Here is a 452280-nt window from a genome sequence, read left to right on the forward strand (position 1 = left end):
GTCGATGTGACCGCGCTGGTGGCCAGGACGGCGGGCGGGGCGCGGATCGTGATGCCCATGCCGCTGACCGCGGGCGAACATGAGTTGAGGGTGGTCTACGCTGCGCCCGATGGCAGCCTGGAGGAATGGGGGCGATGGCCATTGCGCATCGCGGGCGAGCCGGTCTGGCGCGCCCAGGCCAATTCGGTGCTGAGTCTGAGCAGTCTGGCGCTCAACAGCGGTGCTTTGGTGAGTCAGGCGCCGCGCGGCACCCAAAGCGAGGGCGCCGCGCAGGTGCGCGTGCAGCGGGAGGCCGAGGGTTTCGATTTGCGGGCAAACGCCGACTTGTGGGTCAACACGCGCGGTGATGCCAATCCCTCAGGCAATACCGCCGATCTGGGTGAATACCTGGTGCACGCCGATGCGGGGCGTGCCCAGGTGCGGCTGGGTCACCACCGCCTGGACTACCGAAGCCTGATTTACACCGATGTGATGCGGCGGGGCTTGTCGGGCCGCATGGCGTTTGGCGAAGGCTCGGTGCTCAGCGGTTTTGCCATGCGCAGCGAGCCCCAGGTGGGTGCCAGCGACATCACCGGTCTGTCCCAGACCGACCACCGGGTGACTGGGGTGGTGCTGGAACATGACTGGGCGTTGGGTGGCGGGCGCGGCTTTTCCATGACGGCTGCCATGGTGAATGGCGAGGGCAACGATGTGGAGCAGCCCTTGTCACTTGACGCCCAATCGTTGCACCGCGGGCAAACCTGGTCGGTGGCGGGGCAGGCGTCGTGGAACCATGATCGCGTGCGCGCCCATGCCGAGCTGGCCGGTTCGACCTATAACTGGGACAACCAGGCCCCCAAGGGATCGGACAAGGGGCGCGAAAACGACAGGGCACACACGATCTCACTCGACTGGATGCCGGAGCCCGTGGGCGATGGCAGTGCCTGGGCGCTGGGGTTTGATCACCGTGTGGTGGGCAGCTTCTTTCGCAGCGTGGCTTACCTCGGTTTGCCCACCGATCAGGTGATGAACCGCCTGCGCGCCAACTGGCGGTCAGGCCCCTGGTTGGCTTCGGGCAGTTACCTGTACCAGTTCACCAATGCCAACCACTTGCCCGATCTGCCCAGCGTGGGCTCCAGGCAGGCCGAAACGTCCTTTGCGTGGGCACCCGTGCCCGAGGGTGAGGCGCCTTGGTATGGGCATCCGTCGTTGTCGCTCAGCCTGTCGCAGGTGCGCCAGCGCCAGCGCAGCACACCGGCCAACTTCGTCGGCACCGAGGTCGACAACCGGCAGTGGCAGAGCGTGCTCAGTGCCGTGTTGGATCATGGCGCCTGGAGCACCAGTGTAGGTGTGGGTCGCGGCGGCTACACCGATGTGTCCGTGCCCAGTTTGTCAACGTCCTCGCACACTTTGAGCTGGGGCGCCCAGGGCGTCCTGGCCGAGCATTGGACGGTGGGGCCGCAAGTGGAGTGGTCCCGGTCGATGAGCCTGGTCGGGCAGGAGCGCCAGACCGAGCGCACGGCCAGCCTGTTCACGGATTTCGCGTTCATACCCGATCGATTCCTGGGCAATCTGAACATCGGGGTGAACCTTGCGCGGCGTACGGCCGACTCACACCGCGAAACCAACCGATTCGCCGTCGGCGAGTTGATCTGGCGCTTGCGCAAGGCCAGTCTCAACAGCGCTGGCTGGGATCTTCGGTTGTCGTATTCGCTGCAGGACTTCGAGGATGCACTCGACCTCTCCCGTTCCGGGCGAGGCAATCAGGTCTTCCTCGGGTTAACGATGACATTGCCCGCCGCGACGCGGGACTAAGGCTGAACATGAAACGCTGGATTCTGATGGTTTGTGCTACCGCTGCGCTGCACGTGTCGGGCTGGGCGCAAACGGCTCCCCCGCCGGGAACCCCACCTTCGCCAGGGACACCGCCGGTGGCGATGCCCCCGGTCACGACCCCGCCCGTGCGTGTGGTCAATCCGCCCGTCGTGCGGCGGGTTCCGCTGGTGGTTCAGGTCAGCAGCAGCTCCCAGGCGCTGTTGATGGGGCAAGGCGCCCGTGGCTCGCTGACCTGGCGCGTTGACTACACGCCCGCGTCTGTCCCTGCCAAGCCGGTGACCGTCTCTTCCTCCCAGCTGCTGGTGAAGACCCTTTCGGGCACGGTCATCGACACCCAGAGCAGCCGCCTTGCTCGTTCGGTGGTGGCGGGCGGAACGTTGGTCTTCTCGGAGCCGCTCAGGCTGCCGGCGTCCGTGGCCTACCGGGCCTACCGGTTGGGCAGCGCTGGCGTGATTGTCGAGCGCTCTTTCACCGACAGCTCCAACCCCGGGGTTGCGGTGGCTGCATCGACGCGGCTCTCGTTGAGCACCTCGCCCGGCAGTGGCCTGCTGGTCGCGCACATCGACATGCACTTCGACAATGCCAGCCGCGTCACCCAGGTGCCTCAGGGTGAACCCTTGCGGGCGGTGGCGACAGTTCGGCTCGATGGGGCTGGCTGGCTGGACGCCCGATGGGAGATTGCCGACGGCTCGGGACGGCAGGGCGAGCCGCTCTACCGCCCACTCAAATCGTTCCGGCAATACGTGAGCGGGGGCATGCCGATGACGCTGGAGAGCCCACCGCTGCCCACACAGAGCACCGGGCGCACGCTGGTTCGCCTGGCGATACGTGAGCCCGCGTTCACCACGCAACCGGAACCCTTGCTGTACCAGGTGCTCGGTCCGCTCGTGCGACAACAACTGGCGTTGCTGCAGCCTGCCGAAGGCGCCACGCTGACGCCCACCACCCGATTTGAATGGGTGGACATGCCTGGCGCGAGCGCCTACCTCATTGAATTGCTGCAATACCCGCCAGAGGGCGGAGCCCCGGTGCCGCCCGAGCGGGAGGCTGCCGCCTTGGTGCCGGTCAGCGAGGCGGGGTGGACCTTGTCGACGCTCATCCGCAGCCGCTTGCAACCGGCCAGCCGCTACCGTTGGCGCGTGGTGGCCATTGACGGGCAAGGGCAGGTGATCGGTCAGAGTCTGTTGCGCCAGGTGTGGATGCCATGAGTGCGGCTGTCTATGACCCCTTGCTGGGCGACATTGCAAAAGGAAGCATGGCCGCCATGGAGCGCTTCTACCGCCAGCATGAACGCAGCGTGTTCCGCTTTGCGCTGGCCCAAACCGGCGACCGCTTCGACGCAGCGGAAGTGCTCAATGACGTGATGCTTGAGGTGTGGCGCCAGGCCGGTCGCTTCGAAGGGCGCTCGACGGTCACCACCTGGTTGCTGGGGATCGCGCGCTTCAAGTCGCTGGACCGCCTGCGCGCGCGCCAGCGCCATGGCAGCGAGCCGCTTGACGAGGAAGCCGAAGACGAAACCCCGCGTGCCGAGCAGACAATGGCTGACGCACAGGAGGCGCACCGTTTGCGCGAATGCATGGGCAAGTTGCCCTCTGGCCAGCGCGAGATCATGCACCTCGCTTTCTTTGAAGACATGGGTTACGAAGCGATTGCTGCGCTGGTCCAGCGCCCCATAGGGACGGTGAAGTCCCGCGTTTACCACGCCAAGGAGGCGATCAAGAAATGCCTGAGCCGATGAACGACCGCAAACGCCTCGAAGAGGATCTGCCCTGGCTGGTCAATGGCACGATGCCCTTGGCCGACCGGAAACCGCTGACCGAAGCACTGGAATCCCACGCCGGGTTGCGCGCCGAGCGCGAGTTCCTCGAGCGGTTGCGGGTTGCCGTGCGTGACGACCCGGTTTCCAGCCCAGGCGAGATGGGCTGGCGCCGGTTGCGTGACCAGATCGAGGCCGAACCCGTGACGAGCCGGCCGGCGGCCAACCAGGCCTGGTGGCGCCCGGTGGCCATCGCCGCTTCGTTGCTGTTTGCTGTGCAGACGGTGTGGATGTGGGCCCCATGGCAAACCGAGGGCGGCTACGCGCCTTTGGGTCGAACAACGCAAGAGGCGGCGGTGGACGGGGTGCTGCTGCAGGTTCGCCCGCATGCGCAAGCCAGCCTGGGCGAGTGGCAGGCACTGCTCATGCGCATCAATGCCGAGGTGGTCAGCGGCCCAGGCGCTGCCGGCATCTACCGCGTGGTGGTGCCGCGGGCCCAGGCCGAAGCCGCCCTGGCGGCGCTGAAGCAGGCGCCCGGGCTGGTCGACAGTGCGGCGCTGGAGTGATGACCCCATGAGGTGTTTGCTGCCGTGGCTGTTGCTGGCATGCCTGTGTGGCTCAGGGGCGCATGCGCAGTCGGAGCGCCAACCCCTGAGGGAGGCGGGTCCGCAACCCGAACCGCCGCCCAGGTCAGAAACCATCCCGCGCGACCCCACAGGCGCGCCCACCCAGACGCTGCCCGACCCCACGGGCGCGCCTGGCGGCCCACCTGCCGCTGTGCCCAATGTGGTGCGCCATCCGTCGGCCCCCACCCCCGCCAACGAAGTCAACAACCCGGCCCCCGCAGGCACGCGCCGCCCGCCCGGCCCTTCGCACCGCGACGCCGAGCCCGCTCGGTCACCACCTCCGGCACAGGCCGATGACGCCCGCCGCCCCCCGTCCGTCTCGCCACCTCCGCGGCCTGCTTTGCCCGCCCCGGCTTTGCCCGTGGTCACGGCCTCGGCAGCGGAGGACATCGAACCGGGCGAGCTGCTCTTCTTCCACGAGACCTTGGCGCTGGCCCAGCAACAGCAGGCGCTGCTGCAGGCCGATGGATTGCGGCTGCTGCGGCGGCGGGTGCTGGGTGCGGTCGGGGGGGTGCTCTCGACATACCGGGCGCCCGACGATGAGCGTTTTCAGCGCTGGCGCACGCTGGCCGCAGGCGGCGAGGCCAACCACCGCTACCAGCCGCTGGACGACCAGGACAGCCCCGCCAGGCGCAGCCGCGACATGGTGGGGTGGCCACCGGCGCCCGCCGCCAGCGGTTGTGGACAAGGATTGCGCATCGGCCTCATCGATGGCCCCATCTTCTTGCAACACCCGCTGCTGCTGGGCTCGCGCATCGAAGCGGCGAGCCTTTTGCCACAGGGCGTGCCGCCGGCGTCGATGCGGCACGGCACGGGGGTGGCCTCGGTACTGGTGGGGCAGCGGGACACCCCGGGGCTCCTGCCCGGCGCGCAGCTCATCGCCCTGGTGGTGATGCGAGCCCGGGGGGACCTGGTGGACACCACCGCCGAGTGGCTGATCCAGGCGGTGGACCGGCTGGTGGGTGCGCGGGTGGGGGTGATCAACCTGAGCCTCGGAGGCCCGGCCAATCGATGGTTGGGGGAGGTTCTTGAACGGGCCCGTGCCAGGGGCGTTGTCCTGGTGGCGGCCGCCGGCAATGGCGGGCCCGACAGCGCCGTGGTGTTCCCCGCCTCTCATCCGGCGGTTCTGGCGGTCACCTCGGTTGACCTGGCCAGCCGCATCGATCCGCACGCCCCCCGCGGTGACGCGATTGCGCTGGCGGCGCCCGGTGTGGATGTGCCGGTGGCGGCCGACGATGGCGGCGTCGTCTACCGCAGCGGCAGCTCCTATGCGGCCCCATTCGTCAGTGCGGCGCTGGCCGCTGGCGCCGATCCGCGGGCGCTGCAGCGCGGGGCCCGCGATCTGGGCATTCCAGGCCGCGACCCGGTCTATGGCTGGGGGTTGTTGCAGGCCGAGCACCCTTGCCACACCCATCGGTAAAAAAAGTTTGAACCGAAATCGCTGACGCATCGACTCACCAGGCATCAACCCACAGAACCTGGAGAGAGAAACCCATGAACCGATGCCTTACCCCCCTTGCCCTCGGGCTGACCCTGATCGGTGCGAGCAGCACCGCATTGGCCGAGGTGAAATACCTCGATGTGCGCAATGCCGATGGCATTCATGTGAACGATGGCCGGGTGATCGTGCGGCCTGTCAATGGCAAGCACACCGAGATCGTCACGCCCGAACTCGTCTACCACCTGGAAATGAAGGCCGGCTGCAGCAAGGACTTTGCCAAAGCGCATTCTCTTATGGACACCCGCGTCACCTTCGGGAATGCCTATGCCAACGGTCTGTCACGTACCCCCAATGCGCCCTATACCGCGGTGCCCAATGGCGACAACAAGGAGATTGATTGGACAGAAACCGTGCTCAAGGTGCCCGTGGCCAGCGCGAAAGGCGATCTGGACCCTGCTGCCATCTGCCAGGCTTGGGTGAACCAGCGCCTCGGCCAAGGCGCCACGCTGCAGCAGGTGCTTGCGCAGGACAAGACCATCTCAAAAGCGGTGACGCTGTCGGGCGTTGCGCAGTGTGGACGGTGGACGAATCCTGAGAAAGCCGAATGGAAAACCAAGACCATGGCGCACCAGTTGACGGTGGTGTGCAAGGCCGGTTCGGTGGGCGACGTCGATGACGTGAAACTCAAGGAGCCGCCGCCACTGTCGCCGGCCAACAGCTTCAACAAGCACCTCGAAGTGGTGGCCTCCCGACTGAAGGCACTGTCGCCCAACATGGTCGGTCAATGCCCGGCTTCGATGCCGTTTCAAGCCGAAATCCAGGCTGATGCCGCCGGTGAGGTGGATTACGAGATCAACTTCCCGTCCAACGCGGGCACGCCCGCTCAAAAGCGCACGGGCAAGCTGGTGTTCGAGGGCCCAGGCACGAAGAAGACGCCGATTGTGGAGTTCACCGCTGTCTCCGGGTACCCCGTCGGCGTTGCCTCATTGGTGATCGAGCAACCCGGTCAAAACAAGGCGTATGACCACTTCAAGGTGCAGTGCGTCCAGGCCCCGGTGGCCGGGGGGTCGGTGTTTGGCCAACCTCAGGGCTCCCCGCCACCCATGACACGGCCGGTGAAGACCATGGTTCCGCCGCCGCCCCCCCCACGCGCCATCCAGGCACCTCCCGTGCAGCCGCCCAAGCCACCCCGGGCACGGCAGGCCGCGCCGGTGACCCCGCTCCCACCACCGCCCCGCGCTGTGCAGGCCCAGCCACCGCAGCCACGACCCCTTGATCCGTCGTTGCCGTTGGCGGCCGCGCCCGTGGCGCCAACGCCTCCAGCCCGTTCAACCCCGTCCCGCTAGGAGTCTGCGCGGCAGAAGGCATCGAAGCGAAACGCGCGAAAACCGAGGATCGTGTGGTGCTACCGACAAGCCCAGGGTGGCCCCCTGGGCGCAGGAGGTAGTACCGCAGGAGACCGGTTTGTCGCGCGTTGCAGCCGATGCTCCTTCTGCCGCGCAGACTCCTAGGTCAGTCTGAAGCGCCCCATGTGACGGGCCAGCTCGACCGCCGAGGCCACGCCCATCTTCTCGAAAATGTTGGCACGGTGGAATTCCACGGTGCGCTGGGTGATGCCGAGGTGGTCAGCGATGTTTTTGTTGTAGTGGCCCTGCAGCAGTTCGTCGAGCACCTCGCGCTCGCGCTGGCTCAGGCTGGCCACGGCCTGGCGCAGGCGCTGCTCCAGGCGCGAATCGTCGCTCTGCACCTTGGCCAGCGCGGCCTCGACCTTGTCCACCAGTTCGTTGTCCTGGAACGGTTTTTCCAGAAAATCCCAGGCACCCTTCTTGACCGCCTGCACCGCCATGCTCACGTCGCCGTGCCCGGTGAGGAACAGCACCGGCCACGGACACGCCATCTGCACCAGCATTTCGAACGTGGCCAGGCCCGACAGCGGCTCCATGCGGATGTCGAGCAACACCACGGCGGGCGTCCAGTGGGGTTGCATGCCGCGCGCCATGTCCACGAACGCCTGACCCGACGCCCAGGTGCGCACCGCGTGCCCGCGCGAATCAAACAGCCAGGCCAGTGCATCCCGAAAGTCCGGTTCGTCGTCAACAACGTGGATGGCAGGTTCGGCGGTGTTCATGAAAGCTCGGTGGCAGACAACGGGATTTTCAATGAGAAGCAGGCGCCTCCGCCATCCGGTGCAGCCCCAAGCTCGATCTGTCCATGGTGGGCTTCGACCACCGAGCGGCAAATCGCCAGCCCCATGCCCATGCCGTCGTCCTTGGCGGTGTAGAAGGCGCTGAAGACGTGGTCGCGCTGTTCGGCCGGGACGCCCGGGCCGCTGTCGCTGACCGTGAGTTCGGCGGCGCCGTCGCGCCGCTGGAGCGCCACCGCCACCCAGGGGTGCCGTTCGCGCTGTTCGCGCGCCCAGTGCTCGGCGTTGCTCAGCAGGTTCAGCAAGGCGTGCTCCAGCAGCAGGGCGTCGCCGTCGATCCAGACCGGCGCGTCAGGCAAGTTCAAACGCAGCGTCAGTTCGCGCTGGCGTTGCAAGGGCTCCACCAGCCGGCGCACCAGCGGCACGAGGTCCATGCGCTGGCGCGTCATTTCGCGTCGACGTGCAAAAGCGTTGACACGCTGGATGATGCGGCCCGCCTTGGCCGCCAACTGCTCCATGCGCTCGGCCACGCCCAGGGTTTCTTCGGGCGTGATGCGTCCGGCCTTCAACCGGTTGACCAGCCCCGAGGCAAAGCCGCTGAGAGCGCCCAGCGGCTGGTTGAGTTCGTGCGCCAGTGTCGAGGCGACTTCGCCCATGGCCACCAGCCGCCCGGAGGCTTCCAGCCGCTCCTGCTGTCGCGCCGCCACCCGTTCAGCGCGCTTGCGCTCGCTGATGTCCAGCACCGAGCTCATCCAGCCGATGGGCGTGCCGTCGGCGGTCTTGAGGGGTGCCTCGTGGATCAGCACGTCCACCAGGTGCCCCTGGCGGTGCTGGAACTGCACCTCCACACCCTGTCGCTCGGTGCCCTGCGCGATGATGCTGCGGTGGATGATCTCCAGTTCGTCCATTTGCGACTGCGGCCAATAGGGCAGCGGCGCCTTGCGCCCGGTCAGTTCATGGGCCTCGAAACCCACCATTTCGCAGAACGAGCGGTTGACGTACAGGATGCGGCCCTCGGTGTCCCAGGCCCGCAACCCGATCGTGACCGCGTTCTCCATCGCCGAGCGCAGCACCACCTGGGCTTGCAGCGCCTGCTCGACACGCAAGCGCTTGGCAAAGTCGCGCCGCAGCGCGTAGAGGCTGGCGAGCATGCCCAGCAGGCAGACCATGGCGACCACAAAGAAGGTGCGGGGCACCGTGGGCGATTGCGACACCGTGCTGCGCACCAGCAGCGCGATATCGGTGCCCGGCAGCTCCAGGAAAGCGGGATCACCCTGTTCGGCGTCACCGGGTCGGTTCTGGTCCACCAGGGTCACCGTGTGGTCGGCCAGGAACCAGTCGGGCACCAGGGCCTCCAGCGCCCGCTCCAGCGACAGACGCGCCAGGTAACTGCCTGCGTAACGCCCCTGATCGAACTGGGGCACCGCCAGCCAGACCTGGTGTGCCACCCCCGAGGCATCCGCCAGCGGACCCGCATACGCCGGCCGCCGCAATCCGCGCGCCACATCCAGCATCACGGCCAGCGCGTCGGCAGCCTCCGCCGACGTGGCAGCGTCGGCGCCCAGGCGTTGGACGATCGCCGATCCGGTCGCAGGTGCCGCCTGCGGCAACCAGCCATGGTCGAGCACCACGCCCTCTCCGCGCATCAGCTGGCCCAGGGTCGCCGCATCGCCCGAGGTCACGACCGCGGAGCCGCCCGCAGCGCGTGCACGCTGGGCCAGGCCCTGCAGGTCTTCCTCCAGACGCCGGAACTGGAAACGCGCGCCCTGTTCGACCCATTGCGCGTCGGCGGCCTGGCGGCGCTGGTCTTCTTCCAGCTCGAAACGCTGCAGATAGATCACCAGGCTGACCACCGCCGTCAGCAACAGCACCAGCAGGCCCATGAGCCACAGGGAGGCTCGGCGCACACGACTCGGCCCATCGACGGCCTGACGGTACAGGAGATCGAAGTCGAAAGGGCGCTGTGGCGTCGAGGTCGGCATGGCGAAGCGGTCGGGCAGCCGCTAGCATAGCGGCGTCATGACCCACCCGGCTCCCCCCGCGAACCCTGAACGCCGTCGCTTGCTGCGCCTGGGCGCAAGCGTTGCGGCGGCGGCTCTGCACGCCCCGGGCCTCACCGGCCAGCGTCCGCTGCGCGTGCGCTTCTCGCACGTGGTCTCGGAGGACACGCCCAAGGGCCTGGTCGCGCAGCGCCTGCAGGCGCTGGTGCTCCAGCGGACCGAAGGCCGCATCGATGTCGAGGTGTACCCCGACGCCCGGCTCTATGGGGACCGCGACGAGATGGAGGCCCTGCACACCGGCGCCATCGACATGCTGGCCCCGTCGCTGTCCAAGTTCGGTCGTGTGGGTTTTCCAGAATTCGAGGTGTTCGACCTGCCCTTCCTGTTCGACCACCTGGACGCGGTCCACCGGGTGACCCAGGGCGCGTATGGCCATCGGCTGCTGGCCGGTCTGCATCGCCTGGGCCTGGTGGGTCTGGGCTATTTTGACAACGGCTTCAAGCACATGAGCGCCGACCGGCCTCTGCACGAAGTGGCGGATTTCCGGGGTCTGCGGGTGCGGGTCCAGGGCTCGCGCGTGATCGCGGCGCAGATGCGCGCGCTGGGCGCCCGACCGGTGCCCCTGCCCTTCAGCGCCACGCGCGAAGCGCTGGCCAAAGGCATTGTCCAGGGCACCGAAAACCCGCTGTCCAACTTCTGGACGCAGGGCATGCACGAGGTGCAACCCCACCTGTCGCTGACCCGCCACGGCTACCTCGGCTACGCGGTGATCACCAGCGAGCGCTTCTGGTCGCGGCTGCGCCCAGCCGATCGGGCGCTGCTGCAGACCGCATTGAGTGAAGCCATTGCCTACGGCAACCGGATCGCCGGTGCACAGCAGGAAAAGGCCCTGACCGCACTCAGGGCCTGGGGCGGCACCACCATCCACGAACCCACCGCGCGCCAGCGCGCCGAGCTCGCCCGGGTGGTGGAGCCGGTGCACGCCGAACTCGGTCAGCGCATCGGCCCGGACCGGATCCGGGAGCTGCACCGGGCCATCGGGGCCTGAGTGCGCCGGGGCCGGCGCCGGGCCGGATAAGGGTAAACCCGGCTGTTGAACGCCACAGTTGGCGAGCCGTGTCGGCTTGCGTAACCTTGACTTGTTCGCTCCGGCCTTGCCGACTTTTTAATCCCTCAGGAGACATTCCGCATGAAACTGAAGTTCGCCGTCGCATCCGCCTTGTTCGCCCTGGGCCTGACCGCCCAGGCTGCGCCCATCGTCATCAAGTACAGCCACGTGGTGGCCGACGTCACGCCCAAGGGCCAGGCCGCCCTGAAGTTCAAGGAACTGGCCGAGAAGAAGCTGCCTGGCAAGGTCGAAGTCCAGGTCTTCCCGAACAGCCAGCTGTTCGGCGACGGCAAGGAAATGGAAGCCCTGCTGCTGGGCGACGTGCAGATCATTGCGCCTTCGCTCGCCAAGTTCGGCAAGTACACCAAGCAACTGCAGATCTTTGACCTGCCGTTCCTGTTCACCGACCTCGACGCGGTGAACCGCTTCCAGGCCAGCGCCGATGGCCAGGCCCTGCTGAATTCCATGACCAAGAAAGGCATCACCGGCCTGGGCTACCTGCACAACGGCATGAAGCAGCTCTCGGCCAGCAAGCCGCTGGGCATGCCCGCCGACGCCAAGGGCCTGAAGTTCCGCATCCAGGCGTCTGACGTGCTGGAGTCGCAGTTCAAGGCTGTGGGTGGCAACCCGCAGAAACTGGCCTTCGCCGAGGTGTACCAGGCGCTGCAGACCGGCGTGGTCGACGGCACCGAGAACCCCTGGTCGAACATCTACAGCAAAAAGTTCCATGAAGTGCAGGGCTACATCATGGAGAGCAACCACGGCGTGCTCGACTACATGGTCATCACCAACACCAAGTGGTGGGATGGCCTGCCGGCCGACGTGCGCAAAGGCCTGAACGAAGCCATGAAAGAGTCGATCGCCTACGGCAACAAAGTGGCCGACGAGGAAGACGCCAACTTCCGCAAGAAGGTCATCGCCGACAACAAGGCCAAAGTGCTGCCCATGAGCGCTGAACACCTCAAGGCCTGGCGCACCGCCATGCAGCCGGTGTGGAAGCAGTTCGAAGGCGACATCGGCGCCAACCTGATCCAGGCCGCGCAAAAAGCCAACAAGTGATCTGACGCCCCCGGCATCCTTCCCCGAAACCCCGGCTGAGTCCGGGGTTTTTTAAGGACCCCACATGTCAAAAATTATCGACCACCTCGAAGAGTGGATCATGTCCCTCATGCTGCTGGCCATGACCTCGCTGGCGTTCATGCAGGTCGTGCGCCGCTACGTCTTCAACACCAACTTTTCATGGAACCTGGAGCTCACCACGGTGTGCTTCGCGATCATGATCTTCATCGGCATCTCGTACGGCGTGCGGGTCGGCTCGCACATCGGCGTCGACGCCCTCGTCAAGCTGCTGCCCGATGGGCCGCGCCGTGCCGCCTCCATCCTCGTGGTTCTGCTGTGCCTGGTCTACGTCGGCTTCGTGCTCGCCGGCGCGACCGAGTACGTGGGCAAGATGAAGGACGTGGGCATCGAATTCGAAGACATGCCGATCGAGCGCTGGCAGGTGCTGATCGTGATGCCGATCGGCTATGCGCTGGTGGCGTTCCGCTTCCTGCAGATCCTGTGGAACCTGATCACCGGCAAGACCACCAGCCTGCACCTGGCTGACGAGGCCGCCGACGCCATGAAACTCAAAGCCGAAGAGGAAAACGCATGACCACCCTCGTCCTGTTCGCCTGCCTGTTCGTCTTCATGGCCCTGGGCATGCCGGTGGCCATCAGTCTGGGCCTGTCCAGCCTGCTGACCATCTTCTTCTTCTCGCAGGATTCGCTGGCGTCGATGTCGATCAAGCTGTTCGAAACCAGCGAGCACTACACCCTGCTGGCGATCCCGTTCTTCGTGCTGGCCGGCAACCTGATGTCCACCGGCGGCGTGGCACGGCGCATGGTGAAGTTCGCCATTGCCGCCGTCGGCCACTTGCGTGGCGGTCTGGCCATCGCTTCCATCCTGGCCTGCATGCTGTTCGCCGCCGTGTCGGGCTCCAGCCCGGCCACGGTGGTGGCGATCGGCTCGATCGTGATCGCGGGCATGGTCAAGAACGGCTACACGAAGGAGTTCGCCGCCGGTGTGATCTGCAACGCGGGCACGCTGGGCATCCTGATCCCGCCGTCGATCGTGATGGTTGTCTACGCCGCGGTCACCGAGGTCTCGGTCGGCCGGCTGTTCATGGCCGGCGTGATCCCGGGCATCGTGCTGGGCCTGATGCTGATGATCGCCGTCTGGTGGCGCGCCGGCAAGCTGCAGCTCACGCCACCGCCCAAGGCCTCATTCGGCGAGGTGTTCAAGGCCTTGCGCGAATCCCTGTGGGGTCTGGCCTTGCTGGCGATCATCATGGGCGGCATCTACGGCGGCGTGTTCACCCCGACCGAAGCCGCGGCGGTGTCGGCCGTCTACGCGCTGTTCGTCGCGGTGTTCATCTACCGCGACCTGGGTTTCAAGGACCTGCCCGAGGTGTTCCTCGAATCGTCCAAGACGACCGTGATGCTGATGTTCATCGTGGCCAACGCGCTGCTGTTTGCCCACGTGCTCACCACCGAGCGCATTCCGCAGACCATCGCCGAGCACATCCTGGCGGTGGGCATGACACCCTGGATGTTCCTGCTGGTGGTCAACATCATCCTGCTCATCGCGGGCAACTTCATGGAGCCCACCGGCATCATCCTGATCCTGGCGCCCATCCTGTTCCCGATCGCGACCCAGCTCGGCATCGACCCGATCCACCTGGGCGTGATCATGGTGGTGAACATGGAGATCGGCATGGTGACACCGCCGGTGGGCCTGAACCTGTTCGTGACCAGCGGGGTCACCGGCATGAACCTGGTTCAGGTGACGCGCGCGGCGCTGCCGTGGCTGGCCGTGCTGCTGGTGTTCCTGGTGATGGTGACCTACATCCCCGCGATCAGCCTGGCCCTGCCCAACGCCATCTTTGGCCCTTGAGTTCCTGAGGCCACCGGCCTCAGGTCAGCCCGGTACCGGCCCCGCCGTACCGGGCTTTTTCATGGCCGTTGCGCGGACTGCCCGGCATAAGGGTTTGTCCCATGGGCCGACTACGTACTTCCCGCGATCTTTGCGCCTGACCGGCGGGCTACCATCCTGCTTCACCACCCAACCCCAAGGAGCATTTGCATGAACAAGATCCTGGCCTTTGCCTTGACCGCTGCCGTCGCCAGCGGTGCATTTGCCCAATCCTTTCCGAGCAAACCCATCACCCTGGTGGTGCCTTTTGCCGCCGGTGGTCCGACCGATCTGGTCGCCCGCCAACTCGCCGAAGCCCTGCGCAAGCCCCTGGGCGGCGCCACGGTGGTGGTTGAAAACGCGGCCGGCGCCGGCGGCACCATCGGTGCGGCCAAGGTGGCACGTGCCGCACCCGATGGCCACACCCTGCTGGTCTGGCACATCGGCATGGCCGCCACCGCCGGCCTGTACCGCAAGTTACCCTACAAGCCGCTGGAAGACTTCGAGTACCTCGGCATGATCAACGACGTGCCCATGACCCTGCTGGGCGCGCCCAAGCTGCCGGCCGCCACCTACCGCGATTTCGAGAACTACATCAAGGCCAACGGCGGCAAGCTCAACCTGGCCCACGCGGGTCTGGGATCTGCCTCGCACCTGTGCGGCCTGATGTGGCAGTCGGCGATGAAACTGGACAAGTCCATGACCACCATTGCCTACCGGGGCACGGGTCCCGCCATGAACGATCTGATCGGTGGTCAGGTCGACGTGATGTGCGACCAGACCACCAACACCACGAGCCAGATCGAAGCCGGTCGCGTCAAGGCCTTCGCCGTCACCACGGCCAAGCCACTGTCGGGTCACAAGCTGCTCAAGGACTACCCGTCGCTGCAGGACATGGGCCTCAAAGGCTTCAACCTGACCATCTGGCACGCCATGTACGCCCCGAAGGGTACGCCGCCCGATGTGACCAAAAAGCTCAACGACGCGCTGCAGGCCGCCCTGAAAGATCCCGAGTTCATCAAGCGGCAACAGGACCTGGGTGCCATGGTCGTGAGTGACGCCCGCGTGACCCCGGCGGGTCACAAGGCCTTTGTGGCCGGCGAGATCACCAAGCTCAAGACCGCCATCGAGGCCGCCGGCCAGTTCGCCGACTGACCGTTGATCACCCCTGCGGCGCTCTGCGCCGTCCCCTCGAGGGGACGATGCCTGTGGCCCGGCAGAGCCGGTTCCACGGCATCCACTGGGTCAGGGCACGCGCACCGGAGAGACGAGGTGGCGGCATGATCCCGATGAGGGTGGTGGACTCCATCACCGAACTGCAGCCCGCCGACGCGGGCTGCATTGCTTTGAGCGGTTCGCACGGGGGGCTGAGTTCGGCCCGCTATGCGCTGGCCGTGCGGCCGCTGCTGTCGGTGTTCAACGACGCGGGTGTGGGCAAAGACGCGGCGGGCGTCGCCGGTCTGGCGCTCTTGCAGGCCCAGGGGCTGGCCGCCTGCACGGTGTCGCATACGAGCGCCTGCATCGGACAGGCCGCTTCTACACTGGCCTGCGGCGTGGTCAGCCACGCCAACGAAGCGGCACGCGCGCTGGGCATCGTGACGGGTCAGCCCCTGCGGCCGCAATTGCAGACCACAACCAGGAGACACCCATGCGCGCCAACCCCCGACAACCCACCCACCATGCCCGACGCCGACTGCTGATAGCCCTGGGCGCCACCGCGCTGATGCTGCCGGGCCTGACCACCGCGCAGGGCGCGTGGCCGTCCAAGCCGGTGCGCATCGTGGTGCCCTTTGCCCCGGGCGGGACCACCGACATCCTCGCACGCGTGCTGGCACCCGAACTGACCAAAGCCCTGGGGCAGCCCTTCGTGGTGGACAACCGGGGTGGCGCGGGTGGCAACATCGGCGCGGACATGGTGGCCAAGTCGGCCAATGACGGATACACCTTGCTCATGGGCACCGTCGGCACGCACGGCATCAACAAGTCGCTCTACACCAGCCTGCCCTACGATCCGCAAAAAGACTTTGCCCCCATCACCCTGGTGGCCGGCGTGCCCAACGTGATGGTCATGAACGCCAAACGGGCGCAGGAACTGGGCATCCAGTCGGTGCCGGATTTCGTGCGCTACGCCAAAGCCCACCCGGGCCGGCTCAACATGGCGTCCAGCGGCAACGGCACCTCCATCCACCTCGCTGGCGAACTGTTCAAGGCGCGCACGGGGATCTTCATGACCCACATCCCCTACCGGGGATCCGGCCCGGCCATGAAGGACATGCTCGGAGGACAGATGGACGTGATGTTCGACAACCTGCCCTCGGCCATGCCCCACATCAAGTCGGGCAACCTCAAGGCTTTCGCCGTGACCAGCGCGGTGCGCTCGGACAGCATGCCCGAGCTGCCCACGGTGGCCGAAGCCAGCACCCTCCCGGGTTTCGAAGCCAGTTCCTGGTTCGGCCTGCTCGCGCCCGCGGGCACACCCCCCGAGGTCGTCAACCGCCTGCAGCATGAGACGGCAAAGGCGCTCAGCCTACCGGCCGTGAAAGAACGCCTGCTGTCGCTCGGCGCCATCCCGGGCGGCGACACGCCTGAAGCGTTTGCCCGCCAGATCGATGCCGAGATCGGCAAATGGGCCGCGGTGGTGAAAACATCGGGCGCGAAGGTGGACTGACCCGCCCCCTTTGGGGAGCAGCGACCCGCGCAGCGGCGGAGCCCCGGTCCACGCTGCCCAGCGCGGGACGCAAGGGGGCTCCAGCCTCACACGCCCCAGACGATGTCCACCTTGGCCTGCTCGCAGCGCTTGAGCATCTCGATGAACGGCGCGCTGCGCATGCGCAGGCTCACCGTCTCGAATTCCGGTGGTACCTCACCCTGCGCAGCGGCTTCTTCCTTCAACCGCTTGTGCTCGGCCTCTTCGGCCACGATCGCGTCCTGCAGCGCCCGGACCGCCGCGGCCATCTGATCGGGCTGCACGATGCCGGGGCCCGAGGGGTCTTTGCCCAGAATTTCCAGGATGCGTTTGCCATGCGGTTGCAGCATGACGAGATCGCCGGTTTCACGTGATTTAAAGCGGTACAGGGACATGGTCGCCTCCTTGGGTTGATGGTTCATTCTTGCACCAACCGCCCAGCCGGGCCACCGGTTGGGTCAACAGCATGCGGGTTTTCCCGATTGGATGAATTTAATTCAAGCCTAAACTAATTAGGTATGAACACCCCACTTCCTGCGCTGCGGCGCATCCTGTGCATCGGCGGCGGCCCGGCGGGCCTCTATTTCGGCCTGCTCATGAAACGCCGCTACCCGGACCTGCAGGTCACCGTGGTCGAGCGCAACCGGCCGTTCGACACCTTCGGCTGGGGCGTGGTGTTTTCCGACCAGACGCTGCAGAACCTGAAGCGCGCCGACCCGGAGTCGGCACAGCAGATGGCCGACGCCTTCAACCACTGGGACGACATCGAAGTCTTCTACAAGGACCGCAGCGTGCGCTCCACAGGCCACGGCTTCATCGGCATCGGCCGCAAGCGCCTGCTCAACATCCTGCAGGAACGTTGCCTGGCGCTGGGTGTGGATCTGGTGTTCGAAACCGACGTGACCGACGACCAGGCGCTCGCGCAGCAGTACAACGCCGACCTCGTGATCGCCAGCGACGGCCTCAACAGCCGCATCCGCACACGCTACGAAGCCACTTACCGGCCCGACATCGACACGCGCAAATGCCGCTTCGTCTGGCTCGGCACCCAGAAGACGTTTGACGCCTTCACGTTTGCATTCGAACAGACCGAACACGGCTGGTTCCAGGCGCATGCCTACAAGTTTGATGATCAAACTTCGACCTTCATCGTCGAGACGCCCGAAGACGTGTGGCAGGCCCACGGCATCGAAGCCATGAGCCAGGAAGACGGTGTGGCCTTCTGCGAAAAGCTGTTCGCGAAATACCTCGATGGCAACCCCCTCATCAGCAACGCCAAACACCTGCGCGGCTCCGCCAACTGGATCCGCTTTCCCCGCGTGATCTGCCAGACCTGGGTGCACTGGCAGGACGTGGCGGGGAAACAGACGCCCATCGTGCTCATGGGCGACGCGGCCCACACGGCCCACTTCTCCATCGGCAGCGGCACCAAGCTCGCGCTGGAAGACGCCATCGACCTGGCCGACGAATTCCGCGATGCGGCTGGGCGCAGCGAATCGATGGAGGAAGTGCTGAAAGGCTACGAGGCACGCCGCAGCGTGGAGGTGCTGAAGATCCAGAACGCGGCGCGCAACTCCACCGAGTGGTTTGAGAACGTGGACCGTTACACCGGCATGGACATCCAGCAGTTCGCCTACTCGCTGCTCACACGCAGCCAGCGCATCAGCCACGAAAACCTTCGCCTGCGCGATCCGCAGTGGCTGGAAGGTTACGAGGCCTGGCTGGAGGCTCGCTACCCCCATGCTCCGCCGCTGCGCGGGTCGCTGCCCCCCGAGGGGGCTGATCCGGCTAGGGGCGGCCCGGCGCCGGATCGTGTGGCACGACACCCCACCCCTCCCATGCTGCTGCCGTTGACCGTGCGCGGCCTCACGCTGAAGAACCGCATCGTCGTCTCGCCCATGGCCCAGTACAGCGCCACCGACGGCGTGGCGGGCGACTACCACCTGGTGCACCTGGGCGCGCGCGCCATGGGCGGCGCGGGACTGGTGATGGTGGAGATGACCAGCCCCACGCCCGAAGGCCGCATCACCCCGGGTTGCCCCGGCCTGTGGAACGACGAACAACAGGCGGCCTTCGCACGCATCGTTGATTTCGTGCACACCCGCAGCAGCGCCAAGATCGGTCTCCAGCTCGGTCACAGCGGTGCCAAGGGTTCGACCCAGCTCGGCTGGGAACAGATCGACGAACCGCTGAGCAGCGGCAACTGGCCGCTGCTCTCGGCCAGCGCCGTGCCCTATGGCGAGCAGAACCAGGTGCCGCGCGCCATGACCCGCGCCGACATGGACGCCATGACGGCGGCCTTTGTCGAGTCCACCCGGTACGCCGCCGCCGCGGGTTTCGACTGGCTCGAACTGCACTGCGCGCACGGCTACCTGCTCTCGGCCTTCATCTGCCCGCTCACCAACCAGCGCACAGACGAGTACGGTGGCTCGCTGGCCAACCGCTGCCGCTACCCGCTGGAGGTGTTTGCCGCCGTGCGCGCGGTGTGGCCGGCCGACAAACCCATGAGCGTGCGCATCTCGGCGCACGACTGGGCGCCTGGTGGCAACACGCCCGATGACGCGGTCGAAATGGCCCGCCTGTTCAAGGCCGCCGGCTGCGACGTGATCGACGTGTCCTCGGGCCAGACCACGCGCGCGGCCAAGCCGGTCTATGGCCGCATGTACCAGACACCGTTCGCCGACCGCGTGCGCAACGAAGCCGGCATCCTGACCATGGCCGTGGGCGCCATCACCGAGGCCGACCACGCCAACAGCATCATCGGCGCCGGCCGCGCCGACCTCTGCGCGGTGGCCCGGGCCCACCTGGCCGACCCGGCCTGGACGCTGCACGAAGCGGCCAAACTGCAGACCCGCGCCATTGAATGGCCGCGTCCCTACGAAAGCGGGCGCGACCAGCTCTACCGCGAGGTCGCGCGCCAGCAGGCCCTGCAAGGCAGCGTCGCCACACCGGACCCCGCCGAGGCCCCATGACCATGAGCACAGCGCAGGGCCGCCCCAAGCAAGCTCGCACCGCAGCCCGTTAGGGCGGAGGAATTTCAATGCTCACCGACACCCTTGATCTCGAAGCCCGCGCCCACAGCGAACACGCGCACGAACTGCGTCTGTGGCTGCGGCTGCTGACCTGCTCGCAGCTGATCGAAAAACGCGTGCGCACGGGTCTGCGAGAAAACTTCGACACCACCCTGCCGCGCTTCGACCTCATGGCCCAACTGGAACGCCACCCCGAGGGCCTGAAGATGAAGGAGCTCTCGCACCGGCTCATGGTCACGGGGGGCAACGTCACCGGCATCACCGACCAGCTGGTGGCCGAAGGTCTGGTGGAGCGCGTGGGCGTCGATGGCGACCGGCGCGCCTTTCGCGTTCGACTGACCGACCACGGCCGCGAGCAGTTTGTCGACATGGCCCGGCAACACGAACAGTGGATCGTGGCGGCCTTTGAAGGCCTGAGCGCCCGCGATCTCGACAGCCTGCACAAGCTGCTGGGCAAGGTCAAACAGCACCAGCTCGACATCAACCAAGGATTCGAATGACCCCCCTGCGCCGCTTCGCGTCTTCCCCCCAAGGGGGGACCACACCCACGGCCTGGCCGAGCCAGTTCCGTGGTGTGTCTCGTGCAGACACCCACGCCGGAAAGGCATTTGCAGAATGAAACACCCCATTCCAGACCACAACCCCATGCGTGGCCAATACGGCGCGATGGCCGACACCACGCCTCAGCACTTTGCCCTCAGCGTCAGCGAGGGCGTGGCCACCGTCACGCTCAACCGCCCCGAGCGCAAGAACCCGCTGACGTTTGACTCCTACGCCGAGCTGCGCGACTGGTTCCTGGCCCTGCAACGCGCTACCGACATCAAGGCCGTGGTGCTCACCGGTGCGGGCGACAACTTCTGCTCGGGCGGCGACGTGCACGAGATCATCGGTCCGCTCACCAAGATGAGCATGCCCGAGCTGCTGGCCTTCACCCGCATGACGGGCGCGCTGGTGAGCGCCATGCGCGCCTGCCCGCAGCCCATCGTGGCCGCGCTGGACGGCGTGTGCGCGGGGGCCGGCGCCATGATGGCCCTGGCCTCGGACCTGCGCCTGGGCACGCCCTCCGCCACCGTGGCCTTCCTGTTCACCCGCGTCGGTCTGGCCGGTGCCGACATGGGCGCCTGCGCCCTGCTGCCGCGCATGATCGGCCAGGGTCGCGCGAGCGAACTGCTGTTCACCGGTCGCGCCATGACCGCGGACGAGGGCCACGCCTGGGGCTTCTTCAACGCGCTGCACGACAGCGCGGCGCTGTTGCCCGCCGCCCACAAGCTCGCGGCCCAGCTCGCCCAGGGCCCCACCTTCGCCCACGGCATGACCAAGACCATGCTGCACCAGGAGTGGGCCATGACGCTGGACCAGGCCATCGAAGCCGAAGCCCAGGCCCAGGCCATCTGCATGCAGACACAGGACTTCCGGCGCGCGTACGAGGCGTTTGCAGCCAAGCAGCGCCCCGTTTTTGAGGGCGACTGAGATGGTCGCCTTCGAACACCCCCACCCGCACGGCGCGCTGGCGCCGACCGCGCACCTCGAACTGCCTTTCTTCGACGACGCGCACCGCGCACTGGCCAACGGCCTCGTGGCCTGGACGCGTGAACAGAAGGTGGACGAGTCCGACGACCGCGCCGCCTGCAAAGAGTGGGTGCAGCGCCTGGGCGCGGCCGGCTGGCTGCGCTACTGCGTGCCCGAGGCCCACGGCGGCGCGCTGCCCACGCTGGATTCGCGCGCGCTGGTGATCCTGCGCGAGACCCTGGCCTACCACTCCCCCCTGGCCGACTTCGCCTTCGCCATGCAGGGACTGGGCAGCGGCGCCATCACGCTCGCCGGCACGCCAGCGCAGCAGGCCCGTTACCTGAGCGCGGTGGCCACGGGCGAGAAGATCGCTGCGTTCGCGCTCAGCGAGCCGGAAGCCGGCTCCGATGTGGCTGCCATGGCCACGCAGGCGGTGCAGACCGACAGCGGCTGGACACTCAACGGCAGCAAAACCTGGATCAGCAACGGCGATCTGGCCGACTTCTATGTGGTGTTTGCCAAGACCGACCCCGGCGCAGGTGCGCGCGGCATCAGCGCCTTCATCGTGGACGCCGGCACACCGGGCCTGGACAGCAGCGCGCACATCCAGGTGATGGCACCGCACCCGCTGGCCACACTCACTTTCACAGACTGCCAAATCGGTGCAGATGCATTGGTGGGCCCCGTCAACGGCGGCTTCAAGCTCGCCATGCGGACGCTCGACATCTTCCGCGCCTCGGTGGCAGCGGCCGCACTGGGCATGGCGCGTCGCGCGTTTGCCGAAGCCGTGACCCACGCCAAGACGCGCAAGATGTTCGGCCAGACCCTGGGGGACTTCCAGCTCACGCAGGCGAAGCTCGGCGAGATGAGCGCGCTCATCGACGCCGCCGCCCTGTTGACCTACCGGGCGGCCTGGCAACGCGACTGCAGCGCCACACAGGGTGCTGGAACCCCGGCCTACACCGCGGCAGCGGCTAGCGCCAAGCTCACCGCCACCGAGAACGCCCAGCGCGTCATCGACATGGCTTTGCAGATGTTTGGCGGGCGCGGCGTACAGGTGGGTCAGACCATCGAGCACCTCTACCGCGACATCCGTTCGCTGCGCATTTACGAAGGTGCGAGCGAGGTGCAGTTGCTCATCCTTGGCAAGAACGCATTGAAATGAAACACCCCCGCCGCGCGTCTCGCACCCCCTTCAAGGGGGCAATGCCAGCGGCCCGGCCAAGCCGGTTCCGCGGCATTCCCGGGTTTGGGCATGTCGCGCCGGTCGCGCATGCAGACTGAGTACAGGAGACCCACATGCCATCTGCACAAACTGATCGATTCGTTCACGACCGACTGCCGCCACCCGAACAGTGGCCGGAGCTGCGCTACGACCTGCCCGAGTTGCAGCTGCCCGCGCAACTCAACGCGGTACAGACCCTGTTTGACCGAGCCTTCGCCCAGGGGCATGCCCATCGACCGCTGTTTCGCAGCGACGAACGCACGCTCACCTACGCCGAGGCCCGCGCCGAAGTGAACCGGATGGCCCTTGTGCTGACGCACGATCTGGGGCTGATCCCCGGCAACCGCGTGCTGCTGCGCGGTGGCAATTCCATCGCCATGGCGCTGGCCTGGCTCGCCGTCGTGCAGTCCGGCCTCATCGCGGTGGCCACGATGCCCCTGTTGCGCGCGGTGGAACTGCAGGCCGTCATCGCCAAGGCGCGTCCCAGTGCCGCACTGTGCGATGTGAAGCTGCAGGACGAACTCAAAGCCGCGCTCGCTGCCGACCCCGACACCGCGGGCATGCCCCTGCGCGTGTTCAACACCGGCGACGCGGCGGTGGTACTGCCCGATTCACTGGAAGCCCTGGCGCGCCACCAGCCCGCCGACGCCGCACCGCCCTGTCCAACGAGCGGCGATGACATCGCCCTGCTGGCCTTCACCTCGGGCACCACCGGCAAGCCAAAGGCCGCCGTGCACACCCACCGCGACCTGATCGCCGCCTGCGAAACCTGGCCACGCCACGTTTTGCGAGCCACTCCCGACGACATCGTCATGGGATCGCCCCCGCTGGCCTTCACCTTTGGACTGGGTGGCCTGCTGGTGTTCCCCATGTACGCGGGCGCGTCGGTCTATTTCCCCAGCATCCCCTACACGCCCGAGGCGATGGTGGTGCTGATGAACCGGGTCGGTGCCACCATCTGCTACACCGCGCCCACCTTCTACCGCCAGATGGCAGCGTTCGCCCGCCAGCATGGCGTGGGGCGGTTGCGCCTCAGCGTGAGCGCCGGCGAGGGCCTGCCCGACGCCACACGGCAGCTGTGGAAAGAGGCCAGTGGTCTGGAGATGCTGGACGGCATCGGTGCCACCGAGATGTTCCACATCTTCATTTCCTCTGCGCCGGAAGCCGTCAGGCGGGGCGCCATTGGGCAGGTCGTGCCTGGCTACGAAGCCCGGATCGTGGACGAGACGGGTCAGGAAGTCCCCCGCGGCCAGGTGGGTCGGCTGTCGGTCAAAGGACCGACCGGTTGCCGCTACCTCGACGATGTGCGGCAGACGCAATACGTGCAGGACGGCTGGAACTTCCCCGGCGACGCCTTCAGCCAGGACGCCGACGGTTATTTCACCTACCAGGCGCGCACCGACGACATGATCATCACCGCCGGCTACAACGTGGCTGGCCCCGAGGTTGAAGCCGCCTTGCTGCAACACCCCGCGGTCGCCGAATGTGGCGTGGTCGGGCGCCCCGATGACGAACGCGGCATGGTGATCGTGGCCTACGTGGTGCTCAAGCCCGGCGAGACCGGCGACGCCGCGCAGACCAAGGCACTGCAGGACCATGTGAAGCACACACTCGCACCCTACAAATACCCCCGCGACGTGCTCTATGTGTCGCAGCTCCCGCGCACCGAAACGGGCAAGTTGCAGCGGTTCGCGCTGCGCAAGCTTGCCGCTGAAGCCCGTGCCTGAACAAGGCGACGGCCAGATCCCATCAACCCAACGACTTCAACCACCATCCATGAAACGACTTCAACCGCCCGGCTGGGCCACCCCCAAGGGATACGCGAACGGCGTGGCGGCTCGCGGCACGCTGGTGTTTGTCGGCGGGCAAATCGGCTGGAATGCCGAACAGGTGTTCGAGTCCGACGACTTCATCGCCCAGACCCGCCAGGCGCTGATGAACATTCACGCCGTGCTTGCCTGCGCGGACGCTGGCCCCGAACACATGGTGCGCATGACCTGGTACATCGTCGACCGGGAGGAGTACAACACCCGGCTGCGTGAACTGGGCACCGTGTACCGCGAAGTGATGGGCAAAAATTTCCCGGCCATGACCTGCGTGGAAGTGAAGGCTCTGGTGGAAGAGCGGGCCAAGATCGAGATCGAAGTGACCGCGGTGCTGCCGGACTGATCCCTTTTGAGTACCGCCCGCAGAGCCCGTGCCTGCGCGGCTTCCGATGATCTTTCCCCCGTATTCCCGGACCCGTCCTATTCGCAGCGCAACGCCGTGCCCCTGATGGGTGATTGGCGCGCCGGGGCGGTTTGATGCCGCCTGAACTCGCTGGGTGATCGCTTTTTCCACGACGAGTGCGGATGCACCTCGTTGAAGTGCTCGAAGGCCGCAGGCAACTGCGCCAACACGGTGGCCGCGTCGCTGCGGTCCATCTGGGCCACGCAGTCGCGCTTGAAGGTGTTGACGAAGCGCTCGGCCATGCCCTTGCCCTCCCAGGCACGCCAGGCGATACCTACACGGTCACCGCCATCCTTGGCGAACGTGGTCGCCACCGTCTCACCCGAGTCGCACTTGATCTCCAGCCCATCGGAGCACCAGCGCAAATCATTGCACGGCTTTGGCCTGCTGCACGACAGTGCCCGTCATCAAGGCAAGCCATGGGCCGAAGACGGTGCTCTGGCGCCTCTACTGCTAACTGAGGCTGAACCTGCCATGGCGGGAGGTGCGAAACATGACCGCCGACTGGCTGCACCGCTACAACCACCATCGTCCCCATGAAGCACTCGGCCGATCCCCCCCGGTCGGGTACCGTGTCAAACAGTTCCCCGACCTCAACTTCTGACTGGCTCAGGTTTTCAAGGGGACTTCACTTGCGGGCCATTCCCCCAGCATGAACCGACGAGGCTCAGTCAAAGCTCAAATCGAGTCGCAGACCCGCCTGGCGCACCACGCCCTGCCAGCGCTCACCCTCTGCCATCAGCAGGTCGTGCAGCTGGCCCGGTGTGGAGGTTTGCACCCGGGCGCCATCGGCCTCCATGCGCGCCACGATCTCGGGGTCCTTCAACACGCCATTGAGCGCGGTGTTCAGCTGCCGCACCACCGCAGGCGGTGTCTTGGCCGGCGCGAACAAGGCGTACCACTGTGTCATCTCGACACCCGACACGCCCGCTTCCAGCAGCGTGGGCACATCGGGCAGCGCGGGCAGGCGTGTCGGGCCGGCTACCGCCAGCGCTTTCAGACGCCCGCTGCGCAGATAGGGCTGGGCCGTGAACAGGCTGGGGAACATCACCTGCACCAGGCCATTGGCCACATCGGCGATGGCTGGAGCGGCGCCCGAAAAATCCACCCGCTGCAACTGGGAACCGGTCTGCAGGCGGAACAGTTCGGCGGCGAAATGCGGCACCGTGCCCTCACCGGCCGAGGCATAGCTCATACGACCGGGTGACTCGCGCAGCAGACGCACCAGATCCTCAACGCTGTCCACTCCCAGCGTGGCCGGCACCACCAGCAGCGTGGGTGAATAACCGATCAGGCCGATGGGCGCGAAGTCGGCCACCGGGTCGTAGCGCAACTTTTGCAACGCCGGGTTGATGCCATGGGTGGCGATATAGCCAAACATCAGCGTGTGGCCGTCGGGTTGGGCCGCGGCCACGTACTCGCAAGCGATGCTGCCATTGGCGCCGGCGCGGTTGTCCACCACCACCGACTGCCCGAGCACCGGGCCGAGCTTGCGCATGAGGGTTCGAGCCATGGTGTCGTTGCCACCGCCCGCACTGGTGGGCACGATCACGTGCACCTCGCGTTGCGGGAACTGGCGCTGGGCCACCACGCCGGGCACGGCGTCGTTCGTGGCGGGCGCGGGCGGAAACACATAGCCCGGCAGATGCAACATGCCTTGCATGATCTTGCGCGCCGTGCGCACCAAGGCTGCACTCTGCACGGTGGCGGCATCGCCCACACCGTCCAGCTCCACCTCCACATCGATCTGTCCGGCCGGATGCAGCACCACCAGCGGATGGCGCCCGGGCGAACGCGCCACGCCACTGGCCACGGTACCGGGCAAGGCAAAGGCCGTCGCCACGCCGATGGCGCCGGTGACGGCGTGTGAAGCGTGGCATTTGTGGGGCGTGAAATAGCGCGAGGTGATGCTGTTGGGCGCGTCGCCGGCACTGACCAGCACCGGTTTGGGAACCACGCTGCCCGACACATCGCCCAGCCCCATGCGCAGCCCGGCTTGCAGGCGCAGCGCTTCGATGCGCGCCAGCAGCGCCGCGTTGGCGTCCAGCTCGGCCGGACGCTCGCGGCCGGTGAGCCCCAGGTCGGTGGCGCGCAACATCATCAGGGGCATGGCCGCGTCGATGCAGGTCACGTCGAGGCCGTCGATGGTGTCGATGCGCTGTCCCGTGGGAAAGAGTTGCCCGGTCACCGCGCCCCAGGCATCCAGAAAATTCAGCAGCACGGGCGCAGCGGTGCCCGCCACACCGTCGATGCGTGCATCGCCTTCGTACGTCACCTTGCCGCCGGGCGTGCACACGGTCACCTCGATCTGCGAGCCGGTGTTGACGTTGTGGATGCGCACGGTGGTGGTGCCATCCTGCGCCGGGATCAGCCCTTGCTCGATCGCAAACGGGGCCACGCCCGAGAGCATGTTGCCGCAGTTGGGCCGGGTGTCCACCGACTGGTGCCCCACACCCACCTGGGCGAACAGGTAGTCGAGATCGCAATCGGGTCGGGTGGAGCGCGAAACGATGGCCACCTTGCTGTTGAGCGTGCTGCCACCACCCAGGCCGTCGAGCTGCAGCGGGTCCGACGCACCAATGGCGCCGATCAGCGCCTGGTCGCGCGCCTCGTCACCTTCAGGCAGCCAGTCGCGCAGGAAGAAAGGGCCGCGTGAAGTGCCTGCACGCATGAGAACACAGGGAATGGACAGCTTCATGGCTCACTCTACTTTTGGAACGACGTCAGCGCAACGTGGTCAACCGAAAAAGGCCGCCCGAAGGCGGCCCAAAAACCTTGGAACAACGGATGGATCAGAAGTTGTGGCGCATGCCGATCAGTGTCGAGTTGACATCGGTCTCGGCTTTGCCCTTGCCGTTGCGTGCATGTGCGGCGTACAGGAAGGTGCGCTTGGAGAGCGGGTAGCGTGCCTCCAGCAACAGATCGGTGTCCTTGTTCTCCGTGTCCCGCGCCACATCCACAATGAAGTTGACCGGGCCGGCCGGGATGGAAGTACCCAGAGTGAAACCTTTGCCACGCCCGGCACCCGTCGCGTCCTGGTAGCTCGCCGCGACACGGGCCGCTCCAAAGTTGTAGGCGGCGCCCACCATGTGGTTGGCGTCCTTGTCGCTCAGCTTGTTGTACGCCAGGCTGGCCGACAGCGGACCGCCACGGTAGATGACGTTGAACTCGGTCTTGGAAACATCGTCAGCGTTGTTGCCCTTGAGCACGTGCGCGACGGTCGCGGTCACGCCGCCGAAGCTGGGCGTGGTGTAGGTGATCTGGCTGTTGTTGCGGGAGTTGACACCCACATAAGAGAACTGGCTGCTCACGGGGTTGTAGTTGGCGGCACCGGTCAACTCCCATGCGGTGACGGCCCGAAAGCTCGGACTCAGGGTTCGCCCCAACAACACCGATCCAAAACCACCGCTGAGCGTCAGGTTGGCCGCACGACCGAAGAAGGGATCTGAGGCCGCGCCGGTTTCGGGATTGACCTGAGCTTCGAAATTGAACGAGGCATTCAGACCGCCGCCCAGATCTTCGGTTCCGCGAAAGCCGATGCGCGAGCTGCCGTTGGTCAGCGGTGACGCACCTGCCAGTCGCAAAGACTGACCTGTGACCTTCGCCAGCGCCATGTCCGCAACGCCGTAGAGCGTCACGGAGGATTGGGCACTGGCTGCGCCCGCAAAGGCCAGCGCGGTGATGGCGATGAGGGAGTGGGAGGTTGTTTTCATGGTGTCGATGTCTCCGGAACAAAAGGGATGAAAGTCAAAAGCTGGCGCAGCAGGCACCGAGATGAGGCCGCTGCCCGGCTGGATTCTGGGCATGGGTGACGGAGCTGAAAAGCAATCATTCGGCACGGAGTCCATCACTTTTCAAGAAGGCAACTCACTTGCCGCTCGGCGGGACTGTTTGATGTGCGCTCCAGCAGATGGGCCAGCAACTTGCGCGCTGGAAGTGACAAGGTTTCAGCGGATCGAACGCAGATCACGAACTGCTGCTGTGCCCAGGCATCGCTCAAGGGAACCAGATGCACCCCCAACTCGCGCGCATGGTTACGCGCCGCCTCGATGGGCAGTATCGACACCGCGTGAGACCCTCTCAACAACCGCAGGGCCGCGTAATAGCTCGCGACCTGGATGCGGCAGCTCGGATCGCAACCCTGCGCAGCCGCCTTCTTCTGCATCAGGACCTGCATGGAGTCGCCCTGTTGTGGATCGCTGGTGAGGCCGATGCGGTCGTACTGCAGGGTCTGCTCGAACCACAGCTCCGGAAACTGAGCCAGAGGATGCCCAGGGTCCATGGCGACCGCGAAGTGGTCGTAGCGGTAGGGGAAGGTCTCCAGGCCCTGCGTGTCCATGAAGGCTCGGCTGATACCGATGTCTGCGGCACCGTCTTCGATGCCACGCACCACGTCCGCGCTGCGCCGCTCTTCCAGGCTGATCGCGATGTCGGGATTCGCCTTCGCAAACGCCTGGATTTCTTCGGGCACGAATTCGGCCATGGACGACATGTTGACCAGCAGGCGCACATGACCACGCAGACCATCGCTGTAGTCGGAGAGCTCCGCCTGCAGTTCGCGCATGCTGCGCAGAATCTGTCGCGCATGGCGCAGCAGCGCGATACCGGCGGCGGTGGGCTGCACGCCGCGCTGCCCCCGATGCAGCAGCGGAGTGCCGACCCAATACTCCATCTCGGCCACGCGTTTGCTGATGGCCGAAGCCGTGATGCACTCCCGTTCGGCCGCCGCCGCGATGGTCCCCTGATCACACACGGTCACGAACAGGCGCAAGCTGACCGGGTCAACGCGTCCGTTCAGGCCAGTGGTCACTCGATCACCTCATTCGTCACCAAGCGCCAGGGAACTGGGCTGGCGTTTTTCCACGGCGTAGCGCAGCAACGCGGCGCTGCGGAAGATGCCGTGCGCGAACTTGCCGTAGGGCAAGGTCGCAAACAGCGCCATCACGACGCCCAGGTGCAAGGCGAGCAGCAGGGCCAACGCTTCGGTTCCACGCGCGAGCCACAGCAGCAGGCCCGTCGCACTGGTCAGGAACAGCAAGGCGATGAAGCCATAGTCCATGGGCTTCTGCGCCACATCGCCGTGCTGCGGGTGGCGTGTCCACTTCAGACGAAACAGCCCCGCCGAGCCCAACAGCAGACTCAACCCGCCCAGCACGCCCAGGAGCTTGGGCAGACTGGGCAGGTCGTAAGGTGCTTCCCAGCCAAAGACGTAGTGGTACACCGTGGCCAGGCTGGTGGCGGCAAAACACAGCATGAAACCGTAGAAGGTGAGGTGGTGGGCACGCCGACGCGACAGCGAGTAGGCGTCGTCCTCGTTGTGGCACCCCTCTCCGTGGCCGCCATCCAGGTACTTGAGCCTCAGCACATCGTGCGCGGCCTGTGCCGCGTCACCACCGGTCACAGGCAGACCCGTTGTCGCGGGTGACACATCGCGCAGGAAGCGCATGACGCCAACGCCCAGAGCCAGTACCGCCCAGAGAAACACGGGCGCGAACATCAGCACCAGCAGGTTGTGCGGAAACAGGTGGTAGAAATTTCCACTCAGGCCCCCCCACAAGGTGCCGTTCTGTGCCAGGGCCAGCACCAGGAACAGCGCCAGTCCGCCGGCCAGCGCGATCGAGACGGTCAGACCATTGCGTTCATAGAGTGCACCCATCGACCGTGGCCAGGCGTAGGTCACATAGGTTTCGCCACGCACCTGCGCCATGGCCTGCGGCACATTGACCACGAACTCGTGTGGCGGGGCGTACTGGCAGGCATGCAGACAAGCGCCGCAGTTGTGGCACAGATTGGCCAGGTAGTGGATATCGGCCGCGCCGAATTCGAGGCGGCGCGTCATGGCCGGGAACACCGCGCAAAAGCCTTCGCAGTAGCGGCAGGCGTTGCAGATGGCCATCTGCCGCTTCGCCTCATCCACCGCGGTGGACGAACCGTCCGCGCCGCCAGCGAGCGCCCGCGCGTCTTGCACCAGCGAATCAAGCGACGACATGACCGCCCTCCTCCTGACCCAGCGCCGCGCGGGCGGCCCCAGCGCCGGCAATGCGGCCGAAGGCGGTGCCAATGGACATGCCAACCCCGGCGGTGTAGCCCTTGCCCAGCACGTTGCCGGCCATCATCTCGCCTGCCACGAACAGATTGGGACTGGGCACGCCACCGAACCGCACGGCGGCAGACTCATCGGTCTTCAGACCCAGGTAGGTGAAGGTCACCCCCGGCTTGAGCGCGTAGGCGTAGAACGGAGCGGTGTCGATGGGGCGGGCCCAGTGGGTTTTCGCGGGTATGAGGTCTTCGGTGTGGCAATCGTCCAGCGCGGTATGGTTGAAGTTCCCGGGACGGCAGGCGTTGTTGTAGTCGTTCAATGTCTGCATGAAAGTGTCGCGGTCCAACCCCAACTGGTCGGCCAGATCGGGCAGGGTGTTGGCCTTCACACCGGGAAACACCGGTGGCATGAAGCGGCCCACGGCCTTGGCGTCGATGATGGAATAGCCGACTTGGCCCGGCTGCTGCGCCACCAGGCGGCCCCAGATCGCATAGCGCTTGGGCCAGAAGTCTTCGCCCTCGTCGTAAAAGCGAAGCGCATCGCGGTTGAGCACCACGCCCAGCGAGACGCAGTCGATGCGGGTGCAGATGCCACCGTCGTAGAGTGGCGCGCGCGCGTCGATGGCGACCATGTGCGCCTGGGTCGGGTCTCCGATCGCATCGGCTCCGTGGTGGTCAAGCAAATGGCGCAGCAGCACGCCCTGGTTGAAGCGGGTGCCACGGATCAGGAAATTGTCGGACGGGGTTTCGCCACGCTCGTTGGTGCCCCAGGCTTCACGCAACCAGTCGCGGTTGGACTCGAAGCCCCCGGCGGCCAGCACGCAACTGCGTGCGGTGATGCGCTCAGCGCCGACGTACGCGGCGACAAAATGCCCGTCGCGCAACTCCAGCCGGTCCACCGGTGCCTCATAACGTATCCGCACCCCCAGGCGCTCGGCACTGCGGAAATAGGCGTTCATCAGCGCTTTGCCACCGCCCATGAAAAAGGCGTTGGTGCGTGCAGTGTGCAGCGCACCCGACAACGAGGGCTGGAAGTGCACACCGTGGCTGCGCATCCAGGGCCTGCAGGTGCTGGATGCGCGGATCACGCGGCGCGCCAGCGCTTCATTGGTCAGGCCGCCGGTGACCTTGAGCAGGTCTTGCCAGAACTCTTCTTCGGGGTAAGCGTCCACGAGCACGTCCTGGGGCGCGTCGTGCATGCAGCGCAGGTTGCGGGTGTGGGCCGAGTTGCCACCGCGCCACTCGCGTGGAGCGGCTTCGAGCAGCAGCACGCTGGCCCCGGCCTCACGCGCCATCAGGGCCGCGCACAGGGCCGCATTGCCGCCGCCGATCACCAGCACGTCCACGTTGGGGTTCGCATGCAGTGACGGCATCGCGTTTCAGCTCACCAGGCGTGCCGCCAGGACACGGTCCACCATCACGCCCGCCTGCCCGACATGCTTCTCCGGGTTGCACATGGCTTCCAGTTCGGCACGGCCCACATGCTTGTTGATCTCGGGGTGGGCTTCCAGGATGTCGATCAGCGGACGGTTTTCGCTCAGCGCCTGACGGCACAGGTCGTACACCAGATCGTGCGCATATTCGCGCCCGAGGTAAGGGCCCAGGCCCATCATCACGGCTTCTGACATCACCAGGCCATTGGTGATGTCCATGTTGGCGCGCATGCGGACCGCATCCACTTCAAGGCCTTCCAGCACAAAGCGGCTCTGCTTGAGCGCCCCCGACATGTGGCAGAAGATTTCCGGCAAGGCAATCCATTCGATTTCCCACGGGCCGGTGGAGCGCTCGTGGTCGGCCACCATCGCGTCCATCAGGGCGGCGGCGTGCTGCCTGGCGACCGAGATGTTGGCGTGGATGTAGAGGCAGGAAATCGGGTTGCGCTTTTGCGGCATGGTGCTGGACGAACCGCGACCGGGCGCGTAGGGCTCGAACACCTCGCCCACTTCGGTCTGCATCATGAGCTTCACGTCCATCGCGATCTTGCCCAGCGATCCACCCACCAGCCCCAGGAAGGCGCCCACTTCGGCGATGGTGTCGCGCACGGTGTGCCAGGAGATGAGGGGCTGTGCCAGCCCCAGCTCCTTCATCAGGGCCGCCTGGGTTTCCATGGCGCCTTTCTCCAAGGAAGACAAGGTGCCCGAGGCGCCACCGAACTCCCCCATCAGCACACGGGCCTTCAGTTGCTGCAGGCGCTCGCGGTGGCGGTCGATGCCAGCCAGGATGCTGGCCATCTTGTAGCCAAAGGTGATGGGCGTGGCCTGCTGCAGGTTGGAGCGGCCGATGACAGGTGTATCGCGGTACTTCCGGGCCAGAGATGCGAGCGCGTTACCAATCGCGTCGAGATCTTCCTCCACCAACGCCAGGCCTTCGCGCATCTGCAGCACGGCGGCGGTGTCGGTGATGTCCTGCGTGGTGGCGCCCCAATGGCAGTACTCACCGAGCCGGTCGCGGCAGTTGGCATTGATCTGGTTGACCACCGCGATGATGGGGTAGCCGATCTGCTCGGTCTTGGCCTTGAGCTTGTCCCAGTCGATCATGGACAGCTCGCAGTGCTTCACGATCTCGTCCGCCGCTTCCTGCGGAATGATGCCGAGCTCGCCCTGGACCTTGGCCAGGGCGCGCTCGATGTCGAGGTACTTGGCGGTGCGGTTTTCGTCGGACCACACGTGGCGCATGCGCGCATCGCTGAAGATGTCGCCGAAGATGCGGGAATCAATGATCGTGGCTGCCATGGGAACTCCTCAGAGGAAAGGCAATGGGGGGAAGATTCAGGGCTGCAAGCCGGCCGAAGTCAGGATGCGCTGGGCCCGCAGGACAACGGGTTTGTCCACCATCTTTCCGTCGACCTGCACGGCACCGGAGCCGTTGGATGCCCGCCATGCCGCGAGCACCCGGGAGGCCCAGGCGATGGCGCTGGCTTCGGGCATCAGAGCCTCGCGCACCGCGCTCAGCTGATTGGGATGGATGCACAGCTTGGCGCCGAAGCCCAGGGCGCGCGCCTGTGCGGTGTCCGCTTTCACGCGTTCGGCGTCGAGTTCTGCGGTGACTCCGGCGACCGGCAGCGGCAGTTCGGCCGCGCGCGATGCCATGGCAATGGCGGTGGCTGCGGCATCGAGCGCAAAACCCGGGCCCGGCACATCCAGATCGAGCATGTAGTCGATGGCGCCAAAAGCCAGGCGCGACACCTGCGCCGCTGTCGCAATCTCGTGCAAGGCCAATACCCCGCGAACGGTCTCGATCAGAGGCAATACCTGAGCGCCAGCATCGAGGTGCCAAAGAACCGCAGCGACCTGCTCAGCCGACTCGCATTTGGACAGCATCACCTCGCCCACCGCGATGGCGCGCAGCCATTGCAGGTCTTCGGCGTGCCAGGGGCTCAAGGCATCGTTGATGCGCACCACCACCTTGGCGCGCGCGCTGTCGTCCAGGGCGGCCAACCAATGGGCCACGGCCTCTCGGGCCATGGCTTTGTCGGCCGGGGCCACAGCATCTTCCAGGTCGAGGATGACCCGGTCGGCACCGCTGGCGGCGGCTTTGCCGAACCGCTCAGGCCGGTTGCCTGGCACAAAGAGGTAGGTGGTCAGGGTCGTCACACCGCGCCCTCGGCCCGCAGGCCCTGAATCTGTTCGACGCTGTAGCCCAGGCCCGCCAGGATGGCATCGGTGTGCTGCCCGAGTGCAGGCACGGCATCCATGCGCGGCGCGCCCTTGCTCCAGGACCCGGGCGGCAACAGCGCGGGCACGGTACCGACGGATGTGGCCACCTCGGTCCAGCGCTCGCGCGCCTTCAACTGCGGGTGCGCCCAGACTTCGGCCATGGTGTTGACCTGGGCATTGGCAATCTGGGCGGCCTCCAGGCGTTGCACCACCTCGTCAGCGGTCAGCGTGGCAAAAGCCTGAACAATGGTTTCGTACAGATCGGCGCGGTTCGCCACCCGCTTGGGGTTGCTGGCATAGCGCTCTTCGCTGGCCAAAGCCGGTTGCTGCAAGACCTGCCCGCAGAAGGCCTTCCATTCCCGCTCGTTTTGCAGACCGAGCATCACCGTCTTGCCGTCGCCCGCCGGGAAGGGACCATAGGGATAGATCGTGGCGTGGCTCGCGCCGGTGCGTTTGGGCGGCGCGGCACCTTCGAAGCTGTAGTACAGCGGGTAGCCCATCCACTCGGTCAGCGACTCCAGCATGGACACGTCGATGCGCTGGCCTTCGCCGGTTTTCTGGCGGTGCATCAGCGCGGCCAGGATGTTGGTGTAGGCGTACATGCCGGCGGCGATGTCGGCGATCGACGGACCGGCCTTGGACGGCGTGTCCTCGGTACCGGTGACCGACACGAACCCGGCTTCGCTCTGGATCAACAGGTCGTAGGCCTTCTTGTCGCGGTAAGGCCCGCTGTCGCCGTAGCCCGAGATGTCGCAAACGATGATGCCCGGCTTGACCTGACTCAAGGCCTCGTAGGACAGACCCAGCCGCGCGGCTGCGCCGGGTGCCAGGTTCTGCACCACCACATCGGCATCCTCTTCGATGATGCGCTTGAGGATGGCCTGTGCCTCGGGGTGTTTGACGTCCAGCGTCAGGCTTTCCTTGCTGCGGTTGGTCCAGACGAAGTGCGAGGCGATACCGCGCACGCGGGTGTCGTAACCGCGCGCAAAATCGCCCACGCCCGGCCGCTCGATCTTGATCACGCGCGCGCCCAGATCGGCCAGTTGACGGGTGGCGAACGGCGCGGCGATGGCGTGTTCGAGGGTGACGACGGTGATGCCTTCAAGCGGTCTCATAAGTGCCTGTCCGGGTCGGAGGGTAAAAATTCAATCAGCGAATGGGTGTCTCAGGGTTTCACATGGTTGCGAACCCAGTCGTGCAGAAACTCGGCCACCTGAAGGTTGTTTTTTTCCAGCATGGACATGTGGCCGTTGCCACGAAGACCACGTTCCTGCATCCGGATGAAGTCCACAGACACCCCCGCTTGACGCAGATAGCTCGCCGTACAGTGGTCGTAGGGCGCGTGGTAGGAGCTCTCCGAGACGGTCACCAGCACCGGAATGTTCTGAAAGTTGACCAGTTTTCTTGCGGGCTCCGCCTGCAAGGTGCAGGCAATCAATCCCTCACCATCGGGTGCGGCCTGAACGGCTGTCTGGATCTGGTCTGGATCGGTGACGGGAGGCGCATACGTCACCGGTATGTCCGTCACACCCCAGGCCCTGGCCTTGGGATTGGTCGCGGAACTGTTGTGAAACGGAGGGCCGGATGGCTCGACGGCGACAATGCCTTTCACCAGCTTCGGACGGCTCTCGGCAATCACCCAGCCCAAGAGCCCCGATTGCGAGTGGGTCAGCAGCACGGCCGGGCCGATCTTGTCCAGGAGCGCCGCGCCAGCCTTCTGGGTCAGCTCCTGTGTCTCGACATCGCTGGCCAGGGACTCCACTTGCGTGGCGTAAAACGCGTCAAAAACAGGGTCGCCACGACGGCCTGTGCCTGGCCATTGCGTGTGCAACTTGGCCTGCGGCCATTTGCCGAGTTGGGCCGAGGCGGTGAACAGTGTCTCAAGTTGTGGTGCCGTGTACATCCGCAACTTGCCGTTCACATCCGGATGCCACGCCGACCTTCCCCGCGCTGGCTGATCGACCATGTAGACGACATAGCCTTGGTTCAGAAAGTAGTCGGCCCACCCCATGCGCCCGTCGGGCGTCATCATCCAACCGGTTGCCGTTTGCGCCGCGCCATGAATCAACACCAGAGGGAACGGCTGTTTGACCTTTTCTGGCACCAGCTTTTCCACATACATCTGGCCCTGCATGATTTCCTTGCCTGGCGTCCCGGCGTACGTGCCTCCGACATAGAAAAATGATCTTTTGGACGGACTCGTCTGGAGGTCCTTGGGCGCCGTCGCCGCACAGCCAGCCAACAGCGCCATGGCGGACAAGGCAAGGACGGAGGAGGTTTGCGGGATGGTTTTCATGAATGGCTCCTCAAGTGGTTACCGCAAGGTGGCCGTGGCTTCCATCGTCAGCCAGCCTTCGTGGTCCTTGGCCCAGAGGCGCACGGTTTTGCCATCGGGCTGCGGCTCACCGCAGACGGAAAAGTGGTTGATGTCGAACACGGGGCGCACGGCGCGGAACTCGTAGCTCGCCAGTTCGGCATCGGGCATCTGGTGGCGCAACAGATCCAGCAACAGGGTGGCCACCATCGGTCCGTGCACGATCAGGCCGGGATAGCCTTCGACCTCGGTGACGTATTTGCGGTCGTAGTGGATGCGGTGGCCGTTGAAGGTGAGCGCCGAATAGCGGAACAGCAGCACGTCGTCGGGCACCCATTTCTTTTCCCATGCCGAACTGGCCGGAGCAGCCTTGGGTGGCGGCGCCACGTCGTCAGGACGCGCGGCTTCGCGGTACACGATGTCGTGAAACTCGGTGAGCGCCACATCCTTCTGATCGTCGACGCGTACCTCGTGCCGCACCTTCACGAACACCAGCGGGCCGGTGCGGCCGGATTTCTCCGACACACTCTCGATGGTCGAGGTGCGCGTCATGGCGTCGCCGATGCGCAAAGGCTGGTGAAACTGGAACTGGCTGCCAGCCCACATGCGGCGCGGCAGCGGCACCGGGGGCAGGAAGCCACCGCGCTTGGCATGGCCATCCGGACCGATTTCCGACTGGCGGTGCAAGGGCAGGAAATACAGCCAATGCCACAGCGCAGGCAGCGGTGTGCCCGGTGCCGGGCGCTCGGAAGGCCGGTCAAACGTGGCCGACAAGGCGGCATAGGGCGTGGCGGTGGCGATGTCGGACACGGTTTCCGTGCGACCCACCCATTCCTGGAGGTTCATGCAAGTTCCTTTTGGAAAAGACTGGCATCGAACCTGGCCGCTGGCGCAGCCAGGCGCGCGCGCGGATTTACATCATGCCCAGCGCCTTGGGCAACCAAAGCGACAAGGAAGGCCAGAAGGTGATGATCATCAGGAACACCAGCATGGTCAGCAGCCAGGGACCCACAGCCTTGCTCATGTCGGTCAGGCCCAGCTTGCTGATGCCGCTGGCAACGTAAAGGTTCAGACCCACGGGCGGCGTGATCATGCCGATCTCCATGTTCACCGTGATGATGATGCCGAAGTGCACCGGGTCGATGCCCAGGCTGGTGGCGATGGGGAACAGGATGGGCGCGAAGATCAGGATGATCGAAGCGGGCTCCATGAAGTTGCCGGCAATCAGCAAGATCACGTTGGCCAGCAACAGGAAGCCGATCTGGCCCAGGCCGGTTTCAATCATCCATTGCGACATCGATTGCGGCACCTGCTCGCTGGTGAGCAGGAAGGAGAACAACACCGCGTTGGTGATGATGTAGAGCAGCATCGCGCTCAGGTTCGCGGAAGACAGCAGCACCCGCTTGAGATCCGACAGGCGCAGGTCCTTGTAGACGAAGTTGGCGATGACGAAGGCGTACACGGCACTCATGGCGGCCGCTTCGGTGGCGGTGAAGATACCGGAGTAGATGCCGCCCATCACGATGACGATGAGCATCAGGCCCCAGACCGATTCGCGGAACGCGGTCCAGCGCTCACCCCAGCTCGCCCGTCTCGCACGGGGGTAGTTGTTGCGTCTGGCGATCCACCAGGTGGTCCCCAGCAGCATGCCGGCCAACACCAGGCCAGGAACCACACCGGCCATGAACAGGGCGCCAATGGAGCTGTTGGTGGACACCGCGTACATCACCATCGCGATCGACGGCGGAATCAGGATGCCCAGGCCCCCGGCCGACGCCACGATGCCCGCGCCGTATTTGACGGGGTAGCCCGCCTTGACCATGGCCGGCATCAGAATGGAGCCGATGGCCACCACCGTGGCCGGGCTGGAGCCTGACACGGCGGCAAACAGGGAGCACGCCACCACGGCACTCAAACCCAGCCCGCCGGGGAAATGGCCCACCATCGACGTGGCGAACTTGATCATGCGTTTGGCCACGCCGCCATGGGTCAGGAAGTTGCCCGCCAGGATGAAGAACGGGATCGCCATGATCTCGAACTTCTCGATGCCGGTGAACAGCTTCAGCGCCACGCTTTCAATCGGAACCGTGGTGAACGCGAAGAGGAACGTCAGTACGGTCAGGCCGAGCGAGATGGAGATCGGCATGCCGGTGATCATCAAGACCGCCAGCAAGACAAAGATGATGGCGGGATTCATGAGCGGTCTCCTTGGCCTTTGTTCGCGTCACGCATGTCCAGCGGATGCACGGGGCTCGGGTCGGGGGAAACGCCCCAATCACCGCTTTCGGCATCCATGCCGTCCACATGGCCCTCGTCGTGATGAGGCAACTCACCGGTTTTGATGAAGCTCCAGCAGACCTGCAGGAAGCGGAAGCACATCAGGCTGCTGCCCAGCGGGATGGCGGCGTACACCGTCCAGGTGGGCCATTCCAGGTCGACGGTGGTGGGGCCTTCCAGAATCCCGTCCGTGTTCATGCCGAGGAAATTGAAGACGCCGTAGTGCGCGCCGTTTTCCCACACGAAGCGTCCGCCCAGCGTCGCGATGATGCCGGTGAACAGAGCCCCTGCCAGAAGCCCGAAGATGATGAACTTGAAGCGGTTCTTCGGTGACAGCTTGTTGATCAGCACGTCGACGCCCACATGGATGCCGGTGCGCACGCCGTAGGCCGCGCCGAACTTGGCCATCCAGACGAACATGATGATGGTCAGCTCCTGAGCCCATGCCATGTTGATGGAAATCAGCCAGTCCTGCAGGAGCGGGATCGGGACGCCAGAGCCGTAACGGTGAATCACTGCCAGAAAGGTGATCACAGTGGCGGCGCCTATCAGGAGCGTGATGATCCACTCCTCGAGCGCATCGAGATACTTCATGGTGCTGCCTCAGTTGCGGGAATCGGGGTCCGAGCGCACGGAGCGGTGTCGAGCACCACTCCGGGCTCAGACCACGTGGGTTACTTCGTGCCGGCTTCCTTGCGGATGGCGTCCACCAGTTCCTTGCCGACACGCGGCGCCATTTCGTCTTGCACCACGCTCATGGCCTTGATCCACATGGCCTTCTCGGCAGGGGTCGGCGTGTAGATCTCGGTTTTGCCGGAGGCCTTGATGGCCGCAATGGCTTTCTGGTTGTCTTCTTCGGCCACCTTGTCGTTGAAGGCCGTGGCTTCCTTCACGGCCGTTTCCAGCGAGGCGCGGATGTCGGCCGGCAAACCGTCCCAGAAGGGCTTGTTGACGATCACGACGTAGCCACTGTAGGTGTGGTTGGTCATGGTCACGTGCTTCTGCACCTCGTACTGCTTCTGCGTGTACAGGTTGGGCATGTTGCCATCCGCACCATCGACCACACCCGTTTGCAGCGCCGTGTACACCTCGGAGAAAGCCATGGACTGTGGCAAGGCGCCGACCGAACGCATGATGGCCTGATTGACCTTGGACGAGTTGATGCGGATCTTCTGGCCCTTGGCTTCATCGGGCGTGCGAATCGGCTTGTTGGAGCTCAATACCCGGAAGCCTGCATCCCAGTAGCTCAGACCCACGATGTTGCGTGGCTCCAGTTTTTTCAGCAACGCCGCGCCGATGGGACCACGGGTCACGCGGTGCAGACCGGCTTCGTCGGGGAACATGTACGGCAGGTCGAAGACCTCGAACTCTTTGACTCCGGCGGGACCAAACTTGCCCGCGACAGGCGCCAGCATCTGGACCGAGCCGAGCTGCAGCGCTTCGAGCTCTTCCTTGTCCTTGTACAGGGTGCTGTTGGTATAGACCTCGACCTTGACGCGGCCCTTGGTCAATTCTTCTGTGCGTTTCTTGAAGAACTCAGCTGCCTGGCCCTTGGGTGTGTCGGCTGCGGCAACGTGTGAAAACTTGATCACGATCGGTGCTTGGGCGAAAGCCCCTATCGAAAAAGCCAGGCCCATGCTGGCAACGAGTGCGCGGAATGTGTTCATGTCATGTCTCCATTCGTTGGTGAAATCTGATCGGTCCCAGTTTTCCCTGGGGTCCCGTCCACGGCGTCGTTCACGGCACCGACCTGCTCGGTTGGCCAAACGATGAGCGAATGTTCGCAGACCGTTTCAATGCTGTAAATTGCTTGTTTACTAGTGATTGATCCACAATACGCATCAATTCATCGGGAAATTACCTATGGCAATCAACTTCGAACTCAGCGATTTGCTGGCCTTCCGAGCCGTGGCCGAGCTTGGAAACTTTCGCAAAGCTGCCGAATCGGTCCACATCTCGCAGCCCGCCTTCAGCCGCAGGATAGAAAAGCTGGAGCAGGCGCTTGGCGTTCGCCTCCTGGAGCGCACAACCCGACGCGTGAACCTCACGACGGTGGGCCGGGACTTCGATCGCCAGCTGCACCACATACTGGACGCGCTGGACACCACCCTGCTGGGCATTCGCGGAGTTGCCGCCACCCGCATGGGCGAAGTCACGATCGCCTGCGTACCGTCAGCGGTGAACTACTTTCTGAGCGGCGTGGTCACTCAGTACCACAAGCGCTACCCGAAGATCCGCGTGAAGATCATCGACGACAGCGCCAACGAGGTGCTGCTCGCCGTGGCGCGCGGCGAAGCCGACTTCGGCCTGAACTTCATCGGCTCGCAGGAGGCCGATGTGGAGTTCGAGCCTTTGCTGGAGGAGCAGTTCGTCGCAGCCTGCCGGCGCGATCATCCCCTGGCGAAAAAGAAGCAGGTGCGCTGGACCGAACTGGCGCAATACGACTACATCTCGGCCGGCAAGACTTCTGGTAACCGGCTGCTGATCGACCAGGCTCTGGCCGGCCTGCCGGGTCAACCCCAGAGCATGTACGAAACCCAGCATGGCACGACCATGATCGGACTGGTCGAAGCGGGCCTGGGCGTGGCGGTGGTGCCCTCCATGGCGATGCCCGGATCCGACCACCCGTTGCTGATGAGCGTTCCGTTGATCGAACCGGTGATCAAACGCAAGATGGGTCTGATCAGGCGCCGATCGACGGTGCTGTCCCCCGCCGCTCAGCAGCTGTATGACTTGTGCTCAGAACTGCAGGTGGAAGCCAAAAATAGAAGAGGTCGGTGACGGGCTCAAGACCATCGATGGCATCCCTGTACAGCAGCCCCCGCAGGTGGTCGGTCCTGGACTCGTCGACGATGACCTCGACGAAGCGGCAGACTTGTGGGGCTATGCAGCAACGCCCCCGGCAAGGCGCCGTGGCGCAGGCGGTTGCGCCGCCCCTCGCCCATCATCAGCGCCCTGAAGTCGGCTGCACGCTGACCTTCGGAAACAGGTCCTTCAGGCAACCCGCCTGTTCGGCAAGGCGCTCGCCGTTCACGTCGGCCACCACCAGCCCCGCGCCGGCTATCTGCAATGCCACGGTGATGGGCCGGCCGATGCCGCTGGTCGCTCCGGTCACAAACATGGTCTGACCGGTCAGGTCGAACATGGAAGACCGTTTCATTGAAACTCCGGCGAAGGTTTTTTCAATGGAATGAGGTGGTCCCACCGATCGCTCGCTTCAACCATGTAGTGCACGGTGAGCACCACCCGCTGGAACGCCCATCGCCCATCGATGCGGATGTATTCGTCGTCAAATCGACCAACCACGTAGTAACTTTTTCCGTCGCGTACCGGGCGGCCATCCAGGTAGCTGGTCCCCGTGCCGCGGTCGCCATCGACCTGGATTGCGTGGCTGTGCACAAACTGCCTTGCGGCCTGGACGGGGAACGACACGAAGAACTCGCGGATGTTTTCCTGCCCGCGCACCTCGGGGCGGCCGCTGTAGACCACGCTGGCTTCTGGTGCAAAGAGCTCCCACAGTCGGTCACCAGCGTCTTCATTGACGCGCTCGTGGTACTGGTCGCGCAGCCTGCGGATCGCCTCAATGTCTTCGAGGTGCTGGATTCGGGTCAGGAGCTTTTCACATTGCTGTTGAAGCGAAGCGAGCGTGGAGACGTCTGGATCGGTCATGGCGGAGAACAGGCTATACGGTGGTCAGACGTTGAGGTGGGGCATCGGTGGCTGTGTGAGGCAGGAATGGGATGCCCTGAGCCCAATCCCAAGCGTGTGGCGGAAGGCTCATGGCACTTGATTCCACGCTGCGTCAGTTCATCACGAAGCCGCCCGATGCGCCCAGGGTTTGGCCCGTGACGAACAGCGCCTGCTCGGAAGCGAGAAAGGCGACGACCCCAGAGATGTCGCCGGGACGCGCAAGGCGGCCGACCCCTTTCGAGATCGGGTAAACGTTGAGCATCTTCTTCAGCAGCTCGTTGTTCTCAACGGTTGCGTTGATGTTCAGCGGGCCATCCTTGATGCCCTCGTGCGACACCGCGCCCAGAGCGACCGAGTTGACGGTGATGGCATGGCGGCCGTGCTCGCGTGCGAGCGCTTTGGCGAAACCGCCGATGGCGGCCTTGGCGCCCGAGTACACGGCCATGTTGGCCTCACCGATGCGCCCGGCCTCGGAAATGATGTTGATGATGCGGCCGGTCTTCTTCTCGACCATGCCCGGCAACACCGCGCGGCAGCAGTACATGGTGCCGTAGACGTTGAGGTCGACGATCTTGGACCAGTCGGCGACCGGCGTTTCCAGGAAGGGCGGCGTGCGGCCGCCCTTTTCGCGGCGCTCGGGAATGATGCCGGCGTTGTTCACCAGGATGGTGACCGGGGCCGAGAAGTGCGCGCTGGCCCGGGCGACCATGGCCTCGACTTCGTCGAGCCGGGTGATGTTGGCCGGTGCGGCCAGTGCCTGGCCGCCCGCGGCGGTGATCTCGTCGGCGACCGCGTTGGCGCGCTCTTCAAACAGGTCGTTGACCACGACCTTGGCGCCTTCAGCGGCCAGTTCCAGGCAGATCTGGCGTCCGACGCCTTGACCGCCACCCGTGACGAGTGCGACCTGTCCATTCAATCCCAGTTGCATACGATTCCTTTGATGATGTTGAAAGTTGGTTTTTGATTCAGCGACCGACAAATCGCGGCGCGCGCTTTTCGACAAAAGCGCGCATGCCCTCAACCCGGTCCTCGCTGTCGACGAGCATGGATGCCGCGTAGCGTTCGTATTCGAGCCCGGAGTCCAGGTCGGTCTGCATGCCGCGGTTGATGGCGCGCTTGGCAAAGCGCACCGCCAGGGGCGGGTGCTGGGCGAGGCGCCTCGCCCAATCCATCGCGGTGGAGAAGAGTTCTTCGGCGGGCATGACGCGGCTGACCAGGCTCATGCCCAGCGCGGTGTTGGCGTCGATGAGGTCGGCCATGAGGATCAGTTCCTTGGCCCGGGCTTCGCCGATCACGCGCGGCAAGCGCTGTGTGCCGCCCGCAGCCGGGATCACACCCAGCTTGATTTCGGGCAGGCCAAAGCGCGCAGTGGACGCGGCCAGCCGGATGTCGCAACACAGCGCGATCTCCAGGCCGCCGCCCAGGGCCACGCCGTTGATGGCGGCGATGACGGGCTTCTCGAACTCTTCGATGTTGCGAAACAGGTCGTGGGTGGCTTTCTGGCGAACGAAGTACTCGCTGCCGCACACCACTTCACCCGCGCGTTCCTTGATGTCGGCACCGGCGCAGAACGCCCGGTCGCCACTGCCTGTGATGAGCACCGCGCGCACCTGATCGTCGTTGCGGGCGAGTTCGAAAAAGGCGCGGGCGAGGTCGGCCTTCATCGTGCCACCCAAGGTGTTCATCCGTTCGGGGCGGTTCAGCGTGATCACGGCGACCTGGTCACGCACTTCGTACAGCAGGGTGCCCAGGTCCTGGGGTTGGTTGTCAGAGCTTGTCATGTTTGTCTTTCCAGGTAGGCGCGGGTTGGTCAGTTCGCGGTCGAGAGCACATGGGCGATCGAGACCGATCCCAGACCGATCATGTGGGCCATGGCCCAGCGGGCATTGGGGTGTTGGCGACCGGTCGCTTCGCCGCGCAACTGGCGCGTGATCTCGGCGATCTGGCCGATGCCGGTCGGCCCGAGCGGGTGTCCCATGCCGATCAGGCCTCCCGAGGCGTTCACGGCGCAGCGGCCGCCGATCCGGGAGTCGCCGCGGGCCAGGTAGCGCGCGCCTTCGCCGGGTTCACAGATGCCGATGGCCTCGGTGTAGAGCAGTTCTTCGATGGAGAAGGCGTCGTGCAGTTCGAGCAGGTTGAGCTCCGTCGGGGCAATGCCGGCTTGTTCACAGGCGGCATGGGCGCTGGAGCGCACCAGTTCCGTGGCCGCGTCGCCGTAGGCGGTTTCTTCGCGGTCGCTGCCGGCCACCGAGGCGTGCACACGGACGCAGCGCTTGACGTCCAGTCCCAGGCGTTTGAGCGCGTGGCCGGAGACCAGCAGCACGGCGGCTGCGCCTTCACCGCGCGGGGTGCACTGCTGCACGGTGAGGTCCCCGACGACGCGGGGCGAGGCCAGCACCTGCTCCAGCGTGCGGGGCTTGCGAAACTGGGCGAACGGGTTGAGCGCGGCGTTGCCGTGGTTCTTGACCGCCACACCGGCCATCTCGGCCACGCTGGCACCCCGCTCGCGCAGGTAGGTGCGCGCCATCATGGCGAACTTGACCGGGGGCAGGTTGGCGGTGTCGCTCAGGCTTTCGAGACCATTCTTGTTGGCCGCGCGGCGCCCGTCGCCGTGTTTGTCCACGCCCACGGCCAGCACCACGTCGCTCATGCCGGTGGCGATTTCCATGCAGGCCTGGCGGAACGCGAACGAGCCCGACGCCGAGGCGTTCTCGACCTGCGTCACCGCCAGGCCGGTGGACCCCAGGTGGCGGAACATCACGCGCCCGGTGGCCATGCCGATGGCGGCGGTGCCCACATAGGCGCTTTGAACCTGGTCCCAGCGCAGACCGGCGTCGGCCAGCGCGGAGCGAACGGCGGTCAGGCCCAGGTGGGTGTAGGGCGTTTCGGTGGGGAACTGGTAGGCGTGCATGCCGATGCCCACCACGTAGATGCCCCCGTTCTGATCGATCCAGTTCGCGGAGGTGGCGGCTTTTTGTCGGGTATCGGAGCTCATGCGGCAGCCCCCTCTTCCATCGGGACAAAGACACAGGCGTAGACCCCAAGCGCTTCGCGCACATCGGCGACGGCCTTGAGGGTCATGCCCGTGCGCAACCCGGACTCATCCGGGACCGCGATCACGCCTTCCTCAACGATGCCTTCTGCGATACGGATATCACCCGCGATCGCGGGCGCATTCATGCCCGGCATCAGGGGCACATGGATGGTCACGAACTCCAGCAGCTCCCCTTGGCCGGGGCGGGTCAGCCGGGTGGCCTCGGTGAGTGGGTCGCCGCAGTGCGAGCAACCCGGGGCGTTGGCGGGGAAGTTGACTGCGCCGCACGCAGGGCACTGCGCAAAGAAGAAGTCGAGGGAGGTGCCGTTTTGCGCCAGCTGATAGAGCGTGGGGTGCAGGGGTTTCAGTGAAGTCTGTTGGTCGGTCATGAGGGGGGGTGCTTGTCAGAAGAGGTGAGAAAGGGCCACGCGGGCGTGGCCCTGATGTCATTCGAGCGATGCGCCGGATGTCTTGACCAGCTCGCGCCAGCGCACCATTTCCGTCTTGACGAAATCGCCCAACTTTTCGTCGCGCATGTCGGTCATCGGGATGCTTCCGTACTTCTGGTTGTTCTTCACCATCTCGGGCTCCACCATGGCCTTCTCGATGGCATCCGCCATCTTCTTGACGATCGCTGGTGGTGTTTTGGCGGGCATGAAGACGGCACCCCAGGAGCTGGACTCGGCGCCGGCCAGGCCGAACTCGCTGATCACGGGCACATCGGGTGCGGAGGTCAGTCGCTTCTTGGCCGTCACAGCCAGTGCCGTGAGCTTTTTGCCGTTCACCAACGGCAGCACGATGGCCGGGTAGTCAAACATCACATCGATGCTTCCAGCCATGAGGTCGGTCAGCGCAGGGCTGCTGCCTTTGTAGGCGACGTGGGTCATCTTGGTGCCGCTCACCACCTGGAACATCTCGGCGGTGAGGTGGGTGCCCGTGCCGGCGCCGGCCGAGCCGTAGTTGAGCTTGCCCGGGTTGGCTTTGGCGTAGGCGATCAGTTCGGGAACCGTTTTGAATGGCCGGTTGGGATTGATCACCAGCACCAGAGGGGACTCCGAAATGCCGTGCACAGGCACGAAGTCGGCGACAGGGTCGTAACCCACTTTTTTGTAGAGCGCGAGGTTGGCGCCCTGGGTGCCCTGGGTGCCGTAGACCATGGTGTAGCCATCGGGCGCCTGGCGGGCCGCGGCCTCCACGCCAATCGAGCCACCAGCGCCGGGGCGGTTTTCCACGATTACGGGCTGCCCCACGTGGGGTTCGAGCAACTTCGCCAGCAGGCGGGAGGTGTTGTCGGTGACGCCGCCCGCGGTGAAGGGGACGATGAGCTTGATGGGGTGGTCAGGCCATGGTGCGTCCGCCGCCAGCACGGCGCCGAAAGCGAGTGACCCAAGGGTCAGAGCGGACAGATTCTTCAGAATATTTCGCATGGTTGTCTCCATTTCCGTTGCCACAACATCGTGACTGGTCGTAGAATACTTCAAAATCTCGTAGACATGAACAATCAAAACGTTCGGGTAATCCCTCGGTTCATGGCAAAAATTGACTCGAATAGCCGCCGACCGCCGAGGAATCTCATTCGTTAATATTCGTACTTCCCTACGAAATATCGGAGTTCTCATGCCCACCATCGTTCCCGCCGCCACCCGCACCATGCTGTTGCTGGAAGTGTTTGCCCGCGAACGCCGCGAGTTGTCCAACTCGGATCTGGCGCGCCTCATGGATTTGCCAGAAAGCAGTTGTTCCGACCTGCTCTACACCCTGCACGACATGGGCTATCTGCTGCGCACGGCCCGCAGCAAGCGCTTCTACCCAACGGCGCGGCTGCTGGACATCGCGCAGGCGATCTCGGCCAGTGATCCCCTGTTTGCCGTGGCCACTGAGGCCTGTGAGTTGTTGCGCGACAAGACCGGTGAGACCGGCTTGTGTGGGCATGTGGTGTCCGGGGTGGTGCATGTCCTGGCTTTTGCCGAAGGCACGCATCCGTTGCGCTACGTTTCCAACGTGGGCAACAAGATCGCGCTGCACGTGTCCGCGCTCGGCAAGGCCGAACTGGCCCTGGGCACGCCCGAAGAAGCGGCGCGTCAGTTGCGTCTGAAAACGCTCAAGCAGGTCGCCCCGGGCTCCATCACCGACCTGGCCGTGCTCGAAAGACAGGTCGCCGAGGCCCGCGAACAGGGCTGGAGCTGGGTCGAGAACGAAGGTTTTGACGGCCTGGCCGCCATGGCGGTGGCGGGCTATGTGGGCGACCAGCCGCTGGCCATTTCCGTGGCCGGCCCCACGCAGCGCCTGCAGGCGAACAAGGACGCCTGTCTGCAGGCCCTCAAGGAAGTCCAGGCGCTCGTGTTCCATCCGCGCGAGGCATCCACCCCACCGCGCGCCGCCGGGGCTCGCCGGTCAACCCCATCCAAAGTGACAGGGCCGGCGTAGACCACGCCCGGGTCCGATCCCGTTTCAACCACCAGGAGACCAACCCATGTATTTCGTTGCCGATGCAGACCAGGAGATGTTGCGCGACAGTGTTCGCCGCTTCATGAAGAGCGAGGTCGCGCCCATCGTGTCCGAACACGACAAGGCCAAGACCTTTCCTTTTGAGCTGCTGAAGGCCTTGACGCCGTTTGGCTACATCGGCGGGCGCTTGCCCGAGTCCCTGGGCGGGATGGAGCTGGACGCGATGAGCTGGGCCATGCTGATGGAAGAGGCGGGCTACACCTGGCTCTCGCTCAGAACCATGTTCAACATCACCAACGCCGCCATCAACAAGCTGGCGGCCGAGGCCAACGAAGAGCAGAAGGAGCGCTTCCTCAAGCCCCTGATGGCGTCCGAGCGCCGCGTGTTCAACGCCATCAGCGAACCGGGCACCGGCTCCAACATCGCCCAGGTGCAAACGCGGGCGGATCTGCAGGGCGACCACTATGTGCTCAACGGTCGCAAGCTCTGGATCACCAACGGCGTGTTTGGCGATTTCGGCATCGTGGTGGCCCGCACCTTCAGCCCCGACTGCGACGGCCAGCTCTCCACCTTCCTGGTCGAGCGCGATGTGTCGCCGTATGAAGTGCGGCCGGTCGACACCATGGTGCTGCGCAGCACCGGCACGGCCGAACTCAATTTCGACAACGTCAAGGTGCCACGCGAGAACCTGCTGGGCGAAGAAGGCACGGCGCTGAAGAAGATGCTGAAGGGTCTGGACGGTGCCCGGGTCAACATCGCGATGGGCGCGGTGGGTGCGGCGCAGGCGGCGCTGGACCTGTCCATCGACCACGCCCGCACGCGCACGCAATTCGGCCGACCCATCGGCAGCTTCCAGCTGGTGCAGAAGCTCATCGTCGACATGACGGTCCGCGTGGAAGCCGCCCGCGCGCTGGGCCTGCGCGCAGCCGCTGCACTGGACTCCGGACGGGACGCCCGCACAGCCGCCTCCATCGCCAAGCTGTACGCCACCGAGGCCGCCCACGAGGTGGCCAGCATGGCGCTGCAGGTGCATGGAGGCCTGGGTTACGCGACGGACTACCCCATCGAACGCATCTTCCGGGACACGCGCGGCGGCACCATCCCCGAAGGCACGACCGAGGTGCAGACCCTGATCGTCGGGCGCGAAATTCTGGGCATGTCGGCCATCGTCTGATCACGTGCGCCCCTGACCCATCCAAAAACAAGACCTCTGGAGACAACGTTGACCGATTTAACGCGGCTGATTCACCCCCGCTCGATTGCCCTGGTGGGCGCCTCTGATCGCCCTCACAGCATCGGCGAGCGCACGCTGACCAACCTGCTGGACTACTCCGAATTCGATGGCGAGATCTTCCTCGTCAACCCGACCAAGACCGAGATACGCGGCCGCAAGTGCTGGCCCAGCGTGGCCGCCTTGCCCTCCACGCCCGACATCGCGGTGATCGTGGTGCCGGTGGCGGGCGTGCTGGCCGTGGCCGAGGAATGCGCCAGCCGTGGCGTGCCCTTCGCCGTGGTGCTGACCTCGGGCTTTGGCGAGGCCGGAGAAGAAGGCGAGCAGGCGCAGGTTCGCCTCAAGGCCATCGCCGACGCGGGTGGCATGCGGATCTACGGCCCGAACTGCCCGGGCCTGACCAACGTCAACCACCGCCTGGGCCTGACCTTCTCGCCCTCGTTCCCGCACGACCTGGTCAAAGGACCGATTGGCCTGGCGACGCAGGGCGGCGGCCTGGGCCGCAACGTGATGCAGGCCATGGACCGCGGCATCGGCATCGGGCTCTGGGCGTCCACCGGCAACGAGGTGGACCTGCAGGTGGCCGATTTCATCCACTACATGGCCGACGCGCCCGACATCAAGGTCATCGTCACCTTGCTCGAAGGCATCAAGGACGGCGCCAAGTTTCTTGCCGCCATCCAGCGGGCGGCGGCCAACGGCAAGCCCGTGATCGCGTTCAAGGTGGGCAAGTCCGAATACGGTCAGCGCGCGGCCCAGTCGCACACCGCCTCGCTGACCGGTTCGGCCGAAGTGAACAGCGCGGTGTTCCGCCAGTTCGGCGTGATCGAGGTGGACGACATCGACGAACTGGTCGACACCGCCTGGATGTTCGCGCGCGCCATGCCAGGGCCCGAGGATGGCATCGGCATCTACACCTCGTCGGGCGGCACCGCCGCACTCGCGGCCGACGCGGTGGGCACGCGGGGCCTGCGGCTGGCCACGTTTGCGCCCGAAACCCGGACGCTCCTGAAAGAGCTGTTGCCCGACTACGCGGCCATCGACAACCCGGTGGACACCACGGCGGCGGTGCTGAGCGATGCGCAGCTGATCGAGAAGACGCTGGGCGCGGTGGCCAGCGACCCCCACCTCGGCTGCGTGATCGTGCCCATCACCCTGGACTACGGCGAGACCACCATCCAGATGGCACGCACCATCATCGCCGCGCAGAAGAACTGCGCCACACCGATTGTTCCGATCTGGATGAGCGACCGCATGGGCGAGGGCTACCGCATGCTGGTGGAACATGGTTTTGCGCCGCCTCGCTCGGTGGGCAAAGGCCTGAGTGCGGTGCGGCGCTGGGTGGAATATGGCCGCTGGAAACGCGCCCAGTCCGGCATGACCGCCGTCTCGCTCACCTCGGTGTTGCCGCCCGCGTCGGACACCCGCTCGGTGTCGGAACTCGAAGGCAAGCGGCAGTTGCGCGAGGCAGGCATCGCCGTGTTGTCCAACGCGCTGGCCCGCACACCGGAAGAGGCTGTGGCACAAGCGACGGCCATGGGCTTCCCGGTCGTGGCCAAGATCGCCAGCGAACAGATCGTGCACAAGTCGGACATCGGCGGCGTGCAGATCGGGCTGAAGAACGCCGAGCAGGTGGCAGCCGCCTGGGTCGACATCATGGCCTCTGCCGCGCACCACCGCCCCGATGCCACCATCGACGGCCTGCTCATCGAGAAGATGGCGCCCCAGGGCGGCGTCGAGCTGATGATCGGCGTGACCCGGGACCCGGTGTTCGGTCACGTGATGACCTTTGGCATGGGTGGCATTTTTGTGGAGATCCTGCGCGATGTGACGCGGCGCATGCTGCCCATCGGTGCGGAAGATGCCGCGGCCATGGTTCGGGAGATGCGTTGCTTCCCCTTGCTCGACGGCGCGCGCGGGCGGCCACGGGCAGACCTCAAGGCGCTGGAAACGCTGCTGCTGCAGGTCTCGGCGTTTGTGGTGGCGAATGCCGACCGGATCGAGGAGATGGATCTCAACCCCGTGTGGCTGGGTGCCGAGGGTGAAGGCGCCTTGCCGCTCGACGCCGTCATCATCGAGCGCGCTGAACCGAAGGACTCGGCATGACGAGCCCCTCCACGCGCCCGCCGCTGGCGGGGGTCACCGTGGTCGATTTCAGCGAACTGCTGCCCGGCCCCTTCTTCACGCAGGCCTTGGCCGAGATGGGCGCGCGCGTCATCAAGATCGAACGCCCGCCGCATGGCGACAACGCGCGCCGGCTGGGCGCGGGGGGATTTGCGGCGGTCAACCGGGGCAAGGAAAGCCTGCTGGTCGACATGAAGGACGAAGCCCAGCGTGCCCAGGTGCGCCAGCTGGTGGCGTCCGCCGACATCGTGATCGAGTCCTACCGGCCGGGCGTGATGGCACGCCTGGGGATGGACTTCGCGTCGCTGCAGACCGACTGTCCGCGCCTGATCTATGTGTCGCTGAGCGGCTATGGGCAGGCGGGTCCGTGGGCCCACCTGCCCGGTCACGACATCAACTACCTGGCGGCCGCCGGCGTGCTGGCGGTGTCGGGGGAAGCGGGTGGCCCACCCGCGCTGGGGGCGGGCCTGCCGGTGGCGGACCTGTGTGGTGCCATGTATGCGCTGTCGTCCACGCTGGCCGCTTTGTTCCAGCGGGAAAGCACCGGGCAAGGTCAGCACCTCGACGTGGCCCTGGCCGACTGCGCCCTGCACTGGATGAACCCGCGCCTGGGCACCTACCGCGAAAGTGGCGCGGCCACGCTGGAGGCCCAGCGCGAGGTGACGCTGGTCAAGCCCGCCTATGGCGCATTCGCCTGCCTCGACGGCCGCCACCTCTCGATCGCGGCCCTGGAAGACCACTTCTGGCAGCGCCTTTGCACAGCCATCGATCTGGCACCGTTCGATGGCGAGGCCTACCAGTCCTTCAAGCAACGCAAGCCCCACGCGCAGGCCATCAACCAGCGCATCGCCGACGCCGTGCAAGACCAGGACGCCGATGCGCTGTTCGAGCTGCTGAGCCGGCACGACGTGCCGGTGGCCCCGGTGGTCGAGCCTGCCCGCTTGGCCGCGTTGCCGCAGTTCGCCTCGCGCGACAAGTTCGACGCCGGCGACAACCTGCCCCTGGTGCGCTTTCCCGTGCCCCTGGCCGGCATGAGCGAGGGGGTGCTGGGACCGGTGCCTGCGCTCGGCAGTGCCCGCATCTGAACCGATGGCGGCGCCGTTTCGCACCCGGCTGACCGAGCTCCTGGGCATCGAACACCCGATCCTGGGTGGCGGGCTCATGTGGTTGTCGGACGCCCGCTACGTGGCCGCGCTGGCCCGCGCCGGTGGCATGGGCTTCATCACGCCACGCTCCTTTGCCAGCGACGAGGCTTTTGCCGAGGCGATCGAGGTGTGCACGGACCTGAGCGCGGGCCGGCCCTTCGGGGTCAACCTGACGCTCTCCAGCCGCCCCGAAGCCAACCAATCGGTCCAGCGCTGGACCGAGATCGCGCTGGCCCATGGCGTGCGCCATTTCGAGACGGCGGGCTACCGGCCGGACGGCCTCATCGGCACGCTGCACGCGGCGGGCGCCATCGTGATCCACAAAGCCTCCAGCATCCGCCACGGCCTCGCCGCCGAGCGCGCGGGTGCCGACGCGGTCGCCTTGATCGGCATGGAGGAAGGCGGCCATCCCGGCGTCAACGAACTGCCCACCATGTTGATGGGGGCGCTGGCCGTGGACCAGTTCCGTGTGCCGCTGGTGCTCGGTGGCGGCATCGGCCACGGCCGGCAGATCGCCGCTGCGCTGGTGCAGGGGCTCGACGGCGTGTTGATGGGCTCGCGCTTTCTGGTCTGCGAAGAGATCAGCGCCCACCACGACTACAAGGCGCACCTGCTGACCTGCGATGAACACGCCACGGTGCGGGTGCTGCAGTCGCTGGGCAACACCTGGCGGGTGCTGCGCAACGACACCGCGCAGCAGATCGAAGCGCTCGAACGCTCGGGCGCCATGGACCACGCCGCCTTCGGCGACCTCATCAAGGGCACCGCCGCACGCGATGGCTGCTATGCCACCGGCGACTGGAACCGGGGCATGTTGTCGCTCGGTCCCGCCATCGCGTTCGCCCAACGCATCGAGCCGCTGTCGGCCATCGTGTCGGACTTGATCGACGAGGCCCGACACGCTTTTCAAGCACACGCTCAACGGAGATAAAAGATGAAGCAACTGCCTTTTCTGGACCGCCTGACCATCCCCGCGATCGCCGCACCCATGCTGCGCGTGTCGGGGTATGAACTGGTGTCCGCCGCCTGCGAAGCCGGTGTGGTGGGCGCCTTCCCGACCGCCAACTGCGCGTCGCTGGACGAGTTCGGCGACTGGCTCGGGCGCCTGAGCCGGGCCGCTTCCGACAACCCCCGGCGCGCGCCCTTTTGTCCCAACCTCATCATGCGCCGCGATCCGGCGCGCGTGATGGCGGAGGCCAAGCTGATCGTTCAACACCGCACCGAAGTGGTCATCACCAGCGTGGGCTCACCCGCCGCCGTGATCCCGGCCCTGCACGATGGAGGCTGCATGGTGTTGGCCGACGTGGCCTCGGTGCACCACGCCGAGCGCGCCATCGAAGCGGGCGCCGATGGCCTGGTCCTGCTGACAGCCGGCGCGGGAGGGCACACCGGATGGGCCAATCCGTTCTCCTTCGTCCGCGCGGTGCGGGCGATCTTCGACGGCCCCATCGTTCTGGCCGGAGGCATGTCGGATGGCGTGGCGTTGAAGGCCGCCACGGTGCTGGGCTGCGACCTGGGCTCTTTCGGCACGCGCTTCGTGGCCACACGCGAAAGCCTGGGCGCTCAGGCCTACAAACAGATGCTCACGGAAACCTCGCTCGACGACATCCTGGTGACCCGGGCCTTCACCGGCTTGCCGGCCAACTTCCTGAAACCCTCGATCGAGCGCGTAGGTCTGAATCCGGACGAGCTGGACGAGACCGTGACGGTGGCCGAGGCGAGGACCAAGTTCGGCGGCGGTGCCGACACCGCGGTCATCCAGCGCTGGCAAGACCTGTGGAGCGCGGGTCACGCGGTGTCGGGCGTGACGTCGATTCCTTCGGTGGCAGAGTTGGTCGAGACCTTGCGGGCGGAGTTTGTGACTGCAGGTTGATGTGCGGTTGGCCAGGAAGCTCTTGAAGGGTGATGGATTGCTCGCACGACATCGGTGGCACCGGGGTTTGGGCTGCTGCTGGTTTCACAGACACCTTGTCAAGGCGGAAGATGAAACCGGAGGTGGTTCATGGAGAGAAGAGGGACATTCAGTCGCGAGTTCAAGCTCGAGGCGGTCGAGCTGGTCACCGCGCGTGGCGTGACTGTGGCCCAATGTGAAGTTCGGCCTTGTGGCGAAGCCCCGAGGGGTCTGCCCGGTCAATCTGATGTGTGATGCGCTCGGTGTCTCGCGAGGTGGCTTCTGCGCGTGGCTCACACGGCCCAGGAGCCGGCGCGGCCTCAGCAATGTGCTGAGCGCGCAAGTGCGCCAGAGCTTCGTACGCAGCGACCGCACCTACGGCGCACGCCGTGTGTGGCACGACGTGCTGGCGTAAGGCCAGGCTTGTGGTCTGCACCGCTTCGAGCGGCTCATGCGCGAGCAGGCTCTGCGTGCCCGGCCCCGACGACGTGGACTGCCCAAAGACCGTGGCGCGCGCAGCGCGCTGGCCGACAAAGTGCTGGACCGCCAGTTCCAGGCCGACGACCCAAACCAGAAGTGGGTGGCCGACTTCACCTGCATCTGGACGGCCGAGAGCTGGTTGTACGTGGCGGCGGTGCTGGACTTGTACTCGCCGGTGCATCGTGGGCTGGCCGATGCAGGAGAGCATGACGTCGCAACTCGTGGTGGATGCGCTGATGATGGCCGTGTGGCGCCGGGGCGAACCTGTGGCCCTGCTGCACCACTCGGACCAGGATAGCCAGTAGGGCTAAAAATGGGCTACGGATGGGCCAAAACAAAAAAGCCCACGTTACCGTGGGCTTTTTGACAAGCTAAGTGCTTGATTTTATTGGTTGCGGAGGCAAGATTTGAACTTGCGACCTTTGGGTTATGAGCCCAACGAGCTACCAGGCTGCTCCACTCCGCGTCAAGCCTTGTATTCTATCACGCTTTGGCGTCATCTGCCGCTGGAGCGGCATCTTCTGCGCGGTCCACCAGTTCGACCAGCGCCATGGGTGCATTGTCACCCACGCGGTACCCCATCTTGAGGATGCGGGTATAGCCACCGGGACGTGCAGCAAAGCGCGGGCCCAGCTCGTTGAACAGCTTGACGACCACATCGCGGTCGCGCAGACGGTCAAACGCCAGGCGGCGGTTGGCCACAGTGGCCACTTTGGCCAGGGTGATCATGGGTTCAACCACGCGGCGCAGCTCTTTGGCCTTGGGCACCGTGGTCTTGATGACTTCGTGCGTGAGCAGCGAGTTCATCATGTTGCGCAGCATGGCGAGGCGGTGCTCGCTGGTGCGGTTGAGTTTGCGAAGTCCGTGTCCGTGACGCATGGTGAATTCCTTTCAGTGTTTTGCCCCCAGCCGTGTCAGGTACTGGGAGTTCGTCAGACTTTGATCGACGAGTTCAGTGCTTGTCGAGACCAGCCGGTGGCCAGTTTTCGAGCTTCATACCCAAGGTCAGGCCGCGCGAAGCGAGCACTTCCTTGATTTCGTTGAGCGACTTGCGACCCAGGTTGGGGGTCTTGAGCAGCTCGTTCTCGGTGCGCTGGATCAGGTCACCGATGTAATAGATGTTTTCCGCCTTGAGGCAGTTGGCCGAACGCACCGTGAGTTCGAGCTCGTCCACCGGACGCAGCAGGATCGGATCAAACTGCTGCGAGCTGCGCTGGGCAGGGGCGTCGAATGCCGACAGTTCCACGCCTTCAAGCTGAGCGAACACCGCCAGTTGTTCCACCAGGATCTTGGCCGAAGCACGAACGGCTTCTTCCGGACCGATGGAACCGTTGGTTTCGATTTCCAGAACCAGCTTGTCGAGGTCGGTACGCTGCTCAACGCGGGCGCTTTCAACGGTGTAGCTCACGCGCCTCACGGGCGAGAACGAAGCGTCGAGCACGATGCGGCCCAGTGAACGTGACTGGTCGTCGTTGCGACGCAGGCTGCCCGGCACATAGCCACGGCCTTTTTCGACCTTGATCTGCATGTCCAGCTTGGCGCCGGCCGACAGGGTGGCAATGACGTGTCCGGGGTTGACGATCTCGACGTCGTGCGGCGTCTGGATGTCAGCCGCCGTCACCAAGCCTTCGCCGTCCTTGCGCAGGCTCAGGGTCACTTCGTCGCGGTTGTGCAACTTGAAGACCACGCCCTTGAGGTTCAGCAGCATGTTGACAACGTCTTCCTGCACGCCGTCAATGGAAGAGTACTCGTGCACCACCCCCGCGATGGTGACTTCGGTGGGCGCGTGGCCCGTCATGGAGGACAACAGCACGCGACGCAGCGCGTTGCCCAGCGTGTGCCCATAGCCACGCTCGAAGGGCTCCAGAGTCACTTTGGCGCGATTGGTCGAAATTTGCTCGACGTTGATTGTTTTGGGCTTGAGCAGATTGTTCAGCATTCAGACTTCCTTCAGTACCCTCGGCTCGTTACACCGATAAGGCAGACGGAGCATGGCCCGGCCGCTGCGATGAAGCAGTGACCGGGAACGAAATTAACGGGAATACAGTTCGACGATCAGCGATTCGTTGACGTCGGAGGCAAATTCGTCGCGATCAGGCGACTTCTTGAAAACGCCTTCAGCCTTGTCGACGGACACGTCGACCCAGGCAGGGAAACCGATCTGCTTGGCCAGTTCCAGCGCTTCGATCACGCGGGCTTGCTTCTTCGACTTCTCGCGCACGGCGATGACATCACCGGCCTTCACCGAGTAAGAAGGGATGTTGACCGACTGGCCGTTGACGGTGATCGCCTTGTGCGACACGATCTGGCGCGCTTCGGCGCGGGTCGAGGCAAAGCCCATGCGGAAGACCACGTTGTCAAGACGTGCTTCGAGCAGGAACAACAAGTTGGCGCCGGTGTTGCCACGGCGGCGATCGGCTTCCGCGAAGTAACGACGGAACTGGCGCTCGAGCACGCCATAGGTGCGCTTGACCTTTTGCTTCTCGCGCAGCTGCAGGCCGAAATCGGAGGTGCGCTGACCCGAGGTGCGGCCGTGCTGGCCGGGCTTGGAGTCGAACTTGGCCTTGTCGCTGATGGAACGGCGGGCGCTCTTGAGCAACAGGTCTGAGCCTTCACGGCGGGAAAGTTTGGCCTTGGGGCCGAGGTAACGTGCCACGTTGGGTTCCTTGAGTTATCTGCCACAACCGGCATCGCGGAGATGCCATTGCGGGAGCCATACCCTGAATGGGATGGCGGTGGGCTTAGCAAAAAATGCCACCGCAGAGACTGCGGTGGCGCTGAGAAAAGCTTTTGAGTATACCGCGCTAGGCGGTACGGCGTCAGATGCGACGGCGTTTCTGCGGGCGGCAGCCGTTGTGAGGCACAGGCGTCACATCGGCGATCGAGTTGATGCGGATGCCGAGGGCACCCAGAGCACGCACCGAAGACTCGCGACCTGGGCCAGGGCCCTTGATCTCGACGTCCAGGTTCTTGATGCCCTGCTCGATGGCAGCACGACCAGCCACCTCGGAAGCCACCTGGGCGGCAAAAGGCGTCGACTTGCGCGAGCCTTTGAAACCCTGACCACCCGACGAAGCCCAGGACAATGCGTTGCCTTGGCGGTCGGTGATGGTGATGATGGTGTTGTTGAACGAAGCGTGCACGTGGGCAATGCCGTCGGCAATGTTCTTGCGGACTTTCTTGCGAACGCGTGCGGATGCGGCGCTGTTGGGTGACTTAGCCATGAGGGTCCTTCAAACCGTTTATTTCTTCAGCGACTGGGCTGCCTTGCGCGGTCCCTTGCGGGTGCGGGCATTGGTCTTGGTGCGCTGACCACGCACTGGCAGGCCACGGCGATGGCGGAAACCACGGTAGCAACCAATGTCCATCAAACGCTTGATGTTCATGGTCGTTTCGCGGCGCAGATCGCCTTCGATCGTGAAAACGCCAACCTGGTCGCGAACTTTTTCGAGTTCTGCGTCGGTCAGGTCCTTGATTTTCTTGGTGTAGTCGATGCCGCAAGCTTCGCAAATTTTGCGAGCGCGGGTACGGCCAATGCCAAAAATTGCCGTCAAGCCGATTTCGGCGTGCTTGTGCGGCGGAATGTTAATGCCTGCAATACGAGCCATGATGTTCCTCTAAACGAACCGATCAGCCTTGACGCTGCTTGTGACGGGGATCGGTGCAGATGACCCGCACAATCCCGTGACGCTTGATGATCTTACAGTTGCGGCACATTTTCTTGACCGAAGCTGAAACTCTCATAGTTTTCTCCTAGATATTCCAAAAATTCTCAAAACAACCGCTCGTTACTTCGATCGAAAAACAATCCGCGCCCGGGTCAGGTCATAGGGCGTGAGCTCCACTTTGACCTTGTCCCCTGGCAGGATGCGGATGTAATGCATCCGCATCTTCCCTGAGATATGCCCCAAGACCACATGGCCGTTTTCCAGCTTGACCCTGAAAGTTGCGTTGGGCAGGTTTTCAATCACCTCGCCCTGCATCTCGATCACATCGTCCTTGGACATACGACTGAATCAGTTGCCGACGGAGGTCTTGAAGTTGGCCTTTTTCAGCAGCGATTCATATTGCTGCGACATCATGTAGTTTTGCACCTGGGCCATGAAATCCATGGTGACCACCACGATGATCAGTAGAGAGGTGCCGCCAAAATAGAACGGCACGTTGTATTTCAAAATCAGGAACTCCGGCAACAGACACACCGCAGTGATGTAGATCGCACCGACAAAAGTCAGTCGCAACAGAATCTTGTCGATATAGCGCGCGGTCTGGTCACCCGGACGAATGCCCGGAATGAATGCGCCGCTCTTCTTCAGGTTGTCAGCCGTTTCGCGGCTGTTGAACACCAGAGCGGTGTAGAAAAAGCAGAAAAAGATGATCGCAGCAGCGTACAGGCCCACATAGATCGGCTGCCCGGGAGACAAAGCCGCAGCAATGTCGCGCAGCCAACGGGTCGAGTCACCCGTGCTCACCCAGCTCACGACGGTCGTGGGCAACAGGATGATGCTCGATGCGAAGATCGGTGGAATCACACCAGCCATGTTGAGCTTGAGCGGCAGGTGGGACGACTGGCCGCCGTACACCTTGTTGCCAACCTGGCGGCGAGCGTAGTTCACAAGAATCTTGCGCTGACCACGCTCAACAAACACCACGAAGTAGGTCACCAGAACCACCAAGGCGATGATGAGAAGAGACACCAGGATGTTCATCGCACCCGTGCGCACCAGCTCCAGCAACCCACCAATAGCGCTCGGCAGACCTGCGGCAATGCCGGCGAAGATCAGGATCGAGATGCCATTGCCCAGACCGCGCTCGGTGATCTGCTCACCCAGCCACATCAGGAACATCGTCCCCGCGACCAGACTGACCACTGCCGTCAGGCGAAACGCCATGCCGGGGTCGATCACGAGTCCCTGCTGACCTTCCAACGCCAAGGCAATGCCCATGGCCTGGAAGATGGCCAGCCCGAGCGTGCCATAACGGGTGTAGGAGGTGATCTTGCGACGACCGGCTTCGCCTTCCTTCTTCAGCTGCTCAAACGTGGGAACCACGTAGGTCATGAGCTGCATGATGATGGAAGCGGAGATGTACGGCATGATCCCCAGCGCGAACACGGTGAACCGTGACAAGGCGCCGCCAGAGAACATGTTGAACAGACTCAGAATGCCGCCCGCCTGGCCTTTGAACAACTGTTCCAGTTGCGCAGGGTCGATCCCGGGCACGGGAATGTGCGCCCCGATACGGTAAACCACCAAGGCCAGCAACAGGAACACCAATCGGCGACGCAGGTCGCCGAACTTGCCTGTTTTGGCCAGAGTTGCGGATCCAGTTGCCACAGCTTGCCTTCGCTTGTGTCCGGTCAGACCAGCGAGCCGCCAGCGGCTTCGATCGCCTGCTTCGCACCGGCGGTTGCGCCGATGTTCTTCAGGGTCACGGCACGGGTGATTTCACCGGTCTTGATGACCTTGACGCGTTTGGCCAGGTTGGCCACCAGGCCCGCCTGCTTCAAAACCAGGATGTCGACTTCAGCCACGTCGAGCGCACTGATGTCCGTCAGGGTCACTTCAGCGTTGAACTGAAGCAGGGCTGACTTGAAGCCACGCTTGGGCAGACGGCGTTGCATAGGCATCTGACCGCCTTCAAAGCCCACCTTGTGGTAGCCACCCGAACGCGATTTCTGGCCCTTGTGACCACGACCAGCGGTTTTACCCAGGCCGGAGCCGATGCCACGGCCAACACGACGCTTGGCGTGCTTGGCGCCTTCTTGGGGCTTGATGCTATTGAGTTCCATGTCTTGCGACTCCGGTTCAGAGTACCTTGACCAGGTAGCTGATCTTGTTGATCATGCCTCGCACGGCAGGCGTATCCTGCAGTTCGCTGGTGCTGTTGAGCTTGCGCAGGCCCAGGCCGCGCACGGTGTCGCGGTGGGATTGCTTGGTACCAATGGGGCTGCGCACCAGTTGGACCTTGACGGTGTTTTGTGTGGTCATGATCGCTCCAATCAGCCCAGGATGTCTTCGACCGACTTGCCGCGCTTGGCAGCCACGTCGGCGGGCGTGGTCGAGTTCTTCAGTGCGTCCAGCGTGGCGCGCACCAGGTTGTAGGGGTTGCTCGAGCCATGGCTTTTGGCCACGACGTCGGTGATGCCCAGCACTTCGAAGACAGCGCGCATCGGGCCGCCAGCGATGATACCGGTACCCTTGGAAGCTGGCAGCATCATGACGTTGGAAGCGCCGTGTTCGCCGTGCACGCTGTGGTGCAGGGAACCGTTCTTCAACGACACCTTGATCATGTTGCGGCGGGCCTTTTCCATGGCCTTTTGCACAGCCACCGGAACTTCTTTGGCCTTGCCTTTGCCCATGCCGACGCGACCATCGCCATCGCCAACCACGGTGAGCGCTGCGAAGCCGAGGATGCGACCGCCCTTGACCACTTTGGTCACGCGGTTGATCGCGATCATCTTCTCGCGCAGACCGTCGTCACTCGCTTCGTTTTTTACATTAGCCGTAAATTTAGCCATTTTGTGTATTCCGTTTGATCAGAACTGCAGGCCGGCTTCGCGGGCCGCGTCTGCCAGGGCTTTCACCCGGCCGTGGTAGGCAAAACCGGAACGGTCAAACGCCACCTTCTCGATGCCAGCGGCCTTGGCCTTTTCAGCGATGCGCTTGCCGACCAGTTGCGCTGCAGCGGTGTTGCCACCCTTGCCAGCACCACCGATCTGCGCCCGCACTTCGGCTTCGGCCGTGGAGGCAGAGGCCAGCACCTTGGCGCCGTCGTCGGAGATGACGTTGGCGTAGATGTGCAGGTTGGTGCGGTTCACAGTCAGGCGGACGGCGCCTTGCTGCGCAATGCGGATGCGCGTCTGGCGTGCCCGGCGGAGACGTTGCTCTTTTTTCGTCAACATGATCCTGATCCTTATTTCTTCTTGGTTTCCTTGATCACGACCTTCTCATCCGCATAACGGATGCCCTTGCCCTTGTAGGGCTCGGGAGGGCGCACAGCGCGCACTTCGGAAGCGATCTGACCCACGCGTTGACGATCAGAACCCTTGATCAGGATTTCGGTCGGCGTCGGGGTTTCCACCTTGATACCAGCAGGCATGTCCATCACCACAGGGTGGGAGTAGCCGACGGTGAGGTTGAGCTTGGTCCCCTGAGCCTGGGCCTTGTAGCCCACGCCGAGCAGGGTGAGCTTCTTCTCGAAGCCCTTGCTCACACCATTGACCATGTTGTTCACCAGCTGACGCATGGTGCCGGACATGGCATTGGCTTCGCGGGACTCGTTCACCGGGGTGAACGACAGCGAGCCAGCGTTGTTTTCAACTTTCACCAGCGCGTTTTGCGCCAGCGCCAGGGCACCCAGTGCACCCTTGACGTTGATCAGGTCGTCTTTGACGGCCACTTCCACCCCAGCTGGGACGGCGACCGGCAGTTTACCAATACGTGACATTCAGTTGCTCCTCAATGCCCGCATCAGGCGACGTAACACAGGACTTCACCACCGACACCGGTAGCGCGCGCCTTGCGGTCGGTCATCACACCCTGCGGTGTGGTGACGATGGCCACACCCAGACCGTTCTGGACCTGGGGGATGGCGTTTCGGCCGCGGTAAACACGCAGGCCAGGACGGCTGACGCGCTCGATACGCTCGATCACCGGACGGCCAGCGTAGTACTTGAGAGCGATTTCGAGTTCGCTCTTGCCGTCATTGCTCTTGACCTGGAATCCGTCGATGTAACCTTCGTCCTTCAGGACTTGGGCAATCGCGGCTTTGACCTTGGAGGCCGGCATCGTTACGCTGGCCTTTTCGACCATCTGCGCGTTGCGGATGCGGGTCAACATGTCAGCGATAGGATCACTCATGCTCATTTGTGGTTCTCCTAGGGCTTACCAGCTGGCTTTGGTGATGCCGGGGATTTCACCGGCAAACGCCATTTCACGGACCTTGGCGCGAGCCAGGCCGAAGTGGGCGAAGGTGCCACGCGGGCGACCGGTGATCTCGCAGCGGTTGCGCTGACGGGTCGGGTTCGCGTTGCGGGGCATTTTTTGCAGCGCCAGACGGGCTGCATCACGCTCTTCGTCAGAGTGCTTTGCGCTGGTCGACACCGACTTCAGCTCAGCGTATTTTTTGGCGAACTTGGCCGCGAGTTTTTCGCGCTTGAGTTCACGTTGCAGTAGTGCTTGTTTAGCCACGCGCCACCTCAGTTCTTGAACGGGAAACGGAAACCAACCAGCAGAGCCTTGCACTCTTCGTCGTTCTTGGCGGTTGTCGTGATGCTGATGTTGAGGCCGCGCAAGGCATCAACCTTGTCGTACTCGATCTCAGGGAAGATGATCTGCTCTTTGACGCCGATGTTGTAGTTGCCACGGCCGTCGAACGCCTTGCCGGAAATACCACGGAAGTCACGCACCCGGGGCAGGGCCACGGTGACGAAACGGTCGAGGAATTCGTACATGCGGGCACCGCGCAGGGTCACCATGCAGCCGATGGGCTGCTGCTCGCGGATCTTGAAACCCGCGATGGCCTTGCGGGCCTTGGTCACCACCGGCTTCTGGCCAGCGATCTTGGTCAGGTCGCCCACGGCGTTGTCCATGACCTTCTTGTCGGCAACCGCCTCGCTCACACCCATGTTGAGCGTGATCTTGGTGATGCGGGGCACTTCCATGACCGACTTGTAGCCGAATTTTTCGACCAAAGAGGGCGCGATCTTGTCGCGGTAGATTTCTTGCAAGCGTGTCATGTTCAGGCCGCCTTGATTTCTTCGCCGCTGGACTTGAAGACGCGCGTCTTCTTGCCGTCAGCCAGGAGCTTGATACCCACACGATCCGCCTTGCCCGTGGCGCCATTGAAAATGGCCACGTTGGACTGGTGGATCGGCATGGTCTTCTCGATGATGCCGCCGGTGATGCCCTTCATGGGGTTCGGCTTGGCATGCTTCTTCACGATGTTGACACCCTCGACCACCAGCTTGCTGTCGTCGGCGCGCAGCACAACCTTGCCGCGCTTGCCCTTGTCGCGACCGGCAATCACGATGACTTCATCGCCACTACGAATCTTGTTCATGATGATTCCTCAGAGAACCTCGGGTGCCAGCGACACGATCTTCATGAACTTCTCGGTGCGCAGCTCGCGCGTCACCGGTCCGAAGATGCGGGTGCCGATAGGCTCCAGCTTGGCGTTAAGCAACACTGCAGCGTTGCCGTCGAATTTGATCAGGGCGCCGTCCTGACGACGGATGCCCTTGGCGGTGCGAACCACCACAGCGTTGTACACCTCGCCTTTTTTGACGCGGCCACGCGGCGCTGCTTCCTTGATGCTGACCTTGATGACATCACCCACGCTGGCGTAACGGCGCTTGGAGCCGCCCAGCACTTTGATGCACATCACGGACTTGGCGCCCGTGTTGTCAGCAACATCGAGTCGAGATTGCGTTTGAATCATTTGATTTAAGTCCCAACTTGAATCCCCCCAGCCACCACGGCCGGGAGTGATCAGTCTTGGGCCCGTCGTTGCCAGCCGCATCAACCCTGCAGACCTGCTGCAGACTGGACACAACCCGCGTCGGTGGGCGGATAACTTCGCTTTTTTACAGCGAAGCCGCAAATTATTGCACTACATCTTTGGCTTGTCAACCGGCTTTTGCGCGAAAACGGCGGTGCGACTCGGCAAATAGTGGTCGCACAGCGACAGAAAGCGGTCGAGCGCCGGGTCCGCGGCCTGCTCCTGGAGCAGGATCGTGGCGACATCCGGCGCCATGCCCGCCGCGGCCCGGGCGTCCAGGAACAGGGCCCGCCAGCGTCGGGCCAGCACATCTTCCACCGTGTGGGCATGCTCATGGCGTACGGCGTAGCGCACCATGGCCTCGGTCAGTCCCATGCCCAGGGATCGGTCGTGTCCCGGGCAGTCCAGCACCCGCTTTTTCTCCGTTCCATACAGATGCAGACCTGGCGGGGCATAGATCGGCGTGGCTGGCGCTTGGGGCCCGGGGGCACCCAGCAGCGTGTGGCGTTCGCTCAAGCCGCCAGGGCGCCGGGGCAGCAGTGCGCTCGCGAAGCAGCGGTCCAGCACATCTTCGGCCATGGCCCGGTAGGTGGTCCATTTGCCGCCCGTGACAGTGACGAGGCCATTGGCATCCACCGCGATGGTGTGCTCGCGCGACAGGACCTTGGTGCCTCCCTCGGTGGTTTCCGGGGGCGCCACCAGCGGGCGCAAGCCCACCCAGATGCTGCGGATGTCCGCCCGCGTGACCGGGCGGCTCAGCACGTGACCAGCCTCGCTCAGGATGAAATCCAGCTCCTCGGCAAAGGCATCGGGTTCGCGGGGCAGGTCCTGGCGCGGCGTGTCGGTGGTGCCGAGCACCAGCTTGCCCAACCAGGGCACGGCAAACAGCACCCGGCCATCACGCGTCTTGGGCACCAGCAGCGCGTGGTCGCCCGGCAGGAACTCGCGGTCCACCACCACGTGCACGCCCTGGCTAGGGCTGACCATGCGCTGGGGCGCATTTTGGGCGCTTGCGCCGCTGGAATGGGCCCGCAGCTCGTCGACCCAGACGCCGGTGGCGTTGACCACGCATCTGGCCCGCACTTTGTAGCGTTCTTCAGAAAAGCGATCGCTCACATCGAGCTCGGAGACCGGGTGGCCAGCGTCGTCCAGACGACGCACCGCCGTGACCCGGGCGTAGTTCAACACCAGCGCGCCCGCGGCTTCGGCGGTGCGCGCCAGGGCCAGGGCCAGCCGGGCGTCGTCGAACTGACCGTCCCAGTACTGCACGCCGCCATGCAGCCCCTGGGGATTCACCCCCGGCAAGGCCTCCAGGGTCTGCCGACGGCTCAGGAACGCGGTGCGGCCCAGCCCGGCGCGCCCGGCCATCAGGTCGTACAGCTTGAGCCCCGCGCCGTAGAACGGGGTCTGCCACCAGCCATAGGACGGCATGACAAAAGGCAGCGGCTGCGCCAGGTGGGGCGCGATGCGCAGCACCGTGGCGCGCTCGGCCAGCGCCTCGCGCACCAGGGCCACATTGCCCTGCGCCAGGTAACGCACCCCGCCGTGCAGCAGCTTGGTGGAACGTGAAGAAGTGCCGCCGGCGAAGTCGTGCGACTCCAGCAGCACCACGGAGAAACCGCGCAGCGCGGCATCCAGCGCCACCCCGAGGCCGGTGGCGCCGCCGCCCACCACCGCCAGATCAAACAGGGGGTTTCGGGACAGCGATTGGAGCAGTTCTGCGCGTTTCATGGTGTTGGGGCTGGCCCCTTGCGCCGGTTGGCGCAAGGGGCGGTTGCGACTCGATCGTTCAGGCGTCCTCAGCGGACCTTGCCGTTCTTCCAGGCGTTGAGCAACTGGTCGTAGGCAATGGTCTCACCCTTGGGCTTCTCGTTGGCCAGCTTCGCCCACGGCGCACCCTTGTCGCTCAACCATTTCTTCGGGTCTTCCTTCTTGTTGAGCTTGGGCGCGCAGCGGTCCATGCCGGCGCGTTCCAGACGGGCCATCACCTGGTCCATCTGTTCGGCCAGGTTGTCCATGGCCTGCTGGGGCGTTTTCTCGGCGGTCACGGCCTGGGCCACGTTCTGCCACCAGAGCTGGGCCAGCTTGGGGTAGTCGGGCACGTTGGTGCCGGTGGGGGTCCAGGCCACACGCGCCGGGCTGCGGTAGAACTCGACCAGGCCACCGAGCTTGGGCGCCATGTCGGTCATGGCCTTGCTCTGGATGTCGCTCTCGCGGATCGGGGTCAGGCCGACGATGGTCTTCTTGAGCGAGGTGGTCTTGGCGGTCACGAACTGCGCGTAGAGCCAGGCGGCCGCGGTCCTGTTCTCGTCGTGCTTCTCGAAGAAGGTCCACGAGCCCACGTCCTGGTAGCCGTTCTGCATGCCCTGCTTCCAGTACGGGCCGTTCGGGCCGGGGGCCATGCGCCACTTCGGCGTGCCGTCGGCGTTCACGACCGGCAGGCCCTTCTTGGTCATGTCGGCGGTGAAGGCGGTGTACCAGAAGATCTGCTGGGCGATCTGGCCCTGGGCCGGCACGGGGCCGGCTTCACCGAAGGTCATGCCGCTGGCTTCTTTCGGCGCGTACTTCTTCATCCAGTCGACGTACTTGGTGAGCGCATAGACGGCGGCCGGCGAGTTGGTGGCGCCGCCGCGCGAGACGCTCGCACCCAGCGGCGTGCAGCCGTCGGCGGAGGCGCGGATGCCCCACTCGTCGACCGGCTTGCCGTTGGGGATGCCGATGTCGGCGGTGCCGGCCATCGAGAGCCACGCGTCGGTGAAACGCCAGCCCAGCGACGGGTCTTTCTTGCCGTAGTCCATGTGGCCATAGATGGGCTTGCCGTCGATGGTCTTCACGTCTTCGCTGAAGAAGGCGGCGATGTCTTCGTAGGCGCTCCAGTTGAGCGGCACACCCAGGTCGTAGCCGTATTTGGCCTTGAACTTGTCTTTCAGGTCCTGGCGCGCAAACAGGTCAGCGCGGAACCAGTACAGGTTGGCGAACTGCTGGTCGGGCAGCTGGTAGAGCTTCTTGTCGGGGCCGGTGGTGAAGCTGGTGCCGATGAAGTCCTTGAGGTCCAGACCGGGGTTGGTGTATTCCTTGCCCTTGCCCGACATGTAGTCGGTCAGGTTCATGATCTTGCCGTAGCGGTAGTGGGTGCCGATCAGGTCGGAGTCGCTGATCCAGCCGTCGTAGATCGATTTGCCCGACTGCATGGAGGTCTGCAGTTTTTCAACCACGTCGCCTTCCTGGATCAGGTCGTGCTTGACGGTGATGCCGGTGATCTCGGTGAAGGCCTTGGCCAGTGTTTTCGACTCGTACTCGTGCGTGGTGATGGTTTCGGATACCACCGAGATTTCGTTCACGCCCTTGGCCTTGAGCTTGGCGGCGGCGTCGATGAACCACTTCATCTCGGCGGCCTGCTGGTCCTTGCTCAGGGTGGAGGGCTGGAACTCGCTGTCGATCCATTTTTTGGCCGCGGCGGCATCGGCCCAGGCCAGATTGCATCCCAGGGCCGCGATGGCCGCGACGGCCAGTGCGGTATGACGAAATTTCATGTTGTCTCCTCTAGCAATGTGCTTCCCCGGTGTTGACGCTGAAGGCTCGGCCCCGGGGAAGCAATGGGCCGAATTCAACGGAAAGAGAAAACGGTCCCGACTGCGGCTCAACCCTTGCGCAAGGTCCAGACCAGCCAGACCATGGACACCACGAACGAGATCCAGATGCTGGGCTCCTGCTCCAGCGACATCCACTCGGTGATCCACCCGGCCATGCCGACAAAGGCGAGGTTGATGTAGGCCGCCCCGAGCAAGCCGATGAACAGGCGGTCGCCCCGCGTGGTGGCCATGGGCAAGAAGCCCTTGCGCATCGTCGTGGGCGACTTGAGTTCCCACACCGTCATGCCCGCGAGCATCAAAACAATGCAGGTGAAAAATATGGCCACGGGCGTGGTCCACGCCATCCACTCAAACATGCGATATCTCCCATTTATTGCGAGCGAAGTGCCGCCCATCCCAGGCCGCCGCGGAACCGGCTTTGCAGGGCCGCCAGCGGCGCCCACCGGGGGGTAGCGCCGAAGGCGCGCGGGGGGTACCCATCCTCACACTCTCCCCATGGCGAAGCCTTTGGCTATGTAGTGGCGCACGAACCAGATCACGATCGCGCCGGGCACGATGGTCAGCACCCCTGCGGCGGCCAGCGTGGCCCAGTCCATGCCGCTGGCGCTCACGGTCCGGGTCATGGTCGCCACGATGGGTTTGGCGTTGACGCTGGTGAGCGTACGGGCGAGCAGCAGCTCGACCCAGCTGAACATGAAACAGAAGAAGGCCGCCACGCCCACACCGGCCTTGATCAGCGGCAGGAAGATGGTGAGGAAGAAGCGCGGGAAGCTGTAGCCGTCGATGTAGGCGGTCTCGTCGATCTCGCGCGGGATGCCACTCATGAAGCCTTCGAGAATCCACACCGCCAGCGGCACGTTGAACAGCAGGTGGGCCAGCGCCACCGCCAGGTGGGTGTCCATCAGGCCGACCGTGGTGTAGAGTTGGAAGAACGGCAGCAGGAACACGGCGGGCGGCGTCATGCGGTTGGTCAGCAGCCAGAAGAACACGTGCTTGTCGCCCAGGAAGCTGTAGCGGCTGAAGGCGTAGGCCGCGGGCAGCGCCACCGTGAGGGAGATCGTGGTGTTGATCGCCACGTAGATCAAGCTGTTGATGTAGCCCGAGTACCAGGACTCGTCGGTGAAGATGGTCTTGTAGTTGTCCCAGGTGAAGGCCTGCGGCAGCAGGCTGAAGCTGGAGAGGATTTCCTGGTTGGTCTTGAAGCTCATGTTGACCATCCAGTAGATGGGCAACAGGGCGAAGACCAGGTAAGCGATCAGGAAGATCGTGCGTTTCTTGAACCGGCGATCATTCATGGCCGCCCTCCTTCTCGGTTTGTCCCAGGCGTTGCATCCAGTTGTAGAGCACGAAGCAGAACAGCAGGATGATGAGGAAATAGATCAGCGAGAACGCCGCCGCCGGGCCGAGGTCGAACTGGCCCACGGCCTTCTGCGTCAGGTACTGGCTGAGGAAGGTGGTGGCGTTGCCGGGGCCGCCGCCGGTGAGCACGAAGGGCTCGGTGTAGATCATGAAAGAGTCCATGAAGCGCAGCAGCACGGCGATCATCAGCACGCCGCGCATCTTGGGCAGCTGGATGTAGCGGAACACCGCGAACTTGCTGGCGCCGTCGATGCGCGCGGCCTGGTAGTACGCGTCGGGGATGCTGCGCAGGCCGGCGTAGGCCAGCAGCGCCACCAGCGGCGTCCAGTGCCAGATGTCCATCAGCAGCACGGTGAGCCAGGCGTGCAAGGCGTCGCCGGTGTAGCTGTACTCGATGCCCAGGCGCTGCAGGGTGGCGCCCATCAGGCCGATGTCGGCGCGGCCGAAAATCTGCCAGATGGTGCCGACCACGTTCCAGGGGATCAGCAGCGACAGCGCCACGATCACCAGCGTGGCCGAGGCCTTCCAGCCCGCGGCCGGCATGGACAGCGCCAGCGCGATGCCCAGCGGGATCTCCACCAGCAGCACGGCGCCCGAGAACTTCAGCTGGTTCCACAGCGCGGCGTGCAGGTCTTCGTCGCGCATCACGGCGGCGAACCATTCGGTGCCGACGAAGACGCGCCGCTCGGGCGAGATGATGTCCTGCACCGAGTAGTTCACCACCGTCATCAGCGGCAGGATGGCCGAGAAGGCCACGCAGATGAAGACCGGCAGGATCAGGAACCAGGCTTTCTGGTTCACGGGTTTGGTGGTCACGCTCATGCCATGAGCTCCTCGTTCTTGTAATAGCAGGTGTGTTCGCCCAGCACCTGCAGCCCCACGCGGTCGCCCACCGCGGGCGGCGTGGTGTCGGGTGCCAGGCGCGCCTTGAGGGTCTGGCCGGCCACGTCGCAGGTCACCAGCAGGTAGGTGCCGATGTCCTGCACCTGGCGCACGGTGGCGGGCAAGGCACCGATCGCGCCGACCGGCACCAGCCGCAGGTATTCGGGCCGGATGCCCAGCTTGAGGTCGCCCGCGGGCAGTTCGCGGTCCGCGCTCAGGCTGAGGCCACCCACGCTGAGGGCGCCGTCGGTCACGTTCGCGGGCAGGAAGTTCATGCCCGGCGAGCCGATGAAGTGGCCCACGAAGGTGTGGGCCGGCTGCTCGAACAAGGCCTCGGGCGTGCCCATCTGCACCACCTTGCCACGCGTCATCACCACCACCTGGTCGGCAAAGGTCAGCGCCTCCACCTGGTCGTGCGTCACGTAGATCAGGGTCAGCTTGAGCTCGTGGTGGATCTGCTTGAGCTTGCGGCGCAGTTGCCACTTCAGGTGCGGGTCGATCACGGTCAGCGGCTCGTCGAACAGCACGGCCGACACGTCGGGCCGCACCAGACCACGGCCCAGCGAAATCTTCTGTTTCTGATCGGCGCTCAGGCCGGCGGCGCGCATGTCGAGCTGGTGGCTCATCTCCAGCATCTCGGCGATCTGACCCACGCGGGCCTGGATCTGGTGCGCCGGCACCTTGCGGTTCTTCAGCGGAAAGGCCAGGTTCTCAGCCACGGTCATGGTGTCGTAGATGACCGGGAACTGGAACACCTGGGCGATGTTGCGCTGCTGCGGCGTGGCGCGGGTCATGTCCTGGCCGTCGAACTTGACGCTGCCATGCGACGGCACGAGCAGGCCGGACATGATGTTGAGCATGGTCGTCTTGCCGCAGCCCGAAGGGCCGAGCAAGGCGTAGGCGCCACCGTCTTCGAAGCTCATCTTCAGCGGCAGCAGCGCGTAGTCGGCATCCTCTTTCGGGTTCGGCTTGTACGAGTGCGCGAGGTCCAGATCGATACGGCTCATTGAGACGCTCCCTTGCGCTCGGGCGCCACCAGCAGGTCGCCCGCCTGGTCGAACACATAGGCCTGCGCCGGGTTCAGGTGCAGGGTGATGGGGCTGCCGAGCTCAAAGTCGTGCACACCGGTGAGCTGGGCCACCACCTCGCCCACGCCGGTGTGCACGTGCACAAAGGTGTCGGAGCCCGAGATTTCGGCCAGTTCCACGGTGCCGGGCAGGGTCACATCGCCCTCGCGCCGGTGCACCCGCATCGCGCTGGCGCGCACGCCCACCGTCAGCGCGCGGGCGGCGCGTTCGGGCAGGTTCACGGTCAGGCGCGGCCCGCCACCCAGCTGCACGCCACCGTCGACCACCTCGGCCGCCAGCAGGTTCATCGGCGGGTCGCTGAAGGCACGCGCCACGCGGATCGATTTGGGCACGTGAAAGACCTCGGCGGTCGGCCCGTATTGCAGCAGCTCGCCCGCGTCCATCACCGCCGTGTAGCCGCCCAGCAGCAGCGCCTCGCCAGGCTCGGTGGTGGCGTAGACCACGGTGGAGTCGCCCGCCGCGAACAGCTGGGTCAGTTCCTCGCGCAGCTCTTCGCGCAGCTTGTAGTCCAGGTTCACCAGCGGCTCGTCCAGCAGCATCAGGGGCGCGTTTTTGGCCAGGGCGCGGGCCAGCGCCACGCGCTGCTGCTGGCCACCGGAGAGCTCGGCCGGCAGGCGGTCCAGAAAGATGTCGATGTGCAGGCGCTCGGCGAGCTGCCGCACCTGGGTGTCGATCGCGGCGCGCGGCAGGCCACGCAGTTTCAGCGGCGAGGCGATGTTGTCGGCCACCGTCATCGAGGGGTAGTTGATGAACTGCTGGTAGACCATGGCCACGTTGCGTTCGCGCACCGGCACCCCGGTGACGTCGATGCCGTCCACCAGCACCCGGCCGGTGCTGGGCACGTCCAGCCCGGCCATGAGGCGCATCAGGCTGGTCTTGCCGGCCTGGGTCGCGCCCAGCAAGACCGTGACCGCGCCGGGCACCGGGGTCAGGCTCTGGGGATAGAGGTGGACAGATGGTCCGACCGTTTTCCCCACGTATTCCAGAGAGAGCTGCATTTCAGGTCCAGAAGAAGGCCGCCACCCGGATCGGGTGTTTTCGTTTTGGCGATTCTATTGTTCGTTTATGTTCTTTTTTATTCGGTATTTACCCTTAAGGGCAAAAATTTGATTTCCGTTATGTTCGGGTTGTCCTGTTTCAGAATCCCCCGTATGAACCTCGCACCCCGACACACCCAGCTGCTCGATGACGTGCGCGCCCGCGGCCCGCAGACCATCGAAGCCCTGGCCGAACGTTTTGGCGTGACCCTGCAGACCGTGCGCCGCGACGTGCAGCGCCTGGCCGAGGCCGGCCTGCTCTCGCGCTTTCACGGCGGCGTGCGCCTGCCGGGATCGACCACCGAAAACATCGCCTACCGGCAGCGCCAGGCCATGCAGTCCGAGGCCAAACGCGCCATCGCGCGCGCCATCGCGCAGCGGGTGCCCAACGGCTGTTCGCTGATCCTCAACATCGGCACCACGATCGAGGCGGTGGGCCACGAACTGCTGCGCCACCGCGGCCTGCGGGTGATCACCAACAACCTGCACATCGCCGCGCTGCTGAGCACCAACCCCGACTGCGAGGTGATCGTGGCCGGTGGCCTGGTGCGCGGCGCCGACCAGGGCATCGTGGGCGAGGCCACGGTGGACTTCATGCGCCAGTTCAAGGTGGACATCGGCCTGATCGGCATCAGCGGCATCGAGTCCGACGGCACACTGCGCGACTTCGACTACCGCGAGGTGAAGGTGGCGCGCACCATCGTCGAGCAGTCGCGCGAGGTCTGGCTCGCCGCCGACCACAGCAAGTTCAACCGGCCCGCCATGGTGGAACTGGCCCGGCTCGACGAGATCGACGTGGTGTTCACCGACGCGCCGCCGCCCCCGCCTTTTGGCGAGCTGATGGCGCAGGGCCACGTCGAATGCGTGGTGGCCGACCGCACGGACGACCCCGCCTGACGCCACAACCCCAGCGAGACAAACCATGACCTACCTGCTCGCCCTGGACCAGGGCACTTCCAGTTCGCGCAGCATCGTGTTCGACCGCGACGGCCACGTGGTGGCCATGGCGCAGCGCGAGTTCCGCCAGATCTACCCGCAGCCGGGCTGGGTGGAACACGACCCGCGCGACCTCTGGACCACGCAGCTGGAAACCGCCCGCGAGGCCCTGGCCAAGGCCGGTCTGAAAGCGAGCGACATCCGCGCCGTGGGCATCACCAACCAGCGCGAGACCACCCTGCTGTGGAACCGGCGCACCGGCGCGCCGGTGTACAACGCCATCGTCTGGCAGGACCGGCGTGCCGAAGCCGCCTGCGCCGAACTGCGCGAGCGCGGCCTGAGCGACACCGTGCAGCAGAAGACCGGCCTGCGCATCGACGCCTATTTCTCCGGCACCAAACTCCAGTGGATGCTGGACCACGTGCCCGGCGCACGCGAACAGGCCGAACGCGGCGAACTCGCCTTCGGCACGGTCGACAGCTGGCTGATCTGGCAGCTCACGGGCGGCGCACGCCACGTCACCGACATCAGCAACGCCTCGCGCACCATGCTGTTCAACGTGCACAGCCAGCGCTGGGACGACGAGCTGCTGGCCCTGCTCGACATCCCGCCCAGCCTGATGCCCGAGGCCCTGCCGTCGAGCGCGCACTTCGGCGACATCCAGGCCGAATGGCTGGGCGCGCCGCTGGCGATCGGCGGCGTGGCCGGCGACCAGCAAAGCGCCCTGTTCGGCCAGGCCTGCTTCTCGGCCGGCATGGCCAAGAACACCTACGGCACCGGCTGCTTCATGCTCATGCACACCGGCGAGCGGTTCCAGACCAGCCAGAACGGCCTGATCACCACCGCCACGGCCCAGCCCCCCGGCGCACCACAGTACGCGCTGGAAGGCAGCGTGTTCATCGGCGGCGCCGTGGTGCAATGGCTGCGCGACGGGCTGCGCGCCATCGAGTCCAGCAGCGAGGTGCAGGCCCTGGCCGAGAGCGTTCCCGACGCGGGTGGGGTGGTGCTGGTGCCCGCCTTCACCGGCCTGGGCGCGCCCTACTGGCAGGCCGACGCGCGCGGCAGCATCACGGGCCTGACGCGCGGCACCACCATGGCCCACATCGCGCGCGCGGCGCTGGAGAGCATCGCGTTCCAGAGCGCGGCCCTGCTCGACGCCATGAGCCGCGACGCGATCGCGGCCGGCGGCGTGCCCGTGAGCGAGCTGCGGGTGGACGGCGGCGCCTGCGTCAACGACCTGCTGATGCAGTTCCAGGCCGACCTGCTGGGCATCCCGGTGGTGCGCCCGGCGGTGATCGAAACCACCGCGCTGGGCGCGGCCTACCTGGCCGGCCTGCACAGCGGGGTGTACGCCGGGCTGGACGAACTGTCCAAACAGTGGCGCGCCGAGCGCACCTTCCACCCCACGCTGTCGCGCGAACGGGCGGCGGAAAAAATGGCGCGGTGGGAACACGCCGTTAGACAGACGACGGCGGCGTAGCCGCCTCCCCCCGCGCCGCTTCGCGTCACCCCCCAGAGGGGGGCGATGCCTGCGGCCCGGCAAAGCCGGTTCCGCGGCATCCTCGGAGGGAGAGACATCGCTCCGGATGCGCTACACGGGGTACACAGGGCCGCTGCGCCTCGGGCGACAATCGTGGCATGAACGCACCCACCCACCCCATCATCACCTTCATCGGCGGCGGCAACATGGCCAGCGCCATCATCGGCGGCCTGGTCCGCCAGGGCCACCCCAGCGCCGCCCTGCAGGTGGTCGAACCCTGGGACGAGCAGCGCGCGAAGCTGGCGCAGCAGTTCCCGGGCATGTCCATCCTGCCTGCCGCCAGCGCTGACCTGAAACCCTCGAATCTCGTGGTCTGGGCGGTGAAGCCGCAGACTTTCAAGGACGCCGCGCTGGCCGCAGGACCCTTCCTCGGCAACGCCCTGCACCTGAGCGTGGCCGCCGGCATCACCAGCGAGAGCATGGCCGGCTGGCTGCAGACGCAGCGCATCGTGCGCGCCATGCCCAACACCCCCGCCCTGGTCGGCCTGGGCATGACCGGGCTGATGGCCCGCGCCGCCGTCTCGGACGCCGACCGGGCCCTGGTCGAACGCGTGGTGCGCACCACCGGCGAGCTGGTCTGGGTGAACGTGGAGTCGGACCTGGACGCCGTGACCGCCCTCTCGGGCTCCGGCCCGGCCTACGTGTTCTATTTCCTCGAAGCCATGCGCGACGCTGGCACCCGCATGGGCCTCGCGCCCGAGGTGGCGCAACAGCTCGCCATCGGCACCTTCATCGGCGCGGCCACCCTGGCCCAGCGTTCCAGCGAGCCGCTGCAAACGCTGCGCGAACGGGTCACGTCCAAGGGCGGAACCACCTACGCGGCGATCACGTCGATGGACGCCAGCGACGTGAAGATCAAGTTTGAAGAGGCGCTGTTTGCAGCGCAACGACGCGCCGCTGAATTGGGTAAAGAATTCGGCGCCTGATCAGACCCCGAGCACCACACCGACGAACACCGTGAACCCCAGCCAGTGGTTGAGGCGGAAGGCCTTGAAGCAGCCGTCCCGGGTGCGGTCCTTGATCAGCTGGAAATGCCAGGCCACCTGGGCCACCGCCACCACCAGCATGGCGCCCCAGACCCAGGGGGTCACCAGGGACCACAGCGCGGCGGTCCAGATGCCCAGGAAAACCAGGTAAAACGCCGTGACGGCGGGCACGTCGGCGTCGCCCAGCGTGATGGCCGAGGTCTTCATGCCGATGCGCAGGTCATCGTCGCGGTCCACCATGGCGTATTCCGTGTCGTAGGCCAGCACCCAGAACAGGTTGCCCGCCATCAGCACCCAGGCCACGGGCGGCACGCTGTGCCAGACGCCCGACCAGAAACCCAGCGCGTTCCAGGGCGCAGTGCCGCTGAACAGCTCCAGCGCTGGCCCACCATTCACGGCCGAGAACGCCATCGGGATGCCGAAACTGAAGGCCACGCCCAGCACCGCCTGCGGCATGGACACATACCGTTTGGCGTAGGGATAGACCAGCGACAGCGCCAGGCCCAGCACCGACCAGGCGATGGTGGCGACGTTGGTGGTGAGCACCAGCAGGAAGGCCACGAAAGCGAGCGCGGCGCCCACACCCAGTGCTTCTTTCACGCCCACACGCCCACTGGTCACCGGGCGCTGCGCGGTCCGCTTGACGTGTCTGTCGAACTCGCGGTCGGCCACGTCGTTGACGCAGCAACCGGCGCTGCGCATGAGGATGGTGCCGAGTACAAAGACCAGCAGCAGGTGCAGGCCGGGAAAGCCACCCGCCGCCACCCAGAGAGCCCCCAGCGAAGGCCACAACAGCAACAGCCAGCCCGCCGGGCGGTTCCAGCGGATCAGATCAAGATAGAGATTCAGTCGGGACATCAAGATAAAACACAGCAAGTGCGTGGGCGCGCCGGGTCATCCAGCACACCGCAGAACCGGCTCGCCGGGCTGCTGGTGTGGTCCCCCTGGGGGGGAAAGATCCGAAGCGGCGCAGGGGGAATTCAACTCAAGACAGCCTTTTGACGCCTGGCAACTCGCAGGCGTACACCGCATTGCGCAACTCGGCAATCGCCTCGTAACGCGTGAAACTGCGCCGCCAGGCGAGCACCACCCGCCGGGTCGGGGCCTCGCCCTCAAACGGCAGGTAACGCACGAACGACGAATCGCCGAAGTCCTGGCCCGCGTTGGGTGCCCCATCCAGCGCCGAGCTCGGCACCGACAGGCGCGGCACCAGGGTCACGCCCATGCCCGCGGCCACCATGTGCTTGATGGTTTCCAGCGACGAGCCTTCGAAGCTCTTGCGGATGCCCTCGGTGTCACTCGAAAACCGGGCAAATTCGGGACAGACCTCCAGCACATGGTCGCGGAAACAATGGCCCGTTCCCAGCAGCAGCATGGTCTCGCGCTTGAGTTCTTCGGTGGTGACACATTTCTGCTGCGCCAGCGGGTGCCCGACCGGCACCGCCGCCAGGAACGGCTCGTCGTACAGCGGCGCGATGGCCAGGTTGGTGTCCGGGAACGGCTCGGCCAGGATGGCGCAATCGATCTCGCCCAGGCGCAGCTGCTCCAGCAGTTTGGTGGTGAAGTTCTCCAGCAGCATCAGGGGCATCTGCGGCGTGCGTTCGATCACCTGACGCACCAGATTGGGCAACAGATACGGCCCGATGGTGTAGATCACCCCCAGCCGCAGCGGGCCGGCCAGCGGGTCCTTGCCACGCTTGGCGATCTCCTTGATCCCGGCGGCCTGTTCGAGCACGGTCTGCGCCTGGCGCACGATCTCTTCGCCCAGTGGCGTGACCGCGATTTCGCTCGCATTGCGTTCGAAAATCTTGAGCTCCAGCTCTTCTTCGAGCTTCTTGATCGCCACGGAGAGCGTCGGTTGCGAGACAAAACAGGCCTCGGCCGCCTTGCCGAAGTGCTTCTCGCGCGCCACGGCCACGATGTATTTGAGTTCGGTGAGCGTCATGGGGGTATTTTGCTCCCCCCGCGCCACGGGGAGGGGATCCCCCCGCGCCGCCTTCGGCGTCACCCCCCGAGGGGCGATGCGAGTGGCCCGGCAAAGCCGGTTCCCAGGCATCCTGGGTTGGGTCATGCGCGCCGGTCGCGGCTGAGGTCCTCGTCAGGCTTTCAGGTATTCGGCTTTGCTGCCGAGCCAGCGGGCGATGTGCTTTTCGGCGGCGCCGGGATGCTGTTGCAGCATCTGTGCCGCCGCCGTTCTCGCCCAGTCCAGCAGGTGGCCATCGGTGGCGAGATCGGCAAACCGCAGCATCGCGGCCCCCGACTGGCGCGCGCCGAGAAATTCGCCCGGGCCGCGGATTTCCAGGTCCCGGCGCGCGATCTCGAAGCCGTCGTTGGTCTCGGCCATGGCCTTCAGGCGCTCGCGCGCGGTTTCGCCGAGGCGCCCGCCGTCGGGTGGCGTGTAGAGCAGCACGCAGGCCGACGCCGCCGCGCCGCGCCCCACACGGCCGCGCAGCTGGTGCAGCTGGCTCAGGCCGAAACGTTCGGCGTGTTCGATCACCATCAGCGAGGCGTTCGGCACGTCGACGCCCACCTCGATCACGGTGGTGGACACCAGCACACCCATGTGGCCGCTGGTGAAGAGCGACATCACCGCCTTCTTCTCGGCCACCGGCATGCGCGAGTGCAGCAAGCCGACCAGGACGCCCGGGAGGGACTGACTCAACTCCGCGTGGGTCTCCGTGGCGTTGGACAGGTCCAGCGCCTCACTCTCTTCGATCAACGGGCAGACCCAGTACACCTGCCGCCCCTGCGCCACCTGCGCCCGGATGCGTTCGATCACCTCGTGCCGGCGCTGGTCCGACACCACCTTGGTGACGATGGGCGTGCGGCCGGGTGGCAGCTCGTCGATGGTGGAGACGTCGAGGTCGGCGTAGTAGCTCATGGCCAAGGTCCGGGGGATCGGCGTCGCCGTCATCATCAGAAGGTGCGGCTCGCGCGACTGTCCATCATCGCCCTCGGTCATCTTGGAGCGAAGCGCCAGCCGCTGCGCCACGCCAAACCGGTGCTGCTCGTCAATGATGGCCAGCGCCAGGTTCTGGAACACCACCTGGTCCTGGATCACCGCGTGCGTACCGACCACCAGCGCGGCCTCGCCGCTGGCGATCAGGGCCAGCATCTCGGTGCGCTGCTTCTTTTTCTGGCTGCCGGTGAGCCAGGCGACACGTTTGCCCAGCGGCGCGAGCAGCGGCTCCAGCCAGCCGATGAGCTTGGCGAAATGCTGCTCGGCCAGGATTTCGGTGGGCGCCATCAGCGCGCACTGCCAGCCCGAGTCGATGGCGATCGCCGAGGCCAGCGCGGCCACCACCGTCTTGCCCGAACCCACGTCGCCCTGCAGCAGGCGGTGCATGGGCACGTGGCGGGCCAGATCGCGAGCGATTTCTTCACCCACGCGACGCTGTGCGCCGGTCAGTGCGAAGGGCAACACAGCCAGCAGCTGCTCGTGCAGGCCGCCTGCCGCGGTACGCAGCACCGGCGCACGCAAGGCATCGCGTTCGCGCTTCGCCGTCAGCTGTGAGAGCTGCTGCGCCAGCAGCTCCTCGGCCTTCAGCCGCTGCCAGGCCGGGTGGCTGCGGTCTTCGAGCGCGTCGAGCGACACGTCCGGCCCCGGGTGGTGCAGGTAGCGCAGCGCGTCGCGCAGGGTCCAGGTGCCGTGCACCACGCGCTGCAGGCTGCCCAGCAGTTCCGGCGGAATGGTTTCAGACAAGTCAGCGCGAGCCAGCCCACTGGCCACCACCTTGCGCAGGTAGGCCTGGGGCAGCTGGGCGCTGGTGGGGTAGACCGGTGTCAGCGCGTCGGGCAGTTCACCCCCGGCGGCGTGAAAAGCCGGGTGCACCATGGTGCGTCCCATGAAACCGCCACGGACCTCGCCGCGCACCCGCACGCGAGCGCCCACGGCCAGCGCCTTCTGGTGCGAGGGGTAGAAGCTGAAGAAACGCAGGGTGCAGGTGTCCGAGCCGTCGTCCAGCGTCACCAGCAGCTGGCGGCGCGGGCGCATGGTGATCTCCTGGTGTGTCACCGTGCCTTCGACCTGCACGGTCTGGCCGTCGCGTGCATCGGTCAGACGCACCACGCGGGTTTCGTCTTCGTAGCGCAGCGGCAGGTGCAGCGCCAGATCGATGTCGCGCGTGAGCCCCAGTTTGTGCAGGGCCTTCTGCGGGGCAGAGAGTTCCTTGCGAGGGGCGGGCTTGGCGTCGGGCATGGGACAATTCTGCCTGTCTTTTTATCCACCCTTTTGGCCACTTCCCGGCCACATCCACTTGGAACGGGCCTTGTCCGGCCCTCAAGCAGCATGACCGCTTCCCCATCTCCATCGGCCCACGGCTTCACCGTCGCCGACTTCGATTTCCAGCTTCCCGACGAACTGATCGCCCAGCACCCCGCCACCGAGCGCAGCGCCTCGCGCCTGCTCGATGGCACGGGCGCCCAGCCGGTGGACCGCATCTTCCGCGAGCTGCCCAGTCTGCTGCGCTGCGGCGACCTGCTGGTGTTCAACGACACGCAGGTGGTCAAGGCCCGGTTGTTCGGCGAGAAGGCCAGCGGCGGCAAGTTCGAGATCCTGATCGAGCGCGTGCTGCTGCCGCACGAGGCACAGGACGGCTCGGGGCAGGAGGTCGTGGCGCACATCCGCGTGAGCAAGAAGCCTCTGCCGGGGGGTCTGCTTCACCTGTCGGGCGGGCTGAAAAACGGTGGCTTCGACGCGGTGTTCCTCGGCCGCTGGCCCGATGAGCAGGGCCAGCTGTTCCGCCTGCGGCTGCAAGGCCCGGCGGGCGAAACGCCCTACGAACTGATGGCGCGCCACGGTCATGTGCCGCTGCCGCCCTACATCACGCACACGGACGACGCCGACGACGAGCGCCGCTACCAGACCGTGTTCGCACGCGTGCCCGGCGCCGTCGCCGCGCCCACCGCCGCGCTGCATTTCGACGAGAGCGTGCTGTCTGCGCTGGAAGCACGCGGCGTTCAGCGCGCGAACGTGACGCTGCACGTGGGCGCGGGCACCTTCGCGCCGATGAAGACCGAGCGCATCGAAGACCACGTGATGCACCACGAGCGCTATGCGATCCCGCCCGAAACCGTCCAGGCCATCGCCGACTGCCGCGCGCGCGGCGGCCGCGTGGTGGCCGTGGGCACGACCAGCGTGCGCACGCTGGAGAGCTGGGCGCGCAGCGGCGAGACCGCGGGCGACACCAACATCTTCATCACGCCGGGCTTCCAGTTCCAGGTGGTCGACGTGCTGGTCACCAACTTCCACCTGCCCAAGAGCACGCTGATGATGCTGGTCAGCGCCTTCGCCGGCCACGACCACGTGATGGCGCTTTACCGCCACGCGGTGGCGCAGGGTTACCGCTTCTTCAGCTACGGCGATGCGATGCTGCTGGCGCGATGCCGGGCCTGACGTTGGACATCGGACGATCCAGTTTCAAAGCTGCGCAGAAATAGAGGCAAACTGAGCGCCCGCACTCCGCCAACGAACAGCCCCTGCCATCGGAGCATTTCTTCCGAAACTTGGCCCTCCATGCTCAGCGCCGAAACACCGTCAAGGATCGTGCTTTGCCTGGCCTCAGGCGTGCGCAGGGTTGCGTGCTGCTCGGCGATGCTCGTTGTGTTGTTGTGGCCCATGGTCTCGCGGGCCGACCTTGCGCAGTGGGCGTACCAGCCGTTCCCGTTTGCCCAGACGCTGAACATGAACGCGGTGTATGAAGTGACTCACAGCACACCGGAGCGCCTGCTCGAGACGATCCACCGCTGGGGGGGCGATGTCAGGCTGGTGCGCAGTGAGGCACCCGTCCTGCCCTTGAACCCGCTGCTGGCGGGGCTGCCGCTGGCAGCACCGGAACTGCTCCGGCAGGCGGGTTTTCTCGAATCCTACGAAGGCCAGATACTTCACGGAAGCTCAGATTTTTGTGCGGCGGGTCACAGCCTGATCCTCATCCGGGACACCGCGCAGAGCTACACGCTGATTCACGAGTTCGTGCAGTCACTGCTGCGCCCAGTGTGTGCCACCGAACCAGCCGACCTGCTGGAGACCCGCTTTGGAGCCGCCTTCAGGCGGCTCGTGATCTACCAGCGCCGCCTCTATGACGACCCATCCCGGCTGCTGAATCCCCTGTGGCGCCGGGACATCCTGGCGGCCCAGGCCGACGTGGCCAAGGACCTCTTCGATCGGATCCGGATCGGTCAAAGCCAGGAGGCCATTGTCGAGAAGGTGCTCAGTCTCTATATCGACGGGCATAGCCCGTTTTTCGATGCGGCCCGCCAGGCGCAAGGGCTTCAATATGGAGAGTTCATGATCAAAAACGCCACGGACATCTGCGACGCGCTGAACGGGTCGGTGGTCTTCGTCGAGGAATCTGTTCGCAACCTGCGCCAGTCGATGCGCGATGGTCATGTCCTTCCGGGCCATGGCGTGGCATTGACGGACGAGGACGAGGCCACCGTTGTCGGCTCTGTCCGGGAAGTCCAGACCCGTCTGGCGGTCGTGCGAGCCGAACTGCAGGTGCTCAGGCGGTTCTACAGCCGGTGACGGCGAAGACCACTGCTGCTGGCCGGCGCCCTTCCCGGGTGAACGCATCACAGCGCAACCCCACGCGTTGCCAGGGGCGCGAAGTGCGTCAGATCGCCGTCATCCCAGATCCAGCCAGACTCGTCCACCCTCGACCTTCACCGGCCAGACCTTGATGGCCTCGGTGCAGGGCGCCAAGGTGGCATCGCCGGTGCGCAGATCGAAGCGGCCCTGATGATGGGGGCACTCGATCTCGTGCCCCTCCACGAAGCCGTCGCACAGCCTGGCATGGCCGTGGGTGCAGAGGTTGTCGGTCGCGAAGACCTCGCCATCCACCGCGAACAACGCGATGTCGCGCCCGCCCGGCGCCACCGGGATGCCCGCGCCTTCGAACAGATCGGCCTCGGCGGCCACGTCGGTCCAGTTGCTCATGAAGATCGTCCTGTTCAGATGGGGTAGATGATGGAGTTGGGGATCATTTCGCTGTCATAGATGCACAGGCGCTGGGCGAACTTGAACCCTTGCGGTGTGTTCACCACGATGTCCAAGTAGCGACCGACGTTGAACACGCTGCTCGCACCGTCGAGCTTGGTGCGGAACACCGCGTAGTTGGCCTCGCAATGCCAGCGCCCCTGCACATCCACCTCGCGCACCACCGGCGCACCGACCACGTGGCGCTGGTAATACGGGTCGTGGAACAGCGTCTCCTGGATGCCGTACACCCGGTCGCGCAGCATGGCCTGGCTGTCGAAGGCGAGCGTTGAGAGCGGGAAGCCGCGCTCGTGGTTCTCACGCGGCTGCAGCTTGTAGACGCCGTCGGCGGTGAAGAACTCGGGCCACAGCTCCCACTGCCCGCTGTCCACGGCGGCCGCGTAGTCGCTGTAAAGCTGCTGCAGCGCCTGCCAGGTGTCGAAGTCGACCTTGACCAGCGCGCTCATGGCTTGAACTCCGGGGCTTCCATGACTTTCCGCCAGTACTCATACATGCCGCGGATCAGCGTCTCGGTGACCATGTGATCGGTCTCGTCCACCTCGCGCCCGCCCAGCTCGGCCAGCGCGCGGTGCTGCGGCTTGCTCTCGAAGGCCTGCTGCGAGAACTCGATGACTTCGCCGTCGTCGGCGCTCACAAAGCCGGCCGGACCGAACAGGTTGGCCTGGCGCAGGCGGCGCTCGGTCATCTCGGCCGTGTCGTCCTCAAACCCGAAATGTGTCCACACGAAGTCGAAGGCGCCGTGGCCGTCGGGCTGGATGTGGCGCGTGCTCACGCTGTTAACCTGCTGCTGGAAGATCACGCTGGGGAACAGCGTGGTCATGACCGCCGTGGGAACTTGAACCCCCACGCTCGGCACTTCGTGTCCTTCGCTGCCCCCCGAGGGGGCGTCCGGCGCCTTGGGGCGGCCCGGCGGCGCCGGCTCTTGCTCACCCAGCTGCCACCAGGGCTCGGGCACGATGTCCAGGAAGCGCTTGTCCTCCAGCTCCATCGTTGCCTTGAAGCTCGACACCTGGGTCACCTGCGCCGCCTGGCCGCTGGCCTGGCCCATGCTGCCGCGCGTGGAGACCATGGCCGCGTGGCGGTGGTGCGCGTCCATGCGCAGTTCGCTCTTGTTGTCGGCGCGCCAGAGACCGAAGGTGACGAACCAGGTGTGCAGCAGGCCGGGGTGGTAGGGGTCCTTGATGTTCTCCTGCATCAGCTTCCAGTTGCCCGGGATGCGCTGGCGGTTGTAGCCCAGGATGGTGAGCTTGCGGCCGTTGAACAGGCGGTCGAAGTAGCGCAGGATGGTCGGCCCCATGTAGTCTTCGAGCGACTCCACGTCGTGGTCGAAGCTGGCGAACACCACACCGCCGCGCACCGCCACCTTGAGCTTGGTGAGCGCGTGGTCCTTGGGGTTGAAGTCGGCCGGCATGCCGCCATTGACCTTGCCGTCCTGCCGCACGCCGCGCCGGAACGGCACACCCTGCAGGTCACCGTTGGAGGCGTAGCTCCACTGGTGGTAGGGGCAGACGAACTCGGTCTGGTTGCCATGCCGCTTGCGGCAGAAACGCATGCCACGGTGCGCACAGACGTTCTCCACCACATGGATCGCGCCGTCGGCGGCGCGGGTCATGATGACCGAGCGCTCGCCGACCACGGTGCGCTTGAAGTCGCCTGCGTTGGGGATTTCCGCTTCCAGGCCGACGTAACACCAGTGGCCCTTGTAGAAGAAGCGCTCCAGTTCGCGCTGGTGGCGTTGTTGATCGGTGTAGACGGCGAAGGGGATGCGGCTGGTGCCGCCCAGCTCCCAGTGCAGGGCATCCGGGCTGGCGATGGGGGCCTCGGTGGTCATGGCGTGTCTCCGGTTTTCTGTCGAATTCACCCGCATGATCGCCAATCGTTCCCTATCCAGCAATCGAAACGGCGTGATAGCCTGTATTCACCATCGAAATAATGAACGCCAATGAACCTGCACGAGATCGACCTCAACCTGCTGGTGGTGTTTCACCGGCTGCTGCGCGAGCGCCGCGTCTCGCGCGTGGCCGAAGCGCTGGGCCTGAGCCAGCCGGCGGTGAGCAACGCCTTGCGCCGCCTGCGTGGCCTGCTGGGCGACGAGCTGTTCCTGCGCACGCCGGGCGGCATGGAACCCACGCCCTACGCCCTGCAGCTCGCTGGCCCGGTGGCGCAGGCGCTGGACACGCTGCGCGAAGCCCTGAACGTGCGCGCCTCGTTCGAAGCCGCCACCAGCGAGCGCTGCTTCACGCTGGCCATGTCCGACGTCGGTGAAACCTATTTCCTGCCCGTGCTGGTGGACGCGCTGGCGCAAGCGGCGCCGCGCGTCACGCTGCAGTGCGTGCCCGTGGCCGACGCCTCGCTGCGCGACGACATGGCCAGTGGGCGGGTCGATCTGGCGCTGGGCCTGCTGCCGCAACTGCAGGCCGGCTTTTTCCAGCAGACGCTGTTTCGCCAGCACTACGTGGCCCTCATGCGCGCCGGCCATCCGCTGGCCATGCGGACGCAGATCACCGCCGCGCAGTACCGCCAGGCCAGCCACGTGCGCGTGGTCTCGACCGGCACCGGCCACGGCCTGGTGGACGCGACCCTGGAGCGGCTGGGCGTGGTGCGCAGGGTGCGGTTGACGGTGCCGCACTACGTGGCGCTGGGCCATGTGCTGGGCGGCAGCGATCTGATCGCGACCGTGCCCGAGCGCTTTGCCGATCGCGTGACCGCGCCCTTCGGCCTCGTTGCCCGCCCGCTCACCCTCAAGCTGCCCGCCAGCCACATCGCCCAGCTCTGGCACGCCCAGCTGCACCGCGACCCCGGCCACCAGTGGCTGCGCGCGCTGGTCGCGACGCACTTTGGCGCACCGGAAACCGCATGATGCTGGCGGCCGCACTGAACCACCCCCAGACTGCCGTCACAATCACGGGCATCGCAAATTCTTGCTGCAGGTGATCCCGTGATTGAAATGTTGGTGCGTCTGGGCCTGGCCCTTGTCCTGTCGCTTGGTCTGGCGGTGCTGCTGGCCTGGGGCTGGGACAGCTCCGACGACCGCCCCACCCCGGCTCACACGCCGCTCATCAGCAGCGACAGCGTGGCACTCCTGCGCTGACCACCCGTTCGTCGCCGGGATCGGCCCCCGTGTCTCGATTTGAGACGCATCCCGGACGTATTGACAAAGATCAAGTTTGTGGCATTTCGGCCTGCTAGCCTGCGTGCATTCCCTTCACGCACCCGGAGAAATGGCCCATGAATCGCCTTCTGCTCACCCTCACCGCCACCCTGCTCGCCACCCCCGTCTGGGCCGACGCAGGCGATGACGCCGCCGCCCTGAAACTCGCCACCAACAGCGGCTGCATGACCTGCCACCACATCGAGCCGGGCGCCAAAGGCCCGGGTGGCCTCGCCCCCATCGGACCGGCCTGGCGCGACGTGGCCGCCAAATACAAGGGGCAAAAAGGTGCCCAGCAGCAACTGACCACCACCGTGCTCGCCGGCTCCAGCCCTTACGAAAGCCACTGGAAAGACAAGGTCAGCGGTCTGGCCATGCCGCCCAACAAGGTCGCCATCTCTGAAGCCGACGCCGGCAAACTCGTCGCCTGGATCCTGGGGTTGAAGTAATCCCCTGCGCCGCCGCGCGGCTTCCCCCTGACAGGGGGGCCACGCTGGTGGCCCGGCAAAGCCGGTTCCACGGCATGCGCAGGGAAAGACACTTGCTCCGCTGAAGTGGTCTGATCCCCGCTGAAGCACTCGGCGACAATTCGCCCCATGCTCCAGTTCGAACTGCTCAAGACCGAAGGCCACGCGCGCCGTGGCCGCCTCACCCTCAACCACGGCGTGGTCGAGACCCCCATCTTCATGCCCGTGGGCACCTACGGCACGGTCAAGGGCGTCATGCCCTCCAGCCTGTACGACATGGGCGCCCAGATCATCCTGGGCAACACCTTCCACCTCTGGATGCGGCCCGGCCGCGAGGTCATGGCCAGCTTCGGCGGCCTGCACGGCTTCGAGAAATGGAACAAACCCATCCTCACCGACTCGGGCGGGTTCCAGGTCTGGTCGCTCGGCGCCATGCGCAAGATCACCGAAGAAGGCGTGCACTTCGCCTCCCCGGTCAACGGCGACAAGCTCTTCATGTCACCCGAGGTCAGCATGCAGATCCAGACCGGGCTGAACAGCGACATCGTCATGCAGCTCGACGAGTGCACACCTTACGAGACCAACGGCCACCTCACCACCGAGGCCGAAGCGCGCAAGAGCATGGAGATGAGCCGGCGCTGGGCCGTGCGCTCCAAGGACGAGTTCGCGCGGCTCGAAAACCCCAACGCGCTGTTCGGCATCGTGCAGGGCGGCATGTTCGAGCACCTGCGCCAGGAATCGCTGGAGGCGCTGGTCGAGATGGACTTCCCCGGCTACGCCATCGGCGGCGTGAGCGTGGGCGAGCCCAAGGAACAGATGCTGCAGATCATGGCGCACACGCCGCACCGCCTGCCGGCGCACAAGCCGCGTTACCTCATGGGCGTGGGCACGCCGGAGGACCTGGTGCAGGGCGTGGCCGACGGTGTGGACATGTTCGACTGCGTCATGCCCACGCGCAACGCGCGCAACGGCACGCTGTTCACCCGCTTCGGCGACCTGAAGATCCGCAACGCGCGCCACAAGACCGACCACCAGCCGCTGGACAGCACCTGCACCTGCTACGCCTGCGCGGGCAAAAGCGGCGTGAACTGGGACGCGGGCGGGCGCGACGGTTTCAGCCGCGCCTACCTGCACCACCTGGACCGCTGCGGCGAAATGCTCAGCCCCATGCTGGCCACCATCCACAACCTGCACTACTACCTGAACCTCATGCGCGAGGTGCGCGAGGCACTGGACGCCGGTCGCTTCGAAGCCTTCCGCGCGCAGTTCAAGGCCGACCGGGCGCGCGGCGTCTGAGGGGCACTTCGCGACAAGGGTGCTTGCTGTCGATCAGCGGACCTGGATGCGGCTGATGTATTCCAGCAAGGTGAGAATGCGCGCGCGCACCACCGCCGGAGCATCGAAAGAGCCTCTGGCTTCGCGTAGCTTCTGCGACTCTTCAATGAGGTATTCCTTCCCCCAGATCGGCATGTCGCGGGCACCATGGCTGGGCACTCCCACACCATCCATCACCTGATACAGCCGGTTCATCGGCAACACACCGTTGTTGTTCTTGGCCAGCATTGTGAGGTCGGGTGGGCTGCGCTGAAGCAGGTTGCCCAGTGGGCCGTTGCCCTTGCCATCCACGCCATGACAAGCCGCGCAGTTGTTCACAAATTCGATCTTGCCCAAGTCATTGCTGGGCTGCGCCAAGGCCAGGCCGCTGCACAGCGAAAGCCCGACCGCAACGACTCCTGCTTTGTTCAATGCGTTCTTCACGATGGTTCTCCTTGTAGATGAATGACTGGTTGGATGCCTTCAGGCTCTCGGTCACGGGACCAAGACCATCATGAACTCCCTCCGCCTGTGCCTGATTGAGCGCACTCAACGCAGAACCGACCATTGGCCCAGCACATGGCATGGCACCAGCCGACGTACCCGGCTCCCTCAGGCGCGGACAGCCTGGCTCCAGGCCCACGAGTCACTCGGCAGGTAAGCTACGCGCCATGACGCCGCAGCCAACCCGAGTACCCCGCCACATCCTGCCGGTGCTCGTGCTGGCGCAATTTGCGGGCACTTCTCTGTGGTTCGCGGTGAATGCCGTGATGCCCGACCTGCAGCGCGAACTGGGCTGGCCGGCCAGCGCCGTGGGGCCGCTGACCTCGGCGCTGCAGTTCGGCTTCATCGTCGGCACCCTGGTCTTTGCCCTGCTCGCGATTGCGGACCGATTTGCACCGCGCCGGGTATTCCTGTTCTGCGCGCTCGCGGGTGCCGCCTGCACCGTGGGCGCGTGGGCCATGGTGACGCAGTACGAAGCCCTGCTGGTCTGGCGCTTTCTCACCGGTGTGTTCCTCGCCGGCATCTACCCCGTGGGCATGAAGATCGCGGCGCAGTGGTACACCAAGGGTCTCGGTGCCGCGCTCGGCCTGCTGATCGGCGCGCTGGTGCTCGGCTCGGCCAGCGCCCACGCGTTGCGGGCGCTCAGCGGCAGCCTGCCCTGGCCCACGCTCATGCTCGGCGTGGCCGCGCTCGCGGCGGCGGGTGGGCTGCTGCTGTTCTTCGGCACCGATGACCCACCGCACGCCCATGCCCGCGTGACCACGCTGCAGTGGCGCGCGCTCGGTGCACTCTGGACGGACGGCCGCGTGCGCGCCTCAGTGCTCGGCTACTTCGGCCACATGTGGGAGCTCTACACCGTGTGGGTGATGGTGCCACTGGTGCTGGCCACCCGTCTGCAAGGTGCCGAGCTGTCGTGGGCCGCGTTCTGGGTGCTGGGAGCAGGCGCCATCGGCTGCGCTGGCGGCGGCTGGGTGGCGCAGCGCTGGGGCAGCGCGCGCGTGGCTTCGGCGCAGCTCGCCACCAGCGGGCTCTGCTGCCTGGCCACGCCCGTCGTCATCGACGCCCCCGCGCTGCTGTTCTACGGCTGGCTCGTGCTCTGGGGCATCACGGTCTCCGGCGACTCGCCGCAGTTCTCCACGCTCACCGCGCGCAACGCGCCGCCGCAGGCCGTGGGCAGCGTACTCACGCTCACCAACAGCATCGGGTTCGGCATCTCCATCGTGAGCATCCTGCTGTTCGTCTCGCTGTCTCAGGCCGTCAGCCTGGGTGCGCTGCTGCCCTGGCTGGCCGTGGGCCCGGCGCTGGGCTTGTGGGCGATGGCGCGGCTGGTGCGCGAGGAAAAAAACGCCCCGCGCTGAACGTCAGGCCGCGCCGGCGTCGGGACGCGCCGGTTCTGTCATCGGCTCCTCGGCCGGCGCACCGCATGAGAAGCAGTACCTCGCAAACGCGTTCTTGCGTGTGCTGCAGTGCCCGCAGTGGTCGAACAGGCACAGGCCACAGTGCGGGCAGAAGTCGGTCTTGCCGTCTTTCATGTCCACCGTGCGCTCGCAGCCCGGGCAGATGTTCTTCGTCATGCGCGCCTGCGCCTGGTCGTAGTCCATCTCGCGCTGGCGCGTCTGGGCCGGCTGCGCCTCGGCGAGCTTCTGCCGCTCCAGGTAACGCTGCAGCGCCTGGATCGCGTAGCGCCCGCCGATCACCGTGAGCACGATGCCCACGATGTAGCGCACATAGCCGCCGTAGCTCGGCAGGTAGGGCACCAGCTCCACGAAGAAGGCGAACAGCGCGAAGAAGATGAAACCCCACACGAACGGCCACGACGAGCCCTTGCGGTGTTTCTTGAACAGGTAACCCGCCAGCACCAGCAGCGGCAGCGTGAGCGCCAGGCGGTAGCCGAACACGCGCAGCTCCTGCGCGCGCTGCGCCTCCACAAAGGCGCCACGCGCACCGTTCTGCAGGGTGCGCAACTCGGACTGCGCGCGTTCCTGCGCCTGGCGCGCGTCCAGCGCCGCCTGCTGCTGCCGCTCGACCGCCGAGAACGCCGCGCGTTCGGCCTGCCGCAGGCCGTCCAGCTCGCGCGTGCGCACCAGCACCTCGTCGTCCTGCTCCGAACGCTGCGTCACGCTGCGCGTGGCCAGCCAGTTGTCGAAAGTCTCTCGCGCGGCGCGGTTGTCGGCGCGCGCCGTCTGCAGCCTGAGCTGTGCCTGCTCCAGCTCGGCCTGCGCTGCTTCGGCCGCACGCTCTGCCGTTTTGATGGCGTCCTTGAGCACGGGCGTGCGCTGCGGGTCCATGTAGTCTTCCAGCGAGCGGGTCTGCTCCACCTGCGGCAGATCCCCCACGATGGTGCTGCCCAGGCCGGTCAGGAACCAGGCAAACAGGAAGGCCACCAGCCAGAGGCCGCGGTGGAACCACTTTTCGGACAGGCGCAGGGTCTTGCTCATGTTCTTTCCCTCGGAAACAGGTTGTTGGACGGCATTGTGAACCCGCTCACAGCGCGATCCGCTGCGGTACCGAGCCCAGGCCGGTGCGCGCCAGCCAGTCGAGCACCGAATCCACCGTCACGGTTTCGATGCGGTCGGAGAAGCGCTTCGCGTTCGGGTGGTCGTCGAAGCGGATGTGCGCGGAACTGGCGCTCGCGCCCAGCCGGGTCAGCGCGCCCAGGCGCAGCGTGCTCGGCTGGTAACCCTTGAAGCCCAGCCAGGCCTGCGCCTGCGCACGGCTCGTGACGCCCGGCTCGGCCGCCATGGCCATTGTCTCCAGCGCCCACTGGTTGGACTGCTGGTAACGCGTGCCCCAGGCGTAGGCCACCATGTTGTAGTCGCGCTGGTGCAGGCGCAGGCTGCGTGCCGGGTCGGTCAACAGCGCGAGCAGCGGCGCCTGCAGCGCGGGCGCGGGCACCGACCACACCGCCTCGTGGCGCCACAGGTCGTCCAGAAAGAACTCGCCCAGCCCCTGGCGGTAGATCGAGCCGGTACCGGTGCCGCACTGGTTGAGCTTGTGCAACACGCGCCACGGCCCTTCGGTCGTCTTGTAGGCCCAGCCCAGGTGCGAGTAGCGCAGCTGGTACTTGCCAAGGTCTTGCCCGGCACGGCCCAGCACCACCACACGCGCGCCGCTGCGGGCGAACTCCGCATCCAGCGCCAGCGCCGTCTGCTGCGCCAGCGCCAGGCCCTGCGTCAGCGTCTGCGGCGTCATCGGGCGCTGTTCGCAGGAACGGCCGGCGTGTACGTTGGGCGCCGTCAAAAAAAGAGCCGCCGCACAGGACACGACCCACAGTTTCAGAAAGGTTTTCATGAGATATCTCGCAAACAGTGATACGCCTCGCATGAGGAAGCTCCAACCGGGAAACACCGCGGAACCGGCTTTGCTGGGCCGCTGGTGTTGCCCCCTGAAGGGGGGAAGCGCCGCAGGCGCGGCGGGGGTCAGTACGTGATTCTTTCGTTGTGGAGAAGAGCGCGCCCCAACTCGTTGGGGATGAAGCACAGCACCTCGCCCGCCGCCGAGAGCAGCACGCCGGTGCCGATCACGCTCACCGCCACCGCCGTGCCCACGCTGGCCGCCACGCCCGAGGCGGCGCGCCCCGTCAGCTCCACACTGGCCCGCGCGCCGTCGGACACCCGCTCCAGAACGAACACCGTGCCGCGCGCCGACACCTCCACCGTCTTCACCACCAGCACCGCGCCACTCACCGTGAGCGCCACCGGCAGCGCGCTGACCGCCACCGCGCCGGCGGCAGCACTGCCCGCCACCCCCACCACCGAAGCCACGGGCAACGCCGACAGCACCAGCGAAGCCTCGCTCTGCGCACGGGCCGGGCCGGCGGCCAGGGCCAGCGCCAGGCCGGCGGCGAGAAAAGTCTGGGTCAGAAAAGAACGTGTCATGTCAATGCTCCTGAAAAGGAAACTGGGTCAATAGAAAGAGGGGGCAGAGACGCCGCTTCAGGCCACCACCTGCGTCGTGGCGGCCGCGCGTTCGGCCAGCGCCTGCTGGCGGCCCGCCACATGGGCCTCGGCCAAGTCCGCCTCGTGGCGGTCGCGCAGCGTCTTGGCCAGGGTGAACGCCGAGGTCACCAGGTACAGCCAGCTCACGCCCAGGTAGGCCTTGTAGGTTTCGTCGATCTGCATGCGCAGCAGGCCCCAGAGCGTGAGCCCCATCGCCACACCGAAACCACCCCAGACCACCAGGCGCCACATCGGCGTCTCGGCCTCACCCGTGAGGCTGGCCTTCTGCGTGTCGCGCACCGCCTTGGACAACACGAACACCGTGGACAGACAGAACACATAGCCCATCACCATGAACGCCCGGTCCAGCGCCTGACCCGGCAGGTACGCCAGCCCGGTGGCGCAGAGAAAGACCGCGAGGCCGAACGACACCCACACCTGGAGCTGCCAGGCGCGGGTGTCGCGCATCACGATGAGGGGGGAACGGGTGCTGCTGGCCATGTGAAACCTCGGTGGGTTGTTGAACATGGCGTGATGGTGGGATGGTGGCGGGTATTCGAGGTCATATTTGACTACTGGAATCGAAAAATCGACCTTTCAGGATCGATATCCAATACTTTGTGACCCACAGCGGCTGAAGCGCACGTCAAAGGCCTCGTTCGCCCTCGACCTGGAGCGGGCGCCCGTTGGCAGACGGGCGCCCGCCCAGTCCACGGTTCAAGCCTGGGCCTCTGCACGCGGTGTGATGCGACGGGAAGCGGTCGCGCCCAGCCACGTGAGCGCACCGCCCAATGCCACCAATGCCGCCGCCACGAGAAACGTGAGGCGCAGGCCCGCCGTCAGCTGTTGCGCGCCCGCCGTGGCCACCAGGCTTGTCGACGCGCCAAAGCCGAACACCGTCCCCATGGCCGATGCCCCTGTGATCAGGCCCAGGTTGCGCGACAGGTTGAGCAGGCCCGACACCACACCGCGTTGGTCCGCTGTGGCGCTGGCCATCACAGCCGTGTTGTTCGCCGACTGGAAGGTGGCGTAGCCCGCCGTGATGAGGCCGAGCGCGCCCGCGTAGCCGGCTGAGCCCCAGGTGGTGGCCGCGATCGGCAGCGTGGCGGCGCCCAGGAACATGGTGACCAGCCCCGCCGCGCCCACCGGCTGCGAGCCCACCCGGTCCACCAGGCGGCCGGCCGGCGCGCCGAACACGGCGGCCACGGCCGGGCCAACCGACATCACCAGCCCCATGTGCGCTGCATCCAGCTGGAGCGCGCCCACCAGGTAAAACGGTCCCACCACCAGGGTGGCCATCACCACAGTGGTGACCAGCGCGCTCGCGGCAAAACCGGTGGCCATTACCGGGTGGCGGAACGTCGCCAGCCGCACCAAAGGCGCTGCCACCTTGGTTTCGGCGAAGACAAAGGCGCCCAGACCGAGCAAGGCCAGGAGCAACAGGCCCGCGTTGAGGGGGCCGAACGCACCGCGCCCGAGCGTCATGGCCAGCGAGTAGGCCGCCAGGCAGAGGGCCAGCAGCACCGTGCCGACGGGGTCGAAACGAATGGGCTTCACTGCGGTAGAAACTTGATCGGGTGGGAGGTGGCGGCAGGCCATCACCAGCGCCAGGAGACCCAGCGGCACCTGGACCCAGAACACCGCGTTCCAGCCACAGACACCGATCAACAGGCCGCCCAGCGTGGGGCCCAGCGCGGTTCCGACCGCCGACACGGTCCCCAGCAGGCCCATGGCGCTGCCCGCCTGGTGCTTGGGCACCCGTTCGCTGACCAGGGCCATGGTCAGCGCCATCATGGTGGCGGCACCCAGGCCCTGAACGACCCGAGCGGCGATCAACTGCCACAGGGTGGTTGACGCACCGCAAGCAACCGACGCCAGGGTGAACACCACCAGACCCCACAGCATGAGCCGGCGACGGCCCACGAGGTCGCCCAGGCGGCCCACCGTCACGATGACCACCGTGATGGTCAGCAGATAGGCCAGCACCACCCATTGCACCGCCTGAAACGACGCGGAAAACGCCTGCGTCAGGGTGGGCAGGGCCACGTTGGCAATGCTGGTGCCCAAAGAAGACAGCAGCATCGCCAAAGACAGACTGAACAGCACGCGTTTCAGGGCCGGTGCAGGGGGTTTGGCCGCTGTGGCAGGGGCCGCATCAAAAGGGGTGGGAAGAGACATGGGGGGCTCCGAAAACTGGATCAGCCGATGCTAGGGAGCGGGCCGTGCTGGCGGAAGGCGCACGCCACGCAATCAACAAGTGCACCCGACGCCGTGTGTGGGGTCTGCGTGCTATGTTTCCGGCATGACCCCGCCCGACTTCAACCTGCTGTTGACCCTGGACGTGCTGCTGGCCGAACAGAACGTCGCCCGAGCCGCTCAACGGCTGAAGCTGAGCCCCTCGGCGATGAGCCGCGCGTTGGCCCGCCTGCGCGAAACCACAGGGGACCCGCTGCTGGTCCGGGCCGGGCGCGGCCTGGTGCCCACGCCGCGGGCGCTTGAACTGCGCGAGCGCATCGGCCCCCTGGTGCAGGAGATCGAGGCGGTGTTGCGCCCGCTGAACGCCCTCAAGCTGAGCGAACTGGCCAGGACGTTCACGCTGCGCAGCAGCGAGGGGTTTGTCGAAAACTTTGGCGCAGCGCTGATCCAGCGTGTCGCCGAAGAGGCGCCGAATGTGCGCCTGTGTTTTGTGCGGAAACCCGACAAGAGCAGCACGGCGCTGCGGGATGGAGCGGTCGATCTGGAAACCGGGGTGGTGGGCGCCACGATGGGGCCGGAAATCCGCGCGCAGGCGCTGTTCCGCGACCGCTGGATCGGCGTGGTGCGCCACGGGCATCCGCTGCTACAGGAAGAGCCCATCACGACGGAACGATTCGCACAAGGTCGCCACATCGCCATCTCCCGCCGCGGGGTGGTCGGTGGCCCGGTCGACGAAGCGCTGGCACCCCTCGGGCGGCAGCGCAACGTGGTGACCATCACCAGCGGCTTCGTGGCGGCTTTGGCACTCGCACGCGGCACCGACCTGATCGCCTGCGTGCCCGAGCGCCACACCGAGAACCTGCGCGGCGATCTGCACAGCTTCGCGCTGCCATTTCCCGTGCCGGCGTTCTCCATCTCCCTGTTCTGGCACCCGCGGCAACAGGCGGACCCGGCACACATGTGGTTGCGCCGGGTGGTTCTGGAGACCTGTGGCGCCGATCACCCGACGCCCGGTTGAATCGGGCGCCCGCTGAGCAGGCCGCCGGGTTACCCACCCGCCGACCGTGGCTCAGTTGCCGAGAAGGCCCGCCACGCGTTCACGCAGGCTCTCCGGCGTCACAGCCTCGGCACGCACCGCCTCCCCCACGTTCAGCCCCACGCGGCTGAACACGCCGCGCCGGAACGGCTTGACCATGGCGGTGGGCTCACCGCTGGCCAATTCGATGCGGCTGAAGTACGAGCCCCAGAGGTTGGTGAGCGCCATGGGGATGACGCTGACCGACACGCCGTCGGCCTGGGCCTGCGCGAGGATCTTGGCGATGCCGCCCTTGAAGGGTTGCAGCGTGCCGTCGCGGGTGATGCCGCCTTCGGGGAAGATGCCGAGCAGGTCGCCTTCGCGCAGCACCTGGGCGGCGGCAGCGAACGCGGCTTCGTAGGCGGCGGGGTCTTCTTTCTGCGGTGCCACGGGGATGGCCTTGGCCAGCCTGAACAGCCAGCCGAGCACGGGCACCTTGAAGATGCGGTGGTCCATGAGGAAGCGGATGGGCCGGGGGCTGGCGGCCATGAGCAGCACGGCGTCGACAAAGCTCACATGGTTGCAGACCAGCACGGCCGCACCCTGGGTGGGAATGTGGGTGTCGCCAGCCACCTTGAATCGGTAAACGAAGCGAGAAGCGATCCAGGCCACAAAACGCAGCAGATACTCGGGCACCAGCAGGAAGATGTAGAACGCCACCACGGCGTTGGCCAGGCCGACGAAGAGGAACATCTGCGGGATGGTGAAACCGGCCTGGAGCAAGACCCCGGCGATCACCGCGCTGGCGATCATGAACAGCGCGTTGAGGATGTTGTTGGCGGCGATGATGCGCGCGCGGTGCGTGGGCTGGCTGCGCATCTGGATCAGCGCATACATCGGCACGCTGTAGAGCCCGGCGAACAGGCTGAGCAGGGCCAGATCGGCAAGCACGCGCCAGTGCGCCGCGTCGGCCATGAAGGCGCCCAGACCCAGGCCGCTGGCGGGCGGCAGACCGCGGGTGGCGAAATACAGGTCGACCGAGAACACGGTCATGCCGATGGCGCCGAGCGGCACGAGGCCGATCTCCACATGGCGGCGGCTGAGCACTTCGCACAGCAGCGAGCCGGTGCCGATACCGATGGAAAACACCACCAGCAGCAGCGACGCCACCTGTTCGTCACCGTGCAGCACGTCCTTGGCGAAGGCGGGGAAGAGGCTGAGGAACACGGCGCCGAAGAACCACATCCAGCTGATGCCGAGCACCGAGCGGAACACCACCGTGGTCTGGCGGGCCAGCTGCAGGTTGCGCCAGGTTTCGGTGAGCGGGTTCCAGTTGAGGGTGAGGTCCGGGTCCATGGCCGGCGAGGCCGGTATGTGGTGCGCCGCCACGCGGCCGAGGATGGCCAGCGCCACGCAGCTGAAGCCGACGTGGTGCGCGCCGATCTCGGGCACGGCGATGATCAGGCCACCGGCCACGTTGCCGAGCAGGATGGCGACGAAGGTGCCCATCTCGACCATGCCGTTGCCACCGGTGAGCTCGCGTTCGCTCAGGTGCTGCGGCAGGTAGGCGAACTTGACCGGGCCAAACACGGCGGACTGCAGGCCCATGAGGAAGATGCAGGCCAGCAGCACCGGAATGTGCTGCACGAAGAAGGCCCACGCGGCGAGCGCCATGATGCCGACCTCGGCGCGCTTGAGCCAGACGATCATGGCGCGACGGTCGAGCTTGTCGGCCAGCTGGCCACTGGTGGCCGAGAAAAGCAGAAAGGGCAGGATGAACAGCGCTCCGATCACCAGACCAGCCAGATCGGCCGGCAGCCACTGCACCCGCAGCTGGTAGGTCACCAGCACGGTGAAGGCGAACTTGAACAGGTTGTCGTTGGCCGCACCGAGGAACTGCGTCCAGAAGAAGGGGGCAAAGCGGCGCTGGCCCAGCAGCGAAAACTGGCCGCCCTCGTGGGCGCCGTGGCTGGCGTGGCCGGTGGGCACCGTGGAGACCCCGGCGGACGTGGTGGCTGGGCTGCTCATGCGAATCTCCTCCAGAAGTCTTGTGATCATTGTTCCGAGGGCGCCGCGCCGCGGCCCATGGCCAGCGCATTCTGCCGCATGGCCCGCAGCACCGGCCAGGCGGCCAGTCCGGCCACCAGGTGCTTGAGGCTGTGGCCCGACACCAGCTCGCCCGTGGCTTGGAAAACCGCTTCGTCACCCAGCTCCAGCAGCTTGGCCAGCGCATACAGGCCGATCAGCACGCCGAGGCGCACCCCCAAGGCGCCGGCCCGGGGCGGGTACAGCGCGAGCCAGACCATGAGCGCCATGCCGCCGAACTGCACCACGGCCCAGGGCAGCACATTGCCTTGAGAGAACGGCATCGCCGCCGAGAGCAACGCCACCACCAGCGTCAGGCGCATCACACACGCCGCAGGTTTCTGCCCCACGCGCTCGGCCACCGCCAGCGCCAGCGCGCCGGCAAAGGTGACCGCCATGCCCATGCGGTCGAGCACCAGGCCCTGGGCATCGGGCTCCCAGTGGTACCAGGCGGAGCCGAAACCCGTGACCAACAGGCCACCGAAGAACACGGCCAGCGCCAGCCGGGTGCCCGGCGCCCAGGGGCCACCGCGCAGCAGCACCCAACCGCCGAGCAGACCCGCGACCCCCATCGCCCCGTTGGTCCAGACGTCCATGAAGTTGGGCATGCCCCAGAGGCTTCTGGCGTCCACGAAAGGATGGCCGTGGGCATGCAGCGCGGCGTGGCCGTGGGCGTTGAGCGCCAGGCCACTGTGGGCCAGCCAGGCCGGCCCGGCGATCACGGCCAACAGCCAGAGCACCAGCAGCGTGGTGCCCAGGTTCACCAGCCGCTGCCCGATCGGTGACAGGGGCATGGATCGCAGCACACACGGGCTGGTGGGTCGGTGGGTGACAGATCGGGTGGACAGGGACATATCGGCACTCCGGTGGCGCATGGGCCGGTGAAACAAAAGGGACAAAGGGCGGGACCGGGGCGCAGTGTCTGAGCGGCCAGCGTCCAAACGGGTCAACTTCCGATACAGTGCTCCAACTTCCAACCCAAGGTATCGATATCCGATACCCATGAGCGCCGCGCCGCACCAAACCAGCCCGCGCCGCAATGCACAGCACGAAGGCATTTCCCATGAGCACCACCCAGGACCTGGTCACCGCCCTGAAGAAGGAACTCAAGACCGCGCAGATGACCTACGCCGACCTGGCGCGGGCCATGGGCATGGCGGAATCGAGCGTGAAGCGCATGCTGGCCAAGGGCGACATGTCGCTCTCGCGGGTGGACGAGATCTGCCGCGCGCTGCGGCTGGACTTTGCCGATCTCGCCCGCCGCGTGGCCGACGCCCAGCCGCTGCTGCGCGAGATGACGGCCGAACAGGAGCGCGCCGTGGTGGCCGACAAGAAGCTGCTGCTGGTCGCGATCTGTGTGCTCAGCCAGTGGACGCTGGAGCAGATCACCGCGGCCTACCGGCTCAGCGAGGCCGAGTGCGTGACCTGCCTGGCGCAGCTCGACCGCATCGGCATCATCGAGCTGCGCCCGCTCAACCGCTACCGCCTCAAGCTCGCCAAGACCTTTCGCTGGCGGCCGCACGGCCCGGTGATGAACTACTTCCGCGACCACGCCCTGCTCGACTATTTCGCCGGCGGCTTCGACGGCTCGGGCGAGGGCCTGCTGCTGGTGCACGGCTCGATCAGCCGCGCACTCGCACCCATCTTCGTGGAGCGGCTGCAGCGCGTGGCACAGGACTTTGCCCAGCAGCACCAGACCGACCAGAAGCTGGCCGAGAAAGACCGGGAAGGCTACACGCTGGTGCTGGCGATGCGCGAATGGGAGTTCGAGGCTTTCGGCAAGTTGAGGCGGTGATGGTTTCCCCACAAACGCGCTGCCGCCAGCGCTGGCATGATGTCGGGCCTTGCCCAGACGTGGGCCCACTTCTTTTCCTGCTCCGCACGCCTCCATGAACGCACCCGTCAACGACACGCCCGACCACACCGCTGCGGCACCCACTGAAGCCAGCGCCTCCGAGCCCACCGGCGCCGCACCGCGCGGCCAGCGTCCGAACCGCGGTCGCCGCCCGCAACGCCCGGCCACCGAGCGCCCCGCGGGCCAGGCGCCCGCGCGCCAGCACCCGGTGCTGGACCAGTTGGCCACGCTCTACCCCGCGCTGTTTGGCGAGACGCTGCTGCCGCTCAAGCGCGGCATCTTCGAAGACCTGCTGGCGGCCCACCCGGAGGCGCTGGACAAAGACAGCCTCAAGGCCGCGCTGGCGCTGCACGCGCGCTCGACCCGCTACCTGACGGTGGTGGCCTCGGGCCTGCGGCGCCACAACCTGGCCGGTGAGCCGGTGGAAGACCTCACGCCCGAACAGGTGCACCACGCGCTGATCGAGGTCTTCCGCCGCCGCGGCGCGCGCAGCCGCGAAGACCTGCGCCCCAAGCTGCGCCAGCGCATCCTGCAGGCCTATGAAGCCTCGGGCCTGCCGCGCGACGCCTACGCCGAGCGCGTGCGCGGGCGCGACGAGGAAGTGAACCAGCTCACCCACGACGCGCTGACCGTTGCCGCAACGCGCGAAGCGCGCGAAGAAGCCCTGCTGCGCGCCTTCGATGCCAGCGGAAAAACGCTCAACGAGTTCGCCGACATGTACGGCCTGCACGTGCTCGACGCCAACCGCACGCTGGAGCGCGCACGAGCCCGGCTGAGCCGCCCGGCCACCCCGACGGCCCCGACAAGCCCCGAGACCACGGTCGACGCGCCCGCCACCGAACCCGCAGCCGAACCCGGCGCCCCCTCCCCCGCCCCATGAACCCGGCCCCGCCCGCCGCCGCCACCGAATCGCCTTACGCGTGGTTCCGGCTCGTGGTGTCGCTGGCGCTGATGACGCTGGGGGGCGCGGGCATGTATTCGGTCACGGTGGTGCTGCCACGCATCCAGGCCGACTTTGACGTCGCGCGCGGCGACGCCTCGCTGCCCTACACGCTGACCATGGTGGGCTTTGGTCTGGGCGGCATCCTCATGGGCCGCCTGTCCGACCGCTTCGGCGTGATGGTGCCGGTGCTGGGCGGCGCGGTGGGGCTGGGCCTGGGTTTCATCGCCGCGGGCGCGGCCCAGAGCCTGTGGCAGTTCAGCCTGGCGCAGGGCATCCTGATCGGGCTGCTGGGCACCTCGGCCACGTTTGCGCCGCTGGTGGCCGACACCTCGCGCTGGTTCACCCGCCGCCGCGGCATCGCGCTGGCGATCTGCATGAGCGGCAACTACCTGGCCGGCGCCGTCTGGCCGCCGGTGATCCAGCATTTCATCGACAACGGCGGCTGGCGCCAGGCCTACACCGGCATCGGCGTGTTCTGCCTGCTGGTGATGCTGCCGCTGGCGCTGGTGCTGCGGCGCCGCCCGCCGGACATGCCCGCACCGCAGCCGGTCACCGCCACGCAACCCGGCGCACCCCAGCACGGTGAACGCCCGCTCGGGCTCTCGCCCGGCACGCTGCAGGCCCTGCTGTGCGTGGCCGGGGTCTCGTGCTGCGTGGCGATGTCGATGCCGCAGGTGCACATCGTGGCCTATTGCACCGACCTGGGTTTTGGCGCTGCGCGGGGCGCGGAGATGCTCTCGGTCATGCTGGGCATGGGCATCGCCAGCCGGCTGATCTCGGGCTGGATCTCCGACCGCATCGGCGGCCTGCGCACCCTGCTGCTGGGCTCGGTGCTGCAGGGCGTGGCGCTGCTGATGTTCCTGCCCTTCGACGGCCTGGTGCCGCTGTACCTGATCTCGGGCCTGTTCGGCCTGTTCCAGGGCGGCATCGTGCCAAGCTACGCGCTGATCGTGCGCGAACACTTCTCGCCCGCCCAGGCCGGCGCGCGCGTGGGCACGGTGCTGATGGCCACGCTGTTCGGCATGGCGCTGGGCGGCTGGATGTCGGGCGCGATCTTCGACCTGACCGGCTCCTACCAGGCCGCCTTCCTCAACGGCATCGGCTTCAACCTGCTCAACATCGGCATCGTGCTGTTCCTGCTCAAGCGGGCGCGCGGCCCCGGTGCAGGACACGCCCGGGCCGTGCCCGCCTGAAGCGTTTGCTTCAGGTCGGCATGGTGAACACGGTCAGCACGCCGGTGTAGCCGTAGAGCCGGTGGTGCGCGATCTCGCCGCCGGCAAAAAATCCGACCAGGGGCACATCGCCCAGCGCGCGCCGCACGATCTGCAGTTCGGCGCTCGGGCTGCCAAAGTGTGGTCCGCCGCGGCCGGCGCAGCTCACGTACACCGCGCCCGCGATGCGGCGCGCGGGTTGTGGCGCGGCATCGGCCTCCGGCGATTCCAGCGCCGTGGCCAGGGGCAGGCTGAGCTCCTCGGGCTCCAGCTCCTCGCGCACCTCGGCACACACCCGGATCAGGTCGGCGCGCGCCGCCTGCACGTTGCGCTCGCAAAACGCCAGCCGGCTGCCCACCGGCGCCACGTCGGCAATCGCCACGCCGCGCCGCCCCGGGTCCAGGCCGATGATGTGGCGCACCGTGACTTCGGGGCCGAACTGACCGCGCCGCTGCGGTGATCGCACCCCCTCCCCGGCGATCGGCGCCGTGAGGCCCACGAGCGTGGCGCGCAGGCGCGGCATGGCCGCTTCAGGCTGTTCGAGCGAAATGCCGAGTTCGCGCAGCAGCACGTCCAGCGCGGGCTCGTGGTCCAGCGAGAGCACCAGGTTGCCGTCGGCGGCCGTCACCGTGCGTTCGCGGTCCACCGGCTGGGCCCCCTGCGTGACGCGCGAGATCAGGTCCACGCCCGGGCCGAAGGCCACGCCGCTCAAGCCCCCGTGAAACACGCCGCTGGAAGCGCCATGCCCTTGCAGGTTGCCCGCACTGCTGAACGCGAACTGCACGCTTTCGCTGCGGCTGCCCACCAGACCACCAAACAGGTAGCCGCTGGTGGTGCGGTCGGCCATCTCGGTGATCAGTTCGGCCAGATCGGGGGTGTGGCCGTCGGCGTGCACCAGCGCGGTGTGGGCCTCGAAACCATCCACCCCGGCCGCGCGCCCGCTGGCCGCCAACGGCGCCACGCCGCTGAACACGCGGTACTGATCGGGACTGAGGTCGCACAACATGACGGCCAGCGCCGGCTCGTCAAAGTACTCGACGTTGTTGGCCGCGATGCCCACCCCCACCGTGCCGGCCCAGTCGGTCACCTCGTGCAGTTCGGCACTGAGGTGTTCGAGGATGGCTTCGGCCTCGCTGGCGTAGTGGTCGGTGATGTAGAGCAGTGCGAGCGAAGGCGCCCGCGCGGCGCCTGGCAAGGCGAGCTGCGCACGCAACTGGGCGAGCACCAGCGCAGCCGCCATGCGCCACTGGGGATGGGTGGCGTGGGCGTAGGGAAAGGGTTTCATGGTCATACGACCTCGGCACGGCCCGAGGGTTCAGTGCGCGGTCAGCGCCGGCCGGTGCTGCGCGCCGACTTCCCGGCAGCAGGCTTGCGCGTGCTGGTCTTGCGGGCCGACGCCTTGGGCGCGGCAGCGGCTTTGGACGCGGCGACGGGTTTGGCGGTGGGCTGCTGGAGCCCGGTCAAGGGGAAAAAAGCGGTCGGCATGGGCCAGTTGCCGGTCGACAGCGGCTGGGCCGGGTTGGCGCGGGGCGCTGCGGCGGGCGCCGGGCGGGCGGCGCGCGCTGGTGCTTTTTTGGCGACCGCTTTGGTTGCGGTTTTTTTCGCGGCGGGTCGAGCGGGCGCCTTGCGGCCGGAAACGGCGCGCGCAGCGGCCTTGCCCATGCCGGCCGCGGTGCCCACATTGCGAGCCACGGTTTCGGTCAGGCCGCGCGTGACCTTGCCGGCCACGCCGGTGGCGGTTTTCACGGCCTGCTCGGTCAGACCGCTGGCCACCTGGCGGGTGGTGTCGAGCGCGGTCTGCTTGGCCACGTCCTTCATGGCGTTGGTGGCGATGTGCTGGAACTGCTGCGAGAGCGCACCCCACCATTGCATCGGGTCGACCACGCCGCCGGCGGGCGTGGCGGGTTGAGCGGCGGCGGGCTGCGTTCGGGTCTTGCGCGACCGGGACACCGGCGGCGGCGCGGGTTCTTCGTCGTCCTCGTCTTCGATGTCCTCGTCGATCTCTTCTTCGTCCTCTTCCGCCTCGGCGTCATCGTCAGAAGCCCCTGGCGGCGTCGGTGTGCCGTAGGTGCGGGGCGGGATTTCCAGACCGGCGAACTGGGTGTGCGCAGGCACTGCCGCGGGGGCGCCCCCGGTGAAGCTGGCCATGGTGTCGGCCGCCTTGATCTTGAGCGCGTTGGCCACGTCACCCAGGCTGAAGTTCATGTTCTTCAGCGTCGCCAGGGTCATCTTCTGCACCTCCAGCGCCTGGATGGTGGCGGCGAGCGCCTTGCTGTTCTGGTCGAGCCAGAAGTGCACCGCCTTGAGCTCCTCGATGCGTTTTTCGAGGTCTTCCACGTTGAAGGTGGGCGCCACCCAGTTACCCAGGTTGGGCATCTGCGGGATGCTGTTGCCAAGGCCCTGCGCCACACCACCGGCGGCCTGCCCAGCGAGGTTTTGCAGGAACTCGAAACCCGGAACGAATTTACCAAAACCGCTGCCCGATGTGTCGCTCATGGGAGTCTCCTGGTGGGTGTCTGGGTGGCGTGCACGCCGGTTCAGCTGTCCACGCCGTAGCGTGGGGCGCGGCGCTCCCGCAAGGATGCCACACCTTCGCGCACATCGGGTCCGGCAAAACCCATGAATTCAAGGGCCAGCGAGGTGTCGAACGCCGGGCCGGCCTGGCGCAACCAGTTGTTGAGCGAGTACTTGGTCCAGCGGATCGCGGTCTGGCTGCCCGAGGCCAGGCGATCGGCCACTTCATAGGCCTTGTCGAGCAAGGCGTCGTCGTCCACCGCGAGCGAGACCAGGCCGATGCGCTCGGCCTCTTCGCCACTGATGGGGTCGCACAGCATCAGGTAGTACTTGGCCTTGGCCAGACCGCACAGCAACGGCCAGACGATGGCCGCGTGGTCGCCGGCGGCCACCCCCAGGCGGGTGTGGCCGTCGACGATCTTCGCGGACTTCGCGGCGATGGAGATGTCGGCCAGCAGGCCGGCGACCAGACCCGCGCCCACGGCCGGGCCGTGCATGGCGGAGACGATGGGCTTGTCGCAGTTGATGACGTTGTAGACCAGGTCGCGGGCCTCTTTCCAGACGCGCGTGCGCACCTCGAAGTCGGTCGCCATGTCCTGCACCAGCGCCAGATCACCGCCACCCGAAAAACCCAGGCCGCTGCCGCGCAGCACGGCGCAGCGCACGCTGTCGTCGCGCCCCACGTCGCGCCAGATCTCACTCAGCTCCCAATGGCCCTCGTGGCCCGCGGTGGGCAGTTTGCCGTTGCCACCGGGTCCGTCGGCGCGCATCTGGATGTCGAGCACCGAGGGCACACCGTCCACGGGTGGACCGCGGCGGGTGATGGCCAGGGTCTGGTAGCGGCTGTAGTCCACAGGGGTCATGGAAGTCTCCTTGAATGGGGGTTGTGCCCGCCGAAAACCGGGCTTGTGTCCGGTCGATTCTGCCCCGTTTGCCCCACCAAACCGCCATCGATTGCGCCGTGTTTACCCGGGGGATTGCCCGGTTCGCCCTCTTGCGGCCACGGTCGCTTGACGTGTGTCAACACCCGTCCCGGCGAGCAGGCGCAAGATAATCCTGTGGGGTTGGGAGATTCTTCCGGAAACCCCCTCTCAAAAATCCAGAGGAGTCAGCATGAGTCAGAACATTTCCGACACCTATGCCAGCCAGCTGCAGCAGATGCGCACCGAGGTGCTGGCCCAGTTGCGCGCCCAGCGGGGCGGCAAGGTCGGCCGCGCCGAATCGGCCGCCGAAGCGCGCGAGACCGCGAGCGATGACTGGGCCCAGGCCGACGCCGAGCGCGATCTGGCTTTTGCCCTGGAGGAGCGCGAGTCGGCCGAGCTGGTTGCGATCGACGAGGCGCTCAAGCGCATCGCCGACGGCAGCTACGGCCTGTGCATCGATTGCGGCGTCGGCATCGCCACGCCGCGGCTGCACGCCAACCCGACCGCACTGCGCTGTGTCGCGTGCCAGGAAAAGATCGAACACGCCCAAGGCACCGCGCCCCCGGCGGGCTATTGAATTTTTTATCGTTCCCTTTTTTCAGGAGTTGACCTTATGACCACTTTCCATGCCGTTGTCTGGATGGACCACAGCGAAGCCCACGTCTTGATGTTTGACCGCGAGCATGTGGAGGCCCAGCGCGTCAAGGCGCGCAGCCACCACACGCCCAAACACGGACATGTGGGCGCTGACAAGGAATTTTTCAACCAGGTTGCCCAGGCGCTGGAAGGCGTGAATGAAGTGCTGTTGACCGGTCCGGCCAACGCCAAGATCGAGTTCCGGGACTTCTGCAAGCACAACGTGCACGCGGTGGACAAGGCCGTCGTCGACGTGGTCACCACCGACCACCCGAGCGATGCGCAGGTGGTGGCGATGGCCCGCCAGTACTTCCTGAAGTTCGACCAGCAGGCTGTTGATCCAGCGCAGAGGTAAGCAGCCGGGCCCCGGCCCGATGCACCCGACAACGCCCGCGCAATGCGGGCGTTGTGCCTTGTGACAACAGGAAGGAACCGCGTTTGTTATGCTGAAACCATGAGCACCGACACGCCTTCTACCCTGCCCGCGCGCAGCCTGTTCCACCTCGCGTTCCACGTCACCGACCTGGACGAAGCCCGCCGCTTCTATGGCGGTGTGCTCGGCTGCTCCGAAGGGCGCAGCACCGACACCTGGGTGGATTTTGATTTTTTCAGCCACCAGATTTCGCTGCACCTGGGCGAACCCTTCAAGACCACGTGCACCGGCCGCGTCGGCGACCACTGGGTGCCCATGCCGCACTTCGGTCTGGTGTTGCTGCTGCCCGAGTGGCAGGCGCTGGCACACCGGCTGGAAGCCACCGGCATGGACTTCGTGCTCAAGCCCCAGCGGCGCTTCGAAGGCCAGCCGGGCGAGCAATGGACGATGTTCTTCTGCGACCCGTTTGGCAACCCCATCGAGGTCAAGGGCTTTGCTTCCCTGGACCAGCTGTACGCAAGCTGAGCGGGTGCGCCGACCAGGCGTCGGACCGACCAACGGTGCGTTTGGCCGTCCAGGCGATGCCTCCGTGCCTTCCCCAGCCGGCTAGCATCAGAAACCCTCTCGCACCACGACTGCCCCGCCCATCCCGGCCCTCCACTTCCAGGCAAACAGCGACGACATGACGACCACCGCAACCACACCCCCCGGTCTCTCACGACGCGCCTTCAGCGGTCTCATCGCTGGCGCCGCCGTGCTGGGCGCACCCACCCTGCGAGCCCAGTCGGGCAACCGCGTGGTGCTGGGCCAGTCGGCCGCCTTCACCGGGGCCGCCGCCCAGCTGGGCATCCAGTTCCATGCCGGCGCCAAGCTGTTTTTTGACCAGCTCAACGCGAAGGGCGGCGTGAACCAGACGCAGATCGAGCTGCGCCAGCTCGACGACGGCTACGAACCCACTCGATGCGTGGAGAACACCCGCAAGCTGCTCGACGATGATGTGTTTGCCCTCTTCGGCTACATCGGCACACCCACCAGCCTGGCAGCGCTGCCCCTGGCCACACAGGCGCAGACACCGTTCTTTGCCCCTTTCACCGGCGCCATGGGACTGCGCCAGCCGTTCAACCGCATGGCCTTTCACATGCGCGCCTCGTACAACGACGAGACGGCACTGATCGTGCGCCAGCTCACCAATCTGGGCCTGAAGAAGATCGCCGTGTTCCACCAGAACGATGCCTACGGCAAGGCCGGTCTGGACGGCGTGACGCTGGCCCTGGGTGCACTGGGTCTCAAGCCGGTGGCCACGGCCACGGTGGAGCGCAACACGGTTAACGTGGCCGAAGCGGTGAAGACCATCAACGCGGCCCAGCCCGATGCGGTGGTGCAGATCAGCGCTTACGCATCGTGTGCCGCCTACATCCGGGCCGCGCGCAAGGCAGGCTACGGCGGCACCTTCTTCAACGTGTCGTTCGTGGGCACGCAGGCGCTGGCCGACGAGTTGGGCAAAGAAGGCGCCGGCGTGGTGGTTTCGCAGGTGGTGCCGTCGCCCTACAAGTCTTCGAGCGCCGTGACGCGCGAGTTCCTGGCGCTGATCGCGCAGGGTGGCAACAAGGTGCAACCCAACTTCTCCAGCATGGAAGGGTTCATGGCCGCCAAGCTGTTTGCCGAAGGCATGCGCCGCGCGAGCGGTGGCCGCCCCACCCGCGACGATCTGATCAGCGGGCTGGAGAGCATCCGCAACTACGCCATGGGCGGCTTCGACGTGTCCTTCAGCGGCAGCAACCACGTGGCCTCGAAGTTCGTCGAGCTGTCCATGCTCACCGGCGACGGGCGCGTGCGGACCTGACCGCTTCATCCCGTTTTGCCTTCACCGCGTGAACAAGGTGCGAGGCCGCAGACAGTGCTGAAGCACAGCAAGGCTTCAGCAACGCAGCCACCGCTTTGAAGGCAAATCGTTATCAGGCTTCCAGCGGCGCGATCCTCTGGTCGATGGCGCCAAAAATGCTCTGGCCGTCCTTGCCCTTCATCTCGATGCGGATCGTGTCGCCGAACTTCATGAATTCGGTGCTCGGCTTGCCGTCCAGGATGGTCTCGATGCAGCGTTTTTCGGCGATGCAGCTGTAGCCCTTGGGCCAGTCCTTCTTGCCGTCGACTTCGATGCCCTTGTTGCTGACGGTGCCGCTGCCCACGATGGAGCCGGCGCGCACGTTGCGGGTTTTGCCGATGTGGGCGATGAGCTGGCCGAAGTGGAAGGTCATTTCCGGGCCGGCGTCGCACATGCCGACCTTGCGGCCGTTCCAGGTGGACTGCAGCGTCAGGTTGACACGGCCGCCCTGCCAGGCGTCGCCCAGCTCATCGGGCGTCACGGCCACCGGACTGAAGGCGCTGGCGGGCTTGCTCTGGAAGAAGCCGAAGCCCTTGGCGAGTTCGTTCGGAATCAGGTTGCGCAGCGACACATCGTTCACCAGCATCAGCAGGCGCACGCCGTCCAGCGCCTGTTCGGGCGTGCAGCCCATGGGCACGTCGCCGGTGACCACGGCGATCTCGGCCTCGAAGTCGATGCCGAAGTCTTCGCTCGGCACGATCACGTCATCGCAGGGGCCAATGAAATCATCACTGCCGCCCTGGTACATCAGCGGGTCGCTGTAAAAAGTGGACGGCACTTCGCTGTTGCGCGCGGCGCGCACCAGCTCCACATGGTTCAGGTAAGCCGAGCCATCGGCCCACTGGTAGGCGCGCGGCAACGGCGCCATGCACAGGGCCGGATCAAAGGGAAAAGCGTGGCGTGCCTTGCCCTGGTTGAGGGTGACATACAGGTCGTGCAGCTGGGGTGCGTGGAAGTTCCAATCGTCCAGTGCCTGCTGCAGCTTGTGGGCGATGCCCGTCGCATAATGGGCGGTCGAGAGGTCGCGCGAGACCACCACCAGTTGTCCGTCGCGCGAGCCGTCTTTGTAAGTGGCGAGTTTCATGCAAGTCTCCTGCTGTCGCTGGGCGTTGAAGGGTTCGGTTTTGCCCGGTTCTGCGCCTGAGGCGCTCCCGGTTGAAGCATCTAAAATTACGAATAGTGAAATCAGTTAACCTATCCGTAAAAATCGGATTCTAGACCAAAGCCCCGCTCCAGGTGCTGGCCCGCCTCAAAAAGACCCTCAGGCCGCCGGCTGACTGCCACCCGATCCCGCCGCCCACACACCATGCCCGCCGCGAAAACCCCGATCAAGCAAACCAGCCCCGCCAGCCCGTCGACCGCACCCGATGCCGACCACGCTGAAAACGGCGATCCCCGGGCGGGTATCCAGTCGGTGGAAGTGGGTTTCGAGTTGCTCAGCGCCCTGTCCGACGCGCCCGGCGCGCTGATGTTGCGCGACCTGGCCGCAGCCGCCGGCATGAGCGCCGCCAAGGCGCACCGCTACCTCGTGAGCTTTCAGCGCATGGGCTTGGTGATGCAGGACCCGGTGAGCACGCGTTACGACCTCGGCCCCGCCGCGCTGCGGCTGGGTCTGGCCAGCCTCTCGCGCATCGATGCCGTGAAGCTGGCGCGCGAACGCCTGCCCCAGCTGCTGGCCGAAACCGGTCACACGTTGGCGATCGCCGTGTGGGGCAACCAGGGGCCGACCATGGTGCACTGGCTGGAAGCACCGCAGACCGTGCCGGTGACGCTGCGCCTGGGCGACGTGATGCCGCTGCTGACGTCCGCCACCGGCCGTTGCTTCGCGGCCTTCACCGGTCCGGAAGGGCGCGATGGCCAGCGCATCGCGCCCATGATCCGCGACGAACTCGCGCGCATGAAAAAACTGCCGCCCACCGGCCTGCCGCTGGTGGACGTGCCGCAGAACCAGCACGACGTGCAGGCCGTGCTGGCCGAAACCCGCCAGCACGGCCTGGGACGCGTGGTCCACAGCCTGCTGCCCGGTGTGGGCGGCTTCTGCGCCCCGGTGTTCGACGCCCAGGGACGCCTGGCCATGGGTCTCGTGGTGCTGGGCTCGGTGGCCACGCTGGACACCCGCTGGGACAGCGCACCAGCCGGTGCGCTGCTGCGGTGCGCGCGCCAGCTCAGCGCCGACCTCGGCCACCGCCTGGCCGCCTGAACCCCGATGGCCCGACCCGCCATGCATCCCGCAGAAGCCGCCCCACGCTGGTCCGTTCTGCTGGCCCTGACCGGTCTGGTGCTGGCCCTGCACCTGCTGCTGCTCACCGACGGCTTGCCGATCTGGTGGAACAACAAGGCAGCCCCAGTGTCCACCACATCGGACTTGTCCGCCCCGCCCGAAGCTTCGACCGAAGTGGCCGCAGCAACACCAGACCCTGACGCGGTGTTGCCGGTGACCAGCAGCACGGTGCGCTGGATCGTGCCCAAGCCGGCCGCGCCGGAACCGCCGCCTCCGCCGGTCAAGAAGAAGAAAAAAGCGCCACCGGCCCCACCGCCCGAGACCGTGGTTGAGCCGGAGCCGGAGCCCGCGCCCGAACCACCCGAGAAACCGGCCGTGGCCGAGGCTCTGCCCGAAGACAGCCCCGTGGTCAGCGAAACGCCCGAGGTGGTGGCCTCCGAGGAGGCACCGCCTCCGCCCGTCGAAGTGCCACCCGCCCCGGACGTCATCCCGCAGGCGCCTTCCACGCCATCCGCGCCCGCCCTGCCACCGCCCACGGCGCCTGGCCCCCGGGTTTCGACCGCTCACCTGCCCGCCGACGGCCAGCTGGACTACCAGGTGAAGGGGCTGTACAAGGGCCTGAACTACAACGCGTCGGGGGAGCTGACCTGGCATTTCGAGGCAGAGCGCTACGAGGCGCAATCGACCGTGAAGGCCTTTCTGCTCGGCAGCCGGGTCCACACCAGCGTCGGCCGCGTCACGCCGCAAGGGCTCGCCCCCGAGCGCTTTGGCGACCGCAGCCGTACGGAAAAGGCGGCCCATTTCGACTATGCGACCCAGCGCATCCGGTACAGCCGGAATTCGGCAGACGCCGCCCTGCTGCCCGGCACCCAGGACCAGCTTTCGGTCAGCCTGCAGCTGGCGCTGATGCTTCAGGCCCAGCCTTCGGCCTATGTCGAAGGCCTGGCGTTGAGCTTGCCCGTGAGCAACGCCAGCTACACCGAAGAATGGAAATTCCAGATCGGTCCGCTGACCGAACTGGAGTTGCCCGCCGGCACCGTGACGGCCCGCCTGCTCACCCGCTCACCCCGGCGCGAGTTCGACAAGACGCTGCAGGTGTGGCTCGCGCCAGCTTTGGGCTACCTGCCGGTGCGCCTGCGCATCACGGAACACAACGGCGATTTCGTGGACCAGCTGCTGGATACGCTGCCAGCGATGGTGCAACCCAACGTTCAGGTCCAGTGATTCCGCCCGGCTGGCCGGGTCCTGCCCGGCTTAAAGGTCGAACTGTGCCGAAAAACACACGCATATTGAATCTTCGCGATCCGTGCCCATCTAATTCTGTAACCAGCCTGCAGTTGGTTCGCCAATTGCCGATATAAGGTTCATAGGAACACCAGTTTCACTTTTAGAAGGACTTTTCAGTCATGCACATGCTCTACGACTCGGATGCCTTTGCCGTGGTTCACATCCTGGCCAACGCCACGGAAGAAGGTGAAGCACCGTCACTGGATGGTCCACAGATCCCGCGCCATGGTTTTGAAATCGTGGACAAACGCTCGGGCAAAGAGGTTTACCTCGACGGCTCCTGGGCAGAAATGTTCCAGATCCAGATCACCGCCTGGCAGCAGAACACCCCCTCGCAAGAAGAGGTGGAAGACACGCTGGAAGGTTACGCCGAACTGGCCCAGATGCCGGTGGTCATGCACTGAACAGGCCCGACCTGCCTCCCCGTGAAAGCCGGCACTTGTGTCGGCTTTTTCACGACCGGGCCCGATTCCTGGGAGCGTGCGCCCGGCAACACCCTCCATCGGCACGACCACCCGCGTAAACTGAAACGCAGGAGGCATCCCTCATGAAGAAGCAAGCTGGCGCCCGCTGGATCCCCGCCTTCGGTCTGATGGCCCTGATGGCCTGGCCGGGTGCCCATGCGGAAGATGGCGTGGGTCCGCAGCAACTGCTGATCGGCCAGAGCATCACCCTGCAGGGCGGCAAGAACGACTACGGCACCGCGGTGCTGGACGGTGTCGAAACCTACCTCTCGCTGGTCAACAAGCGGGGGGGTGTGGCGGGCCGCAAAGTGGTGGTGAAGGTGCTGGACGACGACAACAAATCGGCCCAGGCCGAAGCCAATGCGCGTCAGCTGATCACCCAGGACAAGGTCTTCCTCGTGTTCGGCTCCATCGAGGGCGGCCCGTCCACCGCGGTGATGAAAGCCACCACCGAACTCAAGGTGCCGTTTTTCGGCCCCATGGCGGGTTCGCCCACCCTGCGCACGCCACACCAGCCGCTGGTCTTTCCCGTACGCGCTGAACACAAGGAAGAATTCCGCGCCTTGCTGCAGCACGCCAAGAGCCTGGGCATGCAGCGCGTGGCCTTCCTGCGTTCGGACTCGGAAACCGGCCAGCAACACCTGGACAACGTGCGCCTGCTCAGCCAGCCTCTGGGGCTGGAGGTGGTGGCCGACCTGGCCTTCAAGTCGGACATCGACGACGCCGGCATCGACGCGCTGGTGAAACAGCTCGGCAACAGCAAAGCGCAGGTGGTGTTCAACCACGGCGGCATTGGCGTCTATGAAAAACTCATCCGCAAAGCGGAGTCCCGGAACCTGAGCCTGCAGTTCTACGGTGTCAACTCCGGCTCAACCCAGCTGGCCGGGCACCTGGGTGAGCTGGGGCACGGCATGATCTTCGCGCAGGTGATGCCCAGCCCCTGGGAACGCAAATCCGCGCTCACCCGGGCTTACCAGGACGCCTTCAAGGCCCACAAACCGGGCAAGGCTTTCTCTTACGGCAGCCTGGAGGGCTACATGACGGCCCGGGCCCTGGTCGAAGCGCTGCAGCGGGCCGGCTCCAGCCCCACCCGTGCCAGCTTCGTGGCCGGCCTGAAGAACACCGACCTGCAGATCGAGGGCCTGAAGGTGAGCTACCGCGATGGCGCCCACACCGGCCTGTCGCTGGTGGACCTGGCCATCGTCACGCGCCAGGGCCAGTTCCGCCACTGAGAAGAAACACCCCCCGCGCCGCTTCGCGTCACCCCCTCCAGGGGGCGGCACGGGCCGTCTGGCAAAGCCAGCCCGGCGGTGCCTCAGGGAGGCGCAGTTTCATGCGTTGCGGATGGCGCTCCGGTGCCCTGGGTTGAACCGCTTCATGCGTCGGTGTGTCGCTCCGGCACCCTGAAAAAACCAACACCCTTCAGCGCACGCCCCTCTGGGCAGACCACCAGCGGAACACCGGCTCGGCCAGCACCAGCACCGCCACCAGGCGGCAGACCTGAAACGCTGTCACTACCGGCACCCCGAGCTGCAGCACCTTGGCCGTGATGGCCATCTCGGCGATGCCGCCGGGCGAGGTGCCGAGCACCAGGGTGGCCGGGTGCAGCCCGGTGAACCGGGCCAGCAGCCAGGCGAATGCCGCGCACAGCACCATCATGACCCCACTGGCCAGCGCCACCGAGGCCAGCCAGCGCGGCGCGGTGTGCACAAAGGCCGGTGTGAAGCGCACGCCCAGACTGACCCCGATCACGAGCTGGGCCGCGGCCGTGAGCCAGCCCGGCAGCGCCGACAGCACCACCCCCGACAGCGTCAGCGCCATGGTCACCAGCAACGCGCCCATGAACCACGGGTTGGCGCGCCCGAACTTCCGCATGCCCAGGGCCCCCGCCAGGCTGAGCAGTGCGAGCCAGCCCAGCCCCGGCACCTGCACCTCGCGAGCGCCGGGCGTGGCCAGATCCAGCCCGCTGACGCCCCAGGCCTGCATGGCAAACGGGATGCTCAGCGTCACCAGCAGCACGCGCAGGCTGTGCGCAGCGGCCACGAGGTCGGTGCGCGCGCCGTGCCGTTCGGCGATCAGGGTCATTTCCGATGCGCCGCCAATGGCACCCGCGAAGTAGGTGGTGCCAAACAGCTGCGCAGCGCTCAAGCCCGGCAGGTGCTGCGCATGCACGCGCCGCAGCCAGACACCAAAACCCAGACCCAGCGCCAGGGCCCAGACGATGCCGAGCGCGATCGCCCACCACAGCCCGGCCACCAGCGCCCCGACTTCCGGCGTGAAATACAGCCCCAGCGCCGCGCCGATCACCCACTGCCCGGCGTTGCGTAAGGGCGTCCAGCTCGCGGTGGGGGCGCCCAGCACCGAGACCAGGGACGTCACCACCAGGGGCCCGATCATCCAGGGAATGGGGGTTTGCCACCACACGCACAGACGCGCTGCGCCGTAGGCCAGCAGCAGGGTCAGGATCGGGCGCAGCCAGGCGGACGCCAGGCGGGAACGGGAAGGGGAAATCACTCGGGTATCCAGAATTGACGCGGACCCTGGCGGGCCGGGGCCGTAGTATCCACGCATGAACTGTCGAAGTGCTGTCATGTTCGGGGCCGGTCTGGGCCTGTGGAGCGCCCTGCTGGCGGGCGCGGCTGACGCCCCGCCGCAGCCACCCACGCCGACCGTGGCGTCCGAGACGGGGGACCCCGGCCAGCAGGCCAGCGCCTTGTTGACCCGCCTGCTGCCCACACCGCTGCTGCTGGTGGGCGAACAGCACGACGCCCCGGAACACCAGGCCCTGCAACGCGAGCTGGTGCAGCAGCTGGCCGCGCGCCGGCAGCTCAGTGCGCTGGTGCTGGAAATGTCGGAAGCGGGCACACACACCACCGGGTTGCCCAGCCAGGCCAGCGAAGCCCAGGTGCGCGAAGCCCTGCGCTGGAGCGGCGATCAGGCGGGCTGGCCCTGGTCCACCTACGCGCCGGTGGTGATGGCGGCGGTGCGCGCCGGGGTTCCTGTGCTGGGTGGCAACCTGCCCCGCGCCGACATGCGCGCGGCCATGGGCAACGAGGCGCTGGACCGGCTGCTGCCCACCGAGGCGCTGGAGCGCCAGCGCGTGGCGATCCGCGAGGGCCACTGCGATCTGTTGCCCGCACCGCAGATCGCACCCATGACACGCATCCAGATCGCCCGAGACCAGGCCATGGCCGGCACCGCGGCGGCGGCCATCCGGTCCGGGCAGACCGTGCTGCTGGTGGCGGGCAACGGCCATGTGCAGCGCGATCTGGGGGTTCCCTTGCACCTGCCGCCGGACCTGGCGCACCGGGTCGTGGTGGCGCTGGCCCGGCCTGCGGTCGATGCCCAGGAAGCGGCGGGTCAGACACTGCCCACCGCCGACGTGGTCTGGCGCAGCCCGCCGCGCGCGCCGCGGGACTACTGTGCCGAGATGAAGCGCAGCATGGGCCGCTGATGCCCCGGCTACTGCTCCAGCGAAGCGAACACCGCCAGCAGCACCAGCCCCAGCAGCACCGCCAGCGCGATCTTGACCCAGCTCTTGGGGTACTCGCCGGCGACCTGGCCCGAGTAACCGTTGACCACCGCCTGGAAGGTCTTCGCGCCGTACTGGTAACTCACCAGCCAGACCGGCAGCAGCACGTGCTTGAAGGTCTGCTCGTCAAAGCGGGCGTCCAGTTGCAGGTTGCGGTGGGTGTCGGCGGCGATGTCCTGCGCGCAGAGCTGGCGCAGGCCCTGCAGCATGCGCTCCCGCCCCTGCTGCGCGGCGCCCGCAAGGTCAAGGGCGTAGCGCTCGACGGTCCAGCCGCTGAGGTAACTGGCGTCGTAGGCCTGCAGCTCGCTGGTGGTGGGAAAGGGTTCGATGGCGCGCATCAGCGCCGGATGCACGCCGCGCGAACCGCAGACCAGGGTGTCGTCGAAACGGTGGGCCACCTGGCCGCTGACCGGGCGCCAGCGCACCTGCTGCTTGTTCTGGCTGTCGCGGTAGAAGGTGCCAGCCTCGGCGGTGTAGTGCGCCGCGCCATGCGCGTCGAAGGTCCAGTAAGGCAGGTAGACGCCTTGCAGGGTGTCGGTCAGCGCGCGGTGCTTCAGCGCGTTCGGCGCCCAGAAGCGGCTGCCGTACCACTGGCGCAGCCGGTTGCGCGCGTCGGGTTCGGCCACCTTGAAGGGCAGCAAGCTCTGCGGGCGGATCACGTCCAGCCCCTCGTCGAACGGCAGCAGGGCGGTGGAGCCGCAGAAGTCGCAGCGCCGCCCCTGCTGCTCGGCGCTGAAGAAGCTGATGGCCTGGCAGTGCTGGCAACGCACCTGGCGACGCGCCTGCTGCAGGCCGCGAGCGCTCTGCGGAACGGCCTTGAGGGCGGCCACGAGGTCGTGTTCCAGTATCTCGCCGCCGGCGTCTTCAATCTGGTAGGGCGACTCGGTGCCGCAATAGGCGCAGAGCAGCGCCTGCTTGCCCGGGTGCCACTGGGCCTCGCCGCCACAGGCCGGGCAGACGAATTTCTGTTGCGCGCTGCGCTCGCTCTCGGGCGCTGCTGCGAGGGTATCGGGAAGACCGGTCACAGGCGGGGTCGTGCGGCGTCGGCGCGGCGGGCCAGACTGTTCAACCTTGCATGAACGTGTCCAGCGCCGGGCGGCCGATGCGCCACTGGCTGCCGATCTTGCGGCCTTTGAGGTTACCGGCTTCAAGCTCCTGCAACACGTCGGCCACCGACACCGACAGCGCCTGCGCCACCTGCTCGGGCGTGAGCAACTCGGGCACAGGGGCGGCCGTGGCGGCTGGCGCAGCCCCCGGCACGAAGCCCGGCATCGACGGCGCGGCTGCCGCGCCCATACCGCCGCCCTGCATCATCGACTGCCCCATGGCCAGGCCGGCCGCCAGTTCGGCGCCGATGCCGGCCGTGCCGGCCTTGCCCTCGGCCAGCGCGTTGCCCATGTTGTATTTGACGTAGTCGTTGAGATTGCCGATCGCGGTCATGGCGCCGCGCTTGTCGATGGCCTGCTCCAGCTCGGGCGGCACCGACACGTTCTCGACCACGAACGAGGTCATTTCCAGACCGTACTTGCTGCGCATCGCAGCATTCAGCGGCTCCAGCAGGGCCGCACCGAGCTCACCGTAACGCGTGGCCACGTCCAGCGCCGGCACCTTGGCCGCGGCCAGGGTTTCGCTGAACACGCTGACGATGCGCGAGCGCATCACGTCGGTGAACTCGTCGAGCCGGAACTGGTGGTCGGTGCCGGCGACTTCCTTGAGGAACAGCACCGGGTCCACGATCTTGAAGTCGTAGGTGCCGAAGGCGCGCATGCGCACCACGCCGAAGTCGGCGTCGCGCATCATCACCGGGTTGGCCGTGCCCCATTTGTTGCCGGCGAAGACGCGCGTGGTGACGTAATAGACGTCGGCCTTGAAAGGCGTCTGGAACTTGTATTTCCAGCCCAGCAGGTCACCCAGGATGGGGATGTTTTCGGTCTTGAGAGTGTGCTTGCCCGGGCCCAGCGTGTCGGCGAACTGGCCCACGTAGACGAACTGGGCCACCTGGCTCTCGCGCACGATGAGCTGGGCCTCGTTCTTGATCTGCTTGTCGTCATCCGGAAAGCGGAACGACAGCGTGTCGCGCGAGTCGTCCACCCACTCGATGACGTCGATGAACTGGCGGTTCAGGAAATCCATGATGGCCATGCGGGGCTCCTGTGGGTGGTGAAGAAACGGCTTCAGGCGTGGCGCTTGATCGCGTCGGCCAGCACGTTGACCATGGTATCGATGTGCGACTTTTCCACAATATACGGCGGCGCGAACACCAGGTTTTCGCCCGCGTTGCGCACCAGCACACCGTGTTTGTAGCAATCCATGAAGATGTCGAAGGCGCGCTTGCCCGGCAGGCCGGGGATGGACGACAGTTCCACCGCCGCCGCCAGCCCCAGGCTGCGGATGCTGATCACGTTGGGCAGGCCCTTGAGCGCGCTGTGCATCGCGTCGCCCAGCACCGGCGCCATCTCGCCCGCGCGCTCGAACAGCTGCTCCTCGCGGAACAGGTCCAGCGTGGCGATGGCCGCGGCGCAGGCCACCGGGTGGCCGGAGTAGGTGTAGCCGTGGAAGAACTCGATGGCGTGGTCCGGCGCGCTGCCGTGCGCGCCCATCATGGCGTCGTAAATGCGGTCGGTGCAGACCACGCCGCCCATCGGGATCACGCCGTTGGTGACGGCCTTGGCGAAGTTCAGCATGTCGGGCTGCACGCCGTAGTAGTCGGACGCGAAGGCGGTGCCCAGGCGGCCGAAGCCGGTGATGACCTCGTCAAAGATCAGCAGGATGCCGTGCTTGTCGCAGATCTCGCGCAGCCGCTTGAGGTAGCCCTGCGGCGGGATGTACCAGCCCGCGCTGCCGGCGATGGGTTCAACGATCACGGCCGCCACATTGCTGGCGTCGTGCAGCGGCAGAAGGCGGTTTTCCAGTTCCAGCAGGATGTCTTCGTTCCAGACCGGTTCCTGGTTGTGGATGTAGGCGTGGTTCACCGGGTCGTGGATGAAGCGCAGGTGGTCCACGCGCGGCAGCAGGGCCGATCCGTACATCTTTCGGTTGGCCGGGATACCGCCCACGCTCATGCCGCCGAAGTTGACGCCGTGGTAGCCGCGCTCGCGACCGATGAAGATGTTGCGATGGCCTTCGCCGCGCGCGCGGTGGTAGGCCAGCGCCACCTTCAGCGAGGTGTCTGCCGCCTCGGAACCCGAGTTGCAGAACAGCACCTTGTTCAGGTCGCCGGGGGCCATGGCCGCGATCATCTCGGCGGCGCGGAAGGCCTTGTCGTTGCTCACGCTGAACGCGGTGGCGTAGTCCAGCGTGTCGAGCTGCTGCTTGATGGCTTCGTTGATCGGCTTGCGGTTGTGGCCCGCGCCCACGCACCACAGGCTGGAAATGCCGTCGATGACCTGTTTGCCATCGTGCGTGGTGAAGTGCATGCCATCCGCAGCGACGAAAATGCGCGGGTCTTTCTGGAAGCTGCGGTTGGGCGTGAAGGGCAACCACTGGTTGTCCATGCGGAACTCGTTGTAGGCCATGTTGAGAATCTCCTGGGTCGCGCTGGAAGGGCGCGGTCGGTGGTCAAGTGGCTGGATTCTGGCACCGGAATGCCCAGCCCGGGGGCTCCACTGCCGTGACCCTGGTCGGGCCCACCCCGGGCGGCCTGCGACAATGCGTTCGCCATGAACCACACCTACGTCCTCACCCTGTCCTGCCAGGACCGCACCGGCATCGTGCACGCCGTCTCGGGTTTTCTGCTGGAGCGCGGCGGCAACATCGAAGAAGCCGCCCAGTACAACGACCACGGCACCGGCCTGTTTTTCATGCGGGTGCAGTTCACCTGCAGCCAGCTCACGCAGGACGACCTGCGTTTGCACCTGAAGCTGTTCGCCGAGCCCTTTGGCATGCAGTGCCAGTTGCACCCGCTGGCCGAACCTATGCGCACGGTGATCTTCGTCAGCAAGGAAGGCCACTGCCTGAACGACCTGATGTTCCGCTGGAAGAGCGGCCTGCTGCGGCTGGACATCCGAGCCATCGTGAGCAACCACCGCGATTTCTACCAGCTCGCCGCCGGCTACAACGTGCCCTTCCACCACATCCCGGTGACCGCCGCGACCAAGGCGCAGGCCGAGGCGAAGCAGCTGGACATCGTGCGCAGCGAAGGCGCGGAACTGGTGGTGCTGGCGCGCTACATGCAGATCCTGAGCAACGACCTGTGCCGCGAACTCTCGGGCAAGGCGATCAACATCCACCACAGCTTCCTGCCCAGCTTCAAGGGCGCCAAGCCTTATTACCAGGCGCACGACCGCGGTGTGAAGCTGATCGGTGCCACGGCGCACTACGTGACCGCCGATCTGGACGAAGGTCCGATCATCGAACAGGACGTGGCCCGCGTGGACCACACCGACACCGTGGAAGACCTGACCGCGCAGGGTCGTGACACCGAGAGCCAGGTGCTGGCGCGCGCGGTGAAGTGGCACAGCGAACACCGCGTGCTGCTGAACGGGCACAAAACAGTGGTCTTCAAGTGACGATCCGTATTCCGCCGATCCAGTGCCTGCTGACCTTCGAGGCGCTCGCCCGCCTGCGCAGCGTGACGCAGACCAGCGAGGAGCTGTGCGTCACGCCCAGCGCGGTGAGCCACCGCATCAAGCAGCTGGAGCAGATCCTCGGCACCAAACTGTTCGGCCGGGCCGATTTTTCACTGACGACCGAGGGCAGTGAATACCTGGCGCATGTGCGCGAGGGTCTGGCGATCCTGCAAAAATTTCCCAGCAACACCGTCACGCCCGGGCGGCGCAAGCTGCGGCTGGCGGTCACGCCCACGTTCGCGCGCTCCATCCTGCTGCCGCGCCTGAAGCAGTTCAGCGAGGCCTACCCGGAGATCGACCTCACGCTGCAGGTCAGCATCCCGCTGCTGGACGTCGTGGCCGAAGACGCCGACCTCATGATCCGCTTCGGCACCGGGCGCTACGCCGATGTGGAACACGTCTGCCTGATGAAGGACGACATCACACCGCTGGCCTCACCGGCGTTTGCGCGCGAGCACGGCCCGTTCGATGCACCGGAAGACCTGGAAGGCGTGCCCCTGCTGCGCAGCCCGCTGGAGCCCTGGCGCACCTGGTTCGCCGCGCACGATCTGGACTGGCCCGAACCGGTGGACGGCTCCCAGTTCAACGACATCGGCCTCATGTGCGACGGCGCCGCCGCCGGCATGGGCGTGGCGCTCGTGCGCATCAAGCTGGCCGCGCCCTGGCTGGAGCACGGCACGCTGGTGCCGCTGTACGAACGCCACGTGCCCAGCCCGCACGCGCACTACCTGTGCTGGCGCACCGGCACGATGGACCGCTGGGAGTGCGTGGCGTTTTCCGAGTGGCTCAAAAAGTCGTTGAGCTGAAGACGGCTCCTTGAGCCAGAGACACCCAACCCTTCCGCCGGAGCGCATGACCACCCACCCAGGCTCCCGTGGAACCGGCTCCGCCGGGCCACAGGGAGCGTCCCCGCTCCCGCTGCAGGCGAGAGCGGGGGCTGAGGACCGCGGCTCCTAAGCCTGCCTGCGCAGGCTTGGACGGGACGACGTGGCATCGCCTCTGGCGATGTCGCGGCCCGCCAGGCGCGCGTCAGCGGCGCAGGGGGTGATTCCAATCACTCGATGTTCAGGCGTTGGCCCGCCAAGGCCACCTTCTTGGGCAGGGTCAGCGTCAGCACCCCGTTTTCGTACTTCGCCTTGGCGCGCTCGTTGTCGATGTCGGCCGCCAGCTGGAAGCTGCGGGCCACCGCGCCGTAGTAGCGCTCGGTGCGCAGTACCTTCTCGTCCTGGCTCTGGCTGTCTTCCTGCTTGATCTCGGCGCGCAGGGTCACCACGCTGCCTTCCACGGTGACGTGAATGTCTTCTTTGGCCACGCCCGGCACCTCGGCCACCACGGTGTAGACCGACGGCGTTTCCTTCACGTCGATCTTGATCTGCGAGGGTGACGGCAAGGAATCGCCGTGCAGGGGACGGACGTAAAAACCCGGTGCGACGTCCTTGAAGAAATCGTCAAACAGTCCGGAACGGGCGATCAGATGGTTCATGGCATGTGCTCCTTTGACAATGGACTGGGTCGATGGACCCGGACTGGACGGTCACTGTGCCGTCCATGGCCGGAACATAGCGGCGCACCCCGGGGGTTTCAAGACCCCGGCGTTTGAGTTGCGTCAAACCGCCGGCTCACAGGTTCTTGCAAGTTTCTTCAACCCACGGTGAGGCACGCTGTCCTAAACTGGCGCGCATGAACGCACCCACCGCCCCCGCCGAAGTCACCCGCGCCGAGCGCGCCGCCCGCCAGGCCGAGGTGGTGCGCGCCCTGCAGGCGCTACTGCCGGCGCACGCCCTGCTCTGGCAGGCCGAAGACACCGTGCCCTACGAATGCGACGGCCTGACCGCCTACCGGGAACGCCCGCTGGTGGTGGCCTTGCCCGAAACCGAAGCCCAGGTGGCGGCTGTGCTCAAGGCCTGCCACGCGCTGGAAGTGCCCGTGGTGGCGCGCGGCGCCGGCACCGGGCTCTCGGGCGGCGCCATGCCCCACGCGCTGGGCGTCACGCTGTCGCTGGCCAAGTTCAACCGCATCCTGTCCATCGATCCGCGCTCGCGCACCGCGGTGGTCCAGGGCGGTGTGCGCAACCTGGCCATTTCAGACGCCGCCGCGCCCCACGGTCTGTACTACGCACCCGACCCGAGCAGCCAGATCGCCTGCACCATCGGCGGCAACGTGGCCGAAAACTCGGGTGGCGTGCACTGTCTGAAATACGGCCTGACGGTGCACAACGTGCTGCAGGTGCGCGGCTTCACGATCGATGGCGAGCCCGTCAGCTTTGGCGGCGAGGCGCTCGACACCCCGGGTCTGGACCTGCTCTCGCTGGTGATCGGCAGCGAAGGCATGCTGGCCGTCACCACCGAAGTCACCGTCAAACTGGTGCCCAAGCCCCTGCTGGCGCGCTGCATCATGGCCAGCTTCGACGATATCCAGAAAGCCGGCGACGCCGTGGCCGCGGTGATCGCAGCCGGCATCATCCCGGCCGGGCTGGAGATGATGGACAAGCCCATGACCGCTGCGGTGGAAGACTTCGTGCACGCCGGCTACGACCTCAACGCCGCCGCCATCCTGCTGTGCGAAAGCGACGGCACGCCCGAAGAGGTGGAGGAAGAAATCGGCCGCATGAGCGCCGTGCTGCGCGATCACGGCGCCACCGCCATCGCGGTCAGTCGCGACGAAGCCGAGCGCCTGCGTTTCTGGAGCGGGCGCAAGAACGCGTTCCCGGCCAGCGGCCGCATCAGCCCCGACTACATGTGCATGGACTCGACCATCCCGCGCAAACGCCTGGCCGACATCCTGATCGCCATCGGCGAGATGGAACAGAAGTACGGCCTGCGCTGCGCCAACGTGTTCCACGCCGGCGACGGCAACCTGCACCCGCTGATCCTGTTCGACGCCAACGACCCCGACCAGCTGCACCGCTGCGAGCTGTTTGGCGCCGACATTCTGGAGACCAGCGTCGCCATGGGTGGCACGGTGACTGGAGAACACGGCGTCGGCGTGGAAAAGCTCAACAGCATGTGTGTGCAGTTTTCGCCAGAGGAGAACGCGCTCATGTTCGGCGTGAAGCGTGCCTTTGATACCAAAGAATTACTGAACCCCGGCAAGGTCATTCCCACGCTGCAACGGTGTGCCGAAAACGGCAAGATGCTGGTGCGTGGCGGCCGGCTTTCATTCCCGGAACTGCCGCGCTTCTGACCGGCAAATCTCACAGCGCGCGCAGCAGTGCCTCGGGTACAGTAGTGCGCGATGAGTGCACACCCCCCTGAAACCGGCCACAACGCCGTTGCCGCGACATGCCACGAGGCTCGGTCGGAGCGCGAGCTGGAACTGCTCCGGGAGATCGAGGCGCTGCGCCAGGAGAACCAGCACCTGCGCCAGTCGTATGCACAACACCTGGGTGACCACAGGAACGGGCGGGCGAGTCTGCCGCTGCCGCTGAACCTCACGGCGCGCACGCTGAACGGGCCCGACAACCCCCTGGAGGCACAGCTGGAATACGAGGCGCTTTTTGCGGCACTGGCCGGCGCCTTCCCGATCGGCATCTTCCGGATCGACGCTGGCGGCGTGCTCACCCATGTGGACGAGTCCCTGCAACGCATCTTCGGTTTGCAGGCCGAGGCCTTCCCGGATTTCGGCTGGCTCAAGCAGGTGCATCCGGACGACATTGATCGGGTCCGGCACGAATGGACCGCGGGTACCCAGAACCGGAAACCCGTCAGTGTCGAGTTGCGCCTGCTGCGTCCTGGTCAGGACTTCGCGCACGTGCTGGTGCGCAACGCACCCCTGCAAGACGCGAACGGTCAACCCATCGGGCAACTGGGTTTCGTGCAGGACATCACCTCGCTGCGCGCCCTGCAGGCCGATGCCCGGATCAAGGATGAGCTCAACCGGCAGATCATCGCCAGCAGCCCCGATTGCACCAAAGTGCTGGACCTCGGGGGTCGGGTGGTGCAGATAACCGCCCAGGGGTGTCGCCTGATCGAGGTGGACGATTTCGAACAGGTGCGCGGCAGCGACTGGACCCAATGGTGGGGCGAAGAGAGTGCCGTGCTCGCACGCGCGGCTGTCGAGAGCGCGGGTCGGGGCACAAGCTCCCGGTTCGTGGCCTTTGGCATGACCTTCAAGCAAACCCCCAAGTGGTGGGACACCACGGTCTCGCCCATCAACGACGAGAAGGGCCAACCCGCCATGCTGCTGGTGGTCTCGCGCGACATCACCGAGCAACACCTGCAGCAGGAAGAAATCCGCCAGCTCAACACGCAGCTGGAAACCCGCGTGCGCGAACGCACCGACGAACTGGCCCAGGCCAACGCGCGGCTGCGTCAGACGCTGCAGGAAGCCCAGGCCCTGTACAACCAGGCGCCCTGTGGCTACTACTCGCTGGACCGCAATGGCACCGTCCAGATGATCAACCAGACCGCGTTGAACTGGCTGGGCCGCGAACGCGAGGACGTGGTCGGCCGCCTGAGCTTCCGCGACCTGGTCGATCCCTCGCAACTGGTCAAGCAGAACGAGCGCCGGCAACAGCTGGAAAGCACCGGTCACCTCGAACCCGAAGAAGTGGCCTTGCGACTGCCCGATGGCCGCGCCTTCGTCGGCCTGGCCTCCAGCACCGTGGTGAGGGACGAACAAGGCCAGTTTGTGCGCACCAACAGCACCCTGATCGACATCACCGAGCGCAAGCGTGCGGATGCCGCCCTGCAGGCGCAGCGCGACTTCCTGCAGAACATCACCAACAGCATCCCGGTCCAGCTGGCGTTTTTCGACCGGAACCTGATCTGCCGCTTCGCCAACGCCAGCTACGCGCGCTGGCGGACCGACCTGCCCGAGCGGTTGCTGGGCCTGCACCTGAGCCAGATCGCGCGACCGCAGGACTACGAATCGGCCAAGCCGCAGCTGGCAATGGCCTTGCGGGGCGAGACCCAGCAGTTTGAAGGCGAGCGGACTTTTCCCGACGGGCACCGTTTCTACGCCAGCATCGAATACACGCCGTACTGGCAACAGGGTGAGGTGCAAGGCCTGTTTATCCAGATGCACGACATCACCGAGCGCAAGGCCAGTGAAGACCAGGTGAAGCGGACCAACCAGCAGCTCCAGGAGGCCCTGGAACTGGCGCAAGGCCTGTACGACCATGCGCCCTGCGGTTACCACTCGCTGGACATCAACGGCACCTATGTCTCGATCAACGACACGGAGCTACAGTGGCTGGGTTACGAGCGCGAAGAGGTCGTCGGCATCAAGACCTTCCGCGACTTCATCCTGCCCAGCCGGACGCCGCTGCTGGAAGACCGCCTGCAACGCCTGATCCAGGACGGCAAGCTGGAAGGGGCCGAATACGAAATGCTGCGCCGCGATGGCACGCACTTTCACGCGCTGCTGTCGTCCTCCGCGGTGCGTGACGCCAGCGGCCGGTTCTTGCGCAGCAACACCACGGTGGTGGACATCACCCCCCGCAAGACAGCCGAGATCGCCCTGCGCGAAAACCAGCGTTTCCTGCAGACCATCACCGACCACGTGCCGGGCCTGATCGCCTACCTGGACTCGATGCTTCGTTTTCGCTTCGCGAACGTCGAACACCTGCGCATCTACGGCATGGATCCGGAAAAAATCCTGGGCCTGCACGTCAGCGAATGTGTGCCCCCCGAGGTCTGGGCAGAGATCGGCCCGCGCATGGATGCCGCGCTGGGCGGTCAGACACAGCACTTCGAAACCTGGCGCAAGACCGCCAGCGGCGAGCCGATCTTCGTCCGCGCGACCTACCTGCCAGACGTCCACGAAGGCCTGGTGCAGGGCGTGTTTGTGCAGATCATCGACATCACCGATCGCAAGCGGGTCGAGGAACGTGTCAGCCAGCTCAACGACGAACTGGAACTGCGCATCCGCGAGCGCTCCATGGAGCTGCTGGAGAGTGAACAGCGCTTCCGCCTGATGGTGGACAACCTGCGCGAGTACTGCATCTTTTTCCTGGATGCCGATGGTTGCATCACCGACTGGACCGACAGCGCCCAGCGCATGGAAGGCTACTCACCGTCCGAAATGCTCGGGCGGCACTATGCCCTGCTGTTCCGGAATGGCGGACCCGACAAAGCATTGGCGAGCGCCAACCAGATGCTGCGCATGGCGGCCTCCCGCGGCCAGCACGAACTGCACAGCTGGCATGAACGCAAGGACGGTTCGCGGTATTTTTCGCATTCGCTCCTGATCGCCCTGCGCGACGACAGTGGTGAACTGCGTGGTTTCGCCAAGATCAACCGCGACATGACCGATGCCAAGCGGCTCGACGACCTGATGCGCAACATCAACGATGAGCTGGAGAACCGGGTGACCGAACGCACCGAGCAGCTGCTCGCCGCCAACAAGGATCTGGAGGCGTTCTCCTATTCGGTGTCGCACGACCTGCGTTCGCCACTGCGCCACATCTCCAGTTTTGTGAGCCTGCTGGACGAGCATCTGGGCGAACGCGGCGATGAGACCACGCAGCGCTACCTGAACACGATCGGCAACTCGGCGCGCCACATGAGCCAGCTCATCGACGGTCTGCTGGCCTTTTCCCGTCTCGGGCGCTCGGCGGTCAACCTCACCGCGGTGGACTTCGCCATGCTGGTGGACGCCGTGGTCAACCAGCTTGCGCACGACACCGGTGGGCGCGTGGTCGACTGGGTGGTTGCACCCGATCTGCCGGTGGTCCAGGGCGACGCCCTGCTGCTGCGGGAGGTCTGGGCCAACCTGCTGGGCAACGCCTTCAAATACACCCGCCCGCGCGAACGGGCCCGCATCGAGATCAGCTGGAGCGTGGATCCCGCCGTGGGCTACACCTTTGACGTGCGTGACAACGGCGTGGGTTTCGATACACAATATGCGCAGAAGCTGTTTGGCGTTTTCCAGCGCCTGCACCGCGCGTCCGAGTTCGAGGGCACGGGCATTGGTCTGGCGCTCACGCGGCGCATTCTGGAGCGCCACGGTGGTAGCATCTGGGCAGAAAGCCAAGTGGGCGAAGGCAGCGTGTTTCATTTTTCGCTCCCGTTTGAAGGTGTCAGCCCGACAGACTTCGGGCGCGACTCCATCCCTTCCGTCCTGGAACCATGAACAAGAACGCCGAAGCCATTCTTCTCGTCGAAGACAACCCGGACGATGCCGAGCTGACCAAGCTGGCTTTGGCGCGACACGGGCTGGACGGACGTGTCACCCATGTTTCCGACGGCATGCAGGCGCTGGACTACCTCTACCGCCGCGACGGCTTCACCGATCGCTCGGGCGGCAACCCGATCCTGGTCCTGCTGGACCTGAAGATGCCCTTGCTGGACGGCATCGGCGTGCTGAAGGAAATCAAGAGTTCCGAGCACCTGCGCAACATTCCCGTGGTGGTGCTCACCTCGTCAACCGAACCCAGTGACCTGCAACGGGCCTACGACGCCGGCACCAACGCCTACATCGCCAAGCCTACCGAATTTGCGCAGTTCCTCAGCGCCATGAAGCACGTCTGCGAGTTCTGGGTCAACATCAACCAGCCCGCGCCCCAGAGCGCCAGCGCTGGCGTGCGGACCACCAGCAGTTTCGGCGAACTCGCCTGAACGGCGCGTCTGCCCGTTCTGCGGCGGACGGCTCCCTGCTCACCAGGTATCGATAAAACGCGAGAGCGCGGAGGTGTCCGTGCGCGCGCTGGCCAACCCCTGCGCCAGCCAGTGGCGGGTGTCTGCGGGGTCAATCACGGCATCGACCTCCAGGGTGGTCGCCATCTGGATGGCCGAACCGTTGGCCACCTGGCGCGCCAGCAATTCCTCGAACAGCGCCTGCCGCTGCGGTCCGTCCGGCAAGGCCTCCAGCTCCTTGCGGTAACCCAGCCGCACCGCACCCTCCAGCCCCATGGCCCCGAATTCACCGGTGGGCCAGGCCACCGTGAACACCGGCGCGTGAAAGCCCCCGGCGGTCATGCCCATGGCGCCCAGGCCGTAGCCTTTGCGCAGCACCACACTGAAAAACGGCACCTGCAGATTGCTCGCGGTCACGAAAAGCCGGCTCACGTGCCGCACCTGGGCCCGCGCTTCCATGGCCGGCCCGACCATGAAACCCGGCGTGTCGACAAGGCTGACGATGGGCAGGCCGTGCGCGTTGCACAGCTGCATGAAGCGCGCCGCCTTGTCGGCCGCATCGGCGTCGATGGCGCCGCCCAGGTGCAACGGGTTGTTGGCCATCAGTCCCACGGGCCGGCCTTCGATGCGCGCCAGCGCCGTGTGGATGCCCAGGCCGAAACCCGCGCGCAGCACCAGCAGGCTGCCCTGATCCACCAGCCCGGCCATCACCGCGCGGGTGTCGTAGACGCGCAACCGGTTCTCCGGCACGAGGTCGCGCAAGGCGTGGGCGTCGGGTGCGATCCAGTCCTTCACCCGGCCCTGAAAGAACGACAGGTAGTGGCGCGCCGCGGCCACCGCCTGCGCCTCGTCGTCCACCAGCAGGTCGATCACGCCGTTGGCGTGTTGCACGTCCGAGGGACCGATGTCCTCCGGCCGGAACACGCCGAGGCCGCCGCCTTCGACCATGGCCGGACCACCCATGCCGATGTTGCTCTGGCGGGTGGCGATGATGACGTCGCTGCACCCGAGCAGGGCCGCGTTGCCCGCGAAACAGCGCCCCGCCGCGATGCCCAGCACCGGCACCCGACCCGACAGGCGCGCAAAGGCCGCGAAGCTGCCGACGTGAAGACCGGCCACGATGGGCATGTCGGTGTCGCCCGGCCGCCCACCGCCGCCCTCGGCGAACAGCACCACCGGCAGCTTCTGGGCCAGCGCGATGCCCAGCAGGCGGTCGGTCTTGGCGTGGTTGCGCATGCCTTGCGTGCCCGCCAGCACGGTGGCGTCGTAGGCCATCACCACGGTGCGCGACGGTTCGGCGCCGAAGATCAGGCCGTTGACCGAACCGATGCCGGCCACCATGCCGTCGGCCGGCGTGTTCGCGATCAGGTCTTCTTCCGAACGGCGGCTGCGCTGCGCGGCCACCGCGAGCGCACCGTATTCGATGAAACTGCCGTCGTCGCACAGGTCGGCGATGTTCTCGCGCGCCGTGCGCAAGCCCAGCGCGTGGCGTCTGGCCACGGCCTCGGGGCGGGCCGCATCAAGGGTCTGCGCCGTGCGTTGGGCGAGCCGCTGCAGATCGGCCCGCCGGAAGGCGGCTGGCTGCGCCCCCTCCGGTTCGGGTGCGATCGCATCAGCAGCCGGTTGCCCCTGCACCATGGGCTCCAGGCGCAGCAGACCGGCGCCCTCGTCCACCGTTTCGCCTTCGCTGAAGAAACGTTCGACCACCCGCCCGACCGCTTCGGCGCGCAGCTCGTGCTCCATCTTCATGGCTTCCAGGATCACCAGCGGATCCCCGGCACGCACCGTGTCGCCGGGTTCGACGAGCCATTGCACGAGCTGGGCTTGCAGGGGAGAGCGCACGGTGGTCATGCGCGCATTGTGGCTATCGAGAGGTCGCCAGCGGTCATGCGGGCGACACCCGGTCGGCTCAGGGTCAGTGGGGAGCCGGTCCCGCAAACAACGCCACGTTGCCGCCAGCCGCCGTGGTGTTGATGGTCAGCGTCTGCTCGGCGCAGAAACGTTGCAGGTAGTTGGGGCCGCCGGCCTTGGGGCCGGTGCCGCTCAGGCCCTCGCCACCGAAGGGCTGCACACCCACCACGGCGCCGATCATGTTGCGGTTCACGTAGACGTTGCCCACGCGCGCCGCCGTGGCCAACGCCTGGGCGCGGCTGTCGATGCGCGTCTGGATGCCCAGCGTGAGGCCGTAGCCCAGCGCGTTGATCTGGCGGATCACGTCCATCGGATCGCCACCCCAGCGCACCACCTGCAGCACCGGGCCGAAGATCTCGGCTTTCACGTCGGCGATGCTTTTCACCTCGAACATCTGGGGCGGGATCAGGTTGGGCAGTGTGGTTTCCGACGCGGCTGTGGGCAACAGCGGCCGGGCTTCGGCGTGCAGGCGCTTCAGGTGGCGGCCGATGCCGTCGAACGCCTCGGCGTCGATCACCGGACCGAGGTCGGTCGCCAGTGCGGCCGTGCTGCCGACCACCAGTTCTTTCGCCGCGCCCTGGATCATCTCGATCACGTGGTCGGCAATGCCTTCGTGCAGGCACAGCAAGCGCAGCGCCGAGCAACGCTGGCCCGCGCTGCGGAAGGCGCTCTGCACCACCGCGTCGGCCACCTGCTCGGGCAAGGCCGTGCTGTCCACCAGCATGGCGTTGATGCCGCCGGTCTCGGCGATCAGCGGCACGATGGCGCCGTCCTTGGCGGCCAGCGCGCGCTGGATGATCTTGGCCACCTGCGTGGAGCCGGTGAACACCACGCCAGCGATGCCGGCTTGCGCCACCAGCGACCCGCCCACGGTCTCGCCCGGGCCGTGCAGCAACTGCAGCGCATTGGCCGGCACACCGGCGGCGTGCAGCAGCTTCACCGCTTCGTGCGCCACCGCCGGGGTCTGCTCGGCCGGTTTGGCCAGCACCGTGTTGCCGGTGGCGAGCGCCGCAGCGACCTGGCCCATGAAGATGGCGAGCGGGAAATTCCAGGGGCTGATGCAGACCCAGGCGCCGCGCCCTTCCAACCGCAGCACGTTGCTCTCGCCTGTGGGGCCGGGCAAGGTTTGCGGGGCCATCACACGTTCGGCGTCGTTGGCGTAGAAGCGCAGGAAGTCCACCGCCTCGCGCACCTCGGACAACGCGTCGCCCCAGGTCTTGTGCGCTTCTTTCACCAGCAGGGCGCAGAAGCGCGGCAGCTGCTGTTGCAGCGCATTGGCCGCGCGGCGCAAGGTGGCTGCGCGCTCGGCCACCGGGGTGTGGTTCCAGCCGGCGAAGGCGGCCACGGCTTGGGCAGACGCTGCGTCCACCTCGGCGGTGCTCGCCTCGGCCACGACGGGCACCGGCGTGCTGGCCAGTGCGGCGAGCAGCGGCTCTCGCATCGAGGCCACCGCGAGGTCCAGGCCCTGGCTGTTGGCGCGCTTCGCGCCGTACAGGTCGGCCGGCAGCGGCAGCGAGGGCTGAGGTTCGAGGCGCAGCGGGGAGATCAGCAGTTCGTCCATGCCCACCGACTCGTCGGCCAGTTGGTGCACGAAAGACGAGTTGGCGCCGTTCTCCAGCAGGCGGCGCACCAGGTAGGCGAGCAGGTCGCGGTGCGCGCCCACCGGGGCGTAGACGCGGCAGGCCACGAGCGGGTTCTTCAGCACCTCGCGGTAGATGCCTTCGCCCATGCCGTGCAGGCGCTGCAGTTCAAACGGCACGCCATGGCGCGAGGCCATCTGCAGGATGGCCGCGATGGTGCCCGCGTTGTGCGTGGCGAACTGCGGATAGATCGCGTCGGGCGCGTCCAGCAGCGCGCGTGCGCAGGCCAGGTAGCTCACGTCGGTGTGGTGCTTGTGGGTGAATACCGGGTAGGTTGGCAGGCCCAGCTCCTGCGCGCGCTTGATCTCGGCGTCCCAGTAGGCGCCCTTGACGAGGCGGCACATGAATTTGAGCTTGTACTGGCGCGCCAGCGCGGCCACGTGTTCGATCAGTTCCACCGCGCGGCTTTGGTAGGCCTGCATCGCCAGGCCCAGGCCGGCCCACTGCGGGCAGTGCTCGGCCACCAGCTGCGCCAGCGCCTCGAACACGTCAAGCGAGAGTTCGAGCCGGTCCACCTCTTCGGCGTCGATGGTGAGGTTGAGGTTGGCCGCCGCTGCCGCACGACAGAGCATCCACACGCGCGGCACCAGTTCTTCCATCACACGCTCGTGCTGCACGTCTTCGTAGCGCGGGTGCAGGGCGCTGAGCTTGATGGAGATGCCGTCGTTGTGCGCGGGTGCACGCGCCGGGTCGGCGGTGCGCGCGATCGCGGCGATGGCGTTTTCATAACTCGCCAGGTAACGCAGCGCATCGGCATCGGTGCGCGCACCCTCGCCCAGCATGTCGAAGCTGAAGCGCAGCTGGTCCAGCTTCTTGCGCGCCGACGCGGCTTCTTTCATGCCCTCTTCAATGGTCTGCCCCAGCACGAACTGGCGGCCCAGCAGCTGCACTGCGCGCAGCGTGGCGGCCACCACGGTCTTGGCGCCGAGCTTGGCCATCAGGCCGGGCTCCTGGCCAGCGCCGGGAAGGAAGTGTTTGGACATCGCAATCGCCGTGGACGACAGGCGCGCCAGCGTCGAGTCGGCGGCGCCGTCAAAGTCCGCCCGGCCCAGCTGGTCCGCAGTGAGCGCGATCGCGGTCTCGGCATCGGGCACGCGCAGCAGCGCCTCGGCCAGGCGCATCAGGGCCAGGCCCTCGGCGCTGGAGATCGGGTATTCCTTGAGCAGGCTTTCCATCGCCCAGAACGGCGGCGGGTTCTCGCGCACGGCACGCACCCAGGGCGCGGCCACGGTGGCGGCGGCGGCCCAGTCGAGCGCGCCCTGGAGCGCGGCCAGGCGCTGGGCGACGATGGCGGTCTCGGGCCGGTAGGGGGAAGGCAGGCGGTCGGTGGTGCGGGGCATGGAAGTCTCCGGGAAACGGCTCGGTGGGTGAATCCCGTGATGTTGCCGATTCGTTTGATGAATTTCTGGCTGTTTTTTTGCTGTTGACCGGATAATTCACTACCCATGACTGAAACCACCTACGGCATCGACCGCATCGACCTGCGCATCCTGAATGTCCTGCAGGCCGACGGCCGCATCGCCAACCTGAAGCTGGCCGAGGCCGTGGCGCTCTCGCCCACGGCCGTGCTCGCGCGCACCCAGCGTCTGCAGCGCGACGGCTACATCCTGGGCTACGAGGCGCGGCTGAACCCGCTCAAGCTCGGTCGCGGGATGATGGTGTTCGTGGAGGTGTTGCTGGACCGCACCACGCCCAACGTGTTCAACGAATTCAAGGCCGCGGTGCAGGTGCGCGACGAGATCATGGAATGCCATATGGTGGCGGGCGGATTCGACTACCTTCTCAAGACCCGCATGGCCGACATGGCCGCCTACCGCGACTTCGCCGGCAGCGTGCTGTGGCAACTGCCCGGTGTGCGCGAGACGCGCACCTACGCGGTGATGGAAGAGGTCAAGAACAGCAGCCGCCTGCCCCTTTGACAAGCGCCAACGGCCGGCGACAATGCCCAGCACCCTTTTTTCTGGAGCCCTCCATGCCCAAAACCTCCCGTCTGCTGTCCTGCCTGCTGCTGTGTTCCGCGAGCGCCTTCGCGCAAACCCAGGCGCCCGGCCTGTGGGCCGTCCAGAGCAAGATGGGCGGCAATCCCGAGATGGACAAGGCCATGGCCGAGATGCAGAAGCAGCTGGCCAGCATGCCGCCGGCCCAGCGCAAACAGATGGAAGCGATGATGGGGAAAAACGGCATCGGCGCGGCCCCGGGTGGCGGCTTCTCCCTCAAGGTCTGCATCACGCCCGAGATGGCGGCCCGCGCCGAGATGCCCTCCCAGACCGAGGGCCACTGCACCAACACCATCACCTCCCGCAGCGCCAGCGCGCTCAAGATGAAGTTCGTCTGCACCAACCCGCCGTCGTCGGGCGAGGGCACCTACGTCTTCAACGGCGACAAGGCCTACACGATGAAAATGGTGATGCAGTCGGCCCGCAACGGCAAGCCGGAAACCATGACCATCGAAGGCCAGGGCAAATGGCTGGCTGCCGACTGCGGCGCGGTCAAACCGCCCAAGGTGCCCGCAGCGCCTGCCAAGTAGATCTCAAGCCTTGGGCCGGCTGCCGAACACGGCCCGGCCCACCCGGACCATGCTGGAGCCCGCCGCCACGGCGGCTTCCAGATCGTCGCTCATGCCCATCGACAGGGTGTCGAGCCCGAAGCCCCGGGCATTGAGCGCATCGAACAGCGCGCGGGCCTGCAGGAACACCGCCCGCTGGGCTTCAAAGCCGGCCGCGGGCTCGGGAATGCACATCAGCCCGCGCAAGCGCAGCTGGGGCAAGGACGCCACCGCTTCGGCCAGCGCTGGCAGTTCGGCGGGCGCCACGCCCGACTTGGTCGGCCCGCCGTCCACATTCACCTGCAGACACACCTGCAGCGGTGCCATCCCGGCGGGGCGCTGCTCGCTCAGGCGCTGGGCAATCTTGAGCCGGTCCACCGACTGCACCCAGTCAAAATGCGCCGCCACCAGGCGTGTCTTGTTGCTCTGGATGGGGCCGATGCAGTGCCACTCGATCGCGGCGTCCGGTCGGGTTTCGCGCAGAGCCAGGATCTTCTCCACCCCTTCCTGGATGTAGTTTTCGCCAAAGGCCCGCTGCCCCGCCGCCAGCGCCTGGGCCACCGCATCCGGACCAAAGGTCTTGGACACCGCCAGCAGCGTGACGGCGGTCACATCCCGGTCGGCCCGGGCACACGCTGTGGCGATGCGGCCTCGTACCTGTTGGAGATTGTCTTCAATCGTCGTCATAATCAGTCTGTAACACCAACACTGCACGGGACCCGGGATGGACATCACCCAACTGCTCGCTTTCAGCGTCAAGAACAAGGCATCCGATCTTCACCTCTCAGCTGGTCTCCCACCCATGATACGGGTGCACGGTGACGTGCGACGCATCAACGTCGAGCCGCTGGATCACAAGATGGTCCACAGCATGGTGTACGACATCATGAACGACAGCCAGCGCAAGCAGTACGAGGAGTTCCTGGAGTGCGACTTCTCGTTCGAGATCGAAGGCCTGTCGCGTTTTCGCGTCAACGCTTTCAACCACAACCGCGGTGCGGGGGCCGTGTTCCGGACCATTCCGAGCAAGATCCTGACGCTGGAACAGCTCAACGCGCCCAAGATCTTCGGTGATCTTGCACTGCGTCCGCGTGGCCTGGTGCTGGTGACCGGCCCGACCGGCTCCGGCAAGTCGACCACGCTGGCCGGTATGGTCAACCACCTGAACGAAACCGAGTACGGCCACATCCTGACCGTGGAAGACCCGGTCGAATTCGTGCACGAGTCCAAGAAATGCCTGATCAACCAGCGTGAGGTGGGGCCGCACACCCTGAGCTTTGCCAACGCCCTGCGCTCGGCCCTGCGTGAAGACCCGGACGCCATCCTCGTGGGCGAAATGCGCGACCTGGAAACCATCCGCCTGGCCATGACCGCGGCGGAAACCGGCCACCTGGTGTTCGGCACGCTGCACACCTCCAGCGCGGCCAAGACCATCGACCGCATCATTGACGTGTTCCCGGCGGAAGAAAAAGACATGGTGCGCGCCATGCTGTCCGAATCGCTGGTGGCGGTGATTTCGCAGACGCTGTGCAAGCTCAAGGACGGCAGCGGTCGCGTGGCGGCCCACGAAATCATGATCGGCACCAGCGCCATCCGCAACCTGATCCGCGAAGCCAAGGTGGCCCAGATGTACTCGGCCATCCAGACCGGCAGCGGCGTGGGCATGCAGACGCTGGACCAGAACCTGTCCGAGCTGGTCAAGCGCAACGTCATCAGCGCAGCCGAAGCACGGAGCAAGGCGAAAATCCCGGAAAATTTCCCAGGGTAGACATGCTCTCCCCCGTTGCTTGCCCACTGCGTGTGGCCGCATCCCCCCCAGGGGGCAACGCGAGCGGCCTGGCAAAGCCGGTTCCGCCGCGTTCTGAGCTGGCGTTCCAGCTTCCAACATTCCCCGCTCTCCGGAGCGTAGACCAAGTTTTTGAAACAAGGTAGTCCCTCATGGAACGCGACCAGGCATCCAAGTTCATCAACGACCTGCTCAAGCTCATGCTGAGCCGGGCGGGCAGCGACCTGTTCATCACGGCCGACTTTCCGCCGGCGATCAAGGTGGACGGCAAGGTGGTGAAGGTGTCGCCGCAGCCGCTCAACGCGGTACACACGCTGTCGCTGGCTCGCGCCATCATGAACGACAAGCAGGCGGCCGAGTTCGAGCGCTCCAAGGAATGCAACTTCGCCATCTCGCCACCCTCCATCGGTCGCTTCCGGGTCAGCGCCTTCATCCAGCAGGGCAAGGTGGGCATGGTGTTGCGGACCATCCCGGCGATCCTTCCCACCATCGACAAGCTCGGCTTGCCCCAGGTGATGAAAGATGTCAGCCTGTCCAAACGCGGTCTGTGCATCCTCGTCGGCGCCACGGGTTCGGGCAAGTCCACCTCGCTGGCGGCCATGGTGGACTGGCGCAACGAGAACACCTTTGGCCACATCATCACGATCGAAGACCCGATCGAGTTCGTGCACCCGCACAAGAACTGCGTGGTCACGCAGCGCGAAGTGGGGCTGGACACCGACAGTTGGGACGCCGCCCTCAAGAACACCCTGCGCCAGGCGCCCGACGTCATTCTCATGGGTGAGATCCGCACCCGCGAAACCATGGAACACGCGATCCAGTTTTCGGAAACCGGCCACCTGTGCATGGCCACCCTGCACGCCAACAGCGCCAACCAGGCACTGGACCGGATCATCAACTTCTTCCCCGAAGAGCGCCGTCCGCAACTGCTGATGGACCTGTCACTCAACCTGCGCGCCATGATCTCGCAACGCCTGGTGCCGCGCCAGGACAACAAGGGCCGTTTTGCCGCGGTGGAGGTGCTGCTCAACTCACCGCTGATATCCGATCTGATCTTCAAGGGCGAGGTCGCCGAGATCAAGGAGATCATGAAGAAAAGCAACCAGATGGGCATGCAGACCTTTGACCAGGCCCTGTTCAACGCCTTCGAGGCCAACCTCATCACGCTCGAAGACGCCCTGCGCAACGCCGACTCGCTCAACGACCTGCGGTTGCAGATCAAGCTCAACAGCCATCGCGCCAAGACGGTGGACCTGGCTGCGGGCACGGAGCACATGACGATTGTTTGACCCACCCCCGCGCCGCGCCCAAGGGCGCGTCACCCCCTCAAGGGGGCAACGCGAGTGGCCCGGCAAAGCCGGTTCCACCGCGTTCTGGGTCAGGCATTTCGCTCCGGTCTGCACATGTTTTTCGGCATTTCTTGATTCGCTCCTCCCTCTTGCAGGACTCCTCTCATGAGCAGCATCGCCTCTAAAACCTACGAATCCGTTGCACCCCGAAAGGTTGCGTTTCTCGGCCTTGGCGTCATGGGTTTCCCCATGGCCGGGCATCTGGCCCGCGCCGGGCACTCGGTGACGGTCTACAACCGCTCGCCGGCCAAGGCGCAAGCCTGGGTGGCCGAGTTCGGTGGTGCCGCCAAAGCCACGCCGCGTGAGGCGGCCATGGGTGCTGACATCGTGTTTTCCTGCGTGGGCAACGACGATGATCTGCGCGCGGTGACGCTGGGGGCCGATGGTGCTTTGGCTGGCATGGCACCGGGTACTGTGTTTGTGGACCACACGACCGCCTCAGCCGATGTGGCGCGTGAACTGTATGGCGCCGCGAAAAACCTGGGGCTCGCGTTTGTGGATGCGCCCGTTTCGGGTGGTCAGGCAGGTGCGCAGAACGGCCTGCTGACGGTGATGTGCGGCGGTGATGCCGCCGCGTTCGACAAGGTCCAGCCGGTGGCCATGGCCTTCTCGCGCGCCTTCACGCTGCTGGGCACCAGCGGCGCCGGCCAGCTCGCCAAGATGGTCAACCAGATCTGCATCGCGGGCCTGGTGCAAGGCCTGGCCGAAGCCATCGCGTTTGGACAGAAGGCCGGGCTGGACATGAAGCAGGTGCTCGACGTGATCGGCAAGGGTGCCGCGCAAAGCTGGCAGCTCGACAACCGCGGCAAGACCATGGTGGCCGATCAGTTCGACTTCGGCTTCGCCGTGGACTGGATGCGCAAGGATCTGGGGCTGGTGCTGGACGAGGCCAAGCGCAACGGCGCGCGCCTGCCGGTCACCGCCCTGGTGGACCAGTTCTACGCCGACGTGCAGGCCATGGGCGGGAACCGGCTGGACACGTCCAGCCTGATCAAACGCTTGAGGTAGAACCACTCCCCCCGCGCCGCCTCGCGTCACCCCCAAGGGGCGATGCGAGTGGCCCGGCAAGGCCCCTTGGGGAGTGACGCCGCAGGCGGCGCGGGGGATCAGTGCCCCGCGTGCAGCTTCTCGTGGATGCGCTTGGTGGTGCGCCAAACCGCCCACAACACCAGAGGAATCAAGGCCCCGGCGGCCATCTCGGGGTTGATCGGCAGGCCCGCGGCCTTGCCGGCCTTGCCCAGGTAGAGCAGGAGGCTGATCACGTAGTACGAGATCGCCGCGATGGACAGGCCTTCCACCGTGCTCTGCAGCCTGAGCTGCATTTCCTGCCCTTTGGTGAGCTTGGCCAGCAGTTGCTGGTTCTGCTCTTCGGTGGCGATGTCCACGCGGGTGCGCAGCAGCGCGCTGGTGCGCGTGATGCGCTCGGACAAGGACGCCAGGCGCTGCGCCGTGGCGGCCACCGTGGCCATGGCCGGCGAGAGCCGGCGCTGCATGAATTCGCCCAGCGTCTGCGTGCCCGGGATGGGCTGCTCGCGCAGTTCGGCCGTGCGCTGACTCACCAGCATGTCGTAGGCGCGCGTGGCCGCGAAACGGTAGACGTTTTCGGCCGTCGCACGCTCCACACCACCGGCCAGCGAGACCAGGGTGTCGAGCAGCGCCTGGTCCGAGGCGCCCTTGTTCTCCAGCTGCGCGGTGATGTCGGCCAGCTGGCGTTCGGAACGGGCCAGCAGGGGCGCCAGTTCTTTGACCACGGGCAGCGCCCGCAGCGCCATCAGGCGGTAGGTCTCCAGCTCGAACAGGCGCGCGGCGATGCGGCCGGCGCGGGTCTCCGAGGTGCCGGCCGGGCCGATCACCAGCATGCGCTCGAAGCCACAGGGACGCAGCCAGAAGTCGGTCACGGCCAGCGAATGCGCGTTGTTGCCCATGAGCGAAGCCACCACGGCGTGCTCGCCCAGCCAGGTGCGCGCCTGGGCCAGCGCCGGCGCGGGCGGGCTGATCGTGTCCTCCAGCATGACCAGCTGGATGGCCGCGAAGGTGCGCCCGGGAATGGCCGCCAGCCAGCCCGGCGGCGTGGCAATGTGCGTCGGCAGATCGGGTTCGCGGGTGCCCAGTCCGCAACCTTCGGGCAATGGCTGCACGATGGAATAGCGGGTGAACTCGGTGTGGCGTTCCCACTTGAGCGTGTAGCCGGGCAGGCGCAGGCGCAGGAAGTTGCCATGCAGATCGTCCACCGTCAGCGCGGCTTGCCCGGGCAGCCGGCGCAGCAGCGCGCATTCCTGCTCGCGGTCCACGCCCTCGTTGAACACCGCCACATAGGTCAGCAGCGCGGGCAAGTGGATGCGGGCCGGCGGGCGGGCGTGCACCTCGTTGTGCAGCAGCTCGCGCTGCGGGTCGCTGGCGGGCAAAAGGGAAGGCATGGGTTCCATGGCGTGATTGTGCCGTCCCGGCGTGACGGTCAGGAACTCGCCTGGCCGATCCAGCGCGTCACATGCGCCAGGCCCTGGTGGCCCGGGCCCTCGTCCAGCATGGTTTCGCCGTGCCACGACAGCACCTCGTCGAGCCCGGCAAAGTCATCGCGCAGCGACGCCGGGGTGTAGAGCATGGACACGTCTTTCGGACCACCGCTGCGGTGCTGCAGCTGCTGCGGGTGAAAGCTCTCCAGAATGAGCAGGCCACCGGGCCGCAGGCCCGCGGCCAGGCGCCGGTGCGCGCCCGCACGGATGGCGGGCGGCAGGTGCACGAAGGTCAGCACCACGGCATCGAACGACGCGGGTGCCGGCGCCCAGTCGGCCAGATCGCCGAGCACGGTCTGAAGGGCCACGCCGCGTTCCATCGCCAAGGTCTGCGCTTTCTGCAGACCCACGGCGGAGCCGTCCATGGAGGTCACACGGTGGCCCTGCTGCGCCAGCCAGACGCCGTTGCGGCCTTCACCGTCACCGGGCACCAGCACCTCGCTGCCCCGCTTCAGGCGATGGGCCTGCCCCACGAGGAACGCATTGGGGGCGGTGCCGTACTTGAAGCCGGCGACAGAAAAGTTTTGGTCCCAGAAGTTCATCGGGCAAAGATACCGCACGCGCACAAGAAAAACCCGCCGGGCTTGCGCCGGGCGGGTTGAGAAGGCCACGCCCGGGGGACGGGCGTGGCATCAGGGATCGTGGCTCTCAGAACGGAATGTCGTCGTCCATGTCGTCGAAACCGCTGGCCGGACGGGCGGCGGCGGGCGCCGGTGCCGGACGGGCCGCGGGCGGAGCCTGGCGCGGAGCTGGTGCCGGGCGCGAATAGCCGCCACCGCCGCCACCCTCGTCACCTCCACCCATGCCTTCGCGGCCGCCGAGCAGCTGCAGCTCGGTGGCGATGATGTCCACAGTGTTCTTTTCCACGCCGGTGGTCTTGTCCACATAGGTGCCGTATTTCAGGCGGCCTTCGACGTAGATCGGGCGGCCCTTCTTCACGTACTCGCCGGCGATTTCGGCTAGGCGGTCGTAGAAGGTGACGCGGTGCCACTGGGTGTCTTCGATGGTTTCGCCGCTGTTTTTGTCCTTGCGGCGGCTGGAAGTGGCCACGCTCACGTTGGCCACGGCCTGCCCCGAGGGCAGGTAACGGATTTCGGGGTCGCGGCCACAGTTGCCGACGAGGATGACTTTGTTGACGGATGCCATGAGTGGTGTGCCCTGAGGGGATTAGCGGGCGGCGCCGGGAACCCGGGCCGCAAAACGGTCAACCATTGTGCCGCAATTGCCCTGATGAACCCAATCGGGTTTTCCGACGGCCTACACTGTGGGCACATGAGGGGTGAACCAGACTTTTTCCAGAACCTGCAGGACGAACTGTCCGATGGGCGCGCGTGGCTGGACCGCACCGTGGTTCTGGGCTACGCCATCCTGGCCGGCCTGTGCGTGGTCCTGTTCACGCTGATGAGCGAGACCGCGTTCGAGTGGTTCATGCACCTGTACGCCGCGGCACCCTGGGTGGTGCTGATCTGGACACCGGCCTTGACGGCGTTCATCGTGTGGTGCACACGCAGCTATTTCCCGGGCGCTGCGGGCTCGGGCATTCCCCAGGTCATGACGGCGCTGGATCCCCTGCTGCCGAGGGATTCGCGACACCGCTTCGTGTCGTTGCGGCTCACGTTCGCCAAGATTGTTCTGGGCTCGCTGAGCCTGCTGGGTGGCCTGTCGGCCGGGCGCGAAGGCCCCTCGGTGCAGGTGGCCGCAGGCGTCATGCACGACGCGCGCCGCTGGCTGCGCCCGGGCTCGGTCATGAGCGAACGGGCGCTGCTGGTGGCGGGTGGCGCGGCCGGCATCGCGGCGGCGTTCAATGCCCCGCTGGCGGGCGTGGTGTTTGCCATCGAGGAACTGTCCAAAAAACTCGAAGCGCGCAACAACGGCCTCATCATCGCCGCCATCGTGCTGGCCGGTCTGGTCAGTATCTCGGCCTTCGGCAACCTGACCTACTTCGGTTCGATCGAAGTGCCCCGGCTGGGCTGGGGCGCGATCCTGCCCGGCGTGCTGGTGACGGTGATCTGCGGCGTGCTGGGCGGGCTCTTCTCGCGGCTGCTGGCCGCGTCACTGGCCGGCATGCCCGACCGTTTCAGCGCTTTTCGCAAGCGTTTCCCGGTGCGTTTTGCCGCCGCCTGCGGCCTGGTGGTGTCGATCATCGGCCTGGCGTCGGGTGGCGCGACCTTCGGCGCCGGCGCGGAAGAAGTGCGCAACATGCTCGCGGGCGAGAGCGACATCTCGCGCATGTACGTGCTGCTGAAGTTCATGGCCACCTGGATCACGAGCTGGAGCGGCGTGCCGGGCGGCATCTTTGCGCCCTCCTTGTCCATTGGGGCGGGTGTCGGACACGACGTGGCCCAGATCGTCGCGGGCAGCAACGCCAGCGCGCTGGCGCCCGCCCTGATCGCGATGGGCATGGCCGCCTTCCTCGCCGCGACCACGCAGGCCCCGCTGACCTCGTTCATCATCGTCATGGAGATGATCGACGGCCGGCCGATGGTGCTGAGCCTCATGGCCGCGGCCATGCTGGCCAGCCTGATCTCGCGTCTGATCAGCCGGCCGCTGTACGGCACGCTGTCCACCCTGATGCTGCGCCCGACCCGCGAACACCAGGCCCGCGAGGCTGCGGCCGAGACCGATGCGCCCGCCCCGGCGCCCTCAGTGCACGATGCAACGGCGCCCGCTGATCCGCCTGCCGGGGGACCGGTGCAGCGCTCCCTGCTGGACGACGCGGGCAAGGACGATCTGCCGCCGGCCGGCGGCTCGCCACCCCGGAAGGACTGACCAGCCCTTCTGCACAAAGGTCAAATGGGCGCGTCGAACGTCAGCGTTTGGCCGCTGGCGCCTGCATCGGCCAGGCCGCCACCAGCCACACCAGGGTGCCCAGCGCGCAGACGGCAAACAGGCCGCTGGCGCCGTGCGCGCGCACCAGCCAGCCGCCGACTGCGCCCCCCACGAAGAAACCCACCGACTGCAGTGTGTTGTACACACCGAGCGCAGCGCCGCGCGCGTGGGCCGGCGCCAGCCGGGACGCCAGGCTGGGCTGGCTGGCTTCCAGCGTGTTGAAGCCGATGAAGAAGACGAACATCAGGCCCCCCAGCGCCCACAGGCCCGGCGCCGCGCCGCTGCGCGCCAGCCACCACAGGCCGATCTGCACCACGCCGATGAGCGCGATGGCGATCAGGAACGCGGCACGCAGCCGGCCCTTGCGCTCCATCGGAAACAGCACGCCACCCATGACCAGCAGCGAAGCCACCACCGCCGGCAGGTAGACCTGCCAGTGGTCCGGCTTGGCCAGCCCGGCCTGCACCAGCATGGCGGGCACGGCCATCCACATGGCGAGCTGCACCGCGTGCAGCATGAACACACCCAGGTTCAGGCGCAGCAAGCCGGCGTGACGCAGCACCTCGCCCAGCCCGCCACGCACCTGCTGCATGTCGGACGGCCGGTGCACGCGCGGTTCCGGCGGCGCCACCCACAGCACCACGGCGATGCCCAGCAAGGCCAGCGTGCAGGTCATGCCGAAGATGCCTGGCAGGCCGACCCAGCCCGCCAGCAGCGGCGCAATCACCAGCGAGAGCGCGAACATCAACGCGATGCTCGCACCCACCATGGCCATGGCCTTGGTGCGCACGCTGTCGCGCGTCACGTCGGCGAGGAAGGCGGTGACCGCGGCCGAAATGGCGCCCGCGCCCTGCACCGCGCGGCCGATGGAGAGCCAGGTGAGATCGGGCGCCCAGGCCGCGATGGCACTGCCCGCCGCAAACACCAGCAGGCCGGCCACGATGGTGGGCTTGCGGCCAAAACGATCGGAGGCGATACCGAAAGGAATCTGCAGGAACGCCTGCGTCAGGCCGTACAGGCCCATGGCGAAACCCACCCGCGCCGGGTCGTCGCCGCCGGGCAGGCGCGCGGCTTCGAGCGCGAACACCGGCAACACGATGAACAGGCCCAGCATGCGCAGCGCGAACACCAGCGCCAGCGCGCCGCTGGCGCGGCGTTCCTCACCCGTCATGCGGTGGGCATCGGGGGCTGGAACATCGCTGGAAACGGGGGGAGCGGAGGTTGAAGACACGATCAAGAAGCACACGGCAGGCAGGATCGCCTGCCTCATACCGGGGGGTGTTGGGGCCAGCCGGTATTGTGCGTCAAAGGCCTCACCCCACGCTGGGGGTCGGTCGGCCCCGACATGGACCGGCGGTCACGGAACAAGGCGCGGGAAATATCATTCCGGCAACTGCCGGGCCACCATTTCGACCACACTTTCGATGGTGGTGGGCCAGGCATCGGCTTCGGCGCCCGCCATCACGTTCAGGCGGCAACTGCCGCAGGACACCACCACCGTGTCGGCCCCCGTGGCGTCGATCTGCTCGCGCTTGATGCCCCAGGCCTGGTGCCGCAGGCCCTCGGCGCGGTTGATCAGGAACACGCCCGCGCCACCGCCGCAACACCAGTTCTGCTCTGCGGTGGGCGTGGTCTCCCGCAGGTCCATGCCCAGGGCTTTCAGCGCCGCGCGCGGCTCGTCCACCACGCCTCCGTGCCGGGCCAGCTTGCAGGCGTCGTGGTAGGTGATCTTGCGGCTGGGGTCCTGTGGCGGCTGCAGCTGCAGACGCCCGGCGGTGATTTCCCGCCCCACGAATTCGGACGCCGCCAGCACCTCGAAGGGCAGCGGCTGGCCGTTGGCGAGCCGCGCTTCCCAGCGCAGCGCCGGGTAGGCGTGCCCGCACTCCGGCAGGATGACGGTTTTGGCCCCGATGGCCAGGGCCTCGTCGATCAGGCGCTGGCTGGCGGCCTTCTGCAGCGATTCGCTGCCAGACAGCAGGCCGAAGTTCGCTGCCTCAAAACCCGCGCTGCGCAAGGTCCAGCGCACGCCCAGGTGGTTGAGGATGCGCGCCGTGGCGGCCAGTGCGTCCTGAAACAGCAGCACGTCGATCACCGTGCTCACGAGCATCAGGTCGGCCTGCGGTTCGTCCAGCGGAATCGTGATGCCCTGGGCACGCAGCAGGTCCACCGTCTGCCGGAGTTCGTCGGGGCCGACGCCGAACACCGTGCCCCGGCCGGCCTGCTCCTGCGCGACCGCCGTCAGCTCCAAGGGGGCCAGTCCGGCCTCGAACAGCGCTTCGCGCATCACGTTCACGCCACGCGCGGTGTTGACGCCCATGGGGCAGATCATGCTGCAGCGCCCACATTCGGTGCACGCGTCGTAGACCAGCTCCTGCCATTCCTTGAGCTGTTCGAGGGTGATGTCGGGCAGGAACAGCCGCTTGAGCGGCGCAAAAGCCGAACTTTCGCGCGCGTGCACCCGGCGCAGCAGGTCCAGCTTGCGGCTGGGGCTGTATTTCGGGTCCTGGGTGCTCTGGTAGAAGTGGCAGGCTTCCGAGCAGTAGCCACAGTTCACGCAGGCTTCCAGGTCCAGCGCCAGGCCACGGTCGGTCTTGGCCAGCATGACCGCCTTGGCGCGGCCCAGGCGTTCGGCGTCGGTCAGCGCATCGGGCTGAGCCATCTCCGGCAGGTGGTGGATGGCTTGCAGAAAGCCATGGAACACGTCTTTGTTGATCATGAGCGCACCCCGCGACGGCCAAAAAACGTGGCCAGCTGCATGCGCGCCGGCAGGAACAGGAACGCATGCATCAGCTTGCCGAACGGAAACCAGATCAGCAACAGCTCCAGCGTCAGCAGGTGCACCGCCAGCGGGTCCCGGTAGACCACATGGTCACGCGCCAGGATGGTCGACGACGGATCGCCGATCACCGCCATGCCGGTGACGAAAGGCAGGAACGTGACCAGCCAGGTGATCCAGTCGTTGGCGGTCGAGATCCGTTTCAGCACCGGGTCGCTCAGGCGGAACATCAAGGCCATCAGCAGCGACACGATGGTGGCCGCCGCCGCGGCGTACATCACGGCATCGGGAAAGGCCGGCCATGACAGGCCGGTCAGGCGGTGGATGAAGGCGATGTGAGGTGCATAGCCAAAAACCACCACCGCGAGCCCGATGTGAAACACATAAGGGTTCACGGTGACGAGCGTGGCGCTGGGGTGGAAGCCGCCACGCGGCAGCATGCGGGTGAACGCAGCGCGCGTCGCCGCACCGGTGCCGAAATGCTGGCGTTCGGGGGCGCCGGGCGCGACCAAGTGGGGCAGGCGCCACAGCGCGAACAACCGCCACGCGACGCCGGCGACAAAGATGAAAAGCGACAGCGTCAGCAACGGGCCGCGCACCCAGTCCAGAAAATCCATGGAAACCCTCCCTGTTGTTGTCACCAAGGTTTGCACAGTACGCCAAATCCACCCGAAAAGCCAAGTGCCTTCACGCGCCGCTGCGCGGTGTGTAAGCCCCGTCATGCTTTGAACACCACCCGCGTGCGGCAGATGTACCCCGGAAGCGGTCCCGCCGTATCATGTCGGGTTGCCTTTTTGACGCCAGAAACCCGCCCTGGTGACCCCGCCTTGAACCAGAACCCGACCTCGCTGACCCGTCCCGCGCCGGACACGCCACCCGCTCCGCTCAGCCCCGCCCAGGCCGCTGCCCTGCGCACCGCGGCCGTGCTGTCGGTGCGCGGCGCGCGCACGCACAACCTGAAGAACATCGACCTCGACATCCCCAAGCACGCGCTGGTGGTGATCACCGGGCTCTCGGGTTCGGGCAAATCGAGCCTGGCCTTCGACACGCTGTACGCCGAAGGCCAGCGCCGCTACGTGGAAAGCCTCTCGGCCTACGCGCGGCAGTTCCTGCAGCTGATGGACAAGCCCGATGTGGACCTGATCGAAGGCCTGTCGCCCGCGATCGCCATCGAGCAGAAGGCCACCAGCCACAACCCGCGCTCCACCGTGGGCACGGTGACCGAGATCCACGACTACCTGCGCCTGCTCTACGCGCGCGCCGGCACGCCGCACTGCCCCGAGCACGACCTGCCGCTGGCCTCGCAGAGCGTGGCGCAGATGGTGGACTCCGTGCTGGCGCTGCCGCAGGACACGCGGCTCATGATCCTGGCGCCGGTGGCGCGCGAGAAAAAGGGCGAGTTCCTGGAGCTGTTCGCCGACATGCAGGCCCAGGGCTATGTGCGCTTCCGGATCAACGGCGAGGTGCTGGACTACGACGCCCTGCCGGCACTGAAAAAGACCGAGAAACACAACATCGACGTCGTGGTCGACCGCATCAAGGTGCGCTCGACCGAGGAAGAGGGAGCCAATCCACAAAGGCAGCGCCTGGCCGAGAGCTTCGAGGCCGCACTCAGGTTGGCCGAGGGTCGCGCCATCGCGGTCGAAATGGACGGCGGCGCCGAACACGGTTTCTCCGCCAAGTTCGCCTGCCCGGTCTGCAGCTACACCGTGGGCGAGCTGGAGCCGCGCCTGTTTTCGTTCAACTCGCCCATGGGCGCCTGCCCCAGCTGCGACGGCCTGGGCCACACGGAGGTGTTCGACCCTGAGCGCGTGGTCGCCTTCCCCACGCTGAGCCTGGCCAGCGGCGCCATCAAGGGCTGGGACCGGCGCAACGGCTACTACTTCGCCATGATCGAAAGCCTGGCGGCGCACTACAAATTCAGCGCCGATGCGGCCTGGGAATCGCTGCCCGAAGCGGTGCAACAGGTGCTGCTCTACGGCTCGGGCGAACAAGAGATCAAGTTCAGCTACGCGCTCGAATCGGGCGAACGCGCGGGCAAGAAGATCACCAAAAAGCACCCCTTCGAAGGCATCATCCGCAACTTCGAACGCCGCTACCGCGAGACCGACAGCGCCAACGTGCGCGAGGAGCTGGCCCGCTACCGCGCCACCCAGCCCTGCCCCGAGTGCGGCGGCTCGCGCCTGCGCAAAGAGGCGCGCCATGTGTTCGTCGGCGAAGGCGCGCAGAAGCAACCGATCTACAAGATCAGCCACATCACCCTCGGCGAATCGCTGGCCTACTTCAGTGCGCTGCACCTGCCCGGCGCCAAGGGCGACATCGCCGCGCGCGTGATCAACGAGATCCGCCAGCGCCTGAAGTTCCTGAACGACGTCGGCCTGAACTACCTGAGCCTGGACCGCAGCGCCGAGACACTGAGTGGCGGCGAAGCGCAGCGCATCCGCCTGGCCAGCCAGATCGGCAGCGGCCTGACCGGCGTGATGTACGTGCTCGACGAGCCCAGCATCGGCCTGCACCAGCGCGACAACGACCGCCTCATCACCACGCTGCAGCACCTGCGCGACCTCGGCAACACGGTGCTGGTGGTGGAGCACGACGAGGACATGATCCGCAGCGCCGACCATGTGATCGACATGGGCCCGGGCGCGGGCGTGCACGGCGGCCATGTGATGGCACAGGGCACCTGCGCCGAAGTGATGGCCACGCCCGGATCATTGACCGGCCAGTACCTGAGCGGTGCGCGCGCGATCGCTGTGCCCATGCGGCGCACGCCCTGGCTGCCGGTGAACAAGGCCGCCGCCGCGGCCAAGGCCGCGCCCATCAAATCGCGCTTTCCGCTCAGCCCGGCGGCCGAACGCCGCAGCGCGCGCGAAGCGGCGCACATCGCCACGCTGGGCGATCTGCAGGAAATCCGCGTGGTCAACGCCACCGGCCACAACCTGCAGGGCGTGAGCGTCGCCTTCCCCGTGGGCCTGCTCACCTGCGTGACCGGCGTCTCGGGCTCGGGCAAATCGACCCTGGTGAACGACACGCTCTACGCCGCCGTCTCGCGCACGCTCTACCGCTCGCACGAAGAGCCCGCCGAGCACGAGGCCATCGAAGGCATCGAACATTTCGACAAGGTCATCAACGTCGATCAAAGCCCGATCGGCCGCACGCCGCGCAGCAACCCGGCCACCTACACCGGCCTCTTCACCGGCATCCGCGAGCTGATGGCCGAAATGCCCACCGCGAAAGAGCGTGGCTACGGCCCGGGCCGCTTCAGCTTCAACGTGGCCGGTGGCCGCTGCGAGGCCTGCCAGGGCGACGGCGTGGTCAAGGTGGAGATGCACTTCCTGCCCGACGTCTACGTGCCCTGCGAGGTCTGCCACGGCCAGCGCTACAACCGCGAAACGCTGGACGTGCAGTACAAAGGCAAGAACATCGCGCAGATCCTGGACATGACGGTCGAGAAAGCGCACGCCTTCTTCACCGCCGTGCCCACGCTGCACCGCAAGTTGCAGACGCTGATGGACGTGGGCCTGACCTACATCCAGCTCGGCCAGAGCGCGACCACGCTTTCGGGCGGCGAGGCGCAGCGCGTGAAGCTCGCGCTGGAGCTGAGCAAGCGCGACACCGGCCGAACGCTCTACATCCTGGACGAACCCACCACCGGCCTGCACTTTGCCGACATCGAGCTGCTGCTCAAGGTGCTGCACCAGCTGCGCGACGCGGGCAACACCATCGTCGTGATCGAGCACAACCTCGACGTCATCAAGACCGCCGACTGGCTGATCGACATGGGCCCCGAAGGGGGCTCGGGCGGCGGCACCGTGGTGGGCGTGGGCACACCCGAAGACCTGGCCGCCAACGGCGAAAGCCACACCGGGCGGTATCTGGCGCGGTTGCTGCAGCGCTGAAAGCAAGGCGATAGACGCGCAAGCCGCCCGCGCGAAGTGCCCTCACGACAGACACAGGAAACAGGGCAACCGGAGCGGGGCCCGCTCTGCGCGAGGAAACGCCAACCCAGAGACACCGCGGAACCGGCTTCGCCGGGCCGCCAGTGTCGCCCCCCCTTCAGGGGGGTGGCGCCGAAGGCGACGCGGGGGGTGCTTCGATCACTTGCTGCGGTAAGCCACACCCAGGCCCAGGCCATGGGTGACGAGGCGTCCCACCAGCGGGCTGCGTGCGGTCGATCCGAGCACGCGCGACACATCCAGCCCGCCAAACACCACCCAGTGGGTGCTCAGCGCGGTTTCAAAGTGGGCGCCCAGGCGCAGGTTTTCCCAGCCACTGCCCAGCCGGTACGGCTCGCGACCCGTCGCCTGGGCGGCCTCGGGCGTAATGCCGTAGAGCGTGCGCAGGTAGCGCGCGTCACCCCAGCCCCCGCCCACCGAAAAGTCCAGGTTGGTCCGCCGTGAAACCGGGTAACGGTAGTTCACCCCGGTGTTCAGCCGGGCGCCGCCTCCGCGGTCCAGCAGGTCGTGATCCAGGCTCACACTCCAGTTCCAGCGTTCACCGAAGGAACGCCCAGTGGACACACGACCGCGCAAGGTGGTCCGCACATCGGGCAGGCCCTGAAATTCGGGGTCACCGTCGAACGAGCGGCCATTGTCCAGGCGCAGCGACGCACCCAGCCGCCAGTTGCTGAACAGATCGAACTCCGTGCTCACGCCGGTTTCCAGCTGCTCCCGCCCGGCGCGCAAGAGCGAGTTGGCCCGCGATCGCGACACACGGAACGGCCCCAGCTGGAATGCCCACAGGGGCTTGATGTCGTAACGGGTCACGCCACTGCCAATGTGCCCGTTGGCCGACACGACCGAAGCGCCCACCAGATACCCGGCATCGCCCGCCGCTCCCCCGATCGCAAGCTGTCCCTCGGCGTGCGCCTGCAGCCCCAGACAGGCTGCCACCATCCCCAGACCTTGGCGCCAAAATATGGTTGTCATCCGGGCATCATAGCCAGCCTGAATGTCACAAAAATGCCGTCCCATGTAACTGGGTCACGGATTTCCCCCATTGCGGCAAACTGGCGGACATGGCACAGGAAACCGAACTCAAACTCGCGCTGTTCTCCCGCGACCTGCCGCGGCTGCTGGCGCATCCGCTGCTTGCGGCGCAGGAGCCGCAGCGGCAGCGCCTGCTCAACACCTATTTCGACACCCCCGATCTGGCGCTGATGCAGCAGCGCATCGCGGTGCGCGAGCGGCAGGTGGGACGCCGCACGCTGCTCACGGTCAAGACCGCGGGCGCGTCGGCGGGTGGTCTGTCGCGGCGCGGCGAATGGGAGGGTCCGACACAACCCGGCGAACTGGACTTTGCCTCCCTGGTGGACGATGCCGCACTGGCCACCGCGCTGACCGGGCTCAGACCCCGGCTGGTGCCCCTTTTCCGCACCGACTTCACGCGCCGCAGCTGGCAGCTCCACCAGGGCGGCGCGCACATCGAAGTGGCGCTGGACGAGGGCCGCATCACCACCCGGCCGGCCGGCGCCCGCCCCGGCAGCACCCGCCGGGAACCGATCCTGGAACTGGAGCTGGAACTCAAGAGCGGCCCGGTGGATGCCCTGCTCGAACTGGCCCACACGCTGGCCCTCGGGCCCCAGGGCTGGAGCGCGCAGGGCATCTGGCTCTATCCCTCGGACCGCAGCAAGGCCGAACGCGGTCTGGCCCTGTTTCTGGGCCAACCGCCCGGGCCCTTGCGCGAAGCACCGCTGCAACTGCCCGCCGACGGCGACCCGGTTCAGGCCTTCTGCGCCACGGCGCTGGCCTGTCTGGCCCAGCTGCAAGGCAACGTGCTGGCCCTGCTGCAGACGCCCGAGGCGGACCCCCTGCCCGACCCGGAATACATCCACCAGGCGCGGGTGGCGCTGCGCCGCCTGCGCACCGGGCTGCGCCTGTTTCGCCCCTTCCTGCCGCGCCGCTTCTCGGCGCACTGGAGCGCCCATTGGCAGGCTGCGGCCGGGCAACTTGGCGACGCGCGCAACTGGGACGTGCTGGCCACGACCTGGCTGCCCCAGTTGCTGGGCGACGGACCGCGCACGGAAACCCTGACGCGCTGGGTCATGCAGAGGCGGCGCGAAGCCAACCAGCACGCCCGCCAAGCGCTAGGCGAGCCCGCCTTTGCACTCGGCCAACTGGCCTTCGTGCGCGCGCTGCTGGCGCTGCAGGGCCAGGCGCCCCGAGCCGGCCAGCCCGCGCTGACCGATTGGGCACACGCCACCCTGCAGCAGCGGCACCGCCGCCTGCAGCGCGCGGTGCGCCTGGCGGCGTGTCAAGCGGCCAGCGAGCGGCACGCGCTGCGCATCGAACTCAAGAAACTGCGCTACGCCCAGTCCTTCCTGTCCAGCCTGTTGCCGCGTCAGCGGCGGGGGGGCTCATCGCTCAAACGCGCTCAGGAACTGCTCGGCACCCTGAACGATCTCCACACCGCGCAAGTCCTGCTCGCCGACGCGCCACCCCCGGCGGGGCAGAAGGTGATCGGTCGCCTGCAGGAACTGACGGCGGTGCACCTGGCCGATCTGCCCGGCGTGCAACGGCAACTGCTGCGGTCCATCGCCGCCTGGGACCGGATATGAAACACCCCCGCCACGCTGCGCACGACCCCTCAAGGGGGCGGCACTGGCCGCCCGGCAAAGCCGGCCCGACGGTGCCCTGGGATCACCCGGCGGTAGAGAGTTCCCCCAGACTGACGTGACGTTCCCCAACCTCTACTTCTGACTGGCTCAGGAATTCGAGGGGACTTCAGGCTTGAAGATGACAGCGATTCCGTACCAGGGGAGCGCGGACGCGGTGGTCGGGCTGGTGCGTGGGGACGTTGCCTTTGGTGCCGACACCCTGGCGGCGACGCAGTCGCTGATCAGCGGCGGCAAGCAGCATGCACTGGCGGTCGTGCAGGCCAAGCGCGCGCCGCTGCTGCCCGAGGTGCCGTCGTATCACGACCTGAAGCTGGACAAAGCCACGCTCGAAGGGTGGTATGCGCTGGCTGGCCCGAGTGGCCTGCCCGACGCGGTGTCCCAGGCCCTGCAGAAGACGCTCAGGCAGGTGGTGTCCGAGCCGGCCATCCAGCAGCGACTGGGTCAGCTGGCGCTGGAGGCGACCTGGTTGCCCGCCACGCGCCTGGGCGAACAGATGGACCACGAAGTGGCCCGCTACCGCGCGATCGTGGCACGCACGAAGATGGTGCTGGAGTGAGTCGGTCCGGCGCTCTGGGGACAGCTCGCCAGGGCCGGTGCTACACCATCAGAAAGGCCTCGAGCGCCTCACGGGAAACCTCACTGATCGGTTTGTCGAGCTGGACTTGTCCATGGTCCATGACCAGGACCGAGGTTGCCACCGACAGCAGGAAGGCCAGGTTCTGCTCCACGATGACGAAAGCGGCGCCCGACGAGCACTGCGTGCGCACCACGCCGGCCATGCGCTCGATGTTCTCCGGCTGCACGCCCTCCGTGGGCTCGTCCAGCAGCGTCAGCGGTGCGCGCAGGCCGATCGAACGGGTGAACGACAGCAGCTTTCGCTCCCCGCCGCTCAGCAAGCCGGAGCGCTGAGCCATGCGTTCGCTCAGGCGTGGGAAGTGACTCAGGCAGCTCGCATAGCGGCTTTCGTCGTGGTCGTCGAGATGCAGCCAGAGGTTTTCGTGCACCGACAGATCACCAAAAACAACGTTCTCCTGTGGGGCATACGCCATGCCGGCACGCAGGCGGTTCTGGGGTGGGAGGGGCAGCACGCTGCGGCCGTTCAGCGTGATGGCACCCTGCTGGGGCCGGATGAAGCCGGCCAGGGTCTTCATCAGCGTGGTCTTGCCCACACCGTTGCGCCCCAGTATGCCCAGCACCTCGCCTGGCCCCACGGCACCGCCGACGTCGCGCAGCACCATGGTGTCGCCATAGCCGCTGACCAGACCGTTGAATTCGAGCATGGGCTGACTCACTTGCGGGCTCCTGCGTACACGCGCTTGACCCGAGGGTCGTTCTGGATCTGTTCGAGGGTGCCTTCGGACAACAGCGCGCCCTGGTCGAACACAAAGACCTGACCGCCGATGGCTTCCACGGCGCTGATGTCGTGTTCGATGACCAGTGCACCCACACCCAGCTGATCAATGACCTGGCGGATGGCGTCGATCATCTGATGGGTCTCCTTCGGGGAGAGCCCCGCACAGGGTTCGTCGAGCAGCACCAGCTGCGGTTCGGGCAGCATCGTCATCGCGAATTCCAGAGCCTGCCGATGCCCCTGCGAAAGGCTTCCCGCCGGTTCATGAAGCTGTTGCCGCAGCACCGGGAAGAGCGTCAACAGCTCGTCGAGCAAGGGGGTGTGCCACGACAACGCCTGGCGGCCCAATGCATCCCGGCCCGAGAGCCGGCCGGCCCACAGCGCGATGTCGAGGTTCTGCGCCACGCTCAGCGCGGGGAACACCGATGGCACCTGCATCTTGCGGCCGACACCGCTGCGGGCGACCTTCCAGGCCGGCAACCGGGACACGTCCTTGCCGTTCAGGACAATGCTGCCCGCACGCAGCGGAAGCCGGCCCGTCAGCACGTTGAAGCACGAGGTCTTGCCCGCCCCGTTGGGGCCGATGATGCAGCGCACGCCAGGCCCCTGCAGCCCGAAGGAGAGGTCGTTGAGGATCCGAACGCCTCCCTGCGACGAGCTGACGTTGCGAAACGACAGCGCGAGCTCACAGGCAACGGGCGCCCGGGGCGCGAGCATCTTGCCGGAGGGCTCCTCGCCGGCATCGGTGGGCGTCGGCCGTCCGCCGACCAGGCCGTACAGACCTTCGGGCAGGAAACGGACCACCACCAGGAACAGCAGGGCGACCAGGACCTCCCAGTAGGAGAAGGTGTCCCGGAGTTCGGACGAGGCATAGCCCACCAGCACCGCGCCCAGCAGGGCGCCAACCGGGCTGGCCTTGCCGCCGACGGCGGCCCAGATGACAAATTCCGTGGCCAGCACGACGCCCATGGACAGCGGCGTGACGATGCCTTGGTGCATGGCGAACAGCGCCCCCGCCGTGGCGGCCAGGAAGGCCGACAAGGCATAGGCGTTCGCCTTGATCCGGTCGGTGGCGTAGCCGAAGAGCTGCAGCCTGTCTTCGTTCTGGGCGATGGCCGACCACAAGGTGCCCAGGGGGCGGCGGACCAGCACACTCAGCAGCACGGTGGTGCACACGGCACAGAACGCGATGACGCCGTAAAGGTCGGTGTAACGGTCCAACCCGAAGGGCTCCGGGATGTCAGACAGGCCATTGAAGCCGCCTGTGACCGAGCTCCATTGCTGCACCACCAGGAAGCCCAGCATCGTCATAGCCAGTGTGATCAGCGAAAAGAACGGGCCGCTGCGGGTGCTGCGCGCAAACACCAGACGCGCGCTCAGGTACGCCAGCGCCGACGGCAGCACCCATGCCAGGGGCAGCGTCCAGTACCAGAGGGCATCGGTGGATGCGGCCTTGAGGCTGCCACCTGCCAGGTAGGCGCCCATGCCGAAGAACAGCGCGTTGCCCAGCGGCAGAAAACCCAGACGGCCCCAGCACAGGGCAACGCCTTGCGTCGCCACGCCGTAGATGAGGAACAAACCGATCTGGTAGCGGGTGAAGTCGTCGGTCAGGAACGGCAGCGCGCACAAGCCGAGGCCCAGCAGCACGGGGCCGGAGACCTTCAGGCGCGGTCGCCGCTTCGGGCTGGCGGATTCCGCCGCCGCCAGGCCGGGATCAATGTCTTCCGAATAGTCCATGGGGTTTCAGCCAGAGAAAGAGAATGGACAGGATGAGCACCACGGCGTAACCGCTGGTCTGGTCGATGAGGGCGCTGAGCACCGACTGCGTGCCGCCAATGATGGAAACCCCGCCGCCGAAGCCGCCGAGCGTGCCCAGACCGCCGACCACCAGTACAAAGAACGAATCAAGGAGGTAGTCGACGCCAATGCCGGGCTCGATGCGGACCAGCGGTGCCAGCAGCACGCCCGAGGCGCCGGCCAGCATGACCCCGACGACAAAGGTCTGGGACGCCAGCCGGGTGGTGTCGATCCCCAGGGCCTGGGCCAGTGCCGGGTTCCCGGTCATGGCGCGAACGCGCAGCCCCATCGAGCTGCGCTGGTACCAGAGCGCCAGCGCCAGCATGAGAGCCGCCGTCAGCGCGAGCAGGAAAAGGCGGTACACCGGATACTGGAGGCCGAGCAAATCGACGGGCATGGTCAGCGTGCTCTCGATGTTCCGATAGTCGCGGCCGTAGACCGCTTCCACGAGCTTGCGCATGAGAATGGCCAAGGCCCAGGTGGCCAGCAGGGTGTCGAACGGTCGCGCATACAGGGGGCGGATCAGCCAGCGCTCCACCACCCAGCCCACGCCACCGCAAACCAGCAGCGCCAGGGGCATGGCGGTGATCAGTGGCCAGCCCCAGGACTGCACCGTGACCACCGCGTACGCTCCCAGCATGACGAACTCCCCATGGGCCATGTTCATGACCCCGAGCAATCCGAACACCACCGCCAGGCCCAGCGTCGTCAGGCCCAGGGTTGCCAGTTCGTACAACAGGTTGAGGAGATGGAGCAGCCAGCTTGAATCCATGGCGCCGCTCACACCTTGCAGGTTTGGCCCGAGCCCACGCCCGAGAAGGTCTTGACCACACGGAACCCCTTGTCGTCTACCGTCGCGACATAGATGTTCTGCGTCACGTGGCGCGCACCCATGACCACGTCGCCGCGTGGACCGCTGTAGCTGGCGCCATTGCTGGCCTTGTCCATCTTCTCGAGGTCCAGAGATTTCGCCCGGTTGGCGATGGTCTCGAGCATCATGGCGCCCTCATAGACCGACTCGCCCAAGGTGCTCAGTGTGGGAGCCTGGGGGCCGAACTTCTTGAAGTACGCATCGGAGAATGCCTTGGCGGCAGGCGTCTGGATGTTCGCAAAATAACCCGCGCTGGAGTACAGATTCCTGGCGTTGGCGATGCCGATGCCGGCCAGGGTGTTTTCTTCCAGCAAGGAGCCGAGCCGGATTACCTTGTCCGACAGGCCCATGCTCGCGAAAGCCTTGTTGAAGGTGACCGAAGCACCACCGACCAGAGACACCAGAACGGCATCCGCACCACTGTCGCGGATGCGTGCCAGGCTGGCATCGAAGTTGTCGACGGTGAAAGGGAGGTACTCGTCGCCAACGACCTTTGCACCGGTCTTGGTGATGTACTCGCGTGCTGCTGCGTTGGTGTTGCGACCCCAGACGTAGTCGTTGCCGATCATGTACCACTTGGTCGGCTTGCGCTCCGAGGCAATCCATGGGATGACGGGTTCGAGCTGCTGCTGAGGGGTTTCCCCGCTGAGGTAGGTTCCTTTGGCACATTCGCCACCTTCATACACCGGTGTGTAGAAGTACGGCACCTGCCCCTTGAAGAGCCCCACCAGCGCACCACGGACTGCGCTGTCGTGCATGCCGATGACCGCCTGGGCTTTCTGTCCCTTCCAGAGCTTCAGCGCCGCTTGGGTGACCTCGGCAGGAGGAAGGCCTGCGTCACCGAACAGGGGGTTGATCTTCTTGCCCAGGATGCCGCCTCGGGCGTTGATGATCTCGAACGCGAGTTCGGCGCAAGCCTTTGAGGACGGACCGAACAGTCCCCCAGGCCCGCTCATGGGAATCATGACGGCCACGTTCAACGCGGACTGGGCCCGGACCAGAGCGGGGCTGGCTAGCGCTGCGAGGGTTGCGCTGGTGATGAAGGTACGACGCTGCATGGTGAAGCTCCTGTGGAAAAAAGAGGTGTCGGAACGCTGAAAGCTCAGCGCATCCAGGGGGCGGTTTCCGTGGGGAACAGTGGTTCGATCGCGCTGCCCAAGGACAGAAGCAACCTGTCGCTGCCGGGCATGCCATCCAGGGCCAGGCCGACGGGCAGCCCGTCGCTCAACCCGATGGGCAAAGTCAGACCGGGCAGCCCTGCGTTGCTGCCCGGGTCGGTGTTGCGGATGAAGGTGGGGAACACGGGCTGAGCTTGGCCGTTCAGGACGACGTCCGTGTTTTCGCCGGCTGGGGCGGCCAGGGCGGGCGTCGTGGGAAAGACCAGGGCATGAACGCCCGCGCTCAGGAAGGCCTGCGCATACAGGTTCTGCAGTTGCTGTCGGCACGCCATGGCCTGGCCGTACGCCGCCTCGGAAATGGCACCTTCGCCCAGCAAGGGGGTCACGATGGCCCGCACGTCGGGACTCTTGACGCCCACCACCAGCGCATCGAAACCGATGCCGCGCCCGGCGTACGCGAGGTAGTCCCGCATGTCGCGAACGAACTCGTGCAGGGCGATGGGGAATCCGGTGGACGCATTCAGGGCGGCCACGCCGGGCAGGTCCACCGGCACCAGTTCGACGCCGGCGGCACGGAGCCTGTCGAGGGCGGCTTCGCTCACCGCCCGGACGCCGGGGTCCAGGTCTTCCCAGAAATGCTGGGCGGGCACGCCCAGCCGAACGCCTGCGAGCGACACCGTGAACAGCGGGGACGGGCCCTGGGTCAGGACCGCGTCCAGCAGCGCGCAGTCCTGCACACTGCGGGCCATGGGTCCGGGGGTGTCCCGGGTGGTCGATATCGGCGCAATACCCCGGCCTGGGACGCGACCGGCCGTGGGCCTGAGACCGACCAGGCCACACAGGGCGGAGGGGACCCGAACCGATCCCCCGGTGTCGGTGCCGATCGCCGCCGGCACCAGACCCGCGGCGACGACGACGCCACAACCGCCGCTGCTGCCGCCCGGCATGCGGTCGGTGTTCCAGGGGTTGCGCGCCGTTCCGGTGGTGGCGTTGTCCGTCGTGACGCCGAATGCCAGCTCGTGCATGCTGGCTTTGCCGGCCACCAGCGCGCCCGCCGCCCGCAGGCGCCGGACCACTTCGGCGTCTGCCACCGGCACCGAGCCCTGCAGGCTGCTGGTGCCGGCGGCGCAGGGATGGTCGGTCGAGTCGATGTTGTCCTTCAGTGCAATGGGCACGCCCAGCAAGGGCAGGTCTTCGCCGGCCGCCATCCGGGCATCGGCCGCCGCAGCCTGCTTCAGCAGGGTGTCCGCGTCGAAAGTGGCATAGCCCTTGAGGGCCTGTTGGGCGTTCGTCCGCTCGATCAGCGCCTGTGCCAGCGCCAGGCTGGTCAGCGTGCCCGCGCGAAAGCGGGCGCGGATTTCGTGGATGCCGAGTTGGGTGGGGTTCATGGACTCTCCGATTGCGATTGATGCGCATCGTAGGTAGCCCCTGTGCGAGCGTCACCCCACAGGATTGATAGGGTCACCCTGTTCCATGGCGCTAGGGAAGTCACCAATGCGGGTCCAGAGATGCAGCCCTAGGATGGTGCGCGCCATGCCCTGCATGGTTTTTGCTAATCGAAGCCCATGTACCTCTCCACATCCCAAACACGTGCCCTTGGTGAGGTGATGCGCCTGCTCGCGCAGACCCAGGATGCCGATGTGCTTCGCGCGGAGTTGGCGCTGCCGATGCTGGATCTGCTCAACGCCGACACCTATGTGTCGTTCACCTGGAACGATGAGTGCCGGCGCTTTGAGCGGGTGAAGTCCCTGAACCACTCCATCGAGAACCTCCGTGCCTGGGACGAGTACTACCGGTTCATTGACCCGCTGACCTTTCCGATGATGGAGCGGCGCCACCCCACCTTGGCCACCCAGATTCTGGGCCAGGCGGATCTGGTGCGTACCGAGTTTTTCAACGATTTCCTGGCCAAGGACCGCATGCACTGGGGCGTGAACCTGTACGTGTTTGCCGACGGCGTGTGCACCGGGGACATGCGCATCTGGCGCCAACGCAGCAGGGGCAATTTCGACGCCAGTGAACTGGAGGCACTGCGGTTGGTGGAGCCCGCTTTCGCCTGTGCGATGGCACGGCTGAGCGAGGCCCGCAAACCTGCGCTCGCACCGGCCCCGCCTGAGCAGCTCGTGGACCTGCTGCGGCGCAAGACGTCGCTGAGCGCACGCGAGGCCGAAGTCGCGTCCTTGGTCCTGGTGGGGTGCCCGGACAAGCAGATTGCCAGGGAGATGAGCGTCGGTTTTCCCACCGTCCGGTTTCACTTGTCCAACGCGTTCAAGAAGCTGCACGTCGAGAACCGCACACAGCTGGCCGCCCGCATCCAGGAGCTCAGCGTCGACAACATCCCGGCGGTGCACTGAACCAGCGCAGAGGCTTGCTGAGCGACCGCCCCCAGCGTTCGGGTGCCCCGTAGCGGTGCCGAACCCCTTTGGGGTGGTTCCCTTCAGCAGGACCCCGTCGGCATCGTGGATACGGGTCGAGGTCGGGCCGAGTGAAGGCGAGCTTGCTCGCCAATGGGGGCGAGGAGGAGGATGTCTAGGCCTTGGCGCTGGGCCGCTCGGCCACTTTGTCGCGCCAGGCCTGCAGCGCGGCAAAGCCCTGTTGACCCGCGTTGAAACGCATCAGCTTCGCGAACTCCAGCGCGCAGAAGGCCGTGATGTCCGCGATGGTGAAACGCTCGCCGGCCACCCAGGGCTGGCGCTGCAGTTCGCCGTCCAGCCAGGCCGCGGTCTCGCGCAGTTTCTCGCCCTGCGAGCGGCCGAACTCGGGAAACTGCGGCTGCTCCAGCGGCGCCAGCCCCGGGTGGGTGTGGCGCACGCAGTTGGCGATGGGCAGCAACAAATACCACTCCACGCGGCGGTCGGCCATTTCGATGAAGGCGCGCTCGGTGGCGTCCACGCCCATCAGGTTGGGCTCTGGGTGGCGGCCCTCCAGGTAGGTGCAGATGGCGCGTGTTTCGGTGAGCACGCGGCCGTCGTCGAGCTCCAGCGCGGGCACGCGGGCCAGCGGGCTTTTGGCGCGGTAGGCATCGCCTTTGTGCTCGAGCGCGTTCAGGTCCACGTCGACGAGGTCCAGGCCGTTGATGCCTTTCTCCACCAGGAACATGAGCACGCGCCGCGGGCTGGGCGCGCGGGATGCGACGTAGAGCTTCATGCGGCGCCTCCACCCGGCTTCAGGCTCTGGCCGGTCTCGACCATGCTGCGTGCCTCTTCGGCGAACTTTTGCGCACCCGCGTCGCCGTCGCGCGTGAGGTCCACCTTCGATGGTGGCATTTCGATGCCGCGCGCCACCGCGGGGCGCGCCCGGATCGCATCGCGCCAGCGTTTGAGGTGCGGCAGGTCGTCCATCTCCACACCCGACCAGCGGTGCGTGCGCACCCAGGCCCAGTTGGCGATGTCGGCGATGGAGTAGTCGCCGGCCAGGTATTCGTGGTCTTTCAGCTGGCCGTCGAGCACGCGGAACAGGCGTTTGCTCTCGCCCTGATAACGGTCGATCACGGCCGGGATCTTCTCGGGAAAGTAGCGGAAGAACACATTGGCCTGGCCCATCATGGGCCCGATGCCGCCCATCTGGAACATCAGCCACTGGATCACGCGCGAGCGGCCCCTGGCGTCCGTGGGCATGAGGCGGCCGGTCTTTTCGGCCAGGTAGATCAGGCAGGCGCCCGACTCGAACACCGCAAAATCGTCGGCTTCGTGGTCGACGATGGCCGGGATGCGGCCGTTGGGGTTGATGGCCAGAAAGTCGGGCGTCTTCTGCTCCCCGGCCGTGAGGTCCAGCACCTTCAGCGTGTAGGGCAGGCCCAGCTCTTCGAGCGCGATGGACACTTTGTGCCCATTGGGCGTGGCGGCTGTATAGAGGTCGATCATGCGGCAGCGTCCCGTTGCAATGAAAGCCGCATGGTAGACAGGCGGGCACCCGCCAGCTGTCGCCTGCGGGCAGGTGCGCCGGAGACGCTCAGCCCCGGGCGGCTTCCAGCACGTTGCGCGTGCGCAGGGCCTCGCTGCGCGCGGCGGCGGCAAAATCTTCACCGCTGGACGCGTAGAGGATGGCGCGTGAACTGTTGACGATGACCGGTCCGGTGGTCGCGTCACCCTGCCGGCGGTAACCGGCGCGAACGGTGGCCACAGCGTCACCGCCCTGCGCGCCCACACCGGGAATCAGCAGCGGCAGCGTGGGAGCCAGTTCACGCACGCGCTCGATTTCTGCGGGGTAGGTGGCGCCCACGACCAGGCCGAGCTGGCCGTTCAGGTTCCACGGCCCTTGCGCGAGCCGGGCCACGTGTTCGTACAGCAAGGGCTGGCCGTCCACCGAGGCCAGGCGCTGGTTCTGCAGATCGTCGCCGCCGGGGTTGGAGGTGCGGCAGAGCAGGAACGCGCCCTTGCCGTGGTACTTCAGGTAGGGCTGCACCGAGTCAAAGCCCATGAAGGGCGAGAGCGTTACGGCGTCGGCGCCGTAGCGCTCGAAGGCCTCGATGGCGTATTGCTCGGCGGTGCTGCCGATGTCGCCGCGCTTGGCGTCCAGGATCACCGGCACCTGCGGCGCCACCGCGCGCATGTGGGCCATCAAGCGTTCGAGCTGGTCTTCGGCACGGTGGGCGGCGAAATAGGCGATCTGCGGCTTGAAGGCGATCACGGTGTCGGCCGTGGCCTCGACGATCGCGGCGCAGAAATCGTAGATGCGCGAGGCATCGCCCCTGAGGTGGGCAGGAAACTTCGCCGGGTCCGGGTCCAGGCCGACGCAGAGCAGGGACTGGTTCTGGCGCTCTGCCGCGCCGAGCATGTCGAGAAAGGTCATGGCCCAATTTTAAGGTGGCACCCGGCGACAGGCGGCCATTGGAAAGCCCCCTAAGATCGGACCGATGCACGCCCTGTCCCGCCAGCAACTCGCCCTGCTCGTCCTGCTCACCCTGGTCTGGGGCCTCAACTGGCCGATCATGAAGATCGGTGTGACCGGCTTTCCGCCGCTCAGCTTCCGCAGCCTCTGCATGTGGCTGGGCCTGCCGGTGCTGGGCTTGTTTCTGGTGTGGCGCAAGGTGCCGTTCCGCATTCACCGAGAACACTGGCGCGAGCTGGCCGTGCTCGCGGTCACCAACATGTTCTTCTGGCACACGCTGGCGATCCTGGCGATCCAGTCGCTCTCCAGCGGCCGGGCGGCGATCCTCGGCTACACGATGCCGGTGTTTTCCGCACTGCTCGGTGCGGCCTGGTTCGGCCAGCGGCTGGCGGGCCGTGCCTGGTTTGGCGTGGCCGCTGCGGCGCTGGGCGTGGTGTTGCTGCTCTGGCACGAAGTCAGCACCCTGTCGGGCCGGCCGCTGGGGGTGTTCATGATGCTGGTGGCGGCGGCCACCTGGGCGCTGGGCACGCAGCTGATGCGCCGCACCCGTATCGCACACCCGACACTGGCGATCTCGTTCTGGATGACCGTCGCCACCGCGCTGTGGATGACGCTGCTGGCCGTGGTCTTCGAGCGCGACGCATGGACCCTGCCCTCGGCACCCATCTGGGCCACCATCGTCTACAACGCCATCGGCGTGTTTGCGTTTGCCCAGGTGGTCTGGCTGATGCTGGCGCGCGACCTGCCACCCATCGCCTCCACGCTTTCGGTGATGTTCATTCCGGTGCTGGGCGTGTTCAGCGGCGCCTGGTGGCTGGGCGAGGTGCTGCACTGGCAGGACTGGGCCGCGGTGGTGCTGGTGATGCTGGCGATTGCGACGGTGTTGTGGCCGGCCCGACCAGCGAGCCCGGCCCTCGGCTGAGATCGGCAGTTACACCGGTCAGGGCCACGCCGCCGCGGGATGCGTGGCCGTCAGCGGCCGGGGGAAAAGCTCGCCAGCGATGACCTGCAGCAGATCCAGGTAGGCGGGCGCCAGCTGCGACGGCAGCTGCCGGGTGTCGATGTAGTAGGCACCGCGCTTGCCGTGGTATTCGATGGCCTCGCCCAGGGCCCGGAATCGGATCCCCACAAAAGCCAGCCCGCGCGCCAGCCGGGGCTCCATCATCACGAACACGTGGTGGCGCTGCGTCTCGTGCGACAGGGCGATCGCCGCCATGTACAGGCCGACGGCAATGGCTGGAAAGCTGCGCAGTTCCTGTTCTGAGAACCCACCGGCCACGATGGCGCCTTCGGCGGCGTCAGCGGACTGTTTGCGGAACACCGCGGGCACCGCCAGGCGCGAGATCTCGCAGACTTCGTGCGGAGCAAAGTGGTGTGGCTGCAGGCTGGGGTGGCTCAGTGCCTGGGCACAGTGGGTCTCCAGTGGCAGGCGGTCGTGGGCTCCGCGTTTGCCCACCAGCCGCACCGTGCCGGCCAGCACGCCCGAGCGGCGGTGGCGCACCGCGCAGTGAATGGCCTGGGCATCAAACGGATCGCGCTCTTCGCGCAGGGGATGCAGAGCCTCGTAGCGCAGCTCTTCGCAATACACCCGGTGCCGCAGACGGTAAATCTCCCGGCGCTGGAGTTCGCTGCGGGCGATCTGCGGTTGCAGGTGCTGCATGAAGGCCTCGGCGATGCCGAAAGTGGCTGGGGCCGCCGCTGGCAGGACCGGGTTCGACGGTTCAGCCTCAGCGGGCGGGCGTTGCAGCGCAGGGTCCGACGGGGCCGTTACGGACAGGGATGGGGTTTTCATGGTGGCAACACGGAATGACACCCTCAAGCGGGCGGGTCAGTGTTGCCTCGGGCGCCGGGCGAACGGCGCCAAACGGCGTCAGATTTGACAGGGACCGGTCATGGGCTCCAAGCGCCCCCATACCCGTCCTTGGCGCGTCAGTTAGCCGCGGAGCGATCGGGTGATGCGGCGGCGGCCGTCTCCAGCGCCAAGCACAGGTCGGCCCAGGCCTTGGCCTTGTCGCCGGGTGTGCGCAGCAGGTAGGCCGGGTGGTAGGTCACGATGACCGGCACACCCTGGTAGCGGTGCACCTGCCCGCGCAGCTTGCCGATGGGTTCGCTGGTCTGCAACAGCGACTGCACAGCGAAGCGCCCCATGGCGAGGATGATCTTCGGCTGGACCAGCGCCACCTGGCGCGCCAGGTAGGGCTCGCATTGCGCCACTTCTTCGGGCAGCGGGTTGCGGTTGGCGGGCGGGCGGCACTTGAGCACGTTGGCGATGTAGGCGGCCTGCGCGCCACTGCCGGTGCGGCTGCGGCCGATGGCGCGCAGCATGTTGTCGAGCAACTGACCAGCCACGCCCACGAAGGGTTCGCCCTGAAGGTCTTCGTTTTCGCCCGGCGCCTCACCGATCACCATCCAGTCGGCCTGGCGATCACCCACGCCAAACACGGTGTTCTGGCGGCTGCGGCACAGGCCACAGGCTTCGCAGCCCGCGACGGCGGCTTGCAGCGCCGGCCAGTCCATGGTGTCCACACCCGCCGGGCGAAGTCGGACCGGTGCGGCAACCGGCTGGGGTGCGGCCACCACCGCTTCGTTCATCGGCGCCCGCACCGGTGCGGGCCGCGTGGCGGGTGCGGCGGGTGCTGGCACTGACGAAGGTGCGGGAGTGCGCGCCACCGCAGCGGGTGGCACTTCGGCCGCCACGGGCGCTGTGACCTGCGCGGCCACGGGCGGCCGGGGTGCCCAGACGCGCACCCCCATCTCGGCCAGCATGGCGCGCTGGCGCGCGTCGAGCTGCGGCACGAACGAGGTGTCGGGCTGGTCGGCGGTGTCGTGGGTCGTGGCGTCGTTCACTGGGGTACCTTCGCCCTGCGGGCTGCGTTGCGAGCTTGCTTGGCAGCGCCCGGCGCTGCGCTCATTGGACCACCCTCCGCACTGCGCACTGCGGGGCTGAGCGCCTTCGGAACGGCCGGGCGGCGCTCATGCCGCTCTCCCGCCACTCGCCAGCGCCACCAGGTTCAGGCTCATGACCACCGCGTCTTCGCGCTGGAAATGGCTGGCCGGGTAATAGCCGCGGCGCACGCCCACCTGCTGGAAGCCATAGCCTTCGTACAGGGCGCGTGCCGGTGCGTTGCTGGCGCGCACCTCCAGCCACAGCCACTGCGCCCCCTGGCTGCGCGACCACAGCACCAGCGCGTCGAGCATGAAACGCGCCCAGCCCTGGCGCTGGTGCGCCGGGGCCACGGTGATGTTGAGCAGGTGCACCTCGTCCACGCCGGGCATCGCCACCAGGTAGCCGAGCAGTGCGCGGCCATCGGCCCGCCGGGGATGCACCGCCTCGCCCGGCAGGGCCTCGCCCAGCAGCATCACCGCCGGATAACCCGAGGCCAGCGAATCGGCAAAGTGTTTGTGTGTCCAGGGGTGGGTGTAGGCGGATTTTTCCACCTCACACACTGCGTCCAGGTCGGCAGCGGTCACCGGCTCGAAGGCGATGCGCCGCTCCGCGGCCGGTGCGGGGCGCGCGCTGGCGCCGGTCTGCGGCCAGTCGCCCGCAGACCACACCGGCACCTTCGGCGCGCTGGCGGAAGAAGCCTCGACAGACCGGTTCGTGTTCGCCATCGGTCGGCCTCTCAGGCGTCCAGCGGCGTCACCGCCGACACGGGCGCGGACAGGCGCACCAGCTGCTCCAGCCGCAGGCGTTCGCGCTCGGCCGTGGTCTGCGCCACCTTGTCGCGCACGTAGAGCGGCAGCGCCTCGTGCGCCGCCACCGCACACCCGGCAGCGAGCAGCGCTGGCGCCAGCCGCAGCAGGGCTGCGGCCGTGGGCAGGGCGGTCTGGCGCTCGCCGGCCAGGTCGCTGAACTGCACGCCGTAGCTGGGAAACACATTGCCGGCCAGCAGGCAGTCGTCGGGCGTCAACGCCTGCGGCAAGCCTTGCTGCAGCCACTCCCCCAGATCGGCCGGCGCGCACAGGCGCGGCGGCTGCAGGGGCACCGGATCCAGCCCCAGCGGGCCGCAGGCGTAGAGCGCCACATACATCTCGTCCATGCGGGCATCGAGCAGGGCCGCGATCACGCGGGAAGGCGCCTGCCCGGCCAGCGCCCGCTGGTGGCGGGCTTCTTCGGCCAGCGCCAGCAAGGTATCGACCGGCAGGACCGGCACACCGCCTTCGCGCCCCGCACCCTGGGCGCCGTAGGCCAGCCCCTGGGCGACGGCACACGCGGTGCGCAAGCCGGTGAACGACCCGGGACCGCGCGCAAACACCAGCGCGTCCAGTTCCGGCAGCGTCCACCCGGCCTGCGCCAGCAGCGACTGCACCACCGGCAACAACGTCGCCGAGGCTTGCGCAGCACCCGGTCCGGTGTGCTGCCACGGCGCCTCACCCGGCGCGCCACCACCCACCGCCACCGAGAGGGTGTCGGTGCTGGTTTCGATGGCCAGCAGGCGCAGCGGGGGAGAGGCAGGGGAAGCGGCAGAAGGCATCCGGCCATTATCGGCGAGCCACATCCGGGGCCGCGTTCGTCGGGACATCCACCAAGTCGTGAGCAATGGCGCTGTTGCGCGATGCGGCCGCCGGGCGGGGCCGTTGAAGCGCCCCTCCGGTTCCATAATCCCTGCCATGTCGACCACCCCGCCTACCGAACGCCCCCGGCGCCCGCGCCCCACCCCCGGGGGCGCCTGGTGGCGCGCGCTCGGCGCCGGCCTGCTCGGCGCCCTGGCGCTCCCGGTCGCGGCGCTGGCCGATGACGCCCTGCCCCCCACGGTGCAGGCCGCGCTGCGGCGTGCCGCGGTGCCCGCCAGCGCCGTGTCGGCCCTGGTCGTGCCGGTGTCCGGCAACAGCGGCGAGCGCCTGCGCCACCGCGCCGGGCAGCCCATCAACCCGGCCTCGGTCATGAAGCTGGTGACCACCTACGCCGCCATCGACCTGCTGGGCCCCGACTTCACCTGGCGCACGCGCTTCTACACCGACGGTGTGGTGGACAACGGCGCCCTGCGCGGCAACCTCTACATCCAGGGCGGTGGCGACCCCAAACTGGTGCTGGAGCGCATCCAGACGGCTTTTTTCGCCCTGCAGGACCGGGGGGTGCAGGTGGTGCTGGGCGATGTGGTGCTCGACCACAGCGCCTTCGAGCTGGCCGCGAGCGATCCCGGCGCCTTCGACGGCGAGGCCCTGCGGCCTTACAACGCCAGCCCCGACGCGTTGCTGGTGAACTTCAAGTCGGTGGTCCTGAAATTCCAGCCCGACAGCGCCCTCGGTGTCGCCCATGTGCTGAGCGAGCCGCCCATGGCGGGGCTGATCATCGACCCCACCGTGCCGCTCTCGCGCAAAGGCTGCGGCGACTGGCGCGGCGCCTTGCAGGCGCGGTTTGACGACGCCAATGCCATCCGTTTCGAGGGCCAGTACCCGCTGGCTTGCGGCGAACGCGTCTGGCCCGTGGCCTACCAGGACCCGGCCAGCTATGCGGCGCGCGCCCTCGAAGGCCTGTGGCGCGCCAGCGGCGGCGCCCTCACCGGTCAGGTGCGCAACGGGCTCACCCCGCCCGGCGCCACCCTGTTGCACGAAGCCCATTCGCTGCCGCTCTCGGACATCATCACCGACGTCAACCAGTGGAGCAACAACGTGATGGCGCAGCAGGTGTTCCTCACGCTGGGCCGGCTCAACCCGGTGCGGCAGGAGGCGCGCACCGTGCCGCGTGAACACTTCACGCCGCTGCGCGCGGGGCGGTTCGAGCGCTCACGCGACGTGGTGGCCCGTTGGTGGACAACCACCTTCGGCATCCGCCATGCGCCCCCGGTCATGGACAACGGCTCGGGGCTCTCGCGCGACGAACGCATCACCGCCGACGCGCTGGCCGGCCTGCTGCGCCACGCCGCGGCCCATCCCAAGGGCGCGCAGTTCGTGCAGTCGCTGTCGGTGGCGGGCGTCAGCGGCACGGCCGCGCGCATGGCGCGCTCGCCGCGCAGCGCCGCACGGGGCAACGCCTGGCTCAAGACCGGCACGCTGCGCGACGTGACCGGCGTGGCCGGTTATGTGAATGCGTTGAACGGCACGCGCTACGCGGTCGTGGGGTTCATCAACCACCCGAACGCCAGCGCCGCGCGGCCGGCGCTGGAAGCGCTGGTGGAATGGACCGCTGCGCAGCCGGACTGAGCGCCCGGGATGCGCTGGCTGTATTTCTTGTGCCAGCAGCCAGACCAAGCCGCCCATCGCCTGGGGCAGCGCAGCGACAACGGCCCAGCCCGACAGGCGGCGGTGTTTCACCTCACGCCGATGCGCGTTGCAGGCGGTCGCGCACGCCGTCCCAGTCGGCGCCTTCGGGCGGCGTTTCCACCCAGATGAGCTTGACGCCCGTGGCATCGAGCTCGCGCAACACCGCAAACAGCGCCTGCGCGGCCTGGGCGGCGTCGTCGGGCATGCGGCGCAGGGCCACGCCACGCGCCGTTTTCAGGGGCGCGCGGGCATAGACCGCGATGTGTTTCGCGTCCGGGCCCAGCACGTCGAGTGCCGCCTTCAGCTGCGGTGCCGCCATCAACCGAACCTTGGCGCGCGGCGCGTAGTGCGATTCGAGCGTGCCGGAGGCGCGCGGCGCGGCCTCGTCGCGCGCGCGCAGCGGCTGTCCGCAAGCGGCTTCGATCTGCGCTGGCGTGATCAGGCCGGGGCGCAGCAACACCGGGGCGCCGCGCGAACAGTCCACGATGGTGGACTCGATGCCCACCGGGCAGGCGCCACCGTCCAGGATGAGCAGCGCGTCGTCCGGCAGTTCAGCGAACTCTTCGGCCACGTGCGCGGCGGTGGTGGGGCTGACGCGGCCGAAACGGTTGGCACTGGGCGCGGCCACGCCGTGCACACCGTGCGCGCGCGCCGCGCGCAGCAGCGCCTGCGCCACCGGGTGCGAGGGGCAGCGCAGGCCCACCGAATCCTGCCCGCCCGCGGCCACCGCCGCCACCTCGGGCCGGCGCGGCAGGATCAGCGTCAGCGGACCGGGCCAGAAAGCCTGCATCAGCGCGGCGGCAAACGCCGGCACCTCGCGCGCGAACGGCGCCACTGCGGCGCGCCAGCCGCCCGCCTCGGCAGGCGGAATGTGCACGATCAGCGGGTGGTCGCTCGGCCGGCCCTTGGCCTCGAAGATGCGCTGCACCGCGCTGGCGTTGCCGGCATCGGCCGCCAGGCCATAGACGGTTTCGGTCGGCATGCCGACCAGCGAACCCGCGGCGAGGCGCTGGGCGGCGGATTCGACAGCCGCCGGGTCGCTGGCATGCAGACAGAGCGACATAGAGTCAGGGAAGCGCGGGGAGGCCCAGCAGTGCCAGCACCCGGGCGGTGGTCTCGCGCACCTGCGCCACCGAGCTGCCGGTGATGTTCAGGTGGCCCATCTTGCGGCCCGGGCGCGCACTGAGCTTGCCGTACAGGTGCAGGTGGGTACCGGGCAGCGCCAGCACCTGCGCCCAGGGCGGCGACACCGGCCGCTCGCTGGCCTGAGGGCGCACACCATTGGCGTTGAACCAGAGGTCGCCCAGCAGGTTGACCATGATGGCCGGGCTGTGCTGGCGCGGCACGGGCAGCGGCAGGCCGGCCAGTGCGCGCACCTGCGCCTCGAACTGCGAGATGTCGCAGGCGTTCTGCGTGTAGTGGCCGCTGTTGTGCGGGCGCGGCGCCATTTCGTTCACGATCAGGTCCGCGCCACCCTGACCGTTGTCCACCACGAAGTACTCGACGCACAACACGCCCACGTAGTTCAGGTGGTTCGCGATCGCCACCGTGCTGGCCTGCGCGCGTGCGGCCAGGTCGGCCGGCACGGCACCCTCAAACACCTCGGTGATCGCGAGGATGCCATCGTGGTGCGTGTTCGCCTGCACCGGGAAACTCACCACCTGGCCGCCGGCACCGCGCGCCACCAGCACCGAGCACTCGCTCTGCAGCGGCATCAGCTTTTCCAGCACGCAGGGCACGCGGCCCAGCTGGTCCCAGGCGGCGGCGAGTTCTTCGCGGGTCTTGACACGGATCTGGCCCTTGCCGTCGTACCCCAGCCGCGCGGTTTTCACGATGCCGGGCAGCAGATCGGCCGGCACCGCGGCCAGCAACTCGCTCGACTCGATGGCCGCGTAGGGCGCGGGGAAGACGCCGCTGATCGGGCCACAAGCGACGAAGTGCGCCTTCTCCTGGATGCGGTCCTGCGCCACGGCCACGCAGGCCGAAGACGGCGCAACCGGCCGGTGTGCGCCCAGCGTGAGCAGCGCGGGGGCGGGCACATTCTCGAACTCGGTCGTGATGGCATCGCAGCGCTGCATCAGCTGCGCCAGGCCCTGCTCGTCGTCGTACGGCGTTTCGATGTGGTAGTGGCTGATCTGCCCGGCCGGGCTGGCCGGGTCCGGATCCAGCACCGCCGTGAAATAGCCCATGGCTTGCGCGGCCTGCACGAACATGCGGCCGAGCTGGCCGCCGCCCATGACACCCAGGGTCATCTGCTGGCCACGGTCGGACAGGGCGCCGGGCAAAAGGGGTTTGAGGCTCATGGGATCAAGAAGGCAATGTCATCTGGCGGGCCGCATCTGTCTGAGCAGCGCGGAAGGCTTCGAGCTTTGCGCGCAGGGCCGGGTCTTCGTTGGCCAGCAGGGCCACGGCAAACAGTGCCGCGTTGGCCGCACCGGCAGCACCGATGGCGAACGTAGCCACCGGCACGCCCTTGGGCATCTGAACGATGGAGTGCAGCGAATCGACACCCGACAGCGCTTTCGACATCACCGGCACACCCAGCACCGGCACCACGGTCTTGGCCGCGATCATGCCAGGCAGGTGCGCCGCGCCACCGGCGCCGGCGATGATGGCCTTGAGGCCGCGGCCGACGGCGGCCTCGGCGTAGGCAAACATGTCGTCGGGCATGCGGTGCGCCGAGACCACGCGCGCCTCGTGCGCAATGCCGAAGTCTTTGAGGATCTGCACGGCGTGCTGCATGGTGTCCCAGTCGCTGCTGGAACCCATGACCACGCCCACCTGGATGGAACTCATGGAGGGGCTTTCTGCCGGGCGCCCGAAGGGCCGGCGTGGGGGACCGGTTCGGGAAATCGGCCCCGCTCCGGTAAAGTGTCGATTTTACGTTTCGCGCCCCGCCGTCGGCGATGTGCGCCCATTTCCAGAGCCTTTCCCATGATCAACGTCACCGTCGCCAACTTTGAAACCGAAGTCATCGAAGCTTCGATGCAAACGCCCGTGCTGGTCGATTTCTGGGCCCCCTGGTGCGGCCCCTGCAAGGTCATCGGCCCGTTGCTGGAAAAAATCGAGACCGACTACGCCGGGCGCTTCAAGCTGGTGAAGATCGATTCCGACGAGGAACAGCAGCTCGCCCAGGCCTTCGGCATCCGCAGCATCCCCACCTGCGTGCTGCTCATGAACGGCCAGCCGGTCGACGGTTTCATGGGCGCCTTGCCCGAAGGCCAGATCAAGGAATTCCTCGACAAACACCTGCCCGCGGCCGAAGAAGTGGAAGCTGCCGTCGAAGAAGCCGCGGCGCTGGACGCCCTGGCCGACGGCGACGTGGAAGGCGCTCTGGCCAAGCTGCAGCAGGCGGTGCAGACCGACCCCAACAACGACGACGCGCGTTTCGACCTCGTGAAGCTGCTGCTGGAGCTGGAACGCGACGACGAAGCCAAGGTGGCCTTCGCCCCGGTGATCGCCAAGTCCTTGGCCGTGCGCCGGCTCGACTCGCTCAACCGCTGGATGAAGGCGCGCGATGCGCAGGACGGTGTGGCCGACCCCGAAGCGCGCGCCGCCGAGCTGCAGGCCAAGATCGCCACCAACAAGCGCGACTTCGACAGCCGCTTCGCCCTCGCCCAGCTGCTGATGGCGCACAACCAGTTCGTCCCGGCCATGGACGAGCTGCTGGAGATCCTGATGCGCGACAAGGCCTGGAGCGAAGAGCTGGCGCGCAAGACCTTCATCGCCATCCTCGACATCATCGAACCGCCCAAGCCCAAGGTGGCCGAAGGCCAGGTGCCACCGGAAGACCCGACCGTGGCCACCTACCGCCGGCGGCTCTCCAGCGTGGTGCTGAGCTGACGCGCGCCGGTCGCGCACCAGCCAAAGCACGACCACCCGGCGGGCGCCCACCACCCCCCCCACAGATGGGAGCCCCGCATGTCTCGACCCGACCCCTTCTTCCGCGAAGCCGGCGCCGGCCCGGGCGTGGTGTGCCTGCACTCGAACGCCAGCCATTCAGGCCAGTGGCGCGAGCTCATGGAGCTGCTGTCGCCGACCTGCCATGTGCTGGCACCCGATGGTTACGACGCCGGCAAAAGCCCGGCCTGGCCGGCCGACCAGCCCCTGCGACTGGACGATGAGGTCGCGCTGCTGGCGCCGGTGCTCGCACGCGCCGGTTCGCCGCTGGTGCTGGTGGGCCACTCCTACGGCGCGGCGGTTGCACTGATCGCAGCGCTGCGCCACCCCGGCCGGGTGCGCGCCCTGGCGCTGTACGAGCCCACGCTGTTTTCGCTGCTGGAACAGGAAGCCCCCGCGCCGAACGAGGCCGACGGCATCCGCCACGCCGTCGCGGCCGCGGGCGAGGCGCTGGACCGCTGCGACACCGACAGCGCCGCCGGGCATTTCATCGACCACTGGATGGGCCCGGGCAGCTGGGCGGCCACGCCCGCCCCACGCAAGCCCGCCATGGCCGAATCGGTCCGGCAGGTGCGGCGCTGGGGCCATACGCTGTTCAACGAAGCCACAACGCTGGCGGACTTTTCTGCGCTCGATGTGCCGGTGCTCTACATGGTGGGCGGGCGCTCGCCCGCGTCGGCGGGCGGCGTGGCCCGCCTGCTGTGCGCCACCCTGCCACAGGTGGAACGGCTGACGTTCGACGATCTGGGCCACATGGGGCCCATCACCCACGCCCCGGTGGTGAACGCGGCAATTGCCCGCTTTCTGACCGGGCTCTGAACGACCGTCAGGGCCGCTGATCGGTGGACGGCTTCTTCCAGAGGTTGATGCCGCCTTCCACCGCGTGCTGGTCGATCGCTGCCAGCTCTTCGGCGCTGAAGGCGAGGTTGTTCAGCGCGCCCGCCAGATCCACGATCTGCTCCAGGCGGCTGGCGCCGATCAGGGCCGAGGTCATGCCGGGCTGGCGCAGCACCCAGGCCACCGCCATCTGCGCCAGGCTCTGACCGCGGTTGAAGGCGATCTCGTTGAGCGCCCGCACATGGGTCAGGTTCTGCTCGCTGAGGTGTTCCAGCTTGAAGGAGCCGCCGCCCGGCTGGTTGATGCGCGAATCTTCAGGGATGCCGCCCAGGTATTTGTTGGTCAGCAGGCCCTGGGCCAGCGGGCTGAAGGCGATGCAGCCGATGCCCTCGTCCTGCAGGGTGTCGAGCAGTTCGCCCTCGATCCAGCGGTTGAGCAGGCTGTAGGACGGCTGGTGGATCAACAGCGGCACGCCCATCTGCCGCAGGATGGCCGCGGCCTCGCGGGTCTTGCCGGCCGAGTAGCTGGAGATACCGACGTAGAGCGCCTTGCCCTGTTGCACGGCGGTGGCCAGCGCGCCCATGGTTTCTTCGAGCGGCGTGTCCGGGTCGTAGCGGTGCGAATAGAAGATGTCGACATAGTCCAGGCCCATGCGCTTCAGGCTCTGGTCGAGGCTGGCGAGCAGGTACTTGCGCGAACCGCCGCCCTGACCATAGGGCCCGCGCCACATGTCCCAGCCGGCCTTGGTGGAGATCAGCAGTTCGTCGCGGTAGGGCCGGAAGTCGCGCCGCAGGTGTTCACCAAAATTGGTCTCGGCGCTGCCGGCGGGCGGGCCGTAGTTGTTGGCGAGGTCGAAGTGGGTGATGCCCAGATCAAACGCGGTGCGCAGCATGGCGCGCTGGGTTTCCAGGTGCGAGCTGTCACCGAAGTTGTGCCACAGACCGAGCGAAATGGCGGGCAGGCGCAGACCGCTGCGACCGCACAGGCGGTAGGGCATGCTGTCGTAGCGCGTGGGAGCGGCGGTGTACATGGTGGGTCTCCTGCGTTCATGGGGGATGAACCCACCACTCTACCCATTCGCTTCGCCGCATGCACCGCCTCTTGAGCAGCCCTGAGAGGATCTTGGCTTCAAGGGAGGTGCCCATCGACGTGCCCCCGTCTTCAGGCGGGAGAGCGCTCCAGCCTGAAACGTTCGACCAGGGTCTTCAGGCGCTCAGCCTGGTCCTGCAACGACGAGGCCGCAGCGGCCGACTGCTCGGCCAGTGCGGCGTTTTGCTGCGCGCCCTGGTCCAGCTCGCTGACCGACGCGTTGGCCTGACCAATGCCTTGGCGCTGTTGCGCCGTTTCTCCGGTGATCGAGGCTATCGTGGCGGAGACCCGTTGCACCGAGGTCATGATTTCATGGGTGGCGCCACCGGCCCGTTTGACGTGTTCGCTGCCCGAGGCCACCTTTTCCAGCGTCGCCTCGATCAGGCTTTTGATCTCGCGCGCGGCCGTTGCGCTGCGCTGCGCCAGGCTGCGCACTTCCGCCGCCACCACGGCAAACCCCCGGCCCTGCTCGCCGGCGCGGGCGGCCTCCACAGCGGCGTTGAGCGCCAGGATGTTGGTCTGGAACGCGATGCCATCGATGATGGCGGTGATGTCGGCGATCTGGCGCGAGGCCGCGTCGATCTCGTTCATGGTCGCCACGGCCTGCCCCACCACATGGTCGCCACGCGTGGCAGCCGTTTGCGCCTCCGAGGCGAGCGCGTTGGCCGACTGCGCCGACTGCGCCGACTGATCGACCGACGCGTTGAGCTGGGTCAGGGCTCCGATGGCCCCTTGCATGTTCGTGGCAGCCATCTCGGCACGCCCGCTCAGGTCCAGGCTGCCCTGGGCGATCTCGGCGCTGGCCGTGGCAATGCCTCCGCAAGCCTGGCGCACGCCCAGCGCCAGTTCGTGCTGTGCCACGCGCATCAGTTCGAGCGAACGCGCCAGGACGCCCAACTCTCCATTGAAGCCCGTCTCGACCGGTACCGAGAGATCGTGCCGGGCCAGGCGCTCGGTGGCCTCCACCGTCGCGGAAAAGCCCCGCGTCACATCGCGCGTGATGCGCCATCCGGTCAGGGCACCGAACAGCAGGGCGATGAAGCTGCCGGCGACCACCACCTTTTGCGCCCCGTCAGCCGTGGCTGAGGCTTCTGCCACCGAAGCTTCCTTGGCGCGATCATCCCAGGCGGACAGCGCCACCAGCCCCTCTGACCACTGGTGGTACTTGGTGTTCCATGCCGCCGCATCCTGCCCCAGGGCGAGGGAGATGGCAAAGAAGATGGCAGGCTCCCCACGCCCGCCACTCTCCTTCTCGCCCAAAGGGATCACCTCATGAACCGCCCGGGCCCGCTGACCCACCTGGTCAAACAGGGCTGCCACGCTCGCATCGTTCGCAGGGAGGCTCTCTTTGGCGGCTTTCTCCTTGTTCAGATAGGTGTCCCAGTCCTGTCTGAGGCGCTTCATCATCGCCTCGCTGTCGGACAGTTCGGAGCCACGAATGTCGCGCAACGAGGACATGAATCGATAGGCGCTTCGCTCCATGCCAACGACTGCCGCCGTGCGATGTCCCCCCTGGATCACGACCTCCTGCAACGTGCGGTTCAGGTTCTGCATTCCGATCAGGGACAAGGCGGCAATACCCAGCAGCAGTGCCAGGACGGTCCCGAAGCCCCAGGCCAACCTTTGCCCAAGACGGCGTTGAGAAAAGAAGTTCATTGTTGAAAGGCTCCCCAGAATTGAGTGGTTTTCACAGATGGGTGGCTGGTGCACACAGGGTGGCGTGACCCAGCCGCTTTGCACACGCACAGGCCCGTATCGGCAGTTTGTCGACCCAACTGAAACAGGAAACCGCAGCATGGCGACGGTGATACTGGTTTTCACCTAGAAAACCCTGCTGGGGTCGCAGACATCAGCCACAGCGCGCCGCACGGGTCTAGCATTGCCTGTGCATGTCGACCCGTGGCGTGGTCGGCACCCTGCGCCGCCGACGAGGGGCGGGTGGCTGGCTGGCCGCACCACCGATGACCGCAGCCTGCGGGCGGGCCGATCTGCGTTGGCCCCTTCAAGCAGGAGACCGTCATGGACCATGCCCTTGAAAGACACGCGGCCGTGGACACCCCCCATGTGCGCCGAGTCGAAACCATGCAGCCGCTCGTGTGGCTGCGCCACGGCTACGCGGACCTCGCCCAATCGGGCCGATCCAGCCTGGCCTACGGCCTGTACATCACCGCCTTCGGCGTGATGCTGTTGGCCCTCAGCTGGGGCGCCACCTACCTGGTGCCGGCTTTTATCGGTGGCTTCTTGCTGGTGGCGCCGTTCGTGGCCATCGGGCTGTACGCCATGTCGGCGCAAATCGAGCGCCACGAACGCATCGATATGGCGCGGGCCATGTTCGCGTGGCGGTCCAACACCGGTTCGATCGCCTTGTTCGGCCTCCTGCTGACGCTGTCGCTGATCTTGTGGGAGCGGGTCGCTGCGATCATCTTCGCGCTCTCCTACGGTGGTACCGTGCCCGACCTGTCGGCGGTGGTCCAGAACGTGCTGTTTTCGGGTGAGTACTGGCCACTGTTGCTGGCATTCTTTGGTGTTGGCGCCGCGTTCGCGGTCATGGTGTTCACGCTGTCGGTGGTGAGTGCGCCGCTGCTGCTCGACCGGCCGGTTGACGCGGTGACAGCCACCATCACGAGCATGCGCTGCTGCCTGGCGAACCCGGGTGCCATGGCGGTGTGGGCCGCGCTGATCGCGGGTCTGGTGCTGATCGGCTTCGCCACCCTCATGCTGGGCATGATCGTCATATTCCCCTGGTTGGCACATGCCAGCTGGCACGCCTACCGCGACCTCGTGGAATGAGGGCCGGCGACTTCGCCGCGGTTTGGCTGCGGTGGTTCAGGTTCAGTGGATGCGCAATCCGCTGAACTGCCCATGCCGTGCCTAGCGCATCAGCGCATGGAATTGCCTGTGCTCCAGCCTGAGCAGCCGCTCGTGATCGCCGCACTCGATGTAGACCACGCTCAGGTTCTCGAGTTCGTCATCGACCACCGTCTCCAGGCCCCAGGCCATGCCCAGCGCGGGTACGGCACCGCGTTCGCAATCCGGGAACAGCGCGGCAATGCGATTCTCGTCGGCCAGGCGCAGGTGCTGGCGCGCCAACAGCTGCGAAACCCGGCCCAGCCGCACGTAGCGATCGGCCGGCACCACGGCCATCACGCAGCCGGCGTCATCTTCCAGCACCACCGCCTTGGCCAGCTGGTGCGGTGGCACATGGGCGGCATGGGCGCTGTCCGAGCTGCCGCGGGAGTGCCGATGGGGCTGCAGGTCGTAGTCGGCGTCGTGCACCAGCAGGAAAGATGACAAGCGGTCAGGAACGGACATGGCGACCTCCGATTCAATGCGCTGCCTCATGGCTGCCGCCGTGCCGTCCTTGGGTGGTGCGCTCGGTTGGACCCATCAGCTGGACCAGCCTGAGGCCGCCAGCCAGTGGTCGGCCAGCAGCAGCGCAAACAGCGCGAACAGGTAGACGATGGAATAGCGGAAGGTGGGCATCGCCAGCGCGCTGTCCCGGCGCAGGCGCCAGGCGAAGGCGATGAAGCGCGCGCCGAGCACGAGTGCACCGACCAGATAGACCGGGCCGCTCAAGCCGATTGCCACCGGCAGCAGCGACACCCCACCCAGGGCGATGCTGTAGTACAGGATGTGCGCGGTGGTGTACGGCACGCCACGCACCACCGGCAGCATCGGGATGCCGGCGCGGGCGTAGTCCTCGCGGCGGTGGATCGCCAGGGTCCAGAAATGCGGCGGCGTCCAGATCAGGATGATGAGGAACAGCGCCAGTGCGCCCGCGTCCACCTGCCCCGTCACCGCCACCCACCCCAGCAGCGGAGGCGCTGCACCGGCGGCGCCTCCGATGACGATGTTCTGTGGCGTGCGCTTCTTGAGCACCAGGCTGTAGACCACGGCATAACCCAGCAGCGATGCCAGCGTGAGCGCGGTGCACAGCAGGTTGCTCACCCACAGCAGCAACGCCAGACCGGACGTCACCAGGGTGGCGGCAAAGACGACGGCCTGCGCCGTGCCCAGCACACCGCGCGGCAGCGGCCGGCCGCGCGTGCGCGCCATCAGCGCGTCGATGCGCTGGTCGATCACGTGGTTGGCGGCGGCCGCGCCAGCGGCCACGAGGCCGATGCCCAGCGTGCCGAAGGCCAGCACCGTCCAGTGGGGCCACCCCGCTTGTGACAGCAGCATGCCGACGACCACCGTGAACATCATCAGCGCGATGACACGTGGCTTCACCAGTTCGGCATAACTGCGCCAGGACGTCACCCCGCCACGCGGCGGTGACGCGACCAGTGCGGTGGGAGGCTCAGGCATGGCACAGGCCCTAGCGGAAGAAGAGCAGCCGCGTCAGGTTCACGTAGCCGGCCTCCGAAGCCATCAGCCCCACCAACGCCACCAAGGCGAGCGGTGGCAGCAAGATGGCGCAGATCAACGCCAGCCGCTCCCAGGCCAGGTGCATGAACACGGCCACGATCAGGCCTGCCTTCAGCAGCATGAAGAGCAGGATCAGGCTCCAGCGCCACAGACCCTGCAGGTGGTAATAGTCCACGGCGTAAGACATCATGCTCAGCACAAAGAGCAGCGCCCAGACCTTCAGGTACAGGCCGATCGGGTGCTGTTGCTGCCCGGCGAGGGTGTCGTGCGTCGTCTGCATGGCGTTCACCACAGGTAGAACAAGGCAAAGATGAAGACCCACACCAGATCGACGAAATGCCAGTAGAGGCCGGTGATCTCGACGATCTGGTAGTGCCCGCGGCTCTCGTAGCGTCCGCGCAGCAGGCGCACCGCAACCACCAGCAGGTAGATCACCCCGGCCGAGACGTGCAGGCCGTGAAAGCCGGTGATCATGAAGAAGCTGGAGCCGAACTGCGCCGCGCCCATCGGGTTGCCCCAGGGGCGAACGCCCTCGTCCACGATCAGCTTGGTCCACTCGAAGGCCTGCATGCCCACGAACAGGGCGCCGAAGGCCGCGGTCACGAACATCAGCCGCGCCGCGTTGACACGGTCACGGCGGTAGGCGCAGTTGACGGCCATCGCCATGGTGCCGCTGCTGGTGATGAGCACGAAGGTCATCACCGCGATCAGCAGCAGCGGCACGTCGGCGCCGCCGACGTGCAGCGCGAAGACCTCGCTCGGGTTCGGCCACGGCACGGTGGTGGACATGCGCACCGCCATGTAGCCGGTGAGGAAGCTGCCGAACACGAAGGTGTCGCTGAGCAGGAAGAACCACATCATCGCCTTGCCCCAGGCGACGTGGAAGGCCTGGCGGTCGGACGACCAGTCGGCCACCAGCCCGCGCAGCCCCGTCGCCGAGTCGGGTGTCCCGGTGCTCGGTGGGGCGGCTCGGACAGTGACGCTGCTCATGGTGGTCTTTCAGGCGCGGCCGCAAATGAAGCGCACCACTTCCGGCGTCAGCCAGCCGAGCGCGGCGAACAGCACGACCCACACGGCGAACAGGAAGTGCCAGTAGCGTGCGCACAACGTGATGTGCAGCGCCAGGCGCCGCGGCTCGACCGGTGGCGGCCCGGCCGCCTGCACGGTGGCGCTCCAGGCCACGAGGCCACCGATCACATGCAGCCCGTGCAGCACGGTGAGCACATAGAAGAAGCTGGCCGCCGGGTTGCCCGCGAGCACCACGCGGGCGTCCAGCAGGCTTTGCCAGGCCCACAGCTGCGAGCCCAGAAAGGCCATCGCAGCCACGCCGCCGGCCAGCAGCAGACGCCGCGCCTGGGCGTGGCGCAGCGCATGCGCCGCCGTGGCCGCGCGCTGCAGCAGCAGACCACCGGCCAGCAGCAACCCGCTGCTCAGCCACAGCTGGGACGGCATCGCGATCGGCGACCAGTCGACCGCCTCCATGCGCATCGCGTAGGCGACGATGAACAGACCGAACAGCGTGCTGACCACGCCCATGAACAGCCACAGGCCGGTCGCTGCGGCACGCGCCCGGGTGGCGGCCGGGTCTCCGACATGCAATGTGGTGATGTTCATGATCGGGCTCCGTCACGAGGCGTGGTCGGCAACGCAGACGCCTCGGGCTCCTGGCCACCGGCCTGCGCCGGCGCGTTTTGGGCAATGAAATCCTGTGCCACACCCGGCACGCTGTAGGCATAGGCCCAGCGGTGCACCACCGGCAGCTGCGGGCCCCAGTTGCCATGGCGCGGTGGCGTGTGCGGCGTGGCCCATTCCAGCGAGGCCGCGCGCCAGGGGTTGGGCTCGGCACGGCGCCCGCGCCAGGCGCTCCACAGCAGGTTGTAGACGAACAGCAGTTGCGCCGCGCCCACGATCAAGGCCACCACGGTGATGAAGGCGTTGAGCGTGTGGGCCGAGGCGGGAATGAACGCGTAGTCCGCATACTCGTAGTAGCGCCGCGGCATGCCCATCACACCCAGGTAGTGCATCGGGAAGTAGATCGCGTAGGTGCCGAGGAAGGTGACCCAGAAGTGGACGCGCCCCAGGCCTTCGTCGAGCATGCGGCCGGTGACCAGGGGGTACCAGTGCACGATGGCGCCGAACACCACCAGCAGCGGCGCCACGCCCATCACCATGTGGAAGTGGGCGACCACGAAATAGGTGCCCGAGAGCGGGATGTCCACGCTGACGTTGCCCAGGAACAGCCCCGTCAGCCCGCCGGCCAGGAAGGTGAGCATGAAGGCCAGCGTGAACAGCATCGGCAGCGTGAGGTGTATGTCGCCGCGCCACAGCGTGAGCACCCAGTTGTAGACCTTGATCGCCGTGGGCACCGCGATGATCAGCGTGCTGGTGGCGAAGAAGAAGCCGAACCAGGGGTTCATGCCGCTCACGAACATGTGGTGCGCCCAGACCACGAAGCTCAGCCCCCCGATGACCACGATGGCCCAGACCATGGTGCGGTAGCCGAAGATCGCCTTGCGCGCATGCACGCTGATGAGGTCGGAGACGATGCCGAAGGCCGGCAGCGCGACGATGTAGACCTCGGGGTGGCCGAAGAACCAGAACAGGTGCTGGAACAGCAGCGGGCTGCCGCCCTTGGTGCCGGTGGCCTGCCCCATCGAGATGAGTGCGGGCATGAAGAAGCTGGTGCCCAGGGTCTTGTCCAGCAGCATCATCACGCCGCTCACGAAGAGCGCCGGAAACGCCAGCAGCGCCAGGATGGTGGCCACGAAGATGCCCCACACCGACAGCGGCATGCGCAGCAGCGTCATGCCTTCGCAGCGCGCCTGCAGCACCGTGGTGACGTAGTTCAGGCCGCCCATCGTGGTGGCCACGATGAAGATCAGCAGCGAGACCAGCATGAGGATGATGCCCCAGTCGTACCCTGGCGTGCCGGGCAGGATGGCCGCCGGCGGGTACAGCGTCCAGCCTGCGCCGGTGGGGCCTCCCGGCACGAAGAAGCTGGCCATCAGCACGATCACGCTGAGCAGGTAGGTCCAGAAGCTCAGCATGTTCATGTACGGGAACACCATGTCGCGCGCGCCCACCATCAACGGGATCAGGTAGTTGCCGAAGCCGCCGAGGAACAGCGCCGTGAGCAGGTAGATCACCATGATCATCCCGTGCATGGTCACGTACTGGTAGTAGCGTTCGGCGTTGATGAACTCGAACACGCCAGGGAAACCGATCTGCAGCCGCATCAGGTTGGACAACAGCAGGCCGACCAGCCCGACCGCGATGGCTGTGCAGGCGTACTGCACCGCGATCACCTTGTGGTCCTGGCTCCAGACGTAGCGCGTGATGAAGCTGCGCGGAGCGTCATCGTGGTGGCTGGTGTCGATGAGGGCCATGGCGGACTCCCTGTGGAGGTCAGGGTCGGGCGGGCTCGGCGCCCTGCGTCCTGATATAGGCCACCAGCGCGTCGAGCTCGCTGGCAGTCAGTTCGATCTGCGGCATCACCGGCGCAAAGCCTTTCACGTTGCGCGCCTTCGGGTTGCGGATGAAGGCTCGCAGGTAGTCCTCGTCGACGCGCGCGGTGGAGCCGTCGGTGAAGGTCTCGGTCTTGCCGAACAGGCCCTTCCAGGTCGGTCCCACGCCGGGTTGGCCATCCACCGTGTGGCAGGCCACGCAGCCCTTGGCCTGCGCGAGGGCGCGGCCCTGCGCCGCCATGTCGGGCAGACCGGGGCCGCTGTCGGCTCTGGCCCGCATCGCCGCGAAAGTGGGTTGCTGTTGCAGCCAGGCCGACCAGGCTGTCGCATCCTCCACCACGACCACGCCGCGCATGGCCGGGTGTCCGACACCGCACAGCTGCGCACACAGGGACTCGAAACGTCCCGCCCGGGTGGGGGTGAACCAGAACCAGCTCACCTGGCCCGGCACGATGTTCATGCGTGCGCGGAACTGCGGCACGAAGAAGTCGTGCAGCACATCGTGCGAGCGCGTCAGCACTTTCACCGACCGGTCCGTCGGCAGGTGAACCTCGTTGGCATCGATCAGCACGTCGTCCTGCGCATCGGGGTCGGCGGGGTCCAGCCCGAAGGGGTTTTCGGGCGACACGAAACGCAGGTCGGTGACGCCCAGCTGGCCGTCCGTACCCGGCATGCGAAAACGCCATTGCCATTGCTGGCCGAGAATTTCGAGCTGCATCGCGTCCATCGGCGGGTCGACGTAGCGTGCGTACACCCACAGCCCCGGGGCCAGCAGTGCCACGATGCCAATGGTGGTGATGCCGCCCAGCCAGCGCTCCAGGCGGTGGTTGTTCGGCTCGTAGGCCGCGCGCGCGCCCGCACGGTGATGGAAGCGCCACAGGGTGTAGATGACGAACAGGTTGATGACAACAAAGAACAGCCCGGTGACGACGACGGTGATCGTCAGCGTGTCGTCCATCGATTGCCAGTTCGAGGCCAGCGGTGTGAGCCACCAGGGCGTCACCAAATGGAAGATCACCGTGCCGGTGACGATCAGCAGCAGTGCGACGGCGATGGCCATGGTGTCCAGGGCGCGCCAGCGCAAGCGAATGGCTCGCGCCGCAACACCCCCCGTGATCGATGAGACCCGACGTCCATGGTTCCCTCCGGTGGTAGCGCCCCTGCGACTTGTTGCCGCGACCGGGGATCTCAGGGGAAGGCCGGAATGTTGGGTTCGACGCCTTCCAGATGGGCCTCGGGATGCAAGGTCTGCAACCGCGACTCGATCTCCTCAACGCGCCCTTGCGGCACGTCCACCATCAGCAGGATCTGTCCTTGCTGGATCGCCCGCTCGAAACGCCGGAGCCGCTGGCTGGGTGTGGACACACCGATCATGCTGGAGACCCAGGTTCCGAAGGCCAGGCCCACCATCGCGAGCACGACGACCCAGACCCCTTGCGGTGGCTCGCCAGCGACCGGCAGATACCACGACACCACGATGCCCGCCGCGGAACCCAGGACCGCCCCGATGAGCGCCCCCATCTGGGCGGCTCGCACCACATCGGATGTCTGGAGGATGCTGGCCGCGTGCAGGCCGGAAAGCTTGATGTCTGCGCGGCCGACAAAATGCATGTCCCGCTCGTCGATGCGAGCCAGCAGCATGTCGTCCATCGTCCTGCGTGCGCTGGCCACATCGGGCAGCAGCCAATAAATACGCTTGCGCATGGTGGCCTCCTTCCGCTCAGCGGTGTGGCATTCAATGCAAGCTCTCAAACCTGATCGGCGGCAGGCTTCAGTGACACGCCCGAACGGCGTTCGGGCGGTTCCCGTCACCAATCAAGCAGCCTGTGGCGAGAGTTGTACACCCCAATCGCAGCGCCGTCCAAACAAACAAAAAACCCACGAAACCGTATCAAGAATCGTGGGTGTTGCCGAGGCCAGCGCCGAAGGCGCGCAGGGGGATTTATTTGGCCGTGGGCATCACAAATTCGGCGCCTTTGCCAATGCTCTCCGGCCAGCGCTGCATGATCGATTTCTGCTTGGTGTAGAAGCGCACGCCCTCTTCGCCATAGGCGTGCATGTCACCGAACAGGCTCTTCTTCCAGCCGCCAAAACCCTGCCAGGCCATCGGCACGGGGATCGGCACGTTGATGCCGACCATGCCCACCTGGATGCGACGGGCGAACTCTCGCGCCACGTTGCCGTCGCGCGTGAAGCAGCTCGTGCCGTTGCCGAACTCGTGGTCGTTGATGATCTGCACCGCTTCGGCGAAGTCGTGCACGCGCACGCAGCTCAGCACCGGGCCGAAAATCTCTTCCTTGTAAATTTTCATGTCGGTGGTCACGTGGTCGAACAGCGTGCCGCCCATCCAGAAACCGCCCTCGCAACCTTCACCGGTCTGCTTCGCATCGAAGCGGCGGCCATCCACCAGCAGCTTGGCGCCTTCGGCCGCACCCACCTCGATGTACCCCGTGATGCGCTGGTGCGCGGCGGCGGTCACGATCGGACCCATCTCGGCCGCCAGGTTGGTGCCGTTGAGCACCTTCAGCGCCTTGGTGCGCTCGATCAGCTTGGGCATGATCTTCTCGGCCACGTCGCCCACCAGCACCGCCACGCTGATGGCCATGCAGCGCTCGCCGGCCGAGCCATAGGCCGCACCGATCAGCGCGTCCACCGCCTGGTCCAGGTCGGCGTCGGGCATCACCACCATGTGGTTCTTCGCGCCGCCCAGGGCCTGCACGCGTTTGCCGTGGTGGGCGCCGGTCTCGTAGATGTAGTTCGCAATGGGCGTGGAACCGACGAAGCTGATCGCCTTCACGTCCGGGTGCACCAGCAGCGCGTCCACGGCTTCCTTGTCGCCCTGCACCACGTTGAAAACACCATCGGGCAACCCGGCCTGTTTCAGCAGGTCGGCCATGAACAGGCTGGCGCTCGGGTCGATCGGGCTGGGTTTCAGCACGAAGGTGTTGCCCGCGGCGATCGCCACCGGGAACATCCACATGGGCACCATCACCGGGAAGTTGAACGGCGTGATGCCGGCCACCACGCCCAGCGCCTGGCGGATGGTCCAGTTGTCCATGCCGGTGGAGACCTGGTCGGTGAAGTCGCCCTTGAGCAGTTGCGGGATGCCACAGGCAAATTCGATGATGTCGATGCCGCGCGCCACCTCACCCTGCGCGTCGGTGAACACCTTGCCGTGTTCGGCGGTGATCAGCTGCGCCAGTTCGTCCTTGTGCAGGTTCACCAGCTCCAGGAACTTGAACATCACACGGGCGCGGCGGATCGGCGGCGTGTCGGACCAGGCCGGGAAGGCGGCCTGCGCGGCCGCCACGGCCGTGTCCACGTCGGCCGCACTCGCCAGCGCCACGCGGCCGGTGACGGCTCCGGTGGCGGGGTTGAACACGTCCTGCGCGCGGGTGGAGGTGCCTGCTGCGCGGGCGCCAGCGATGAAGTGGGTGATGGCGGTGGTCATGGTGTGTCTCTTGGGATCAATGGTGGGTGCAGTGTAGGAAGCACGGCTGCGCTATACAAGGCCAAAAGCCTGAAATGATTGTTCAAAATGGTGAACAATAGGCTCCATGAACGAGCAGAAAGTCCACGAACTCTGGGGCCACTTCCACTGGCTCAACGTGCTCGCCCAGCAGGGCAGCTACACGGCTGCCGCCGCGCGCCTGGGCGTGAGCAAGGCCGCGGTGAGCCAGCGCATGGCCGAACTGGAGCGTGTGGCCGGCGTGGCGCTGGTGCAGCGCACCACACGCAGCGTGCGCCTGACCGAAGCCGGCCAGCGCCTGGTGGACGACACCCGCGCCTCTTTCGAACACATCGCCCAGTGTTTTGCGCAGGTGCGCGACGCCGCCGGCTCGCCGCGCGGCCTGCTGCGCGTGACGGCGCCGGTGGCGTTTGCGCGCCAGCAACTGGTGCCACGCCTGCCGGAGTTCCTGCGCCAGTACCCCGAAGTGCGACTGGAACTGGACATGGCAGACCGCCTGCGTTCGCTCGCCACCGAAGGCTTCGACCTTGCCATCCGGCACACCGCCACGCCGCCCGACACCCACGTGGCCTGGACACTGTGCGCCACTCGCTCGGTGCTGGTGGCCAGCCGCGCCTACCTGCGCCGCCAGGGCGTGCCCGCTGCGCCGGGCGATCTCGCGCAGCACAACTGCCTGCACTACCCGCGCTCGCAGGACACGCCAGCCTGGACACTGGAGCCGCTGGCGCCTGGTTCAGTGGCGCAACGGGTGACGGTGCAGGTGTCCGGTTCGCTGGCCGCCAACAACAGCGAGGCCCTGCGCGACGCCGCGCTCGGCGGGCTCGGCATCGCCTTGCTGCCCGACTTCAGCGCTCAGGCCAGCCTGCTCGCGGGCAAACTGGTGCAGGTGTTGCCGCAGTGGCAGCCGGTGGGCGCGTTCGCCGAACAGCTCTACGCAATCCGCCCGTATTCGGCCCACGTGCCGCGCGCGGTGACGGCGTTTGTGGATTTCCTGCGTCAGACCCTGGCACCCGGGTTTGCCGAAGGCCTGGCGACCTGACGCGAGGGCCTCAGCCCATCAGCCGCGTCAGCGCTTCCTGGTACTTGGCCGCCGTTTTTTCGATCACTTCCTTGGGCAGGCGCGGCGCCGGCGCCGTCTTGTCCCAGGCCTTGCCGCTCACCTGCGCGGTCTCCAGCCAGTCGCGCAGGAACTGCTTGTCGTAGCTCGGCGGGTTCTGTCCCACCACGTAGCTCTCCAGCGGCCAGTAGCGCGAAGAGTCGGGTGTCAGCACCTCGTCCATCAGCACCAGCGTGCCGGCCTTGTCGAGGCCGAACTCGAACTTGGTGTCCGCGATGATGATGCCCTTCTTCAGCGCGATCTCGGCCGCAGCCTTGTAGAGCGCGATGGAAATGTCGCGGATCTGCGCGGCCAGCTCGGGACCGATCATGGCCACGGTCTGCTCGAAGGTGATGTTCTCGTCGTGCTCGCCCATCTCGGCCTTGGCAGCGGGCGTGTAGATGGGCTCGGGCAGCTTGCTGGCGTTCATCAGCCCCTCGGGCAGCGGCACGCCGCAGACCGAACGGCTCTCCAGGTATTCCTTCCAGCCGCTGCCGGCCAGGTAGCCGCGCACCACCGCCTCAACCGGAATCGGCTTCAGGCGCTGGACCAGCATGGAGCGGCCCGTGACCTGGGCGCGTTCAGCCTCGCTCACCACGCTCTCGGGCGCTTCGCCGGTCAGGTGGATCGGGCAGATGTTCAGGCCCTTTGGGCCGAGCTGGTCAAACCAGAACAGCGAAAGCTGGGTCAGCAGCGCGCCTTTGCCGGGAATCGGCTCGCCCATGATCACGTCGAAAGCGCTGATGCGGTCCGACGCCACCATCAGGATGCGGTCGTCACCCACGGCGTAGTTGTCACGCACCTTGCCGCGCGCGAGCAGGGGCAGGGAAGTCAGGGCGGAGGTGTGGAGGGCGGAAGTCATGATCGGGCGCGAGGAAAGTGACAGCCAAGAAAAAAGCCCGGTGACCGAACAGTCAGCGGGCTCCGAACCATTCCGGGGAATTATCGCAGGTCGGGTGACCGGCGCGGCGTGGGTTCCTCCTCAGGTGCCATGGGCTGGTCGGTCCTCGCGCCGGGCGCGTCTGAACGTTCCAGCGCCGGACATTCGACGCGCCTGCAGGGACGCCTGGCCAGCGTCCCGGGGACCGGCTTCAGTACTTCGCGCTCGACGCCACCGTCAGGCCGGCGTGGTCGCAGGAGAACATTTCCAGACTGTTGCCACGTGTCTGGTGACCGTTGGACAGCTGCTGGTAGGCCTGCATCTGCTCCCGGGAGACCACGGACAACAGCAGGCCGCCCTTGTCCTCTGGCGTGAGCTCCTTGCCCAGCAAGCGGCTGGCGCGGCTGCTCAGGCAGGATTCGGCGTTCAGGTGGCGAAACGCCAGCGATTCGATGTACTTGCCCGCTTGCAGGCTGCTGGTCACGGTCCTGGCGTACGCGCCCACATAGGCGCTCGCGGCCTCATCCACTTCGGGCTGGTTGAACGGCTTGATCTGCACCGCCTGCGGGGCATTGAGCACCTGCTGGGACAGCTGGGGCGCCGTTGTCGAACAAGCCGCAAGACCCGTCAAGGCCAGTGCGATCAGAACCGATTTGGAATGCTGGAGGTGTTTCATGGAATTTCCCTGGTTGATTGACCTTCCCTGCGACCACAGGCAGCAGGAACTCCTTGTCACAGCTTGTTCATCGGCAGGCCCGGCGGTTTCTTGAAAGCTCGCTCAGGGGCAATGGTTTCAAGTCGTAACCGTCCGACAGGACAGGCACAAATCGACGGCTCAGTCACTGGGGAGACGCTGTCGTTTTCCACAAAACGTCATTCCGCAATAAGCAAAAAGGCCACCGCAAGGGTGGCCTTTCAGGGAAGCGGAGACGGCCTGGCGTCAGACCACCTTTTGCGCCAGTTCGCCCTGGGCGTACTTCGCGGCCATCACGCTGAGCGTGTCGCCCTTGATCTTGGCGCCCTGGCCTTCGCAGCCGAACTCGATGTAGCGCTGCTTGCAGATCGCCTTGGCGGCTTCGCGGGCGGGCTTGAGCCACTCGCGGGCGTCGAACTTCTCGGGGTTCTCGGCCAGGAACTTGCGCACCGCGCCGGTCATGGCCATGCGGATGTCGGTGTCGATGTTGATCTTGCGCACCCCGTGTTTGATGGCTTCCTGGATCTCTTTCACCGGCACGCCGTAGGTCTGCTTCATCTGGCCACCGTACTGGTTGATGATCGCCAGCAGGTCCTGCGGCACGCTGGACGAGCCGTGCATCACGAGGTGGGTGTTGGGGATGCGGGCGTGGATTTCCTTCACGCGGCTGATCGCCAGGATGTCACCGGTGGGGGGGCGGCTGAACTTGTAGGCGCCGTGGCTGGTGCCGATGGCGATGGCCAGGGCATCAAGCTGGGTCGCCTTGACAAAGGTGGCGGCTTCTTCGGGGTCGGTCAGCATCTGGGAATGGTCCAGCTTGCCTTCGGCGCCGATGCCGTCTTCTTCGCCCGCGTCACCGGTTTCCAGGTTGCCCAGGCAGCCGAGTTCACCTTCCACCGTGACGCCGCTCTTGTGCGCCATCTCGACGACCTTGCGGGTCACTTCCACGTTGTAGTCGAAGCTCGACGGCGTCTTGCCGTCTTCGTTGAGCGAGCCGTCCATCATGACCGAGCCGAAGCCCAGGGCGATGGCGCCTTCGCAGACCTTGACGCTGGTGCCGTGGTCCTGGTGCATGACCAGCGGGATGTGCGGGTACATCTCGGCAGCGGCCTGGATCAGGTGCTTGATGAAGGCTTCACCCGCGTACTTGCGGGCACCGGCCGAAGCCTGCAGGATGACCGGAGCGCCGACCTCGTCGGCCGCGGCCATGACGGCCTGCACCTGTTCGAGGTTGTTGACGTTGAAAGCCGGAATGCCGTAACCGTTCGCCGCAGCGTGGTCGAGCAGTTCGCGCATGGAAACGAGAGCCATGAAAATCCCCTAAATCAAATTGGTAACCGGTTGGTAACTCGGGGAATTTTAGCGCCGCGGGCCCGGCTCACCGTTGACAAACCCGCGCAGGGCAGAGGGAACAAGTCAAACCACGCTCCGCAGACCGTGCCCCAGCCAAGGCCGCCGCGGAACTGGCTTTGCCAGGCCGCCAGCGGCGCAGGGGGGATCAACTTGCTCTGCAGATCTTCAGCGTGTTGGTGCCGCCGGGCTGCCCCATGGGCTCGCCCACGGTGATGGCGTAGACGTCGCCGCTCTGCACGATGCCGCGCCCCTTCAGGTGCGCCTCGGCGTCGGCCAGTGCCGTGTCGCGGTCGGCGCTGGTGTCCATCAGCAGCGGGCGCACGTTGCGGTAGAGCGTCATCTTTCGCTGCGAGGTCAGGTTGGACGTCACGGCGTAGATCGGCATGCGCACGTTGTGCCGGCTCATCCACAACGCGGTGGAGCCCGAGTCGGTCAGCGCGACGATGGCCTTGGCCCCGAGGTGGTGGGCCGTGAACAGCGCGCCCATGGCGATGGACTGGTCGATGCGCGTGAATTTCTTGCCCTGGAAGTCGTTGCCCAGTTCGCTGTACTCGGCCTTTTCGGCTTCCTGGCAGATGTTGGCCATCTCCTTGACCGTCTCCAGCGGGTACTTGCCGGCGGCGGTTTCGGCGCTGAGCATCACGGCGTCGGTGCCGTCTAGCACGGCATTGGCCACGTCGCTCACCTCGGCGCGCGTGGGCACCGGGTTGACGATCATCGACTCCATCATCTGCGTCGCGGTGATCACCACCTTGTCCATCTCGCGCGCGAGCCGGATCATGTGTTTCTGCAGACCGGGCACCGCCGCGTTGCCCACCTCCACCGCCAGGTCGCCGCGCGCCACCATGATGCCGTCGGACACCTTGAGGATGTTGGCCAGCTCGGGGATGGCTTCGGCGCGTTCGATCTTGGCGATCAGCGCCGGCTTGTGTCCGATGGACGCACCGGCCACGTTGCAGAGCTGGCGCGCCAGCTCCATGTCGGTGGCGTTCTTGGGGAAACTCACCGCCACGTAGTCGGCCTTGAGGCCCATGGCGGTCTTGATGTCGTCCATGTCCTTGGCGGTCAGCGCGGGCGCGGTCAGGCCGCCGCCCTGCTTGTTGATGCCCTTGTTGTTGGACAGCTCGCCGCCGAGCTTCACGGTGGTGTGCACCGCCGGGCCGACCACCTTGTCAATCGTCAGCACGATCAGGCCGTCGTTGAGCAGCAGCGTGTCGCCGGCCTTGACGTCGCGCGGCAGTTCCTTGTAATCCAGGCCCACGCCGCCGAGGTCTCCCGGTTCGGTGCGTGAGGCATCGAGCACGAAAGGCTGGCCCGGTTCCAGCATGACCTTGCCTTCGGCGAACTTGCCGACGCGGATCTTGGGGCCCTGCAGGTCGGCCATGATGCCGACCTCGCGGCCCGCGCGCTGCGCCGCCTCGCGCACCAGGGTGGCGCGGTCGATGTGGTCCTGCGCGGTGCCGTGCGAAAAGTTCAGTCGCACCACGTTGACGCCGGCGCGGATCATCGCCTCCAGCAGGGCGGGATCGCTGGAAGCGGGCCCGAGGGTGGCGACGATCTTGGTGGCGCGTTGCGGCATGAAAGGAGTCTCCTGATGGGTGGCTGAAACGGTTGGCTCTGTAATTTGGTTTCAATTATCCGTGAAACCCGTTACGTTGCGGTTACAGCTTGCCCGCGCGCACCGCAAGCGTGTGTACAGACAATAAGGTCAGCCGCGGAAATCTCACACTGTGAAAAATGGATGGCCCTGTCCCAGAATTTCGAACCGTTCGGTTGCAGAGAGGCCTCGCTTGATGAACGCCCTGAATGGGCTTGGTCACGCCTCCCTGCCGGCTCTTGTCTCCACCGCGGCTTGCAAAAGCGGCCGAAATACCCGGGATAGCTTCTGATCAGGCGACCTGTGCATATAAATGGCCTGGCGAGGACCTCACAGCACCGTGTCAAGCAGCGCGACAAATGAGCGTTTGGTCACAAAGCCTGCGTTTGGCACGAAAGACCCCCCATTTCCGCGCTTTAGAGCGGCTTCCTTTCGCCGATGCTGAGAGTTCAACCAGTCCCCATATTTGCGAGCCTTGTTGATGAGGCCCTCAGACCCAACCGGCATTGGGATGGGCCCTGTTCGGACCGACATTCACTTCAAGTGCCACGCACCGGCTGTGTCGAATGGCCGCTGAACGGACTGGCATTGCGGTGAGGCCGGAGCCTGCTTCGGCACCTTGTGTACCCTGGACTCCGGCGACGATGGCCTGAGCTTCTGACCGATTCAATCAAGAGGGAACCTAGTCATGAAACTGCGCACTCAAATTCTCGCCTTCGGTCTGGCCGGAGCTGCCTTGGCGGCTGTGGTCGGTGGCATCGGGCTTGTCGCCTCAAGCCAGCTCGGCGGATCGATCGACGACGCGGTGCTTGCCGGCGCCGCGCTGCAGTCCAGCCAGGAAGCCGACATGATGCACGACGCGATCCGGGGCGACGCGCAACTCGCGTACATCGGGGCCCTGGAAAACGACACGGCGCGGGTTGCCGAGGCGGAAAAAGGTCTGAAGGACCATGCTGAAACCTACCTCGCCGCGCTGGACAAGCTGCGTAACCTGCCACTGAACGCCGAGTCTCGCGACGCAGAAGCCGCAGCGCGACCGCTGGTTGCGAAGTACATCGAGGCTGCTGGGAAAGTCGTCAAGGCAGCGGGCAGCGATGTCGGCGCCGCTCGCGACGCGATGCCGGCGCTGCAGACCGCGTTCGCCGAACTTGAAGACAAGATGGCGGCGATGTCCGATGCCATCGGGAAGACGGGCGAGCTGCTGACGACGCAGGCCAAGGCCAGCGTCAAGCAGGTACAGCTGGCGATTGCCGCGGCCCTGCTGCTGGCGACCGCCGCGATGGTGGTCGCCGCACTCTGGATGGCGCGCCGGATGGCACGGCCGATGGCGCACGCGGTGGGCGTGGCCGACCGTCTGGCGCAAAGCGATCTCACAGCCGAGATTCATGCGGCCGGCAACGACGAAACCGTGCGCCTGCTCGAAGCCATGGCGCGCATGCAGGCCAACTTCTCTGGCATCGTGCGCGGCGTGCAGGCCAATGCCGACAGCGTGGCCACGGCCAGCGCGCAGATCTCCCAGGGCAACAACGACCTGAACCAGCGCACCGAACAACAGGCCAGCGCCCTGGAAGAAACCGCCGCGTCGATGGAAGAACTCGGGTCCACCGTCAAACAAAACGCCGACAACGCCAGTCAGGCGAACCAGCTCGCGCAGAGCGCGTCGAGCGTGGCCATCCAGGGCGGTCACGTCGTCACCCAGGTGGTAGACACCATGAAGGGCATCAACGATTCGAGCAAGAAAATCGCCGACATCATCAGCGTGATTGACGGCATCGCGTTCCAGACCAACATCCTGGCGCTGAACGCGGCGGTGGAGGCGGCACGGGCCGGCGAGCAGGGCCGCGGCTTCGCTGTCGTGGCTGGCGAGGTGCGCAACCTGGCGCAGCGCAGCGCCGAGGCGGCCAAGGAGATCAAAAGCCTGATCACCGCCAGCGTCGAACGTGTGGAGCAAGGCACCACGCTGGTGGACAAGGCGGGCGCGACGATGACCGAAGTCGTCAGCAGCATCCGCCGGGTGACCGACATCATGGGCGAGATCACCGCAGCCAGCCTGGAACAAAGCGCTGGCGTTTCGCAAGTGGGTGAAGCGGTGACGCAAATGGACCAGGCGACGCAGCAAAACGCGGCGCTGGTCGAAGAAAGCGCCGCTGCGGCTGAGAGTCTGAAGGTGCAGGCGCAGCAACTGGTGGCCGCGGTGGCCGTGTTCAAGATCGCGCACGGTTGATGGTGCATCGCGCTACCGCAGCGCCCGAGCCAAGCTCGCTGTTGAGTCTCTGGAGGTTGTTCATGGCCAGGTGCACGGCGTCCCAGCCTATGCCCTTGTTCCGGTTGAGCCTGCGGTCACCGGTGATGCCGTGGCCTATGCCCTGGATACGACCAAGCCGCTGAAGCCGGTGCGGCAGCTCACACCCATGGCCTGGGTTGCCGCTGCCATGTTCCACCCTTCATTGAGAACCCTCTGGACCAGCAGGGCTCGACCTGCGGGCGTCAATCACGCATGCCTATGGCTGTTCATCCGTCCTCGTGTCTTGAGTTGCTGGGGCCTGGTAACCACAGCTTCCCAGTTCCGGGACGGATGAACAACCTGTTGAGACATCACAACCAGATCGCGGGCTTCGGCATGACCACCGCATGATCCAGATCGGGCCGTCGCCAGGGATCGACATGGGTCATGAGGTTGAGGACGCGATGTCGTTGCATGACACGACGGCGTGCATCCACAGCGATATCGTGTCCGGCTTCGACGCTCAGACAGGCATCGACCTCGATGTGTGCGTCAGCCACGATCATGTCGCCCATCTTGCGCGTGCGGATGTCGTGCACGCCCAGGATGCCGGGAGTTCCTTCCAGCGTGTCGCGGATGGCCGCTATCTCGGTGTCGTCGATGGACCGATCCATCAAGTCGTGCAGCGCGTCCCAGCCGAACTCCCAACCCATCTTGGCCACCATGAAGCCGACGATGGCGGCGGCGATCGGATCCAGGATTGGGAAGCCGGCGAGGTTGCCCGCGATGCCAATGCCGACCACGAGCGACGACGCAGCATCGGATCGCGCATGCCAGGCGTTGGCCACCAGCATGCTCGACTTGACCCGCTTGGCCACGGTGAGCATGTACCTGAACAGCAGTTCCTTGGCGATCAGAGCGCCACCGGCGACCCAGAGGGCCGCCACGTGAACCTTCTGGACTGTCTCGGGTTGCTCCAGTTTGAGGACTGCGGACCACAGCATGCCCAACCCGACGGCCAGCAGGAGTGCCCCCAGGACTAGACTGGCGGCGGTCTCGAACCGATGGTGACCATAAGGGTGATCTGCGTCTGCATCCTTCTGGCTGTGGTGGTTCGCAAACAAAACGACAAAGTCGGCAACCAGATCCGACAGCGAATGGATGCCGTCAGCGATCAACCCCTGGGATTTCGTCAGGATGCCGGCTGCGATCTGGCTGGTGGTCAGGACCAGATTCACCGCAACGCTGACCCACGTGCTGCGCGACGCAGCGGCTGCCCGCTCGGCGGGGCTGTGAACGGGGTCTTCGTTGTCGTCGGGGAGCGTTGGAATGAGCATCGCAGGATCAGGGTGTTGGAAGGCGGCGGAGACAGCCGCGCCCGGTGGAGGTCAGTGGGATTGTGGTTGCTCAGGACCGAGGCTGGGCAGTTGCGACCAGCCTGAGTCCCTCGCCTTGACTGAAGTAGTACTCACCTTGCGGACTGATGACGACGGCGCGATCTGCCGCAGGGTGCGAGAAAAATGACCACCCGTGACCAGGTTGACCAGGTCCGGCCGTGGTGGGAACGGCCTGCATCCCGTGGTCAACCCCTGTACCCAGACGGGTGCCCTTGTTCGGATCACGGTTGCCGCTTGCTTCATCGCCGTCCGCATGTTCGTCATGTTTGCGTGAGTCCCATGCCAGCTGCATGTGGACCTTGTCATAACCAGACAGACCTCCCACCCCTGGGTCTGTACGGTATTCGCGGGCATTGGCCATCGACAAGGTGCTGGTCGCTGCTGCCAGCATTCCCATCAACGCAAAAAGCAAAGTCTTGTTCATGATGAAGTCCTCTGTGTGAATTCCCAGTCGAATCTGACTGCGATTTCAGTCTGCGCCTGCCGCGATGTACAGACACTGAAGAACTCGTTCACCAGACATTCAGCTGGCGTTCACCGCCTCCCTGCGCGCAGGGTGCACGGAAACAGGACTTGCTCCACCAGGCCCAAGGGGCTGTTGGTCCATAGACGGGCCATCCTGAAGCTCTCGAACCACCGCTCGACTGCCCGTCGTGGTAGCGGCCATGAGCAGCGGATCACAGGGGTGCTTTACTGCTGGACCGTCAACTTGTTGTGGATGGTATGCGCGCCCTCGGCGGCACGTGCAGCACTGATGGCGGAGGCGACCTGCGTCTGGCTCGTCACCACACCCGTCAGCCGAACGTCGCCCTTGGTGGTGACGACTTTGATGTCCATCCCATCCAAATCAGGTTCGTTGTTCAGTGCGATCTGGACGTGGGCCGTGACGTCGGCGTCTGAAACGTTGGTGGCCATCCCGACAGCCTGAGCCTGTGTCGGACTCGGGATATCGCCCTTGGTGCATGCGGTAAGCAGCACTGTGCAGCAGACGGGCAACAGGAAGACTTGATGGATGACTTTCATGGAATTCTCTTGTGAAGTGTGGGGTAGAAAAGCGCTTTGCTCTTCTGCTTTGAACGGTGTCGGGGCGGCCAACTGATCCCGAAGGGATACGGAGGGTTCAGGTCATGTGGCGCAAGTCGGCATGTTGCGACGGCAACTGAGGATCACCCGGATGCTGCTGAAGCACGTAGGGCACTGAAAAGAAGGCCAAGGTAAACACCACAAACAGCGTGACGGCGATAGCCTGTGCGATGGGTTGGACAAAATTCTTGAGGTCGGCATTCATGATGGATCCTGTGACGGCTGGAGGTTTAAGCGGTTGCGGGCCAGATGTCGGCTCTGGTCTCAGGGTCATCTTGCAGGCGCGAGGCTGAACACATGCTGAACGACCCTTGTTGAGTACGTTTACGTTCCTCGATCCATCCCAGGCGGCGGCCCGTGGCCAGACGGGCCAACAACTGTCCTCTCGCGAACCCCCGTCGCGGGTTGAAGAACGGATGTGCTGAGTGAGAGGCAGGTGACGGAGTGGCAGCAGTCGTGCATCCCTTCCATCCTTGAATGACAGCGGACCTCGGCTACCGACATTCAGGCATTTTTTGGTCACCGGCAGCACCCAGCCTCGAAGAAACCTTCGAATTTCCATGCATGGCCTGGCAACGACAGTCGCCATCCTTGATCGTCAACAGACCCAGGGCCTTTGCCACCGTGCAGCCGCTTAGCAGCAGACCTTCTCATGTTGTAAGGGCAGGTTTTGGAGGCCTTACCGACACTGACGTGTCAACAGAGGCGGCCGCAGTATCACGCGGTCGTGGACCGGCATCCACCGCTTGTTCATCCGACCCGAGTTGACCTTGCTTGGATCGGGGCGCAACGAGTGGCCCGCCAGCCGTGAGCCCGTCAACGCGACATCTCGGGATGTTGCGAGAACAACTCGGCGACCCACTCCACAAAGGCCCGTACCTTTGCGCTCAGGTGCCGGTTGGGCGGGTACACCACGTAGAGCGGAATGACGGGACCGGTCCAGTCGCTCAACACCTGCACCAGCTCGCCGCGCTCGATCAAGGGCAGGGCCGTCAGGGTGGCGATCTGTGCGACGCCCAAACCCGCCAGCACCGCCGCCGTGAGCGCGTTGCTCTCGTTCACCGACAGCTTGTAGCGGCCCGAGATCTCCAGCAGCTGGCCGTCCTTCTCGAATTCGTTCGTGAAAGGTTGTCCGTTGCGGGTGGAGAAGTGATTCACCATGTGGTGCTCGTTTTCCAGTTGCTCAGGGTGCGTGGGTGTGCCATGGGCTTTCAGATAGGCCGGTGATGCCACGGTCATCAGCGGCACATTGGCCACGCGCCGTGCCACCAGCGACTGGTCCACCAGTTCACCGCCCCGGATCACGCAGTCCACGTTGTCGACCAGCAGGTCCACAGACCGGTCGGTCACGCCCAGGTCGAGCTGGATGTCGGGGAAGCGCCGGAAGAAGCCGGCCAGCGCGGGAATGATGATCTCGCGCGCCACGGAAGTGCCAACGTCCACACGCAGTCGCCCGCTGGGATTGGCCTGCGCGTTGGTCATGCTGGCCTCGATGTCGTCGAGGTCGTTGAGCACACGCACCGTGCGCTCGTAATACGCCGCGCCATCGGGCGTGACGGTCACGCGCCGTGTGGTGCGGTTGAGCAGCTTGACCTTCAGGCGTGCCTCCAGGTGCTGCACAAGCTTGGTGACCGTGCCCTTGGGCAGGTTCAACGATTCCGCTGCTTTCGTAAAGGTGCCGGCCTCCACCACCCGCGCAAACACGCGTATCGATTGGATCTGATCCATGCCCTCTGTCCTTGATGTGCTGTTTTATGGGCGGATTGTTCATGCAATGGAAACAGACAACTGGTTGAAGCTGGCTTTATCCGCAGAATGGGTGTGTCTATAGTCCAGCCCATGGTCTCAACATCCTCGCCCTACGCCCCGCCGGCCCCGGCACAGACCCTGTCGGTGCCGGGCACGTCGCCGCTGGAGCTGCGCGTCTGGGGCAAGAAGCCGCGCGGCGGCGCTTTGCCGCTGGTGCTGCACTTCCACGGCGGCGCCTTCGTCTCGGGCGACCTGGACAGCGGCGCCTGCCTGGCCGGGCTGCTGGCCAGTTCGGGCGCGGTGGTGGCCTCGCTGGCCTACCCGCTGGCGCCCGCACACCGTTTTCCCGAGGCCGTGGAAGCCGGCTACGCGGCGCTGGAGTGGCTGTACAAGCAGCGCACTCGCCTGGCCGGCAAAGACGCACCGCTGTTCGTCGCCGGTGAAGAAGCTGGCGGCAACATCGCCGCCGCGGTGGCGCTGATGGTGCGCGACCGCGGCCACCCGCCGCTGGCCGGGCAGATGCTGGTCGCCCCCATGCTGGACCCGTGCAACGCCACCGCCTCGCTGCGCCAGACCATGGGCGAAGCCACCGGCTGCAAATGGATCGATGGCTGGCAGCAGTATTTGCGCGGCCCGATGGACGCCGAGCACCCCTACGCCGTGCCCAGCCGCGCGCAGCGCCTGGCCGGCCTGCCGCCCACGCTGATCCTGACCGGCGGCGACGACCCGATGCGCGACGAGGCCCTGGCCTACGCCGAGCGCCTGCGCGAGGCCGGCATTGCCGTGCACAGCGGCATGCTGCCCCCCACCACCGGCTGGCCCGACTCGCTGAGCGAGCAGCCCGCAGAAGAATGTCCGTGCGCCATCGAAGTGCGCGAACACGTCCGCGCCTTCTTCCAGGCCGCGACGCCGCCGCCGTCCTGACGGACCCGCCCCCGTTCCCATTCACCTGAAACGCCAGCCCCGGTTACCCACCGGGGACGGTTCCGCTCGCCCTCAAAAAGGAAAAACCATGTCCAAGCTGCCCACTTTCAAGCGCCGCATCTGGTGGTCGACCGCCGTCGCCCTGGCCGCCGTCACCCTCGCCGTGCTCGTGCTCGCACAGAAGTCCAACCCCGCGCAAGCCAGTGCAGCGCCGAGTGCACCGCCGCCCATGCCGGTGTCCGTGGCCACCGTGACCGAGAGCGACATCGCCGCCTGGGACGAGTTCTCGGGCCGCCTGGAAGCGGTGGAGCGCGTGGACATCCGCTCGCGCGTCGCGGGTGTGGTGCAGGCCACGCATTTCCGCGAAGGCGCGCTGGTGGCCAAGGGCGACCTGCTGATTTCGATCGACCCCGCGCCATATGAAGCCGAGGTGGCACGGGCCGCCGCGCAGGCGGGCGCGGCCCAGGCGCGTGTGACCTACGCGACCAGCGAATACGCCCGCGCCCGCCGCCTGTGGGACGACAAGGCGATCGCCCAGCGCGAGCTGGACGACCGCGAGAACGGGCTGCGCGAGGCCGAGGCCAACCTCAAGGCCGCGCAGGCGCAGCTGCAGACCATGCGCCTGAGCCTGGGCTACACGCAGGTGCGGGCGCCGGTGGCCGGGCGCATCGGCCGGCTGGAAGTGACGGTGGGCAACCTGGTCGCCGCCGGCCCGGGCGCGCCCGTGCTGACCACCCTGGTCTCTGTCAGCCCGATCTACGCCAGCTTCGACGCCGACGAAAAAACCGTGGCCCGCGCGCTCAAAGGCCTGGCCGGCGCCGGCAGCAGCGCACGCCAGCTGCTCGCACGCATTCCCGTGCAGATGGGTACGTCGGACAGCGCCGACACGCCCTACACCGGCCAGTTGCAGCTGATCGACAACCAGGTGGACCCACGCAGCGGCACGGTGCGCGTGCGCGCCGTGTTCGACAACCAGGACGGCCTCCTGATGCCCGGGCAGTTCGCCCGCATCCGCATGGGCCAGGCGCAAAGCGCGCGCACCCTGCTGGTGAGCGAACGCGCCGTCGGCACCGACCAGGACAAGAAGTATGTGCTGGTGGTGGGCGAGGGCGACAAGACCGAGTACCGCGCCGTCACGCTGGGCGCGTCCGTCGACGGCCTGCGCACCGTGCTCAGCGGCCTGAAGCCCGGCGAACGCATCGTCGTCAACGGCCTGCAGCGCGTGCGCCCCGGTGACGTGGTGCAACCGGAAATCGTCCCCATGAACGCGCGTGCCGAGACACCGGCACCCGCAGTGGCGAAGTCCTGAATTCCGCGATCGAAAAGACCACCATGAATCTCTCGAAATTCTTCATCGATCGGCCAATCTTCGCGGGCGTGCTCTCGTTGCTGATCCTGATCGCCGGCCTGGTCGCGTTGCGCGGCCTGCCGATCTCCGAGTACCCCGAGGTCGCCCCGCCCTCGGTGGTGGTGCGCGCCCAGTACCCGGGTGCCAACCCGAAAGTGATCGCCGAAACCGTGGCCACGCCGCTGGAGGAAGCCATCAACGGCGTCGAGGGCATGCTCTACATGGGCAGCCAGGCCACGACCGACGGCGTGATGACGCTGACGGTCACCTTCAAGCTCGGCACCGACCCCGACAAGGCCCAGCAACTGGTGCAGAACCGCGTCTCGCAGGCCGAGCCGCGCCTGCCCGAGGAAGTGCGCCGCCTGGGCGTGACCACGGTCAAGAGCTCGCCCGACATCACGATGGTGGTGCACCTGGTGTCGCCCAACGACCGCTACGACATCGACTACCTGCGCAACTACGCGGTGCTCAACGTGAAGGACCGGCTGGCGCGCATCGAGGGCGTGGGCCAGGTGCAGGTCTTCGGCGGTGGCGACTACTCCATGCGCGTCTGGCTCGACCCGCAGAAGGTGGCGCAGCGCGGCCTCTCGGCCAGCGATGTGGTGGCCGCGATCCGGGGCCAGAACGTGCAGGCCGCGGCCGGTGTGGTCGGCGCTTCGCCAGGCCTGCCGGGCGTGGACCTGCAGCTGTCCATCAACGCCCAGGGCCGCCTGCAGACCGAAGAAGAGTTCGGCGACATCATCGTCAAGACCGGTGCCGATGGCGCCGTGACCCGGCTGCGCGACATCGCGCGGCTGGAGATGGGCGCGGCCGACTACTCGCTGCGCTCGCTGCTGAACAACAAGCCCGCCGTCGGCATGGGCGTGTTCCAGGCACCGGGCTCCAACGCGCTCGACATCTCGGCCAACGTGCGCGCCACCATGGCCGAGCTGCAGAAGGCCATGCCCGACGGCGTGGAGTTCCGCATCGCCTACGACCCCACGCAGTTCGTGCGTGCCTCCATCCAGTCGGTGATCACCACCCTGCTTGAAGCCATCGCGCTGGTGGTGCTGGTGGTGATCCTGTTCCTGCAGACCTGGCGCGCCTCCATCATTCCGCTGCTGGCGGTGCCGGTGTCGGTGGTGGGCACCTTCGCGGTGCTGCACCTGCTGGGTTTCTCGATCAACGCGCTCTCGCTGTTCGGCCTGGTGCTGGCGATCGGCATCGTGGTGGACGACGCCATCGTGGTGGTGGAGAACGTGGAACGCAACATCGAGGCGGGGCTCTCACCGCGCGATGCGACCTACCGCGCGATGAAGGAAGTGTCGGGGCCGATCATCGCGATCGCGCTGGTGCTGGTCGCGGTGTTCGTGCCGCTGGCCTTCATCAGCGGCCTCACGGGCCAGTTCTACAAGCAGTTCGCGGTGACCATCGCGATCTCGACCGTGATCTCGGCCATCAACTCGCTCACACTCTCGCCCGCGCTCGCCGCGCTGCTGCTGCGCGGCCACGACGCACCGAAGGACACCATCACGCGCGGCATGGACCGCGTCTTCGGCCCGCTGTTCCGCGGCTTCAACCGTTTCTTCCACCGCGGCGCCGAGTCTTACAGCGGCGGCGTGCGGCGCGTCATCTCGCGCAAGGCGCTGATGATGGTGGTCTACCTCGCGCTGGTGGGCGTGACCTTCGGCCTGTTCAAGGCGGTGCCCAGCGGCTTCGTGCCCGCGCAGGACAAGCAGTACCTGATCGGCTTCGCGCAACTGCCCGACGGCGCCACGCTGGACCGCACGGAAGAAGTGATCCAGCGCATGGGCGAGATCACCAAGCAGAACCCGAACGTGGAAGACGCGATCGCCTTCCCCGGCCTGTCCATCAACGGCTTCACCAACAGCTCGAACTCCGGCATCGTGTTCGCCACGCTCAAGCCCTTTGCCGAGCGCCAGCGCGCCGACCAGAGCGGTGGCGCCGTGGCGGGCCAGCTCAACCAGGCCTACGGCAGCATCCAGGACGCCTTCATCGTGATGTTCCCGCCGCCGCCGGTGGCGGGCCTGGGCACCACGGGTGGCTTCAAGCTGCAGCTGGAAGACAAGGGCTCTCTGGGCTATGAAGCCATGGACGCTGCGGTGAAAGCCTTCATGGCCAAGGCCTGGCAGACGCCCGAACTCGCCGGCATGTTCACGAGCTGGCAGGTCAACGTGCCGCAGCTCTACGCCGACATCGACCGCACCAAGGCACGCCAGCTCGGCGTGCCCGTGACGGACATCTTCGACACCATGCAGATCTACCTCGGCAGCCTGTACGTGAACGATTTCAACCAGTTCGGCCGCACCTACAGCGTGCGCGCCCAGGCCGATGCGCCCTACCGCGCGCGCGCCGAAGACATCGGCCTGCTCAAGGTGCGTTCAACCACCGGCGAGATGGTGCCGCTGTCGGCGCTGATGAAGGTGGAGTCCAGCTTCGGCCCGGAGCGCGCCATGCGCTACAACGGCTACCTCTCGGCCGACATCAACGGCGGCCCCGCGCCGGGCTTCTCGTCGGGCCAGGCGCAGGACGCGATCGAGCGCATCGCCGCCGAGACGCTGCCGCAGGGCATTGGCTACGAATGGACCGAGCTCACCTACCAGGAGATCCTGGCCGGCAACTCGGCGGTCTGGGTGTTCCCGCTCGCCATCCTGCTGGTGTTCCTCGTGCTCGCCGCGCAGTACGAAAGCCTCACGCTGCCGCTGTCCATCATCCTGATCGTGCCCATGGGCCTGCTCGCCGCCATGACCGGGGTGTGGCTGGACGGGGGTGACAACAACGTGTTCACGCAGATCGGGCTGATCGTGCTGGTCGGGCTCTCGGCGAAGAACGCGATCCTGATCGTGGAGTTCGCGCGCGAGCTGGAGTTTGCCGGGCGCACGCCGGTGCAGGCCGCCATCGAGGCCAGCCGCCTGCGCCTGCGCCCCATCCTCATGACCTCGCTGGCCTTCGTGATGGGCGTGCTGCCGCTGGTGCTGGCCACCGGCGCGGGCGCCGAGATGCGCTCGGCCATGGGCGTGGCCGTGTTCGCCGGAATGATCGGCGTCACCGCCTTCGGCCTGTTCCTCACGCCCGTGTTCTACGTGCTGCTGCGCCGCCTGGCGGGCAACCGCGCGTTGCGCCAGCACGGCGAGATCCCCCACTTCGAGGGCTTTGCCTCCGGCGGTGGCGGCAGCGCGCGCGCCGTGCCTGCCGCCCCCTTGACCCATTGATGAAGACACAGAAGGTGCACACCATGAAGAAGCTCCATCACCTGTTGCCGTTGGCCGCCGCCCTCTTCCTGGCCGGCTGCGCCACCGCGCTGCCGCCGCTGCCGTCGTCGATTCCGACGCCACCGCAGTTCAAGGAGCAGCAGCGCCAGAACGAGCACTGGACCATCGCCCAGCCCGCCGAGGCGCAGAGCCGCGGCACCTGGTGGAAGGCGTTCAACGACCCAGTGCTCGACGAGCTGGTCGAGCGCGCCGGCGCGAACAACACCGGCATCCAGGAAGCCGCGGCCCGCCTGGCCCAGGCCCGCGCGTTGGTGCGCGGTGCGCAAGCCGACCGCGCGCCGAAGATCGGTGTGGGCGCCACCGCCAACCGCGGAGCCGGTGCCAACACCGCGAGCGGATCGACTCCAGCCACGCTGTTGCAGACCGGCTTAAACCTCTCGTACGAGCCTGACCTGTTCGGGCGCTTGTCGCGCGCCCAGGACGCCGCTTCGCTCGACGCGCAATCGCGCGAGGCGTTGCTGCAAAGCACGCGCCTGCTGGTGCAGGCCGAGGTGACACAGACCTACCTGGCCCTGCGCGCCACCGACGCCGAACGTGCACTGATCCGGGACACCGCCACGGCCTACGCCGACACCCTGCGCCTCACGCAACGCCGCTTTGAGGCGGGCGATGTGGCCGAACTGGACGTGATCCGCATCGAGACCGAACTCGCTGCCACCGAGGCCGAGGTGATTGCGCTGGACCGCGCGCGCGCGGAGCTTGAACACGCGCTGGCGGTGCTGCTGGGTGAACCGGCGTCCGGCTTCGCGCTCACGCCCGACATGACGGTGCGCACACTGCCCGTGATTCCGGCCGGCGTGCCCGCCACCGTGCTGGCGCGCCGGCCCGACGTGGCCGCCGCGCAGGCTTCGCTGCTGGCCGCGCAGGCCCGCGTGGGCGTTGCACAGGCCGCGTGGTTTCCCAGTGTTTCACTCACCGGTACGGCGGGCTTCGCGTCGCCCGAGCTGGGCGATCTCTTCAAGTGGTCCGTGCGCGCCTGGGGGGTGGGCGCGCTGCTGTCCATGCCGTTGTTCGACGGCGGGCGGCGCGAGGTCGGTGTTCTGGATTCGCAGGCGCAGTTCGATGCGGCGGCTGCGAACTACCGCGGCCAGGTGCTCAACGCGCTGCGCGAAGTGGAAGACCAGCTCTCGGCCCTGCGATTGCTGCAGCTGCAGTCGCAGGCCCAAGACCGCGCCGTGGGTGCCGCGCAGCGCGCCAGCACGATTTCGGAGAGGCGCTACCGCAACGGTCTGGTAAGCCAGCTGGAGCTACTGGACGCGCGCCGCAACGAACTGTTCAACCGCCGCCAGGCGCAACGCGTGGAAGCGGCGCAGCAGCAAGCCACGGTGCGGCTGGTTCGCGCCATCGGCGGCGGGTGGGGAACCGCCGGTGGGTCAGCGGCGCCCGGGTGAGCATGGTGCGCATCGACGACAGGCGCTAGCCAGGTCATCGGCAGCACACCGCCTGAAGCGACCTTCGAATTTCCATGTACGGCTTTGCAGCGACTGGAGCCGGTGGGTGCTGCTAGGTGTGCTCACGCTGACTGTCACGAAGCGGCTGTTGGGTACAGCAACCGGCGATCGCCTGAAAGGCGGCTGTCCGAGGTACTGCGGTCATAGGACTTCCGCCATCCGGCTGGTGCCGCGCCAGCGACCGCTTCACCGTCACCTGGATTGGTGTTGCCGACCCTGAGCGGGCATCTGGCTCCGAATCCAGAACCGGCTATTGCAAACGTGGCGGAACGGATTGAAGGCGCTCTAGGAACACCGCTTTGCGCGTGCGCTTCGCGCTCAGGTTCAACCTATTTCGGCTACTTTCATCATGGTGTGATTGTTGACCCACTCAGTCCTTCAAACCATCGATGACTCAACGGGTATTAAACATCTTTCCTAAATGGCGCCCGAGTAGATTGGCGCTCCGCGACTACGGAGCGTCTTTAATATCGCTTCTGCCGGCTTGCCTAAAAAAACGATTCGATACTTATTATCCATTACATGAAGGATGACTCTCGGCTTTCGATCGGAAATATGTGTATAAGAACTTACACTATCCCATGGTAGTGAAACATTGTGAAATCCAATCAAAGCCGGGAAATGTGGATGAAGCGATATTCCCGCCTTGCCAACAACCACACTACATGCACTCCGAAGACTAATATAGATGCCTTTGTTTAGGGAGATTGCAATAGATGAAAATCGCCATCTCTCGCTCTCAATTTCTGCTATTTTCCGACTTTCATTCGGCAAGTTATTCCATCCACATAATCGAGCCTGAGCAAATATGATTGCACACAATAATCCAAAAAAAGCGACGATTACGAGGGCAATATACATAGGTATTACCGATTAATTTAGTATCACAAAAGATTTTATGAAGGAGTAAAGCTGCAAAGATTATGATGCAGTCATTAAAGGCAAGAAGCCAATAAAACCCATCAATATCCCGGACTTCCAAAACTGCCTGAGTTTGCCGGATTGTTGCTGCTACTCGGACTTCCAGAGCTGTAGCCGGAGTTGCGCCCCGAATCTGCGCCTGAACCATTTGCGCCAACATTTGCACTTGAATTCTGGCTGGAGCCACTATTATTTGTGTTGCCGTAGGTTGCACCAAGGGTGCTTCCATACGCTCCCCAGGCGGAAGAAATGCTATTGGTTATGGAGTCCATGGTCTGCCCACTGATAGCAGTTGTTGCCGCGGTGCCTTCAACTCCAACGCCAATGCTTGCTCCAACCATTACAGCTGGACCACCTCGTACTCCAGAGACATTGCCAGGGTTACTAAGATCAATAGAAAGCGATCCAGAAGCTCCAACAATCCCAACGTTTGTCGTTGCCACTGGGTTTTTGTTCGTCCCTGTATTCAACGCTGTACTTGAAGCTCCAACGACAGGTCCACTACCGCCAAGATAGCCTCCAGTAACCTGCCCACTCCCATATACACCAACATTCAAATTCCCACGATCATCAAATCCAGCCACCACTGCGCCAGTGCCTTGCAGGCCTTGCCCCAAAGTGACTTCGCCAGTCCAACCCAGCATAACCGAACCACGTGTTGGCCCACTTGGTACGCGAGTAGATTCTATTCCCGGATACCCATTCGTACCCCACCTGTCATTAAATATTAATACACCATCCGTCGTGGGTAGAATACCCCCCTCCAATTGAAACCCGTAGGCGTAGCTGCCATTGTCACTGTAGACTGCGCCTGGCAATCCATATTGGGCTGATGTCAACATGTCCTGCAATGAGGGACCAGTGTTACCAAGATGCGTGTGTACATGGAATTGGGCGTTGGGATCATAGGTCGTTCGAATCGAGTTGGGTGAACCATCCTCCCAAAAAGAAATTCCCGTGGTGCCGCCCGAGCCTGTCAGCCAGAACCCCGCCTCGTTGCCACTGTTCAGCGTCTGGTCTTGAATCTGACCGACCCCCGCTACAAACGCCGGACCGTACTGGTTCGTGTCCAAGGCTGCGTTGGTGTTGTGCTGCTGATTGAGCACCACCTGCCCGCCCAGAGCAATGGCTGCACCGGCGTAGGGCCGCACATAGGCGGTCATGAACATGTTGCTGCCAGAGAGCACCCTCAGGTGCGCAAACGATTCGGCGCTCTGGTTGACGAAGAACACGATGCCCCCGCCCAGGCCACCGGCGGCCTCTTTGGCCGCCAGGAACTTGGGACTGGCTTCGTAGGAGTGGAACCCCCGGTTGAAGATTTTGCTGGATGAACTCGGGGACGTCTTGGCGATGTAGGCACCGCTGAGCGTGGATTGGTACCCCCCGGTACTGGCGTCCAGCAGAATCTGTTCATAGTGCGTGTGGTTGTCCGCTGGTGGGGCACCCGATATCAACCCTGTACCAGCGGTGTACGGGTTCGTCGGCGTGAGGTAGAGACGGCTCATGGCCAGCTCGCCCGGATCAGGTGTCACCACCATGGCGGCCTCGATGTTGGTGAGTGTGGCCTGCGTGAAGTTCGGGTCCACGGTGTTGGACACCGCCACCGCGCCCGTCGTCCACAACTTTGGGTTGAGCAGGTCGTGCAGCTCCTGATGCTGGTTGACATTGGTTCCACGCTGGTCCACCAGTTGTCCAAGGTGGTTGTAGTGATACCCACCGTACTGGGCCAGCGCCGTGGTGCTTGTTGCCAGCAGCGCCGCGGTCAACAACCACCGGCGTGGTGTTCGTTGCCTTGACCCCGCCTTTGCGTGCGTCTGGTCTTTCATGCTTTCCCCCTTCTTGTCGATGTGTCAGTTCTTGCCCAGCAAATGGCTGCGCTCAACGGGCGCGGCAGCGTTGTAGCTGGTCTTGCTGCCGTCCACGTCGGTGAAATCGACCAGCAGTCCCTGGCCCTGGCTGACGCGCTCGTTTGTGGTGATAGGGCCGGCCCACATGAGGTAGTGCTCGCGGTACCGCGACTACCGATTGGCCACCTGGGGGCGCATGATGAGGTTGCCCGCACGGTCGAAGGCGCTGATCTCGAAGCTGGTTTCTGCCTTGACGGTTTCGTTGTTGTAGACCAGCGCATCGAAGCGGCTGCGCACGGTGCCAAAGATGTCCACCGTGATGTAGACCAGCACCTCGGCGTTGGGGTCGGTCGGGGTGGTGGGAATGACGCCGCTGAACAGCAGGTAGTTGCGCACCAGCCCCATCAGCAGGCTGGCATCGCTCTTGGGCACGTTGAAGTTCTGGTAGTCGCCCAAGCCTTTGTATTGCAGTGTGGCAATGTGTTCGCGCCGGATGCCTTCGGTCACGCTGGTGGTTTCGCTGGGAGTCTGGCTGACCGTTTGGCGCTGGCTGTTGAAACCGCCCCGGGCGGTGCTGCCCCCGTTGTTGCTGCTGGTCGAGGTGGTGCTGCTGGAGCCGCTGTTGCTGCCGGTGCTGTTGTTGGTGCCGCTGCCGGTGGTGCTGGTGTCCTGGGTGTTGGTGCCGCTGCCGGTGGTGGCGTTGGTGCTGTTGTCGGTCTGGTTGAAGTTGCTGTTGGTGGCGGTGCCTCCGGTGGTGCTGGTGCTGGTGCCCGAGCTGGTGCCGGCGTTGGTGGTGTTGCTGGTATTGGTGGTGGTGCCGCTGCTGCTGGAGTCGCTCTGCTGGGTGCTGCTGCCGCTGTTGGTGTTGCTGCCGTTTTGCAGTGTAGTGCTGGCGGTGGTGGTGCCACCGCTGGAGCCGCTGTTGCTGTAGTTGCCACCCGATTCGGCCAGGTTGAACACTTGGAAGGCGCTGTTGGTGGTGGTCACTGGGCTGAGCACACTGCCCGCGCTGAACAAGAGGCCCGGGGTCCAGCGGCCACCCGACAGGCTGCCGCCGCCTTCGTCGGCCACCAGGTCGAACACCAGGGCTGCACGCTTACCCCTGAGCGCGGTGACGTCGATATCTTTGAGCGCGGCCCGGATGCTGGCCGACACCAGGCGTTGTTCGGTGGCAAAGCGTTTGCCGCCACCGTGGGCGGGGATGCCAGTCAAGGTGCCACAAGAGGCCAGCGCGAGGAGCGCAACCAGACCGAGAAAAACAATGGGCGCACGTTGCCCCACGCGAGAAGCGGATTCCATGAAACTCCCTGAAAACGAAAGACTTTTGGCCACCGAATGTGAACAAATTCGAGGCGATTGTTACAGTCGAAAACATTGGTCACGCATTCGATTGCGCTGGCGCGCAAATGGAGGGGAAATTTGTGCGGGAAGAACTACACGTCGAGCCTTAGTGACCGAATCGCTGGACGGGCCACGAAAAGACGGGTTCGAAAATCTCAGAGCGTCACCATGTCGACGCCGACCGCCATGGCGGTGCAGTGAGCTTTAGCTTCTGCAGCTGCGCTGGACCTGGCACGCAAGAACGAGTTCATGCCCTACCTGGAGCGCCTGCACCGCGAACTCGATATCACCTTGGTCTACGTGAGCCACGCGCTCGACTAGGTGGCGCGGCTAGGTAGCTGTGCGATAGAGCTGCGCAGCTCCGGTAACCTCGACGTTGAACGATTACTTCACCGGCAGAGTGACGGCCACTGTTGGCCGAAAGCACTGGCCCTGACAGACTCCACATAGCGGCCCTTGAAGGCGGCCGCCCCGGTGCCGGAGCAAAGGCCGCCTCCGATGACCACCTCAGATCTCCGTCAGTTCGGAGATTTCAAGAGCGTCGTCGACCTCGATACCCAGATACCTCACGGTAGATTCCAGTTTGGAGTGCCCGAGCAGCAACTGCACAGCTCGGAGGTTCTTGGTGCGTCGATAGATCAACGTCGCCTTGGTCCTTCGCATCGAATGGGTCCCGTATTCGGAACGATCCAGACCAAGTTCATCCACCCAGTGCCCAAGTATCCGAGCGTACTGCCGGGTCCCCAAATGAGGTGACTCGTGGAGCCGGCTGGGGAAGAGGAAGTCATCTGATTTCAGTGCAGCCTGCTTGATCCATGCCTGCAGGGCTTCTCTGGTAACCCCCGTGATCTCGAACTGGACTGGGCGCTTGATCTTGTGCTGCATGACGATGGCGCGCGTGGCCACTTGGTCTCCATGAGAAACGTCACGGACCTTAAGCGCGACGAGGTCGCATCCGCGCAGCTTGCTGTCAATGCCGAGGTTGCAGAGCGCGAGCTCGCGGATCCGCCCTTCCATCTGAAGTCGTACGCGTAGAGCCCAGATGTCTTTGACCTTGAAGGGCGCCTTTTGTCCAACGATCTTGCCCTTGTTCCACGGCTCGTGATGAACAGTATTTCCTGAGGTTTCCATGATGGTCTCCCATCGAGTTGAGGGTCCCAAAGCATGCGCTTGTGAGGTACCGACACACTGCGCTGCGTCAAGGCCGAAAAGCGCAGTCCACCGGCACAGGTAACTACGATTGAGCGCGGCGGCGAACCTGCGCTTTCGGAGGTGCAGCGGTCGCTCGACCCGTTCATCCTTGGAATGACTGATGGTCTCGGCTGCCGACATTCAGACGTGCTAGATCACCGACAGCAACCAGCCTGAAACTGGCATTGAGGACGAGAGAGCAGCGATGCAGCGATTGGAGTTGGCGGGTGCTGCAAGGCAGTGTCACGCGGATGGCCACGAAGCTGCTGTTGCTCCCGGTGGCCAGGGCTGGCCCGAATGGCGGTGGCATGAGGCACGGCGGTCACAGGGATCCGCGGCCCGGCTGGTGGGGGACAGGTCAAACACCCCCAATCAACCACGGGCGAGGGACGTGCGTCGTGCTTGCGAACATGGGTTGCCGTCCAAGCCAAATTATCGAGACTGGCTTTCGCTCGGTGGGCCGCCCCATACAGGTCAAGGACCTGGCGACGAGAGCAGCGACTGACCTTATTGTTTTTACGCACAGTGCTGGCGACCCTGCGCGGAACCCGACCCTGACGGAGACGATGGTCCCCGTCGGGATCATCTCGCGAGCGCAGGCAGGAACAACACCAGATCGGGGAAACACATCATGAGCGCCAGCACCACGAAGTCGGCGAACAGGAACCACATGATGCCCTTGAAGATGCCGGTGGTGGATATGAGGTTGCCCACCACGCCCTTGATCACGAACACGTTCATGCCCACCGGCGGGGTGATCATGCCGATCTCCAGCAGCTTGGTCAGGACCACGCCGAACCACACCAGGCTCAGTCCGGCCGAGTTGATGATGGGCAGCACGATGGGCAGGGTCAGCAGCATGGCGCCGATGGGTTCGAGGAACATGCCCAGCAACAGGTAGATGAGCACGATGCCCGCCAGCACCCAGACGATGTCGGCGTTCTGGCCGATGATCAGCTCCGAGATGTAGGTGCCCGCGCCGGACAGCGCCAGGAAGCGCTGCAGCAGGCTCGCACCGATGCCGATGATGAGCAGGCTGGTGGTGGTCAGCAGGGTCTCGAGGATGGCGTTCTTGAAGCGCTCCCAGGTCATCGACCGCGCGATCAGGGCCACGACGCACGAGAGCAAGGCGCCGATCGCGCCGGCCTCGGTGGGTGTGAACATGCCGCTGAACAGCCCGCCGAAGATGCCGATCATGACCAGCACGATGGGCCAGACGTCCTTGAGCGCCGCGATCTTCTGCGACAACGGGATGGCCTCGTTGACCGAGGGCGCCAGATCCGGGTTGAGCTTGACGCGCAGGATGATCACCAGGATGTAGCTCACCATGGTGACCAGCCCGATGGTCACGCCGCCCAGGAACAGGTCGGTGATGGAGGTCTGGGCGATGATCCCGTAGAGGATCATGATGATCGAGGGCGGGATCAGCGCGCCGATGGTGCCCCCCGCTGCCACGGTGCCCGTGGCCAGCTCGGCGCTGTAGCGCTGGTTCATCATTTCCGGCACGGCGATGCGCCCCATGGCCGCCGAGCACGCCACCGACGAACCGCAGACGGAAGCAAAGCCGGCGCAGCCCAGGATGCCGGAAATGGCCAGGCCGCCGGGTACGCCGGACAGCCACATGCGCGCCGCCCGGAACAGGCCCTCGGTGAGGCGGGTGTGGTAGCAGACAAAGCCCAGCAGCAGGAACATGGGCACCGAGCTGAGCACCCAGTTGGTCGAGAACTGGTAGGGGATCACCCCGAGGGCACCCCAGGCCACGTTCCAGCCCATCAGGTACCAGATGCCGGCGAAGGACACGGTGATCATGGAGACCCCGATCGGCACCCGCAGGGTGATGAGGGAAAGCAGCAGGCCGATGCCGATGAGGCCGACTTGTACGTCTGACATAGTGGGTTTTCCGTATCGTTCAGTCGGCGTCGGAGGTGGGTGCGGCGCGCTCGGTGTCCAGTCCGGACGCCTGCCCGGTCAGGTACACGATGAACTTGTAGGCCACGACCAGGAACATGAGCAGGCAGCCCAGAGGCAGCAGGAAGTAGGTCGGCCAGACCGGCAGGCTGTCCTCGCCCTGGACGATGGACGCCTTGATGCCGTACTTGCTGACGGCCTCTTCCCAGGAACGCAGGGTCATGAGTGCAAACACGGCCGCGGAGAACAGCAGCATCCAGCCGGCCAGGTGCCGCTGGACACCCTTGGGCATCTGCTCCGTGATCACCTCCACCGAGATGTGGGCCGACTTCTGCTCGGCGAACGCCAGCGGCATGAAGGCCGTGATCGCCATGTAGTAGTAGGAGACGATGGTGATGGTGCCCGGCAAGGGGTAGTTGAAGAAATTGCGCATCACCACGTCGAGCGTGATGTGGATCATCATGAGCGCAATGGCCAGGCCCGAGATCACGGTCATCGAGTCGATGACCCGGGAGAGCAGTCTGCCGAGTGTTTTCATAGCGGATGGGGTTGGACGGCCATTGCACCGGCGACCTGCGGCCTGCTGCACGCAGGCCGCACGTCCACCGTCACATGCCGTAGGTGTTCACGTCGACCTTGGAGAAGATTTCGTTCCAGTAGATGTCGGCGAGCTTCTCGCGGCTGTCCACTTTCTGGACCAGACCGACCCATTTCTCGAGCACCGGCCGGAACTGGGCCAGCATCTCCTCGCCACGCTTGACGCCGTGCGTCTTGGCGAAGAAATCGACGATGGTCTTCATGTCCTGGGTGGCGAATTCACGGGTCTTCTGCAGCAGCGCGGGATCGGCCTGGTGCACCTTGCCGCCCTTCTTGGTCACCATGGCCAGGACTTCCTTCTCGCGCTGGTGGTAGACGTAAGGGATGTAGGCGGGCATGACCGTGCCGGCGCGCAGCATGGCCTGGCGCTGCTCCTTGCTCAGGCTGCGCCAGACCTTGGTGTTGACCTGCGAGATGCCGGTGCCCGCAAAAATGCCGCCGGGCACGCCCACGGTCACGTCGCTGACGGCTTCCATCAGGCCGAGGTTGGTCAGCTCGGGGATCGACACGACCACGCAGTCCACGACGCCCTGCTTGAGCGCCTCCAGGGCTTCATTGGACGACATCGTCACCGGCTGCGCACCCATGGCACGGGCCCAGCGCGACCAGTGCGAACCGGCCACGCGCAGGCGCTTGCCCTTGAGCTCGGCTTCGTTGCGCACCGGCTTGCTGCAGTTGAGGTAGTAGGGTGAACTGCCGGCCGCGCCGGTGAACACCTGGTTCTGCTTGCCGAACTCGTTCATGCACTCGGGGCACTTGGTGAAGACGAACTCGGTCAGCGCGCCCACGTAGGCCATGCCTTCCTTGCCGCGCACGCGCTCGTCCATGGTGAGCAGCTGCATGGACGACTCGGCCAGCAGGTTGAAGTGCGGATACTCGGACGGGAAATAGGGGGCCAGCAGGTAACCGATGTCGGTGATGCCGTCGCGCAGGCCGGCGGAGGTCTCCGCGAAGTTCAGCAGGGACAGCGGATAGATCTTGACGTTGAGATCGCCACCGCTGAGCTTCTTGAGCGTGGCCGCGTATTCCTGACCCGCCTTGTCCGAATCGGAGCCGGGCGGGAAGCCCATCGCATAACGCAGATCGCGCGCCTGGGCACTCATCGAGCCCACCGCCAGCGAGGCGACTACAGCCCCGGTCACCAGGAGTTTTTTCATCAGTTGCATGGGAGATTCCTACATGGACGCCGGCACCAGACACCGGCAGAGAACGATCACGAACATGACAGCATGTCCAACACCAGACACACCGCAATGGTCCTTGACGCACCCCCCGTCCGTCTTGCGTCTATTGGCTGGAGGAGGGTCGGGTTTTACCGGGGTGTGCGCGCAAGGCGACCGACCACTGGGCGCAAGACATGCGCAGCCCCGCCCTCTAAGCTCATCGATCAACCTTGACCGGAACCACCATGTCCTCATCACCCGTCACCCTGAAATCCGAAGGCGCCATCGGCGTCCTGGTCATCGACAACCCACCTGTCAACGCGCTCTCGCCCGCCACCGTGCAAGGCCTGATCGACGGCCTGGCCGCGTTCGAGGCGCGGGCCGATCTCAAGGCCCTGGTGGTGCATTGCGAGGGCCGCACCTTTGTCGCCGGCGGTGACATTGCCGCATTCGAAGACCCGGCATTCAGCGCCGCGCCCTACAACGCCTTCCTGGCCAGGCTCGAGGCCTGTTCGCGCCCGGTGGTGGCGGCCCTGCACGGCACCGCGCTCGGCGGCGGCCTGGAGCTGGCGCTGGCCTGCCACTGGCGCGTGGCCAGCCCGGGCACGCGCGTGGGCCTGCCCGAGGTGAAGCTGGGGCTGATCCCGGGGTCCCTGGGCACGCAGCGGCTGCCCCGCGTGGCCGGTGCCGAGCGTGCGCTGGACATGATGCTCAGCGGCCGCATGGTCGGCGCACAGGACGCGCTGGCGGCCGGCATCGTCGACGAGATCAGCGAACGGGCGCCGCTGCAGGCCGCCCTGGCGCGGGCACAGGCGCTCGCGGAAGCCGGCGCCACACCGCGGCGCACCAGCGCCCTGACGGTCGACCCGTCATCCCTGCCCGGGGGTCTCCTCGACAAGGCGATGGCAGCCGCCAGGTCCAAGCCGCAGTACCCGGTGCACGAAGCCATCGTGTCCTGCGTGCAGGCCGCGGCCACCCTGCCCTTCGAACAGGGCGAGCGGATCGAGGCCGACTGGTTCGGCCGCGTGCTGCGCTCCGGCACCTCCAAAGCCATGCGCCACCTGTTCTTTGCCGAACGCGCCGCCGACAAGATCCCCGGCCTGCCGCGCGACCTGGCGCTGCGCCCGGTTCAGAAGGTGGGCGTGCTGGGCGCCGGCACCATGGGCGGCGGCATCGCGATGTGCTTCGTCAATGCGGGCTACGACACCGTGCTGGTGGAGGCCTCGGCCGAAGCCCTGGAGCGTGGCATGGGGATCATCCGCAAGAACTACGACGCCACCGTCAGCAAGGGACGCCTGAGCGCCGAGGAGCGCGACCGCCGCCTGGCCCGCCTGACGCCCTCGCTCAGGGACACCGACCTGGGCAGCTGCGACATCGTCATCGAGGCCGTGTTCGAGAACATGGCCCTGAAGCAGCAGATCGCGAAACGGCTGGGCGAGGTCTGCCGTCCGGGCGCCATCATCGCCACCAACACCTCGACCCTGGACGTGGACGCGATCGCGCAGGCCTCGGGTCGCCCCGCCGACGTGCTGGGCACCCACTTCTTCAGCCCGGCCAACGTGATGCGCCTGCTGGAGGTGGTGCGCGGCGCCCAGACCGCACCCGACGTGCTGGCCACGGTGATGCAGCTGGCCAGGCGCATCGGCAAGGTGGCCGCGGTCTCGGGCGTCTGCTATGGCTTCATCGGCAACCGCATGGCCGAGGTCTACATGCGCGAGGCCGAGTTCCTGCTGCTCGAAGGCGCCACGCCAGCGAAAGTCGACCAGGCGATCGAGAGCCTCGGCCTGGCCATGGGCCCCTGCCGCATGCTCGACATGGCCGGCATCGACGTCGGCGCCAAGACCGTGATCGAGTACGGGAAGGCCGGCGGCCTGCCGCCCGACCCGACCTACCGCGTGGTGGTCCGCAAGCTGTTCGAGCAGGGCCAGTTCGGCCAGAAGACCGGTGCCGGCTATTACCGCTACGAAGGCCGCACGCCGCTGGCCAACCCCGACACGCAGGCCACCTGCGATGCGCTGGCGGCGCAGCACGGCATCGCCCGGCGCGACGACATCAGCGACAGCGAGATCATCGAACGCCTGATCTACAGCATGGTCAACGAGGGCGCCCGCATCCTGGAGGAAGGCATCGCCTACCGCGCCAGCGACATCGACGTGGTCTGGACCGCCGGCTACGGCTTTCCCGACCACCAGGGCGGCCCGATGTTCCTGGCCGACGAACGCGGGCTGAAGCATGTGGTGGAACGCCTGGACCACTACGCCGCCACCCGCGGCAACCCTTTCGGCTACTGGACCGTGAGCCCGCTGCTGCGCCGCCTGGCCAGCGAAGGCGGTCGCCTTTCGCGGTCCTGACCTCCCGCGCCGTTCCTGATTCACAACCCCTATATGGAGCCATCATGAGAGAAGCCGTCATCGTGTCCACCGCCCGCACCCCCATCGGTCGGGCATACAAGGGCGCGTTCAACCACACCAAGTCACCGACCCTGATGGCGCATGCCCTGCGCCATGCCGTCGACCGCGCCGGCATCGATGCCGCCGAGATCGAGGACGTCGTCATCGGCTCGGTGCTGACCGCGGGCACCGCCGGCATGAACATCGCGCGCAACGCGCTGATCGCCGCCGGCCTGCCGCTGACGGTGGCTGGCCAGACCATGGACCGCCAGTGCGCCTCCGGCCTGATGGCCATCGCCACCGCGGCCAAGCAGGTGATGGTCGATGGCATGGACGTGGTCGCCGCCGGTGGCCAGGACAACATTTCCGCCGTGCAGAACGCCTACATGAAATGGGTCGCGACCGAGGCCGATCCGGCCGTGATCGCCAAGGCCGAACACGCCTACATGCCCATGCTGCAGACGGCCGAGTTCGTGGCCCGCAAGTACGGCATCAGCCGCGAAGCGCAGGACGCCTATTCGCTGCAGTCCCAACAGCGCACCGCCGCTGCCCAGCAGGCCGGCCGGCTCGATGCCGAGGTCGTCCCGATCACGACGCAGATGGCGGTCATGGACAAGGCCACCGAGCAGGTCAGCTACCGCGAGATCACGATCGCGCGCGATGAAGGCAACCGCCCCGAGACCACGCTGGAAGGCCTGCAAAGCCTCAAGCCGGTGCTCGACGGCGGCGTGGTGACCGCGGGCAACGCCAGCCAGCTGTCCGACGGCGCTTCGGCCTGCGTGGTGATGGACCGTGCCCTGGCGGAAAAGCGCGGGCTCTCGCCGCTGGGCATCTACCGCGGCATGGCCGTGGCCGGCTGCGCACCCGAGGAAATGGGCATCGGCCCGGTCTACGCCATTCCCAAGCTGCTGCAGCGGCATGGCCTGAAGGTCGGCGACATCGGCCTGTGGGAACTCAACGAGGCCTTTGCCTGCCAGGCCATCTACTGCCGCGACCACCTGGGCATCGATCCCAAGCTGTACAACGTCAACGGCGGCGGCATCTCGATCGGTCACCCCTACGGCATGACCGGCGCCCGCCTGGTCGGCCACGCCCTGATCGAAGGCAAGCGCCGGGGTGCACAGTACGTGGTCGTGACCATGTGCGTCGGTGGCGGCATGGGGGCGGCCGGCCTGTTCGAAGTCGCCTGATGGCGGCGAGCATGAGCGACGAACTCCGGCTCGAAACGCGCGGGCACGTGCGCATCTTCCACCTGTACCGGCCACAGGCCCGCAATGCCATGACGGGCTCGCTGGCGCAGGCCATCGCCGCCGCCATGGACGAGTTCGAGCACACGGACGGATGGCGCGTCGCCATCCTCACCGGTGACGGTGGCCATTTCTGTGCCGGCATGGACCTCAAGGCCTTCACCCGGGGCGAGCGGCCCTGGGACCCGGTGCGCGGGTTTGGCGGCCTCACCGAGCGCCCGCCGGCCAAGCCGGTCATTGCCGCGGTCGAGGGCTATGCGGTGGCCGGCGGTTTTGAACTGGCGCTGGCCTGCGACCTGATCGTCGCGGCCGAGAACGCCCAGTTCGGGCTGCCCGAGGTCCGGCGCGGCCTGGTGGCATCGGCCGGCGGCCTGATGCGCCTGCCCCGCCGCCTGCCCTACTTCCTGGCCATGGAGATGGCGCTGACCGGCGACCTGCTGCCGGCCCAGCGCGCCTGGGCCCAGGGCCTGGTCAACCGCCTCGCGCCACCGGGCCAGGCACTGGAGCAGGCGCTGGAGCTGGCCGGGCGGATTGCCGCCCAGGCACCGATGGCGGTGCGCACCAGCAAGCAGATCGTGGTGCGGTCGGCCACCTGGGCGGAAGATGACATGTTCGCCCGCCAGGCGCCGCTGGCCGATCCCATCGGCCAATCGGAAGATGCCCTGGAAGGCGCGCGCGCCTTTGCGGAGAAGCGCGCACCGGTCTGGCGCGGTTGCTGACCGGAGGAGGCCCGTCCGGATGCCCGGACGGGCAACCCGCTCAGGCGGCGGCCGGCTCGCGCAGCTTGTACTTGAGGATCTTGCCGGTCGGGTTGCGCGGCAGGGCTTCGACGATGCGCAGCTGCCTGGGCACCTTGTAGCGGGCCAGCCGTTCGCTGGTGAAATCGCGCATTTCATCCAGGCTCAGGCTGCAGCCCGGCTTGAGCGCCACCACCGCCACCACGGTCTCGCCCCATTGCGGATCGGGCGCGCCGATCACGGCCACCTCGGCCACGGACGGATGGGCATACAGGACGCTCTCGATCTCGGCCGGGTAGACGTTCTCGCCGCCACTGATGATCATGTCCTTGACGCGGTCGCAGATGTAAAAGAAGCCCTGTTCGTCGAAGTAGCCCACATCGCCGGTGCGGAACCAGTGGTCGTCGGCGATGGCCTGGCGGGTGGCCTGCGGCTGGTTCCAGTAGCCACGGGTGACGTTCATGCCGCGCACGCAGACTTCGCCGCGCTCCTGCGGCGTGTCGACCACCCGGCCGTCCGCGGCCACGATGCGCACGTCGGTCAGCAGCGGCGAGAAGCCGACGGAGCCGATCTTCCGGGCACCCCATTCGGAGGACAGGGCCGTGGCCATGGCGGCGGTCTCGGTCAGGCCATAGCCCTGCTGCACCAGGATGCCGCGCTGGTCCATGAGGAGCAGCAAGGGCTCGGGACAGGGCGCCCCTCCGCACATGATGAACCGCACCGAGCCGGTGTCGGCGCTGGCGAAGTCCGGGTGCTGGCTGATGAACAGCAGCATCGCCGGCACCACGAACATCGTGCTCACCCGGTACCGGGCGATGTCGCGCAGCGCCAGCGCCGGATCGAAGCTGCGGTGCAGGACGATGTGCGCGCCCTTGAGGAAGGTGGTGAGCGTGAGCACGTTGAGCGCGCCGATGTGGAAGATCGGCGCAAAGGTGAGCAGCACATCGTCGGGCCGCATGTCGAGCATCACCAGCTCGCTCACATGGTTCCACCAGAAGTTGCCGGCCGTGAGCATGGCCCCCTTGGGGCGGCCGGTGGTGCCCGAGGTGTACATGATGACCGCCACGTCGTCCTGGTGCGGCTGGTGCGCCTGGCGCACCGGTGTCGCGGCGGCCATGGCCGCTTCGGCCGATGGCCAGCGGGCGGCATCGTCGGCGTCGCCGAAGGCGCAGAGGTAGCGCGAGCAGCTGAGCCGGTCGCGCACCGCCCCGATCACGGCCATGTGGTCCTGGTCGACGATGAGGGTGTGGACGCCGGCATCGTTGATGATGTACTCGAACTCGGGTCCCGCCAGGCGGAAGTTCAGGGGCACATAGATGGCGCCGATCTTCGAGCACGCGAACAGCGCCACGAAGAACATCGGGTGGTTGAAGCCCAGGTAGCCCACGCGCGTGCCCGTCTGCACGCCACCGGCCTGCAGGGCGCCGGCCATGCGGTCGATGCGCTCGAGCATGTCGGCGTAGGTCCAGGTCTCGCCCTCGAAGGTCAGGGCCTTGCGCTGGCCGTCGCGCAGCGCCCGTTCCGTGAACCATTGGCCCATGCCGATCTTGGGCAGGGGTGCGGGCACGCCGCCGAATCCGTCGGTCAGCGCGTGTGGCGCGGTGGTGTTCATGCTGTCTCCTGGGTTTCTGTATTGGTTTCTGTTCTGGTTTCTGTTTCCGGGGGCGATCAGGACGGTGCGGGCATCTGGCGCAGGCGCGCCTTGAGCACCTTGCCGGTCGGGTTGCGCGGCAAGGCATCGACCAGGCGCAGTTCGCGCGGCAGCTTGTAGCCGGCCAGGCCGTCGCGGGCAAAGCCCTGCAGTTCTTCCAGTGTCAGGCTGGCACCGGACCTGAGCGCCACCACCGCCACCACACGCTCGCCCCAGCGCTCGTCCGCCGCGCCGATGACGGCCACCTCGGCAATGGCGGGGTGGCGGTACAGCACGCTCTCGACTTCGGCCGGATAGACGTTCTCGCCACCGCTGATGACCATGTCCTTGAGGCGGTCGCAGATGAAGTAGAAACCGTCCTCGTCGACGTAAGCGACGTCGCCGCTGTGGAACCAGCCCTCGTCATCGAAGCCGGCCGCCGTGGCGTCGGGCCGGTTCCAGTAGCCCTTCATCACATTGCCGCCACGGACGCACAGCTCGCCCTTCACATGCGGTTCGGCGATGGCCCGGCCGTCGAAGTCCTTCAGACACACCTCGGTCAGCAGAGCCGGCGTGCCGCACGAGCCCTGCTTGTCGATGCCACGTTCGGGCACCAGCAGGCTGACCGTCGCCGTGGTCTCGGTCATGCCGAAACCCTGGTTCACCGGGATATGGCGCTCGGCATAGCGCTGCAGCAGCGGCACGGGCATGGGGGCACCGCCCACGGCGATGGTGCGCAGGCTGGACAGGTCCGCGTCCGCGAAACCGGGATGCTGGCTCATGAACAGCAGCATCGACGGCACGGCGAAAGTCACGCTGACGCGGTAGCGTCCGATGTCGCGCATGACGGCTTCGGCATCCCAGGCACGGTGCAGCACCAGATGCCCCCCGGCCTGCATGGCCGGCAACGACACCGAGCACAGGCCGCCCACGTGGAACAGCGGCGCGAAGTTGAGCACCACGTCCTCGCAGCGCAGGCCGTTGCTCAGGATGCCGTTGAGGTTGTTGGTCCAGAAGTTGCCGTGCGTGAGCATGGCCCCCTTGGGGTGGCCGGTGGTGCCCGAGGTGTACATGATCAGCGCGACCTCGTCGGGCTGCACCGGCACCTCGGGCGGCACGCCGGCCGGCACCCGGTCCAGCGCCGGCAGGGCGTCCCAGCCCGGCGCGGCACCGTCGACCGACAGGTAGTGCCGGCAATCCAGGCCATCGCGGATGCTGTCGACCACCGGCCGGTGGTGCGCGTCCGCGAGCAGGATGCCCACACCGGCATCACCGGCGATGAATGCGATTTCCGGTCCGGCGAGGCGGAAGTTCAGCGGCACGAAGATGGCGTTCAGGCGGGCACATGCGAACAGGGACACCAGGAACAGCGGGTCGTTGAAACCCAGGTAGCCCACGCGGTCTCCCGGCCGCACGCCGTGGCCGGCGAGCACGGCCGCCATGGCCTCGACGCGCCCCTGCAGCTCGGCGTAGTTCCAGGTGATGTCGTCACAGCTGAGGGCGGCACGGGCCGGATAGCGCTCGGCCACGCGACGCAGCCAGACGGCCAGACCCAGCACCGGACTGGGCACGCCGGCCCGCGACCCGGGCCACTGGGGTTGGATGCTCATGGGCAGTCTCCGGTCGACAGGTGGGTCAGCGGCCGGTCCATACCGGCTTGCGACGCTCGTTGAAGGCGGCCAGTCCTTCCTTGGCGTCCTCGGTCATGGCCAGCAGGGCGATCTGGCTCTCGGTGTAGGCGATGGCCTCGTCGAAAGACATGGCGTCGATGGCGCGCATGGCGTACTTGCCCCGGCGGATCGCGGTGGGCGACTTGTCCACCAGGCGCGCGATCAGCCCGTCGGTCTTCGCGTCGAGCTCGGCCGCCGGCACCACGCTGTTCAGCAGTCCGGCGTCCAGCGCCGCCTGCGCGCTGACCGGCTCGCCGGTCAGTGCCCACTCGCGCACCAGGCGGCGCGGCACCAGGTCCTTGAGCAGGCTGAGCACCTGCATCGGGAACACGCCCACCTTGACCTCGGGCAGACCGAACAGCGCATGGTCGGCGGCGATCGCCATGTCGACCATGCACAGCAGGCCCATGCCGCCGGCCATGCAGGTGCCGTTGACGCGGGCGATGAGGGGCAGCGTGGCGTTCTGCGCGTCCCGCAACAGGTCGGCGTAGTCGATGCTGGGCTTGGAGAAATCGAAGGCAAAGCCCTTGCCCGGCTGCAGATCGCCACCGGCGCAGAAGGCCTTGTCGCCCACGGCGGTGAGCACGATGGCACGCACCTCGGGATCGGCATGGGCGCGGCGGATGCCCTCGCGCATGGCCTCGATCACGCCAGCGTGCAGGGCGTTGCGCTTTTCCGGGCGGTTGATGGTGATCCAGAACGCCTGTCCGCGGCGTTCGAGCAGCACTTCGGGGGTATCGCTCATGGTGTCCTCCTTGTCGCGCTCAGGCCGCGGCGGGCACGTCGATCTCGGCCAGCACGCGGCGCAGCGTGACCTGTTCGCCCACGCCCACGCTGACCGCGCTGACGCGTCCGCTGACCGGTGCCAGGTGCACGTGCTCCATCTTCATGGCCTCCAGCGTCACCAAGGGCTGGCCGGCCTCGACCTGGTCGCCCTCGGCCACCAGCACGGCCACCACGCGGCCGTTCATCGAAGCGCGCACCTTGCCGTCGCCGCCGCCCTCGCTGGCGCGCTCGCTGGCGCTGCGGGTGTGGTCGTGCACGGACACCGGCTGGCCGCGGTAGTGCATCAGGAGCTGCGGCCCGTCGCGCAGGAACATGGCGCTTTCCATCACGCCGTCGAACACCACCCGGATCTGGTGCGGCGTGATCTCGACCAGGTCGATGGCGTGCTGGCGGCCGTCGACCTGGATGTCGAAACGGTGCGCGCCGCTCTGCGTGAACTGGACGTTGTGCTTGGCGCCATCGATCTCCAGCCGCATGCCCACCGGCAGCGAGTGCGCCAGCCGGCGCAGGCCGGCGCGTGTCGGGTGCTGGTTGGCGGTCTCGAACAGCAGCAGGGAAGCCAGGGCCACGGCACGCTCGCTGGTCACCGTGTCCACCTGCAGCAACGCGTCCTGGTGGCTGGCGATGAAGGCGGTGGTGGCCTCGCCGGCGGCAAACACCGGGTGGCGCAGGCAGCTGCCCAGGAAGACCTGGTTGGTCGTCACGCCCAGTGCCACCGTCTGGTGCAGGCCCAGCAGCAGGCGCCGGCGCGCCTCGTCGCGGGTCGCACCGTGGGCTATGACCTTGGCGATCATCGAGTCGTAGTACGGCGGGATCTCGGCCCCGGTGCGCAAGGCCTGTTCCACGCGCAGCTGTTCGGCCGCGTGCCACAGCAGCATGGTGCCGCTCTGGGGCATGAACCCCTTGCCCACGTCTTCGGCGCACAGGCGCACCTCGATGGCATGTCCCTGGAAGCGGACGTCCTCCTGCCGCAGGGGCAGCGCCTCGCCGGCCGCCACGCGCAACTGCAGCTCCACCAGGTCCAGGCCGGTGATGGCCTCGGTCACCGGATGCTCGACCTGCAGCCGGGTGTTCATCTCCATGAAGTAGAAGTTGCCCTGCTGGTCGAGCAGGAACTCCAGCGTGCCGGCGCCTTCGTAGCGGATGGCCTTGACGGCGGCCACGGCGGTGGCGCCCATGCGCTCGCGCAGGGCCGCGTCGACGGCGGGCGACGGCGCCTCCTCGATCACCTTCTGGTGGCGCCGCTGCACCGAGCAGTCGCGCTCGCCCAGGTGGATGGCGTTGCCATGCCGGTCGGCAAAGATCTGGATCTCGATGTGGCGCGGCTCCATGATGGCCCGCTCCAGGATGACCTCGGGATCACCGAACGCGTTCTGCGCTTCGGACTGCGCGCTGCGCAGCAGGTCCGGGAACTCCCTGGCCGTGTGCACCAGGCGCATGCCGCGGCCGCCGCCACCGGCGGTGGCCTTGATCATCACCGGGAAGCCGATGCGCTCGGCTTCGGCCAGCAGGCGGCCTTCGCTCTGGTCCTCGCCCTGGTAGCCGGGGATGCAGGGCACTCCGGCATCCATCATGATCGTCTTGGCACCGGCCTTGTGGCCCATGGCGATGATGGCCTCGGGCGAAGGGCCGATGAAGACCAGGCCGGCCTCCCGGCAGGCCCGGGCGAAGTTCTCGTTCTCGGCCAGGAAGCCGTAGCCCGGGTGCACCGCGTCGGCACCGGTCAGGCGCGCGGCCTCGATGATGGCGTCGATGCGCAGGTAGGACTGCGCCGGCAGCGGCTCGCCGATGCAGACGGCCTGGTCGGCCTCGTGCACATGGCGTGCGCCGGCATCGGCGGTGGAGTAGACCGCCACCGTCTGGTAGCCCATGGACCGCGCGCTGCGCAGGACGCGCAGGGCGATCTCGCCACGGTTGGCGACAAGAATCTTGTGGAATGGAGTGGGTGCGCTCATTTCGGGAATCGTGTTCAGGAGGCCTTGGGGAAGATGCCCATGTTCTTGCACAGGATCTGGAGCATGACTTCATCGGCACCGCCGCCGATGGAGGGCAGTCGCATGTCGCGGTAGAGGCGGGAGATCAGGCTCTCCCTGACAAAACCCATGCCGCCCCAGTACTGCAGACAGCCGTCGGTCACCTGGCGCACCAGGCGGCCGGCCTTGAGCTTGGCCATGGTCGCCACATACGTGGCGTCCTGCCGGTTGACGACCATGTCCACACCGCGCCAGCACAGCGTGCGCACGGCCTCCACGTCGGCCTGGAACTCGGCCAGCTTGAAGTGCACCAGCTGGTTGTCGAGCAGCGGCTTGCCGAACACCTTGCGTTCGCGCGTGTATTCGATGGTGATGTCGATGGCGCGCTGGGCGAAGGCGGTGGTGTTGAGCGCGCCCCAGAGGCGTTCGATCTGGAACTGCTCCATCTGGTAGATGAAGCCCATGCCCTCCTCGCCGATGCGGTAGCGTTGCGGCACCCGCACCTCGTCGAAGAACAGCTGCGCGGTGTCGGACGAGTCCATGCCGATCTTGCGGATCTTCTTGGCCACCTCGACGCCCTGGGTCTTCATCGGCACCACGATCAGCGACTTGTTCTTGTGCACCGGGCCGTCGGAGGTGTTGGCCAGCACGCAGCAGAAGTCGGCCTGCGTGCCGTTGGTGGTCCACATCTTGCCGCCGTTGATGACGTAGTCGCCACCGTCCTTGCGCGCGGTGGTCTTGATGGAAGCCACATCGGAGCCGCTGCCGACTTCGGAGACCCCCAGGCAGCCGACGTACTCGCCCGCAATGGCCGGCGCCAGGAACTCGGCCCGCAGCTCGTCGCTGCCGCGCTCGGCCAGGGCCGGGGTGCACATGTCCGTCTGCACACCGATGGCCATGGGGATGCCGCCGCAGTTGATCTGCGCCAGCTCCTCGGCCAGCAGGGCGCCATAGGCATAGTCCAGGCCCATGCCGCCGTATTCGACCGGCTTGTTCAGGCCCAGCAGGCCCAGTTCACCCATCTGGCGGAACAGCTCGTGGGCCGGAAAGATCTCCGCCTCTTCCCATTCATCCACATGGGGATTGACCTTCTCGTCGATCCAGCGCCGGATCGTGGCGCGGATCTGTTCGTGTTCGTGCGTGAAATGCATGTCGGGATTCCTCTGTCCTCAGGGACGGGCAACGGAGAACTGCATGGCTTGGGGCCGCCGGGCCGCGGCCTCACGGCAGACGGCCAGCACGTTGGCCAGCACGGCGCGGGTGTCGCGCGGGTCGATCACGCCGTCGTCCAGCAGCTGGGCGCTGGTGGTGAAGACACTCATCTGGCGGTCGAAGCGGTCGATGATGTTCTGCTTGAGCGCATCGATCTTTCCCTGGTCGACCTCACCCTTGCGGCGCATCGCGGCCTCGGTGACGATGGCCATGGTCTCGGCGGCCTGCTCGCCGCCCATGACGGCGGTCTTGGCGTTGGGCCAGGAGAAGCAGAAGCGCGGGTGGAAGCCGCGGCCGCACATGCCGTAGTTGCCCGCGCCGAACGAGGCACCGCAGTAGATGGTGATCTGCGGCACGGTGGCGTTGGTCACGGCCTGGATCATCTTGGAGCCGTGCTTGATGATGCCGCTCTCTTCGTAGGCCTTGCCCACCATGAAACCGGTGGTGTTGTTCAGGTAGAGGATGGGCGTTTTCGACTGGCAGCAGGCCTGGATGAAGTGCGTGGCCTTGGTGGCGCCGGCCGGATCGATGGGGCCGTTGTTGGTGATCACGCCCAGCGGCCAGCCCTCGACCTTGATGTGGCCGCAGACCGTGGCGCCACCGTAGTTCTCGCCGAACTCCAGGAACTCGGAGTCGTCGGCAATGCGGGCGATCACCTCCTTCATGTTCACCGGCCGCTTGTGGTCCATGGGCATGATGCCCATCAGCTCCTCGCTGTCGTAGCGGGGCGGCTTGAATGCGCGCGACACGTCGGCCGGCATGCCGTGGTTCCAGTCGATCTGGCCCATCACTTCACGGGCGATGCGCAGGGCGTCCCGGTCGTCCTCGGCGAGGTAGTCGCCCAGACCCGAGACGGAGCTGTGCATGACCGCGCCACCCAGTTCCTCCTCGGTCGCCACTTCGCCCGTGGCGGCCTTGAGCAGGGGCGGTCCGGCCAGGAAGGCGCGGGACCGTCCCCGCACCAGGATGATGTAGTCGGACAGACCGGTCTGGTAGGCACCGCCCGCCGTGGACGAGCCGTGTGTGACGGTGACCACCGGCTGGCCGGCGGCCGACAGCAGGGCCAGGTTGCGGAAGCTGTTGCCGCCGCGCACGAAATCCTCGACGCGGTAGGCCATGAGGTTGGCGCCGGCGCTCTCGACCAGCTGGACGTAGGGCAGCTTGTTCTCCAGCGCCAGTTCCTGCGCGCGCAGCAGTTTGTCCAGGCCCATGGGCTGGAGCGCGCCGGCATCGATGCCGGAGTCGGACGCCAGCACCATGCAGCGGATGCCGTTGACGAAGCCGATGCCGGTGATCACGCCGCCGCCGGGCACGCTCTTGTCCAGGTCCGGGTTGTCCAGGCCCAGGCCGGCCAGGGAGGACAGCTCCAGGAAGGGTGCGCCGGGATCCAGCAGCAGCGACAGGCGCTCGCGGGGCAGCATCTGCCCGCGCTTCTCGAAGCGCTCGCGGGACGCCGCGGACTTCTGGCGGGTGCGCGCCTCGTACAGCCGGACGCGGTCCAGCAGGGCCAGCATGCCTTCGCGGTTGGCGCGGTAGGCGTCGCTGGCAACGGACAGGGAAGACTCGATGTTTGCCATGGTGTGCTCGGTTGATTCGCTCGATGCCGCCGTGCGCCAGGTCACGACGGCCGCGCCCGGAAGCGGCCTGAAGCCACATGTCCGGTGTGACTGGCATCGTAGGGAAGCCCGCCCCGCATGTCTTGCGAGAATTGGCTGATCGGTGCAAGGGTTGTCCCTTGTTCGCCAGCGCCGGCCGACGGACGGAGGGCTGGCGTTCAGCCGATGGCGCGCACGCGGCACTTGTCCAGCAGCGCCTCGGGCTGGTAGGACTGCTTGGTCTGGCGGAAGTTGGGCAGGCCCAGGTCCTGCTCGAAGTTGAGCCACCGCGCTTCGGTGCGCTGGGTGCAGAAGTGGTGGAACATGTACTGGGCCAGGCCCTTGTGGTGTCCAAGGCTCTTGGCAAAGCGCATGGCGTAGACACCGGGCTGCAGGGCCTCGGCCAGCACGAAGCCGGCGGGTTCGCCGTCCACCCGGTAGCCGAACCCGGTCAGCCCCAGCGCATCGGCGTCGGCCAGGGCGTCGCGGCAGGGCTGTTCGTCGGCGCCGCCCGGCGGCTTGCCCTTGTCGTGCATCCAGCCTTCCAGCACACACAGCGCCGGCCCCTGCCACTCGGGACCATAGGGAACGGCCTGCACGGCATGGCTCCTGAGCAGCTGCTTCATGAGGTTGCGCTTCTTGTTGAGCAGCGCACCGCGGTAGTACCGGAAGTGGTCGGCAGGGTAGAGGTAGTCGGCATCGTCACGGCGCGCTTCGTGCCGGTAGCGCAAGGGGTCCAGGCGCCGGGCCTGGTCCAGCGGGACCGGGTAGAGGCAGTCGTGTTGCGCCAGCAGGGCGTCGATCACCCCGGCCGGCGCCTGGTCGAGGGCAAACAGCGGCATCGCATGGTGCTCGCCGTCGTAGGTGAGACCGCTGATCCAGGGCCAGGGGCCGTCGGTGAAGCGGTAGCGGTGTTCACGCCGGAACAGCCAGAGGTTGGCGAATGCGTATTCGGACAGGCAGCGCTCACCCGAACCCGCGCTCAGGGCCCGGATCAGCGCCGTCACCCGCTCGGCATGGCCGCGGTCCAGCGCCGGCGCCTGCGGGGCCACGTTCAACGGCAACTCACAGCGCCGGGCGCTGACCGGGCGCCGGACCATCGACCGGCGGGCCGGCAAAGCACTGGGCAAAACGGGTCCACTGCTCGGCCGCATCGCCCGACCAGGTCAGGCCGGTGTCGGCGCGGTTGCGGCGCTGGGTCACCAGCAGGCAGAAGTCCTGCAGGTTGCCGCGCACGAAGTCGGTCGCCGACGGATCACCCCAGGTCAGCACGCTGCCGTCGGGCGCGGTCAGCTCGACAAAAGGCTGCACCCCGGGCACCGGCAGCTGGCGGTTGACGAAGGTCCAGCCGAAGGTGCTCACGCCGATGTGCGCAATGGCCTTGAGCCGGGCGCTGCCGGGCCGCGGGCGGCGCATCACGTCCCAGATGTCCTGGCCATGCGCCCAGGTCTCCATCAGGCGCGCCGTCGCAAACGAGCGGGCGCTCATGGTCGGTCCGTACCAGTTCAGGCGCGCCCTGGGATCCTGCCGGGCCAGGGCCGCCACCAGCGGCTCGAAAGCGCCGCGCCAGCGCTCCAGCAGGGCCGGTCCGTCCAGCCCGCCGAAGGTCTCGCGCGCCACGGCGCTGATCTGTCCACCGTCCGCCATGAGCCGGCCCAGCACCTTGGCGTCCGCGATGAAGGTCTCGGGGTCGTTGACCGACTGCAGCGCGGTCTGGTCGAAATAGCACAGGTGCGCCACCTCGTCCCACGGTGTCCAGCCATAGAAGGTGGTCTCACGGCGCCAGTCCTCGGGGCCCAGCGTGGCGCACAGGTCGGCCAGGGCACGGTATTCGTCGAGCAGGTCGCGGCAGGTCTCTCGCATGGCGTGTCGGTCCTCAGATGCCCAGCTGGCGGGCTGCCAGGTCTTTCATGATTTCCTCGGAGCCACCGCCGATCATCATGACCTTGACCTCGCGGTAGATGCGTTCGCTGCGGGTGCCGCGCATGAAGCCCATGCCGCCCAGGATCTGCACCGCCTGGTCGGCGCAGTACTGCATGGCCTGGGTGGACAGCACCTTGGCCATGCAGGTGCGCGCCACCAGCTGGTTGGCGTCGCCCACGCGCTCGCGCAGGCGCCAGGCCAGGTCGTAGACCAGGCTGCGCGCCGCGTCGATGCGGGCGTACATGTCCATCAGCTTGTGGCGGATGACCTGGCGTTCGGACAGGCTCATGCCGAAGGTCTTGCGCTCGCGCGCCCATTCGACAGCCTCCTCCAGGCAGACCTGGGCATAGGTGCAGGCCTGTGCCGACATGCCCAGGCGCTCGCTGTTGAAGTTGTTCATGAACACCTTGAAGCCCTGGTTCTCGGTGCCGAGCAGGTGGCTGACCGGGACGCGCACATTGTCAAAGCGCAGGTGCGCCGTGTCGGACGCCCACCAGCCCATCTTCTTGAGCGCGCTGCGCGACAGGCCGGCCGCGTCACCCTCGACGAGCAGCGCGGAGATGCCCGAAGGTCCCTTGCTGGCCGGGTCGGTGCGCACGGCCACGGTGATGTAGTCGGCCCGCATGCCGGAGGTGATGAACACCTTCTCGCCATTGAGCACATAGTGGTCACCATCGCGCACCGCGGTGGCCCTGAGCGCGGCGACATCGGAGCCGCCACCGGGCTCGGTCACCGCCAGGGCGGCGATCTTCTCGCCACTGAGCACCTGCGGAATGACGCGCTGCTTCAGCTCGCTGCTGCCATGCGCCGCCACCGGCGGCAGGCCGATGGTGTGCGAGAGCAGCGAGGCGGCCACGCCGCCCACGCCGCAGCGCGCGATCTCCTCGGAGACGATCAGGTGGTAGAAGACATCGGCCGGCGTGCCGCCATAGGCCTCGTCGTAACCCACGCCCAGGATGCCGATATCCGCGGCCTTGCGGTACAGCTCGCGCGGAAAGGTCTCGGCCTCGTCCCAGTCGGCGGCGAAGGGCGTGATTTCCTTGGCCACGAAGTCGCGCAGGGCGTCGCGGAAGGCATCGTGCTCGGACGTGAAGTAGTGGGGTGCGGATGGAAAGTCGAACATGACGGTCTCGTGAGGATCGACCGGCGCAGGGCCGGCCGTGGTTCATTCTAGGATTGGCATGGCGCCCTGGCTTGCGTCGAGTGGCTGTACCGTCCCGCTCACAGCACGTCGGTGTCCAGCGTGGCGAACTGGTCATCGGCACCGATGACCGGCGCCAGCCAGGCCTGTACCAGTGGCAGCTCGTGGTGGAAGAAGTAGCGCGCGGCTTCCAGCTTGCCGCGCAGCAGGCGGTCGTCGCCGCCGGCCCCAGCCAGCTGGCGGTGTGCCAGCACCGCCAGGTCCAGCCACAACCAGGCCAGCACGGTGTGGCCAAAGCCGCGCAGGTAGCCCATGGCGTTGTGCATCGCCACATCGTGGCGACCCTGGCGCCAGGCGGCCTGTGTCGCCGCCGAGGTCAGGGCCACCGCGTCCTCCAGCGCATCGGCCAGCGGCACGAGCGAGGCCACCTGGCGCGCATGGCCGGCCGTCTCGTGCACACGGTCCGTCCAGAGCCGCAGGGCGCGCCCGTCACCGGCCCGCACCTTGCGCCCCAGCAGGTCCTGCGCCTGGATGCCGTGCGTGCCCTCGTGGATCATGTTCAGGCGGTTGTCGCGCCAGTACTGCTCGACCGGAAAATCGCGCGTGTAGCCATAGCCGCCGTGCACCTGGATGGCCAGGCTGTTGGCTTCCTGGCACCACTCGCTGGGCCAGCTCTTGGCCACCGGGGTCAGCAGCTCCAGCAGCGTGGCGGCGTCGGCCGCAACGGCGGCTTCGCCCGTGGCCTTCTCGTCCACCAGGCGCGCGCAGTACAGCCCCAGCGCCAGCGCACCTTCGGCATACGCCTTCTGGGCCAGCAGCATGCGGCGCACATCGGGGTGGCCGATGATGGCCTGCTGCGGGACAGCCGGATCCTTGCCGGCGGGGCCCGCGGGGCGCCCCTGCGGCCGCTGGCGCGCATAGTCGAGCGCCGCTTCATAGCCGGCGTAGCCCAGCATGGTCGCGCCCAGTCCGACCTGGATGCGCGCCTCGTTCATCATGTGGAACATGCAGCGCAGTCCGTCGCCGGGCGCGCCCACGAGGTAGCCGATCGCACCGGCCTGCCCCCGCACCGGATGGCGTCCCTCGCCGAAATTCAGCAAGGTGTTGACCGTGCCGCGGTAGCCCAGCTTGTGGTTCAGGCCGGCCAGCGAGACATCGTTGCGCTGGCCGCTCGGGCGCCCGTCGGCCTCGACCAGCACGCGCGGAACGATGAACAGCGAGATGCCCTTGACGCCCGCAGGCAGCCGGCCGTCGGGCCCCGGGATCTTGGCCAGCACCAGGTGCACGATGTTCTCGGCCATGTCGTGTTCGCCGCCGGAGATCCACATCTTGTGGCCCGTCAGGCGGTGCCGCGGCCCGAGCGGATCGCTGGCTGCGTCGTCGCCGTCGGGCACCGCGCGCGTCAGGATGTCGCCCAGGCTGGACCCGGCCTGCGGCTCGCTCAGGCACATGGTGCCGGTGTAGCGGCCGTCGAGCTCGGGCATGGCAAAGGCCGCGCGCTGCGCCGGCGTGCCGTGGGCCATGAGCAGGTTGGCATTCGCCGTGGTCAGCATGGCATAGGCGTCGATGCCGATGCTGGCCTTCATGAAGAAGGTGCGCGACGCGGCCTCCACCACGTAGGGCAGCTGCATGCCACCCACCTCGGCATCCTGGCCCGCGGCCCGCAGGCCGGCCTCGGCATGCGCCTGGACCGCCTCGCGGGTGACCGCCGGCAGCGTGACGCGCTCACCGTCGAAGTGCGGCTCTTCGGTATCGACCAGGCGGTTGTACGGGGCGAACTTGTCCTGGGCCAGTCGTTCGCTCAGATCGAGCACGGCGGCAAAGGTGTCGGCGGAGTGGTCGGCAAACCGGGGACGCTGGGTCAGGCGGTCGGCCTGGAGCCAGTCCATGAGCAGGAAGTCGAGGGTGGCGCGGAAATTCATGGTGGATACCGGCTCGCGGCCGGCCAGTGGCATTCATCGGTGGCCGATTGTTCAGCCCGCCCGTCCGCCTGTCTTGTGCGCATTGGCTGAGACGCCGTGGGCATGCGGTCCGGCGCCGGACCGCCGCACCCCCAGCACACCCAGCAGGCGCACCAGATCGACATGGCGCGCGGCCTGGACCGGTTCGCGCAACTCGGTGCGGGGGATGGCCCCGACACAGACCAGTCCGGCGGCACAGGCCATGGGTGTCAGCCCCGCCTGGATCCAGGCGACGACCCGAAGACCCCGGTCCCGAAGACGCGTCACGAGCTGGCAGGCGTCGTGCAGGCCCTGCCCGCTGTCATCGCACGCCACCACCACGGGCCAGTCCATGGCCAGCGCCACGTCGGCCATGTCAGCCGCCTCAGGCCTCACGGGCCTGCCAGCCCTGTGTTTCGCCAGCCCGGTGTCCGGCGTGCCCAGCGCGTCGACGACCACCAGGTCGGCCCAGGTACCCAGGACCGAACCCGCGTCGACCACGGCTTCGATATCGAGCAACGGCGGCGGCACCCCGGGCGATCCGCCCTGCACCGTGGGACACAGGGCCGACACCGGGAAGGCAAACGAACCGGCCTCCTGCAGTTGCAGGACGCGCTCGCTGTGCCAGCGTCCGCGATGCCACTGCACGTCATCCGCCTGGGGCAGCAGCCCCGCGACGCGAAAGCCCTGGCTGCGCAGGCCGTGCATCAGGGCCAGCGATGTCCAGTGCACCTCGTCGCCCAGGCCGAGCACACAGAAGGAAGCGGACACGACCTCATCGGCGGGCCCCTGCATACGAACGGAGGTCATGAGCAAACCGGGTCCCTGATCGAAAGGTGAAGAAAAGCCACAGGGCGGCTGGGGCCGGAGTGTGGTGCATGCCCTGTCGCGCGTCTTGTGCCAATTGGTCAATCACGCCCGCCGCGGGGCGCGGCCAGCCACTTCCCGCAAGCCAGCGGGGCCGCCGACTGCTACGCTGGCATCGCATCGCATTCAATGGAGACCAGCATGGCTCAGCAAGAAAAGACCGTCCGCATCGGTGGCGCCTCCGGGTTCTGGGGTGACAGCATGGTGGGCGCCCCCCAGCTCGTCAATTCCGGGCAGATCGACTACCTGGTGTTCGACTACCTGGCGGAAACGACCATGGCCATCCTGGCCGCCGCGCGCAGCAAGCGGCCCGAGATGGGCTACGCCACCGATTTCGTGGACATCGCCATGAAGACCGTCCTGCCCGAGGTCATGCGCCAGGGCATCAAGGTCGTGGCCAATGCCGGCGGCATCAACCCGCAAGGCTGCGCCGACGCGCTCAGGGCCATGGCCGCCGCGCAGGGCCTGAGCCCGCGGATCGCCGTGGTGCTGGGCGACGACATCAGCGCCCAGATGCCGCGCCTGCGGGAACAGGGCACACGCGACATGTTCACCGGCGAGGCACTGCCTGAAAAGATCATCAGCGCCAACACCTACCTGGGCGCCTTCCCGGTGGCGCAGGCGCTCGCCGCCGGTGCCGACATCGTCATCACCGGCCGCGGTGTCGACAGCGCCGCCACACTGGGCCCGCTGATCCACGAGTTCGGCTGGACCTCCGAGGACCTGGACCAGCTCGCCGGCGGCAGCCTGGGCGGCCACATCGTCGAATGCGGCTGCCAGGCCACCGGCGGCCTGCACACCGACTGGGAGCGCGTGGAGGACTGGCCCCACATCGGCTACCCGATCATCGAATGCCGCGCCGACGGCAGCTTCGACGTCACCAAGCCCGCCGGCACCGGCGGCCTCATCGCCCGCGCGGCCGTCGCCGAACAGCTGCTCTACGAGATCGGCGACCCCGGCGCCTACCTGCTGCCCGACGTGACCTGCGACTTCCGTTCGGTCGTCATCGAACAGGTCGGCGCCGACCGGGTGCGCGTCAGCGGCGCGCTGGGCCGCGCACCGACCGACAGCTACAAGGTCTCGGCCACGCAGCTCGACGGCTACCGCTGCGCCGGCACGATGGTGATCATCGGCATCGATGCGGCCGCCAAGGCCCGGCGCACCGGCGAGGCCGTCATCGCCCGCACGCGCCAGATCCTGAAATCGCTCGGCCTGCCCGACTACACCAGCGCGAACGTGGCCCTGCTCGGCGCGGAAACGCTGTACGGGCCGCATGCCCGCACCGGCGCCTCGCGCGAGGTGATGGTGCGCATCGCGGTCACCCACCCGATGAAGCAGGCCCTCGAGATCTTCGCCCGCGAGATCGCCCCTTCGGGCACCTCGTGGTCGCCCGGCACCACGGGGCCGAGCAGCGGGCGTCCGAGCGCATCGCCCAACATCAAGCCGCTGTCGCTGCTGGTGAAGAAGAGCGAGGTGCCCGTGAGCGTGGTCATCGATGGCGTACCGGCACCGGCCAGCATCCCGGCCGGCACCGGCAGCGCCGAGCCGCCAGCCCCGCTGTCACCGGCCGACTGGAGCGATCCGGCCGGCGACACCGTGGACGTGCCGCTGGTGCGACTGGCCTGGGCGCGCAGCGGCGACAAGGGCGACATCTCCAACATCGGCATCATCGCCCGCGATCCGGCCTGGATGCCGCTGATCTGGGCCCGGCTGACACCCGAGGCCGTCAAGGCCTATTTCGCCCACCTGGTCCAGGGCGAGGTGCGCCGCTTCTACCTGCCCGGCCTCCACGCCATGAACATCACCATGAACGACGCGCTGGACGGCGGCGGCCCCGCCTCCAGCCGCATGGACCCGCTGGGCAAGGGCATGGGGCAGATGCTGCTGGACATGCCGGTGCGCGTGCCCGCGTCGCTGGCCCGCCAGCTGGGTGCGGCCGACTGAGGGCCGGCCCTCCTTCCGTGGCGCCGGCGCCCACCGCCAGGGCCCGGCGGGCTGGCCCCTAAACCTGTTCGACAGCCCGCGGCGCCGGTCCCTGTTGCGTGCCCAGATAGGTGCCGGCAAACACCGTGAGCAGCCCGGCCAGGTGCCATGCGGTCAGGGGCTCGCCCAGCAAGCCGACCGCCGATGCCACGCCGAACAGCGGCACCCAGTACAGCCAGACCGCCGCCCGGGCCATGCCCACCAGGGCGATGGCGCGGTTCCACAGGAGGTTGCCGATGCCGGTGGACAGCATGCCGGAAACCACGGCCATGCCCCAGACGCTGGCCGAATCCGACATCACCGGCACCGTGCCTGTCCATGCCATCTGCAGCAGCGCATGCAGCACCAGGCAGGTCGAGCCGACCACGTGAATGCCGATGCCGATGACGACAGCGTTCAGCCGCACGGCCAGGCGCTGGATGATGACCGCGCCCATCGTGAACACCAGCACCGCCAGCACCACCAGGGCATCACCGACACCACCCTGGACCAGCTGGGCGCCTGGGCGGTTCAGGATGACCAGCGCCACGCCGGCCAGCCCCAGCCCCACGCCCAGCAGGCGCCGCCCGTGGATGCCCTCGCCCAGCAGCCACAGCGCCAGCATGGCCGACATCAGCGGGTTCAGCGCCGTGATCAGTGCGCCATTGGTGGCCGAGCTGCGCGAGAGCCCCTCGGCCAGCAGCCACTGGTTGAGGTAGACCATCAGCACGCCACAGGCCACCAGCTGCAGCCACTGCCCGCGATCGGGCGACTGCCAGCTGCGCCAACAGCGCACCAGGACCAGCATCGGCAGGATGGCCGACACCATGCGCACCGCCGACAGCAGCACCGGATCGAACGAACCGGTCAGCCACTTGAGCACCGACAGGTTCAGTCCCCACAGCAGCGTGGTGACCAGCAGCATGACGCGCACCCGCGCACGGGCGTCAGCCACGGGCGGCCTGCGCGTGGAAGGGCCGCATCGCCTTCAGCCACCGCCCGTGGCCCTGGGCGCGGCGGACCATGTGGTCCCGGACCTGCGGATGCGGCAGGATCAGGAAGTCCCCGGCCGCCGAGGCCGTGAACAGCAGGTGCCCGCGTCCGCGCGCCAGCATGCGCGGCACCAGGGCGCGGGCCGCGTGCACATGGGCCATCACAGGGATCTGCCACAGGCGCTGCCAGTCGGTGGCGATGGCCAGCGCGCCGATGCCGCCGCCGCCGGTGACCACCACACCGGCGACCTTCATGGCAGTCCCGCCTGGCGGCCCAGGGCCGTCGTGAGCACGATCTTGCCGTGCGCCTGGCGCTGCCCCACGGTCTCCATGGCCTGCACCGCGGCCTCGATCGGCAGGTGCTCGCTGATGACCGGACGGATGCGCCCCTCGCGCAGCCAGCCCAGCAGCGCCTGCATCAGCGCATCGGCCCGGGCCGGCTCGCGCTCGGTGAACGCGCCGTAGAACACGCCCACCAGCGAACAGCCCTTGAGCAGCGGCAGGTTCAGCGGTGGACGTGGAATGGTTCCCGTGGTGAATCCGATGATGAGCAGGCGACCTTCCCAGGCCATGCTGCGCAGCGCGGCTTCGGTGTAGTCGCCACCCACCGGGTCGTAGACCACGTCGACGCCACGTCCACCGGTCAGCCGCTGGATGCCTTCGCGCAGGTCCTCGGTCGCGTAGTTGATGAGCCCGTCCGCGCCGGCCGCCCGGCACAGGGCCAGCTTCTCGTCACTGGAGGCCGCAGCGATCACGCGCGCGCCCATGAGCTTGCCCAGCTCCACCGCCGACAGCCCGGTGCCGCCGGCGGCACCCAGCACCAGCAGGGTCTCGCCCGGCTGCAGCTGGCCGCGCAGCTTGAGGGCGTAATGGGTCGTGCCATAGGTGATGACCAGGGCCGACGCCGCATCCATGGCGATGCCCTCGGGCAGCCGGATCAGCTTGCCGGCCGCCACGCGCACCTCCTCGGCAAAGCCGCCCCAGCCACAGACCGCGATCACCCGCTCGCCCACCGACCAGCCGGTCACGCCTTCGCCCACGGCCCGGATCGTGCCGGCCACCTCGCCGCCGGGCGAGAAGGGCAACTCGGGCTTGAACTGGTATTTGTTCTCGATGATCAGGCCATCGGGAAAATTGACCGAAGCGGCATGGACGGCCACCACCACCTCGCCCGGTCCGGGCTGCGGCGACGCGATGTCCTCGACCACCAGGGAAGACGGCGGACCGTATTGCCTGCAGAGCACGGCTTTCATGTCGGTCCTTTCAGAGCGAAGCAATCGTCAGGCCGCCATCGACGACCAGGCTGGCACCGGTCACGAAGGCCGCCGCCGGGCTGCTCAGGTAGAGCACCGCGTTGCCGATGTCTTCGCCTTCGCCCAGCCGGCCCACCGGCGTGCGCGCGATGGTGCGGGCCTGCTGCTCGGGGTCGTAGGCGCCGGCCAGCTTGGTCTTGATGAGCCCCGGCATCACCGTGTTCACACGGATGCCGTGCGCGCCGTACTCCAGCGCGAAACTGCGGCTCATGCCGATCAGTGCCGTCTTGAGCGTGGAGTACAGGCCCAGGTTGCGGTCGGGATGCAAGGCCGCAATGGAGGCGATGTTGACGATGCTGCCGCCACCGCGCGGCTTCATGCGCTTCGTCGCCTCGACCGAGAGGTACCAGTAGCCGCGCAGGTTGACCTCCACGGTCTTGGTGAACAGCCCCGGCTCGGTGTCGTCGATGCTGCGCAGCGGGCTGAGCACCGCGTTGTTGACCAGGATGTCCAGTCCGCCGTGCGTGGCCTGCAGGTGTTCGCCCATGGCGGCGATGTCTTCCATGCGCCCGATGTGGCACGCCCGGCCCTCGGCACTCAGGCCGTCGGCGCACAGTTCGCCGGCCACGCGCTCGCAGTCCTCGGGCTTGCGGCTGCTGATGACGACGTGCGCGCCGGCGCGGGCCAGCGCACGGGCCGTGGCTTCGCCGATGCCCATGGTGGAGCCGGTGACCAGCGCCACCTGGCCGGTGAGGTCGAAGGGATGCTTCGGTGCGGACGGACTCATGCGCAATCTCCTGGAAGGCTGATGGGCCCTGGCTGGCCCAGTTGATGGAACGGGTTGTCCGTGCACAGGCGGGACATGGCAGCTCCTGCGGGCGCGGGTCAGCGGATCGGCGCGTGCGCGTGCCACGGGCGCGCGCCGCCCTGGCCCGTCCGCCTGTGGCGGGCTCTTCGTTCTTCTTCAGGGAGGAGCCCGGTCAGCCCGGGCCAGGATCGCGGTGCCTCAGGCGTACAGGGCCAGCGGCTGCGCCGGACCGATCACCCGCAGCTTGCGCGAACCGGCAAAGATGTCCTTGGGCTTGAGCCCGTAGACCTGCCGGATGGAGTGGCTGAAGTGGGTCGAGTCCGGATAGCCGGCCCCCAGGGCCACATCGGTCAGCGTGGTGCGCTGATCGACCACGTAGTGCAGCAGGCTGCGCGCGCGCTTCCAGGAGCGAAAGCTCCGGAAGGAGGCCCCGACCTCGCTCTTGAACAGGTGCAGGAACCGCGAGAACGACAGGTGCACCTGCTCGGCACAGTCCTGCGCCAGCGCCTGGCTGGAGGGGTCGTTGCGGATGCGGTCGAGCACGCGGGCGATGCGCGGGTCCACCGTGCGGGCCGCCAGGGCACCGCCAAACACCAGTTCGTCAAAATTGAACATCGGTGCATCGGCCTGCAGGCCGTTGCGGATCAGGGCGTCGTGGCAGCGCAGCACACGCGCACGGAACGCCTCGGCCACCAGCGGGCCACTGGCCTGGCGCAGCATCGGGGGCAGACTGGCGCAGTCCACCGACTCGGGCTCGACGTGGATGACGGCAATCTGGCGCGCATCGCACGCCACCCGGTGGCTGACGTAGGGCTGCACCACGGCCACATGGCCGGTCTGCCATTCGCCGCCCTCCACGCTGATGTGAACCGGGGCGTCCAGCGCCACGTACAGGGAGATGGCGCCCATGCTGCGGGCAGACGGCACGCCCAGCAGCCCCACGTAGAACACACGGTCCGGGGTGATCCACATCACCCGCTCTGCACTGCCGGTGCGGCGCGCGGGAATGGCGCCGGGGCTCTCAAGGTCCACATGCATGTCTGTCTCCTGGATGTCGTCAACTCGGCGCCGGCCTGCGGCACCTTGCCCGGCGGTTGCTGGCTGCCGTTGGCCTGTTGTTCTGTGAACTGGGTTCCAGTGTAGACAGGGGTTCTCCCCCCGTCTTGTGTCATATGGCTACCTTAGCCGGCCCAGGTTGCTCCCGATGACACCTGACGGACAGTTGGCCAGCCCCGAACGTCAGGGTTTACCCTGGATTCATGCCGCAGACCGGTATTTCCTCAGCTCCAGCTTGCCGATCTGGTTGCGGTGCACCTCGTCCGGTCCGTCGGCCAGACGCAGCAGGCGGGCCATCGCGTAGGCGTGGGTCAGGCCGAAGTCGTTGCTGGTGCCACCGCCGCCGTGCACCTGGATCGCCCAGTCCACCACCTGGCAGGCCATGTTGGGGGCGGCCACCTTGATCATGGCGATCTCGGCCTTGGCCGCCTTGTTGCCCACCGTGTCCATGCGCTCGGCCGCGTTGAGCGTGAGCAGGCGGGTCTGCTCGATCATGATGCGCGCCTGGGCGATGCGTTCGACGGTCACGCCCTGGGTCGCCACCGGCTGGCCGAAAGCCACCCGGTCGAGCGCCCGGCGGCACATCTTCTCCAGTGTCCGCTCGGCCAGGCCGATCAGGCGCATGCAGTGGTGGATGCGGCCCGGCCCCAGGCGCCCCTGCGCGATCTCGAAACCGCGCCCCTGGCCCAGCAGCATGTTGGATGCGGGCACACGGACGTTCTCGAAGACCACCTCCGAGGCCCGGTCGGGCATGCCGTAGAAGCCGAACACCGGCAACGAACGCTGGATCTGGATGCCCGGGCTGTCCATGGGCACCAGGATCATGGATTGCTGCAGGTGGCGGTTCGGGTTGTCCGGGTCGGACTTGCCCATGAAGATCGAGATCTTGCAGCGTGGATCGGTCGCGCCGGTCGTGTACCACTTGTGGCCGTTGATGACGTATTCGTCGCCCTCGCGCCGGATGGAACTCTCGATGTTCGTGGCATCGCTGGAGGCCACCCCGGGTTCGGTCATGGCGAAACACGAGCGGATCTCGCCGGCCAGCAAAGGCTTGAGCCAGCGCTCCTGCTGCTCGGGCGTGCCGTAGCGGGCCAGCACCTCCATGTTGCCGGTGTCGGGCGCCGAGCAGTTGAAGACCTCCGGTGCCAGCAGCGAACGCCCCATGATTTCGCACAAGGGGGCGTACTCCAGGTTGCTCAGGCCGGCACCGTGCTCGCTCTCGGGCAGGAACAGGTTCCACAGGTCCGCGGCACGGGCCCGGTCCTTGAGCTCCTCGACCACGGGCAACACCTTCCAGGGCCCCAGGGACTCGGCCTCCTGCAGGTGGCGCTCTTCATTCGGATAGATGTGCTCGTCCATGAACGCGTTCAGGCGTTGCTGGAGTTCGATCACGCGGGGGGTGGGTTCAAAAGCCATGGGGGTCCTTGGGATGGTGGGGTGTCAGATCGCGCCCAGCCGGTGGCGGGCCATCTGCCAGGCGATGTCGGCAATCACCGCGGCCCTGGCCCCGGTCTCCTTCGCATGGCTGCTGGCCGCGGTACCGTCCAGCGCGCGCCGGGTGATGCCCTGCAGGATGGCCGCCAGGCGAAACAGGTTGTAGACCAGGTACACCGTCCAGGTCGCCGTCGAAACGGGTGGATGGCCGGTGCGCTGCAGCCACTGGTCCAGGTAGTCGCGCTCGGACGGGATGTCCAGCACGGCCAGGTCGTTCCCGGCCATGCCACGGAACGCCTGCGCCGTCAGGTGCCAGGGCAGCATGTGGTAGGCCAGGTCGGCCAGCGGGTCGCCCAGGGTCGACAGCTCCCAGTCGAGCACGGCCAGCACGCGCGGCTCGCGCGGGTGGAAGATCATGTTGTCCAGCCGCAGGTCGCCGTGCACGATGCCATGCGCGGCGCTGTCGGGGATGTTGGCCGGCAGCCAGGCCATCAGCCGGTGCATGGCTTCAATCGGCTCGGTCTCCGAAGCCTGGTACTGGCGCGACCAGCGGGCAATCTGCCGCTCCAGGAATGGCCCCTGGCGACCGTAGTCCTGCAGGCCCACCTGCCTGGGATCGATGGCGTGCAGGGCCGCCACCACCCGGTTCATGTCGCCGTAGAGCGCGCGCCGTTCGGCGCCCGGCAGTTCGGGCAGCGCCGGGTCCCAGAAGATGCGGCCCTCGACGAAATCCATCACGTAGAAGATGGTGCCGATGACCGAAGGGTCGTCGCACAGGCAGACCGCACGGGCAACCGGCACATCCGTCCCCTGCAGCGCGCGGATGATGTGGAACTCGCGGTCCACCGCGTGCGCCGAGGGCAGCAGTTCGCCTTCCGGCTTCTTGCGCAGCACCAGGCGGCGCTGGCCGTCCGTCACCAGGAAGGTGGGGTTGGACTGGCCGCCGGCAAACGGCCGGATCTCCAGCGCCGGCCCCAGGTCCGGGAGGTGGTCGGCCAGGTAGCGCCGCAGGGATGCGGCATCGAGGGTCCGGGTCTCGTTCGACATGGGCCTCACATCCAGCTGAGCAACTGGCCGCCATCGACGGTCAGCGCGACGCCCGTCATGTAGCGGCCGGCATCCGAGGCCAGCAGCAGGGCCGCACCGTCCAGGTCGGGCAACTGACCGAAGCGGCGCAGCGGCGTGCGAGCGATCAGGCTCTGGTCGAACCCCTTGTCGCGGAAGGTGTCGGCCATGTCGGTCTCGAAATTGCCGGGGCACAGGGCGTTGACCCGGATGCCGCGCGGGGCCAGTTCCAGGGCCATGATGCGCGAGAGGTGCGCCAGGCCGGCCTTGGAGGCGCAGTAGCTCGAAAGGTGGGCGCCGGTGCCGAACGCCGCCGTCGACGCGACGTTGATGATGACGCCGTCGCGGTGCCGGCCCATGCGGCGCGCCGCCTCCTGCGCCACGCGGAAATTGCCGCGCAGGTTGGTGTCGAACATCTTGTCCACCTCGGCCATGTCCTGGTCGACGAAGCGCGCGGCGTAAAGCACGCCGGCGTTGTTGAACAGCAGGTTCAGCGGCGCACCCAGCTGCGCTTCGGCGGCATCCATGGCCGCACCGACCGACGCATCGTCCAGCAGGTCCAGGGGCACCGCACAGGCCTGGTGCCCCTCGTCGCGCAGCGCCTGCGCCGCCGCCTCGATGCGGTCGACACGGCGCGCGGCCAGCGCCACGGACGCGCCGGCCCGGGCATACAGCCGGGCCACATGCAGGCCGATGCCGCTGGAGGCGCCGGTGATCAGCGCGGTCTTGCCACGCAGGTTGAACAGGGCATCAAAGTCCAGATGGCTCACGGCACGCTCCGGTCATCGGCCCCGGCCTGGGCAAACAGGTCGCGCATCCCGCTGCGGATCAGGTGCTTCTGGATTTTTCCGGTGCCGGTGCGGGGAAATTCCAGCACGATGCGGATCGCCTTGGGCACCTTGAAGCCGCCCAGGCGCTCCCGGCAGTGCGCGATCAGCCCGGCCTCGTCGGCCTGCTGCCCCGGCGCCAGGATCACGCTGGCCACCACGGCCTCGCCCCAGCGCTCGTGCGGCGCACCCACGACCGCCGCCTCGATCACCGCCGGGTGCTGCAGCAGGCAGCGCTCGACCTCGATCGAGGTCACGTTCTCGCCACCGGACTTGATCACGTCCTTGTAGCGGTCCTTGAACCAGATCGCGCCGTCCTCGTCGATATGGGCGACGTCGCCGCTGTGGAACCAGCCGTGGCGGAAGCTCTTGCGGTTCTCCTCCGGCAGGTTCAGGTAGCCCTGCATGCACTGCGGGCCGCGGTAGACGATCTCGCCGGTCTCGCCACGCGGCAGCAGGCGGCCGTCTTCGCCCATGATGGCCACGCGGGTCATCGCGGTCGCGGTGCCCCAGGTGGCCGCCTTGGACCACTGGTGTTCGGGCCGCTGCATGCAGGTCGCCGGCGTGAACTCGGTCTGGCCGGAACCCAGCACCACGTCGGCGTCCGGGAACATCCGGTGGATCGCCTCCAGCCGCTCCGGCGGCAGGGGCGCCATGGCGTACATGGCCCGCTTCATCGACGGGAAAGTGCGGCCCGTGTAGACCGGATCGGTGAGCCACATGCCGTACATCATGGGCAGCAGCACCATCACGCTGACCCGCTGCTCGTCGATCAGCCGGGCCGTTGCCGCCGGCTCGAATCCCTTGCACAGCACGACCCGGGCACCGACGACGAAGAACGGCACGGTGATCGAATTGAGCATGGCGCAATGGAACAGCGGCAGGGCCACCAGTGCCACCGAGTCCGCATCGCAGCGGTGTCCGATGGCATTGGACAGGCCGGCCATGGTCACGGCCAGGTGGCTGGTCAGCACACCCTTGGGGTGGGCGGTCGTGCCGCTGGTGTAGAGCAGCTGCACGATGTCGCGGTCGCCGACCAGCACCTCCAGCGGACCGGCGCCGCCCGAGTTCAGCAGGACATCAAAATCCTCGGCCGGCGCCACCCCCTCGGCGCCGAACCAGAACACGCGCTGCAGCTCCGGCGGTCCCTCCTTCATCGCCGGGCGCACCACCTCGTCCAGCGCGCCCTCGGCAATCATCACGCGGGCTTTGGCATCGCGCAGGCAGAAGGCGATCTCGTGTGCCCGCAGGCCCAGGTTGACCGGCATGCAGATGAGGCCGGCGCGGGCGCAGGCGAAATAGGTCACCAGCAGCTCCAGCGTGTTGCGCGAGGCCAGCGCCACCACGTCCTGGTGCCGCAGCCCGAGACCCAGCAGGGCATGGCCCAGCCGGTCGACCAGGACATTGAGCGCCTGGTAGGTGACCTGGCGCTCGCCATCGACCACCGCCACCCGGTCGGGAAACACGTCGGCGCTGCGCTGGACGATATCCGCCACGCACACCCGTTCGATGAGGTTCATGTCCAGGGCCGTGGTCGCCTGACCGTCCGCCACCGCTTCCGTGATGCTCATGAGAGGCTTGTCTCCAAAGGGTTGTTCTGACGGGAATGGCCGCCGTTTCGCGGCCTGCCAGCCATCCTATGGACAGGCCCGGGCCAGGTCTTGTGCCAACTGGCTGCCCGCCGCCGGCCACACCGCGCCGGCGTCACATGCGCATCACCCGGTCCGTCGGCCAGCCGCCCCGGCACCTTCGCCGTCGGCCGGTCCCCGGTACCAGCGCGGATGGAACTCGCGCACCACCGGGCCATCGGTCATCAGCGCATGGCAGCCGTCCAGGCTGAACGGCCTGACATCCGGGTCGCGCATGAGCGTCCTCGCCAGGGTCTGCAGCACGCCGGTGCCCATGGCGATGGCCAGTTCGCTCAGGTGGGTACAGCCGCCCGAGGCGGGAAACAGCTCCTGCACCCGGCGCCGGTAACCGGGCCCCACCTTCAGGCCGACCAGCCGCTCATAGGCCGGGGCAATCGTGCCGCACACGCCCCCGAACGGATGCGCATCGGACACCGCGCTCGCGGCCAGGATCTGCGCCTGTCGGTCCACCGTCAGGCGCAGGCTCATGGCATGCATGGCCTCACCCGCGCGGCGCCACTGACCGGCCACCTGGACATCCTCGGGCAAGGTGTCCAGCAGGTGGCCTTCGACGTCCCACAGCCCGTCATCCCGGCGAAAACCCTCGATGCGGATCTGGCGCTTCTGCAGCGGTTCGCGCGGACGTTCAGGAGGCGGCAATGGCATGCGCAGGCACTTTCGGATCAGGGTGTTCACGACGTCGGACACCCCAGTCTGGCGGCCGGTGACGGTCTTGTCTTGCGCCCAATGGCTGCGAAGCGCCTCACGGCACCGGACAGCAGCAACCAGATTCCGCAAGACGCGCGGCGGGTCCGCTTTGACAATCCGGCCGCATGAACCCGGCCTACCCCACGCTCCTCTCACCGTTCACGATCACCCATGCCGATGGCAGCCAGGTCACGCTGCCCTGCCGCGTCATGATGGGTTCGATGCACACCGGACTCGAAGAACAGCCCGGCGGCATGGCCCGCCTGGCGGCCTTCTACGGCGAGCGCGCCGCCGGCGGCGTGGCCCTCATCGTCACGGGCGGTCTCTCGCCCAACGCCGAGGGCAACATGTTTCCCGGCATGAGGACCATCTCGGATGCGGCCGACGCCGAACCCCACCGGGCCATCACCGACGCGGTGCACGCCCACGGTTCGCTCGTGGCCCTGCAGCTGCTGCACGCCGGACGCTACGCCCGGCACGGCCAGGGCGTTGCACCGTCCGCGCTGAAATCGCCCCTGTCGTCCGAGACGCCGCGTGCCATGACCGAAGCCGACATCCAGCGCACGCTGGACGACTACGCCCGCGCGGCCCGGCTGGCCAGGGACGCCGGCTACGACGGGGTGGAAGTGATGGGCGCCGAGGGCTACCTGATCAACCAGTTCGCCGCCCCCCGCGCCAACCAGCGGACCGACGAATGGGGCGGCAGCGCCAGCCACCGCATGCGCTTCGCGGTCGAGGCCGTGCGCCGCGTCCGCGAAGCAACGGGCCCCCGCTTCATCCTCATCTACCGGCTCTCGATGCTGGACCTGGTGGAGGGCGGATGCACCTGGGACGAGGTGGCCATGCTGGCCCGGGCCATCCAGGACGCCGGCGCCTCCATCATCAACCCCTACGTCGGCTGGCACGAAGCCCGCATCCCCACCATTGCCACGCTGGTGCCCCGGGCCGCCTTTGTCGAACTGACCGCGCGCCTCAAACAGCTGCTGCGGATCCCGGTGGTGGCCAGCAACCGCATCAACACCCCGGAGGACGCCGAACAGATCCTGGCACGCGGCGACGCCGATCTGGTCTCCATGGCCCGGCCCTTGCTGGCCGATGCGGCTTTCGTCGCCAAGGCACGCCGGGGCCACGGCGATGACATCAACACCTGCATCGCGTGCAACCAGGGCTGCCTGGACGCGGCATTCTCCGGTCGGATCACCGGTTGCCTGGTCAACCCGCGCGCCTGCCGCGAGACCGAACTGGTGATCCGGCCGGCCGGCGGCAGGCGCCGCATCGCCGTGGTGGGCGCGGGCCCGGGCGGCATGGCCGCTGCGGCGACGGCGGCCGAACGCGGCCATGAGGTCACCCTGTTCGACACGGCACCGCGCATCGGTGGCCAGTTCAACCTGGCGCGCCGGATTCCCGGCAAGGAAGAGTACGCCCAGACCTTGCGTCACTTCGAATCCCGCCTGCGGCACACGGGCGTGCAGACGCGCCTGAACACCACCGCCACGGCGGACGACCTGTCAGCGCCGCGGTTCGACCACGTGATCCTGGCCACCGGCATCCGGCCCCGCAAGCCCGCCATTCCCGGCATCGACCTGCCCGGCGTGCTGGACTACACAGGCCTGATCGAAGGTCGCTTCACCGCCGGCCCGAGGGTGGCCGTCATCGGCGCCGGCGGCATCGGCTTCGACGTCACCGAAATGCTCACCCATGAAGACCTGGGCACCCGCGACGAACGCCACCACTTTGCCGCCACCTGGGGCATCGACTTCACCGTCACCGAACGTGGCGGCCTGACCCAGCCCCACGCGCCCCGCCCGCCGCGCCAGGTCTGGCTGCTGCAGCGCAAGGACGAAGCGCTGGGCAAGCGCCTGGGCAAGACGACCGGCTGGATCCGCCGCGCGCTGCTGGGCCGGCGCGGCGTGCAGATGTGGGCGGGCATCGAGTACGAACGCATCGAGCGCAACGAAGACCGGCAGGAACTGCGCCTGCACCTGCGTGTCCGGGGCGAACCCAGGGAGCTGGCCGTGGACAGCATCGTCATCTGTGCCGGCCAGGAGTCCGAAGACCGCCTGCTGGCCACGCTGCAGGCCGCGGGCCAGGCCGTCACGGCCATTGGCGGCGCACGCCTGGCCAGCGAACTGGACGCGGCCCGCGCGATCGACGAAGGCACCCGGCTGGCGGCCAGCCTGTAGCCGGGTCCCCCGTCCGTGACGCACAGCCAGTGGACGCAAGACGCACTGCAAGGCGTACTTCAAACTGACCCGCCATGACACCCCCCATCCTGCTGGACATCCAGGACACCGTCGCCCGCGTCACCCTCAACCGCCCGGAGCAGGCCAACGTGCTCGACGAGGCCATGGGCCAGGCCTTCATCGACGTCACGCGGCAGCTGGCGCAGGCCCAGCAGGCGGGTGCCGTGCGCGCCGTCCTGCTCGCCGCCCGCGGGCCGCACTTCTGTGCCGGCGGCGACATCCGGGGCTTTGTCGCAACGGACGACATCGCCACCCTGCTCGACCGCACCATCCCGCCGCTGCACGCGGCCATCCACACCCTCGCCACGCTGCCCGTGCCGGTGGTGAGCGCGGTCAACGGATCGCTGGGCGGTGGCGGCATCGGCGTGGCGCTGTGCGCCGACATCGTGCTGGCCGGTGAATCGATGAAGCTGCGCGGCGGCTATTCGGCCATCGGCCTGAGCCCCGACGTCGGCGTCTCCTGGGCGCTCACGCGGCTGGTCGGTCCCATGCGCGCCAAACACATCCTGTTCACCAACCAGCCCTTGAACGCGGCGCAATGCCTGGCGGCCGGACTGGTGGCCGAGGTGCATGCCGACGACGCCCTCATGCCGGCGGCCGAGGCCCTGGTGCGTGCCCTGGCGCGTGGCGCCACCGGATCGCTGGCCCGCGTCAAGACCCTGGTCGACCAGGCCGCCAGCCACAGCCTGCAGCAGCAGCTCGCCCTGGAGCACCTGGGCATGGTGGCCAGCGGCTCGACGGCCGATGCCCGCGAGGGCGTGCAGGCCTTCATGGACAAGCGCGCGCCCCGCTTCGCCGGCGCACCGGAGCCCTCGGCATGACGACACCGCACATGGCGACCCTGGCCATCAGCCTGGACCAGGGGATCGCCCGCATCGCCCTGAACCGGCCCGACAAGGCCAACGCCATCAACCTGCGCATGTGGGTCGAACTGCGCGAGGCCATGCGCTGGCTGGGCCGCACCGATGCCGCCCGCGTCGGCATCCTGGAGGCGCGCGGCCGCCACTTCTGCGCCGGACTGGACCTGGCCACCTTCGACGAACTGCGCCAGCTCACCAGCGACACCTGCGAGGGCCGTTCCCGCGAGCGGCTGCGCGAACACATCCTGGACATCCAGGACACCGTCACCGCCATCGAGCGCTGCGCCAAGCCGGTGATCGCTTCCGTGCACGCCGCCTGCGTCGGCGGCGGCATCGACATCATCGCGGCCTGTGACCTGCGCTATGCCAGCGCCCAGGCCTGGTTCTGCGTCAAGGAAATCGACGTCGGCCTGGTGGCCGACGTGGGCACGCTGCAGCGCCTGCCGCGCCTGGTCGGCGAAGGCCTGGCCCGCGAGATGGCGTTCACCGGACGGCGCATCGACGGCACCGAAGCCCAGGCGATGCGCCTGGTCAACCGCTGTTTCGACAGCGATCAGGCCCTGGCGGACGGCGTGACGGAAGTCGCCCGCACCCTCGCGGCCAAATCGCCGCTGGCCCTGCGCGGGACCAAGCACATGCTCAACCACGCACGCGACCACCGCATCGCCGACGGGCTGGACCACGTGGCCACCTGGAACGCCGCCATGCTGTATTCGCAGGACCTGGATGAAGCCGTCACCGCCGCACGCGAGAAGCGCCCGCCCGTCTTCCGGGACTGAGCCGGCCACCGGCCGCACCGCACCGTTTTCACACATGCCCCGCCACGGGGCCCACAACCAGGAGACAAGAGACCATGCAACCCATCCGCACCCTGCTCGCCACCGCCGCCGTGGCCGCCGGCACCCTCGGCGCCACCGCAGCACTGGCCCAGACCACCCTGCGCTACGCCGTCGGCTTCCCGACCGGTGCCGCACCGGAATCGGCACGGGTCTATGCCGAGGCGGTCAGGAAGTACACCGACAACACCGTCAACCTCAAGGTGTACGACCTGTCCCTGCTGAACCTGGCCGAGATGTCGTCCGGCCTGGGCAAGGGCATCGCCGACATCGGCTACGTGCTCACGCCCTACTCGCCCGCCGAGTACCCGCACGTGAACATGGCCTCCGAGCTGTCCATGCTGCTGGCCCTGCAGGACAAGCCGGGCGACAAGGCCGGCATGGCCTACGCCGGCGCCATGGCCGACTTCATCTTCAACCAGTGCACCGAGTGCAACACCGACTTCGCCCGCCAGGGCCAGGTCTACACCGGCACCGGCGGCAGCTCGCCCTACATGCTGCTGTGCACCAAGCCCATCCGCACGGCCGACGATCTCAAGGGCGCACGCCTGCGGGCCGGCGGCGCCGCCTGGGCCCGCTGGGCCCGCCAGATGGGTGCCACGCCGGCCTCGCTGCCGGGCAACGAGATCTTCGAAGCCATGAAGCAGAAGGTCGTCGAGTGCAGCATCCAGTCCGCCCCCGAACTCAGCGGCCTGAACCTCAAGGAAGTGACCACCGACATCACGGCCAGCCTGCCCGGCGGCGTGTTCACCGGCTCGACCACCAACATGAACCAGGAGGTCTGGCAGAAGCTCAACGAAAGCCAGCGCAAGGGCATGCTGCACGCCGGCGCCGTGATGGGTGCCCAGGTGACCTGGCGCTACTACACCTACGCCAAGCGCGACGTCGAACAGGCCGTCGCCAAGGGTGCCAGGATGAACCAGGCCGACCCGGCCCTGCTCAAGGCCTCGCGCACCGCCATCGAAGCCGACGTGACGGGCATTGGCGCCAGCTACACCAAGCAGCACAACGTCAAGCGGGCCGACGCCCTGATCGCCGCCATGCGTCCGCTGGTGGACAAGTGGACCAAGCTGGTCGAGCCCGTGAACAGTGCCGAAGCCCTGGCCGACCTGTACTGGAACGAGGTGTTTTCCAAGGTCGACGTCAAGGCCCATGGCATGGCCAGGTGAGGCCTTGACGATCCGCTGACGCCGCAACCCGGAGGGCCCGCCGTGGCCCTCCCTTCCACTTCCGCAGAGGTTCCCATGCTGCCCCAACGCCTGCATTCGCACGGCTGGTACCACCGCACCATTCCCCAGCTGTTCAACCAGACCTGCGCCCTCCGTGCGGATCACCTGGCCCTGGTGTTCGAGGACCGCGAGATCCGCTACCGGGAACTGCACCAGCAGGTCCAGCGCATCGCCCAGGGCCTGCTGGATCTGGGCATCGGCCAGGGCGACGTGGTCTCCACCCTGCCCGGTCCCATTCCCCCGTTCGCGGCGCTGTACTTTGCCACCCTGCAGATCGGCGCCATCATCAATCCGCTCAACCTGCTGTGGGGCACCCACGAACTGCAGGGCGTGCTGCAGCGCAACCGCCCCCGCCTGATCGTCGCCGTCGACCGCCAGGGGCCGCGCGACGTGATCGCCCTGCTGCAGGGCGCGCTGCCCGACCTGGCCAGCGACGGTGGTCGCATGCGCGCGCCGTCGCTGCCCTCGCTGGAGCAGGTGGTCTGCGTCGGCCACACCGGGCCGGTGCCGCCGGGCTATCTCGATTTCGACACGCTGCTCGATCCGGCGCGCGCCGTGGACCACGAACGGCTGCAAGCCCTGGTCGACGCCGGACAGCCCACCGACATCCAGTTCATGTGCCAGACCTCGGGCACGACCTCGCTGTCCAAGAGCGCGCTGTGGGACCACCGGCCGCCGCTGGCCACCGCGCACTTCGGCGCGCGCAACCTGCGCCTGACCGAAGACGACCGCTACGTCAACCTCGCGCCCTTCTATCACAACAGCGGCATCTTCGCCCTGACCATGAACCTGGCCTATTGCGGCACCACGCTGGTCCTCATGGACGGGTTCCAGCCGCAGGAAGCGCTCAGGCTCATCGACCGCCACGGCTGCACCAGCACCTTCGGCTTCGACGCCCACTGGCAAGGCATGCGCCGCGTGCCCGGCTTCGAACAGCACCGCTTCGGCATCTGCAAGGCCATCCTGGCCGGCGAACCGCGCACCTACGACCTGGTGCGCACCATGTGCCCGCCCGGCGCCACCATCAACAACCTCTACGCGCAGACCGAGAACGGACCGCTGATCTCGCTGGCCGAGCACGACTGCGTGGACGAAGACATCAACAGGAACACCCACGGCCGCCCGCTGCCCGGCGTGCAGGTCGTCATCAAGGACATCGAGACCGGCGCGCGCCAGCCGCAGGGCCAGCCCGGCGAGATCTGCTACACGAGCCCGTACCTCTTCCGTGGCTACCACGCCCAGCCCGACGAAACTGCCAAGGCCTTCGATGCCGAAGGCTATTTCCACAGCGGCGACTACGGCCACCTGGACAACGGTTACCTCACCTACCTGGGCCGCCTGGGCGGCGTCGTCAAGTCCGGTGGCGAGAACGTCTCGACCACGCGCGTGACCACACAGCTGCTCGAGATCTTCACCGACAGCGTCGACGACGTCAAAACCATGGGCGTGGACGACGCCTACTGGGGCGCCAAGGTGGTGAGCTTTGTCCGCATGCGCAGCGGCCACGCCATGCCGGAGTCCGCTGCTCTGCGCGAGGCCTGCAGGAGCCGGATGGCGGCCTATGAGGTGCCGAAGGCGTTTCTGCCCTGGGAAGGCGAGTGGCCAGTGACCGCGGAGGGCAAGATCAACTTCAAGCTGCTCCTGCAAAAAGCCCTCGAACTGCTGGCCCGGCAGCCGCAGACCCCGCCAGGCAGCTCGCCGGGCAGCTGACGCTGAAGGCGCAGGCGCAGGCGTGGGCGGCGGCCTTCCGGCTGCAGGCCTAGGGGCCCCCAGGTCAGGCTCAGGCTTTGAGCAGCCCTGCCCACGGCCCGGTTCACGCCTGGAAAAATGGTGTGAACAGACCCCAGCACGGCGGTCGCAGGGATCCGCGACCCGGCTGATGAGGGACAGGTCAGCCCCCCGAATTCAACCGTGGGGGAAGGGCGCGCGTCGTGCTGGCGGAGATGGGTTGCCGTCCAAGCCAAATCATCGAGACCGACTTTCACTCGGTGGGCCACCCCATACGGGTCAAGGACGTAGCGACGTGAGCGGCGACTGACTCTATTGCCCTGACTCAAATCCCTGCCACCTTCTTTGCGCACCGGCGATTCCGAAACCATCCCGGCGCGGTTCGTCCCGCCTGGCACCGATATTGCATCTGAACTTGGATACAAGATGGAATGCTTAATCATGGTGCATGAATCCGATCCTGTGCAGACGCCCGACATGCCGTCCATGAAGCAGGCAGCGCCCTGGGCGTCCGAGGCCTGGCTGCACCAGCCGGCGCAGCCGCTGAGCGGCACCGGGTCCGGTGCACTGTCGGGGCTGCGTTTTGCAGTGAAAGACAACATCGACGTGGCCGGCTGGCCCACCACCGCCGCCTGCCCGGCGTTTGCCTACACCGCCTCCGCCCACGCCACCGTGGTGCAGAAGCTGCTCGACGCTGGTGCATCGCTACACGGCAAGACCAACCTCGACCAGTTCGCCTGCGGCCTGAACGGCACGCGCTCGCCCTACGGCGCCGTGCCCAACGCGATCAACCCCCTGTATGTGTCGGGCGGTTCCAGCTCGGGGTCGGCCTATGTGGTGGCCTCCGGCCAGGTCGACTTCGCGCTCGGCACCGACACCGCCGGCTCCGGCCGCGTGCCGGCCGGCCTGAACAACATCGTGGGCCTGAAGCCCTCGCGCGGGCTCATCAGCGCCCATGGCCTGGTGCCCGCCGCGCAGGCCGTGGACTGCGTGTCCATCTTCGCCACCACGGTGGCGCGCGCCACCCAGGTGCTGGCCGCGGCGCTGGGGCACGATGCGGCGGATCCGTATTCGCGCCCCCTGTCGCTGGCCAACACGCCTTTCAATGCGCGCTTCCGCTTCGGCCTGCCGGCCTCGCTGGCGTTCTTCGGCGACGGGGCCGCGCGCGCAGCATTTGACGAGGCGGTCCAGCGCCTGAAGGATCTCGGTGGCGAGGCCGTTCCCATCGACTTCGGCGTGTTCTCGGCCTGCGCCGACATGCTCTACGGCAGCGCCCTGGTGGCCCAGCGCTACGCGGCCATCCGTGGCTTCTTCGATGCCCACGAGGACGAGGTGATGGAGCCGGTGCGCAGCATCGTCGGCGCCGGCCGCCCCTACAGCGCGGCCGATCTGGTGGCGGCACAGACCCGCCTCGCCGCCCTGGCCCAGCAGGCCGAGCCGCTGTGGCGCGGCCTGGACCTGATGGTGGTGCCGACCGCGCCCACGCACCCCACCATCGAAGCGATGCGGGCCGACCCGGTGGCGCTCAACCGCCAGCTCGGCGCCTACACCAACTTCGTCAACCTGCTCGACTACGCCGCGCTGTCGGTGCCAAGCAGCTGGCGCTCCGACGGCCTGCCGTTCGGCATCACACTGATCGGCCGCTGCGGCAGCGACTGGCAGCTGGCCGAGCTCGGCCAGCGCTACCACCACGCCACCGGCCTGACCCAGGGCGCCACCGGCCAGCCGCTGCCCGAACCCCAGCCCATCGCGGGCCTGACCCTCGCGGCACCGCCGCGCGTGCGCGTGGCCGTGGTCGGCGCGCACCTCTCCGGCATGCCGCTCAACGGCCAGCTCACCGAACGCGGCGCGACCCTGCTCAGCCGCACCCACACCGCGCCGGTCTACCGCCTCTTCGCGCTGCCCGACACCACGCCGCCCAAGCCCGGCCTGCTGCGGGTGGCGCCCGGCGAAGGCGAACGTATCGAGATCGAGGTCTGGGACATGCCTTTGGCGCAGTACGGCAGCTTTGTCGCGTTGGTGCCCGCACCCCTGTCCATCGGCAGCCTGCAGGTCGCCGACGGCAGCAGCGTGCAGGGCTTCCTGTGCGAGCCCCTGGCGCTGCAGGACGCGGCCGACATCACCCACCTGGGCGGCTGGCGCGCCTACCTGGCCTCCACCGCACCGGCCCGCCTCGCGTTTCCCTGACACCGACCCACCGGCCTCTTTTTCCACCCGAAGGAGTCTCGCCATGCCACACCACCCCCGCTGCGAAGGCCTTCGCACCGTGGCCACGCTGTCCGAGGTGCGCCGATGACCGACGAGCAGACCCTGGCCTATGTGCAGGCCGCCGCTGTGGTGCTGAGCCTGCCACTGGACGACGCGCAGGCCGCGCGCGTGGCGGTGCACCTGCAGCGCACCGCCGGCCTCGCGGCAACGCTGGAGGCCATCCCGCTGGCCCCGCACGACGAGCCGGCCGAACTGTTTCGTCCCGCTCCTTTCGACTTGCCCCGCTGAGCCGCGCCATGCCCACGCTTTCACTTTCTCAGGCCGCCCAGGCCGTCGCCCGCGGCGAGCGCAGCGCCGCCGCCGTGCTGGAGACCTGCATCGCCCGCATCGAAGCCACCGACGCCCGCGTGAACGCCTTCACCGGCACCCGCTTCGACGCCGCCCGGGCCCAGGCGGCGAGCGTGGACGCCCGGCGCGCGCGCGGCGAAACCCTGGGGCCGCTGGCCGGTGTGCCGTTCGCGGTGAAGAACCTGTTCGACATCGCCGGTGAGGTGACCCTGGCCGGCTCCAAGGTGAACCGCTCGCACCCGCCCGCCACCGCCGACGCGGTGCTGGTGCAGCGTCTGCAAGACGCTGGCGCGGTGCTGGTGGGCTCGCTCAACATGGACGAATACGCCTACGGCTTCACCACCGAAAACACCCATTACGGCCCCACCCGCAACCCGCACAACCTGGACTGCACGGCCGGCGGTTCCTCGGGCGGTTCGGGCGCGGCGGTGGCCGCCGGCCAGGTGCCGCTCACGCTGGGGTCGGACACCAACGGCTCGATCCGCGTGCCTTCGTCGTTCTGCGGCATCTGGGGCTTGAAGCCCACCTTCGGGCGGCTCTCGCGCCGCGGCAGCTTCCCCTTCGTGCACAGCATCGACCACCTCGGCCCGTTCGCCGACGACCTGCCCGGCCTGGCCCTGGCCTACGACGCGCTGCAGGGCCCCGATCCGCTGGACCCCGGCTGCTTCGCGACCGCGGTGGAGCCCACCTCCGTTTCAACCGTCCAGGGGGTGCAGGGCCTGCGGGTGGGTGTGCTCGGCGGCTACTTCGATGCGCTGGCCACACCGGCGGCGCGCGAGGCCGTGACCCTGGCGGCCGACGCGCTGGGCGTGCACACCGCCGTGCAGCGCGGCGTCGAGTGGCCCGACGCGGCCGCCGCGCGCGCCGCGGCTTTCATCGTCACCGCCAGCGAGGGCGGGCAACTGCACCTGGACAGCCTGCGCACGCGGGCCGCCGACCACGAGCCGCTGTCGGTGGACCGCCTCATCGCCGGCGCACTGCAACCCGCTGCCTGGTACGTGCGTGCCCAGCGCTTCCGCCGCATGTACCGCGACAACGTCAACGCCCTGTTCCGCGACTGGGACGTGCTGATCGCGCCCGCCACGCCAGTGGCCGCGCCGGCCATCGGCAGCGAGTGGATCGACATCAATGGCCAGCAACTGCCCTGCCGGCCCTCCATCGGGTTGCTCACGCAGCCGGTGTCGTTCTCCGGCTGTCCGGTGGTGACCGCGCCGATGTGGCCCTCGGGCACCGGCGGCCTGCCCATTGGCGTGCAGCTCATCGCCGCGCCCTGGCGCGAAGACCTGGCGCTGCGCGCCGGCTGGGCGCTGGCGCAGTCGGGCGTGGCGCACGTGAAGGAGAGCGGTCTGTGAACACCCCTTCAGCCCCCGCCGCCGGCAGCCCGCCGGCGATCAACCTGCCCGACGTGCTGCTCGAAGTGACCGCCGTGTTCGAACGCTACGAACATGCCCTGGTGAACAACGACGTGGCCGTGCTCGACGAGCTGTTCTGGGACAGCCCGCACACGCTGCGCTTTGGCGCCACCGAAAACCTCTACGGCTATGACGCGATCCGCGCCTTCCGCGCCGCCCGCCCCTCGACCGGTCTGGCGCGCACGCTGGGCAAAACCGTCATCACCACCTACGGCCGCGACTTCGCCACCGCCAACACCGAGTTCTTCCGCCACGGCAGCGACCGCACCGGTCGCCAGAGCCAGACCTGGCTGCGCACGCCCGAGGGCTGGCGCGTGGTCTCGGCCCACGTGAGCCTGCTGGCCTGAATCCGTTCACCCCGTCCCGTCCCCTCCAACCACCCCCAGGAGCCTTCCCATGAGCCACTTCATCTCCAATCGCCGCGATTCGATCAAGACCCTGGCCGCGCTCGGCGCCGCGGCCTCCAGCCCCTTCGCCTTCGCGCAGAAGCCCGTGACCGTGGGCGTGATCTACGTCGGCCCGCGCGATGACTACGGCTACAACCAGGCCCACGCCGAGGCGGCGGCCATGCTCAAGAAGATGCCGGGCGTGAAGGTGGTGGAAGAAGAGAACGTGCCCGAGACCGCCTCGGTGCAGCGCACCATGACCGGCATGATCGCGCAGGACGGCGCACAGCTCGTGTTCCCCACCTCCTTCGGCTATTTCGACCCCCACATGCTGGCGGTGGCGGCCAAGTTTCCCGACGCGCGCTTTGCCCACTGCGGCGGCATGTGGACCGAAGGCAAGCACCCGAAGAACACGGCGAGCTTCTTCGGCTACATCGACGAGTGCCAGTACCTCAACGGCGTCATCGCCGGGCACATGAGCAAGAGCAAGAAGATCGGCTTCATCGCCGCCAAGCCGATCCCGCAGGTGCTGCGCAACATCAACGCCTTCACCATGGGTGCGCGATCGGTCGACCCGAAGATCACCTGCAGCGTGATCTTCACCGGCGACTGGTCGATGCCGGTCAAGGAGGCCGAAGCCACCAACAGCCTGGCCGACCAGGGCGTGGACGTGTTCACCATGCACGTGGACGGCCCCAAGGTGATCGTCGAGACCGCGGCCAAGCGCGGCAAGATGGTCTGCGGCTACCACGCCAGCCAGGCCAAGCTCGCACCACAGGCCTACCTGACCGGCGCCGAATGGAACTGGCTCACCGCCTACACCGCCTTCGTCGATGCGGTGCGCAGCGGCAAGCCGCACCCCAACTTCGTGCGCGGCGGGCTGAAGGAAGGTTTCGTCAAACCCTCGGCCTACGGCCCCATGGTGACCGACGCCGCCAAGAAGCAGGCCGATGGCGTGAAGGCGCAGATGATGGCCGGCAGCTTCGACATCTTCAAAGGCCCGCTCAAGGACAACAAGGGCGCCACCATCATTCCGGCCGGCAAGGCGTTCAAGCAGACCGACCTGGAGCTCGAGAAGATGAACTACCTGGTTGAAGGCGTGAACGGCTCCGTCTGAAGGCACCGAGGCCATGCGCAACGTCCTCCTTCCCGTCGGCGCCATCGGGGTGGCCCTGCTGCTGTTCGGTCTCATCGTCTCGTTCTCGGGGGTGAGTCCGGTCGAGGTCTGGGTGCTGCTGTTCAAGGGCGCCTTCGGCGACTGGTACTCGTGGCAGAACACGCTGCAGCGCGCCGCGCCGCTGATGCTGACGGCCTTGTGTGTGGCGATTCCGGCGCGCGCGGGCCTCACCGTGATCGGTGGTGAAGGCGCGCTGGTGCTCGGTGGCCTGGCCTGCGCGGCGCTGGCGCACGCCGTGCCGCTGCCGCCCAGTCTGTTCGGCACGGTGGCGATCTGCATGGCCGGGGCGGTGGCCGGCGGGTTGTGGGTGGCTCTGGCCGGCTGGCTGCGCCAGTACCGTGGCATCAACGAAACCATCAGCAGCCTGCTGCTGGCCTATGTGGCCATCGGTCTGTTCAAGCACCTGGTGGAAGGGCCGCTGCGCGACCCGGCCAGCCTGAACAAGCCGTCCACACCCGCGCTCGACGAGGGCCTGCTCATCAGCACCATCGCCGGTTCCGACGTGCACTGGGGCCTGGTGATCGGCGTGGTGGTGTGCCTGGTCGCAGGCCTGTGGCTGCGCCTCACCCCCTCGGGTTTTGCCGTGCGCGTGGTCGGCGGCAACCCGCGCGCGGCCCAGCTGGTGGGCCTGCCCGCCACGCGGCTGGTGGTGCTGGCCTGCGCGCTCGGCGGCGCGGCCGCCGGGCTGGCCGGGGCGATCGAAGTGGCCGCCGTGCACACCAGCGCCAACGCCGCGCTGATCGCCGGCTACGGCTACGCCGGCATCCTGGTCTCGTTCATGGCGCGGCACCACCCGGTGGCGGTGATCCCGGTGGCCATCCTGTTCGGTGGCTTCGGCGCCGCCGGCAGCCTGCTGCAGCGCCGCCTCGGCCTGCCCGACGCCTCGGTGCTGCTGCTGCAGGGCATCGCCTTCGTGCTGATCCTGGCCAGCGAAGCGCTGCGCGACACCGACTGGAAAGCCGGGTTCGCACGGCTTGCCCGTCTTCAACCCGTTGAGCCAGTGCCACAAGGAGAAAAGTCATGACCGCTGATCAGTTGGTCATCTTCCTCTCCGGCATCGTCGGCGGCGCGCTGCGCGTGGGCGTGCCCTTCCTGTTCGTGAGCCTGGGCGAGTGCCTGACCGAAAAATCGGGCCGCATCAACCTGGGCCTCGAAGGCGTGCTGGTGCTCTCGGCCATGACGGCCTTCGGCGCCTCGTACCTGAGCGGCTCGCCCTGGGTCGGTGTGCTGGCCGGCGCGGTGGCCGGTGCGCTGCTGGCCACCTTGCACGGCCTGCTGTGCTCGCTGCCGCGCGTCAACGACATCGCCACCGGCATCGCCCTCATGCTGCTCGGCATGGGCCTGGCTTTCTACCTCGGCAAGCCGCTGATCCAGCCGCAGGCGCCGCAATTGCCGGCCCTGTCGCTGGGCGGCTGGAGCGATTCGGCCGCCGTGCGCTCCGCGCTGGAAGTGAATGCGCTGCTGCCCATCGGTCTGGTGGTGGCGGGGCTGATGGGCTGGGCGTTCGCCAACACCCGCATGGGCCTGCTGGTGCGCCTGGCCGGCGACTCGGCCAACGCCACGCGCGCGCTGGGCTATTCGGTCTCGGGCATCCGCATCGCGGCCACCGCAGCGGGTGGCTTCATCGCCGGCCTCGGCGGCGCTTCGCTCACGCTGTTCTACCCCGGCAGCTGGAACGAAGGCATCTCCAGCGGCCAGGGCCTGATCGCGGTGGCGCTGGTGATCTTCGCGCGCTGGAGTCCGCTGCGTTGCGTCGGCGCGGCGCTGCTGTTCGGTGGCGCGGGCGCCATCGGCCCGGCATTGCAATCGGTCGGCATCGGCTGGGGCTACCACCTGTTCAACATCGTGCCGTACGTGCTCACGCTGCTGATCCTGGTGATGACCTGCCGACCCGGTGTGGTCGTGCCGGGCAGCCCGGGCGAACTGTCTTCAACACGCTAGGAGAACTCACATGAGTGGATTGGGCGGTCTCAACAAATCGAAGCACGGCGTGGTCGTGGGGCTGGTGCAGCTGCAGCTGCCGGTGGTGGAAACGCCTGCGCAGCTGGCGGCGCAGACGCAGCGCATCTGCGACCTGGTGGGCAAGGCGCGGCGCAACCAGGGCACCATGGACCTGGTGGTGTTTCCGGAATACGCGCTGCATGGCCTGTCCATGAACACGGCACCCGAACTCATGGTGACACTGGACGGACCCGAGGTGGCCGCGTTCAAGCAGGCCTGCGTCGAACACCACATCTGGGGCTGCTTCTCCATCATGGAGGCCAACCCCGGCGGCAACCCGTACAACAGCGGGCTCATCATCGACGACACCGGCGCCATCCGCCTCTACTACCGCAAGCTGCACCCCTGGGTGCCGGTGGAGCCCTGGGAACCCGGCAACCTGGGCGTGCCGGTGTGCGACGGCCCCAACGGCAGCAAGCTCTCGCTCATCATCTGCCACGACGGCATGTTCCCCGAGATGGCCCGCGAGGCGGCCTACAAGGGCGCGGAGATCATCCTGCGCACCGCCGGCTACACAGCGCCCATCCGCCACGCCTGGAAGATCACCAACCAGGCCAACGCCTTCCAGAACCTGGCCATCACCGCCAGCGTCTGCCTGTGCGGCAGCGACGGCAGCTTCGACTCCATGGGCGAAGGCATGTTCTGCAGCTTCGACGGCACGGTGATCGCCGAAGGCGGCGGTCGTGTCGACGAAATCATCACCGCCGAGCTGCGGCCCGACCTGGTGCGCGAGGCGCGCCAGGGCTGGGGCGTGGAGAACAACATCTACCAGCTCTACCACCGGGGCTACGTGGCGGTGAAGGGCGGGGCGCAGGACTGCCCCTACACCTACATGCACGACATGGCGGCCGGCACCTACCGGCTGCCCTGGCCAGTGAATGTGACCGACGGCACACCTTGCGGCTTCGATGTGCCCACGCGCAGCTACAAAGGCCCTGAGGCGCACCCGCTGGTGCCGGATTCGGCCGGGATCACCCTGAAGAAAGCGGCCTGACGCCATGGAACGCTTCATCGAGGCCAACCCCTACGCCTGGCCCTACAACGGCGACCTGCGGCCCGAGAACACGGCGCTGATCGTGATCGACATGCAGACCGACTTCTGCGGCGTGGGCGGCTACGTGGACAAGATGGGTTACGACATCTCGCTCACGCGCGCACCCATCGCACCCTTGCAGGCGCTGATGGCCGCCATGCGCGGCGCCGGCTACACGGTCATGCACACCCGCGAAGGCCACCGGCCCGACCTATCCGACCTGCCGGCCAACAAGCGCTGGCGTTCGCGGCAGATCGGCAGCAACGGCGTGGGCATCGGCGACGACGGTCCCTGCGGGCGCATCCTGGTGCGCGGCGAACCGGGCTGGGAGATCATTCCCGAACTCGCGCCGCTGCCGGGCGAGCCGGTGATCGACAAGCCGGGCAAGGGCTCGTTCTACGCCACCGACCTGGAGTTGCTGCTGCGCACCCGCGGCATCGACAACCTCATTCTCACCGGCATCACCACCGACGTCTGCGTGCACACCACCATGCGCGACGCCAACGACCGGGGCTTCGAGTGCCTGCTGCTCTCCGACTGCACCGCCGCCACCGACCGGGGCAACCACGAGGCCGCGCTGAAGATGATCACCATGCAGGGCGGCGTGTTCGGTGCACACGCCACCTCCACCGCCGTTCTGGAGGCATTGGCATGATCGACGACGCACCCATCGGCGGCCTGCCGCCGTCCACCGGCGCGCTGGCGCTGGACACCTATGGCATGGGCATGCGCTTCGGCAGCTTCCAGGCCCTGCAGGGCGTGAACATGAAGGTTGCCCCCGGCACGGTGCACGCCTTGCTGGGCGAAAACGGCGCGGGCAAGAGCACGCTGGTGAAGTGCGTGGCGGGCTTCCAGCGGCCCACGTCGGGCAGCATCCTGATCGACGGGCGCGAACAGGCCATCCCCAACCCGGTGGTGGCACGCGCATTGGGCATCGGCATGGTCTACCAGCATTTCACGCTGGCGCCGGGCATGACGGTGGCCGAGAACCTGCTGCTGGCCGGTGGCCAGACGCCGTCGGTGATCGACTGGAAGCGCCAGCGCGCAGGGCTGGCGCAGTTCCTGGAAACCACCCCCTTCCAGCTCAACCTCGACGCGCGTCCGCAGGAGCTGGCCGCGGGCGAGAAGCAGAAGCTGGAACTGCTCAAACAGCTCTACCTCAGGCCACGCCTGCTGATCCTCGACGAACCCACCTCGGTGCTCACACCACAGGAAGCCGACGAGGTGCTGGGCCATGTGCGCGAATTCGCGCGCAGCGGCCAGTGCACGGTGCTGATCATCACGCACAAGTTCCGCGAGGTGATGGCCTACGCCGACGACGTGACGGTGTTGCGGCGCGGCCAGGCGGTGCACCACTGCGCCGTGTCCGACACCACGCCGGCGCTGCTGGCGCAGGCCATGGTGGGTGGCGCGGCCGAAAGCGCGGAGGGCGTCGGCCCTGTGACTCTGGCCGAAGCCCCGGCCAGCGGCGCGGTGTCGCTCGCGGTCCAGGGCCTGCAAGTGATGGGCGACCGCGGCACGCTCGCCGTGCAGGACCTGAGCCTGGCCGTGGCCAGCGGCGAGATCCTGGGCGTGGCCGGCGTGTCGGGCAATGGCCAGCGCGAGCTGGTGGAGGCGCTGGTGGGCCAGCGCGCGCGTGCGGCCGGCACGGTGACGGTGCAGGGCCAGCCCTACGGCGCTCGGCGCGAGGAGAACCACCGCCTCAAGGTGCGCAGCCTGCCCGAAGAACCGCTGCGCAACGCCTGCGTGGGCGATCTCTCGGTGGCCGAAAACATGGCGCTGCGCGACTTCGACCGCGCGCCGTTGTGCAGCGGTGGCCGCCTGCGCTTTGGCCACTGGCGCAGCCGGGCACGCGAATGGATCGCCGGCTACGGTATCAAGACACAGGGGGAAAACGCCCCCATCCGCAGCCTCTCGGGTGGCAACGTGCAGCGCGCCGTGCTGGCGCGCGAGCTGCACGGCGACATCAACGTGCTGATCGCGGCCAACCCGGTGTTCGGACTGGACTTCGCGGCGGTCAAGGAAATCCACACCCGGCTGCGCGGGGTGCGCGACCAGGGCGGCGCGGTGCTGCTGATCAGCGAGGACCTGGACGAGCTGCTGGAGCTGGCCGACCGCATCGTGGTCATGAGCGAGGGCCGCATCGTGTTCGAGACACCGGCCGCGAGCGCCGAACGCCACGAGATTGGTGCCCACATGGGCGGAGGACATTGACCATGAACATCCCCGCACAACCCTTCCCCTACGAATTCGATCTCGCGCACAGCGCGCTGGTCATCATCGACATGCAGCGCGACTTCATCGAGCCCGGGGGCTTCGGTGAGAGCCTGGGCAACAACGTGGCCCTGCTCGCGGCCATCGTGCCCGCCTGCCAGGCGGTGCTGCAGGCGTGGCGCGGTGCCGGCGGCCTGGTGGTTCACACGCGCGAGGCACACGCGGCCGACCTGTCCGACTGCCCCCCGGCCAAGCGGCTGCGCGGCAACCCCGCGCTGCGCATCGGCGACGAGGGGCCGATGGGTCGCATCCTGGTTGCCGGGGAACCGGGCAACCAGATCATTCCCGAGCTCGCGCCACAGCCCGGCGAGATCGTGCTCGACAAACCCGGCAAGGGCGCCTTCTACGCCACCGGGCTGCACGAGACGCTGCAGCAGGCCGGCATCAGCCACCTGGTGTTCATGGGCGTGACCACCGAGGTCTGCGTGCAGACCAGCATGCGCGAGGCCAACGACCGCGGCTACGACTGCCTGTTGCTGGAGGACTGCACCGAGAGCTACTTTCCGCACTTCAAGGCGGCCACCGTGGAGATGCTGCGCGCCCAGGGTGGCATCATCGGCTGGACCGCCACCAGCGCGCCCTTGCTGGCGGCGCTGACCCCCTCCCGGCGATGATCCCCCCAGACTGCCAGAGCTTCCCCGTGCACACCACCCGACGATCCCCCGCCAAGACGGCCACCACACCCCCTTCACGCGCCGACGAGGTCTACGAGCAGCTCAAGCGGGACATCGCCGACTTCCGGCTGGTGCCGGGTGACCGTTTCAGCGAACACGAGCTCTGCAACCGCCTGGCGGTCTCGCGCACGCCGGTGCGCCAGGCGCTGTACCGCTTGCAGCAGGAGGGGCTGGTGGAGGTGATGTTCCGCAGCGGCTGGCGCGTGCTGCCCTTCGATTTCGACAAGTTCGACCAGCTCTACGACCTGCGCATGGTGCTGGAGACCACCGCCGTGCAGCGCCTGTGCCAGCAGGACGTGGCCACCTCAGCAACGCTGCTGCAGGAACTCAAGGAGCGCTGGCTGGTGCCGGTGGGCGAGCGCAACAGCGACGCGGCGACGGTGGCGGCCTGGGACGAGGCCTTCCACGAGACCCTCGTGCAGGCCGCGGGCAACCCCGAAATGGCCCGTGTGCACCACGAGGTGACCGAGCGCATCCGCATCATCCGCCGGCTCGACTTTCTCAAGCAGGTGCGCATCGACGCCACCTACGACGAACACGCCAAGATCCTGCGCGCCATCATCGCGCGCAAGGGCGACCGCGCCGACCTGCTGCTGCGCGCGCACATCCAGGCCAGCCAGGTCGAGGTGCGCAAGATCACCCTGCACCAGGTCTTCATGGCCCAGCAGGTCGCGCCGGTGGCCTGAGAGCGACGCTTTCGCGCGCGGCGTGGCAGGATTGCACGCCGCCAGGGCATGCCCGCCCGCCACAGCCTGGGTTCAAGCCAACGGGAACGGACTCAGCGGCCAAAGAGTCCCAGCAAGCCGATGATGATCAGGTAGACGGCGACGATGGTGTTCAGCAGGCGGGGCATCACCAGGATGAGGATACCGGCGATGAGGGACACCAGCGGTCCGATGCTCAGGTGCAGATTCATGAGGGTCTTTCTTGTGGGGGGTTGGGGTACAGGCGCCTCACCCAGCTCTCGGAGCGGGCGCCGCGGGTACCGATGATTTTGCGCGAGCGGCGTGGCTGTCTGTGCGTCGTCGAACAGACGCTCGTTCGCAACGCGGCCCGTCCCCTTGGGGCAGGAGGGCCGGGGAGAAGCGCCACAAGGGTCTACCGCATGGCTTCGCTCGGCGCACGGCTCATCTCGTTGTTCTGCGTCACCAGCAGGTTCAGCAGGCGCATGAAGTCGCTGCGCTGACGCTCGGTGAGTGGCGCCAGGATCTGTTCCTGGGCGCGCAGCATGGCCGGAATGCACGCCGCCAGTGCCTGCCCGCCCGCGGCGGTCAGCACCAGCTGGCGCGCGCGCCGGTCTTCGGGTGCGGTGCGGCGTTCCATCCAGCCACGGGCTTCGAGCCGGTCCACCACGCCGCCGGTGGTGGATGCGTCCAGCGCGATGGTGCGCGCCAGCGTGCGCTGGTCGATGCCCGGCTGGTTGCCAACCACCTGCAGGGCGGCGTACTGTACCGGCGTGATGCCCAGGTCCCCGGCTTCCTGCAGAAAGATGCCGACCGAAATCTGGTGCAGACGGCGGATCGCATGGCCGGGCTGGAGGTCGATGTTCACGGTGGACGGGTCGGCGTTTTTCATGGCGGATCGAAGGCAGGGTTTACCCCAAAAGGGTTTGATTCATGTTAGCAGGACACTTATGATAAGCATGCTGATCATGTGTGTACGTCCTTTTGAAGAAACCTGCCAAGGCTTTCAAAAGTCACTTCACACCCCCATTTCCGGAGACACAAGATGAGCCACGAACTCGGCCGACTCGAAGACCTGCCGCAGGACTACCGCGACGACCTGAAAGCGCTGAACCTGGTGCCGCTGTGGCCCAGCCTGCGTGCGGTGCTGCCGCCCAGGGTGCCGACGCGCGCCACCCAGGCCGTGCACTGGTCCTACGCCACACTCAAGCCGCTGCTGCTGAAGGCGGGCGAGCTCACGCCCATCGAAAAGGCCGAGCGCCGCGTGCTGGTGCTGGCCAACCCCGGCCACGGCCTGGAGAACATGAAGGCGAGCCCGGCGATGTACCTGGGCATGCAGCTGCTGCTGCCCGGCGAGTGGGCGCCGAGCCACCGCCACACGCCCAACGCCGTGCGCATGATCGTCGAGGGCGAAGGCGCGTACACCACGGTCGATGGCGAGAAGTGCCCGATGAGCCGCGGCGATTTGATCCTGACGCCCACCGGCCTGTGGCACGAACACGGCCACGACGGCAAAGACCCCGTCGTCTGGCTCGACGTGCTCGACCTGCCGCTGGTCTATTACATGGAGGCGAGCTACCACATCAACGGTGAGCGCCAGACCGTCCAACAGGGCAACGGCGACCGCGCCTGGACCCGCGCCGGCGTGGTGCCCACGCAGGTCTTCAGCCGCAGCGACAAGCGCTACCCGATGCTGCGCTACCCCTGGGTGGCCACGCGCGCCGCGCTCGTGGCCATGGCGACCGACCGGCCCGATCTGGACTGCGTGCAGGTCACCTACGTGAACCCCGAAACGGGTGGTGACGCACAGAACATCCTGGGCTTCTACGCGCTGATGCTCAAGCCCGGCCAGACGCTCCCGCTGCCCGCCCGCTCGCCCTCGCAGGTGTTCCACCTGATCGAAGGCGGCGTGGACGTGTCCACCTGCGGCAAGACCTTCGGTCTGGTCGAAGCCGACACCTGCTGCGCGCCCGGCTACGAACCCGTGACGCTGACGAACCGCCGGGCCGACCAGCCGTCGTTCGTGTTCATTGCCGACGAATCCCCGCTGCACCGCAAGCTCGGCGTGTATGAAACACGCTGACCCCCCGCGCCGGGCTTCGCCCGTCACCCCCCTTCCAGGGGGCAACACCAGCGGCCCGGCAAAGCCGGTTCCGCGGTGTTCCCGGCTTGAGCCCTTCGCACTCGACCTTCTGTTCCGATCGACATGACGCCATACCTCTTCACCCCGCCCGCCGTCCAGTCCCTGCCCATCCGGGGCAAGACCGAACGTTTCCCCATCAACCGCATCTTCTGCGTCGGCCGCAACTACCACGCGCACGCCGTCGAAATGGGCAAGCCGGTGGACAAGTCGATCGAACGGCCGTTCTACTTCACCAAGTCGCCGCAGACGCTGGTGCAAAGTGGCGCGACCGTGGCCTACCCACCGGGCACGAACAACTACCATTTTGAAATGGAACTGGTACTGGCCATCGGCCGGGCCGGCTTCCGCGTCAGCGCCGAGAACGCGCACGAAGTCATCTACGGCTACGCCGCCGGCCTGGACATGACCCGCCGCGACCTGCAACTGGTCGCCCGCGACAAGGGCCGCCCCTGGGACCTGGGCAAGGACATCGAAGAAGGTTCGGTCTGCTCCGAGATCGTGCCGATGGAAGGCGTGATCGTCGACCAGGGCGCCATCGCGCTGGAAGTCAACGGTGCCACCAAACAGTCGTCCGACGTGGACAAGCTGATCTGGAACATCCGCGAAATCATCGCCGACCTGTCCCAGTTCTACCACCTGCAACCCGGCGACCTGATCTACACCGGCACCCCGGAAGGCGTGGGCGCCGTGGTGGCGGGCGACCGGATCACCGGGCGTGTGGAAGGTGTGGCCGAGGTCGCGTTGACCGTGGGTCCGGCCGAATGAATCTCTACAACTTCCGCCGCGCGGCGCCTGCGCAACAACCCGATGCCGCCTGAGCGCGTCCGCACTGGGCAGACGGTCAGGCCTTGACGCCGCCCGGGTTCAGCAGGCGGTGAACCATCTCCTTGTCGTCCTTGACGATGTGTTCCAGCAGCCAGTTGGCGAGAAAGCGGTGCAGCGTGTGCCCCTGGCCCTCTTCCAGGCTGCCGTGTTCGGCCATCGCCTGGATGCGGTCGGCAAAGGCCTGGTGACGGCGCGCATGCTGGTCCAGCGCGGCCTGGGACATGCCGCGGTCGCGCGCCCACGATTCCTCGTAGGCGAAGTGGTAACGCGCATAGGCCTGGAGCGATTCCACGCTGTTTGCGCTGCTGACCGTGTCGCCCCGCAAGATGGCCGAGCGCAGCAGATTGGTGAGATCGACCAGGTTGCGGTGCTGCCGGTCGATCAGGTCCACCCCGCAGGCGAATGCCTCGCTCCATTCGAATTCGGGCAATTCCAGGGGTGGCATGGGGAGGTTCCTGCCGCTCAGGGCCGGGCCGTGCGGCGGGCGGCCATTTCGGTCCCCATGCGCTGCAACTCGGGTGCGTCGATCAGGGCTGACGCGGCCGGATAAACGACATCCTCTTCGGCCCGGATGTGATCGGCGTACAGGCCCGCAAAACGCGCCAGCGTGGCGCGGTCGGTCTCGCTCAGAGCGGACCACGTCGGCACCGACCCCTCGGACACCCGCCGGAGCACCTCACGGGCTTCGACCCAGTTCACAGTCATGTCCTGATGGTCCTGCTGCAACCGGCGCACCACCGTCTTCACGTTCTCGTCGTTTCCAGCCAGCAGGCGGGGAAAGACGTGGCGCTCCTCGTCTTCGTGGTGGTCCGGCGCGGCGAGGTCGAAGTAGCGCATGACGTCGCGCGCCGCCTGGGCGGCCTGTTCGTCAAGGCCTTTCGCTTCAAGGTGCTGGCACAGCCGGTCGAGCAGGCGCAACATGCGATCCACCCGTTCGTGGCAGGCGGTCAGCATCTCGAAGGGCTGCTCGAACGTGGCCGCAGACGGCTGTGCGCCCGGCTGCCCGATCTGGTGCAGGCGGATACCGGCCATGGCGATCAGCCGAGACGCACCGCACGGCCCTGCGGGTCGAACGGGATGTAGGCCTGGATCTGGCCCTGGCGGATCGCTTCCACCATTTTCTTCAGTGGTTCGTCGGCGTCGGCGCTGGTGGGCGCCTTGCCCGGTGCGCCCGACATCGCGGCGGCGAACACCATGCCCCAGGCCTGGCCGAAGCTGGTGGCTTCTTCCTTCAGCTGGTCAAACGAAGCCAGTTCGTCGGGGCTTTTGTCCACGCACATCTGCGGCACCAGCGCACCACCCTGGCCCTGCTCGAAAGCGGCGCGCTGGGCAGGGGTCGCGTCGTCCGGCAGCTCGACGCCGGCGAACACAAACAGCAGGCGCTGGGGCTGGGACTGGGCGCGCGCGGCGGCCAGCAGATCGTCAAAGGTGCTGATGTCCATGAAAAGTCCTGTTGGGAAATGGGGATTCAGGACACGGGGTCCGAACCCAGGGTATTCACATAGTCGGCCACAGACGGCCGGGCACGCGCCGGCTTGCGCGAGAGCACGGTGCCGACACTCACGAAGCACAGCGCCTGTTCGCTGGCGCCCAGGCCGAAGCAGGCCCGCAGCGTGTCCGACTTCAGCGCCTTGCCGCTGGTGAGCGCCGAGCCGAAACCGAGCGCGGTGGCCATGAGCAGCATGTTCTGCACCGCGCAGCCGGCCGAGAGGATGCGCTCGTTCAGGTCCACCTCGGGGTCGCCGCGCGCGCCGTCCACCACCGCCAGCATCAGCAGCGGCGCCCGAAAGGCCTTCTCGCGCGCCTGGGCGAGCTGCTCGGGCGTGGCTTCTGGATCGCGCTCGCTCAAGGCGCGGGCAAACACCTCGGCCAGCGTGGCACGCTGATCGGCGGGCACGAGGATGAAGCGCCAGGGCAGCAACTGCATGTGGTCGGGCGCGGCGGCGGCGGCGGCCAGGATGGCCTGCGTCTGCCCGGCATCCGGGCCCGGTTCCACGAGGCGCTTGGGCAGCACGGTCTGGCGCGCCTGGATCAGCTCGCTGACGACAAAGGCCCAGTCGGGGGATGTCTCTGCGGCAGGGGTCATGGCAGGGTGCGAAGGCATAAGAACGACCACACTCAGCCGGGCCGGCCATCGGCGCGCAAGCGGCCGTACCAGCCGATCAGGCGCAGGCCCCAGACGCCCATCACACCGGCCCAGAGCACCGCGGCGACGGTGAGCACCCACAACGGCGCCCCGTCCAGGGCGCCGGCCACACGCAACAGCACCGCCACCTGGAGCAGACAGAACACGACCCAGACCAGGGTATCGGCCACCAGGGTGCGCCCGCTGTGACCACAGGACACGCGCGTGACCATGGCCACCAGCAGCGAGCCCAGGCAGCCCATGGTGAGCGCGTGCAGCGCACCCAGGCCCAGGGCCGGCACACCGGCGCGCAGGCCCAGCAGCTGCGACAGCCCCGCCAATACAAAGGACAGGCCGAGCCACAGGAAACCCAGGTGCAGCATCGCGAGCAAGCGCACCTTGAGGCTCTGCACCAGGCCCCAGGCAACGCCCAGCCAGAGAATCACGCCGCCGGCCAGCAGCTCGACCAGACCCTGCAGCAGCATCCAGACCGGCGCACCCGCCCAGCCGCTCGCTGCGACCCAGACCGTCAAGGCCTCGAAGGCCGCGGCGCCCAGCAGGGCCCACAGCACCCAGAACGGGCGCCAGGCCTCGACCATGGGCACGGCGCTGGAGGTGAAAAACGGAATCATGCGGTGCGCGACAACCAGGTAGGTCATCACCACGAAGCCCCAGAGGCCGGTCAGCACCAGACTGAGGGCGGCGTCGAACGCACCGGCCAGCAAGGCCAGCGCCAGGCCCGCGACACACAGCGTGCCCACGGTACCGGCCACCGCCACCACCTTGGCGTGCAGGCGGTCGGCCAGCGTGCTGCGCCGCACCAGGCCCCAGAAGCGCAGGTATTGCGCGCCCAGCCCCGCGGCCGCCAGTGCCGCACCCGCCACGGCGATGCCCAGGTGGGTGTGCGCCCCGGCGAGCCAGAGCAGCCAGCCGCCGGCCTGCAGCAGCAGAGTGGGCACCAGCACCCGGGTTCCCGGGCCGTCCACGCCCAGCCACTTGGGGCCGGCGGTGAACAGGAAGCCGGCGAAAAAAAGCGGCATGAAACCGAAGCTCATGACCGCGGCGTGGGTGATCGTCGGTGGCACCGCGTAGCCCAGGCCGATCGCGCCGGTGGCGCGGTCCGCCTGCACCAGCGCCCACCACAGGCCCGAGGCCAGCAGCAACACCATCGCCAGAAAGAAGGCCAGCCGGTGCGGCGCCAGCAGCAGGTGCCCGGGTCGCCAGGGATTCGGCCCTGGCGGCTGTGCACGCCCCGCGCGACCTGGCCCCACGGGGCGCAAAGGTACGACGGGACGCGCGGTGGTGGTCACTGGACTACCCACCGTGCTGCGCACTGCGGGGCTGAGCGCCTTCGGAACGGCCGGGCGGCGCTCATCCGCAGGTGCCGAGGTGCCCGCACTGGGTGCAGTAGTCGCAGCCGTCCTTGCGGATCATGGCGTGCGCACCACACTCGGGACATTTTTTGCCGGCCATCACGCCCGAGGGCATGCCGGTCAGCTCGGGCATGGCCGGCGCCGGGGCGGCCGACACCACACTCAGCTGGGCGCGGCGCGCGATGATGTTCTGCAACGCAAAGGCGATGGCGGCGACTTCGGAGTCGTGCCACATCGGCACGTGCGTGCCATCGGCCTTCTGGTAGGTGCCCAGGCGCACGGGGCCGCGATCCCAGGCGACCTTGCGCATGTCGGAGAGCGCCCGTTCCAGGAACCCGCCGCGCGCGGCCAGCGACAGCATGCGCATGGTGGAGGTGATCCACTGCTGCGACTCGCCGCTCTGGCCCACGGGCATGAAGAACTCGATGGCGCGTTCGACCGTGCCATTGCCTTCGGCCGCGGGCACCGGCAGGAAAGAGACCACGATGTACAGCGTCTTGTGGCCTTCCTGGGTCCAGTATTCGATCTTGTCGGCCACGGCCGACAGCGCACCCTTGGGGCGGCTTTCGATCACGGTGCGCATCGGGTCCACCGGTGCGGGGGCCACGGCGGGCTTGGCGTCGGTCGCGGCGCTGCCGGTGTCGAGCACCGAGCCGAGGATGCTGTTGGGTCGGTAGGTGGCCATGCCCTTGAGGCTGGCGCGCCAGGCCTTCTGGTACAGGCTCTTGAAGTCTTCGAACGGGTAGTCGGCCGCGACGTTCACCGTCTTGGAAATCGCCGTGTCCACGAAGGGTTGCACCGCTTCCATCATGGCGATGTGTTCGCCCGCGCTCATGGCCAGCGCGTTGACGAAGTAGTCGGGCAACTGGTCGACGTCACCGCCGAGTTCACGGTACAGGCGCCAGGCGTGGTCTTCCACCGCGTACTCGCTGGTGGAGCCGTCGGCCTCGCGCTTCTTGCGGCGGTACATCCAGGAGAACGGCGGCTCGATGCCGTTGGAGGCGTTGTCGGCAAAGGCCAGGCTCACCGTGCCGGTGGGCGCGATGGACAGCAGGTGGCTGTTGCGGATGCCGTGTTTGCGGATGGCCTTCTTGATCGCCTCGGGCAGGCGGCTGGCGAAGGTGCCGGGGGCCAGGTAGCCCTCGGCGTCGAATTTGGGGAACACGCCTTTTTCCTTGCCCAGCTCAACGGACGAGAGGTAGGCGGCGTTGCGCATGCGCTCGGCGATCTGGGCCGCCATGGCGCGGCCCTCTTCGCGGTCGTAGCGCACGCAGAGCATGGCCAGGGCATTGCCCATGCCGGTGAAGCCCACGCCGATGCGGCGCTTGGCGGCGCTTTCGGCGCGCTGCTGTTCGAGCGGCCAGAAGGTCACGTCGAGCACGTTGTCGAGCGCGCGCACCTGGGTCGCCACCGCCTGTTCGAAGGCCTCGAAATCAAACGCCGGCACGCCACCGAAACCGAACGGGTTCTTGACGAAGCGCGTGAGGATGATGGGACCGAGGTCGCAGCAGCCATAGGGCGGCAAGGGCTGCTCGCCGCAGGGGTTGGTCGCCGCGATGGTCTCGCAGTAGTGCAGGTTGTTGTCGGTGCCGATCTTGTCGAGGAACAGGATGCCGGGTTCGGCGAAGTCGTAGGCCGACTTCATGATGGTGTCCCACAGCTCGGTGGCCGACAGGGTCTGGTAGACCCACAGGCCGTCGCTGCGCTGGTAGGCGCCCTTGTCCATCAGGGTCTTGCCGGGCTTGGCCTTGTGCACCAGCTCCCAGGGCTGGTCGTTGCCCACGGCTTCCATGAACGCGTCGGACACGCCGACCGAGACGTTGAAGTTGTTCCAGCGGCCGGGCGTGCGCTTGGCGGTGATGAACTCCATCACGTCCGGGTGGTCGATGCGCAGCACGCCCATCTGCGCGCCGCGGCGCGCGCCCGCGCTTTCGACGGTGGAGCAGGACTGGTCGAAGACGTTGATGTAGCTGCAGGGGCCGGACGCCATGGAGTGCGTGCCCTTGACCTCGGCGCCCTTGGGGCGGATGCGCGAGAAGTCATACCCCACGCCACCGCCGCGGCGCATGGTCTCGGCGGCTTCGCGCAGGGCTTCGTAGATGCCGGGATAACCCTCGGCGTCCACGCCCTGGATGGCGTCGCCCACGGGCTGCACGAAGCAGTTGATCAGGGTGGCCTGGATGTCGGTGCCGGCCGCGCTCATGATGCGGCCCGCGCCGATGGCGCCCGCGTGCAGGTTGTCCAGGAAACGCTGCTCCCATTCGGCCCGTTCCGCCTCTTTTTCCACCGAAGCGAGCGCCCGCGCCACGCGGCGGTACAGGTCTTCCAGACCGGTTTCGCCCGGTTTCAGGTATTTCTCGGCCAGCACGTCCTGGCTGATGGGTTGGGTGGCGGTCAGGTCCTGGGGACGCATGGTGTTGTCGCGTTTCATCTCGGTGATTGTTGGAAAGAGTGAGAGGGGGCGGCCAGGCTGCGGGGTGGTGGCAGGGAGGCTCGGGTCGGGTATGCCGTCGTGTGGGCGGCGAACGACCGGACGGGTAAAAACCACCCGCCATTTTGCCCTGCCCGGCGCCGGTTCAACGACCACGCATCCGATGCCCGTCCCTTTTCCGAGCGAATTCGGCGGTGCCACCCGGATGCCCCGGCCCGTCCACGCCCGGCAACTGCCTCATGAACAGGCAATCCGCTTTCTATATACCTCACTTCATCCATCAGAAAGAATTTGCCCATCGTGTTCGACATAAGGCGGGTATGGGCCCGTGCCGCTGTGGGAGGCCAACGAGGCCGGCACAAACGCACCCTGTGCTGCGTCAAACACGTGGACTTCGCCCTCCTCGATCACGTAATGCCAGCCGTGCAGCGACAGCTGGCCCGCCTCCGCGGCGCGGCGCACCATGGGGTAATCCATCAGCCGCTCCAGCTGCAGCACCACCGCGCGCTGCTCGGTGCGGCGCAGCGCTTCGGCGCTGGGCTGGACCGGCAGCAGGGCCTCGTCGGCCAGCTTGAGCCAGGCCTTGAGCGCCACCGCTTCGTCGGGCGCACCTTCGTAGGCGGTGCGGATCGCGCCGCAATGGCTGTGGCCACAGACGATGATGCGTTCCACCTTCAGGCTCAGCACCGCAAACTCGATGGCCGCCATGGTGCCGTGCAGGCCGTGCGACTGGTCGTAGGGCGGTACGAACGCGCCCACGTTGCGCACGAGAAACAACTCGCCCGGCGCAGCACCCGTCAGCAGGTAGGGCACCAGGCGCGAGTCGGAACAGCCGATGAACAGCGTCTTGGGATGCTGGCCCTGCGCCACCAGGTCCTGGAAGCGCTGCTGGTGCAGCGGAAAATAATCCGAATGGAAATCGCGCAGGCGCAACAGCAGGTCGTCGGGCATGGCGGCTGCGGTCTCACTGAACAAGGGGCGAGTCGGCGCCTTCGAGCTCAATCCCTTCGACCTTCGCCTGCCCCACCAGCAGCTGCATGTACTGGCGCAGCGCGGTGCTGCGCGACTGCAGCGCGAGGCGGCTGGCGATCTGGTCGCGGACCTGCTCGAACTCGGGCAGCTGGCCCTTCTTGCGGCCCAGCACCTCGATGATGTGCAGACCGAAGCGCGTGTGCACCAGGCGCGGGTGCACGCCCATGCCCCAGCGCGAATCGCTCTGGAAGAACAGCTCGTTGGCCAGCTCGGGGGCGCAGGCTTCCGGCGTCACCCAGCCCAGGTCGCCGCCCTGGGCGCCCGAGGGGCAGTTCGACAACTCGGCAGCCAGTTGCGCGAAGCGACCCGCCAGCACGTCCTTGCGCGACAGCTCCAGCAAGGCCGTTTCGGCGCGCTGCGAGAGCGCGTGCACGTTCACGCCCGGCGTCACCGCAAACAGGATGTGCCGCACATGCAGCGCCTGCCCGACGATCAGCCGGTTTTTCTGCGCTTCGTAGTGACGGCGGCATTCTTCTTCGGTGGGATCGGGCGAGGTCACGGCCTGGTCGAGCATGGTCTCGATGACCTGGCGCTGCGCCTCGTCCGGCTGCATCGCCACCAGACCGCGGTACAGCGGCAGCAGTCCTTGTTTCACCGCCTCCTGGATCAGCAGTTCGGTGTAGGCGCGCTCGCGCAGGGTCTGGGCATCGAGCACTTCATCGGGTTCATGCAGGGCGATGCCGTTGATGCTGGCCACGGCGGGCTGGGCCAGATCGGCGCAGGCGCAGCTGCTGCTGCCGCAACCAACAGTAGAAGATGGACTCATGGCAAGTTCCTGGTTCAGGGTGGAAGCGCTCACGGCTGGCGGGGGTCGTTCGGCGTCAGGCCCAGCTTGCGGCTGCGCACCACCTGGTAGGGGCGAACCACATAGGCCAGCGTGCCGAAGCCGCTCCACACGTGCACCAGACGCGAGAAGGGAAAGAGCAGAAAGATCGTCATGCCCAGCACCAGGTGCACCTTGTAGGGCCAGTCCAGCGCCACCAGGCCGGCGGCGTCGGGGCGCAGGGTCACGATGCGCTGCGCCCAGTCGGCCAGCGCCAGCATCACGCCGGCGTCCTTGTGACCGAACGAATACGGCAGGGTGATCAGGCCCAGCACCAGCTGCACCCACAGGATGATCAGGATGCCGAGGTCGGTGCGGTGGCTGGTGAGGCGGATGCGGTCGTCGAAGATGCGGCGGTGCAGCAGCAGCGTCAGGCCGATGAAGCAGATGACGCCGGCGATGCCACCCGCGGTCACGGCCACCAGCTGCTTCTGTTCGGCGGTGATGAAGGGCTCGTACATGAAGTGGGGCGTGAGCAGGCCCACCGTGTGACCCCCGAACAGGAACAGGATGCCGATGTGGAACAGGTTGCTGCCCCAGCGCAGCTGGCCCTTGCGCAGCAGCTGCGAGGAATCGCTTTTCCAGGTGTACTGGTCGCGGTCGAAGCGCGCCAGGCTGCCCATGAAGAACACCGCCAGGCAGATGTAGGGATAGACGTTGAAGAGGAAGTTGTGCAGCGGGTTCATGCCTGCTCTCCTTGAGAAGGTTGGGATGACTTTCTGACAATATGGATCGGTTGCGGCTGGTTCGGTTTGGCCTGGCCTTCGGTCGAACAACCACCAAACACCTCGGGCTCGGCCCAGCTCTCGTCCAATGCCGGCTCGGGCGCGACGGCCACCGCTTCGGCCTTCTCACCCGCCAGCTCCAGCACCGCCGCCAGCACGCTGGCGTAGGGACTCTGGCGACCGGCCAGCGCGCTGAAGATCACGCGCACGATGTGCGCGATCTCGCCCATGAATTCACGTGCCTGCTGCGGCGGCTGGGTGGACGCAAATTCCAGCACCACCGGCAGGTAGTCGGGCAGCTCGTCGGGGCCCAGGTACAGCCCGGCTTTTTCGTAGGTCTGGATCAGGTCGACCATGGCCGGGCCGCGGTCGCGCGAGTCGCCGTGCACGTGTTCGAACAGGTGCAGCGCGGTGCGGCGCCCGCGGTCGAACAGCTCGACGTACTCGGACTCGACGTCCAGCGCCGGCTGGGTGCCCAGGTGCCTGAGCAGCGCGTCGAGCTCGGCCAGCCGCGCGGCCGGCAAAGCCGCCTCGGTGCGCAGCGCCTGCTGCATCTCGGCGGTGTGTTCGCGGAACGCCGCGTCGGGGTAACGCAGCAGGTGCGCCAGAACGCGCAGCGTGAGTCGGGCCTGGGGAGGAGAGGAAGAAAACAGGTTCATCTCAGACTCCCAGCTTGATCGGGATGGTGCGTTTCTTTTCAGAACCGAACAGGCTGGTCTCGGTCGATCCTTCGGAGCAGCCGTTGCCGAAGCTGAAGCCGCAGCCGCCCTTCACGTTGAAGGTGTTTTCGGCGTACTCGCGGTGCGTGGTCGGGATCACGAAGCGGTCTTCGTAGTTCGCGATCGCCATGTAGCGGTACATCTCTTCCACCTCGCGGGCGGTCAGGCCCACCTGGTCGAGCACGTCCTGGTTGACCAGGCCGTCCACGTGTTTGGTGCGCTGGTAGGAGCGCATGGCCAGCATGCGTTCGAGCGCGCGCACCACCGGGCCGGTGTCGCCGGCGGTCAACAGGTTGGCCAGGTACTTGACCGGAATGCGCAGCTGCGACACGTCCGGGATTTCGCCGTTCTGGCTCAGCATGCCGGCGTTGGCCGAAGCGGTGATGGGCGAGAGCGGGGGCACGTACCAGACCATGGGCAGGGTGCGGTATTCGGGGTGCAGCGGCAGGGCCACCTTCCACTCCACCGCCATCTTGTAGACCGGGCTCTGGCGGGCCGCGGCCATCCAGGCGTCGGGGATGCCGTCGATGCGCGCCTGCTCGATCACCTTGGGGTCGTTCGGGTCGAGGAACAGGTCGAGCTGGGCCTGGTAGAGGTCGATCTCGTTGGGCGTGCTCGCGGCTTCGGCGATGCGGTCGGCGTCGTACAGCAGCACGCCGAGGTAGCGGATGCGACCGACACAGGTTTCACTGCACACCGTGGGCTGACCGGCTTCGATGCGCGGGTAGCAGAAGATGCACTTCTCGGCCTTGCCGCTTTTCCAGTTGTAGTAGATCTTCTTGTAGGGGCAACCGCTCACGCACATGCGCCAGCCGCGGCACTTGTCCTGGTCGATCAGCACGATGCCGTCTTCTTCGCGCTTGTAGATCGAGCCCGAGGGGCACGAAGCCACACACGCCGGGTTCAGGCAGTGCTCGCACAGGCGCGGCAGGTACATCATGAAGGTGTTCTCGAACTGACCCATCATGTCTTTCTGGGCCTGTTCGAAACCGTCCATGTTCGCGTCTTTGCTGCGCTTGCTGAACTCGCCGCCCAGGATCTCTTCCCAGTTCGGGCCCCACTCGATCTTCTCCATGCGCTTGCCGGTGATCAGCGAACGCGGACGGGCGGTGGGCGCGTGCTTCATCTCCGGCGCCGACTGCAGGTGGTCGTAGTCGAAGGTGAAGGGCTCGTAGTAGTCGTCGATCTGCGGCAGGTTGGGGTTGCTGAAGATCTTCATCAGCAGCGACCACTTGCCCCCCTGCTTGGGCACGATGGAACCGTCGGCCTTGCGGACCCAGCCCCCGTTCCACTTGTCCTGGTTTTCCCACTCCTTGGGGTAACCGATGCCGGGCTTGGTCTCGACGTTGTTGAACCAGGCGTATTCCACACCGGGCCGGCTGGTCCAGACGTTCTTGCAGGTGACCGAACAGGTGTGGCAGCCGATGCACTTGTCCAGGTTGAGCACCATGCCGATTTGTGCGCGTATTTTCATGATTGACTCCGAATGAAGGGCAGTGGGCTCAAGGGTTCTCGCCTTGCGACTGGTACGCGCGGACCAGGTGGTCATCGGCGGGTGTGTCGAGCCAGTCGACCTTGTGCATCTTGCGCACCACCACGAACTCGTCGCGGTTGGTGCCGATGGTTCCGTAGTAGTTGAAGCCGTAGCTCAGCTGCGCGTAGCCGCCGATCATGTGGGTGGGCTTGAGCACGATGCGGGTCACCGAGTTGTGGATGCCGCCGCGCACGCCGGTGATCTCCGACCCGGGGGTGTTGATGATCTTTTCCTGCGAGTGGTACATCATCACCATGCCGGGGTTGACGCGCTGGCTCACCACCGCGCGGGCCGCCACGGCGCCGTTGATGTTGAACAGCTCGACCCAGTCGTTGTCCACGATGCCGGCGCTCTTGGCGTCGTCTTCGCTGAGCCAGATCACGGTGCCGCCGCGGTTCAGCGTGAGCATCATCAGGTTGTCGCTGTAGGTGGAGTGGATCCCCCACTTCTGGTGCGGCGTGATGAAGTTCAGCTGGATCTCTTTGTGGCCGTTGGGCTTGATGTTGTGGATGCCCTCGGTGGTCTTCAGGTCCACCGGCGGCCGGTAGCTGGCCAGGCCTTCACCGAAGGCGATCATCCAGGGGTGGTCCTGGTAGAACTGCTGGCGCCCGGTGAGGGTGCGCCATGGGATGTATTCGTGGACGTTGGTGTAGCCGGCGTTGTAGCTCACCGTCTCGCTCTCGATACCGCTCCAGGTGGGCGAGCTGATGATCTTGCGCGGCTGCGCCTGGATGTCGCGGAAGCGGATCTTCTCGTCTTCGCGGTAGACGGCCAGGTGGGTGTGGTCGCGCCCGGTCTGTTTGCCCAGCGCTTCCCAGGCCTTCACCGCCACGTGGCCGTTGGTCTCGGGCGCCAGCTGCAGGATCACCTCGCAGGCGTCGATGTCGCTGACGATCTTCGGCATGCCCTGCGACACGCCTTCGTCCAGCGTCTTGCCGTTGAGCTGGCCGAGCTGCTCGACCTCGGTGCCGGTCTTCCAGCCGATGCCCTTGCCGCCGTTGCCCAGCTTGTCGAGCAGGGGGCCCAGGGCCGTGAAGCGCTTGAAGGTGTTGGGGTAGTCGCGCTCGACCACGGCGATCTGCGGCGCGGTCTTGCCCGGGATCAGTTCGCAGTGGCCCTTCTTCCATTCCTTGACCTCAAAGGCCTGCGCCATTTCGCCGGGGGTGTCGTGCATGATGGGCGTGAGCACCACCTCTTTTTCCACGCCCAGGTGGCCAACGCAGACCTCGCTGAAGGTCTTGGCAAAGCCCTTGTAGATCTCCCAGTCCGAACGCGCCTGCCACACCGGGTCCACGGCCGCCGACAGCGGGTGGATGAAGGGGTGCATGTCGCTGGTGTTGAGGTCGTTCTTCTCGTACCAGCTGGCGGTCGGCAGCACGATGTCGGAGTACAGGCAGGTGGTGCTCATGCGGAAGTCGAGCGTGACCAGCAGGTCCAGCTTGCCTTGCGGCGCGTTCTGGTGCCACGTCACTTCGGCCGGCTTGGCGTCGTCCTGGCCAAGGTCCTTGCCCTGGACGCCGTTCTCGGTGCCCAGCAGGTGCTTGCAGAAATACTCGTGGCCCTTGCCGCTGGAGCCCAGCAGGTTGGAGCGCCACACGAACATGTTGCGCGGCCAGTTCTGCGGTGCGTCGGGGTCTTCGCAACTCATCTCCAGTGTGCCGTCCTTGAGCGCCTTGACCACGTAGTCCTTGGCGTCCAGACCAGCGGCCTGGGCGTCTTTGACGACCTGCATCGGATTCGTCTTGAGCTGCGGTGCGCTCGGCAGCCAGCCCATGCGCTCGGCGCGCACGTTGAAGTCGATCATGCTGCCGCTGAAGGCGGCCTTGTCGGCGGCGCTCAGCGTGGGCGAAACGATCTCTTCCATGCCGAGCTTCTCGTAGCGCCACTGGTCGGTGTGGGCGTAGAAGAAGCTGGTGCTGTTCATCTGGCGCGGCGGGCGCACCCAGTCGGTGGCAAAGGCCAGCGGCACCCAGCCGGTTTGCGGACGCAGCTTTTCCTGGCCCACGTAGTGGGCCCAGCCGCCGCCGCTCTGGCCGATGCAGCCGCACATCATCAGCAGGTTGATGACGCCGCGGTAGTTCATGTCGGCGTGGTACCAGTGGTTCATGGCCGCGCCGATGATCACCATGGATTTGCCGTGCGTCTTGTCGGCGTTGTCGGCGAACTGGCGCGCCACGGTGATGACCTGGTCGCGTGGCACACCGGTGATGCTTTCCTGCCAGGCCGGGGTGTAGGCGGCGTTGTCGTCGAAGTCTTTGGCGCCACTGCCCAGACCGCGGTCGATGCCGTACTGCGCGACCTGCAGGTCGAACACGGTGGCGACCATCGCGTAACGTTCTTCACCGGCCTTGCCCAGGCGCAGGCGCACCGCGGGCACTTTGGCGTGGTTGATCTCGCCGTTCTGCGCGTTGGCGGTGAAGTGGGGCGTGGCGTTGCCACCGAAATACGGGAAGCCCACGTCCACCACCTGGTGGTCCTGCTCGCCGTCTTCGATCACCGAGAGCTTGAGCTTCACGTCGCTGTTGCCGCGCGCTTCCTTGGACTCCAGGTTCCACTTGCCTTCGTCTTCGCGGCCGGGCTCGCCCCAGCGGAAGCCGATGGAGCCGTTGGGCAGCACGGCCTTGCCGGCGGTGTCGAAGGCCACGGTCTTCCACTCGGGGTTGCTCTTCTGGCCCATCTTGCCGTTGAAGTCGCTGGCGCGCAGGTAGCGGTCGGGCACCATGGTCACCGTGCCGTCGGGCAGGGTGTGCTCCTTCAGCATCACCAGCAGCGGCAGGTCGGTGTAGCGGCGCGCGTAGTCGTCGAAGTAGCTGGATCGCTGCTTGCCGCCATCGGGGAAATAGAACTCTTTGAGTGCCACGTGGCCCATGGCCATGGCGAGCGCGGCGTCGGTGCCCTGCTTGGGGTGCAGCCACAGGTCGGAAAGCTTGGCGACCTCGGAATAGTCGGGCGTGACCGCCACCGTCTTGGTGCCCTTGTAGCGCACCTCGGTGAAGAAGTGGGCGTCGGGCGTGCGGGTCTGGGGCACGTTGGAACCCCAGGCGATGATGAAGCTGCTGTTGTACCAGTCGGCCGATTCGGGCACGTCGGTCTGCTCGCCCCAGACCTGCGGGCTGGCGGGCGGCAGGTCGCAGTACCAGTCGTAGAAGCTCATGCACACGCCGCCGATGAGCGACAGGTAACGCGAACCCGCGGCGTAGCTCACCATGGACATGGCGGGGATCGGCGAGAAGCCGATGATGCGGTCGGCGCCGTGCTGTTTGATGGTGTAGACGTTGGCCGCCGCGATGAGCTGGTTGACCTCGTCCCAGGTGCTGCGCACAAAGCCACCCATGCCGCGCACCTGCTGGTAGTCGCGGCGTGCGTTGGCGTCTTGCTGGATCAGTGCCCAGGCGTCCACCGGGCTCTTGCTGACCTTGAGCGCGGCGCGCCAGCGTTCCAGCAGGCGGCCGCGCACCATGGGGTACTTCACGCGGTTGGCGGAATACAGGTACCAGCTGTACGAGGCCCCACGCGCGCAGCCGCGCGGCTCGTGGTTGGGCATGTCCCAGCGCGTGCGCGGGTAGTCGGTCTGCTGGGTTTCCCAGGTCACGATGCCGCCCTTGACGTAGATCTTCCACGAGCAACTGCCGGTGCAGTTCACGCCGTGGGTGCTGCGCACGATCTTGTCGTGTGCCCAGCGGTTGCGGTAGCTGTCTTCCCAGGTGCGGTCTTCGTTGGTCGTCAGGCCGTGGTTGCCCGAGAAGGCTTCCTTGGGCAGGGTGAAGTGGGTCAATCGGTCCAGAAAGTGGCTCATGGGGTGCTCCGGTTGGGGTGCGTTGTCGGGGTCATTGGCTGTTTATTCGGTTGTTGGTTCGACGCGCGGTGCGGGCCTGCTTTTGCATGCCGGCTTTTGTGGAGGCCGATGGCAGCGGGGGACGCGGACGGAGCGGAGTGCCACGCCGGCCTGAGGCCCGAGCAAAAGCTGCCCAGAAGTGTCTTCATGGGTTCTTGATCTCAGCGCCGGCACGGAGATAGAACCACCAGTTCAGCACCAGGCAGACGGCGTAGAAGATCGCAAAGCCGTACATCGCGAACTGCGGCGTGCCGGCCTTGATCTGGGCACCGATCACCACCGGGGCGATGAAGGCGCCGTAGGCGGCGACGGCCGAGGTCCAGCCCAGCACGGGGCCGGCCTGCTGGCGGTCGAAGATGACGCCGATGGTGCGGAAGGTCGAACCGTTGCCGATGCCGCTGGCAAAGAACAGCACGATGAACAGGCCAATGAAGGCGGGGAAGTACTGCTCGGGCGTGGCCGAGCCGTAGGCCATCATCATCACGTAGCCCACCGCAGCCGAAGCGAACACCATCACGGCCGAGATGACCTGGGTGACGATGGAGCCACCGACCTTGTCAGAGATCCAGCCGCCGAGGGGACGCACTGCGGCACCGACGAAGGGGCCGATCCAGGCGTAGGTGAGGGCCGAGGGTGCGTTGGGGTTTTTCAGCGTGTGCGTCATCACACCGGCCGCATCGGCCACGTGCTGGAAGCCGAAGATCACCGTGATGGCCAGCGGCAGCACCATCGAGAAGCCGATGAAGGAACCGAAGGTGACGATGTAGAGCGCGGTGAGCGACCAGGTGTGTTTGTTGCGGAAGATCGCGAACTGCTTGCTCACGCCCTCTTTCATGGGGCCGAAGGCCGCCAGTTTCATCATCAGCAGCGCCAGGATGATGTCCAGCGGGATCGCCACCCACATGTTCAGGATGCCCAGGCCGGTGGGGGCCGGCAGGTACAAATAGAGCATGAAGACGGCCGGGATGAAGGCCAGGGTGTAGAGGTAGGTGACCTTGGCGAACGCGGCGATCGGATTGCCAGCATCGGGCGACACCGTCTTCAGGTTGTTCATGCCGAACCAGGCCAGGATCGACAGCGGAACCAGCGAGATCACCCAGGCAAAGCCCGCGTTCTGGATCCAGGTGGGCGTGCCGGCGGCGATCTTGCCGAAGATCCAGCCGCTGTCTTTCACCAGCGTCATGGGCTCACCACCGAGGGCACCCAGCAGCGGCAGCGTCATCACCAGCGGGATCACGATCTGCATCGTCGTCACGCCGAAGTTGCCCAGGCCGGCGTTCAGGCCCAGCGCCGTGCCCTGCAACCGCTTCGGAAAGAAGGTGCTGATGTTGGACATGGAGGACGCAAAGTTGCCGCCGCCCACGCCCGACCACAGCGCCAGCAGCTGGAACACCCACAGCGGCCACTCGGGGTGCTGCAGCGCCACGCCGGTACCGATGGCCGGGGCCAGCAGCATGGCGGTGGTGAGGAAGATGGTGTTGCGGCCACCGGCCAGGCGCACCAGGAAGGAGGCCGGGATGCGCATGGTGGCACCGGCAATGCCCGAGATGGCGGTCAGCGTGAAGAGTTCGGCCTGGGTGAAGGGGAACCCCAGGTTGAGCATCTGCACGGTGATGATGCCCCACATGCCCCAGACCGCGAAGCCGCAGAGCAGCGCGGGCACCGAGATCCAGAGGTTGCGGTAGGCGATTTTCTTGCCGGTCTGTTCCCAGAACTTGTCGTCTTCAGGGCGCCAGTCGGCGACGTCGGCGCCCTGGCTGCTGGCAACAGCACCCGAGGCAGACAGTTTGGCTTTGGTGTTCATGGTGGTGTATCCCGACCGCGGGGGTCAGTTCTGAAGGGAAAAGGATTTGGCTTCCGCGCCCATGACCTGGGTCTTGCGCACTTCGGTCCAGTACATCCAGATCAGCGAGACCCAGACAACGCCGTACATCAGCATGAAAGCGCTGGAGCGGATGCCGGTCAGGTCCATCAGCGCGCCGAACATGATGGGCAACACAAAGCCGCCCATGCCGCCGGCCAGGCCGACGATGCCGCTGATGGCGCCGATGTTTTTCGGGTAGTCGTCGCTGATGTACTTGAAGACGCTGGCCTTGCCGAAGGCCCAGGAGATGCCCAGGATGAACATCAGCCCGGTGAACATGTAGACATTGAGGCCGATGTGGAAGGTCTTGGGTCCGTCCACGGTCGTGACGGTGAAGTCGGTCTGCGGGTAGCTCAGCAGGAACAGGCAGATCCAGCTCACCCACATCACCCACCAGGTGACCTTGTGGGCGCCGAACTTGTCCGACAGGATGCCGCCGATGGCGCGCAGCACGCCGCCGGGCAGGGAGAACGCCGCGGCCAGCAGGGCGGCGACGCGGATGTCGAGGCCGAACTCGCCGACGTAGTACTGCACCATCCAGAGCGAGAGCGCCACATAGCCGCCGAAGACGATGCTGTAGTACTGGCAGTACTTGATGACCTTGGGGTCCTTCAGCGCCTGGAGCTGGTCCTTGAAGGTCACGTTGCTCGGCACCAGGTGCGAGGGGTCGCTGTGGCTGAAGAGCCAGAACAGGATCACCGTGCCCAGCATGATGGCCGCGTAGACCTGCGGCACCATGGTCCAGCCGAAGGCCACCAGCAGCACCGGCGCGACGAACTTGTTGACCGCAGCACCCGAGTTGCCCGCGCCGTACACGCCCATCGCCATGCCCTGGCGGTTTTTCGGGAACCAGCGCGCCACATAGGGCGTGCCGACCGAGAACGAGCCGCCGGCCAGGCCGACGAAGAGGCCGATGGTGAGGAAGTGCCAGTAGGCGGTGGCGTAACTCATCATCCAGATCGCGGGCACGGTGAGCGCCATCAGGATGGTCATCACGATGCGGCCGCCGTAGCGGTCGGTCCAGATGCCCAGCGGCACGCGCACCAGCGAGCCGGTGAGCACCGGCGTGGCCATCAGCAGGCCGAACTGGGTGGAATTGAGGTCGAGCGCCTTCTTGATGGGTATCCCGATGACGCCAAACATCATCCACACCATGAAGCAGACGGTGAAAGCCAGCGTGCTGACGATCAGCACCGACCAGGCTTTCCGTTGATTGCGAAGTTCAGAGGCCATGTTCTTTCTCCAGAGACATGGCATGACTGTCCGTTTTTTCTCCCGCGCCGAACATCCGCCAGAGGGTGCCCGGCACGCAGCAGAAGGACGATGGTCGCCACAGCGGCCATCGTCCGGAAGAACTACCCCGGGGCCGGAATCAACCCGACTTGATGTGGATCAAGTGGATTTCAGGCCAGCCCATGCGTGGTCGCATAGACCGCAGCCTGCACCCGCGAGCTCAGACCCAGTTTGCGCAGGATGTGCTGCACATGGATCTTCACCGTGGTCTCGGCGATGTCGAGTGCGCGCGCGATCAGCTTGTTGCTGTCGCCGCGTGCGATCAGCTGCAGGATCTCGCGCTCGCGCGGCGAGAGCAGGTCGGGCGATGGGCCGTTGGCCGGTTCCAGGGGGGCCGGCGCGCTCTCGGCCGGGCGGGCGCGGAACACCGAGACCAGCTTGGTCAGCATCTCGGGGCTGATCACGGATTCACCGTCGAGCACCTTGACGATGGTGTCGCCCAGGTGGTCGGACTCCACCGTCTTGAGCAGGTAGCCGTCGGCGCCGGCGCGCAGGGCGGCGGCCAGGTCGTCTTCGTTTTCGCTCACGGTGAGCATCAGGATGCGCGTGCCCGGCGCGGCGTCTTTCAGCGCGGGAATGGCGTCCACCCCGCGCACACCGGGCAGGTGGTTGTCGAGCAGGATCACATCGGGCCTGTGCGCCTGCGCCAGGCAGCGCAGGGCCTCGCCGATGTCGCCCGCCTCGCAGACCACCTCGAAGCGCTCGTCCTGTGACAGCAGGGCCCGCAGGCCGCGGCGGAACAGGTTGTGGTCGTCGACCAGCAGCAGCTGGATGCGGGGCGCGGGGGCGTGGGTCATGGGGCGGGCAGGGTCTCGGACAGTTCTTGCAGGTTCAGGCCCAGCGTGCCGATGCCCCGACCGCTCACCGGGTAGGGGGGCAGGGTCAGGGTCACCGTGGTGCCCTGGCCGGGGCTGGACACCAGTTCCACGCTGGCACCGATGCGTTCGGCGCGCTCGCGCATGATCTTCATGCCGACGTGGTTCTCGCTGCGCTGCTGGCGGGTGTCGAAGCCGGCGCCATTGTCGCGCACGACAAAGCGCCAGCGCGCGGCCTTGTGCACATCGAGGCTGACGTGGCTGGCGCCCGCGTGCTTGCGCACGTTGGACAGCGCTTCCTGCAGCACGTGCAGCACCTGCACCTGCACGTCGGGCGGCAGCGGCAGGCCCTGGCCTTCGAGCTGCAGGCGCGTGGGCAGGCCGGTCTGGTGCTGGAACTTCTGCAGCGTTTCCTGCAACGCAGCCTCGATGTCGTCGGTGTTGGTGCGGGTGCGGAAGTGCACCAGCAGTTCGCGCACGTCGTTGATGCTCTCCTTCAGGCCGGCATCGAGCTCGTCCAGCGTGGCGTTCACCTGATCCGGCTGCTGCTTCTGCATCGCGTTGCGCAGCAGACCGGCCTGGATCTTCAGGAAGGCGAGCGACTGCGCGATCGAGTCATGCAGCTCGCGCGCGATCAGGGCGCGCTCTTCGCCCACCGCAGCCTCGCGCTCCAGCGCCGCCGCGCGCAGGCCTTCCAGTGCGCTGGCCAGGTGGCTGGCGAGCGCGTCGAGCAACTCGGTCTCGTCGGCGTTGAGCTGCACGTCGCTGCGGAAGAACAAATCGATCTCGCCGATCAGCCGCTGCTGCAGGCGCACCGGCACGCTCACCAGGCTTTCATAGCCCGCGCGCGCGCAGTGCCGCATGGGAGCTGCGTCGTGGGTGTGGATCGGGATCACCCGGGTGCGGGCGTCGGGCTGCAGGTTGCCACAGGCGCAGGCGCCGGCCAGCAGGCTGCGTTCTTCCTCCTGCATGTCCTGCGGGAAACAGTCGGAGGCCAGCATCAGGTAACGCTGGTTGGCTTCGTCGGACCAGCGCACCGCCACCGCGTCGGCCTTCATGACCTGGCGCACGCGCTGCGAGAAGCCGCGCGAGAGTTCCTCGATGGTGTTGGCCTGCGCGAGAAAGGCGCTCACCTCGTACAGCGCTTCCAGACGGGCGCGCTGCGCCTCGATGCGCTGCGTCTTGGCCTGCACCTTGGCCTCCAGCCCTTCGTAAAGCGACTGCAGGGTGCTGGCCATGCGGTTGAAGCCGGCGGCCACCTGGCCAAATTCGTCCTGCGTGTCGACGTCGATGCGGGTGCCGAACTCGCCCGCCTCCACCCGCGCCAGCACCCTGCGCAGGTGCGCCAGCGGGTTGATCACGTAGAGGTAGCCGGTGTAGAGCATGATCACCGCGCTGCCGATGGCCAGCGCCATCATCACGAACTGGAACAGGTTGAGGATGGCGGTGTAGCCCGAGAGCTGTTTCTCGATCACCAGCACGAAGCCGTCGATCGCGTCGACGAACTCGCCCGCGGCCTGCAGCGAGCGAGCGGCATCGGGCGGCACCTCGCCCAGCCACAGCGGGCGCTGGTTCTGCCAGAGCGCCTCCACGAGGACGAACTGCTGGCTGACCTCGTCGTTCCAGGGCACGAACAGCGGGCGGCTCGGGTCGCCACTGCGCAGCAGTCCCAGGCTCTGATCGAACTGTGCAACCAGGGCGTTGATGTCGCTGGCCGGCAGCTGGGCCGCCACCGAGCTGTTGAGGCGCCAGGTCTGCATGCGCATGCGCCCGGCCTCGTTCACCGCCGCGGCACCGCCTTCGAGCTGCCAGGTCACCCACAGCGTGAGGCCGATCGAAGCCAGCGCGATGACCAGCAGGCCGGCGCCGATGCGGATCAGCTTGATCGAGAGCGAAACAGTGGATGCCATGACCATAGGTTAGCGGCTTTGTACCGACCCCGATACCAGCAAGTGGTGCACCCGTGGCCGGAGACCCCGGCGCGGGCAAGGACATGCAAGGCATCCGATCGGAAAATTAATGTGCACTTAAAATGCATCTTTTCATGCCGCCGATGCCATGTCAAATTCACCCGAACCGGCGGCCCAGCCGGTGTTCTTTCCCTTGCTGGACCAGCAGCAGAAGATCTACCCACGCTCGGTGAGCGGACGCTTCGCGCGCTGGCGCTGGGTGATGGTCTGGCTGACCCAGGTCGTGTTCTACGGCCTGCCCTGGCTGCGCTGGAACGAGCGGCAGGCGGTGCTGTTCGATCTGGAGGAGCGGCACTTCTACGTGTTCGGTCTGGTGCTGCAGCCGCAGGATTTCATCTACCTTGCGGCGCTGCTGGTGCTGTCGGCGCTGGGCCTGTTCTTCGTCACCGCCATCGCCGGCCGTGTCTGGTGTGGCTACGCCTGCCCCCAGACGGTCTACACCGAGATCTTCCTCTGGGTCGAGCGGCGCATCGAAGGCGACCGCAGCGCGCGCCTGCGGCTGGACGCGCGGCCCTGGGGGCTGGAGAAGTTGCTGCGCAAGACGGGCAAGCAGGTGGCCTGGATCGCCATCGCGCTGTTCACCGGCTTCAGCTTCGTCGGCTATTTCATCCCCATCCACAGCCTGGCCGAACAGACCCTGGCGCTGACGCTCACACCCTGGGCCACGTTCTGGGTCTTCTTCTACGGCTTCGCCACCTACGGCAACGCCGGCTTCATGCGCGAGCAGGTCTGCAAGTACATGTGCCCTTACGCGCGCTTCCAGAGCGCGCTGATCGACATGGATTCGATGGTCATCGCCTATGACACGAAGCGGGGTGAAAACCGCGGTGCGCGCTCGCGCAAGGCCGACCCCAAGGCGCTGGGCCTCGGCGACTGCATCGACTGCACGCTCTGCGTGCAGGTCTGCCCGACCGGCATCGACATCCGCCATGGCCTGCAGAACGAATGCATCGCCTGCGCGGCCTGCATCGACGTCTGCGACGAGGTGATGGACAAGATGGGCTACGCACCCGGCCTGATCCGCTACTCCTCGGGCAACGGCATCGCGCAGGGCTGGACACCCGCGCACATGCTGCGTCGCATCTGGCGCCCGCGGGTGCTGATCTATGCGGCGCTGCTGCTGGCGCTGGGCAGTGCCTTCGTCTGGAGCGTGGGCCACCGCAGCGACTACGGCGTGGCCGTCAGCCGTGACCGCGGCGCACTGGCACGCCAGACCGGCAACGGCGACGTCGAGAACACCTACCAGCTGCAGATCACCAACAGCCTGGAGCAGCCCCAGGGCTACATCGTGCGGGTCTCGGGCCAGGAGGGCCTGCGCCTGGACACGGGCGCCGGGCTGTCGGTGGGCGCGACCAGCACCGCCAGCATGCCGGTGCGGCTGGTGCTGCCGCTGGAATGGGCCCAGCGCCATGGCGGTGGGACGCTGCCGGTGGTGTTCCAGATCGAACCCGACACGGCCGGCGCGCACGAGCCAGTTCAGGTGAAAAGCACCTTCGTTGTGCCACGCTATTGACGCGGTGCGCCTGACGCAGACTTGGGGGGGTCTGGCGCATGGGCGCCGGGCCAGCCCGATGCGCTCCAATGAATCGCATCGTGGTTTCTCCTTTGGTTGGTGCCGCCACCAACACGACGAACGGTAACGCCTCAGATCGACAGGGGCACCCACTTTCTTCCGCAGACTCCGAGACCGATGGGCGCCGTGATTGGCAGACGGGTGCCCCACGGAGAGGCAGCCACGGCGCTCCTACCGATCAGGCAGACCCGGGATGTGCTTCAGGTGCACGACCCTGCGCACACCGGCGCCCGGTGGCATGGGTTCCAGCAGATCCGCCAGCGTCACGCCGTCGAGCACCTTGAGGTAGCTGTCCATCGCCTGTTGCAGCGCGCCCTTGAGGCGGCAATAGCCGTTGAGCCGGCAGGTGTTGTGGTCGTTGTCGAAACACTCGACCAGCGTGAAGTCGGTCTCGGTCTGGCGGATCACGTCGCCCAGCACAGTCTCGCACGCCGGCTTGAGCAGGCGCAGGCCGCCGCCGCGACCGCGCGTGGTCTCCAGCAGCCCCTGGCCCGAGAGCGTCATCACGATCTTGGTCAGGTGGCTGCGCGAGATGCCGTGGGCCTCGGCGATCTCGCTGATGGTGGCGGGCCTTTCGCGCTGCGCACAGGCGGCGCAGTACATCAGCACCCGCAAGCTGTAGTCGCTCCAGTGGGTCAGTCGCATGCCGGAATCTCCTGGAGGCGGGGCATCGTTCTTCCGGATACCCCGTGTCGTTCTGATGAAATATTCACCAAGTCTGAATTTTATCTTTTAATATATTCATCTTGTGTGAATATTTAAGGAAACCCCATGAACCACGCCACCACCGTTGCAATCCCCACCACCGACCGCGCCCGGCAGGCCATCGGCCAGATCGCCGTCGATCTGCCGGGCTCCACCGCGGTCTTCCGTCGCCTCAAGCTCGACTTCTGCTGCGGAGGCCAGGTGCCCCTGCAACAGGCCTGCGCCAGCAAGGGCTTGCCACTGGACGCGGTGCTCGCCGAGCTCGCGGAACTGGAGCGCCCGAGCGAACTGCCCACGACCGAATCGCCCGAAGCGCTGGTCGATCACATCCTCGCGCGCTACCACGCCGTGCACCGCAAGCAGCTGCCCGAGCTGATCCGCATGGCCCGCCGCGTGGAGGCGGTGCACCGCGAGAATTCGGATGTGCCGGTTGGACTGGCCGAACACCTGGAGACCATGGAAGCCGAGTTGCTGGACCACATGGACAAGGAAGAACAGATCCTGTTCCCGCTGTTCAAGAGCGGCGGTGGCGCGCAGGCTCTGGGGCCGATCCACGTGATGCGCGACGAACACACCGGCCACGGTGCGCAGCTCGAACGCCTGATGGCCCTCACCGACGACGCCAACCCGCCGCGCGGCGCCTGCAACACCTGGCGCGCCCTGTACGCCGGCGTTGCGCAGCTGTCCGACGACCTGATCAACCACATCCATCTGGAGAACAACGTGCTGTTCCCGCAGTTCGAGGTCCAGGTGCAGACCGGGTGCGGATCGGCTTGCGGCTGCGCTTGATGTCAGGCCGCTTGCGCCAGATCAAGCCATGAGCCCATTGACCCAGGTCAACGCCCGGGCTCCGGGCCGCTGATACCTTCGCGCCCGCCTGGCAACGGCATCTCCGCCGTGCCGCACCTCCCACACAAGCTTCCATGGCCACCGACCGCACGTTCGACAACCCCCACACCCTGGACCTGGTCTGCCCGGCCGGCAGCCTGCCCGCGCTCAAGGCCGCGGTGGACCATGGCGCGAACTGCGTCTACCTGGGCCTGCGCGACGCCACCAACGCACGCAACTTCGCCGGCCTGAACTTCGACGACGCGGCCATCGCCAGCGGCGTGGCCTATGCGCATGCGCGCGGCTGCCAGGTGTTCATGGCGCTCAACACCTACCCCCAGGCCGCGCAGCCGGAGCGCTGGCGCGAGGCGATGGACAAGGCGGTGAACCTGGGCGTGGACGCGGTCATCCTGGCCGACCCCGGCCTGATGCGCTACGCCACGCAGCGCCACCCTCGGCTGCGGCTGCACCTCTCGGTGCAGGGCTCGGCCACCAACCCCGAGGCAATCAACCTCTACCACCGCGAGTTCGGCATCTCGCGTGCCGTGCTGCCGCGCGTGCTCTCGCTCGACCAGGTGCGCCAGGTGGTGCAGAAGACGCCGGTGGAGATCGAGGTGTTCGGATTCGGCAGCCTGTGCGTGATGGTCGAAGGGCGCTGCGCGCTCTCGTCCTACGTCACCGGCGAGTCGCCCAACACGCACGGCGTTTGTTCACCGGCCAAGGCGGTGCGCTGGCAGGAAACCCCGAAGGGCCTGGAGTCGCGGCTGAACGGCGTGCTGATCGACCGCTACGCCACCGGCGAGAGCGCGGGTTATCCCACGCTGTGCAAGGGCCGCTTTGATGTGGAAGAGGACACCAGCTACTACGCGATCGAAGAGCCCACCAGCCTCAACACGCTTTCGCTGCTGCCGCAGTTGCTGCAGATGGGCGTGCGCGCGATCAAGATCGAAGGCCGCCAGCGCAGCCCGGCCTACGTGGCCCAGGTGACGAAGGTCTGGCGCGAAGCCATCGACAGCTGCCAGGCCCAGCCCCAGCACTACACGCCCAGGAGTGCCTGGATGGCCTCGCTCGACCAGGTGGCCGAGGGGCAGCAACACACCTTGGGCGCCTACCACCGGCCGTGGAAATGACCTCCCCCCTGCGCCGCTTCGCGGCTTCCCCCCAGGGGGACCACGCCCTTGGACCGGCGGAGCCGGATCTTCGGCGTGTGCTGGGAAAGGCACGCGCGATGAACGAAACACCGATATGAAACTTTCTCTCGGACCCCTGCAGTACTACTGGCCACGCCAGACCGTGTTCGACTTCTATGAGGCCATGGCCGCCACCGCGGTGGACATCGTCTACCTCGGCGAGGTGACCTGCTCGCGCCGCCACGAGCTGCGCCTGTCGGACTGGCTGGACGTGGCCGAGCGGATGCGCGCTGCGGGCAAGACCGCCGTGCTCTCCACCCAGGTGCTGCTGGAATCGGGTTCGGACGTGAGCGCGATGCAGAAGGTCGCGGCGAACACGGACTTCCTGGTCGAGGCCAACGACATGGGGGCGGTGGGCGCACTGGGCGGTCAGCGCGGTTTCGTCGCCGGCCCGCACCTCAACGTCTACAACGGCCCCACGCTGCAATGGATGGCCTCGATGGGCGCGTCGCGCTGGGTCGCACCGCTGGAGATGCCGCGCCAGGACCTGGCCCTGCTGCAGCGGGAACGCCCGGCCGGCCTGCAGACCGAGGTGTTCGTGCACGGCCGCCTGCCGCTCGCTTTCTCGGCGCGCTGCTTCACCGCGCGCCACCGCAACCTGCCCAAGGACGACTGCCGCTTCAGCTGCATCGACCACCCCGACGGCCTGATGCTCAAGACCCGCGAGCAGGCGGAGTTCCTGGTGCTCAACGGCATCCAGACCCAGTCGGCGCGGGTGCACAGCCTGATCGACGCCTGGGACGATCTGACGGCGCTCGGTGTGGACGTGGCGCGCATCAGCCCGCAGTCCTTGCACACGGCCGAGGTGATCGGCCTGTACGACGCGGTGCGCCGCGAAGCGCTGAATGGCCCGGCGGCACGCGCCGCCCTGCTGCCTCTGCTGCCCGACCGCGACTGCAACGGCTACTGGCACGGCCAGCCGGGGCAGGAACGCATCGAACCCGCCCTCGCCTGAAAGCCCCCCATGCACACGACCACCGCCCGCCCCGACACGCACCACGTGCTGCCCACTCCGGTGGGCACCCTGCTCGGGCGCCTGCCGGCCTACCCCGGCTCGATGCTGCTGGTCACCGCCCTCAACCTCGTGCTCGCTCGCCAGCTGCCGACCGACGTGCGCCAGCGCCTGGAGGGTCAGCGCATCCGCATCCAGGTGCGCGACGCCGGCCTGCGCTTCGACTTCGTCTGGCGCGGCACGCTGTTCCGTGCCAGCCCGCCGCAGCCCGAAACCGAACTGACGCTGAGCGCCAACGCGCACGACTTCGTGCGCCTGGCCCGGCGCCAGGACGACCCCGACACGCTGTTCTTCAACCGCCGCCTCTCGATGGAGGGTGACACCGAACTCGGCCTGGTGGTCAAGAACGCGCTCGATGCGCTGGAATTGCCGGTGTTCGATGCCCAGCACTGGACGCCGCCGCGGGTGTGGGAGCGCCTGCGCGCACGCCTGGCCCACCCAACCGCGGGCTCGCGCCCCAGGCAACGGTGAGCACGCCCGCGAGCCGCGCCGCCGCCCGCCCGCTGGTCTACGCCTGCTCGGGCTGCTCCAGTGCCGCGCAGCTGGCCAACCACGTCGCCGTTCGGCTCGACCGCTCGGGGCTGGCCGAGATGTCGTGCATCGCCGGCGTCGGTGGCGACGTTCCCTCGCTGCTCAAGACCGCGCGCTCGGGCCGCCCCATCGTGGCGCTCGACGGCTGCCCGCTGGTGTGCGTGAAAAGCAGCCTGGCGCGCCACGGCATCGCCCCCGACCAGCACCACCAGTTGCAGACCTATGGCGTGCGCAAGCGCCAGCACGAAGACTTCGACCCCGAGCAAGCCCGGCAGGTGCTGGCGCAGGTGAGCGCCGGTCTGCACCTGCTCGCCGTGACCGAACCGACGGCGGCACCGGCACCAGAGACCCTGCATGACTGAGGTCCCATGCGCCCAGCGGCGCCTGCTGGTGGCCATCACCGGCGCCAGCGGCGCGGTCTACGGCCTGCGCCTGCTGCAGGTGCTGGGCGCGACGCCCGGTGTGCAGATCCACGCGGTCGTGTCCGACGCCGGCTGGCTCACGCTGCGCCACGAACTGAACCTCGCGCCCGAGGCCCTGCGCCCGCTGGTGCACACGCTGCACGACGCGGCCCACCTCGGCGCCGGCCCGGCCAGTGGCTCGTTCCGCTGCGACGGCATGGTGGTCGCCCCCTGCTCCATGCGCACGCTGGCCGCGATCGCCCACGGTCTGTCGGACAACCTGCTCACCCGCGCGGCCGACGTGATGCTCAAGGAACGCCGCCGCCTGGTGCTGATGGTGCGCGAGACCCCGTTGCACCTGGGCCACCTGCGCAACATGACCGCCGTGACCGAGATGGGCGCCATCGTCTGCCCGCCCATGCCGGCCTTCTATCTGAGGCCCAGGACGCTCGACGATCTGGTGGACGCCAGCGTGGCGCGCGTGCTGGATCTGCTCGACGTGCCACACACGCTGAGTCAGCGCTGGGAAGGGCTGGAATGACCTACCGCGATCTGCGCGACTTCATGGCCCAGTTGGAACAAACCGGCGAGCTGCGACGCGTGAGCCATCCGGTCTCGCCGCACCTGGAGATGACCGCGCTGTGCGACCGCGTGCTGCGCGCCGGCGGACCGGCCCTGCTGTTCGAGCGGCCCACCGGCCACAGCATGCCGGTGCTGGGCAACCTGTTTGGCACCACCGACCGCGTGGCGCGCGCCATGGGCGTGGGCAGCCTGGGCGAGCTGCGCCAGTTCGGCGAAGTGCTGGCCGCACTCAAGGAGCCGCAGGCGCCGGGCGGGCTCAAGGACATGGTGGCCCTGAGCGGTCTGATCAAGACGCTGTGGCACATGAGCCCCAAGGAATGCCGCTCGGCGCCCTGCCAGGAGCGGGTGTGGGAAGGCACCGACGTGGACCTGGCGCGCCTGCCCATCCAGCACTGCTGGCCCGACGACGTGGCCCCCCTCATCACCTGGGGCCTGGTGATCACGCGCGGTCCGCACAAGACGCGGCAGAACCTGGGCATCTACCGCCAGCAGGTGCTCTCGCGCAACCAGCTCATCGTGCGCTGGCTCGCGCACCGCGGCGGCGCGCTCGACTTCCGCGACCACGGCCGCCTGCACCCCGGCCAGCCCTACCCGGTGGCGGTGGCGCTGGGTGCCGACCCGGCCACCATCCTGGGCGCGGTCACGCCGGTGCCCGACAGCCTCTCCGAATACCAGTTCGCGGGCCTGCTGCGTGGCGCACGCACCGAGGTCGTCCATGCCGTGGGCGTGCCGCTGCAGGTGCCGGCCTCGGCCGAGATCGTGCTCGAAGGCCACATCCAGCCCGACGCCGCGCACCCGAGCGGCTACCAGCATGCGCTCGAAGGCCCCTACGGCGACCACACCGGCTATTACAACGAACGCGCCGAGTTCCCGGTCTTCACGGTCGAGCGCATCACGATGCGGCGCGACGCCATCTACCACTCCACCTACACCGGCAAGCCGCCCGACGAACCCGCCATGCTCGCGCTGGCGATGAACGAGCTGTTCATCCCGCTGCTGCAGCGCCAGTTCCCCGAGATCACCGACTTCCACCTGCCGCCCGAGGCCTGCAGCTACCGCATGGCGGTGGTGCAGATCCGCAAGGCCTACGCCGGCCACGCGCGGCGCGTGATGATGGGCGTGTGGAGCCACCTGCGCCAGTTCATGTACACCAAGTTCGTCGTGGTCGTGGACGAGGACATCGACGTGCGCAACTGGGGCGAAGTCATCTGGGCCATGAGCACGCGCATGGACCCGGCGCGCGACAGTTTCACCATCGAGCACACGCCCATCGACTACCTCGACTTCGCCTCGCCCGTGAGCGGCCTGGGCAGCAAGATGGGCCTGGACGCGACCAACAAGTGGCCCGGCGAAACGCAGCGCGAATGGGGCCGGGTGATGAGCATGGACCCGGCGGTGACGGCACGCATGGAGCCGCTGTTCGCGGCGCTGATGGCGTGAGGCCGTGCGCCGCGCAGTGTGCTCTCAGGTCTGGACCCCATACCTGGCGAGTCCCGGCACGTCGACGATGTGGATGTCGCGCTTGTCGATGCGGATCAGGCTCACCGACTCCAGCTCGTGCAACACCTTGGAGAAATACTCCGGCGTGAGCGACAGCCGTGAGGCCACGGTGGCCTTGCTCACCGGCAGCGAGACGATGTAGACCTCGCCCGTGGAGCAGTCTTCCACCTGGTGTTCGCGCAGCAGGTAGCCGATCACCCGCTGCATGCCGGTGTGCAGCGCGCCGGTCTCGATGTCGTGCACCAGGCCGTGCAGACGCCGCGAGATCCCGGCCAGCATGCGCAGCGAGAATCGCGGATCGCGCCCGATCTCGTTGACGATGACCTGCTTGCCCACGCTCAGCAGCAGGCTGTTGGTGAGCGCCTGCGCATTCAGGATGTAGGGCTTGTCGGTGAACATCAGCGCCTCGGCAAAGCTGTGGCCGGGCTGCACCAGCTCGATCACCTTCTCCTGCCCGGCGGGCGACAGCGCAAACAGTTTGACCTGGCCCAGCACCAGCACATGGAACTCGCGGCAGGGCTCGCCATAACGGAACACGGTGTCGCCGCGCGTCAGGCGACGCACCTGGCACCCCTCGGCCACGCGCTCCAGCTCTTCGGTCGACAGGTCGGTGAAGAGCGCCTGGGTCGCCAGAAAGCGCGGGATGTTGAAGTCGCTGGTGTCCATCGGTTCCTTTTCCCGTGCGGGAGCCCCGGCGGTGCCGGATTGTAGGTGGGGGGCTGTGGAATCGGCCCAGATATCCCCGGCCGATTCCTGGCATTTTCGACGTGAAACTTGAACCGGTTCAAGGAAAGAAAACCCGTCCTCTCCCAAACTCACTTCCGGCATTCCAGTCACAGGAGCGAGATTCTATGAACCAAGTCAAATCCAGCGGCTTCACCAAGCAGATGGCCCGCAACATGTTTTACGGAGGGTCGGTGTTTTTCATCCTGGTGTTCGCCGGCCTGATCTGGGACAGCGAACGCCGCATCCCCACGCGCTCGAACGCGGAGGCTATCACCCCGGCCGTGATCAACGGCAAGAAACTCTGGGAAACGCGCAACTGCATCGGCTGCCACACCCTGCTCGGTGAGGGCGCCTACTTCGCCCCCGAGCTGGGCAATGTGTACGCGCGCCGCGGACCCGACTTCATCAAGACGTGGATGAAGATCCAGCCCACCCATGTCGAGGGCCGGCGCCAGATGCCGCAGTTCAACTTTTCCGAACAGCAGCTCGACGACCTGGTCGAGTTCCTGCGCTGGACCGGTGGCATCAACACCGAAAAATGGCCCCCCAACATCGAAGGCTGAGAGCCATGCGCACACCCGACCCCACTAGGAACAACACCATGCCAGCGACCAGACTCCAGTACGCCTCGCAGTCGGTATCCAAGTACTACTTCATCGCCGCACTGGCGCTGTTCACGGCCCAGATCGTCTTTGGTCTGGCGCTCGGGCTGCAATACCTGCTGGGGGACTTCCTGTTCCCCTACATCCCGTTCAACCAGGCCCGCATGGTCCACACCAACCTGCTGATCGTGTGGTTGCTGTTCGGCTTCCAGGGCGCGGCCTACTACATGGTGCCCGAAGAGTCCGAGACCGAGCTCTACAGTCCGAAGCTGGCGATCGCCCTGTTCTGGATCTTCCTCGTGGCCGGCGCGCTGACCATCGTGGGCTACCTCGCGGTGCCCTACGCCAAGCTGGCCGAACTCACGGGCAACGACATCCTGCAGACCATGGGCCGCGAGTTCCTGGAGCAGCCCCTGCCCACCAAGCTGGGCATCGTGGCGGTGATGCTGGGCTTCCTGTTCAACATCAGCATGACCGTGCTCAAGGGCCGCAAGACCAGCATCAGCCTGGTGCTGATGATCGGTCTGTGGGGCCTGGCCCTGCTGTTCCTGTTCAGCTTCGTGAACCCGCACAACCTGGTGCGCGACAAGATGTACTGGTGGTTCGTGGTGCACCTGTGGGTGGAGGGCACCTGGGAACTGATCATGGGCGCGCTGCTGGCCTTCGTGCTGATCAAGACCACCGGCGTGGACCGCGAAGTGATCGACAAATGGCTCTACGTGATCATCGCCATGGCGCTGATCACCGGCATCCTGGGCACGGGTCACCACTTCTTCTTCATCGGCATGCCCGGCTACTGGCTGTGGGTCGGCTCGATCTTCTCCGCCATGGAGCCGATCCCCTTCTTCATGATGACGGTGTTCGCCTTCAACATGGTGCAGCGCCGCCGCCGCGAACACCCCAACCAGGCCGCGCTGCTGTGGGCCGTGGGCTGTTCGGTGGTGGCCTTCCTGGGCGCCGGTGTGTGGGGCTTCATCCACACGCTGAGCCCGGTCAACTACTACACGCACGGCAGCCAGGTCACGGCCGCGCACGGTCACCTGGCCTTCTACGGCGCCTACGTGATGGTGGTGCTGGCGATCATCAGCTACGCCATGCCCATCCTGCGCGGCCGCGTGGCCAACAGCCAGAAGGCCCAGAACGTGGAGATGTGGAGCTTCTGGATGATGACCGTGGGCATGGTCGTGATGGTGCTGGCGCTCACCGGCGCGGGGATCCTGCAGATCTGGCTGCAACGCATGCCGACCTCGGGCGCGATGTCCTTCATGGACACCCAGGACCAGCTGCGCTTCTTCTACTGGATCCGCGTGGGCGGCGGCGTGGGCTTCCTGATCGGCCTCATGACCTACCTGTCCAGCTTCTTCATCGGCGGCGCGCCCCGCGAGGTGCCCACGGGTGCCGCGGCCCTGCGCGTGCGCAACGCCTGAGCCAGAAATGAGCGCCATGACCGTCACCGAACTGCACGCCCGGGTGAACCCGCTGCCGTACTACGCCGAACAGGCCGGCGAGTGCGAGGTGTTCAGCCAGGCCTGGGGCGCCCAGCTGCCTCTGCTGATCAAGGGCCCGACCGGCTGCGGCAAGACCCGTTTCGTCGAGCACATGGCGGCCCGCCTGGGCCGCCCGCTGATCACGGTGTCCTGCCACGACGACCTGGGCGCGGCCGATCTGGTGGGCCGCTTCCTGATCGGTCAGGGCGAGACCGTGTGGTCCGACGGACCGCTGGCGCGCGCCGTGCGCACCGGCGCCATCTGTTACCTGGACGAGGTGGTCGAGGCCCGCAAGGACACCACCGTGGTGCTGCACCCGCTGGCCGACGACCGGCGCTGCCTGCCGATCGAGCGCACCGGCGAACAGCTGGTCGCTCCGCCCGGCTTCATGCTGGTCATGTCCTACAACCCTGGCTACCAGAACCTGCTAAAGGGTCTCAAGCCCAGCACCCGCCAGCGCTTCGTGGCGATCGACCTGGGCTACCCCCCGGCCGACACCGAACGCCACATCGTGATGAACGAAGGATGCATCGACGCCGCGCAGGCCGCCCAGCTGGTGGCTCTGGCGCAGGCCCTGCGCCGCCTGACCGAACACGACCTCGAAGAAACCGCCAGCACCCGGCTGCTGGTCTCCGCCGCCAGGTTGATGGCCGGTGGCCTGGCGCCACTGCGCGCCTGCCGGGGCGCCATCGTGAACGCCCTGACCGACGACCCCGGCACCGCCGAGGCCCTGATGGAAGTGGTGCGTGCGATCCTGGGCGACGAGGGATAACGCACAGCCCGTGCTGCGCAAGGCCCCATGGAACAGCTGTCCCTCACCGGCCCGGCGGCCAGCGAAGCGCAGCGCCGCGCACGCAGCCTTCAGATCTGGCGCCGACGCACCCAGATCGGTTTCTTTGTCCTGTTCCTGCTCGCACCCAGCCTCAACCTGCTGCGCTTCGACCTCTATGAGACCCAGCTCTGGGTGCTGGGCATGCGCTGGTCGCTCGGCATCGACGGCCTGATCAACGGCGAGATCAGCGCCAACCAGGCCGCCCTGAACCTGCTGTGGCGCGCACTGCTGCCCGCCTTGCTGATCGTGGGTGGATTTCTGGCGCTGGCCTACCGCTACGGCCGCATCTACTGCGGCTGGCTGTGCCCGCATTTTTCACTGGTGGAATCGCTCAACAGCCTGCTGCACCGCGCCTGCGGCAAGCTCAGCCTGTGGGACCGCGCGCCGGTGCACCGCGCCGGCGTCACGCCGCAGCGGCGCTGGTGGCCGCTGTTCGCGCTGAGCTGCCTGCTCGCGGCCTTCACCTGGGCCATCACCCTGCTGACCTACCTGCTGCCGCCGCAACTGATCTGGAGCGGCCTGTTCAGCGGCACGCTCACCGCCAACCAGCTGCGTTTCCTGCTGGTGGGCACCGCCATCTTCGCCGCCGAGTTCGCGTTCGCGCGGCACCTGTTCTGCCGCTTCGGCTGCGCGGTGGGCCTGTTCCAGAGCCTGGCCTGGATGGCCAACCCGCGCGGGCTGGTGGTCTCGTTCGAGCGCGAACGTGCGCGCGACTGCCGGACCTGCCAGAGCGAGCAGCGTAGCGCTCCGGCGCACGCCGCCCTGGCCGCGCCCGACGCGCCGTTGGGCAACGCCTGCGACAGCGTGTGCCCCATGCGGCTGCAGCCGCGCAACATCAAGCGGCGCATGTTTTCCTGCGTGCAGTGCGGCCAATGCCTGGACGCCTGCGACAGCACACACACCGCGCAGGGGCGCAGCCCCACGCTGCAGTGGCGCATCGGCGAAGACGCCCTGCGCGAGACCCTGCGGCAACGCCGCGAACACCCACCGGAGCAACGCTGATGGAAGAAATGGTCGGACGCTGGTGGCACGTGGCCCTGACACGCCTGACCCGGCCCGAACACGCCGGCGCTGCGGTGCACCTGTCGCAGATGAAGACCCCGGTGGGCATGTTGTTTCGCGCTGGCGGCGGGCAGGCCCACGTGCGGCTGGCCGAGGCGGGCCTGCAGCGCACCGCGACGCCCAGCCACTGGCTGCACCGGCTCGCGGGCAGCGGCGACCGGGCCGCACTGGCGGTGCTGGAGCCCGAGGTGCTGGCCCTGCCGCCGAGCGTGGCGGTGTTCGCCGATCCCGCACTCAACCGCGACCTCTACCTCTGGCTGGCCCTGCTCACGGCCCACTGGGTGCCCAGCGGCCGGTGGCTGACCGACAACGTGCGCGCCACCCGGCGTGCGCTGTCGGCCTTCCCCGGTTTTCAAGGCCGCTACCAGCGCCTGTGCGACCTGCACCTGGCGCAGCGTCCGGGTGTGGCGGGCTTGCGCGGACGCGCCGCTCTGGCCGAGCATGCGGTGGCCGACGCGCTGCGCGGCGGCTCGCCCGCCGACGGTGGCTGGCAGGCCGCCGACGTGGCCCCGGTCTGGCTCTGGGCCTGTGGCGCCACCCACGCGGCCGCCTGGCCCGGCGCCGATCCGGCGACACCGCCGCCGCCCACGAACCGCGCGCCGGCCACCGCCGACGCCCAGCGCCGGCGCGCCCAAGCCACACCCCACACGCAGGAACGCCACGCCATGGTGCTGCCGTTCCGCGCCGAGGCGCTGATGTCGTGGAGCGAGCTGGTGCGCGTGAACCGCAGCAGCGACGACGAAGACGACGGCAACGCGATCAAGGCCGCCAACGACATGGAGGTCCTGTCGGTGGCGCAGCAGGGCCAGACCCTGGCCGCGCGCGTGAAGTTCGACCTGGACCTGCCCAGCAGCAGCGCCGACGACACCCCGCTCGGCCCGGGCCGCAAGTTCCCCGAATGGGACCACCGGCGCAGCGTGCTGGTGCCCGACCACTGCCTGGTGCAGGACCTGCGGGCCCGCCAGGGTGCGCCCTTCGTGCCCGGCGCCGGCCTGCGCGCCACGGCGCGCCAGGTGCGCCGCCGCATGGAGGTGCTGCGCCATGCACCGCGCCTGCAGCGCGGCCAGGAGCAGGGCGACGACATCGACCTGGACGCCTGGATCCGCCTGCAGGCCGACAGCCTCGGAGCCAGCGCCCGGCGCAGCGACACGCCCGCGGTCTACACCCGGCAGACCCGTGGCGAGCGCAGCCTGGCCACCTGGCTGCTGGCCGATCTCTCGCAGTCCACCGACGCGCACGCGAACGACCACGCGCGCGTCATCGACGTGATCCGCGACGCCCTCTATGTGTTCGGCGAGGCCCTGAACGCGGTGGGCGATCCGTTCGCCGTCTGGGGCTTCAGCTCGGTGCGCCGGCAACACGTGCGCATGCAGTGCATCAAGGGGCTGGACGAGCCCTGGAACGACGCTGCCCGTGCCCGCGTGGGCGCGATCCGGCCGGGCTACTACACCCGCATGGGCGCGGCGATCCGCCACGCCACCGAGCACCTGCGCCAGTGCCCGCAGCGCTGCCGGCTGCTGATGCTGCTGACCGACGGCAAGCCCAACGACCTCGACCAGTACGAAGGCCGCTACGGCCTGGAAGACACGCGCCACGCGATCCACGAGGCGCGTGCGGCCGGGCTGATTCCGTTCTGCGTCACCATCGACAGCGCGGGCCACGACTACCTGCCGCTGCTGTTCGGCCGCCAGGGTTACGCGCTGGTGCACCGCCCCGAAGACCTGGCCCACCGCCTGACCCAGGCCTGGACGACACTGGTGCGCAGCCACTGAGCGCGCGCAACAGGGCTGCGGTCCATGTCGCGCACGCGCTGACAAGCGGCCGGGCGGTCCACACAATGCCCCCATGAACTTCGAGCACGGTCCCCGGGCACAGGCGCTGCTGCGGCGCCTGACCGACTTCATGCAGCGCTTTGTGCTGCCGCACAACGCGGCCTGGCACCAGGCCGTGCAGCAGGGCGACTACCCGCCGCCATTTCTGGACGACCTGAAGACGCTGGCGCGTGAGGAAGACCTGTGGAACCTGTTCCTGCCCGGCCTGCGCGAAGACGAACCGGGCACCCGGCTGGACAACCTCGACTACGCACCGCTGGCCGAGGCCATGGGCAAACTGCACTGGGCGGCCGAGGTGTTCAACTGCAGCGCGCCCGACACCGGCAACATGGAGCTGCTGCACCGCTTCGCCACGCCGGCGCAGCGCACGCAGTGGCTCACACCGCTGCTCAATGGAACGATCCGATCCGCCTTCGCCATGTCCGAGCCCGACGTGGCCTCGTCCGACCCGACCAACCTGCAAACGACGGTGCGGCGCGAGGGCGATGCACTGGAGCTCAACGGCCGCAAGTGGTTCATCACCGGCGTGGCCCACCCGGCCTGCAGGCTGCTGATCGTGATGGCGCGCAACGCAGCCGACGACAGCGGTGCGCCGGACATCAAGCACCACCAGCACAGCATGGTGCTGGTGCCGCTGGACACGCCGGGTATCGAGGTGGTGCGCAACATCAGCGTGGTGCACCACCAGGCGCCCGAAGGGCATTGCGAGATCGTCTTTCGCCACGTTCGCGTGCCGGCCGACCACCTGCTCGGTGGCTGGGGCGAAGGCTTTGCCATGGCGCAGGCGCGGCTGGGGCCGGGCCGCGTGCACCACTGCATGCGCACCATCGGCCAGTGCGAACTGGCGCTGGCGCTCGCCACCGAACGCGCGCTGGAGCGCCAGACCTTCGGCAAGTACCTGGCCGACTACGCCAACGTGCAGGAATGGATCGCGCTGTCGCGCATCGAGATCGACCAGGCGCGCCTGCTGGTGCTGCGCTGCGCCTGGCTGCTCGACCACCCCGAACAAGCCGAACCCGCCGCCGTGCGCGCGCAGGTGGCCGCGATCAAGGTGGTGGCCGCGGGCCTGCAGACCCGCGTGGTGGACCGCGCGATGCAGATTTTTGGCGCCATGGGCCTGTCGCCCGACACGCCGCTGGCGCAGTTCTGGACCTGGGGCCGCGCCCTGCACCTGCTCGACGGCCCCGACGAAGTGCACCTGCGCAGCGTGGCGCGGCAGGAACTGGAGCAGGCGCGCGCGCGCATGGGCGCTTCGTCAGCCTACTTCACGACGCCGGAGCAGATGCGCACGCCGCCGCACCTGTCTGCGTAGAAAGCGTTTGCAATCCAGCGGTGTGCAGAGAACCTCAGTCGACCAGAGAGGTCAGGCCGCCACCGGCTCGCGCATCGCCGCCGCGGCGATGTCCAGCGAACGCAGGCGCAGCGCCGGGTCGAACACGTCGCTCACCAGCATGAACTCGTCGGCCTGGGTCGCGTTGGCGAGTCTGGTGAGGCCGGCGCGCACCGTGTCCGGGCCGCCGATCACCGCACAGGCCAGGAAGTCGGCAATCGCCGCATGGGCCTGGGTGTCCAGCGTTTCCATGAAGCCGGCCACCGGTGCCGGCAGCTGGCCGCGTTTGCCGGTGAGGATCCCCAGCACACGCTGGTAGGTGCTGCTGGCCAGGTACTCGGCTTCGTCGTCCGTGGGTGCGGCGATCAGTGGCACGCCGACGATGGCGTAGGGCTTGTCCAGCACGGCCGAGGGCTTGAAATTGTGGCGGTACAGGTCCAGCGCCTGCAGCAGGTAACGCGGTGCAAAGTGCGAGGCGAAGGCGTAAGGCAGACCACGCTCGGCCGCGAGCTGGGCCGAGAACAGGCTGGAGCCCAGCAGCCAGATCGGCACATGGGTGCCCGCGCCGGGCATGGCGATCAGTTTCTGGCCCGGCACCGCATCGCCCAGCAGGCGCTGCAGTTCGGCCACATCGCGCGGGAAATCGTCTTCGGTTTCGCGGCGGTCGCGGCGCAGCGCGCGCATGGTCAGCGGGTCGGTACCGGGCGCGCGACCCAGGCCCAGGTCGATGCGGCCGGGATAGAGCTCGGCCAGCGTGCCAAAGGCCTCGGCCACCACCAGCGGCGCGTGGTTGGGCAGCATCACGCCGCCCGAGCCGACGCGCATGCGCTGCGTGGCGCCAGCGATGTGGCCCACAAGAACGGCCGTGGCCGAACTGGCGATGCCGCTCATGTTGTGGTGTTCGGCCAGCCAGTAACGCGTGAAGCCCAGGGCCTCCGCATGCTGTGCGGTGCGCAGGGCGATGGCCAGCGCATCGGCCACCGTGCCGCCTTCGCGCACGGCCACGAGATCGAGCAGGGAGAGGCGGATGTCTTGCAGGGGCTTGGGCATGGGATTCATGGACAGCATTGTCAGATGCTTTGCATTCCACCGGTCTGTGAGCCCGCGAAAGACCCCTGTACCCCGCCCCTGGCGCGCCGCCTCCACCCACCGGCAGCGTTACTTGATGACACACCGGAGCGCCAACGCACGGTATCCGAGGACTCGATCGAGGCCATCGCCGGCCAGGTGGGCGACGAAGCGCGGGCTATTTCGCGCGCCCGTTCAAGCGCGAGGTGCTGCAGCAGGGCCGCACGGCCTGATCACTGCGCCGGGGACGCGCCATCGGGCGGCCCCTTGAGCTCCACCACATTGCCTTCGGGATCGGTGACGTAGAGCGAGGGGCCTTCGCCTTCGGCGCCATAGCGCGAGGCCAGCGCGCCGGCATCGACGCCGTGCGCCCGCAGCTGGGCGCGGATCTGTGCCTCGTCGAACGGCTCCACCCGGAAGCAGAAATGGTCGAGGTTGCGCCCCTGCGCGCCCGGCGCTGCGCCGCCAGCGCGACCGAGCGGCCCGTCCACGGGCACCAGATCGAGCAGCGAGCGCCCGGCACGCAGCTGCACCAGCCCGATGCCATCCTGGCGGCGCTCAATGCGACAGCCCAGCACATCGCAATAAAACCGCAACATGGCATCGAGATTCACGACGCGCAGCACGAGGTGGTCGATTTCGCGGAGGTGGATCATGGGCCAAGTTATACCGTTCGTCACCCGTTTTTGGAACACCCGCTGTGGGGTCGCCATCCGTCGGCGACTGACTGCGCGGACCGTGAAGCGTAGACTGGTCCACGTCGCCTACCCACTCCGCCACACCCGCCCATGACCACCCTGTTTGAACCCCTGCAAGTCGGCGCCCTGAGCCTGTCCAACCGCATCGTCATGGCCCCGCTCACGCGCAACCGCGCGCCCGACGCCATCCCCACGCCGCTGATGGCCGAGTACTACGCCCAACGCGCCAGCGCGGGCCTGCTGATCACCGAGGCCACCGCCATCACCCACCAGGGCCAGGGCTACGCCGACGTGCCCGGCCTCTACGGCACCGAGCAGCTTGACGGCTGGAAGCGCGTGACCGAGGCGGTGCACGATGCGGGCGGCAAGATCATGGTGCAGCTCTGGCACGTGGGCCGCGTGTCACACCGCGAGTTGCAGCCGCACTTTGGCGCGCCGGTCGCGCCTTCGGCGATCCGCGCCCACACCAAGACCGTGCTGATCAAGGACGGCGTCCCGACCTTCGTGGACACCTCCGAGCCGCGCGCGCTCGAGGCCGAAGAGATTCCCGGCATCGTGATGGACTACCGCCACGCCGCACTCAACGCCATCGCTGCCGGCTTCGACGGCGTGGAGATCCACGCCGCCAACGGCTACCTGATCGACCAGTTCCTCAAGACCGGCAGCAACCACCGCAAGGACGACCACGGTGGCAGCATCGCCAACCGCTCGCGCTTTTTGCTGGAGGTGACGCGCGCCGTGACAGACGCCATCGGTGGCGACCGCACCGGCATCCGCCTCTCGCCCGTGACGCCGGCCAACGACGTGAGCGATGACCATCCGCAGCCGCTGTTCGACCACGTGGTGCGCAAGCTGGCCCCGTTGCAGCTGGCCTACCTGCACCTGATCGAAGGTGCCACCGGCGGCCCGCGCGAACTGCCGGACCGTCCCTTCGACTACGCCGCGCTCAAAACCGCCTACCGCGAAGCCGGCGGCCGGGGTGCCTGGATGGTCAACAACGGCTACGACCTGACGATGGCGCGCCAGGCGCTGGCCGATGGCGCCGATCTCGTGGCCTTCGGCAAAGCCTTCATCGCCAACCCGGATCTGGTGACACGGCTGCACGCGGGCGGTCCGTTCAACACCCCCGACAAGACCACCTTCTACGGTGGCGGTGCGAAGGGCTACACCGACTACCCGACGCTGGCGGACTGAGTCTGCAGCGCCCTATGATGCGCGGACCATGCCCGCCCCCGAACTGATTGCCGCCCTCTACCCCTGGCTCCGACACCTGCACATCACCCTGGTGGTCTTGAGCGTGTCGGTGTTCGCGGTGCGCGGCCTGGGTGTGCTGGCGGGGCAGGCCTGGCCCATGCGCGACCTGGCCCGTGGCCTGAGCCCCGTCATCGACTCGCTGCTGCTGCTCGCCGGCGCCACGCTGTGGTGGCTGCTGCAGCTGAACCCCTGGCACAACCACTGGCTGGGCGCCAAGCTGGTGCTGCTGGTGGTCTACATCGTGCTGGGCAGCTTTGCCCTCAAACGCGCGCCGACGCGCACCGGCAAGGCCCTCGCCTTTGTCGCGGCGCTGTCGGTGGTGGGCGTCATGGCCAGCATCGCGGTGGCCCACCATCCGCTGGGGATGTTCGCGCCGTGAGCACCCCCCAGGCACCCCACCGTTCGCGCATGGTGCGTGGCTTGCTGTGGGCCGCCGGTTCGCTGGCGCTGCTGCTGGGCCTGGTCGGGGTCGTGCTGCCCGGTCTGCCCACCACGCCCTTCATCCTGCTGGCCGCAGCCTGCTACGCCAAGGCTTCGCCGCGCCTGCACCGCTGGCTGCTCAACCACCGCCTCACCGGTCCGATGCTGCGCGACTGGGAAACGCACCGCAGCCTGACACGGCGCAACAAGATCGTTGCCGTGGTGTCCATGGCGGTGATGGTCAGCGTGTCGATCTGGAGTTTCCGCGGGCGCGTGGCGGTGCAGCTGGTGCTGCTGGCCACGGCCGCGATCGGCGCGTGGGTGGTGCTGCGCATCCCGACCCGGAGATAGCCCACCCCTGTGCCGACGCTGCGCGTCGTCACCCCCTCCAGGGGGCGATGCGAGTGGCCCGGCTAAGCCGGTTTCACCGCATCCCTGGCCAGCACCCTTCGCGCCGGAAAAAAGTCAGCCTGCTCTGCGCGCGAGGACTTCAAACGCCGGCAGCGTCTTGCCTTCCAGCACTTCGAGGAAAGCGCCGCCGCCGGTGGAGATGTAGCCCACGTCCTTCTCGATGCCGTACTTGGCGATCGCGGCCAGCGTGTCGCCACCGCCCGCGATGCTGAAGGCGCTGCTCTCGGCAATCGCCTGCGCGATCACCTTGGTGCCGTTCTCGAAGGCCGCAAACTCGAACACGCCCACCGGGCCGTTCCAGACGATGGTGCCGGCCTTCTTCAGCTGCTCGGCCAGCAGCTGCGCGGTCTGCGGGCCGATGTCCAGGATCAGGTCGTCGTCGGCCACATCGGTGGCGGCTTTCACCGTGGCCACGGCGTCGGGGCTGAAGCTCTTGGCGCAGACGACGTCGGTCGGGATCGGCACCGCCGCGCCGCGCGCTTGCATGGCGTCGATCACGGCCTTGGCTTCGCCGACCAGGTCGGGCTCGGCCAGGCTCTTGCCGATCTTCAGACCGGCGGCGAGCATGAAGGTGTTGGCGATGCCGCCGCCCACGATCAGGCCGTCCACGTTCTTGGCCAGGGCCTGCAGGATGGTGAGCTTGGTGCTGACCTTGCTGCCGGCGACGATGGCGATCAGCGGGCGCTTCGGGTTGGCCAGGGCCTTGCCGATCGCATCCATCTCGGCCGCCAGCAGCGGGCCGGCGCAGGCGATCGGCGCGGTCTCGGCGATGCCGTAGGTGCTGCCTTCGGCGCGGTGCGCGGTGCCGAAGGCGTCGTGCACGAAGATGTCGCAGAGCTTGCCCAGCTTGGCGGCGAGTTCGGGCTTGTTCTTCTTCTCGCCGACGTTGAGGCGGCAGTTCTCCAGCATGACAAGCTGGCCGGGTTCGACGGACACGCCATCGACCCAGTTGGCCACCACGGGGATGCTGCGGCCCATGAGTTCCCCCATGCGTGCGGCCACGGGAGCCAGCGAGTCTTCGGGCTTGAATTCACCTTCGGTGGGGCGCCCGAGGTGCGAGGTCACCATGACGGCGGCACCCGCGTCCAGCGCCATCTGGATGGCGGGGATGCTGGCACGGATGCGCGTGTCTTCGGTGATGTTGCCCGCGTCGTCCTGCGGCACGTTGAGGTCGGCGCGGATGAAGACACGCTGACCCTTGGCCTGGCCACTGGCACAGAGATCGGAGAAACGGATGAATTGCATGGTGAAGCCTTGAACAGGTGCGAAGGGAAGGGGAACAGCGCAAATTGTAGGGAATGCGCTGTCGGCACCTGAAGCCGCCAGACCGGCGTTGGCCCTCGCGGCGGCTGTTTAAGGATGCGTAAATGTTGGGGCGCCAGCATCTGGTGGCCCGATCCACAGGGATCTCCATCAACCACTGCCCCTCAAGCGCCCATGCCTGCCAACACCCCGCCTCGCCACCCACACCCCCGCATCGGCTCACAGGCGTTCGCGGCCCTTGGCCTTGCGCTCCTGGTCGGGTCCAGCGGATCGACACAGGCGAGTACCCCGGGCGAAAAGGTGGTCTGCACCGAACTGCCACGCAGCCAATGGCTGTCCGAGGCGCAGGCACGCGAGCGGTTCAAGGCCTCGACCTACCTGCTGGTGAAGTTCAAGGTGTCGCGGGGCAACTGCCACGAGTTCTACGCCATCGAACACGGCGGTGGCATCGTGGAGGCCTACCAGCATCCGGTCACGGGCGACGTGGTGCGGATGACACGCCTGCCGCCCCACACGCCAGGGAAACCGCGCTGAATCCACCCGCGAAAGCGGGTGCGTTTTGGCGTGGTGAGCGGGCATGAGCGACAGACTCCAAGCCTCTTACCCCTCGAACAGCACGAAGTCGGCCTTGCCCACACCGCATTCAGGGCAGCGCCAGTCGTCCGGCACGTCGGCCCAGCGCGTCCCGGGCGCAAAGCCTTCTTCGGGCCAGCCAGCGGCTTCGTCGTACAGCCATCCGCAGACCACACAGAGATATTGCTTCATGTTTGTCGCTTTCAGAATTCGGTTCGTCAAGTAAGACCCGGGCTCAGGGCGGTCAGTCGTCATCACCGTGATCGCGCCCGCCGCCGTTGCCCGAGACGAGGCTGCTCAGGGCCTTGGCTGAAACCAGCCCGTTGGGCGACTGCTGCCATTCCCAGGCGCCGTAGGCCAGCACCGCGAGCAGCAGCAGGGTCGCCAGCCAGGCGCGGTTCTTCTGCACCAGGCTCGGACCCGGCCCGTCCACGTTGCCGGTCAACATGGGCGATGCCAGGTTCTTGCGGCGCAGCAGGCTGAGCCCCAGGATCAGGGCCAGATGGGCCAGCACCACAAAGAGAAAGGCTTCACCCAGAAATTCGTGCGCTTCGCCCAGCCAGTCGTCACCGGGGAACACGCCCCATTCGTTGAAGGTCGCATAACCGCTCAAGGTGAGCGGCACCACCAGCACCAGCAAGGCCATCACCGCCAGTGCCATGAGCAGGTTCTGCCCCTGGCGCCAGTTGACGGCGGCGATGGATGGGGCCGTGCGCAGCGACCTGAGCCACGCCGGCGCACTGCCCAGCTTGCGCCACATCAGGCCCAGCCCCGCCTGGCGCGGGCCCCACAGGCCATAGACCACACGGAAGCCCAGCAGACCCGCCATGGAATAGCCGAGCGTGACGTGCAGCATGCGCCAGCTCTCGCCATCGGCCGTCAGGTAGGCACCGAGAAAACACAGGGCGAACAGCCAGTGAAACATGCGCGTGGGCGCATCGGTGACACGGCGGCGGGCGGCTGGTCGCGCCTGGGACGTGCCAACGGCAGCAGAGGAAGACATGGGGGTGGTGGCTTGCATGGCGGTTCTCCCGGGTTCAGTCTTTCCAGAACCAGCGCTGGCCCAGGTTCACGCCCGCCGGCATCCGGATGTTGTCGTCATCAAAATCGCCGCGGTCGGCGCCGGTGTGGCAGGCGGCGCAGTTGGCCGCGCTCTTGATACTGGCGTGTTTCCAGACCGAGGCGGGGACCTCGCGGTGCTTGCGCTCGAACCAGGCCGAGCGCGTGAGCCGGTCTTCTGGCGGCTCCTCGACCACGCGCTTGTAGGTGCCGGCGTTGGCCTGCAACCAGGTGCTGAGCTGCTTGACGGTGGCGTCATCCAGCGAAGCGTCGGTGCCGTAGTGCTTGTCCAGGCCGGCCATGATGCGCTGCCACGACCGGGCGGGCAGCAGGCCCGGGGTGTACGCGGTGTGGCAGGCGGCGCATTCGGCCATGTAGGCCTTGGGCATGTCGCGCGGCATCATGCGCCCGCCGTCAGCCTGCGCGGTGGACAGTGCGGCCATGCCCAGGCCAATGGCCACGAGCAGGGATCGGGTGGTGGGTGTTTTCATGGATCGCTCCTGGATGTCAAGGTCGTTCACTTCAGGCTGTTCAGGTAGGCCAGCACGTCGGCCTTTTCACCGGCGCTGCATTCGCGGCTGAGCACGTCGTTGCAGTTGCGCTTGAACCACTTGTCGACTTTCGCCGTGTCGGTAAAGGCCTTGGGGTTGAAGGCCGGCGCCAGCGGCGCGATCAGCTTGCCGGTGTTGGCGTGCTTGCCTTGCGTGGTGGGTGGCGTGTTGTGGCAGGAGGCGCACGACCACTCGGCCCCGTGTTTGGCGTTGAAGAAGGTCTGGCCCTTGGCCGCATTGCCCGGTGCGCCGGCCTGGGCGCTCCAGTGCTGGAGTTGTGCGGCGGGGGTGGTGTCGGCGGCGAGCACGGCGGGTGACCACAAGCTGCTGGCCAGCATCGCCGCGAGCAGGCCGGCGGACAGTCGGGAAGAATGCACAAACAACATGATGGTGTCTTTCAAAGGGATGAAGGGGAGTACGGGGTGCAGTGTGAGAAACCCCGCTTGAACGCCAGCTGAAGCGGCCGTTCATCTGCCGTTAAGGAATGCCCACCGACAATGACCCCATGAATGTGTTGACACGCCCCGGATACGGCAGCGCGCCGCTGCGGACCCTGCTGGTGACAGCGGCGCTGCTGGGCGGGCTGGGCACGACCCCCGCCTGGTCACGCGACGACGACCACGAGCGCGCCCTGCAAGCCGTGCAGGCCGGGCAGGTGCTGCCGCTGCGATCGGTGCTGGAACGGCTGGAACGCGAGCACCCCGGCCAGGTGCTGGGAGTCGAACTGGAGAACGAAGGCGAGCGCTGGGTCTATGAGATCAAATTGCTGCAGGCCGGTGGTCAGCGGATCAAGCTCGAACTCGACGCCAAGACCGGCGAGGTGCTGCGTCGCAGGACCCGCGAGGATCGCCATCGCGACCCCAGGAACCGTGGACATTGAAAGAACCCGCATGCGCATCCTCCTGGTAGAAGACGAACCCACGCTGCGCGCACAACTGCGCAGCGGCCTGGTGGACGCCGGTTATGCGGTGGATGAAGCCGACAACGGCCGCGACGCCCACTTCCTGGGCGACACCGAGGCGTTTGACGCGGTGGTGCTCGACCTCGGCCTGCCGGTGCTCGACGGTCTCACGGTGCTCAAACGCTGGCGCGATGCCGGCCGGACCATGCCGGTGCTGATCCTGACCGCGCGCGACAACTGGAGCGAGAAGGTGGCCGGCATCGACGCCGGCGCTGACGATTACCTGACCAAACCTTTCCACATGGAAGAGCTGCTGGCGCGCCTGCGCGCGCTGATCCGCCGCGCCAGCGGCCTGGCCTCGCCGGTGCTGCAGTGCGGCGCGCTGGCGCTGGACACGCGCAGCGGCCGCGTCACGCTCGGGGGCCAGCCGGTCGCCCTGACCAGCCACGAGTACAAGGTGCTCGACTACCTCATGCACCGCCCGGGCTCGGTGGTCTCGCGCACCGAACTCACCGAACACATCTACGCGCAGGACTTCGACCGCGACTCCAACACCATCGAGGTGTTCGTCGGCCGGCTGCGCAAGAAGCTCCCGCCCGAACTGATCGAGACCGTGCGCGGCCTGGGCTACCGACTGGTGCAGCCGCAGGCCGGCACGGACTGAGCCGGCGCCATGCCGCGCGCGATGCCCGGCGTCGCAGCGCATGCAGGGCAGGTTCGTCGGTGCCTTAAGCTCAACAACCCATGATCACGCTCGGCCGCTGGGCCTCCTCACTGCGTTTTCGCCTGCTGGCCGCCACGCTCGCCGCGCTCGCGCTGGCGCTGCTGCTGGCCGGTGTCTGGCTCAGCGGGCTGTTTCGCGAACACGTCATGCGCCAGTTCGAAGCGGCGCTGACCCTGCAGCTCGACCAGCTGACCACCCAACTCGAACTGGACGCCAGCGGCCAACCCGTGATCGATCCGCAACAGCTGTCCGACCCGCGCTGGCGCACACCCTATTCCGGCCTGTACTGGCAGCTCGACCAGGTGAGCAGCGACGGCGCCATCCGCAGCGGCCTGCTGCGTTCGCGCTCGCTCTGGGACACCACCCTGCCGCTGAGCGCGGATGCGCTGGCGAACGGCACCGTGCACGTGCACGAAGGCAGCGGTCCGCAGGGCGCGGCCGTGCTGATGCTGGAACGCACCGTGGCGCTGGGCGAACAGCCTGACCTGCGCTGGCGCCTGATCGTGGCGGCAGAAACCCGGCAGGCGCTGGAAGCGGTGGACCGCTTCACCGGTGTGCTTTCCATTTCGCTGCTGGTGCTGGGTGCGCTGCTGGCCTTGGCCGCGGTGACCCAGGTCGCGGTGGGACTGTCGCCGCTGCGGGGCCTGCAGCACGCCCTGGTGCAGGTGCGCGAAGGCCGCTCCGCCCGGCTGCAGGGCCGTTTTCCCAGTGAGGTGCAGCCCCTCATCGACGACTTCAACGGCGTGCTGGACCGCAACGCCGAGGTGGTGGCGCGCGCGCGCACCCAGGCGGGCAACCTGGCCCACGCCCTCAAGACCCCGCTGGCGGTCCTGGGACAGGCGGCCACGCAGGCGCTGGACGCGGGCGACCCCGCCAACCCGCGCGACACCGGGCCCGCACTCGCGCGCCTGGTCCACGAACAGGTGGACACGGCGCGACGCCACATCGACTGGCACCTCGCCCATGCGCGGGCCGCCGCGTCCGAGCGCCTGCCCGGCCTGCGCACCGCCGTGGCGCCGGTGGTGCTCGGCCTGGTGCGGGTGATGCAGCGGGTGCACGCCGAACGTCACATTGACATCGACGCCAGCGGTCTGCCCGACACGCTGGCCTTTGCGGGCGAAGAACAGGACTTGCAGGAGATGCTGGGCAACCTGATCGACAACGCCTGCAAATGGGCACGCCACTCGGTGGTGGTCAGCGCCTCCAGCGAAGCCGGTCGGCTGTGCCTGCGCGTGGAGGACGATGGTCCGGGCATCGACGACCAGGCCCGCGCCGCCGTGCTCGCGCGGGGCGCACGGCTGGACGAAAGCGTGCCCGGATCGGGGCTGGGCCTGGCCATCGTGACCGATCTGGCCCGGCTCTACGGGGGCGACGTCCGCCTGGAGACGGCCCGCCTGGGTGGCCTGGGGGTCGCCCTCAGCCTGCCGGCCGCGGACTGACCCCGGCCTGCACCGGCGGCCTGGCGCAGGGCGCCAGCGCATCAAGCGGGCGCTCGTACGCCGAGGTGTGCACGTCCATCAGCCCCAGCACCGAATGGAAGACGTTGTCGTGCGACAGGGCCTCGCCCGAGCGCTGGCGCAGGCAGTCCACCGAGACACCGCTGCGCCGCTGCAGCCCGGGCGACAACCAGGCCACCATGGGCACATGGGTTTGCTGCTCGGGTGCCAGCGCGTAGGGCAAGCCGTGCAGGTAGAGCCCGTTTTCACCCAGCGATTCGCCATGATCGGACAGATAGATCAGCCCGGTGTCGTGCTGGCCCTGCTGGGCCTGGTGCTGCAACCAGTCCAGCGTCTGGCCCAGAAACTGGTCGGTGTAGGCGATGGTGTTGTCGTAAGCGTTGGCGAGCGCTTCGGGGCTGCAGTCCGACAGCGTGGCGCTGGTGCATTCGGGCTCAAAGCGCTTGTGCGCTGAAGGTGTGCGCTTGAAATACGCCGGGCCGTGGCTGCCCATCTGGTGCATGACGAGCACCACGCCGCGCTCGCGGCGCTGCGGGTCGAGTGCAGCGATGCGCGCATCAAGATCCTGCAGCATGACCTCGTCAAAACACTCACCGTCAGAACAGAGGCCCGGCACGGCCAGCTCGCGCGTGCTCGCATGGGGGACCCGATCACAGACGCCTTTGCAGCCCGCCTGGTTGTCCAGCCAGAGCACCGCCAGACCGGCCCGCTGCAGCACATCCAGCAGGTTTTCGTGGCGCGCGGTTTCATCACCGCCCTGGGCCCGCGTCAAGGGCGAGAACACGCATGGCACCGACACCTGGGTGTTGGTGCCGCAGGAACGCACCTGGCTGAAGTTCACCAGATCGCCCTGCTGCTGCCAGCGCACCAGCGTGGGCGTGGTGTCACGGGCATAACCATCGATAGCGAAATGGTCGGCGCGTGCCGTCTCGCCCAGCACCAGCAGCAACAGCGGTGGCCGCGCCTGGTTCGCGTAGCTCGCGCCAAGCACCGCGTCTTCACCGACCGGCGTCAGGGTGCGCGCCTGCGCGGGCAGTTGCTGCGCGGCCAGCTTGCCAGCGGCGTACACCGTGTTCAGGGGGTTGATCATGAAGCGCAACGCCTTCTGGTTGCGCATCAGTGAGGCGAGGTCCTGGTAGGTCAGCAGTGCCGCGCCCACCGCCAACACCAGGCCGGCCACCGCGCCCAGGCCGTTGGGCAGCAGCCGCGAAGCCGCATGGCCCATCGCCACCGGCCGGTGCCACAACCACCACAGCGCCGGTGCCGCCACCAGCAGCAGGCTGCCGGCCAGCGACCACGACAGCAGGTCGCGCACCTCTCGCACATCGGTGTGCAAGGCGTTGGCCAGCATGGTGGTGTCGATCACGACACCGTACTGCCACATGTAGTGGCTGTTCAGGGCCGCCATCACCACCAGCAGGGAGGCGACCGGTCGCAGCAGGCGCGGCCACGCCAGCAGCGACAGCAGGGCCGCCGTGCCGCCCAGGATCATCAGACCCAGGCCCATGAACGCCGTCCAGCGGACCTCGCCACCGGACAGCATGCGCTGCCACAGCGGCAGATTGCCCGGACCGGCCAGCCACAGCGCGAGCAGCCAGACGGTCCGGCCCGGGGAGCGGGCTGGGTTGGCGGTGAGGATGGCGGGCGCCCGCGTGGGCGGGGCGGACAGCGCCGGGGACAGAGTTGCCTGCATGGTCACATTCGATGCGCCAGCACACACTGGCCCCGTCAGCGTAGACAGCCTGGGTTAAGCCAGCCTTATGCAGCCCTGCACCGTCAACAAACCCGGGTTCTCAGCGTGCCCAGCGCAGATTGAACCGCGTGCTCATGGGCGGCTCGCCCGCATCGCGCTCCAGCGTGGCACCCATCTGTTCGGCGATGCGCCCCACCAGGCGCAGGCCCAGACCGAGGCCGGGCTCGGACGCTGCGGCGACGGCAACCGAGCCCGCGCGTTGACCGTCGTCGGACACGGACACACCGAATCCGTCGGATGAGCGCCAGACTTCGACCGACACCTGGGTGCCTTCGGGTGTGTGGCGCAGGGCGTTTTCGATCAGGTTGCGCAGGGCCAGCTCCAGCAACATGGGCTGGGCCGATACGCGCACCGGCTGATCGGGCTGCTGCAGCGACAGCTCGTGACCCGTTTCGTACGCCTGCTGCGCATGGTTCGAAATCAAACGCGCCGCGAGTTCGCCGAGCTCGACGTCCTGCGTCTCCAGCAGGTTGGACGGGCCCCCGTTGCCGGTACGCTGCGCCCGCGCCAGGTCCAGCAACTGCGACAGGATGCGGCCGGCACGCAGAGCCTCGCGCTCCAGCCGGTCCAGGCGTTCGGGCGAAGCGTCCGCCTGCGCGGCCCGGGCCTGCAGCGCAATGACCGCCAGCGGCGTGCGCAGTTCGTGCGCCACGTCGGAAGCGAATTCGCGCTCACGCTGCGCCTGCTTTTGCAGGGTATCGACCAGCGTGTTGATGGCCGAGACCGTGCTGGTGAATTCGCGAAAACGGTGCTGGGTGTCCAGCCGCTGACCGGCGAACCCGTCGAGCGCGGCCACTTCGCTGGAGAGCTGGTCCAGCGGGCGCAAACCGCGCCGGATGGTCCACCACAGCAGCAGGGCCACCAGCGGCAGGATCAGGATCGCGGGCTGCGCCACGTGTTCGGCTATGTCTTTGCCGAGCTCGCCACGCTTCTTCATGTCCATCAGCGCCAGCACGCGGCGCTCGCGTCCGTCCATGTTCAGGCGCACGCCGAAGCTGCGCCAGTCGCCCAGGCCGTGTTCGGTCTGCAGCGTCAGGGTGCGGAACCCCCGCGGGGGCAGGTCCGTGATGTCCAGCCCCGGCGCAATGCGGTGGGTGTCGGCGACGAGGCGGCCATCCTCCCAGGCCAGCACGGCGACATCCTGCAGGTACTCATGCTCCAGACCGGCCGACGCCGGAACCATGTTCTGGCTGGCCCCGGTGGGCGAGGCTTCGATCCACAGCTTGGCCACCGCCACCAGCTGGCCGTCCGAAAACTTGCGCGCCTCGCGGAACCCGGTGGACCAGGCCACGGCAATCAGGGTCAGCCACACCAGCAGCAGCGCGCCGAGCGTCCAGCTCAGGATGTAGCGGCGCAGCACAGGCTGCGGCGATGGTGAAGCGGCCACCGGGTTCATTCGGGGTCCGACCGATTCGGCGCGGCGGCGGGGGCCACTTCGCGGGGAATGAAGTAACCCACGCCGCGCACGGTCTTGATGAGCGATTCACCCAGCTTGCGGCGCAGGTGGTGCACGTGCACCTCGATCGCGTTGCTGTCGAGGGCTTCGCCAAAGCCGTACAGCGCCGATTCGAGCCGGGCCTTGGACAGCACCTGGGGACGGGCCTGCAGCAGGGTCAGCAACAGCGCAAACTCGCGCCCACCCAGTGCCACAGGCAACCCGGCGCGCTCCACCGTGCGCGTGGCCGGGTCGAGCACCAGATCGCCATGTTCGATCAGGGGCTTGCTGCGCCCGCTCGCCCGCCGCAGCATGGCGCGCAGCCGGGCAAGCAGTTCGTTGGCGTCGAAGGGTTTGACGATGTAGTCGTCGGCCCCGCTGTCCAGGCCGCTGATGCGGTCGCTCACGCCATCGCGAGCCGTCATGATCAGCACCGGCATGTCGCTGCGCGGCAGCGCTTCGTGGGCCCGGCTGCGTTCACCGAGGCGGCGCAGGCGCGCCAGCAGGTCCAGCCCGTCGCCATCGGGCAGGCCCAGATCCAGCAGCAACACGTCAAAAGGCTCCACCGCCAGGGCCGCCCAGGCGGCATCCAGGGTCGGGCACACGTCCACCGCGTAACCCGCCTGGCGCAACGAATCGCTCAGACCGCTGGCGATGCCGGGATCGTCTTCCACCACAAGTGCGCGCATTTCAGGGGCGGGCCAGGGCCCGATGACAAAAGAGTTCCATTATCCGGACCGCGCTTAAGCCTCTCTTAAAGTGCGCCGCGCACGATGGCGCCCCATGCACACCCGTCCCGCTGCCCGTTCCCTGCTGGCCCATTCGCCGCCCGGCACCCACCTGCTGAGAGGTCTGGTGGCGGTGCTGGTGCTGACCCTGCTGTGGGACCTCTTGGGCCTGGACCTGCCCGTGCTGCAGGCCATCGGCACGCCCGAGGGGTTTCCCTTGCGCCACCACTGGCTGCTGGAACAGGTGTTGCACGACGGCCTGCGGCAGGTCGCTCTGGGCTTCTACGTGCTGCTCGGGCTGTGGGTGCTGTGGCCACAGACCTGGCCCGGCCCGGCCATTGACCGGCGCGAGCGCCTCGTCGTGGTGGTGCTGGTGGCGCTGTCGCTGCTGGCGGTGAATCTGGTGAAGTACCACAGCCTCACCAGCTGCCCCTGGGAGCTGCAGGCCTTCGGCGGCGGCGCGTCTTACGTGTCGCACTGGAACTTCCTGGACACGGACGGGGGGCCTGGCCGCTGCTTCCCCGGCGGTCACGCGTCCAGCGCCCTGGCCTTCCTGCCCCTGTGCCTGCCCTGGCTGCTGCCGCCCCGGGCGGTCCACCGCCAGGCCGCGACCGGCTGGCGCTGGCTGATGTTTCTGGTGTTCGCCGGTGCGCTCGCCGGTGCGGCCCAGACCCTGCGCGGTGCACACCCGCCCAGCCACACCCTGTGGACGCTGCTGACTTGCGCCAGCGTCAGCCTGGCCGGCTGGCTCGGGGCGCGGCCCTGGCTTGCAGGGGATACGGATCAGGCAGTGGCCGCGTCGCCGTAGTACCCGCGGTACCAGTCCACAAAACGCTGCACACCGAGCTGCAGATCGGTGTTCGGGCGGATGCCGAAGCCCTTCTCCAGCGCCGTGGTGTCCGCCCAGGTCTCCGGCACATCGCCCTGCTGCATCGGCATGAAGTGTTTGATGGCCTTGATGCCCGTGGCTTTTTCGATGCAGCCGATGAAGTCCAGCAGGCTCACCGGCCCGTTGTTGCCCACGTTGAGCACCCGGTGGGCGGGCGCGTCTGCCGTGGCCACCGGCGGCACGGCCATGACCTTGAGCACGGCGTCAACCACGTCGTCCACGTAGGTGAAGTCGCGGCGCATCTGGCCGTTGTTGTACACATCGATCGGCTGGCCCGCCAGCACGGCGCGCACGAACTTGAAGATGGCCATGTCCGGGCGTCCCCAAGGGCCGTACACCGTGAACAGGCGCAGACCCGTGGCCGGGATGCCATAGAGGTGGCTGTAGCTGTAGGCCATGAGTTCGTTGGCCTTCTTGCTCGCGGCGTAGAGCGAGATCGGCTGGTCGGTGACCATGTCCTCGCGCAGCGGCATCTGGCGCGCCGCGCCGTAGATGGAGCTGGACGAGGCATAGACCAGGTGCCGTACCCCGCTGTGACGACACCCCTCCAGCACCGTCAGCATGCCGGCCAGGTTGCTGTCCAGGTAAGTCATGGGATGGTCGACGGAATAACGCACGCCGGCCTGGGCGGCCAGGTGCAGCACCGCGTCGAAGCGGTTTTCGGCAAACAGCCGCGCCATGGCATCGCGGTCGGCCAGGTCCAGGCGGTGGAACACGAAGCCAGGCCGGTCCAGCAACTGCTGCAGGCGCGCCTGTTTGAGCGAGGGCTCGTAGTAGGCGTTCAGGTTGTCCAGGCCCTCGACCTCAAAGCCCTGGTCGAGCAGGCGCTGGCAGAGGTGGAAACCGATGAAGCCGGCGGCGCCGGTGACCAGCACACGACCGTTCTGAAGCGGTGATTGACTCATTGCAGGATGTCCATTCTTCGAGGCTGCCAGGTGTAGGTTTGCCGGTTGTCTGGCGGCACGCAAGCGGCACGTGCGGCCGTGGCGTCGAGCAACACCCAGTCGCGCCGGTGGGCGGTGCCCAGCCGCTGCTGGCGACCAGTATCAAAACAGGCCAGCTCCAGGCCATCGGGCACGAGCAGCACCCGTGTACGGTCTTCCTGCAACCACAGCCAGGCACGCCGCTCCTGCTCAGACGCCGTCGCCAGGTAGCTGAAATGGGTCAGCGGGCGGTGAGAGAACAACAGGAACTGCTCTTTGAACTCGATCAGACCGACCTCGGTTTCACCCGGCACCCGGGTTTCCAGATCGGCCATGAGCTGGCGCGGCGTGCGGTGCGGGTCCATCACCGGCCAGACCCAGAACGCCACAAACACCCAGCACATCAGACTCACCAGCGCCAGCTGCTGAAACAGCGGCCGGCGCCAGCTCAGCAAGGTCGCCGCCAGCACCAAGCTCCCTAGCACCACGAGCGGCCAGGCCAGGTCGGCGATGGCTTCGGCGTAGTCGCTGGCCTTCTCTCCCAGCGCTTCGGGTCGCTGCAGAGCGATCAGGCCGAGGACCAGCACCAGGATGCCCAGCACCAGCAACACGCCACGCAGCACCCCCGCGGTCTTGCGTCCAGCGCCGGCCTCCTGAACCCGCGCCCACAATGCCGCGCCCACCAGCGAGAGCATGGGCAGCGCCGGCAGGATATAGACGTCCCGCTTGCCCTTGCTCAGCGAGAAGAACACCAGCACCAGCACAACCCAGGCGAACAGGCTGCGGGCGCGAACGTCTTCCCGCAACAAGGCCACCAGGCGGCGCCACTGCGCCACCAGCAGCACGGCCAGCGGGAACCAGACAAGGGGAATGGCCGAAGTCAGGAAGTAGTGCCAGGGCTTGAAATGGCCCCAGGGATTGGCATAGCGCCCCGCCGTCTGGCGCAGCAGGATGTTGTCGCGGTAGGCGGCCAGTTCGGCGTCGCCCGATGCCTGCACCTGCCACAACATCGGGCCCAGCCAAGCGGCCAGCGTGAGCAACAGCAGCATCGGGCCGATCCACGCGCGCCGGGTCCACACCGGTGGCGCCGACGCGGCGCGCTCCGACCGCGCCCACAAGGCCAGCGGGATCAGCAACAACATTGGCAGAAACCCGACGCCTTTGGTCATGATGCCCAGGGCCATCGCCACCCAGGCCAGTGCGTACCAACGCCAGGCCGGACCGAGCAGAAAATGGCGCAAGAGTCCGTAGCATCCCAGCGTGATCCAGAAACACACCAGCGCATCGATCTGTGCCGTCTTGGCTTGCAGCAGGAACTGGGGCGTGAACAGCAACACCAGCACCGCCCAGCGTGCGACCTCCGAACCCCAGAGACGGCGCCCCAGGTCGTGGACCAGCCACAGTGTTCCGGCCGCGGCCAGCGCGCTGGGTAGCAGGAAGGCGATCTTGAGTTGCCCGGTCAGGGAATAGCTCAGCGCCACCAGCCACATGAACACCGGCGGTTTGTCCGGATACGGCTCCCCTCCGCGCAGGGGAAACAACCACTGACCCGACTCGACCATCTCGCGCGCGATCTGTGCGAAGCGGGGCTCATCGGCCGGCCAGGGTGCGCGCAGGCCAATGCCGGCGAGCAGCACCAGAGCGGCACCGATGAACAGCGCGGTGGTCCAGGCCTTGTCGCGCGAAGCGGCGTGAAGTGGTGTTGGGTCAATCATCGAGAGTTCCACGTACCTGTGCGAGGCGCTGCTTGAAGCCATGGTGGTAGAGGTACCAGCCCAGAACGCTCGATACCGCCAACAGGGCCAGACTCACCCAGAGCTTGGAACCATCCTGCAGCGCAAAGCCGCGACCAGCGTAACTGAACAGCAGCGACTGTGGCAGGTAGCCAGGCAGGCTGCCCAGCAACACGGCGCGGCGGCTCAGACCGGCCAGCGCTGCAGCGATGTTGGTGAGCAGGTTGCTGCCCACCGGCATCAGTCGGATGATCAGGATCCACAGCCAGGTGTCATGCGCCAGCACACGACGAATGACATCGATGCGGGCACTGTGGCGCTGACGGATCCAGTCAAAACCGGTGTGGCGCACCACACTCATCGTCAGCAAAGCACCCAGGCCGGTGAGCACGCTGCTCAAGACCCCGCCCCACCAGCCCCCCAGCAGGTACCCGCAGGCGAAGGCCAGCACCTGGCGCGGGCCGCCGGCCGCGGTATAGACCACCGCTCCCAGGGCAAACACCGGCCAGGCGATGCTCCAGTGCTGTTGGAACAAACCGCGCAACAGGTCCTCTTCATTGAAGGAGCCCCACCAGCCGTAGTGCAGGGAGACAAAGGCCAGCGTCAGCACAGCCGTCAGCCCCAGCGGCTTGACGAGCAGTTTGGCGCTAGATTTCACCGACGGTTTCCACCCGTTCCAGCACCGGCTGTTTGCTGCGCCGGATCAGCCAGCGCACGCCAAACATGTCGACGATGCCCACCCACACACGGTTCCAGGCGGTGTACTTGGACACCCCGGCCGTGCGGTGGCGGTGGTTCACCGGCACCACGGCGATGCGGCCACCCACGCGCCGCACCAACGCCGGGATGTAGCGGTGCATGTGATCAAAATACGGCAGCAAGGCCCAGGTGCTGCGCGGGATCAGCTTCAGTCCGCAACCCGTGTCGGGCACACCGTCATCGAGGATCTGGCGGCGCACGGCGTTGGCGATCTTCGACTGGATCTTCTTCCACTCGGTGTCCTTGCGCTTGTGGCGAAAGCCCGCGATGCAGAAGTGTTCGCCACCCGCCTCCAGCTCCTGCGCCTGCCGCACCAGGGCCGGGATGTCGGCCGGGTCGTTCTGCCCGTCGCCGTCGATGGTGACCAGGTAGCGCCCGCGGGCATGGCGCGAAGCGGTCCACATCGCGGTGCTCTGCCCGCAGCTGCGTTCGTGGCGCAGCAGCTGGGCGCGCGCACCGCGGGCCTGGCAGCGCTGCAGGAACTGCTGGTCGGTGCCATCGGTGCTGCCATCGTCCACCAGCACGATTTCAAAGCCGCATGTCGGCTGCAGGGCATCGACGATTTCGTCGACCAGGGCCCCGATGTTGCCTGCTTCGTCCTTCGCGGGGATCAGTACCGACACCAATGGTCCGGCATCGCCGGACGCCGGTGGAAAGGCAGCAGTCGGCCTGGGGTCTGTCATGGGTTTCATCAAGATTCACAAATATCGCAACACGGTTTCGCTGCGCCGACAAGGCCGTCGGCGGCGAAAGCGCTGCCTCCCTATTTTGACGCACCTTCCTTTAGGAAGCCTTAAGAAGACGCCTCCGCACTCACCAGCCCAGCCCGATGCGCAGCGGCAGGTACACCAGCATGCCGGCCACGATGGTGCCCAGCACACCGCGGCGCCAGTAGAACCAGGCGCCACCGGCGGCGGCGGCGAACAGGCGCGCGTCCTGCCAGGTGCGCACCAGTTCGCCCTGCGCCATCACGATCTCGGGCACCACGACAGCGGCCAAAGCGGCGATGGGCGCGTACTGCAGCCCGCGCTGGGCCCAGTGCGGCAAGGTCCACGGCTTGTCCGACAGAAAGAAAAACCCACGCGTGATCACCGTGATGCACCCCAGCGCCACGATGGTGAGCAGGGTCCAGGGGTCGAGGTCAAACATGGGGCGCTCCCGCGGCGGGACGGTGCGGCATCGCCTTTTCCAGCACCAGGCAGATCGCCACGGCGCTGGCGATGGCCACCAGGATGTTGAGCTTGAGCGGCAAAGCCCAGGCCACCACCGCCGCCGCTCCGGCCACACCGGCCGAGACGATGCGCAGCGGTGAAGAGGCCAACGAGCTGAGCACGCCCAGCAGCGCCAGGATGCCGGCAAAACCCAGCCCCCATTCGGTGGGGATGGCGTTGGCGAGCACGATGCCGACCACACTGGCCAGCATCCAGGCGATGTAGTTGACCGCGCAGTTGCCCATCAGGTAGGCCTGCTGGCGCGCGAGTTCGTCGGGTGACTGGCCGGGTTTGGGAAAACGGCGCGCGAAAAACACATAGCTCAGGTCACCGGTCACGTAACCGCTGACCAGCCGCTGCCAGCGCGGCAGGTGCATCAGGTAGGGTCGCAGATGCGCCGAGAAAACGACGAAACGCAGGTTGACGCAGAAGGCAGCGGTCAGGATCACCCACAGCGGCGCGCCCGCCGCGATCATCGGAACGGCCGCGAGCTGGGCGCTGCCCGCGTAGACGATCAACGTCATCAACAAGGCTTCGAGCACCGACAGCCCCGACTTGACCATGGCCACGCCGGTCATCAGGCCCCAGGCACCGATGCCCATGGCCACCGTGCCCTGGTCGCGCACGCCCTCCCAGAATTCCGCCCGCTGGCGGTGTTCGCGCAGGTAGAACATCAGGCCGCCGCCACGGTTGCGGTGGTCGGGGCGTCCAGCACCTGCCCGGGCGTGAGCGCAAAACCGCGCAGGAAGTCCGCCGCGGGCAGGCGCTTGCCACCCGCGCGCTGCAACTCGTCGAGCACCAGCACGCCGTCGCCCGTCATGACCCGGATACCCTGGGGCTCGACGGCCAGCACCTGTCCCGGCACAGCCGCACCCGCATCTGCAACGCTGTCGGTTTCGACGTGCGCCGCCCAGACCTTGATCGCCTCACCCGCCAGTGCCGTGCTCGCGCCGGGAAAAGGATTGAAGGCGCGCACGCGGCGCGCGATCACGGCCGCGGGCAAGGCCCAGTTGATGGCCGCCTCGGCCTTCTCGATCTTGTGCGCGTAGGTCACGCCGTCGGCCGGCTGGGGTACCGGGCGCAGGCCGCCGCAAGCCGCCATCTCCAGCGCCTCCACCATCAGGCGCCCGCCCAGAACAGCCAGACGGTCGTGCAGGCTGCCGGTGCTGTCGTCGGCCGCGATGGGCAGGCGCTCGACCAGCAGCATGTCGCCGGTGTCGAGCCCGGCGTCCATCTGCATGATGGTCACCCCGGTGTGCTGGTCGCCAGCCTCGATGGCGCGGTGGATCGGCGCCGCACCGCGCCAGCGCGGCAGCAGCGAAGCGTGGATGTTGAAACATCCCAGTCGCGGCGCGTCCAGCACCCATTGCGGCAGGATCAGGCCGTAGGCGGCGACGACCATCGCGTCGGCGTTCGCAGCGCGGATCGCGGCGCGCGCCGCTGCGGCGTCTTCGGGAAACTTGCCATCCAGGCGCAGGCTGCGCGGCTGCGCCACCGCCAGGCCGTGCGCCAGCGCGCACTGCTTGACGGGAGAAGCCTGCAGCTTCATGCCGCGCCCCGCCGGACGGTCCGGCTGGCTCAGCACCAATGGAATCTCAAACCCGGCCGCAAGCAGCCCTTCCAGCGCCACGCGGGCGAACTCCGGCGTGCCGGCAAAAATGATTTTCATGCGATGAAGAAATAAAGAGGCCGGACGCCCACATCGGGCGCCGCGGACTGCCGCTCAGGGCATCCGGTCGTCGGGCATCGGTTCGTCGGAGTACATCACTTTCTGCACCACGCCCGCCGGGCTCAGATGGATGTGTACCCGGCGCTGCCAGACGTGTTCGATCACGCGGTAGGTCCAGATGTCGCCATCAAACCGCGCCACCTGTTCCACCCACGCAGGACGCCCCAGGTGCAACAAGACATCGTCACGCGTCCAGCGTCCGACCTCGATGCGCTCCAGCCAGGCCACATCCATGACCTGCTCCATCCTGCGCAAGCGCCCGTCCGGCCCCAGGTCGAGGTTGTAGACCTGCGCGCCGGCCGGCTGGCGGGAATACTGAAGGCGCGTGCCGTCGGGCAAGCGGTGTTCCGCCGTCGGCCGGCCGAGCCGCTGTTCGATCTGTGCCCGGGTGCTGCCCTGGGGCACGCGTTCGGGCATGCCCGCGCAGCCGGCCAGCAACACCAGCACGGAGGCCAGCGCCAGCAGTCGGTAACGCATGCCCGACGCGATGTTCATGCCCGCTCCGTTTCGCGTTGCGCCTTGACCAGCTTGCTCTTGATGCGGTTGCGCTTGAGTGGCGAGAGGTATTCCACAAACACCTTGCCCATCAGGTGGTCCATCTCGTGCTGGATGCATACCGCGAGCATGTCTTCGGCCTCCAGCGTGCGCTCCACCCCGTTGCCGTCGAGCGCGCGCACGCGCACGGCGATCGAGCGCTCCACGCCGTCGTAAATGCCGGGCACGGACAGACAGCCTTCTTCACCCTTGCGGGTTTCGGGGCTGGACCACTCGATCACAGGATTGATCAGCACGAGCGGCTGATCGCGGGTTTCGCTCACATCGATCACGATCAGCCGCTCGTGCACATCCACCTGCGTGGCGGCCAGGCCAATGCCGCTGGCGTCGTACATGGTGGCAAACATGCGCGCGATCAGCTGGTGGATGCGGGCGTCCACCGCCACCACCGGCCGGGCAACGGTGTGCAGGCGCGGGTCGGGGTAACGCAGGATGTTGAGCAGCTCAGGCGGATTCATGTCTCGGTGGAGTCAAAAATGGGACGGACGTTCCAGATCACCGCCTCCACGCCGGGTCGGGCGCTGCAGTGACAAGGTTGAGGGTTTGTCGTTATTTTCGCCACTTTTGGCGGCGCCCGCACGGCCCAAATGCCATAAACATTGCCTAATCAAGGGCTTGGGCGCAAAATCAAATGCGACTTGTCAAGATAAAAAGCGCCGTCTCACCCCGGTCCCGGCCCTTGTGGACCTCCGAGGCGATGGCGTCTGCCCCAGGGGCCCACACATGCCATTGAACACCTGTCCGACCGCCCAACACCGTTCGCCGCATCGCCTGCATCCGCTGGCGGGGGCCGCCGTCCTGCTCGCCGCGCTGGTCAGCAACAGCGCCTGGGCGCAGAACTATCCCATCACCGCTGGGCAGCGGGCAACGGCCAACCAGGTCGCCGAGACGGGCGTACCGCTGTCCGAACTGGCTCCCAATGCCCCCGACAGCCACACCGTCGTACGTGGTGACACGCTGTGGCGCATCTCCGGCATGTTCCTGAAAAGTCCGTGGCGCTGGCCCGAGCTCTGGGGCATGAACCTCGATGACATCAAGAACCCGCACCGCATTTACCCCGGGCAGGTGCTCTACCTCGACAAGACCGGTGGCCGCGCCCGCCTGAGCACCCGCCGTCCGGGCAGCGGCGAAACCGCCACCGTGCGTGTCTCGCCCCGCATCCGCTCCGAGAGCCTGTCCGACTCCGCCATCCCGCCGGTGTCGATGCAGCAGATCGAAGCCTTCCTGGCCGAACCGCTGATCGTGGATGAAGCCACCTTCGCACGCGCACCGCGCATCGTCGCCACCCCTGAAAACCGCGTGCTGCTCAGCCTCGGCGACCGGGCCTACGCGCGTGGCAGCTACGGCGACGGAGCCGGTGCCTCAACGGACGCGCTGAGCCTGGCCGCAGGCAAGCCCCGCAACTTCCGTGTCTTCCGCAATGCGGTGCCGCTGAAGGACCCCGCTACCGGCGAAGTCATTGCCTACGAAGCGCAATACGTGGGCAAAGCCTACCTCAGCCGGGCAGAGAGTCGGATCAACGTCGAGGTGCCGCCAGCGCCTGGCGCCGCACCGCAGCCTGTCAAGGCCGATGTCTACAAACCCGCCTTTGACAACCCGGCCAACGTCGAGCGGGTGCAGATGGCCAACACCGTCACGGCCTCTGCTGCCCCGGCGTCGGAGTTGGTGCCCGCCACCATCGACATCGTGCAGGCCAAAGAGGAAATGCGCGTGGGCGACCGCCTGCTGCCCGAGCCGCCGCGCGAGTTCAGCAACTACGTCCCTCGCGCACCCGGCAGTGTCCAGAAGGGGCAGATCGTCTCGGTTTACGGCAACGCGGTGACGTTTGCGGCACAGAACCAGGTCGTGGCCATCAACCGCGGTCGGGAGCACGGCATGGAAAACGGCCATGTGCTGGCCCTGCTGCGCGATACCAGCCAGATCGTCGACAAGACCGACGAAAGCCGCCCGACGATGCGCCTGCCGGGCGAACGCAACGGCCTGATGATGGTCTTCCGCACCTTCGACAAAGTGTCCTACGCGCTGGTCCTGGAGATCAACGATGGTGTCAAGGTGGGCGACCGCTTCGTCAACCCCTGACGCCCGATGGCCAGAGAAGAGCTGGCCGCCTGGCTGAGGCTGCTGCTGACCCCTGGTGTCGGGAACGAGACAGCACGCAAGCTGCTGGCCGCGTTTGGACTGCCGCAGGCCGTTTTTGCGCAAAGCCTGGCGGCCCTGCAGACCGTCGTCGGTGCCCGCATCGCCGAAGCCCTGCAAGAGATTCCCGAAGAACTCGAACCTGCGCTGGAGCGGCTGCAAACCTGGCTGGCTGAGTCAGACCGTCACCACCTGCTGACGCTGGGCGACGCGCGCTTCCCGTCCGCGCTCCTGCAGATCGCCGATCCACCGGTACTGCTGTATGCGCTGGGCGATCTGGACGCCCTGAGCCACCCGAACAAGCTCGCCATCGTCGGCAGCCGCAACCCCACCCACCAGGGCGCGGCCAACGCCCACCAGTTTGCCCAGGCGCTGGGCCAGGCCGGCCTGTGCATCGTGTCCGGTCTCGCACTCGGCGTCGACGGCGCCGCGCATGAAGGAGCTCTGGCGGCCGGCGCCCGGACCATCGCCGTGGTCGGCACCGGCCTGGACCGCGTCTACCCCAAACGGCACCTGAACCTCGCCCACCGCATCGCCGAGCGCGGCGCCCTGATCAGCGAATTCCCGCTGGGCACGTCCCCGCTGCCGGCCAACTTCCCGCAACGCAACCGCATCATTGCCGGCCTGTCGCAAGGCACCCTGGTGGTGGAGGCGGCACTGCAATCGGGTTCGCTCATCACCGCCCGCATGGCCGCCGAACAAGGCCGCGAGGTGTTTGCCATCCCCGGTTCGATCCACGCCCCACAGGCCAGGGGCTGTCACTCGCTCATCCGCCAGGGCGCCAAGCTGGTCGAGTCGGCGCAGGACATCCTGGAAGACCTTCAACTGGGTGCTCCGGCGACTCCGGAAGAAGGGTCAACCACGGCGCCACCCGACGACGACCTGCTCGACGCGCTGGGTCACGACCCGGTCAGCCTCGACGCCCTGCAGGCCCGCACCGGCCTCGACACCGCGACCCTGCAGGCACGCTTGCTGGAACTGGAACTGGACGGTTGGGTGGGGCGGCTCCCGGGTGGCTTGTTGCAGCGAACCAGCCGGAGTTGAGCGGCACGAGACAAGAACGTCGGAGCGCGGTGTCACAACCCAGGATGCGGAGGAACCGGCTTTGCCGGGCCACTCGCATCGCCCCCTTCAGGGGGTTGCGCGAAGCGCGGCGGGGGTCATCCCAATAGTCTCTCGGGGTTCGCGTCCAGCTTGGCCAGCGCATCGCGCGTGGCGCGCACGGTCAGCGCCTCGTCTTCGCTCGGCACCAGCAGGCCCGCCTGCAGATAGGCCGCCACGCGATTGGCCTGCACGAGGAAGCAACGCCCGCTGTTGGTGACAAACAGGTACAGCTGGCCACGGTCGCTGCGCCAGGCGAGCTGCACGCTGTTGAGCTTGCCGTTGTGGTCCAGACCAAACCACGAGCCGATCTGGAGCTCGACGGCCCAGGCGCGCATCGCCTCGTTCGGCTGGCTGCCGCCCTGCTTGATCACCTCGATGTTGCTGGCGTCCACGCCGGTGATCATCTCGATGCTCTCGTTGTCCAGATCCAGATCGCCCCCCCCGTTTTCCGGCAGGTAGTCTTCGAGGTGCGCCAGGCGATCGGACAGCTTGTCCAGCCGCTCCTGCGGGATCGGCTCGGTGCGCGACATGAACGCATCGGCCAAGGTGTCGCTGACCGACTTGATGTGCTGGTCCTGGAGACCGGCCGGGTAGCCCAGCAAACCCATGCCCTGGCGCAAGCGCTGCAGGATGCTGGGCAGTTGTTGAATCACCCGGGCGCGGTCATTGCGGTTGGGTTTGGCACTCGCCGCCCACAACAGATCGGACGCCACCCGCTTGAGCGATGCGGTTTCTTCGTGCTTGAGGCCGAACTTGACACTGGCCACCGCCAGCACCTCGACCCAGACCTTGAACAGAAACTCGCGCACTTCGTCGCGCACCGGCACGTCGTCGAGCAACTTCCGCAGCTCGATGGTGTATTGCACGGACAGCGTTTCCTTCTGCTCCACCTGCTGGGCCACCGTGACAAACCGGCTGGCGTTGCCCTGCCCACTGAGGTAGGTCGAGAGAAACTTCTGGAATTCGTCGAACACCAGCTGGAACACCCGGCGTCCGGTTTCCGGGTACTGTTCGATCACCTGCACCACGCGTTTGATTTCCATCTCCAGCGCGGTCGAGGTGACATTGGATTCGAAGCCCATGACACAGGAACCCATGCGGTCGATCAGGCGACGCGCCGGGTGCTGCAGGGCACTGAAAAATTCGGGCTCGGCCAGCGCCACCCGCAGCACCGGGATCTGCAACCGGGCAAACCAGACCCGCACGGTGGCCGGGATGCGCTCCTCGGCCAGGATGCTCTGGAACATCAGCGCCACCACCTCGATGGTGGCCTTTTCGGTGGGCGTCTCGGCGGCCTGCTTGAGCTCAACGGTGCGCTGGCGCAGGGCCGTGGCCGCACGCTCGACGTGTGAGGCGTCCGCATACACCACGCCCGAGCCTGTGCTGCCCGTCTGCGGCAGACCAGAGTCGACACTGACCACAGGGGCGATGCGCTGCATCGCCTGCACCAGTTGGGGCGAAGGCGGCAGCAACTGCGTCGCCTCAAAATCACCGCCCACGCGGTCGATCAGCATGCGCTTGAGCCGCCCGACCACGCCCTGAGCCCGCATGCGGGCCCTCGCCAGGGGCGAAGCGCTGGTCATCATGCGGGTTTCGTCATGCACACCCATGCCCGAGGAGGTCATCCCGCCCCGCTGCGAACCCATGCCAGCCTGCCCCCCGGAATCCGCACCGTTCTGCCTGGCAAATCCGCCACGTTCATCGCTGACCTGCGCGGCCCCCCGCTTGCCCTCGACGCCACCGCGGTCTTCCGCAACAGCGCCTGCAGCCGGCGCCGCCGAGCGACTGCCCGGCGCACGCTTGACCAGCGCCTGCAGATCGATCTCTTTCATCACACCGCTGGAGACCAGGAATTCGTTGGCCGCCTTGTAGGCCTCGTGCATCCTCTTGGCCAGCGGGGGTGCCAGGGCGTCCTGCACCAGCAACCAGCCTTCGCGGGTCATCTGCGCATCGAGCCACTGGTCCACCAGGATGCGCGTCACCACGTCGGGCAGCAGCACGTCGCCACGCGGCAGCTCCTGGCGCTTTTCCAGGTGCTGGATGCGCAGGCGCAGTTCATTGAGTTCGGTGGAGGCCTGATCCAGCACGCGCATCGCCAGTCGAGACGCAAGTATCTGGTCATCCATGGCGCCCTCGGCCATCAGCTCCAGCCGCCCGGGCGCGCTGTTGACCGAGCTGCCCGAAGCCGTGAAACGCGGCAGCAGGGTGCGCTGCAGCACCTTGCGGGACTGGTTCAGCCAGGCGGTCTGATTTTTCTGGAACGCCATCCAGGCATCGCGGCGTTCCTGCATCTCGCGTGCCGGCCCGGCCTGATCGAGTATGGCAGCCAGTCGCGTCTCACAGGTTTTGACCAGGTCGGGAAGCGCCCGTCCCACATGAACCACGAAGAGTTCACGCGCCTGTTTGGCCAGAGAGGAGACGTGCTGATCAGGAGAGGACACGATGGTTTCAGTATGACACGAAAGGACTCAATACTTTTGGCGAACAGGCGGGCTGAGTCCGGGGTGTTTGACGCTTAAACCACGGCCCCCCCGTTGGGGTCGTTGGGATCGGCTTCCGCCGGTTTGTTGCCCGACTTGATCAGGTCCTCGCGCTTGATGCCCAGCCACATGGCAATGGCCGCAGCCACAAACACCGAAGAATAGATGCCAAACAGGATCCCGATGGTCAGGGCCAACGCAAAGTAATGCAGCGTCGGACCGCCAAACAACAGCATCGACAGCACCATGATCTGGGTCGAACCGTGGGTGATGATCGTACGGCTGATGGTGGAGGTGATCGCGTTGTCGATGATCTGCGGCGTCGTCTTTTTGCGGTGACGACGGAAACTCTCACGGATGCGATCAAAAATCACCACAGATTCGTTGACCGAATAGCCCAGCACCGCCAGCACCGCCGCCAGCACCGCCAGCGAAAACTCCCACTGGAAGAAGGCAAAAAAGCCCAGGATGATGATCACGTCGTGCAGGTTGGCGATGATGGCCGAAACGGCGTACTTCCACTCGAACCGCATCGCCAAGTAGATCATGATGCCGACGATCACCAAGCCAAGCGCCTTGAGGCCGTCCTCCACCAGTTCCTGCCCCACCTGCGGACCGACAAACTCGGAGCGGCGCAGCTCCACCGTGGGGTTCTGCGCCTTGAGCGCAGCCAGTGCCGCCTCGCTCTGCTGGCCCGACGACTGGCCCACCTGCACCGGCAGGCGCAGCAGCACATCGCGCGAAGAGCCAAAGTTCTGCACCGGCACATCGGCGTAGCCCAGGGACTCGACCACCTGGCGCACGGCGGCCAGGTCGGCCGGCTGCTCGTAGGCCACTTCCATGACCGTGCCGCCGGTGAATTCCACCGACAGGTTGAGCCCGCGGATCACGAGAAACACAACCGCGGCGACAAAGGTGATGGCGGAAATCGCGTTCAGCACGATGGCGTGCTTCATGAACGGGATGTCCTTCTGAATGCGGAAAAACTCCATGCTGGTTCCTTGAAGGTGTGCCGCTCAGTCGGCCTTGATCGAAGGCGCCTTGCCGCCGGCCCGCCACACGGTGCCGATCGACACGGTCTTGAGCTTCTTCTGACGGCCGTACCAGAGGTTGACCAGTCCGCGAGAAAACACCACCGACGAGAACATGCTGGTCAGGATGCCGATGCAGTGCACCACGGCAAAGCCGCGCACCGGACCCGAACCGAAGGCCAGCAGCGCCACACCCGCGATCAGGGTCGTGACGTTGGAGTCCAGGATCGTGCCCCAGGCGTGCTCGTAACCCGCGTTGATGGCCGACTGCGGCGCCGCGCCGTTGCGCAGCTCCTCGCGCACGCGCTCGTTGATCAGCACGTTGGAGTCGATGGCCATACCCAGGGCGAGCGCCATGGCGGCAATGCCCGGCAGCGTCAGGGTGGCCTGCAGCATGGACAGCACAGCCACCAGCAACACCAGGTTGAAACCCAGCGCCAGACTGGAAAACACGCCGAACAGCATGTAATAAGCGCACATGAACAGCACGATCACGGCAAAGCCCCAGATCACGCTGTTGAAGCCTTTGGCGATGTTGTCTGCGCCCAGGCTCGGGCCGATGGTGCGCTCTTCGATGATCTCCATCGGCGCGGCCAGCGAACCCGCGCGCAGCAGCAGCGCCAGGTCGTTGGCCTCGTTGATGTTCATGCTGCCCGAGATCTGGAACCGGTTGCCCAGCTCACCGCGGATCGTCGCCACGGAAATTGCCTCACCCTTGCCCTTTTCGAACAGGATGATCGCCATGCCTTTGCCGATGTTCTCGCGGCTGACGTCACGCATGACGCGCCCGCCCTTGGCGTCCATGTAGAGCGTCACGCTCGGTTCCTGCTGCTGCGAATCAAAGCCCGCCTGCGCATCGGTCAGGTTCTCGCCCGTGGCCAGCACCTGTTTCTTGACGATCGCCGCGCGCCCGTCCCGCGTCGGAAAGCGGTCCGCACCGAAAGGCACCGGCCCGGTGCCATCGGCGGCGGCGCGCCCCTCGGTGCTCTCGTCCACCAGGCGCATCTCCAGCGTCGCGGTGCGGCCCAGGATGTCCTTGGCCTTGGCCGTGTCCTGCACGCCGGGCAGCTGCACCACGATGCGGTCAGCTCCTTGCTGCTGGATCACCGGTTCGGCCACGCCCAGCTCGTTGATGCGGTTGTGCAGCGTGGTGATGTTCTGCTTGAGCGCCTGGTCCTGCACCGAGCGCGCGGCTTCCGGCTTGATCGTGGCCACCAGCCGGAACTCGCTGCCCTCAGGGGTTTCGCTGGACACCAGATCCGGGAACTGGTCCTGGATCACGGCGCGCGCCGCTTCCAGCGTGGCGGCATCGCGCGCGCGCACCTCGATGTTGACCCCGTTGCGGTTCACGCCGCCGTGGCGCACGTTCTTCTCGCGCAGCGCGGTGCGCAGGTCACCCGCGAGCACGTCCGCACGGCGCTGCAGCGCAGCCGGCATGTCCACCTGCAGCATGAAGTGCACGCCGCCGCGCAGGTCCAGCCCCAGGTACATGGGCGACGCGCCCAGCGCCGCCAACCACGAAGGGGTGCGTGGCAACAGACTGAGCGCGACCACATGGCCCGGGTCTGCCGGATCCGGGTTGAGCGCGCGCTCGATGGCGTCACGCGCCTTCAGCTGGGTATCGGTGTCTTCGAACCGCGCCCGCACCGAAGTGCCCTCGAACTGCACCGTCGAAGCCACAAGACCCTGCGCGCTCAGCGCCTGCTCCACCCGCGTGACGGTCGACAGATCCACCTTCACCGCCGTCCGCGCGGCCGACACCTGCACCGCAGGCGACTCGCCGAACAGGTTGGGCAGGGCATACAAAGCCCCGATCACCAGCGCCACCGCGATGATCAGGTACTTCCAGATCGGATATCTATTCATGTTGAATCGCTTCGAGTGCGGCAGCGGAGAGCGGAGGGGGAGTCTTCCAGAATGCGGCGGAACCGGATCCGCCGGGCCGCTCGCATTGCCCCTTGAGGGGGTGACGGGCCACGCAGTGAGCCCGGCGCGGGGGTGGGCTTACTTGATCGTTCCCTTGGGCAGCACTTGCGTCACGGCAGAACGCTGCATCTGGACTTCCACGCCGTCGGCGAGTTCCACACCGATATAGGCTTCACCGATCTTGGACACCTTGCCCAGGAAACCACCGGCGGTCACGACTTCGTCGCCCTTGGCCAGCGCTTCGACCATGGCCTTGTGCTCCTTCTGGCGCTTCATCTGCGGGCGGATCATCACGAAATAGAGCACCACGAACATCAGCACCAGGGGCAGCAGGCCCATGATGGTGGACTGGGTGTCGCCGCCGGCAGCAGTCTGGGCGTAAGCAGAAGAAATGAACACGGGGAATCTCCAACAATTTTCAGAACAAAAACGCGAAATGCCCGGGCGGCCTGAACACAGGTCACCCGGGCGGTCCGGACTCAGCCTCGGATTGTATGTCGCCCCCTCTCGAGGCGTGCGGCGTTGGCCAGAGGCCCCGCCGCCATCAACCGCCAGGGCACTCAGGCCACCCGGACTTCGGTTGTCTCGCCGTTGCGCCACTGATCCCGCAACGCCGCCCATCGGCTGCTCGCCGCCGCCAGGTTGCGCGCCTTCACATGGCCGTAGCCCTTGATCTGCTCGGGCACGCTGGCGATCTCCAGCGCCAGCGCGTGGTTGCCGGCGTCCAGCGTGTCCAGCAGCGACTCGATGGCCTCGCGGTATTCGCCGATCAGGGCGCGCTCGGTGCGGCGCTCTTCGGTGCGGCCGAAGATGTCCAGCGCCGTGCCGCGCAGGCCCTTGAACTTCGCCAGCCAGCGGAAGACGGTGAACATGTAGGGGCCGAACTTCTGCTTGACCAGCTCGCCCTTGTTGTTCTTCTTTGCGATCAGCGGCGGCGCCAGGTGCACCCGCAGCTTGAAGTCGCCCTCGAACTGGCTCGCCAGCCGGGCGTGGAAGGCCGGGTCGCTGTGCAGCCGCGCCACCTCGTACTCGTCCTTGTAGGCCATCAGCTTGAAGAGGTAACGCGCCACCGCCGCGGTCAGGGTCGATTTGCCCAGCGGCGCTTCCACCGCCCGCACCTTCTCCACGAAATGCTGGTAGTCGGCGGCGTAGGCGGCGTTCTGGTAACCGGTGAGGAACTCGACGCGGCGCGCGATCAGCTCGGCCACGCTTTCGCGCTTCTTGAACTGGATCACCTGCGCACCCGCGCCGGCCGGTGCCAGCAGCGCGGCCATGGCCTGCGGCGCGTGCGCGGCGCGGCGCCCCCACTCGAAGGCGGCCTTGTTCTTGTCCACCTGCACCGCGTTGAGTTCGATGGCGCGCATCAGCGCGTCGTGCCCCAGCGGCACCCAGCCGCGCTGCCAGGCGTAGCCCAGCATCATGGGATTGGTGTAGATGCTGTCACCCATCAGCCGGGTCGAAGCGGCTTCGGCGTCGAACACGCCCACCTCGTCCGCGCCCAGGCTGTGCGTCAGCGCGTCCACGCAGGCCTGCGCCGGGTTCTGCCAGTCCGGGTTGGTCACGAAGGCGGCCGTGGGCGTGGCACTGGCGTTGAGCGCAACGTGGCTGCGGCCCGCGCGCAGGCGCAGCCAGGTGTCCTTGTGCGCCGCGACGATGGGGTCGCAGCCGATCACGAGGTCGGCCGAGGCGGCCGAGACCCGCGTGGTGCGGATGGCGTCCTGGTGCGCGCCGATCAGCACGTGGCTCCAGGTCGCGCCGCCCTTTTGCGCCAGACCCGCCGCGTCCTGCGTGACGATGCCCTTGCCTTCGATGTGCGCCGCCATGCCCAGCAGCTGGCCGATGGTGATGACGCCGGTGCCACCGACACCGGCGACGATGATGCCCCAGGCCTCGGCGTCGAGCGCGGGCAGGGTCGGTTGCGGCACCACGCCGCCGGTCCATTCCGGCGCACCGGCCTTCTTGTCCTTCTTGCGCAGTTGTCCGCCCTCGACAGTGACGAAGCTCGGGCAGAAGCCTTTGACGCAAGAAAAATCTTTGTTGCAGCTGCTCTGGTTGATGGTGCGCTTGCGGCCGAACTCGGTCTCCAGCGGCTCCACCGACAGGCAGTTGCTCTGCACGCTGCAGTCGCCACAGCCCTCACACACCAGCTCGTTGATCACCACGCGCTCGGCCGGGTCCACCAGGGTGCCGCGCTTGCGGCGGCGGCGTTTTTCTGTGGCGCAGGTCTGGTCGTAGATGATGACCGTGGTGCCCTTGATCTCGCGGAACTCGCGCTGCACCGCGTCCAGCGTGTCGCGGTGCTGGATCGCGATGCCGCTGGGCAGACCCTGAACCGACGCGTATTTCTCCGGCTCGTCGGTCACGATGGTGATCTTCACCGCGCCCTCGGCGCGCATGCTCTGCGCGATCTGCACCACGCTGTGGCCCTCGGGCCGTTCGCCCACCTGCTGGCCGCCCGTCATGGCGACGGCGTCGTTGTAGAGGATCTTGTAGGTGATGTTCACACCCGCGACGATGCTCTGGCGGATCGCCAGGATGCCGCTGTGGAAGTAGGTGCCGTCGCCCAGGTTGGCGAACATGTGCTGGTCGTGGCTGAACGGCTGCTGGCCCATCCACGGCACGCCCTCGCCGCCCATCTGCGTGAAGCCCACGGTGGCGCGGTCCATCCAGATGGTCATGAAGTGGCAGCCGATGCCGGCCATGGCGCGCGAGCCTTCGGGCACCTTGGTGCTGGTGTTGTGCGGGCAGCCCGAGCAGAACCAGGGCTGGCGCTCGGCACCCTCGACACCCTTGGTCAGCAGGGTCTGCATCGACTGCTCCTGCGCCGTCAAGATCGCGAGCTGCGCGTCGATGCGCGCCTGCACGTCCTCCGGCAGGCCCAGCTTGCGCAGGCGGCGCGCCACGGCGCGCGCGATGATGGCCGGTGACAGGTCGGCGTTGGCGCGCAGCAGGGTGTGGGCGCTCGGGTTGGGCATGCTCCACTCGCCGCCGCTGAAATCGCCTTCGACCTCGTCGAACTTGCCCAGCACGTTGGGCCGCACGTCGCCGCGCCAGTTGTAGAGCTCTTCCTTGAGCTGGTATTCGATGACCTGGCGCTTCTCTTCCACCACCAGGATTTCGCGCAGGCCGGTGGCGAACTCGCGCGTGGTCTGCGCTTCCAGCGGCCAGACCACATTGACCTTGTGCAGGCGCAGGCCGATGCGGCGGCAGGTGGCGTCGTCCAGACCCAGGTCCAGCAGCGCCTGTCGCGTGTCGTTGAAGGCCTTGCCGCTGGCGATGATGCCGAAGCGGTCGTTCGGTCCGGCGATCACGTTGTGGTTGAGCTTGTTGGCGCGGATGTAGGCCAGCGCGGCGTACCACTTGAAGTCGAACAGGCGCGCTTCCTGGTCCAGCGCGGCGTCGGGCCAGCGGATGTGCAAGCCACCGGGCGGCATGTCGAATTCAGGGATCACGATCTCGACCCGCTCGGGGTCGATCATCGCCGTGGCGCTGGACTCGACGATCTCCTGGATCGTCTTCATGCCGGCCCAGACGCCGCTGAAGCGGCTCATGGCGATGGCGTGCTGCCCCAGGTCCAGGATGTCCTGCACGCTGGTGGGGAAGAACACCGGCAGGCCGCAGGCCTTGAAGATGTGGTCGCTCTGGTGCGCGGCGGTGCTGCTCTTGGCCACGTGGTCGTCACCCGCCACCGCGATCACGCCGCCCCAGGGCGTGGTGCCAGCCATGTTGGCGTGCTTGAACACGTCGGAACAGCGGTCCACGCCCGGGCCCTTGCCGTACCAGATGCCGAACACGCCGTCGAACTTGTTGGAGCCGGGCGGTGCGAAACCCAGTTGCTGCGTGCCCCAGAGCGCGGTCGCCGCCAGCTCCTCGTTCACGCCCGGCTGGAAGACGATGTTCTGCTGCTTCAGATAGGGCGCCGCCTTCTGCAGGGCCTGGTCGTAGCCGCCGAGCGGCGAACCGCGGTACCCGCTGATGAAGCCCGCCGTGTTCTTGCCCTGCAGCGCGTCGCGCTGGCGCTGCAGCATGGGCAGCTTCACCAGCGCCTGCACGCCGCTCATGAAGGCGCGGCCGTGGTCGAGGGAATATTTGTCGTCCAGCGTGACGGTCTCGAGCGCGCGGCGGATGTGTTCGGGCAGTGGGGCGTTCATCTTGTTGTCTCCTGGCAAGGCCGGTGAACCGCCTCGTGGGCGGGGCTTTTTCGGGTCGCTCCGGGTGGGCGCGAGCAGATTTCAGTGTGCCGCACAGTGTATGACCCGGACACTGACAGGTGTTTGCTTTTCATGCCCGTGTTTGCCCTGTTTGGGAAAGACCCTTTCCGTGAACATGCAAATATTGAAAGACTGAATGCGTCCGGCATGGCCGTTCTGCACAAATGAAGAACTGGGGGATGCCATCCGGAACGCCCCGGGATGCAACGCCATCGGTCGCACAGTTCAAAAAAGCGGCGTTCGCCACCATTCTGGCGCACATGTGCAACAGGCATTTCATGCCTTTTCGCCAACAATAGTGCAATTTGTTACGACTGTTTCATTACACGCGCGCCACCATGGCCATCCCCCGACTGCTGCACCAGACCTGCCCGTCCATAGCGGCCTTGCCAACCACCGTCCAGGCGAATCTGCAACGCCTCACGGAACGCAATCCCGAGTGGAAACACACGGTCTACGAAGACGCCGACGTGATGGACTACATCCGCCAGCATTTCGAGCCGGAGGTCTTCGACACCGTCAGGACCATCAGCCCGGACTACGGTGTCGTTCTGGCAGACCTCTTTCGCTACCTGGTCATGTACCGCGAGGGCGGCGTCTACCTCGACATCAAGAGCACGGTGAACGTGCCCCTGGGACAAGCCATCCAGCCGTCCGACTCGTTCCTGCTCTCCCAATGGAAGAACGCCAAAGACCAGCGCTGGGAAAACTGGGGCCTGCACCCCGAACTGAGCCAGACACCGGGTGGCGAATTCCAGCAATGGTTCATCGTTGCCGAACCGGGCCACCCTTTCCTGAAGTCGGTGATCAAGGCCACGCTTCACAACATCCGGAACTACCGGGCAGACCCTTGCGGTACAGGGAAACACGGGGTGCTGCGGCTGTCGGGCCCGATCTGCTACACGCTGGCCATCCTCGCCACCCTGCGCATCGGCAGGTTCCCCCACCAGATCGTCGACATCGAAGAACGGGGTTTCGAATACAGCATCTGGCCCGATCACCATCAGGTGCCCACGCACTACACCCACCGCACCAGCGCCATCGTCCTCCCCCATCACGACGCCTGTCTGGCGTGAAGCCCATGAAAGCAGACAAGCCGCGTGCCGGAATGGCCATCATCGTGAAGAACGAAGGCCCGTACCTGATCGAGTGGCTGGTTCACCACCGCCTGATGGGATTCGATCATTTCTATGTCGTCAACAACGACAGCAGCGACAACACCTGGCCGTTGCTCCAGGCGCTGAGCCAGACGCTGCCCATCACCTGCTTCTCCTACGCCACCACCCCGGGCATCGGGCCCCAGTTGCCGGTCTACGAAGAAATCGTCCGGCGCCATGGCCACGAAGTCGAATGGATGGCCTTCATGGACGCCGACGAGTTCCTCTGGCCCAGCCACCACACGGACACGGTGTCCGACCTCCTGCAAGCCACCTTGCACGCCAACCCCGATGCCGGGGCCCTGGCGCTGAACTGGGCCACCTACGGCTCGTCCATGAAACTGGCCGAAGAAAGCGGCCTCGTGACCGAGCGCTTTCTGCACCACGCCCCGCAGCAACACCATCTGAACCACCATTTCAAGTCCATCATCCGTATGGAAGCCTTTGCCGGATTCGTCTGCCCGCACAGCTGCCAGCTGAAGCCCGGCTACCGCTACCTGCACACCGATGGCACTGAAAAGCGCGACTACGTCTACGCCGGCCAACGCAACCCGAGCCAGTCTGGCGATGTGTGCTGGACCCGCTTCCGCATCAACCACTACGTCATCAAGTCCTATGCCGAGTATGTGCACCGCAAAGCCTCGCGCGGCAGGGCCTTTCCAGAGGGCGGCCCGCTCGATGACCTGTTTTTTCTCGGTCACGACAACAACGATGTGCCGTCCTACCCATGCGCGCAGCACATCGTTGAGCTGAAAGCCCGGTGCCAGGACCTGGCCGGGCGCATCGGGCTGGCCGACCCTTCCGGCCCGTTGACACATCCCTCAGCCCCATCCAGGGCCAGCGGCGCCATCCACCTGCCCGTGATGGGCCATGTCGAAGCGCTCGAAGAGCAGACCGGATTCATCACCATCACCGGCTGGGTCCTGCTCTGGAAAACCCTGCCCGCAGCCGGATTCGTCGTCACGATCCAGCACCACGCCGTGCCCATCGAAGCATGGCAGGCCACCGAACGACCCGACATCCAGCACCATTTCCCCAATGCCGCACTGCGGAACGGCTTCGAAATCCGCATCAAAAAGCCGACCCAGGGGTCCGCACAGGGCGTTGCCGTCAGCGCACTGACGCCCGAAGGACACGTCACCCAGTCGATTCCGCCAGGCGCGTTGGCGCACACCCTGCGCTGAAGGGAAACCACCCACCCACGGCTGGGTGAAGCGGGAGCAGACGTCTGCGTTGGTTTCCTTTCTGATATCAGGTCACAGAAGAACGCTTCTTTCTAGAATGACCCCATCATGGAAACACTCGACAAGTTTGACATCGCCATCCTGCATCAATTGCAGGCCGACGGCCGGTTGACCAACGCCGAACTGGCCAACCGCGTGGGTCTGTCGGCGGCGCCGTGCTGGCGGCGCGTGCGGGCGCTGGAAGAGGCGGGGTTCATCCTCGGTTACCGCGCCGAGATCAACCGCACCAAGATCGGCCTGGGCGTGCTCGCCTTTGTCCGCATCGACGCCGAACGCAACAGCGGCGACGCCCTGCGCCAGATGGAAACCGCCATCCGCGACATCCCTGAAATCGTCTCCTGCCACTACATCAGCGGCTCGGGCACCTTCGAGCTGCAGGTCGTCTGCCCCGACCTCAACCACTTCAGCCGTTTCGCGCGCGAGGTGTTGATCAACCTGCCCAACGTGAAAGACCTGCACACCAGCTTTTCGCTCGGCGAAGTGAAGGCCGCGGGCGCTTTGCCGCTCTCGCATTTGTTGACCAAATCACTACCCACGACAAACGGACGCAAAACTTGAGTGCTTTTTGCCACCGCTCAACCCCGAAATTCGACCGTTGGTTAACATCTCGGCCGTAAGTTATTGAAACTGTGCATTTTTTCATGCGGACAATTTGCCTGAAACTGGCACTTTCCGTAGCATCAGGGCATAGAAGCACCGCTGGTCATTTACCAGAAAGTGTTCAGTCAGGGAATTTTTTGTTCCTAGGAAACGTCGTGAAAAAGTCTCTGTTCATCCAAACCGCTGTGGCCCTTGCGCTGGCCGCACCCCTGCTGGCTTCCGCCGAGTCCGATCTGGAAGTTGGCACCGGCGCCGCAGCCGCCCGCCTCAACTTCCAGGTCGTGATCCCCCGCGTGCTGTTCCTCGCGGTCGGCACCGGCAACGCCACACTGGCCGACAACACCACCATCGACACCCTGACCTACGACTACTCGGCCAACGCCACCGACGTCGGCAGCGGCACCGACTCCGCCGCCCAAGGCGTGAACGTTCGTGTGCTGGGCAACAACGGGCAGATCGCCATCGCCGCTGCCGGCAGCGGCACGGGCCTGACCAACGGCGCGGACATCATCCCCTGGACCGAAATCCTGGCCAGCTCGACCGACGCCACCAACTTCAACGTACCGGCCGTGGGTGCCAACACCGCGCCGGTGATCAACAGCGGCAAGGTGACCAACCGCTCCGCCGTCTGGAACTTCGCCTACTCGAACACCGCGGTGGCCGCCCCGGGCACCTATTCGGGCCAAGTCACCTACACCGCCACCATGCCCTGATCGTCGGGAAACGATCGCCAAGCCGGCGCAGACCGGCTGCACACAACCAAACAACGGAGGGCTCGCGCACAGCAGCCCTCCGTTCGTCTTTTTCAGCCGCCGTTTCCCTGCAAGCCCTGACCGCCCACCGGTCACAACGAAGCCATGACGAACCCATGAAGCCGCCCATCCTCAGCCCCCGCCGGCTGGCCGCCCTGGGTCTGGTCGTGCTGTGCCTCGGGCAGATTGCCACCGCCCACGCCTGGTCGCTCAGCATCGCCAGCGCCCCACGCCGCGTCTTCCTGCACGTCGGCAACGGCACCCTCGACGCCGACAACGGCACCGTCAACCTCGTCAGCGCCAACCTCAGCGCGGTCCAGCTGCTCAGTGGCACCGCCCAGCCCATGACGAGCAACAGCACCCAGTCCAGAAGCCTCTACGGCGACAACTACACCACCTGCCCGAACCCGGCCACGCAGGTCATGGTGGGCGCCTCTTACCGCCGCACCAACAACAACCACCCCGCCAGCGCCACCCTGCGTGTCACCTCGCCCGCCAACCTCACCAACGCAGCGGGCGACACGATTCCCTTCTCGCAGATCAGCTGGACCGTTTCCGCGCCCGGCAGCGGCGTGCCCAACGTCATACCCGCCGGCACCTTCAACGGCGGCACGCAGACGCTGGCCACCGTCCCGGCCAACCGCTACATCGAAAACTGCCATTCCTTCATCTACGCCAACAGCGCCATCCGCGCCGCCGGCACCTACACCGGCCAGGTCACCTACACCCTGAGCAGCCCATGAACCTGCCGCTGTTTGCCCGCCTCGTCGCAGTATGCGTCGCGCTGTTCATACCCACCGCCGCCGTCGCCGAAACCCACCAGCTCGACGACTCGCTCAGCCACACCGTGCCGCCCACCGCGCAGATGCAGTGGCTGCCGCAAACCCGCGGCGACCAGGACGGCGGCATGGAAGCCTGGGTGCGCGTCAACATCCACATCAACACCCAGGACTGGATCGGCCGCAGCGGCCGCGTCTACATGGTGCTGCCGCGCGACGAGACTTCCACCCTCGAAGCCGTCTGGACCACCGACGGCAAACTGCTCGCCGGGCGCCTCGTTTCGGGTGAACGCGCCCTCGTCTACGCCGGCAACATCACCACCAGCACCCTGCGCGACCAGATGCTCGTGCGCCTGCGCTCCGGCCCCGACTGGCAGAGCAACAGCCGCCGCCTCAACTTCCACTTCGAAATCGACGTGGACTCACCATGAACCTCCTGACCGCCTCCCGCCTGATGGCGCTCCTGCTGCCCGCGGCCATGCTGCCCGCCGCTGCCCAAGCCCAGGGCTTCGCCGCCTACATCTCGCCGCCGCGCTTTGAAGTCCAGGCCGAAGCCGGCAAGCCCCTGCGCCAGGTGCTGGAGATCCAGCACGTCGGCCAGCAAAAGGGCAATTACCGCATCTACACCGCCGACTGGACCTTCAACCCCGACAACTCGGTCAGCTTCAGCACCGAACTCGCCCCCGACAGCTGCCGCCCCTGGGTCGCCATCGAGCGGCGCGAGCTCAGCATCGAACCCGGCGCGCGCTACCGCTACCGCTTCGAGATCAGCCCGCCCGCCGGCACGCCGCCGCGCGAATGCCGTTTCGCCCTCATGGTCGAAGGCCTCGACCCGGCCAAAGTGCAGGGCAACATCAGCTTCCCCGTCGGCGGGCGCATCGGCGTCATCGTCTACGCCGCCATCGGCGGCGCCGCGCCCCAGCTCAGCATCGCCACCACCCAGGTCACCACCGTCAACGGCAAGCCCACCGCCACGCTCGACGTGCGCAACACCGGCAATGCCCACGGCCGCCTCGAAGGCTTCGTCAACGGCACCGACGCCGCTGGCACGAAGTTCGAAATGTCGCCCGCCGACCTGCCCATCCTGCCCGGCGAAACCCGCCGCGTCGCGCTCAGTCCCGTGCCCGAAGACGGCAAGGCCGCGCCCGAGGTCCGCTTCCCGCTGAGCGTCAAAGGCAGCCTCGAATGGGGCGCCAACCGCCTGCCGCTGGACGCGAGCTTCGTCGCCCCATGACCTCAGGAGGGTGCGCGGCAGAAGGAACATCGGCTGCAACCGGCGAGAAACCGGTCTCGCACGGTACGACCACCTGCGCCCAGGGTTCAACCCTGGGCTTCTCGGCATCACCGCGCGATCCGCGGTTTTCGCCGGTTTCGCTTCGAGGCCTTCTGCCGCGCACCCACCTGGCGCGCCGGGCGTCCTGCTCCAGCCTGCTGGCCCTTTTGGGCGCGTTCGCGCCGGGCCTGCACGCGCAGACACCCGCACCCGCTGCTCCCCCGACCGCGACGGTTGCGCCCGCGCCCGACAACGCTGAAGCCCCCACCAGCGCCGGCTACCAGGACCGCGTCATCGAAGGCCTCGCGCCCCTCGACGACAACGAAGGCGGCTTCGAATACGACAAAGCCGGCTGGCCGCGCTTCCTGCGCCTCGAAACCCGCCTCGGCACCCAGCCCTTCGACACCGAACGCAAGACCCAGACCGCCTTCGCCGTCTACGGCCTGCTCGACACCCCCAACCACGGCGCCCTCTCGCTCGACGGCAGCCTCAGCCCGCGAGAAAACCGCGGCACGCTCACCCTGCGCCAGCGCGGCCTGCCGCTGGCCAGCGGCTGGATCGGCAACCACGAAGCCGGCGTCATCACCGCGCCCGCGCCCGGCATCACCCGCCTGCCGTCGCGCGTGTACCTGCCTTCGGCCACGCTGCGCGGTCTGGCCGGCGAATGGCTCAGCCCCGCCAGCGGCCTCGCCCTGCAGGCCGGCAGCGGCGAACCCGGCCAGATGGAGAGCCTGCCCGCCAGCGGCTTTCGCGGCCTCGGCGGCCGGCGCACCACGCTCGGCGCCCAATGGCACCTCGGCGCCAGCCCCGACAGCAGCGATCCGCTTGGCCTGCCCGGCTGGACCCTCGCCCTGCAACACGAAGACGCCAGCCGCGTCACCGCCCTCGGCCAGACCCGCGAAACCGGCACCCCGCTCGACGCCCGCTCCACCCTGTTCGCCTTGCGCCATGAAGGCGACAGCCGCCGCACCCAGGGCCAGCTCATCCTCAGCCGCGGCGGCGCCGCAGCCCCCGGCGCCCCACCCGGCGAAACCAGCAACCCCCAGGGCTTCTGGATCGACAGCGAATGGGACGACGGCCCGCGCCAGCATGGCATCGGCGTCTACCGCCTCGACCCCGGCCTCAGCTGGGCCGGCCAGGCCATGCCCGCCGACGTGCAAGGCGCCACCCTGCGCAGCGAATGGCGCACCCGCCAGTGGTCCGCCGAAGGCTCGGTCGACTGGCTGCGCTCCATCAGCGGGCGCACCCGCGACGGCAGCTACGCCTCGGGCAGCGCCCGCTGGCGCCTCAGCCGCGCCAGCAGCCTCGGCGCCGGTGCCTCCGTGCGCCACTTCGACGGCGACGCCTGGAGCAGCTACGGCGACTGGCGCTGGCAAAACCCGCTCGGCACCAGCGGCCTGCGCCTCACCCTCAGCGGCGGCGCCGCCAGCCAGACCCGCTCTCAGGCGATCAGCTACGACCAGGACTGGGCCGTTCCCCAGGGCTGGAGCGTCTCCACCAGCCTGGGCCTCACCCGCAACAGCGCCAGCACCAGCGCCGACGGCAGCACAGACACCAGCGGCACCCCCGACGAAACCCTCTGGTCCGCCGCGCTCGCCTTCACCGCCCCCCTCACCGGCGACGCCAGCCTGCGCGGCACCCTGCAGACCGAACAAGGCAACAACGGCCAGCGCCGCCACGGCATCAACATCGGCAGCGTCTGGCGCGTCAACCAGCGCTGGAGCCTGGAAGGCAACTACACCCGCAGCCTCGGCCAGAGCCGCACCGTGCGCCCCCTCGACCCGCTCGCCCCCATCGTCACCGACACCCCGACCGACAACGACCGCAGCTTCTACGCCGTGCTCCGCTACGAGCTGCAGGCCGGCAGCCGCAGCGTGCCCCTGGGTGGGCGCCCCAGCGAAGGCGGCGGCCGCATCGCAGGCGTCGTCTACTTCGACGCCAACCGCAGCGGCACCCAGGAAGCCAGCGAAACCGGTGCCCCCGGCGTCACCGTCTACCTCGACAACCGCTACGCCGTGCGCACCGACGCCCAGGGCCGCTTCGAATTCCCCTTCGTCGCCAGCGGCCCGCGCACCGTCAGCGTGCGCAACGAAACCCTGCCCCTGCCCTGGAGCGTGGTCGACGAAGGCCAGGCCAAAGTCGACGTGCGCCTGCGCGAAACCACCCAGCTCAGCCTGCCGGTGCAGCGCGCGGATTGAGGTCTTGCTGGTGTAACGCGTAGACGATGACACCGTGTTCGTCACCGTCATCGCGGTGGGCCGGCGAGATCAAAGCGCCGTCTATGGCGCCGCCGCCAGTCGCCTCACCTGAAACCTGACCCGGGAATGCGTTCCATGACTTCCTCCTTCCCCCAGCGGGGGTAGGCGTCATTGACTGCACCCCTTCAAGTTTTCACGCCAAAGGCCGATAGTGGGGCATGTCCCCCTCGATCCGCCCGGCACTGGTGACCGCACTCACGGCCCTGGGCCTGCTGCTGGCGCCTGTGAATGGCCTGTCCGAGAGCGTGGTGGTCACGGGGAGCGAAAACCGCGGGGCCAGCGCCACGCTCAACTTCCGCATCGTCATCCCGCCGGTCATGCGTGTGCTGGAAAACAGCCACCCGCAGCAGATCGACCCCGAGGCCGACGGCAGCCTCAGCGCCCAGCAACGCCTGGTGGTCATGTCGAACATGAAACGGGGCTTTTGCGTCACGTTGCGCCTGGCCGACCCCGCGCTTGGCGGCTGGCGACTCTCGACCGCACCCCAAAGCGGCGTGCAGCTCAGCCCCGTGGCCGATGGCTACCGCCTCTGCAGCAACCGCCCCGGGCGCTACACCCTGCTGCTGCAACATGAATTTGGTAGCAGCCCTGCCAACAGCAACGCGCTGAACTGGCCCGTCCAGACCGACCTCACGGCCATCTGAACGCCTCCGAAGGCGCGCCACCGGCCAGCGCCGGCCCGCTCAGTTTCAGGGCGCCGTCCAGATCTCGGCACGGCGGTTGCGCGCGTCGACTTCATTGCTGCGACCCGGCAAGGCGGGCTTCTCCTCGCCAAAACTGATCGCCTCGGCCTGATCCTGCGACACCCCGTAACGGGCCAGCCCCTGGCGCACCGCCTCGGCCCGCCGCTGCCCAAGCGCCAGGTTGTATTCCGTCGACCCCGCCGCATCGGTGTGCCCTTCCAGCGTCACCTTCATGCCCGGCTTGTCCTTGAGCAGGCGGGTGACGTTTTCGAGCACGGGCACGTACTGGGGCTTGACGACGTACTCGTCGAAATCGAAATACACGATGCCCAGCTGGGTCCCCCGAACGCTGCCGGGAGCGACCACCGACTCGACGTTCCGTGACGACATCGACACCGGTGCCGGCTTCTGGATCGACATGCCCCCGTAGTGGGTGATGGTGCGGCGCTCATTGGACTGCTGCACACCGGCACATCCCGCCAGAACGGCAATGAGGGCCAAGGGGACGAGGTGCTTGATCATGGTGGATTCCTGTTGAATGACTTTTCTGGCGGTACCCCTTCAATACATCGGATACCGCGTCGGGGTTTCAGGGAGAGGCCGATAGCTCGGGTGCGGTCGACGGCGCCAGCGTGTGGGCACCCGACAAAAAACGCCGGTGGTACGCGACCAGCCCCGAGAGGTAATGCTGCACATCGTCGATGCGCACCCTGAAGCTGTAGTGGCGAATGAAAAAGGTGTTGACTGTTCTTGCCGGGCTGCGGAAGAACATCGCCAGCTCGGGGAAAAAGTAGCCGCTGAACAGCTGGCGCGCCCGCTGGTGCAGGGCCTGCTCAAAGGCCTGGCGGTCAAACCCCGGGTCCAGCGCCAGCGGCTCCAGCCCCAGCGTGTCCATGCGGTCGAGCATGGCGCTCGCCGCCATCATCAACTCCAGCAAGGTCGGGTAGGCCGTGATGCGCTGCCGGATGAAACCCAGATGCCGGCTGACGTTTTTCAGACCGAGGCTAAAGTAGCGCTCCTGCGGCGCAAGCCGGGTCAGTTCATTGACCGCATAGGCCAGCCAGTGATCGTGTGAGCGCCAGTGCTGCGCCTGGATGAAATATCCAACGGCGCGCTCCACCGCCTCCAGAAAGCGGTGCTCACCGGTCATCTCATAGGCCTTGAGCAGGCCGAACGCCGCCTCGCCGTCGTAATAGACCGTGCGGTGCACTTCCTTGACCGCCAGTGAAGGAAACGCCAGCACGTGCACGAACGCGCCCGTGGCTGCATCCTGCATGCGCAGCAAACCCTCAGCCAGCGGCCGGATCAGCGCCAGGTGCCGGGCCTCGCCCGTCAGCTCGATGCGCTTGGCCAGGGCCAGAATGGCCACCCCGTTGCCCCCCAGCTTGATCTCGCCGCCCTCATCGACCAGGTAGGCCGCAGGGGCTTCACCGGCCGGCACCGCCACCGGCTTGATCAGCTCCCGACACAGGTGGTCGATGGCCCGCGTGGCGGCCTCCAGGTGCGCCGCCTGGCGCGTCAGGTCCCAGGCTTCCAGCAGCGAATAGGCGGCGCTCGCGTGCCGCAGCGCGTTGTAGGACGGCACCGGGCGGTCGAAGCAGGGATACCAGCCATAGACCCAGCGCCCCGACAGCGTCACCTGGCGCGCCAGGTAATCCGCGCTGCGCTGCACCGCGTCCGCCACCAGGGCCGCGTCGGGCTGATCGATGCGACGGACCCGGTCCATCACCCCCTCGTTGTCCAGCACCAGCACCGGCCCCTCGCCCTCCACGAAGACGCCCTTGGTCTGAAACAGCCACAACGGGGTGGCATCGTCCTGCGGCCACCCGGTTTCCTGGCCGAACTTGCGCCGGGTGAGCGCACGCAGGTTCTCGTCACTGGGCACACAGGCGTTGATGTCCCCGCTGTACAGACAAGCGTGTCCCCACAGCTCCTCCGGCAGGCAGGCCTGCGCCAACGCGGCGTCCCAGGCGATGCCCAAAGCGAAATAGTTGGTTTTCGTGCCAGCCAGCAGCCGCCGCACCTGCCCCCAGTTCGCGGCCTGCACGTGCATCACCCGGTCCACCCGGACCCAGCGCGGGAGCCTGGCCTCTCCGGCCTGGCGCTGGCGCCACTGCGCCCAGGCGTCCAGCCAGGCCGCCGCCAGGTCGGCGCCCCGGCCCAACACCGTGAGTGCACGCTCACTGCCGTCGCTCGTCGACAGGAACAGGACCTCCTGGTCGCCACCGGGCAGGCGCAGCCGCCCGGCGCCAAAACGCTGCAGGGCCGCCAGGCAAGGCACCGTGGAGGAGGGCAGAAGATCGTTCATTAAAAAAAGGCCGCCATCCAGATGGCGGCCTGTCAAAAACCAGCCAACGGGGCGGTCAGCCGCCCAAGCCGCCAGTCAGGGGGTCCAGAAGGCCGCCCGACAGCAGCTGTGTCAGGTCGGTCAGCGGTTGGGTGATGGGCTCCTGGGTCGAGCCGGTTTCGCCCGGCATGGCGTCACCCACCCCCACGCTGTTGTCCAGCGATCCACCCACCGTGTCTTCCAGCAAGGCGGTCGTGCCCCCATCGACCAGATCGGACACCAGGGTGTCGGTCCCGAGCAGGGCGTCGAGCAGCGTGTCGGAATCCGAGGTCAGGCCACCCAATGTGTCCACCAGCGGGTCGGCAATCGCCTCGGTCGAAGAACCCGTTTCAGAGCTCGCTGCGTCCTGGTTCAGCACCACATCCGCGGTGTCCGCCACACCGCTCACGGCGTTGCCCACCAGACCGGTGACCGGCGCCAGCGGCGTGTCCGCACCGGTCTCCACCACGTCGTCGCCCACGCTGGCCAGCTGGTCCAGCAGGCCCGGCTCGGTCGAGGTGCCGATCAGCGCTTCGTCCGCGGCGGCCAGCAGATCCGTGGCCGACGCGTCAACGACACCTTCGGTCAGCGGCTCGGTCACGCCATCCAGGCCGACCTCGGCGGCCAGGGTGTCCACGGCATCGGTGCCCTGGTCCACGATCGCGGCCACCCCGTCGGTCAGCGACACATCACCGGTCCCGTCGCCCGACAAGACCTCGCCCAGCGTGTCCTCCAGCAGCGCGGTACTGGTGTCATCGACCAGATCCGACAACAGCGTCCCGGTCCCCAGCAGACCGTCGAGCAAGGTGTCTGCGTTGGTGGTCAGGTTGTCGACCAGCTGATTGGCATCGCCCCCGATGTTGGCGGTCGAACTCGAGGTTTCCGAATCCAGCAGATCCTGGTTGAACACGGTGTTCAGGGTGCTGCCCAGATCGGACACCAGATCGCCGACCAGCTCGGTCACCGGCTCCAGCGGCGTGCCTTCGCCAACCGCCGCCACCTCCTGGCCCAGGTCGACCACTTCGGTGGTCAGGCCGCCGTTGCCATCTTCACCGATCAGCAGGTTGTCCAGTTCCTCCGTCACCGTGCCAACGATCGGGTCGACGACCTCATTCAAGACCGGATCCAGCGCGCCCAGACCCGCATCGTCCAGCAGTTCGCCGACCGAGTCGGTCGCGGAATCCAGCACCAGACCGGCTCCAGAAAGCAGGGTGTTGTCGGCGTCGGCATCCGTGTCCGTGTCGGTATCGGTATCGGTATCGGTATCGGTGTCGGTGTCGGTGTCGGTATCGGTATCGGTATCGGTGTCGGTGTCGGTATCGGTGTCGGTGTCGGTGTCGGTGTCGGTATCGGTGTCGGTGTCGGTGTCGGTGTCGGTGTCGGTGTCGGTATCGGTATCGGTGTCGGTGTCGGTATCGGTGTCGGTGTCGGTGTCGGTGTCGGTGTCGGTATCGGTATCGGTATCGGTATCGGTATCGGTATCGGTATCGGTATCGGTGTCGGTGTCGGTATCGGTGTCGGTGTCGTCACCCTGGTTGTTGCCGTTGTCATCGGCCAGGGCCGCGCCGGCCAGCAGACCGGCGCCACCCAGCAGCACGCCGTCGAGCATGCTCAACCCGCCACCAAGCAACGCCTTGCTGGCCTTGCTCAGGGCCACCACGTCCTGGTTCGGGTCCTCCACAAACACGGCGTCGCCGGCAATCACTTCGATATCGGCCATGTCCTCGCCCGGCGCTGCTGCGCTGTTGTCGCGGATCAGCACCTCGGAGTTGGGTGACACACGCACCACCGCCTGCTTGGTCCCCGCGGCATTGCGCACCAGCACATCCACCGGCTTGTCACCCGTGACCACGCGGTCCCCCGGCATCAAGACCTGGTCGCTGGGCACCAGAACGGTGGTGCCCCCACGAAGCACCGGAACCATGTCCGGGTTGGGTGCGGAAGAGGCGGCTGCGGTGGCGGTGGTTTCCATGAGATCGGTTCCTGAAAAAACGTGGCGTGAACCTGTTGTTCGCGCTCTTGTCTTGTTTACCGGCCCATGCACCAATGGGTTTCATTCCCGCCCGACAACTTCTGCGCAAGCCCGCTATCGCGTGCGAAGTTGCACAAAACCGCCCCACCGCAGAGGCAAAAAAAATCCCAGGCATCGGGCCTGGGATTTTCGAGGAGCGACTTCGGTCGCCCCCCGACGGTCGTCCTGGATCAGCCCAGCAGGCCACCCAGCAGCGCACCGCCTTCTTCGTCCGTTGGCGCCTGCACCAGCGGCAGCGTGCCCCCCGTCAGGTCGGACACCAGCGGCAGCTCGGACACCACATCGCCCACGACCGGCAGGTCGGAGGAAAGGTCGGTCACGACGTCCGTCACCGAACCCAGATCGGTCAGCCCGTCGAGCAGGCTCTGCGGCTGTTCCACCACGCCCGTGAGGGTGTCGATCAGGGAAGCGTCTCCACCACCGGACAACAGGCCGGTCACCGGCTCCAGCAGGCTGCCGGTATCACCCAGCCCGCCACCCGACAGCAGGTCCGTCACCGGCTCCAGCAGGCTGCCGGCATCGCCCAGGCCACCACCGGACAGCAGATCCGTCACAGGCTCCAGCAGACTGCCCGCATCGCCCAGACCGCCACCGGACAGCAGGTCCGTCACCGGCTCCAGCAAGCCACCGGCGTCGCCCAGGTCACCCGTCGAACCCAGCGCGTCCAGCAGGTTGTCCACGGTGCCCGTCACGACCTCGCCGACCACGTCCACGACGTCGCCCACAAGCTCGGTGGTTTCGCCCACCACGTCTTCGACCACGCCCACCACCTGCTCCACCCCGTCCACCAGGGTTTCGGGCAGATCGCCGGGGGAAGTCAGCAGGTCCTCAACCACGTTGCCGAGCAGATCGGTCACGCCGTCGACCGCACCGACCACCGTCTCCACCACGTCCGTGGTCTGGTCCAGCACCTCGACCACGCCATCCACCACCGGCTCGACCACGCCCGGCACCAGACCCACAAGGTTCTCGACCGGCGGCAGCACCCCGGCCACCACCTCCTGAACCGGGGCGGTCACCGGCGCCAGGGTCTCCGGCGCATTGACCACCGGCGACTCGGTCGACACGCCCGGCACCCCACCCGACACCGTCGAAGTCAGCACATCCACCACCCCCAGACCACTTTCCTGGTCCAGGACCGGCGAACCCACTTCGGTCGCGTGCGGCACCACATCATCCAAGGCGTTCAAGGGCAGCTGACCATCGGTCAGACCGGCCAACACCCCAGAGACGCCCGCCAGGCTGGTGATGTCCAGGGCATCGGGCAGCTGGGCATCCAGCACCTGCAGGTCGTCCAGCAGGGTGGTCAGCGATTCCAGGCCCAGCGCCTCCAGCGGCAAGCCGTCCTGCGACGACACCCCCGCCACCAGCTCGTTGACCAGGGTCTGCGCCTGGCCCAGCAGGTCCGACCAGGGCAGCGCTTCGGCCTCGCCCTGCAGCGAGGACAGCAACCCGGCCGGCACGCTGCTGGACAGCGAAGCGAGCGCTGGCTCCAGATTCAGCAGATCCATGGACAGCGCGTCCAGCGCCAGCTTGGCCGGCGAAAGCGTCGGGAAGCCCTGGGCCGACTGCTCCTGCACCAGCAACAACGCCGACACCAGACCCAGGCTGTTGATCAGACCGGACCCGAGCAACTCGTCGCCGAACTCGTCAAGCAGCAGGGCGTCGGCGCCCCCGATAGGAAGTACATCAGTCATCGACATCACCATCAAATGTTTGGAAGGTGTCAGCTACACCCTCACCAACTACCCGCCGGTACGTCAAATGGTTTCACGTCAAAGCGGAAAAAAGTCACATTCGATGCCGAGGCCGTCGCCACCGACCCCAAAACAGGCCCCGGAAAGACCCTGAGACCGATCCGGAACGAGGGCAGGCCGGCCAGCGTGGCGGGCGCCAGGCGCCCCTGTTTCTGGGCCGGCGCCGAAACCCGTGCCGCGGTCAGCCGGTGGCGCACGTCGCTGCGGTAGTCCTCGCCGGTGAACAGCGTCATCAGCCACGGCAGCTCCTGCCCCTCCTCGGGCAGCAGGCGGCCGGTGTCCCCGGCCAGCTCCACTTCGCCCACGCGCATGTCATAGATGGCCTGCACCCAGTCGATCAGGGTGTTGTTGGCCTCCACCTGCGCATCCAGCAGGGCCAGCGTCGTCTCCCGGCCCGCCTGGTTGAGCTTGCGGCGGGCATCGACCACCGCGCCCGACTCGCCCGCCGCCGACGACAACAAGGTCACGCGCTGCCCCGACAACAGCTGCCGCTGCCAGCCCGACAGCGTTTTCTGCCGCAGCTCGCGCACCAGGGTCGCCAGCTTCTGTTCCTCGGTCTCCAGCCGGCTGATCGAACGCTCCACCCGGGCCGACGCCTCCAGCGCCGCCGACGAGCCCATGCTCACCTGCAGGCCGACACGGGCCTTTTCCGAAAAGCCCCCCGGGTACTCGTAGCGCTTGATGAAGGTCAGGTCCACCGCCGGGTAGCGTGCACTTTCCTCGGCCTCCAGATCGGCCCGCGCCTGGTCCACGTTCAGCCGCTGCGCCCGCAGGGTCGCGCTGCGGTCGCTTTCGCGCGCCAGATCCGCCTGCGCCAGCGCCAGCCAGGCCTTGGGCACCTGCATCGGCGGCAGGCTGCGCAACGGCAAGGGCTCGCCCAACAGGGCATCGAGCTTGAGGCGCGCATCCTGCAAGGACTGCTCGAACTGCAGGGCCTTGTTCATGGACAGCGCCAGTCGCGAGGCCGCCACCCGCGCATCGGTGATGCCGGCCCCGCCCAGGCGAACGCGCCGGGACTCCAGGCGTTCCAGTTCCTCCAGCGCCGCGCGCGAATCCTGCCCCACCTCCACCAGCAGCTCGTAGCGGCTCACCTGCAGGTAGGCCACGAACAGCTGCCGCAGAAACTGCTCCTTGCTCTGGTCCAGCCGCATCAATGCGCTCTGGCGGGCAAACGCCACCGCCTGTTTTTTGGCCGTGGTGCGGCCGAAGTCCCAGATCGTGTATTTCAATGAGGCGTTCAGGCGCGAGTCCACCGAACTCGCCGGGTTGTTGCGCGACGGCGATTCCCCGTTGCTGCCCGAAACCCCCAGGTCCACCCGGGGGTAAGCCGCGTACTCGGCGGAGTCCACATTGGCCTCGGCCGTGCGCAGCTCGGCCCGCGCGGTCAGCACCTCGGGCGCGTTGACCAGCGCGTCGGCCATGCGGCGCGCCACCACCGCGCGGCCCTCAACGCCGCCGTCGACCGTCTGGGCCAGCGCGTGCTCCGCCCCAAACATCGCCAGCGTCAGCAGGGCGGGCGGCAACCAGCGCGGCACACGGCTCACAGGCAAGAACATCACGGCTCCCTGAAAGCCTCGGCACCCACCTTGAGCACCGGGCGCAAGAGGTACCAGGCGAACGGCTGGTGGCCGATGATGATGTCCACGTCGGCCTGCATGCCCGGCGTCACCGGCAAGCGCGACTTGCCCAGCTCCGAGCCCTCCGTCTGCACCACCATCCTGAAAAACGGCCCGGCGGCGGGGTCCTGGTCCACGTCGGCCGCGATCCGCAGCACGCGCCCCTTGAGCGAACCAAAGCGCAGAAAGTCGTAGGCGCTGACCTTGATCTGCACCGGCTGGTCCACCAGCACCAGCCCGCGGTCCTTGGGGTGCAGGCGCACCTCCAGCTCGATCTCGGCGTCGGCCGGCACCACCTCCATCAGCGTCTCGCCCGGCTTGACCACCCCGCCCGACTCGGTCAGGCGCAGCCCCTTGACCACCCCGGCGATCGGCGCCACCAGCAAGGTGCGGTTGCGCTGGTCCTGGGCGCGGTTGAGCTCTTCTTCCGCCGTGGCGATCTGGCGCTCGATGGCCAGCAGCTCCTCGGAGGCCCGGCGGCGGAACCGCCCCTCCGCCTCCGCCACCTTGCCGCGCGACTCCGCCGCCGAAGCCCGCGCCGCCAGCAGGGCCTGGCGCGCGCCCAGCATTTCCGCCCGGTTCGACTCCAGGTCCTTGAGCGCGCGCGTGGCCTCCAGGTCGGACACCAGCTTCTCGTTCGCCAGATCCCGCGTGATGCCGTATTCGCGCTCCAGCAGCGCCGCACGCGCCGCATGCCCTTCGATCTTGGCCTCCACCTCGCCCGCCCGGCCGTTGAACATCTCGACCTGGGCGCGGGCCGCCGCCAGCTGCCCCTGCAGCTCCAGCAGCCGGGCCTCGTGGGTCAGCAGCTCCGTACGCGCCACCATCGGCGCCGTGTCGTCGCCAAACATCTCGCTCGAAATCGACTTGCCGCTGGCCTCGGCATCCAGCCGCAGGCGCGCCGCGTGCAGCGCCGACACCTTGGCGCTGATCTCCTCCAGATTCGGCCCCTGCGCGCCCAGCTCCATGCGCACCAGCTGGTCGCCCTCGCGCACGCTCTGCCCCTCGCGCACAAACAGCTCGCGCACGATGCCACCCTCCAGGTGCTGGACCGACTTCACGCGCGCCGACGGCACCACCGTGCCCGGCGCCGTCACCGACATCTCCACCGGCACGAACAAGGCCACCACGACCAGCGTCAGCGCGACGCCCCCCACAGCGGGCAGCGCCCAGCGGCGCCAGCGCGAACGGCCCGACACCTCTTGCTGTTTTCGATGCAGGGCATCGATGACCTCCGGATGGTTTTTCGTCATGGCTTCAATGCAGTTCGCCGGGCACGGCGGTGGCCAGGCCCAGATCCGGTCCAACGACCCCCAACGAGGGCTCCAGGGGGCTCGGCGCGGCATGGGCGGTTTTCTTTTCCGCCTTGGGCGGGCTGAAGTAGATGCCCAGCGCCTGCACCGGCGTCATCACCTGCACATCGCCGTCCCCCGACACCGCCAGCGCCACATCCGAGCTGGCCACCAGCTCGGCCGAATGCGTCACCACGATCACGGTCCGCATCTTCGCGATCAGCCGCAGCGAGGCGATCAGCTGCAGCTCGCTCATGTGGTCCAGATCGTTCGTGGGCTCGTCCAGCACCAGCACCGCCGGGTTGCGCAGCAGCACCTGGGCCAGCGCGATCTTGCGGCGCACACCCGCCGACAGCGTGCGCCCGCCTTCGCGCATCACCGTGGCATAGCCCTGGGGCAGGCGTGAAATGAAGCTGTGCACGCCCGTGAGCTTGCAGGCCTTCACGATCAGCTCGTCCGTGATGTCGGGCGCCGCCCGGCGCAACTGGTCGGCGATCGTGCCGTCCAGGAAATAGACGTTCTGCGACAGCGTCGCGATCCATGAAGCCGTCTCGTGGCGAGAAAACTGCTGCAGGTCGTATTCGTCGATCAACACCCGCCCCTCGTCGGGCCGGTACAGGCCGGTGACCAGCTTGAGCAGGGTCGACTTGCCCACGCCGTTCTTGCCCACCACCGAATAGAACTGGGCCGGTGCCAGCGTCAGCGACACCTTCTTGAACACCGGCTCCGATTGCTCGTCGTAGCGGAAGCTGACCTCGTCCAGCGTCATCGCGCCCTTGGGCCGGGGCAGCGAAACGCCGGCGCTGCCGGTCTCGCTCGGCTGGGCAAACACCTTGTCGAGCCGGCGCGCCGCCTCGATCGACTGGGCCAGCTGGCGCCAGGCGCCCGACAGCGTGGCGATCGGCGAAATCGCCTTGATCGCCAGCATGTTGGCCGCGATCAGGCCCCCGATCGACATCCACTGGTTGGCCACGGCCACCGCGCCCGTGGCCGTGATCACGATCGACGACGCGATCAGCAGCGAATGCGTCAGCTCCTTGGTCTCCTCCATCTCGCTGCCGCGCGAGAAGCTCTCGGCCAGCCATTGCTCGTAGCCCGTTTTCCACTGTGCCGCCACCGACTCGTGCTGCGCCAGCGCCTTCACCGACTCGCGGGCACGGCACATCTCGGCCGTGAACATGTCCAGACTGCGCGCCTGCTGCAGCTCGGCCACCTTGCCCTGCTTCACCTCGTCGGCAAACCACCAGGCCATGGCCGCGAACACGCACACCATGCCGAGCACCACCGGCAACACCGGCAAAGCCACCAGCCCCACGATCACGATCGCAAACACCGCCAGCGGCAGGTCAAACAGCGACTGCACCACCGGCCCCGTCAGCAAGGTGCGCACGGCGCCGACATCGCGGAACAAGGCCACCCACGACGCCGCCGGCCGGTCCTCCAGCGTGCGCAAGGGCTGGCCCAGCATCTTGTCCAGCAGCGTGGACGACAGCCCCCAGTCGATCAAGGCGCCGGCCTCGCGCAGGTTCGCCGAACGGCGCCGCCGCAACGTCCACTCCAGGATCAGCGCCACCGCCACACCCGCCAGCAACGCCACCAGCGTCGAAAAACCCTGGCGGAAGATCACGCGGTCAAACACCTCCAGCGTGAAGATCGAGGGCAGCAGCGCCAGCAGGCCAATCGGCGAGGACAGCCAGGCCGCGCGCGCCATGCGCCGCCGGGCCTGTGCAAAGTGCTCCAGCAGCGCCTTTCCCAGGTGCTCCGGCGAAGCCAGCCGAACGGGCCGCATCCGCTCCGGCAGCAGCATTTCGATCATCGTGAACTCCCTTTTTGTTGTTTTCTAGGACCCGGCAGCCGGGTCGCCCGTGCCCTGAACCGTCGGCTGGTCGGCATGCTCCAGCCGCCTTTTGGCCTCGTTGAGCAAGATGCGCAGCCTGGCCGCGCGCTCAGCGGCCTGCGGGTCCTGCGCCAGGAGGCGCTCCCGGGCCTGCGCGTCTTCGCGCACCCGCTCCATCAGCTCGTTCATGGCCTGCCTCAGTGCCTCGCCGTCGGCGCCTTGTTCGGGTACCTGCTTCATGGTTTCAACGACTCCAGGTTGCCGGCTTCGAGCGCCGTTTTCATGCGCGCCAGCCCGCGGTGCAGCCAGGTCTTGACCGTTCCCAGCGGCACATCCAGCTCCGAGGCGATCTCTGCCAGCGACTGGTCGGCGAAAAAGCGCATCGTGATCACCCGCCGCGACGACGGGCTCAGACTGCCCATGGCCGCCGCAAAAGCCGGGCTGCGGGCGGTCATGCGGGCCATCTGTTCACTTTCATTGCCTTCGTCCGGCATGTCTTCCGGAATTTCATCGCTGTCCTCCTGCCGCCGTTTCCGGCGCGCCAGCTCGGTCAATACCTGATTGCGCGCCACCTGATTGATCCAGGCCATTGCATTGGACGACTTGGCCGGATCGTAAGCACTGGCATATCGCCAAATGCGTAAAAACACGTCCTGTGTAATGTCACGCGCCGCCTGGTCATCCCTGATCAGATAAGCCACATGACGAAACACCTTGGCATGGCAAAGCATGTACAGCTCCGCCATGGCCGCCTGTTCCCGGTTCTTGATGCGTGCCATCAGCGCCGGAACAGCGGCCATGCTGTCGATGCTGAGCATGGGCTCGGCAACAACCTCCATTAGCGGGTCGGTATTGGATTCCACGGACAGATGTTAATGGAAATTAACTTTGTAATTGCACGTAACCGGAATCCGCGAACATCCAACCCTGCAACCGCTTTAATAGTTCATTCATGTAACGGTTAACTCCCCTTAATATTTCATTTTCAGCACTGACCCGATTGGATTTATCCACAGGTTGAATAGCACCTTGGTTCTCATAAAATTTTGCTATTAAAACTGAAGCAACAAAAATCTCCTATAACCTCACAAAACCCAGGGCAATTCAATTACCCTGTTCCCAATATGGATTAAGGCGCCGCCCGTGCGACCAGCGTCAGCGCCGGACGCCCCAGACGCGCCAGAAAAGTGATCAGCCGCCCCCGCTGGAGCGAGCCCCTGTGGCCCTGGGCCTCCAGCACGTTCCACGACACCGTGAAATACACCCCGCAGACCGTGTCCACCTGATCCGCCATGTCCTCCAGCACCTCGGCAGAGAACCCATCGGTCCTGAGTGCCAATTCCGACCAGATCCGGCGCACCATGCCTTCCTGCGTCAGGTGGCTGAAGCGTGGCTGGCTGGCGATGGCATGGCGGGCCACCGCCTGCACGTTCATTTGGTCGTACAGCAACCCCCGGTGAACCTGCATGCCCGCCTGGGGCAAACGGCTCCAGGCCACTTCACGGGCCGTCATGGCCACCCTCGCGCACGGTATCCAGCATCTCGCCCCTGGGCAGCCTGACCCACCCGCCCGCCGGGGACCCCGGCACGTTCCCGCGCGGCTCCACCACCCGGCCCTCCCGTCCCCGCGCCTCATCGCGGCCGATGGGTGGGTAGCTGGGTCTCATCCGGGAGAAAGCGGGACTCTTCTTCGAAAAGTCCAGCGAAAACTGGCGATCGGTCACCCCCACGTTGCGCCCCTCCATCAACAAAACGGAAAACAGGCTCGCGATGCCGACCGGGGTCAGCGCCCCCGTCCGCACCTGGCCATCCGGCCCGATGCGCCGAAACACCGGACCACCCCGGATCCCGGCCGCCTCGATCCAGTCCAGAACCGCCCGGACCGGCCCCCGGACCCGCATCGAAACGAGCCCTCCGTCGTGCCCCCCGACGGCCACCGCCTCGACATCCCACTCGTGCTCCACCTCCGCCGCCACCAGGCGCTCGGCGTCCGACAGGCTCCAGCCCGACAAGGCATGCGGCAACAAACGCTCCCACCACATCAGCGCCACGATGGCGCGCAGGCGCAAACACTCCATGTGGGCCCGCCCGCCGGTTTCGGCCAACGGCGCCAGCCGCTGCTCCAGCAGCCAGGCCAGCGAAGCCATGCTCTCGAACCACGCCCGCGCGGGGCCGTCGGCGTTGGCGTCGGGTGACGGCGGGTGCGTGCGGCGATCAAGGCAATAGCGGGCGAACGTTCGGTGCATGGGTGCGACGGCGGAACGGAAAAAAAGGGGCGTGCTGAAAAGGGGGCGTACCCAAGCCATACCGGCCATGTGCACTAATGGTTTCACCCTATCGTACAAAAGCACGCCAAAAGCAGCAGGCCGCGCACGCCGCGAAGAAACCCACCCCGGTCGTGAATCCCTTGCTGGCGTGCGCCGGTACTTAGCCTCATGTCCGACCCCACGATCGTTGCCGCCACTTCCGACCTGCTGCGCCTGACGGTGGAGGTGGAAGAAATGGCCCACCCCCTGCAGCAAGCGCTGCACACCATCCTGCGGGCCACCGGCTCCAGCGAAGGCCTGCTGGCCGAGCTGCCCTGGGGCGAAGACCGGCAGACCCGCCTGCACCCCGTGGCCTCGCTGCGGCTCATCCCCGGCTCGCCCCCCTCGCGGCAACTCTCGCCGCCGCTGTCCTGTCCGGGCGGCCTGGCGCTCCAGCTGAAACTCCAGCAGCTCGAAGCCGGCGCCATCATCGAATCGCCCCTGGAACACCTGCTCGCGCCCGACGACCTCGAATCCCCGGCCGACCCCGGCCTGCCGTGGATCGCCTACGTGTTCGGGCGTGAAAACACCGGCCACTACCTGCTCGCGCTCGAGCGCCACCTCGGCAGCGTCGGCCTCGCCGACCACGACGGGGCCTACCTGCTGTTCCAGGCGCTCGAAACCCTGCTGCACAGCTGGAAGCTCTCGTCCATGAAATCCTCGGCCGAGGCCCTGCTCGAACAGGCACTGGCCGGCGACACCGAGGCCGACGCCGGCACCCACCCGGTCTTCGACCACCTGCAGCAAGGCGTGGTCCAGATCGACGTCAACGGCTACGTTGAATTCATCAGCCGGCCCGCCCTGCGCCTGCTCGGCCTCAGCCACCTGCCCGCCGGCGAACAAACCCACTTCAGCACCCTGCTGTCGCACGCCGGCCAGCCGTTCGAACCCCACGCCAGCCAGCTGCCCGACCACCTGCGCTGGATCTTCGAACAACGCACCCTGCCACCCGTGGACGCCATCCCGAGCAGCTTCCTGCTCCACCACGACGACGCCCCCGCGCTGCGGATTGAAAAAGTCCACCTCCAGGAAGGCTCCCACGGCCTGATCCTCAGCGCTGACGCGACCCAGCCGGCCCCGGTCAGCGACCACCCCGCCGAAGACAGCGAGCAGGTGCGGCGCTTCGAAGACATCATCGGCCGCCACGCCCGCCAGGCCACCGAGTCCAGACGCGAGACCGAAGAACTCCTGGCCTCGGTCGCGCGCAACTTCCTCGACCCCATCCGCTATGTTCACCAGCAGGCCGAGCGCCTGCTGCGCTCGAACCCCGCGGGCGACCCCGAGCGCGACGACAGCCTGCGCAAGATCGCCAAGACCGCGGCCCACCTGTCCGACCTGATCGCCGACGTGGTCGACTACCACCTCGTCGCCAAGAGCACGGTGCGCGCCGAAGTGGTCGATCTGGAATCCCTCGTGGCGCTCACCACCCAGGGCGTGTTCAGCGACCTGGCCCCCGGCAGCGTCATCGTCGGCAAGATGCCCGCCGTGCGCGCCGACCCCAGCCTGCTCATCCGTGCCCTGTCTCACCTGATCAACTTCGCGCGCGACCACAGCAGGCCCGAAGAACCCCTGCGCATCCGCATCGGCTTCAGCAACTCGCAGCAATCGTTCGTCTTGTCCGACAACGGCACCGGCATGGACATGGGCCTCATCAACAAGCTGGTCAACGTGCCCCTGTCCGAAACCCACCCCCTGGCCCAGGGCCTGGTGCAAAGCGGGCGCTCGCTCGCGGTGGCCAAGAAGATCATCAACATGCACGGCGGCGCGTTCGAGGTCATTTCGATGCTCGGCGTCGGCACCACCTGCTATTTCCAGCTGCCGCTGGCGGTGGATATGGAAACCTCGTTTTGAGTCCCCGGTGAAACCCGGGGTACCCGAGCCCGGTATCTGTAAGGACGGAGTTACAGAAACCCCTCGGAGGAGTCCCCCATGAACCACCTGGCCCGCCCCGGTACCGTTTGCTCGCCGCTCGACCTCGGTGAGCTGAGCCAGATCCTGCACGCCATCGAAGGCGACCAGGACTTCTTTGACGTCTTCGAAGCCTTTGCCGACCCCGCCCAGCCCCAGACCGCCGAACTCTGGTTCCAGATCGACGGCACCGACTTCGAAGTCACCGAGTGGCTGCTCGATGGCGACGAGCTGTCGCCGCCCCCGCCCGGTGCCGGGCTCGCCGTGCACGCCCAGCTCCGGCCGTTTCCGGGCAACGAAGAGCGCGACACCTTCCCCCTCGGGCTGTGCTTCCAGGACGCGACGCTCACGCTCTCGCGCAACGGCACCGCGCGCACCGAAGACCAGTTCATGGCCCGCCCCGGCGGCTCGCTCGCCGCGCTGGCCGAAGGGCAGGCCGTCGTGGTCGAAGGCCAGGTGGTGGGCCATGTCCAGCGCAACAGTGGCGGCCTGTGCCAGCTGCACTTCAACGCCCGCTGCACCATCGAACTCATGGACGCCCTGCTGAACCAGATCGACTGCCGCAGCCCGAGCGCCCCGCCCCAGGCCGACAACACCATCGGCTGGACCTTTTGCTGCTTCTACCTGGGCCGCCTGGAGGAACCCGAGGAGCACATCTTCGTCGGCTGCACGCAACGCCCGGCGGCCCAACGCAGCCCCGTTCTGGACCTGGACCTGAGCTGAGCCCTCCCCAGCGTGCACCAGGCCTGTGCGGCGGCCCCCGAACCGTGCACTGAACCCCGCCGCGGTCCACCCCCAGCACCAACCGTTCGTCGCCTGGTCCCGCCCGGTTTGTCCCCTGGATGGGGTACGCCCCGGGGCATATTCAGCCAAATCTGTTACCAAACGTAAGACAACGATTAAACTGAAGCACTACACGTGATGGTTACGTAGTGTTGCTATTTACACACTGTCACGTTCTCTAAAAGAACCTATGGTTTAGTCGGCATTACCTGTTTGCGTAATACCTGGCCCAAAGGTTGCAAGTTGAAACAAATACAAAGTCAGGGAATTCCATGATTGCATCGCCAGACAGAGACGCGCTCGCGCCTCCCTCAGGACCGGGGCGCACACAGGAAACGGTCGTCCCGCTCTACAACGAGCACGACCTGGCCCGCAGCCTCGCGCCCTGGGCCAGGCTCGCCCGGCGGCAGCGCTGGGTCAAGGCCCGTCTGGTGGTCACCGACCTGAGCGTCTTGTGGTGCTGCTTCATCGCCGGGCGCCTGCCCGCCTGGTTCCGCGATGAAGTGAGCCTCTCGGAGGCCATGAACGTCTGGTGGGCCGCCCAAGGCCAACTCCGACTCACCCTGTTCGCCACCATCGCCCTCGCCATGGTCGGCTGGATGTGGGCCGTGCAGGGCCACTACACCGCCCAGCGCCGCAAACCCTGGTGGGACGAAGCCCGCCAGATTCTTCACGTGGTCATCGTCGCCGCCCTGATCGACGCCATGGTCCTGTACCTCGCCAAATGGCCGCTCTCCCGCCTCTGGACCGGCGTCACCTGGGGCCTCGTTCTCATCTTCCTGCCGCTCGCCCGCCTGGCCATCCGCTCGCGCCTGCTGCGCGCCGGCCTGCTGACCCAGCCCTATGTGTTGATCGGCCACCCCGACGACGTTGAAAAGGCCGCTGCCGCCCTTGCCAGCGAACCCCTGCTGGGCTACAAGCCCGTGGCCGTGGTCAGCCCCAACCCCGGCGAACGCCTCGTCTCGCTCGGCAAGGAAGGGGTCTTCGCCCCCACCGCGCTCACCCCCGCCGTGCGCGAGTTCCTCGCCAAACCCGGGCCTTACCAACTGGTGGGCGTGCTCGGCATCCGGGACAACAACTGGCTGCGCGAACTCGCGCAGGAGCTCATGCACACCCGCGACGATCTCGTCATGGTCCCCGCGGTCGGCGACCTGCCCATGTACGGCATGGAGGCCTCATACCTGTTCAGTCACGACGTGTTGTTTCTGCGCGCCCGCAACAACCTCAACCGCCGCGGCCCGCAGATCCTCAAGCGCGCGCTCGACATTTCTGGGGCGGCCGCACTGCTTCTCTTGCTGTCGCCTCTGTTCGCCTACTTTGCCTGGAAGATTTCGCGGGATGGCGGAAGCCCTTTCTTTGGCCATGTGCGCGTTGGACAGAACGGGCAACCCTTCAAGTGCTTGAAGTTCCGCTCCATGGTGGTCAACGCACAAGAAGAATTGAAGAAGCTCTTGGCCAGCGACCCTGAGGCTCGTGCCGAGTGGGAACGGGACTTCAAGCTCAAGAATGACCCACGCATCAGCCGTGTGGGCGGCTTCCTCCGCCGCACCAGCCTCGACGAACTGCCCCAACTCTGGAACGTCTTGAAGGGCGAAATGAGCCTTGTTGGGCCCCGCCCCCTCATTCAAGACGAGCTCGCACGCTACGGCAAAGACGTTACCTACTACCTGACCGCCAGGCCCGGGATGACGGGACTCTGGCAGGTGAGCGGCCGCAGCGACACCACCTACGTATCACGCATCCGCTTCGACGCCTGGTACGTGCGCAACTGGTCACTCTGGTACGACCTCGTGATCATGCTGCGCACCGTGCGCGTGGTGCTCAAACAAGAAGGCGCCTGCTGATTCCACCCTGAGCTTTTCCCCAACGCCGCCCGCATGCCTTACCGACATTGCGGGCGGACCCGTCTATAGTTATTTCATGCTGCACCGCAACATAATCACCCCCGTCGTCCTCTGCGGAGGCTCCGGCACCCGCCTCTGGCCCCTCAGCCGCAAGAGCTTCCCCAAGCAGTTCGTGCCCCTGATCAACGGCAAGAGCCTGCTCCAGCTCACACTCGAACGCGTGCGCTCGCTCGGCCCCGGCCTCATGGTCGTTGCCGCCGAAGCCCACCGCTTCATGGTGGCCGACGCGTTGCAAACCGTGCCCGGTTCGGCCCAGGTGATCCTGGAGCCCGTGGCGCGCAACACCGCCGCCGCCATGGCGCTCGCCGCCCTGCTGGCAGAGCAGAACGGCCAGCCCGAGGCCCTGCTGCTCTTCTGCCCGTCCGACCACCACATCCCCGACGCCGCAACCTTTGCCCGCACGGTCGAACAAGGCGTGCCCGCGGCCGAGGGCGGCGCCATCGTCACCTTCGGCATCGTGCCCAGCTTCCCGAGCACGGCCTACGGCTACATCCAGCACGGCGCCCGCCGCGCCGACGGCGCCCAGCAAGTCGAGCGCTTCATTGAAAAGCCCGGTGCCGACCACGCCCTGCAGCTGCTACTGAGCGGCGAAGTCCTGTGGAACGCGGGCATCTTCCTGTGCCGCGCCAGCACCCTGCTGCAAGCCCTGCAGCAACACGCGCCCGACATCCTGGCCAGCTGCCGCGAAGCCCTGCCCGCGCCGCTCGCTTCGACCGAGGCCACCGGACCCCAATACGTCACGCCGCTGCCCGGCGCCTTCGCCGCCTGCCGCTCGCAAAGCATCGACTACGCCGTCATGGAACACCATGCCAACGTGGCCGTGGTGCCCTACACCGGCGCCTGGAGCGACGTCGGCAGCTGGAACGCCGTGGCCGAACTCACGCCCGCCGACGCCCAGAGCAACCGCATCGAGGGCCAGGGCCACGCCCACCTCTCGCACGACACCTACATCCACGCGCCGCACCGCCCCGTGGTCGCGCTCGGCACCAAAAACCTGCTCATCATCGACACGCCCGACGCCCTGCTCGTGGCCCACCGCGACTGCGCCGAACAGGTCAAAGACGTGGTGGCCCAGCTGGAGCGCCAGCAGTGCGCCCAGGCCGTGATCCACCGCAAGGTCGCCCGCCCCTGGGGTTGGTACGACAGCATCGACCTCGGCGAACGCTTTCAGGTCAAGCGCATAGGGGTCAAGCCCGGCGCCAGCCTCAGCCTGCAAAAGCACCACCACCGCGCCGAACACTGGATCGTCGTCAAAGGCACCGCCGAAGTCACCCGCGGCAGCGAGACCTTTCTGCTGTCCGAAAACCAGTCCACCTACATCCCCATCGGCGAGGTGCACCGCCTGCGCAACCCCGGCAGGCTGGAGCTGGAAATGATCGAAGTGCAGTCCGGCAGCTACCTCGGCGAAGACGACATCGTCCGCCTGGAAGACACGTACGGCCGCGCGCTACAGGGGGAAACCGCATGAAGATCGCCATTGCTGGAACCGGCTATGTCGGTCTGTCCATCGCCGTCCTATTGGCACAGCACCATGAGGTGGTCGCGCTGGACATCATGCCCACCAAGGTTGATCTGCTCAATGCGCGGCAGTCCCCCATCGAAGACACAGAACTACAGCACTACCTGCAGCACAAGCAATTGAACCTGCGGGCCACACTCGACAAAGAGCAGGCCTATCAGGGCGCTGACTTCGTCGTCATCGCCACCCCAACCGACTATGACCCCGTCCGCAACTACTTCGACACCTCCACAGTGGAAGCGGTCATCCGCGACGTCAGCGACATCAATCCGGCTGCAGTCATGGTCATCAAATCCACCGTTCCAGTTGGCTTCACGCGGGACGCCAGCCAACGCCTGGAAACCCAGCAACTCATCTTCAGCCCTGAATTTCTGCGCGAGGGAAAGGCGCTTCATGACAACCTGCACCCCAGCCGGATCGTGGTGGGTGAGGACTCCGAACGTGCAAGAACCTTTGCCAGCCTGTTGCAGCAAGGTGCGGTAAGGCAGGACGTACCGACCCTTTTCACCGGCAGCACCGAGGCCGAAGCCATCAAGCTGTTTGCCAACACCTACTTGGCCATGCGCGTGGCCTTCTTCAATGAGTTGGACACCTACGCTGCCTGCCACGACCTCAATACGCGCCAGATCGTAGATGGTGTCTGCTTCGATCCTCGCATCGGCCCGCACTACAACAACCCCAGCTTCGGCTATGGCGGTTACTGCCTGCCCAAAGATACCAAGCAACTGCTGGCCAACTATGCCGCTGTTCCGCAAAACCTCATTGGTGCCATCGTCAGCGCAAACAGTTCGCGCAAAGACTTCGTCGCCCAGGAAATCCTGAGCCGCGGGCCCAAAACAGTGGGGGTTTACCGCCTGGTCATGAAAGCTGGAAGTGACAATTTTCGTGCCTCCAGCGTGCAGGGCGTCATGAAACGCATCAAGGCCAAGGGCGTGCGGGTCATCGTGTATGAGCCCGTCCTGCAGCAGCTTGAGTTCTACAACTCACCAGTAGTCAACGATCTCGCAGCCTTCAAGGCGCAGTCGGACATCATCATCGCCAACCGCTTAACGCCCGATCTGGACAACGCGCAAGAGAAGGTCTACACGCGCGACCTTTTCGGCAGCGACTGAAGCAGCCAATTTACACGATGCACTGACTGTCTATTTCCCCAAGCGTGCACCCCCAAAAACTAACAGCTAATAGTTCAATGCAATGAAAGTTCTCGTCACAGGCGCCGCAGGATTCATCGGTTTTCACAGTTCTAAAAGATTGCTTGAACTCGGCATCGATGTCGTGGGCATCGATAATTTGAATGACTACTACGATGTGCAACTAAAACACGATCGCCTGGAAATTCTGCAAAACATCAAAGGATTCACATTCCACCGCATGGATTTGTCTGACAGACCTGCCATTGAAAGTCTATTTTCCGGAAATGCCTTCGACGTTGTCCTTCATCTAGGAGCACAGGCAGGCGTCAGATACTCAATCGACAACCCATTTGCATATGTTGAAAGCAATATCACTGGAATGCTGACAATTCTGGAAGGGTGCCGGCATTCAAAAATCAAGCATCTGGTTTATGCGTCATCATCATCAGTATACGGCGCAAACACCAAGCTTCCTTTTTCTATTGAAGACAGGGTTGATCAACCGATATCCCTTTATGCCGCGACTAAAAAGGCGGACGAAATGATGGCCTACGCCTATGCTCACCTATACAAAATTCCAACTACTGGACTTAGGTTTTTCACTGTCTACGGCCCGTGGGGACGCCCTGATATGGCCTACTTCAAGTTCGCCAACGCAATTATGGAGGGCCGTTCTATTGATGTATACAACCACGGCGACATGATGCGTGATTTCACCTACATTGACGACATTGTTGATGCAATCGAGAAGCTCATTATTGGCCAGGGAAAACCAACAAATAATTCTGTTAGCCATAGCGTATACAACCTGGGGCATAACAAACCAGAAAACCTTCTTGAAATGATCAGTATTCTTGAAAAGAATTTAGGGAGAAAAACGACAAAAAATCTCCTCCCGATGCAGCCGGGAGATGTCTACGCGACTTTTGCTGATATATCCAAAGCCCAAGAAGATTTACAGTTTCAACCCCAGACAACTCTTGAAAATGGTATTGCATGTTTTGCCAAATGGCACAACGAATACTACAAAAGTAAATACGCATGAGAGCCAAATCTTCCATGGCTCCAACAGACCCAAGCACAACAACTGATCGACTATTCGCACTGCAAGCATTGCGTGCGATTGCAGCCATTCTGGTAACTATTGCCCACGCATCAGAAGAATCCAAACATTACTTCGGATTTCAACCGATCTTTGATACTGATCCGCTGGGAAAGGGTGTCGATCTCTTTTTTGTACTGAGCGGCTTCATTATCTACTTTTCCTCAGTAATCACGAACAAAAGCCTCCCCATCAATCCAAGGAGCTTTCTTCTTCAAAGATTCATTCGGGTCGCACCGCTCTACTTCATTTTTACGACCCTACTAGTTGGCGTCATTTACCTTACCCCAAGTGGAGTTAAGGAGGCTATTTTTGACCCCCTGCAGATTCTGACTTCTTATCTATTTCTGCCATACGAAAGATACGATGGAAGAATTGCACCAACACTTTCACTTGGTTGGACGCTCAATTATGAAATGTTCTTCTATCTGGTTTTCGCATTTTCCCTACTGCTAAAGCCCAATCGTGCCGCCGCGATCTGCATAACAATAATTGCCGCACTCGCAATTCTTGGCATATTCATCCCCTCTTCGTATCCAGCCCCAATCAGAGAATGGACGGACGGGATCGTACTTGAATTCGCCTTCGGCATTATCATTGCAAAAACATACCAAACCCTGGGCCGGCCAAAAAAGACAGCATGGAAGACCATCATGTTTCTAAACATAATTGGATTCGGACTGCTGTACTTCCTTAATCTTCCAGAAAAACCGTTCCCATTACCACGATTTGTATCCGCAGGCATCCCTTCAGCTTTGATTGTTGCATCTTGGGTCCTTTTCGTCGCAAAGACCTCAGACAAAAATGTTCCTCGCATTCTCACAGCACTCGGCGACAGTTCATATTCACTTTATTTAAGTCACCGGTTCGTGCAGAGACCGATTCAGATGCTATTACGCAAGTCAGAACTGGCTTCCAGCCCATCAATTGGCGTTATCTATCTTATTGCTGCCGTGCTTGGCGCCTGCATTGCGGGGCATTTCGTCTACCGAAAAATTGAAGTACCTCTTTTGAAGTATCTACGCCGCGTGGCTTATCGCAATGCATCAAGTTGATTGACAACAAGTCAACCCAATGCCACCAAAATTAGCGCCCTAATCATGTTCGACCAATCTCGCCGTCGTCGGGTATTCAACAGATTCAAACGCCTGGCATCTCCAAGCATTGCCCTAGCCATTGTCACTTCTATTGCATTTTTTGTTTACAGCATTGCAAGCACATTTGATGGCAGCTTCACTTATTTCCATCGACTAGTACTCCAAGAGCAATTAATAGACAATTCAACCTTATATTCCTACCTGTGGGCATTCGGAGCATTTTTATCATTCCTAGCAGGTGGGGTGATAGTGAATTTCGCACATAAGCCAAACCACCGGACCCCAAAGCACTTTCCGCTCGAAGATAGCGCATTTCGAACTATTTTCAACGGATTTCTTTTCACATTTATAACAGCCTTTGCGTGGATTGGAGTGGCAATTATTCAATTCGGCGGGATTTCCAGTCTTGCGAATCTTGCAGCAGCAGACAATATTGCAGCACGCGATGTAATACTGACCGCCTCATTTCCTGGAGGACGGCTAATCAGCTCTGGGTTCATTGGTATTGCGGTGCTGTCAGCAACACTACTCGGAATGGGTCTCTGGAAATCCAACACACGAAAACGCTTCACTATCTTTTTAGTGCTGTTCGTTTCGCTTGCCTATCTCGGTATAGCCCCGATTCTTGTTTCTGGAAGAATTAATTTTTTTGTGGCGGTTATTGGCGCCTTCATCGGATCAAGCTTCGCTGCCGGAAGAGTGATAGGGGCTCGATATATTCCGATCGGAGTTCTGCTACTTGTCGGGGCCTGGACCGCTAAGCAGTACTTCTCCCTCGGCCATATGGCGGAAGATATTTCAGTTTTTGATCAAAGCGTTGAGGGATTTTTCTTTTATCTATATAACGATGCCCTCAATCTTCTCAACACCATCGGGCAGCTCGACAATAACAAAACACTTGGTTGGTATTCGTTGCGGTTCATATTTTTCTTCACCTTTACACAGAACAAGCTCCTTGATTTCATAGCAGACGCACGTATTCAGATCGGCAACTATGTTACAGCAGGGGAAGTACCTTTTTTGGCTGCCCCCATTGTTGACTTCGGTCTTTGGGGTGTCCTAATACTCGTTTTGTTTGGATTCTGCGCTCAATATGTATATTTGAAGGCACCACTGAATTTACTTTACTCCACCATTTACGGCATGATTCTCGCATGCCTTATCTTGTCTCCGCATGCTAGCTTCATCACAAGTCAAGAGGTTATCTATAGCATCCTTTTGGTTTCCTTTCTTGCGCGGAGGATGAGGTATTACCAAATGCCAATGCAATCTAAAACTTCTGAAATTATATTGCCTCAGCAATTTTATCATCCTTATCGGCGATGAAAATCGTAACCATTTTTTCCTTTCACCTCTATTTTCAGCATAGACGGGGGAGCATGCACTGGATTTGCGATGCGCTTCGACGGAATGGTGTGCACGTGCGCTTTATTACCTGTGATTTCAGTCTTCTGACAAAACTGAAGGGAGACAGAAGAACTGAATTTGGCGAAGTCCGTGGCATTAATTCTCTTGAGAAAGTTGACTCAACGCTTTCGCTGGGTGTGGTTTCTAGTTTGTGGCACCCTGTTGGTCGCCAGAGATCTTTTGTTGGACGCCTGCTGAATGGGCTGACGTCGTGGTATCCAGGCCCGTATGCGCCGGTCGTAAGGAATTTTTCCAAGGGAAGCGATCTTGTAATCTTGGAAAGTTGTGGTGGGTTGATGATGCTCGATACCATTCGTGCTGCATGCAACGCACCAGTCGTTTACCGCGTTTCAGACAATCTTGCTGTTGTGAGGCCGGTTCCGAGTCTGTTGGATGCTGAAACAAGAGCTATTCACTCTGTAGATGCGGTCAGCTTGGCCAGTGAGCATCTGGCACGCTCCCTCGGCGTCGGATCCAATGTCCAGTTTGATTCAATGGGGCTGGACAAGTCGGCATTTGATGCGGCAACGGTTTCTCCCTACACAGCTAATGGCAGGCCGAAGGTTGTTATATCGGGGAGTTCTGGGCTTGATACACAGTCCCTGCGCCTTGCAGCGGAAGCACTGCCAGACTTTGACTTCATTCAGTTCGGCACGGCCGTCGGCATTCCAGAATTACCAAATGTGAAATTAATGGGTGAGCGCCCGTTCACGGAATTGGTCCCATGGGTGAAGTTCGCAGATGTTGGTTTTGCCCCGTATCTGGTCAAGCCCGGGTTTGAGTATCAGGCTGAACACTCAAACCGACTCCTTCAGTACACATATTGTTCATTGCCCTCTGTTGTTCCCAAGGAATTGGCTAGTGAGAGCAAGCCACATTTCATAGGTTATGAGGCTTGTGACACCGACAGTCTCGTAAATGCCATACGCGGTGGCTTGGCGTTTGACCGTTCTCAGGTTCCGGCGAAATCGGTGCATGACTGGGACCAACTCGCCCACCGTTTAACGCAGGTTTGCAGTCACGCAAATCCATGATTCGCCCAAAAGAATGAAAATCGTTCACATACTCACCAGGCTGCTCAAGGCTGGATCAGAAGAGAACACCCTGTCTACCTGCAAAGCCCAGATTGCTGCGGGCCATGAGGTGTATTTGGTTCATGGGCAAGATTTTGACCGTTCGTATTACGACAATCCCATCTCCGGTCTGCGACTCGTTGGCATCAAAGAGTTTATCCACCCAATTTCGGTGGCCAGCGACTTCAAGGCCTACCGGGCGTTGACGCGCTTTCTTGAGTCTTTGCACCCCGATGTGGTCCACACCCATCAAAGCAAGGCGGGCATTGTGGGGCGGTTTGCTGCGCATTCGGCAAAGGTACCGCTTGTCATTCATGGTGTCCACATCGTGCCGTTTGCAAATGTCGGCACTGCGCAACGTCTGTTGTTCACGCTTGCCGAAAAGGCGGCGGCCAAGATAACCCACGCATTTATCAACGTATCACATGGAACCCGAAGTCTCTACCTTGATGCCGGCATTGGCGATGCCTCCCGGCACCATGTGGTTCATTCCGGATTTGACCTTGAACGGTTTCGCAACGCATCTATCCCCGATGACTGGCATCAAATGCTGCGGTTAGAACCTGGGGCTGCGAAGCCCCCCGTGGTGCTGATGTTGGCAGCTCTTGAGCCGCGCAAACGGCACTGCGAATTCATCGAAGCATTCGCATCGCTGGTGCGAGAACAACCAGACATTCGTCTCGTGTTGGCGGGAGAAGGCCCACATCGGCAGCAGGTACAAGAAACGATCGAGAAGTTCGGACTTGACCAGAACGTCCTGCTTCTCGGCTATCGGAACGATCCAGAGAAGCTGATTGCCCTTGCTGACCTGTGCGTGCTGACCTCCACCCGTGAAGGGCTACCTCGCGTCATCATGCAGTACATAGCAGGAGGCAAGCCATGCATCACCACCCATCTGCCAGGAGTAGAGGAAGTGGTCAGCCATAGTTTCAATGGACTGATCGTCCCACCTGATGGCTTAGCCGAATCTGTCACTTCGATCGCTGAGCTGCTGAAAAACAAGGAGCGGTTGCTGGCGCTGTGCGACGGTGCTCGCTCAACAGACCTTAGCTCTTGGGAGGCGCGCACCATGTGCCGGCGCATTGATGACATCTACCTATCCTACTTATCACAGGTGACGCCTCATGCCGCCTAAGGTTGTTGTCAACGGCCGCTTCTTGGTGCAGCCTTTGTCCGGGATGCAGCGGTTTGCCGAAGAACTGCTCACCGCGCTGGATCATCTGCTTGACAGTGACCCGGCTCTGTTGGAGTCCATTGGCGCGCCAGTGGTAATGGTGCCACCAGGCGACGCGAGGTCACCGCCCTGGCGCCATCTGCAGATTGTTCAAGTAGGACGTCACAAGGGCCACTTGTGGGAACAGGTTGACCTAGCAATAGCAGCTAGGAATTCCTTGCTGCTCAATCTCACTGCATCCGGACCACTCTTGCACAGTCGTTCGGTTCTCGTCTTGCACGACGCCGCAATTTTTGCCCATCCGGAGCACTTTTCGCGCAAGTACCTCCTTTGGCACCGCTTCCTTCGTCCACGCATCGCTAATCGAGCCTTGAAATTGGGTACCGTTTCGCACTTTTCTAAGAGCGAGCTGGCCAAGTGGTGCAAAGTACCCGAATCCAAGTTCGTAGTGCTGTACGACAGTGCCGAGCACATCCTGGAATGCACACCTGAGCCAGAGGTCATAAACCGCAACGGACTTGAGTCCGGTCGCTTTGCACTGACTGTTGGCAATCAAAGTCCAAACAAAAATATTCCACTGGCCGTGCAGGCATTTCTAAATGCTGCCCCGCCGGAATGGAAACTGGCTGTAGTCGGTGGTGGGGCAAACAACGTATTCGGTGAGACCGTAAATATCAACAGCAATCGAGTCGTACGTCTCGGGAGAATTTCTGATGGTGAACTTCGCGCCCTATATGAATCTGCAGGACTATTCCTATTCCCCTCGCGCTATGAAGGATTTGGCGTCCCTCCGCTGGAGGCCATGTCATTAGGATGTCCAGTAGTTTCCTCTGATTCAAGCGCTATGCCGGAAGTATTGGGCAATGCGGCAGCCTATTTTCCTAGTAATGACATTGATAGCTTCTCTAACCGTATTCAGGAATTGACAGCACCTCTTGCGCCAACCGATCAGTTCCGGAAGGAAGGACACTTAAGGGCGAAAAAGTACACCTGGGCCAACTCAGCTGCAGAATTGGCGAATCTGCTGCGATCTATGTGTGTGGAACGAACTTGAAATTTAGTTCTAAAGTCGTTGTAACATTTTGGTCCGCTGTTCTGCAGTGGGCCAGAGTGGGTACTAACGCATTGGTCTTTCTTGTATTAACACGTTGGCTTTCGCTACCAGAGATTGGGGTGGTTGCTGCCGTACAGGCACCGGTGATCATCGCTCAAGCATTCGTCACAACCATGATTCCTGATTTCGTTGTGCAGGAAAGGCGGCTGAACCAAGGGCACTCTTCCACGCTTTTCTGGCTAAGCCTAGCGATCGGTCTGGTATTAACTATTGCCCTCGTGGCAGCCACCCCTTTGATAGTCGCGCCATTGTCAAACCCGAACGCTAATTCATATCTTCTGGCGCTATCGCTTTGCCCGTTGATTTGGTCCGTCGGCACAGTCTTCGAAGGGTTGCAACGCAGGGCTCTTCGCACGAAGAAATTAGCGGTTCGCACTGGTATCGCATCCCTTCTTGCGGGCTCTGTTGCAGTGACAATGGGCTACTTCGGATTTTCTTCTTGGTCGCTAATTGCCTTTACCTTGGTCAATGCAGTTATCGCGACCGTTGTTCTAATTCTCAGTTCTTCTTGGCGCCCGTCGGTCACTTTTCGATGGCGCTACATTCAATTAAGACTCCGGACCCTTCTCGCCCTCGGCGGAAGACACCTTTTGGGAGCTGCGGCACTTCCAATCCTTCAATACACGACTGCCGTACAACTGGGAACAACAGGAGCCGGTATTCTGCAAATTGCTTTGCGTGTCTTCTCTCTGTTGGACACGCTTATCCTAGCTCCTTACAGATTCGTAGTTCTTCCGCTATTTTCCCGAGCAAAGAGCGATGAAGGTTGGATACAGTCCAACCTTCTAAGAACCATAACTTTTGCTTGCCTGATCGTTATTCCTGTGCAGATCGGCGCCATCATTATGGCGCCAATACTTTTGCCGTTGGCAATCGGTTATTCGAACGGATCACAGGCTGTTGGCGCCCTGCAATTTCTGTGTATCTACGGACTTTTGGCTGCCCCGATCAATGTTGTCAATCAAGTTCTGTTGGCCAGGGGATTCTCTACACAGATTTTTCGTCGCTCACTAATGATGTATGCCCTTGCGGTATTTCCTGCTGCTTTGGCTGCAAGATATTCAGTGGAGGCAGTAACATTAACGTATGGATTGTGTGGCGGCCTCGGAGGTTTTGTGGTTACTTTACTGCTTCTGAGAAAGCTTCTCAACGTTCCTATAAAACCAATCGTAATGGCATGGCTTCGCGTTACTTTAAGTGCGATATTAATGTTATTTGCTTGTCTTGGATATTTGTTTCCATCAGATCTGTCACCATGGATCCGACTTGTCGTTATTTTCGGTCTCGGCGTGGGGTTCTATTTTATTGGCTGTCTCATTTTTGCACGCGATCTTTTGATGGACTTACTTAAAACAATCAAACCAAGGCGTACCCAGAGGACAGATAAATGAACTTAAAAGGCATCGCCGGAATAATCTGGCAATATTTTTCGTTGTGGATAAACACCATATACGACCTTCATAGATATTTTCGTTATTCCGCCTCTAAATGGAGAACACACTCGGACGAGCAACTTATGGCAAGGATCCTGCAAAAGACTCATTCGATTGAAAAGGGTCTCGCAATGCCAACCATACGACCTGGATTTGGTGTATCACCATTGCTAGAGCTTGAGCAGATGCTTACCGAATTCGAAAGTCGCCAGCTGGATCGTACAGAGGTAGCATTCATTTCGGCAAGTCACGCGATTTCTGCTTACTTCAACTATCACGATAGTTCGAATCTTCCAACAGCAATAGAAGTCGAATCCCTCAGAAAGTTCGCAGCATTGTCACCAAATACGAATCTCGGAGGAGCGTTTTTCCGAAACAGTGAAGATACTCATACGTTAGCACGTGGCGATTTTCGAACGCTGTTGCAAGCAAGACGCAGTGTGCGTATGTTTGATGATCATCCCCCCAATTTGGCGTCAATCTACGAAGCCATTGAATTCGCAGGCCGATCACCCTCCGTGTGCAATCGACAAGGTTGTAGAGTAACGATAGTTACAGATCCAAAATTATTGAGCGCTATCCTAAAAATTCAAGGTGGCAACAGGGGGTTTTCCGAAGAAATTCCTTCAGTGCTGATTGTTACATCCAAACTTGGCATTTTCCGGGGTGCTAGGGAACGCAACCAAGGATGGATCGATGGCGGACTCTTCTCTATGACCCTCCTATACTCGCTTACCTACTTGGGACTGGGTTCATGCCCTTTGAATTGGTCTGCAACCGCACGTCAAGATAAATTACTTCGATCGACAGTCAACATTCCAGCTGATGAAAACGTCATCATGTTGATTGCGGCTGGCAACTTACGCCAGGACTTTCGCATTGCTTCCTCCGCAAGACTCGATCTAAATTCTTTGGTGTCACATCACTATCACTGAAATAAACGCAATGCTTGACAAACCACCCTCTTCAAACAGCTCAAATCTGGCTCCAAAGGCAGCAATTCTGACCTTTCATAACACGCCTAATTTCGGCGCCACACTTCAATGCTTCGCATTGACAAGTTTTCTGCAATCAAAGGGGATGCAGGTTGAAGTAATCAACTATATGCCGCCACATAATTTGTTGCAATATGGTAAATCCTTGTTTCTTGGAAAACGTCGCTCAGCACAGAATTTTTCTCGGATTCTTAAGTTCTACCACTTTGTGAAGTCTCACATTAGAATGAGTGGGGCCCCTGTCTTTTCTTCGTCCAAACTCCGAGAACTTACAAAAAAGGAATACGACATTGCCTTCACTGGAAGTGATGAAGTCTGGAAGGTCGACCATATGCGCAAATTCGATCCTTCCTACTACTTGTCTTTCCTCAATGAGAAGCGCACAAGATTGGTAGCTTATGCGGCCACCGCGTCTACTGTTACGAATCTGCATGATTACAAATCACAAGTATCTCCATTGCTTTCAAGATTTTCTGCACTAGGAATTCGGGATTCCTCGACAAAGGCCATGGTTGATCAGTTAACCAGCACTCCTTCTCAAGAGGTTCTCGACCCCACTCTGATTTGGAATTTTGAGTCGATGGACTTACCGCCGTTATTTACCGATAAATACGTTGCAGTCTACTCTTGGTTATCTGATTCGGATATGTCAATCGTTCGCGATTTTGCATCCTCTAACAACCTCAAAGTAGTCTGCGTCGGATGCCGTCACAGGCACGCGGATATGAATTTCCTGGGAATAGGACCGGAAGAGTGGCTCCGTCTTATCAAACACTCGTCAACCGTTATTACCGACTTTTTCCATGGAGTATTGTTCTCGATCATTTTCAAGCGTCCATTTTTTGCCCATGTGGACGAGAAAAAGAAAATGAAACTCACCCAAGCTCTTGCTTGGGTAGGTTTGAACGACCGTCTCCATTCCAACTTTAGCGCTCTAATTAGCCAATCCCCCATGAGTTTGGATGCCGATTGGGAAAATGTAAAGATGAAACTTTCACCACTGAGGCTGCAATCCATCAGCTTCCTGGAAGAACAAATCATGAGCGCTTCAAGTCCTAGCAGAACGATCAATAATGGTTTCTTGTGAAATGCACTTCTTCTTTTTCTCACATGATCGGATGCGGATTATTTGAATGAGAACAATCATTACTTGAAATCCATCTCCGGCGCGCGATCCTCCCACACTTGCTTCACCATTATCGATGCCATACCCCCCACTCAATGCACGGGCGTCCAGTCAGCATATTTCTCAAGTTGCTTGGGGGATGCTATCGGTCTTGATCGTCTTTTCCTCAATAGTGCGTGGCGGCAATCGGAGCATTGCGTTGATCCTGCTGGAGTGGTTGGCGCTTGCCATATTGCTTACGCTGTCGATTGCTGTCATCCGCTCGGGAGCTCGGCCTCGGTTAAGTAATTTGAAATGGAATGACTGGGCTTTCTGGTTGTTGACCAGTGCACCCATATTTGGTGCACTGGTTCAGTTAATGCCGTGGCCGGGATTCGGGCAAATCACGATGACCCCTACAGCGACAGAGTTTTCGTATTTGGTAAGTATTCCCGTAATTTGCTGTTTTTTGACCGCATTCTTTGCCAGTGATTCGCAGGTACGATCTTTGGTTTGGCTATGGGTGGCCGTTGCAGTTTTTCAAGCTTTTATTGGTTTGCTTCAGCTTGGTACTGAAGAGTTGCTCCGTTTCGGTATGCAATCAAATGTGCCAATTGTTGGAACGTTCGCCAGCAAGAACACGTTTGCTAATCTGTTGGCCATGGCTATGCCGCTGGCAGTGATGGGCTTTTGGGGCGTGTCTGGCCGGCCACGCCGCAGCGACGGAGATCGCCGTAGTCCCTGGTGGGGCATGCTGGCACTGCTGACGTTGCTGACGGCAGCCCTGGCCAGCACCTCGCGCACGGGCATTGCCACGGCGCTGCTGGTGGCCCTGCTGGCGCTGGCCCTGCTGGCGCCAGCGCGCGAGAGCGCGGCAAGCGGGCGCGGCGGCTGGTTGCGGCGCCTGGGGCTGCCCGCGCTGGCGCTGGGTTTGCTGGCGGTGGCGCTCTTCATGGGCGGGCTGGACTGGGTGGAGCGCTTTGACGCCGAGCGCCTGGCGGCGGACGATGCCCTGCGCGCGCTGACGCGCGAAGCCACCTGGCAGGGCGCGCTCGCTTACTGGCCGCTGGGCTCTGGCCTGGGGTCTTACGCCTGGGTGTTCCCGCGCTTCCAGGCGCCCGAGGTGGGCCGCTACTGGCTGGACCTGGCCCACAACGACTACCTGCAGATCTTGATGGAGACCGGCGCGCTGGGCCTGGTGGCCATGGCGCTGGCGTTGGCGCTCATGGGCAGGCGGGCGTTGCAACTTTTTACCGCCGGGCGCGGTACATGGAGCAGCGCCGACCGCCTGGCCGTGGCCTGCGGGCTGGGCCTGCTGGCCACGCTGCTGCACGCCTGGGTGGACTACCCGTTTCGCATACCGGCCAACGCCATGCTGGCCGCCTTCTTGCTGGGTGTGTTCCTGAGACAGCCCGTTACACCAGCCGTAGATCCGCAAAAAGTAAAATCAAGGACTTATGTTTGAACGCTACACGCGCCCCGGGGAGCCCCAGACCATGAACCTATTTTTGACACGGCCAGCCTGGGGCGGCGCTTTGCTCGCACTGGCCTGGTGCGCCGCCAGCGCCGCCGCCCTGCCCGCACAGGCGCAGACGGCGCCGCTGCAGGCCTCGCCCCTGCAAGCACCACTTCAATCGCCCGTGGGCTCGGCACCCGTGAGCCCCAGGCCGGTGGGCCAGGCCACGGCGGTCGACCCGGCCACGGGCGAGCCCGTTGCGCTCAATTCGCTGGCCACGGTGGGCTCCGACTACCGCATGTCGTCCAACGACCTGCTCGAATTCGACGTGTTCGGCGTGCCCGACATGAAGCGCGATGTGCGCGTGAACGCTTCGGGCCTGATTTCGCTGCCGCTCATCGGGCCGGTTCCGGTGGCAGGGCTGACGGCGCAAGACGCCGAGAAGCTGATCGCAGCCAAGTACGAAGAAAAATACCTGCAAAACCCGCAGGTCTCGCTCTTCATCAAGGAGTTCACCACGCAGCGCATCACCATCGAAGGCGCCGTGGCCAAGCCGGGCATCTACCCGGTCACGGGGCAGCTCACGCTGCTGCGCGCGCTGGCGCTGTCCGGTGGCTACGCCCCCTACGCCAACATCAACCAGATCGTGGTGTTTCGCAACGGCGCGGGCAGCGCGCGCGAGCAGTTCGTTTACGACCTCGACAAGGTGCGCTCAGGCGAAGAGGCAGACCCGAGCATCAGCTCCGACGACGTGATCGTGGTGCAACGCAATGCGAGCCGCGCCGCCCTGCGCGACTCGCTGTTCCGCGACATCGTCGACACGATCAACCCATTCAGTCGCTGAAACAGCCGCTCACCAGTTCACGCCATGTCTTCACCCGAAAACCTGCCTTCTCTTCCCCAGCAGCCCCAGCCAACGGGCGCGCTGGCCCTGCGCCCGAGCGGCGCGCTGCAGACCCAACTGCTGGCGCAGCAACAAGAGGCCGACGCCCAGGATAGCGATGAGATCGACCTCAAGGCAATCTTTCGCACGCTGCTGAAGCACAAATGGACCATCGTGGGCACCACGGCGCTGTGCACCCTGGCGGCCGTGGTCTACACGCTCCGCGTGACACCGCAATATCAAAGCACAGCGTTGCTGCAGATCGACCGCGCGGCGCAGAAGGTGGTGGGCTTCAACGCCGAGGTCGAGGTGGACCAGGGCGCCGCGGCCGACCAGCTGCAACTGCGCACGCAGATCGAGCTGCTCAAGAGCCGCAGCCTGACCGAGCGCGTGATCGACGAAATGGGGCTTTACAAGCCGGAGAGCTCGACCGGGCTGCCCGAAGCCCCGGAGTCTGAGCCTGGTCGCCTTCCGGGCGAAGCGGATGCAGAAAAGCCGGGCTTTGTGGCGCTGCTGGGCAACAACCTGCAAACGCTGTTCAAGCCATCGTCTGACGACGAGCGCCTGCTCGGTCGATCGGCAACGATTGCCTCGTTCGAGCGCTCGGTGACGGTGGAACCGATCCGCAACTCGCGCCTGGTCGAGATCAAGGTGCTCAACGCCGACCCGGAGCTGGCCGCGCGCATCGCCAACACCATGGCCAAGGCCTTCATTGCCAGCAACATCGAGCGCAAGGTGGACTCGTCGGTGTACGCGCGGCAGTTCCTTGAAGACCAGATCAAGCAGACCAAGGCCAAGCTCGAAGAGAGCGAACGCCAGATCAACGACTACGCCAAGAAAAACGAGATTCTGAACCTGGGCGACAAGGGCAGCGCCGCCACGCAGACCTTTGTGGACTTCTCGGCCGCGCTGGGCAAGGCGCAGCAAGACCGCATCAAGGCCGAGACGCAATACAACGAGGTGAAGCGCAACCCCGACAGCGCCCCCCAGGCGCTGGATAACGCGGCCATTCAGGCCTACAAGGAGCAGAAAGCCAAGCTCGAAGCCGAATACGCCAAGAACCTCGCCACCTACAAGCCCGAGTTCCCGACCATGGTGCAGGCGCGCGCGCAGATCGGCGAGCTGAACAGCCGCATCAAGGCCGAGGTGGACACCATCCTGGCCAGCATCAAGGGGCAGTTTGAAGCGGCCAAGCAGCAAGAAGAGGCGCTCAGGGCCAAGGTGGCCAGCACGCGCAGCGAGGTGATCAGCGTGCAGGACCGCAGCGTCGACATGAACCTGCTGCAGCGCGAGCTCGAGACCAACCGGCAGGTGTATGACGCCCTCTTGCAGCGCCTCAAAGAAGTGAGCGTGACGGCGGGCATCACGACCAACAACGTGAGCATCGTGGACGAGGCTACGGCGTCGCTGTTCCCGGCCAAGCCCAAGCCGCTGGTCAACCTGGCGCTGGGCCTGGTGCTCGGGGTGTTCCTGGGCATGCTGGCGGCGCTGCTGCGCGAGCAGATGGACGACTCCATCAAACACGCCGACGAGATCGAGGGCACGCTGGGCCTGCCGCTGCTGGGCCTGATTCCGATGACCAAGCAGGAGAAAGGCAGCGAGGAGTCGATCGCGCTGCTGGCGCACCGCGAGCCGCGCAGCGGTTTTGCCGAGGCCTACCGCTCCATGCGCACGGCGCTGCAGTTTTCAACCGCCGACGGCGCGCCCAAGCGCTTCATGGTGACGAGCTGCGGCAAGAGCGAGGGCAAGACGACCACGGCGATCGCGCTGGCGATCAACTTCGCGCAGCTGGGCCAGCGCGTGCTGCTGATCGACGCCGACATGCGCAAGAGCGCGGTGCACAAGGCGCTGCGCATGCCCAACGAGCGCGGTCTTTCGAACCTGCTGAGCGGTGACCGCGGCAGCGAGATGCTGATCCAGCCGACGGTGATTCCGAACCTGAGCGTGTTGCTGGCCGGGCCGACGCCGCCCGATCCGGTGGAGCTGCTGATGGGGCCGAAGCTGGCGATGCTGATGCAAAAGGCGCAGGAGCTGGGCTTTGCGCAGGTGGTGATCGACGGGCCGCCGCTGCTGGGCATTGCGGACGCGGTGGTGCTGGGCAACCAGATCCAGCACGTGGTGTTTGCCGTGAAGGCCTCCAGCACCAAGAAAGACAGCATCAAGGACGCGATGCGCCGCCTGCGCAACGCGGGCATCGCGCCGATGGGCGTGGTGCTGACGCACGCGCGCAACGAGCACAGCAGCGACTACGCCTACGAGTCGTATTACGGCTACGGCGACGCACACACGCCGCGCGCGGCCAAGCCGCAGCCCGCCCCGGGCACGCAGCCGGCGCCGCTGGCGGCGAGCACCCGCGCCGAGCCGACGCTCGGCCCGACGGCCACCGCAGAGGCATGACCCCGCTCCCGCCGGACTGGAGCAGCCTGCTGCCCGCGCTGCTCGATTTCGAGCGCTCGCCCGGGCGCTACCGGGTGGTGCTGCGCGAGCCGCGCCCGCTGTTTGAGCACACGCTGGCGGTGCTGCAGCTGGCGGTGGGGCGTTCGGTGGACGGGCTGGCCGATCTGGCGCACGAGCCGGCGCAGACCGACGAGCTGAAGCGCGCGGCGCGCTTTTTTGTGCGCACGGTGCTGCTGCGCCCCGGCGTGGACCACTACACCCTGCTCGGCCTGGCGCCGGGCTGCGAAGCGGACGAGCTGCGCGAGCACTACCGGCTGATGATCCGCCTGACGCACCCGGACTTTGCCGCCGGCAGCGACGAGGCCTGGCCTGCGGACGCGGCCACGCGCATCAACCAGGCGAACGATGTGTTGTCGTCCTTCGAGCGGCGCTCGGACTACAACGCCGCACTGGCGTCGGCGCAGCCAGTGGCTGCTGCTGCGGGTGCGGCGGCGGCTTCGGCGAAGGTGGCGCAGAAGAAGCCGGCGACACCGCGCTCGCGCGTGCTGACGCTGCGGCCCAAGAAAGACGCGGATGCGGCGGCGGAGCGCACGGGCCCGCGGGTGCCGCGCGGCGTGAAGATCGCGCTGGCTTCGCTGGGCGCGCTGGGCGCGGCGACGGCGCTGCTGCTGAACGGCCCCGCGGGCGACAGCGGCTCGCTGGCGGTGCGCAAGCTGCCCAGCGTGGCCAACCCGACGCTGCAGGCCGAGACCAGCCTGGTGCTGGCGGGCGGGGCGGCGAGCGAGGCGCAGGTGGACACCGCGCCGGCCCCGGCCCCGGCGCCTGTGGCGGAGCCGGAGCCCGTGGCACCCCAGCCGAAGCCGCGCCGCAACCGGACCAACCGCGAGCTGGCGGCGGCGAAGGCGGCCGAGGGCAGCGCCAGCGGCGCCCCGGACGGGGCCGCGCTGAGCCTGACGATGGACACCCGGATGGTGGCGCCGATGGCGATGCCGGTTTCGATGGCGGTGGCGGCGGCTGTGCCGGCGCCAGTGCCGATGCCGAAGGCGGCTGCACCGGCCCCTGCCCCGGCTGCGTTGCCCGCCGAGCCGGTGGCGCCTGCGGCACCACGCGCGGCGCTCCCCGCGCCGACGCTGGAGCAGGTGCAGCCGGCGCTGTCGAACCTGGTGGCCAGCCTGCCCAGCGGGCGCGGCGAGAACATGGCGCAGTGGATCGACAGTGGTTTTCGGGCGCACCCGGACACGGGCCGCTTCGTGGGCCGGTTCAACCAGTTGCTGGCGGGTCTGCGCGTGACGCAGCTGGGCCATGTGCGCTTCAGCTCGCGCACGCAGGGGGGGCAGCTGGTGGTGGATGGCGTGATCGTGTTGCACACACAAGATATGAACAACGAGGCGCGCGTGCGCGACCTGCACCTGCGCGCGTTCTTCCAGCCGCAGGACGGGCAACCGGTGCTGACGCATTTGGTGGCGGAGAAATTGCAATGACGGCAGCGACCCTGAACGACGCGAAACCGGGCTGGACGCCGGCGCGCATGGGCGTGTTTGCGCTGCTGGTGCTGGCGGCGCTGTGGCTGGGCTGGAAGGCCTGGGACGTGAACATCACGATGTCGTGCTGGAAGAACGAGTGGCCCAACCTGCCGGTGTGCGAGGAGATCAACGGCCGCACGCCGCAGGAGCGCGTGGCCCGGCTGCAGGAGCGGCTGGCGGCGAACCCGGGCGATTCGCAGGCGCTGGTGGAGCTGACCGGGCTGGCGCACCGGCCCGAGACGGCCGCGGGGCTGGACGCTCCGGCGCTGCTGGCGGCGGCGGGCCAGGCGGCGCCGCAGGATGTGACGGTGTTGCAGCTGCAGGCCAACGAGGCGCTGCGCGCGCAGCGCTGGCCCGACGCGCTGGACAAGCTGACGCGGCTTTCGCAGCACCACCACAACGCCGACGCCACGCGCGTGCTGGCGGAACTGGTGGCGCTGGCGGCCCAGCCGACCGCCCAGCCCACGCTGCAGCAGGCGCTGGTGGACGCGGTGGAGACCGATCCAGGCTGGCTCGACCGCGTGTTGCGGGCGATGCCGGGGGCGAAGCTGCAACTGGCGAGCGCGATGCCGCTGGTGGGCCTGGTGGCGGCGAAGGAGCCGGGTCTGTCGGCGCCGCTGGGGCTGTATCTGATCCGCCAGCTCAAGACCGAGGGCCTGTGGCTGGAGGCGCACGCGATCTGGCTGCGCCTGTGGAAACGGCCGCTGGGCTATGTGTTCAACGGCGACTTCGAGCAGAACTTCGTGGCCGGGGGGTTTGACTGGGAGGTGATCGAGCGCGATCCGCACCGCGGGGGCGCGCGCATCGACCTGGCCGGGCGGCGCGAGCGCGGCCAGGTGCTGCGCGTGGCGTTCACCGGCCGGGCGATGAAGACACCGCTGGTGCGCCAGCACCTGCTGCTGCCGCCGGGCAGCTACCGGTTTGCGGGCGAGTTCCAGTCGGGCGATCTGCGCAGCGAGCGCGGCCTGGCCTGGGTGTTCAGCTGCGCCAGCAATGGGCGCGAGCTGGCGCGCACCGCGCCGCTCATGGCCGGCGGGCGCACCTGGCAGCCGCTGGGTGTGAGCCTGGAGGTGCCGGCCGACTGCGGGCTGGGCGTGGCGCTGGCGCTGCAGACCGAGGCACCTTTCGAGGCCAGGACCGGCCTGCGCGGCGAGGTGGTGTTCGACCGATTCACGCTGGTGCAGGCACCCGCAACCCAGGAAGCGAACCCGCCATGATCGATCTGCACAGCCACATCCTGCCGGGCATCGACGACGGGGCGAAGACACTGGACGAGTCGCTGGAGATGGCGCGCATCGCCGTGGCCGACGGCATCCACACCATGGCCTGCACGCCGCACATCTACCCCGGCATGTACATGAACGACGGCCCGGGCATCGAGTGCGCGCGCTTTCGCCTGCAGGCGGATCTGGCCAGCAACGGCATCCCGCTGAAGCTGGTGGTGGGGGCCGACGTGCACCTGGTGCCGGGCCTGATCGACGGGCTGAAAAGCGGGCTGGTGCCGACGCTGAACCACTCGCGCTACTTTCTGCTGGAGCCTTCGCACACCACGCCACCGCCGCGGCTGGAGGATTCGGTGTTCAACCTGATCACCTCGGGCTACACGCCCATCATCACGCACCCCGAGCGGCTGACCTGGGTGGAGAGCCATTACCCGGTGTTCCAGCGCATGGTGGCGCAGGGCGCGTGGATGCAGGTGACGGCGGGGGCGCTGACGGGGGCCTTTGGCAAGCGCGCGCAGCAATGGGGCGAGCGCTTCGTGGGCGACGGCTTCACGCACATCCTGGCGACCGACGCCCATTCCACCGGCCGGCGCTGCCCGCGGCTGAGCGAGGGGCTGGAGGTGGTGCGGCGGCTGGTGGGTGATGCGGAAGCGCAACGCATGGTGGTCGAGCGGCCGATCGCGGTGCTCGAAAACCTGTCGCCAACAGACTTCGGACTGCCCCAAAAAGAGGCATCACGCCCATCAGCCTTTGGTAAATGGTTCTCAAAGGTGCGGGGCCTACCTTGATCCGCACCAAATGGTTTCAAGTCATTGAAAACATTTGATTTTTTCTGTTTCCGGGGTTGACGTGTCACACAGCCCCACTTACTATCGTTAAAACTTCGGAGGTATTCACATGAAACAACTCGCTCTCGCCTTGGCCATCACAGCTGTTGCTGGCTCTGCATTCGCTCAAGCCGGCGCCACCGTGACCTCGGTCAACGGCCTGGTGACCATGTCGTCCGGCAACACGCTGGTCAACGTCACCCCCGGCATGCCCCTGCCCACCGGCGGCCAGCTGCTCACCTCCGGCAGCGGCTCGGTGACCGTGCAGTTCGCCAGCGGTTGCACGGCCATCCTGGCGCCCGGCCAGTCCATGCCCGTGACCGAAGCGGCTTGCACCCAAAACGTGGCTGCGCGCGGCGCAGGCGGCAGCGGCAGCGGCGTTGGTGGCGGCGGCGGTGGCGTCCTCGCCGGTGGCAACGGCCTGTTGCTGGCTGGCGGCGGCGTGGCCGCACTGGCGTACAACGTGAACCAGAACCGCAAGGGCAACGGCGCCACCGTGACCACCCCCACCCAGCCCGGCAACCCGGCCGTGGTCGTGACGCCCACCCCGGTGCGCCGCCCGATCAGCCGCAGCTGATCCCCAGGCGGGAAACAAAAAAAGCCCTTCGGGGCTTTTTTTGCGTCTGGGCGGCGGCAACACTCGACAACATTGAAACCAAAGAAGCCAAACATGAACATTCTGGTGGTGGGCGGCGCGGGCTACATCGGCTCGCACATGGTGAAGCACCTGGGCCTGGCAGGCTGCGCGGCGATGACGCTGGACAACCTCTCGGGCGGGCACGCCGATGCGGTGTTGCACGGCACCTTCTTGAAGGGCGACATCGCCGACCGGGCGCTGCTCGACCGGCTGCTGGCCGAAGGCCGGTTTGACGCGGTGATGCATTTCGCCTCGTTCATCCAGGTGGGCGAGTCGGTGGTGGCGCCGGCGAAGTATTACCAGAACAACGTGGTGAACACGCTGAACCTGCTGGACGCGATGGTGGCGGCGGGGGTGAAGCGCTTCATCTTCTCGTCCACGGCGGCGATCTTCGGCGAGCCGCAGAGCGACACGATCGACGAGCAGCACCGGCAGGCGCCGATCAACCCGTATGGCCGCACGAAGCTGATGGTGGAGCAGGCGCTGGCGGACTACGACCGGGCCTATGGGCTGAAGTCGGTCTGCCTGCGCTATTTCAACGCGGCGGGCGCCGACCCGGCGGGTGAACTGGGCGAGCGCCACGACCCGGAGACGCACCTGATCCCGCTGGTGTTGCAGGCGGCTTCGGGCCGGCGGTCGCACATCAGCGTGTTCGGACGCGACTACGACACGCCCGACGGCACCTGCATCCGCGACTACGTGCACATCAACGACCTGTGCCAGGCGCACTGGCTGGCGCTGCAGAGCCTGATGGGCGGCGCGGGCAGCCAGGCCTACAACCTGGGCAACGGCAGCGGGTTTTCGGTGCAGGAAGTGATCGACACGGCGCGCAAGGTGACGGGCCGCGAGATCCCGGTGGTGTACGCCGAGCGCCGCGCAGGCGACCCGGCGCGCCTGGTGGCCGATTCACGCGCCGCGACGGCGCAGCTGGGCTGGAAACCGCAGTTTGCGGCACTGGAGACGCTGATCGAACACGCCTGGGCCTGGGAGCAGAAACGCGCAATTCAGTTGTAGGTCACCACGACCTGGACCGTGTCGCTGTAGCCACCGGGTGTCGCGCCGACCTGGTTGGCGGGCAGGGTGCCGCAGACCTGCCGGTTGATGGTGGAGCCCAGCAGCACGATCAGCAGCGAACCGCCGACGGTGCTGGTGGCGCCCGTGCCATCGCCCCAGACCACCGAACAGGCGCCGCCCGAGCCGGAGTCGCCATAGAGCTGGTAGGTGAGCCGGGAAGCGCCGTTGGCCATCTGGCGGTCGTTGTAGGTGGCGCCGTAGGCCCCTTTGCCCAGGGAGATGCTGTAGTCCACGAACAGGCCCACCGTGCCGGTGCAGGACACGTTGACATTGCCCGAGCCGGAAGCGGCGGCGCCGCCGATGGGGTTGTAGGCCCCGAACGCCACCGGGGACGTGCCCACCACGCAGGCGGCACTCACCGTGGCCGTGACCAACAAGGTGTCCGTTGCGGTGGCCGATCCGGCGACGCCGAGCAGGGCCATCAGCGCGGCAGGGAGCAGGAATTTTTGGGGAAATTTCATCTCGCAAGTCCTCCTGGGGCTCAAAGCCACCACGCGTTGCGGACAGGGGTGAAACCATCGGGCCGATCCTTCGGTATCAAAGGATGTGATGCACGCGCAATCAACCATGGCCCGAACGGCAAACGTCTCACCGTGTGGACAGTACCTGTGGTCGTTTTCGCGAACCTGGGATGGCCGGCCGAGGCTTCTGGTGGTGATGTTCAACCCGCCAACGGCCGATCACGCAACAGACGACCCGACCATCCTGCAGCTGTGCTGCATCGCCTCGCACAACGGCTTCGGGGGCATCGTGGTGGCCCATGGCATTCCCCTGTGCAGCCGGTACCTGGGTGACGCGATCGAGATGACCCGGCACGCCATCACGGGTCGCAAGAAGGACGCCAGAATGCTCGAGCAGAATCTGGAGGTCATCGCGGCCGAAGTCCGGCGATCGGGCGCGGTGCTCATCGCCTGGGGTGCGCTGGCCAGAAAATGCCCCGAGTGGTTCGAGCAGGTCCTGGACACGATCCGGTCTTCCCTGCCAGACTGCGCCGCGCTGTATTGCGTGGAGAAAACGGCGACGGGCTACCCCATGCATCCGATGGCCAAGGGCAGCAGGAGCGTGCCCAAGACCGCTGCGCTTCAGATCTGGTGATGTGGCCACGAATGGCTGCCCGTCGCGCTGCACGGTGTGGTTCAGCATCTGAAGATGCCCTCGGCATCGTTCATGCCACGCGACTGGGTGCGCAACGAGGTGGCGGCGGCGGTCAGGGCCGCCTCCAGCGGGCGCACCAGACAGGAACGCCCAACCCGTGCCTTCAGCGCTGGAAAGCCAGGTCCTTGGGCCAGTGCAATCGATGCCCCGTTCGCGCGGCCAGAAGCTCGATGTCTTCCGGACTATCGACATCCATGCGGTAGTGGGTATTCCCGCTGATCCAGCGATGGACTTTGTCGGGATGGGCCTCTTGCCATTGCTTGCCGCCGAACGCCGGTTCGCTGTTCAGGATTTCCTCGCACACCTCGGCGCTGAACACCACAGGATTACCGGGCAGTCCGTCCACATCGGCTCGCACCAGGGACGTTCCAGCAGGTCGCTGACGGTAGGCACCGAGCAGATCGACGATGTCCTGGGCGTTGACCAGGGGCTGGTCCGCCAGCGCCACCAACACCGTGTCAACGCGGGATGAAAGCGACCGCAGCCCGAGCCGGAGCGATGACACTTGCCCTGCAGCGGGATCGGGGTTGCAGACCAGGGTGACGGGGAAGTCGCTCAGGACAGGCTGGATGCGGGCTGCGTGATGACCCAACACCACCACCTGCTCGGTAACTCCGGCCTCTGAGAGGGCCATCAGCTGGTGCTGGATCAATGGAATGCCATGGCGTTCGAGCAGGCACTTCGGGCGGTTCCCCATCCGCGCGCCAGCACCTGCAGCAAGGACCACGGCGCCCACCCTGTCCATCTCATGCAGGCCCAGAGGGCTCCAACGTTCCCGGGCCCGGATCTGGGCAACTCACGCGGTGCAACGGAAGCGGCTCGCGTGGCGGTGCCGAGGCCGCTGCGGTTGGCGCGGGATCGGTCAAGCCATTCGGACAGCGCAGCAGATGGTCCTTGGCGGCTGCCACGGCCATGCTGTCATGCAGATGGACACCGTTCTTGACACCCAGAATCTCGGCCATCACGCTGATGGCGATCTCCGGCGGGGTCTTGCTGCCGATATAGATCCCGATGGGCCCGCGCAATCTGGACAGCGTCTGTTCGCTGAGATCAAAGTGGGTTCTCATGCGGTCGCGTCGCGCATCGTTGTTGCGGCGAGAGCCGATGGCGCCCACATAGAAAGCCTCGCTGGTCAGGGCCTCCAGCAGGGCCATGTCGTCCAGCTTGGGGTCGTGCGTCAGTGCGACCACACAGCAGCGCCGGTCCGGCCGGAAGGCACGCACCACGTCGTCCGGCATGCCGGTGGCCAGTCGCACGTTCGGCACCGACCAGGCGCGCCGGTATTCTTCCCGCGGGTCGCACACTGTGACCGCGAAACCGCTGAACACAGCCATGGTCGCCAGGTACTCGGTCAGTTGACCAGCACCGATGAGCAGCATGCGGTACTCGGGGCCATAGGTATTGCGAAGCGATTGTTCGTCCAGGCACAGACCGTCACCGGCCTGCGCCGGATGCAACTGAACGCTGCCGTCGACCATGCTGAGCACACGCCGAACCATTTCGCCGCACGACAGCCGCTGAACCAGCGCCTGCAACACGGCGGCATCGGGATCGAACTCCAGCACCAGTTCCAGCGTGCCGCCGCAAGGGAGTCCAAAGCGATGCGCCTCATCGGCGTCGATGCCGTATCTGACGAGCTTTGGCGGCCCGTGGGGGATGGCGTGGCGCTCAGGACCGGCCGATGGCCCAGGGAGATAAGCCGGGGTGAATCGATGGATCAGGTCGTCTTCGATGCACCCCCCCGAAACCGACCCCACGACCTGCCCATCTTCGGAAAGCGCCATGATGGAACCGACCGGACGGGGCGCGGAGCCCCAGGTTCGAACCACGGTGGCGAGCACGGCGCGCTGCCCGGACAACCGCCAGCCGAGCAAGCTGCGAAGCACGAACAGATCCAGGTTTTCCATCGGCTCAGGCCCACACTCGTCTAGGGGCTCGCCAGCCAGGTCCGAGCCAGCTGAACCCAGTAGGTGGCGCCCAGCGGGATCAGCTTGTCGTTGAAGTCGTAGCTGGGGTTGTGCAATGTGCAGGGCCCCTCGCCGTGACCCATGTCGCGGTGCGTCCCCTCACCGTTGGAGATGAAGACGTATGCACCCGGCTTGGCCTGCAGCATGTAGGAAAAGTCCTCCGAAGCCATGGCGGGCTGCTGGGTCAGGACCCGGGAAGTTCCAACGATGTTGGCCATCACCGCGCGCGCCAGCGAAGCCTCGATCCCGCTGTTGACGGTGGGCGGGTACTTGCGATGGAACTCGAATTCACACCCGGCCCCGTAGGCATCACAGGTGTGTTGAGCCACGTCCTTCATGCGTTTTTCGATCAGGTCCAGAACCTCCAGGGAGAAAGTGCGCACCGTGCCTTGCAGCTCGCATGAATCGGGCACGACGTTGGTGGCTTCACCGGCGTGGATCATGGTGACCGAAAGGACGCCCGCGTCGACCGGCTTCTTGTTGCGGCTGATGATGGTCTGGAAGGCCTGCACCATCTGGCAGGCCACCGGGATGGGATCGATGCCGTTGTTCGGCAGGGCCGCGTGGCTGCCCCTGCCGCGTATGGTGATGCGGAAGTCGTTGCTGGACGCCATCACCGGCCCAGGGCTGACCGCAAAAGTGCCCATCGGCGCCCCAGGCCAGTTGTGCATGCCGAAGACGGCCTGCATGGGGAACAGCTCGAACAAGCCCTGTTCGATCATCACGCGGGCGCCACCGCCATCCTCCTCGGCTGGCTGGAAGATCAGGTAGACGGTGCCGTCGAAGTCGCGGTTTCGCGCCAGCTCCTGGGCTGCGGCCAGCAGCATGGCGGTGTGCCCATCGTGCCCACAGGCGTGCATCTTGCCGGCGTGCTGGCTCGCATGCGCAAACCGGTTGAGCTCTTGCAGGGGCAAGGCGTCCATGTCGGCTCGCAGCCCCAACGCACGGCCACTGGCACCTCCGTCGCGCCCATGCACCGTGCCCACCACACCGGTGCCCGCCAGCCCACGGTGAACAGGAATGCCCCATTCGGTGAGTTTGGTGGCCACGATGTCGGCGGTGCGCTTCTCCTCAAAACAGAGTTCCGGGTGGGCGTGGATGTCGCGCCTCAGAGCGGCGATGCCCGCGGCCTGCCCAACGATGTCGTCAATCAGTTTCATGCGATTCACACTCCTGGGCGTGCCGGCATTCAGCGGGCCAGCAACCCGATGCAATAACCCAGGGCAACGCCCAGTGCGGTACCAAACACCACCAGCCAGGCGGGCACCGGAGCGCCCAGACCGCCGCCACCGACCACCGTGGGCAACCCGGCCATGGGACCGCCAGGTGTGACCACCGCTGCAGGCTGCACCGCAACCTCGGCCCGTGGTGCGGCCTCACCCGTGAGCTGGCGCGCAAATGCACCAAAGAAATCGTCGGCGTTCTTCTTCGCCACCGTCTGTACGAGGCGACTGCCCACGCTGGCCAGCTTGCCCCCGATCTCGGCCTCGGCGGTGTAGCGCAGGCAGGTGCCCGCACCCTCGTCCAGCGGCTCCAGCGACACGCGGGCCGTCATGCGTGCGAAGCCGGCCGCGCCGCCTTGTCCGCGCCCTGTCAAGGTGTAGCCCCGCGGTGGGTCGAGGTCGCTCAGTTCGACCGCACCGCGGAAGGTGGCCGAGATCGGGCCCACCTTGGTGGTGACGACGGCGCTGAATTCGGTGTCAGAAAGTTTGTCGAGCTGCTGGCAGCCCGCGATGCTGGCCTGCAGCACAGCGGGGTCGTTGAGGGCTTCCCAGACACGCTGTTGCGCGACGGGCAGACGGTACTCACCACTGAATTCCATGTTCAGGCTCCGGCCAGGTAGTGTTGGAACAGTGCCTGCGTGCCTTGGCGCGACAGCCCTCGTTCAGAAAGTTCGGTGTAAAGCCTCTGCGCGAGTGAGGCACCGGGCAGCGCCAGCTTCATGCGCTCGGCCTCGGCCAGGGCAATGCCCAGGTCCTTCAGGAAATGTTCGATGAAGAAGCCCGGTGCGAAGTCGCCCTTGACGATGCGAGGCCCCATCACATTGAGCTGGAAGCTGCCCGCGGCGCCACCGCCAATGGCCTGCAACAGAACGGTCTCGTCGAGCCCGGCCGCGCGCGCATAGGCCAGCCCTTCACACACACCCATGATGGTCGAGGCGATGACGATCTGGTTGCTCATCTTGGTGTGCTGACCGGCCCCGGCAGCGCCGACATGGACGACGTTGGTCCCGAGCAGGCGCAGCACCGGCAATGCCGCCTGATATGCGGCCGGGTCGCCCCCGACCATGATGGACAACCTGGCCTCGCGCGCGCCCACGTCGCCACCGGACACGGGCGCGTCCAGTGCCTGGTGACCGCCCTTTTCTGCTTCGGCGGCCAGACGGACCGCCAGGGCTGGGCTGGACGTGGTCATGTCGATCAGCAAGGCGTTGCGCGCGTTGGCGATGATGCCCTCGCTGCCCAGCCACACCTGCTCCACATCGCTGGGGTAGCCGACCATGGTGATGACGATGTCGGACTGCGCCGCCACCTGGGCCGGGGTGTCGCACCACTGCGCGCCCTTGTCGACGAGGGCTTGCGCCTTCTCGCGGCTGCGGTTGTAGAGCGCCAGCGGATGGCCGGCGGCCAGCAGGTGGCCGGCCATGCTCTGGCCCATGATGCCCAGGCCGATGAAGCCGATGCGTGCAGTGGTGTTGGAAGTGATGTTCATGTGCTTGTCTTGTTGGGGTTCTTTTGCGCCTGGCGAATCAGGCCGCGCAGGTACATGGGGGTCAGGGGCTGCTGGTTGACCACCACCCCCAGGTGCGCCAGCGCGTCGTTGACGGCGTTGCTCAGCGCACCGATGGCACCCATCACGCCGCCCTCGGCCATGCCCTTGATGCCGGCCGGCGTGCTGCGGTTGGGGGTGTGCATGGGGATCAGCTCGAAGTGAGGCAACTCGTGCGAAGTGGCCACCAGGTAGTCGGCCAGCGAGCCCGACAGGTTCTGCCCGGTGGCGCTGTCGTATTCGACGTGCTCGAAAAGCGATCCCGAAAGACCCATGGCAATGGCCCCGTGCTGCTGGCCTTCCACCACCACGGGACTGAGCACGGTGCCGCAGTCCTCGGCCACGACATAGCGCTCGATGTGCACCGCACCGGTGGCACCATCCACTTCCACCACACAGGCGTGGGAGGCGTTGGAGTAGGTCATGGGCGGCGGCTCGTAGGTCAGGTGGAACTCCAGCCCCGGGTTCACGCCAGGTGGCAGCGCCAGCGGGTCCAGGTAGGCCACGCGGGCGATGTCGGCCAGGGTCAGCGCCGTGTCCGTCCATCGGTCTTCGACCTGCTGCTGCACCCGGCTCTCGAGCAGGCGCAGCGCCTGCGCGTCGGCCAGGCCCAACAGGTGCGCCGCAATGGCCAGAACGGTTGTGCGGGCCTGCTGCGCGCACAGGTAGAGCGTGCCGCCGCCAGCGGTTCCCCCACGCGCACCGCGGCTGCCCATGCCGTAGGGCGCGATGTCGGTGTGGCCCAGCAGCACGCGCACGTCGGCCGGTGACACGCCCAGGCCATCGGCCACGGCGTTGGCCAGCGAGGTCTCGTAGCCTTGTCCTGTGGCGCCCAGGCCCACCGACGCGTTGACGGCACCCGAGGGCTCGATGCGTATCCACGCCGCCTCGTGTCCCGAGCCAGCGATGCCGGCCGACTTGTAGAACTTGGAGCCGTAGGTGGTGGACTCGACCACGTTGCAGACGCCGATGCCCAGCCAGCGGCCATCGGCCCGGGCTTGCGCCTGGCGTTCGCGCAGACGGTCGTAACCGATCGCGGCGAGCACGCCGTCCATGGTGGCGTTCGGCGAAACATCGGCCAGCACCTCGCCGGTGGCCATGGTGTAGGGCAGTTCGTCGGGACGCAGCATGTTGACGCGGCGCACCGCCACCGGGTCCAGCCCGAGCTCGCGCGCGACAGCGTCCAGCGTGCCCTCCATCACCCAGCTCGTCACCGACATCGGTGCCCGCATGGGGCCGTTGCCCACTTTGTTGGACAGCACCACCTTCACGTCGTAGGCGTAGTTCGCGATGCGGTAGGGCCCGGTGACGATCATCGCCACCACCCGGGCCAGGTAGTTGCCGGGATAGAAGCTGTAGGCGCCGAAGTCTTCGACGATCTCCAGATCCAGCGCCAGCACCCGCCCCTGTGCATCCACGGCAACGCGGGTGCGACAGAAGTCTTCGCGCGCCTGCGACGAGGCCAGCAGGTTTTCCATGCGGTCTTCGCGCCAGCGCACCGGACGGCCCAGCTGCATGGAAATGGCGGCCACCGTGAGTTCTTCGCGGTACAGCGCGATCTTCTGGCCAAAGCCACCGCCAACGTCGGGTGACACCACGCTGACCTGTGATTCACTCAGCCGCAGGCGCGCGGCCAGCGTGGTGCGGTAGGGATGTGGGACCTGCGTGCCGACCTGGAAGTTCAGGTGCTGGCGCCCCACGTCCCAGTCGGCGATGCAGCCACGGGTTTCAATCGGCAAGTGGGTCTGGCGGTGCTGCGAAAAGGTCGACTCGATCACGCGGTGCGCACCCGCCATCGCACCGGCCACATCGCCATGCACCGCGTGCTGGTGCGACAGCAGGTTGTCGGGCAGGTCGTCGTCGACCTTGGGTGCATCGGTGGCCAATGCCTGCCACATGGTGCTCACCGCGGGCAGCACGGCGTAATCGACCTGCACCTGTTCGGCCGCGTCTTCGGCCAGGTAGCGGTTGGTGGCGATCACGCAGGCCACCGGGTCACCCTGAAAACGCACCTTGGTGGTGGGCAAGGTGTCCATCTCCATGGCACGCAGGCCTTCAATGGGGGGCGCCATGCGGTGGCGCGTGGTCCACTGCGCCAGGTCGTGCCCGGTGTAGATGGCCACCACGCCCGGCATGTCGAGCGCAGCCCCCATGTCCACACGGAGGATCTCCGCGTGGGCATGTGGCGAACGCACGAAGCACGCGTGCAGGGCGCCAGCGACCTCGATGTCGTCGATGTAGCGCCCGTGGCCGGTCAGCAGACGGGCGTCTTCCTTGCGCGGCTGGTGCGCGCCGATGTGGACAAAGGCTTCACTGGCCATGCTCGCTCGCCTCGCGCATGCGCCGCGCCGCCAGAGCGATGGCGGCCACGATGTTCTGGTAGCCGGTGCAGCGGCACAGATTGCCCGACAGCACCTCACGTATGTCGGCCTCGGTGGGTTCGGGGTGGTCCTTGAGGTAGGCCTCGAAGGTCATCACGATGCCCGGGGTGCAAAAGCCGCATTGCAGGCCATGGCACTCATGCAGCGCCTGCTGCAGGACCGACAGCTTTTGCGGCGTGCCCACCGACTCGATGGTCTGCACCTCGTGCCCTTCCATCTGGATGGCAAAGCACAGACAGGAACGCGTGGGCCGGCCGTCGACCAATACCGTGCAGGCGCCGCAGACGCCGTGCTCACAACCCGCGTGGGTGCCGCTGAGGTGGCAGTCTTCGCGCAGTGCGTCCAGCAACAGTTTGCGCGGCTCGGCGTCGAACTCGATGTTGCGCCCGTTGACGGTCAGGGTGATGCGCTGCTCGTTCATGGTCTGGTGTTCTTCAGTTGTTGCAGCGCGCTGTCCAGCGCTCGCGTCACCAGGGCGTGGGCCAGTTCGCGCCGGTATTCGGCGGGAATGCGGGCGTCGTCTTCCGGTTGCACGGCCTGGGTCACGGCGTCGGCCACGGCCGCCACCCAGGCAGCGTTTGCTCGCTGCTGTTCAAAGGGACGGGTGGTGCTGTCCAGTCGCTGCGGCACCGGCGCCACGCCACCAACACCCAGGCGCAGGCGCGCCACGCGATCACCATCCAGCGCCACGCAGGTGGCGACGGAGACGATGCCAAAGTCACCATGGCGGCGGCTGAACAGGCGCAAGGCCGAGGCCTCGCGGGCGGCGAACTTGGGGAAACGCACCGACAACAGCAGCTCATCGGGCAACAGCGCGGTGGTCATGGCGGCTTGCAGAAAGTCGTGCGCGGCCAGCTCGCGGCGCCCGCCGCGGCGCACCAGTGTGAGGGTGGCACCCAGCGTGGTGGCCGCCAGCGCCAGCTGCGCCGCCGGGTCGGCGTGCGCCAGGCTGCCACCCAGGGTGCCACGCTGCCGTATGGCGTAGTGGCCGATGCTTTGCGCGCACTGAACCAGCAACGGGCAGTGCTGGCTCAGCAAAGTCGAATCGGCCAGCTGGTGGTGCCGTGCCAGCGCGCCGACTTCGATCGCATCGCCCAGGTCGCGAATGCGGCCCAGCTCGGTGAGGTCGTTCAGGTCCACCAGGTGCGCGGGACTGGCCAGGCGCATGTTGAGCATGGGCCCCAGGCTTTGCCCGCCGGCCAATGGCTTGGCTTCGGGAGCCAGGTCGCTCAACAGGGCCAGCGCTTCGTCGAGCGTGGCCGGGCGGTGGTAGGTGAAGGCAGCGGGTTTCAACGCGGTCTCACGTCAAGCCCACAGCAGGCTCTGGGTGCTCTGCTTGTCGAACAGGTGCAGGCGGTTGGCGTTGATGGTCAGCGACGCGCTATCCCCTTCGCGGTAACGGCATTCCTTGCCCAGACGCAGGAACAGCTTGCTGCCCTCGACCTCCATCTCAAGGAACTGATCGGAGCCGACCGGCAGCACCGCGGCCACGCGCCCGCTCAGGGTGGCGTCAGCCACCGGCGACGGGTCCTCCACCACGTCTTCGGCGCGCAGGCCCAGCACCACCTCGCGCCCGGCCTGACCGCTGACCTTGGCCGCGGCCTCTGGCGGCAGCGCCACCCTCAGGCCGCCTCGCTCGACGGCCATGCCCGAACCCAGATCGACCAGCTTGCCTTCGATGAAATTGATCGGCGGATTGCCCAGGAAAGAGGCCACGAACATGTTGCGCGGGCGCTCGTAGATTTCGTCGGGCACGCCGATCTGCTGCACCACGCCACCACGCATCACCACGATGCGGTCGGCCAGTGTCAGTGCCTCGGCCTGGTCGTGGGTCACGTAGACGAAGGTGGTCTGCATGGCCTGGTGCAGCTGCTTGATCTCGGCGCGCATGGAGATGCGCAAGGCCGCGTCAAGGTTGGACAAGGGCTCGTCCATCAGGAACACCTGCGGCTGGCGCACCATGGCGCGACCCAGCGCCACGCGCTGGCGCTGGCCGCCCGAAAGCTGGTCGGGCCGACGCTCCAGCAGCGGCTCGATTTCGAGACGGCGCGCGGCATCGCGCACGCGGCGGTCGATTTCGTCCTTGGGGTACTTGCGCATCCTCAGGCCAAAGGCGATGTTCTCGTAGACCGACTTGTGCGGGTAGAGCGCATAGCTCTGGAACACCATGGCAACGTCGCGCTTGTGGGAGGGCACGGTGTTCATCACCGCGTCGTCGAACATCAGGTTTCCATCGGTCACGTCCTCCAGGCCCGCGATCATGTTCAGGGTGGTGGATTTCCCACAGCCTGACGGACCGAGCAGGACAAGGAACTCCTTGTCCGCGATGTCGAGGTTGAGGTTTTCGAGCGCAGCAAAGCCGTTGGGGTACTTTTTGCCAACCGCTTCAAACTTGATTCTGGCCATGGTGTGAACTCCTGTTGTCTGCTCAGCCCTTGACCGCGCCAGCGGTCAGGCCTGAAACGATGTAGCGCTCGAACATGATTGCGATGATCACGGGAGGCACGATGGCCATCACGCCGGCCGCGTTGATGAACGAGAAGCTGATGTTGAAATCCGATGTGAATGAAGCGACCACGATGGGCATGGTCTGCGAGGCCGGTGTCTGCGTGAACATCAGCGCCAGCAGGAACTCGTTCCAGCTGGTGAGGAAAGTGAACAGGACCACCGCCACCAGCGATGGCAGGGCCAGCGGCAGGTAGACCAGCACCAGCGTCTGCAACCGTGAGCAGCCGTCCACGCGAGCCGCCTTGTCCAGCTCGTCGGGCAGCGATTCGAAGTAGCCGGTGAGGATGAAGATGCTGAACGGCACGGTGATCGCCAGGTAGGTGATGATCAGCGCCCACAGGTTGTCCATCAGCCCCAGCTTCTGCACGAAGAGGAAGAAGGGCACCACCAGCGCGATGTCGGGGATGACCCGCGTGCTCAGCATGAAGTAGATGGAGCTGGTGCGACCGATGAAGCGGATCTTGGCCAGCGCATAGGCGGCGGGCACGCTGACCAGCAGATTGAGCACCACCACCGCCAGAGCCACGATGAAGCTGTTTTTCATCGAGGGCAGCAGGTTGACCGCGGTCGAAGGAATGAAGCCGCCGGTGGCCGTGTCGCCTTGTTTGCGGTTTTCGTAGGTCACCACTTCTTCGCTGGACTGGAAGATGGCCGCGAAGTTCTCCAGCGTGGGCTGCTCGGGGACCCAGTGCGGCGGCACCGAGGTGATTTCCGCCTCCGACTGGAACGAGGAAGAGACCAGCCAGGCGATGGGTGCCAGCACGTAGAGGGCAAACAGGAGCGAGCCGAAGAACAGCAGGGTGCGCCGACCCGGCAGAAATGAAGTCATGGTGTAGCTTTCGCTGGGGTGGCAGCGCTCAGAGCTTTCGGCTCGTGCTGCGAATGACGAAGTAGGCGAGAACGAAGGTCGCCACGGCCATGATGTAGGCCAGCGCCGAGCCCGTGCCGAAGGCCAGTTTCCGGAAGGTCTCGACATAGACCTGCCAGGCCACCACGTGCGACGCGTCCGCAGGACCGCCCTCGGTGAGGATGAAGAACAGGTCAAAGTGGCGGATCGCCATCATCGATTCGTAGATCATCACCAGCGCAAAGCCAGGCACCAGCTGCGGCAGCGTGATGTGCACGAAACGCTGCAGCACGTTGGCACCATCAACTTTCGCCGCGCTGTACAGGTCGGCCCGTATCGACTTCAGCGTGACCAGCAGCAAGATGGTCGCCAACGGCACTTCCTTCCAGACAAAGGCGTTGGTGATCAGCGGCATGGTCTTGGCGGTGTCGCCCAGCATCACCACATACTTCTCGATCAGGCCCATCTGCATCAACAGGCCGTTGAGAGCGCCATAGCCCGAGTCGTAGATCCATTTCCACATCAGCCCGTTGGCCACGTAGGGGATGGCCCATGGGATCAGCAGGATGGCCGACAGCACGCGGCGGCCACGGAAGTTTTCGTTGAGCAACAGCGACATCAAGGTGGCGATGACCATGATGGCCAGCACCGACATCACGGTGAAGCTGGCGGTTCGCCCGACCGATTCCCAGAACAACGGATCGGTGAACAACTTGACGTAGTTGTCGAACCAGACAAAGGGCACGCGGTGAGGCCGCGTGAGCTTGAGATCGTGCAGGCTGATCCAGAAGGAATACAGCACGGGAAACACGGCCACCACGCTGAGCACCAGCATCATGGGGGCGAGGAACAGCATGGCGCTGCGCTGGTCGTAGGCGCTGCTGGGCCGTACAAACCAGCGCCGCTGGGGCCGCTTAATGTCTTGCATCTGGAGGGTCTTTCGCACAGGCCTGGAAGCCGCAGGGTCTGCGGCCGCCGGGCACCACGTCATCAGGACTTGCGCAGGTCGTTCCAGGCCTCGGACGACTTCTTCAGCGCCGCGGCCACGGAAGATTTGCCCACCACCGCCGTTTGCCAGGCCGTGCCGTTCACCTCGTCCCACTCACCGAACCAGGGCGCGATCACGTCCTTCTTGCGCGCCAGCTTCTGCTGCGCTTCGTACATGGCGATGTCTGAGTACTTCTTGTAGTTGGCCTGCACTTCCGGATCCCGGAACAGCTCCTTGACGCCAAAGCCCGAGCCGAGATCGCTGAACAGCATCTTCTGGAACTGGTATTGGCTGCCGGCCTTGCCGCCGAACCACTCGATGAGCTTCGCGGCATTGGCAGCGCGCGTCTTGTCGGCTGCGGCCTGGGTGCTCATGCCGTGAAAGCGCATCCAGCCCACCGTGGCGTGCGACCCACCCGGGCCCATGGGCATGAGCGCCTGCTTGACCCGACCCGCAATCGCCGACTGCTTGGGGTCGTTGAGCGTGCGCACGCGGTAGCGGCTGAGCAGCGCAAACGCGTGGTTGCCGGCACCAAAGGCCTTCAGGCCATTGAGCTCGCCGGTTTCCACACAGGCGGGCGAGATGATCTTGTGCTTGTTGACCGCGTCAACCACCCACTGCATCGCCTGATGGGCACCGCGCTTGGGGTCCGCCATCACGGCAGCGCCGTCGGCATCGGTAAAACGGCCGCCATTGGAGAAGACCATCGCACTCAGGAACTCGATCAGCCAGCTCTCCCGTGCCATGGACAGCATCATCGGATACTCGGACAGACCGGCGCTCTTGATCTTGAGCGACTGCTGCAGCAGTTCGTCCCACGTGGTGGGCGGCGCCTTGATACCGGCCTTTTTGAGCATCTCTTCGTCGTAGAAGAAGGCCATGTAGTCGGTGTAGTAGGTCAGACCGTACTGCTTGCCCTTGTAGCGCATCGACTCGTTGCAGAAGGCATCGACGTCCGCGTTGTACTTCATCAGCGAGGGAAAGCCGTCAATGGGGGCGATCCACCCGGCTTCGGCCCACTCGGGCAGCCAGCTGTCGGATACCCACATCACGTCGAGCGGCGCTTTGCCGACGAACTTGGTGACCATGGTGTCGCGGTACTGCGCCCAGGGCGCATTGTTGTAGTTGACCTTGAGGCCTGTGCTGGACTCGAACGCCGTCAGGTGACTCTTGACCAGATCAACGGCGGCTGACCATGTGTAGAAGTTGATCGGCTGGCCCGCTTGCGCGGCAGCGTCCAGCGACAGGGCGCTGGTTCCTGCGACACCGGCTGCAGCCGCCAACTTGAGGAAGTCACGGCGCGAGGCATCGCCGTTCCAGATATTGCTCATTGGGACACGCTCCTTGAAGGAAAACCGCGGCCCGCACCAACGCCGCCGCACCACCAGGTACACAGACTGGCGACCCACTGCCACCTGTCCGACCATGGATTCATTATTCCGAGAAGTCTTTTTATCGTCAAGTGACGATAACCATTATTTTTGACCTTCAAGTCAGCAGGCGACGACATTCACAGCCAGTCCACCGAGCGAGGTTTCCTTGTATTTGGCGTGCATGTCGGCACCGGTCTGCTTCATGGTCTGGATCACTTTGTCGAGAGACACCAGGTGCTGCCCATCCCCCGCAAGCGCCAGGTGCGCCGCATTGATGGCCTTGACCGCCCCCATGGCATTGCGCTCAATGCATGGGACTTGCACCAGACCACCCACGGGGTCACAGGTGAGCCCGAGGTTGTGCTCCATGGCGATCTCGGCAGCGTTCTCGATCTGTTCGTTGCTGCCCCCCAACACCGCCGCCAGCCCCGCTGCCGCCATCGAAGAGGCCACTCCCACCTCGCCCTGGCAGCCAACTTCAGCGCCCGAGATGGACGCGTTTTCTTTGTAGAGGGAACCGATGGCGGTGGCGGTGAGCAGGAAGTCGCGGTTGTGGTGCGGCCGTGCGCCAGCACAGAACATTTCGAAGTACCGCAACACGGCAGGCACGATGCCCGCAGCGCCATTGGTGGGTGCGGTCACCACCCGCGCACCCGCCGCGTTTTCCTCGTTCACGGCCACCGCAAAGGCATTCACCCAGTCGAGCTCTCGCAACGGGCCGGCAACGCCCGCCCTCTGCATCAAGGCCTCGTGCATGCCCCTGGCCCGGCGACGCACGCCCAGTCCGCCCGGCAACACGCCTTGGGCGGTCAGGCCGCGATCCATGCAGGCCACCATGGCATCGCGGATGCGGTCGAGCTGGGCGAACACCTCGTCTGCTTCTCGCAACACGAGTTCGTTGGCCATTGCCAGCTGTGCAATGGTGCAGCCGTGTTCGTGGCACATGGCCAGCAATTCGGCGGCTGAACGGTAGGGATGGGGCCAGGCCGGGCCGGCGACCGGCTGGCCGGCCCGCAGCGTTGCTTCGCTGACCGTGAATCCGCCGCCAATGGAGAATCGTGTCTCGTCAGCCAGCACGGCGCCCGCGGCGTCCAGGGCAACCAATCGCATGCCATTGGGGTGCGCCTGCAGCGTCCGATCCTTGTGGAAGTGGATGTGTTGGCAGGCGTGGAAAGCCACCGCGTGGTGGCCCATCAATGGCAGGCGACCCACCATGCCTGCCGCCTGCAGCCACGTATCGATCAGCTCGATATCGACGCGTTCGGGTTCGTGTCCCATCAATCCCAGCATGACGGCCCGGTCGGTGGCGTGCCCGCGGCCGGTCAGGGCCAGCGAGCCATACAGGTGAACCTCCACGGCGGCCGTTGCCATCAGGGTTCGCTCACGCTCGAGCTGGCGGACAAACTCGAGGGCAATCCGCATGGGACCCACGGTGTGCGAACTCGAAGGCCCGATCCCGATCTTGAACAGGTCAAATGCGCTGACTGGCATGGACGGACCGGACGTTCAAGTCAGCGGCGAAAACGCCACGGGATTCAGGAAGACGCTTTCCTGGTGCACCAGGTAGGGCAGCATGCGGGGCACGAAGGCGCTCCATTCGGCGTCCTGCGCGAGCAGCGCACGCTGGCTGGTTCGGTGACCCAGGTCGTCGTAGGCCCAGATGAACACCGTCGAGTTCAACACGCCCGACTCCTTGGTCCAGCAACCGATCAGGCGCGCGTAGCGCGAGATGATGGGCAGCCCGCTGGCCTGGTACATCTGGAGAAATTCACCGGCCTTTCCAGGCTGCACTTGGTAAGTTCGCATTTCATAAATCACAGGAGCTCCTTTGCGCGAGTGGTTCGCTTTAGCCGAAATTTTCACATCATATATCGTCGGTTGACGATATAGATTTTTACGTTAAAGTGGGCCTGTGTCTACCCATTCCAAACGGTGTATCCGAGCAAGTTCATGCAAGCAAAATCCGACCTGCTGGCCGCCAAACGGCAAGATACCGCGACCAAAACCAAGGACAACAAGCCGCGCACGGGTCAGCGCCGCTCGACCACGCGCATGTCCGCGGCAGACCGCCGCGCTCAGATCCTGGGCAAGGCCTTTGAGTTTTTCTCTGAATATGGGCTCACGGCACAGACCCGCGCACTCGCGGATGCGTGCGGTGTGTCACAGCGGTTGCTCTACAGCGCGTTCCCCAACAAGGCCGCACTCATCAATGCGGTGTACGAATCCGACATCGCTGGCCCTTTCAAGGCCATCTGGTTCGTGCAATTGCGCGATCGCAGCGTGCCGCTGGAACAGCGGCTGCGCCAGTTTTATGGCGAGTACTACGACACCATCCTCACGCGTGGCTGGCTGCGGCTGTTTCTCTACGCATCGCTTGCCGAGGTGGAAATGGCGCCCACCTACATCGCCGACATCATTCGCGACCTGCTGGACATCATTGTTGAAGAGGCGGCGTTTGAGGCCGGCATGACATTGCCCGACGCCCCGGAGTTGCGCCGTGAGATGGGCTGGGTACTACACGGCAATATCTCGCACCTGGCGATCCGGCGACACATCTACAACGACAAGACGACGCTGCCGGTACAACGGGTGATCACCATGCATGTCGTCGCCTTTCTCGCTGCCGTACCGAGCATGGTCAACACCTTCGAGTAACCCGTTGGTGCTTGGCCCCATGCCCTGCGCCTTCCCGCCGGTGTTCATGACTTGAATGCGCGATGAAAGAAGTCTCCTGGAGCGCCCGAGAAAGGCCGCCAACGGTTGGGCAGCGGCATGCGCGTGTGCCCCATGCGGTGTTCTTGCCCCTGCGGTCCGGCCTCTTGAAGCGGTGGATGGCGGTGTGCACGGCCCTGTTGTCGATGACGGGGCACGCAGGCAGCCTCGCGCTGAATGGACTCGATGAACGGTTCGACTCGTCCCACCGGGACATCGTGCGGGGACCGCTGCGGCTGACCCAGGCTCGGTGCGAGGCCCGGCGGCATGCGGTCTGGGTGGCGCTGACCGTGAACAGGCCCGGCCAACCCCCAAGGCAGGTGGAGGGTTGCATTCGCTACTTTCCGAGCCCACGGGTCGCACCCGGTGAGCCTGTTCTCTTTTTCTTCCATGGCGACCGCGTGGAACCCGGCGGCCTGGCCGATGGCAGCTGGCGCCAGCAGATGGCGCAGGCCCAGCGCATCGAGCAGCGCTCGGGCATGCCCACGATCAGCGTGGCGCGGCCAGGGGTGTACGGCAGCACGGTGCTCAACCACCGGTATCAACGCCGCACCCACGAAGAGGTCGCGGTGGTATCGGCGGCCATCGACCAGATCAAGGCACGTCATGGCTTGGACCGGATCAGCCTGGCCGGTCAGAGTGGCGGCGGCTACCTGGCCCTGGCGATGGTGGTGTCGGGGCGGACCGACATCGACGCCGTGGCGGTCTCCGGCGCACCCGCGGCCGTGCGGGTCCGCGCCTCCCTGCTCCGGTCCAACCCGGTCTCCGACATCAGCACGGGACAGGACTGGCGAAATGTCTATGACCCGATGGACCACATTGCAGACGCACGGCCCGATGCGCGTCGCAAGCTGTATTTGATCGCCAACCGCGATGACCAGCGGATTCCCTACGCGTCGGTGCTGGCCTTCGTGAACGCCGCCGAACGGGGCAAGCTGCCCGTGGTGCTGCTGGATGGCGCCACCGGCGGCGGCCGACAGCACCACAACCACTCACGTTTGGCTCAACGCGTCATCCGCTGGCACCGGATGGGACTGGGTGAGCAAGAGATCGCGCGCAAGGTGGCAGAAGGGGCCGAGTAGCTTCAGCGCGGCCACAGCGCCCAGAGCTGCAGCGGCTGCTTGAGCTTGCCGGCGAGCTGGTAGGCGGGGTCGGTCCAGCCGCCCCAGCCGGTGAAGAGGTCGGCGCGCACGGCGCCGACGATGGCGCCGCCGGTGTCTTGCGCGAGCACGAGCTTCTGCTGGTTGAGCGCGCTGCCCTGCGTGGCAAGCCAGACCGGGGTGCCGTAGGGGATGCTTTGCGGATCGACGGCGATGGAGCGCCCGGGCGTGAGCGGCACGCCTTGCGCGCCGCGCGGGCCGAAGCGGGCGTCAAGCTCGCTCAGGGCTTCTTCGCGGAAGAACACCGTGCGCGGGTTGCTCCAGAGCATCTCGTTCAAGCGGCGCGGATTCTGCACGGCCCAGTTCTTGATGGCTTCCCACGAGGCTTCGCGGACGGCGCCCTGGTCGAGCAGCCAGCGGCCAACGCTCTGGTAGGGATGGCCGTTGTGGGCGGCGAAGGCGACGCGCACCTGGCGCTGGCGGCCATCGGGCTCGGTGATGTCGAGCCGGCCGGAGCCCTGGATCTGCAGGATGAGCGCGTCGATGGGGTCGGCGAGCCAGGCGATGGCCTTGCCCTGCAGCGCGGCCTGGGCGGCGGGCAGGGTGTCGATGTCTTTGCGGCTGTACCAGGGCTGACCGGCGCGCAGGCCGGCGGGCGGTGCGTAGAGCGGCGTGCGGTGGCTGGCGCTGGGCAGGCGGCTGGCGCCGAGGATGGGTTCGTAGTAGCCGGTGAGCAGGCCCTGGGGCAGGCTGCCGTTGGGCTCCATGACGCGGTAGGGCTGGAAGCGGCGCTCGATCCAGGCGCGCTGTTCGTCGGGCGTGGCGATGGCGAGCGGGCGGGCTTCGGCGCAGAGACCGGCGTGGCCGGCGACGGGTTTTTCGCAGCCGCGCAGCCAGGCGTTCCAGGCTTCGTGCAGGCTGTCCTGCCCCCAGCCGGGCAGTTCGCTCCAGCGCACCGGCGTCCACAGGCTCTTGCCGCGTTGCAGGGTGGGCGGCAGCGGGCCGCTGTCGACCGCGCCGGGCGCATCCACCGGCGCGCGCGGGGGCATGGGAACGGAAGAGCACGCCACGAGCAGGCTGCCTACAATGCAGGCCGCCAGCCAACCTCTCCACCCACTGCCCCCACCGGACCGACCTGACATGACTTTGCTGTTGCTTGAAGCGCTGGGCGCGCTGGTGTTGCTGGTGTTCATTGTGTGGTGGACCATGTTTTCCGGGCGCAAGAAGGGCGAGCTGCCCGAGGATGTGCAGCGCGAGCGGGACCAGGACAGTTCGCCCAAACCTTGAGGCGCCGCGGCGCGGACCGGGCGCTCACGCCTGCCGCAGGGCGTTGGCCAGCTCCACCGCCGACTTCACCCCCATCTTGTCGAACACGCGCGAGCGGTGCACTTCGACCGTGCGCACGCTGATGTTGAGCTGGTCGGCGACGAGCTTGTTGGGCAGGCCGGCAATGACCAGGTTCATGACGTCGCGCTCGCGCTCGGTGAGCGAGCGCAGCCGCTGCTGCACTTCGCGCTGCGCGCGGCGCGCGGCCAGCACCTGGGCCGACTGGTTGAGCGCCTGCTCGACGCGGTCGACGAGGGCGTTGTCGGAGAACGGTTTTTCGCAGAAGTCGAAGGCGCCGCGCTTGACCGCGTCGACGGCGGTGGGCACGTCGGCATGGCCGGAGAGAAAGATCACCGGCATGACGGCCTGCCAGGGCAGGGTGAGCAGGTGCTCGAACAGCGCGAGACCGCTGGTGCCGGGCATGCGCACGTCGAGCAGCAGGCAGCAGGGCGTGCTGGGTTCGGCGTGCCAGCGCGCGATCTCGGTCAGAAAAGCATCGGCGCTGTCGAAGCCTTCGCTGAGCAGGCGGCGCGTTCGCAGCAGCCAGGCCAGCGCGTCGCGCACACCGGCGTCGTCATCGACGAGAAAGATCCGGGCGTCGGGGTGCTGGGTCATGGCGGGATGATAGAGGAGGCAGCAACCCGCGCAACGGTGGGGCCGGGGGAATCCCCATCCTCAGGCCGCCGGCAGCGTGAACCGGAACACCGTGCCCCTGGGCTGGGCCGGCTCGTGGGTGAGCGCACCGCCGTGCTGCTCGATGACGGTGCGGCACAGGCTGAGACCCAGGCCCATGCCTTCGGCCTTGGTGGTGAAGAAGGGGGTGAAGAGCTGCTGGCGCACCGCTTCGCTCAGGCCGTGGCCGTGGTCGGTGACGGCGAATTCGACCCAGACCTTGCGCGGCGGGCTGCCGCTGGCGGCGGCTTCGTTGTCGTCGCTGGCGTGCAGGCGCGTGCGGCTGACCGCCAGCGTGAGCACGCGCAGGCCGGAGGCGGCCGGCGGATCGTTGGCGGGCATGGCCTGCACGCCGTTGCGCGCGAGGTTGAGCAGCACCTGCTCGACCATGGTGCGGTCGCACAGCACGGGCGGGCAGCCGGGCGCGATCTGGGTGTGCACGCGGATGCCCTGCTTCTTGGCCTGCAGGCCCAGCAGCGGCAGGATGGCGTCGATCAGGCTGGCGGGCGCGACGGCTTCGCGCACCTGCTCGCGCCGGCGCACGAAGTCGGCCACGCTCTTGATGACGCGCCCGGCGCGCTCGGCCTGTTCGCCGATGCGCTGCATGGCCTGGCGCAGCTCGCCCTGGGGCATGGCGGGCCCGCTGGTGCCGGGCGGCTCGTCGAGCAGGTTGAGCGTGCCGCTGGCGTAGCTGGCGATGGCCGCGAGCGGCTGGTTGAGTTCGTGGCTGAGCAGCGAGGCCATTTCGCCGACGGTGGCGAGGCGGGCGGTGGCCTGCAGGCGTTCCTGCGAGGCGCGGTTGAGGTCTTCGATGCGGCGCTGTTCGCTCAGGTCGAGGATGGCGCTCATGAAGCCGGTCTGCGAGCCCTGGGCATCGATCAGCGGGGCTTCGATGATGAGCACGGGGAAGCGGGTGCCGTCGCTGCGCTGGAAGACGGATTCGTAGCCCTCGCGCGGCAGGGTCTGACCGGCCAGACGCACGGCCTGGCGCTGCTGGTATTCGTCCACCAGCTCGGGCGGCCACCAGGGCGCGGGCAGGCCGGTGCCGATGAGCTTGTCGGGCGGCAGGCCCACCATCTCGCAGAAGGCGGGGTTGACGTAGGTGATGCGGCCGCTCATGTCGCGCGCGCGCAGGCCGGTGACGAGGGAGTTTTCCATCGCCTTGCGAAAGGCCAGGGCGTCGCCGAGTTCGTGTTCGGCGCGCTGGCGCAGGCGCATGTCGCGCCCGAGCAGGCCGAGCACGGCGAGCAGGGCCAGCGAGAGCGCGCCGACCACGGCGGTGAGCACGTTGGGCAGCAGCCCGAAGGCCGCGCCGGTGCCGATGCGCGGGCTCTCCAGGCGCAACACCAGGGTGTGACCGGGCAGGTCGAGCAGGGCGCGCGCGGTCTGGGTGCGGCGGCGGCCGGTGACGCTGCTGTGCAAAGCTAGGCGGGTGCCGTCGGTGTCGACGAAGGCCAGGCCGCGCCCGCGCAGCAGGTCTTTGTTGCCCAGCTCGGCGAGCAGGCCGGGCAGGGAATAGGTGGCAACGAGAAAGCCCGCGGGCTTGCCATTGCGCGCGACGGGCAGGCACATGTCCATGAGCTCCAGGCCGAGGCCGCCGTTCATGGGCCAGAAGTAGCTCGGGGAATACGAGGGACCGGAGCTGCGCTGGGCGTTGTCGCAGGCCTGGCGCATGTCGGGCAGGGCCTGGGAACGGTCGAGGTAGCTGAAGAGGTCGGCGAGGTAGGGCGTGTCGCGGTGGGCGATGAGCAAGCGGTCGTTGTCGCGCCATTCCAGACGCACCATCTCGCGGTGTTCGGCGAGCACCTCGCCGGCCGGCGCCGTCCAGCCACCGGGGCTGGACGCGACGTTGTAGAGCGACTGCAGGGTCTGCACGTTGCGCACCAGGGCACTGCGGATGTCGCTGCTGAGGGCTTCGGCGTCGGCTTCAAGCGCGGTCTGGTCGCGCACCTCTTCGTATTCGGCGGCCAGAAACACCAGCACGCCCAGCAGGGCCAGCACCAGCAGCAGCAAAGCCACCCACAGCAGCCGGCGGCGCGGGCGCAGGCCACCGGGCGTGGGAGCGGGAGGCGCGTTGGTCATGCCGGAAGAAATCACAGCCGAGCGAGGTGACCCACCCAGCACACACCGAAGAACCGGCTTTGCCGGGCCAAAGGTGGGGTCCCCCTGGGGGGCTGAGGGCTGCGGCTCCGAGCCTGCCTGCGCAGGCTCGGACAGCCCGAAGAAGCATGGGCTCTGTCCCATGCTGCGGCCTGCAAGGCGAGCGCAGCGGCGCAGGGGGGTGTCACAGCCGACGGTGCTGCAAGGCGGGCAGTTGTTCGCGCACGCTGTGCAGGCGCGCCATGTCCAGGTCGGCGAGCACGACGCCGGGGCCTTCGGCCTGCATCGCCATGACCTGGCCCCAGGGGTCGATGACCATGCTGTGGCCCCAGGTGCGGCGACCGTTTTCGTGGTTGCCGCCCTGGGCGCTGGCGATGACGTAGGCCTGGTTTTCGATGGCGCGCGCGCGCAGCAGGACTTCCCAGTGCGCCTGGCCGGTGGTGTGGGTGAAGGCGGCGGGCACGAGCAGCAGGTCGGCCGCGAGCATGCGGTAGAGCTCGCCGAAGCGCAGGTCGTAGCAGACGCTCATGCCGACGCGCCAGCTCTGGCCCTGGCGCGAGGGGCAGTCGAAGACGGTGGGGGTCTCGCCCGCGCGCAGCACGCTGGCTTCGTCGTAGCTCTCGCGGCCGTTGTCGTAGCGGAAGAGGTGGATCTTGTCGTAGCGGCTGACGCATTCGCCCTTGGGCGAATAGACCAGCGAGGCGTTGGCGGCGTGGGTGGGGTCGTCGGTGGCCATGGGCAGGGTGCCGCCGACGATCCACAGCTTGAGTTCGCGCGCGGTGTCGGACAGGAAGTCCTGCACCGTGCCCAGGCCGGCAGTTTCGGCCAGCAGCAGCTTGTCGGCGTCGTTCTGGCCCATGAAGCAGAAGTACTCGGGCAACACGGCCAGCTCGGCACCGCAACGGGCGGCCTGGTCCAGCAAGGCGCGCGCTGCGCTGAGGTTGGCGTCGAGACTGATGCCCGAGACCATCTGGATGGCGGCGACTTTCATGAGAACTCCTTTTTTTGAACCCAGCTACAAATCTGTTTGTACCCCAGTAACAGAAACCAGTCGCGCATCCGGCGCAAGTGCCTCACCCAGAACGCGGCGGAACTGGCTTTGCCAGGCCGCTCGCGTTGCCCCCTGGGGGTGACGCCGCAGGCGGCGCGGGGGGTCACTTTTTCTCCAGCTTCTCGACCTGCGGATCGGCCCAGCTGCCGGTGATGTGGAACTGTTGCGTGGTGGCGCTTTGCAGCGGTTGGCGCAGCAGGAACTGGGCCAGAAAGGTGCCCAGCCCGACGGCGGGGTTGATGGCGGTGGCGATCAGGGCCGCGGTGCCGGCGTTGATCTCGGGCACGACGACGACCTTGAGGTCCTGCTGCTCGCGCGCGATGTCGGCGCTGCCTTCCATGAGCACGGCGGCGTTGATGCCCTTCATCTGCAGGTTGTTGGTGTGGGCCACGCCCTGTTCGATGGTGGCGTCACCGCGCACGAAATCGAACGCGAAACCCTCGGAAAAGACGTCGCGGAAGTCGAGCACCAGGCGGCGCGGCAGCGCCTGCAGGCTGAGCACACCGAGCAGCTTGGCGGCACCGGGTTCGACCTTGAGGAACTGGCCGCGCTGGATGTCGGCGTTGAGCTGGCCGGCGAGACTGGGGTAGTCCAGCGTCATGGGCGAGCCGACCCAGGCGATGTTGCCGCTGATCTGGCCCTGCCCACCGCGCACCACCTCGGGCCGGCCGAAGCGCTTGAGCAGCAGGCCCGCGTCCTGGATGTCAAGCTTGAAATTGAGCGCGGTGCGCCGCGTGGTGCCGGCGCCGTTGTCGGCCAGGGCCCAGTTGCCGGTGGCGGAGAGCTGCGCTTCGGGGGTGTCGATGTTGAGTTTGGTGAGCCGCCATTCGCGGGTGCGCGCCGCGGTGCCGCGGTTCTGGGCCACGATCTCGACGCGGGACAGGCGGCGGTTGGAGAGCACGAGGTCTTCGATCGCGATGTCCAGCGCGGGCATGCTGGTGGGCTGTTGCAGCAGTTGCTCAACGTCGGCGGCGGCGGCCGGCGCGAGGTTGAGGTGGGCCAGGCGCGCGTAGATGTTGCCGGCGGTGTTGCCGGCGGGCTGGCGGTATTCGATATAGCCGTTGAGTTCGTCGGCGTCGACGTTGGCGCGCCACTGGTTGCCTTCGCGCGAACCGCCGACCACCACGTTGGTGAAGCTGCGCCCGCTGACCACGAGCTGGCTGGCGCGCACCGCCAGGCTCGACGGCAGGTAGCCCAGGCTGGCGCTGTCGGCGGCGCCGGGGGCGTTGCTGGCACGCACATCGGTGCCGGTGGTGGCGGTGAAGACGCGTTCCCAGGCGTCGGCGTCGATGCGCTGGAAGCGGATGTTGGCCTGCACGCCGCTGGCCGGCTGGGTGACGCTCTCGCCGGCGTCGAGCCCGACGGCCATGCTGCCGCGCAGCACGCGCGGTTCCTCGGTGGTGATGTCGCGCTCGTAGCGCAGTTCGGCCAGGGGCTGGCTGGGCGGGCCGAGGGCCACGGACAGGCTGTCGGTGCGCGCGACTTCGCCCGAGGGATCGGCCAGCACCGAGAGCACGCGGTTCTCGTAGCGCAGGGGCAGGCTGTCGGCGGCGACCTTGGCCAGCGGCGCGGGCAGGTTGATGGCGAGCCCCTGCAGGTTGCTGGTGACCACGAGTTCGGGCACGCCGGCGCGAAAGCCGAGTTCGGCGCTGTAGCTGGCGTTGCCGCTGGCCTGGCCGAACAGGCGCGAGACGAAGCCCAGCCCGCCTTCGCTCAGGCCCTGGGCGCTGGCGTTGCCCTGGCCGCGGAACTGGATGCGCGGCGTGCCCCGGGCCACGGGCACCATGCCCCCGCCAAACCGCAACTCGCCGCCGTAGACGCGGGCCTGGGCGTCGGCGATGCTGAAGCCGGTTTCGCTGAAGCTCAGGCGGCCGGTGGTGCGCCCGAGCAACGGCGCGTCGGGCGTGATCTGCAGGTCGTTGCCGGCGAACTGCACGCTGCCCTGCACGGTGGTCTTGTCGACCTGCTCCAGCGGCAGCTGCAGCTTGAACTGCACCTGGGCCGGGCCGTTGATGGTGGCGCGCTCCAGCGCCCGGCCGGTGAAGCCGTTGACCGGCGAGCTGCGCACGAAGCCCAGCACCTCGGTGGCCGGGCCCTGGGCACTGGCAGACACGGTGAGCACGGGGGCGTGGACCAGATCGGCGATGGCCACCTCGGCCTGGCTCAGGCGCACGCCGGGCGCGCCGTCGAGCCCGGCGTCGAGCTGGCTCAGGCGCAGGGCGGCGCGGTCGAGCACGAGCTGGCCGTTGACGCCCTTGAGGGCGGGCCAGGCGGCGTCGCCCTCGCTCTGCAGGAAAGGCGGCACGTAGGCGAAATTCACCGCCTTGAGCTGGGCGGTGATGCGGAATTCGCCGCGCGTACCGGGCTGGTTGAACGGGATGTCCCAGAGGTCGCCCTGGATGCGGAAGTCAACCGGGCCCACCGCCCCGCCTTGGACGGCGTCGCGCACGTAGCGCTGCGCGTCCGGGCCGACCACCAGCGGCAGGTAGCGGTGCACGCGGGTGGCTTCGCCGCGGGTCAGACGCGCCGTCAGGTCGAGCACGCCGGGGAAGCGCGCGTCCGAGGGGCTGGTGGCGGGGTCGCTGGTGTGCCAGTGCACGCTGGCCGTGCCTTCGGCGTCGGCGTTGGCCAGGCGCACCTTGTCCAGCCAGGCGTCGATGCGCTCGCCGGCGACGCGCCAGCGGGCGTCGGCCGTGAACCGGGTGAGCGGCACGCGCACCTCTTCGAACACGCCGGGCAGGTCGACCGACCCATCGGCGATCTGCAGACGCGCCTGGCCACCGTCCTGGTTGAGGTCGACATCGGCGGTGAGGCCCTGGACGCCGGGGCGCCCGGGCAGCGGGCGCTGGCCGGCCACCGGTGGGCGCGCCTGGCCCGCCAGCGCGAGACCGAGCACGCGGCCTTTGGCGCGGTAGCGCTCGGGGCGCCAGGCGGCGGGCGCAGGCGCGGACGCGACGCCGCTGCCCGCTTCGGCGCCGGCCGGTGCCACGCCTTCCCAGCTGGCGTCGAGGGCTTCGATGCGGCCAGCGGGCTGCAGGTTGGTCAGCAGGTTGCGGCTGGCTTCGGGCAGGGGCAGGCGCGTGGCGACGGCGGCCAGCGCGGCCAGCTCGATGCGGTCGGCGTTCAGGCTGGTGCTGGCGGGCTGGTTGCCGCGAGCGGCCTGGTGTCGCAGCCGCAGCTGCCCGCCCGGCCAGTCTTCGCCGCCCTGGGTGCGAAAGCGCAGGTTGTCGCTGGCGATCTCGAAGCCGGCGTCGTTCCACTGGGCACTCAGGCGGCCGCGCAGCTCGGCCAGCGCGAGTTCGGGCAGCTTCGGCCCGAGCCGCGTGGCCACCTCCTGCAGTGCCAGGTCGGTGATGACACCGGTGATGCGGCCCTTGGTGACATCGGCCCAGGCGCGCACGGCGCCCTGGCCGGAACGCACGTCGACCTGCCAGGCCGAGAGGTCGAGGTAGCCACGCAGGCGCGAGACGTCGGCCTTGGGGAAGTCGGCGTAGAGCTCGCCGCTCCAGCTGTGCCAGGGCGTGGTCTGGCTGTCGCCGCGGATGAGATCGAGCAGCGGCTCGCGCAGGCGGCCCCGCAGGCTGAAGCGGTCACCCCATTCGGGGCTCGGGGTGGCGTCGAGGCGGAACTGGTGGTTGCGGCCCCCGTTGCGGGCCACGAAGTCGAGGGCCGTCAGGATCAGCGGCGGCTGCGCGCGCAGGTCGTCGGTCCAGCGCACGACGCCGTTCTGGATCACGAACTCGGTCTGGGCAAAGAACCAGTCGGCGGCGGCGTTGTCGTCCGGCGCGGGACCGGAGAAGTCCAGGCCCGCGACTTCGATGCGGCCTTCGGCGGTGCGCCGCACGTCGAGCACGGGCGAAGCGATCACCAGCTGTTCGAAGCCCAGGCGCCAGAGCGAAGGGGCGGACACCGCGGCTTGCACACTGGGCAGGTGCAGCGCCTCGCGCCCCGCCGCGTCGAAGAGCCGGACATCGGCGATCTCGAAGGCCGGCACCAGGCTGGGCAGGAAACCGGCGCTCCCGCCGTCGCCCGCTACCGCCGTCCGGGCGCGGATGGCGCCGACCTTCACGGGTACCCCCACAGCCCGGGTGGCCCAGCTTTCCAGCTCAGGGCGCCAGTCGTTGATTCGCGGCACAATCCACAAATGCAAGGCGCCGACAGTGAGCGCAAACAGGCCCCAGGCGGCCAGCACCATCCACAACAGAAGCCGCGCGGTCACGGAAAGGGTTTGTTGGGGTGTTCTCGTGGCAGATGCGAGAGGTGCCGGGCTTTGATTCATATCCACTGCAAATTATGACGGCCAGCCCCAACATCGGTTCCCCAGCGCTCGATTCCGCCTTGTCAACAAATGTGCCACCGGTCGCACCCTGCATGGACGCCCTGACGCAGGCCCACCGCGAAGCCGCCTACTCCCGCTTCGTGCAGCGTGTGCGCCGGCGCTACGCCAGCGAGCTGGACTGCCTGCCGCCGGGTGCGCCGGTCCACGCCAGCATGCAGGCCTGTCTGGCGCAATTGCTGGAGCGCGGTCTGGCCATGCCCGCGGCCTTGCGCGTGCTGCGCCAGCTGGCGCTGGAACGCCTGGTGGTGCTCGACTGCGAGCAGGCCGCACCGCTCCAGGTGGTGACCCGCGCGGTCACCGAACTGGCCGAACTCGCGCTCGACGCCGCCTGCACCCTGGCCTTTGCCGAACTCGACGCGCTGCATGGCGCGCCGCTGGCTGAGGGCGGCACCCGGGCTCAGCTGTGGGTGATCGGCATGGGCAAGCTCGGCGCGCGCGAACTCAACGTGTCGAGCGACATCGACCTGATCTATGTCTACGACCACGATGGCGAGACCGCCGGCAACGAGCAGGGGCGCAACCGCATCAGCAACCACGAGTATTTCGGCAAGGCCGTCAAACACATCTACAACACGGTGGGTGAGACCACCGAACACGGCAATGTGTTCCGCGTCGACCTGGCCCTCCGGCCCAACGGCAACTCGGGGCCGAGCGCGGTGTCGCTGGGGGCGCTGGAAGAGTATTTCCTGGTGCAGGGCCGCGAATGGGAACGGTTTGCCTGGCTCAAGAGCCGGCTGATCGCACCGGCCGCCTGCGTGCGCGACAAGAGCTCGAACGGGTTGCGCAGCGCGGTGCTGCCCTTCGTGTTCCGCAAGTACCTGGACTACAACGTTTTTGATTCGCTGCGCAGCCTGCACCGCCAGATCCGCGACCACGCGTCCAAGCGCGCCGCGGGCAACCCCGGTCGCGCCAACGACGTCAAGCTCTCGCGCGGCGGCATCCGCGAGATCGAATTCACCGTGCAGCTGCTGCAGGTGGTGCGTGGCGGCCAGTTCCCCGAGCTGCGCACGCGCCCGACGCTGGACGCGCTGCAGCGCCTGTGCAAGGCCAACCTGATGCCCCCGGCCACGGCCGAGGCGCTGGCCACCGCCTACGACTTCCTGCGCCGGGTGGAACACCGCATCCAGTACCTCGACGACCAGCAGACCCACGTGCTGCCCACGCGCGACGACGACCTGGCGTGGCTCGCGGCCACCATGGGCTGCGCCACGGTGTGCGAGTTCCTGCGCACGCTGGACGCGCACCGCGAAACCGTGGCGCAGGAGTTCGACATCCTGCTCGGCGGCACGTCTGGCGGCGGCTGCAGCGGCGCGGGCTGCAACGGCCGGAACGGCGCCACCCGCAGCGCGGTCGACAGCCTGCAGAGCGTGTTGCCACAACTGCCCGAGGCCTTTGCCGCCAAGGTGGCGCAGTGGTGCGAGCACCCGCGCGTGCTGGCGCTGCGCGAAGACGCCCGCAAGCGCCTGGTGCGCCTGGTGGAACGCACCGGCGCCTGGCTGGAAGAAGGCCGCGTCAACGAGCAGGCGGCGCTGCGCCTGGCGGACTGGATCGAGCCGCTGCTGCGCCGCGAGAGTTACCTGGCGCTGCTGCAGGAACGGCCTTCGGTGCACGAGCGGCTGCTGCGCCTGCTGGGCGCGGCCAAATGGCCGGCGCGCTACCTGCTGAAACACCCGGGCGTGATCGACGAACTGGCGAGCCAGCAACTGCTGACCGACCGCTTCGATGCGGTGCAGTTCGAGGCCGAACTGGAAAACCGCCGCGACGCACTGCGGTCCACCGACGAAGACGACGAAGAAGCCCTGCTCAACCTGCTGCGCCGGGCGCACCACGCCGAGGTGTTCCGCACGCTGGCGCGCGATCTCGAAGGCGTGCTCACCGTCGAGCAGGTGGCCGACGACCTCTCGGCCCTGGCCGACACGATGTTGCGCGTGACGGCGCGCTGGTGCTGGGGCCGCCTGAAGAACCGCCACCGCGAAGAACCGGCCTTTGCCATCATTGGCTACGGCAAGCTCGGCGGCAAGGAACTGGGCTACGGCAGCGACCTCGACATCGTGTTCGTCTACGAGGACGAAGACGAGAACGCCGGTGAAATCTACGCCGCTTTCGTGCGCAAGATGATCAACTGGATGACGGTGAAGACCGGTGAGGGCGACCTGTTCGAGATCGACACCGCGCTGCGACCGAACGGCAACTCGGGCATGCTGGTGACCAGCTTCACCGCCTACGCCAACTACCAGCAGCAGCGCGGCAGCAACACGGCCTGGACCTGGGAACACCAGGCGATGACCCGGGCCCGCGCGGTGCTGGGCAGTCCGGCGATGTTTGCGCGCTTCGACGCGATCCGGGAATCGGTGATCACCGCCGCGCGCGATGCGCAGGCGCTGGCGGCCGAGATCGTGGCGATGCGCGAGAAGGTGCGTGCGGCACACCCGGTGCGCGGCGCCATGTTCGACGTCAAGCACAGTCACGGCGGCATGGTGGACGTGGAGTTCGTGGTGCAGTTCCTGGTGCTCTCGCAGTCGCGCGCGCACCCCGAGCTGCGCGCCAACACGGGCAACATCAATCTGCTGCAGCGCGCCGAAGCGGTGGGCCTGCTGCGGCCGGGCATGGGCCAGGCCGCGTCGGACGCCTACCGCGTGCTGCGCCAGATCCAGCACCGTGCCCGGCTCGATGAAACGCCCACGCAGGTCGACGCCGCGATGGTGGCGTCGGAATCGGCGGCGGTGCAGGCGCTCTGGCAACACGTGCTGGGCACGCCCGGCGCATGAAACGCTCGGGCAGCTGGCTGCTGCTGTGCGCGCTGCACGCGGTGGCCAGCATGTTGCTGTGGTGGGCGCGCGAGGGCGTTGTGGACGTCTTCATCTGGCGCGCCGATGGCTGGACCGCCCAGCCCTGGACGCTGTGGACCAGCGCCTGGGTGCACCTGAACACCCCGCAACTGATCTTCAACCAGATCGCGCTGGGCGCGCTGACCGCTTTTGCCTGGGTGATCCGGCCCAACTGGACCTGCACGCTGGCCTGGCTGCTGGCCTGGCCGCTGGGACAACTGAGCCTGTTGTGGTGGCCACAGATCGGCTACACGGTGGGCCTGTCGGGCCTGCTGCACGCGGGCGTCGCGGTGCTGGCGGTGCAGTTGCTGCGTCGGCGCATACCGATCCCGAAAGCGAGACGCTGGGGCGGTCTGCTGGCGCTGGTGCTGCTGGGCAAGCTGCTGCTGGAGCGCGGCTGGGCGTACCCGGTGGTGTGGGACGGCGCCAACGACATGTCGGTGGTGCAGGCTGGCCACCTGAGCGCCGCCGCCTGGGGGCTGCTGCTCGGCCTGGCCGCAACCTGGGGTCCGTTCTGGCGGCTCGCCGGTCTGCCCCCGGCGCCCAGTGCCGCGGGTCGCTGATCCAACGGCCTGCGCACGCCCTGTCCCGGGGCCTCCCAACTGAAACCATGCCGTGCTCAGGGTCATGCTGAAAAATCTTTCGGACAAATAGTGACTGATCGGTCACAATAGAGACGTTGAAGTTCAAATAAAGAACTCAGCGACTTCTTTGACCCCCGATCACACCGCCGGAAGCACCATGCACACACGGTTACGGAACTTTTTTCAACCGCCGGTCCTCCATACCGTCATGGCTGAGCGCAAGTTTGCGCGACCGACAGCCCACGTTTTTGCACTGCGAAGCCTTCCGGACGGGTGTCCGGATGCAATCCCGAGGCGGAACTCCTCCTCCTCCCTCCCTCCCTCCTTCGTTTCGGGGCGCTTCGCAGGCCTTTGTCTTCCGGCCCCTCGGGCCATGGGGGTCTGAGCCGTGTACGCCGACCCCCTCTCGTCGATGTTCGGCGGCCATGCCCGCCCGCCTTTGCGCCGGGTCGCCATCGTCGGCTCCGGCATCTCGGGTCTGGCTGCGGCCCACACCCTGGCCGGCCTGGCCGACATCACACTCTTCGAAGCAGGCGCTTACTTTGGCGGGCACACCCACACGGTCGACATGACCCTGCCCGACGCGCAGGGCCAGGCCGTCACCTTCGGCGTGGACACCGGTTTCCTGGTGCTCAACGAACGCACCTACCCCAACCTGCTGGCGCTGTTCGCGCAGCTCGGGGTGCCGACGGCCACCTCGGACATGTCGTTCTCTGTGCAGGCGCCGGGCGCCGCACCCGGCGGTGGCGCGCTCGAATGGAGCGGATCCAGCCTGGCGACCGTGTTCGCGCAGCGGCGCAACCTCGGCAACCCGCGTTTCTGGCGCATGCTGGCCGACATCGTGCGCTTCAACCGCGTCTGCACGAAGCTGGCGCAACGCGGCGAAGACCTGGCGCCCGACAGCCCGCTGCTGCAGCCGCTGGGCGACTTCCTGCGCGCACAGCGCTTCTCCGACGAATTCCGTGACTGGTACTTCCTGCCCATGATGGGCTGCATCTGGAGCTGCCCGACGGACCAGATGCTGCAGTTCCCGGTGGCGACCATGGTGCGCTTCTGCCACAACCACGGCCTGATCCAGATCACCAACCGCCCGCAGTGGCACACCGTGGCCGGCGGCGCGCGGCAGTACGTGGAGAAGATCGTGGCCGGCATCGCCGACAAGCGCCTGAACGCGCCGGTGCAGCAGGTGCTGCGCGACACCGAGGGTGTGCGCGTGGTGACAGAAGGCCAGGTCGAACGCTTCGACTCCATCGTGATGGCCTGCCACAGCGACCAGGCGCTGGCGATCCTGGGCGACGCCGCCTCGCCGGACGAACGCGCCGTGCTCGGCGCCATCCGCTACCAGCCCAACCGCGCCGTGCTGCACACCGACGCCTCGGTGCTGCCCGGCGAACGCAAGGCCTGGGCGGCCTGGAACTACGAGCGCGCAACCAGCGCGGACACAGCGTCCACCCAGGTCTGCCTGCACTACTGGCTCAACCAGCTGCAGCCGCTGCCGGTGCAGCAACCGGTGGTGGTGTCGCTCAACCCGCAGCGCGCCATCGACCCGGCGCTGGTGCATGGGGAATTCGAATACGCCCACCCGGTTTTCGACCTCGCCGCCATCCGCGCGCAGGCCCGGATGCCCGCGCTGCAGGGCCAGAGGCACACGTATTTCGCCGGTGCCTGGATGGGCTACGGCTTCCACGAAGACGGCCTGAAAGCCGGCCTGCACGCGGCCCGTGCGCTGATCGACGCGCACCTGCTGGCGCCCGCCAGCAGCGAAGTCGCCGCCCGCCGCGCGGCGCTGCCCGGGGTGTTTGCGTGAACACCGTGCGCAGCACGCCTTTCCAGCCGCCACAGATCGGCTTCGGCCAGGTGCGCCACACGCGCCACCGGCCGCAGCGCCACGCCTTCGCCTACCCGACCTACTTCCTGATGCTGCCCATGCGCAGCCTGCGCGCGCACGGCAACGGCGCACTCGCGCGCAACCGCCGCGCCGCGCTCGCTTTCCACGACGCCGACCACGGCAACGGCCGCAGCGACAGCCTGGCCTGGCTCGACGAACTGCTGCGGCAACACGGCATCGACGATGCCACCGGTGAAGTCTGGCTGCACACCTACCCGCGCGTCTTCGGCTACAGCTTCAAACCGGTGAGCTTCTGGTACGCCCACCGCGCCGACGGCTCGCTGCGCGCCGTGGTCGCCGAAGTCAACAACACCTTCGGCGAACGCCACTGCTACCTGCTGGAGCACCCGGTCTACGGCGTGCCCTGCACGGCGGACAAGGTGTTCCACGTCTCGCCCTTCTGCCCGGTGCGTGGCCAGTACCGCTTCGTCTTCATGCGCAGCACCGTCGACGGACACGACCGCACCGTGGCACGCATCGACTATTTCGATGCGCCCGGTGAACCGGTGCTGATCAACACCAGCGTCAGCGGCCAGCTGCAAGCGCTGGATGCACAGAGCGTGCGCCGCGCGCTGTGGCGCTACCCGGCCATGACCTTCGGCGTGATCGCGCGCATCCACTGGCAGGCGCTGCGCCTGTGGATCAAGCGCACGCCCTTCTTCCGCCAGCCCGAGCCACCGCGCGACTTCGTCACCGCGGGCGATGCCCCACCGCCCGTCCTCTGATCCTTCACCGCTGCCCACCGCCGCCATGAACAGCACCACCGCCCCCAACGCCGGTTTCGCCCTGCCCCGCAACGCCCCCGCCGCCGCCCGCAGCACGCTGCAACTGCTGCAGCGCCTGCGCCACGGCAGCCTCACGCTGCAACTGCCCGATGGTTCGGTGCAACGCTTTGGCAACGGCGAAGGCATCCACGCCAGCCTGTCCCTTCACAACTGGAAGGTGTTCGGCGCGGCCCTCAAATCGGGCGACATCGGCTTCGCCGAAAGCTACCTCGCTGGCGACTGGCACACACCCCACCTCACCGACCTGCTGCGGCTGTTCATCGCCAACCGGCGCGACATCGAAGACGTGATCTACGGCTCGTGGTTCGGGCGCCTCGCCTACTGGATCCAACACAAGCTCAACCGCAACTCCAGGACCAACAGCCGCAGGAACATCCACGCCCACTACGACCTGGGCAACGCCTTTTACGAGCTCTGGCTCGACGGCACGATGAACTACTCGTCGGCCCTGTTCGAAACGCCCGAGCAGGACATGGTGGCCGCGCAACACGCCAAGGTGCGCCGTGCGCTCAACATGGCCGGCGTGCAGAGCGGCCACCGCGTGCTGGAGATCGGCTGCGGCTGGGGCGCGCTGGCCGAGATGGCCACCACCGAATTCGACGCCTCGCTCACCGGCGTGACCCTGTCCACCGAGCAGCTGGCGTTTGCGCAGCAGCGCATGGAGCGGCTGGGCACGTCGTCGAAGGCTGACTTGCGGCTTCAGGACTACCGCGACATCCACGACGGACCCTACGACGCCATCTGCTCGATCGAAATGGTCGAGGCCGTGGGCCGCGAGTACTGGTCGACTTACTTCCAGTCGGTCGCGCGCCTGCTCAAACCCGGCGGCCGCGCCTGCATCCAGAGCATCGTCATTGCCGACGAGCATTTCGACCGCTACATCCAGGGCACCGACTTCATCCAGCAGTACATCTTTCCCGGCGGCTGCCTGCCGTGCCCGCGCGCGTTCCGCGCCGAGGCCCAGCGCGCCGGGCTGGAAGTGGTCGACCAGTTCGCTTTCGGCCCCGACTACGCGCGCACGCTGCAGATCTGGCGCGACGCCTTCCTGCACCAGCAACAGCGCGTGCTGCAACTCGGTTTCGACCAGCGCTTCCTGCGCATCTGGGAGTTCTACCTCGCCTACTGCGAAGCGGCGTTCGCCGAAGGCAACGTCGACGTCGTGCAGTTCACGCTGCGCAAACCCGCCTGACCACCCGCCAACGGAGGCCCGCCATGAACCCCCACCGCCCGAACGTTCCAGCCCTCTGGCTGGCGCTGGCGCTGGCCGGCGCGCCCGGCGCGGCGCTGCTCGCCAACACACCGGACCCCACGGTGGATGCGGCCCTCAAGGAACTCCGGGCGGTGGGCCAGGCGCGGCTGCGGGTGTGGGGATTCGAGGTCTACGACGCCAGCCTGTGGACCGCGCCGGGCTTTGACGCACAGCGCTACGCCGAACACCGCTTCGGCCTGGAGCTGAACTACCTGCGCCCCTTCAAGGGGCGTGACATCGCCGAGCGCTCGATCGACGAAATGCGCGGCCTCGCCAGCGTCAGCCCGGCGCAGGCTGCGCAGTGGCTGGCGGCCATGAGCACGCTGTTTCCCGATGTGCAACGCGGCGACCGCATCACCGGCGTGCACGTGCCGGGCAGCGGGGCCCGCTTCTACCTGAACGGCCAGTGGCGTGGCGAGATCGCCGACGCGGGTTTCGCCCGCCTGTTCTTTGGCATCTGGCTGTCGCCCAAGACCTCCCAGCCGCGCATGCGCGACAACCTGCTGCAGCCGCAGGCCCAGGCGCGCCAGCCATGAGCGCAGCGCCGGGCCGTCCCGTGAACCCCATGGCACCCGCCACCGAGCCCGCCGCCCGTTTCACGGCGCCCCGTGGCTGGCGTCACGGCCTGGGCTACGGGCTGCTCGGCCTGCCGCTGGCGTTCGTGGCGCTGCCGCTGTACGTCATCCTGCCCAACCACTACGCCCGCGAGTTCGCCGCGCCGCTGGCGGCGCTGGGTGCGGTGTTGCTCGGCGCACGCCTGATCGACGCCGTGCTCGACCCCTGGATCGGCCGCTGGTGCGACCGCCTCTTTGCGCACTCCACCGGCGCGGTGCTGGGCGCCGCGGCGCTGGCGGCGGTGGTGCTGGCGCTGGGGCTGTGGGGCCTGCTGTTTCCGCCGGCCGCCGTGCTCGACCACGGCATGGCGGCCCTGCTGGGCTGGGCCGGCGGCGTGATGGCGATCACCTACACCGCCTTCAGCGTCGTGAGCGTGGCCCACCAGGCCTGGGGCGCACGGCTCGGCGGCAACGAAGCGCAACGCAGCCGCGTGGTGGCGTGGCGCGAGGGGCTGGCGCTGCTGGGCGTGCTGCTCGCCGCGGTGCTGCCCGGCACGCTGGGGCTGGGCGCCACGGTGGCCAGCTTCGCCGTGTTGCTCGCGCTGGGCTGCTGGGTGTGGAGCCGTTCCATCGTGCCCTTGACGGCGCCAGCGACCCCGCATCGCGCGGCTGCACCACTGCGGCCAGGCCGCTCACCACTGCGCCAGCCCGCGTTCCAGAAGCTGCTCGCGGTGTTCGTGCTCAACGGCACGGCGAGCGCCATCCCGGCCACGCTGGTGCTGTTCTTCGTGCAGGACCGGCTGCAGGCCTCGCCCGCGCTGGAGCCGGCTTTTCTGGCGACCTACTTTCTGTTTGCGGCGCTCTCGCTGCCGATGTGGGTGCGCGTGGTGGCCCGGTTCGGCCTGGCGCGCACCTGGCTGGCGGGCATGGCGCTGGCGGTCGCGGTGTTCGTCTGGGCCGCCACGCTCGGCGAGGGCGACGCCGTGCCGTTCCTGGTCGTCTGTGCGCTCTCGGGCGTTGCGCTGGGCACCGACCTGGCCCTGCCCGGCGCCATGCTGGCCGGTGTGATCGGGCAGCTGGGCGAGCGCGGCCAGCGCGAGGGCGCCTATTTCGGCTGGTGGAGCTTTGCCACCAAGCTGAACCTGGCGCTCGCTGCCGGACTCGCCTTGCCGCTGCTGGCCTGGTTCGGCTACACGCCGGGCGCCCGTTCGCCCGAAGCCCTGCAGACCCTCACCGCAGCCTACTGCCTGTTGCCCTGCGCGCTCAAGCTCGCCGCGGGCGCGCTGCTCTACACCCTGCTCATCCGGCCAGAACGTCTGGCCGCTCCCACCTCAAACCCGCTGAAAGCCCACCCATGACAACCCTGAACCGGCGCCTGATGCTCACCACCGGCGTGGCCTCGCTGGCCGTCCTGACCGGCTGTGCCGGTCCCCAGATCGGTGACTACGCGAACGACCGGCCCACACTCGACCTGCGCAGCTATTTCAACGGCACCCTCGACGCCTACGGTGTCTTCACCGACCGCTCGGGCCAGGTGGTCAAACGCTTCACCGTGGTGATGCGCTGCAGCTGGACCGGCGAAGACGGCGTGCTCGACGAAGACTTCACCTACTCCGACGGCACGACGCAAAAACGCATCTGGCGCCTGAAGCACCTGGGCAACGGCCGCTACACCGGCACGGCCGACGACGTGATCGGCACCGCGCTGGGCGAAGCGCGCGGCAACGCCTTCCGCTGGGGCTACACGCTGGCGCTGCCGGTGGACGGCAAGGTCTGGCATGTCGAGTTCGACGACTGGATGTACCTCATGAACGACCACGTGATGCTGAACAAAGCCAGCATGAGCAAGTTCGGCATCCACCTCGGCGAGGTCACGCTCTCTTTCGTCAAACGTCCCGCCTGAGCACCCCATGACCCTTCCCCGCGCATTCGTTGAAAAAGCGCCTGACCCGTCGCCACCGGCCATCCGCCCGTCACACCCGGGCTGGTCGCTGCTGAAGCCTTTCAACCCGCCCATCACCGACTGGCGGGGCCTGCGGGTCTGGGTGATCGGCGCGTCCAGCGGCATCGGCCTGGCCACGGCCGAAGCGCTGATCGCGCGCGGTGCCAGCGTGCAGGTGTCGGCGCGCGGTGCGGCGGCGCTGGAGCGCCTGGTGGCGCAACACACCCGCTCCGGCGAGCCGTCCCCGGTGCAGGCCTGGCCGCTGGACGTGACCGACACCGCCGCTGTGGCGGCCACCGCGCGCGCCATCTTCGCGCATGGGCCGCTCGATCTGGTGCTCTACTGCGCCGGCCACTACCGCGAGATGCGCGCCACCCACATGGACCTGGCCGACATGCAGCAGCACCTGGCCATCAACTACAGCGGCGCCCTGAACGTGCTCGATGCCGTGCTGCCCGCGCTCATCGCGCGCGGCAGCGGCCACATCAGCCTGATCAGCAGCGTGGCCGGTTTTCGCGGCCTGCCCAAGAGCCTGGCCTACGGGCCCACCAAGGCTGCGCTCACCAACCTCGCCGAAACGCTCTACCTGGATCTGGAGCCGCTCGGCCTGGGCGTGAGCGTGGTGCACCCGGGCTTCGTGCAGACGCCGCTGACGGCGCAAAACCACTTCAGCATGCCCGCCTTGATCACGCCCGACCTGGCCGCGAAAGCCATGCTCGACGGCTGGGCACGCGGTGCCTTCGACATCCACTACCCCAAGCGCTTCACGCGCTGGATGAAACTGCTGCGCCTGCTGCCCTACCGCGCCTATTTCCCGGCCGTGCGCCGCTTCACCGGGCTATAAATCCGCATGCACACCGAAGACAGCCGCACCGCCGTGGCCGGCATCACCCGCTGGTTTGAATCCCTCACACCCGGCAATCTGGGGCAGCTGGAAGCGTTCTACGCCGCCGGCGCACGCTTCAAGGACCCGTTCAACGACGTGCGTGGCGTGCCCGCGATCACGCAGATCTTCAGACACATGTTCGTGGCGCTGCACGAACCGCGCTTCGTCGTGACGCAGCAGATCGTGGACGGTGCGCAGGCCTTTCTGGTCTGGGAATTCCGCTTCCGCTTCAAGCGCTTCGACACCGTGACCGAGCAGGTGATCCATGGCGGCTCGCACCTGACCCTGACCGAAGACGGCCGCATCAGCGAACACCGCGACTACTGGGACGCGGCCGAGGAGCTGTACGAGAAGTTGCCGGGGCTGGGCGCGCTCATGCGCTACTTGAAACGCAGGGCGAACAGCTGAAGCATCGGGTCAGAGAAAGCAGTGACATCTCCGGCGCGCGGGCTTGGACCCAGGATGCCGCGGAACTGGCTTTGCCAGGCCGCAGGCATCGCTCCCTTGAGGGGGTGACGCGCCCTTGGGCGCGGCGCGGGGGTGGGCCAATCAATCGCGCGGCGCGGGGGGGTCAATCCGGCTTTGTGTCCACAAAACTCTGGCGCAGCGCCAGCTTTTCGCCGAGCTTGGCCAGGTTGGGATACGGCGTGCGCCAGTCGATGGCCGGGAAGCGGAAGTCCAGGTAACCCAACGCACAGCCCACCGCCACATCGGACAGGCTGAAGTGGATGCCGGAGCAGAAGGGCTTCTCACCCAGCCCCTGGCTCATGGACTTGAGGGCACCCTGCACCTTGTCCATCTGGCGGTCGATCCAGGCGCCGCAGCGCTGCTCTTCGCTGCGACCGGGCCAGGTGGCTTCAAGCCGGGCGAGGATCGACGCGTCCAGCACGCCATCGGCCAGCGCCTCCCAGGTCTTGACCTCGGCGCGCTCGCGACCCGAGGCCGGGATCAGCTTGCCCACCGGTGACAACGTGTCCAGGTATTCGACGATCACGCGCGAGTCGAACACCGCTTCGCCGCCTTCCATGACCAGGCAAGGCACCTTGCCCAGCGGGTTGGACGCGGCGATCTTCGTGTCGGCGGACCACACGTCTTCCGGCAGGAACTGGTAATCCAGCTTCTTCTCTGCCATGACGATGCGCACTTTGCGCACGTAGGGGCTGGTGATGGCGCCGATGAGTTTCATGAAGCAGGGATGTGTTGGGACGGATGACCGTGGGCCGGCCATTTTAGCGAGCGATCGCCGGCGCGCAGCTGACAGGCGTGGCAGGGAAAACACCCGGTTGCTGCGGGCGATCGGTTTGACCCGTCCGCCTGACGGCGGCCGGGCGACAGGGCCGCCTCCTACAATGGCGGGATGCGCCCGACCTCCCCTTCCCCCTCTGCCTCGTCCACCTCGTCCTCCTCGGCCCTGTCGCCGGTTTCCGCCCTGTCGCCGCTGGATGGCCGCTACGCCGGGCGTCTGGCCCAGCTGCGCCCCTTCATGAGCGAACAGGGCTACATGCACCGCCGCGTGCAGGTGGAAATCGCCTGGTTCATCGCCTTGTCCGATGCCGGTTTTGCCGAATTTCCCACACTCTCGCCCGGCGCCCGCACCTACCTGATGGGCCTGGTGAAGAACTTCAATGAAGCCGACGCGGTCGCCATCAAGGACATCGAAAAAGTCACCAACCACGACGTGAAGGCCGTGGAGTACTGGATCAAATCCAAATTCGACGCCCGCCCCGAACTGGAAAAGGCCGCCGAATTCGTGCATTTCGCCTGCACCAGCGAAGACATCAACAACACCAGCCACGCCCTGCAACTCAAGGGCGGGCGCGACGCCGTGCTGCTGCCCGCGCTGGATGGCGTGATCACCAAGCTGCGCGAGATGGCCCACGCTTTTGCCGCCGTGCCCATGCTCAGCCGCACCCACGGCCAGACCGCCAGCCCCACCACCGTGGGCAAGGAGATCGCCAACGTCGTGGTGCGCCTGGTCGCGGCGCGCGAGAAGATCGCCAGCGTCAAGCTCATGGGCAAGATGAACGGCGCGGTGGGCAACTACAACGCCCACCTCTCGGCCTGGCCGGATTTCGACTGGGAAGCCTTCAGCCGCAAGGTCATCGAAACGCCCGAGCCGCTGGGCCTGGGCCTGACCTTCCAGCCTTACAGCATCCAGATCGAGCCGCACGACTACATGGCCGAGCTGTTCGACGCCGTGGCGCGCACCAACACCATCCTGATCGACCTGGCGCGCGACATCTGGGGTTACGTGAGCGTGGGCTACTTCAAGCAGCGCCTGAAAGCCGGCGAGATCGGCTCCTCGACCATGCCGCACAAGGTCAACCCCATCGACTTCGAGAACGCCGAAGGCAACCTGGGCCTGGCCAACGCGCTGCTCAAGCACCTGAGCGAGAAGCTGCCGATCAGCCGCTGGCAGCGCGACCTGACCGACTCCACCGTGCTGCGCAACATGGGTGTGGCCCTCGGCTACGCCGTGCTGGCCTACCACTCCATGGGCGTTGGCCTGGGCAAGCTGGAGCTCAACGAAGAAGCGCTGGCCGCCGACCTGGACGCTTCCTGGGAAGTGCTGGCCGAGCCGATCCAGACCGTGATGCGGCGTTTCGGCGTGTCCGGCGCCTACGAAAAACTCAAGGAAGTCACGCGCGGCAAGACCGTGACCGCCGAAGCCCTGCACGCGCTGATCCGCAGCCTGGACATTCCGCAGGCCGAGAAGGACCGGCTGCTGGCCCTGACCCCAGGCAGCTACGTCGGAAAAGCCACGGAACTGGCGCAGCGCGTCTGATCCCTGCGGGCCGGGGTGGTCCGTTTTGCCCAAAATGGCGTGAAAAAATCCTCGAATCCTTTTGTTTTTGTGGCCTTTTTATGTGACCATTTGGGCTGAAAGTGCGACTTTGCTGGCAAAGTGCACCGAACGGTTGATATGGCGCAAACCGGTCAATGACCGCGACGCCTACAGTCCCGCGCTTGCGTCGCGCCCTCCAAAACACCCAGAGCATTCCCCATGGCCATTGAACTGTTCAACAAAGACGGCCATGTGTGCCTGATGTTCGCGCACCTGAGCGACGAGGGCGGTGAAGCGGTGCAAGCCAACCAATTCCTGGTGATCGATGGTCAGCAAGGCGCCATCATCGACCCGGGCGGCAACGTGGCCTACAACGAGCTGCTGCTGACCATCGGGCGCTACTTTCAACCCAGCAAACTGACGGAGATTCTGGCGTCGCATGCCGACCCGGACATCATCGCCTCGCTCGACCGCTGGATGACCAGCACCCAGGCCACGCTCTACATCTCGACCCTGTGGGAGCGTTTCGCCCCGCACTTCTGCAAGCCGGGCAAGACCGCGGGGCGCATCGTGGGCATTCCGGACCCCGGCATGCGCATTCCCCTGGGCCGATCGGAACTGGTGGCGATTCCGGCGCACTTCATGCACGCCGAGGGCAATTTCCAGTTCTGGGATCCCGTGAGCCGCATCCTGTTTTCAGGCGACCTCGGTGTGTCGCTGGGCACTTCGGCCGACGCCGCCAAACCCATCACCTCGCTGGCCGAACACCTTCCCCGCATGGCGGGCTTTCACCGCCGCTACATGGTCAGCAACAAGGTGCTGCGCCTGTGGGCCAACATGGCGCGCACGTTGCCGATCCACATGATCGTGCCGCAACACGGCGCACCCATCGCGGGACCCGCGGTGCAGGAGTTCATCAACTGGATCAGCACGGTGGAGTGCGGCGTCGACAACGTGACGCAGGCGACCTACACCGTGCCGGCATAGAACGGCTCTCCCCGAAGCGCCTGCGGCGCCTCCCCCAAGGGCAACACCTGCGGCCCGGCAAAGCCGGTTCCGCGGTGTTCTGGGTTGTCAACCCTTCACACGCTGCTAGAGTGAGCGACGGCTGACGCCCCTTGTGCCCCTTGTTCTACAAGGCGCGCTCTGAATACCGGTTGAAGCGCCATGCGGTGCCTTCCAGCGTGATGCGCCGCCAGCTTGCGCGCTTTTCACCCGGCGTCATCTCGGTCCAGCGCTGCACTTCGTCAAAGCTGCGGCCGCAGCCCTTGCACACCGCATCCCCCTGGCTGGTGGAGCAAATGGCGATACAGGGGGTGTCTGGTGTGGTCTGGAACCAGGCCAGCCACGCCTCGCGCACAGGTGGTGACAGGCTGGCCTCTTCGATCTCGGTTTCGTGCCGGTACGCCATGCGCGCATACAGCTCGGCGAGCACACGCGTGGGATGGGCCAGTGACAAACCATCCGACGAGGGTGAGCGCTCACGCCAGTAGTTGATCGCGGCTTCAAGATCGGAGATGTGGATGCCTGCCATGGGGCCACGATGATAGCCAGCCGCGTCGCAGAAGCCTGTGGAAAGTCCGTATACCCCTGACAGGCGCGGAGCAGCAGGCCTCTATACAATCGCGGCACTCGAAGGGGAGTAGCTCTCCGGTCAGGGTGGCGGCCAACAGGCCCGCAGACCATGGCCGTTCGGACCGTCGTCAAGACGAAGCGATCAGCTTCCGGCGATCCGAGCCCGGTGATCCGTCACCGGCCTGAGCAAGACCTTTGATAGGCCCACCCAGGCCGATCAAGGCCTGCCTGCCCTTGCCACGCTGCGTTTGCAGCGTGCGCCAAGCGAATGTCAGCGCCTGCTGGTCGACCGAGGTCCGGGACTCTCCCCCCAACACCAAGAGGACCACATGGATTTCCTGACATCACCCCAGTTCTGGGTCGCCCTGGGACAGATCATCATCATCGACATCCTGCTCGGCGGCGACAACGCGGTCGTGATCGCGCTGGCCTGCCGCAAGCTGCCGCCGGCGCAGCGCACCAAGGGCATCATCTGGGGCACCGCTGGCGCCATCGTCCTGCGCGTCGTGCTGATCATGTTCGCCATGACGCTGCTCAACGTACCCTTCCTCAAGCTGGTCGGTGCGCTGCTGCTGGTGTGGATCGGCGTGAAACTGATCGCGCCCGACGAAGACGGCCACGGCGACATCCAGGGCAGCGACAAGCTGTTCGCCGCCATCAAGACCATCATCGTGGCCGACCTGGTGATGAGCGTGGACAACGTGATCGCCATCGCCGGTGCCGCACAGAACGCTGGCGAACACTCGACGCTGCTGGTGGTGATGGGCCTGCTGATCTCCATCCCCATCATCGTCTGGGGCAGCCAGCTGGTCATCAAGCTGATGGCGCGCTTCCCGATCATCATCACGTTGGGCGGCATGCTGCTCGGCTGGATCGCCGGCGGCATGCTGGTCTCCGACCCGGCCCTGGCCGACCCGGCCAACATGGCCTGGATGCCCAAGCTGTCTCAGAGCGCCACGTTCCACTACGCCGCCGCCGTGGCGGGTGCGCTGCTCGTGCTGGCCATCGGCAAGGCACTGGCCTCGCGCCAGAAGCCGGCCGACGAAGAAGCCAGCGCCTGATCGGGCGAATGACGAACAGGGCGGCACCTTCGGGTGGCCGCCCTTTTTCATGGGGTCGATGCTATGCTGCCCCCATGAAACTCATCGTCAAATGGCTGCTCGCGGCCTGCGCCCTGCTGCTGGTGGCCTACCTCTACTCCGGCGTGCAGATCCAGAGCTTCACTTCCGCCCTCATCGCGGCGGCCGTGATCGGCCTTTTCAACATCTTCCTGCGGCCCTTGCTCGTCATCCTGACGCTGCCGGTGACGGTGGTCACACTGGGCCTGTTCCTGTTCGTGATCAACGCCCTGCTGTTCTGGGCCGCGGCCAGCGTGCTCGATGGCTTCGGCGTCAACGGCTTTCTGGCCGCGCTGCTCGGCTCGCTGATCTACTCGGTGTTGATGCTGGTCGTGGACGCGGCGCTCAAGCCGGTGTTCAAGGGCTAGCAGGGAAACACCCCCCGCGCCGCTTCGCGTCACCCCCCTCAAGGGGGACGGCACTGGCCGTCTGGCAAAGCCAGCCCGGCGGTGCCTCTGGGTGATGTTGCTTCATGCATCGCGGGTGGCACTTCGGGGCCATGAAAAGCTGAAGTGGCCCTGGCTTGCGCTACTCGTTGCGCTCCAGCGCCAGTTCGCGCTGCATGCGCTCCACCTCGCGGCGCCGGCTGTCCACGATGGCCAGCTCCATCGGGTCCGCCGCCCGCTGGCCCGCCGGCAAGGCCTGAGCGGCCCGGAAGCGGTCCGCCGCGCCTTCGTAGTCCATGTGCGCGGCGCGCGATTCGGCTTCGGCGCGGATCGACCGCAACGTTTGCCCCTGCGCCTGATGCGCTCGCGCCAGCACCTGCCAGGCCATGGCGTCGCGCGGGTGCTGCACCACCCAGGCCTGCAGGCGCGACACCGCACGCTCTGGAACCCCCGTGGCCAGCGCGGCCTGCGCGCCCAGCAAGAGGTCGGCTCGCGAGTCGCCGGCCAGCGCCTGGTCGCGCAAGCTCGCCAGCAGGGCACCGCTGGGGTCCACGCGGCTGTTGCTGCCCGCGGTCAGCAGCAGTTCCAGCATCAGCGCATCGGCGGCCGGGCGGGCGCTCGCCGCCACCGCACCCCGCAGACGCTGCGCCAGATCCAGCGCCAGATCGCGCTGCCCCAGGCGCTGCGCCGACAGGGCCGCTGTGTAGCGCACCCCGGGCGAAGCGCTGGCGCCCTGACCGGTCTGCAGCCAGGCACGCAGCCGGTCCGGCCCGTTTTCCGCCAGCACACGCGCCCGCGCCGCCATGAGGGCGTGCCGCTCGGCGCTGACGGTGGGGGCCAATGCCACCAGTCCGGAGGGGGGCGGTGTGGCGCTGGACAGCGCCGGCAGGTCGAGCCGGAGGCCGGTTGGCCCTCCGCTCGCGGGCGCATTGGCAGCAGCGCCTGGCGCCGCAGACTGGAGCGGCCCCACACCCGGACCGGCCCTCGCTGTCGACAGCGGCAGGCGCGCCCGCATGTCGGCGATGCGCTCGCTGGTCAGCGGGTGGCTGCGCAGGTAAGGGAACGAACCGTCGTCGTTGAGGCGCGAGGCCTGCTGCAGACGGTCAAACATGTCGACAAAGCCCTGCCCCTCAAAGCCCGCGCCGGTCAGCACGCCAAAGCCCACCCGGTCCGCCTCGCGCTCCATGTCGCGCGAAAAATTCAGCTGGGTCTGCATCGCCACCGCCTGGCTGCCCACGATGGCGGCGTTGGCCACCTCGGTGTTGGCGCGCGCGGCCAGCGCCCCCAGGATCATGGCGCCCAGCATCCAGGGCGCCAAACGGTCCTGGCTCGACACCAGGCGCGCGATGTGGCGCTGCGAGACGTGGCTGAGCTCGTGCGCCATCACCGCGGCGAGCTCCTCGGGCCGCTCGGTCACCGCCAGCAGGCCGAGGTTCACCCCCAGATAACCGCCCGGCAATGCGAAGGCATTCACCCGCCGGTCACGTGAGATCATCAGTTCCCAGGCCAGCCGTTCCGACAGCTCGGGCGGCACATCGCCGCGCGCGCGCGCCGCGCCCAGCAGCGGCTGCCAGATCGCCGACAGGTAGTCGCCCAGCACCGGATCGTCCAGGTAATCCGGGTCGCGGTAGATGTCGCGCGCGATCCGGTCGCCCAGACGGCGTTCGGCCGCGATCGACATGTCCTGCTCGTCACCCAGGCTGGGCAAACCACCCCGTGTCGCACCAGCCCCCGGCGCGCCACTGGCCGCGGGATTCGTTTGTGCGTTCGACAGCGACACCGGTACCGCTGCCAGAGCGGCCAGCAGTACGGGGACTGAAAAGAGACGGCGGGACAACGGGAATCGGGGGGTCGTCAAAAGGCGCATCCTCGTATGATGCCGCCAACGCCCACAGGTTTCTGTAAAGACCGCGCAAAGATCCCGCCATGACCCACCCGACCACCCCAACCCCCAGCCCGCTCACCCATTTCGACGCCGAGGGCCAGGCCCACATGGTCGACGTGGCCGCCAAAGCCAGCACGCACCGCGTCGCCGTGGCCGAAGGCCGCATCCACATGGAGCCCGCCACGCTCGCGCTGATCCAGAGCGGTAGCGCCAAGAAAGGCGACGTGCTCGGCATCGCCCGCATCGCCGGCATCCAGGGCGCGAAAAAGACCAGCGACCTGATCCCCCTGTGCCACCCGATCGCGCTCACGCGCGTGGCGGTTGAATTTGAGGTGGAGCCTTCAGCGAACAGCGTGCTGTGCCGCACCACCGCCGAATGCACCGGCCAGACCGGCGTGGAAATGGAAGCCCTGACCGCCTGCAGCGTGGCCCTGCTCACGATCTACGACATGTGCAAGGCGGTGGACCGGGGGATGACGATTGGCGGGGTGCGCTTGATGGAGAAGCGGGGCGGGAAGAGTGGACACTTTGTGACCACATCGTGATCATCGCTCCCGATCAACAAAGTACCTCGTCAAAAACCATCCACCTGGGCATACCCTTTGATTTGAGCCTGAGCATCCAGCAGCACGATCCAGTCCGTGAGTTCCCGACTGGTCAATGGGAGATAGAAGAGAGTCGACACAGGCTCTCCTGTGCTGACAGCGGCCTCATCGACAAGCGACCGCTGGGGCTTCTCCAGTTTGGCTCGGAGAGCATCCAGCTTGCGCATCCGCAACTTCACATCGGGCACGCTCTCTTCATAGGGGATCCACCACCCCGGGCGAGCGCTGATCTGCAACCCTTGAAGGGACTGGGTCAGACTTAGGCTGGCTTCCTTCCCGTCGCGGGCCTTGCGAGTTCCCACCAGCTTGGGCCCGGTCCAGGACAAGAAACGCAGATCGGGTAACGCGTCGCTCAGCGAAGGTGTATCAACATCGACAGCGGGTACGGCGACAAAGCGGTCAATCTCGTAGGCGAGCACCACCGGGCGCGCCAGAGCCACCGAATACACCCCGTATATCAGTGCGCCGATTTGAATCAGCACCACGAGAGACAAGTCCAAGACCAGTTCACGGCGTGACTTTTGCGGATTGAAGACCACCGCTGTCAACAACGGCCCGCACACCACGTCCACGGCCATCACGGTCCAGAACAGCTGCTGGCCACCGGCCAGCTCCCGGTAGGGGAACGGATACCACCACCCAAAAACGAGCGCAGCGAGCGCAGCGGCAATCAGGGCGCTGAGGAGCAAATGAACAGAAGCAGCCCGGAAAGCCGATGGGAGCCGACGGTTCATAGGAGTTAGACACACTTCAGAAAGCGAAAAAGCCCCTGAAAGGGGCCTTTTCGCGCGGAGCGATTTAGCGGCAGCCTGAAGGAATCCAGGAAGCCTTGAAGTTAGCACCGGCACCGGTACATGTCCAACGCGAGATCTGGGTGATGTTTGGATTCAATGTCGGGGTAATGGTCATCACCACACCGCTCACAGTACCCGAATCAAACGTCACACCAATGGTGCCGCCAGCGGTCACAACAACACCGCCTGGAGCAAAGTACTTGCCATCCAGCAGGGCGGCCGAGGCGATCGTAGCAGCGGATGCAGCCAAGGCACCGGCTTCAGAGGTATCCACAGCGATGTCAGCCTGGACACCCGACGTGGCCTTCAGGCCTTCCGACATTTGCGAGCGGGCCGTGTAGTCCGAATACGCAGGCAGGGCAATGGCAGCCAGAATACCGATGATGGCCACCACGATCATCAGTTCGATCAGGGTGAAACCTTTTTGCATGGAACGCTTCATGAGAAAAACTCCTTGGGGGTTGTGGGACAGAGACGCAATCTCATGAGCAGGGTCCGTGCCAGCCGGAAATGACCTGGGTTTTGCGGCCTTTTTCACGCTTCGGCCGGCGCATGTGACGATTTGTGTCCTGTGATGCCTTTTGCTACCGACAATTTTTGTCACCCACCCCCGGGGTGACATTTTTTTGTCAGAGCTCGAAGGTCTGCCCGGCGCTGAGCCAGCGGATGTCGTGGCGCACGTCGTCCACGCGGCTGGGCGTCTGGTCGAAGCGCTGGATTTCGTCCATGATGAGCCCGGTTTCGGCGGGCTTGGTATGGGTGATGTAGATCGGGTAACGCCGGCCGCGGTCGATCTGGTCAAGCTCTTCGGCCAGGGTGCTGGGGGCGAGATGCAGGCTGCGCTTGGCCAGCGCTTTCTCGCGGTCGCTGAAGGCCGTTTCGATGATGAGCAGGGCCACGGGCAGCTGGTTGACGCGCTGCCAGAACGCGGGGTTGCGCTCGGTGTCGCCGCTGAAGACCCAGTGGCCCGAGGCGGTGGCGGCGGCGTAGCCGCAGGCGGGCACGGTGTGCACGGCCGGCAGCACCTCGATGGCCTTGCCGCCGACCTGCAACACCTGCCCCACGGCGATGCTCTCAAAGCGCACGAGCGGGGTGTCGGCGCTGGGAATGGCCGAAAAATCCGGCCAGATCAGGTTGTTGAAGATGTGGACCCGCAGGGCCGCAATGGTGCCGGGCAGGGCGTGTACCTGCAGCGGCGGTGCACCTGCGGCCATGCGCAGGGCCGCCACGGCGTCGATCATCAGCGGCAGGCTGGCCACGTGGTCCAGATGGGAGTGCGTGAGCAGCACGTGGTTGATGCGGGCCATCTCGTCCAGGCGAAGGTCGCCCACGCCGGTGCCCGCGTCGACGAGCACATCGTCGTCGAGCAGGAAGGAGGTGGTGCGGCAGCCTTGCGCGATGGCGCCGGAGCAACCCAGAACGCGTACCCTCATCGGTCTTGTCAGCGGTTGGTGACCCAGTGGGCCGGGTTATTTGGACTCGAAAGTGGTGGTGCCGTCCCAATCGGCATCGGGCGGAGACCGCCTCATGGAGGCTACCCGTTCGGCATACAGGCGGTAAAGGACTTTTTTGGCATTCTGACGCTGCAGGTTGAGCAGGTGCACGTCGCAGGCGTCCCAGTCCTGGGCCTGCCACGCCTTGAACGCAAGCTTCCACTGCGCCAGCTCCCCGGTTTGTTCGGCCGTGAGCTGCTCGCGGCGCCCCAGCGGGGTATAGATGGTGACGGCCTGGGCCTTGCCTTTGACGCGCACCCGGTCAAGCACCTGCCAGGCGAAGCCCGGCGCCTGGGCCTGGGTGGTTTCGCTGGCCACGATGTCCACGCCGTACAGGCGGGAGAGCCCCTCCAGCCGCGAGCCGAGGTTGACCGCGTCGCCGATCACGGTGTAGCTGCGGCGAACGTCGGAGCCCATGTCGCCCACACACATGTCGCCGGTGTTCAGACCGATGCCGAGCTGGATGGCGGGCAGGGCGCGGCTGGCCCGCTCTGCGTTGATCTCGCGGATGGTTTGCGCCATGTCGATGGCGGTCTGCACGGCCAGGCTGGCGTGGTTGGGCGTTTCGACCGGGGCGCCCCAGAAAGCCATGACGCAGTCGCCCATGTATTTGTCGATGGTGCCGCGGTGGTGGCGGATGAGCCGGGTCAGCCGGCTGAACACGGTGTTGAGCAGGGCCTGGAGTTCGGTCGGCGCCATGGTCTCGGCGATCTGCGTGAAGCCACGCATGTCGCAGAACATCACCGTCAGCTCGCGCGTGGTTGCGGCCATGCTGTAGCTGTCGGGGTCCTTCACCATTTCGTCGACCAGCTCGGGCGGCACATAGGTGCCGAAGAGCTGGGCCAGTTCGCGCTTGGACCGGCTTTCGACGAAATAGCCGTAGCTCATGTTGAGCGCAAAGGCAATGCCCGCCATCACCAGCGTGCTGGCCAGCGGCAGCGCCAGCCCATGGCCCAGGTACAGCCAGGTGTTGAGCCCGAGCACCGCCAGCACCACCCCCAGGCTCAGGACCACCGCCCGCGCCGCGCTCAACAACGGGAGCACCAGCGCCAGGACCAGGCCGGCGACCACCAGCATGACCAGTTCGTAGCCGAGCGCGTAGTCGGGCTTGACCAGGAGCTGGCCGTCCAGCAGGCCGGCGATGAGGCTGGCATGGGTTTCGACGCCGGGGTAGGTTTCACCCACCGGCGTGATCCGCAGGTCCAGCAACCCCGGCGCGGTGGTGCCGATGAGCACGATCTTGTTGGCCAGCAGGCCGGGCGCCACCCGCCCGGCGAGCACGTCGGCGGCGCTGAGGTAGGTGAACGACCCGCCCTGGGGGCCACCGGGACCGCGGAACGGCACCAGCGTGGCCACCCGGTCGTCCACCGGAATGGCCAGCGTGGACGCCCCCTGGCGCAACCGCACGCTCTCAAGCGCTTGGTATTGGCGGCCAACCACCCGCTCGGACGGGAAGCCCGGCTCGACGCCCGGTGAGCCGAGGACCATGCGGAACATGGCCAGCGACAAGGACTCGTAGTAGCGGCCACCGTGCTCGGCCAGCAAGGGCAGCGAACGGACCACGCCGTCCGGACTGCTGATGGCGTTGAAAAAACCGGCGCGCGGCGCCGCCTCGGCCAGTGGCGGGATGTTGGCCCCGTAACCATCCCAGCGCGTGGCGAGAATGGGGCGGCCGCCCAATGCCTCCGCTTGCATCACCGGCGCTGGCAGGACCCCGCTGGTGCGTCCGTCGCGGTCGCTGGTGAAGTAGTAACCCAGCACCACCGGGCGGTCCTTGAGGGCCCGCGCCAGCAGGGCGTCGCGGTCGAGTTCTGGTTCCAGTTGCCGGACCCGCTCGGCAAAGCCAGGCTGGTCGGCGAGCGCACCGCCGGCCAGTTGCTGCAGCTGGTGCAGGCCCGAGCTGTTGTCGGCTTCGGCGAACACGGTGTCAAAACCGAGCAGGGCGATGCGCTGGTCTTCAAACAGGGTGTCGACCAGCCGGGCCATGTGGTGCCGGGCCCAGGGCCAGCGCCCGACCTCGGCCAGGCTTTTTTCATCGATGTCGACGATCACCACACGTTCGTCGCGCGTGGCCGGCATGGTGATGCGAAGGCGCGCGTCGTAGATGATGTCGTCCAGCCGCTGCAGCACGCCCATGGGCAGCACACCCACCGCGTGCAGAACCGCCAGCAGCAAGGGCAGCAAGGTCACGGCGATGCGCGGACCGTGTCTGCTCAAGGCCGCCATGGTGGACGCCAATTGTGGGAGTGCAGGCCGTTCATGACCTGCGAATCGGGCTGCTGGCCGGGTCAGGCCTGAACGAACTGCATTTGCGTACCCGCGAGTTCGATCACGTCACCGTTGCGCAGGTTGACCGCGTCGGTGCCGATGGCGCTGCCGTTCACGGTGGGCTTGATGGCGCCTTCGACCAGCGCAACCACATAACCATGCGGGCGACGCGTGATGGCAGCCACCGCCACACCCGGTTTGCCGATGGTGGTGACCACCTTGACCAGCGGCACTTCACGACCCGCGGCGGCACCTGACATCACACGGATCGCCGCGTTGCCCACCGGGGCAGCGGCCTCGACGGCACCCACCACGGCACCGGAGTTGATGACCGTGGTCTTTTCAAAACTGTCGGCTGCGCCGTCGTGCACGTACTTGATCTTGTACTTGCCGATTTCGACCGTGTCACCGTTCTGCAGCTGCTGCTTCTTGATGGCCTTGCCGTTCACATAGGTGCCGTTGGTGCTGTTGAGGTCTTCCAGAAACACCTGGGCACCGGACATCTGCATGACCGCGTGCTCACCGCTCACCGCCAGGTTGTCGATCACGATGTCGTTGTAAGGGCGGCGACCGAGCGTGGTGCGATCTTTGGTGAGTTGCACTTCCTTGATGACGACACCATCGATGGAAACGATCATTTTCGGCATGGCCGACTCCTGTGGAACCTGATGAAATAATTCTTAAGAACTACTGTTGCCAAGCATACGCGACAACAAACCCCTGCGGACCTGTTTGGCGCGCGCAAGCGTCAGTATCACCGAAATATTATCGCGGCCTCCGCTCTCATTGGCGGCGTCTACCAAGGCGCGACACTTTTCCTGCAGGCTGCCTGTCGACATCAGTATCGCGGCAAGCTGTTGATCGGACACCATGTCGCTCAGGCCATCGGAGCAAAAGAGGTACAGGTCACCGTCTTCAACGCGGTATTCGTTGACTTCCAGCAACACCGTGTCCTCGACCCCCAGAGCCCGGGTGACGAGGTTCTTGTGGGTGGCGAACTGGGCCTGTTCCTGGGAAATCAGGCCGGCGTCGATCTGCTCCTGCAGCAACGAGTGGTCACGCGTGATCTGTTGCAGGGTGTTGCCCCGCAGGCGGTAGCAGCGCGAATCGCCCACATGGCCGATCATCGTTCGCGTTCCCATGAACACCCCCATGACCATGGTGGTGCCCATGCCGGCGTACATGGGGTTGGAGTTGGCGGCGTTGAAGATCGATCGGTTGGCGTTGTCGATGCAGATCTCCATCGCCCGTTTGAGCTCGCGGGCGTTGGCCTCGTGCCCGCCCTCGACCAGCCAGCGGCCCAGCTCTTCCTTGATGAAGGTGGTGGCCATGGCGCTGGCCACCTCACCCGCGTTGTAGCCACCCATGCCATCGGCCAGCACCACCAGATGGTTTTCAGCATCCAGGGCGACCGTGTCTTCGTTGTTGTCACGGACCAGGCCAGGGTCCGTGAGGGCGGCGTACTCAAAGTTCATGTTGAGCGGGTTTATACCTTTAGATGCCATCCGTCATCGTTCTTGATTTCCACTTTTGTCACATATTTCGCGACATCGGAGGCGGCGTCCAGGTGGGTTCAAGGACGGCGGGGTTCAACCTGTGTGGTTTCAAAGTGGGCAGACTGGCTGCTGGCATTGTCGCGCATTGAAATCCCGGTACCGATCAGGGTACCCGCCAGCGCTTGCAGCCGCTTCAGTTCGGCCGCCAGATCGGCACCGGTCTGGTAGCGCTCACCGGGCGACTTCGACAAGCTTCGGCTGAGGAGGTCTGCGATGCCGGCCGGCAGTTCGGGTCGGAGGGTCCGCACATCGGGTGGGCTCTGGTTGGCAATCTGGAACATCAGCGCGGCCATGGAGTCGGCCCGGAACGGCAGAACACCGGTGAGCAGCTGGAACAGCATCACCCCCAGCGAATAGAGGTCGGAGCGGCCGTCGATGTGCTGCCCGGCCAGTTGCTCGGGGGACATGAAGCTGGGGGTGCCCAGCACCATGCCGGTCTTGGTGCGGCTGGAGTCGGTGATGCGCGCAATGCCGAAGTCGGTGACTTTCACCGTGTCGGCATCCGGTGCGTACATGATGTTGGCGGGCTTGATGTCGCGGTGCACCACGTTTTGCCGGTGTGCATAGTCCAGCGCCAGGGCCACCCGCTCGCCAATGCCCAGCACCGTGGCCACGGGCAGCAGCTGGCCCGCGCGGGTGTGTTCCACCAGATCCCGCCCCGGCAGGAATTCCATGGCGATGTAGGCCAGATCGTGTTCTTCACCGGCATCGAAGATGGTGACGATGTGCGGATGCTGCAGGCGCCCGGCGGTTTCGGCCTCGCGAAAGAAACGCCCACGTGCGTCCTTGAGTTCCTCGCCTTCGAACTCGCTGCTGAGGGCCAGGGTCTTGATCGCGACCACACGACCGATCTTCGGATCGCGCCCCTGGTACACCACACCCATCGCGCCCTTGCCCAGCTCCTTTTCGATGCTGTAGCGCCCGAGCATGGGTTTCTCCACCCCGTTGCCGCTGAGCAGCAGGGTGCCCCCCGGGTGCGAGGCCGAAGCCCCCTGACCCAGCATCACCGTCTCCGAGAGGTTCTTCGCCCGCTTCAGCCGCGACCGCACGTCCGCATCGCCCCGGTCCAGCAGGGTCATGTGTTCGTACACCGACTGCGCCTTGTTGAACTGGCGCTTGCGCTCGAAGTCCAGCGCCAGCTGCTTGAGGTTGTCCATCACCGCTTCGCTGTGCGGCACACGACGCAGGCGGTCAAAGGCCATGTCGAGCTGGCCCTGGCCTTGCAGGGCCAGACCCATCATGCGGTTGGTTTCGGCGGACTCGGCATCGGCCTGCACCTTGCGCGCCTCGGTGACACCGAAGCGCCGTGTGACCAGGGCCAGATGGCCCATCAGCAGCAGCGCGGCCGGAAACACCAGCTGCAGCCAGACCGCCGAATAGGCGAGCAGGCCGTACTCGGTCCCGAGCAGCGCGACAAACATCCCGGCCGTCAGCCAGGCGCCGGCGGCGGCCGACAGGCGCGGCAACAGGAACACGAGGTAGGCCGTCACCAGGCCCAGCACCGCCAGCACCGCGGCGCCTCCCCAGACCCGCTGCGCAATGAAATGCCCGTTGAGGATGCTGGACGTGATGTGGGCCAGGATGCCCGCCGGCGACATGGCGGGCGAAACGGGCGTGGCAAACAGCGTGCCCACCCCGGCGGCGGTGGCGCCGATGATCACGACCTTGCCGGCGTATTTGGTGGCCGGGATGCGTCCCGAGACCACGTCGTAGAACGAGTCGGTGGTGAACGCCGGGCGCCCACCTCGATCGGCATAGAACTGGGGCAGCACAACACCCGAGGCATCGGTATCGATGCGCGTGCGACCCAGCATCACCCCTTCGCCGGGCAGCAGGCGGATGTCCTGAATCCCCAGGTTGAGGCTCTGGGCCGCCACCATCAGTCCCATGGAGGGAACGCCGTGCCCGTCGAAGTGCAGGAGCAGGGGTTCGCCGCGCACGGTCCCGTCGCGGTCGGGCAACTGGTTCAGATGGGCCACGGCGAGTGCCGCCTGGCCGATGGCTTCGAGGGGCTGCTGAGCCGCGGAAGCGGCCACACCGAAGCCCTGGGTGTCGGGCACAGCGCTTTTCTGCGCAAAGGCGGGCAGCGGTTGATCGGGTCGCCCCTGGGGTTCACCCAGGACGTAGAGCGAGGGCACGACCACGTTCCCTGCCTGGCCCAGACTGTTCACCAGACGGGCATCCGTATCGAGTTCCTGTTCAGCGGTGTCTATGAAGACCTGCAGGCGCTGGCGCGCATCGGGGCCCAGGTCGGTCCAGACGGGCACAGCGGTGTCGCCCGAAAGCAGTTGCTCGCGCAAGTCGCGCAAGCGGGTCAGCCCACGATCGGTCTGCGGTTCGAAGAAAAAGGCGGTGTGCGCCACCGTTTTGGCGCCCGCTGCTGCGAGCTGGTCGATCAGCCGGGCATGCACCTCGCGCGGCCAGGGCCAGCGCCCGATGTTGGCGATGCTCTCATCGTCGATGGCAATGATGGCCACGCGATCGCTGGGCGTTCTGTCGCTGCGGGTGCTGGCGAAATCGTAGTACCGGCGTTCCAGCCCACCAAACAGGTCGGTCGCAAAGTGCAGTGCGAAAGCCGCCACGACCACCATGAGGGCAATGATCGCGTCGGAAGGTTGACCGCGCCGGCGACGCGCCAACGCGGGCTTGACACTGGGGTTGCTGGACAAAGCCCGACGTCCTCTTGCTAAAGCGTATGGCCCGAAAGAAAAGGGCCCGGCCCGGCATCGCGCGATCTGACCCACGCCAACCGGGAACGGAATGCACCACATGGTGAAAATCTGGCAGTCTGTTTCATTCTGCCAGACCCCATCGGGCGGAAACCGGGCAAAAGCCACGGGTGGCGAGGTTTTGCACAGCCGAAAAAAAGGCAACGCAAGCGTTGCCTTTGTCACGTCAGCCTCAGGGCCTCTTTACAGCTGCGCCTTGAGCAGCTTGCCCAGCTCGGACGGGTTGCGGGTGATGATGAAGCCCGACTCTTCCATGATGGCGAGCTTGGCGTCCGCCGTGTCGGCACCACCGGAGATCAGCGCACCGGCGTGGCCCATGCGCTTGCCGGGAGGGGCGGTCACGCCAGCGATGAAGCCGACGATGGGCTTCTTCATGTTCGCCTTGCACCACATGGCGGCTTCGGCTTCGTCCGGGCCACCGATCTCGCCGATCATGATCACGGCGTCGGTGTCGGGATCGTCGTTGAAGGCCTTCATCACGTCAATGTGCTTCAGGCCGTTGATCGGGTCACCACCGATGCCGACGGCGCTGGACTGGCCCAGACCCACTTCGGTCAACATGGCCACGGCCTCATAGGTCAGCGTGCCCGAACGGGACACGACGCCGATGCGGCCCTTGCGGTGGATGTGACCGGGCATGATGCCGATCTTGATTTCTTCGGGCGTGATCAGGCCCGGGCAGTTGGGGCCCAGCAGCAGGGTCTTCTTGCCACCGGCGGCTTCCTTGGCCTTCATGCGGTTGCGCACTTCCAGCATGTCCTTGACCGGGATGCCCTCGGTGATGCAGACCGCCAGGTCCAGATCGGCCTCGACGGCTTCCCAGATGGCGGCAGCGGCGCCGGCCGGCGGCACGTAGATCACCGACACCGTGGCACCGGTCTGCTGCGCGGCTTCCTTGACGGAGGCGTAGATCGGGATGTTGAAGATCGACTCGCCGGCCTTCTTCGGGTTCACGCCAGCCACGAAACAGTTCTTGCCGTTCGCGTATTCCTGGCACTTCTCGGTATGGAACTGACCGGTCTTGCCCGTGATGCCCTGGGTGATGACCTTGGTGTCTTTGTTGATGTAGATCGACATGGTGTTTCTTCTCCGGGCTTATTTGACGGCAGCAACGATCTTGGTCGCCGCTTCGGCCATGGTGTCGGCAGCGATGATCGGCAGGCCGGATTCGGCCAGCATCTTCTTGCCCAGCTCTTCGTTGGTGCCCTTCATGCGCACGACCAGCGGCACGCTCAGGTTCACGGCCTTGCAGGCGGTGATCACGCCGGTGGCGATGGTGTCGCACTTCATGATGCCGCCGAAGATGTTGACCAGGATGCCCTCGACCTTGGGGTTCTTGAGCATGATCTTGAAGGCTTCGGTGACCTTCTCGGGGGTGGCGCCGCCGCCCACGTCCAGGAAGTTGGCCGGCTCGCCGCCGAACAGCTTGATGGTGTCCATGGTGGCCATGGCCAGGCCGGCGCCGTTCACCAGGCAGCCGATGTTGCCGTCCAGGCTGATGTAGGCCAGGTCAAATTTCGAGGCTTCGATTTCGGCCGGATCTTCTTCGTCCAGATCGCGGTAGGCCACGATCTCGGGGTGGCGGAACAGCGCGTTGGCGTCGAAGTTGAACTTCGCGTCCAGGGCCATCAGGTTGCCCTTGGAGTCGCAGTTCAGGGGGTTGATCTCCACCAGGGACGCGTCGGTGTCCATGTAGCACTTGTAGATCTTGGCGAAGATGTCCACGGCCTGGTCCACGGAAGCGCCGGTCAGGCCGATGGCGGCAGCCACCTTGCGGGACTGCGCTTCGGTGATGCCGGTCAGCGGATCGATCAATTCGGTGACGATCTTCTCGGGCGTGGAGTGGGCGACTTCTTCGATGTCCATGCCGCCTTCGCTCGAAGCGATCAGCGCCACTTTCTGGGTCGCGCGGTCGGTGACGAGCGACACATACAGTTCGTTCTTGATGTCGGCGCCGTCTTCGATGTAGAGGCGGCGCACCTTCTGGCCTTCAGGGCCGGTCTGGTGGGTCTTGAGTTGCATGCCCAGGATCTCGCCCGCAATGCGCTTGACGTCTTCAATGGTCTTGGCAACCTTGACGCCACCGCCCTTGCCACGGCCGCCGGCGTGGATCTGGGCCTTGACGACCCAGACCGGACCACCCAGTTTCTGCGCGGCTTCCACCGCTTCCTGCACCGTGAACGCGGCAATGCCACGCGGCACTGGCACACCAAATTGACGCAAGATTTCCTTGCCTTGGTACTCGTGAATCTTCATGAGGTCTCTCTCAGACTGGGGGTTTTCTTGAACCGACCGAACAGCGAACGGCCGGCGCGCAGGCACTGGACACAGCAACCGGGGAATGTATCATGCTGCGACGCACCAAAGAGGTGTCACCGCGTTCACATAATGCATAATTATATTGACGCATCTCTGAACCAGAACTGACAAGGCAACCAGCGTCATGGCCAAGATCTTCATCGACGGCGAAGCCGGCACCACCGGCCTGCAGATTCGCGAGCGTCTTCAACAGATGCCTGCTATTGAATTGCTGAGCATCGCCCCCGAACGCCGCAAGGACCCCGAGGCCAAGCGCGAACTCATGTCGCAGGCCGATCTGGTGATCCTCTGCCTGCACGACGATGCGGCCATCGAGTCGGTGGCCATGATCGACGGCCTGACGGGCCGGAAACCCCGGATCATCGACGCCTCCACCGCCCACCGCTGTGCGCCCGGTTGGGCCTATGGCTTCCCCGAACTCTGTGTCGATCAGCACGAGGCTGTGATGAAAGCCGATCGCGTGGCCAACCCCGGCTGCTACGCCACCGGTGCCATCGCTTTGCTGCGTCCTCTGGTCGATGCCGGGCTGCTACCCAAAAACTTCCCCGTCTCGCTGCCCTCGGTGAGTGGTTATTCGGGCGGCGGGCGCAGCATGATCGAAGCCTATGAAAAGGGCGAGGCGCCACTGCACGAAGCCTATGCGCTGGGTCTCGCGCACAAGCACATTCCGGAGATCCTTCGCTACACCGGCATGAGCCGGCGGCCGATCTTCATCCCCGCGGTGGGCAACTTCCGCCAGGGCATGCTGGTGCAATTGCCGCTGCACCTGGACGACCTGCCCGGCGCACCGAAGGCCAGCGACCTGCACGATGCGCTGGTGGCCCACTACGCGGGCAGCGTCTCGGCCGGCGGCTGGGTCAGCGTGGAGCCCGCCCCGGAGAGCGGCAAGCTCGACGCCACCGCCCTCAACGACACCAACCGGCTGGAACTGCGGGTGTTTGCCAACGAAGCCCATCGCCACGCCGTGCTGATCGCGCGCCTCGACAACCTGGGAAAGGGCGCCAGCGGCGCCGCGGTGCAAAACCTCCAGCTCATGCTCGGTCTCTGAGAGGAGCTTCCGCTCAGTTCGACCGACCGGGTTCGCTGCGGGACTGGTTCACCACCTGCTGCAACAAGCGCAGGTCTTCCGTCACCCGCTCCGAATAGGCCTCGAACTGGTCGGCCACCATGCGGCGGGCGTCGCCCCGCTTGCCCGCCTGTTCCAGCGTGAGCACGTTGCAAGCCACGTGGTGGAACATGCGGTGGTGCGAAAGCAAGGCGGTGAAGCCCGGGAAGGTGCCCAGGCGGGCACGGGCCTGGCCATGGATCCAGCGGCCCAGATCACAGCGGTCGTCGCGGCAGATGTCTTCGACGCCCAGTCTGGCCTCGGGGTGGTGGCTGGCCAGGTGCGCCAGCAGGTGTTGCTTCCACTGCTGGTGGGCGACCACGGCGGCGTCGATGTCCAGGCCTTGCGCAGCATCCGCCGCCTCTGCCTGCAGCTGGTTGTCGTGCACCGCCCCTTCAGCTCCAAAGAACCGCCGGAATAAAGCCATGGTTTGTCTCCAGGGACACGCATCAAGGCGTGTTTTTGAATACCCCGGATGGTACTGCGAACACCTGGCTTTCAGGCTCTCAGTCCGCGTCGCGTCCGCCCACCACTTTTCGGATGACATCCCCTCCAAAGCCTCGAGTGGCCAGGAAGCGCATCTGCCGGGCCTGTCCCGCGGCATCGGCGGCCGGCTCACCAAACTTGCGGCGCCAGATCTCGCGCGCGCGCTCGAACTCGGAACCCTGCAGATCGGCCACCGCCGTGGCCACGGCTTCGGCGCTCACGCCCTTGGCCTGCAACTCGTGCTTCACGCGCGACGCGCCGAGCCGGCTGGCACGCCGGTGCAGCACCGACGCCACCACACGCTGCTCATCGATGAAGCCCTTGGCCTGCAGCTCATCGAGTGCGCGGGCCAGTTCACCGGGCTCGGTTTCGTGGGGCTTGAGCTTGCGCTCCAGCTCGGCGCGCGAATGTTCGCGGCCGGCCAGCAGACGCAAAGCGCGGCCTTTGAGTGACGGCTGATCAAAGCCCATTTCAGCCTGCCTCTATCGATTGGCGCGTGCGATCCACCGGACCGCTTATTCGGCGATGGCGACTTTCTCCGCCTTGGCGGTCTTGCCACCTTTGGCCGGCGCGGCGGCTTCGTCGATGGGCAGGAGCGGCACGCCGAGCTCGGTGCGCACCTTGTTCTCGATCTCGACGCGCAGGTCGGGGTTCTCGCGCAGGAATTCGCGCGAGTTGTCGCGACCCTGCCCGATCTTCTCGCCGTTGTAGGCGTACCAGGCACCGGATTTTTCGATCACCTTGTGCAGTACGCCCAGGTCCAGGATTTCGCCTTCGCGGCTGATGCCTTCGCCAAACAGGATGTCGAACTCGGCCGTCTTGAACGGGGACGCCACCTTGTTCTTCACCACCTTGACCTTGGTTTCGTTGCCGATCGAATCCTCGCCTTTCTTGATGGTGCCGGTGCGGCGGATGTCCAGCCGCACGGAGGCGTAGAACTTGAGCGCGTTGCCACCGGTGGTGGTTTCGGGGCTGCCGAACATGACGCCGATCTTCATGCGGATCTGGTTGATGAAGATGACCATGCAGTTGGTCTTCTTGATGTGGGCGGTGAGCTTGCGCAGCGCCTGGCTCATCAGGCGGGCCTGCAGGCCGGGCAGGCTGTCACCCATCTCGCCTTCGAGTTCGGCCTTGGGCGTGAGCGCGGCCACCGAGTCGACCACGATCAGGTCCACCGCACCGGAGCGCACCAGGCTGTCCACGATCTCCAGCGCCTGCTCGCCGGTGTCGGGCTGGGAGATCAGCAGGTCCTGCAGGTTGACGCCGAGCTTCTGTGCGTACTGGATGTCCAGCGCGTGTTCGGCATCAACAAAAGCACACTGGCCGCCCACCTTCTGCATTTCGGCGATGGCCTGCAGGGTGAGCGTGGTCTTGCCCGAGGATTCCGGACCGTAGATCTCGATCACGCGACCCCGCGGCAGACCGCCGACGCCCAGCGCGATGTCCAGCCCGAGCGAGCCGGTGGACACGACCTGGATGTCTTCGATCACCTCGCCCTCGCCCAGTCGCATGATCGTGCCTTTGCCGAACTGCTTTTCGATCTGGGCCAGCGCGACCTGCAGAGCCTTGGCCTTTTCGCTGTTGACGGGGTTGTTCTTGACGGCTGCGTCCATTTGATGCTCCTGAGCGAGTGAGTGGGTGTTCGCTTCCAGCAGGTGTTTTTGTGTACAGGCTGGATGCTTGAACAGCAGTTTACAGCGATATACATTTCAAACAAGCCAATTTTTGGTCAGTTTGACTTACCATTTGACCACCCCCTGCGCCGCTGCGCGGCTTCCCCCCAGGGGGACCACGCCCTTGGCCCGGCAAAGCCGGTTCTTCGGCGTGTGCTGGGCTAAAAGACACCTCCTCCGACTGGCTGAACCGATGAACGAAGGACTCCCCTTGGCGGCTGGCGACGACCGCTGGCGCTCCGGACATCTGGGCCGTCTGATGGGTCTCGCCTTGCGCCGTTTTGACGAACGCGTGCTCGATCTGATGGCGCGCGACGCGGCCGTGCCGCTGGCGCTCTCCAACCTGGCCGCGCGCGCACAGGTGGGCGCGGCCCACATCCACATCACGCGCCACCTGGCGCTCAAAGGCTCGCGCCTGACCGAGCTGGCCCGGCAGGCCGGCATGAGCAAGCAGGCCATGGGTGATCTGGTGACGCAATGCGAGGCCTGGGGCCTGGTGCTGCGCGAACCCGATCCGCTGGATGCGCGCGCACGGCGCATCGTGTTCACCGAAACCGGCCTGCTCTGGCTGGAAGCGTTCCGCCAGGCGGTGGCCCAGGCCGAGACGGAGTTTCGCGCCCAGGTCGGCGCCGAGGTGGCCACCGTGGTGGCGCTGGGGCTGGAGGCGTACGGCACCTGAACGGCCGCTTGGCGCGCACTCCGGCGTCCCCCGTGCGCCGGGGGTTTATCCCGGAACCGGGCACGCCGGCGAGGCCTAAAATGACCTTGGAGACCATGTCGCCGCCAGCCGGTTGTGCGGCGACAGTGCCCCACAACAGGCCGCCCGACCGGCCGCAAAGGAAACCCGCATGCGCATCCTGATTGCCGAAGACGACCAGGTTCTGGCCGATGGTCTGCTGCGCAGTCTTCGCGCGGCCGGCGCGGCCGTCGACCACGTGGCCAGCGGCAGCGAAGCCGACGCCGCGCTGATGACCAACAACGAGTTTGACCTGCTGATCCTGGATCTGGGTCTGCCGAAAATGCATGGCCTGGAGGTGCTCAAACGTCTGCGCTCGCGCGGTTCGGCGCTGCCGGTGCTGATCCTGACCGCGGCCGACAGCATCGAAGAACGCGTCAAGGGCCTGGACTACGGCGCCGACGACTACATGGCCAAACCGTTTTCGCTGCAGGAACTCGAAGCCCGCGTGCGCGCCCTCACGCGCCGTGGCATGGGCGGAGCCAGCTCCACCATCAAGCACGGCCCGCTGGTGTACGACCAGGCCGGCCGCGTGGCCACCATCGACGGCAAGATGGTCGAACTCTCGGCGCGCGAACTCGGCCTGCTCGAAGTGCTGCTGCAGCGCGCCGGGCGGCTGGTGAGCAAGGACCAGCTGGTCGAACGCCTGTGCGAGTGGGGCGAAGAGGTGAGCAACAACGCCATCGAGGTCTACATCCACCGCCTGCGCAAGAAGATCGAGAAGGGTCCGATCCGCATCGCGACCGTGCGCGGGCTGGGCTACTGCCTTGAAAAAATCCCTGGATGAAGGCTCCCCCCGCGCCGGGCTTGCAGCCCGTCACCCCCCAGGGGGCAGCACTGGTGGCCCGGCAAAGCCGGCTCCACGGTGCTCTGGGTTGGAACCCGTCGCTCCGGACAAGTTTGCGATAAACCGCCGCAGCTGACATGTCCGCTCCCAAAAAGCACGACAACGGCCAGGTGTCGTTCGGGCTGTTCCAGCGCGAGCAGCGCAGCCTGTTTGGCGAGATCCTGGACTGGATGCTCACGCCGCTGCTGCTGCTGTGGCCGCTCTCGCTGGCGCTGACCTGGTTCGTGGCGCAGGGCATTGCCAGCAAGCCGTTCGACCGTGCGCTGGAGTTCAACCTGCAGGCGCTCACCCAGTTCGTTGTGAACCAGGACGAAAAGGTGAGCTTCAACCTGACGCCGCAGGCGCGCGACCTGCTGCGTGCCGACGACAGCGATCTCGTCTACTACCAGGTGCTGGACCCCCGCGGCGAGCTCATCAGTGGCGAAGGCGACTTCCCCCTGCCGCAGGACAACGAAACCCCCGAACCCGGGCGGGTGATGCTGCGCGACGACATCGTGCGCGGTGATGAGGTGCGGGTGGCCTACGCCTGGCTCTCGCGCAACCAGGACCCGAAACGCCTGGTGTTGATGCAGGTGGCCGAAACCAAGGGCAAACGCTCCACGCTGGCCACCGAGATCATCAAGGGCGTGATGGTGCCGCAGTTCGTGATCCTGCCGCTGGCGGTGCTGCTGGTGTGGATGGCGCTGGTGCGCGGCATCCGCCCGCTCAACGAACTGGAGCAGCGCATCCGCGCGCGCAAGCCCGACGACCTGAGCCCGATCGAAGAGTCTTTCATTCCGCAGGAAGTGGCGCCGCTGGTCTCGTCCATCAACGACCTGCTCACGCGGCTGAAGACCTCGCTGAGCACCCAGAAGCGCTTCCTGGCCGACGCCGCCCACCAGCTCAAGACGCCGCTGGCGGGGCTGCGCATGCAGGCCGAGCTGGCGCAGCGCGAAAGCGATCCGCAGGAAATCCGCGGCTCGCTGCAACAGATCGCGCGCTCCAGCACCCGCGCCACCCACACCGTCAACCAGCTCTTGTCACTGGCACGCGCCGAGACCACCGGCCGCGCGTTGCCGACAGCACGCATCGACCTTGCCCGGCTCGTGAAAGGCGTCGTGCAGGACTCCGTGCCGCGGGCACTGGAGCACGGGATCGACCTGGGCTACGAAGGACCCGAAGAGATGCCCGCGGACTGCCTGATGGAAGGCAATCCGACCCTGCTGCAGGAGATGACACGCAACCTGGTGGACAACGCCATCAACTATTCGGGCCGGGATGGCGTGGTCACGGCGCGTGTGCTGCTGGACCGTTTCAGCGGCGTGATGATCCTGCAGGTCGAAGACAACGGCCCCGGCATCCCGGAAAACGAGCGTGAACTCGTGCTGCAGCCGTTCTACCGCGCGCTGGGCACCAACGTCGACGGCTCGGGCCTGGGCCTGGCCATCGTGCACGAGATCGCCCAGCAACACGGCGCCGTGGTGTCCATGGAGGACGCCCAGCCAGACCGCGCCCACCGGGGTCTGCGCGCGTCGGTGCGTTTTGCGCCCCGCAAGTCCCCGGACAAGGACTGAGGCCGGGCGTCGCGGTCGCAGAAAATCAGGCCGCCGTCGGCTGGTAGACGTTGAGTTGGAGGCGCTCGCGCTCCACCGCGCGCGCCACGGCCGGCAGCGCCGCAAAACGCTGGGCCAGCGCCCAGGTGGCGGGGAAGGTGGTGGGATCGATGCCCGCGTAGCCGCCCCAGCGCAGCAGGGTCAGCGCATAGGCGTCGAGCGCGCCAGGCTTCTCGCCGGTAAGCCAGGGCGAAGCCTGGGTCGCCAGCGCCTCGATCTCACCCAGCAGGCCCCGGTAGCTGTTCGCTGCGAACGCACGGATCACCTTTTGCGTGCCTTCGTCGTCGGTGAATTTCTGCGGCATGAACACGTGGGTGAAGGTGGGGTGCACCGTGTTGTTCATCCAGGCCAGGGTGGACAGCGCACGCGTGCGCGCCAGACCCGACGCGGGAAGGATACCGGCCTGCGGCAGCTTCGCGTCCAGGTGCAGCAGGATGGACACGATCTGGGTGATCACCTCACCACCGTCCACCAGCACCGGCACCTGGCCACGCGGGTTCATGGCCAGGTAGTCGGCCGAGCGCTGCTCGCCCTTGTGCAGCTTCACGCTGACGGGTTCGAACGCCGCACCCGAGAGTTCCAGCATGCTGTGCGGCACGAACGAGCAGGCGCCGGGGGCGAAATAGAGTTTGAGGCTCATTGTGTGTTGTCTCCTGAATCAGCTGAGGTGTTTGCCCAGCACGCCGGCGATTTCAAACATGGTCACCTGCGGCTTGCCGAACACCGGTTCCAGCTTGGCGTCGGCGTTGATGTTGCGCTTGTTGGCCGCGTCCTGCAGACCGTTGGCCTTGATGTAGTCCCACAGCTTCTTCACCGCTTCGGGGCGCGACACGGCATCGGTACCGATCACCGCGGCCAGCGCCGCGCTGGGCTGCTTGCCGCTGGCGGCGGTGGTCTTGCGCGGCGCCTTGGGGGCTTTCACCGCGGGCGTCTTCTTGGCTGCGGCTTTCTTTGCAGGCGCGGCCTTCTTGGCCGGTGCGGCTTTGCTGGCGGTCGCGCGCACGGGTGCACCGGCCGCGGTCTTGCGCGGTGGGAACTTGCTGGTGCGTGGCTCGAACTCGAAGTTCACCTTGCCCGCTTCCTTGTCCCAGGCCAGGAAGGCCTTGAAGGCGCGGCGCGTGCGCATGGAGACGAACTTGTCGAGCAGGTCGGTCTTGCCGGTTTCCAGCAGCTTGTTCATCTGCTCGCGCGCCACCGGCTGCTGCAGGATGATCTTGCCGCTCTTGAAGTCGCAAGTCGGCGTGGCCTGCGCCATCGTGGGCACGGCCTTCTCGCAGACGTAGTTGGCGCCGTGCTCGAACACCG

414 protein-coding genes, 1 tRNA gene and 3 pseudogenes (2 of these 418 cut by a window edge) are annotated in these 452280 nt (G+C 66.5%); 178 read left to right on the forward strand and 240 right to left on the reverse strand.

The annotated features are described in order from the left end of the window. The 6 genes from ACN5W5_RS06605 to ACN5W5_RS06630 all read left to right on the forward strand — a co-directional run. Positions 1-1794: the 3' portion of a hypothetical protein gene (locus ACN5W5_RS06605; protein WP_420047756.1), read on the forward strand. It extends 42 nt beyond the left edge of the window; 1794 of the gene's 1836 nt are visible here — the last part of the coding sequence; its start codon lies off the left edge, out of view; its stop codon occupies positions 1792-1794. 8 nt (positions 1795-1802) lie between these two features. Next, positions 1803-3023: a hypothetical protein gene (locus tag ACN5W5_RS06610; protein WP_420047757.1), complete on the forward strand. Its 1221-nt coding sequence runs from the start codon at positions 1803-1805 to the stop codon at positions 3021-3023. Continuing rightward, complete coding sequence (locus ACN5W5_RS06615; RefSeq protein WP_420047758.1) at positions 3020-3553, forward strand: RNA polymerase sigma factor; 534 nt, start codon at positions 3020-3022, stop codon at positions 3551-3553. Before ACN5W5_RS06610 ends, ACN5W5_RS06615 begins: the two co-directional genes overlap by 4 nt. Next, positions 3550-4137 carry a hypothetical protein gene (locus tag ACN5W5_RS06620; RefSeq protein WP_420047759.1) on the forward strand — a complete coding sequence of 196 codons (588 nt, stop codon included), beginning with the start codon at positions 3550-3552 and terminating at the stop codon, positions 4135-4137. Before ACN5W5_RS06615 ends, ACN5W5_RS06620 begins: the two co-directional genes overlap by 4 nt. Before the next feature lie 421 nt (positions 4138-4558). After that, the gene (locus ACN5W5_RS06625; protein WP_420047760.1) at positions 4559-5617 is read left to right on the forward strand and encodes a S8 family serine peptidase; all 1059 of its coding nucleotides are present in this window, start codon (positions 4559-4561) and stop codon (positions 5615-5617) included. Between the two features lie 74 nt (positions 5618-5691). Next, positions 5692-6984: a hypothetical protein gene (locus ACN5W5_RS06630; protein WP_420047761.1), complete on the forward strand. Its 1293-nt coding sequence runs from the start codon at positions 5692-5694 to the stop codon at positions 6982-6984. Between the two features lie 161 nt (positions 6985-7145). Here ACN5W5_RS06630 and ACN5W5_RS06635 read toward each other — a convergent pair whose 3' ends face one another. Then, the gene (locus ACN5W5_RS06635; protein WP_420047762.1) at positions 7146-7766 is read right to left on the reverse strand and encodes a response regulator transcription factor; all 621 of its coding nucleotides are present in this window, start codon (positions 7764-7766) and stop codon (positions 7146-7148) included. Then, on the reverse strand, positions 7763-9763 hold the full coding sequence (locus ACN5W5_RS06640) for a sensor histidine kinase (RefSeq protein WP_420047763.1): 2001 nt from the start codon (positions 9761-9763) through the stop codon (positions 7763-7765). The genes ACN5W5_RS06635 and ACN5W5_RS06640 overlap by 4 nt, the downstream gene beginning before the upstream one ends. A 37-nt stretch (positions 9764-9800) precedes the next feature. Here ACN5W5_RS06640 and ACN5W5_RS06645 point away from each other — a divergent pair, with 37 nt between their 5' ends. The 7 genes from ACN5W5_RS06645 (at position 9801) to ACN5W5_RS06675 (ending at position 16509) form a co-directional block, all read left to right on the forward strand. After that, on the forward strand, positions 9801-10829 hold the full coding sequence (locus ACN5W5_RS06645; RefSeq protein ID WP_420047764.1) for a DctP family TRAP transporter solute-binding subunit: 1029 nt from the start codon (positions 9801-9803) through the stop codon (positions 10827-10829). A gap of 141 nt (positions 10830-10970) precedes the next feature. After that, the gene (locus ACN5W5_RS06650) at positions 10971-11948 is read left to right on the forward strand and encodes a TRAP transporter substrate-binding protein (RefSeq protein ID WP_420047765.1); all 978 of its coding nucleotides are present in this window, start codon (positions 10971-10973) and stop codon (positions 11946-11948) included. A 64-nt stretch (positions 11949-12012) separates the two neighbouring features. Then, on the forward strand, positions 12013-12543 hold the full coding sequence (locus ACN5W5_RS06655) for a TRAP transporter small permease (protein WP_420047766.1): 531 nt from the start codon (positions 12013-12015) through the stop codon (positions 12541-12543). Then, positions 12540-13823: a TRAP transporter large permease gene (locus ACN5W5_RS06660; RefSeq protein ID WP_420047767.1), complete on the forward strand. Its 1284-nt coding sequence runs from the start codon at positions 12540-12542 to the stop codon at positions 13821-13823. Before ACN5W5_RS06655 ends, ACN5W5_RS06660 begins: the two co-directional genes overlap by 4 nt. 189 nt (positions 13824-14012) lie before the next feature. Continuing rightward, positions 14013-14996, forward strand: coding sequence for a tripartite tricarboxylate transporter substrate-binding protein (locus ACN5W5_RS06665; RefSeq protein WP_420047768.1), 984 nt, complete (start codon positions 14013-14015; stop codon positions 14994-14996). A gap of 125 nt (positions 14997-15121) precedes the next feature. Then, entirely contained in the window at positions 15122-15541 is a 420-nt protein-coding gene (locus tag ACN5W5_RS06670; protein ID WP_420047769.1) for a hypothetical protein, read from the forward strand. Beyond that, positions 15490-16509 (forward strand): Bug family tripartite tricarboxylate transporter substrate binding protein, encoded by a 1020-nt coding sequence (locus ACN5W5_RS06675; RefSeq protein ID WP_420047770.1) that lies wholly within the window; start codon positions 15490-15492, stop codon positions 16507-16509. The genes ACN5W5_RS06670 and ACN5W5_RS06675 overlap by 52 nt, the downstream gene beginning before the upstream one ends. 86 nt (positions 16510-16595) lie before the next feature. On the opposite strand, the gene ACN5W5_RS06680 is transcribed toward ACN5W5_RS06675, so the two are convergent. After that, positions 16596-16922: a DUF1840 domain-containing protein gene (locus ACN5W5_RS06680; protein WP_177137305.1), complete on the reverse strand. Its 327-nt coding sequence runs from the start codon at positions 16920-16922 to the stop codon at positions 16596-16598. A 123-nt stretch (positions 16923-17045) separates the two neighbouring features. On the opposite strand from ACN5W5_RS06680, the gene ACN5W5_RS06685 reads away from it, so the two are divergent. From ACN5W5_RS06685 to ACN5W5_RS06710, 6 genes are all read left to right on the forward strand, one after another. Then, on the forward strand, positions 17046-19499 hold the full coding sequence (locus ACN5W5_RS06685) for a bifunctional salicylyl-CoA 5-hydroxylase/oxidoreductase (protein WP_420047771.1): 2454 nt from the start codon (positions 17046-17048) through the stop codon (positions 19497-19499). Positions 19500-19567: 68 nt separating this feature from the next. Then, positions 19568-20059 carry a MarR family winged helix-turn-helix transcriptional regulator gene (locus ACN5W5_RS06690; protein ID WP_420047772.1) on the forward strand — a complete coding sequence of 164 codons (492 nt, stop codon included), beginning with the start codon at positions 19568-19570 and terminating at the stop codon, positions 20057-20059. 115 nt (positions 20060-20174) lie between these two features. Then, a complete protein-coding gene (locus tag ACN5W5_RS06695) occupies positions 20175-21029 on the forward strand; it encodes an enoyl-CoA hydratase family protein (protein WP_420047773.1) in 855 nt (284 codons plus the stop codon). Between the two features lies 1 nt (position 21030). Beyond that, the gene (locus tag ACN5W5_RS06700; protein ID WP_420047774.1) at positions 21031-22233 is read left to right on the forward strand and encodes an acyl-CoA dehydrogenase family protein; all 1203 of its coding nucleotides are present in this window, start codon (positions 21031-21033) and stop codon (positions 22231-22233) included. Positions 22234-22367: 134 nt separating this feature from the next. Next, complete coding sequence (locus ACN5W5_RS06705; protein WP_420047775.1) at positions 22368-24020, forward strand: AMP-binding protein; 1653 nt, start codon at positions 22368-22370, stop codon at positions 24018-24020. 49 nt (positions 24021-24069) lie between these two features. Further along, entirely contained in the window at positions 24070-24462 is a 393-nt protein-coding gene (locus ACN5W5_RS06710; protein ID WP_420047776.1) for a RidA family protein, read from the forward strand. A gap of 77 nt (positions 24463-24539) precedes the next feature. On the opposite strand, the pseudogene ACN5W5_RS06715 reads toward ACN5W5_RS06710, so the two are convergent. After that, a pseudogene (locus ACN5W5_RS06715) lies at positions 24540-24893 on the reverse strand (integrase core domain-containing protein); the annotation flags it as partial. 113 nt (positions 24894-25006) lie between these two features. On the opposite strand from ACN5W5_RS06715, the gene ACN5W5_RS06720 reads away from it, so the two are divergent. Further along, on the forward strand, positions 25007-25126 hold the full coding sequence (locus ACN5W5_RS06720; protein ID WP_420047777.1) for an integrase core domain-containing protein: 120 nt from the start codon (positions 25007-25009) through the stop codon (positions 25124-25126). Positions 25127-25189: 63 nt separating this feature from the next. Here ACN5W5_RS06720 and ACN5W5_RS06725 read toward each other — a convergent pair whose 3' ends face one another. The 13 genes from ACN5W5_RS06725 to ACN5W5_RS06785 all read right to left on the reverse strand — a co-directional run bounded on the left by ACN5W5_RS06725 (position 25190) and on the right by ACN5W5_RS06785 (position 40475). Beyond that, complete coding sequence (locus tag ACN5W5_RS06725) at positions 25190-27220, reverse strand: 4-oxalomesaconate tautomerase (protein ID WP_420047778.1); 2031 nt, start codon at positions 27218-27220, stop codon at positions 25190-25192. A 94-nt stretch (positions 27221-27314) separates the two neighbouring features. Beyond that, positions 27315-28235: a porin gene (locus ACN5W5_RS06730; protein ID WP_420047779.1), complete on the reverse strand. Its 921-nt coding sequence runs from the start codon at positions 28233-28235 to the stop codon at positions 27315-27317. A 134-nt stretch (positions 28236-28369) separates the two neighbouring features. Then, on the reverse strand, positions 28370-29332 hold the full coding sequence (locus ACN5W5_RS06735) for a LysR substrate-binding domain-containing protein (protein ID WP_420047780.1): 963 nt from the start codon (positions 29330-29332) through the stop codon (positions 28370-28372). Positions 29333-29341: 9 nt separating this feature from the next. Next, entirely contained in the window at positions 29342-30511 is a 1170-nt protein-coding gene (gene tcuB, locus ACN5W5_RS06740; protein ID WP_420047781.1) for a tricarballylate utilization 4Fe-4S protein TcuB, read from the reverse strand. Beyond that, complete coding sequence (gene tcuA, locus ACN5W5_RS06745; protein ID WP_420047782.1) at positions 30498-31934, reverse strand: FAD-dependent tricarballylate dehydrogenase TcuA; 1437 nt, start codon at positions 31932-31934, stop codon at positions 30498-30500. The genes tcuB and tcuA overlap by 14 nt, the downstream gene beginning before the upstream one ends. A 6-nt stretch (positions 31935-31940) precedes the next feature. Beyond that, positions 31941-33293 carry a class-II fumarase/aspartase family protein gene (locus ACN5W5_RS06750; RefSeq protein WP_420047783.1) on the reverse strand — a complete coding sequence of 451 codons (1353 nt, stop codon included), beginning with the start codon at positions 33291-33293 and terminating at the stop codon, positions 31941-31943. Between the two features lie 36 nt (positions 33294-33329). Beyond that, positions 33330-34154, reverse strand: coding sequence for an HpcH/HpaI aldolase/citrate lyase family protein (locus ACN5W5_RS06755; protein WP_420047784.1), 825 nt, complete (start codon positions 34152-34154; stop codon positions 33330-33332). Further along, positions 34151-35332 (reverse strand): CaiB/BaiF CoA transferase family protein, encoded by a 1182-nt coding sequence (locus tag ACN5W5_RS06760; protein WP_420047785.1) that lies wholly within the window; start codon positions 35330-35332, stop codon positions 34151-34153. Before ACN5W5_RS06760 ends, ACN5W5_RS06755 begins: the two co-directional genes overlap by 4 nt. A gap of 50 nt (positions 35333-35382) precedes the next feature. After that, positions 35383-36513, reverse strand: coding sequence for an alpha/beta hydrolase (locus ACN5W5_RS06765; RefSeq protein WP_420047786.1), 1131 nt, complete (start codon positions 36511-36513; stop codon positions 35383-35385). An 18-nt stretch (positions 36514-36531) separates the two neighbouring features. Continuing rightward, entirely contained in the window at positions 36532-37377 is an 846-nt protein-coding gene (locus ACN5W5_RS06770) for an FAS1-like dehydratase domain-containing protein (protein WP_420047787.1), read from the reverse strand. A gap of 67 nt (positions 37378-37444) precedes the next feature. Continuing rightward, a complete protein-coding gene (locus ACN5W5_RS06775) occupies positions 37445-38728 on the reverse strand; it encodes a TRAP transporter large permease (RefSeq protein WP_420047788.1) in 1284 nt (427 codons plus the stop codon). Next, on the reverse strand, positions 38725-39402 hold the full coding sequence (locus ACN5W5_RS06780; RefSeq protein ID WP_420047789.1) for a TRAP transporter small permease: 678 nt from the start codon (positions 39400-39402) through the stop codon (positions 38725-38727). The genes ACN5W5_RS06775 and ACN5W5_RS06780 overlap by 4 nt, the downstream gene beginning before the upstream one ends. An 80-nt stretch (positions 39403-39482) precedes the next feature. After that, positions 39483-40475 carry a DctP family TRAP transporter solute-binding subunit gene (locus ACN5W5_RS06785; protein WP_420047790.1) on the reverse strand — a complete coding sequence of 331 codons (993 nt, stop codon included), beginning with the start codon at positions 40473-40475 and terminating at the stop codon, positions 39483-39485. A gap of 196 nt (positions 40476-40671) precedes the next feature. Here ACN5W5_RS06785 and ACN5W5_RS06790 point away from each other — a divergent pair, with 196 nt between their 5' ends. Further along, entirely contained in the window at positions 40672-41589 is a 918-nt protein-coding gene (locus ACN5W5_RS06790; protein ID WP_420047791.1) for a LysR family transcriptional regulator, read from the forward strand. Between the two features lie 166 nt (positions 41590-41755). Here ACN5W5_RS06790 and ACN5W5_RS06795 read toward each other — a convergent pair whose 3' ends face one another. The 7 genes from ACN5W5_RS06795 to ACN5W5_RS06825 all read right to left on the reverse strand — a co-directional run bounded on the left by ACN5W5_RS06795 (position 41756) and on the right by ACN5W5_RS06825 (position 46959). Beyond that, positions 41756-41953: a hypothetical protein gene (locus ACN5W5_RS06795; RefSeq protein WP_420047792.1), complete on the reverse strand. Its 198-nt coding sequence runs from the start codon at positions 41951-41953 to the stop codon at positions 41756-41758. Positions 41954-41964: 11 nt separating this feature from the next. Beyond that, positions 41965-42477 (reverse strand): nuclear transport factor 2 family protein, encoded by a 513-nt coding sequence (locus ACN5W5_RS06800; protein ID WP_420047793.1) that lies wholly within the window; start codon positions 42475-42477, stop codon positions 41965-41967. Between the two features lie 133 nt (positions 42478-42610). After that, entirely contained in the window at positions 42611-43426 is an 816-nt protein-coding gene (locus ACN5W5_RS06805; RefSeq protein WP_420047794.1) for an SDR family NAD(P)-dependent oxidoreductase, read from the reverse strand. A 37-nt stretch (positions 43427-43463) separates the two neighbouring features. Then, complete coding sequence (locus ACN5W5_RS06810) at positions 43464-44279, reverse strand: enoyl-CoA hydratase/isomerase family protein (protein ID WP_420047795.1); 816 nt, start codon at positions 44277-44279, stop codon at positions 43464-43466. A gap of 29 nt (positions 44280-44308) precedes the next feature. Next, positions 44309-45493: a thiolase family protein gene (locus tag ACN5W5_RS06815; RefSeq protein ID WP_420047796.1), complete on the reverse strand. Its 1185-nt coding sequence runs from the start codon at positions 45491-45493 to the stop codon at positions 44309-44311. Further along, positions 45490-45921 carry a Zn-ribbon domain-containing OB-fold protein gene (locus tag ACN5W5_RS06820; RefSeq protein ID WP_420047797.1) on the reverse strand — a complete coding sequence of 144 codons (432 nt, stop codon included), beginning with the start codon at positions 45919-45921 and terminating at the stop codon, positions 45490-45492. The genes ACN5W5_RS06815 and ACN5W5_RS06820 overlap by 4 nt, the downstream gene beginning before the upstream one ends. Before the next feature lie 57 nt (positions 45922-45978). After that, on the reverse strand, positions 45979-46959 hold the full coding sequence (locus tag ACN5W5_RS06825) for a Bug family tripartite tricarboxylate transporter substrate binding protein (protein WP_420047798.1): 981 nt from the start codon (positions 46957-46959) through the stop codon (positions 45979-45981). 190 nt (positions 46960-47149) lie between these two features. Here ACN5W5_RS06825 and ACN5W5_RS06830 point away from each other — a divergent pair, with 190 nt between their 5' ends. From ACN5W5_RS06830 to ACN5W5_RS06860, 7 genes and pseudogenes are all read left to right on the forward strand, one after another. Then, on the forward strand, positions 47150-47959 hold the full coding sequence (locus ACN5W5_RS06830) for an IclR family transcriptional regulator (protein WP_420047799.1): 810 nt from the start codon (positions 47150-47152) through the stop codon (positions 47957-47959). A 46-nt stretch (positions 47960-48005) separates the two neighbouring features. Continuing rightward, entirely contained in the window at positions 48006-49154 is a 1149-nt protein-coding gene (locus tag ACN5W5_RS06835; protein ID WP_420047800.1) for an acyl-CoA dehydrogenase family protein, read from the forward strand. Positions 49155-49202: 48 nt separating this feature from the next. Further along, positions 49203-51317 carry an acetate--CoA ligase family protein gene (locus tag ACN5W5_RS06840; RefSeq protein WP_420047801.1) on the forward strand — a complete coding sequence of 705 codons (2115 nt, stop codon included), beginning with the start codon at positions 49203-49205 and terminating at the stop codon, positions 51315-51317. Further along, positions 51314-52420, forward strand: coding sequence for a CaiB/BaiF CoA transferase family protein (locus tag ACN5W5_RS06845; protein ID WP_420047802.1), 1107 nt, complete (start codon positions 51314-51316; stop codon positions 52418-52420). Before ACN5W5_RS06840 ends, ACN5W5_RS06845 begins: the two co-directional genes overlap by 4 nt. Positions 52421-52424: 4 nt before the next feature. Then, complete coding sequence (locus ACN5W5_RS06850; protein ID WP_420047803.1) at positions 52425-53411, forward strand: NAD(P)H-dependent flavin oxidoreductase; 987 nt, start codon at positions 52425-52427, stop codon at positions 53409-53411. Positions 53412-53414: 3 nt separating this feature from the next. Next, positions 53415-54353, forward strand: coding sequence for an NAD(P)H-dependent flavin oxidoreductase (locus ACN5W5_RS06855; protein ID WP_420047804.1), 939 nt, complete (start codon positions 53415-53417; stop codon positions 54351-54353). 211 nt (positions 54354-54564) lie between these two features. After that, positions 54565-55153: pseudogene (locus tag ACN5W5_RS06860) on the forward strand (IS3 family transposase); the annotation flags it as partial. An 87-nt stretch (positions 55154-55240) separates the two neighbouring features. On the opposite strand, the gene ACN5W5_RS06865 reads toward ACN5W5_RS06860, so the two are convergent. The 26 genes from ACN5W5_RS06865 to ACN5W5_RS06990 all read right to left on the reverse strand — a co-directional run bounded on the left by ACN5W5_RS06865 (position 55241) and on the right by ACN5W5_RS06990 (position 72272). Then, positions 55241-55317: transfer RNA gene (locus ACN5W5_RS06865), tRNA-Met, on the reverse strand. 17 nt (positions 55318-55334) lie between these two features. Next, positions 55335-55730: a 50S ribosomal protein L17 gene (rplQ, locus tag ACN5W5_RS06870; RefSeq protein ID WP_177137295.1), complete on the reverse strand. Its 396-nt coding sequence runs from the start codon at positions 55728-55730 to the stop codon at positions 55335-55337. Between the two features lie 73 nt (positions 55731-55803). Continuing rightward, positions 55804-56790: a DNA-directed RNA polymerase subunit alpha gene (locus tag ACN5W5_RS06875; protein ID WP_177137294.1), complete on the reverse strand. Its 987-nt coding sequence runs from the start codon at positions 56788-56790 to the stop codon at positions 55804-55806. 93 nt (positions 56791-56883) lie between these two features. Continuing rightward, a complete protein-coding gene (rpsD, locus tag ACN5W5_RS06880) occupies positions 56884-57507 on the reverse strand; it encodes a 30S ribosomal protein S4 (RefSeq protein WP_177137293.1) in 624 nt (207 codons plus the stop codon). A gap of 163 nt (positions 57508-57670) precedes the next feature. After that, positions 57671-58075: a 30S ribosomal protein S11 gene (gene rpsK, locus ACN5W5_RS06885; RefSeq protein WP_066091821.1), complete on the reverse strand. Its 405-nt coding sequence runs from the start codon at positions 58073-58075 to the stop codon at positions 57671-57673. Between the two features lie 18 nt (positions 58076-58093). Further along, the gene (gene rpsM / locus ACN5W5_RS06890; protein WP_420047805.1) at positions 58094-58459 is read right to left on the reverse strand and encodes a 30S ribosomal protein S13; all 366 of its coding nucleotides are present in this window, start codon (positions 58457-58459) and stop codon (positions 58094-58096) included. A gap of 22 nt (positions 58460-58481) precedes the next feature. Further along, complete coding sequence (rpmJ, locus tag ACN5W5_RS06895) at positions 58482-58595, reverse strand: 50S ribosomal protein L36 (protein ID WP_084236402.1); 114 nt, start codon at positions 58593-58595, stop codon at positions 58482-58484. 44 nt (positions 58596-58639) lie between these two features. Next, the gene (gene infA, locus ACN5W5_RS06900; protein WP_177137291.1) at positions 58640-58858 is read right to left on the reverse strand and encodes a translation initiation factor IF-1; all 219 of its coding nucleotides are present in this window, start codon (positions 58856-58858) and stop codon (positions 58640-58642) included. Positions 58859-58867: 9 nt separating this feature from the next. Further along, positions 58868-60187: a preprotein translocase subunit SecY gene (gene secY / locus ACN5W5_RS06905; RefSeq protein WP_420047806.1), complete on the reverse strand. Its 1320-nt coding sequence runs from the start codon at positions 60185-60187 to the stop codon at positions 58868-58870. A gap of 23 nt (positions 60188-60210) precedes the next feature. After that, complete coding sequence (gene rplO / locus ACN5W5_RS06910) at positions 60211-60642, reverse strand: 50S ribosomal protein L15 (protein WP_177137289.1); 432 nt, start codon at positions 60640-60642, stop codon at positions 60211-60213. Between the two features lie 16 nt (positions 60643-60658). Then, positions 60659-60841 (reverse strand): 50S ribosomal protein L30, encoded by a 183-nt coding sequence (gene rpmD, locus ACN5W5_RS06915; protein ID WP_056268982.1) that lies wholly within the window; start codon positions 60839-60841, stop codon positions 60659-60661. Positions 60842-60852: 11 nt separating this feature from the next. Further along, on the reverse strand, positions 60853-61371 hold the full coding sequence (rpsE, locus tag ACN5W5_RS06920) for a 30S ribosomal protein S5 (protein WP_177137288.1): 519 nt from the start codon (positions 61369-61371) through the stop codon (positions 60853-60855). A gap of 18 nt (positions 61372-61389) precedes the next feature. Further along, the gene (rplR, locus tag ACN5W5_RS06925; protein ID WP_177137287.1) at positions 61390-61755 is read right to left on the reverse strand and encodes a 50S ribosomal protein L18; all 366 of its coding nucleotides are present in this window, start codon (positions 61753-61755) and stop codon (positions 61390-61392) included. 11 nt (positions 61756-61766) lie between these two features. Then, entirely contained in the window at positions 61767-62300 is a 534-nt protein-coding gene (rplF, locus tag ACN5W5_RS06930) for a 50S ribosomal protein L6 (RefSeq protein WP_420047807.1), read from the reverse strand. Positions 62301-62323: 23 nt separating this feature from the next. After that, positions 62324-62719, reverse strand: a complete 396-nt coding sequence (gene rpsH, locus ACN5W5_RS06935) for a 30S ribosomal protein S8 (RefSeq protein ID WP_177137285.1) — start codon at positions 62717-62719, stop codon at positions 62324-62326. Positions 62720-62737: 18 nt separating this feature from the next. Further along, entirely contained in the window at positions 62738-63043 is a 306-nt protein-coding gene (gene rpsN / locus ACN5W5_RS06940) for a 30S ribosomal protein S14 (RefSeq protein WP_177137284.1), read from the reverse strand. A gap of 8 nt (positions 63044-63051) precedes the next feature. Beyond that, entirely contained in the window at positions 63052-63591 is a 540-nt protein-coding gene (gene rplE / locus ACN5W5_RS06945) for a 50S ribosomal protein L5 (RefSeq protein ID WP_177137283.1), read from the reverse strand. Between the two features lie 2 nt (positions 63592-63593). Then, a complete protein-coding gene (rplX, locus tag ACN5W5_RS06950; RefSeq protein ID WP_177137282.1) occupies positions 63594-63914 on the reverse strand; it encodes a 50S ribosomal protein L24 in 321 nt (106 codons plus the stop codon). A gap of 9 nt (positions 63915-63923) precedes the next feature. After that, the gene (rplN, locus tag ACN5W5_RS06955; protein ID WP_009514936.1) at positions 63924-64292 is read right to left on the reverse strand and encodes a 50S ribosomal protein L14; all 369 of its coding nucleotides are present in this window, start codon (positions 64290-64292) and stop codon (positions 63924-63926) included. A gap of 171 nt (positions 64293-64463) precedes the next feature. After that, the gene (locus ACN5W5_RS06960) at positions 64464-66083 is read right to left on the reverse strand and encodes an FAD-dependent oxidoreductase (RefSeq protein WP_420047808.1); all 1620 of its coding nucleotides are present in this window, start codon (positions 66081-66083) and stop codon (positions 64464-64466) included. A 68-nt stretch (positions 66084-66151) separates the two neighbouring features. Then, positions 66152-67885 (reverse strand): ABC transporter substrate-binding protein, encoded by a 1734-nt coding sequence (locus ACN5W5_RS06965; protein WP_420047809.1) that lies wholly within the window; start codon positions 67883-67885, stop codon positions 66152-66154. 107 nt (positions 67886-67992) lie between these two features. Continuing rightward, a complete protein-coding gene (locus tag ACN5W5_RS06970; RefSeq protein ID WP_420047810.1) occupies positions 67993-68301 on the reverse strand; it encodes a DUF2160 domain-containing protein in 309 nt (102 codons plus the stop codon). 126 nt (positions 68302-68427) lie between these two features. Then, the gene (locus ACN5W5_RS06975) at positions 68428-69240 is read right to left on the reverse strand and encodes a carbohydrate ABC transporter permease (protein ID WP_177137278.1); all 813 of its coding nucleotides are present in this window, start codon (positions 69238-69240) and stop codon (positions 68428-68430) included. Beyond that, on the reverse strand, positions 69233-70126 hold the full coding sequence (locus ACN5W5_RS06980) for a carbohydrate ABC transporter permease (protein ID WP_226464747.1): 894 nt from the start codon (positions 70124-70126) through the stop codon (positions 69233-69235). The genes ACN5W5_RS06975 and ACN5W5_RS06980 overlap by 8 nt, the downstream gene beginning before the upstream one ends. Further along, positions 70123-71193, reverse strand: coding sequence for an ABC transporter ATP-binding protein (locus ACN5W5_RS06985; RefSeq protein ID WP_420047811.1), 1071 nt, complete (start codon positions 71191-71193; stop codon positions 70123-70125). Before ACN5W5_RS06985 ends, ACN5W5_RS06980 begins: the two co-directional genes overlap by 4 nt. Further along, positions 71190-72272: an ABC transporter ATP-binding protein gene (locus tag ACN5W5_RS06990; protein ID WP_420047812.1), complete on the reverse strand. Its 1083-nt coding sequence runs from the start codon at positions 72270-72272 to the stop codon at positions 71190-71192. Before ACN5W5_RS06990 ends, ACN5W5_RS06985 begins: the two co-directional genes overlap by 4 nt. A 153-nt stretch (positions 72273-72425) precedes the next feature. Between ACN5W5_RS06990 and ACN5W5_RS06995 the strand changes: the two genes are divergently transcribed. The 3 genes from ACN5W5_RS06995 to proC all read left to right on the forward strand — a co-directional run bounded on the left by ACN5W5_RS06995 (position 72426) and on the right by proC (position 75713). After that, on the forward strand, positions 72426-73208 hold the full coding sequence (locus tag ACN5W5_RS06995; protein ID WP_420047813.1) for a DeoR/GlpR family DNA-binding transcription regulator: 783 nt from the start codon (positions 72426-72428) through the stop codon (positions 73206-73208). Between the two features lie 25 nt (positions 73209-73233). Next, the gene (gene glpK / locus ACN5W5_RS07000) at positions 73234-74727 is read left to right on the forward strand and encodes a glycerol kinase GlpK (protein ID WP_420047814.1); all 1494 of its coding nucleotides are present in this window, start codon (positions 73234-73236) and stop codon (positions 74725-74727) included. 158 nt (positions 74728-74885) lie between these two features. After that, positions 74886-75713 carry a pyrroline-5-carboxylate reductase gene (gene proC / locus ACN5W5_RS07005; protein ID WP_420047815.1) on the forward strand — a complete coding sequence of 276 codons (828 nt, stop codon included), beginning with the start codon at positions 74886-74888 and terminating at the stop codon, positions 75711-75713. Here the strand turns inward: proC and ACN5W5_RS07010 are convergent, their stop codons facing one another. The 3 genes from ACN5W5_RS07010 to recG form a co-directional block, all read right to left on the reverse strand. Then, complete coding sequence (locus ACN5W5_RS07010) at positions 75714-76631, reverse strand: 4-hydroxybenzoate octaprenyltransferase (protein ID WP_420047816.1); 918 nt, start codon at positions 76629-76631, stop codon at positions 75714-75716. Positions 76632-76758: 127 nt separating this feature from the next. Further along, a complete protein-coding gene (locus ACN5W5_RS07015; protein WP_177137270.1) occupies positions 76759-77718 on the reverse strand; it encodes a hydrogen peroxide-inducible genes activator in 960 nt (319 codons plus the stop codon). 153 nt (positions 77719-77871) lie between these two features. Further along, entirely contained in the window at positions 77872-79971 is a 2100-nt protein-coding gene (recG, locus tag ACN5W5_RS07020) for an ATP-dependent DNA helicase RecG (RefSeq protein ID WP_420047817.1), read from the reverse strand. 90 nt (positions 79972-80061) lie between these two features. On the opposite strand from recG, the gene queA reads away from it, so the two are divergent. Beyond that, entirely contained in the window at positions 80062-81168 is a 1107-nt protein-coding gene (gene queA / locus ACN5W5_RS07025; protein WP_420047818.1) for a tRNA preQ1(34) S-adenosylmethionine ribosyltransferase-isomerase QueA, read from the forward strand. Between the two features lie 120 nt (positions 81169-81288). Then, positions 81289-82296: a hypothetical protein gene (locus tag ACN5W5_RS07030; protein ID WP_420047819.1), complete on the forward strand. Its 1008-nt coding sequence runs from the start codon at positions 81289-81291 to the stop codon at positions 82294-82296. Positions 82297-82395: 99 nt separating this feature from the next. Here the strand turns inward: ACN5W5_RS07030 and ACN5W5_RS07035 are convergent, their stop codons facing one another. From ACN5W5_RS07035 to ACN5W5_RS07045, 3 genes are read right to left on the reverse strand one after another with little or no spacing between them, the layout of a single operon-like run. Continuing rightward, positions 82396-82707 carry a non-heme iron oxygenase ferredoxin subunit gene (locus tag ACN5W5_RS07035; protein WP_420047820.1) on the reverse strand — a complete coding sequence of 104 codons (312 nt, stop codon included), beginning with the start codon at positions 82705-82707 and terminating at the stop codon, positions 82396-82398. A 14-nt stretch (positions 82708-82721) separates the two neighbouring features. After that, positions 82722-83213 (reverse strand): aromatic-ring-hydroxylating dioxygenase subunit beta, encoded by a 492-nt coding sequence (locus tag ACN5W5_RS07040; RefSeq protein WP_420047821.1) that lies wholly within the window; start codon positions 83211-83213, stop codon positions 82722-82724. Beyond that, positions 83210-84598, reverse strand: coding sequence for an aromatic ring-hydroxylating dioxygenase subunit alpha (locus ACN5W5_RS07045; protein ID WP_420047822.1), 1389 nt, complete (start codon positions 84596-84598; stop codon positions 83210-83212). Before ACN5W5_RS07045 ends, ACN5W5_RS07040 begins: the two co-directional genes overlap by 4 nt. A 111-nt stretch (positions 84599-84709) precedes the next feature. Here ACN5W5_RS07045 and ACN5W5_RS07050 point away from each other — a divergent pair, with 111 nt between their 5' ends. From ACN5W5_RS07050 to tgt, 4 genes are all read left to right on the forward strand, one after another. Continuing rightward, the gene (locus ACN5W5_RS07050; protein WP_420047823.1) at positions 84710-85627 is read left to right on the forward strand and encodes a LysR family transcriptional regulator; all 918 of its coding nucleotides are present in this window, start codon (positions 84710-84712) and stop codon (positions 85625-85627) included. Between the two features lie 78 nt (positions 85628-85705). Continuing rightward, on the forward strand, positions 85706-85858 hold the full coding sequence (locus ACN5W5_RS07055; protein WP_420047824.1) for a hypothetical protein: 153 nt from the start codon (positions 85706-85708) through the stop codon (positions 85856-85858). 137 nt (positions 85859-85995) lie between these two features. Then, entirely contained in the window at positions 85996-86367 is a 372-nt protein-coding gene (locus ACN5W5_RS07060) for a c-type cytochrome (protein ID WP_420047825.1), read from the forward strand. Positions 86368-86514: 147 nt separating this feature from the next. Next, a complete protein-coding gene (gene tgt, locus ACN5W5_RS07065; RefSeq protein ID WP_420047826.1) occupies positions 86515-87681 on the forward strand; it encodes a tRNA guanosine(34) transglycosylase Tgt in 1167 nt (388 codons plus the stop codon). 33 nt (positions 87682-87714) lie between these two features. Here the strand turns inward: tgt and ACN5W5_RS07070 are convergent, their stop codons facing one another. After that, positions 87715-88143 (reverse strand): c-type cytochrome, encoded by a 429-nt coding sequence (locus tag ACN5W5_RS07070; RefSeq protein ID WP_420047827.1) that lies wholly within the window; start codon positions 88141-88143, stop codon positions 87715-87717. Between the two features lie 227 nt (positions 88144-88370). Here ACN5W5_RS07070 and ACN5W5_RS07075 point away from each other — a divergent pair, with 227 nt between their 5' ends. Further along, a complete protein-coding gene (locus ACN5W5_RS07075; RefSeq protein WP_420047828.1) occupies positions 88371-89561 on the forward strand; it encodes an MFS transporter in 1191 nt (396 codons plus the stop codon). A gap of 3 nt (positions 89562-89564) precedes the next feature. Here ACN5W5_RS07075 and ACN5W5_RS07080 read toward each other — a convergent pair whose 3' ends face one another. The 5 genes from ACN5W5_RS07080 to ACN5W5_RS07100 form a co-directional block, all read right to left on the reverse strand. Further along, the gene (locus tag ACN5W5_RS07080; RefSeq protein ID WP_420047829.1) at positions 89565-90641 is read right to left on the reverse strand and encodes a serine endopeptidase; all 1077 of its coding nucleotides are present in this window, start codon (positions 90639-90641) and stop codon (positions 89565-89567) included. Between the two features lie 46 nt (positions 90642-90687). Further along, the gene (locus ACN5W5_RS07085) at positions 90688-91494 is read right to left on the reverse strand and encodes a DUF2145 domain-containing protein (RefSeq protein ID WP_420047830.1); all 807 of its coding nucleotides are present in this window, start codon (positions 91492-91494) and stop codon (positions 90688-90690) included. 128 nt (positions 91495-91622) lie between these two features. After that, the gene (locus tag ACN5W5_RS07090) at positions 91623-92081 is read right to left on the reverse strand and encodes a hypothetical protein (RefSeq protein ID WP_420047831.1); all 459 of its coding nucleotides are present in this window, start codon (positions 92079-92081) and stop codon (positions 91623-91625) included. Positions 92082-92138: 57 nt separating this feature from the next. Then, positions 92139-92642 carry a YiaA/YiaB family inner membrane protein gene (locus tag ACN5W5_RS07095; protein ID WP_420047832.1) on the reverse strand — a complete coding sequence of 168 codons (504 nt, stop codon included), beginning with the start codon at positions 92640-92642 and terminating at the stop codon, positions 92139-92141. A gap of 216 nt (positions 92643-92858) precedes the next feature. After that, complete coding sequence (locus ACN5W5_RS07100; RefSeq protein ID WP_420047833.1) at positions 92859-94319, reverse strand: MFS transporter; 1461 nt, start codon at positions 94317-94319, stop codon at positions 92859-92861. A 124-nt stretch (positions 94320-94443) separates the two neighbouring features. On the opposite strand from ACN5W5_RS07100, the gene ACN5W5_RS07105 reads away from it, so the two are divergent. Next, on the forward strand, positions 94444-95355 hold the full coding sequence (locus ACN5W5_RS07105; protein WP_420047834.1) for a LysR family transcriptional regulator: 912 nt from the start codon (positions 94444-94446) through the stop codon (positions 95353-95355). 51 nt (positions 95356-95406) lie between these two features. Here the strand turns inward: ACN5W5_RS07105 and ACN5W5_RS07110 are convergent, their stop codons facing one another. Beyond that, positions 95407-97380 (reverse strand): MFS transporter, encoded by a 1974-nt coding sequence (locus ACN5W5_RS07110; protein WP_420047835.1) that lies wholly within the window; start codon positions 97378-97380, stop codon positions 95407-95409. 26 nt (positions 97381-97406) lie between these two features. Further along, positions 97407-98231 carry a hypothetical protein gene (locus ACN5W5_RS07115; RefSeq protein WP_420047836.1) on the reverse strand — a complete coding sequence of 275 codons (825 nt, stop codon included), beginning with the start codon at positions 98229-98231 and terminating at the stop codon, positions 97407-97409. Between the two features lie 269 nt (positions 98232-98500). Between ACN5W5_RS07115 and ACN5W5_RS07120 the strand changes: the two genes are divergently transcribed. From ACN5W5_RS07120 to ACN5W5_RS07130, 3 genes are all read left to right on the forward strand, one after another. Further along, positions 98501-99232 (forward strand): helix-turn-helix domain-containing protein, encoded by a 732-nt coding sequence (locus tag ACN5W5_RS07120; protein WP_420047837.1) that lies wholly within the window; start codon positions 98501-98503, stop codon positions 99230-99232. A gap of 94 nt (positions 99233-99326) precedes the next feature. Next, positions 99327-100172 (forward strand): ProQ/FinO family protein, encoded by an 846-nt coding sequence (locus ACN5W5_RS07125; RefSeq protein ID WP_420047838.1) that lies wholly within the window; start codon positions 99327-99329, stop codon positions 100170-100172. Continuing rightward, entirely contained in the window at positions 100169-101428 is a 1260-nt protein-coding gene (locus ACN5W5_RS07130) for an MFS transporter (RefSeq protein ID WP_420047839.1), read from the forward strand. Before ACN5W5_RS07125 ends, ACN5W5_RS07130 begins: the two co-directional genes overlap by 4 nt. 10 nt (positions 101429-101438) lie before the next feature. On the opposite strand, the gene ACN5W5_RS07135 is transcribed toward ACN5W5_RS07130, so the two are convergent. The 3 genes from ACN5W5_RS07135 to ACN5W5_RS07145 are packed head-to-tail and all read right to left on the reverse strand — an operon-like array spanning position 101439 to position 104814. Continuing rightward, positions 101439-102731 carry an FIST signal transduction protein gene (locus ACN5W5_RS07135; RefSeq protein WP_420047840.1) on the reverse strand — a complete coding sequence of 431 codons (1293 nt, stop codon included), beginning with the start codon at positions 102729-102731 and terminating at the stop codon, positions 101439-101441. A gap of 41 nt (positions 102732-102772) precedes the next feature. Beyond that, positions 102773-103942, reverse strand: a complete 1170-nt coding sequence (locus ACN5W5_RS07140) for a PhaM family polyhydroxyalkanoate granule multifunctional regulatory protein (protein ID WP_420047841.1) — start codon at positions 103940-103942, stop codon at positions 102773-102775. 41 nt (positions 103943-103983) lie between these two features. Then, positions 103984-104814 carry an enoyl-CoA hydratase/isomerase family protein gene (locus ACN5W5_RS07145; RefSeq protein WP_345740461.1) on the reverse strand — a complete coding sequence of 277 codons (831 nt, stop codon included), beginning with the start codon at positions 104812-104814 and terminating at the stop codon, positions 103984-103986. 259 nt (positions 104815-105073) lie between these two features. Here ACN5W5_RS07145 and ACN5W5_RS07150 point away from each other — a divergent pair, with 259 nt between their 5' ends. From ACN5W5_RS07150 to ACN5W5_RS07165, 4 genes are all read left to right on the forward strand, one after another. Next, a complete protein-coding gene (locus ACN5W5_RS07150; RefSeq protein ID WP_420047842.1) occupies positions 105074-105460 on the forward strand; it encodes a TraR/DksA family transcriptional regulator in 387 nt (128 codons plus the stop codon). A gap of 36 nt (positions 105461-105496) precedes the next feature. Further along, on the forward strand, positions 105497-105874 hold the full coding sequence (locus ACN5W5_RS07155; RefSeq protein WP_420047843.1) for a hypothetical protein: 378 nt from the start codon (positions 105497-105499) through the stop codon (positions 105872-105874). Positions 105875-105973: 99 nt separating this feature from the next. Continuing rightward, positions 105974-106417: a VOC family protein gene (locus tag ACN5W5_RS07160; protein ID WP_420047844.1), complete on the forward strand. Its 444-nt coding sequence runs from the start codon at positions 105974-105976 to the stop codon at positions 106415-106417. A gap of 157 nt (positions 106418-106574) precedes the next feature. After that, positions 106575-107735: an ABC transporter substrate-binding protein gene (locus ACN5W5_RS07165; protein WP_420047845.1), complete on the forward strand. Its 1161-nt coding sequence runs from the start codon at positions 106575-106577 to the stop codon at positions 107733-107735. A 112-nt stretch (positions 107736-107847) separates the two neighbouring features. On the opposite strand, the gene ACN5W5_RS07170 is transcribed toward ACN5W5_RS07165, so the two are convergent. Then, positions 107848-108858 carry a fumarylacetoacetate hydrolase family protein gene (locus ACN5W5_RS07170; RefSeq protein ID WP_420047846.1) on the reverse strand — a complete coding sequence of 337 codons (1011 nt, stop codon included), beginning with the start codon at positions 108856-108858 and terminating at the stop codon, positions 107848-107850. 222 nt (positions 108859-109080) lie between these two features. On the opposite strand from ACN5W5_RS07170, the gene ACN5W5_RS07175 reads away from it, so the two are divergent. The 4 genes from ACN5W5_RS07175 to ACN5W5_RS07190 all read left to right on the forward strand — a co-directional run bounded on the left by ACN5W5_RS07175 (position 109081) and on the right by ACN5W5_RS07190 (position 112978). Next, positions 109081-109974: an IclR family transcriptional regulator gene (locus ACN5W5_RS07175; protein ID WP_420047847.1), complete on the forward strand. Its 894-nt coding sequence runs from the start codon at positions 109081-109083 to the stop codon at positions 109972-109974. 21 nt (positions 109975-109995) lie between these two features. Then, on the forward strand, positions 109996-111219 hold the full coding sequence (locus ACN5W5_RS07180; protein WP_420047848.1) for a DUF3108 domain-containing protein: 1224 nt from the start codon (positions 109996-109998) through the stop codon (positions 111217-111219). Between the two features lie 182 nt (positions 111220-111401). Continuing rightward, positions 111402-111686, forward strand: coding sequence for a DUF3567 domain-containing protein (locus ACN5W5_RS07185; protein ID WP_177137235.1), 285 nt, complete (start codon positions 111402-111404; stop codon positions 111684-111686). Positions 111687-111829: 143 nt separating this feature from the next. Next, positions 111830-112978 (forward strand): ABC transporter substrate-binding protein, encoded by a 1149-nt coding sequence (locus tag ACN5W5_RS07190; protein ID WP_420047849.1) that lies wholly within the window; start codon positions 111830-111832, stop codon positions 112976-112978. A 190-nt stretch (positions 112979-113168) separates the two neighbouring features. Here ACN5W5_RS07190 and ACN5W5_RS07195 read toward each other — a convergent pair whose 3' ends face one another. Next, entirely contained in the window at positions 113169-114260 is a 1092-nt protein-coding gene (locus tag ACN5W5_RS07195) for an AbrB family transcriptional regulator (RefSeq protein ID WP_420047850.1), read from the reverse strand. 55 nt (positions 114261-114315) lie between these two features. Here ACN5W5_RS07195 and ACN5W5_RS07200 point away from each other — a divergent pair, with 55 nt between their 5' ends. Continuing rightward, a complete protein-coding gene (locus ACN5W5_RS07200; protein ID WP_420047851.1) occupies positions 114316-115200 on the forward strand; it encodes a ChaN family lipoprotein in 885 nt (294 codons plus the stop codon). An 8-nt stretch (positions 115201-115208) separates the two neighbouring features. Here the strand turns inward: ACN5W5_RS07200 and ACN5W5_RS07205 are convergent, their stop codons facing one another. Genes ACN5W5_RS07205 through ACN5W5_RS07215 form a run of 3 tightly spaced genes read right to left on the reverse strand, consistent with a single transcriptional unit; the run spans position 115209 to position 118793 of the window. Next, positions 115209-116303 (reverse strand): zinc ribbon domain-containing protein, encoded by a 1095-nt coding sequence (locus ACN5W5_RS07205; RefSeq protein WP_420047852.1) that lies wholly within the window; start codon positions 116301-116303, stop codon positions 115209-115211. A gap of 40 nt (positions 116304-116343) precedes the next feature. Beyond that, positions 116344-117420, reverse strand: coding sequence for an SPFH domain-containing protein (locus ACN5W5_RS07210; protein ID WP_420047853.1), 1077 nt, complete (start codon positions 117418-117420; stop codon positions 116344-116346). Between the two features lie 32 nt (positions 117421-117452). Next, positions 117453-118793, reverse strand: a complete 1341-nt coding sequence (locus tag ACN5W5_RS07215; RefSeq protein WP_420047854.1) for an aspartate aminotransferase family protein — start codon at positions 118791-118793, stop codon at positions 117453-117455. 144 nt (positions 118794-118937) lie between these two features. Between ACN5W5_RS07215 and purU the strand changes: the two genes are divergently transcribed. Beyond that, the gene (gene purU, locus ACN5W5_RS07220; protein WP_177137229.1) at positions 118938-119786 is read left to right on the forward strand and encodes a formyltetrahydrofolate deformylase; all 849 of its coding nucleotides are present in this window, start codon (positions 118938-118940) and stop codon (positions 119784-119786) included. Next, on the forward strand, positions 119783-120652 hold the full coding sequence (locus ACN5W5_RS07225) for a LysR substrate-binding domain-containing protein (protein WP_420047855.1): 870 nt from the start codon (positions 119783-119785) through the stop codon (positions 120650-120652). Before purU ends, ACN5W5_RS07225 begins: the two co-directional genes overlap by 4 nt. 248 nt (positions 120653-120900) lie before the next feature. Here ACN5W5_RS07225 and ACN5W5_RS07230 read toward each other — a convergent pair whose 3' ends face one another. After that, a complete protein-coding gene (locus ACN5W5_RS07230) occupies positions 120901-121329 on the reverse strand; it encodes an Hsp20/alpha crystallin family protein (RefSeq protein ID WP_177137227.1) in 429 nt (142 codons plus the stop codon). Between the two features lie 197 nt (positions 121330-121526). Here ACN5W5_RS07230 and ACN5W5_RS07235 point away from each other — a divergent pair, with 197 nt between their 5' ends. Genes ACN5W5_RS07235 through ACN5W5_RS07245 form a run of 3 tightly spaced genes read left to right on the forward strand, consistent with a single transcriptional unit; the run spans position 121527 to position 127405 of the window. Next, positions 121527-123029, forward strand: coding sequence for an FAD-linked oxidase C-terminal domain-containing protein (locus tag ACN5W5_RS07235; RefSeq protein WP_420047856.1), 1503 nt, complete (start codon positions 121527-121529; stop codon positions 123027-123029). A gap of 51 nt (positions 123030-123080) precedes the next feature. Continuing rightward, a complete protein-coding gene (locus ACN5W5_RS07240) occupies positions 123081-126920 on the forward strand; it encodes a PAS domain-containing sensor histidine kinase (RefSeq protein ID WP_420047857.1) in 3840 nt (1279 codons plus the stop codon). Further along, on the forward strand, positions 126917-127405 hold the full coding sequence (locus tag ACN5W5_RS07245; RefSeq protein WP_420047858.1) for a response regulator: 489 nt from the start codon (positions 126917-126919) through the stop codon (positions 127403-127405). Before ACN5W5_RS07240 ends, ACN5W5_RS07245 begins: the two co-directional genes overlap by 4 nt. 39 nt (positions 127406-127444) lie before the next feature. Here the strand turns inward: ACN5W5_RS07245 and ACN5W5_RS07250 are convergent, their stop codons facing one another. Next, positions 127445-129265: a carboxyl transferase domain-containing protein gene (locus tag ACN5W5_RS07250; RefSeq protein ID WP_420048170.1), complete on the reverse strand. Its 1821-nt coding sequence runs from the start codon at positions 129263-129265 to the stop codon at positions 127445-127447. A gap of 73 nt (positions 129266-129338) precedes the next feature. Further along, positions 129339-132314 (reverse strand): L-glutamate gamma-semialdehyde dehydrogenase, encoded by a 2976-nt coding sequence (locus ACN5W5_RS07255; protein WP_420047859.1) that lies wholly within the window; start codon positions 132312-132314, stop codon positions 129339-129341. Between the two features lie 105 nt (positions 132315-132419). On the opposite strand from ACN5W5_RS07255, the gene ACN5W5_RS07260 reads away from it, so the two are divergent. Both ACN5W5_RS07260 and ACN5W5_RS07265 read left to right on the forward strand, forming a co-directional pair. Beyond that, positions 132420-132893 carry an Lrp/AsnC ligand binding domain-containing protein gene (locus ACN5W5_RS07260; RefSeq protein WP_420047860.1) on the forward strand — a complete coding sequence of 158 codons (474 nt, stop codon included), beginning with the start codon at positions 132420-132422 and terminating at the stop codon, positions 132891-132893. Positions 132894-132946: 53 nt separating this feature from the next. Then, complete coding sequence (locus tag ACN5W5_RS07265) at positions 132947-133501, forward strand: DUF3617 domain-containing protein (protein ID WP_420047861.1); 555 nt, start codon at positions 132947-132949, stop codon at positions 133499-133501. A gap of 3 nt (positions 133502-133504) precedes the next feature. Here ACN5W5_RS07265 and ACN5W5_RS07270 read toward each other — a convergent pair whose 3' ends face one another. Then, entirely contained in the window at positions 133505-134206 is a 702-nt protein-coding gene (locus ACN5W5_RS07270) for a YggS family pyridoxal phosphate-dependent enzyme (RefSeq protein ID WP_420047862.1), read from the reverse strand. Positions 134207-134243: 37 nt separating this feature from the next. Here ACN5W5_RS07270 and ACN5W5_RS07275 point away from each other — a divergent pair, with 37 nt between their 5' ends. From ACN5W5_RS07275 to ACN5W5_RS07285, 3 genes are all read left to right on the forward strand, one after another. Beyond that, positions 134244-135287, forward strand: a complete 1044-nt coding sequence (locus ACN5W5_RS07275; protein WP_177137218.1) for a type IV pilus twitching motility protein PilT — start codon at positions 134244-134246, stop codon at positions 135285-135287. A 170-nt stretch (positions 135288-135457) separates the two neighbouring features. Beyond that, positions 135458-136594: a PilT/PilU family type 4a pilus ATPase gene (locus ACN5W5_RS07280; RefSeq protein WP_420047863.1), complete on the forward strand. Its 1137-nt coding sequence runs from the start codon at positions 135458-135460 to the stop codon at positions 136592-136594. A 165-nt stretch (positions 136595-136759) separates the two neighbouring features. Further along, positions 136760-137662 (forward strand): NAD(P)-dependent oxidoreductase, encoded by a 903-nt coding sequence (locus ACN5W5_RS07285; protein WP_420047864.1) that lies wholly within the window; start codon positions 136760-136762, stop codon positions 137660-137662. A gap of 98 nt (positions 137663-137760) precedes the next feature. On the opposite strand, the gene ACN5W5_RS07290 is transcribed toward ACN5W5_RS07285, so the two are convergent. From ACN5W5_RS07290 to ssb, 3 genes are all read right to left on the reverse strand, one after another. Then, entirely contained in the window at positions 137761-139071 is a 1311-nt protein-coding gene (locus tag ACN5W5_RS07290; protein WP_420047865.1) for a DUF3422 family protein, read from the reverse strand. A gap of 38 nt (positions 139072-139109) precedes the next feature. After that, positions 139110-139709 carry a class I SAM-dependent methyltransferase gene (locus ACN5W5_RS07295; RefSeq protein ID WP_420047866.1) on the reverse strand — a complete coding sequence of 200 codons (600 nt, stop codon included), beginning with the start codon at positions 139707-139709 and terminating at the stop codon, positions 139110-139112. 106 nt (positions 139710-139815) lie between these two features. Beyond that, complete coding sequence (gene ssb, locus ACN5W5_RS07300; RefSeq protein ID WP_420047867.1) at positions 139816-140313, reverse strand: single-stranded DNA-binding protein; 498 nt, start codon at positions 140311-140313, stop codon at positions 139816-139818. A gap of 126 nt (positions 140314-140439) precedes the next feature. On the opposite strand from ssb, the gene ACN5W5_RS07305 reads away from it, so the two are divergent. Then, positions 140440-141936, forward strand: coding sequence for a chloride channel protein (locus ACN5W5_RS07305; RefSeq protein ID WP_420047868.1), 1497 nt, complete (start codon positions 140440-140442; stop codon positions 141934-141936). 40 nt (positions 141937-141976) lie between these two features. Here the strand turns inward: ACN5W5_RS07305 and ACN5W5_RS07310 are convergent, their stop codons facing one another. From ACN5W5_RS07310 to ACN5W5_RS07320, 3 genes are all read right to left on the reverse strand, one after another. Continuing rightward, the gene (locus ACN5W5_RS07310; protein ID WP_420047869.1) at positions 141977-143167 is read right to left on the reverse strand and encodes an MFS transporter; all 1191 of its coding nucleotides are present in this window, start codon (positions 143165-143167) and stop codon (positions 141977-141979) included. Between the two features lie 210 nt (positions 143168-143377). After that, positions 143378-144712 carry a (Fe-S)-binding protein gene (locus ACN5W5_RS07315; RefSeq protein ID WP_420047870.1) on the reverse strand — a complete coding sequence of 445 codons (1335 nt, stop codon included), beginning with the start codon at positions 144710-144712 and terminating at the stop codon, positions 143378-143380. Beyond that, the gene (locus tag ACN5W5_RS07320) at positions 144709-145389 is read right to left on the reverse strand and encodes a hypothetical protein (protein ID WP_420047871.1); all 681 of its coding nucleotides are present in this window, start codon (positions 145387-145389) and stop codon (positions 144709-144711) included. The genes ACN5W5_RS07315 and ACN5W5_RS07320 overlap by 4 nt, the downstream gene beginning before the upstream one ends. Before the next feature lie 291 nt (positions 145390-145680). Here ACN5W5_RS07320 and uvrA point away from each other — a divergent pair, with 291 nt between their 5' ends. Next, positions 145681-148671 carry an excinuclease ABC subunit UvrA gene (uvrA, locus tag ACN5W5_RS07325; protein WP_420048171.1) on the forward strand — a complete coding sequence of 997 codons (2991 nt, stop codon included), beginning with the start codon at positions 145681-145683 and terminating at the stop codon, positions 148669-148671. A 198-nt stretch (positions 148672-148869) separates the two neighbouring features. Here the strand turns inward: uvrA and ACN5W5_RS07330 are convergent, their stop codons facing one another. Next, positions 148870-149700 (reverse strand): MipA/OmpV family protein, encoded by an 831-nt coding sequence (locus tag ACN5W5_RS07330; protein ID WP_420047872.1) that lies wholly within the window; start codon positions 149698-149700, stop codon positions 148870-148872. 89 nt (positions 149701-149789) lie between these two features. On the opposite strand from ACN5W5_RS07330, the gene ACN5W5_RS07335 reads away from it, so the two are divergent. Both ACN5W5_RS07335 and ACN5W5_RS07340 read left to right on the forward strand, forming a co-directional pair. Further along, on the forward strand, positions 149790-151328 hold the full coding sequence (locus ACN5W5_RS07335; protein ID WP_420047873.1) for a CHAD domain-containing protein: 1539 nt from the start codon (positions 149790-149792) through the stop codon (positions 151326-151328). A 142-nt stretch (positions 151329-151470) separates the two neighbouring features. Then, the gene (locus ACN5W5_RS07340) at positions 151471-151944 is read left to right on the forward strand and encodes a tripartite tricarboxylate transporter substrate-binding protein (protein WP_420048172.1); all 474 of its coding nucleotides are present in this window, start codon (positions 151471-151473) and stop codon (positions 151942-151944) included. A 40-nt stretch (positions 151945-151984) separates the two neighbouring features. Here the strand turns inward: ACN5W5_RS07340 and ACN5W5_RS07345 are convergent, their stop codons facing one another. From ACN5W5_RS07345 to iaaH, 5 genes are read right to left on the reverse strand one after another with little or no spacing between them, the layout of a single operon-like run. Next, positions 151985-152680 (reverse strand): ABC transporter ATP-binding protein, encoded by a 696-nt coding sequence (locus tag ACN5W5_RS07345; protein WP_420047874.1) that lies wholly within the window; start codon positions 152678-152680, stop codon positions 151985-151987. Then, positions 152677-154476 (reverse strand): ABC transporter permease subunit, encoded by a 1800-nt coding sequence (locus ACN5W5_RS07350; RefSeq protein WP_420047875.1) that lies wholly within the window; start codon positions 154474-154476, stop codon positions 152677-152679. Before ACN5W5_RS07350 ends, ACN5W5_RS07345 begins: the two co-directional genes overlap by 4 nt. Then, entirely contained in the window at positions 154454-155308 is an 855-nt protein-coding gene (locus tag ACN5W5_RS07355; protein ID WP_420047876.1) for a branched-chain amino acid ABC transporter permease, read from the reverse strand. The genes ACN5W5_RS07350 and ACN5W5_RS07355 overlap by 23 nt, the downstream gene beginning before the upstream one ends. A gap of 8 nt (positions 155309-155316) precedes the next feature. Further along, a complete protein-coding gene (locus tag ACN5W5_RS07360) occupies positions 155317-156465 on the reverse strand; it encodes a substrate-binding domain-containing protein (RefSeq protein ID WP_420047877.1) in 1149 nt (382 codons plus the stop codon). A gap of 44 nt (positions 156466-156509) precedes the next feature. Further along, the gene (gene iaaH / locus ACN5W5_RS07365) at positions 156510-157913 is read right to left on the reverse strand and encodes an indoleacetamide hydrolase (protein ID WP_420047878.1); all 1404 of its coding nucleotides are present in this window, start codon (positions 157911-157913) and stop codon (positions 156510-156512) included. A gap of 219 nt (positions 157914-158132) precedes the next feature. Here iaaH and ACN5W5_RS07370 point away from each other — a divergent pair, with 219 nt between their 5' ends. After that, positions 158133-158879: a helix-turn-helix transcriptional regulator gene (locus tag ACN5W5_RS07370; protein WP_420047879.1), complete on the forward strand. Its 747-nt coding sequence runs from the start codon at positions 158133-158135 to the stop codon at positions 158877-158879. 175 nt (positions 158880-159054) lie between these two features. Here ACN5W5_RS07370 and ACN5W5_RS07375 read toward each other — a convergent pair whose 3' ends face one another. The 3 genes from ACN5W5_RS07375 to pyrF form a co-directional block, all read right to left on the reverse strand. After that, positions 159055-159672 carry a glutathione S-transferase family protein gene (locus ACN5W5_RS07375; RefSeq protein WP_420047880.1) on the reverse strand — a complete coding sequence of 206 codons (618 nt, stop codon included), beginning with the start codon at positions 159670-159672 and terminating at the stop codon, positions 159055-159057. Continuing rightward, positions 159669-160388: a glutathione S-transferase family protein gene (locus ACN5W5_RS07380; protein WP_420047881.1), complete on the reverse strand. Its 720-nt coding sequence runs from the start codon at positions 160386-160388 to the stop codon at positions 159669-159671. Before ACN5W5_RS07380 ends, ACN5W5_RS07375 begins: the two co-directional genes overlap by 4 nt. A gap of 88 nt (positions 160389-160476) precedes the next feature. Further along, on the reverse strand, positions 160477-161316 hold the full coding sequence (gene pyrF, locus ACN5W5_RS07385) for an orotidine-5'-phosphate decarboxylase (protein ID WP_420047882.1): 840 nt from the start codon (positions 161314-161316) through the stop codon (positions 160477-160479). Between the two features lie 64 nt (positions 161317-161380). On the opposite strand from pyrF, the gene ACN5W5_RS07390 reads away from it, so the two are divergent. Next, on the forward strand, positions 161381-162277 hold the full coding sequence (locus ACN5W5_RS07390; RefSeq protein ID WP_420047883.1) for a DMT family transporter: 897 nt from the start codon (positions 161381-161383) through the stop codon (positions 162275-162277). A gap of 18 nt (positions 162278-162295) precedes the next feature. Here ACN5W5_RS07390 and ACN5W5_RS07395 read toward each other — a convergent pair whose 3' ends face one another. From ACN5W5_RS07395 to tsaB, 4 genes are all read right to left on the reverse strand, one after another. Next, the gene (locus tag ACN5W5_RS07395; protein ID WP_420047884.1) at positions 162296-163147 is read right to left on the reverse strand and encodes a PEP-CTERM/exosortase system-associated acyltransferase; all 852 of its coding nucleotides are present in this window, start codon (positions 163145-163147) and stop codon (positions 162296-162298) included. A 137-nt stretch (positions 163148-163284) separates the two neighbouring features. Then, positions 163285-164121 carry a uracil-DNA glycosylase gene (locus ACN5W5_RS07400; RefSeq protein WP_420048173.1) on the reverse strand — a complete coding sequence of 279 codons (837 nt, stop codon included), beginning with the start codon at positions 164119-164121 and terminating at the stop codon, positions 163285-163287. Positions 164122-164328: 207 nt separating this feature from the next. Further along, complete coding sequence (gene rimI, locus ACN5W5_RS07405) at positions 164329-164967, reverse strand: ribosomal protein S18-alanine N-acetyltransferase (RefSeq protein WP_420047885.1); 639 nt, start codon at positions 164965-164967, stop codon at positions 164329-164331. Positions 164968-164978: 11 nt separating this feature from the next. After that, positions 164979-165797, reverse strand: coding sequence for a tRNA (adenosine(37)-N6)-threonylcarbamoyltransferase complex dimerization subunit type 1 TsaB (gene tsaB / locus ACN5W5_RS07410; RefSeq protein ID WP_420048174.1), 819 nt, complete (start codon positions 165795-165797; stop codon positions 164979-164981). Positions 165798-165966: 169 nt separating this feature from the next. On the opposite strand from tsaB, the gene dacB reads away from it, so the two are divergent. Beyond that, the gene (dacB, locus tag ACN5W5_RS07415; protein ID WP_420047886.1) at positions 165967-167499 is read left to right on the forward strand and encodes a D-alanyl-D-alanine carboxypeptidase/D-alanyl-D-alanine endopeptidase; all 1533 of its coding nucleotides are present in this window, start codon (positions 165967-165969) and stop codon (positions 167497-167499) included. Positions 167500-167611: 112 nt separating this feature from the next. Here the strand turns inward: dacB and ACN5W5_RS07420 are convergent, their stop codons facing one another. The 3 genes from ACN5W5_RS07420 to purE are packed head-to-tail and all read right to left on the reverse strand — an operon-like array spanning position 167612 to position 170355. Beyond that, entirely contained in the window at positions 167612-168622 is a 1011-nt protein-coding gene (locus ACN5W5_RS07420) for an L-threonylcarbamoyladenylate synthase (protein ID WP_420047887.1), read from the reverse strand. A 4-nt stretch (positions 168623-168626) separates the two neighbouring features. Continuing rightward, positions 168627-169862, reverse strand: coding sequence for a 5-(carboxyamino)imidazole ribonucleotide synthase (locus ACN5W5_RS07425; protein ID WP_420047888.1), 1236 nt, complete (start codon positions 169860-169862; stop codon positions 168627-168629). A 4-nt stretch (positions 169863-169866) separates the two neighbouring features. After that, positions 169867-170355: a 5-(carboxyamino)imidazole ribonucleotide mutase gene (gene purE, locus ACN5W5_RS07430; protein WP_420047889.1), complete on the reverse strand. Its 489-nt coding sequence runs from the start codon at positions 170353-170355 to the stop codon at positions 169867-169869. 138 nt (positions 170356-170493) lie between these two features. Here purE and trxA point away from each other — a divergent pair, with 138 nt between their 5' ends. Both trxA and ACN5W5_RS07440 read left to right on the forward strand, forming a co-directional pair. After that, positions 170494-171402 carry a thioredoxin gene (gene trxA, locus ACN5W5_RS07435; RefSeq protein ID WP_420047890.1) on the forward strand — a complete coding sequence of 303 codons (909 nt, stop codon included), beginning with the start codon at positions 170494-170496 and terminating at the stop codon, positions 171400-171402. A gap of 78 nt (positions 171403-171480) precedes the next feature. Next, positions 171481-172278 (forward strand): alpha/beta fold hydrolase, encoded by a 798-nt coding sequence (locus ACN5W5_RS07440; RefSeq protein ID WP_420047891.1) that lies wholly within the window; start codon positions 171481-171483, stop codon positions 172276-172278. Between the two features lie 7 nt (positions 172279-172285). Here the strand turns inward: ACN5W5_RS07440 and mgrA are convergent, their stop codons facing one another. Both mgrA and ACN5W5_RS07450 read right to left on the reverse strand, forming a co-directional pair. Continuing rightward, positions 172286-173326, reverse strand: a complete 1041-nt coding sequence (gene mgrA, locus ACN5W5_RS07445; protein ID WP_420047892.1) for an L-glyceraldehyde 3-phosphate reductase — start codon at positions 173324-173326, stop codon at positions 172286-172288. Positions 173327-173457: 131 nt separating this feature from the next. Then, the gene (locus ACN5W5_RS07450) at positions 173458-174954 is read right to left on the reverse strand and encodes a methyl-accepting chemotaxis protein (protein ID WP_420047893.1); all 1497 of its coding nucleotides are present in this window, start codon (positions 174952-174954) and stop codon (positions 173458-173460) included. Positions 174955-175404: 450 nt separating this feature from the next. Between ACN5W5_RS07450 and ACN5W5_RS07455 the strand changes: the two genes are divergently transcribed. Then, on the forward strand, positions 175405-176175 hold the full coding sequence (locus ACN5W5_RS07455) for a DUF2189 domain-containing protein (protein ID WP_420047894.1): 771 nt from the start codon (positions 175405-175407) through the stop codon (positions 176173-176175). Between the two features lie 81 nt (positions 176176-176256). Here the strand turns inward: ACN5W5_RS07455 and ACN5W5_RS07460 are convergent, their stop codons facing one another. The 9 genes from ACN5W5_RS07460 to ACN5W5_RS07500 form a co-directional block, all read right to left on the reverse strand. Further along, positions 176257-176697 (reverse strand): aminoacyl-tRNA deacylase, encoded by a 441-nt coding sequence (locus ACN5W5_RS07460; protein ID WP_420047895.1) that lies wholly within the window; start codon positions 176695-176697, stop codon positions 176257-176259. A 75-nt stretch (positions 176698-176772) separates the two neighbouring features. After that, the gene (gene cyoE, locus ACN5W5_RS07465; protein WP_420047896.1) at positions 176773-177693 is read right to left on the reverse strand and encodes a heme o synthase; all 921 of its coding nucleotides are present in this window, start codon (positions 177691-177693) and stop codon (positions 176773-176775) included. A gap of 10 nt (positions 177694-177703) precedes the next feature. Next, positions 177704-178033 carry a cytochrome C oxidase subunit IV family protein gene (locus tag ACN5W5_RS07470; protein WP_420047897.1) on the reverse strand — a complete coding sequence of 110 codons (330 nt, stop codon included), beginning with the start codon at positions 178031-178033 and terminating at the stop codon, positions 177704-177706. A gap of 5 nt (positions 178034-178038) precedes the next feature. Next, positions 178039-178743, reverse strand: a complete 705-nt coding sequence (locus tag ACN5W5_RS07475; RefSeq protein ID WP_420047898.1) for a heme-copper oxidase subunit III family protein — start codon at positions 178741-178743, stop codon at positions 178039-178041. A 9-nt stretch (positions 178744-178752) separates the two neighbouring features. Continuing rightward, the gene (locus ACN5W5_RS07480) at positions 178753-179367 is read right to left on the reverse strand and encodes a bb3-type cytochrome oxidase subunit III (RefSeq protein WP_420047899.1); all 615 of its coding nucleotides are present in this window, start codon (positions 179365-179367) and stop codon (positions 178753-178755) included. Further along, the gene (locus tag ACN5W5_RS07485; RefSeq protein WP_420047900.1) at positions 179364-181139 is read right to left on the reverse strand and encodes a cytochrome c oxidase subunit I; all 1776 of its coding nucleotides are present in this window, start codon (positions 181137-181139) and stop codon (positions 179364-179366) included. Before ACN5W5_RS07485 ends, ACN5W5_RS07480 begins: the two co-directional genes overlap by 4 nt. 19 nt (positions 181140-181158) lie before the next feature. Further along, on the reverse strand, positions 181159-182277 hold the full coding sequence (locus ACN5W5_RS07490; RefSeq protein WP_420047901.1) for a cytochrome c oxidase subunit II: 1119 nt from the start codon (positions 182275-182277) through the stop codon (positions 181159-181161). Between the two features lie 128 nt (positions 182278-182405). Next, positions 182406-182921, reverse strand: a complete 516-nt coding sequence (locus ACN5W5_RS07495) for a DUF1269 domain-containing protein (protein ID WP_420047902.1) — start codon at positions 182919-182921, stop codon at positions 182406-182408. 238 nt (positions 182922-183159) lie between these two features. Beyond that, positions 183160-184668, reverse strand: a complete 1509-nt coding sequence (locus ACN5W5_RS07500; RefSeq protein WP_420047903.1) for a CoA-acylating methylmalonate-semialdehyde dehydrogenase — start codon at positions 184666-184668, stop codon at positions 183160-183162. Positions 184669-184774: 106 nt separating this feature from the next. On the opposite strand from ACN5W5_RS07500, the gene ACN5W5_RS07505 reads away from it, so the two are divergent. After that, the gene (locus tag ACN5W5_RS07505; protein ID WP_420047904.1) at positions 184775-185725 is read left to right on the forward strand and encodes a LysR family transcriptional regulator; all 951 of its coding nucleotides are present in this window, start codon (positions 184775-184777) and stop codon (positions 185723-185725) included. A 10-nt stretch (positions 185726-185735) separates the two neighbouring features. Here the strand turns inward: ACN5W5_RS07505 and ACN5W5_RS07510 are convergent, their stop codons facing one another. The 4 genes from ACN5W5_RS07510 to pyk all read right to left on the reverse strand — a co-directional run bounded on the left by ACN5W5_RS07510 (position 185736) and on the right by pyk (position 190288). Continuing rightward, complete coding sequence (locus tag ACN5W5_RS07510) at positions 185736-186644, reverse strand: phosphoribosylaminoimidazolesuccinocarboxamide synthase (RefSeq protein ID WP_420047905.1); 909 nt, start codon at positions 186642-186644, stop codon at positions 185736-185738. Positions 186645-186873: 229 nt separating this feature from the next. After that, complete coding sequence (locus tag ACN5W5_RS07515; protein ID WP_177137623.1) at positions 186874-187338, reverse strand: hypothetical protein; 465 nt, start codon at positions 187336-187338, stop codon at positions 186874-186876. A 264-nt stretch (positions 187339-187602) separates the two neighbouring features. Then, a complete protein-coding gene (fba, locus tag ACN5W5_RS07520; RefSeq protein WP_420047906.1) occupies positions 187603-188667 on the reverse strand; it encodes a class II fructose-bisphosphate aldolase in 1065 nt (354 codons plus the stop codon). A gap of 187 nt (positions 188668-188854) precedes the next feature. Next, the gene (pyk, locus tag ACN5W5_RS07525) at positions 188855-190288 is read right to left on the reverse strand and encodes a pyruvate kinase (protein ID WP_420047907.1); all 1434 of its coding nucleotides are present in this window, start codon (positions 190286-190288) and stop codon (positions 188855-188857) included. A gap of 706 nt (positions 190289-190994) precedes the next feature. Here pyk and ACN5W5_RS07530 point away from each other — a divergent pair. Next, the gene (locus ACN5W5_RS07530; RefSeq protein WP_420047908.1) at positions 190995-192530 is read left to right on the forward strand and encodes a methyl-accepting chemotaxis protein; all 1536 of its coding nucleotides are present in this window, start codon (positions 190995-190997) and stop codon (positions 192528-192530) included. Between the two features lie 40 nt (positions 192531-192570). On the opposite strand, the pseudogene ACN5W5_RS07535 reads toward ACN5W5_RS07530, so the two are convergent. The 7 genes and pseudogenes from ACN5W5_RS07535 to ACN5W5_RS07565 form a co-directional block, all read right to left on the reverse strand. After that, positions 192571-192693, reverse strand: a pseudogene (locus tag ACN5W5_RS07535) (IS481 family transposase); the annotation flags it as partial. Further along, a complete protein-coding gene (locus tag ACN5W5_RS07540) occupies positions 192666-192797 on the reverse strand; it encodes a leucine zipper domain-containing protein (protein WP_420047909.1) in 132 nt (43 codons plus the stop codon). The gene ACN5W5_RS07540 and the pseudogene ACN5W5_RS07535, both read right to left, overlap by 28 nt. A 104-nt stretch (positions 192798-192901) precedes the next feature. Then, a complete protein-coding gene (locus tag ACN5W5_RS07545; protein ID WP_420047910.1) occupies positions 192902-193867 on the reverse strand; it encodes a cation diffusion facilitator family transporter in 966 nt (321 codons plus the stop codon). A gap of 70 nt (positions 193868-193937) precedes the next feature. Next, positions 193938-194351, reverse strand: a complete 414-nt coding sequence (locus ACN5W5_RS07550; protein ID WP_420047911.1) for a hypothetical protein — start codon at positions 194349-194351, stop codon at positions 193938-193940. Between the two features lie 266 nt (positions 194352-194617). Next, a complete protein-coding gene (locus ACN5W5_RS07555) occupies positions 194618-194950 on the reverse strand; it encodes a BON domain-containing protein (protein ID WP_420047912.1) in 333 nt (110 codons plus the stop codon). Between the two features lie 97 nt (positions 194951-195047). Beyond that, positions 195048-195215, reverse strand: a complete 168-nt coding sequence (locus ACN5W5_RS07560) for a hypothetical protein (RefSeq protein ID WP_420047913.1) — start codon at positions 195213-195215, stop codon at positions 195048-195050. Positions 195216-195826: 611 nt separating this feature from the next. Continuing rightward, positions 195827-196738 (reverse strand): LysR family transcriptional regulator, encoded by a 912-nt coding sequence (locus tag ACN5W5_RS07565; protein WP_420047914.1) that lies wholly within the window; start codon positions 196736-196738, stop codon positions 195827-195829. Between the two features lie 111 nt (positions 196739-196849). On the opposite strand from ACN5W5_RS07565, the gene ACN5W5_RS07570 reads away from it, so the two are divergent. The 4 genes from ACN5W5_RS07570 (at position 196850) to ACN5W5_RS07585 (ending at position 203694) form a co-directional block, all read left to right on the forward strand. Further along, the gene (locus tag ACN5W5_RS07570; protein WP_420047915.1) at positions 196850-197683 is read left to right on the forward strand and encodes an alpha/beta hydrolase; all 834 of its coding nucleotides are present in this window, start codon (positions 196850-196852) and stop codon (positions 197681-197683) included. Positions 197684-197771: 88 nt separating this feature from the next. Further along, the gene (locus ACN5W5_RS07575; RefSeq protein WP_420047916.1) at positions 197772-198992 is read left to right on the forward strand and encodes an efflux RND transporter periplasmic adaptor subunit; all 1221 of its coding nucleotides are present in this window, start codon (positions 197772-197774) and stop codon (positions 198990-198992) included. Between the two features lie 23 nt (positions 198993-199015). Continuing rightward, positions 199016-202243, forward strand: a complete 3228-nt coding sequence (locus ACN5W5_RS07580; protein ID WP_420047917.1) for an efflux RND transporter permease subunit — start codon at positions 199016-199018, stop codon at positions 202241-202243. A gap of 23 nt (positions 202244-202266) precedes the next feature. Further along, positions 202267-203694, forward strand: coding sequence for an efflux transporter outer membrane subunit (locus ACN5W5_RS07585; protein WP_420047918.1), 1428 nt, complete (start codon positions 202267-202269; stop codon positions 203692-203694). A gap of 1022 nt (positions 203695-204716) precedes the next feature. Here ACN5W5_RS07585 and ACN5W5_RS07590 read toward each other — a convergent pair. The 7 genes from ACN5W5_RS07590 to ACN5W5_RS07620 all read right to left on the reverse strand — a co-directional run bounded on the left by ACN5W5_RS07590 (position 204717) and on the right by ACN5W5_RS07620 (position 212725). Then, a complete protein-coding gene (locus ACN5W5_RS07590; RefSeq protein WP_420047919.1) occupies positions 204717-206501 on the reverse strand; it encodes a hypothetical protein in 1785 nt (594 codons plus the stop codon). Between the two features lie 24 nt (positions 206502-206525). Further along, entirely contained in the window at positions 206526-206669 is a 144-nt protein-coding gene (locus ACN5W5_RS07595) for a hypothetical protein (RefSeq protein WP_420047920.1), read from the reverse strand. Between the two features lie 24 nt (positions 206670-206693). After that, positions 206694-207821, reverse strand: coding sequence for a hypothetical protein (locus ACN5W5_RS07600; RefSeq protein WP_420047921.1), 1128 nt, complete (start codon positions 207819-207821; stop codon positions 206694-206696). A 549-nt stretch (positions 207822-208370) separates the two neighbouring features. Next, the gene (locus ACN5W5_RS07605; protein WP_420047922.1) at positions 208371-208994 is read right to left on the reverse strand and encodes a tyrosine-type recombinase/integrase; all 624 of its coding nucleotides are present in this window, start codon (positions 208992-208994) and stop codon (positions 208371-208373) included. A 642-nt stretch (positions 208995-209636) separates the two neighbouring features. Beyond that, positions 209637-210944 carry a TRAP transporter large permease gene (locus ACN5W5_RS07610; RefSeq protein ID WP_420047923.1) on the reverse strand — a complete coding sequence of 436 codons (1308 nt, stop codon included), beginning with the start codon at positions 210942-210944 and terminating at the stop codon, positions 209637-209639. Between the two features lie 19 nt (positions 210945-210963). Continuing rightward, positions 210964-211500: a TRAP transporter small permease gene (locus ACN5W5_RS07615; protein WP_420047924.1), complete on the reverse strand. Its 537-nt coding sequence runs from the start codon at positions 211498-211500 to the stop codon at positions 210964-210966. A gap of 70 nt (positions 211501-211570) precedes the next feature. Next, complete coding sequence (locus tag ACN5W5_RS07620; RefSeq protein WP_420047925.1) at positions 211571-212725, reverse strand: C4-dicarboxylate TRAP transporter substrate-binding protein; 1155 nt, start codon at positions 212723-212725, stop codon at positions 211571-211573. A 242-nt stretch (positions 212726-212967) separates the two neighbouring features. On the opposite strand from ACN5W5_RS07620, the gene ACN5W5_RS07625 reads away from it, so the two are divergent. Genes ACN5W5_RS07625 through ACN5W5_RS07635 form a run of 3 tightly spaced genes read left to right on the forward strand, consistent with a single transcriptional unit; the run spans position 212968 to position 217078 of the window. Then, on the forward strand, positions 212968-215073 hold the full coding sequence (locus ACN5W5_RS07625) for a 3-hydroxyacyl-CoA dehydrogenase NAD-binding domain-containing protein (RefSeq protein WP_420047926.1): 2106 nt from the start codon (positions 212968-212970) through the stop codon (positions 215071-215073). Positions 215074-215117: 44 nt separating this feature from the next. After that, positions 215118-216302 carry an acetyl-CoA C-acyltransferase gene (locus tag ACN5W5_RS07630; RefSeq protein WP_420047927.1) on the forward strand — a complete coding sequence of 395 codons (1185 nt, stop codon included), beginning with the start codon at positions 215118-215120 and terminating at the stop codon, positions 216300-216302. A gap of 11 nt (positions 216303-216313) precedes the next feature. Next, complete coding sequence (locus ACN5W5_RS07635; protein WP_420047928.1) at positions 216314-217078, forward strand: crotonase/enoyl-CoA hydratase family protein; 765 nt, start codon at positions 216314-216316, stop codon at positions 217076-217078. A gap of 40 nt (positions 217079-217118) precedes the next feature. Here ACN5W5_RS07635 and ACN5W5_RS07640 read toward each other — a convergent pair whose 3' ends face one another. The 11 genes from ACN5W5_RS07640 to ACN5W5_RS07690 form a co-directional block, all read right to left on the reverse strand. After that, a complete protein-coding gene (locus ACN5W5_RS07640) occupies positions 217119-218708 on the reverse strand; it encodes an acyl-CoA synthetase (protein ID WP_420047929.1) in 1590 nt (529 codons plus the stop codon). Between the two features lie 56 nt (positions 218709-218764). Then, entirely contained in the window at positions 218765-220336 is a 1572-nt protein-coding gene (locus ACN5W5_RS07645) for an acyl-CoA synthetase (RefSeq protein WP_420047930.1), read from the reverse strand. 25 nt (positions 220337-220361) lie between these two features. Continuing rightward, positions 220362-221141 carry an enoyl-CoA hydratase/isomerase family protein gene (locus ACN5W5_RS07650; RefSeq protein WP_420047931.1) on the reverse strand — a complete coding sequence of 260 codons (780 nt, stop codon included), beginning with the start codon at positions 221139-221141 and terminating at the stop codon, positions 220362-220364. Positions 221142-221160: 19 nt separating this feature from the next. After that, the gene (locus ACN5W5_RS07655) at positions 221161-223137 is read right to left on the reverse strand and encodes an acetyl-CoA carboxylase biotin carboxylase subunit (RefSeq protein ID WP_420047932.1); all 1977 of its coding nucleotides are present in this window, start codon (positions 223135-223137) and stop codon (positions 221161-221163) included. Between the two features lie 14 nt (positions 223138-223151). Continuing rightward, a complete protein-coding gene (locus ACN5W5_RS07660; RefSeq protein ID WP_420047933.1) occupies positions 223152-224306 on the reverse strand; it encodes an acyl-CoA dehydrogenase family protein in 1155 nt (384 codons plus the stop codon). Between the two features lie 18 nt (positions 224307-224324). Beyond that, positions 224325-225944: an acyl-CoA carboxylase subunit beta gene (locus ACN5W5_RS07665; protein WP_420047934.1), complete on the reverse strand. Its 1620-nt coding sequence runs from the start codon at positions 225942-225944 to the stop codon at positions 224325-224327. 197 nt (positions 225945-226141) lie between these two features. Beyond that, on the reverse strand, positions 226142-227014 hold the full coding sequence (locus ACN5W5_RS07670; RefSeq protein WP_420048175.1) for a phosphatidylglycerol lysyltransferase domain-containing protein: 873 nt from the start codon (positions 227012-227014) through the stop codon (positions 226142-226144). A gap of 13 nt (positions 227015-227027) precedes the next feature. Beyond that, positions 227028-227825 carry a TIGR03084 family metal-binding protein gene (locus ACN5W5_RS07675; protein WP_420047935.1) on the reverse strand — a complete coding sequence of 266 codons (798 nt, stop codon included), beginning with the start codon at positions 227823-227825 and terminating at the stop codon, positions 227028-227030. Between the two features lie 13 nt (positions 227826-227838). Further along, positions 227839-229008 (reverse strand): acyl-CoA dehydrogenase family protein, encoded by a 1170-nt coding sequence (locus ACN5W5_RS07680; RefSeq protein ID WP_420047936.1) that lies wholly within the window; start codon positions 229006-229008, stop codon positions 227839-227841. A 98-nt stretch (positions 229009-229106) separates the two neighbouring features. Beyond that, positions 229107-230948, reverse strand: coding sequence for an acyl-CoA dehydrogenase (locus ACN5W5_RS07685; RefSeq protein ID WP_420047937.1), 1842 nt, complete (start codon positions 230946-230948; stop codon positions 229107-229109). Between the two features lie 51 nt (positions 230949-230999). Beyond that, the gene (locus ACN5W5_RS07690) at positions 231000-231776 is read right to left on the reverse strand and encodes a hypothetical protein (protein ID WP_420047938.1); all 777 of its coding nucleotides are present in this window, start codon (positions 231774-231776) and stop codon (positions 231000-231002) included. Positions 231777-231974: 198 nt separating this feature from the next. On the opposite strand from ACN5W5_RS07690, the gene ACN5W5_RS07695 reads away from it, so the two are divergent. Further along, on the forward strand, positions 231975-233777 hold the full coding sequence (locus ACN5W5_RS07695; RefSeq protein WP_420047939.1) for an acyclic terpene utilization AtuA family protein: 1803 nt from the start codon (positions 231975-231977) through the stop codon (positions 233775-233777). Positions 233778-233835: 58 nt separating this feature from the next. On the opposite strand, the gene ACN5W5_RS07700 is transcribed toward ACN5W5_RS07695, so the two are convergent. From ACN5W5_RS07700 to ACN5W5_RS07745, 10 genes are all read right to left on the reverse strand, one after another. Beyond that, entirely contained in the window at positions 233836-234750 is a 915-nt protein-coding gene (locus ACN5W5_RS07700; RefSeq protein ID WP_420047940.1) for a DMT family transporter, read from the reverse strand. After that, on the reverse strand, positions 234743-235042 hold the full coding sequence (locus ACN5W5_RS07705) for a hypothetical protein (protein ID WP_420047941.1): 300 nt from the start codon (positions 235040-235042) through the stop codon (positions 234743-234745). The genes ACN5W5_RS07700 and ACN5W5_RS07705 overlap by 8 nt, the downstream gene beginning before the upstream one ends. Then, positions 235039-236040: an NADPH:quinone oxidoreductase family protein gene (locus ACN5W5_RS07710; protein WP_420047942.1), complete on the reverse strand. Its 1002-nt coding sequence runs from the start codon at positions 236038-236040 to the stop codon at positions 235039-235041. The genes ACN5W5_RS07705 and ACN5W5_RS07710 overlap by 4 nt, the downstream gene beginning before the upstream one ends. A gap of 10 nt (positions 236041-236050) precedes the next feature. Further along, positions 236051-236827 carry a glucose 1-dehydrogenase gene (locus ACN5W5_RS07715; RefSeq protein WP_420047943.1) on the reverse strand — a complete coding sequence of 259 codons (777 nt, stop codon included), beginning with the start codon at positions 236825-236827 and terminating at the stop codon, positions 236051-236053. A 219-nt stretch (positions 236828-237046) separates the two neighbouring features. Next, positions 237047-237886: a helix-turn-helix domain-containing protein gene (locus ACN5W5_RS07720; protein ID WP_420047944.1), complete on the reverse strand. Its 840-nt coding sequence runs from the start codon at positions 237884-237886 to the stop codon at positions 237047-237049. A gap of 219 nt (positions 237887-238105) precedes the next feature. Continuing rightward, on the reverse strand, positions 238106-239320 hold the full coding sequence (locus tag ACN5W5_RS07725) for an acyl-CoA dehydrogenase family protein (RefSeq protein ID WP_420047945.1): 1215 nt from the start codon (positions 239318-239320) through the stop codon (positions 238106-238108). Positions 239321-239344: 24 nt separating this feature from the next. Next, a complete protein-coding gene (locus tag ACN5W5_RS07730; RefSeq protein WP_420047946.1) occupies positions 239345-240385 on the reverse strand; it encodes a phosphotransferase in 1041 nt (346 codons plus the stop codon). A 5-nt stretch (positions 240386-240390) separates the two neighbouring features. Then, positions 240391-241173, reverse strand: a complete 783-nt coding sequence (locus ACN5W5_RS07735; protein ID WP_420047947.1) for an SDR family NAD(P)-dependent oxidoreductase — start codon at positions 241171-241173, stop codon at positions 240391-240393. Next, complete coding sequence (locus ACN5W5_RS07740) at positions 241170-242801, reverse strand: class I adenylate-forming enzyme family protein (protein ID WP_420047948.1); 1632 nt, start codon at positions 242799-242801, stop codon at positions 241170-241172. Before ACN5W5_RS07740 ends, ACN5W5_RS07735 begins: the two co-directional genes overlap by 4 nt. 144 nt (positions 242802-242945) lie before the next feature. Next, positions 242946-243554, reverse strand: a complete 609-nt coding sequence (locus ACN5W5_RS07745) for a DUF2889 domain-containing protein (RefSeq protein ID WP_420047949.1) — start codon at positions 243552-243554, stop codon at positions 242946-242948. A gap of 137 nt (positions 243555-243691) precedes the next feature. On the opposite strand from ACN5W5_RS07745, the gene ACN5W5_RS07750 reads away from it, so the two are divergent. The 17 genes from ACN5W5_RS07750 (at position 243692) to ACN5W5_RS07830 (ending at position 262661) form a co-directional block, all read left to right on the forward strand. Beyond that, positions 243692-245749: an FAD-dependent oxidoreductase gene (locus ACN5W5_RS07750; RefSeq protein WP_420047950.1), complete on the forward strand. Its 2058-nt coding sequence runs from the start codon at positions 243692-243694 to the stop codon at positions 245747-245749. A 74-nt stretch (positions 245750-245823) separates the two neighbouring features. Continuing rightward, positions 245824-246630 carry an enoyl-CoA hydratase/isomerase family protein gene (locus ACN5W5_RS07755; protein ID WP_420047951.1) on the forward strand — a complete coding sequence of 269 codons (807 nt, stop codon included), beginning with the start codon at positions 245824-245826 and terminating at the stop codon, positions 246628-246630. Continuing rightward, positions 246627-247448, forward strand: coding sequence for a crotonase/enoyl-CoA hydratase family protein (locus tag ACN5W5_RS07760; protein ID WP_420047952.1), 822 nt, complete (start codon positions 246627-246629; stop codon positions 247446-247448). Before ACN5W5_RS07755 ends, ACN5W5_RS07760 begins: the two co-directional genes overlap by 4 nt. 74 nt (positions 247449-247522) lie before the next feature. Further along, entirely contained in the window at positions 247523-248674 is a 1152-nt protein-coding gene (dctP, locus tag ACN5W5_RS07765; RefSeq protein WP_420047953.1) for a TRAP transporter substrate-binding protein DctP, read from the forward strand. Between the two features lie 75 nt (positions 248675-248749). Continuing rightward, positions 248750-250444 (forward strand): class I adenylate-forming enzyme family protein, encoded by a 1695-nt coding sequence (locus tag ACN5W5_RS07770; protein WP_420047954.1) that lies wholly within the window; start codon positions 248750-248752, stop codon positions 250442-250444. Between the two features lie 504 nt (positions 250445-250948). Continuing rightward, positions 250949-252649 (forward strand): allophanate hydrolase, encoded by a 1701-nt coding sequence (gene atzF / locus ACN5W5_RS07775; protein WP_420048176.1) that lies wholly within the window; start codon positions 250949-250951, stop codon positions 252647-252649. Positions 252650-252754: 105 nt separating this feature from the next. Further along, positions 252755-252958 (forward strand): DUF4089 domain-containing protein, encoded by a 204-nt coding sequence (locus ACN5W5_RS07780; protein WP_420047955.1) that lies wholly within the window; start codon positions 252755-252757, stop codon positions 252956-252958. An 8-nt stretch (positions 252959-252966) separates the two neighbouring features. Then, positions 252967-254370 carry an AtzE family amidohydrolase gene (locus ACN5W5_RS07785; RefSeq protein ID WP_420047956.1) on the forward strand — a complete coding sequence of 468 codons (1404 nt, stop codon included), beginning with the start codon at positions 252967-252969 and terminating at the stop codon, positions 254368-254370. Then, on the forward strand, positions 254367-254777 hold the full coding sequence (gene hpxZ / locus ACN5W5_RS07790; protein ID WP_420047957.1) for an oxalurate catabolism protein HpxZ: 411 nt from the start codon (positions 254367-254369) through the stop codon (positions 254775-254777). Before ACN5W5_RS07785 ends, hpxZ begins: the two co-directional genes overlap by 4 nt. 49 nt (positions 254778-254826) lie before the next feature. Beyond that, complete coding sequence (locus ACN5W5_RS07795) at positions 254827-255933, forward strand: BMP family ABC transporter substrate-binding protein (protein WP_420047958.1); 1107 nt, start codon at positions 254827-254829, stop codon at positions 255931-255933. A gap of 13 nt (positions 255934-255946) precedes the next feature. After that, complete coding sequence (locus tag ACN5W5_RS07800; RefSeq protein ID WP_420047959.1) at positions 255947-257017, forward strand: ABC transporter permease; 1071 nt, start codon at positions 255947-255949, stop codon at positions 257015-257017. Next, entirely contained in the window at positions 257014-257934 is a 921-nt protein-coding gene (locus ACN5W5_RS07805; RefSeq protein ID WP_420047960.1) for an ABC transporter permease, read from the forward strand. Before ACN5W5_RS07800 ends, ACN5W5_RS07805 begins: the two co-directional genes overlap by 4 nt. Positions 257935-257944: 10 nt before the next feature. Next, positions 257945-258988 (forward strand): formamidase, encoded by a 1044-nt coding sequence (locus ACN5W5_RS07810; RefSeq protein WP_420047961.1) that lies wholly within the window; start codon positions 257945-257947, stop codon positions 258986-258988. Positions 258989-258992: 4 nt separating this feature from the next. After that, complete coding sequence (locus ACN5W5_RS07815) at positions 258993-259682, forward strand: cysteine hydrolase family protein (RefSeq protein ID WP_420047962.1); 690 nt, start codon at positions 258993-258995, stop codon at positions 259680-259682. Next, positions 259679-261241 carry an ABC transporter ATP-binding protein gene (locus tag ACN5W5_RS07820; protein ID WP_420047963.1) on the forward strand — a complete coding sequence of 521 codons (1563 nt, stop codon included), beginning with the start codon at positions 259679-259681 and terminating at the stop codon, positions 261239-261241. Before ACN5W5_RS07815 ends, ACN5W5_RS07820 begins: the two co-directional genes overlap by 4 nt. A 2-nt stretch (positions 261242-261243) precedes the next feature. Then, complete coding sequence (locus ACN5W5_RS07825) at positions 261244-261915, forward strand: cysteine hydrolase family protein (protein ID WP_420047964.1); 672 nt, start codon at positions 261244-261246, stop codon at positions 261913-261915. After that, entirely contained in the window at positions 261912-262661 is a 750-nt protein-coding gene (locus ACN5W5_RS07830) for a GntR family transcriptional regulator (protein WP_420047965.1), read from the forward strand. The genes ACN5W5_RS07825 and ACN5W5_RS07830 overlap by 4 nt, the downstream gene beginning before the upstream one ends. 92 nt (positions 262662-262753) lie before the next feature. Here the strand turns inward: ACN5W5_RS07830 and ACN5W5_RS07835 are convergent, their stop codons facing one another. Both ACN5W5_RS07835 and ACN5W5_RS07840 read right to left on the reverse strand, forming a co-directional pair. Continuing rightward, positions 262754-262891 (reverse strand): DUF3096 domain-containing protein, encoded by a 138-nt coding sequence (locus tag ACN5W5_RS07835; protein WP_084236423.1) that lies wholly within the window; start codon positions 262889-262891, stop codon positions 262754-262756. Positions 262892-263073: 182 nt separating this feature from the next. Continuing rightward, positions 263074-263550 carry a MarR family winged helix-turn-helix transcriptional regulator gene (locus ACN5W5_RS07840; RefSeq protein WP_420047966.1) on the reverse strand — a complete coding sequence of 159 codons (477 nt, stop codon included), beginning with the start codon at positions 263548-263550 and terminating at the stop codon, positions 263074-263076. Positions 263551-263703: 153 nt separating this feature from the next. On the opposite strand from ACN5W5_RS07840, the gene ACN5W5_RS07845 reads away from it, so the two are divergent. Further along, positions 263704-264741, forward strand: coding sequence for a cupin domain-containing protein (locus ACN5W5_RS07845; RefSeq protein ID WP_420047967.1), 1038 nt, complete (start codon positions 263704-263706; stop codon positions 264739-264741). 123 nt (positions 264742-264864) lie between these two features. After that, positions 264865-265566 (forward strand): fumarylacetoacetate hydrolase family protein, encoded by a 702-nt coding sequence (locus ACN5W5_RS07850; RefSeq protein WP_420047968.1) that lies wholly within the window; start codon positions 264865-264867, stop codon positions 265564-265566. A gap of 76 nt (positions 265567-265642) precedes the next feature. Here ACN5W5_RS07850 and ACN5W5_RS07855 read toward each other — a convergent pair whose 3' ends face one another. The 16 genes from ACN5W5_RS07855 to ACN5W5_RS07930 form a co-directional block, all read right to left on the reverse strand. Next, the gene (locus tag ACN5W5_RS07855; RefSeq protein ID WP_420047969.1) at positions 265643-266071 is read right to left on the reverse strand and encodes a bacteriohemerythrin; all 429 of its coding nucleotides are present in this window, start codon (positions 266069-266071) and stop codon (positions 265643-265645) included. A 17-nt stretch (positions 266072-266088) separates the two neighbouring features. Continuing rightward, on the reverse strand, positions 266089-266658 hold the full coding sequence (locus ACN5W5_RS07860) for a hemerythrin domain-containing protein (protein ID WP_420047970.1): 570 nt from the start codon (positions 266656-266658) through the stop codon (positions 266089-266091). Between the two features lie 5 nt (positions 266659-266663). After that, positions 266664-267068: a ribonucleotide reductase subunit alpha gene (locus ACN5W5_RS07865; RefSeq protein WP_420047971.1), complete on the reverse strand. Its 405-nt coding sequence runs from the start codon at positions 267066-267068 to the stop codon at positions 266664-266666. Positions 267069-267094: 26 nt separating this feature from the next. Then, complete coding sequence (locus ACN5W5_RS07870; RefSeq protein ID WP_420047972.1) at positions 267095-267712, reverse strand: nitroreductase family protein; 618 nt, start codon at positions 267710-267712, stop codon at positions 267095-267097. Positions 267713-267744: 32 nt separating this feature from the next. Continuing rightward, positions 267745-269061, reverse strand: coding sequence for an NnrS family protein (locus ACN5W5_RS07875; protein ID WP_420047973.1), 1317 nt, complete (start codon positions 269059-269061; stop codon positions 267745-267747). A gap of 61 nt (positions 269062-269122) precedes the next feature. Further along, complete coding sequence (locus tag ACN5W5_RS07880) at positions 269123-271555, reverse strand: adenosylcobalamin-dependent ribonucleoside-diphosphate reductase (RefSeq protein WP_420047974.1); 2433 nt, start codon at positions 271553-271555, stop codon at positions 269123-269125. A 273-nt stretch (positions 271556-271828) separates the two neighbouring features. After that, positions 271829-272506: a carbonic anhydrase gene (locus tag ACN5W5_RS07885; RefSeq protein ID WP_420047975.1), complete on the reverse strand. Its 678-nt coding sequence runs from the start codon at positions 272504-272506 to the stop codon at positions 271829-271831. 13 nt (positions 272507-272519) lie between these two features. Beyond that, on the reverse strand, positions 272520-273353 hold the full coding sequence (locus tag ACN5W5_RS07890; protein WP_420047976.1) for a peptidylprolyl isomerase: 834 nt from the start codon (positions 273351-273353) through the stop codon (positions 272520-272522). Positions 273354-273382: 29 nt separating this feature from the next. Next, complete coding sequence (gene narI / locus ACN5W5_RS07895; protein ID WP_420047977.1) at positions 273383-274096, reverse strand: respiratory nitrate reductase subunit gamma; 714 nt, start codon at positions 274094-274096, stop codon at positions 273383-273385. Continuing rightward, positions 274093-274794: a nitrate reductase molybdenum cofactor assembly chaperone gene (gene narJ / locus ACN5W5_RS07900; protein ID WP_420047978.1), complete on the reverse strand. Its 702-nt coding sequence runs from the start codon at positions 274792-274794 to the stop codon at positions 274093-274095. Before narJ ends, narI begins: the two co-directional genes overlap by 4 nt. 1 nt (position 274795) lies before the next feature. Beyond that, entirely contained in the window at positions 274796-276328 is a 1533-nt protein-coding gene (gene narH / locus ACN5W5_RS07905) for a nitrate reductase subunit beta (RefSeq protein WP_420047979.1), read from the reverse strand. 28 nt (positions 276329-276356) lie between these two features. Next, positions 276357-280184: a nitrate reductase subunit alpha gene (locus ACN5W5_RS07910; RefSeq protein ID WP_420047980.1), complete on the reverse strand. Its 3828-nt coding sequence runs from the start codon at positions 280182-280184 to the stop codon at positions 276357-276359. A gap of 184 nt (positions 280185-280368) precedes the next feature. Beyond that, on the reverse strand, positions 280369-282027 hold the full coding sequence (locus tag ACN5W5_RS07915) for an MFS transporter (RefSeq protein ID WP_420047981.1): 1659 nt from the start codon (positions 282025-282027) through the stop codon (positions 280369-280371). Between the two features lie 24 nt (positions 282028-282051). After that, complete coding sequence (locus ACN5W5_RS07920; RefSeq protein ID WP_420047982.1) at positions 282052-283320, reverse strand: MFS transporter; 1269 nt, start codon at positions 283318-283320, stop codon at positions 282052-282054. A 170-nt stretch (positions 283321-283490) separates the two neighbouring features. Continuing rightward, on the reverse strand, positions 283491-284177 hold the full coding sequence (locus ACN5W5_RS07925) for a response regulator (RefSeq protein ID WP_420047983.1): 687 nt from the start codon (positions 284175-284177) through the stop codon (positions 283491-283493). Then, positions 284174-286105 carry a type IV pili methyl-accepting chemotaxis transducer N-terminal domain-containing protein gene (locus ACN5W5_RS07930; RefSeq protein WP_420047984.1) on the reverse strand — a complete coding sequence of 644 codons (1932 nt, stop codon included), beginning with the start codon at positions 286103-286105 and terminating at the stop codon, positions 284174-284176. Before ACN5W5_RS07930 ends, ACN5W5_RS07925 begins: the two co-directional genes overlap by 4 nt. A gap of 148 nt (positions 286106-286253) precedes the next feature. On the opposite strand from ACN5W5_RS07930, the gene ccoG reads away from it, so the two are divergent. Then, positions 286254-287678 (forward strand): cytochrome c oxidase accessory protein CcoG, encoded by a 1425-nt coding sequence (gene ccoG, locus ACN5W5_RS07935; RefSeq protein ID WP_420047985.1) that lies wholly within the window; start codon positions 286254-286256, stop codon positions 287676-287678. Positions 287679-287909: 231 nt separating this feature from the next. Here ccoG and ACN5W5_RS07940 read toward each other — a convergent pair whose 3' ends face one another. Next, a complete protein-coding gene (locus ACN5W5_RS07940) occupies positions 287910-288383 on the reverse strand; it encodes an Rrf2 family transcriptional regulator (RefSeq protein WP_420047986.1) in 474 nt (157 codons plus the stop codon). A 126-nt stretch (positions 288384-288509) separates the two neighbouring features. Here ACN5W5_RS07940 and ytfE point away from each other — a divergent pair, with 126 nt between their 5' ends. The 7 genes from ytfE (at position 288510) to ubiD (ending at position 294427) form a co-directional block, all read left to right on the forward strand. Further along, positions 288510-289232, forward strand: a complete 723-nt coding sequence (gene ytfE, locus ACN5W5_RS07945; RefSeq protein ID WP_420047987.1) for an iron-sulfur cluster repair protein YtfE — start codon at positions 288510-288512, stop codon at positions 289230-289232. 134 nt (positions 289233-289366) lie between these two features. Next, positions 289367-290401: a ubiquinone anaerobic biosynthesis protein UbiU gene (gene ubiU / locus ACN5W5_RS07950; protein WP_420047988.1), complete on the forward strand. Its 1035-nt coding sequence runs from the start codon at positions 289367-289369 to the stop codon at positions 290399-290401. Positions 290402-290516: 115 nt separating this feature from the next. Further along, positions 290517-291416, forward strand: a complete 900-nt coding sequence (gene ubiV, locus ACN5W5_RS07955) for a ubiquinone anaerobic biosynthesis protein UbiV (RefSeq protein ID WP_420047989.1) — start codon at positions 290517-290519, stop codon at positions 291414-291416. A 9-nt stretch (positions 291417-291425) separates the two neighbouring features. Next, complete coding sequence (gene ubiT / locus ACN5W5_RS07960; RefSeq protein WP_420047990.1) at positions 291426-291944, forward strand: ubiquinone anaerobic biosynthesis accessory factor UbiT; 519 nt, start codon at positions 291426-291428, stop codon at positions 291942-291944. Further along, on the forward strand, positions 291941-292366 hold the full coding sequence (locus ACN5W5_RS07965) for a putative zinc-binding protein (RefSeq protein ID WP_420047991.1): 426 nt from the start codon (positions 291941-291943) through the stop codon (positions 292364-292366). The genes ubiT and ACN5W5_RS07965 overlap by 4 nt, the downstream gene beginning before the upstream one ends. Then, positions 292359-292946 carry a UbiX family flavin prenyltransferase gene (locus tag ACN5W5_RS07970; RefSeq protein ID WP_420047992.1) on the forward strand — a complete coding sequence of 196 codons (588 nt, stop codon included), beginning with the start codon at positions 292359-292361 and terminating at the stop codon, positions 292944-292946. Before ACN5W5_RS07965 ends, ACN5W5_RS07970 begins: the two co-directional genes overlap by 8 nt. Further along, on the forward strand, positions 292943-294427 hold the full coding sequence (gene ubiD, locus ACN5W5_RS07975; protein WP_420047993.1) for a 4-hydroxy-3-polyprenylbenzoate decarboxylase: 1485 nt from the start codon (positions 292943-292945) through the stop codon (positions 294425-294427). The genes ACN5W5_RS07970 and ubiD overlap by 4 nt, the downstream gene beginning before the upstream one ends. Before the next feature lie 24 nt (positions 294428-294451). Here the strand turns inward: ubiD and ACN5W5_RS07980 are convergent, their stop codons facing one another. Further along, positions 294452-295153, reverse strand: a complete 702-nt coding sequence (locus ACN5W5_RS07980) for a Crp/Fnr family transcriptional regulator (RefSeq protein WP_420047994.1) — start codon at positions 295151-295153, stop codon at positions 294452-294454. Between the two features lie 185 nt (positions 295154-295338). Between ACN5W5_RS07980 and ACN5W5_RS07985 the strand changes: the two genes are divergently transcribed. From ACN5W5_RS07985 to ACN5W5_RS08010, 6 genes are all read left to right on the forward strand, one after another. After that, on the forward strand, positions 295339-295776 hold the full coding sequence (locus ACN5W5_RS07985; RefSeq protein ID WP_420047995.1) for a c-type cytochrome: 438 nt from the start codon (positions 295339-295341) through the stop codon (positions 295774-295776). 38 nt (positions 295777-295814) lie between these two features. Then, positions 295815-297242 (forward strand): cbb3-type cytochrome c oxidase subunit I, encoded by a 1428-nt coding sequence (locus ACN5W5_RS07990; RefSeq protein ID WP_420047996.1) that lies wholly within the window; start codon positions 295815-295817, stop codon positions 297240-297242. Between the two features lie 16 nt (positions 297243-297258). Then, complete coding sequence (locus ACN5W5_RS07995) at positions 297259-298074, forward strand: CbbQ/NirQ/NorQ/GpvN family protein (protein WP_420048177.1); 816 nt, start codon at positions 297259-297261, stop codon at positions 298072-298074. A 27-nt stretch (positions 298075-298101) separates the two neighbouring features. Next, a complete protein-coding gene (locus ACN5W5_RS08000; RefSeq protein WP_420047997.1) occupies positions 298102-299136 on the forward strand; it encodes a 4Fe-4S binding protein in 1035 nt (344 codons plus the stop codon). Beyond that, complete coding sequence (locus ACN5W5_RS08005) at positions 299136-300968, forward strand: nitric oxide reductase activation protein NorD (RefSeq protein ID WP_420047998.1); 1833 nt, start codon at positions 299136-299138, stop codon at positions 300966-300968. Before ACN5W5_RS08000 ends, ACN5W5_RS08005 begins: the two co-directional genes overlap by 1 nt. Positions 300969-301041: 73 nt before the next feature. Next, a complete protein-coding gene (locus ACN5W5_RS08010; RefSeq protein ID WP_420047999.1) occupies positions 301042-302340 on the forward strand; it encodes an acyl-CoA dehydrogenase family protein in 1299 nt (432 codons plus the stop codon). A gap of 51 nt (positions 302341-302391) precedes the next feature. On the opposite strand, the gene ACN5W5_RS08015 is transcribed toward ACN5W5_RS08010, so the two are convergent. Together ACN5W5_RS08015 and ACN5W5_RS08020 are read right to left on the reverse strand one after the other, a co-directional pair. Continuing rightward, positions 302392-303417 (reverse strand): LLM class flavin-dependent oxidoreductase, encoded by a 1026-nt coding sequence (locus ACN5W5_RS08015; RefSeq protein WP_420048000.1) that lies wholly within the window; start codon positions 303415-303417, stop codon positions 302392-302394. A gap of 242 nt (positions 303418-303659) precedes the next feature. Beyond that, positions 303660-304082, reverse strand: a complete 423-nt coding sequence (locus tag ACN5W5_RS08020; protein WP_420048001.1) for a VOC family protein — start codon at positions 304080-304082, stop codon at positions 303660-303662. A 132-nt stretch (positions 304083-304214) separates the two neighbouring features. Between ACN5W5_RS08020 and ACN5W5_RS08025 the strand changes: the two genes are divergently transcribed. The 3 genes from ACN5W5_RS08025 to ACN5W5_RS08035 are packed head-to-tail and all read left to right on the forward strand — an operon-like array spanning position 304215 to position 306149. After that, positions 304215-305318 carry an alkene reductase gene (locus tag ACN5W5_RS08025; RefSeq protein ID WP_420048002.1) on the forward strand — a complete coding sequence of 368 codons (1104 nt, stop codon included), beginning with the start codon at positions 304215-304217 and terminating at the stop codon, positions 305316-305318. Positions 305319-305346: 28 nt separating this feature from the next. Next, complete coding sequence (locus ACN5W5_RS08030; RefSeq protein ID WP_420048003.1) at positions 305347-305757, forward strand: SirB2 family protein; 411 nt, start codon at positions 305347-305349, stop codon at positions 305755-305757. Continuing rightward, a complete protein-coding gene (locus tag ACN5W5_RS08035; protein ID WP_420048004.1) occupies positions 305754-306149 on the forward strand; it encodes a YbaN family protein in 396 nt (131 codons plus the stop codon). The genes ACN5W5_RS08030 and ACN5W5_RS08035 overlap by 4 nt, the downstream gene beginning before the upstream one ends. 114 nt (positions 306150-306263) lie before the next feature. On the opposite strand, the gene ACN5W5_RS08040 is transcribed toward ACN5W5_RS08035, so the two are convergent. Further along, positions 306264-307454, reverse strand: coding sequence for a phosphoglycerate kinase (locus tag ACN5W5_RS08040; protein WP_420048005.1), 1191 nt, complete (start codon positions 307452-307454; stop codon positions 306264-306266). A 192-nt stretch (positions 307455-307646) separates the two neighbouring features. On the opposite strand from ACN5W5_RS08040, the gene ACN5W5_RS08045 reads away from it, so the two are divergent. Beyond that, positions 307647-308006 carry a PepSY domain-containing protein gene (locus ACN5W5_RS08045; RefSeq protein ID WP_420048006.1) on the forward strand — a complete coding sequence of 120 codons (360 nt, stop codon included), beginning with the start codon at positions 307647-307649 and terminating at the stop codon, positions 308004-308006. 66 nt (positions 308007-308072) lie between these two features. Here ACN5W5_RS08045 and ACN5W5_RS08050 read toward each other — a convergent pair whose 3' ends face one another. From ACN5W5_RS08050 to ACN5W5_RS08065, 4 genes are read right to left on the reverse strand one after another with little or no spacing between them, the layout of a single operon-like run. Continuing rightward, a complete protein-coding gene (locus tag ACN5W5_RS08050) occupies positions 308073-308237 on the reverse strand; it encodes a rubredoxin (protein WP_420048007.1) in 165 nt (54 codons plus the stop codon). A gap of 52 nt (positions 308238-308289) precedes the next feature. After that, positions 308290-309066: a cytochrome b/b6 domain-containing protein gene (locus ACN5W5_RS08055; RefSeq protein WP_420048008.1), complete on the reverse strand. Its 777-nt coding sequence runs from the start codon at positions 309064-309066 to the stop codon at positions 308290-308292. 16 nt (positions 309067-309082) lie between these two features. Continuing rightward, positions 309083-309595, reverse strand: coding sequence for a diheme cytochrome c (locus ACN5W5_RS08060; RefSeq protein ID WP_420048009.1), 513 nt, complete (start codon positions 309593-309595; stop codon positions 309083-309085). A 26-nt stretch (positions 309596-309621) separates the two neighbouring features. Next, positions 309622-309993, reverse strand: a complete 372-nt coding sequence (locus ACN5W5_RS08065) for a DUF1924 domain-containing protein (RefSeq protein WP_420048178.1) — start codon at positions 309991-309993, stop codon at positions 309622-309624. Positions 309994-310160: 167 nt separating this feature from the next. On the opposite strand from ACN5W5_RS08065, the gene ACN5W5_RS08070 reads away from it, so the two are divergent. From ACN5W5_RS08070 to ACN5W5_RS08080, 3 genes are all read left to right on the forward strand, one after another. Beyond that, positions 310161-310535: a PepSY domain-containing protein gene (locus ACN5W5_RS08070; protein ID WP_420048010.1), complete on the forward strand. Its 375-nt coding sequence runs from the start codon at positions 310161-310163 to the stop codon at positions 310533-310535. A gap of 10 nt (positions 310536-310545) precedes the next feature. After that, entirely contained in the window at positions 310546-311220 is a 675-nt protein-coding gene (locus tag ACN5W5_RS08075) for a response regulator transcription factor (protein WP_420048011.1), read from the forward strand. 80 nt (positions 311221-311300) lie between these two features. Then, the gene (locus ACN5W5_RS08080; RefSeq protein ID WP_420048012.1) at positions 311301-312719 is read left to right on the forward strand and encodes a sensor histidine kinase; all 1419 of its coding nucleotides are present in this window, start codon (positions 311301-311303) and stop codon (positions 312717-312719) included. On the opposite strand, the gene ACN5W5_RS08085 is transcribed toward ACN5W5_RS08080, so the two are convergent. From ACN5W5_RS08085 to ACN5W5_RS08095, 3 genes are all read right to left on the reverse strand, one after another. Further along, positions 312697-314430, reverse strand: coding sequence for a phosphoethanolamine transferase (locus ACN5W5_RS08085; RefSeq protein WP_420048013.1), 1734 nt, complete (start codon positions 314428-314430; stop codon positions 312697-312699). The two genes, ACN5W5_RS08080 and ACN5W5_RS08085, sit on opposite strands and share 23 nt — an antisense overlap. Positions 314431-314530: 100 nt before the next feature. Continuing rightward, positions 314531-315886, reverse strand: coding sequence for a sensor histidine kinase (locus ACN5W5_RS08090; RefSeq protein WP_420048014.1), 1356 nt, complete (start codon positions 315884-315886; stop codon positions 314531-314533). After that, on the reverse strand, positions 315883-316614 hold the full coding sequence (locus tag ACN5W5_RS08095) for a response regulator (protein ID WP_420048015.1): 732 nt from the start codon (positions 316612-316614) through the stop codon (positions 315883-315885). Before ACN5W5_RS08095 ends, ACN5W5_RS08090 begins: the two co-directional genes overlap by 4 nt. Before the next feature lie 94 nt (positions 316615-316708). Here ACN5W5_RS08095 and ACN5W5_RS08100 point away from each other — a divergent pair, with 94 nt between their 5' ends. Next, the gene (locus ACN5W5_RS08100) at positions 316709-317461 is read left to right on the forward strand and encodes a phosphatase PAP2 family protein (protein WP_420048016.1); all 753 of its coding nucleotides are present in this window, start codon (positions 316709-316711) and stop codon (positions 317459-317461) included. Here the strand turns inward: ACN5W5_RS08100 and ACN5W5_RS08105 are convergent. From ACN5W5_RS08105 to def, 9 genes are all read right to left on the reverse strand, one after another. Next, positions 317437-318447: an NAD-dependent epimerase/dehydratase family protein gene (locus tag ACN5W5_RS08105; RefSeq protein ID WP_420048017.1), complete on the reverse strand. Its 1011-nt coding sequence runs from the start codon at positions 318445-318447 to the stop codon at positions 317437-317439. The genes ACN5W5_RS08100 and ACN5W5_RS08105 overlap by 25 nt on opposite strands. Next, positions 318444-320180, reverse strand: a complete 1737-nt coding sequence (locus tag ACN5W5_RS08110; RefSeq protein ID WP_420048018.1) for an ArnT family glycosyltransferase — start codon at positions 320178-320180, stop codon at positions 318444-318446. Before ACN5W5_RS08110 ends, ACN5W5_RS08105 begins: the two co-directional genes overlap by 4 nt. Next, positions 320173-320856, reverse strand: coding sequence for a TVP38/TMEM64 family protein (locus ACN5W5_RS08115; RefSeq protein WP_420048019.1), 684 nt, complete (start codon positions 320854-320856; stop codon positions 320173-320175). Before ACN5W5_RS08115 ends, ACN5W5_RS08110 begins: the two co-directional genes overlap by 8 nt. After that, positions 320846-321580, reverse strand: coding sequence for a glycosyltransferase family 2 protein (locus tag ACN5W5_RS08120; RefSeq protein ID WP_420048020.1), 735 nt, complete (start codon positions 321578-321580; stop codon positions 320846-320848). Before ACN5W5_RS08120 ends, ACN5W5_RS08115 begins: the two co-directional genes overlap by 11 nt. Positions 321581-321770: 190 nt before the next feature. Then, positions 321771-322106, reverse strand: a complete 336-nt coding sequence (locus tag ACN5W5_RS08125) for an AzlD domain-containing protein (RefSeq protein ID WP_177133368.1) — start codon at positions 322104-322106, stop codon at positions 321771-321773. Continuing rightward, positions 322099-322842, reverse strand: a complete 744-nt coding sequence (locus tag ACN5W5_RS08130; RefSeq protein ID WP_210826580.1) for an AzlC family ABC transporter permease — start codon at positions 322840-322842, stop codon at positions 322099-322101. Before ACN5W5_RS08130 ends, ACN5W5_RS08125 begins: the two co-directional genes overlap by 8 nt. After that, the gene (gene fmt / locus ACN5W5_RS08135) at positions 322842-323837 is read right to left on the reverse strand and encodes a methionyl-tRNA formyltransferase (protein ID WP_420048021.1); all 996 of its coding nucleotides are present in this window, start codon (positions 323835-323837) and stop codon (positions 322842-322844) included. Before fmt ends, ACN5W5_RS08130 begins: the two co-directional genes overlap by 1 nt. 54 nt (positions 323838-323891) lie before the next feature. After that, positions 323892-324392: a hypothetical protein gene (locus ACN5W5_RS08140; RefSeq protein WP_420048022.1), complete on the reverse strand. Its 501-nt coding sequence runs from the start codon at positions 324390-324392 to the stop codon at positions 323892-323894. Continuing rightward, positions 324389-324910, reverse strand: coding sequence for a peptide deformylase (gene def, locus ACN5W5_RS08145; RefSeq protein ID WP_420048023.1), 522 nt, complete (start codon positions 324908-324910; stop codon positions 324389-324391). The genes ACN5W5_RS08140 and def overlap by 4 nt, the downstream gene beginning before the upstream one ends. A gap of 265 nt (positions 324911-325175) precedes the next feature. Between def and ACN5W5_RS08150 the strand changes: the two genes are divergently transcribed. Further along, positions 325176-326531: a LysM peptidoglycan-binding domain-containing protein gene (locus ACN5W5_RS08150; RefSeq protein WP_420048024.1), complete on the forward strand. Its 1356-nt coding sequence runs from the start codon at positions 325176-325178 to the stop codon at positions 326529-326531. Between the two features lie 6 nt (positions 326532-326537). Next, positions 326538-327632 (forward strand): DNA-processing protein DprA, encoded by a 1095-nt coding sequence (gene dprA / locus ACN5W5_RS08155; RefSeq protein WP_420048025.1) that lies wholly within the window; start codon positions 326538-326540, stop codon positions 327630-327632. 116 nt (positions 327633-327748) lie between these two features. On the opposite strand, the gene ACN5W5_RS08160 is transcribed toward dprA, so the two are convergent. From ACN5W5_RS08160 to ACN5W5_RS08180, 5 genes are all read right to left on the reverse strand, one after another. Further along, positions 327749-330133, reverse strand: coding sequence for a DUF1631 family protein (locus ACN5W5_RS08160; protein WP_420048026.1), 2385 nt, complete (start codon positions 330131-330133; stop codon positions 327749-327751). A gap of 74 nt (positions 330134-330207) precedes the next feature. Further along, positions 330208-331164: a protein translocase subunit SecF gene (gene secF, locus ACN5W5_RS08165; protein WP_420048027.1), complete on the reverse strand. Its 957-nt coding sequence runs from the start codon at positions 331162-331164 to the stop codon at positions 330208-330210. 24 nt (positions 331165-331188) lie between these two features. Next, positions 331189-333069 carry a protein translocase subunit SecD gene (gene secD, locus ACN5W5_RS08170; protein WP_420048028.1) on the reverse strand — a complete coding sequence of 627 codons (1881 nt, stop codon included), beginning with the start codon at positions 333067-333069 and terminating at the stop codon, positions 331189-331191. Between the two features lie 138 nt (positions 333070-333207). Next, positions 333208-333528: a preprotein translocase subunit YajC gene (yajC, locus tag ACN5W5_RS08175; RefSeq protein ID WP_420048029.1), complete on the reverse strand. Its 321-nt coding sequence runs from the start codon at positions 333526-333528 to the stop codon at positions 333208-333210. 161 nt (positions 333529-333689) lie between these two features. Beyond that, positions 333690-337280: an indolepyruvate ferredoxin oxidoreductase family protein gene (locus tag ACN5W5_RS08180; protein WP_420048030.1), complete on the reverse strand. Its 3591-nt coding sequence runs from the start codon at positions 337278-337280 to the stop codon at positions 333690-333692. 398 nt (positions 337281-337678) lie between these two features. Between ACN5W5_RS08180 and ACN5W5_RS08185 the strand changes: the two genes are divergently transcribed. The 9 genes from ACN5W5_RS08185 (at position 337679) to ACN5W5_RS08225 (ending at position 346047) form a co-directional block, all read left to right on the forward strand. Beyond that, positions 337679-338416, forward strand: a complete 738-nt coding sequence (locus ACN5W5_RS08185) for a glycosyltransferase family 32 protein (protein ID WP_420048031.1) — start codon at positions 337679-337681, stop codon at positions 338414-338416. Positions 338417-338421: 5 nt separating this feature from the next. Then, complete coding sequence (locus ACN5W5_RS08190) at positions 338422-339681, forward strand: glycosyltransferase family 2 protein (RefSeq protein ID WP_420048032.1); 1260 nt, start codon at positions 338422-338424, stop codon at positions 339679-339681. Between the two features lie 108 nt (positions 339682-339789). Then, positions 339790-340299, forward strand: a complete 510-nt coding sequence (locus ACN5W5_RS08195; protein ID WP_420048033.1) for an Lrp/AsnC family transcriptional regulator — start codon at positions 339790-339792, stop codon at positions 340297-340299. A gap of 197 nt (positions 340300-340496) precedes the next feature. Beyond that, positions 340497-341054, forward strand: a complete 558-nt coding sequence (locus ACN5W5_RS08200) for a hypothetical protein (RefSeq protein WP_420048034.1) — start codon at positions 340497-340499, stop codon at positions 341052-341054. Between the two features lie 155 nt (positions 341055-341209). Next, a complete protein-coding gene (locus tag ACN5W5_RS08205) occupies positions 341210-341836 on the forward strand; it encodes a hypothetical protein (RefSeq protein ID WP_420048035.1) in 627 nt (208 codons plus the stop codon). Then, positions 341833-342303 carry a hypothetical protein gene (locus ACN5W5_RS08210; protein ID WP_420048036.1) on the forward strand — a complete coding sequence of 157 codons (471 nt, stop codon included), beginning with the start codon at positions 341833-341835 and terminating at the stop codon, positions 342301-342303. Before ACN5W5_RS08205 ends, ACN5W5_RS08210 begins: the two co-directional genes overlap by 4 nt. After that, positions 342300-343106 (forward strand): hypothetical protein, encoded by an 807-nt coding sequence (locus ACN5W5_RS08215; RefSeq protein ID WP_420048037.1) that lies wholly within the window; start codon positions 342300-342302, stop codon positions 343104-343106. The genes ACN5W5_RS08210 and ACN5W5_RS08215 overlap by 4 nt, the downstream gene beginning before the upstream one ends. Then, positions 343103-345343, forward strand: coding sequence for a hypothetical protein (locus ACN5W5_RS08220; protein WP_420048038.1), 2241 nt, complete (start codon positions 343103-343105; stop codon positions 345341-345343). Before ACN5W5_RS08215 ends, ACN5W5_RS08220 begins: the two co-directional genes overlap by 4 nt. Before the next feature lie 218 nt (positions 345344-345561). Further along, entirely contained in the window at positions 345562-346047 is a 486-nt protein-coding gene (locus ACN5W5_RS08225) for a hypothetical protein (protein ID WP_420048039.1), read from the forward strand. Positions 346048-346092: 45 nt separating this feature from the next. Here the strand turns inward: ACN5W5_RS08225 and ACN5W5_RS08230 are convergent, their stop codons facing one another. The 11 genes from ACN5W5_RS08230 to ACN5W5_RS08280 form a co-directional block, all read right to left on the reverse strand. Beyond that, positions 346093-346608 (reverse strand): OmpA family protein, encoded by a 516-nt coding sequence (locus ACN5W5_RS08230; protein WP_420048040.1) that lies wholly within the window; start codon positions 346606-346608, stop codon positions 346093-346095. Between the two features lie 67 nt (positions 346609-346675). Continuing rightward, positions 346676-348394 (reverse strand): Mur ligase, encoded by a 1719-nt coding sequence (locus ACN5W5_RS08235; RefSeq protein WP_420048041.1) that lies wholly within the window; start codon positions 348392-348394, stop codon positions 346676-346678. A gap of 55 nt (positions 348395-348449) precedes the next feature. After that, positions 348450-350384: a hypothetical protein gene (locus ACN5W5_RS08240; RefSeq protein WP_420048042.1), complete on the reverse strand. Its 1935-nt coding sequence runs from the start codon at positions 350382-350384 to the stop codon at positions 348450-348452. 230 nt (positions 350385-350614) lie between these two features. Continuing rightward, on the reverse strand, positions 350615-352141 hold the full coding sequence (locus ACN5W5_RS08245; RefSeq protein WP_420048043.1) for a hypothetical protein: 1527 nt from the start codon (positions 352139-352141) through the stop codon (positions 350615-350617). 41 nt (positions 352142-352182) lie between these two features. After that, complete coding sequence (locus tag ACN5W5_RS08250) at positions 352183-353757, reverse strand: TolC family protein (RefSeq protein ID WP_420048044.1); 1575 nt, start codon at positions 353755-353757, stop codon at positions 352183-352185. After that, positions 353757-355070, reverse strand: coding sequence for an HlyD family type I secretion periplasmic adaptor subunit (locus tag ACN5W5_RS08255; protein ID WP_420048045.1), 1314 nt, complete (start codon positions 355068-355070; stop codon positions 353757-353759). Before ACN5W5_RS08255 ends, ACN5W5_RS08250 begins: the two co-directional genes overlap by 1 nt. A 4-nt stretch (positions 355071-355074) precedes the next feature. Continuing rightward, positions 355075-356925, reverse strand: a complete 1851-nt coding sequence (locus ACN5W5_RS08260) for a peptidase domain-containing ABC transporter (protein ID WP_420048046.1) — start codon at positions 356923-356925, stop codon at positions 355075-355077. Between the two features lie 24 nt (positions 356926-356949). Then, the gene (locus ACN5W5_RS08265) at positions 356950-357186 is read right to left on the reverse strand and encodes a hypothetical protein (protein ID WP_420048047.1); all 237 of its coding nucleotides are present in this window, start codon (positions 357184-357186) and stop codon (positions 356950-356952) included. Further along, complete coding sequence (locus ACN5W5_RS08270) at positions 357183-357809, reverse strand: RNA polymerase sigma factor (RefSeq protein WP_420048048.1); 627 nt, start codon at positions 357807-357809, stop codon at positions 357183-357185. The genes ACN5W5_RS08265 and ACN5W5_RS08270 overlap by 4 nt, the downstream gene beginning before the upstream one ends. Before the next feature lie 266 nt (positions 357810-358075). Beyond that, positions 358076-358459: a hypothetical protein gene (locus ACN5W5_RS08275; protein WP_420048049.1), complete on the reverse strand. Its 384-nt coding sequence runs from the start codon at positions 358457-358459 to the stop codon at positions 358076-358078. Continuing rightward, positions 358446-359192, reverse strand: a complete 747-nt coding sequence (locus ACN5W5_RS08280) for a hypothetical protein (RefSeq protein WP_420048050.1) — start codon at positions 359190-359192, stop codon at positions 358446-358448. The genes ACN5W5_RS08275 and ACN5W5_RS08280 overlap by 14 nt, the downstream gene beginning before the upstream one ends. A 189-nt stretch (positions 359193-359381) precedes the next feature. On the opposite strand from ACN5W5_RS08280, the gene ACN5W5_RS08285 reads away from it, so the two are divergent. The 22 genes from ACN5W5_RS08285 (at position 359382) to galE (ending at position 386959) form a co-directional block, all read left to right on the forward strand. Beyond that, on the forward strand, positions 359382-361103 hold the full coding sequence (locus ACN5W5_RS08285; protein WP_420048051.1) for an ATP-binding protein: 1722 nt from the start codon (positions 359382-359384) through the stop codon (positions 361101-361103). Positions 361104-361181: 78 nt separating this feature from the next. After that, positions 361182-361883, forward strand: a complete 702-nt coding sequence (locus ACN5W5_RS08290) for a hypothetical protein (protein WP_420048052.1) — start codon at positions 361182-361184, stop codon at positions 361881-361883. A 332-nt stretch (positions 361884-362215) separates the two neighbouring features. Then, positions 362216-363787, forward strand: coding sequence for an undecaprenyl-phosphate galactose phosphotransferase WbaP (gene wbaP / locus ACN5W5_RS08295; RefSeq protein WP_420048053.1), 1572 nt, complete (start codon positions 362216-362218; stop codon positions 363785-363787). Between the two features lie 76 nt (positions 363788-363863). Continuing rightward, on the forward strand, positions 363864-365315 hold the full coding sequence (locus ACN5W5_RS08300; RefSeq protein WP_420048054.1) for a mannose-1-phosphate guanylyltransferase/mannose-6-phosphate isomerase: 1452 nt from the start codon (positions 363864-363866) through the stop codon (positions 365313-365315). Then, the gene (locus ACN5W5_RS08305) at positions 365312-366478 is read left to right on the forward strand and encodes a nucleotide sugar dehydrogenase (protein WP_420048055.1); all 1167 of its coding nucleotides are present in this window, start codon (positions 365312-365314) and stop codon (positions 366476-366478) included. The genes ACN5W5_RS08300 and ACN5W5_RS08305 overlap by 4 nt, the downstream gene beginning before the upstream one ends. 82 nt (positions 366479-366560) lie before the next feature. Further along, the gene (locus ACN5W5_RS08310) at positions 366561-367544 is read left to right on the forward strand and encodes an NAD-dependent epimerase (RefSeq protein WP_420048056.1); all 984 of its coding nucleotides are present in this window, start codon (positions 366561-366563) and stop codon (positions 367542-367544) included. After that, positions 367541-368656 carry an acyltransferase family protein gene (locus ACN5W5_RS08315; protein ID WP_420048057.1) on the forward strand — a complete coding sequence of 372 codons (1116 nt, stop codon included), beginning with the start codon at positions 367541-367543 and terminating at the stop codon, positions 368654-368656. The genes ACN5W5_RS08310 and ACN5W5_RS08315 overlap by 4 nt, the downstream gene beginning before the upstream one ends. Before the next feature lie 45 nt (positions 368657-368701). Beyond that, complete coding sequence (locus ACN5W5_RS08320) at positions 368702-370024, forward strand: O-antigen polymerase (RefSeq protein ID WP_420048058.1); 1323 nt, start codon at positions 368702-368704, stop codon at positions 370022-370024. Continuing rightward, a complete protein-coding gene (locus ACN5W5_RS08325) occupies positions 370021-371139 on the forward strand; it encodes a hypothetical protein (RefSeq protein ID WP_420048059.1) in 1119 nt (372 codons plus the stop codon). The genes ACN5W5_RS08320 and ACN5W5_RS08325 overlap by 4 nt, the downstream gene beginning before the upstream one ends. A 13-nt stretch (positions 371140-371152) precedes the next feature. After that, positions 371153-372313 carry a glycosyltransferase gene (locus ACN5W5_RS08330; protein WP_420048060.1) on the forward strand — a complete coding sequence of 387 codons (1161 nt, stop codon included), beginning with the start codon at positions 371153-371155 and terminating at the stop codon, positions 372311-372313. Further along, the gene (locus ACN5W5_RS08335) at positions 372303-373406 is read left to right on the forward strand and encodes a glycosyltransferase family 4 protein (RefSeq protein WP_420048061.1); all 1104 of its coding nucleotides are present in this window, start codon (positions 372303-372305) and stop codon (positions 373404-373406) included. The genes ACN5W5_RS08330 and ACN5W5_RS08335 overlap by 11 nt, the downstream gene beginning before the upstream one ends. After that, positions 373403-374857 carry an oligosaccharide flippase family protein gene (locus tag ACN5W5_RS08340; protein WP_420048062.1) on the forward strand — a complete coding sequence of 485 codons (1455 nt, stop codon included), beginning with the start codon at positions 373403-373405 and terminating at the stop codon, positions 374855-374857. Before ACN5W5_RS08335 ends, ACN5W5_RS08340 begins: the two co-directional genes overlap by 4 nt. Further along, positions 374854-375834 (forward strand): nitroreductase family protein, encoded by a 981-nt coding sequence (locus tag ACN5W5_RS08345; protein ID WP_420048063.1) that lies wholly within the window; start codon positions 374854-374856, stop codon positions 375832-375834. The genes ACN5W5_RS08340 and ACN5W5_RS08345 overlap by 4 nt, the downstream gene beginning before the upstream one ends. 10 nt (positions 375835-375844) lie before the next feature. Then, on the forward strand, positions 375845-376981 hold the full coding sequence (locus ACN5W5_RS08350) for a polysaccharide pyruvyl transferase family protein (protein WP_420048064.1): 1137 nt from the start codon (positions 375845-375847) through the stop codon (positions 376979-376981). Between the two features lie 769 nt (positions 376982-377750). Further along, on the forward strand, positions 377751-378464 hold the full coding sequence (locus ACN5W5_RS08355) for an O-antigen ligase family protein (protein ID WP_420048065.1): 714 nt from the start codon (positions 377751-377753) through the stop codon (positions 378462-378464). 31 nt (positions 378465-378495) lie between these two features. Continuing rightward, the gene (locus ACN5W5_RS08360; RefSeq protein ID WP_420048066.1) at positions 378496-379299 is read left to right on the forward strand and encodes a polysaccharide biosynthesis/export family protein; all 804 of its coding nucleotides are present in this window, start codon (positions 378496-378498) and stop codon (positions 379297-379299) included. A gap of 24 nt (positions 379300-379323) precedes the next feature. Further along, on the forward strand, positions 379324-381735 hold the full coding sequence (locus ACN5W5_RS08365) for a GumC family protein (RefSeq protein ID WP_420048067.1): 2412 nt from the start codon (positions 379324-379326) through the stop codon (positions 381733-381735). After that, a complete protein-coding gene (locus ACN5W5_RS08370) occupies positions 381732-383216 on the forward strand; it encodes a J domain-containing protein (protein WP_420048068.1) in 1485 nt (494 codons plus the stop codon). The genes ACN5W5_RS08365 and ACN5W5_RS08370 overlap by 4 nt, the downstream gene beginning before the upstream one ends. Next, positions 383213-384475, forward strand: a complete 1263-nt coding sequence (locus tag ACN5W5_RS08375) for a hypothetical protein (RefSeq protein WP_420048069.1) — start codon at positions 383213-383215, stop codon at positions 384473-384475. Before ACN5W5_RS08370 ends, ACN5W5_RS08375 begins: the two co-directional genes overlap by 4 nt. After that, a complete protein-coding gene (locus ACN5W5_RS08380) occupies positions 384472-385269 on the forward strand; it encodes a tyrosine-protein phosphatase (protein ID WP_420048070.1) in 798 nt (265 codons plus the stop codon). The genes ACN5W5_RS08375 and ACN5W5_RS08380 overlap by 4 nt, the downstream gene beginning before the upstream one ends. Positions 385270-385378: 109 nt before the next feature. Further along, on the forward strand, positions 385379-385885 hold the full coding sequence (locus tag ACN5W5_RS08385; RefSeq protein ID WP_420048071.1) for a hypothetical protein: 507 nt from the start codon (positions 385379-385381) through the stop codon (positions 385883-385885). A 93-nt stretch (positions 385886-385978) separates the two neighbouring features. Next, positions 385979-386959, forward strand: coding sequence for a UDP-glucose 4-epimerase GalE (gene galE, locus ACN5W5_RS08390; RefSeq protein WP_420048072.1), 981 nt, complete (start codon positions 385979-385981; stop codon positions 386957-386959). Here galE and ACN5W5_RS08395 read toward each other — a convergent pair. Next, positions 386950-387480, reverse strand: a complete 531-nt coding sequence (locus ACN5W5_RS08395; RefSeq protein WP_420048073.1) for a spore coat U domain-containing protein — start codon at positions 387478-387480, stop codon at positions 386950-386952. The two genes, galE and ACN5W5_RS08395, sit on opposite strands and share 10 nt — an antisense overlap. A 106-nt stretch (positions 387481-387586) precedes the next feature. On the opposite strand from ACN5W5_RS08395, the gene ACN5W5_RS08400 reads away from it, so the two are divergent. Further along, positions 387587-388114, forward strand: coding sequence for a DUF1643 domain-containing protein (locus ACN5W5_RS08400; RefSeq protein WP_420048074.1), 528 nt, complete (start codon positions 387587-387589; stop codon positions 388112-388114). A 163-nt stretch (positions 388115-388277) separates the two neighbouring features. Here ACN5W5_RS08400 and ACN5W5_RS08405 read toward each other — a convergent pair whose 3' ends face one another. The 14 genes from ACN5W5_RS08405 to ACN5W5_RS08470 all read right to left on the reverse strand — a co-directional run bounded on the left by ACN5W5_RS08405 (position 388278) and on the right by ACN5W5_RS08470 (position 402813). Beyond that, on the reverse strand, positions 388278-388919 hold the full coding sequence (locus tag ACN5W5_RS08405) for a nucleotidyltransferase family protein (protein WP_420048075.1): 642 nt from the start codon (positions 388917-388919) through the stop codon (positions 388278-388280). Between the two features lies 1 nt (position 388920). Next, positions 388921-390081: an XdhC family protein gene (locus ACN5W5_RS08410; RefSeq protein ID WP_420048076.1), complete on the reverse strand. Its 1161-nt coding sequence runs from the start codon at positions 390079-390081 to the stop codon at positions 388921-388923. 20 nt (positions 390082-390101) lie between these two features. After that, positions 390102-391301: a M20 aminoacylase family protein gene (locus ACN5W5_RS08415; protein ID WP_420048077.1), complete on the reverse strand. Its 1200-nt coding sequence runs from the start codon at positions 391299-391301 to the stop codon at positions 390102-390104. Positions 391302-391330: 29 nt separating this feature from the next. After that, complete coding sequence (locus ACN5W5_RS08420) at positions 391331-391963, reverse strand: CoxG family protein (protein WP_226463622.1); 633 nt, start codon at positions 391961-391963, stop codon at positions 391331-391333. Between the two features lie 2 nt (positions 391964-391965). Beyond that, positions 391966-392853 (reverse strand): NAD(P)-dependent oxidoreductase, encoded by an 888-nt coding sequence (locus ACN5W5_RS08425; RefSeq protein WP_420048078.1) that lies wholly within the window; start codon positions 392851-392853, stop codon positions 391966-391968. Further along, the gene (locus tag ACN5W5_RS08430) at positions 392850-395231 is read right to left on the reverse strand and encodes a xanthine dehydrogenase family protein molybdopterin-binding subunit (RefSeq protein WP_420048079.1); all 2382 of its coding nucleotides are present in this window, start codon (positions 395229-395231) and stop codon (positions 392850-392852) included. Before ACN5W5_RS08430 ends, ACN5W5_RS08425 begins: the two co-directional genes overlap by 4 nt. After that, entirely contained in the window at positions 395221-395712 is a 492-nt protein-coding gene (locus tag ACN5W5_RS08435) for a (2Fe-2S)-binding protein (protein WP_420048080.1), read from the reverse strand. Before ACN5W5_RS08435 ends, ACN5W5_RS08430 begins: the two co-directional genes overlap by 11 nt. Next, on the reverse strand, positions 395709-396584 hold the full coding sequence (locus ACN5W5_RS08440; RefSeq protein WP_420048081.1) for an FAD binding domain-containing protein: 876 nt from the start codon (positions 396582-396584) through the stop codon (positions 395709-395711). The genes ACN5W5_RS08435 and ACN5W5_RS08440 overlap by 4 nt, the downstream gene beginning before the upstream one ends. Before the next feature lie 12 nt (positions 396585-396596). After that, positions 396597-397697: an ABC transporter ATP-binding protein gene (locus ACN5W5_RS08445; protein WP_420048082.1), complete on the reverse strand. Its 1101-nt coding sequence runs from the start codon at positions 397695-397697 to the stop codon at positions 396597-396599. A 22-nt stretch (positions 397698-397719) separates the two neighbouring features. Beyond that, positions 397720-398628, reverse strand: coding sequence for a carbohydrate ABC transporter permease (locus ACN5W5_RS08450; RefSeq protein ID WP_210828423.1), 909 nt, complete (start codon positions 398626-398628; stop codon positions 397720-397722). A gap of 28 nt (positions 398629-398656) precedes the next feature. Beyond that, complete coding sequence (locus ACN5W5_RS08455; protein WP_420048083.1) at positions 398657-399574, reverse strand: carbohydrate ABC transporter permease; 918 nt, start codon at positions 399572-399574, stop codon at positions 398657-398659. Between the two features lie 62 nt (positions 399575-399636). Further along, positions 399637-400965 carry an extracellular solute-binding protein gene (locus ACN5W5_RS08460; protein ID WP_420048084.1) on the reverse strand — a complete coding sequence of 443 codons (1329 nt, stop codon included), beginning with the start codon at positions 400963-400965 and terminating at the stop codon, positions 399637-399639. A gap of 162 nt (positions 400966-401127) precedes the next feature. Beyond that, positions 401128-402498 (reverse strand): L-serine ammonia-lyase, encoded by a 1371-nt coding sequence (locus ACN5W5_RS08465; RefSeq protein WP_420048085.1) that lies wholly within the window; start codon positions 402496-402498, stop codon positions 401128-401130. 15 nt (positions 402499-402513) lie between these two features. Further along, complete coding sequence (locus ACN5W5_RS08470) at positions 402514-402813, reverse strand: NIPSNAP family protein (RefSeq protein ID WP_420048086.1); 300 nt, start codon at positions 402811-402813, stop codon at positions 402514-402516. Between the two features lie 144 nt (positions 402814-402957). Here ACN5W5_RS08470 and ACN5W5_RS08475 point away from each other — a divergent pair, with 144 nt between their 5' ends. Further along, entirely contained in the window at positions 402958-403662 is a 705-nt protein-coding gene (locus tag ACN5W5_RS08475) for a TetR/AcrR family transcriptional regulator (RefSeq protein WP_420048087.1), read from the forward strand. A gap of 458 nt (positions 403663-404120) precedes the next feature. Next, positions 404121-404801 carry an alpha/beta hydrolase family protein gene (locus tag ACN5W5_RS08480; protein WP_420048088.1) on the forward strand — a complete coding sequence of 227 codons (681 nt, stop codon included), beginning with the start codon at positions 404121-404123 and terminating at the stop codon, positions 404799-404801. Between the two features lie 2 nt (positions 404802-404803). Here ACN5W5_RS08480 and ACN5W5_RS08485 read toward each other — a convergent pair whose 3' ends face one another. Next, entirely contained in the window at positions 404804-406027 is a 1224-nt protein-coding gene (locus ACN5W5_RS08485; protein WP_420048089.1) for a murein transglycosylase A, read from the reverse strand. Between ACN5W5_RS08485 and ACN5W5_RS08490 the strand changes: the two genes are divergently transcribed. Next, a complete protein-coding gene (locus tag ACN5W5_RS08490) occupies positions 405960-406106 on the forward strand; it encodes a hypothetical protein (protein WP_177133198.1) in 147 nt (48 codons plus the stop codon). The two genes, ACN5W5_RS08485 and ACN5W5_RS08490, sit on opposite strands and share 68 nt — an antisense overlap. A gap of 24 nt (positions 406107-406130) precedes the next feature. Here the strand turns inward: ACN5W5_RS08490 and ACN5W5_RS08495 are convergent, their stop codons facing one another. The 4 genes from ACN5W5_RS08495 to ACN5W5_RS08510 form a co-directional block, all read right to left on the reverse strand. Further along, entirely contained in the window at positions 406131-406760 is a 630-nt protein-coding gene (locus ACN5W5_RS08495; RefSeq protein ID WP_420048090.1) for a response regulator transcription factor, read from the reverse strand. 60 nt (positions 406761-406820) lie between these two features. Then, positions 406821-408899: a two-component system sensor histidine kinase NtrB gene (locus ACN5W5_RS08500; protein ID WP_420048091.1), complete on the reverse strand. Its 2079-nt coding sequence runs from the start codon at positions 408897-408899 to the stop codon at positions 406821-406823. 202 nt (positions 408900-409101) lie between these two features. Beyond that, positions 409102-409908, reverse strand: coding sequence for a carbon-nitrogen hydrolase family protein (locus ACN5W5_RS08505; RefSeq protein ID WP_420048092.1), 807 nt, complete (start codon positions 409906-409908; stop codon positions 409102-409104). A gap of 163 nt (positions 409909-410071) precedes the next feature. Further along, positions 410072-414187 (reverse strand): YhdP family protein, encoded by a 4116-nt coding sequence (locus ACN5W5_RS08510; RefSeq protein ID WP_420048093.1) that lies wholly within the window; start codon positions 414185-414187, stop codon positions 410072-410074. Between the two features lie 152 nt (positions 414188-414339). Here ACN5W5_RS08510 and glnE point away from each other — a divergent pair, with 152 nt between their 5' ends. From glnE to ACN5W5_RS08560, 10 genes are all read left to right on the forward strand, one after another. Continuing rightward, complete coding sequence (gene glnE / locus ACN5W5_RS08515; protein ID WP_420048094.1) at positions 414340-417075, forward strand: bifunctional [glutamate--ammonia ligase]-adenylyl-L-tyrosine phosphorylase/[glutamate--ammonia-ligase] adenylyltransferase; 2736 nt, start codon at positions 414340-414342, stop codon at positions 417073-417075. Continuing rightward, positions 417072-417698 (forward strand): rhomboid family intramembrane serine protease, encoded by a 627-nt coding sequence (locus ACN5W5_RS08520; RefSeq protein WP_420048095.1) that lies wholly within the window; start codon positions 417072-417074, stop codon positions 417696-417698. The genes glnE and ACN5W5_RS08520 overlap by 4 nt, the downstream gene beginning before the upstream one ends. 433 nt (positions 417699-418131) lie before the next feature. Then, positions 418132-419526, forward strand: coding sequence for an NAD(P)/FAD-dependent oxidoreductase (locus ACN5W5_RS08525; RefSeq protein WP_420048179.1), 1395 nt, complete (start codon positions 418132-418134; stop codon positions 419524-419526). Beyond that, on the forward strand, positions 419523-420332 hold the full coding sequence (locus ACN5W5_RS08530; protein WP_420048096.1) for a DUF1365 domain-containing protein: 810 nt from the start codon (positions 419523-419525) through the stop codon (positions 420330-420332). The genes ACN5W5_RS08525 and ACN5W5_RS08530 overlap by 4 nt, the downstream gene beginning before the upstream one ends. Before the next feature lie 25 nt (positions 420333-420357). Further along, the gene (locus ACN5W5_RS08535) at positions 420358-421581 is read left to right on the forward strand and encodes a class I SAM-dependent methyltransferase (RefSeq protein ID WP_420048097.1); all 1224 of its coding nucleotides are present in this window, start codon (positions 420358-420360) and stop codon (positions 421579-421581) included. Positions 421582-421604: 23 nt separating this feature from the next. Beyond that, positions 421605-422177, forward strand: a complete 573-nt coding sequence (locus ACN5W5_RS08540) for a chalcone isomerase family protein (protein ID WP_420048098.1) — start codon at positions 421605-421607, stop codon at positions 422175-422177. A 29-nt stretch (positions 422178-422206) separates the two neighbouring features. Continuing rightward, complete coding sequence (locus ACN5W5_RS08545; protein ID WP_420048180.1) at positions 422207-423553, forward strand: MFS transporter; 1347 nt, start codon at positions 422207-422209, stop codon at positions 423551-423553. Continuing rightward, positions 423550-424098 carry a DUF3833 domain-containing protein gene (locus ACN5W5_RS08550; RefSeq protein WP_420048099.1) on the forward strand — a complete coding sequence of 183 codons (549 nt, stop codon included), beginning with the start codon at positions 423550-423552 and terminating at the stop codon, positions 424096-424098. Before ACN5W5_RS08545 ends, ACN5W5_RS08550 begins: the two co-directional genes overlap by 4 nt. Before the next feature lie 7 nt (positions 424099-424105). Beyond that, positions 424106-424981: an SDR family NAD(P)-dependent oxidoreductase gene (locus tag ACN5W5_RS08555; protein WP_420048100.1), complete on the forward strand. Its 876-nt coding sequence runs from the start codon at positions 424106-424108 to the stop codon at positions 424979-424981. Between the two features lie 6 nt (positions 424982-424987). Continuing rightward, the gene (locus tag ACN5W5_RS08560) at positions 424988-425431 is read left to right on the forward strand and encodes a nuclear transport factor 2 family protein (protein WP_420048101.1); all 444 of its coding nucleotides are present in this window, start codon (positions 424988-424990) and stop codon (positions 425429-425431) included. A 163-nt stretch (positions 425432-425594) separates the two neighbouring features. Here ACN5W5_RS08560 and ACN5W5_RS08565 read toward each other — a convergent pair whose 3' ends face one another. Beyond that, positions 425595-426209: a glutathione S-transferase N-terminal domain-containing protein gene (locus tag ACN5W5_RS08565; RefSeq protein ID WP_420048102.1), complete on the reverse strand. Its 615-nt coding sequence runs from the start codon at positions 426207-426209 to the stop codon at positions 425595-425597. Between the two features lie 171 nt (positions 426210-426380). On the opposite strand from ACN5W5_RS08565, the gene purB reads away from it, so the two are divergent. Further along, positions 426381-427808 carry an adenylosuccinate lyase gene (gene purB / locus ACN5W5_RS08570; protein ID WP_420048103.1) on the forward strand — a complete coding sequence of 476 codons (1428 nt, stop codon included), beginning with the start codon at positions 426381-426383 and terminating at the stop codon, positions 427806-427808. Between the two features lie 219 nt (positions 427809-428027). Then, positions 428028-428795 (forward strand): MBL fold metallo-hydrolase, encoded by a 768-nt coding sequence (locus ACN5W5_RS08575; protein ID WP_420048104.1) that lies wholly within the window; start codon positions 428028-428030, stop codon positions 428793-428795. Positions 428796-428940: 145 nt separating this feature from the next. On the opposite strand, the gene ACN5W5_RS08580 is transcribed toward ACN5W5_RS08575, so the two are convergent. Beyond that, complete coding sequence (locus ACN5W5_RS08580) at positions 428941-429342, reverse strand: DUF3717 domain-containing protein (protein ID WP_420048105.1); 402 nt, start codon at positions 429340-429342, stop codon at positions 428941-428943. A gap of 370 nt (positions 429343-429712) precedes the next feature. On the opposite strand from ACN5W5_RS08580, the gene ACN5W5_RS08585 reads away from it, so the two are divergent. After that, positions 429713-430444: a TerC family protein gene (locus tag ACN5W5_RS08585; RefSeq protein ID WP_420048106.1), complete on the forward strand. Its 732-nt coding sequence runs from the start codon at positions 429713-429715 to the stop codon at positions 430442-430444. Positions 430445-430518: 74 nt separating this feature from the next. Further along, a complete protein-coding gene (locus ACN5W5_RS08590) occupies positions 430519-430869 on the forward strand; it encodes a phage holin family protein (RefSeq protein WP_420048107.1) in 351 nt (116 codons plus the stop codon). A 160-nt stretch (positions 430870-431029) separates the two neighbouring features. Here the strand turns inward: ACN5W5_RS08590 and ACN5W5_RS08595 are convergent, their stop codons facing one another. Beyond that, the gene (locus ACN5W5_RS08595; protein WP_420048108.1) at positions 431030-432568 is read right to left on the reverse strand and encodes a M48 family metalloprotease; all 1539 of its coding nucleotides are present in this window, start codon (positions 432566-432568) and stop codon (positions 431030-431032) included. Between the two features lie 245 nt (positions 432569-432813). Between ACN5W5_RS08595 and moaC the strand changes: the two genes are divergently transcribed. Further along, entirely contained in the window at positions 432814-433317 is a 504-nt protein-coding gene (gene moaC / locus ACN5W5_RS08600; protein ID WP_420048109.1) for a cyclic pyranopterin monophosphate synthase MoaC, read from the forward strand. A gap of 29 nt (positions 433318-433346) precedes the next feature. Here the strand turns inward: moaC and tfpZ are convergent, their stop codons facing one another. The 9 genes from tfpZ to sucC all read right to left on the reverse strand — a co-directional run bounded on the left by tfpZ (position 433347) and on the right by sucC (position 444473). Further along, the gene (gene tfpZ / locus ACN5W5_RS08605) at positions 433347-434111 is read right to left on the reverse strand and encodes a TfpX/TfpZ family type IV pilin accessory protein (protein WP_420048110.1); all 765 of its coding nucleotides are present in this window, start codon (positions 434109-434111) and stop codon (positions 433347-433349) included. A 64-nt stretch (positions 434112-434175) separates the two neighbouring features. Next, positions 434176-434613 carry a pilin gene (locus ACN5W5_RS08610; RefSeq protein WP_420048111.1) on the reverse strand — a complete coding sequence of 146 codons (438 nt, stop codon included), beginning with the start codon at positions 434611-434613 and terminating at the stop codon, positions 434176-434178. A 187-nt stretch (positions 434614-434800) separates the two neighbouring features. Then, complete coding sequence (locus tag ACN5W5_RS08615) at positions 434801-435604, reverse strand: 3',5'-cyclic-nucleotide phosphodiesterase (protein ID WP_420048112.1); 804 nt, start codon at positions 435602-435604, stop codon at positions 434801-434803. Positions 435605-435640: 36 nt separating this feature from the next. Beyond that, entirely contained in the window at positions 435641-437890 is a 2250-nt protein-coding gene (locus ACN5W5_RS08620) for a CHASE2 domain-containing protein (RefSeq protein ID WP_420048113.1), read from the reverse strand. 62 nt (positions 437891-437952) lie between these two features. After that, complete coding sequence (locus ACN5W5_RS08625) at positions 437953-438579, reverse strand: FHA domain-containing protein (protein WP_420048114.1); 627 nt, start codon at positions 438577-438579, stop codon at positions 437953-437955. A gap of 33 nt (positions 438580-438612) precedes the next feature. Further along, positions 438613-439407 carry a Stp1/IreP family PP2C-type Ser/Thr phosphatase gene (locus tag ACN5W5_RS08630; protein WP_420048115.1) on the reverse strand — a complete coding sequence of 265 codons (795 nt, stop codon included), beginning with the start codon at positions 439405-439407 and terminating at the stop codon, positions 438613-438615. Positions 439408-439505: 98 nt separating this feature from the next. Next, positions 439506-442157 carry a CHASE2 domain-containing serine/threonine-protein kinase gene (locus tag ACN5W5_RS08635; RefSeq protein WP_420048116.1) on the reverse strand — a complete coding sequence of 884 codons (2652 nt, stop codon included), beginning with the start codon at positions 442155-442157 and terminating at the stop codon, positions 439506-439508. A gap of 243 nt (positions 442158-442400) precedes the next feature. Next, positions 442401-443294, reverse strand: coding sequence for a succinate--CoA ligase subunit alpha (gene sucD / locus ACN5W5_RS08640; protein ID WP_210823768.1), 894 nt, complete (start codon positions 443292-443294; stop codon positions 442401-442403). Between the two features lie 18 nt (positions 443295-443312). Then, positions 443313-444473 (reverse strand): ADP-forming succinate--CoA ligase subunit beta, encoded by a 1161-nt coding sequence (sucC, locus tag ACN5W5_RS08645; RefSeq protein WP_420048117.1) that lies wholly within the window; start codon positions 444471-444473, stop codon positions 443313-443315. 187 nt (positions 444474-444660) lie between these two features. Here sucC and argC point away from each other — a divergent pair, with 187 nt between their 5' ends. After that, entirely contained in the window at positions 444661-445584 is a 924-nt protein-coding gene (gene argC, locus ACN5W5_RS08650) for an N-acetyl-gamma-glutamyl-phosphate reductase (protein WP_420048118.1), read from the forward strand. Between the two features lie 13 nt (positions 445585-445597). Here argC and ACN5W5_RS08655 read toward each other — a convergent pair whose 3' ends face one another. From ACN5W5_RS08655 to recA, 3 genes are all read right to left on the reverse strand, one after another. Next, positions 445598-446068, reverse strand: a complete 471-nt coding sequence (locus tag ACN5W5_RS08655) for a CZB domain-containing protein (protein ID WP_420048119.1) — start codon at positions 446066-446068, stop codon at positions 445598-445600. Positions 446069-446147: 79 nt separating this feature from the next. Next, on the reverse strand, positions 446148-446597 hold the full coding sequence (gene recX, locus ACN5W5_RS08660; RefSeq protein ID WP_304922712.1) for a recombination regulator RecX: 450 nt from the start codon (positions 446595-446597) through the stop codon (positions 446148-446150). A 45-nt stretch (positions 446598-446642) separates the two neighbouring features. Beyond that, the gene (gene recA, locus ACN5W5_RS08665) at positions 446643-447740 is read right to left on the reverse strand and encodes a recombinase RecA (RefSeq protein WP_420048120.1); all 1098 of its coding nucleotides are present in this window, start codon (positions 447738-447740) and stop codon (positions 446643-446645) included. A gap of 253 nt (positions 447741-447993) precedes the next feature. On the opposite strand from recA, the gene ACN5W5_RS08670 reads away from it, so the two are divergent. The 3 genes from ACN5W5_RS08670 (at position 447994) to ACN5W5_RS08680 (ending at position 450936) form a co-directional block, all read left to right on the forward strand. Then, positions 447994-448479: a MarR family winged helix-turn-helix transcriptional regulator gene (locus ACN5W5_RS08670; RefSeq protein ID WP_420048121.1), complete on the forward strand. Its 486-nt coding sequence runs from the start codon at positions 447994-447996 to the stop codon at positions 448477-448479. Positions 448480-448648: 169 nt separating this feature from the next. Further along, positions 448649-449323 (forward strand): response regulator transcription factor, encoded by a 675-nt coding sequence (locus ACN5W5_RS08675; protein ID WP_177136767.1) that lies wholly within the window; start codon positions 448649-448651, stop codon positions 449321-449323. A gap of 137 nt (positions 449324-449460) precedes the next feature. Then, positions 449461-450936, forward strand: a complete 1476-nt coding sequence (locus ACN5W5_RS08680) for a sensor histidine kinase N-terminal domain-containing protein (RefSeq protein ID WP_420048122.1) — start codon at positions 449461-449463, stop codon at positions 450934-450936. A gap of 25 nt (positions 450937-450961) precedes the next feature. Here ACN5W5_RS08680 and ACN5W5_RS08685 read toward each other — a convergent pair whose 3' ends face one another. Further along, positions 450962-451615 carry a glutathione S-transferase family protein gene (locus tag ACN5W5_RS08685; protein WP_420048123.1) on the reverse strand — a complete coding sequence of 218 codons (654 nt, stop codon included), beginning with the start codon at positions 451613-451615 and terminating at the stop codon, positions 450962-450964. 18 nt (positions 451616-451633) lie between these two features. Then, on the reverse strand, positions 451634-452280 hold the end of the coding sequence (locus tag ACN5W5_RS08690; protein ID WP_420048124.1) for a DNA topoisomerase III. 2332 nt of this gene lie beyond the right edge of the window; 647 of the gene's 2979 nt are visible here — the last part of the coding sequence; the start codon falls outside the window, past its right edge; it ends in the stop codon at positions 451634-451636.

The organism is Hydrogenophaga sp. ZJX-1, assembly GCF_048590325.1.
Classification (GTDB): Bacteria; Pseudomonadota; Gammaproteobacteria; order Burkholderiales; family Burkholderiaceae_C; genus Hydrogenophaga.

What these genes read in the sequence shown, in the direction of transcription:
- ACN5W5_RS06610 (WP_420047757.1), top strand. Translation starts at nt 1,803, where the DNA reads ATGAAACGCTGGATTCTGATGGTTTGTGCTACCGCTGCGCTGCACGTG.
- ACN5W5_RS06615 (WP_420047758.1), top strand. Translation starts at nt 3,020, where the DNA reads ATGAGTGCGGCTGTCTATGACCCCTTGCTGGGCGACATTGCAAAAGGA.
- ACN5W5_RS06620 (WP_420047759.1), top strand. Translation starts at nt 3,550, where the DNA reads ATGAACGACCGCAAACGCCTCGAAGAGGATCTGCCCTGGCTGGTCAAT.
- ACN5W5_RS06630 (WP_420047761.1), top strand. Translation starts at nt 5,692, where the DNA reads ATGAACCGATGCCTTACCCCCCTTGCCCTCGGGCTGACCCTGATCGGT.
- ACN5W5_RS06635 (WP_420047762.1), bottom strand. Translation starts at nt 7,766, where the DNA reads ATGAACACCGCCGAACCTGCCATCCACGTTGTTGACGACGAACCGGAC.
- ACN5W5_RS06640 (WP_420047763.1), bottom strand. Translation starts at nt 9,763, where the DNA reads ATGCCGACCTCGACGCCACAGCGCCCTTTCGACTTCGATCTCCTGTAC.
- ACN5W5_RS06645 (WP_420047764.1), top strand. Translation starts at nt 9,801, where the DNA reads ATGACCCACCCGGCTCCCCCCGCGAACCCTGAACGCCGTCGCTTGCTG.
- ACN5W5_RS06650 (WP_420047765.1), top strand. Translation starts at nt 10,971, where the DNA reads ATGAAACTGAAGTTCGCCGTCGCATCCGCCTTGTTCGCCCTGGGCCTG.
- ACN5W5_RS06655 (WP_420047766.1), top strand. Translation starts at nt 12,013, where the DNA reads ATGTCAAAAATTATCGACCACCTCGAAGAGTGGATCATGTCCCTCATG.
- ACN5W5_RS06660 (WP_420047767.1), top strand. Translation starts at nt 12,540, where the DNA reads ATGACCACCCTCGTCCTGTTCGCCTGCCTGTTCGTCTTCATGGCCCTG.
- ACN5W5_RS06665 (WP_420047768.1), top strand. Translation starts at nt 14,013, where the DNA reads ATGAACAAGATCCTGGCCTTTGCCTTGACCGCTGCCGTCGCCAGCGGT.
- ACN5W5_RS06670 (WP_420047769.1), top strand. Translation starts at nt 15,122, where the DNA reads ATGATCCCGATGAGGGTGGTGGACTCCATCACCGAACTGCAGCCCGCC.
- ACN5W5_RS06675 (WP_420047770.1), top strand. Translation starts at nt 15,490, where the DNA reads ATGCGCGCCAACCCCCGACAACCCACCCACCATGCCCGACGCCGACTG.
- ACN5W5_RS06680 (WP_177137305.1), bottom strand. Translation starts at nt 16,922, where the DNA reads ATGTCCCTGTACCGCTTTAAATCACGTGAAACCGGCGATCTCGTCATG.
- ACN5W5_RS06685 (WP_420047771.1), top strand. Translation starts at nt 17,046, where the DNA reads ATGAACACCCCACTTCCTGCGCTGCGGCGCATCCTGTGCATCGGCGGC.
- ACN5W5_RS06690 (WP_420047772.1), top strand. Translation starts at nt 19,568, where the DNA reads ATGCTCACCGACACCCTTGATCTCGAAGCCCGCGCCCACAGCGAACAC.
- ACN5W5_RS06695 (WP_420047773.1), top strand. Translation starts at nt 20,175, where the DNA reads ATGAAACACCCCATTCCAGACCACAACCCCATGCGTGGCCAATACGGC.
- ACN5W5_RS06700 (WP_420047774.1), top strand. Translation starts at nt 21,031, where the DNA reads ATGGTCGCCTTCGAACACCCCCACCCGCACGGCGCGCTGGCGCCGACC.
- ACN5W5_RS06705 (WP_420047775.1), top strand. Translation starts at nt 22,368, where the DNA reads ATGCCATCTGCACAAACTGATCGATTCGTTCACGACCGACTGCCGCCA.
- ACN5W5_RS06710 (WP_420047776.1), top strand. Translation starts at nt 24,070, where the DNA reads ATGAAACGACTTCAACCGCCCGGCTGGGCCACCCCCAAGGGATACGCG.
- ACN5W5_RS06725 (WP_420047778.1), bottom strand. Translation starts at nt 27,220, where the DNA reads ATGAAGCTGTCCATTCCCTGTGTTCTCATGCGTGCAGGCACTTCACGC.
- ACN5W5_RS06730 (WP_420047779.1), bottom strand. Translation starts at nt 28,235, where the DNA reads ATGAAAACAACCTCCCACTCCCTCATCGCCATCACCGCGCTGGCCTTT.
- tcuB (WP_420047781.1), bottom strand. Translation starts at nt 30,511, where the DNA reads ATGTCGTCGCTTGATTCGCTGGTGCAAGACGCGCGGGCGCTCGCTGGC.
- tcuA (WP_420047782.1), bottom strand. Translation starts at nt 31,934, where the DNA reads ATGCCGTCACTGCATGCGAACCCCAACGTGGACGTGCTGGTGATCGGC.
- ACN5W5_RS06750 (WP_420047783.1), bottom strand. Translation starts at nt 33,293, where the DNA reads ATGGCAGCCACGATCATTGATTCCCGCATCTTCGGCGACATCTTCAGC.
- ACN5W5_RS06760 (WP_420047785.1), bottom strand. Translation starts at nt 35,332, where the DNA reads ATGAGACCGCTTGAAGGCATCACCGTCGTCACCCTCGAACACGCCATC.
- ACN5W5_RS06765 (WP_420047786.1), bottom strand. Translation starts at nt 36,513, where the DNA reads ATGAAAACCATCCCGCAAACCTCCTCCGTCCTTGCCTTGTCCGCCATG.
- ACN5W5_RS06770 (WP_420047787.1), bottom strand. Translation starts at nt 37,377, where the DNA reads ATGAACCTCCAGGAATGGGTGGGTCGCACGGAAACCGTGTCCGACATC.
- ACN5W5_RS06775 (WP_420047788.1), bottom strand. Translation starts at nt 38,728, where the DNA reads ATGAATCCCGCCATCATCTTTGTCTTGCTGGCGGTCTTGATGATCACC.
- ACN5W5_RS06780 (WP_420047789.1), bottom strand. Translation starts at nt 39,402, where the DNA reads ATGAAGTATCTCGATGCGCTCGAGGAGTGGATCATCACGCTCCTGATA.
- ACN5W5_RS06785 (WP_420047790.1), bottom strand. Translation starts at nt 40,475, where the DNA reads ATGAACACATTCCGCGCACTCGTTGCCAGCATGGGCCTGGCTTTTTCG.
- ACN5W5_RS06790 (WP_420047791.1), top strand. Translation starts at nt 40,672, where the DNA reads ATGGCAATCAACTTCGAACTCAGCGATTTGCTGGCCTTCCGAGCCGTG.
- ACN5W5_RS06795 (WP_420047792.1), bottom strand. Translation starts at nt 41,953, where the DNA reads ATGTTCGACCTGACCGGTCAGACCATGTTTGTGACCGGAGCGACCAGC.
- ACN5W5_RS06800 (WP_420047793.1), bottom strand. Translation starts at nt 42,477, where the DNA reads ATGACCGATCCAGACGTCTCCACGCTCGCTTCGCTTCAACAGCAATGT.
- ACN5W5_RS06805 (WP_420047794.1), bottom strand. Translation starts at nt 43,426, where the DNA reads ATGCAACTGGGATTGAATGGACAGGTCGCACTCGTCACGGGTGGCGGT.
- ACN5W5_RS06810 (WP_420047795.1), bottom strand. Translation starts at nt 44,279, where the DNA reads ATGACAAGCTCTGACAACCAACCCCAGGACCTGGGCACCCTGCTGTAC.
- ACN5W5_RS06815 (WP_420047796.1), bottom strand. Translation starts at nt 45,493, where the DNA reads ATGAGCTCCGATACCCGACAAAAAGCCGCCACCTCCGCGAACTGGATC.
- ACN5W5_RS06820 (WP_420047797.1), bottom strand. Translation starts at nt 45,921, where the DNA reads ATGACCGACCAACAGACTTCACTGAAACCCCTGCACCCCACGCTCTAT.
- ACN5W5_RS06825 (WP_420047798.1), bottom strand. Translation starts at nt 46,959, where the DNA reads ATGCGAAATATTCTGAAGAATCTGTCCGCTCTGACCCTTGGGTCACTC.
- ACN5W5_RS06830 (WP_420047799.1), top strand. Translation starts at nt 47,150, where the DNA reads ATGCCCACCATCGTTCCCGCCGCCACCCGCACCATGCTGTTGCTGGAA.
- ACN5W5_RS06835 (WP_420047800.1), top strand. Translation starts at nt 48,006, where the DNA reads ATGTATTTCGTTGCCGATGCAGACCAGGAGATGTTGCGCGACAGTGTT.
- ACN5W5_RS06845 (WP_420047802.1), top strand. Translation starts at nt 51,314, where the DNA reads ATGACGAGCCCCTCCACGCGCCCGCCGCTGGCGGGGGTCACCGTGGTC.
- ACN5W5_RS06850 (WP_420047803.1), top strand. Translation starts at nt 52,425, where the DNA reads ATGGCGGCGCCGTTTCGCACCCGGCTGACCGAGCTCCTGGGCATCGAA.
- ACN5W5_RS06855 (WP_420047804.1), top strand. Translation starts at nt 53,415, where the DNA reads ATGAAGCAACTGCCTTTTCTGGACCGCCTGACCATCCCCGCGATCGCC.
- rplQ (WP_177137295.1), bottom strand. Translation starts at nt 55,730, where the DNA reads ATGCGTCACGGACACGGACTTCGCAAACTCAACCGCACCAGCGAGCAC.
- ACN5W5_RS06875 (WP_177137294.1), bottom strand. Translation starts at nt 56,790, where the DNA reads ATGCTGAACAATCTGCTCAAGCCCAAAACAATCAACGTCGAGCAAATT.
- rpsK (WP_066091821.1), bottom strand. Translation starts at nt 58,075, where the DNA reads ATGGCTAAGTCACCCAACAGCGCCGCATCCGCACGCGTTCGCAAGAAA.
- rpsM (WP_420047805.1), bottom strand. Translation starts at nt 58,459, where the DNA reads ATGGCTCGTATTGCAGGCATTAACATTCCGCCGCACAAGCACGCCGAA.
- rpmJ (WP_084236402.1), bottom strand. Translation starts at nt 58,595, where the DNA reads ATGAGAGTTTCAGCTTCGGTCAAGAAAATGTGCCGCAACTGTAAGATC.
- infA (WP_177137291.1), bottom strand. Translation starts at nt 58,858, where the DNA reads ATGTCCAAGGACGATGTGATCGAGATGCAGGGCGAGGTGATTGAAAAC.
- rplO (WP_177137289.1), bottom strand. Translation starts at nt 60,642, where the DNA reads ATGGAACTCAATAGCATCAAGCCCCAAGAAGGCGCCAAGCACGCCAAG.
- rpmD (WP_056268982.1), bottom strand. Translation starts at nt 60,841, where the DNA reads ATGACCACACAAAACACCGTCAAGGTCCAACTGGTGCGCAGCCCCATT.
- rpsE (WP_177137288.1), bottom strand. Translation starts at nt 61,371, where the DNA reads ATGGCTAAATTTACGGCTAATGTAAAAAACGAAGCGAGTGACGACGGT.
- rplR (WP_177137287.1), bottom strand. Translation starts at nt 61,755, where the DNA reads ATGTTGACGAAAAAAGAGCAACGTCTCCGCCGGGCACGCCAGACGCGC.
- rplF (WP_420047807.1), bottom strand. Translation starts at nt 62,300, where the DNA reads ATGTCACGTATTGGTAAACTGCCGGTCGCCGTCCCAGCTGGGGTGGAA.
- rpsH (WP_177137285.1), bottom strand. Translation starts at nt 62,719, where the DNA reads ATGAGCATGAGTGATCCTATCGCTGACATGTTGACCCGCATCCGCAAC.
- rplE (WP_177137283.1), bottom strand. Translation starts at nt 63,591, where the DNA reads ATGACACGCTTGCAAGAAATCTACCGCGACAAGATCGCGCCCTCTTTG.
- rplX (WP_177137282.1), bottom strand. Translation starts at nt 63,914, where the DNA reads ATGAACAAGATTCGTAGTGGCGATGAAGTCATCGTGATTGCCGGTCGC.
- rplN (WP_009514936.1), bottom strand. Translation starts at nt 64,292, where the DNA reads ATGATTCAAACGCAATCTCGACTCGATGTTGCTGACAACACGGGCGCC.
- ACN5W5_RS06960 (WP_420047808.1), bottom strand. Translation starts at nt 66,083, where the DNA reads ATGAAACGCGCAGAACTGCTCCAATCGCTGTCCCGAAACCCCCTGTTT.
- ACN5W5_RS06965 (WP_420047809.1), bottom strand. Translation starts at nt 67,885, where the DNA reads ATGAAATTTCGTCATACCGCACTGGCCGTCGCGGCCATCGCGGCCCTG.
- ACN5W5_RS06970 (WP_420047810.1), bottom strand. Translation starts at nt 68,301, where the DNA reads ATGTTTGAGTGGATGGCGTGGACCACGCCCGTGGCCATATTTTTCACC.
- ACN5W5_RS06975 (WP_177137278.1), bottom strand. Translation starts at nt 69,240, where the DNA reads ATGAATGATCGCCGGTTCAAGAAACGCACGATCTTCCTGATCGCTTAC.
- ACN5W5_RS06980 (WP_226464747.1), bottom strand. Translation starts at nt 70,126, where the DNA reads ATGAGCGTGACCACCAAACCCGTGAACCAGAAAGCCTGGTTCCTGATC.
- ACN5W5_RS06985 (WP_420047811.1), bottom strand. Translation starts at nt 71,193, where the DNA reads ATGAGCCGTATCGATCTGGACCTCGCGCACTCGTACAAGCCGAACCCG.
- ACN5W5_RS06990 (WP_420047812.1), bottom strand. Translation starts at nt 72,272, where the DNA reads ATGCAGCTCTCTCTGGAATACGTGGGGAAAACGGTCGGACCATCTGTC.
- ACN5W5_RS06995 (WP_420047813.1), top strand. Translation starts at nt 72,426, where the DNA reads ATGAACCTCGCACCCCGACACACCCAGCTGCTCGATGACGTGCGCGCC.
- glpK (WP_420047814.1), top strand. Translation starts at nt 73,234, where the DNA reads ATGACCTACCTGCTCGCCCTGGACCAGGGCACTTCCAGTTCGCGCAGC.
- proC (WP_420047815.1), top strand. Translation starts at nt 74,886, where the DNA reads ATGAACGCACCCACCCACCCCATCATCACCTTCATCGGCGGCGGCAAC.
- ACN5W5_RS07010 (WP_420047816.1), bottom strand. Translation starts at nt 76,631, where the DNA reads ATGTCCCGACTGAATCTCTATCTTGATCTGATCCGCTGGAACCGCCCG.
- ACN5W5_RS07015 (WP_177137270.1), bottom strand. Translation starts at nt 77,718, where the DNA reads ATGACGCTCACCGAACTCAAATACATCGTGGCCGTGGCGCGCGAGAAG.
- recG (WP_420047817.1), bottom strand. Translation starts at nt 79,971, where the DNA reads ATGCCCGACGCCAAGCCCGCCCCTCGCAAGGAACTCTCTGCCCCGCAG.
- queA (WP_420047818.1), top strand. Translation starts at nt 80,062, where the DNA reads ATGACCGCTTCCCCATCTCCATCGGCCCACGGCTTCACCGTCGCCGAC.
- ACN5W5_RS07030 (WP_420047819.1), top strand. Translation starts at nt 81,289, where the DNA reads ATGCTCAGCGCCGAAACACCGTCAAGGATCGTGCTTTGCCTGGCCTCA.
- ACN5W5_RS07035 (WP_420047820.1), bottom strand. Translation starts at nt 82,707, where the DNA reads ATGAGCAACTGGACCGACGTGGCCGCCGAGGCCGATCTGTTCGAAGGC.
- ACN5W5_RS07040 (WP_420047821.1), bottom strand. Translation starts at nt 83,213, where the DNA reads ATGAGCGCGCTGGTCAAGGTCGACTTCGACACCTGGCAGGCGCTGCAG.
- ACN5W5_RS07045 (WP_420047822.1), bottom strand. Translation starts at nt 84,598, where the DNA reads ATGACCACCGAGGCCCCCATCGCCAGCCCGGATGCCCTGCACTGGGAG.
- ACN5W5_RS07050 (WP_420047823.1), top strand. Translation starts at nt 84,710, where the DNA reads ATGAACCTGCACGAGATCGACCTCAACCTGCTGGTGGTGTTTCACCGG.
- ACN5W5_RS07060 (WP_420047825.1), top strand. Translation starts at nt 85,996, where the DNA reads ATGAATCGCCTTCTGCTCACCCTCACCGCCACCCTGCTCGCCACCCCC.
- tgt (WP_420047826.1), top strand. Translation starts at nt 86,515, where the DNA reads ATGCTCCAGTTCGAACTGCTCAAGACCGAAGGCCACGCGCGCCGTGGC.
- ACN5W5_RS07075 (WP_420047828.1), top strand. Translation starts at nt 88,371, where the DNA reads ATGACGCCGCAGCCAACCCGAGTACCCCGCCACATCCTGCCGGTGCTC.
- ACN5W5_RS07080 (WP_420047829.1), bottom strand. Translation starts at nt 90,641, where the DNA reads ATGAGCAAGACCCTGCGCCTGTCCGAAAAGTGGTTCCACCGCGGCCTC.
- ACN5W5_RS07085 (WP_420047830.1), bottom strand. Translation starts at nt 91,494, where the DNA reads ATGAAAACCTTTCTGAAACTGTGGGTCGTGTCCTGTGCGGCGGCTCTT.
- ACN5W5_RS07090 (WP_420047831.1), bottom strand. Translation starts at nt 92,081, where the DNA reads ATGACACGTTCTTTTCTGACCCAGACTTTTCTCGCCGCCGGCCTGGCG.
- ACN5W5_RS07095 (WP_420047832.1), bottom strand. Translation starts at nt 92,642, where the DNA reads ATGGCCAGCAGCACCCGTTCCCCCCTCATCGTGATGCGCGACACCCGC.
- ACN5W5_RS07100 (WP_420047833.1), bottom strand. Translation starts at nt 94,319, where the DNA reads ATGTCTCTTCCCACCCCTTTTGATGCGGCCCCTGCCACAGCGGCCAAA.
- ACN5W5_RS07105 (WP_420047834.1), top strand. Translation starts at nt 94,444, where the DNA reads ATGACCCCGCCCGACTTCAACCTGCTGTTGACCCTGGACGTGCTGCTG.
- ACN5W5_RS07110 (WP_420047835.1), bottom strand. Translation starts at nt 97,380, where the DNA reads ATGAGCAGCCCAGCCACCACGTCCGCCGGGGTCTCCACGGTGCCCACC.
- ACN5W5_RS07115 (WP_420047836.1), bottom strand. Translation starts at nt 98,231, where the DNA reads ATGCCCCTGTCACCGATCGGGCAGCGGCTGGTGAACCTGGGCACCACG.
- ACN5W5_RS07120 (WP_420047837.1), top strand. Translation starts at nt 98,501, where the DNA reads ATGAGCACCACCCAGGACCTGGTCACCGCCCTGAAGAAGGAACTCAAG.
- ACN5W5_RS07125 (WP_420047838.1), top strand. Translation starts at nt 99,327, where the DNA reads ATGAACGCACCCGTCAACGACACGCCCGACCACACCGCTGCGGCACCC.
- ACN5W5_RS07130 (WP_420047839.1), top strand. Translation starts at nt 100,169, where the DNA reads ATGAACCCGGCCCCGCCCGCCGCCGCCACCGAATCGCCTTACGCGTGG.
- ACN5W5_RS07135 (WP_420047840.1), bottom strand. Translation starts at nt 102,731, where the DNA reads ATGAAACCCTTTCCCTACGCCCACGCCACCCATCCCCAGTGGCGCATG.
- ACN5W5_RS07140 (WP_420047841.1), bottom strand. Translation starts at nt 103,942, where the DNA reads ATGAGCGACACATCGGGCAGCGGTTTTGGTAAATTCGTTCCGGGTTTC.
- ACN5W5_RS07150 (WP_420047842.1), top strand. Translation starts at nt 105,074, where the DNA reads ATGAGTCAGAACATTTCCGACACCTATGCCAGCCAGCTGCAGCAGATG.
- ACN5W5_RS07155 (WP_420047843.1), top strand. Translation starts at nt 105,497, where the DNA reads ATGACCACTTTCCATGCCGTTGTCTGGATGGACCACAGCGAAGCCCAC.
- ACN5W5_RS07160 (WP_420047844.1), top strand. Translation starts at nt 105,974, where the DNA reads ATGAGCACCGACACGCCTTCTACCCTGCCCGCGCGCAGCCTGTTCCAC.
- ACN5W5_RS07165 (WP_420047845.1), top strand. Translation starts at nt 106,575, where the DNA reads ATGACGACCACCGCAACCACACCCCCCGGTCTCTCACGACGCGCCTTC.
- ACN5W5_RS07170 (WP_420047846.1), bottom strand. Translation starts at nt 108,858, where the DNA reads ATGAAACTCGCCACTTACAAAGACGGCTCGCGCGACGGACAACTGGTG.
- ACN5W5_RS07175 (WP_420047847.1), top strand. Translation starts at nt 109,081, where the DNA reads ATGCCCGCCGCGAAAACCCCGATCAAGCAAACCAGCCCCGCCAGCCCG.
- ACN5W5_RS07180 (WP_420047848.1), top strand. Translation starts at nt 109,996, where the DNA reads ATGCATCCCGCAGAAGCCGCCCCACGCTGGTCCGTTCTGCTGGCCCTG.
- ACN5W5_RS07185 (WP_177137235.1), top strand. Translation starts at nt 111,402, where the DNA reads ATGCACATGCTCTACGACTCGGATGCCTTTGCCGTGGTTCACATCCTG.
- ACN5W5_RS07190 (WP_420047849.1), top strand. Translation starts at nt 111,830, where the DNA reads ATGAAGAAGCAAGCTGGCGCCCGCTGGATCCCCGCCTTCGGTCTGATG.
- ACN5W5_RS07200 (WP_420047851.1), top strand. Translation starts at nt 114,316, where the DNA reads ATGAACTGTCGAAGTGCTGTCATGTTCGGGGCCGGTCTGGGCCTGTGG.
- ACN5W5_RS07210 (WP_420047853.1), bottom strand. Translation starts at nt 117,420, where the DNA reads ATGGCCATCATGGATTTCCTGAACCGCCAGTTCATCGACGTCATCGAG.
- ACN5W5_RS07215 (WP_420047854.1), bottom strand. Translation starts at nt 118,793, where the DNA reads ATGGCCTACAACGAGTTCCGCATGGACAACCAGTGGTTGCCCTTCACG.
- purU (WP_177137229.1), top strand. Translation starts at nt 118,938, where the DNA reads ATGAACCACACCTACGTCCTCACCCTGTCCTGCCAGGACCGCACCGGC.
- ACN5W5_RS07230 (WP_177137227.1), bottom strand. Translation starts at nt 121,329, where the DNA reads ATGAACCATCTGATCGCCCGTTCCGGACTGTTTGACGATTTCTTCAAG.
- ACN5W5_RS07235 (WP_420047856.1), top strand. Translation starts at nt 121,527, where the DNA reads ATGAACGCACCCACCGCCCCCGCCGAAGTCACCCGCGCCGAGCGCGCC.
- ACN5W5_RS07240 (WP_420047857.1), top strand. Translation starts at nt 123,081, where the DNA reads ATGAGTGCACACCCCCCTGAAACCGGCCACAACGCCGTTGCCGCGACA.
- ACN5W5_RS07245 (WP_420047858.1), top strand. Translation starts at nt 126,917, where the DNA reads ATGAACAAGAACGCCGAAGCCATTCTTCTCGTCGAAGACAACCCGGAC.
- ACN5W5_RS07255 (WP_420047859.1), bottom strand. Translation starts at nt 132,314, where the DNA reads ATGCCCCGCACCACCGACCGCCTGCCTTCCCCCTACCGGCCCGAGACC.
- ACN5W5_RS07260 (WP_420047860.1), top strand. Translation starts at nt 132,420, where the DNA reads ATGACTGAAACCACCTACGGCATCGACCGCATCGACCTGCGCATCCTG.
- ACN5W5_RS07265 (WP_420047861.1), top strand. Translation starts at nt 132,947, where the DNA reads ATGCCCAAAACCTCCCGTCTGCTGTCCTGCCTGCTGCTGTGTTCCGCG.
- ACN5W5_RS07270 (WP_420047862.1), bottom strand. Translation starts at nt 134,206, where the DNA reads ATGACGACGATTGAAGACAATCTCCAACAGGTACGAGGCCGCATCGCC.
- ACN5W5_RS07275 (WP_177137218.1), top strand. Translation starts at nt 134,244, where the DNA reads ATGGACATCACCCAACTGCTCGCTTTCAGCGTCAAGAACAAGGCATCC.
- ACN5W5_RS07280 (WP_420047863.1), top strand. Translation starts at nt 135,458, where the DNA reads ATGGAACGCGACCAGGCATCCAAGTTCATCAACGACCTGCTCAAGCTC.
- ACN5W5_RS07285 (WP_420047864.1), top strand. Translation starts at nt 136,760, where the DNA reads ATGAGCAGCATCGCCTCTAAAACCTACGAATCCGTTGCACCCCGAAAG.
- ACN5W5_RS07290 (WP_420047865.1), bottom strand. Translation starts at nt 139,071, where the DNA reads ATGCCTTCCCTTTTGCCCGCCAGCGACCCGCAGCGCGAGCTGCTGCAC.
- ACN5W5_RS07295 (WP_420047866.1), bottom strand. Translation starts at nt 139,709, where the DNA reads ATGAACTTCTGGGACCAAAACTTTTCTGTCGCCGGCTTCAAGTACGGC.
- ssb (WP_420047867.1), bottom strand. Translation starts at nt 140,313, where the DNA reads ATGGCATCCGTCAACAAAGTCATCCTCGTCGGCAACTGTGGCCGCGAC.
- ACN5W5_RS07305 (WP_420047868.1), top strand. Translation starts at nt 140,440, where the DNA reads ATGAGGGGTGAACCAGACTTTTTCCAGAACCTGCAGGACGAACTGTCC.
- ACN5W5_RS07310 (WP_420047869.1), bottom strand. Translation starts at nt 143,167, where the DNA reads ATGACGGGTGAGGAACGCCGCGCCAGCGGCGCGCTGGCGCTGGTGTTC.
- ACN5W5_RS07315 (WP_420047870.1), bottom strand. Translation starts at nt 144,712, where the DNA reads ATGATCAACAAAGACGTGTTCCATGGCTTTCTGCAAGCCATCCACCAC.
- ACN5W5_RS07320 (WP_420047871.1), bottom strand. Translation starts at nt 145,389, where the DNA reads ATGGATTTTCTGGACTGGGTGCGCGGCCCGTTGCTGACGCTGTCGCTT.
- ACN5W5_RS07330 (WP_420047872.1), bottom strand. Translation starts at nt 149,700, where the DNA reads ATGACAACCATATTTTGGCGCCAAGGTCTGGGGATGGTGGCAGCCTGT.
- ACN5W5_RS07335 (WP_420047873.1), top strand. Translation starts at nt 149,790, where the DNA reads ATGGCACAGGAAACCGAACTCAAACTCGCGCTGTTCTCCCGCGACCTG.
- ACN5W5_RS07350 (WP_420047875.1), bottom strand. Translation starts at nt 154,476, where the DNA reads ATGGACTATTCGGAAGACATTGATCCCGGCCTGGCGGCGGCGGAATCC.
- ACN5W5_RS07355 (WP_420047876.1), bottom strand. Translation starts at nt 155,308, where the DNA reads ATGGATTCAAGCTGGCTGCTCCATCTCCTCAACCTGTTGTACGAACTG.
- ACN5W5_RS07360 (WP_420047877.1), bottom strand. Translation starts at nt 156,465, where the DNA reads ATGCAGCGTCGTACCTTCATCACCAGCGCAACCCTCGCAGCGCTAGCC.
- iaaH (WP_420047878.1), bottom strand. Translation starts at nt 157,913, where the DNA reads ATGAACCCCACCCAACTCGGCATCCACGAAATCCGCGCCCGCTTTCGC.
- ACN5W5_RS07370 (WP_420047879.1), top strand. Translation starts at nt 158,133, where the DNA reads ATGCGCCTGCTCGCGCAGACCCAGGATGCCGATGTGCTTCGCGCGGAG.
- ACN5W5_RS07375 (WP_420047880.1), bottom strand. Translation starts at nt 159,672, where the DNA reads ATGAAGCTCTACGTCGCATCCCGCGCGCCCAGCCCGCGGCGCGTGCTC.
- ACN5W5_RS07380 (WP_420047881.1), bottom strand. Translation starts at nt 160,388, where the DNA reads ATGATCGACCTCTATACAGCCGCCACGCCCAATGGGCACAAAGTGTCC.
- pyrF (WP_420047882.1), bottom strand. Translation starts at nt 161,316, where the DNA reads ATGACCTTTCTCGACATGCTCGGCGCGGCAGAGCGCCAGAACCAGTCC.
- ACN5W5_RS07390 (WP_420047883.1), top strand. Translation starts at nt 161,381, where the DNA reads ATGCACGCCCTGTCCCGCCAGCAACTCGCCCTGCTCGTCCTGCTCACC.
- ACN5W5_RS07395 (WP_420047884.1), bottom strand. Translation starts at nt 163,147, where the DNA reads ATGAAAACCCCATCCCTGTCCGTAACGGCCCCGTCGGACCCTGCGCTG.
- ACN5W5_RS07400 (WP_420048173.1), bottom strand. Translation starts at nt 164,121, where the DNA reads ATGCTGGCCGAGATGGGGGTGCGCGTCTGGGCACCCCGGCCGCCCGTG.
- rimI (WP_420047885.1), bottom strand. Translation starts at nt 164,967, where the DNA reads ATGGCGAACACGAACCGGTCTGTCGAGGCTTCTTCCGCCAGCGCGCCG.
- dacB (WP_420047886.1), top strand. Translation starts at nt 165,967, where the DNA reads ATGTCGACCACCCCGCCTACCGAACGCCCCCGGCGCCCGCGCCCCACC.
- ACN5W5_RS07420 (WP_420047887.1), bottom strand. Translation starts at nt 168,622, where the DNA reads ATGTCGCTCTGTCTGCATGCCAGCGACCCGGCGGCTGTCGAATCCGCC.
- ACN5W5_RS07425 (WP_420047888.1), bottom strand. Translation starts at nt 169,862, where the DNA reads ATGAGCCTCAAACCCCTTTTGCCCGGCGCCCTGTCCGACCGTGGCCAG.
- purE (WP_420047889.1), bottom strand. Translation starts at nt 170,355, where the DNA reads ATGAGTTCCATCCAGGTGGGCGTGGTCATGGGTTCCAGCAGCGACTGG.
- trxA (WP_420047890.1), top strand. Translation starts at nt 170,494, where the DNA reads ATGATCAACGTCACCGTCGCCAACTTTGAAACCGAAGTCATCGAAGCT.
- ACN5W5_RS07440 (WP_420047891.1), top strand. Translation starts at nt 171,481, where the DNA reads ATGTCTCGACCCGACCCCTTCTTCCGCGAAGCCGGCGCCGGCCCGGGC.
- mgrA (WP_420047892.1), bottom strand. Translation starts at nt 173,326, where the DNA reads ATGTACACCGCCGCTCCCACGCGCTACGACAGCATGCCCTACCGCCTG.
- ACN5W5_RS07455 (WP_420047894.1), top strand. Translation starts at nt 175,405, where the DNA reads ATGGACCATGCCCTTGAAAGACACGCGGCCGTGGACACCCCCCATGTG.
- ACN5W5_RS07460 (WP_420047895.1), bottom strand. Translation starts at nt 176,697, where the DNA reads ATGTCCGTTCCTGACCGCTTGTCATCTTTCCTGCTGGTGCACGACGCC.
- cyoE (WP_420047896.1), bottom strand. Translation starts at nt 177,693, where the DNA reads ATGCCTGAGCCTCCCACCGCACTGGTCGCGTCACCGCCGCGTGGCGGG.
- ACN5W5_RS07470 (WP_420047897.1), bottom strand. Translation starts at nt 178,033, where the DNA reads ATGCAGACGACGCACGACACCCTCGCCGGGCAGCAACAGCACCCGATC.
- ACN5W5_RS07475 (WP_420047898.1), bottom strand. Translation starts at nt 178,743, where the DNA reads ATGAGCAGCGTCACTGTCCGAGCCGCCCCACCGAGCACCGGGACACCC.
- ACN5W5_RS07480 (WP_420047899.1), bottom strand. Translation starts at nt 179,367, where the DNA reads ATGAACATCACCACATTGCATGTCGGAGACCCGGCCGCCACCCGGGCG.
- ACN5W5_RS07485 (WP_420047900.1), bottom strand. Translation starts at nt 181,139, where the DNA reads ATGGCCCTCATCGACACCAGCCACCACGATGACGCTCCGCGCAGCTTC.
- ACN5W5_RS07490 (WP_420047901.1), bottom strand. Translation starts at nt 182,277, where the DNA reads ATGGCCATCGCCGTCGCACTGCTGCTGATCGTCACCGGCACGGTGATC.
- ACN5W5_RS07495 (WP_420047902.1), bottom strand. Translation starts at nt 182,921, where the DNA reads ATGCGCAAGCGTATTTATTGGCTGCTGCCCGATGTGGCCAGCGCACGC.
- ACN5W5_RS07500 (WP_420047903.1), bottom strand. Translation starts at nt 184,668, where the DNA reads ATGACCACCGCCATCACCCACTTCATCGCTGGCGCCCGCGCAGCAGGC.
- ACN5W5_RS07505 (WP_420047904.1), top strand. Translation starts at nt 184,775, where the DNA reads ATGAACGAGCAGAAAGTCCACGAACTCTGGGGCCACTTCCACTGGCTC.
- ACN5W5_RS07510 (WP_420047905.1), bottom strand. Translation starts at nt 186,644, where the DNA reads ATGACTTCCGCCCTCCACACCTCCGCCCTGACTTCCCTGCCCCTGCTC.
- ACN5W5_RS07515 (WP_177137623.1), bottom strand. Translation starts at nt 187,338, where the DNA reads ATGAAACACCTCCAGCATTCCAAATCGGTTCTGATCGCACTGGCCTTG.
- fba (WP_420047906.1), bottom strand. Translation starts at nt 188,667, where the DNA reads ATGGCTCTCGTTTCCATGCGCGAACTGCTCGACCACGCTGCGGCGAAC.
- pyk (WP_420047907.1), bottom strand. Translation starts at nt 190,288, where the DNA reads ATGCCGCAACGCGCCACCAAGATCGTCGCCACCCTCGGGCCCGCTTCC.
- ACN5W5_RS07530 (WP_420047908.1), top strand. Translation starts at nt 190,995, where the DNA reads ATGAAACTGCGCACTCAAATTCTCGCCTTCGGTCTGGCCGGAGCTGCC.
- ACN5W5_RS07545 (WP_420047910.1), bottom strand. Translation starts at nt 193,867, where the DNA reads ATGCTCATTCCAACGCTCCCCGACGACAACGAAGACCCCGTTCACAGC.
- ACN5W5_RS07550 (WP_420047911.1), bottom strand. Translation starts at nt 194,351, where the DNA reads ATGAACAAGACTTTGCTTTTTGCGTTGATGGGAATGCTGGCAGCAGCG.
- ACN5W5_RS07555 (WP_420047912.1), bottom strand. Translation starts at nt 194,950, where the DNA reads ATGAAAGTCATCCATCAAGTCTTCCTGTTGCCCGTCTGCTGCACAGTG.
- ACN5W5_RS07560 (WP_420047913.1), bottom strand. Translation starts at nt 195,215, where the DNA reads ATGAATGCCGACCTCAAGAATTTTGTCCAACCCATCGCACAGGCTATC.
- ACN5W5_RS07565 (WP_420047914.1), bottom strand. Translation starts at nt 196,738, where the DNA reads ATGGATCAGATCCAATCGATACGCGTGTTTGCGCGGGTGGTGGAGGCC.
- ACN5W5_RS07570 (WP_420047915.1), top strand. Translation starts at nt 196,850, where the DNA reads ATGGTCTCAACATCCTCGCCCTACGCCCCGCCGGCCCCGGCACAGACC.
- ACN5W5_RS07575 (WP_420047916.1), top strand. Translation starts at nt 197,772, where the DNA reads ATGTCCAAGCTGCCCACTTTCAAGCGCCGCATCTGGTGGTCGACCGCC.
- ACN5W5_RS07580 (WP_420047917.1), top strand. Translation starts at nt 199,016, where the DNA reads ATGAATCTCTCGAAATTCTTCATCGATCGGCCAATCTTCGCGGGCGTG.
- ACN5W5_RS07585 (WP_420047918.1), top strand. Translation starts at nt 202,267, where the DNA reads ATGAAGAAGCTCCATCACCTGTTGCCGTTGGCCGCCGCCCTCTTCCTG.
- ACN5W5_RS07590 (WP_420047919.1), bottom strand. Translation starts at nt 206,501, where the DNA reads ATGAAAGACCAGACGCACGCAAAGGCGGGGTCAAGGCAACGAACACCA.
- ACN5W5_RS07595 (WP_420047920.1), bottom strand. Translation starts at nt 206,669, where the DNA reads ATGTGGGCCGGCCCTATCACCACAAACGAGCGCGTCAGCCAGGGCCAG.
- ACN5W5_RS07600 (WP_420047921.1), bottom strand. Translation starts at nt 207,821, where the DNA reads ATGGAATCCGCTTCTCGCGTGGGGCAACGTGCGCCCATTGTTTTTCTC.
- ACN5W5_RS07605 (WP_420047922.1), bottom strand. Translation starts at nt 208,994, where the DNA reads ATGGAAACCTCAGGAAATACTGTTCATCACGAGCCGTGGAACAAGGGC.
- ACN5W5_RS07610 (WP_420047923.1), bottom strand. Translation starts at nt 210,944, where the DNA reads ATGTCAGACGTACAAGTCGGCCTCATCGGCATCGGCCTGCTGCTTTCC.
- ACN5W5_RS07615 (WP_420047924.1), bottom strand. Translation starts at nt 211,500, where the DNA reads ATGAAAACACTCGGCAGACTGCTCTCCCGGGTCATCGACTCGATGACC.
- ACN5W5_RS07620 (WP_420047925.1), bottom strand. Translation starts at nt 212,725, where the DNA reads ATGCAACTGATGAAAAAACTCCTGGTGACCGGGGCTGTAGTCGCCTCG.
- ACN5W5_RS07625 (WP_420047926.1), top strand. Translation starts at nt 212,968, where the DNA reads ATGTCCTCATCACCCGTCACCCTGAAATCCGAAGGCGCCATCGGCGTC.
- ACN5W5_RS07630 (WP_420047927.1), top strand. Translation starts at nt 215,118, where the DNA reads ATGAGAGAAGCCGTCATCGTGTCCACCGCCCGCACCCCCATCGGTCGG.
- ACN5W5_RS07635 (WP_420047928.1), top strand. Translation starts at nt 216,314, where the DNA reads ATGAGCGACGAACTCCGGCTCGAAACGCGCGGGCACGTGCGCATCTTC.
- ACN5W5_RS07640 (WP_420047929.1), bottom strand. Translation starts at nt 218,708, where the DNA reads ATGAACACCACCGCGCCACACGCGCTGACCGACGGATTCGGCGGCGTG.
- ACN5W5_RS07645 (WP_420047930.1), bottom strand. Translation starts at nt 220,336, where the DNA reads ATGAGCATCCAACCCCAGTGGCCCGGGTCGCGGGCCGGCGTGCCCAGT.
- ACN5W5_RS07650 (WP_420047931.1), bottom strand. Translation starts at nt 221,141, where the DNA reads ATGAGCGATACCCCCGAAGTGCTGCTCGAACGCCGCGGACAGGCGTTC.
- ACN5W5_RS07655 (WP_420047932.1), bottom strand. Translation starts at nt 223,137, where the DNA reads ATGAGCGCACCCACTCCATTCCACAAGATTCTTGTCGCCAACCGTGGC.
- ACN5W5_RS07660 (WP_420047933.1), bottom strand. Translation starts at nt 224,306, where the DNA reads ATGCATTTCACGCACGAACACGAACAGATCCGCGCCACGATCCGGCGC.
- ACN5W5_RS07665 (WP_420047934.1), bottom strand. Translation starts at nt 225,944, where the DNA reads ATGGCAAACATCGAGTCTTCCCTGTCCGTTGCCAGCGACGCCTACCGC.
- ACN5W5_RS07675 (WP_420047935.1), bottom strand. Translation starts at nt 227,825, where the DNA reads ATGCGAGAGACCTGCCGCGACCTGCTCGACGAATACCGTGCCCTGGCC.
- ACN5W5_RS07680 (WP_420047936.1), bottom strand. Translation starts at nt 229,008, where the DNA reads ATGTTCGACTTTCCATCCGCACCCCACTACTTCACGTCCGAGCACGAT.
- ACN5W5_RS07685 (WP_420047937.1), bottom strand. Translation starts at nt 230,948, where the DNA reads ATGAATTTCCGCGCCACCCTCGACTTCCTGCTCATGGACTGGCTCCAG.
- ACN5W5_RS07690 (WP_420047938.1), bottom strand. Translation starts at nt 231,776, where the DNA reads ATGACCTCCGTTCGTATGCAGGGGCCCGCCGATGAGGTCGTGTCCGCT.
- ACN5W5_RS07695 (WP_420047939.1), top strand. Translation starts at nt 231,975, where the DNA reads ATGGCTCAGCAAGAAAAGACCGTCCGCATCGGTGGCGCCTCCGGGTTC.
- ACN5W5_RS07705 (WP_420047941.1), bottom strand. Translation starts at nt 235,042, where the DNA reads ATGAAGGTCGCCGGTGTGGTGGTCACCGGCGGCGGCGGCATCGGCGCG.
- ACN5W5_RS07710 (WP_420047942.1), bottom strand. Translation starts at nt 236,040, where the DNA reads ATGAAAGCCGTGCTCTGCAGGCAATACGGTCCGCCGTCTTCCCTGGTG.
- ACN5W5_RS07715 (WP_420047943.1), bottom strand. Translation starts at nt 236,827, where the DNA reads ATGAGTCCGTCCGCACCGAAGCATCCCTTCGACCTCACCGGCCAGGTG.
- ACN5W5_RS07720 (WP_420047944.1), bottom strand. Translation starts at nt 237,886, where the DNA reads ATGCATGTGGACCTTGAGAGCCCCGGCGCCATTCCCGCGCGCCGCACC.
- ACN5W5_RS07725 (WP_420047945.1), bottom strand. Translation starts at nt 239,320, where the DNA reads ATGGCTTTTGAACCCACCCCCCGCGTGATCGAACTCCAGCAACGCCTG.
- ACN5W5_RS07730 (WP_420047946.1), bottom strand. Translation starts at nt 240,385, where the DNA reads ATGTCGAACGAGACCCGGACCCTCGATGCCGCATCCCTGCGGCGCTAC.
- ACN5W5_RS07740 (WP_420047948.1), bottom strand. Translation starts at nt 242,801, where the DNA reads ATGAGCATCACGGAAGCGGTGGCGGACGGTCAGGCGACCACGGCCCTG.
- ACN5W5_RS07750 (WP_420047950.1), top strand. Translation starts at nt 243,692, where the DNA reads ATGAACCCGGCCTACCCCACGCTCCTCTCACCGTTCACGATCACCCAT.
- ACN5W5_RS07755 (WP_420047951.1), top strand. Translation starts at nt 245,824, where the DNA reads ATGACACCCCCCATCCTGCTGGACATCCAGGACACCGTCGCCCGCGTC.
- ACN5W5_RS07760 (WP_420047952.1), top strand. Translation starts at nt 246,627, where the DNA reads ATGACGACACCGCACATGGCGACCCTGGCCATCAGCCTGGACCAGGGG.
- dctP (WP_420047953.1), top strand. Translation starts at nt 247,523, where the DNA reads ATGCAACCCATCCGCACCCTGCTCGCCACCGCCGCCGTGGCCGCCGGC.
- ACN5W5_RS07770 (WP_420047954.1), top strand. Translation starts at nt 248,750, where the DNA reads ATGCTGCCCCAACGCCTGCATTCGCACGGCTGGTACCACCGCACCATT.
- atzF (WP_420048176.1), top strand. Translation starts at nt 250,949, where the DNA reads ATGAAGCAGGCAGCGCCCTGGGCGTCCGAGGCCTGGCTGCACCAGCCG.
- ACN5W5_RS07780 (WP_420047955.1), top strand. Translation starts at nt 252,755, where the DNA reads ATGACCGACGAGCAGACCCTGGCCTATGTGCAGGCCGCCGCTGTGGTG.
- ACN5W5_RS07785 (WP_420047956.1), top strand. Translation starts at nt 252,967, where the DNA reads ATGCCCACGCTTTCACTTTCTCAGGCCGCCCAGGCCGTCGCCCGCGGC.
- ACN5W5_RS07795 (WP_420047958.1), top strand. Translation starts at nt 254,827, where the DNA reads ATGAGCCACTTCATCTCCAATCGCCGCGATTCGATCAAGACCCTGGCC.
- ACN5W5_RS07800 (WP_420047959.1), top strand. Translation starts at nt 255,947, where the DNA reads ATGCGCAACGTCCTCCTTCCCGTCGGCGCCATCGGGGTGGCCCTGCTG.
- ACN5W5_RS07805 (WP_420047960.1), top strand. Translation starts at nt 257,014, where the DNA reads ATGACCGCTGATCAGTTGGTCATCTTCCTCTCCGGCATCGTCGGCGGC.
- ACN5W5_RS07810 (WP_420047961.1), top strand. Translation starts at nt 257,945, where the DNA reads ATGAGTGGATTGGGCGGTCTCAACAAATCGAAGCACGGCGTGGTCGTG.
- ACN5W5_RS07815 (WP_420047962.1), top strand. Translation starts at nt 258,993, where the DNA reads ATGGAACGCTTCATCGAGGCCAACCCCTACGCCTGGCCCTACAACGGC.
- ACN5W5_RS07820 (WP_420047963.1), top strand. Translation starts at nt 259,679, where the DNA reads ATGATCGACGACGCACCCATCGGCGGCCTGCCGCCGTCCACCGGCGCG.
- ACN5W5_RS07825 (WP_420047964.1), top strand. Translation starts at nt 261,244, where the DNA reads ATGAACATCCCCGCACAACCCTTCCCCTACGAATTCGATCTCGCGCAC.
- ACN5W5_RS07830 (WP_420047965.1), top strand. Translation starts at nt 261,912, where the DNA reads ATGATCCCCCCAGACTGCCAGAGCTTCCCCGTGCACACCACCCGACGA.
- ACN5W5_RS07835 (WP_084236423.1), bottom strand. Translation starts at nt 262,891, where the DNA reads ATGAATCTGCACCTGAGCATCGGACCGCTGGTGTCCCTCATCGCCGGT.
- ACN5W5_RS07840 (WP_420047966.1), bottom strand. Translation starts at nt 263,550, where the DNA reads ATGAAAAACGCCGACCCGTCCACCGTGAACATCGACCTCCAGCCCGGC.
- ACN5W5_RS07845 (WP_420047967.1), top strand. Translation starts at nt 263,704, where the DNA reads ATGAGCCACGAACTCGGCCGACTCGAAGACCTGCCGCAGGACTACCGC.
- ACN5W5_RS07850 (WP_420047968.1), top strand. Translation starts at nt 264,865, where the DNA reads ATGACGCCATACCTCTTCACCCCGCCCGCCGTCCAGTCCCTGCCCATC.
- ACN5W5_RS07855 (WP_420047969.1), bottom strand. Translation starts at nt 266,071, where the DNA reads ATGCCACCCCTGGAATTGCCCGAATTCGAATGGAGCGAGGCATTCGCC.
- ACN5W5_RS07860 (WP_420047970.1), bottom strand. Translation starts at nt 266,658, where the DNA reads ATGGCCGGTATCCGCCTGCACCAGATCGGGCAGCCGGGCGCACAGCCG.
- ACN5W5_RS07865 (WP_420047971.1), bottom strand. Translation starts at nt 267,068, where the DNA reads ATGGACATCAGCACCTTTGACGATCTGCTGGCCGCCGCGCGCGCCCAG.
- ACN5W5_RS07870 (WP_420047972.1), bottom strand. Translation starts at nt 267,712, where the DNA reads ATGACCCCTGCCGCAGAGACATCCCCCGACTGGGCCTTTGTCGTCAGC.
- ACN5W5_RS07880 (WP_420047974.1), bottom strand. Translation starts at nt 271,555, where the DNA reads ATGAAACGCGACAACACCATGCGTCCCCAGGACCTGACCGCCACCCAA.
- ACN5W5_RS07885 (WP_420047975.1), bottom strand. Translation starts at nt 272,506, where the DNA reads ATGCCCGACGACCTGCTGTTGCGCCTGCGCGATTTCCATTCGGATTAT.
- ACN5W5_RS07890 (WP_420047976.1), bottom strand. Translation starts at nt 273,353, where the DNA reads ATGAGTCCATCTTCTACTGTTGGTTGCGGCAGCAGCAGCTGCGCCTGC.
- narI (WP_420047977.1), bottom strand. Translation starts at nt 274,096, where the DNA reads ATGAACCCGCTGCACAACTTCCTCTTCAACGTCTATCCCTACATCTGC.
- narJ (WP_420047978.1), bottom strand. Translation starts at nt 274,794, where the DNA reads ATGAACCTGTTTTCTTCCTCTCCTCCCCAGGCCCGACTCACGCTGCGC.
- narH (WP_420047979.1), bottom strand. Translation starts at nt 276,328, where the DNA reads ATGAAAATACGCGCACAAATCGGCATGGTGCTCAACCTGGACAAGTGC.
- ACN5W5_RS07910 (WP_420047980.1), bottom strand. Translation starts at nt 280,184, where the DNA reads ATGAGCCACTTTCTGGACCGATTGACCCACTTCACCCTGCCCAAGGAA.
- ACN5W5_RS07915 (WP_420047981.1), bottom strand. Translation starts at nt 282,027, where the DNA reads ATGAACACCAAAGCCAAACTGTCTGCCTCGGGTGCTGTTGCCAGCAGC.
- ACN5W5_RS07920 (WP_420047982.1), bottom strand. Translation starts at nt 283,320, where the DNA reads ATGGCCTCTGAACTTCGCAATCAACGGAAAGCCTGGTCGGTGCTGATC.
- ACN5W5_RS07925 (WP_420047983.1), bottom strand. Translation starts at nt 284,177, where the DNA reads ATGACCCACGCCCCCGCGCCCCGCATCCAGCTGCTGCTGGTCGACGAC.
- ACN5W5_RS07930 (WP_420047984.1), bottom strand. Translation starts at nt 286,105, where the DNA reads ATGGCATCCACTGTTTCGCTCTCGATCAAGCTGATCCGCATCGGCGCC.
- ccoG (WP_420047985.1), top strand. Translation starts at nt 286,254, where the DNA reads ATGTCAAATTCACCCGAACCGGCGGCCCAGCCGGTGTTCTTTCCCTTG.
- ACN5W5_RS07940 (WP_420047986.1), bottom strand. Translation starts at nt 288,383, where the DNA reads ATGCGACTGACCCACTGGAGCGACTACAGCTTGCGGGTGCTGATGTAC.
- ytfE (WP_420047987.1), top strand. Translation starts at nt 288,510, where the DNA reads ATGAACCACGCCACCACCGTTGCAATCCCCACCACCGACCGCGCCCGG.
- ubiU (WP_420047988.1), top strand. Translation starts at nt 289,367, where the DNA reads ATGGCCACCGACCGCACGTTCGACAACCCCCACACCCTGGACCTGGTC.
- ubiV (WP_420047989.1), top strand. Translation starts at nt 290,517, where the DNA reads ATGAAACTTTCTCTCGGACCCCTGCAGTACTACTGGCCACGCCAGACC.
- ubiT (WP_420047990.1), top strand. Translation starts at nt 291,426, where the DNA reads ATGCACACGACCACCGCCCGCCCCGACACGCACCACGTGCTGCCCACT.
- ACN5W5_RS07970 (WP_420047992.1), top strand. Translation starts at nt 292,359, where the DNA reads ATGACTGAGGTCCCATGCGCCCAGCGGCGCCTGCTGGTGGCCATCACC.
- ubiD (WP_420047993.1), top strand. Translation starts at nt 292,943, where the DNA reads ATGACCTACCGCGATCTGCGCGACTTCATGGCCCAGTTGGAACAAACC.
- ACN5W5_RS07980 (WP_420047994.1), bottom strand. Translation starts at nt 295,153, where the DNA reads ATGGACACCAGCGACTTCAACATCCCGCGCTTTCTGGCGACCCAGGCG.
- ACN5W5_RS07985 (WP_420047995.1), top strand. Translation starts at nt 295,339, where the DNA reads ATGAACCAAGTCAAATCCAGCGGCTTCACCAAGCAGATGGCCCGCAAC.
- ACN5W5_RS07990 (WP_420047996.1), top strand. Translation starts at nt 295,815, where the DNA reads ATGCCAGCGACCAGACTCCAGTACGCCTCGCAGTCGGTATCCAAGTAC.
- ACN5W5_RS07995 (WP_420048177.1), top strand. Translation starts at nt 297,259, where the DNA reads ATGACCGTCACCGAACTGCACGCCCGGGTGAACCCGCTGCCGTACTAC.
- ACN5W5_RS08000 (WP_420047997.1), top strand. Translation starts at nt 298,102, where the DNA reads ATGGAACAGCTGTCCCTCACCGGCCCGGCGGCCAGCGAAGCGCAGCGC.
- ACN5W5_RS08005 (WP_420047998.1), top strand. Translation starts at nt 299,136, where the DNA reads ATGGAAGAAATGGTCGGACGCTGGTGGCACGTGGCCCTGACACGCCTG.
- ACN5W5_RS08010 (WP_420047999.1), top strand. Translation starts at nt 301,042, where the DNA reads ATGAACTTCGAGCACGGTCCCCGGGCACAGGCGCTGCTGCGGCGCCTG.
- ACN5W5_RS08015 (WP_420048000.1), bottom strand. Translation starts at nt 303,417, where the DNA reads ATGAATCCCATGCCCAAGCCCCTGCAAGACATCCGCCTCTCCCTGCTC.
- ACN5W5_RS08020 (WP_420048001.1), bottom strand. Translation starts at nt 304,082, where the DNA reads ATGATCCACCTCCGCGAAATCGACCACCTCGTGCTGCGCGTCGTGAAT.
- ACN5W5_RS08025 (WP_420048002.1), top strand. Translation starts at nt 304,215, where the DNA reads ATGACCACCCTGTTTGAACCCCTGCAAGTCGGCGCCCTGAGCCTGTCC.
- ACN5W5_RS08030 (WP_420048003.1), top strand. Translation starts at nt 305,347, where the DNA reads ATGCCCGCCCCCGAACTGATTGCCGCCCTCTACCCCTGGCTCCGACAC.
- ACN5W5_RS08040 (WP_420048005.1), bottom strand. Translation starts at nt 307,454, where the DNA reads ATGCAATTCATCCGTTTCTCCGATCTCTGTGCCAGTGGCCAGGCCAAG.
- ACN5W5_RS08045 (WP_420048006.1), top strand. Translation starts at nt 307,647, where the DNA reads ATGCCTGCCAACACCCCGCCTCGCCACCCACACCCCCGCATCGGCTCA.
- ACN5W5_RS08050 (WP_420048007.1), bottom strand. Translation starts at nt 308,237, where the DNA reads ATGAAGCAATATCTCTGTGTGGTCTGCGGATGGCTGTACGACGAAGCC.
- ACN5W5_RS08055 (WP_420048008.1), bottom strand. Translation starts at nt 309,066, where the DNA reads ATGCAAGCCACCACCCCCATGTCTTCCTCTGCTGCCGTTGGCACGTCC.
- ACN5W5_RS08060 (WP_420048009.1), bottom strand. Translation starts at nt 309,595, where the DNA reads ATGAAAACACCCACCACCCGATCCCTGCTCGTGGCCATTGGCCTGGGC.
- ACN5W5_RS08065 (WP_420048178.1), bottom strand. Translation starts at nt 309,993, where the DNA reads ATGCTGGCCAGCAGCTTGTGGTCACCCGCCGTGCTCGCCGCCGACACC.
- ACN5W5_RS08070 (WP_420048010.1), top strand. Translation starts at nt 310,161, where the DNA reads ATGAATGTGTTGACACGCCCCGGATACGGCAGCGCGCCGCTGCGGACC.
- ACN5W5_RS08075 (WP_420048011.1), top strand. Translation starts at nt 310,546, where the DNA reads ATGCGCATCCTCCTGGTAGAAGACGAACCCACGCTGCGCGCACAACTG.
- ACN5W5_RS08080 (WP_420048012.1), top strand. Translation starts at nt 311,301, where the DNA reads ATGATCACGCTCGGCCGCTGGGCCTCCTCACTGCGTTTTCGCCTGCTG.
- ACN5W5_RS08085 (WP_420048013.1), bottom strand. Translation starts at nt 314,430, where the DNA reads ATGCAGGCAACTCTGTCCCCGGCGCTGTCCGCCCCGCCCACGCGGGCG.
- ACN5W5_RS08090 (WP_420048014.1), bottom strand. Translation starts at nt 315,886, where the DNA reads ATGAACCCGGTGGCCGCTTCACCATCGCCGCAGCCTGTGCTGCGCCGC.
- ACN5W5_RS08095 (WP_420048015.1), bottom strand. Translation starts at nt 316,614, where the DNA reads ATGCGCGCACTTGTGGTGGAAGACGATCCCGGCATCGCCAGCGGTCTG.
- ACN5W5_RS08100 (WP_420048016.1), top strand. Translation starts at nt 316,709, where the DNA reads ATGCACACCCGTCCCGCTGCCCGTTCCCTGCTGGCCCATTCGCCGCCC.
- ACN5W5_RS08105 (WP_420048017.1), bottom strand. Translation starts at nt 318,447, where the DNA reads ATGAGTCAATCACCGCTTCAGAACGGTCGTGTGCTGGTCACCGGCGCC.
- ACN5W5_RS08110 (WP_420048018.1), bottom strand. Translation starts at nt 320,180, where the DNA reads ATGATTGACCCAACACCACTTCACGCCGCTTCGCGCGACAAGGCCTGG.
- ACN5W5_RS08125 (WP_177133368.1), bottom strand. Translation starts at nt 322,106, where the DNA reads ATGTTTGACCTCGACCCCTGGACCCTGCTCACCATCGTGGCGCTGGGG.
- ACN5W5_RS08130 (WP_210826580.1), bottom strand. Translation starts at nt 322,842, where the DNA reads ATGTTCTACCTGCGCGAACACCGCCAGCGGGCGGAATTCTGGGAGGGC.
- fmt (WP_420048021.1), bottom strand. Translation starts at nt 323,837, where the DNA reads ATGAAAATCATTTTTGCCGGCACGCCGGAGTTCGCCCGCGTGGCGCTG.
- ACN5W5_RS08140 (WP_420048022.1), bottom strand. Translation starts at nt 324,392, where the DNA reads ATGAACATCGCGTCGGGCATGCGTTACCGACTGCTGGCGCTGGCCTCC.
- def (WP_420048023.1), bottom strand. Translation starts at nt 324,910, where the DNA reads ATGAATCCGCCTGAGCTGCTCAACATCCTGCGTTACCCCGACCCGCGC.
- ACN5W5_RS08150 (WP_420048024.1), top strand. Translation starts at nt 325,176, where the DNA reads ATGCCATTGAACACCTGTCCGACCGCCCAACACCGTTCGCCGCATCGC.
- dprA (WP_420048025.1), top strand. Translation starts at nt 326,538, where the DNA reads ATGGCCAGAGAAGAGCTGGCCGCCTGGCTGAGGCTGCTGCTGACCCCT.
- secF (WP_420048027.1), bottom strand. Translation starts at nt 331,164, where the DNA reads ATGGAGTTTTTCCGCATTCAGAAGGACATCCCGTTCATGAAGCACGCC.
- secD (WP_420048028.1), bottom strand. Translation starts at nt 333,069, where the DNA reads ATGAATAGATATCCGATCTGGAAGTACCTGATCATCGCGGTGGCGCTG.
- ACN5W5_RS08180 (WP_420048030.1), bottom strand. Translation starts at nt 337,280, where the DNA reads ATGAACGCCCCACTGCCCGAACACATCCGCCGCGCGCTCGAGACCGTC.
- ACN5W5_RS08185 (WP_420048031.1), top strand. Translation starts at nt 337,679, where the DNA reads ATGGCCATCCCCCGACTGCTGCACCAGACCTGCCCGTCCATAGCGGCC.
- ACN5W5_RS08190 (WP_420048032.1), top strand. Translation starts at nt 338,422, where the DNA reads ATGAAAGCAGACAAGCCGCGTGCCGGAATGGCCATCATCGTGAAGAAC.
- ACN5W5_RS08195 (WP_420048033.1), top strand. Translation starts at nt 339,790, where the DNA reads ATGGAAACACTCGACAAGTTTGACATCGCCATCCTGCATCAATTGCAG.
- ACN5W5_RS08205 (WP_420048035.1), top strand. Translation starts at nt 341,210, where the DNA reads ATGAAGCCGCCCATCCTCAGCCCCCGCCGGCTGGCCGCCCTGGGTCTG.
- ACN5W5_RS08210 (WP_420048036.1), top strand. Translation starts at nt 341,833, where the DNA reads ATGAACCTGCCGCTGTTTGCCCGCCTCGTCGCAGTATGCGTCGCGCTG.
- ACN5W5_RS08215 (WP_420048037.1), top strand. Translation starts at nt 342,300, where the DNA reads ATGAACCTCCTGACCGCCTCCCGCCTGATGGCGCTCCTGCTGCCCGCG.
- ACN5W5_RS08220 (WP_420048038.1), top strand. Translation starts at nt 343,103, where the DNA reads ATGACCTCAGGAGGGTGCGCGGCAGAAGGAACATCGGCTGCAACCGGC.
- ACN5W5_RS08225 (WP_420048039.1), top strand. Translation starts at nt 345,562, where the DNA reads ATGTCCCCCTCGATCCGCCCGGCACTGGTGACCGCACTCACGGCCCTG.
- ACN5W5_RS08230 (WP_420048040.1), bottom strand. Translation starts at nt 346,608, where the DNA reads ATGATCAAGCACCTCGTCCCCTTGGCCCTCATTGCCGTTCTGGCGGGA.
- ACN5W5_RS08235 (WP_420048041.1), bottom strand. Translation starts at nt 348,394, where the DNA reads ATGAACGATCTTCTGCCCTCCTCCACGGTGCCTTGCCTGGCGGCCCTG.
- ACN5W5_RS08240 (WP_420048042.1), bottom strand. Translation starts at nt 350,384, where the DNA reads ATGGAAACCACCGCCACCGCAGCCGCCTCTTCCGCACCCAACCCGGAC.
- ACN5W5_RS08245 (WP_420048043.1), bottom strand. Translation starts at nt 352,141, where the DNA reads ATGACTGATGTACTTCCTATCGGGGGCGCCGACGCCCTGCTGCTTGAC.
- ACN5W5_RS08250 (WP_420048044.1), bottom strand. Translation starts at nt 353,757, where the DNA reads ATGTTCTTGCCTGTGAGCCGTGTGCCGCGCTGGTTGCCGCCCGCCCTG.
- ACN5W5_RS08255 (WP_420048045.1), bottom strand. Translation starts at nt 355,070, where the DNA reads ATGACGAAAAACCATCCGGAGGTCATCGATGCCCTGCATCGAAAACAG.
- ACN5W5_RS08260 (WP_420048046.1), bottom strand. Translation starts at nt 356,925, where the DNA reads ATGATCGAAATGCTGCTGCCGGAGCGGATGCGGCCCGTTCGGCTGGCT.
- ACN5W5_RS08265 (WP_420048047.1), bottom strand. Translation starts at nt 357,186, where the DNA reads ATGAAGCAGGTACCCGAACAAGGCGCCGACGGCGAGGCACTGAGGCAG.
- ACN5W5_RS08275 (WP_420048049.1), bottom strand. Translation starts at nt 358,459, where the DNA reads ATGACGGCCCGTGAAGTGGCCTGGAGCCGTTTGCCCCAGGCGGGCATG.
- ACN5W5_RS08280 (WP_420048050.1), bottom strand. Translation starts at nt 359,192, where the DNA reads ATGCACCGAACGTTCGCCCGCTATTGCCTTGATCGCCGCACGCACCCG.
- ACN5W5_RS08285 (WP_420048051.1), top strand. Translation starts at nt 359,382, where the DNA reads ATGTCCGACCCCACGATCGTTGCCGCCACTTCCGACCTGCTGCGCCTG.
- ACN5W5_RS08290 (WP_420048052.1), top strand. Translation starts at nt 361,182, where the DNA reads ATGAACCACCTGGCCCGCCCCGGTACCGTTTGCTCGCCGCTCGACCTC.
- wbaP (WP_420048053.1), top strand. Translation starts at nt 362,216, where the DNA reads ATGATTGCATCGCCAGACAGAGACGCGCTCGCGCCTCCCTCAGGACCG.
- ACN5W5_RS08300 (WP_420048054.1), top strand. Translation starts at nt 363,864, where the DNA reads ATGCTGCACCGCAACATAATCACCCCCGTCGTCCTCTGCGGAGGCTCC.
- ACN5W5_RS08305 (WP_420048055.1), top strand. Translation starts at nt 365,312, where the DNA reads ATGAAGATCGCCATTGCTGGAACCGGCTATGTCGGTCTGTCCATCGCC.
- ACN5W5_RS08310 (WP_420048056.1), top strand. Translation starts at nt 366,561, where the DNA reads ATGAAAGTTCTCGTCACAGGCGCCGCAGGATTCATCGGTTTTCACAGT.
- ACN5W5_RS08315 (WP_420048057.1), top strand. Translation starts at nt 367,541, where the DNA reads ATGAGAGCCAAATCTTCCATGGCTCCAACAGACCCAAGCACAACAACT.
- ACN5W5_RS08320 (WP_420048058.1), top strand. Translation starts at nt 368,702, where the DNA reads ATGTTCGACCAATCTCGCCGTCGTCGGGTATTCAACAGATTCAAACGC.
- ACN5W5_RS08325 (WP_420048059.1), top strand. Translation starts at nt 370,021, where the DNA reads ATGAAAATCGTAACCATTTTTTCCTTTCACCTCTATTTTCAGCATAGA.
- ACN5W5_RS08330 (WP_420048060.1), top strand. Translation starts at nt 371,153, where the DNA reads ATGAAAATCGTTCACATACTCACCAGGCTGCTCAAGGCTGGATCAGAA.
- ACN5W5_RS08335 (WP_420048061.1), top strand. Translation starts at nt 372,303, where the DNA reads ATGCCGCCTAAGGTTGTTGTCAACGGCCGCTTCTTGGTGCAGCCTTTG.
- ACN5W5_RS08345 (WP_420048063.1), top strand. Translation starts at nt 374,854, where the DNA reads ATGAACTTAAAAGGCATCGCCGGAATAATCTGGCAATATTTTTCGTTG.
- ACN5W5_RS08350 (WP_420048064.1), top strand. Translation starts at nt 375,845, where the DNA reads ATGCTTGACAAACCACCCTCTTCAAACAGCTCAAATCTGGCTCCAAAG.
- ACN5W5_RS08355 (WP_420048065.1), top strand. Translation starts at nt 377,751, where the DNA reads ATGCTGGCACTGCTGACGTTGCTGACGGCAGCCCTGGCCAGCACCTCG.
- ACN5W5_RS08360 (WP_420048066.1), top strand. Translation starts at nt 378,496, where the DNA reads ATGAACCTATTTTTGACACGGCCAGCCTGGGGCGGCGCTTTGCTCGCA.
- ACN5W5_RS08365 (WP_420048067.1), top strand. Translation starts at nt 379,324, where the DNA reads ATGTCTTCACCCGAAAACCTGCCTTCTCTTCCCCAGCAGCCCCAGCCA.
- ACN5W5_RS08370 (WP_420048068.1), top strand. Translation starts at nt 381,732, where the DNA reads ATGACCCCGCTCCCGCCGGACTGGAGCAGCCTGCTGCCCGCGCTGCTC.
- ACN5W5_RS08375 (WP_420048069.1), top strand. Translation starts at nt 383,213, where the DNA reads ATGACGGCAGCGACCCTGAACGACGCGAAACCGGGCTGGACGCCGGCG.
- ACN5W5_RS08380 (WP_420048070.1), top strand. Translation starts at nt 384,472, where the DNA reads ATGATCGATCTGCACAGCCACATCCTGCCGGGCATCGACGACGGGGCG.
- ACN5W5_RS08385 (WP_420048071.1), top strand. Translation starts at nt 385,379, where the DNA reads ATGAAACAACTCGCTCTCGCCTTGGCCATCACAGCTGTTGCTGGCTCT.
- galE (WP_420048072.1), top strand. Translation starts at nt 385,979, where the DNA reads ATGAACATTCTGGTGGTGGGCGGCGCGGGCTACATCGGCTCGCACATG.
- ACN5W5_RS08395 (WP_420048073.1), bottom strand. Translation starts at nt 387,480, where the DNA reads ATGAAATTTCCCCAAAAATTCCTGCTCCCTGCCGCGCTGATGGCCCTG.
- ACN5W5_RS08400 (WP_420048074.1), top strand. Translation starts at nt 387,587, where the DNA reads ATGGCCCGAACGGCAAACGTCTCACCGTGTGGACAGTACCTGTGGTCG.
- ACN5W5_RS08405 (WP_420048075.1), bottom strand. Translation starts at nt 388,919, where the DNA reads ATGGACAGGGTGGGCGCCGTGGTCCTTGCTGCAGGTGCTGGCGCGCGG.
- ACN5W5_RS08410 (WP_420048076.1), bottom strand. Translation starts at nt 390,081, where the DNA reads ATGGAAAACCTGGATCTGTTCGTGCTTCGCAGCTTGCTCGGCTGGCGG.
- ACN5W5_RS08415 (WP_420048077.1), bottom strand. Translation starts at nt 391,301, where the DNA reads ATGAAACTGATTGACGACATCGTTGGGCAGGCCGCGGGCATCGCCGCT.
- ACN5W5_RS08420 (WP_226463622.1), bottom strand. Translation starts at nt 391,963, where the DNA reads ATGGAATTCAGTGGTGAGTACCGTCTGCCCGTCGCGCAACAGCGTGTC.
- ACN5W5_RS08425 (WP_420048078.1), bottom strand. Translation starts at nt 392,853, where the DNA reads ATGAACATCACTTCCAACACCACTGCACGCATCGGCTTCATCGGCCTG.
- ACN5W5_RS08430 (WP_420048079.1), bottom strand. Translation starts at nt 395,231, where the DNA reads ATGGCCAGTGAAGCCTTTGTCCACATCGGCGCGCACCAGCCGCGCAAG.
- ACN5W5_RS08435 (WP_420048080.1), bottom strand. Translation starts at nt 395,712, where the DNA reads ATGAACGAGCAGCGCATCACCCTGACCGTCAACGGGCGCAACATCGAG.
- ACN5W5_RS08445 (WP_420048082.1), bottom strand. Translation starts at nt 397,697, where the DNA reads ATGGCCAGAATCAAGTTTGAAGCGGTTGGCAAAAAGTACCCCAACGGC.
- ACN5W5_RS08450 (WP_210828423.1), bottom strand. Translation starts at nt 398,628, where the DNA reads ATGACTTCATTTCTGCCGGGTCGGCGCACCCTGCTGTTCTTCGGCTCG.
- ACN5W5_RS08455 (WP_420048083.1), bottom strand. Translation starts at nt 399,574, where the DNA reads ATGCAAGACATTAAGCGGCCCCAGCGGCGCTGGTTTGTACGGCCCAGC.
- ACN5W5_RS08460 (WP_420048084.1), bottom strand. Translation starts at nt 400,965, where the DNA reads ATGAGCAATATCTGGAACGGCGATGCCTCGCGCCGTGACTTCCTCAAG.
- ACN5W5_RS08465 (WP_420048085.1), bottom strand. Translation starts at nt 402,498, where the DNA reads ATGCCAGTCAGCGCATTTGACCTGTTCAAGATCGGGATCGGGCCTTCG.
- ACN5W5_RS08470 (WP_420048086.1), bottom strand. Translation starts at nt 402,813, where the DNA reads ATGCGAACTTACCAAGTGCAGCCTGGAAAGGCCGGTGAATTTCTCCAG.
- ACN5W5_RS08475 (WP_420048087.1), top strand. Translation starts at nt 402,958, where the DNA reads ATGCAAGCAAAATCCGACCTGCTGGCCGCCAAACGGCAAGATACCGCG.
- ACN5W5_RS08490 (WP_177133198.1), top strand. Translation starts at nt 405,960, where the DNA reads ATGACTTTGCTGTTGCTTGAAGCGCTGGGCGCGCTGGTGTTGCTGGTG.
- ACN5W5_RS08485 (WP_420048089.1), bottom strand. Translation starts at nt 406,027, where the DNA reads ATGGTCCACCACACAATGAACACCAGCAACACCAGCGCGCCCAGCGCT.
- ACN5W5_RS08495 (WP_420048090.1), bottom strand. Translation starts at nt 406,760, where the DNA reads ATGACCCAGCACCCCGACGCCCGGATCTTTCTCGTCGATGACGACGCC.
- ACN5W5_RS08500 (WP_420048091.1), bottom strand. Translation starts at nt 408,899, where the DNA reads ATGACCAACGCGCCTCCCGCTCCCACGCCCGGTGGCCTGCGCCCGCGC.
- ACN5W5_RS08505 (WP_420048092.1), bottom strand. Translation starts at nt 409,908, where the DNA reads ATGAAAGTCGCCGCCATCCAGATGGTCTCGGGCATCAGTCTCGACGCC.
- glnE (WP_420048094.1), top strand. Translation starts at nt 414,340, where the DNA reads ATGGACGCCCTGACGCAGGCCCACCGCGAAGCCGCCTACTCCCGCTTC.
- ACN5W5_RS08520 (WP_420048095.1), top strand. Translation starts at nt 417,072, where the DNA reads ATGAAACGCTCGGGCAGCTGGCTGCTGCTGTGCGCGCTGCACGCGGTG.
- ACN5W5_RS08525 (WP_420048179.1), top strand. Translation starts at nt 418,132, where the DNA reads ATGTTCGGCGGCCATGCCCGCCCGCCTTTGCGCCGGGTCGCCATCGTC.
- ACN5W5_RS08535 (WP_420048097.1), top strand. Translation starts at nt 420,358, where the DNA reads ATGAACAGCACCACCGCCCCCAACGCCGGTTTCGCCCTGCCCCGCAAC.
- ACN5W5_RS08540 (WP_420048098.1), top strand. Translation starts at nt 421,605, where the DNA reads ATGAACCCCCACCGCCCGAACGTTCCAGCCCTCTGGCTGGCGCTGGCG.
- ACN5W5_RS08545 (WP_420048180.1), top strand. Translation starts at nt 422,207, where the DNA reads ATGGCACCCGCCACCGAGCCCGCCGCCCGTTTCACGGCGCCCCGTGGC.
- ACN5W5_RS08550 (WP_420048099.1), top strand. Translation starts at nt 423,550, where the DNA reads ATGACAACCCTGAACCGGCGCCTGATGCTCACCACCGGCGTGGCCTCG.
- ACN5W5_RS08555 (WP_420048100.1), top strand. Translation starts at nt 424,106, where the DNA reads ATGACCCTTCCCCGCGCATTCGTTGAAAAAGCGCCTGACCCGTCGCCA.
- ACN5W5_RS08560 (WP_420048101.1), top strand. Translation starts at nt 424,988, where the DNA reads ATGCACACCGAAGACAGCCGCACCGCCGTGGCCGGCATCACCCGCTGG.
- ACN5W5_RS08565 (WP_420048102.1), bottom strand. Translation starts at nt 426,209, where the DNA reads ATGAAACTCATCGGCGCCATCACCAGCCCCTACGTGCGCAAAGTGCGC.
- purB (WP_420048103.1), top strand. Translation starts at nt 426,381, where the DNA reads ATGCGCCCGACCTCCCCTTCCCCCTCTGCCTCGTCCACCTCGTCCTCC.
- ACN5W5_RS08575 (WP_420048104.1), top strand. Translation starts at nt 428,028, where the DNA reads ATGGCCATTGAACTGTTCAACAAAGACGGCCATGTGTGCCTGATGTTC.
- ACN5W5_RS08580 (WP_420048105.1), bottom strand. Translation starts at nt 429,342, where the DNA reads ATGGCAGGCATCCACATCTCCGATCTTGAAGCCGCGATCAACTACTGG.
- ACN5W5_RS08585 (WP_420048106.1), top strand. Translation starts at nt 429,713, where the DNA reads ATGGATTTCCTGACATCACCCCAGTTCTGGGTCGCCCTGGGACAGATC.
- ACN5W5_RS08590 (WP_420048107.1), top strand. Translation starts at nt 430,519, where the DNA reads ATGAAACTCATCGTCAAATGGCTGCTCGCGGCCTGCGCCCTGCTGCTG.
- ACN5W5_RS08595 (WP_420048108.1), bottom strand. Translation starts at nt 432,568, where the DNA reads ATGTCGATCGCGGCCGAACGCCGTCTGGGCGACCGGATCGCGCGCGAC.
- moaC (WP_420048109.1), top strand. Translation starts at nt 432,814, where the DNA reads ATGACCCACCCGACCACCCCAACCCCCAGCCCGCTCACCCATTTCGAC.
- tfpZ (WP_420048110.1), bottom strand. Translation starts at nt 434,111, where the DNA reads ATGAACCGTCGGCTCCCATCGGCTTTCCGGGCTGCTTCTGTTCATTTG.
- ACN5W5_RS08610 (WP_420048111.1), bottom strand. Translation starts at nt 434,613, where the DNA reads ATGAAGCGTTCCATGCAAAAAGGTTTCACCCTGATCGAACTGATGATC.
- ACN5W5_RS08615 (WP_420048112.1), bottom strand. Translation starts at nt 435,604, where the DNA reads ATGAGGGTACGCGTTCTGGGTTGCTCCGGCGCCATCGCGCAAGGCTGC.
- ACN5W5_RS08620 (WP_420048113.1), bottom strand. Translation starts at nt 437,890, where the DNA reads ATGGCGGCCTTGAGCAGACACGGTCCGCGCATCGCCGTGACCTTGCTG.
- ACN5W5_RS08625 (WP_420048114.1), bottom strand. Translation starts at nt 438,579, where the DNA reads ATGCCGAAAATGATCGTTTCCATCGATGGTGTCGTCATCAAGGAAGTG.
- ACN5W5_RS08630 (WP_420048115.1), bottom strand. Translation starts at nt 439,407, where the DNA reads ATGAACTTTGAGTACGCCGCCCTCACGGACCCTGGCCTGGTCCGTGAC.
- sucD (WP_210823768.1), bottom strand. Translation starts at nt 443,294, where the DNA reads ATGTCGATCTACATCAACAAAGACACCAAGGTCATCACCCAGGGCATC.
- sucC (WP_420048117.1), bottom strand. Translation starts at nt 444,473, where the DNA reads ATGAAGATTCACGAGTACCAAGGCAAGGAAATCTTGCGTCAATTTGGT.
- argC (WP_420048118.1), top strand. Translation starts at nt 444,661, where the DNA reads ATGGCCAAGATCTTCATCGACGGCGAAGCCGGCACCACCGGCCTGCAG.
- ACN5W5_RS08655 (WP_420048119.1), bottom strand. Translation starts at nt 446,068, where the DNA reads ATGGCTTTATTCCGGCGGTTCTTTGGAGCTGAAGGGGCGGTGCACGAC.
- recX (WP_304922712.1), bottom strand. Translation starts at nt 446,597, where the DNA reads ATGGGCTTTGATCAGCCGTCACTCAAAGGCCGCGCTTTGCGTCTGCTG.
- recA (WP_420048120.1), bottom strand. Translation starts at nt 447,740, where the DNA reads ATGGACGCAGCCGTCAAGAACAACCCCGTCAACAGCGAAAAGGCCAAG.
- ACN5W5_RS08670 (WP_420048121.1), top strand. Translation starts at nt 447,994, where the DNA reads ATGAACGAAGGACTCCCCTTGGCGGCTGGCGACGACCGCTGGCGCTCC.
- ACN5W5_RS08675 (WP_177136767.1), top strand. Translation starts at nt 448,649, where the DNA reads ATGCGCATCCTGATTGCCGAAGACGACCAGGTTCTGGCCGATGGTCTG.
- ACN5W5_RS08680 (WP_420048122.1), top strand. Translation starts at nt 449,461, where the DNA reads ATGTCCGCTCCCAAAAAGCACGACAACGGCCAGGTGTCGTTCGGGCTG.
- ACN5W5_RS08685 (WP_420048123.1), bottom strand. Translation starts at nt 451,615, where the DNA reads ATGAGCCTCAAACTCTATTTCGCCCCCGGCGCCTGCTCGTTCGTGCCG.